This is a genomic window from Morganella sp. B601, assembly GCF_051172335.1.
GTDB classification, from domain to species: Bacteria; Pseudomonadota; Gammaproteobacteria; order Enterobacterales; family Enterobacteriaceae; genus Morganella; species Morganella morganii.
Genome location: NZ_JBPIZE010000001.1, coordinates 461,371 through 906,408, shown reverse-complemented (window position 1 = coordinate 906,408; position 445,038 = coordinate 461,371). Strand labels below are relative to the sequence as shown.

493 protein-coding genes, 13 tRNA genes, 1 other RNA gene, 2 pseudogenes and 1 riboswitch (1 of these 510 only partly in view) are annotated in these 445,038 nt (G+C 50.7%); of the genes and pseudogenes, 164 read left to right on the top strand and 345 right to left on the bottom strand.

All coding sequences use genetic code 11. The features are described from left to right. Positions 1–3,034, bottom strand: a 3,034-nt coding sequence (locus ACSBQN_RS04600) for a host specificity protein J (RefSeq protein WP_434991611.1), incomplete at its 3' end; no start/stop codon positions are given. 33 nt (positions 3,035–3,067) lie between these two features. Continuing rightward, positions 3,068–3,670 carry a tail assembly protein gene (locus tag ACSBQN_RS04595; protein WP_163653242.1) on the bottom strand — a complete coding sequence of 201 codons (603 nt, stop codon included), beginning with the start codon at positions 3,668–3,670 and terminating at the stop codon, positions 3,068–3,070. A gap of 78 nt (positions 3,671–3,748) precedes the next feature. Between ACSBQN_RS04595 and ACSBQN_RS04590 the strand changes: the two genes are divergently transcribed. Then, a complete protein-coding gene (locus ACSBQN_RS04590) occupies positions 3,749–4,153 on the top strand; it encodes a cell envelope integrity TolA C-terminal domain-containing protein (RefSeq protein WP_163653239.1) in 405 nt (134 codons plus the stop codon). Here ACSBQN_RS04590 and ACSBQN_RS04585 read toward each other — a convergent pair. From ACSBQN_RS04585 to ACSBQN_RS04500, 18 genes are all read right to left on the bottom strand, one after another. Next, on the bottom strand, positions 4,143–4,850 hold the full coding sequence (locus tag ACSBQN_RS04585) for a C40 family peptidase (protein WP_214190931.1): 708 nt from the start codon (positions 4,848–4,850) through the stop codon (positions 4,143–4,145). The two genes, ACSBQN_RS04590 and ACSBQN_RS04585, sit on opposite strands and share 11 nt — an antisense overlap. Positions 4,851–4,852: 2 nt before the next feature. After that, positions 4,853–5,611 (bottom strand): phage minor tail protein L, encoded by a 759-nt coding sequence (locus ACSBQN_RS04580; RefSeq protein ID WP_126324412.1) that lies wholly within the window; start codon positions 5,609–5,611, stop codon positions 4,853–4,855. Further along, a complete protein-coding gene (locus ACSBQN_RS04575) occupies positions 5,608–5,943 on the bottom strand; it encodes a phage tail protein (RefSeq protein WP_126324413.1) in 336 nt (111 codons plus the stop codon). Before ACSBQN_RS04575 ends, ACSBQN_RS04580 begins: the two co-directional genes overlap by 4 nt. Next, on the bottom strand, positions 5,940–9,197 hold the full coding sequence (locus ACSBQN_RS04570) for a phage tail tape measure protein (protein ID WP_434991610.1): 3,258 nt from the start codon (positions 9,195–9,197) through the stop codon (positions 5,940–5,942). Before ACSBQN_RS04570 ends, ACSBQN_RS04575 begins: the two co-directional genes overlap by 4 nt. A 25-nt stretch (positions 9,198–9,222) precedes the next feature. Further along, the gene (locus tag ACSBQN_RS04565) at positions 9,223–9,495 is read right to left on the bottom strand and encodes a phage tail assembly protein T (RefSeq protein ID WP_418300685.1); all 273 of its coding nucleotides are present in this window, start codon (positions 9,493–9,495) and stop codon (positions 9,223–9,225) included. A 23-nt stretch (positions 9,496–9,518) separates the two neighbouring features. Continuing rightward, on the bottom strand, positions 9,519–9,902 hold the full coding sequence (locus ACSBQN_RS04560) for a phage tail assembly chaperone (RefSeq protein WP_004239772.1): 384 nt from the start codon (positions 9,900–9,902) through the stop codon (positions 9,519–9,521). A 3-nt stretch (positions 9,903–9,905) separates the two neighbouring features. Beyond that, the gene (locus tag ACSBQN_RS04555; RefSeq protein WP_152695699.1) at positions 9,906–10,373 is read right to left on the bottom strand and encodes a phage tail tube protein; all 468 of its coding nucleotides are present in this window, start codon (positions 10,371–10,373) and stop codon (positions 9,906–9,908) included. Between the two features lie 59 nt (positions 10,374–10,432). Beyond that, entirely contained in the window at positions 10,433–10,768 is a 336-nt protein-coding gene (locus ACSBQN_RS04550) for a hypothetical protein (protein WP_004239768.1), read from the bottom strand. Continuing rightward, the gene (locus tag ACSBQN_RS04545; RefSeq protein WP_214190965.1) at positions 10,765–11,214 is read right to left on the bottom strand and encodes an HK97-gp10 family putative phage morphogenesis protein; all 450 of its coding nucleotides are present in this window, start codon (positions 11,212–11,214) and stop codon (positions 10,765–10,767) included. Before ACSBQN_RS04545 ends, ACSBQN_RS04550 begins: the two co-directional genes overlap by 4 nt. Next, the gene (locus tag ACSBQN_RS04540; RefSeq protein WP_186749077.1) at positions 11,207–11,530 is read right to left on the bottom strand and encodes a phage head closure protein; all 324 of its coding nucleotides are present in this window, start codon (positions 11,528–11,530) and stop codon (positions 11,207–11,209) included. Before ACSBQN_RS04540 ends, ACSBQN_RS04545 begins: the two co-directional genes overlap by 8 nt. A 10-nt stretch (positions 11,531–11,540) precedes the next feature. Further along, on the bottom strand, positions 11,541–11,843 hold the full coding sequence (locus ACSBQN_RS04535; protein ID WP_201894197.1) for a head-tail connector protein: 303 nt from the start codon (positions 11,841–11,843) through the stop codon (positions 11,541–11,543). Positions 11,844–11,929: 86 nt separating this feature from the next. Next, positions 11,930–13,147 (bottom strand): phage major capsid protein, encoded by a 1,218-nt coding sequence (locus tag ACSBQN_RS04530; RefSeq protein WP_434991609.1) that lies wholly within the window; start codon positions 13,145–13,147, stop codon positions 11,930–11,932. A 9-nt stretch (positions 13,148–13,156) separates the two neighbouring features. Further along, positions 13,157–13,765, bottom strand: a complete 609-nt coding sequence (locus ACSBQN_RS04525; RefSeq protein WP_004239758.1) for an HK97 family phage prohead protease — start codon at positions 13,763–13,765, stop codon at positions 13,157–13,159. Further along, positions 13,755–14,978, bottom strand: a complete 1,224-nt coding sequence (locus tag ACSBQN_RS04520) for a phage portal protein (RefSeq protein ID WP_434991608.1) — start codon at positions 14,976–14,978, stop codon at positions 13,755–13,757. The genes ACSBQN_RS04525 and ACSBQN_RS04520 overlap by 11 nt, the downstream gene beginning before the upstream one ends. Beyond that, positions 14,968–15,129, bottom strand: coding sequence for a hypothetical protein (locus tag ACSBQN_RS04515; RefSeq protein ID WP_004239754.1), 162 nt, complete (start codon positions 15,127–15,129; stop codon positions 14,968–14,970). The genes ACSBQN_RS04520 and ACSBQN_RS04515 overlap by 11 nt, the downstream gene beginning before the upstream one ends. Beyond that, positions 15,126–16,856 (bottom strand): terminase large subunit, encoded by a 1,731-nt coding sequence (locus ACSBQN_RS04510; RefSeq protein ID WP_434991607.1) that lies wholly within the window; start codon positions 16,854–16,856, stop codon positions 15,126–15,128. The genes ACSBQN_RS04515 and ACSBQN_RS04510 overlap by 4 nt, the downstream gene beginning before the upstream one ends. Positions 16,857–16,859: 3 nt before the next feature. Continuing rightward, on the bottom strand, positions 16,860–17,330 hold the full coding sequence (locus ACSBQN_RS04505; protein ID WP_046894976.1) for a phage terminase small subunit P27 family: 471 nt from the start codon (positions 17,328–17,330) through the stop codon (positions 16,860–16,862). Positions 17,331–17,476: 146 nt separating this feature from the next. Next, entirely contained in the window at positions 17,477–17,830 is a 354-nt protein-coding gene (locus ACSBQN_RS04500) for an HNH endonuclease (protein WP_214167563.1), read from the bottom strand. A gap of 509 nt (positions 17,831–18,339) precedes the next feature. On the opposite strand from ACSBQN_RS04500, the gene ACSBQN_RS04495 reads away from it, so the two are divergent. Next, complete coding sequence (locus ACSBQN_RS04495) at positions 18,340–19,434, top strand: YadA-like family protein (protein ID WP_214167568.1); 1,095 nt, start codon at positions 18,340–18,342, stop codon at positions 19,432–19,434. 124 nt (positions 19,435–19,558) lie between these two features. Here ACSBQN_RS04495 and lysC read toward each other — a convergent pair whose 3' ends face one another. From lysC to ACSBQN_RS04470, 5 genes are read right to left on the bottom strand one after another with little or no spacing between them, the layout of a single operon-like run. Then, a complete protein-coding gene (lysC, locus tag ACSBQN_RS04490) occupies positions 19,559–19,780 on the bottom strand; it encodes an Rz1-like lysis system protein LysC (RefSeq protein ID WP_425594788.1) in 222 nt (73 codons plus the stop codon). Next, the gene (locus ACSBQN_RS04485; RefSeq protein WP_152695685.1) at positions 19,692–20,075 is read right to left on the bottom strand and encodes a hypothetical protein; all 384 of its coding nucleotides are present in this window, start codon (positions 20,073–20,075) and stop codon (positions 19,692–19,694) included. The genes lysC and ACSBQN_RS04485 overlap by 89 nt, the downstream gene beginning before the upstream one ends. After that, the gene (locus tag ACSBQN_RS04480) at positions 20,072–20,212 is read right to left on the bottom strand and encodes a hypothetical protein (RefSeq protein WP_214167642.1); all 141 of its coding nucleotides are present in this window, start codon (positions 20,210–20,212) and stop codon (positions 20,072–20,074) included. The genes ACSBQN_RS04485 and ACSBQN_RS04480 overlap by 4 nt, the downstream gene beginning before the upstream one ends. Next, on the bottom strand, positions 20,212–20,688 hold the full coding sequence (locus tag ACSBQN_RS04475) for a lysozyme (protein ID WP_152695682.1): 477 nt from the start codon (positions 20,686–20,688) through the stop codon (positions 20,212–20,214). The genes ACSBQN_RS04480 and ACSBQN_RS04475 overlap by 1 nt, the downstream gene beginning before the upstream one ends. Further along, positions 20,681–20,872 (bottom strand): phage holin family protein, encoded by a 192-nt coding sequence (locus ACSBQN_RS04470; RefSeq protein ID WP_434991606.1) that lies wholly within the window; start codon positions 20,870–20,872, stop codon positions 20,681–20,683. The genes ACSBQN_RS04475 and ACSBQN_RS04470 overlap by 8 nt, the downstream gene beginning before the upstream one ends. Positions 20,873–21,173: 301 nt before the next feature. Between ACSBQN_RS04470 and ACSBQN_RS04465 the strand changes: the two genes are divergently transcribed. Next, the gene (locus ACSBQN_RS04465; protein ID WP_036414580.1) at positions 21,174–21,449 is read left to right on the top strand and encodes a DUF4282 domain-containing protein; all 276 of its coding nucleotides are present in this window, start codon (positions 21,174–21,176) and stop codon (positions 21,447–21,449) included. A 507-nt stretch (positions 21,450–21,956) separates the two neighbouring features. Here the strand turns inward: ACSBQN_RS04465 and ACSBQN_RS04460 are convergent. The 3 genes from ACSBQN_RS04460 to ACSBQN_RS04450 form a co-directional block, all read right to left on the bottom strand. Next, the gene (locus ACSBQN_RS04460; protein WP_214177574.1) at positions 21,957–22,196 is read right to left on the bottom strand and encodes a hypothetical protein; all 240 of its coding nucleotides are present in this window, start codon (positions 22,194–22,196) and stop codon (positions 21,957–21,959) included. 411 nt (positions 22,197–22,607) lie between these two features. After that, positions 22,608–22,817 carry a hypothetical protein gene (locus ACSBQN_RS04455; RefSeq protein WP_064483823.1) on the bottom strand — a complete coding sequence of 70 codons (210 nt, stop codon included), beginning with the start codon at positions 22,815–22,817 and terminating at the stop codon, positions 22,608–22,610. 58 nt (positions 22,818–22,875) lie between these two features. Further along, positions 22,876–23,007 (bottom strand): hypothetical protein, encoded by a 132-nt coding sequence (locus ACSBQN_RS04450; protein WP_259677801.1) that lies wholly within the window; start codon positions 23,005–23,007, stop codon positions 22,876–22,878. Between the two features lie 80 nt (positions 23,008–23,087). On the opposite strand from ACSBQN_RS04450, the gene ACSBQN_RS04445 reads away from it, so the two are divergent. After that, positions 23,088–23,537 (top strand): universal stress protein, encoded by a 450-nt coding sequence (locus ACSBQN_RS04445; RefSeq protein ID WP_036421164.1) that lies wholly within the window; start codon positions 23,088–23,090, stop codon positions 23,535–23,537. Positions 23,538–23,767: 230 nt separating this feature from the next. Here the strand turns inward: ACSBQN_RS04445 and ACSBQN_RS04440 are convergent, their stop codons facing one another. From ACSBQN_RS04440 to ACSBQN_RS04400, 9 genes are all read right to left on the bottom strand, one after another. Then, the gene (locus tag ACSBQN_RS04440) at positions 23,768–24,445 is read right to left on the bottom strand and encodes a bacteriophage antitermination protein Q (protein WP_214177575.1); all 678 of its coding nucleotides are present in this window, start codon (positions 24,443–24,445) and stop codon (positions 23,768–23,770) included. Between the two features lie 30 nt (positions 24,446–24,475). Then, a complete protein-coding gene (locus tag ACSBQN_RS04435; protein WP_434991605.1) occupies positions 24,476–25,492 on the bottom strand; it encodes a DUF968 domain-containing protein in 1,017 nt (338 codons plus the stop codon). Continuing rightward, positions 25,492–26,283 (bottom strand): KilA-N domain-containing protein, encoded by a 792-nt coding sequence (locus ACSBQN_RS04430; RefSeq protein ID WP_421659707.1) that lies wholly within the window; start codon positions 26,281–26,283, stop codon positions 25,492–25,494. Before ACSBQN_RS04430 ends, ACSBQN_RS04435 begins: the two co-directional genes overlap by 1 nt. Before the next feature lie 42 nt (positions 26,284–26,325). Further along, complete coding sequence (locus ACSBQN_RS04425) at positions 26,326–26,721, bottom strand: hypothetical protein (RefSeq protein ID WP_046025052.1); 396 nt, start codon at positions 26,719–26,721, stop codon at positions 26,326–26,328. After that, positions 26,721–27,605 carry a helix-turn-helix domain-containing protein gene (locus ACSBQN_RS04420; RefSeq protein WP_434991604.1) on the bottom strand — a complete coding sequence of 295 codons (885 nt, stop codon included), beginning with the start codon at positions 27,603–27,605 and terminating at the stop codon, positions 26,721–26,723. Before ACSBQN_RS04420 ends, ACSBQN_RS04425 begins: the two co-directional genes overlap by 1 nt. Then, positions 27,602–27,796: a DUF4222 domain-containing protein gene (locus ACSBQN_RS04415; protein WP_046025054.1), complete on the bottom strand. Its 195-nt coding sequence runs from the start codon at positions 27,794–27,796 to the stop codon at positions 27,602–27,604. The genes ACSBQN_RS04420 and ACSBQN_RS04415 overlap by 4 nt, the downstream gene beginning before the upstream one ends. Continuing rightward, positions 27,789–27,989 (bottom strand): hypothetical protein, encoded by a 201-nt coding sequence (locus ACSBQN_RS04410; RefSeq protein ID WP_144079368.1) that lies wholly within the window; start codon positions 27,987–27,989, stop codon positions 27,789–27,791. Before ACSBQN_RS04410 ends, ACSBQN_RS04415 begins: the two co-directional genes overlap by 8 nt. 63 nt (positions 27,990–28,052) lie before the next feature. After that, positions 28,053–28,517, bottom strand: a complete 465-nt coding sequence (locus tag ACSBQN_RS04405) for a YmfL family putative regulatory protein (protein WP_004238678.1) — start codon at positions 28,515–28,517, stop codon at positions 28,053–28,055. A 29-nt stretch (positions 28,518–28,546) separates the two neighbouring features. After that, entirely contained in the window at positions 28,547–28,747 is a 201-nt protein-coding gene (locus tag ACSBQN_RS04400) for a Cro/CI family transcriptional regulator (protein WP_046025056.1), read from the bottom strand. A gap of 97 nt (positions 28,748–28,844) precedes the next feature. Here ACSBQN_RS04400 and ACSBQN_RS04395 point away from each other — a divergent pair, with 97 nt between their 5' ends. From ACSBQN_RS04395 to ACSBQN_RS04375, 5 genes are all read left to right on the top strand, one after another. Continuing rightward, positions 28,845–29,504, top strand: a complete 660-nt coding sequence (locus ACSBQN_RS04395) for a LexA family protein (RefSeq protein ID WP_004240616.1) — start codon at positions 28,845–28,847, stop codon at positions 29,502–29,504. 448 nt (positions 29,505–29,952) lie between these two features. Further along, positions 29,953–30,186 carry a hypothetical protein gene (locus ACSBQN_RS04390; protein WP_201894181.1) on the top strand — a complete coding sequence of 78 codons (234 nt, stop codon included), beginning with the start codon at positions 29,953–29,955 and terminating at the stop codon, positions 30,184–30,186. Positions 30,187–30,335: 149 nt separating this feature from the next. Beyond that, complete coding sequence (locus ACSBQN_RS04385) at positions 30,336–30,563, top strand: hypothetical protein (protein ID WP_004240619.1); 228 nt, start codon at positions 30,336–30,338, stop codon at positions 30,561–30,563. A gap of 62 nt (positions 30,564–30,625) precedes the next feature. Then, complete coding sequence (locus tag ACSBQN_RS04380) at positions 30,626–30,868, top strand: excisionase (protein ID WP_071997735.1); 243 nt, start codon at positions 30,626–30,628, stop codon at positions 30,866–30,868. Then, on the top strand, positions 30,849–31,976 hold the full coding sequence (locus ACSBQN_RS04375; RefSeq protein ID WP_434991603.1) for a site-specific integrase: 1,128 nt from the start codon (positions 30,849–30,851) through the stop codon (positions 31,974–31,976). The genes ACSBQN_RS04380 and ACSBQN_RS04375 overlap by 20 nt, the downstream gene beginning before the upstream one ends. A 507-nt stretch (positions 31,977–32,483) precedes the next feature. Here the strand turns inward: ACSBQN_RS04375 and ACSBQN_RS04370 are convergent. Beyond that, positions 32,484–33,062 carry an NAD(P)H-dependent oxidoreductase gene (locus ACSBQN_RS04370; RefSeq protein ID WP_434991620.1) on the bottom strand — a complete coding sequence of 193 codons (579 nt, stop codon included), beginning with the start codon at positions 33,060–33,062 and terminating at the stop codon, positions 32,484–32,486. A gap of 240 nt (positions 33,063–33,302) precedes the next feature. Here ACSBQN_RS04370 and ACSBQN_RS04365 point away from each other — a divergent pair, with 240 nt between their 5' ends. Both ACSBQN_RS04365 and dkgB read left to right on the top strand, forming a co-directional pair. Continuing rightward, the gene (locus tag ACSBQN_RS04365) at positions 33,303–33,515 is read left to right on the top strand and encodes a DUF1471 domain-containing protein (protein WP_262875559.1); all 213 of its coding nucleotides are present in this window, start codon (positions 33,303–33,305) and stop codon (positions 33,513–33,515) included. A gap of 52 nt (positions 33,516–33,567) precedes the next feature. Further along, positions 33,568–34,371, top strand: coding sequence for a 2,5-didehydrogluconate reductase DkgB (gene dkgB / locus ACSBQN_RS04360; RefSeq protein ID WP_434991602.1), 804 nt, complete (start codon positions 33,568–33,570; stop codon positions 34,369–34,371). A 29-nt stretch (positions 34,372–34,400) separates the two neighbouring features. Here the strand turns inward: dkgB and yafC are convergent, their stop codons facing one another. Together yafC and icd are read right to left on the bottom strand one after the other, a co-directional pair. Beyond that, on the bottom strand, positions 34,401–35,300 hold the full coding sequence (gene yafC / locus ACSBQN_RS04355; RefSeq protein WP_434991601.1) for a DNA-binding transcriptional regulator YafC: 900 nt from the start codon (positions 35,298–35,300) through the stop codon (positions 34,401–34,403). Positions 35,301–35,751: 451 nt separating this feature from the next. Further along, positions 35,752–37,005, bottom strand: coding sequence for an NADP-dependent isocitrate dehydrogenase (icd, locus tag ACSBQN_RS04350; RefSeq protein ID WP_004240623.1), 1,254 nt, complete (start codon positions 37,003–37,005; stop codon positions 35,752–35,754). A gap of 140 nt (positions 37,006–37,145) precedes the next feature. On the opposite strand from icd, the gene rluE reads away from it, so the two are divergent. The 8 genes from rluE to ACSBQN_RS04310 all read left to right on the top strand — a co-directional run bounded on the left by rluE (position 37,146) and on the right by ACSBQN_RS04310 (position 45,147). Continuing rightward, a complete protein-coding gene (gene rluE / locus ACSBQN_RS04345) occupies positions 37,146–37,835 on the top strand; it encodes a 23S rRNA pseudouridine(2457) synthase RluE (protein WP_354633242.1) in 690 nt (229 codons plus the stop codon). Next, on the top strand, positions 37,789–38,253 hold the full coding sequence (locus tag ACSBQN_RS04340; RefSeq protein ID WP_152713684.1) for an NUDIX domain-containing protein: 465 nt from the start codon (positions 37,789–37,791) through the stop codon (positions 38,251–38,253). Before rluE ends, ACSBQN_RS04340 begins: the two co-directional genes overlap by 47 nt. Positions 38,254–38,437: 184 nt before the next feature. Then, the gene (gene mnmA, locus ACSBQN_RS04335; RefSeq protein WP_004238115.1) at positions 38,438–39,541 is read left to right on the top strand and encodes a tRNA 2-thiouridine(34) synthase MnmA; all 1,104 of its coding nucleotides are present in this window, start codon (positions 38,438–38,440) and stop codon (positions 39,539–39,541) included. A 2-nt stretch (positions 39,542–39,543) separates the two neighbouring features. Continuing rightward, a complete protein-coding gene (hflD, locus tag ACSBQN_RS04330; protein WP_004238114.1) occupies positions 39,544–40,173 on the top strand; it encodes a high frequency lysogenization protein HflD in 630 nt (209 codons plus the stop codon). 21 nt (positions 40,174–40,194) lie between these two features. Next, the gene (gene purB / locus ACSBQN_RS04325) at positions 40,195–41,562 is read left to right on the top strand and encodes an adenylosuccinate lyase (protein ID WP_036405985.1); all 1,368 of its coding nucleotides are present in this window, start codon (positions 40,195–40,197) and stop codon (positions 41,560–41,562) included. A gap of 174 nt (positions 41,563–41,736) precedes the next feature. Continuing rightward, on the top strand, positions 41,737–42,411 hold the full coding sequence (gene phoP / locus ACSBQN_RS04320; protein WP_004238112.1) for a two-component system response regulator PhoP: 675 nt from the start codon (positions 41,737–41,739) through the stop codon (positions 42,409–42,411). A 32-nt stretch (positions 42,412–42,443) separates the two neighbouring features. Then, positions 42,444–43,913, top strand: a complete 1,470-nt coding sequence (gene phoQ, locus ACSBQN_RS04315) for a two-component system sensor histidine kinase PhoQ (RefSeq protein WP_004238109.1) — start codon at positions 42,444–42,446, stop codon at positions 43,911–43,913. Between the two features lie 112 nt (positions 43,914–44,025). Then, positions 44,026–45,147, top strand: coding sequence for a cupin domain-containing protein (locus ACSBQN_RS04310; RefSeq protein ID WP_024473413.1), 1,122 nt, complete (start codon positions 44,026–44,028; stop codon positions 45,145–45,147). A gap of 60 nt (positions 45,148–45,207) precedes the next feature. Here the strand turns inward: ACSBQN_RS04310 and ACSBQN_RS04305 are convergent, their stop codons facing one another. The 9 genes from ACSBQN_RS04305 to lolC all read right to left on the bottom strand — a co-directional run bounded on the left by ACSBQN_RS04305 (position 45,208) and on the right by lolC (position 55,588). Further along, complete coding sequence (locus ACSBQN_RS04305; protein WP_024473414.1) at positions 45,208–46,260, bottom strand: fimbrial protein; 1,053 nt, start codon at positions 46,258–46,260, stop codon at positions 45,208–45,210. Between the two features lie 10 nt (positions 46,261–46,270). Next, positions 46,271–48,673 carry a fimbria/pilus outer membrane usher protein gene (locus tag ACSBQN_RS04300; protein ID WP_354633241.1) on the bottom strand — a complete coding sequence of 801 codons (2,403 nt, stop codon included), beginning with the start codon at positions 48,671–48,673 and terminating at the stop codon, positions 46,271–46,273. 7 nt (positions 48,674–48,680) lie between these two features. Next, positions 48,681–49,352: a fimbrial biogenesis chaperone gene (locus tag ACSBQN_RS04295; RefSeq protein ID WP_024473416.1), complete on the bottom strand. Its 672-nt coding sequence runs from the start codon at positions 49,350–49,352 to the stop codon at positions 48,681–48,683. A 49-nt stretch (positions 49,353–49,401) separates the two neighbouring features. Next, complete coding sequence (locus ACSBQN_RS04290; RefSeq protein WP_354633240.1) at positions 49,402–49,971, bottom strand: fimbrial protein; 570 nt, start codon at positions 49,969–49,971, stop codon at positions 49,402–49,404. Positions 49,972–50,235: 264 nt separating this feature from the next. After that, a complete protein-coding gene (gene pepT / locus ACSBQN_RS04285) occupies positions 50,236–51,468 on the bottom strand; it encodes a peptidase T (RefSeq protein WP_004238103.1) in 1,233 nt (410 codons plus the stop codon). A gap of 51 nt (positions 51,469–51,519) precedes the next feature. Further along, the gene (gene cobB / locus ACSBQN_RS04280) at positions 51,520–52,368 is read right to left on the bottom strand and encodes a Sir2 family NAD+-dependent deacetylase (protein WP_024473418.1); all 849 of its coding nucleotides are present in this window, start codon (positions 52,366–52,368) and stop codon (positions 51,520–51,522) included. 85 nt (positions 52,369–52,453) lie between these two features. Next, positions 52,454–53,701, bottom strand: coding sequence for a lipoprotein-releasing ABC transporter permease subunit LolE (gene lolE / locus ACSBQN_RS04275; protein WP_024473419.1), 1,248 nt, complete (start codon positions 53,699–53,701; stop codon positions 52,454–52,456). Further along, positions 53,698–54,393 carry a lipoprotein-releasing ABC transporter ATP-binding protein LolD gene (lolD, locus tag ACSBQN_RS04270; RefSeq protein WP_220730711.1) on the bottom strand — a complete coding sequence of 232 codons (696 nt, stop codon included), beginning with the start codon at positions 54,391–54,393 and terminating at the stop codon, positions 53,698–53,700. Before lolD ends, lolE begins: the two co-directional genes overlap by 4 nt. After that, the gene (gene lolC, locus ACSBQN_RS04265) at positions 54,386–55,588 is read right to left on the bottom strand and encodes a lipoprotein-releasing ABC transporter permease subunit LolC (protein WP_214176833.1); all 1,203 of its coding nucleotides are present in this window, start codon (positions 55,586–55,588) and stop codon (positions 54,386–54,388) included. Before lolC ends, lolD begins: the two co-directional genes overlap by 8 nt. A 239-nt stretch (positions 55,589–55,827) precedes the next feature. Between lolC and mfd the strand changes: the two genes are divergently transcribed. Then, positions 55,828–59,268, top strand: a complete 3,441-nt coding sequence (gene mfd / locus ACSBQN_RS04260) for a transcription-repair coupling factor (protein ID WP_141178939.1) — start codon at positions 55,828–55,830, stop codon at positions 59,266–59,268. 147 nt (positions 59,269–59,415) lie between these two features. After that, complete coding sequence (locus ACSBQN_RS04255; protein ID WP_434991600.1) at positions 59,416–60,585, top strand: pyridoxal phosphate-dependent aminotransferase; 1,170 nt, start codon at positions 59,416–59,418, stop codon at positions 60,583–60,585. Positions 60,586–60,669: 84 nt separating this feature from the next. Here ACSBQN_RS04255 and umoD read toward each other — a convergent pair whose 3' ends face one another. After that, complete coding sequence (gene umoD / locus ACSBQN_RS04250) at positions 60,670–61,107, bottom strand: UmoD family flagellar biogenesis regulator (RefSeq protein WP_004240640.1); 438 nt, start codon at positions 61,105–61,107, stop codon at positions 60,670–60,672. Here umoD and ACSBQN_RS04245 point away from each other — a divergent pair. Continuing rightward, positions 61,010–61,234 (top strand): hypothetical protein, encoded by a 225-nt coding sequence (locus ACSBQN_RS04245; protein ID WP_123805128.1) that lies wholly within the window; start codon positions 61,010–61,012, stop codon positions 61,232–61,234. The two genes, umoD and ACSBQN_RS04245, sit on opposite strands and share 98 nt — an antisense overlap. 323 nt (positions 61,235–61,557) lie before the next feature. Here the strand turns inward: ACSBQN_RS04245 and ACSBQN_RS04240 are convergent, their stop codons facing one another. From ACSBQN_RS04240 to yceD, 19 genes are all read right to left on the bottom strand, one after another. Next, positions 61,558–62,862, bottom strand: coding sequence for an NAD(P)/FAD-dependent oxidoreductase (locus ACSBQN_RS04240; RefSeq protein ID WP_024473423.1), 1,305 nt, complete (start codon positions 62,860–62,862; stop codon positions 61,558–61,560). A 445-nt stretch (positions 62,863–63,307) separates the two neighbouring features. Further along, entirely contained in the window at positions 63,308–63,856 is a 549-nt protein-coding gene (gene ycfP, locus ACSBQN_RS04235; protein ID WP_004240643.1) for an alpha/beta hydrolase YcfP, read from the bottom strand. Then, entirely contained in the window at positions 63,853–64,875 is a 1,023-nt protein-coding gene (gene nagZ, locus ACSBQN_RS04230; protein ID WP_004240644.1) for a beta-N-acetylhexosaminidase, read from the bottom strand. The genes ycfP and nagZ overlap by 4 nt, the downstream gene beginning before the upstream one ends. Before the next feature lie 18 nt (positions 64,876–64,893). Continuing rightward, positions 64,894–65,736 carry a hypothetical protein gene (locus tag ACSBQN_RS04225; RefSeq protein ID WP_024473424.1) on the bottom strand — a complete coding sequence of 281 codons (843 nt, stop codon included), beginning with the start codon at positions 65,734–65,736 and terminating at the stop codon, positions 64,894–64,896. Next, entirely contained in the window at positions 65,726–66,313 is a 588-nt protein-coding gene (lpoB, locus tag ACSBQN_RS04220) for a penicillin-binding protein activator LpoB (protein ID WP_004240645.1), read from the bottom strand. Before lpoB ends, ACSBQN_RS04225 begins: the two co-directional genes overlap by 11 nt. A gap of 21 nt (positions 66,314–66,334) precedes the next feature. Next, positions 66,335–66,685 carry a purine nucleoside phosphoramidase gene (gene hinT, locus ACSBQN_RS04215; protein WP_024473425.1) on the bottom strand — a complete coding sequence of 117 codons (351 nt, stop codon included), beginning with the start codon at positions 66,683–66,685 and terminating at the stop codon, positions 66,335–66,337. A gap of 43 nt (positions 66,686–66,728) precedes the next feature. Continuing rightward, a complete protein-coding gene (locus tag ACSBQN_RS04210; protein WP_004238082.1) occupies positions 66,729–67,508 on the bottom strand; it encodes a metal-dependent hydrolase in 780 nt (259 codons plus the stop codon). Positions 67,509–67,518: 10 nt separating this feature from the next. Next, positions 67,519–68,517, bottom strand: coding sequence for a DNA polymerase III subunit delta' (gene holB / locus ACSBQN_RS04205; RefSeq protein ID WP_214050881.1), 999 nt, complete (start codon positions 68,515–68,517; stop codon positions 67,519–67,521). Continuing rightward, entirely contained in the window at positions 68,517–69,155 is a 639-nt protein-coding gene (gene tmk, locus ACSBQN_RS04200) for a dTMP kinase (protein ID WP_214167535.1), read from the bottom strand. The genes holB and tmk overlap by 1 nt, the downstream gene beginning before the upstream one ends. Next, positions 69,152–70,174 carry an endolytic transglycosylase MltG gene (gene mltG / locus ACSBQN_RS04195; RefSeq protein ID WP_214167540.1) on the bottom strand — a complete coding sequence of 341 codons (1,023 nt, stop codon included), beginning with the start codon at positions 70,172–70,174 and terminating at the stop codon, positions 69,152–69,154. The genes tmk and mltG overlap by 4 nt, the downstream gene beginning before the upstream one ends. Before the next feature lie 20 nt (positions 70,175–70,194). Next, complete coding sequence (gene pabC / locus ACSBQN_RS04190; protein ID WP_214167542.1) at positions 70,195–71,034, bottom strand: aminodeoxychorismate lyase; 840 nt, start codon at positions 71,032–71,034, stop codon at positions 70,195–70,197. A gap of 159 nt (positions 71,035–71,193) precedes the next feature. Continuing rightward, the gene (fabF, locus tag ACSBQN_RS04185; RefSeq protein ID WP_214167544.1) at positions 71,194–72,438 is read right to left on the bottom strand and encodes a beta-ketoacyl-ACP synthase II; all 1,245 of its coding nucleotides are present in this window, start codon (positions 72,436–72,438) and stop codon (positions 71,194–71,196) included. A 68-nt stretch (positions 72,439–72,506) separates the two neighbouring features. Continuing rightward, positions 72,507–72,743: an acyl carrier protein gene (gene acpP / locus ACSBQN_RS04180; protein ID WP_004238075.1), complete on the bottom strand. Its 237-nt coding sequence runs from the start codon at positions 72,741–72,743 to the stop codon at positions 72,507–72,509. Positions 72,744–72,898: 155 nt separating this feature from the next. Next, positions 72,899–73,633 carry a 3-oxoacyl-ACP reductase FabG gene (gene fabG, locus ACSBQN_RS04175; protein ID WP_004240650.1) on the bottom strand — a complete coding sequence of 245 codons (735 nt, stop codon included), beginning with the start codon at positions 73,631–73,633 and terminating at the stop codon, positions 72,899–72,901. A gap of 7 nt (positions 73,634–73,640) precedes the next feature. Continuing rightward, positions 73,641–74,573 carry an ACP S-malonyltransferase gene (gene fabD, locus ACSBQN_RS04170; protein ID WP_004238071.1) on the bottom strand — a complete coding sequence of 311 codons (933 nt, stop codon included), beginning with the start codon at positions 74,571–74,573 and terminating at the stop codon, positions 73,641–73,643. Between the two features lie 19 nt (positions 74,574–74,592). Beyond that, positions 74,593–75,546, bottom strand: a complete 954-nt coding sequence (locus tag ACSBQN_RS04165; protein WP_004238069.1) for a beta-ketoacyl-ACP synthase III — start codon at positions 75,544–75,546, stop codon at positions 74,593–74,595. A gap of 5 nt (positions 75,547–75,551) precedes the next feature. Further along, positions 75,552–76,586, bottom strand: coding sequence for a phosphate acyltransferase PlsX (gene plsX / locus ACSBQN_RS04160; protein ID WP_071592728.1), 1,035 nt, complete (start codon positions 76,584–76,586; stop codon positions 75,552–75,554). Between the two features lie 28 nt (positions 76,587–76,614). After that, positions 76,615–76,785, bottom strand: a complete 171-nt coding sequence (rpmF, locus tag ACSBQN_RS04155) for a 50S ribosomal protein L32 (RefSeq protein ID WP_004240653.1) — start codon at positions 76,783–76,785, stop codon at positions 76,615–76,617. Positions 76,786–76,797: 12 nt separating this feature from the next. Next, positions 76,798–77,322, bottom strand: coding sequence for a 23S rRNA accumulation protein YceD (gene yceD / locus ACSBQN_RS04150; RefSeq protein ID WP_004238065.1), 525 nt, complete (start codon positions 77,320–77,322; stop codon positions 76,798–76,800). Positions 77,323–77,476: 154 nt separating this feature from the next. Here yceD and ACSBQN_RS04145 point away from each other — a divergent pair, with 154 nt between their 5' ends. Both ACSBQN_RS04145 and ACSBQN_RS04140 read left to right on the top strand, forming a co-directional pair. Continuing rightward, a complete protein-coding gene (locus ACSBQN_RS04145) occupies positions 77,477–78,067 on the top strand; it encodes a Maf family protein (protein ID WP_024473431.1) in 591 nt (196 codons plus the stop codon). Positions 78,068–78,104: 37 nt separating this feature from the next. Then, the gene (locus ACSBQN_RS04140) at positions 78,105–78,431 is read left to right on the top strand and encodes a hypothetical protein (protein WP_024473432.1); all 327 of its coding nucleotides are present in this window, start codon (positions 78,105–78,107) and stop codon (positions 78,429–78,431) included. A 67-nt stretch (positions 78,432–78,498) separates the two neighbouring features. Here the strand turns inward: ACSBQN_RS04140 and rluC are convergent, their stop codons facing one another. Then, positions 78,499–79,458, bottom strand: coding sequence for a 23S rRNA pseudouridine(955/2504/2580) synthase RluC (gene rluC / locus ACSBQN_RS04135; RefSeq protein ID WP_036406012.1), 960 nt, complete (start codon positions 79,456–79,458; stop codon positions 78,499–78,501). 534 nt (positions 79,459–79,992) lie between these two features. Between rluC and rne the strand changes: the two genes are divergently transcribed. Beyond that, entirely contained in the window at positions 79,993–83,157 is a 3,165-nt protein-coding gene (gene rne, locus ACSBQN_RS04130) for a ribonuclease E (protein ID WP_214176836.1), read from the top strand. Positions 83,158–83,268: 111 nt separating this feature from the next. Here rne and tmaR read toward each other — a convergent pair whose 3' ends face one another. Continuing rightward, the gene (gene tmaR, locus ACSBQN_RS04125) at positions 83,269–83,595 is read right to left on the bottom strand and encodes a PTS system regulator TmaR (RefSeq protein WP_024473437.1); all 327 of its coding nucleotides are present in this window, start codon (positions 83,593–83,595) and stop codon (positions 83,269–83,271) included. 277 nt (positions 83,596–83,872) lie between these two features. Here tmaR and sbcB point away from each other — a divergent pair, with 277 nt between their 5' ends. After that, positions 83,873–85,291, top strand: coding sequence for an exodeoxyribonuclease I (sbcB, locus tag ACSBQN_RS04120; RefSeq protein WP_354633239.1), 1,419 nt, complete (start codon positions 83,873–83,875; stop codon positions 85,289–85,291). A gap of 40 nt (positions 85,292–85,331) precedes the next feature. On the opposite strand, the gene ACSBQN_RS04115 is transcribed toward sbcB, so the two are convergent. From ACSBQN_RS04115 to yieE, 10 genes are all read right to left on the bottom strand, one after another. Next, positions 85,332–85,628, bottom strand: a complete 297-nt coding sequence (locus ACSBQN_RS04115) for a hypothetical protein (RefSeq protein WP_227989305.1) — start codon at positions 85,626–85,628, stop codon at positions 85,332–85,334. Between the two features lie 57 nt (positions 85,629–85,685). Further along, on the bottom strand, positions 85,686–87,431 hold the full coding sequence (dld, locus tag ACSBQN_RS04110) for a D-lactate dehydrogenase (RefSeq protein ID WP_354633238.1): 1,746 nt from the start codon (positions 87,429–87,431) through the stop codon (positions 85,686–85,688). Positions 87,432–87,545: 114 nt separating this feature from the next. Next, positions 87,546–88,331, bottom strand: a complete 786-nt coding sequence (locus ACSBQN_RS04105; RefSeq protein ID WP_024473441.1) for a sulfite exporter TauE/SafE family protein — start codon at positions 88,329–88,331, stop codon at positions 87,546–87,548. Between the two features lie 123 nt (positions 88,332–88,454). Then, the gene (locus ACSBQN_RS04100) at positions 88,455–89,834 is read right to left on the bottom strand and encodes an APC family permease (protein WP_036406025.1); all 1,380 of its coding nucleotides are present in this window, start codon (positions 89,832–89,834) and stop codon (positions 88,455–88,457) included. A 582-nt stretch (positions 89,835–90,416) separates the two neighbouring features. Continuing rightward, positions 90,417–92,381: a ligand-gated channel protein gene (locus tag ACSBQN_RS04095; RefSeq protein WP_354633237.1), complete on the bottom strand. Its 1,965-nt coding sequence runs from the start codon at positions 92,379–92,381 to the stop codon at positions 90,417–90,419. Between the two features lie 277 nt (positions 92,382–92,658). Continuing rightward, positions 92,659–93,477, bottom strand: a complete 819-nt coding sequence (locus ACSBQN_RS04090) for an ABC transporter ATP-binding protein (RefSeq protein ID WP_152695640.1) — start codon at positions 93,475–93,477, stop codon at positions 92,659–92,661. 1 nt (position 93,478) lies between these two features. Beyond that, positions 93,479–94,576, bottom strand: coding sequence for a FecCD family ABC transporter permease (locus ACSBQN_RS04085; protein WP_004238048.1), 1,098 nt, complete (start codon positions 94,574–94,576; stop codon positions 93,479–93,481). A gap of 28 nt (positions 94,577–94,604) precedes the next feature. Next, positions 94,605–95,696, bottom strand: coding sequence for an ABC transporter substrate-binding protein (locus tag ACSBQN_RS04080; RefSeq protein ID WP_152695893.1), 1,092 nt, complete (start codon positions 95,694–95,696; stop codon positions 94,605–94,607). Positions 95,697–96,040: 344 nt separating this feature from the next. After that, complete coding sequence (locus tag ACSBQN_RS04075; RefSeq protein WP_214167550.1) at positions 96,041–97,522, bottom strand: amino acid permease; 1,482 nt, start codon at positions 97,520–97,522, stop codon at positions 96,041–96,043. A gap of 186 nt (positions 97,523–97,708) precedes the next feature. Then, on the bottom strand, positions 97,709–98,575 hold the full coding sequence (gene yieE / locus ACSBQN_RS04070; protein ID WP_004238044.1) for a DNA-binding transcriptional regulator YeiE: 867 nt from the start codon (positions 98,573–98,575) through the stop codon (positions 97,709–97,711). Between the two features lie 181 nt (positions 98,576–98,756). Between yieE and ACSBQN_RS04065 the strand changes: the two genes are divergently transcribed. Together ACSBQN_RS04065 and nfo are read left to right on the top strand one after the other, a co-directional pair. Further along, positions 98,757–99,845 carry a YeiH family protein gene (locus tag ACSBQN_RS04065; protein ID WP_036406030.1) on the top strand — a complete coding sequence of 363 codons (1,089 nt, stop codon included), beginning with the start codon at positions 98,757–98,759 and terminating at the stop codon, positions 99,843–99,845. A gap of 106 nt (positions 99,846–99,951) precedes the next feature. After that, positions 99,952–100,794, top strand: coding sequence for a deoxyribonuclease IV (gene nfo / locus ACSBQN_RS04060; RefSeq protein WP_024473446.1), 843 nt, complete (start codon positions 99,952–99,954; stop codon positions 100,792–100,794). 6 nt (positions 100,795–100,800) lie between these two features. Here nfo and fruK read toward each other — a convergent pair whose 3' ends face one another. Further along, positions 100,801–101,739, bottom strand: coding sequence for a 1-phosphofructokinase (fruK, locus tag ACSBQN_RS04055; RefSeq protein WP_024473447.1), 939 nt, complete (start codon positions 101,737–101,739; stop codon positions 100,801–100,803). A gap of 238 nt (positions 101,740–101,977) precedes the next feature. On the opposite strand from fruK, the gene ACSBQN_RS04050 reads away from it, so the two are divergent. From ACSBQN_RS04050 to yeiP, 3 genes are all read left to right on the top strand, one after another. Continuing rightward, positions 101,978–102,400 carry a nucleotide triphosphate diphosphatase NUDT15 gene (locus tag ACSBQN_RS04050; protein WP_024473448.1) on the top strand — a complete coding sequence of 141 codons (423 nt, stop codon included), beginning with the start codon at positions 101,978–101,980 and terminating at the stop codon, positions 102,398–102,400. A gap of 161 nt (positions 102,401–102,561) precedes the next feature. Then, positions 102,562–103,809 carry a tryptophan permease gene (gene mtr / locus ACSBQN_RS04045; RefSeq protein ID WP_024473449.1) on the top strand — a complete coding sequence of 416 codons (1,248 nt, stop codon included), beginning with the start codon at positions 102,562–102,564 and terminating at the stop codon, positions 103,807–103,809. A gap of 151 nt (positions 103,810–103,960) precedes the next feature. Continuing rightward, positions 103,961–104,533: an elongation factor P-like protein YeiP gene (gene yeiP / locus ACSBQN_RS04040; RefSeq protein WP_024473450.1), complete on the top strand. Its 573-nt coding sequence runs from the start codon at positions 103,961–103,963 to the stop codon at positions 104,531–104,533. 91 nt (positions 104,534–104,624) lie between these two features. Here the strand turns inward: yeiP and ACSBQN_RS04035 are convergent, their stop codons facing one another. Continuing rightward, positions 104,625–104,963 (bottom strand): type 1 fimbrial protein, encoded by a 339-nt coding sequence (locus ACSBQN_RS04035; protein WP_024473451.1) that lies wholly within the window; start codon positions 104,961–104,963, stop codon positions 104,625–104,627. A gap of 176 nt (positions 104,964–105,139) precedes the next feature. Continuing rightward, entirely contained in the window at positions 105,140–105,469 is a 330-nt protein-coding gene (locus ACSBQN_RS04030; protein ID WP_024473452.1) for a type 1 fimbrial protein, read from the bottom strand. A gap of 360 nt (positions 105,470–105,829) precedes the next feature. On the opposite strand from ACSBQN_RS04030, the gene ACSBQN_RS04025 reads away from it, so the two are divergent. Next, complete coding sequence (locus tag ACSBQN_RS04025; RefSeq protein ID WP_024473453.1) at positions 105,830–106,549, top strand: phosphatase PAP2 family protein; 720 nt, start codon at positions 105,830–105,832, stop codon at positions 106,547–106,549. 328 nt (positions 106,550–106,877) lie between these two features. Beyond that, positions 106,878–107,432, top strand: coding sequence for a bifunctional murein DD-endopeptidase/murein LD-carboxypeptidase (gene mepS / locus ACSBQN_RS04020; protein WP_004240669.1), 555 nt, complete (start codon positions 106,878–106,880; stop codon positions 107,430–107,432). A gap of 114 nt (positions 107,433–107,546) precedes the next feature. On the opposite strand, the gene ACSBQN_RS04015 is transcribed toward mepS, so the two are convergent. The 3 genes from ACSBQN_RS04015 to rsuA form a co-directional block, all read right to left on the bottom strand. Further along, the gene (locus ACSBQN_RS04015) at positions 107,547–107,891 is read right to left on the bottom strand and encodes a hypothetical protein (RefSeq protein ID WP_024473454.1); all 345 of its coding nucleotides are present in this window, start codon (positions 107,889–107,891) and stop codon (positions 107,547–107,549) included. A 511-nt stretch (positions 107,892–108,402) separates the two neighbouring features. After that, entirely contained in the window at positions 108,403–109,587 is a 1,185-nt protein-coding gene (locus ACSBQN_RS04010; RefSeq protein ID WP_024473455.1) for a Bcr/CflA family multidrug efflux MFS transporter, read from the bottom strand. Positions 109,588–109,624: 37 nt separating this feature from the next. Beyond that, positions 109,625–110,320, bottom strand: a complete 696-nt coding sequence (gene rsuA, locus ACSBQN_RS04005) for a 16S rRNA pseudouridine(516) synthase RsuA (protein ID WP_024473456.1) — start codon at positions 110,318–110,320, stop codon at positions 109,625–109,627. A gap of 231 nt (positions 110,321–110,551) precedes the next feature. Here rsuA and ACSBQN_RS04000 point away from each other — a divergent pair, with 231 nt between their 5' ends. Together ACSBQN_RS04000 and rplY are read left to right on the top strand one after the other, a co-directional pair. Then, positions 110,552–112,312, top strand: a complete 1,761-nt coding sequence (locus ACSBQN_RS04000; protein WP_220730684.1) for a DEAD/DEAH box helicase — start codon at positions 110,552–110,554, stop codon at positions 112,310–112,312. A gap of 172 nt (positions 112,313–112,484) precedes the next feature. Beyond that, entirely contained in the window at positions 112,485–112,766 is a 282-nt protein-coding gene (gene rplY / locus ACSBQN_RS03995) for a 50S ribosomal protein L25 (protein WP_004238022.1), read from the top strand. Positions 112,767–112,844: 78 nt separating this feature from the next. Here rplY and yejK read toward each other — a convergent pair whose 3' ends face one another. Further along, positions 112,845–113,849 (bottom strand): nucleoid-associated protein YejK, encoded by a 1,005-nt coding sequence (gene yejK, locus ACSBQN_RS03990; protein WP_004238021.1) that lies wholly within the window; start codon positions 113,847–113,849, stop codon positions 112,845–112,847. A 232-nt stretch (positions 113,850–114,081) separates the two neighbouring features. Here yejK and ACSBQN_RS03985 point away from each other — a divergent pair, with 232 nt between their 5' ends. The 3 genes from ACSBQN_RS03985 to ACSBQN_RS03975 all read left to right on the top strand — a co-directional run bounded on the left by ACSBQN_RS03985 (position 114,082) and on the right by ACSBQN_RS03975 (position 116,253). After that, a complete protein-coding gene (locus ACSBQN_RS03985) occupies positions 114,082–114,309 on the top strand; it encodes a YejL family protein (protein WP_004238019.1) in 228 nt (75 codons plus the stop codon). Between the two features lie 27 nt (positions 114,310–114,336). Further along, on the top strand, positions 114,337–116,100 hold the full coding sequence (yejM, locus tag ACSBQN_RS03980) for an LPS biosynthesis-modulating metalloenzyme YejM (protein WP_024473458.1): 1,764 nt from the start codon (positions 114,337–114,339) through the stop codon (positions 116,098–116,100). A 76-nt stretch (positions 116,101–116,176) separates the two neighbouring features. After that, a tRNA-Pro gene (locus ACSBQN_RS03975) sits at positions 116,177–116,253 on the top strand. A 63-nt stretch (positions 116,254–116,316) separates the two neighbouring features. On the opposite strand, the gene ACSBQN_RS03970 is transcribed toward ACSBQN_RS03975, so the two are convergent. After that, entirely contained in the window at positions 116,317–116,796 is a 480-nt protein-coding gene (locus tag ACSBQN_RS03970) for a cold-shock protein (RefSeq protein WP_354633320.1), read from the bottom strand. 117 nt (positions 116,797–116,913) lie between these two features. After that, positions 116,914–117,405, bottom strand: coding sequence for a GNAT family N-acetyltransferase (locus ACSBQN_RS03965; protein ID WP_152695634.1), 492 nt, complete (start codon positions 117,403–117,405; stop codon positions 116,914–116,916). Positions 117,406–117,584: 179 nt separating this feature from the next. Here ACSBQN_RS03965 and ACSBQN_RS03960 point away from each other — a divergent pair, with 179 nt between their 5' ends. Continuing rightward, positions 117,585–118,496, top strand: coding sequence for a LysR family transcriptional regulator (locus ACSBQN_RS03960; RefSeq protein ID WP_158604658.1), 912 nt, complete (start codon positions 117,585–117,587; stop codon positions 118,494–118,496). A gap of 10 nt (positions 118,497–118,506) precedes the next feature. Here ACSBQN_RS03960 and ACSBQN_RS03955 read toward each other — a convergent pair whose 3' ends face one another. Beyond that, positions 118,507–118,632 (bottom strand): hypothetical protein, encoded by a 126-nt coding sequence (locus tag ACSBQN_RS03955; protein WP_276513036.1) that lies wholly within the window; start codon positions 118,630–118,632, stop codon positions 118,507–118,509. Positions 118,633–118,769: 137 nt separating this feature from the next. Beyond that, the gene (locus tag ACSBQN_RS03950; protein ID WP_015422839.1) at positions 118,770–119,522 is read right to left on the bottom strand and encodes a TSUP family transporter; all 753 of its coding nucleotides are present in this window, start codon (positions 119,520–119,522) and stop codon (positions 118,770–118,772) included. 125 nt (positions 119,523–119,647) lie between these two features. Here ACSBQN_RS03950 and ACSBQN_RS03945 point away from each other — a divergent pair, with 125 nt between their 5' ends. Both ACSBQN_RS03945 and ACSBQN_RS03940 read left to right on the top strand, forming a co-directional pair. Further along, positions 119,648–120,325: a DUF1345 domain-containing protein gene (locus ACSBQN_RS03945; protein ID WP_024473462.1), complete on the top strand. Its 678-nt coding sequence runs from the start codon at positions 119,648–119,650 to the stop codon at positions 120,323–120,325. 12 nt (positions 120,326–120,337) lie between these two features. Then, positions 120,338–120,889, top strand: coding sequence for a DedA family protein (locus tag ACSBQN_RS03940; protein ID WP_024473463.1), 552 nt, complete (start codon positions 120,338–120,340; stop codon positions 120,887–120,889). Positions 120,890–120,917: 28 nt separating this feature from the next. Here ACSBQN_RS03940 and ACSBQN_RS03935 read toward each other — a convergent pair whose 3' ends face one another. The 3 genes from ACSBQN_RS03935 to ACSBQN_RS03925 form a co-directional block, all read right to left on the bottom strand. Next, the gene (locus tag ACSBQN_RS03935) at positions 120,918–121,652 is read right to left on the bottom strand and encodes a class I SAM-dependent methyltransferase (RefSeq protein ID WP_201894134.1); all 735 of its coding nucleotides are present in this window, start codon (positions 121,650–121,652) and stop codon (positions 120,918–120,920) included. Between the two features lie 127 nt (positions 121,653–121,779). Continuing rightward, on the bottom strand, positions 121,780–121,992 hold the full coding sequence (gene cspE, locus ACSBQN_RS03930; protein WP_004240684.1) for a transcription antiterminator/RNA stability regulator CspE: 213 nt from the start codon (positions 121,990–121,992) through the stop codon (positions 121,780–121,782). A 253-nt stretch (positions 121,993–122,245) separates the two neighbouring features. After that, a complete protein-coding gene (locus tag ACSBQN_RS03925) occupies positions 122,246–123,118 on the bottom strand; it encodes a nickel/cobalt efflux transporter (protein ID WP_214176843.1) in 873 nt (290 codons plus the stop codon). 142 nt (positions 123,119–123,260) lie between these two features. Between ACSBQN_RS03925 and rcnR the strand changes: the two genes are divergently transcribed. From rcnR to ACSBQN_RS03895, 6 genes are all read left to right on the top strand, one after another. Then, entirely contained in the window at positions 123,261–123,533 is a 273-nt protein-coding gene (gene rcnR / locus ACSBQN_RS03920; RefSeq protein WP_004238006.1) for a Ni(II)/Co(II)-binding transcriptional repressor RcnR, read from the top strand. Positions 123,534–123,775: 242 nt separating this feature from the next. After that, on the top strand, positions 123,776–124,180 hold the full coding sequence (locus ACSBQN_RS03915) for a RidA family protein (protein WP_024473466.1): 405 nt from the start codon (positions 123,776–123,778) through the stop codon (positions 124,178–124,180). An 85-nt stretch (positions 124,181–124,265) separates the two neighbouring features. After that, complete coding sequence (ydeE, locus tag ACSBQN_RS03910) at positions 124,266–125,447, top strand: efflux MFS transporter YdeE (RefSeq protein ID WP_024473467.1); 1,182 nt, start codon at positions 124,266–124,268, stop codon at positions 125,445–125,447. A 173-nt stretch (positions 125,448–125,620) separates the two neighbouring features. Then, positions 125,621–126,658, top strand: coding sequence for a methyltransferase (locus ACSBQN_RS03905; RefSeq protein ID WP_024473468.1), 1,038 nt, complete (start codon positions 125,621–125,623; stop codon positions 126,656–126,658). 82 nt (positions 126,659–126,740) lie between these two features. Continuing rightward, positions 126,741–128,087: a B12-binding domain-containing radical SAM protein gene (locus ACSBQN_RS03900; RefSeq protein WP_236595623.1), complete on the top strand. Its 1,347-nt coding sequence runs from the start codon at positions 126,741–126,743 to the stop codon at positions 128,085–128,087. Next, on the top strand, positions 128,087–129,007 hold the full coding sequence (locus ACSBQN_RS03895) for a fatty acid desaturase family protein (protein ID WP_152695620.1): 921 nt from the start codon (positions 128,087–128,089) through the stop codon (positions 129,005–129,007). Before ACSBQN_RS03900 ends, ACSBQN_RS03895 begins: the two co-directional genes overlap by 1 nt. Before the next feature lie 178 nt (positions 129,008–129,185). On the opposite strand, the gene ACSBQN_RS03890 is transcribed toward ACSBQN_RS03895, so the two are convergent. From ACSBQN_RS03890 to ACSBQN_RS03850, 9 genes are read right to left on the bottom strand one after another with little or no spacing between them, the layout of a single operon-like run. Further along, positions 129,186–129,803 carry a YybH family protein gene (locus tag ACSBQN_RS03890; protein ID WP_024473471.1) on the bottom strand — a complete coding sequence of 206 codons (618 nt, stop codon included), beginning with the start codon at positions 129,801–129,803 and terminating at the stop codon, positions 129,186–129,188. Positions 129,804–129,805: 2 nt separating this feature from the next. Next, complete coding sequence (locus ACSBQN_RS03885) at positions 129,806–130,414, bottom strand: phosphatase PAP2 family protein (RefSeq protein WP_354633233.1); 609 nt, start codon at positions 130,412–130,414, stop codon at positions 129,806–129,808. Positions 130,415–130,423: 9 nt separating this feature from the next. Next, positions 130,424–131,767 carry a B12-binding domain-containing radical SAM protein gene (locus tag ACSBQN_RS03880; protein WP_214176845.1) on the bottom strand — a complete coding sequence of 448 codons (1,344 nt, stop codon included), beginning with the start codon at positions 131,765–131,767 and terminating at the stop codon, positions 130,424–130,426. Next, positions 131,764–133,074, bottom strand: a complete 1,311-nt coding sequence (locus ACSBQN_RS03875) for a B12-binding domain-containing radical SAM protein (RefSeq protein WP_214176846.1) — start codon at positions 133,072–133,074, stop codon at positions 131,764–131,766. The genes ACSBQN_RS03880 and ACSBQN_RS03875 overlap by 4 nt, the downstream gene beginning before the upstream one ends. Beyond that, positions 133,071–134,099: an N-acetyltransferase gene (locus tag ACSBQN_RS03870; RefSeq protein ID WP_115983186.1), complete on the bottom strand. Its 1,029-nt coding sequence runs from the start codon at positions 134,097–134,099 to the stop codon at positions 133,071–133,073. The genes ACSBQN_RS03875 and ACSBQN_RS03870 overlap by 4 nt, the downstream gene beginning before the upstream one ends. Beyond that, positions 134,096–135,442, bottom strand: coding sequence for a B12-binding domain-containing radical SAM protein (locus ACSBQN_RS03865; RefSeq protein WP_024473476.1), 1,347 nt, complete (start codon positions 135,440–135,442; stop codon positions 134,096–134,098). Before ACSBQN_RS03865 ends, ACSBQN_RS03870 begins: the two co-directional genes overlap by 4 nt. Beyond that, positions 135,442–136,836: a B12-binding domain-containing radical SAM protein gene (locus ACSBQN_RS03860; protein WP_354633232.1), complete on the bottom strand. Its 1,395-nt coding sequence runs from the start codon at positions 136,834–136,836 to the stop codon at positions 135,442–135,444. The genes ACSBQN_RS03865 and ACSBQN_RS03860 overlap by 1 nt, the downstream gene beginning before the upstream one ends. Continuing rightward, positions 136,836–138,389 carry a GH3 family domain-containing protein gene (locus ACSBQN_RS03855; RefSeq protein ID WP_354633231.1) on the bottom strand — a complete coding sequence of 518 codons (1,554 nt, stop codon included), beginning with the start codon at positions 138,387–138,389 and terminating at the stop codon, positions 136,836–136,838. The genes ACSBQN_RS03860 and ACSBQN_RS03855 overlap by 1 nt, the downstream gene beginning before the upstream one ends. Then, positions 138,367–139,086, bottom strand: a complete 720-nt coding sequence (locus ACSBQN_RS03850; protein ID WP_201894125.1) for a hypothetical protein — start codon at positions 139,084–139,086, stop codon at positions 138,367–138,369. The genes ACSBQN_RS03855 and ACSBQN_RS03850 overlap by 23 nt, the downstream gene beginning before the upstream one ends. Before the next feature lie 226 nt (positions 139,087–139,312). Between ACSBQN_RS03850 and ACSBQN_RS03845 the strand changes: the two genes are divergently transcribed. Further along, the gene (locus ACSBQN_RS03845) at positions 139,313–139,642 is read left to right on the top strand and encodes a hypothetical protein (RefSeq protein WP_354633230.1); all 330 of its coding nucleotides are present in this window, start codon (positions 139,313–139,315) and stop codon (positions 139,640–139,642) included. A 35-nt stretch (positions 139,643–139,677) separates the two neighbouring features. On the opposite strand, the gene cas6f is transcribed toward ACSBQN_RS03845, so the two are convergent. The 11 genes from cas6f to ACSBQN_RS03790 form a co-directional block, all read right to left on the bottom strand. Continuing rightward, positions 139,678–140,235: a type I-F CRISPR-associated endoribonuclease Cas6/Csy4 gene (cas6f, locus tag ACSBQN_RS03840; RefSeq protein ID WP_201894123.1), complete on the bottom strand. Its 558-nt coding sequence runs from the start codon at positions 140,233–140,235 to the stop codon at positions 139,678–139,680. Positions 140,236–140,239: 4 nt separating this feature from the next. Further along, positions 140,240–141,256 (bottom strand): type I-F CRISPR-associated protein Csy3, encoded by a 1,017-nt coding sequence (gene csy3 / locus ACSBQN_RS03835; protein WP_036406076.1) that lies wholly within the window; start codon positions 141,254–141,256, stop codon positions 140,240–140,242. A 13-nt stretch (positions 141,257–141,269) separates the two neighbouring features. Further along, the gene (locus ACSBQN_RS03830; RefSeq protein ID WP_205501193.1) at positions 141,270–142,091 is read right to left on the bottom strand and encodes a type I-F CRISPR-associated protein Csy2; all 822 of its coding nucleotides are present in this window, start codon (positions 142,089–142,091) and stop codon (positions 141,270–141,272) included. Next, on the bottom strand, positions 142,081–142,806 hold the full coding sequence (locus ACSBQN_RS03825) for a type I-F CRISPR-associated protein Csy1 (protein ID WP_201894116.1): 726 nt from the start codon (positions 142,804–142,806) through the stop codon (positions 142,081–142,083). The genes ACSBQN_RS03830 and ACSBQN_RS03825 overlap by 11 nt, the downstream gene beginning before the upstream one ends. Before the next feature lie 244 nt (positions 142,807–143,050). After that, positions 143,051–143,419, bottom strand: coding sequence for a CopM family metallochaperone (gene copM / locus ACSBQN_RS03820; protein ID WP_004904251.1), 369 nt, complete (start codon positions 143,417–143,419; stop codon positions 143,051–143,053). Between the two features lie 147 nt (positions 143,420–143,566). Then, complete coding sequence (locus ACSBQN_RS03815; protein WP_153642582.1) at positions 143,567–143,734, bottom strand: hypothetical protein; 168 nt, start codon at positions 143,732–143,734, stop codon at positions 143,567–143,569. 189 nt (positions 143,735–143,923) lie between these two features. Further along, positions 143,924–144,307 carry a hypothetical protein gene (locus tag ACSBQN_RS03810; protein ID WP_241770823.1) on the bottom strand — a complete coding sequence of 128 codons (384 nt, stop codon included), beginning with the start codon at positions 144,305–144,307 and terminating at the stop codon, positions 143,924–143,926. Positions 144,308–144,538: 231 nt separating this feature from the next. Continuing rightward, positions 144,539–144,895 carry a hypothetical protein gene (locus tag ACSBQN_RS03805; RefSeq protein WP_318668205.1) on the bottom strand — a complete coding sequence of 119 codons (357 nt, stop codon included), beginning with the start codon at positions 144,893–144,895 and terminating at the stop codon, positions 144,539–144,541. 152 nt (positions 144,896–145,047) lie between these two features. Continuing rightward, positions 145,048–145,377 (bottom strand): hypothetical protein, encoded by a 330-nt coding sequence (locus ACSBQN_RS03800; RefSeq protein ID WP_227989257.1) that lies wholly within the window; start codon positions 145,375–145,377, stop codon positions 145,048–145,050. Between the two features lie 565 nt (positions 145,378–145,942). Then, positions 145,943–146,827, bottom strand: a complete 885-nt coding sequence (locus tag ACSBQN_RS03795; protein WP_434991599.1) for a glycosyltransferase family 8 protein — start codon at positions 146,825–146,827, stop codon at positions 145,943–145,945. A 305-nt stretch (positions 146,828–147,132) separates the two neighbouring features. Further along, positions 147,133–147,831: a phage baseplate protein gene (locus tag ACSBQN_RS03790; RefSeq protein ID WP_434991598.1), complete on the bottom strand. Its 699-nt coding sequence runs from the start codon at positions 147,829–147,831 to the stop codon at positions 147,133–147,135. 245 nt (positions 147,832–148,076) lie between these two features. On the opposite strand from ACSBQN_RS03790, the gene ACSBQN_RS03785 reads away from it, so the two are divergent. From ACSBQN_RS03785 to ACSBQN_RS03775, 3 genes and pseudogenes are all read left to right on the top strand, one after another. Then, the gene (locus ACSBQN_RS03785) at positions 148,077–148,577 is read left to right on the top strand and encodes a phage tail protein (RefSeq protein WP_434991619.1); all 501 of its coding nucleotides are present in this window, start codon (positions 148,077–148,079) and stop codon (positions 148,575–148,577) included. After that, positions 148,574–149,664: pseudogene (locus ACSBQN_RS03780) on the top strand (phage late control D family protein). The gene ACSBQN_RS03785 and the pseudogene ACSBQN_RS03780 overlap by 4 nt, the downstream one beginning before the upstream one ends. Further along, positions 149,661–149,846 (top strand): ogr/Delta-like zinc finger family protein, encoded by a 186-nt coding sequence (locus tag ACSBQN_RS03775; RefSeq protein ID WP_108656618.1) that lies wholly within the window; start codon positions 149,661–149,663, stop codon positions 149,844–149,846. Before ACSBQN_RS03780 ends, ACSBQN_RS03775 begins: the two are co-directional and overlap by 4 nt. A gap of 512 nt (positions 149,847–150,358) precedes the next feature. Here ACSBQN_RS03775 and ACSBQN_RS03770 read toward each other — a convergent pair. The 25 genes from ACSBQN_RS03770 to ACSBQN_RS03650 form a co-directional block, all read right to left on the bottom strand. Continuing rightward, the gene (locus ACSBQN_RS03770) at positions 150,359–151,303 is read right to left on the bottom strand and encodes a glycosyltransferase family 8 protein (RefSeq protein ID WP_354633229.1); all 945 of its coding nucleotides are present in this window, start codon (positions 151,301–151,303) and stop codon (positions 150,359–150,361) included. Between the two features lie 81 nt (positions 151,304–151,384). Beyond that, positions 151,385–152,692, bottom strand: coding sequence for a phage baseplate protein (locus ACSBQN_RS03765; protein ID WP_354633228.1), 1,308 nt, complete (start codon positions 152,690–152,692; stop codon positions 151,385–151,387). A 6-nt stretch (positions 152,693–152,698) separates the two neighbouring features. Further along, positions 152,699–153,361: a DUF2612 domain-containing protein gene (locus ACSBQN_RS03760; RefSeq protein ID WP_354633227.1), complete on the bottom strand. Its 663-nt coding sequence runs from the start codon at positions 153,359–153,361 to the stop codon at positions 152,699–152,701. After that, a complete protein-coding gene (locus ACSBQN_RS03755) occupies positions 153,358–154,545 on the bottom strand; it encodes a baseplate J/gp47 family protein (RefSeq protein ID WP_354633226.1) in 1,188 nt (395 codons plus the stop codon). Before ACSBQN_RS03755 ends, ACSBQN_RS03760 begins: the two co-directional genes overlap by 4 nt. Further along, complete coding sequence (locus ACSBQN_RS03750; RefSeq protein ID WP_046024501.1) at positions 154,538–154,882, bottom strand: phage related-protein; 345 nt, start codon at positions 154,880–154,882, stop codon at positions 154,538–154,540. Before ACSBQN_RS03750 ends, ACSBQN_RS03755 begins: the two co-directional genes overlap by 8 nt. Continuing rightward, positions 154,879–155,571, bottom strand: a complete 693-nt coding sequence (locus ACSBQN_RS03745) for a Gp138 family membrane-puncturing spike protein (RefSeq protein ID WP_354633224.1) — start codon at positions 155,569–155,571, stop codon at positions 154,879–154,881. Before ACSBQN_RS03745 ends, ACSBQN_RS03750 begins: the two co-directional genes overlap by 4 nt. Before the next feature lie 13 nt (positions 155,572–155,584). Further along, the gene (locus tag ACSBQN_RS03740; protein WP_354633223.1) at positions 155,585–156,400 is read right to left on the bottom strand and encodes a baseplate hub protein; all 816 of its coding nucleotides are present in this window, start codon (positions 156,398–156,400) and stop codon (positions 155,585–155,587) included. Continuing rightward, entirely contained in the window at positions 156,393–156,686 is a 294-nt protein-coding gene (locus ACSBQN_RS03735) for a phage baseplate plug family protein (protein WP_163628293.1), read from the bottom strand. The genes ACSBQN_RS03740 and ACSBQN_RS03735 overlap by 8 nt, the downstream gene beginning before the upstream one ends. Further along, complete coding sequence (locus ACSBQN_RS03730; protein ID WP_354633222.1) at positions 156,683–157,222, bottom strand: phage baseplate protein; 540 nt, start codon at positions 157,220–157,222, stop codon at positions 156,683–156,685. Before ACSBQN_RS03730 ends, ACSBQN_RS03735 begins: the two co-directional genes overlap by 4 nt. Further along, positions 157,219–159,357, bottom strand: a complete 2,139-nt coding sequence (locus ACSBQN_RS03725; protein WP_354633221.1) for a hypothetical protein — start codon at positions 159,355–159,357, stop codon at positions 157,219–157,221. Before ACSBQN_RS03725 ends, ACSBQN_RS03730 begins: the two co-directional genes overlap by 4 nt. Before the next feature lie 82 nt (positions 159,358–159,439). Next, the gene (locus ACSBQN_RS03720) at positions 159,440–159,901 is read right to left on the bottom strand and encodes a hypothetical protein (RefSeq protein WP_004240342.1); all 462 of its coding nucleotides are present in this window, start codon (positions 159,899–159,901) and stop codon (positions 159,440–159,442) included. A gap of 41 nt (positions 159,902–159,942) precedes the next feature. Then, positions 159,943–160,395, bottom strand: coding sequence for a phage tail fiber protein (locus ACSBQN_RS03715; protein ID WP_004240341.1), 453 nt, complete (start codon positions 160,393–160,395; stop codon positions 159,943–159,945). A 9-nt stretch (positions 160,396–160,404) separates the two neighbouring features. Beyond that, the gene (locus tag ACSBQN_RS03710; RefSeq protein WP_354633220.1) at positions 160,405–161,892 is read right to left on the bottom strand and encodes a DUF3383 domain-containing protein; all 1,488 of its coding nucleotides are present in this window, start codon (positions 161,890–161,892) and stop codon (positions 160,405–160,407) included. 9 nt (positions 161,893–161,901) lie between these two features. Then, complete coding sequence (locus tag ACSBQN_RS03705; RefSeq protein ID WP_354633219.1) at positions 161,902–162,417, bottom strand: phage gateway protein; 516 nt, start codon at positions 162,415–162,417, stop codon at positions 161,902–161,904. Beyond that, on the bottom strand, positions 162,407–162,775 hold the full coding sequence (locus ACSBQN_RS03700) for a phage collar protein (RefSeq protein WP_354633218.1): 369 nt from the start codon (positions 162,773–162,775) through the stop codon (positions 162,407–162,409). Before ACSBQN_RS03700 ends, ACSBQN_RS03705 begins: the two co-directional genes overlap by 11 nt. After that, on the bottom strand, positions 162,775–163,233 hold the full coding sequence (locus tag ACSBQN_RS03695) for a hypothetical protein (RefSeq protein WP_354633217.1): 459 nt from the start codon (positions 163,231–163,233) through the stop codon (positions 162,775–162,777). Before ACSBQN_RS03695 ends, ACSBQN_RS03700 begins: the two co-directional genes overlap by 1 nt. Continuing rightward, positions 163,230–163,658: a DUF4054 domain-containing protein gene (locus ACSBQN_RS03690; RefSeq protein ID WP_337136989.1), complete on the bottom strand. Its 429-nt coding sequence runs from the start codon at positions 163,656–163,658 to the stop codon at positions 163,230–163,232. Before ACSBQN_RS03690 ends, ACSBQN_RS03695 begins: the two co-directional genes overlap by 4 nt. A gap of 9 nt (positions 163,659–163,667) precedes the next feature. Beyond that, complete coding sequence (locus ACSBQN_RS03685) at positions 163,668–164,021, bottom strand: hypothetical protein (RefSeq protein WP_049246818.1); 354 nt, start codon at positions 164,019–164,021, stop codon at positions 163,668–163,670. A gap of 57 nt (positions 164,022–164,078) precedes the next feature. After that, positions 164,079–165,146 carry a major capsid family protein gene (locus tag ACSBQN_RS03680; RefSeq protein ID WP_046894847.1) on the bottom strand — a complete coding sequence of 356 codons (1,068 nt, stop codon included), beginning with the start codon at positions 165,144–165,146 and terminating at the stop codon, positions 164,079–164,081. After that, on the bottom strand, positions 165,146–165,643 hold the full coding sequence (locus tag ACSBQN_RS03675; RefSeq protein WP_036406841.1) for a structural cement protein Gp24: 498 nt from the start codon (positions 165,641–165,643) through the stop codon (positions 165,146–165,148). Before ACSBQN_RS03675 ends, ACSBQN_RS03680 begins: the two co-directional genes overlap by 1 nt. Next, entirely contained in the window at positions 165,643–166,923 is a 1,281-nt protein-coding gene (locus ACSBQN_RS03670) for a DUF2213 domain-containing protein (RefSeq protein ID WP_354633216.1), read from the bottom strand. Before ACSBQN_RS03670 ends, ACSBQN_RS03675 begins: the two co-directional genes overlap by 1 nt. Beyond that, on the bottom strand, positions 166,920–167,633 hold the full coding sequence (locus tag ACSBQN_RS03665; RefSeq protein ID WP_036407538.1) for a phage head morphogenesis protein: 714 nt from the start codon (positions 167,631–167,633) through the stop codon (positions 166,920–166,922). The genes ACSBQN_RS03670 and ACSBQN_RS03665 overlap by 4 nt, the downstream gene beginning before the upstream one ends. A gap of 22 nt (positions 167,634–167,655) precedes the next feature. Next, positions 167,656–169,167 (bottom strand): phage portal protein, encoded by a 1,512-nt coding sequence (locus ACSBQN_RS03660; RefSeq protein WP_354633215.1) that lies wholly within the window; start codon positions 169,165–169,167, stop codon positions 167,656–167,658. Position 169,168: 1 nt separating this feature from the next. After that, positions 169,169–170,569 (bottom strand): phage terminase large subunit, encoded by a 1,401-nt coding sequence (gene terL / locus ACSBQN_RS03655; RefSeq protein ID WP_354633214.1) that lies wholly within the window; start codon positions 170,567–170,569, stop codon positions 169,169–169,171. Positions 170,570–170,769: 200 nt separating this feature from the next. Continuing rightward, positions 170,770–171,786, bottom strand: coding sequence for a terminase small subunit (locus ACSBQN_RS03650; protein WP_354633213.1), 1,017 nt, complete (start codon positions 171,784–171,786; stop codon positions 170,770–170,772). Positions 171,787–171,917: 131 nt separating this feature from the next. Here ACSBQN_RS03650 and ACSBQN_RS03645 point away from each other — a divergent pair, with 131 nt between their 5' ends. Then, complete coding sequence (locus ACSBQN_RS03645) at positions 171,918–172,154, top strand: hypothetical protein (RefSeq protein ID WP_354633212.1); 237 nt, start codon at positions 171,918–171,920, stop codon at positions 172,152–172,154. A 30-nt stretch (positions 172,155–172,184) separates the two neighbouring features. Here ACSBQN_RS03645 and ACSBQN_RS03640 read toward each other — a convergent pair whose 3' ends face one another. Genes ACSBQN_RS03640 through ACSBQN_RS03625 form a run of 4 tightly spaced genes read right to left on the bottom strand, consistent with a single transcriptional unit; the run spans position 172,185 to position 173,437 of the window. Next, positions 172,185–172,640: a lysis protein gene (locus ACSBQN_RS03640; protein ID WP_354633211.1), complete on the bottom strand. Its 456-nt coding sequence runs from the start codon at positions 172,638–172,640 to the stop codon at positions 172,185–172,187. Beyond that, positions 172,637–172,795 (bottom strand): hypothetical protein, encoded by a 159-nt coding sequence (locus ACSBQN_RS03635; RefSeq protein WP_354633210.1) that lies wholly within the window; start codon positions 172,793–172,795, stop codon positions 172,637–172,639. Before ACSBQN_RS03635 ends, ACSBQN_RS03640 begins: the two co-directional genes overlap by 4 nt. Then, on the bottom strand, positions 172,777–173,253 hold the full coding sequence (locus tag ACSBQN_RS03630; RefSeq protein WP_354633209.1) for a lysozyme: 477 nt from the start codon (positions 173,251–173,253) through the stop codon (positions 172,777–172,779). Before ACSBQN_RS03630 ends, ACSBQN_RS03635 begins: the two co-directional genes overlap by 19 nt. Then, the gene (locus ACSBQN_RS03625; protein ID WP_004240322.1) at positions 173,246–173,437 is read right to left on the bottom strand and encodes a phage holin family protein; all 192 of its coding nucleotides are present in this window, start codon (positions 173,435–173,437) and stop codon (positions 173,246–173,248) included. The genes ACSBQN_RS03630 and ACSBQN_RS03625 overlap by 8 nt, the downstream gene beginning before the upstream one ends. A gap of 328 nt (positions 173,438–173,765) precedes the next feature. Between ACSBQN_RS03625 and ACSBQN_RS03620 the strand changes: the two genes are divergently transcribed. Beyond that, positions 173,766–173,918, top strand: coding sequence for a hypothetical protein (locus tag ACSBQN_RS03620; RefSeq protein WP_354633208.1), 153 nt, complete (start codon positions 173,766–173,768; stop codon positions 173,916–173,918). Here ACSBQN_RS03620 and ACSBQN_RS03615 read toward each other — a convergent pair. From ACSBQN_RS03615 to ACSBQN_RS03550, 14 genes are all read right to left on the bottom strand, one after another. Further along, positions 173,899–174,468 (bottom strand): hypothetical protein, encoded by a 570-nt coding sequence (locus tag ACSBQN_RS03615; protein ID WP_214074099.1) that lies wholly within the window; start codon positions 174,466–174,468, stop codon positions 173,899–173,901. The genes ACSBQN_RS03620 and ACSBQN_RS03615 overlap by 20 nt on opposite strands. A 142-nt stretch (positions 174,469–174,610) precedes the next feature. Beyond that, entirely contained in the window at positions 174,611–175,144 is a 534-nt protein-coding gene (locus ACSBQN_RS03610; protein WP_434991597.1) for an antiterminator Q family protein, read from the bottom strand. Further along, positions 175,132–175,443 (bottom strand): Ref family recombination enhancement nuclease, encoded by a 312-nt coding sequence (locus ACSBQN_RS03605; RefSeq protein ID WP_087825562.1) that lies wholly within the window; start codon positions 175,441–175,443, stop codon positions 175,132–175,134. Before ACSBQN_RS03605 ends, ACSBQN_RS03610 begins: the two co-directional genes overlap by 13 nt. A gap of 12 nt (positions 175,444–175,455) precedes the next feature. Then, complete coding sequence (locus ACSBQN_RS03600; protein ID WP_049246697.1) at positions 175,456–176,049, bottom strand: DUF1367 family protein; 594 nt, start codon at positions 176,047–176,049, stop codon at positions 175,456–175,458. 177 nt (positions 176,050–176,226) lie between these two features. Then, positions 176,227–177,027 carry a serine protease gene (locus tag ACSBQN_RS03595; protein WP_354633206.1) on the bottom strand — a complete coding sequence of 267 codons (801 nt, stop codon included), beginning with the start codon at positions 177,025–177,027 and terminating at the stop codon, positions 176,227–176,229. A gap of 118 nt (positions 177,028–177,145) precedes the next feature. Continuing rightward, entirely contained in the window at positions 177,146–177,493 is a 348-nt protein-coding gene (locus tag ACSBQN_RS03590) for a hypothetical protein (RefSeq protein WP_354633205.1), read from the bottom strand. Between the two features lie 69 nt (positions 177,494–177,562). Continuing rightward, a complete protein-coding gene (locus ACSBQN_RS03585; RefSeq protein ID WP_337137003.1) occupies positions 177,563–179,713 on the bottom strand; it encodes a phage N-6-adenine-methyltransferase in 2,151 nt (716 codons plus the stop codon). Further along, entirely contained in the window at positions 179,713–179,946 is a 234-nt protein-coding gene (locus ACSBQN_RS03580) for a hypothetical protein (protein ID WP_087696379.1), read from the bottom strand. The genes ACSBQN_RS03585 and ACSBQN_RS03580 overlap by 1 nt, the downstream gene beginning before the upstream one ends. A 199-nt stretch (positions 179,947–180,145) precedes the next feature. Beyond that, positions 180,146–181,516, bottom strand: coding sequence for a replicative DNA helicase (locus tag ACSBQN_RS03575; protein ID WP_201894067.1), 1,371 nt, complete (start codon positions 181,514–181,516; stop codon positions 180,146–180,148). Positions 181,517–181,518: 2 nt separating this feature from the next. Further along, a complete protein-coding gene (locus tag ACSBQN_RS03570; RefSeq protein WP_201894066.1) occupies positions 181,519–182,091 on the bottom strand; it encodes an ATP-binding protein in 573 nt (190 codons plus the stop codon). Beyond that, on the bottom strand, positions 182,084–182,935 hold the full coding sequence (locus ACSBQN_RS03565) for a helix-turn-helix domain-containing protein (RefSeq protein WP_434991596.1): 852 nt from the start codon (positions 182,933–182,935) through the stop codon (positions 182,084–182,086). The genes ACSBQN_RS03570 and ACSBQN_RS03565 overlap by 8 nt, the downstream gene beginning before the upstream one ends. Position 182,936: 1 nt before the next feature. Next, the gene (locus ACSBQN_RS03560) at positions 182,937–183,161 is read right to left on the bottom strand and encodes a hypothetical protein (protein ID WP_367142921.1); all 225 of its coding nucleotides are present in this window, start codon (positions 183,159–183,161) and stop codon (positions 182,937–182,939) included. 15 nt (positions 183,162–183,176) lie between these two features. Continuing rightward, positions 183,177–183,629: a toxin YdaT family protein gene (locus ACSBQN_RS03555; protein WP_434991595.1), complete on the bottom strand. Its 453-nt coding sequence runs from the start codon at positions 183,627–183,629 to the stop codon at positions 183,177–183,179. A gap of 43 nt (positions 183,630–183,672) precedes the next feature. Continuing rightward, complete coding sequence (locus ACSBQN_RS03550; RefSeq protein ID WP_036423348.1) at positions 183,673–183,918, bottom strand: transcriptional regulator; 246 nt, start codon at positions 183,916–183,918, stop codon at positions 183,673–183,675. A 105-nt stretch (positions 183,919–184,023) separates the two neighbouring features. Here ACSBQN_RS03550 and ACSBQN_RS03545 point away from each other — a divergent pair, with 105 nt between their 5' ends. The 9 genes from ACSBQN_RS03545 to ACSBQN_RS03505 all read left to right on the top strand — a co-directional run bounded on the left by ACSBQN_RS03545 (position 184,024) and on the right by ACSBQN_RS03505 (position 189,860). Then, positions 184,024–184,719: a S24 family peptidase gene (locus ACSBQN_RS03545; RefSeq protein WP_369444805.1), complete on the top strand. Its 696-nt coding sequence runs from the start codon at positions 184,024–184,026 to the stop codon at positions 184,717–184,719. Between the two features lie 406 nt (positions 184,720–185,125). Then, positions 185,126–185,458: a hypothetical protein gene (locus ACSBQN_RS03540; protein WP_036423353.1), complete on the top strand. Its 333-nt coding sequence runs from the start codon at positions 185,126–185,128 to the stop codon at positions 185,456–185,458. Between the two features lie 15 nt (positions 185,459–185,473). Continuing rightward, a complete protein-coding gene (locus tag ACSBQN_RS03535) occupies positions 185,474–187,471 on the top strand; it encodes a hypothetical protein (RefSeq protein WP_434991594.1) in 1,998 nt (665 codons plus the stop codon). After that, positions 187,468–187,965, top strand: a complete 498-nt coding sequence (locus ACSBQN_RS03530; RefSeq protein ID WP_087825573.1) for a siphovirus Gp157 family protein — start codon at positions 187,468–187,470, stop codon at positions 187,963–187,965. The genes ACSBQN_RS03535 and ACSBQN_RS03530 overlap by 4 nt, the downstream gene beginning before the upstream one ends. Before the next feature lie 65 nt (positions 187,966–188,030). Then, positions 188,031–188,198, top strand: coding sequence for a hypothetical protein (locus ACSBQN_RS03525; RefSeq protein WP_004240298.1), 168 nt, complete (start codon positions 188,031–188,033; stop codon positions 188,196–188,198). Between the two features lie 14 nt (positions 188,199–188,212). After that, complete coding sequence (locus ACSBQN_RS03520) at positions 188,213–188,383, top strand: hypothetical protein (RefSeq protein ID WP_201894050.1); 171 nt, start codon at positions 188,213–188,215, stop codon at positions 188,381–188,383. Positions 188,384–188,453: 70 nt separating this feature from the next. Continuing rightward, complete coding sequence (locus tag ACSBQN_RS03515; RefSeq protein WP_036423362.1) at positions 188,454–188,633, top strand: hypothetical protein; 180 nt, start codon at positions 188,454–188,456, stop codon at positions 188,631–188,633. Beyond that, positions 188,617–188,835 (top strand): DUF4224 domain-containing protein, encoded by a 219-nt coding sequence (locus tag ACSBQN_RS03510; protein ID WP_214214161.1) that lies wholly within the window; start codon positions 188,617–188,619, stop codon positions 188,833–188,835. Before ACSBQN_RS03515 ends, ACSBQN_RS03510 begins: the two co-directional genes overlap by 17 nt. Before the next feature lie 2 nt (positions 188,836–188,837). Beyond that, positions 188,838–189,860: a tyrosine-type recombinase/integrase gene (locus tag ACSBQN_RS03505; RefSeq protein WP_434991593.1), complete on the top strand. Its 1,023-nt coding sequence runs from the start codon at positions 188,838–188,840 to the stop codon at positions 189,858–189,860. A gap of 126 nt (positions 189,861–189,986) precedes the next feature. On the opposite strand, the gene ACSBQN_RS03500 is transcribed toward ACSBQN_RS03505, so the two are convergent. The 9 genes from ACSBQN_RS03500 to tdcB all read right to left on the bottom strand — a co-directional run bounded on the left by ACSBQN_RS03500 (position 189,987) and on the right by tdcB (position 197,002). Beyond that, positions 189,987–190,073 (bottom strand) — tRNA-Leu (locus tag ACSBQN_RS03500). Between the two features lie 6 nt (positions 190,074–190,079). Beyond that, positions 190,080–190,153, bottom strand: a tRNA-Cys gene (locus ACSBQN_RS03495). A 1-nt stretch (position 190,154) separates the two neighbouring features. Continuing rightward, positions 190,155–190,230 (bottom strand) — tRNA-Gly (locus ACSBQN_RS03490). A gap of 142 nt (positions 190,231–190,372) precedes the next feature. Beyond that, positions 190,373–190,921 (bottom strand): CDP-diacylglycerol--glycerol-3-phosphate 3-phosphatidyltransferase, encoded by a 549-nt coding sequence (gene pgsA, locus ACSBQN_RS03485; protein ID WP_004240294.1) that lies wholly within the window; start codon positions 190,919–190,921, stop codon positions 190,373–190,375. Between the two features lie 208 nt (positions 190,922–191,129). Then, on the bottom strand, positions 191,130–192,977 hold the full coding sequence (gene uvrC, locus ACSBQN_RS03480) for an excinuclease ABC subunit UvrC (RefSeq protein WP_337137010.1): 1,848 nt from the start codon (positions 192,975–192,977) through the stop codon (positions 191,130–191,132). A 33-nt stretch (positions 192,978–193,010) separates the two neighbouring features. Continuing rightward, entirely contained in the window at positions 193,011–193,670 is a 660-nt protein-coding gene (locus ACSBQN_RS03475; protein WP_024473492.1) for a response regulator, read from the bottom strand. 217 nt (positions 193,671–193,887) lie between these two features. After that, positions 193,888–194,508 (bottom strand): nitroreductase family protein, encoded by a 621-nt coding sequence (locus tag ACSBQN_RS03470; protein WP_004240289.1) that lies wholly within the window; start codon positions 194,506–194,508, stop codon positions 193,888–193,890. A gap of 146 nt (positions 194,509–194,654) precedes the next feature. Further along, entirely contained in the window at positions 194,655–195,983 is a 1,329-nt protein-coding gene (tdcC, locus tag ACSBQN_RS03465) for a threonine/serine transporter TdcC (RefSeq protein WP_004240288.1), read from the bottom strand. A 32-nt stretch (positions 195,984–196,015) separates the two neighbouring features. Next, complete coding sequence (gene tdcB / locus ACSBQN_RS03460) at positions 196,016–197,002, bottom strand: bifunctional threonine ammonia-lyase/L-serine ammonia-lyase TdcB (protein ID WP_004240287.1); 987 nt, start codon at positions 197,000–197,002, stop codon at positions 196,016–196,018. A gap of 1,330 nt (positions 197,003–198,332) precedes the next feature. Between tdcB and fabG (ACSBQN_RS03455) the strand changes: the two genes are divergently transcribed. Beyond that, a complete protein-coding gene (fabG, locus tag ACSBQN_RS03455; protein ID WP_024473493.1) occupies positions 198,333–199,088 on the top strand; it encodes a 3-oxoacyl-ACP reductase FabG in 756 nt (251 codons plus the stop codon). A 37-nt stretch (positions 199,089–199,125) separates the two neighbouring features. Here fabG (ACSBQN_RS03455) and efeB read toward each other — a convergent pair whose 3' ends face one another. From efeB to ACSBQN_RS03430, 5 genes are all read right to left on the bottom strand, one after another. Then, positions 199,126–200,415, bottom strand: a complete 1,290-nt coding sequence (efeB, locus tag ACSBQN_RS03450) for an iron uptake transporter deferrochelatase/peroxidase subunit (protein ID WP_024473494.1) — start codon at positions 200,413–200,415, stop codon at positions 199,126–199,128. Then, positions 200,412–201,311 carry an EfeM/EfeO family lipoprotein gene (locus tag ACSBQN_RS03445; protein ID WP_024473495.1) on the bottom strand — a complete coding sequence of 300 codons (900 nt, stop codon included), beginning with the start codon at positions 201,309–201,311 and terminating at the stop codon, positions 200,412–200,414. The genes efeB and ACSBQN_RS03445 overlap by 4 nt, the downstream gene beginning before the upstream one ends. Further along, positions 201,301–202,140, bottom strand: coding sequence for an FTR1 family iron permease (locus ACSBQN_RS03440; RefSeq protein ID WP_024473496.1), 840 nt, complete (start codon positions 202,138–202,140; stop codon positions 201,301–201,303). Before ACSBQN_RS03440 ends, ACSBQN_RS03445 begins: the two co-directional genes overlap by 11 nt. Before the next feature lie 23 nt (positions 202,141–202,163). After that, entirely contained in the window at positions 202,164–202,484 is a 321-nt protein-coding gene (locus tag ACSBQN_RS03435) for a cupredoxin domain-containing protein (protein ID WP_004240277.1), read from the bottom strand. 99 nt (positions 202,485–202,583) lie between these two features. Further along, positions 202,584–203,138, bottom strand: coding sequence for an iron transporter (locus ACSBQN_RS03430; RefSeq protein WP_004240274.1), 555 nt, complete (start codon positions 203,136–203,138; stop codon positions 202,584–202,586). Between the two features lie 240 nt (positions 203,139–203,378). Between ACSBQN_RS03430 and ACSBQN_RS03425 the strand changes: the two genes are divergently transcribed. Both ACSBQN_RS03425 and ACSBQN_RS03420 read left to right on the top strand, forming a co-directional pair. After that, complete coding sequence (locus tag ACSBQN_RS03425; protein ID WP_036418574.1) at positions 203,379–203,960, top strand: DJ-1/PfpI family protein; 582 nt, start codon at positions 203,379–203,381, stop codon at positions 203,958–203,960. Between the two features lie 65 nt (positions 203,961–204,025). Then, positions 204,026–204,289, top strand: coding sequence for a hypothetical protein (locus ACSBQN_RS03420; RefSeq protein WP_236595616.1), 264 nt, complete (start codon positions 204,026–204,028; stop codon positions 204,287–204,289). Here the strand turns inward: ACSBQN_RS03420 and ACSBQN_RS03415 are convergent. Together ACSBQN_RS03415 and sra are read right to left on the bottom strand one after the other, a co-directional pair. Continuing rightward, positions 204,282–204,800, bottom strand: a complete 519-nt coding sequence (locus ACSBQN_RS03415; RefSeq protein ID WP_201894049.1) for a YgjV family protein — start codon at positions 204,798–204,800, stop codon at positions 204,282–204,284. The genes ACSBQN_RS03420 and ACSBQN_RS03415 overlap by 8 nt on opposite strands. Positions 204,801–204,962: 162 nt before the next feature. After that, positions 204,963–205,190: a stationary-phase-induced ribosome-associated protein gene (sra, locus tag ACSBQN_RS03410; RefSeq protein WP_015422863.1), complete on the bottom strand. Its 228-nt coding sequence runs from the start codon at positions 205,188–205,190 to the stop codon at positions 204,963–204,965. Between the two features lie 161 nt (positions 205,191–205,351). Here sra and ACSBQN_RS03405 point away from each other — a divergent pair, with 161 nt between their 5' ends. Further along, on the top strand, positions 205,352–205,816 hold the full coding sequence (locus ACSBQN_RS03405; protein WP_004240268.1) for an HIT family protein: 465 nt from the start codon (positions 205,352–205,354) through the stop codon (positions 205,814–205,816). A gap of 37 nt (positions 205,817–205,853) precedes the next feature. On the opposite strand, the gene ACSBQN_RS03400 is transcribed toward ACSBQN_RS03405, so the two are convergent. From ACSBQN_RS03400 to ACSBQN_RS03370, 7 genes are all read right to left on the bottom strand, one after another. Further along, positions 205,854–206,960, bottom strand: coding sequence for a hypothetical protein (locus tag ACSBQN_RS03400; RefSeq protein WP_024473500.1), 1,107 nt, complete (start codon positions 206,958–206,960; stop codon positions 205,854–205,856). Positions 206,961–207,212: 252 nt separating this feature from the next. Continuing rightward, a tRNA-Lys gene (locus ACSBQN_RS03395) sits at positions 207,213–207,288 on the bottom strand. A gap of 24 nt (positions 207,289–207,312) precedes the next feature. Beyond that, positions 207,313–207,388: transfer RNA gene (locus tag ACSBQN_RS03390), tRNA-Lys, on the bottom strand. A gap of 32 nt (positions 207,389–207,420) precedes the next feature. Then, positions 207,421–207,496: transfer RNA gene (locus ACSBQN_RS03385), tRNA-Val, on the bottom strand. A gap of 37 nt (positions 207,497–207,533) precedes the next feature. Continuing rightward, a tRNA-Val gene (locus ACSBQN_RS03380) sits at positions 207,534–207,609 on the bottom strand. A 55-nt stretch (positions 207,610–207,664) separates the two neighbouring features. Further along, positions 207,665–207,740 (bottom strand) — tRNA-Val (locus ACSBQN_RS03375). Between the two features lie 40 nt (positions 207,741–207,780). Further along, positions 207,781–207,930 (bottom strand): hypothetical protein, encoded by a 150-nt coding sequence (locus ACSBQN_RS03370; protein WP_158001755.1) that lies wholly within the window; start codon positions 207,928–207,930, stop codon positions 207,781–207,783. Between the two features lie 146 nt (positions 207,931–208,076). Here ACSBQN_RS03370 and gltX point away from each other — a divergent pair, with 146 nt between their 5' ends. The 3 genes from gltX to ACSBQN_RS03355 all read left to right on the top strand — a co-directional run bounded on the left by gltX (position 208,077) and on the right by ACSBQN_RS03355 (position 209,843). Next, positions 208,077–209,492 carry a glutamate--tRNA ligase gene (gene gltX, locus ACSBQN_RS03365; RefSeq protein WP_354633200.1) on the top strand — a complete coding sequence of 472 codons (1,416 nt, stop codon included), beginning with the start codon at positions 208,077–208,079 and terminating at the stop codon, positions 209,490–209,492. A gap of 158 nt (positions 209,493–209,650) precedes the next feature. Then, positions 209,651–209,726, top strand: a tRNA-Ala gene (locus ACSBQN_RS03360). 41 nt (positions 209,727–209,767) lie between these two features. Further along, positions 209,768–209,843: transfer RNA gene (locus tag ACSBQN_RS03355), tRNA-Ala, on the top strand. Positions 209,844–209,891: 48 nt separating this feature from the next. Here the strand turns inward: ACSBQN_RS03355 and ACSBQN_RS03350 are convergent. After that, entirely contained in the window at positions 209,892–210,644 is a 753-nt protein-coding gene (locus ACSBQN_RS03350) for an SDR family NAD(P)-dependent oxidoreductase (RefSeq protein WP_024473502.1), read from the bottom strand. 123 nt (positions 210,645–210,767) lie between these two features. Here ACSBQN_RS03350 and ACSBQN_RS03345 point away from each other — a divergent pair, with 123 nt between their 5' ends. Next, complete coding sequence (locus ACSBQN_RS03345; protein WP_015422864.1) at positions 210,768–211,190, top strand: MarR family winged helix-turn-helix transcriptional regulator; 423 nt, start codon at positions 210,768–210,770, stop codon at positions 211,188–211,190. On the opposite strand, the gene ACSBQN_RS03340 is transcribed toward ACSBQN_RS03345, so the two are convergent. The 3 genes from ACSBQN_RS03340 to zipA all read right to left on the bottom strand — a co-directional run bounded on the left by ACSBQN_RS03340 (position 211,184) and on the right by zipA (position 214,533). Then, entirely contained in the window at positions 211,184–211,405 is a 222-nt protein-coding gene (locus ACSBQN_RS03340; protein ID WP_004240260.1) for a DUF3820 family protein, read from the bottom strand. The genes ACSBQN_RS03345 and ACSBQN_RS03340 overlap by 7 nt on opposite strands. A gap of 59 nt (positions 211,406–211,464) precedes the next feature. Continuing rightward, complete coding sequence (gene ligA, locus ACSBQN_RS03335; protein ID WP_024473503.1) at positions 211,465–213,483, bottom strand: NAD-dependent DNA ligase LigA; 2,019 nt, start codon at positions 213,481–213,483, stop codon at positions 211,465–211,467. A gap of 75 nt (positions 213,484–213,558) precedes the next feature. After that, a complete protein-coding gene (zipA, locus tag ACSBQN_RS03330) occupies positions 213,559–214,533 on the bottom strand; it encodes a cell division protein ZipA (protein WP_186724504.1) in 975 nt (324 codons plus the stop codon). A gap of 234 nt (positions 214,534–214,767) precedes the next feature. Here zipA and cysZ point away from each other — a divergent pair, with 234 nt between their 5' ends. From cysZ to uspF, 7 genes are all read left to right on the top strand, one after another. Further along, positions 214,768–215,520, top strand: coding sequence for a sulfate transporter CysZ (gene cysZ, locus ACSBQN_RS03325; RefSeq protein WP_049245881.1), 753 nt, complete (start codon positions 214,768–214,770; stop codon positions 215,518–215,520). Positions 215,521–215,709: 189 nt separating this feature from the next. Next, positions 215,710–216,666, top strand: coding sequence for a cysteine synthase A (gene cysK / locus ACSBQN_RS03320; RefSeq protein ID WP_024473506.1), 957 nt, complete (start codon positions 215,710–215,712; stop codon positions 216,664–216,666). A gap of 276 nt (positions 216,667–216,942) precedes the next feature. Then, the gene (gene ptsH, locus ACSBQN_RS03315) at positions 216,943–217,200 is read left to right on the top strand and encodes a phosphocarrier protein Hpr (protein ID WP_004240254.1); all 258 of its coding nucleotides are present in this window, start codon (positions 216,943–216,945) and stop codon (positions 217,198–217,200) included. Positions 217,201–217,322: 122 nt separating this feature from the next. After that, positions 217,323–219,047: a phosphoenolpyruvate-protein phosphotransferase PtsI gene (gene ptsI / locus ACSBQN_RS03310; RefSeq protein WP_354633199.1), complete on the top strand. Its 1,725-nt coding sequence runs from the start codon at positions 217,323–217,325 to the stop codon at positions 219,045–219,047. Positions 219,048–219,096: 49 nt separating this feature from the next. Continuing rightward, positions 219,097–219,606, top strand: coding sequence for a PTS glucose transporter subunit IIA (gene crr / locus ACSBQN_RS03305; protein ID WP_004240252.1), 510 nt, complete (start codon positions 219,097–219,099; stop codon positions 219,604–219,606). Positions 219,607–219,892: 286 nt separating this feature from the next. After that, entirely contained in the window at positions 219,893–220,240 is a 348-nt protein-coding gene (locus tag ACSBQN_RS03300) for a DUF3024 domain-containing protein (RefSeq protein ID WP_024473508.1), read from the top strand. Between the two features lie 132 nt (positions 220,241–220,372). Continuing rightward, positions 220,373–220,807, top strand: a complete 435-nt coding sequence (gene uspF / locus ACSBQN_RS03295) for a universal stress protein UspF (RefSeq protein WP_004240247.1) — start codon at positions 220,373–220,375, stop codon at positions 220,805–220,807. Between the two features lie 77 nt (positions 220,808–220,884). Here uspF and ACSBQN_RS03290 read toward each other — a convergent pair whose 3' ends face one another. The 3 genes from ACSBQN_RS03290 to ACSBQN_RS03280 all read right to left on the bottom strand — a co-directional run bounded on the left by ACSBQN_RS03290 (position 220,885) and on the right by ACSBQN_RS03280 (position 223,874). Next, positions 220,885–221,817: an alpha/beta hydrolase gene (locus ACSBQN_RS03290; protein WP_354633198.1), complete on the bottom strand. Its 933-nt coding sequence runs from the start codon at positions 221,815–221,817 to the stop codon at positions 220,885–220,887. 3 nt (positions 221,818–221,820) lie between these two features. Continuing rightward, positions 221,821–222,591, bottom strand: a complete 771-nt coding sequence (locus ACSBQN_RS03285) for a GNAT family N-acetyltransferase (protein ID WP_024473510.1) — start codon at positions 222,589–222,591, stop codon at positions 221,821–221,823. Between the two features lie 107 nt (positions 222,592–222,698). Next, positions 222,699–223,874: a benzoate/H(+) symporter BenE family transporter gene (locus tag ACSBQN_RS03280; protein WP_024473511.1), complete on the bottom strand. Its 1,176-nt coding sequence runs from the start codon at positions 223,872–223,874 to the stop codon at positions 222,699–222,701. A gap of 93 nt (positions 223,875–223,967) precedes the next feature. On the opposite strand from ACSBQN_RS03280, the gene ACSBQN_RS03275 reads away from it, so the two are divergent. Beyond that, positions 223,968–224,540 carry a helix-turn-helix domain-containing protein gene (locus ACSBQN_RS03275; protein ID WP_024473512.1) on the top strand — a complete coding sequence of 191 codons (573 nt, stop codon included), beginning with the start codon at positions 223,968–223,970 and terminating at the stop codon, positions 224,538–224,540. Positions 224,541–225,080: 540 nt separating this feature from the next. Here the strand turns inward: ACSBQN_RS03275 and ACSBQN_RS03270 are convergent. The 5 genes and pseudogenes from ACSBQN_RS03270 to ACSBQN_RS03250 all read right to left on the bottom strand — a co-directional run. Further along, positions 225,081–225,212 (bottom strand): annotated as a pseudogene (locus ACSBQN_RS03270) (CatA-like O-acetyltransferase); the annotation flags it as partial. A gap of 11 nt (positions 225,213–225,223) precedes the next feature. Continuing rightward, positions 225,224–226,030, bottom strand: coding sequence for a hypothetical protein (locus tag ACSBQN_RS03265; RefSeq protein ID WP_236595615.1), 807 nt, complete (start codon positions 226,028–226,030; stop codon positions 225,224–225,226). A 284-nt stretch (positions 226,031–226,314) separates the two neighbouring features. Next, a complete protein-coding gene (locus ACSBQN_RS03260; protein WP_024473514.1) occupies positions 226,315–226,923 on the bottom strand; it encodes a hypothetical protein in 609 nt (202 codons plus the stop codon). A gap of 161 nt (positions 226,924–227,084) precedes the next feature. Further along, positions 227,085–227,258, bottom strand: coding sequence for an alpha/beta fold hydrolase (locus ACSBQN_RS03255; protein ID WP_250211499.1), 174 nt, complete (start codon positions 227,256–227,258; stop codon positions 227,085–227,087). A 25-nt stretch (positions 227,259–227,283) separates the two neighbouring features. Further along, complete coding sequence (locus tag ACSBQN_RS03250; RefSeq protein ID WP_024473515.1) at positions 227,284–227,517, bottom strand: alpha/beta fold hydrolase; 234 nt, start codon at positions 227,515–227,517, stop codon at positions 227,284–227,286. A 210-nt stretch (positions 227,518–227,727) separates the two neighbouring features. Here ACSBQN_RS03250 and ACSBQN_RS03245 point away from each other — a divergent pair, with 210 nt between their 5' ends. The 3 genes from ACSBQN_RS03245 to ACSBQN_RS03235 all read left to right on the top strand — a co-directional run bounded on the left by ACSBQN_RS03245 (position 227,728) and on the right by ACSBQN_RS03235 (position 230,034). Next, positions 227,728–228,336 carry a TetR/AcrR family transcriptional regulator gene (locus ACSBQN_RS03245; protein ID WP_024473516.1) on the top strand — a complete coding sequence of 203 codons (609 nt, stop codon included), beginning with the start codon at positions 227,728–227,730 and terminating at the stop codon, positions 228,334–228,336. A gap of 29 nt (positions 228,337–228,365) precedes the next feature. Then, positions 228,366–229,520, top strand: coding sequence for an SGNH/GDSL hydrolase family protein (locus ACSBQN_RS03240; protein WP_024473517.1), 1,155 nt, complete (start codon positions 228,366–228,368; stop codon positions 229,518–229,520). Positions 229,521–229,806: 286 nt separating this feature from the next. Next, positions 229,807–230,034, top strand: a complete 228-nt coding sequence (locus ACSBQN_RS03235) for a DNA polymerase III subunit theta (protein ID WP_434991592.1) — start codon at positions 229,807–229,809, stop codon at positions 230,032–230,034. Here ACSBQN_RS03235 and ACSBQN_RS03230 read toward each other — a convergent pair. The 9 genes from ACSBQN_RS03230 to ACSBQN_RS03190 are packed head-to-tail and all read right to left on the bottom strand — an operon-like array spanning position 230,031 to position 236,079. Then, complete coding sequence (locus ACSBQN_RS03230; protein WP_434991591.1) at positions 230,031–230,471, bottom strand: tail fiber assembly protein; 441 nt, start codon at positions 230,469–230,471, stop codon at positions 230,031–230,033. The genes ACSBQN_RS03235 and ACSBQN_RS03230 overlap by 4 nt on opposite strands. Next, positions 230,455–231,438 (bottom strand): gp53-like domain-containing protein, encoded by a 984-nt coding sequence (locus ACSBQN_RS03225; RefSeq protein WP_434991590.1) that lies wholly within the window; start codon positions 231,436–231,438, stop codon positions 230,455–230,457. Before ACSBQN_RS03225 ends, ACSBQN_RS03230 begins: the two co-directional genes overlap by 17 nt. After that, entirely contained in the window at positions 231,422–232,081 is a 660-nt protein-coding gene (locus tag ACSBQN_RS03220; protein WP_434991589.1) for a DUF2612 domain-containing protein, read from the bottom strand. The genes ACSBQN_RS03225 and ACSBQN_RS03220 overlap by 17 nt, the downstream gene beginning before the upstream one ends. Continuing rightward, positions 232,074–233,198: a baseplate J/gp47 family protein gene (locus ACSBQN_RS03215; RefSeq protein WP_434991588.1), complete on the bottom strand. Its 1,125-nt coding sequence runs from the start codon at positions 233,196–233,198 to the stop codon at positions 232,074–232,076. Before ACSBQN_RS03215 ends, ACSBQN_RS03220 begins: the two co-directional genes overlap by 8 nt. Further along, on the bottom strand, positions 233,182–233,544 hold the full coding sequence (locus ACSBQN_RS03210) for a hypothetical protein (RefSeq protein WP_434991587.1): 363 nt from the start codon (positions 233,542–233,544) through the stop codon (positions 233,182–233,184). Before ACSBQN_RS03210 ends, ACSBQN_RS03215 begins: the two co-directional genes overlap by 17 nt. Continuing rightward, positions 233,544–234,200 (bottom strand): Gp138 family membrane-puncturing spike protein, encoded by a 657-nt coding sequence (locus ACSBQN_RS03205; RefSeq protein WP_434991586.1) that lies wholly within the window; start codon positions 234,198–234,200, stop codon positions 233,544–233,546. Before ACSBQN_RS03205 ends, ACSBQN_RS03210 begins: the two co-directional genes overlap by 1 nt. Beyond that, positions 234,178–235,026 carry a phage protein gene (locus ACSBQN_RS03200; RefSeq protein WP_434991585.1) on the bottom strand — a complete coding sequence of 283 codons (849 nt, stop codon included), beginning with the start codon at positions 235,024–235,026 and terminating at the stop codon, positions 234,178–234,180. Before ACSBQN_RS03200 ends, ACSBQN_RS03205 begins: the two co-directional genes overlap by 23 nt. Further along, positions 235,001–235,336: a phage baseplate plug family protein gene (locus ACSBQN_RS03195; RefSeq protein ID WP_250326661.1), complete on the bottom strand. Its 336-nt coding sequence runs from the start codon at positions 235,334–235,336 to the stop codon at positions 235,001–235,003. Before ACSBQN_RS03195 ends, ACSBQN_RS03200 begins: the two co-directional genes overlap by 26 nt. A gap of 2 nt (positions 235,337–235,338) precedes the next feature. After that, positions 235,339–236,079 carry a phage baseplate protein gene (locus ACSBQN_RS03190; RefSeq protein ID WP_434991584.1) on the bottom strand — a complete coding sequence of 247 codons (741 nt, stop codon included), beginning with the start codon at positions 236,077–236,079 and terminating at the stop codon, positions 235,339–235,341. Between the two features lie 210 nt (positions 236,080–236,289). Between ACSBQN_RS03190 and ACSBQN_RS03185 the strand changes: the two genes are divergently transcribed. Next, positions 236,290–236,709, top strand: coding sequence for a hypothetical protein (locus tag ACSBQN_RS03185; protein WP_434991583.1), 420 nt, complete (start codon positions 236,290–236,292; stop codon positions 236,707–236,709). A gap of 2 nt (positions 236,710–236,711) precedes the next feature. On the opposite strand, the gene ACSBQN_RS03180 is transcribed toward ACSBQN_RS03185, so the two are convergent. Continuing rightward, on the bottom strand, positions 236,712–237,116 hold the full coding sequence (locus ACSBQN_RS03180) for a hypothetical protein (protein ID WP_434991582.1): 405 nt from the start codon (positions 237,114–237,116) through the stop codon (positions 236,712–236,714). A gap of 7 nt (positions 237,117–237,123) precedes the next feature. Beyond that, entirely contained in the window at positions 237,124–237,591 is a 468-nt protein-coding gene (locus tag ACSBQN_RS03175; RefSeq protein WP_434991581.1) for a Panacea domain-containing protein, read from the bottom strand. Positions 237,592–238,308: 717 nt separating this feature from the next. Here ACSBQN_RS03175 and ACSBQN_RS03170 point away from each other — a divergent pair. After that, entirely contained in the window at positions 238,309–238,644 is a 336-nt protein-coding gene (locus tag ACSBQN_RS03170) for an SHOCT domain-containing protein (RefSeq protein WP_214168169.1), read from the top strand. 20 nt (positions 238,645–238,664) lie between these two features. Here the strand turns inward: ACSBQN_RS03170 and ACSBQN_RS03165 are convergent, their stop codons facing one another. The 40 genes from ACSBQN_RS03165 to ACSBQN_RS02970 form a co-directional block, all read right to left on the bottom strand. After that, entirely contained in the window at positions 238,665–240,362 is a 1,698-nt protein-coding gene (locus tag ACSBQN_RS03165) for a phage tail protein (protein ID WP_434991580.1), read from the bottom strand. Positions 240,363–240,509: 147 nt separating this feature from the next. Then, complete coding sequence (locus tag ACSBQN_RS03160) at positions 240,510–240,905, bottom strand: phage tail assembly chaperone (RefSeq protein ID WP_434991579.1); 396 nt, start codon at positions 240,903–240,905, stop codon at positions 240,510–240,512. Further along, positions 240,905–241,339 (bottom strand): phage protein, encoded by a 435-nt coding sequence (locus tag ACSBQN_RS03155; RefSeq protein WP_434991578.1) that lies wholly within the window; start codon positions 241,337–241,339, stop codon positions 240,905–240,907. The genes ACSBQN_RS03160 and ACSBQN_RS03155 overlap by 1 nt, the downstream gene beginning before the upstream one ends. A gap of 10 nt (positions 241,340–241,349) precedes the next feature. Continuing rightward, positions 241,350–242,861: a DUF3383 domain-containing protein gene (locus ACSBQN_RS03150; RefSeq protein WP_434991577.1), complete on the bottom strand. Its 1,512-nt coding sequence runs from the start codon at positions 242,859–242,861 to the stop codon at positions 241,350–241,352. Between the two features lie 2 nt (positions 242,862–242,863). Further along, positions 242,864–243,358 (bottom strand): phage neck terminator protein, encoded by a 495-nt coding sequence (locus tag ACSBQN_RS03145; protein WP_242671757.1) that lies wholly within the window; start codon positions 243,356–243,358, stop codon positions 242,864–242,866. Continuing rightward, positions 243,282–243,620 (bottom strand): hypothetical protein, encoded by a 339-nt coding sequence (locus ACSBQN_RS03140; protein ID WP_434991575.1) that lies wholly within the window; start codon positions 243,618–243,620, stop codon positions 243,282–243,284. The genes ACSBQN_RS03145 and ACSBQN_RS03140 overlap by 77 nt, the downstream gene beginning before the upstream one ends. Continuing rightward, positions 243,617–244,081: a hypothetical protein gene (locus ACSBQN_RS03135; RefSeq protein WP_427111031.1), complete on the bottom strand. Its 465-nt coding sequence runs from the start codon at positions 244,079–244,081 to the stop codon at positions 243,617–243,619. The genes ACSBQN_RS03140 and ACSBQN_RS03135 overlap by 4 nt, the downstream gene beginning before the upstream one ends. Beyond that, on the bottom strand, positions 244,078–244,440 hold the full coding sequence (locus ACSBQN_RS03130; protein WP_427111030.1) for a DUF4054 domain-containing protein: 363 nt from the start codon (positions 244,438–244,440) through the stop codon (positions 244,078–244,080). The genes ACSBQN_RS03135 and ACSBQN_RS03130 overlap by 4 nt, the downstream gene beginning before the upstream one ends. A 15-nt stretch (positions 244,441–244,455) precedes the next feature. Beyond that, positions 244,456–245,394, bottom strand: a complete 939-nt coding sequence (locus ACSBQN_RS03125) for a major capsid family protein (RefSeq protein ID WP_434991573.1) — start codon at positions 245,392–245,394, stop codon at positions 244,456–244,458. 3 nt (positions 245,395–245,397) lie between these two features. Next, entirely contained in the window at positions 245,398–245,874 is a 477-nt protein-coding gene (locus tag ACSBQN_RS03120; RefSeq protein ID WP_434991572.1) for a phage cement protein, read from the bottom strand. Next, the gene (locus tag ACSBQN_RS03115; protein ID WP_434991570.1) at positions 245,874–247,034 is read right to left on the bottom strand and encodes a DUF2213 domain-containing protein; all 1,161 of its coding nucleotides are present in this window, start codon (positions 247,032–247,034) and stop codon (positions 245,874–245,876) included. Before ACSBQN_RS03115 ends, ACSBQN_RS03120 begins: the two co-directional genes overlap by 1 nt. 3 nt (positions 247,035–247,037) lie before the next feature. Beyond that, positions 247,038–247,829 (bottom strand): phage head morphogenesis protein, encoded by a 792-nt coding sequence (locus tag ACSBQN_RS03110; protein ID WP_434991568.1) that lies wholly within the window; start codon positions 247,827–247,829, stop codon positions 247,038–247,040. Beyond that, positions 247,783–249,177, bottom strand: coding sequence for a phage portal protein (locus tag ACSBQN_RS03105; protein ID WP_434991566.1), 1,395 nt, complete (start codon positions 249,175–249,177; stop codon positions 247,783–247,785). The genes ACSBQN_RS03110 and ACSBQN_RS03105 overlap by 47 nt, the downstream gene beginning before the upstream one ends. After that, on the bottom strand, positions 249,177–250,406 hold the full coding sequence (locus tag ACSBQN_RS03100; protein ID WP_434991564.1) for a PBSX family phage terminase large subunit: 1,230 nt from the start codon (positions 250,404–250,406) through the stop codon (positions 249,177–249,179). The genes ACSBQN_RS03105 and ACSBQN_RS03100 overlap by 1 nt, the downstream gene beginning before the upstream one ends. Next, positions 250,390–250,812, bottom strand: coding sequence for a DNA-packaging protein (locus ACSBQN_RS03095; protein WP_434991563.1), 423 nt, complete (start codon positions 250,810–250,812; stop codon positions 250,390–250,392). Before ACSBQN_RS03095 ends, ACSBQN_RS03100 begins: the two co-directional genes overlap by 17 nt. Before the next feature lie 405 nt (positions 250,813–251,217). After that, a complete protein-coding gene (locus ACSBQN_RS03090; protein WP_434991562.1) occupies positions 251,218–251,760 on the bottom strand; it encodes a KilA-N domain-containing protein in 543 nt (180 codons plus the stop codon). 281 nt (positions 251,761–252,041) lie between these two features. Then, entirely contained in the window at positions 252,042–252,266 is a 225-nt protein-coding gene (locus ACSBQN_RS03085; protein WP_096875355.1) for a hypothetical protein, read from the bottom strand. 40 nt (positions 252,267–252,306) lie between these two features. Next, complete coding sequence (locus tag ACSBQN_RS03080; protein WP_274371824.1) at positions 252,307–252,483, bottom strand: hypothetical protein; 177 nt, start codon at positions 252,481–252,483, stop codon at positions 252,307–252,309. A 9-nt stretch (positions 252,484–252,492) separates the two neighbouring features. Continuing rightward, the gene (locus tag ACSBQN_RS03075; RefSeq protein WP_434991618.1) at positions 252,493–252,897 is read right to left on the bottom strand and encodes a lysis protein; all 405 of its coding nucleotides are present in this window, start codon (positions 252,895–252,897) and stop codon (positions 252,493–252,495) included. Positions 252,898–252,926: 29 nt separating this feature from the next. Next, complete coding sequence (locus ACSBQN_RS03070) at positions 252,927–253,343, bottom strand: structural protein (RefSeq protein WP_434991561.1); 417 nt, start codon at positions 253,341–253,343, stop codon at positions 252,927–252,929. After that, on the bottom strand, positions 253,336–253,650 hold the full coding sequence (locus ACSBQN_RS03065) for a phage holin family protein (RefSeq protein WP_311133472.1): 315 nt from the start codon (positions 253,648–253,650) through the stop codon (positions 253,336–253,338). The genes ACSBQN_RS03070 and ACSBQN_RS03065 overlap by 8 nt, the downstream gene beginning before the upstream one ends. A 196-nt stretch (positions 253,651–253,846) precedes the next feature. Continuing rightward, positions 253,847–254,080: a hypothetical protein gene (locus tag ACSBQN_RS03060; RefSeq protein WP_350820639.1), complete on the bottom strand. Its 234-nt coding sequence runs from the start codon at positions 254,078–254,080 to the stop codon at positions 253,847–253,849. 377 nt (positions 254,081–254,457) lie between these two features. Then, entirely contained in the window at positions 254,458–255,066 is a 609-nt protein-coding gene (locus tag ACSBQN_RS03055; RefSeq protein ID WP_062772854.1) for a hypothetical protein, read from the bottom strand. After that, positions 255,063–255,263, bottom strand: coding sequence for a NinH (locus ACSBQN_RS03050; protein WP_337135388.1), 201 nt, complete (start codon positions 255,261–255,263; stop codon positions 255,063–255,065). Before ACSBQN_RS03050 ends, ACSBQN_RS03055 begins: the two co-directional genes overlap by 4 nt. Further along, positions 255,253–255,618, bottom strand: coding sequence for a crossover junction endodeoxyribonuclease RusA (gene rusA, locus ACSBQN_RS03045; protein WP_036421460.1), 366 nt, complete (start codon positions 255,616–255,618; stop codon positions 255,253–255,255). The genes ACSBQN_RS03050 and rusA overlap by 11 nt, the downstream gene beginning before the upstream one ends. Further along, the gene (locus ACSBQN_RS03040; protein WP_036421457.1) at positions 255,615–255,905 is read right to left on the bottom strand and encodes a DUF1364 domain-containing protein; all 291 of its coding nucleotides are present in this window, start codon (positions 255,903–255,905) and stop codon (positions 255,615–255,617) included. Before ACSBQN_RS03040 ends, rusA begins: the two co-directional genes overlap by 4 nt. A 190-nt stretch (positions 255,906–256,095) precedes the next feature. Further along, complete coding sequence (locus tag ACSBQN_RS03035; RefSeq protein ID WP_434991560.1) at positions 256,096–256,365, bottom strand: hypothetical protein; 270 nt, start codon at positions 256,363–256,365, stop codon at positions 256,096–256,098. 80 nt (positions 256,366–256,445) lie between these two features. Continuing rightward, complete coding sequence (locus ACSBQN_RS03030) at positions 256,446–256,616, bottom strand: hypothetical protein (RefSeq protein ID WP_159298460.1); 171 nt, start codon at positions 256,614–256,616, stop codon at positions 256,446–256,448. Beyond that, positions 256,613–257,056 carry a recombination protein NinB gene (locus ACSBQN_RS03025; RefSeq protein ID WP_434991559.1) on the bottom strand — a complete coding sequence of 148 codons (444 nt, stop codon included), beginning with the start codon at positions 257,054–257,056 and terminating at the stop codon, positions 256,613–256,615. The genes ACSBQN_RS03030 and ACSBQN_RS03025 overlap by 4 nt, the downstream gene beginning before the upstream one ends. A gap of 8 nt (positions 257,057–257,064) precedes the next feature. Continuing rightward, entirely contained in the window at positions 257,065–257,322 is a 258-nt protein-coding gene (locus ACSBQN_RS03020) for a DUF4752 family protein (protein ID WP_434991558.1), read from the bottom strand. A gap of 3 nt (positions 257,323–257,325) precedes the next feature. Beyond that, positions 257,326–257,529, bottom strand: coding sequence for a Lar family restriction alleviation protein (locus ACSBQN_RS03015; RefSeq protein WP_434991557.1), 204 nt, complete (start codon positions 257,527–257,529; stop codon positions 257,326–257,328). A gap of 407 nt (positions 257,530–257,936) precedes the next feature. Continuing rightward, positions 257,937–258,104 carry a DUF551 domain-containing protein gene (locus ACSBQN_RS03010; RefSeq protein WP_230486474.1) on the bottom strand — a complete coding sequence of 56 codons (168 nt, stop codon included), beginning with the start codon at positions 258,102–258,104 and terminating at the stop codon, positions 257,937–257,939. A 13-nt stretch (positions 258,105–258,117) separates the two neighbouring features. Next, positions 258,118–258,327: a hypothetical protein gene (locus ACSBQN_RS03005; RefSeq protein WP_434991556.1), complete on the bottom strand. Its 210-nt coding sequence runs from the start codon at positions 258,325–258,327 to the stop codon at positions 258,118–258,120. 20 nt (positions 258,328–258,347) lie between these two features. Continuing rightward, on the bottom strand, positions 258,348–258,512 hold the full coding sequence (locus tag ACSBQN_RS03000; protein ID WP_193756056.1) for a hypothetical protein: 165 nt from the start codon (positions 258,510–258,512) through the stop codon (positions 258,348–258,350). Positions 258,513–258,524: 12 nt separating this feature from the next. Beyond that, complete coding sequence (locus ACSBQN_RS02995; RefSeq protein ID WP_434991555.1) at positions 258,525–258,776, bottom strand: hypothetical protein; 252 nt, start codon at positions 258,774–258,776, stop codon at positions 258,525–258,527. A gap of 19 nt (positions 258,777–258,795) precedes the next feature. After that, complete coding sequence (locus tag ACSBQN_RS02990; RefSeq protein ID WP_434991554.1) at positions 258,796–259,161, bottom strand: hypothetical protein; 366 nt, start codon at positions 259,159–259,161, stop codon at positions 258,796–258,798. Between the two features lie 31 nt (positions 259,162–259,192). Beyond that, positions 259,193–259,921, bottom strand: a complete 729-nt coding sequence (locus ACSBQN_RS02985; RefSeq protein WP_434991553.1) for an ATP-binding protein — start codon at positions 259,919–259,921, stop codon at positions 259,193–259,195. Then, the gene (locus ACSBQN_RS02980; RefSeq protein ID WP_434991552.1) at positions 259,921–260,772 is read right to left on the bottom strand and encodes a replication protein; all 852 of its coding nucleotides are present in this window, start codon (positions 260,770–260,772) and stop codon (positions 259,921–259,923) included. Before ACSBQN_RS02980 ends, ACSBQN_RS02985 begins: the two co-directional genes overlap by 1 nt. Before the next feature lie 128 nt (positions 260,773–260,900). Continuing rightward, positions 260,901–261,227 carry a hypothetical protein gene (locus ACSBQN_RS02975; RefSeq protein WP_024473569.1) on the bottom strand — a complete coding sequence of 109 codons (327 nt, stop codon included), beginning with the start codon at positions 261,225–261,227 and terminating at the stop codon, positions 260,901–260,903. Between the two features lie 119 nt (positions 261,228–261,346). Further along, a complete protein-coding gene (locus ACSBQN_RS02970; RefSeq protein ID WP_024473570.1) occupies positions 261,347–261,535 on the bottom strand; it encodes a Cro/CI family transcriptional regulator in 189 nt (62 codons plus the stop codon). Positions 261,536–261,650: 115 nt separating this feature from the next. Between ACSBQN_RS02970 and ACSBQN_RS02965 the strand changes: the two genes are divergently transcribed. From ACSBQN_RS02965 to ACSBQN_RS02865, 21 genes are all read left to right on the top strand, one after another. Continuing rightward, complete coding sequence (locus tag ACSBQN_RS02965) at positions 261,651–262,328, top strand: XRE family transcriptional regulator (protein WP_420191616.1); 678 nt, start codon at positions 261,651–261,653, stop codon at positions 262,326–262,328. A gap of 136 nt (positions 262,329–262,464) precedes the next feature. Then, positions 262,465–263,589 (top strand): ImmA/IrrE family metallo-endopeptidase, encoded by a 1,125-nt coding sequence (locus ACSBQN_RS02960; protein ID WP_434991551.1) that lies wholly within the window; start codon positions 262,465–262,467, stop codon positions 263,587–263,589. Next, positions 263,586–264,095: a DUF4411 family protein gene (locus tag ACSBQN_RS02955; protein WP_434991550.1), complete on the top strand. Its 510-nt coding sequence runs from the start codon at positions 263,586–263,588 to the stop codon at positions 264,093–264,095. The genes ACSBQN_RS02960 and ACSBQN_RS02955 overlap by 4 nt, the downstream gene beginning before the upstream one ends. Positions 264,096–264,605: 510 nt before the next feature. Continuing rightward, entirely contained in the window at positions 264,606–264,887 is a 282-nt protein-coding gene (locus ACSBQN_RS02950; RefSeq protein WP_434991549.1) for a hypothetical protein, read from the top strand. A 66-nt stretch (positions 264,888–264,953) separates the two neighbouring features. Beyond that, entirely contained in the window at positions 264,954–265,208 is a 255-nt protein-coding gene (locus ACSBQN_RS02945) for a hypothetical protein (RefSeq protein ID WP_225902559.1), read from the top strand. Between the two features lie 37 nt (positions 265,209–265,245). After that, entirely contained in the window at positions 265,246–265,791 is a 546-nt protein-coding gene (locus ACSBQN_RS02940) for a hypothetical protein (RefSeq protein ID WP_096875405.1), read from the top strand. 43 nt (positions 265,792–265,834) lie between these two features. Further along, positions 265,835–266,056: a hypothetical protein gene (locus ACSBQN_RS02935; protein ID WP_024473578.1), complete on the top strand. Its 222-nt coding sequence runs from the start codon at positions 265,835–265,837 to the stop codon at positions 266,054–266,056. 75 nt (positions 266,057–266,131) lie between these two features. Continuing rightward, positions 266,132–267,073 (top strand): hypothetical protein, encoded by a 942-nt coding sequence (locus ACSBQN_RS02930; protein ID WP_024473579.1) that lies wholly within the window; start codon positions 266,132–266,134, stop codon positions 267,071–267,073. A 40-nt stretch (positions 267,074–267,113) separates the two neighbouring features. After that, positions 267,114–267,266, top strand: coding sequence for a hypothetical protein (locus ACSBQN_RS02925; protein ID WP_434991548.1), 153 nt, complete (start codon positions 267,114–267,116; stop codon positions 267,264–267,266). A 9-nt stretch (positions 267,267–267,275) separates the two neighbouring features. Further along, positions 267,276–267,539, top strand: coding sequence for a hypothetical protein (locus ACSBQN_RS02920; protein ID WP_024473580.1), 264 nt, complete (start codon positions 267,276–267,278; stop codon positions 267,537–267,539). Continuing rightward, entirely contained in the window at positions 267,536–267,778 is a 243-nt protein-coding gene (locus tag ACSBQN_RS02915) for a hypothetical protein (protein ID WP_024473581.1), read from the top strand. The genes ACSBQN_RS02920 and ACSBQN_RS02915 overlap by 4 nt, the downstream gene beginning before the upstream one ends. Before the next feature lie 107 nt (positions 267,779–267,885). Beyond that, a complete protein-coding gene (locus tag ACSBQN_RS02910) occupies positions 267,886–268,698 on the top strand; it encodes a recombinase RecT (protein ID WP_434991546.1) in 813 nt (270 codons plus the stop codon). Positions 268,699–268,700: 2 nt separating this feature from the next. Continuing rightward, positions 268,701–269,396, top strand: a complete 696-nt coding sequence (locus ACSBQN_RS02905) for a lambda exonuclease family protein (RefSeq protein ID WP_434991617.1) — start codon at positions 268,701–268,703, stop codon at positions 269,394–269,396. A gap of 59 nt (positions 269,397–269,455) precedes the next feature. Next, positions 269,456–269,749 (top strand): cyclic-phosphate processing receiver domain-containing protein, encoded by a 294-nt coding sequence (locus ACSBQN_RS02900; protein WP_434991545.1) that lies wholly within the window; start codon positions 269,456–269,458, stop codon positions 269,747–269,749. After that, a complete protein-coding gene (locus ACSBQN_RS02895) occupies positions 269,749–270,039 on the top strand; it encodes a hypothetical protein (RefSeq protein WP_434991544.1) in 291 nt (96 codons plus the stop codon). Before ACSBQN_RS02900 ends, ACSBQN_RS02895 begins: the two co-directional genes overlap by 1 nt. An 18-nt stretch (positions 270,040–270,057) precedes the next feature. Beyond that, positions 270,058–270,213 carry a hypothetical protein gene (locus ACSBQN_RS02890; RefSeq protein WP_434991543.1) on the top strand — a complete coding sequence of 52 codons (156 nt, stop codon included), beginning with the start codon at positions 270,058–270,060 and terminating at the stop codon, positions 270,211–270,213. After that, positions 270,206–270,385 carry a hypothetical protein gene (locus ACSBQN_RS02885; protein WP_427111079.1) on the top strand — a complete coding sequence of 60 codons (180 nt, stop codon included), beginning with the start codon at positions 270,206–270,208 and terminating at the stop codon, positions 270,383–270,385. The genes ACSBQN_RS02890 and ACSBQN_RS02885 overlap by 8 nt, the downstream gene beginning before the upstream one ends. Further along, positions 270,369–270,698 carry a phage protein NinX family protein gene (locus ACSBQN_RS02880; protein WP_434991616.1) on the top strand — a complete coding sequence of 110 codons (330 nt, stop codon included), beginning with the start codon at positions 270,369–270,371 and terminating at the stop codon, positions 270,696–270,698. Before ACSBQN_RS02885 ends, ACSBQN_RS02880 begins: the two co-directional genes overlap by 17 nt. Continuing rightward, positions 270,695–270,961 carry a DUF5405 family protein gene (locus tag ACSBQN_RS02875; RefSeq protein WP_036423556.1) on the top strand — a complete coding sequence of 89 codons (267 nt, stop codon included), beginning with the start codon at positions 270,695–270,697 and terminating at the stop codon, positions 270,959–270,961. Before ACSBQN_RS02880 ends, ACSBQN_RS02875 begins: the two co-directional genes overlap by 4 nt. A 210-nt stretch (positions 270,962–271,171) precedes the next feature. Beyond that, positions 271,172–271,519: a helix-turn-helix domain-containing protein gene (locus ACSBQN_RS02870; RefSeq protein WP_071992687.1), complete on the top strand. Its 348-nt coding sequence runs from the start codon at positions 271,172–271,174 to the stop codon at positions 271,517–271,519. After that, on the top strand, positions 271,402–272,559 hold the full coding sequence (locus ACSBQN_RS02865; RefSeq protein WP_434991615.1) for a site-specific integrase: 1,158 nt from the start codon (positions 271,402–271,404) through the stop codon (positions 272,557–272,559). Before ACSBQN_RS02870 ends, ACSBQN_RS02865 begins: the two co-directional genes overlap by 118 nt. A gap of 15 nt (positions 272,560–272,574) precedes the next feature. On the opposite strand, the gene ACSBQN_RS02860 is transcribed toward ACSBQN_RS02865, so the two are convergent. Then, positions 272,575–272,650: transfer RNA gene (locus ACSBQN_RS02860), tRNA-Thr, on the bottom strand. A gap of 1,295 nt (positions 272,651–273,945) precedes the next feature. Between ACSBQN_RS02860 and ACSBQN_RS02855 the strand changes: the two genes are divergently transcribed. From ACSBQN_RS02855 to ACSBQN_RS02845, 3 genes are all read left to right on the top strand, one after another. Beyond that, positions 273,946–275,316: a tyrosine phenol-lyase gene (locus tag ACSBQN_RS02855; RefSeq protein ID WP_004241032.1), complete on the top strand. Its 1,371-nt coding sequence runs from the start codon at positions 273,946–273,948 to the stop codon at positions 275,314–275,316. 134 nt (positions 275,317–275,450) lie between these two features. Then, the gene (locus tag ACSBQN_RS02850) at positions 275,451–276,719 is read left to right on the top strand and encodes an aromatic amino acid transporter (RefSeq protein WP_036406121.1); all 1,269 of its coding nucleotides are present in this window, start codon (positions 275,451–275,453) and stop codon (positions 276,717–276,719) included. 463 nt (positions 276,720–277,182) lie between these two features. Further along, positions 277,183–278,190, top strand: coding sequence for a hypothetical protein (locus tag ACSBQN_RS02845; RefSeq protein WP_354633196.1), 1,008 nt, complete (start codon positions 277,183–277,185; stop codon positions 278,188–278,190). A gap of 202 nt (positions 278,191–278,392) precedes the next feature. Here the strand turns inward: ACSBQN_RS02845 and ACSBQN_RS02840 are convergent, their stop codons facing one another. Continuing rightward, positions 278,393–279,661, bottom strand: a complete 1,269-nt coding sequence (locus ACSBQN_RS02840; RefSeq protein ID WP_024474924.1) for a NupC/NupG family nucleoside CNT transporter — start codon at positions 279,659–279,661, stop codon at positions 278,393–278,395. Positions 279,662–279,791: 130 nt separating this feature from the next. On the opposite strand from ACSBQN_RS02840, the gene deoD reads away from it, so the two are divergent. Further along, the gene (deoD, locus tag ACSBQN_RS02835; protein WP_004241027.1) at positions 279,792–280,499 is read left to right on the top strand and encodes a purine-nucleoside phosphorylase; all 708 of its coding nucleotides are present in this window, start codon (positions 279,792–279,794) and stop codon (positions 280,497–280,499) included. 72 nt (positions 280,500–280,571) lie between these two features. Here the strand turns inward: deoD and ACSBQN_RS02830 are convergent, their stop codons facing one another. Next, complete coding sequence (locus ACSBQN_RS02830; RefSeq protein ID WP_024474923.1) at positions 280,572–281,081, bottom strand: hypothetical protein; 510 nt, start codon at positions 281,079–281,081, stop codon at positions 280,572–280,574. Positions 281,082–281,417: 336 nt separating this feature from the next. Between ACSBQN_RS02830 and ACSBQN_RS02825 the strand changes: the two genes are divergently transcribed. Then, entirely contained in the window at positions 281,418–281,903 is a 486-nt protein-coding gene (locus ACSBQN_RS02825; protein ID WP_024474922.1) for a DUF4822 domain-containing protein, read from the top strand. A gap of 52 nt (positions 281,904–281,955) precedes the next feature. Here the strand turns inward: ACSBQN_RS02825 and ACSBQN_RS02820 are convergent, their stop codons facing one another. From ACSBQN_RS02820 to ACSBQN_RS02805, 4 genes are all read right to left on the bottom strand, one after another. Next, on the bottom strand, positions 281,956–283,116 hold the full coding sequence (locus ACSBQN_RS02820; RefSeq protein ID WP_015422903.1) for an MFS transporter: 1,161 nt from the start codon (positions 283,114–283,116) through the stop codon (positions 281,956–281,958). 283 nt (positions 283,117–283,399) lie between these two features. Beyond that, a complete protein-coding gene (locus ACSBQN_RS02815) occupies positions 283,400–284,266 on the bottom strand; it encodes an alpha/beta hydrolase (RefSeq protein WP_354633195.1) in 867 nt (288 codons plus the stop codon). A 555-nt stretch (positions 284,267–284,821) separates the two neighbouring features. Next, entirely contained in the window at positions 284,822–286,861 is a 2,040-nt protein-coding gene (locus ACSBQN_RS02810) for a TonB-dependent receptor domain-containing protein (RefSeq protein ID WP_024474920.1), read from the bottom strand. A gap of 292 nt (positions 286,862–287,153) precedes the next feature. Further along, positions 287,154–288,158, bottom strand: a complete 1,005-nt coding sequence (locus tag ACSBQN_RS02805) for a substrate-binding domain-containing protein (RefSeq protein WP_004904318.1) — start codon at positions 288,156–288,158, stop codon at positions 287,154–287,156. A 98-nt stretch (positions 288,159–288,256) separates the two neighbouring features. Between ACSBQN_RS02805 and ACSBQN_RS02800 the strand changes: the two genes are divergently transcribed. Further along, positions 288,257–288,589 (top strand): tRNA-binding protein, encoded by a 333-nt coding sequence (locus ACSBQN_RS02800; protein ID WP_004242310.1) that lies wholly within the window; start codon positions 288,257–288,259, stop codon positions 288,587–288,589. A 36-nt stretch (positions 288,590–288,625) separates the two neighbouring features. Here the strand turns inward: ACSBQN_RS02800 and ACSBQN_RS02795 are convergent, their stop codons facing one another. From ACSBQN_RS02795 to galE, 4 genes are all read right to left on the bottom strand, one after another. Beyond that, on the bottom strand, positions 288,626–289,696 hold the full coding sequence (locus ACSBQN_RS02795) for a galactose-1-epimerase (RefSeq protein ID WP_214167944.1): 1,071 nt from the start codon (positions 289,694–289,696) through the stop codon (positions 288,626–288,628). Between the two features lie 11 nt (positions 289,697–289,707). Continuing rightward, positions 289,708–290,862 carry a galactokinase gene (gene galK, locus ACSBQN_RS02790; protein WP_024474918.1) on the bottom strand — a complete coding sequence of 385 codons (1,155 nt, stop codon included), beginning with the start codon at positions 290,860–290,862 and terminating at the stop codon, positions 289,708–289,710. A gap of 13 nt (positions 290,863–290,875) precedes the next feature. Next, complete coding sequence (locus tag ACSBQN_RS02785) at positions 290,876–291,928, bottom strand: UDP-glucose--hexose-1-phosphate uridylyltransferase (protein ID WP_214176885.1); 1,053 nt, start codon at positions 291,926–291,928, stop codon at positions 290,876–290,878. Positions 291,929–292,001: 73 nt separating this feature from the next. After that, positions 292,002–293,018, bottom strand: coding sequence for a UDP-glucose 4-epimerase GalE (gene galE, locus ACSBQN_RS02780; RefSeq protein ID WP_004242315.1), 1,017 nt, complete (start codon positions 293,016–293,018; stop codon positions 292,002–292,004). A 241-nt stretch (positions 293,019–293,259) separates the two neighbouring features. Between galE and ebgR the strand changes: the two genes are divergently transcribed. The 4 genes from ebgR to ACSBQN_RS02760 all read left to right on the top strand — a co-directional run bounded on the left by ebgR (position 293,260) and on the right by ACSBQN_RS02760 (position 299,507). Continuing rightward, positions 293,260–294,249 carry a transcriptional regulator EbgR gene (gene ebgR / locus ACSBQN_RS02775; RefSeq protein ID WP_024474916.1) on the top strand — a complete coding sequence of 330 codons (990 nt, stop codon included), beginning with the start codon at positions 293,260–293,262 and terminating at the stop codon, positions 294,247–294,249. Positions 294,250–294,515: 266 nt separating this feature from the next. Further along, positions 294,516–297,578 (top strand): beta-galactosidase subunit alpha, encoded by a 3,063-nt coding sequence (gene ebgA / locus ACSBQN_RS02770; protein WP_354633194.1) that lies wholly within the window; start codon positions 294,516–294,518, stop codon positions 297,576–297,578. Then, complete coding sequence (locus tag ACSBQN_RS02765; RefSeq protein WP_024474914.1) at positions 297,575–298,024, top strand: beta-galactosidase subunit beta; 450 nt, start codon at positions 297,575–297,577, stop codon at positions 298,022–298,024. Before ebgA ends, ACSBQN_RS02765 begins: the two co-directional genes overlap by 4 nt. 16 nt (positions 298,025–298,040) lie before the next feature. Beyond that, positions 298,041–299,507, top strand: a complete 1,467-nt coding sequence (locus ACSBQN_RS02760; protein WP_004238594.1) for an amino acid permease — start codon at positions 298,041–298,043, stop codon at positions 299,505–299,507. Between the two features lie 229 nt (positions 299,508–299,736). Here the strand turns inward: ACSBQN_RS02760 and ACSBQN_RS02755 are convergent, their stop codons facing one another. Together ACSBQN_RS02755 and ACSBQN_RS02750 are read right to left on the bottom strand one after the other, a co-directional pair. Next, positions 299,737–300,237 carry a hypothetical protein gene (locus tag ACSBQN_RS02755; protein ID WP_004238593.1) on the bottom strand — a complete coding sequence of 167 codons (501 nt, stop codon included), beginning with the start codon at positions 300,235–300,237 and terminating at the stop codon, positions 299,737–299,739. Positions 300,238–300,330: 93 nt separating this feature from the next. Continuing rightward, positions 300,331–301,635 carry a uracil/xanthine transporter gene (locus tag ACSBQN_RS02750; RefSeq protein WP_024474913.1) on the bottom strand — a complete coding sequence of 435 codons (1,305 nt, stop codon included), beginning with the start codon at positions 301,633–301,635 and terminating at the stop codon, positions 300,331–300,333. Between the two features lie 108 nt (positions 301,636–301,743). Here ACSBQN_RS02750 and ghrB point away from each other — a divergent pair, with 108 nt between their 5' ends. Beyond that, positions 301,744–302,721 (top strand): glyoxylate/hydroxypyruvate reductase GhrB, encoded by a 978-nt coding sequence (gene ghrB, locus ACSBQN_RS02745; protein WP_024474912.1) that lies wholly within the window; start codon positions 301,744–301,746, stop codon positions 302,719–302,721. 217 nt (positions 302,722–302,938) lie between these two features. On the opposite strand, the gene ACSBQN_RS02740 is transcribed toward ghrB, so the two are convergent. Both ACSBQN_RS02740 and ACSBQN_RS02735 read right to left on the bottom strand, forming a co-directional pair. Continuing rightward, positions 302,939–303,811, bottom strand: coding sequence for a GNAT family N-acetyltransferase (locus ACSBQN_RS02740; RefSeq protein ID WP_024474911.1), 873 nt, complete (start codon positions 303,809–303,811; stop codon positions 302,939–302,941). A 130-nt stretch (positions 303,812–303,941) separates the two neighbouring features. Beyond that, complete coding sequence (locus tag ACSBQN_RS02735) at positions 303,942–304,889, bottom strand: cation diffusion facilitator family transporter (protein WP_024474910.1); 948 nt, start codon at positions 304,887–304,889, stop codon at positions 303,942–303,944. 447 nt (positions 304,890–305,336) lie between these two features. On the opposite strand from ACSBQN_RS02735, the gene ACSBQN_RS02730 reads away from it, so the two are divergent. After that, the gene (locus ACSBQN_RS02730) at positions 305,337–305,774 is read left to right on the top strand and encodes a universal stress protein (RefSeq protein ID WP_004238583.1); all 438 of its coding nucleotides are present in this window, start codon (positions 305,337–305,339) and stop codon (positions 305,772–305,774) included. 49 nt (positions 305,775–305,823) lie between these two features. Here the strand turns inward: ACSBQN_RS02730 and psiE are convergent, their stop codons facing one another. Both psiE and eco read right to left on the bottom strand, forming a co-directional pair. Next, positions 305,824–306,225 (bottom strand): phosphate-starvation-inducible protein PsiE, encoded by a 402-nt coding sequence (gene psiE, locus ACSBQN_RS02725; RefSeq protein WP_036406149.1) that lies wholly within the window; start codon positions 306,223–306,225, stop codon positions 305,824–305,826. A 132-nt stretch (positions 306,226–306,357) separates the two neighbouring features. Then, entirely contained in the window at positions 306,358–306,924 is a 567-nt protein-coding gene (gene eco, locus ACSBQN_RS02720; RefSeq protein WP_024474908.1) for a serine protease inhibitor ecotin, read from the bottom strand. A gap of 325 nt (positions 306,925–307,249) precedes the next feature. Between eco and ACSBQN_RS02715 the strand changes: the two genes are divergently transcribed. Together ACSBQN_RS02715 and ACSBQN_RS02710 are read left to right on the top strand one after the other, a co-directional pair. Continuing rightward, on the top strand, positions 307,250–307,462 hold the full coding sequence (locus ACSBQN_RS02715; protein WP_024474907.1) for a DUF465 domain-containing protein: 213 nt from the start codon (positions 307,250–307,252) through the stop codon (positions 307,460–307,462). A 143-nt stretch (positions 307,463–307,605) separates the two neighbouring features. Next, positions 307,606–307,854: a YecH family metal-binding protein gene (locus ACSBQN_RS02710; protein ID WP_024474906.1), complete on the top strand. Its 249-nt coding sequence runs from the start codon at positions 307,606–307,608 to the stop codon at positions 307,852–307,854. 75 nt (positions 307,855–307,929) lie between these two features. Here the strand turns inward: ACSBQN_RS02710 and ACSBQN_RS02705 are convergent, their stop codons facing one another. Beyond that, positions 307,930–308,181 (bottom strand): DinI family protein, encoded by a 252-nt coding sequence (locus tag ACSBQN_RS02705; RefSeq protein WP_024474905.1) that lies wholly within the window; start codon positions 308,179–308,181, stop codon positions 307,930–307,932. 119 nt (positions 308,182–308,300) lie between these two features. On the opposite strand from ACSBQN_RS02705, the gene ACSBQN_RS02700 reads away from it, so the two are divergent. Next, on the top strand, positions 308,301–308,657 hold the full coding sequence (locus tag ACSBQN_RS02700) for a nitrous oxide-stimulated promoter family protein (protein WP_024474904.1): 357 nt from the start codon (positions 308,301–308,303) through the stop codon (positions 308,655–308,657). On the opposite strand, the gene ACSBQN_RS02695 is transcribed toward ACSBQN_RS02700, so the two are convergent. The 5 genes from ACSBQN_RS02695 to modA all read right to left on the bottom strand — a co-directional run bounded on the left by ACSBQN_RS02695 (position 308,648) and on the right by modA (position 312,582). Beyond that, positions 308,648–309,202, bottom strand: a complete 555-nt coding sequence (locus ACSBQN_RS02695; protein ID WP_024474903.1) for a GNAT family N-acetyltransferase — start codon at positions 309,200–309,202, stop codon at positions 308,648–308,650. The two genes, ACSBQN_RS02700 and ACSBQN_RS02695, sit on opposite strands and share 10 nt — an antisense overlap. A gap of 71 nt (positions 309,203–309,273) precedes the next feature. Continuing rightward, entirely contained in the window at positions 309,274–309,987 is a 714-nt protein-coding gene (locus ACSBQN_RS02690) for a bactofilin family protein (RefSeq protein ID WP_052116572.1), read from the bottom strand. 420 nt (positions 309,988–310,407) lie between these two features. After that, on the bottom strand, positions 310,408–311,031 hold the full coding sequence (locus ACSBQN_RS02685) for an ABC transporter ATP-binding protein (protein WP_214176887.1): 624 nt from the start codon (positions 311,029–311,031) through the stop codon (positions 310,408–310,410). After that, the gene (locus ACSBQN_RS02680; protein WP_036406155.1) at positions 311,018–311,806 is read right to left on the bottom strand and encodes an ABC transporter permease; all 789 of its coding nucleotides are present in this window, start codon (positions 311,804–311,806) and stop codon (positions 311,018–311,020) included. The genes ACSBQN_RS02685 and ACSBQN_RS02680 overlap by 14 nt, the downstream gene beginning before the upstream one ends. A 14-nt stretch (positions 311,807–311,820) precedes the next feature. Continuing rightward, complete coding sequence (modA, locus tag ACSBQN_RS02675; protein WP_024474899.1) at positions 311,821–312,582, bottom strand: molybdate ABC transporter substrate-binding protein; 762 nt, start codon at positions 312,580–312,582, stop codon at positions 311,821–311,823. A 641-nt stretch (positions 312,583–313,223) separates the two neighbouring features. On the opposite strand from modA, the gene ACSBQN_RS02670 reads away from it, so the two are divergent. From ACSBQN_RS02670 to ACSBQN_RS02660, 3 genes are all read left to right on the top strand, one after another. After that, positions 313,224–314,033, top strand: coding sequence for a helix-turn-helix transcriptional regulator (locus tag ACSBQN_RS02670; protein WP_201894017.1), 810 nt, complete (start codon positions 313,224–313,226; stop codon positions 314,031–314,033). Positions 314,034–314,320: 287 nt separating this feature from the next. Continuing rightward, on the top strand, positions 314,321–314,857 hold the full coding sequence (locus ACSBQN_RS02665; protein WP_227989340.1) for a hypothetical protein: 537 nt from the start codon (positions 314,321–314,323) through the stop codon (positions 314,855–314,857). A gap of 149 nt (positions 314,858–315,006) precedes the next feature. Then, a complete protein-coding gene (locus ACSBQN_RS02660) occupies positions 315,007–315,381 on the top strand; it encodes a guanylate kinase (RefSeq protein WP_354633193.1) in 375 nt (124 codons plus the stop codon). 9 nt (positions 315,382–315,390) lie between these two features. Here ACSBQN_RS02660 and ACSBQN_RS02655 read toward each other — a convergent pair whose 3' ends face one another. After that, positions 315,391–316,131: a cyclase family protein gene (locus ACSBQN_RS02655; protein WP_201894015.1), complete on the bottom strand. Its 741-nt coding sequence runs from the start codon at positions 316,129–316,131 to the stop codon at positions 315,391–315,393. A 133-nt stretch (positions 316,132–316,264) separates the two neighbouring features. Between ACSBQN_RS02655 and ACSBQN_RS02650 the strand changes: the two genes are divergently transcribed. After that, the gene (locus ACSBQN_RS02650) at positions 316,265–316,555 is read left to right on the top strand and encodes a putative quinol monooxygenase (RefSeq protein WP_045137904.1); all 291 of its coding nucleotides are present in this window, start codon (positions 316,265–316,267) and stop codon (positions 316,553–316,555) included. A gap of 32 nt (positions 316,556–316,587) precedes the next feature. Here the strand turns inward: ACSBQN_RS02650 and ACSBQN_RS02645 are convergent, their stop codons facing one another. Next, positions 316,588–317,223 carry a glutathione S-transferase family protein gene (locus ACSBQN_RS02645; protein WP_354633192.1) on the bottom strand — a complete coding sequence of 212 codons (636 nt, stop codon included), beginning with the start codon at positions 317,221–317,223 and terminating at the stop codon, positions 316,588–316,590. A 74-nt stretch (positions 317,224–317,297) separates the two neighbouring features. Beyond that, a complete protein-coding gene (locus tag ACSBQN_RS02640) occupies positions 317,298–318,236 on the bottom strand; it encodes a LysR family transcriptional regulator (protein WP_201894011.1) in 939 nt (312 codons plus the stop codon). Positions 318,237–318,349: 113 nt separating this feature from the next. Between ACSBQN_RS02640 and ACSBQN_RS02635 the strand changes: the two genes are divergently transcribed. The 4 genes from ACSBQN_RS02635 to ACSBQN_RS02620 all read left to right on the top strand — a co-directional run bounded on the left by ACSBQN_RS02635 (position 318,350) and on the right by ACSBQN_RS02620 (position 320,328). Continuing rightward, positions 318,350–318,802: a DMT family transporter gene (locus tag ACSBQN_RS02635; protein WP_024474892.1), complete on the top strand. Its 453-nt coding sequence runs from the start codon at positions 318,350–318,352 to the stop codon at positions 318,800–318,802. After that, entirely contained in the window at positions 318,802–319,230 is a 429-nt protein-coding gene (locus tag ACSBQN_RS02630; RefSeq protein WP_152695482.1) for a DMT family transporter, read from the top strand. The genes ACSBQN_RS02635 and ACSBQN_RS02630 overlap by 1 nt, the downstream gene beginning before the upstream one ends. Positions 319,231–319,309: 79 nt before the next feature. Then, on the top strand, positions 319,310–319,618 hold the full coding sequence (locus ACSBQN_RS02625) for an antibiotic biosynthesis monooxygenase family protein (protein WP_024474890.1): 309 nt from the start codon (positions 319,310–319,312) through the stop codon (positions 319,616–319,618). 14 nt (positions 319,619–319,632) lie between these two features. Beyond that, the gene (locus tag ACSBQN_RS02620; RefSeq protein WP_036406176.1) at positions 319,633–320,328 is read left to right on the top strand and encodes an ArsR/SmtB family transcription factor; all 696 of its coding nucleotides are present in this window, start codon (positions 319,633–319,635) and stop codon (positions 320,326–320,328) included. Here ACSBQN_RS02620 and ACSBQN_RS02615 read toward each other — a convergent pair whose 3' ends face one another. The 12 genes from ACSBQN_RS02615 to xerD form a co-directional block, all read right to left on the bottom strand. Beyond that, positions 320,329–320,595, bottom strand: a complete 267-nt coding sequence (locus ACSBQN_RS02615) for a DUF2798 domain-containing protein (RefSeq protein ID WP_024474888.1) — start codon at positions 320,593–320,595, stop codon at positions 320,329–320,331. It abuts the gene before it with no gap. Between the two features lie 181 nt (positions 320,596–320,776). Continuing rightward, complete coding sequence (locus tag ACSBQN_RS02610) at positions 320,777–322,198, bottom strand: DKNYY domain-containing protein (protein WP_354633191.1); 1,422 nt, start codon at positions 322,196–322,198, stop codon at positions 320,777–320,779. Positions 322,199–322,283: 85 nt separating this feature from the next. Beyond that, on the bottom strand, positions 322,284–322,904 hold the full coding sequence (gene acuR, locus ACSBQN_RS02605) for an acrylate utilization transcriptional regulator AcuR (protein WP_226890162.1): 621 nt from the start codon (positions 322,902–322,904) through the stop codon (positions 322,284–322,286). A gap of 134 nt (positions 322,905–323,038) precedes the next feature. Next, entirely contained in the window at positions 323,039–324,367 is a 1,329-nt protein-coding gene (gene potE, locus ACSBQN_RS02600) for a putrescine-ornithine antiporter (RefSeq protein WP_024474885.1), read from the bottom strand. 63 nt (positions 324,368–324,430) lie between these two features. Further along, positions 324,431–326,593 carry an ornithine decarboxylase SpeF gene (gene speF, locus ACSBQN_RS02595; protein ID WP_024474884.1) on the bottom strand — a complete coding sequence of 721 codons (2,163 nt, stop codon included), beginning with the start codon at positions 326,591–326,593 and terminating at the stop codon, positions 324,431–324,433. A 378-nt stretch (positions 326,594–326,971) separates the two neighbouring features. Further along, the gene (gene speFL / locus ACSBQN_RS02590; protein WP_107678959.1) at positions 326,972–327,079 is read right to left on the bottom strand and encodes a leader peptide SpeFL; all 108 of its coding nucleotides are present in this window, start codon (positions 327,077–327,079) and stop codon (positions 326,972–326,974) included. 630 nt (positions 327,080–327,709) lie between these two features. Then, positions 327,710–327,783 (bottom strand) — tRNA-Gly (locus ACSBQN_RS02585). A gap of 104 nt (positions 327,784–327,887) precedes the next feature. Beyond that, a complete protein-coding gene (gene lysS / locus ACSBQN_RS02580; RefSeq protein ID WP_004238325.1) occupies positions 327,888–329,405 on the bottom strand; it encodes a lysine--tRNA ligase in 1,518 nt (505 codons plus the stop codon). Between the two features lie 9 nt (positions 329,406–329,414). Continuing rightward, positions 329,415–330,513 (bottom strand): peptide chain release factor 2 gene (prfB, locus tag ACSBQN_RS02575; RefSeq protein ID WP_096862115.1). Its coding sequence is split into 2 segments (ribosomal slippage): positions 329,415–330,437 and positions 330,439–330,513, totalling 1,098 coding nucleotides; the frame shifts between segments, so codons are not numbered across the junction. Between the two features lie 104 nt (positions 330,514–330,617). Continuing rightward, positions 330,618–332,351, bottom strand: coding sequence for a single-stranded-DNA-specific exonuclease RecJ (gene recJ, locus ACSBQN_RS02570; RefSeq protein WP_024474883.1), 1,734 nt, complete (start codon positions 332,349–332,351; stop codon positions 330,618–330,620). Between the two features lie 22 nt (positions 332,352–332,373). Beyond that, complete coding sequence (dsbC, locus tag ACSBQN_RS02565) at positions 332,374–333,066, bottom strand: bifunctional protein-disulfide isomerase/oxidoreductase DsbC (RefSeq protein WP_024474882.1); 693 nt, start codon at positions 333,064–333,066, stop codon at positions 332,374–332,376. Positions 333,067–333,078: 12 nt separating this feature from the next. Next, positions 333,079–333,993: a site-specific tyrosine recombinase XerD gene (gene xerD / locus ACSBQN_RS02560; RefSeq protein ID WP_152713725.1), complete on the bottom strand. Its 915-nt coding sequence runs from the start codon at positions 333,991–333,993 to the stop codon at positions 333,079–333,081. 133 nt (positions 333,994–334,126) lie between these two features. Here xerD and fldB point away from each other — a divergent pair, with 133 nt between their 5' ends. Beyond that, complete coding sequence (gene fldB / locus ACSBQN_RS02555; RefSeq protein WP_024474880.1) at positions 334,127–334,645, top strand: flavodoxin FldB; 519 nt, start codon at positions 334,127–334,129, stop codon at positions 334,643–334,645. A gap of 5 nt (positions 334,646–334,650) precedes the next feature. Here fldB and ACSBQN_RS02550 read toward each other — a convergent pair whose 3' ends face one another. Together ACSBQN_RS02550 and sdhE are read right to left on the bottom strand one after the other, a co-directional pair. Then, complete coding sequence (locus ACSBQN_RS02550) at positions 334,651–335,058, bottom strand: protein YgfX (RefSeq protein ID WP_024474879.1); 408 nt, start codon at positions 335,056–335,058, stop codon at positions 334,651–334,653. 151 nt (positions 335,059–335,209) lie between these two features. After that, a complete protein-coding gene (gene sdhE, locus ACSBQN_RS02545; RefSeq protein ID WP_004240904.1) occupies positions 335,210–335,497 on the bottom strand; it encodes an FAD assembly factor SdhE in 288 nt (95 codons plus the stop codon). Positions 335,498–335,773: 276 nt separating this feature from the next. Here sdhE and ygfZ point away from each other — a divergent pair, with 276 nt between their 5' ends. Together ygfZ and ACSBQN_RS02535 are read left to right on the top strand one after the other, a co-directional pair. Then, positions 335,774–336,757 carry a tRNA-modifying protein YgfZ gene (gene ygfZ / locus ACSBQN_RS02540; protein ID WP_024474878.1) on the top strand — a complete coding sequence of 328 codons (984 nt, stop codon included), beginning with the start codon at positions 335,774–335,776 and terminating at the stop codon, positions 336,755–336,757. 79 nt (positions 336,758–336,836) lie between these two features. Next, positions 336,837–337,442 carry an HD domain-containing protein gene (locus ACSBQN_RS02535; protein ID WP_024474877.1) on the top strand — a complete coding sequence of 202 codons (606 nt, stop codon included), beginning with the start codon at positions 336,837–336,839 and terminating at the stop codon, positions 337,440–337,442. A gap of 53 nt (positions 337,443–337,495) precedes the next feature. Here the strand turns inward: ACSBQN_RS02535 and gcvP are convergent, their stop codons facing one another. The 7 genes from gcvP to ACSBQN_RS02500 all read right to left on the bottom strand — a co-directional run bounded on the left by gcvP (position 337,496) and on the right by ACSBQN_RS02500 (position 346,741). Beyond that, positions 337,496–340,372, bottom strand: a complete 2,877-nt coding sequence (gene gcvP / locus ACSBQN_RS02530; RefSeq protein ID WP_024474876.1) for an aminomethyl-transferring glycine dehydrogenase — start codon at positions 340,370–340,372, stop codon at positions 337,496–337,498. An 84-nt stretch (positions 340,373–340,456) separates the two neighbouring features. Further along, on the bottom strand, positions 340,457–340,852 hold the full coding sequence (gene gcvH / locus ACSBQN_RS02525; protein WP_004238339.1) for a glycine cleavage system protein GcvH: 396 nt from the start codon (positions 340,850–340,852) through the stop codon (positions 340,457–340,459). Between the two features lie 55 nt (positions 340,853–340,907). Then, on the bottom strand, positions 340,908–342,002 hold the full coding sequence (gcvT, locus tag ACSBQN_RS02520; RefSeq protein ID WP_434991542.1) for a glycine cleavage system aminomethyltransferase GcvT: 1,095 nt from the start codon (positions 342,000–342,002) through the stop codon (positions 340,908–340,910). 305 nt (positions 342,003–342,307) lie between these two features. After that, positions 342,308–343,543, bottom strand: coding sequence for an FAD-dependent 2-octaprenylphenol hydroxylase (gene ubiI, locus ACSBQN_RS02515; protein ID WP_152695477.1), 1,236 nt, complete (start codon positions 343,541–343,543; stop codon positions 342,308–342,310). Between the two features lie 3 nt (positions 343,544–343,546). Beyond that, complete coding sequence (ubiH, locus tag ACSBQN_RS02510) at positions 343,547–344,749, bottom strand: 2-octaprenyl-6-methoxyphenyl hydroxylase (protein WP_024474873.1); 1,203 nt, start codon at positions 344,747–344,749, stop codon at positions 343,547–343,549. 3 nt (positions 344,750–344,752) lie between these two features. After that, entirely contained in the window at positions 344,753–346,072 is a 1,320-nt protein-coding gene (pepP, locus tag ACSBQN_RS02505) for a Xaa-Pro aminopeptidase (protein WP_024474872.1), read from the bottom strand. A gap of 87 nt (positions 346,073–346,159) precedes the next feature. After that, positions 346,160–346,741 carry a YecA family protein gene (locus ACSBQN_RS02500; RefSeq protein ID WP_004238345.1) on the bottom strand — a complete coding sequence of 194 codons (582 nt, stop codon included), beginning with the start codon at positions 346,739–346,741 and terminating at the stop codon, positions 346,160–346,162. Positions 346,742–346,890: 149 nt separating this feature from the next. Between ACSBQN_RS02500 and zapA the strand changes: the two genes are divergently transcribed. The 3 genes from zapA to ACSBQN_RS02485 all read left to right on the top strand — a co-directional run bounded on the left by zapA (position 346,891) and on the right by ACSBQN_RS02485 (position 348,154). Continuing rightward, positions 346,891–347,220, top strand: coding sequence for a cell division protein ZapA (gene zapA, locus ACSBQN_RS02495; RefSeq protein ID WP_004238346.1), 330 nt, complete (start codon positions 346,891–346,893; stop codon positions 347,218–347,220). A gap of 108 nt (positions 347,221–347,328) precedes the next feature. After that, positions 347,329–347,511, top strand: a non-coding RNA gene (ssrS, locus tag ACSBQN_RS02490) — 6S RNA. A gap of 37 nt (positions 347,512–347,548) precedes the next feature. After that, positions 347,549–348,154 carry a 5-formyltetrahydrofolate cyclo-ligase gene (locus tag ACSBQN_RS02485; protein ID WP_024474870.1) on the top strand — a complete coding sequence of 202 codons (606 nt, stop codon included), beginning with the start codon at positions 347,549–347,551 and terminating at the stop codon, positions 348,152–348,154. Between the two features lie 174 nt (positions 348,155–348,328). Here the strand turns inward: ACSBQN_RS02485 and serA are convergent, their stop codons facing one another. Then, a complete protein-coding gene (gene serA / locus ACSBQN_RS02480) occupies positions 348,329–349,579 on the bottom strand; it encodes a phosphoglycerate dehydrogenase (RefSeq protein ID WP_004238348.1) in 1,251 nt (416 codons plus the stop codon). Positions 349,580–349,865: 286 nt separating this feature from the next. Next, on the bottom strand, positions 349,866–350,522 hold the full coding sequence (gene rpiA, locus ACSBQN_RS02475; protein ID WP_004238350.1) for a ribose-5-phosphate isomerase RpiA: 657 nt from the start codon (positions 350,520–350,522) through the stop codon (positions 349,866–349,868). Positions 350,523–350,650: 128 nt separating this feature from the next. Here rpiA and ACSBQN_RS02470 point away from each other — a divergent pair, with 128 nt between their 5' ends. After that, positions 350,651–351,559, top strand: a complete 909-nt coding sequence (locus tag ACSBQN_RS02470; protein WP_337137068.1) for a LysR family transcriptional regulator ArgP — start codon at positions 350,651–350,653, stop codon at positions 351,557–351,559. Here ACSBQN_RS02470 and ACSBQN_RS02465 read toward each other — a convergent pair. The 11 genes from ACSBQN_RS02465 to ampD form a co-directional block, all read right to left on the bottom strand. Continuing rightward, on the bottom strand, positions 351,556–352,281 hold the full coding sequence (locus ACSBQN_RS02465) for an oxidative stress defense protein (protein WP_152713727.1): 726 nt from the start codon (positions 352,279–352,281) through the stop codon (positions 351,556–351,558). The genes ACSBQN_RS02470 and ACSBQN_RS02465 overlap by 4 nt on opposite strands. 91 nt (positions 352,282–352,372) lie before the next feature. Continuing rightward, positions 352,373–352,996 (bottom strand): arginine exporter ArgO, encoded by a 624-nt coding sequence (gene argO / locus ACSBQN_RS02460; protein ID WP_214178425.1) that lies wholly within the window; start codon positions 352,994–352,996, stop codon positions 352,373–352,375. A gap of 126 nt (positions 352,997–353,122) precedes the next feature. Further along, positions 353,123–353,608 carry a hypothetical protein gene (locus tag ACSBQN_RS02455; protein WP_024474867.1) on the bottom strand — a complete coding sequence of 162 codons (486 nt, stop codon included), beginning with the start codon at positions 353,606–353,608 and terminating at the stop codon, positions 353,123–353,125. Between the two features lie 64 nt (positions 353,609–353,672). Next, the gene (mscS, locus tag ACSBQN_RS02450; RefSeq protein ID WP_024474866.1) at positions 353,673–354,533 is read right to left on the bottom strand and encodes a small-conductance mechanosensitive channel MscS; all 861 of its coding nucleotides are present in this window, start codon (positions 354,531–354,533) and stop codon (positions 353,673–353,675) included. A gap of 130 nt (positions 354,534–354,663) precedes the next feature. Then, a complete protein-coding gene (locus tag ACSBQN_RS02445; protein WP_004238358.1) occupies positions 354,664–355,035 on the bottom strand; it encodes a YacL family protein in 372 nt (123 codons plus the stop codon). A 189-nt stretch (positions 355,036–355,224) separates the two neighbouring features. Then, on the bottom strand, positions 355,225–357,822 hold the full coding sequence (gene acnB / locus ACSBQN_RS02440) for a bifunctional aconitate hydratase 2/2-methylisocitrate dehydratase (protein ID WP_024474865.1): 2,598 nt from the start codon (positions 357,820–357,822) through the stop codon (positions 355,225–355,227). A gap of 412 nt (positions 357,823–358,234) precedes the next feature. Further along, positions 358,235–359,662, bottom strand: a complete 1,428-nt coding sequence (gene lpdA / locus ACSBQN_RS02435; RefSeq protein ID WP_004238360.1) for a dihydrolipoyl dehydrogenase — start codon at positions 359,660–359,662, stop codon at positions 358,235–358,237. A 194-nt stretch (positions 359,663–359,856) separates the two neighbouring features. Beyond that, the gene (gene aceF, locus ACSBQN_RS02430) at positions 359,857–361,740 is read right to left on the bottom strand and encodes a pyruvate dehydrogenase complex dihydrolipoyllysine-residue acetyltransferase (protein ID WP_024474864.1); all 1,884 of its coding nucleotides are present in this window, start codon (positions 361,738–361,740) and stop codon (positions 359,857–359,859) included. Between the two features lie 13 nt (positions 361,741–361,753). Beyond that, entirely contained in the window at positions 361,754–364,417 is a 2,664-nt protein-coding gene (gene aceE, locus ACSBQN_RS02425) for a pyruvate dehydrogenase (acetyl-transferring), homodimeric type (protein WP_004238362.1), read from the bottom strand. Between the two features lie 177 nt (positions 364,418–364,594). Next, a complete protein-coding gene (pdhR, locus tag ACSBQN_RS02420) occupies positions 364,595–365,359 on the bottom strand; it encodes a pyruvate dehydrogenase complex transcriptional repressor PdhR (RefSeq protein ID WP_024474863.1) in 765 nt (254 codons plus the stop codon). Between the two features lie 488 nt (positions 365,360–365,847). Further along, complete coding sequence (ampD, locus tag ACSBQN_RS02415) at positions 365,848–366,408, bottom strand: 1,6-anhydro-N-acetylmuramyl-L-alanine amidase AmpD (RefSeq protein WP_024474862.1); 561 nt, start codon at positions 366,406–366,408, stop codon at positions 365,848–365,850. Positions 366,409–366,689: 281 nt separating this feature from the next. On the opposite strand from ampD, the gene ppdD reads away from it, so the two are divergent. The 7 genes from ppdD (at position 366,690) to yacG (ending at position 371,614) form a co-directional block, all read left to right on the top strand. Then, complete coding sequence (ppdD, locus tag ACSBQN_RS02410) at positions 366,690–367,109, top strand: prepilin peptidase-dependent pilin (protein WP_024474861.1); 420 nt, start codon at positions 366,690–366,692, stop codon at positions 367,107–367,109. Positions 367,110–367,134: 25 nt separating this feature from the next. Further along, positions 367,135–368,658: an ATPase, T2SS/T4P/T4SS family gene (locus tag ACSBQN_RS02405; protein ID WP_434991541.1), complete on the top strand. Its 1,524-nt coding sequence runs from the start codon at positions 367,135–367,137 to the stop codon at positions 368,656–368,658. Positions 368,659–368,685: 27 nt separating this feature from the next. Next, complete coding sequence (locus ACSBQN_RS02400; RefSeq protein ID WP_434991540.1) at positions 368,686–369,396, top strand: type II secretion system F family protein; 711 nt, start codon at positions 368,686–368,688, stop codon at positions 369,394–369,396. 12 nt (positions 369,397–369,408) lie between these two features. Continuing rightward, on the top strand, positions 369,409–369,885 hold the full coding sequence (locus ACSBQN_RS02395; RefSeq protein WP_434991614.1) for a type II secretion system F family protein: 477 nt from the start codon (positions 369,409–369,411) through the stop codon (positions 369,883–369,885). A gap of 142 nt (positions 369,886–370,027) precedes the next feature. Next, positions 370,028–370,645, top strand: coding sequence for a dephospho-CoA kinase (gene coaE, locus ACSBQN_RS02390; protein WP_024474858.1), 618 nt, complete (start codon positions 370,028–370,030; stop codon positions 370,643–370,645). Continuing rightward, entirely contained in the window at positions 370,642–371,394 is a 753-nt protein-coding gene (gene zapD / locus ACSBQN_RS02385; protein WP_354633189.1) for a cell division protein ZapD, read from the top strand. Before coaE ends, zapD begins: the two co-directional genes overlap by 4 nt. A gap of 13 nt (positions 371,395–371,407) precedes the next feature. Beyond that, positions 371,408–371,614 carry a DNA gyrase inhibitor YacG gene (gene yacG, locus ACSBQN_RS02380; protein WP_004238472.1) on the top strand — a complete coding sequence of 69 codons (207 nt, stop codon included), beginning with the start codon at positions 371,408–371,410 and terminating at the stop codon, positions 371,612–371,614. A gap of 50 nt (positions 371,615–371,664) precedes the next feature. On the opposite strand, the gene mutT is transcribed toward yacG, so the two are convergent. From mutT to secM, 3 genes are all read right to left on the bottom strand, one after another. After that, entirely contained in the window at positions 371,665–372,057 is a 393-nt protein-coding gene (gene mutT, locus ACSBQN_RS02375) for an 8-oxo-dGTP diphosphatase MutT (protein WP_062773018.1), read from the bottom strand. 84 nt (positions 372,058–372,141) lie between these two features. Then, entirely contained in the window at positions 372,142–374,853 is a 2,712-nt protein-coding gene (secA, locus tag ACSBQN_RS02370) for a preprotein translocase subunit SecA (protein WP_004238470.1), read from the bottom strand. A gap of 70 nt (positions 374,854–374,923) precedes the next feature. After that, positions 374,924–375,436, bottom strand: a complete 513-nt coding sequence (gene secM, locus ACSBQN_RS02365) for a secA translation cis-regulator SecM (protein ID WP_024474853.1) — start codon at positions 375,434–375,436, stop codon at positions 374,924–374,926. Between the two features lie 33 nt (positions 375,437–375,469). Between secM and ACSBQN_RS02360 the strand changes: the two genes are divergently transcribed. Further along, entirely contained in the window at positions 375,470–375,994 is a 525-nt protein-coding gene (locus ACSBQN_RS02360; RefSeq protein ID WP_032098309.1) for a DUF721 domain-containing protein, read from the top strand. Positions 375,995–376,072: 78 nt separating this feature from the next. Here ACSBQN_RS02360 and lpxC read toward each other — a convergent pair whose 3' ends face one another. The 21 genes from lpxC to leuO all read right to left on the bottom strand — a co-directional run bounded on the left by lpxC (position 376,073) and on the right by leuO (position 401,059). Continuing rightward, entirely contained in the window at positions 376,073–376,990 is a 918-nt protein-coding gene (lpxC, locus tag ACSBQN_RS02355; protein WP_004238467.1) for a UDP-3-O-acyl-N-acetylglucosamine deacetylase, read from the bottom strand. Positions 376,991–377,088: 98 nt separating this feature from the next. Continuing rightward, positions 377,089–378,246, bottom strand: coding sequence for a cell division protein FtsZ (gene ftsZ, locus ACSBQN_RS02350; RefSeq protein ID WP_004238466.1), 1,158 nt, complete (start codon positions 378,244–378,246; stop codon positions 377,089–377,091). 61 nt (positions 378,247–378,307) lie between these two features. Next, positions 378,308–379,564, bottom strand: a complete 1,257-nt coding sequence (ftsA, locus tag ACSBQN_RS02345) for a cell division protein FtsA (protein WP_004238465.1) — start codon at positions 379,562–379,564, stop codon at positions 378,308–378,310. Positions 379,565–379,598: 34 nt separating this feature from the next. Then, entirely contained in the window at positions 379,599–380,402 is an 804-nt protein-coding gene (ftsQ, locus tag ACSBQN_RS02340; RefSeq protein WP_024474851.1) for a cell division protein FtsQ, read from the bottom strand. 1 nt (position 380,403) lies between these two features. Then, positions 380,404–381,321, bottom strand: a complete 918-nt coding sequence (locus ACSBQN_RS02335) for a D-alanine--D-alanine ligase (RefSeq protein WP_036406276.1) — start codon at positions 381,319–381,321, stop codon at positions 380,404–380,406. A 2-nt stretch (positions 381,322–381,323) separates the two neighbouring features. Next, positions 381,324–382,790: a UDP-N-acetylmuramate--L-alanine ligase gene (murC, locus tag ACSBQN_RS02330; RefSeq protein WP_036406279.1), complete on the bottom strand. Its 1,467-nt coding sequence runs from the start codon at positions 382,788–382,790 to the stop codon at positions 381,324–381,326. 25 nt (positions 382,791–382,815) lie between these two features. Next, positions 382,816–383,889: an undecaprenyldiphospho-muramoylpentapeptide beta-N-acetylglucosaminyltransferase gene (murG, locus tag ACSBQN_RS02325; RefSeq protein WP_036406281.1), complete on the bottom strand. Its 1,074-nt coding sequence runs from the start codon at positions 383,887–383,889 to the stop codon at positions 382,816–382,818. Then, the gene (ftsW, locus tag ACSBQN_RS02320; protein ID WP_354633188.1) at positions 383,886–385,079 is read right to left on the bottom strand and encodes a cell division protein FtsW; all 1,194 of its coding nucleotides are present in this window, start codon (positions 385,077–385,079) and stop codon (positions 383,886–383,888) included. The genes murG and ftsW overlap by 4 nt, the downstream gene beginning before the upstream one ends. Beyond that, on the bottom strand, positions 385,076–386,392 hold the full coding sequence (gene murD / locus ACSBQN_RS02315) for a UDP-N-acetylmuramoyl-L-alanine--D-glutamate ligase (RefSeq protein WP_024474846.1): 1,317 nt from the start codon (positions 386,390–386,392) through the stop codon (positions 385,076–385,078). Before murD ends, ftsW begins: the two co-directional genes overlap by 4 nt. 2 nt (positions 386,393–386,394) lie before the next feature. After that, positions 386,395–387,477 carry a phospho-N-acetylmuramoyl-pentapeptide-transferase gene (mraY, locus tag ACSBQN_RS02310; RefSeq protein WP_004238458.1) on the bottom strand — a complete coding sequence of 361 codons (1,083 nt, stop codon included), beginning with the start codon at positions 387,475–387,477 and terminating at the stop codon, positions 386,395–386,397. After that, complete coding sequence (gene murF, locus ACSBQN_RS02305; RefSeq protein ID WP_024474845.1) at positions 387,471–388,844, bottom strand: UDP-N-acetylmuramoyl-tripeptide--D-alanyl-D-alanine ligase; 1,374 nt, start codon at positions 388,842–388,844, stop codon at positions 387,471–387,473. Before murF ends, mraY begins: the two co-directional genes overlap by 7 nt. Next, positions 388,841–390,328: a UDP-N-acetylmuramoyl-L-alanyl-D-glutamate--2,6-diaminopimelate ligase gene (gene murE, locus ACSBQN_RS02300; protein WP_024474844.1), complete on the bottom strand. Its 1,488-nt coding sequence runs from the start codon at positions 390,326–390,328 to the stop codon at positions 388,841–388,843. The genes murF and murE overlap by 4 nt, the downstream gene beginning before the upstream one ends. Further along, the gene (ftsI, locus tag ACSBQN_RS02295) at positions 390,315–392,108 is read right to left on the bottom strand and encodes a peptidoglycan glycosyltransferase FtsI (RefSeq protein ID WP_434991538.1); all 1,794 of its coding nucleotides are present in this window, start codon (positions 392,106–392,108) and stop codon (positions 390,315–390,317) included. Before ftsI ends, murE begins: the two co-directional genes overlap by 14 nt. A 7-nt stretch (positions 392,109–392,115) precedes the next feature. Further along, positions 392,116–392,433, bottom strand: a complete 318-nt coding sequence (gene ftsL, locus ACSBQN_RS02290) for a cell division protein FtsL (RefSeq protein ID WP_004238454.1) — start codon at positions 392,431–392,433, stop codon at positions 392,116–392,118. Further along, the gene (gene rsmH, locus ACSBQN_RS02285; protein ID WP_152695457.1) at positions 392,430–393,371 is read right to left on the bottom strand and encodes a 16S rRNA (cytosine(1402)-N(4))-methyltransferase RsmH; all 942 of its coding nucleotides are present in this window, start codon (positions 393,369–393,371) and stop codon (positions 392,430–392,432) included. The genes ftsL and rsmH overlap by 4 nt, the downstream gene beginning before the upstream one ends. Next, complete coding sequence (gene mraZ / locus ACSBQN_RS02280) at positions 393,372–393,830, bottom strand: division/cell wall cluster transcriptional repressor MraZ (protein ID WP_004238452.1); 459 nt, start codon at positions 393,828–393,830, stop codon at positions 393,372–393,374. Between the two features lie 669 nt (positions 393,831–394,499). Further along, positions 394,500–395,504, bottom strand: coding sequence for a catabolite repressor/activator (gene cra, locus ACSBQN_RS02275; RefSeq protein ID WP_004242044.1), 1,005 nt, complete (start codon positions 395,502–395,504; stop codon positions 394,500–394,502). Between the two features lie 84 nt (positions 395,505–395,588). Next, complete coding sequence (ilvN, locus tag ACSBQN_RS02270) at positions 395,589–396,080, bottom strand: acetolactate synthase small subunit (protein ID WP_004238450.1); 492 nt, start codon at positions 396,078–396,080, stop codon at positions 395,589–395,591. 2 nt (positions 396,081–396,082) lie between these two features. Beyond that, on the bottom strand, positions 396,083–397,804 hold the full coding sequence (ilvI, locus tag ACSBQN_RS02265) for an acetolactate synthase 3 large subunit (protein WP_015422920.1): 1,722 nt from the start codon (positions 397,802–397,804) through the stop codon (positions 396,083–396,085). 286 nt (positions 397,805–398,090) lie between these two features. Continuing rightward, positions 398,091–399,899, bottom strand: coding sequence for an AMP-dependent synthetase/ligase (locus tag ACSBQN_RS02260; RefSeq protein WP_024474842.1), 1,809 nt, complete (start codon positions 399,897–399,899; stop codon positions 398,091–398,093). A gap of 212 nt (positions 399,900–400,111) precedes the next feature. Further along, complete coding sequence (gene leuO, locus ACSBQN_RS02255) at positions 400,112–401,059, bottom strand: transcriptional regulator LeuO (RefSeq protein WP_024474841.1); 948 nt, start codon at positions 401,057–401,059, stop codon at positions 400,112–400,114. Between the two features lie 862 nt (positions 401,060–401,921). Between leuO and leuA the strand changes: the two genes are divergently transcribed. The 8 genes from leuA to ACSBQN_RS02215 all read left to right on the top strand — a co-directional run bounded on the left by leuA (position 401,922) and on the right by ACSBQN_RS02215 (position 411,658). Continuing rightward, on the top strand, positions 401,922–403,535 hold the full coding sequence (gene leuA / locus ACSBQN_RS02250; protein WP_024474840.1) for a 2-isopropylmalate synthase: 1,614 nt from the start codon (positions 401,922–401,924) through the stop codon (positions 403,533–403,535). Between the two features lie 2 nt (positions 403,536–403,537). Next, on the top strand, positions 403,538–404,629 hold the full coding sequence (gene leuB / locus ACSBQN_RS02245) for a 3-isopropylmalate dehydrogenase (protein ID WP_214176902.1): 1,092 nt from the start codon (positions 403,538–403,540) through the stop codon (positions 404,627–404,629). Position 404,630: 1 nt separating this feature from the next. Next, complete coding sequence (gene leuC, locus ACSBQN_RS02240; protein ID WP_036416780.1) at positions 404,631–406,043, top strand: 3-isopropylmalate dehydratase large subunit; 1,413 nt, start codon at positions 404,631–404,633, stop codon at positions 406,041–406,043. An 11-nt stretch (positions 406,044–406,054) separates the two neighbouring features. Beyond that, the gene (leuD, locus tag ACSBQN_RS02235; protein ID WP_024474837.1) at positions 406,055–406,657 is read left to right on the top strand and encodes a 3-isopropylmalate dehydratase small subunit; all 603 of its coding nucleotides are present in this window, start codon (positions 406,055–406,057) and stop codon (positions 406,655–406,657) included. Between the two features lie 264 nt (positions 406,658–406,921). Further along, a complete protein-coding gene (sgrR, locus tag ACSBQN_RS02230; protein WP_036416778.1) occupies positions 406,922–408,586 on the top strand; it encodes an HTH-type transcriptional regulator SgrR in 1,665 nt (554 codons plus the stop codon). Between the two features lie 560 nt (positions 408,587–409,146). Further along, positions 409,147–409,833, top strand: coding sequence for a DNA mismatch repair endonuclease MutH (gene mutH / locus ACSBQN_RS02225; RefSeq protein ID WP_024474835.1), 687 nt, complete (start codon positions 409,147–409,149; stop codon positions 409,831–409,833). 89 nt (positions 409,834–409,922) lie between these two features. After that, positions 409,923–411,173: a bifunctional glucose-1-phosphatase/inositol phosphatase gene (gene agp, locus ACSBQN_RS02220; RefSeq protein WP_015422921.1), complete on the top strand. Its 1,251-nt coding sequence runs from the start codon at positions 409,923–409,925 to the stop codon at positions 411,171–411,173. A gap of 158 nt (positions 411,174–411,331) precedes the next feature. Further along, complete coding sequence (locus ACSBQN_RS02215; protein ID WP_024474834.1) at positions 411,332–411,658, top strand: hypothetical protein; 327 nt, start codon at positions 411,332–411,334, stop codon at positions 411,656–411,658. Here ACSBQN_RS02215 and ACSBQN_RS02210 read toward each other — a convergent pair. Further along, positions 411,606–412,064, bottom strand: a complete 459-nt coding sequence (locus ACSBQN_RS02210) for a DUF6122 family protein (protein ID WP_004242057.1) — start codon at positions 412,062–412,064, stop codon at positions 411,606–411,608. The two genes, ACSBQN_RS02215 and ACSBQN_RS02210, sit on opposite strands and share 53 nt — an antisense overlap. Positions 412,065–412,091: 27 nt before the next feature. Here ACSBQN_RS02210 and ACSBQN_RS02205 point away from each other — a divergent pair, with 27 nt between their 5' ends. Both ACSBQN_RS02205 and fabV read left to right on the top strand, forming a co-directional pair. Beyond that, positions 412,092–412,238 carry a hypothetical protein gene (locus tag ACSBQN_RS02205; RefSeq protein WP_225973331.1) on the top strand — a complete coding sequence of 49 codons (147 nt, stop codon included), beginning with the start codon at positions 412,092–412,094 and terminating at the stop codon, positions 412,236–412,238. Between the two features lie 60 nt (positions 412,239–412,298). Then, positions 412,299–413,498: an enoyl-ACP reductase FabV gene (gene fabV / locus ACSBQN_RS02200; protein ID WP_354633187.1), complete on the top strand. Its 1,200-nt coding sequence runs from the start codon at positions 412,299–412,301 to the stop codon at positions 413,496–413,498. 72 nt (positions 413,499–413,570) lie between these two features. Here the strand turns inward: fabV and ACSBQN_RS02195 are convergent, their stop codons facing one another. Next, a complete protein-coding gene (locus ACSBQN_RS02195; protein ID WP_024474833.1) occupies positions 413,571–414,119 on the bottom strand; it encodes a GNAT family N-acetyltransferase in 549 nt (182 codons plus the stop codon). A 21-nt stretch (positions 414,120–414,140) separates the two neighbouring features. Beyond that, positions 414,141–414,635 (bottom strand): YbaK/EbsC family protein, encoded by a 495-nt coding sequence (locus ACSBQN_RS02190; RefSeq protein ID WP_036406301.1) that lies wholly within the window; start codon positions 414,633–414,635, stop codon positions 414,141–414,143. A 99-nt stretch (positions 414,636–414,734) separates the two neighbouring features. On the opposite strand from ACSBQN_RS02190, the gene ACSBQN_RS02185 reads away from it, so the two are divergent. From ACSBQN_RS02185 to ACSBQN_RS02175, 3 genes are all read left to right on the top strand, one after another. Continuing rightward, positions 414,735–416,156, top strand: coding sequence for a PLP-dependent aminotransferase family protein (locus tag ACSBQN_RS02185; RefSeq protein WP_036406304.1), 1,422 nt, complete (start codon positions 414,735–414,737; stop codon positions 416,154–416,156). 111 nt (positions 416,157–416,267) lie between these two features. Beyond that, positions 416,268–417,140, top strand: coding sequence for a pirin family protein (locus ACSBQN_RS02180; protein WP_214176907.1), 873 nt, complete (start codon positions 416,268–416,270; stop codon positions 417,138–417,140). A 177-nt stretch (positions 417,141–417,317) separates the two neighbouring features. Continuing rightward, positions 417,318–418,055 (top strand): phosphoribosyltransferase, encoded by a 738-nt coding sequence (locus ACSBQN_RS02175; RefSeq protein ID WP_354633186.1) that lies wholly within the window; start codon positions 417,318–417,320, stop codon positions 418,053–418,055. A gap of 274 nt (positions 418,056–418,329) precedes the next feature. Here the strand turns inward: ACSBQN_RS02175 and ACSBQN_RS02170 are convergent, their stop codons facing one another. Both ACSBQN_RS02170 and ACSBQN_RS02165 read right to left on the bottom strand, forming a co-directional pair. Further along, on the bottom strand, positions 418,330–419,250 hold the full coding sequence (locus tag ACSBQN_RS02170) for a LysR substrate-binding domain-containing protein (protein ID WP_024474829.1): 921 nt from the start codon (positions 419,248–419,250) through the stop codon (positions 418,330–418,332). A gap of 97 nt (positions 419,251–419,347) precedes the next feature. Further along, positions 419,348–420,127 (bottom strand): acetoin reductase, encoded by a 780-nt coding sequence (locus tag ACSBQN_RS02165; RefSeq protein ID WP_004237779.1) that lies wholly within the window; start codon positions 420,125–420,127, stop codon positions 419,348–419,350. A 417-nt stretch (positions 420,128–420,544) separates the two neighbouring features. Here ACSBQN_RS02165 and galS point away from each other — a divergent pair, with 417 nt between their 5' ends. From galS to mglC, 4 genes are all read left to right on the top strand, one after another. Then, a complete protein-coding gene (gene galS, locus ACSBQN_RS02160; RefSeq protein WP_024474828.1) occupies positions 420,545–421,558 on the top strand; it encodes an HTH-type transcriptional regulator GalS in 1,014 nt (337 codons plus the stop codon). 258 nt (positions 421,559–421,816) lie between these two features. Then, a complete protein-coding gene (mglB, locus tag ACSBQN_RS02155; RefSeq protein WP_024474827.1) occupies positions 421,817–422,812 on the top strand; it encodes a galactose/glucose ABC transporter substrate-binding protein MglB in 996 nt (331 codons plus the stop codon). A gap of 73 nt (positions 422,813–422,885) precedes the next feature. Then, a complete protein-coding gene (gene mglA / locus ACSBQN_RS02150; protein WP_024474826.1) occupies positions 422,886–424,394 on the top strand; it encodes a galactose/methyl galactoside ABC transporter ATP-binding protein MglA in 1,509 nt (502 codons plus the stop codon). A gap of 11 nt (positions 424,395–424,405) precedes the next feature. Continuing rightward, the gene (gene mglC, locus ACSBQN_RS02145) at positions 424,406–425,419 is read left to right on the top strand and encodes a galactose/methyl galactoside ABC transporter permease MglC (protein ID WP_004237773.1); all 1,014 of its coding nucleotides are present in this window, start codon (positions 424,406–424,408) and stop codon (positions 425,417–425,419) included. A gap of 65 nt (positions 425,420–425,484) precedes the next feature. Here the strand turns inward: mglC and speB are convergent, their stop codons facing one another. After that, positions 425,485–426,408, bottom strand: a complete 924-nt coding sequence (gene speB / locus ACSBQN_RS02140; protein WP_004237772.1) for an agmatinase — start codon at positions 426,406–426,408, stop codon at positions 425,485–425,487. 63 nt (positions 426,409–426,471) lie between these two features. Beyond that, the gene (gene speA, locus ACSBQN_RS02135) at positions 426,472–428,376 is read right to left on the bottom strand and encodes a biosynthetic arginine decarboxylase (RefSeq protein ID WP_024474825.1); all 1,905 of its coding nucleotides are present in this window, start codon (positions 428,374–428,376) and stop codon (positions 426,472–426,474) included. Positions 428,377–429,043: 667 nt separating this feature from the next. Between speA and metK the strand changes: the two genes are divergently transcribed. Beyond that, positions 429,044–430,198 carry a methionine adenosyltransferase gene (gene metK, locus ACSBQN_RS02130; protein ID WP_004237769.1) on the top strand — a complete coding sequence of 385 codons (1,155 nt, stop codon included), beginning with the start codon at positions 429,044–429,046 and terminating at the stop codon, positions 430,196–430,198. 74 nt (positions 430,199–430,272) lie between these two features. Here the strand turns inward: metK and ACSBQN_RS02125 are convergent, their stop codons facing one another. The 3 genes from ACSBQN_RS02125 to ACSBQN_RS02115 are packed head-to-tail and all read right to left on the bottom strand — an operon-like array spanning position 430,273 to position 431,437. Beyond that, positions 430,273–430,698, bottom strand: coding sequence for a DUF6691 family protein (locus ACSBQN_RS02125; RefSeq protein ID WP_024474824.1), 426 nt, complete (start codon positions 430,696–430,698; stop codon positions 430,273–430,275). A 9-nt stretch (positions 430,699–430,707) separates the two neighbouring features. Further along, positions 430,708–431,118 carry a YeeE/YedE family protein gene (locus tag ACSBQN_RS02120; protein ID WP_024474823.1) on the bottom strand — a complete coding sequence of 137 codons (411 nt, stop codon included), beginning with the start codon at positions 431,116–431,118 and terminating at the stop codon, positions 430,708–430,710. 1 nt (position 431,119) lies between these two features. Beyond that, the gene (locus ACSBQN_RS02115) at positions 431,120–431,437 is read right to left on the bottom strand and encodes an ArsR/SmtB family transcription factor (protein ID WP_024474822.1); all 318 of its coding nucleotides are present in this window, start codon (positions 431,435–431,437) and stop codon (positions 431,120–431,122) included. Between the two features lie 109 nt (positions 431,438–431,546). On the opposite strand from ACSBQN_RS02115, the gene ACSBQN_RS02110 reads away from it, so the two are divergent. Continuing rightward, positions 431,547–432,098 carry a SprT family zinc-dependent metalloprotease gene (locus tag ACSBQN_RS02110; protein ID WP_072015076.1) on the top strand — a complete coding sequence of 184 codons (552 nt, stop codon included), beginning with the start codon at positions 431,547–431,549 and terminating at the stop codon, positions 432,096–432,098. Here ACSBQN_RS02110 and ACSBQN_RS02105 read toward each other — a convergent pair. From ACSBQN_RS02105 to hcp, 4 genes are all read right to left on the bottom strand, one after another. Beyond that, positions 432,079–433,140 (bottom strand): magnesium transporter, encoded by a 1,062-nt coding sequence (locus ACSBQN_RS02105; RefSeq protein ID WP_024474820.1) that lies wholly within the window; start codon positions 433,138–433,140, stop codon positions 432,079–432,081. The genes ACSBQN_RS02110 and ACSBQN_RS02105 overlap by 20 nt on opposite strands. Positions 433,141–433,214: 74 nt before the next feature. Then, positions 433,215–433,387, bottom strand: a riboswitch (M-box (ykoK) riboswitch). A gap of 87 nt (positions 433,388–433,474) precedes the next feature. Beyond that, a complete protein-coding gene (locus ACSBQN_RS02100) occupies positions 433,475–433,864 on the bottom strand; it encodes a nuclear transport factor 2 family protein (protein ID WP_004240932.1) in 390 nt (129 codons plus the stop codon). A gap of 127 nt (positions 433,865–433,991) precedes the next feature. Further along, on the bottom strand, positions 433,992–434,999 hold the full coding sequence (hcr, locus tag ACSBQN_RS02095; protein ID WP_354633184.1) for an NADH oxidoreductase: 1,008 nt from the start codon (positions 434,997–434,999) through the stop codon (positions 433,992–433,994). A 66-nt stretch (positions 435,000–435,065) separates the two neighbouring features. Next, positions 435,066–436,718 (bottom strand): hydroxylamine reductase, encoded by a 1,653-nt coding sequence (gene hcp / locus ACSBQN_RS02090; protein ID WP_024474818.1) that lies wholly within the window; start codon positions 436,716–436,718, stop codon positions 435,066–435,068. Positions 436,719–437,220: 502 nt separating this feature from the next. On the opposite strand from hcp, the gene ACSBQN_RS02085 reads away from it, so the two are divergent. Then, entirely contained in the window at positions 437,221–439,362 is a 2,142-nt protein-coding gene (locus tag ACSBQN_RS02085) for a TonB-dependent receptor family protein (protein WP_024474817.1), read from the top strand. A 14-nt stretch (positions 439,363–439,376) separates the two neighbouring features. Next, positions 439,377–440,534 carry an ABC transporter substrate-binding protein gene (locus ACSBQN_RS02080; RefSeq protein WP_434991536.1) on the top strand — a complete coding sequence of 386 codons (1,158 nt, stop codon included), beginning with the start codon at positions 439,377–439,379 and terminating at the stop codon, positions 440,532–440,534. A 69-nt stretch (positions 440,535–440,603) separates the two neighbouring features. Here ACSBQN_RS02080 and ACSBQN_RS02075 read toward each other — a convergent pair whose 3' ends face one another. After that, complete coding sequence (locus tag ACSBQN_RS02075; RefSeq protein WP_024474815.1) at positions 440,604–441,983, bottom strand: alanine/glycine:cation symporter family protein; 1,380 nt, start codon at positions 441,981–441,983, stop codon at positions 440,604–440,606. Positions 441,984–442,198: 215 nt separating this feature from the next. On the opposite strand from ACSBQN_RS02075, the gene clcA reads away from it, so the two are divergent. Next, positions 442,199–443,599 carry a H(+)/Cl(-) exchange transporter ClcA gene (gene clcA, locus ACSBQN_RS02070; protein WP_220730940.1) on the top strand — a complete coding sequence of 467 codons (1,401 nt, stop codon included), beginning with the start codon at positions 442,199–442,201 and terminating at the stop codon, positions 443,597–443,599. 3 nt (positions 443,600–443,602) lie between these two features. Here clcA and tehB read toward each other — a convergent pair whose 3' ends face one another. Both tehB and ACSBQN_RS02060 read right to left on the bottom strand, forming a co-directional pair. Beyond that, complete coding sequence (tehB, locus tag ACSBQN_RS02065) at positions 443,603–444,466, bottom strand: SAM-dependent methyltransferase TehB (protein WP_024474813.1); 864 nt, start codon at positions 444,464–444,466, stop codon at positions 443,603–443,605. A 69-nt stretch (positions 444,467–444,535) separates the two neighbouring features. Further along, positions 444,536–445,038: the end of a linear amide C-N hydrolase gene (locus ACSBQN_RS02060; RefSeq protein ID WP_004237752.1), read on the bottom strand. The gene runs 577 nt beyond the window's last position; only the last 503 of its 1,080 coding nucleotides appear in the window; its start codon lies beyond the right edge, outside the window — the gene reads right to left on this strand; it ends in the stop codon at positions 444,536–444,538.

The following is a 445,038-nucleotide window of genomic DNA, read 5'->3' as shown; positions in this document are numbered from 1 at the left end:
AAGTATCAGTGACAATCCGGTGACTGACACTTTTATGCCTGGTCAGCTGATATTTTGCGCCTCCGCGTAAATACACATATTCCACCGAGCTGTGAGTCAACTGCGCAGGGCCCATGACAGGAGACTGATTTGTCCATCGCCAGTCAACATTATCAATAATACGGTTTTCAGACTGAGTCCCCCATCCTGAACCGCTCACCTGCCACTCAACAATCATGGCAAAGCCCCCGGAGCCGTGAGTTGCATAACCGGGTTTGTTATCTCCGTATTGCCCCAGTGTACGAAATACCCTGAAGTAATAGCGGCGGGAGGTCGTCAGAGGAAGAATAACCGGGTAATAAGTATTTTCATTTAATGCTGACAGATCCAGATCAACAACAACTGACTCTGTTAAATCAGCCTTTACTTTGTCCAGTTTACCGGACAACGCCTGTACCTGAGAAGTTGCCTCAGTCACCTCCCCGCCAATATCCGACATACGCTCGTCCAGAGCACTGACCACACTGCTGTCCGCTTTACTGTTGATTTCGGTCAGCAGGTCCTGTGCTAATTGGTCATGGCCTATCTTCCCTGACAAATCAGCCAGTATTTCTCCTGCATCAAATTCAGAGATCCCCCTGACATAATCGGTCCATGCTGAATAATTACCACTTTTGTCCACCAGCCGGGCGCGGAAATAAAACGCGGTACCGGCGGCCAGACCGGCCAGTTCGTGAGAGCGGGACGGGTACGGCACATCAGCCAGCAGCAACAGGTTCTGCCCGTCATTGGTTTTGCTGTACTGAATTTCGGTTTTCAGGGTGTCTTCCGTGAATTTCCCGAACTCCCAGTTCAGTTTGATCCCGAATACCAGTGTGGACGCACGGAAGTTCAGTGGCATCGGCGGATCACCCACCTTGCCGGTCAGCCGGGTTTCCTCTGAATATCCCCAGACGCTGGAGATTTCCGCCGCGTTAATCGCCCTGACCCGCACCAGATAGCGGCCGGAATAGACCCCGGGCACGTCAAATGAAGTCGTGGCATTGCGCGGTACATTGATCCAGTTGCCGTCATCACGCCGCCACTGTGCCTCATAGGCAATGGCATTCTCTGCCGGTGACCAGGTAACCTGCATGGTTTCAATGCTGATCCCCTGGTTCACGACAGAATAAGAGCTGATAGTGATATCCTTCGGCGGGAACTGGTTACCGGGCGGAATAACGCTGATTGGCCGTTCATCAAGCACCGCGCCGGTGTCTATCCGGTCGTATTTGTCCGGATCATGCATGGCCGCAGATACCGTGAACGTACCGTCATCATTCTCAGTCACGCTCACCACGCGATACTGCTGGGCGTACAGCTCGTCTGATTCCGTTACCCAGACACATTCCGGCTCCGGCGTTTCACTGTATTCCGTGGTAACGGTTATAACGTTATCCGTGACCATCTGGATGGTGCGGGCCTGTGATTTACCGGACGGAAGATTCAGCATCAGCCTGTCACCAGGCGCGGCATCCGGTTTGCGGTCGAGGGTGATACTCCGGCCATTCACCGCACTGACACGGCCGCCGGTCACTCTCCCGGACAGGTTTTCATCCGCCACCGCAATGATGTACCCCGGCTGAGGAATATTACCGTCCAGCCCCACACCGAATGTCACCACCCGGTCTTTGTTGTTGGTCAGAATCCCCCAGCGGCCTTTGCGGTTGGCCTCTGACTGCCGGGTACAGCCGATTGCCGTCATTTCCAGCTGGTTGAAACCGAACCTGTAAACCAGCTCATTTTCAAACACCGGCTCCATCGCATCGGCATAGCCGTTCAGCGGATCTGAATACGACACCAGCGCGGAGGAATAACGGGCCTTACTGCTGCTGCCGGAATAGGTGAATCGCCCGTCGAGCACGTTGGCTTTGGTGTAGCTGTAATCAATATCACGCGGCATATCTGCCAGGGTGATAATCTGGTTACCGCCCCAGTAGGTCATGCCACGGAAGATAGCCGCAAAGTCACGCAGCACGGTATAGGCTTCATTGCGATCCTGCACATACACATCACAGACATAGCGCGGCTCAGTACCGCTGCCGCCCTTGCCGTCCGGTACCGGCTGATCACAATACTGCGCAACCCGGTACAGCTCCCATTTATCGATATTCTGCATTTTGATGCGATCGCCGAGGCCGAAGCGATCGGAAACCACAATATCGTAAAATATCCAGGCGGGGTTATTGGTCCACGCCCATTTAAACGAGCCGTCCCAGGTACCGGAATACGCCCGGTGTTCAGGATCATAGTTAGACGGTATGCGGATAACCCGCATCTTCGGCTCACAGGTGACCTGCGGGATGGAGCCGTTAAACTGCTCTGAATCAAACTCGATATACAGCAGTGCGGTGTGAGGATAGGCCAGTTTGGCATCAATCACCTCGGTGTAACTCTGCAGCACCATGGTGTCACCAATTTTGGCACTGTTGGCATCCTCCGTGATTTTCCGTACCCGCAGTGTCCAGGATGTCGCAGACTGCGGCAGATCAATACGGTGAGTACGCTCATAACCTGAGGTGGTTTTACCTTTCACCCGTCCATCCACAACGGTTTTCCAGCTGCCGCCGTCAGTCTGCAAATCAATGGCGTATTTCACCTCGTTGCCGACCATATCCCCATTATCCTCCTGGCGGAACAGGGACGGCCATTTCAGGCGGATACGGACCGCGGACAACTGCGGGTTAGTAAACGCATGCGCCCATGGTGTGCTGCTTTGTACCGTGGTACCAACTGTGATTTCATTCTCCGCCGCCGGCATCCCCTGAATATAGGTTTGAGCCTGGGTGCCGGAACGGTATTCCCACACAACGCCGGGAAAGTTTTCTGATCCGTCAGCATTCAGCAGCGGGGTACCGTCCAGAAAGATATTCTTCCCGGTCAGCTCACCGGCAAATTCACCTTCCCCGAGGGCGATCAGCAATTTGGCTTTGGCTACGGACTGTAAATCGTCCGGTTGTTCGACGGGCGTGCGCGGGCTGCCACCGCCGCCTTTGCGGCCTGTGATTTGTGTCATTGTGGATTTCCTGCTGAATAACTGAAGGGAAAGTTACTGCTGATCTTCGACGTAAATTCCGGCTGAGATAACCGCGCCGCCGATGCGGCGCTTACCGTAACCGATCGGTACCGGATAACCCTGAGAAACGGTATTCACCGGCGCACCGAATGCATATGATGGCTTATTTTCGCCCTGGTCTTTCATAGCAAGCCCGCCCGGCTGCGGGGACAACATCTGGATAATACCGCCCAGCATCATCGATACGCCGGTCATGGCCAGCCCGGTATGCATCGCTCCCCATGCCGCCACTGACGCACCGCCTGTCCAGAACGCAGCAGCCACCATTACCGCACCGAAAATAACCTGCAGCAATCCCCCGCGTTTGCTGCCGATCACAACAGGCACAATCCGGATAACATCATCCGTCACCGGAAAACTGAGGTCGTCCACCCCGATATTCTTTTTCCCACGAAATACCGCGTACGTTAACCCGCGCGATTTACTGTTATTCAGGAACTGTTCAAAACCCGGAATAGTGCAGCACAATGCACGGACAGCTTCTGACGTAGTGCAAACAAGCCGCTGGTGCGTTTTGCCGAACGTTTTGCCCAGCACGCCGCCCAGCTCTATTTTTGCCATTATTTCCTGTGTCATAATTCCTCACTACAAATACTATTTAATATTAACAGGCTCCCGGCAGCATACTTGCCGGGGAACAACAGAGGACCTCAAATGATCAGGTTAAATATAACAATCTTTATTGTGCTGCTACTGAGTGCCACTGCCGGAATGAGTCACCCCGGCATGAATAAAGAAAATAATAACCATAGATTGCGGCACACTGTTGATATCCGCTTCGGAGAAAAGTATTCCGGAAACAACATCACGGAATATATTAATCAGGTAAAATTTGCCATTAAAAAAAATTTTTATATTAATGATAAATGGCAGGGAAAACGCTGCACGATTGCCATCAGCTTTACACGAATGAATGCAACCGTGATTGAAAATGGAGACACTGAATTATGTAATGCAGGCTTATCTGCTGTTGAGCAGGCATTTTTACCAAAACCTTCCGGAGATATAAGAAAAGATAACTCATTAAAAAAAGATATAATGATACATTTCACCCCATAAAAAATTCACAATATCTCAGGACCATCACTGTGCGGTCGCGCCAGTAACCGCCATACGGTACCCGCTGGCTCAGGTGTCCGTATAAATGATGCAGCAGCATATTATCACCCAGCAGAATACCGGCATGATTGGCGACCGGTGCCTGTACCTGCATCACTATCACATCACCGGGTTGCGGATCATCAACCTGAATAAATCCCGCTTCCCGCCAGTTATCGGCGTAACGGTTCTCACCCTGCTCCCACCAGGGATAGTCGACCCGGTAATCCGGCAGTTCGATGCCGCGCTCCTGCCGAAACCAGCTCATCACCAGCCCCCAGCAGTCGGTAAACCCGAGCACAAACGGCCGACCGAGTAACGGCAATTCACCGCGCGGCTGAACAGTCCGCAGATCCCCCTCCGGCCAGCTGACGATGTACCACGGCACGCCAAGGGCATCACACTGTGCTTTATCCAGTTCTGACGGCTGAGTGGTGGCATCCGGGTGGCTGTGCACAATACCGGTCACCGTCCCCCAATCCTCAGCAGCGGCGTAATCCTCCGGTGATAATACGAAGTGCTCTTCCGGCATGACCGCGACATTGCGGCAGGGAAAGTATTTCACCACCCGGGATTTTTGCGCGATCACCCCGCAGCATTCTCGGGGATACTCACGTTCGGCATGTGAAAAAATGACTGCCCGGATATTTTTGCGCATCCCTATTTCCTCAGTAGTGATGTTCCCGGAAAGCCGCCGAACGGGATCGGATTATTTTTCCCGAAACGGGGGAAGCAACCGGTATTCAGCATACCGCTGCACTGATCCTGTGCCGGGTCATCCACGCGGTTGCCGTGTTTGTCAAAATACCCGTTCTGACCGGCATAATCACAGCCGTCACCGGATCTGTATTTGCCGCGTATGCACCAGGTACACATTGCATGCAGTTGTCGCGTCGGGATCAACACTCCCTGCAAATCCATCGGACTGGCTAAATCAAACTCGATAACCTCATTGGTTTCCGAGGATTTGCTGTCGATATAAAAGACCGAGACTTTTTCCTGGGCAGGATCTGCCGACGGGTTGCCATCCGGAAAATTCGCCGCATCCAGATAGTGCGCCAGAGTATCGTGTATCGTGACTTTAGCCTTCAGCATGTCATCGTATGCCAGGCAGAGCGCGGTGATTGACCCATCGAGGTTTGCCACCGATAACTTCGGCTGCGCACCGGATCCGGTTGTTGAAGCTTCCAGACCCTCGATCTGCACCGGCCACGCACGGTACTCTTCACCCTGCCACCAGATTGATTTCGCCGGTAACTTTTCCGGATCCCCACCAGCGGCAGTAATTTCTGCCTCTGTATGTGGGATGTTGTATGCATGGAACCGCAAAATATCCGGCGCACCGAACACGGTACCGTCAACCTCAAAAAGCCGGACGGCATTACCCGGTTCCAGCTTCTGGTAATCATTTGTGATCATGGTTTAAATGCCTGGGTAAAAGTGAGTGAGAGTGAATAGTTGTCGCCGCCGAGCGGGGTGAGTTTATGCTCGTCGCACCGGTACAAACCGACAGGTTCAAGCGGCGGACTCCACTGAAAGGACCTTATACCGCCGTGTCGGTCAATAAACTGACGGATAGCCGTGATATACTCCCCGCGACCGGTAAATTCCAGTGACCACTTCTGGCTGCGGGCGTTGATACCGTCACCGGATACCTGCTCATAACCATCACCGAACTTCGCCCTGCGGGTTTTATAGGTGATATCCTCCGTGGGATTAACACGGGGACACCAGGTGAATATTTCGATCATCTTTTCCCCTTAGTCAGATTCCAGACGGCTCCGCCGGGGCGGGTGTCTTTGTCCATTAGTACGCGGAAACGCTGATCGACGAATGCGGCAATTTCATTACCAAACTGCTCATAACCAGCCGACGACTGCGTCTGGCTGCTGCCGTTACTGTCGATGGTAATAAACACCTGTGGCGCCGCTGAACCGCTGTTCTGATTTCCGCCGAGCGCCCGGACACCGAGAGAGCCATCCGCCGCCCGTGTTAACGGCATAATCGCTTCCGGTCCGGCCTCACCCATCAGCCCGGCACCTTTGGCAAACGCAAAATAAGTCGGAGTGCTGACTATCTGATTACTGTACGCACTCAGGCCCGGGGAGTCATAAACCCCGCCTTTGGCATTTGCCGCGGCACCTCCCAGGAAGTTACCGACAGCACCAATCCAGCCACCGGCATCTGACATGGATTTCAGGCTGTTCACGATGGCAGCGTTGACCAGTATTTTCTGGATGGATTTAAGGACATCTATTGACCAGTCGCGCCAGCTGGCTTTGTTACCGTTCAGCATGTCAGTGATGTTATTCACCATACCGCCCATGGCGCTCTGTACCGCAGATGCGGTTTGCTCCGCATAGTCTCCGGCCTCAGCAACCCAGTCTTCCATCCCCCGGGTCACCCCGCTGGTCCAGTCAGACTGAACCTCCTTTATTTTCTGATATTTCAGGTTGAGCGCATCAATCTCGCGGTTATAGGCTTCGGTCGCACTTTTTCCCTGATCCGATTTGGCATAAACACGATCAATCTGCTGACGTTCATCGTAAAGACTGCGCCGGTTTCCGCCCATTCCCCGGGTTTTATCAATTTGCTCCGCTTCGTCACTGAATTTCCGGGCTCCGTCACGCATCGCTTTCAGCGCATCATCCATTTCACGCTGCTTTCTGACCGCCTCATCGGCCTTTTGTGTCCACTCCGCCAGGGCAACAGAGGATGCGCGGATCGCTTTTCGCTGCTCATCCGTCCATTTGGTACCGGCCTCATGCGCAGCTGCATACAGCTCTGCGGCCTTCTCTCCCTGCGTGGCCCTGACTTTCTGAACCTCCGTGGCCACACTCAGATCCGCCATTTTACGGGCATACTGCTCCGCCTGACGTTCCGCTTCTTTCTGCTCTTTATTGAAAGCACTCTGGGCGCTTTTACCCGCTTTCAGTTCCTTACTCAGCTTTTCCTGATTCCGGTAGGCTGCCACCTGATTATCAATGTATTTCTGCCGGTTATCGGCAAATTCGGGTTTATTCAGCAGACCGATATCATCTGCGGCAAACTCAGCCTGCCGGATAACACGGGCTTCCCCGGTCAGTGCAGATAACTCTTTGTCCCGCTCTGATTTTTGTATGAAATCCTGCTGTTTTTCACTCAGAGGGGCGGCGGGAATGCGCATCGGGCTGTTAACCAGTGCCTGACGGTTTGTCAGGAGCTGGTTGCCGACGGACATAATACGGTTAAACTCGGTGTGCTCAGCATTCACCATCAGTAATGACATGCGCATATCATTCTGGGCAGCTGACTGCTGACGAATCAGGAAATCGCGCTGACTTTCGACCGCTTTCAGCGCTGACTGAATCTCTTCCGATTTTTTGCTCAGCTCATTGAGCCTGCTCTGTTCAACCGAAAGCTCATCCTGCGCAGAAGCCAGTGATTTAACCGCATCTTCCTGACTGATCAGATGGTTAATCAGGTAGCCGTTGATACTGGGGCCGGGTGAGGCCAGTATCTGCTGATATCCGGCTATCTCTGATTTTAATCCTTCGACTTTTTGACGCTGCTCATCAACCAGTTTATTTTGCGCAGTCAGGGCTTCTTTGGTTTTACCGGAGTTATCAGCGGTTTCCGGCAGCGTCATTTTATTAAGATTGGCACGAACCTGGTCAATGGTGGCGGCGTATTCAAGTGCGGACTGTCTTGCCTGCTCCTGCTTCTGGTACATGGTGTACCAGGCACCGGCACCCAGCATCACCAGCCCCGGAATACCACCGACCAGCCCCAGCGCACCACCAAGAAGACGTGAACCGACAGATGTGACGTTATTCAGGTTGTTTTGTGCGATATTGCGGGCGTTAATATTGCGTGCAACGGATGCCTGTACAGCGGCAAGCCGCTTTTCTGCGCCTGCCTGCGCATCGGTTCCGCGTGCAGCTGCCAGTGATTTTTGTGCCCGGTACTCTGCCGCACGCGCTCTGGCAACCGCAATTTGTGTTCCGCGCAGCTGAGCCTGTGCAAGAGCGACCTCGCCTTTTGCGGCACCGGCCACCCCGATGGTTGCTTTGGTCACACTGGCGGTCAGCCCGCCGAAATACCGCGCAAGGCCAACCCCAACCAGCGCACCGGCAACGGTGGCAATAGTGTCTATATTTCCCGCAATACCATTCAGTGCGCCGGTCAGCGTGCTGGTTGCGCCCGATGCCTCATTAGCCCCGCCCACCCATGCCATGAAGGCGTTTTCAATTTTCTGGGATGCGCCGCTGACAGTCTGCGGTAATTGCTCAAATTCTTTTCTGATCTGTTCAGTGCTGGTCAGAATTGGCACTATCTTGTCAATGGTGAGCTTACCGCTCTGTGACATTTCACGCAGACCGCCAATGGTCGTTCCCATCCCGTCCGCCAGCAGTTTTGCCAGTCGTCCGCCGTTCTCCATCACCGCGTTAAATTCTTCACCGCGCAGGACACCGGATCCGAGAGCCTGACTCAGCTGTGTAATAACAGAGCTGGCTTCTTCAGTACTTGCACCGGACAGCTTCAGTGAAGTTGCGATGGTTTCCGTGACTTTTGCCACATCCCCCGAGGCATAACCCGCATCACGCATCGACTGCGCAATACGCGCGTACAGGTTGGTATTTGCCGCCAGTGATGTGCCGGTACGCTGACTTAACGACATCAGCTCCTGCTGAGCCCGGCTGAAATCCTCCGCAGACACAGAGGCCAGTTTCAGGCGTCCGCTTAACTGGCTCCAGGTATCGGCATAACTGATAAGCTGCTGCGTGGCAAAGGCACCGGCCATAGCCCCCATTACACCGGTTACTGTCGATTTTATTGATGACAGTTCATTGTTCAGCTCACTGATTGCCCGTTTCGTTTCGCGTGATGCCGATGCTGCTTTGCGGCCGCCCTGCTCCAGCGTCCGGTAATAATTCTCCCCCATCCGTGAGGCGCGGGCTATTTCAGACTGAAACGAGGATGAATTTGCCGATATTTTAATAATAAGCTCACGAAGCTTTGCCATTACGTCCTCTGCTATGTCAGTACAATCAGCTTTCAGATACCGATTTCAGAAAACCCTCCAGCCCGTCACCTGCCTCACCGCTATCCGTTTTTCCCCATTGCAGCATCGCATCATTCAGGCTGAGTTTGCCGCCCTGTGCGCCGTACAGCGATGAGACAATATGGGCCGTCTGTATGTCACTGCGGATGTCCCCGATCGGACTGAGGCGGTCAAAAGCCATCCACATGGTCAGCTCACCGGCACTCATCGTTCTGGTCAGTTCATCCACTGTGCGCCCCATCCGGAGCGCAAGTGTCATCAGAAAAAACATCCCGGGCTGCGCTACTTTTTTTCCGCTTCATCCGGTGTGGTCATCAGATCAAGCGCCTGTTTCAGCAGACGGGCATGAACCGGCCCGTAAACAGCCATCACTTCTTCAGTGTCGTCATCACTGAACACCCGCTCTTTATCTTCATCCAGCAGCACATCAGAAAACATCACCACATCTGCACGCAGATTGCGCTGCGCCTGTTCTGCCTCTGACAATTTTTCATCACCGTCTGCGCCGGTATTCATCAGCTCACGCCATCTGAGCCAGGCTGCCGAAGACGGTTCCCGAAGAATAACGGTGACTCCGTTCCATTCAGGTACCTTCACCATCTTTGAACGGAAGGCGTTTTTTGGACTGAGTGCCAGTTCTTTTAATGACAGTTTCGGATTCGCCACGGCTTATTCCCTCTTTCCCGGCTCAGTTACCGTCCCGTTTTTCAGCGGAACAGGCTTACCTTTCATGCGCAGCGTGAAAGACGCGGTGACCAGCCCGCTGGTTGCCGCACTCCAGCTGTTCTGACGGACTTCTGCCAGGAAGGCATAACCATTACCTGACGGAAACTCCACTTTGAACGCATGGATCGTGTCATTGTCATAGGCAGTACGCAGAACTTCCTGCCCTTCATCCGGTGACCAGTTACCGGAGATCGTGATTTCCCCCGGAGAGGCCAGCCCGTTGGTCATTTCCTGCTCCGTTGAGCACAGGGTGGTAACATCAATATCCGACTTCTGCCCACCGGTATAACTGATCTCTTTGGCCGCACAGGCCAGCGGCAGAAATTCTGCGGATGCGGGGTTCACTTCTGTTGCAGGCAGCTTTGAAATACTGATTTTCGTGCCCTGCGTTTTTTCATATTTGCTCGGCATGATTATTTTCCTGTAAGCATAAAAAAAGCTGCCGCAGCAGCTTGTTGTTCAAGATTAAGTTATTGCCAGACCTGACACTCCAGCGTGGCCCGGAAAAGCGAGGTATCCGCTTCATAGCCCTGCTTTTCTGTAAACTCTGCCGGTGAAAGCGGAGAAACAGCAGCAACAGACAGTTCACGGATCCGGCGGGCTTCATCGATGGTTTTTGCATACACATCAATCTGGATATTGGTCATTGTCTCAGCACGACCGCACAGCACATCTCCGCCGGTATCATAAAGTGAAAAAACACACCACGGCGGCTGAATTTTGGGTTCATCCTGCGGAGCCACATACGGAAAAACCCTGCCCGGCAGCACCGGGTCAAGCAAAGAAAACAAATCAGATTCTTTCATCCACTCAGCACCTTATCGATAGCCTGACTGAGTTTGCTCAGCGCCAGATCCGCTGCCTCATCCGCTTTACCGTCAAATGCCGGACGGATAAACGGTTGTGGTGCCATTTTGGATGTGCCGTTTTCCAGAAAACGCCAGTAAAACGCATTACGCGGATCATCCGCTTTCAGTGTGTTGTTGCTGTTGGTTCCGGCGGCATTGGTTCCCCGGATGTACACACCGGAGACAACCTCGCCTTTATAACGGCTCCGCTGACCGCCGGTAACGATATTACGCGCCAGTTTTCCGGTCCTGACAGGAGCGCTCCGCCGGACCTCATCCCGCAGCATATCCGCTGCGGCTTTCGTCGCTTCCCGCAGCACACGGGCATTTTCAGTCCGGCTGAGTGATTCCAGATCACGGGACAGTTCAGCAAAACCGGACAAATCCAGCCCCATATCAGCCATCTTTCACCCCCTGTTTACACAGCAGTTCCAGCCGGGTAAATTTCACATCCGGGATCACAGCCTGAATATCGTAGACCTGACCGCGATATACCATCCGGCATGCAGGATGAATATCCGGCCGGTACCGCATCCATACACGGACCGTTATTTCTGACATTTCCGCTCCGGCGGTCAGCAGTTCCCGGCCATTGACGGGTCTGACTTCCGCCCAGGTTACGGCAACGGGCAGCCATTGGTTTTCACGCTGGCCGGACGGTAAGATAACCCGTTCAGCACGCTGAAATGTGACGCGATGCCTTAATCTTCCGGCCTGCACAGTGCGCTCCCTATAAATTGATGAACCTGTACGGTTCAAGCAGCAGAAAGAAGCCCGCCGGTATTGCCGCATTTTCCCGTGATTCATACAGGTAACCAACGCAGACCAGCAGGGCCAGTTCTATATCATCCGTAACCTGTAATCCGTCCGGATCTGATGCCGGAACCTCTGTGTCATAAAGATGACGGTTAATATAATTTTCAGCCCGCTTCACGGCCGCCCCCAGGTAAGTCAGAAGCAACTCATCCTCAAGGTCATTATCCTCATCAATACGGCACTGCATTCTCAGTTTTTCGAGTGTCGGTAACGGCATATTTCCCCCATGCCTGCGGCCGCTTCAGACCGCAGGCACAAAAAAACCGCAGTTAAGCGGCGCACAGGATTGCAACGGTATGACTATCAGGCAGCTTTTGCCACCAGCGCCTTAATCGCTGAGGTATCTTCCAGACAACAGTCAAAGCGGTGAAACGCCAGAAACGCGGTCTGGTCAAATTCAGCATAACGCTCGACCAGACGTTTCAGCGTCATATAAGTGACACGGCGGACAATAAAACGGTCAAAATCACCACAGAAGATAAATTTTTTACCGGCTTCCATACTGTCAACCGCCTGATCAATCACATACGGCATACCCAGAATTGTCGCGGGAGCAACACCGGTGATTTCCGGCAGCCACAACGGACGCTTGTTACCATCCTCCATTTCCGTGAGCACTTTCAGGGTGCTGTCATTAAAGGCCAGCCTGAACTTAGGGCTGTTGCGGTACGCCGGATCAATGGCGTGTTTCAGCGCGTTGATGTCTTTCCAGCTGAATGCGGCTGTTTTCGCGTTTACCGTTCCTGTCACGGAAACATCCAGGCCTTTCGGCTGTACCGGCGTACCGGCACCGGTACCTTTCACCAGGTATTTAGCCTCACCACGGCCGATACGCTGCGCGATACGGGCGGCAAGGTAGGATTCAATATTGATCCCGCTGTCCTGCAGCAACTCATTTGATACACGGATAATTTTGGAAGACAATTTTTTGGCACCGAGAATGGCGGTGCCGAATTCCACATCCTGTTCACTGGCAGCGGTGTTTTCCCCCAGCAGTTCACCTTCCTCCGCTGTGCCGTCCGATGTTGACCAGGTAATATCCTGGCCGTCCGCCGTCGGCAGAACATGAGAAACCGAGACAATCCCGCCGTAGGCTTTCATCTGCTCAACAACTTTGTTCAGCATCTTAACCGGGACGGTATAGCCCCCTTTCTCATCCGGGGATGTTCCCTGAGCCCGTAATTCCCTCACGGCCTGACGTTCTTCTGCTGTCAGCTCACCGAAACCATGGCGGAGAAAGCGGTCAAATGCCGCTGCACGGCGCTCTGCGGCTTCACTTTCCGGATTACCGTTCTGCTTTCCGCGCTGTTCCGGCTCCTGATCATCCACAAAAGCCTGATCTACCGCACGCAGTTCCTCTTCACGGGTGATCTGCTCATTCAGACGATCAAACTCTGTTTTGGCCTTATTCCACTCCGCACGCTGTTCTTCGGTCATAACACCGTCACCGACTTTTTCATGGATTGCACGCATTTCGGTGGCGATGGTATTACGTTTCTGTTTTAATTCATGAAGTTTCATAGAATTGCCTTATACATTCATTAAAGTGAGAAGACGCTCACGCGCCAGTTTTTCATTGACAGCTTTGGCTATACCGCCGCTGTCGCGTGCTTCTTTCCACGCCTCCATTGACCGCACGGTTGAATTTGCGGCCAGATAGGCCGGATAAGTCACCGGACTGACATCATAGAGACGGGAGATCCGGTGAATTTCACGGACAACCATGCCGTCATCATCCTGATACCAGTCATCGCCGTTCACCGCCACGCTGAACGCGAACGAACTCTGACTGACATCCCCGCGTAACATCGGAGCAACCACAAGGTCCCGGATAGTTTGTGTATCCGGCACCGTAATATCGTAGGCCAGTCCCTGTTCGCTGATACTCAGCGATAACGTTCCGGAAGCAGACCGGCCGAGGATATAATTGCGGTCATGATTGAACAGCGCCCGTACATCATCATTCAGCACATCGTCAAATGCGCCGGGTTTGATAATTTCGCGGAATCCCCACATCGGCTCGGACAGGGAGTTAAACACCGAAGCCAGACCGATAATGTGGGCCGGTTTATCCTCTTCCCCCGGGGCGGCCCGGATCTCACCGCTGTAGCTGCGGGTTTCTCTTTCATTACTGCTCATCTTTTTCATCACCTTCTGATTTACTGCCGTCCGGTTGTGCGGCATTAACGCTGACCAGCATTTCATCCAGTCCGTCAACCGGGTTCATATCCTCAAATGCCCGTGCCTCATTCCGGCTCATCCAGCCGTCAGTAATGGCGTAATGATAGAATTCAGCACGCTCTTTCGGGGTTCCGCGCAGTAATCCGGCCAGATTAAACCGGACATAAAATCCGGCGCAGCGCTCCTGCCGGGTGAACAACCGCCTGTTAAGCTCCTGTTCCCAGTTCACCACCCAAGGCATGACCGTATACCGGACAAACTGAATGGATTGTTCGGAAATGTTGGAGAATGTCGCCTTTTCCAGATCATTGATCATGTGTGCCGGTACGTTAAAAATCCCGGCAATCATGGAGCGGTTCAGCTTCAGCATATCGATCAACTGAGCATCCACCGGGGAAACGGTCAGGGCTTTGTAATCCAGGTCAGCAGGCAACAGCATGGTTTTGTTTTCCTGACTGCGCAGCGCTGCAGACGCTTTCTGCCACATGTCTTTCAGTCTGAGCCACCCGTCTTTCTGTAACTCCCCTTTCACTGAGACGATACCGGCCGGACGGGCATTACCGCCGAAGAAAGAACTGGTGTATTTCTGACCGGACATCCCCATGCCGATGGTTTCCGCATGCTGCACTATCGGACTGAGCCCCATCCGCTGGTTATTACCCAGCGCCCGGATGTGGATCATGTCATCCGGACTGACAGCAAAATTCCCCTGTTCGTTATAAACACCGTAGGTATACCGGCCACCTGTGTTAAGCAGTGCGGTTTCCCACGGCATACAGGCTTCCAGACTGGTCACCTCACCGCGACTGTTACGGATCACCTGCGTGTAACCGTTTCCCCAGCCGAGAATGTGGCGCTCTTTGGTTTCCCGCCATTTATAACTGGTCTGCCATTCGTTCGGCTCATCGTGAACAAGGTGGAACACGGGATGATCGCGGGCAGTCTCAACCTTATCGCCGGTTTTGCGCATCACATGCAGCGGCATCTGTGCTATTGAGGAAGAAATAACATAAATACAGGCATATACAGCGGCCAGTTTCATCGAGGTTTCCGGGCTGACATAGACATCTGCTTTGAACAGCCCCTCTGTATCAACAGAATCTGCACTGATGGGTACCGCCGGATTCTCAATACTGGTCGGTGTATCGCGGAATAATGTATCAAGAAGCACGTTTCCCCCTCATGGCCACAGCCAGTGAATAGATAACCATTGCTGACCCGCCAATCACCAGGGAATCCGGCAGACCGTATTTCAGGTAACAGCCTGCCAGCACCGCGCCGAAACCTGTCAGGGCGGTGAGATCAAGAAGTATGTTTTTCATAGGAATAGAATTTCTTCGTCAGGATCCAGAGAGGAAAGGAAGTCGCTGCTGTCCCCGCCGTTCACCATCTGGCGTGATTTGGCAGTAAACAAGGCAAACGGCCCGTCAATTTTGTTTTCCGGTGTCGATTTGTTCGGGAAAATGTTGTCATTTCTGTCCGGTTTTACCGTCACGTTCGACATCATCCAGGACATTACCGGGTTGTGGTCATGGTGAAATTTGCCGGAATATACATCGGCCTGAACGGATTTCATCGATTCAGACAGGTTTTTCACCGTCTGCGCCACCTCCACCAGCGGAATACCTTCTTCCGCCAGGCGACGGGAGAACTGAACGGCACTCCACGGGTCAAAACCGAGTTCACGTAAATCCTCACCTTCGCACCATGCCAGAATGTCGGCTTTGATGATGTCGTGATCGACAACCTCACCGTCCGTCAGTTCAAGATAACCGGCAGCTCCCCATTTCCGATACAGGTCAGCGATATGCTTCGGTGCAGTCACTACTCTGTCCTCCGGCAGCCAGAATTTGCACTTCATATGCAGTTGTCCGCGCGGATCCTCATACACTTTAACGGCTGCGGTCACATCGATTTTGTTTGACAGATCCACACCAACCCAGACCGGGTAATTTTTCAGCTCATCATCCGGCGCATTTTCAGGGCAGTTGTCCCACTTACCGGTATCCATCCAGGCGGATTCGGCATTCACCCACATATTGAGGTGCTTGGTCAGGAAATTAGGCCGGGCCGCAATCTGCTCTTTTGCCTTTTTCGCCAGGCGGCGCATATCGTCAAAACGCTTACAGACACCCAGCCCCGGATTAGCCTTTATCCAGACAGACTCATCGAACGGTTCATCATCTTTATCCAGCGTGTAAATGGCCGCGAAAAAAGTGTCATCCTCCACTACGCCCCGCAGTACCTTGATGGCATAATCCCGCAGTTCGTAGCAGATGCCTTCGCGGTTAAATCCCGCTGTGGTGATCGCAAACAGCAGGGATTGCAGGCGGGCACCGGTCCCGGTTTCCAGCACATCCCACACATCACGGGTTTTGTGGGCGTGAAGTTCGTCCACAATGCCGCAGTGAATGTTCAGGCCATCGAGGTTATTTGCATCACTGGACAATGGCTCAAACTTGGATGCAGACCGCTCCTGGTAAATCGCCAGTTTATTAAATTCAAACAGGCGGCCGAGTGAGCCTTTGGCCTTTTTAATCATGTTTTTTGCATCTTCAAACACGATGCGGGCCTGGTCACGGGTTGTGGCCGCCGAGTAAACCTCGGCACCACCCTCACCGTCAGTACCGGTCATATACAGGCCGATGCCGGATGAAAGGGTGGATTTGGCGTTTTTACGCGCCACTTCGTTATAGGCTGTCCGGAAGCGACGAACCAGTACCGGATCGCCGTCATCGTCGTACTGAGCCTCACCGCTGAGTTCATCAACCAGCGGGATCACGAAACCAAAGATATTAATCAGAATAAAGGTATGCCACGGCATCAGCTCTATCGGCTTGCCTGCCAGCGCCCCTTTGACGTGCGGGACAAACTGGTAAAAATCCAGAATATGCTGGGCGCGTTCTTCAATGAAAAAGATATCGCGCTCAGGGCCGCGCTCCAAATCATCAAGAAACCGCTGACACGCCAGGCGTATCAGTTCGCCCGTAACTATTTCTCCGGCAACCACCTGTTCGGCGTACCGGATCCCATCTGCTACGGTTGCCATTCATCATTTGCGCTTTTTCATAAATGCCTCGAAAGGGTCTTCTTCGGCTGGTGTGTTAATCGTTACCTTCGAGCGGGACGCCGGGGTCATACCGAATTCACCCAGCATTGCCCGGATCCGTTTCCAGGCATCGGCTTTCATTGCCGCCACCGGGTGTGCTTTTATCAGTGTGCCGCCTTCGCTTTCTGTGGTGTAGGTATAGCCTTGTTCATCCAGCGTATCGCAGTGCTGCCGGTATTCGGTATATGCCTCGATCAGCAGCTCCAGCGCTTTGGCATCCATCGAACTCATCACGCCCATGGCATCGAGTTCTTCCCCGATCCGCTTAAACCAGTATTTCCCCTGCTTGGTAAAGTGCTTCGGAGTTGGGGGTACCCCTGACGGCGGTTTCGGTTCTTTTTTATTGATCGGGCGTTTTGATGGGTTACCCCTGACCAAACGCAGGTGTGACGGGGTTTTCGGTGGTCCCGACATAATCGTTTTCTCCTATTGATTCCCATCCGGGGATCCCGGAAAAAAGTTTTCTAACCTGCGGCGATCTGAAAAGAGGTAAGGCGGCGGTCCTCTGGCGGTAAGGCGGCAGAGATTTAGCCTCCCCCTCCCCTGTGCGTTGTGGCGTGTCAGACGTGGTTACGTTCCGTCGCCGTCTTGCGGTAATGACAGGGCCAGCACAGGCTTTGCAGATTACTTTCCGCATCGGTTCCCCCATGTGCTTTGGGTATGATGTGATCGACTGTCTTTGCCTCGGTTGCCCGACCTTCACGCAGGCATTGTTGGCACAGATGCTTATCCCGGCTCAGAACCACCAGCCGCAGCCTGTCCCATTTGGCGCCATAGCCACGTTCCTGTCTGCTCTTACCCTGCTGGTGGTTCTCCCAGCCTGTATTACGGTGTTCTTCGCAGTATCCGCTGCGGTCAGTGGTTGTCTTTGCGCAGCCGCGTTTGCGGCATACTCTGGGTATGCGTAATGGTATGATTAACTCTGATTATAAAATTGGCGTAAAAGGATCTGATTTTTATAGTGGGTTATTCTCATTTTCTGATTATGCATAGAGCCCATTGCTTCATCGTTTTAATTTATCGCTTTGATATATTAAATAACTCAATATGCATCGAGATTGCATATTCATATATAACTGCGATGATTTCCCCCCTCTATCTTTTAATTAACACTTACTAATAAAATGAATAAATAGAAATGCAATACATATAAATAATGCATGTTCTTAACATTTTGTTACCAGTAAACACATTTATAAATAAAAATATTATTCAAAAACTCAAAAATAAACAGCAAATCAACTCAAATAAAAAAAATAACGCCAGGATAAATAATATAAAAAATCAAAAAACAAAGAATAAAATAAAAAACAATACGACAACTCAGATTTATAAAAAAAAATAAAATAGAACCAATAATACGAGTATTTTATAATACCAACGGAGCATTACGTTGAATTTTATAAAAAACCAGGATTTAATAATGAACATAAAAACAATATCAGTATTAATTGGTATAACCACATCTCTCAGCACTTTTGGCGCGCTCGCTTTCCAGGAAGGCGGCGGAAATGACCATGGCAATGCTTCTTCTGTCGCCATAGGTACCAATGCAAATACTAATAGCGTGGAAGGTGTTGCTATCGGCAATACATCAAAAACAAATGATTTCGGTACTGCCATCGGAAGCGCGAGCGAAGCCACTGGTACTGGTTCTACTTCAATTGGATTTCAATCAAAAGCGACTGGCGGAACCAGTACAGCTGTAGGCCACGGCGCTAATGCAAAAGATGCTAACGCCATAGCTGTCGGTCAGGCATCTGAAGCAGGCTATTACTCCACTGCTGTAGGACCATATGCTAATGCCAAGGATGGGGGTTCCGGTGCATTCGGATATGGGGCAACAGCCAGTAACGGTGGATATGCTGTAGGTCATGATGCCAATGCAACAGGTTCAGATTCTGTCGCATTGGGAAACGCAACATCAGCCTCAAACCAAAATAGCGTTGCTCTCGGCTCCGGCTCTAAAACCGAAAGAAATAACTCGGTGTCAATCGGTAATGCCAATAACAAAAGGCAATTGACTAATCTGGCCGATGGTACTGAAGATACTGATGCAGTTAATGTCAGACAACTGAACAGTAAAGCTCAGGATTCAATTAACGTAGCCAATACATATACCGATAGTGTAAACAATATTACAAAGAACGAATTAAATAATAATATCGATAAATCTCAGAAAGAAAGTATAGCGATAAGCAACAGCTACACTGATAACCGATTCAATCAGGTTCAATTTCAAAATGAGGCCCGATTTGACTCTATGGATAAAAAAATTAACGACAATGCTAATAAAGCGAACGCAGGGATTGCATCCGTAGCATCGATGGCAAACATTCCATACACCACAAACACTACCTTCAGTGCAGGTATGGGGGTTGGTAACTACCGTAACGGCAATGCGATCGCGGCAGGCGCCCAATATAAAATCTCTGACAATGTGAATGTCAGAACCTCAGTATCGTGGAATAATGAAGATAGTGCAGTCGTTGGTGGCGGTATTGCTGTCGGCTGGTAATTGACATTATCTTAAATTCCAAACAACCATCATAGAACAAACGTTTATATACCCGAATATAATTCGGGTATATAAAACGCATTAAAACCTGTCTCCATAATAAACTGCAGTAATATAAAGATTTTCACCTAAACCTCCCCGCTTCAATCTCCCGTATTGCTCTCTTATCATGATTGCATTTGGCAATGTATTTCATGGCATCAGCCAACAGCTCAACTGCACCACCGAACGTCAGATCATCCGGTATATCTACCTGCTCACAATCGGCGGTCAGTTGCGGCGGAAGCGGCACCACCGGCGCGGGTATTAATTCCGGTCGCGTATCTGCGCAACTCACTGACAGCATCAGCGGGAACAGGAGCAGCAGCGCATTCGCTGTCCTTAAATACTGTTTTGATAACTGTCTTAACGTCGACATGCTCTGTGTCCTCAACCTGTTTGGCTTTGATATTGTCGAGTGCTGCGCGGTGTCTGATGGCAACGGCTGAAAGCGTGATGGTATTTATCGTCTGCTGTGCTGACAGCTGTCCGGACAACCTTGTGTTATTCACCTTCAGCTGCTGGTTATCCCGGTAGGTGTCATATACCCACCAGGCAGCAGTAATAAACAGTGCAGCAATTACCGCTTCTTTCCAGTTCATGGCGCTTCACACTCATCGTGGATCACACCGTCCAGCGGGTTACCCGGCAGAGGCTTACAGTGATTCGGGAGTGAATACAGATAACAGCCCGCCAGCAGGCAGGCCGTAAGAAGAATGATCGCGTTGATGATCAGCATTATGGGGTTCCGTGACATATCGCTTTCTCCGTCTCGCGCCGGTTAATCAGACCCTGCCACCGCTTACCACCGGAAAATGTCCAGCGCTTCATTTCGTCACACGCACCGGCGATATCACCGGCGTTGAGTTTCCGCAGCATAGTGGAGCGCGAGAACGCGCCGGGGCCGACGTTATAGACAAATGAATAGATGGCCGCCCGGGTATTGTCATCAATCGGCACTTTAATCATAGGATCAACCGAGTGCCGGACTTTCGTCAGGTCGTCGTGCAACAGGGCCTTGCATTCAGCGTCCGTGTACAGCTTGCCGGGCTGAATATCTCTGCCGGTATGGCCATAACATACTGTGAGCACTCCGGCCACATCACGATAAGGTATATACTCAACACCTTCATATGCGGGGATCAGCACCAGCGCACCGGCAATTGCCCCGGCAGCACAAGCGGCTATTACCTTTTTAACCAATCGCTTATTCATGATGTTCACCTGCTTTCAACTGGAATTCCTTCCGTTTGTAATACCAGTTAACCAGGAACGTACCGACGGTACAGATGATCCCGGCAACAATGGCCCACTGATCCAGAGATAAAATGCCAAAGGCAGAGGTTATAAGCCCCCAGGCATATGCTGTAGGGCTGGAATATTTGTCAGACATGCTCATATCCACCCCCTGCGGAGTGTTCCGTATGTTGAGTGATAGGGAATGCCGCAACCGGGTTATATGTTTTAAACAGGTTAAAGTAAGGTGGCTGCGGCATTATTCGGAATCCCACCAGCGGCGAGAAGGCAATAAGAAGAGCACTGTGACCGAATACGAATTAGGTAATGAGCCTGTCGTATTCCAATGCTCTTATTGTTGCGGGCAATAAAAAAGGCCGCACAGGCGACCTTAAGGTTAATTTTGTGAATGTATATATAATTCAACTGCTCGTATCGTTAATGACATTAATCAAGGATTATATATGCTTAAATCTCTTCTGACTTTCGACCAGATGATAACCCCTAAACTTATTACTGTACTTTACTGGCTTGGCCTGATTGGTGTTCTGTTTTCCGGTATTGCAACTATTTTTGTCAGTAATGCCTACGGTGGCGGTTTTTTCAGCGGACTTATCAGCGGACTGGCTACTATCATCTTCGGCGGACTAGGTGTCCGTATTTCCTGCGAACTGATTATTCTGTCTTTCAACATTTACGGAAAACTCAAAGAGATCGCGGAAAACACAAAACCACAATAATTTTATGGTTGACACGCAAACGATAATAATTATCATTTAACTTAATACCGGTTTGTCAGGTATTGCTCACATTGACATTGCTCCTAGTATTTACTACCGACACCACTGATCCGGTGTCGGTTTTTTTTAATACAAAAACCAATGCAAAAACTGACGCATATCATTAACTGTTACTGTGCACGCCATACATTACTGATGCTCGAAGGCCAGCATCAGTCAGCATGGGCATCAATCAGGAATATTCTTATCATTCATCAATGTGCTGCAGCAGAAATAATCCTTGCACGTAAGGGCTGGAAAATTTCTGTCATATATAATGATCGATTCGGCTTTCCTGTATATGCCATCAGAAGCAAAAACGGAAGGAGGTTAAAGTGTTGCTATGATGACTATCAAAAAGAAATGACAAAAATCAGATAACAATTAAATAACAATCAGCCTAATCATAATGATAAAATGCGTAAACTGTAGCCATTACTGCGCCACTGAACATACAATATCCATATACTAATAAGTATTTTTTCCTCTGGTTTTCTTACGATATAACAATACAACTGCAGGAATAGCAAATGCATTAAAAATCAAAAAATTAGTTAGTGGCAATACTCCACCATGAATAAGCACCGGAATCAAATTAAACATCGCAATACTGACTATCAACCACAGCCGCCTGACTGGCTTTAACATCTCTTGTGATTCATTTTTGTCAGCATCAGATATCCGGTCATTAACCTCTTTACTGGTCATATCATCCTCAAAATCCGATAATACCATACTGATAATAATAACTGTTATCCATTAAGACAGCCAGTATAAAAACGTATGCAGACAACCGGACACCTTTATATCATCCTGAGTGATAATCAAAACAAGACATCTCACCATAGTTAATCTTTTTTAATTATATTACGTGTAAACACATACTATTACGCTATAATATTAAAGTAACAAAAACCTGATGTTATATGAAAATAATGTCGTTTATTCTTTATGCCGGTTATTCCCAAACCGGCTTTTTTTATGCCTGAAATGAGTGGCTGATTTAGTTCAGGCAGACTGCCCCACGCTACCAGAACCTCATAACAATTATTCAATTGTTCCGAAAAACTGAACATGTGAACTATCCGGAAATTCCGGAGAGTTGAGCCTGTAAGGTTATCACTGATTCTCTTCATCATGCTGGTTTATGCATAACGGACATAAAACCACTGCCCCTCTTGCCACAACGATAGCCTGCTGAACCGCAGCGTGCTCTCCCCAGTAGTATCCAACATACACTGTACTTTTTGCCTGTTGTAATTTCGGGCATGCCTCTTTATGCAGAACAGAACTAGTATCGCTGCCCGGTAACGTCAAAAAATAATCCATATACCCCGCCTGTCATTCTTTTATTCACAGAAATATGAATAACACCCTGACAAGGATTTTAAAAATTAGAAAAATTGTTGATTTCGGCTTTAGTCTGCTCAAACAACCCCGCTTCCATCCCGACACCCAATACCCGGCTGTTATGCTTCAGTGAGGCTTTCAGTTTTGCTCCTGCCCCCGACGGGCACACCACCTTCCTCCTTACCACCGGATTTGCACTATATTTAATACAGACAGAGCAAATGTATCGTTTAGTCACCGGGAGGATTTATGTATAAAAATATTCTGGTAGCGATTGATATAGCTGAGGATGATATTTTTGGAGAAGGACTGACATCAAAGCTTCCGCCACACGTTGAATATATGGCTGATAAAACACATACGAACGTACACTTTTTTACAGTAATTCCATTTTTCCCGAATTTCGCATCTTATGCGCGGGAATATGACGTATTGTTGGATGAAAGAAATAAAATCACAGACAAGGCACTATCTAAACTTATTTCAATTACTAAGATTTTTAATATTAACCCGGCCAATACCCACCACCATGTCAAAACCGGCAGCCCGATAGACCAGATATTAAGGCTATCCACAGATATAAATGCAGACCTGATTATTATCGGGTCACGCCAGCCGACAATAACCACCAGACTACTCGGCTCTACCGCAGCAGCCGTAGTCCGCTATGCAAAAGCCTCAGTTTTAGTTGTCCGCTGACACCAGACAGGCGCCCGCTTCGGCGGGCTTTCCTTGTATAGCGGCCGCGGTTATAAAAATCTCGTTTTGTTTTAATATGAAATGCTAAATTTTATTTATAAGCACCCTTGTAACTCTGATTCGCTTTAACAGCCATTATTATCCGGTTACAGACATAAAAAAACCCCGCAAGTGCGAGGTTTACAAACAATTGTGACCACATATCAAATTACTATTAAATATGGCTCAAATTATTCACTTTTGCAAGTTTTAGCTGTATTTTTGCGCCATATCTCTGCTCTGTTGCTTCTCATTTTCCGCAGCGCTCCACAGTCCAAGGTTTTACAAATCAATCGCAGTTCCTGCCAGTGCTTTTCATAGTGCATATTCCAGTTATTCCGCTCAACACCCACCAGCTCGGCCAGTTCAGACTGATAGTAATACCCGTCTTTGTTCAGGGTGTAATCCTGTACTGCCAGCCATACCAGCGCCCTGAGTCGTTCTTTTACTTTCTTCGATACCCGGCGGCCTTTAATCCGCTCCTGCATTTCATTCCATACATAGGCGGTGATGGTGGTCTGGTGTGAGAACTTCAGTTCCTTACCATAGCAATACAGCAGCCAGGACTGCTCTGCCTCGTCCAGTTCCATAATTGCGCGCCTCCAGGAGCAGTTTTGATAGTCCACCCGGTCAATAAGTGGCATCGGTAGCACGGTATAGTGTGTTGACCAGCAGGATACCGCCTCGGTTTCCCGGCTTATCTTTCTGCCGTTCACGGTAATATCACGGGGCTTTCTTCGTGGGTAGCGCGTTGTGTTTCCCAATACAAATCCCTCAAATGCTTCAAGCTGGCCTTTGGTTCTGCTGCTGTGATCAGTCATTGCGATGGTCACCATATCCCGCAGGTACTGAAAATCGTGCTCAATCATCGTTTATCTCTCCGCGCTCCGTACAGCGCATTAACCAAAAACACCGATCCCGTATGACCGGTTCATAAACTTAAATAACAACTCCAGCTGGCTGCCGTGTTTCCGCTCCCAGGCGTTCACATCCCGGTGTAACTCGTCATGGTGAATACGGCACAGCGGGATGGTGAAAATGTCGTGTGCCTTTGTACCGGTACCGCCGGTGCCGTGCCCGATGATGTGATGCGGGTCATCTGCCTGCTGACCACATACGCAGCACGGCTGACTCTTCACCCATTGCAGGTACTTCGGACACTCCCAGCGCTTTAACTTCGGGATCCGCATAAAACTTGCTGGTGGCTCCGGCTCTATCTCAGGAACAACGACCGGTTTTATCTGCTCGACGATGTCCTGAACAATCCGGCTGTGTGAGCGCGTCCGGTGAACAATGGAATGCTCTGTCATGGTGCCGGTTATCTCTTCTTCCGATGGCTGCATCAGAATGTAAGAACAGATAAAAGCCGGAAGATGCTCACTGACACGATGCATCACAGACCAGGTGAACAAATCGGAAGGATTCAGAAGATGGCCGCCGGACAGCCGCAGGTCGGTAAAGATACTGCGTGCCACAAATGCCCGCTGGTTGCGTAACAGAATTTTGTCCGCCTGCTGCTGGCAGCATTCCCCCTTCCTGAGAATATTGTCATGATGCCAGCACGTCCGGATAAAACCGTCTTTGTGGCGGGTCATGGTCAGTTCATGGTGATGATACGGATCTGCTTCATCGTCAATCTGGCAATGATTTACTGATGAAACGTAATGACGAAATCCCTGTAAACCACCGGCAGCTTTTACCACGGCAGGATTGTCCAGGAAACGCAGTACCCGCTCATCTGTCAGCAGCGGCTGTGCATCTGCCGGAACGCGGCCGGACGGAATGCCATCCATTGAACGGGGAGCCGCACTCACAACATAACGGGCACCGTTCCGGAAGTTGCAAATCTCAGCACCGGGATTAAACATCAGGAGCCGGGTATCTTTCTGAACAAAGCCGGTTAACAGGTAATTCATCAGGCCACCGCCGGAGTCATCATCAGTGCCAGCAGTTCCGCTGATTTGCTCTCAAAGAAATGCGGCTGCGTTTCCCTCGGGTTCGCCGGAGATGTGATATTTTTACCGTACAGAAGCCCCTTTGATGTGACAGACCAGAACAGTTTTTGTGTTCCCTTCGAACCCGGACGGGCTTTCTGTTCGACAATCCCCAGCTCAGCAAGACGTTTATATGCTCTGGTCGCAGACAATGCGGCATTGTGATTTTTCAGCAGCGTAGTCAGAGAGGTTGTCGGTCTGCTGGAGCCATCTACCGCACCCGCCGGTGCATCAATAGCATAGGAGGGAGCCAGATCCGGAAGACCAGCCATTTTTTGCAGTTTCTGATACCCGCCCAGTTTTGAGGAATTCGACAAATTCAGCGTTTTCGCCATAGACTCCAGCAGGATAGCGCCTGCCTGTACCTTATCGGCCAGCTGTACCGCCTGCTGTGTTCCGGCCACCGCATCGAACGTACGGATTACTTTCAGGTTGAACAGCGGGCTTATCCACATGGCATAGGCATAAACAACCTCACGGGCAACATATGTCCCCTGCTCCGTACCGCCGCGAATGGTGTTTACAGAGGCGATGCTCATATCTGAGCATCGGTCGATTTCTGAACACAATGCCTGTGCTGATTCCATCCGCATAAAGTTAGATGGCTTATGGCGCTCTTCACCCCCGGCGGCACGGTGTAAATCATTCAGGCAATAGCGACCGGCCATGTCCCGGCGCACATTAATACCGTCAACAATAATCAGATTGCTCATCGTTTATCTCTCCGCTCATTAAGCGCAGCCGTATACTGCGCCTCACATCGCCAGACCGTTTTTTCTTCTCAGTTCCCGCTGCTTTGCCGTGAAAGCCGTAAATAACCGGTTATAGACGGATACAAATTCCCGTTCGGTGAGAGTGGCCCGGCTCTCTTCCGGTACCGGGTCCGTACAGCGGACCTTTTTTACTCCCCGCCGACAGGCTGCCACCAGTTCCTCATATTCGCGGACTTTCTCCTGTGCATCCGGCAATATCCGGAAAGCCATCCGGTCATTCCCCCGCCACCGGGTCGGCGTGACAGCTTCAATCTTCGCTAAAACCCTGACAGCTGACTGGCTGATACTGCGTGATACGCCGTATTTCTCCATGATGTACCCGGAGGTGATTTCAGTTCCGGCCGGTTCCTCTGCCGCAATTCGGGTGTAAAGCATCATCACGCAACCTCCCGTTCTTTTGCGGCCTGCTCTGTGGCCTGTTTCCAGTACCCGCGAAATGCTGCCCGTCCGGCAATTTCATTCATCCGCCCAATGTAGGATTTGTGTTTTGCGACCAGCTCCTGTACGCGGTTTTCCGGCTTCCAGTCGGAGGATGAGAACATTTTTCTGAAGACTTCATCGCACTCGGTGGTGTCGATGTTCTTTGAGTCCGCAGAGCGTTTAAATCCGGCGGCCGTATTCAGCCAGTATCTGAAACCGGAGTTCCAGCAGACATACTGCGTACCCTTGCTGGCGTGGTAATCGCTGAACTTCTGAAACTCGTCCTGAATGTCCAGACCGGCGGCTTTGGCCTGCTCAATGTGTTCTGGTGTCGGAGCAAAGTTTTCCGGCATCACGGTTTTGCTTTTGGCTTTTCCGCGAACAGGATTAATATTTTTATTATCTGGATCTATTACTGGATCATTACTGATTCCGGGTGCAGCTCCTGCACCACTACCGGAACCATTTGCACCACCCGGTGCATCTGCTGCACCAGTCCGGGAACCATTTGCACCACTCACCCCCGCAGGATTTGCACCACAGGGTGCAGGAGATTCACCACTCACAACGGTAGCATCCAGGCACAGATGATAAATATTTGACTGGTTCAGACCGTTGGCCGATTTTCGTGACTCAACACGAACCAGCCCCATTTTCACCAGGGCATTGATGTGGTTCTGCACTGAGCGTTCAGATATTTCACACTGCTCAGCAATGTACGGCACAGACGGCCATGATTCCCCCTGGTCGTTGGCATTGTCTGCCAGTTTGACCAGTACCAGTTTTCGCAGCGGGTTGCCTGTTTTTATCTGCAAAGCCCGTGCAGTTAAAATCATGCTCATGGTTTCACCTCATCCGGACAGCGGGTATACCGTTCCTGAAAGATTTTCAGCGGTTCAAAGCACGGGTGCTCATAACCGTCACGCATGAAAATCACCCGGCTGTTCTCCCGGTCGTACCGGATAACGTGAACTTTCCGTCCCCGCTTATCGGTGTAATACCGGTTCAGATTGTCAGCTGTTTCTTCAGGCATTCTGACCTCCGCTGCGGTAATAAAACTGCGACCAGCTGGCCTCCACCTTTTGCCGGTCTACCACTTCCGGTTTTTTCCGGTAGTTGTCGGCTGTACCGCCACCCGGTATGCTTTCCACATAACGAAGTGGTTCACTGCCGGTAACAATGCATTTGAATTGCCTTTCCGGTATTGAATGAGTTAATCTGCTCATGCGTTTATCTCTTCACACAATTGATATGGCGCGATCGAAGCCGGGAGCCGTATACTCCCGGCTTCACCCTTTCTGAGTCCGGGTAAATAAAATAATCGTGGATTCAACCTCATCTGTTCTGGCCTGCATGTCTCTGTAGTGTGCAGTACGTATTGCATCCGCTTCTCCTGTGGTGATTTCTCCGTCCTCAATAGCCTTACTGATACACAGGTCCACAGCCCCGCGCATAACGGATGCCCTGACGCTCTTTTCGTATAAGTCAGTACGGCCTATTTCACTTTTTTTCGGACTGTCCACCAGCAGCATTCCGGACTCCGCCGCGACGTATTCGGCATACAGCACAGTTCCGGAGACTTCCTGCATCACCATCAGGTCATGGTGATCAAAGAACCGGCAGCCGTTTTTCTCATAAAACCGGTTATTGAATGACGTCAGAGACAAACCAAGGGAACCGGCCATAGCATCACGTCCGCCGGGGACCAGACTGCACATCTCTCTTACAACTTCTTTCAGGGATTGGTTTTTCATTGCCTACTCACTTTCAGATTGAGTTGTAGTTAACCGTGCTTTTCCGTGCTGCTATGCTGATAAAGTGCAGGGTTGTACTTAAGTCCTCCATTTGTAATTCGCTCAATAATTAACGCTTGTTTTTCGGGAATAGTTTTCTTCCAGCGGCAAACTGCCGGATGACTGATATTAAGAGCTGCGGCTGTTTTTTTTACTCCGCCGAAAAAATGAAGAACATCTCTCTTCAACATTTGTACGACTCCTCAGACCTTTGAATACAAGAAAGGTAACAAAAGGTACAATCACATGCAAACACATTTCACATCATTGTGATGTAACATTGGTTACATGAAAACGGAAATGAACGAACGCATCAAAGCTCGTCGTACGCAACTCAATATGACGCAACAATCCCTGGCAAAAATGCTCGGGGTCTCACGCGTATCCGTTACAAAATGGGAGACAGGTGTCACAAAACCAGATGGTGAAAACCTTCACATGCTGGCTAAATCACTGGATGTCTCTCCTGAATGGTTACTATTTGGCGGAAATGAACCACTTTCGACTGAACTGGTATCTGCAAGAAAAACCATTGCTGTCAAACAAATCCCTGTTATATCTGCCGTACAAGCCGGTGACTGGACATCAACATACGCATCAGCAACTATTGATGATGTACTTCGCTGGGTTAACACAACCGCCCGGGTATCTGAAAGTGCGTTTGGCCTTGATGTTAAGGGTGATTCAATGACAAACCCAAATGGGGCACCAACAATCCCTGAAGGCTCAACAGTCATTGTTGAAACACAATTTGGAAGTATAGAAGATCTATATGGAAAAATTGTTGTTGCAATACTCGATGGCACATCAGATGCCACAATCAAAAAACTAGTCTGGGATGCTCCCTATACCTACCTGATTCCGCTGAACCCCAATTTCAAACCGATAGTAGTCAATGGTAACTGTCGAATCATTGGCAGGGTTATTCAGGTTATTCAAAACATCTGATTTATCCCTCCCTCATTTGCCTTATCTATGCAGCAATGTAACTTTTTTCACGCTAACTATTGACCGAGAATGTAACTTAAGGTACTTTTTATTTCATGTAAGAGATACCATTTTTTACATGAGGCCAATATGAACCAAGAACCAATCATCACCACCAACAACATGTCAGCAGACGAAGTTGCGGCGTGGATCACTGAAAAAGCCCGGGCGCTTCAAAAACTGCAATCACTCCGTGCTGAGCGCTAAAGAGAGATACGTGACCACGAGCGCACGATGGCTCGCCTCGATGAAGATATCGCCAGATGGGAAGACCTCTGTGCTTTAACAGTAAATCCGCAGTAACGGCTGCATATCTGAATAACTGTGTGAAGAGTAAGGCGACAAAAATAATAACGGTGTAATCCCTTGTTCGCGGCTGTGCAGCTCTAAACCTTAAAACGGAGGAGCGATGATAATGTCCGTCTGCCAGCCGCAATTTTTTAAACCGCCAATAACAAATTCTATTGAGGAGACAGACGCAATGGACTTTAGTCAGTTGCCAAGAAATATTCAGGAAATCGCTGTCGATTTTTTGGAGGAAATAAGTCCGGATGATAAAGAGCCATCCCTGAAAGTCATTACATTGATAAGAAATGGATTTACAGATATGTATCAGGCAATTACATCTGAAAATGCTCAGTAAACCATACTGGCAATAACCAGAAATTAAATACATTACAGCCGGTTAAAAAATTATTTTATTCCGTTTATCCGGCGGAATTATTGCTGCCCCGCACCGGGAAAAATAAATTAATACGATATAAAATTATTATCACTAATAAGGAACTGTCTATGTCAAAACAGGATAACCCAAGTGTTAAGATTAATATTACAGTGACTTTAAATGAAGCGCCCTGCATTAATGTTGAGGTAAGTAAGGAATTCAACATACCTGAAAATGCACCTTATATAGCCTCTTTTTTAGAAAAAATCGGTGAACATATTGCCAGCGAAGGGACGACTACAGAGGCTATAAAAAAAGCAATAAAAGACACCATTAAAAAAAGAAATATTCACTGAAGCTACGCTCTTCTTATATCTGAACAGTCTTAATCGTATACGGTGATGTGCAGAGTGTGACTATGAAAATGTTAACTTTGGATGAATGGGCAGAAGACCGGTACAGGAGCCGCCCGCCTAAACTGGGAACATTACAGCGGTACGCCCGATGTGGTCTGTTTTTCCCGCCGGCACAGAAAGAAGGTGGTATTTGGCGCGTGAGAGAAGATGCTGAACTTGTTGGTAATTTAATCTCACCGGTGATCAGCAAAAGTGATAATCCCAGGCTGCAAAGGATTTTAACTGATGGCTGCCAGACCCCGTAAAAATAATATCAATATCCCCAACCTGTACCCGTTTTTCAGCAGGAAAACCAGTAAGGTGTACTGGCGCTACAGACATCCTGTCACCGGGAAATTCCATTATCTCGGTGACAATGAGGAAGAGGCCAAAATAATTGCGGTTGAGGCTAATCTGCGGCTGGCTGAACAGCGGAGCCGTCAGGTAATGGCGATCAGTGATCGGATGGCGAAAATAAAAGGCAAAGAAATCACGGTTAATACCTGGCTGGATCGGTACCAGAAAATCCAGGCGGAGCGTCTGGCAGACGGTGAAATAAAACAAAATACCTTTAAACAAAAACAGAAACCTGTAGCACTGATGCGTCATGCATTATCACAAAAACCATTACCGGCAGTCGATGCCCGCGATATTGCCGATATTCTGGAGCAATATAAGGCCAGTGGTCAGCACCGGATGGCACAGGTTGTCCGTTCGGTATTGATTGATGTATTCAAAGAGGCACAGCATGCCGGTGAAGTTCCGCCGGGATATAACCCAGCCCTCGCAACAAAGCAACCACGGCGAAAGGTAACCCGGCAACGACTTAGCCTGGAAGAATGGCAGAAAATTTATGATATCGCCTGTAAGGACCATAAATATCTCGGAAACGCCATGTTGCTGGCTGTCGTTACCGGACAGCGCCTCGGAGATATTTCAGAAATGAAATTCCGTGATATATGGGATGACCATCTGCATGTTATCCAGCAAAAAACCGGAACACGGCTTGCTATCCCCCTCTCCCTCCGGTGTCAGGCACTCAATATCAGCCTGCGGGATGTGATTGCCGGATGCCGTGATCTGTATGTCAGCAAATATTTAGTCCACTACACACGAAACACATCACAGTCACAGCCCGGCGGACAGGTAACCGCAAATACCCTGACCACCAATTTTAAAAAAGCCAGGGATAAAGCAGATATCGACTGGGGAGAAGGCACTCCGGCAACATTTCATGAAATGCGGTCATTATCAGAGCGCTTATACCGGCAACAGGGAATTAATACCAAAAACCTGTTGGGTCATAAAAATCAGCAGCAAACTGATAAATATCATGATGATCGTGGTAAAGATTGGGTAAGGGTGTTGATATGAAATTCTATTGGCTTATAGTTGAATTCGTATATCTGCCTTTCAGCTGTATACCAGCTTTGTGCCAAAATCGGACATTCGCTGTACATCCAGTCAAATACACAGCGTGCTTTAACCATAAAACAGGCTCGCTTTGGGCAAATGATCAAGTACATTTATTTGTTCCTGATGAAGGAAAATAACGCCGATTTAGATTATTAGCCTGGACTACCCTAAAAATAACAAACCAGATAAATATGATAATATTCCGGCATGCTTTTGATCTCTGCTAATAATAGCAGTTAACTTTAAATAGCTATTTTCATCAACAAATTAACATCAGTGTATCAGCTGATAAAACCAGAAAAAGCTTGCCAATACAATATACAATTGCTCGGCAAGCAATTAACTTTCCCGAAAACTATGGATAACTACACAAGATAACGACACCTTCCTGATTCATACACCAGTATCCAACCTTCTGCTTCTCACTGACCTGATAATGTGATCAAAGGAATTTTGAAAATTGTGTTAATTGAATACTGTAGTTAAATGATGTTTATATTTGACAATATTCTGCTTGACCGCAGGTTCTTTGATAACATCGTTGACCATAAATGTCTTTAACTGAGACATCCCGAGAAACTGCTGCGACTTATGGAATGCAAAATACACTCCGTCAACACCTCTGCCGTCAAAAAAGTTTCCGAACTCATTAAATGCTTCTTCCGGCGCATTCCAGGTCACCGATAACATATATTTTTTACCCTGTAATAACCCGCCGGTTCCGTATTGTTTTTTAGGGTCACGGCGTGTACGTCCGTCATTTTCATACAATTTTCCGTGGCCTGTTGTATAAATATCATCCATATATTTTTTAACTTTCCATGGCATCATCATCCACCAGCCCGGCATCTGGTATACAATGGCATCTGCCCACATGAATTTATTTATTTCTTCATCAATGATATAACCTTCATCAACCTGTGTTTCCCGGATATTATGACCGGAAGCAGTTAAATGTTCTGCGGCAATATCATGTAAAGTCCGGTTAAGCTGACCGGCAGAATGCCCAAAAACCTGCCCGCCGTTAATAAGTAATATATTCATCATTCATTCCTTAATTTAACTGATAGATAACAGAATTAAACTGATAAGACAAAGATATATAATCCCAGATAATGGTATGGATAAAGCATATCACACGGATAACGGCGATTATTGTTCTTTTGAGAAAAGTCTATTGCCCTGTTAAGGCTTTTTGTCACCGGAACAACGCAGTATTCTTCTTCGCCATCAGGTCTTGTCAGACCGTAAAGATAAAAATTCAGGTTAAAAACAGGATTCAATATGAAAAATGTACAATTAGTATTAGCTGCAACAGTGTTATCTTTCGTTTCTTTCGGTTCATTTGCTGAATCTGTTACCGCAACCGGTGATACCCCGGATTCAGCAGAGGCTGTTATTGCACAAAAAGCAAAAGACGCAGGTGCTTCCGGTTACACAATCACCAGTGCAAGAATGGGAAATACCACAACAATGAGTGCTGTATTAAATAAGTAATTAACAGACTGTATTTAATCCCCCGCAACATTAATTATTGAAGAGGTATAATATGAGCGTTCCTGCATTAGGCACAGGTACTTTTCGTTTACAGGGCGATGTCGTTATTGCATCAGTTAAGAATGCATTAGATGTCGGCTACCGTGCAATTGATACTGCACAAATTTATGAAAATGAAGCAGATGTTGGCCGGGCACTTGTAGAAAGTGGTATTCCGCGTGAAGAGTTATATATTACCACTAAAATCTGGATTGAAAATCTTAGCAAAGATAAACTTATCCCGAGTCTGAAAAAAAGCCTGCGTGATTTGCAGACCGATTATGTCGATTTAACGCTGGTTCACTGGCCATCACCGAATGATGCGGTTTCGGTTGAAGAGTTTATGGCTGCACTGGCAGAAGCGAAAAATCAGGGGCTGACCCGTGAAATCGGGGTGTCGAATTTCACTATTCCGCTGATGGAGAAAGCCGTTGCCGCAGTGGGTGCTGAAAATATTGCGACCAACCAGATTGAACTGTCCCCTTATCTGCAGAACCGCAAAGTCGTTAAGCGGGCAAAAGAGCTGGGGATTCATATCACGTCTTATATGACACTAGCCTATGGTAAAGCATTAAAAGATGAGGTTATTCAGTCTATTGCTATAAAACATAACGCGACACCGGCTCAGGTTATTCTGTCATGGGCGATGGGGGAGGGCTATTCTGTCATTCCGTCTTCAACCAAACGTGAAAACCTGATCAGCAATCTGCGGTCAGCAGAATTGCAGCTTGACCGGGCCGACCGCGATGCGATTGCAAAACTCGACTGCAATGATCGCCTCGTCAGCCCAGAAGGACTGGCGCCTGAATGGGATTAATCCCCGCTGTAATTCGGAAGCCATAGTTCTTATGGCTTCTGAATTTGTGCCAGATAGTGTGTCAGGCTGTCGATGAAGACCCGGATCCGGCGGCTGACCACTCTGTCACTGTAATAAACCGCATGAAACGGCATCGGAACCGGTTGCAGTTCATCCCTGAGCAATTCAGTCAGTTCCCCGCTTTCAATCCCTTTATTTACCATAAAATCAGACAGACATGCGATACCTTCCCCGCTGACACATAACTGCCGTAATGTTTCCCCGCTGTTTGAGGATATTCCGTCCGTTACAGTAATCAGCCGACCTTCTTCGGTATTCAGCGGCCAGGTATTGAGTGATACCGGCTCCGTAAATGTCAGGCAGGTATGATGATGTAAATCAGCTGCTGAGACCGGTTTCCCGGCAGTTTCTATATAACGGGGAGAGGCTACAACTTTCCGGTAACTGTTAAATAGCAGACGTGCACGCAGACTGGAATCTGTCAGTTGGCCTGCCCGTATAGCGATATCAACTTTACGCTCAATCAGGTTAACGAAGGTTTCGGACGAGACCAGTGATAATACAATGTCCGGATATTGCTGGCGGAACACCGAAATAAACGGAATAAGTAGGTGCAAAACAACCGGCGTTGCCGCGTCAATCCGTAATACACCTTTTGGTGAACTTTGAGAGCCAAGCAGTTCATTTTCTGCGGCCTGCATTTCCTGCAGGATATTTTTCATCCGCTGAAAATAGAGTTCACCTTCTGCCGTCAGATCAATCTGCCGGGTTGTCCGGTTGAGCAGATTAACACCGAGTTTGTCTTCCAGTTTTTTAACAGTACGGCTGACAGCGGAGTTCGCCAGATTCAGTTTATCTGCAGCTTTGGTAAAACTTTTGTGTTCAACGACCTCAATAAATACACGGGCTTCTTCAGATGTTGCCTTCATACACCGTTCCTTTGTGTTCTCCGGTGCCAGACCGGCACGTCATCTACGGATGATTACGTTATTATTGCCGGTAAAGCACCAGTCATCAGACAATAATGATAATACAGAAACAATATATCTGAAAAAAGAACCCAGCCAGCATATCTAGAAAGGTATTCAGGATAGCCACTATACAAGCAGGCTGTTACTGTAGATTTAAAATAGCTACATACATCAGCATTCGGCCATTCATAGGTAGTGGTACAAATGATTAGGGTACTTATCAGCATGGACGAAAATCGCTGAAAGTGAATGGGACTTTTTATCGGGATACTTACAAAGCCCCTCAATCCGTACAAATTTCATACCGTTTTGCTAAATCATTTTGCAAACTTTTTGATAACCGTTTCAGACTGAACAATAAAAAACGGGAACTAATAAGTTCCCGTTAACTATTTCATTGTAAACTGAATTACATGTGTTTGATGATTGCGTCACCAAACTCTGAGCATTTCAGCAGCTTAGCGCCTTCCATCAGACGCTCGAAATCGTAAGTGACGGTCTTGGCAGCGATTGCCCCTTCCATTCCTTTAACGATTAAGTCAGCGGCCTCAAACCAGCCCATGTGGCGCAGCATCATTTCAGCGGAGAGGATTTCTGAGCCCGGGTTGACTTTGTCCTGACCGGCGTATTTTGGTGCGGTGCCGTGGGTGGCTTCGAACAGTGCGCATTCATCACCGATGTTCGCGCCCGGTGCGATACCGATACCGCCGACCTGTGCCGCGAGGGCGTCAGAAATATAATCGCCGTTGAGGTTCATACAGGCGATAACGTCATATTCTGCCGGACGCAGCAGGATTTGTTGCAGGAACGCATCCGCGATCACGTCTTTGATAATGATCTGTTTGCCGGTTTTCGGGTTTTTCAGGCTTAACCACGGGCCGCCGTCCAGTAACTCGCCGCCGAACTCTTCGCGTGCCAGTTCATATCCCCAGTCTTTGAAGGCACCTTCGGTGAACTTCATAATGTTGCCTTTATGAACCAGGGTGACGGAATCACGGTCGTTATCAATGGCGTAGTTAATCGCTGCGCGGACCAGGCGTTTTGTCCCTTCTTCAGAGCACGGCTTGATACCGATACCGCAATCCTGCGGGAAGCGGATTTTGGTCACACCCATTTCGTCCTGCAGGAACTTAATCACTTTATCAGCTTCCGCAGAACCGGCTTTCCACTCGATACCGGCGTAGATGTCTTCCGCGTTTTCACGGAAAATCACCATATCAGTCAGTTCAGGTTGTTTTACCGGGCTTGGTGTACCGGCGTAGTAACGCACCGGGCGCAGACAAACATACAGATCCAGAATCTGGCGCAGTGCCACGTTCAGGGAGCGGATACCGCCGCCGACCGGAGTGGTCAGAGGGCCTTTGATAGCCACGCGGTAGTCACGGATAAAATCGAGGGTTTCATCCGGCAGCCAGACATCACTGCCATACAGTTTTGTGGATTTCTCACCGGTGTAGATTTCCATCCAGGAGATTTCACGCTTACCGCCGTAGGCTTTTTTTACAGCGGCATCAACAACTTTAATCATTACTGGCGTTACATCAGCCCCGATTCCGTCCCCTTCAATAAACGGGATAACCGGATTGTCCGGAACGATTAATTTGCCTTTTGCGTCAATGGTAATTTTAGCGCCTTTCGCCGGAACAACTACTTTGCTTTCCATCAACCTCTCCTTTATGTAAGCGCAATGCTTTGTTAATTTTTTGTAATGGCCCTGTCAATACTACTTGAATAATCGCATCACGCAAATCCTAACTGTTTTAAGCTATAATGTAAGTCTCATTTTTATGTAAAAAAAAGATAATGACCGGTAAAACCACGAACTCCCGCATCTCCCGAAAGCCGCAATCCCGTCCGGCAGGCACTCATCCGCGTCAGAAAAGCGTCCGCAAGCCCCGGCCGCGCGGTCCGCAAAAAATTATTCTGTTCAATAAACCGTTTGATGTACTGCCGCAGTTTACCGACGAAGCCGGGCGCAGCACGCTGAAAGATTACATTCCGGTTACAGATGTGTATGCCGCCGGGCGGTTGGATCGCGACAGCGAAGGGTTACTTATCCTGACCAATGACGGCGCATTGCAGGCAGCGCTGACACAGCCGGAGAACAAAGCCCCGAAAGTGTATTATGCTCAGGTGGAAGGTGTGCCGGACGAAAACGCGCTGAATCAGTTGCGTAATGGTATCACCCTGAATGATGGCCCGACCCGCCCTGCCGGTGCCGAGCTGGTGGATGAGCCGGACTGGCTGTGGCCGCGTAATCCGCCTATCCGCGAGCGGAAATCGGTACCGGTCAGTTGGCTGAAACTGACACTGCGGGAAGGCCGTAACCGCCAGGTACGCCGGATGACCGCCCATACCGGCCACCCGACCCTGCGTCTGATCCGCGTGCGGATTGGTGATTTTGCCCTTGATACCCTTGCCCCCGGCGAATGGAGAGAAGTGAATGATATTCAGACCTCATGTGACAGTGGCCTGCCTGGTCAGCGCCGGTGAAAAATTTCTGGTGGTGGAAGAAACCGTTAACGGCAAAGCCACCTGGAATCAGCCCGCCGGGCATCTGGAAGCCGGGGAAACCCTGCTTGCCGCCGCAGAGCGCGAGCTGTATGAAGAAACCGGGATCCATGCTGCTCCCGATGCCCTGCTGAAAATTCATCAGTGGGTTGCACCGGACGGCACACCGTTTATCCGTTTTCTGTTCCGTGTGCTGCTGGAGAGTGAATGTGAGACACACCCGCAGGACAGCGATATCGACCGCTGCCACTGGGTCAGTGCGGACGAGATTATTCACAGCCCGATTCTGCGCTCCCCGCTGGTAAAAGAAAGTATGTTTGCCTGGTTTGCCGCCGAACCGCTGCCGCTCTCTCTGCTGGGAACGTTCGGGGATGCGTTCGGGGAACCGGTTTCCCCGTAATGCATTGCAGGGAACAAACTGCGGAAAATTCTTTGCTGAAAATTCTTTGCGAAAAAAGTGCCGATCCCGCACCTGAGTGATGCGCCGCTGTGCGTATCATGGTAAAGTACGGCGCTTGTTTTTTTCCCCGGTTCTTCTTCGCGTCACTGTTTGCGGAGCAGACCGAATCGCCGCGAGATCAGCCATGTCAGATAACAGCCAGAAAAAAGTCATCGTCGGAATGTCCGGCGGTGTGGATTCCTCCGTCTCAGCCTATTTACTGCAACAGCAGGGTTATCAGGTGACCGGGCTGTTTATGAAGAACTGGGAAGAGGACGATGATACCGAATACTGCTCCGCCGCCGCAGATCTTGCGGATGCACAGGCCGTCTGCGATAAACTCGGCATTGAACTGCTGACCATCAACTTCGCGGCGGAATACTGGGATAATGTGTTCGAGCATTTCCTGGAAGAATATAAAGCGGGACGCACGCCGAACCCGGATATTCTGTGCAACAAAGAAATCAAATTCAAAGCCTTCCTGGAATATGCCGCAGAAGATCTCGGGGCGGATTATATCGCCACCGGACATTATGTGCGCCGCCGTGATATCAACGGTACCACGCAGTTACTGCGCGGTCTGGACAGCAATAAAGATCAGAGCTATTTCCTGTATACACTGAGCCACGACCAGGTGGCACAGAGCCTGTTCCCGGTCGGTGAACTGGAAAAACCGGAAGTCCGCCGGATTGCGGAACAATTAGGGCTTATCACCGCGAAGAAAAAAGATTCCACCGGGATCTGCTTTATCGGTGAGCGCAAGTTCCGTGATTTCCTCGCCCGCTATCTGCCCGCCAAACCGGGTCCGATTATGACGGTTGATGGTCAGGAAATCGGTCAGCATGACGGGCTGATGTACCATACCCTCGGCCAGCGTAAAGGGCTGAAAATCGGCGGAACCCGTGAAGGTTCCGACGAGCCGTGGTATGTTGTCGATAAAGACGTTGAAAACAATATTCTGATTGTCGCACAGGGCCATGAACACCCGCGTCTGATGTCTGCCGGGCTTATCGCGCAGCAGCTGGACTGGGTATCCCGGGAGCCGCTGACGCAACCGATGCGCTGTGTGGTGAAAACCCGTTACCGTCAGGAAGATATTCCCTGTACTGTCACCCCGCTCGGTGATGACAAAATCAGTGTCCGGTTTGATAACCCGGTTGCTGCGGTCACACCGGGTCAGTCCGCTGTCTTTTATCAGGATGAAGTCTGCCTGGGCGGCGGAGTCATTGAAGCGCGTATTACGGAGTGATTATGGCTAAAAATTACGAAGACATAACCCTCGCCCTGGCAGGGATCTGCCAGGCCGCGCGCCTGGTGCAGCAACTGGCGCATGAAGGTCAGACAGATAATGATGCGGTTGATGTGATGATCAACAGCATCATCAATAATAATCCGTCTTCTGTCCTGAATGTCTACGGCGACAATGTGCAGAACCTGCATACCGGCCTGTCCGCGTTCGCCGGGATGTTCAATATGACCGGTTCTCAGGGGCTGAATGCCGAGCTGACCCGCTATATGCTGGGTGTGATGCTGCTGGAGCGCCGCCTGAACAAAGCGCCGGGCGCGATGGACGAGCTCGGCCGCCGTATTGATAATCTTGAACACCAGCGCGACCATTTTGGTCTGTCACAGGAAGCGATGCTCAATACTATCGCCGGTATCTATGTGGACAACATCAGCAGCCTCGGCCCGCGCATCCAGGTGACCGGCTCGCCGGAGATCCTGCGTAACACCCTGATTCAGGCTAAAGTCCGCTCGCTGTTACTGAGCGGGATCCGCAGCGCCGTGCTCTGGCGCCAGGTCGGCGGCAACCGTTTACAGCTGCTGTTTTCCCGTTCACGCCTGGTGGACACCGCCAAATATCTTCTCGCTCAACACTAAAATTACCGGGAGTTGCAACCAATGGAATTATCCTCACTTACCGCCGTTTCCCCTGTCGATGGCCGTTATGGTGACAAAACACGCGCACTGCGCGATATTTTCAGTGAATACGGTTTATTGAAATTCCGTGTACAGGTCGAAGTGCGTTGGTTACAAAAACTGGCGGCGTGTGCAGACATCCCTGAAGTTCCGGCTTTTGATGATGACGCAATCGCTTACCTGGATGCAATTGTCGCGAATTTCGGCGAAAAAGACGCAATGCGGATCAAAGAGATTGAGCGCACCACCAACCACGATGTGAAAGCGGTGGAGTACTTCCTCAAAGAAAAAGCTGAAGCCGTGCCTGCCCTGCACGCGGTGTCTGAATTTATCCATTTCGCCTGCACATCCGAAGATATCAATAACCTCTCTCACGCCCTGATGCTCAGCACCGCCCGTGAAACCGTGCTGCTGCCGGCATGGCGTCAGATGATCGATACTGTCCGAGCCATGGCGGCGGACTACCGCGACCTGCCGCTGCTCTCCCGTACCCACGGGCAGCCTGCAACCCCGAGCACCGTCGGTAAAGAGTTTGCCAACGTCGCTTACCGGATGGAGCGCCAGTACCGCCAGTTACAGCAGACCGAAATCCTCGGTAAAATCAACGGCGCGGTCGGTAACTATAACGCGCACTTGTCTGCCTATCCGGATATTGACTGGCATAAATTCAGCGGTGACTTTGTGACCTCGCTGGGTATTCAGTGGAACCCGTACACCACACAAATTGAGCCGCACGATTATATTGCTGAGTTTTTTGACTGCGTGGCGCGTTTTAACACCATTCTGATCGATTTCGACCGTGATATCTGGGGTTACATTGCCCTCAATCACTTTAAACAGAAGACGATTGCCGGTGAAATCGGTTCATCCACCATGCCGCACAAAGTCAACCCGATTGATTTTGAAAACTCAGAAGGTAACCTGGGTCTGGCTAACGCGGTGCTCGGCCACCTGGCAACCAAACTGCCGGTATCCCGCTGGCAGCGCGACCTGACGGACTCCACTGTGCTGCGTAACCTGGGTGTTGGGATCGGTTACTCGCTGATCGCTTATCAGTCCACGCAAAAAGGTCTGAGCAAGCTGGAAGTGAACGAAAAACACCTGCGTGATGAATTGGATCAGAATTGGGAAGTACTGGCAGAGCCGATTCAGACAGTTATGCGCCGCTACGGTATCGAAAAACCGTATGAAAAACTCAAAGAGCTGACACGCGGCAAGCGTGTTGATGCACAGGCGATGCAGGTCTTTATCGACGGACTGGATCTGCCTGACGCAGAAAAAGCCCGGCTGAAAACCCTGACCCCGCAAAACTATCTCGGGGACGCCATCCGTCTGGCAGATGAGTTGTAATTATTAACTCACTGATAATTAATCACACAGAGGCAGAGGATATCTGCCTCTTTTTTTTATGATTAAACGCATATCGCGCGTATTATTTGGCGTACAAGTTCCCTATCCTTCATATAAACTGTTACAATTCACATCGTTTCCTGTTGGGATATCTGTCTTTGTAAGGAATTATGTATGCGCGTGCTCATCGTGGAAGATAACAATTTACTCCGCCATCATCTGACGGTTCAGATCCGCGAGCTCGGCCATCAGGTTGATGCGGCGGAAGATTCAAAAGAAGCAGATTATTTTCTTCAGGAAAGTCAGCCGGATATCGCGGTGGTTGACCTCGGTCTGCCCGGCGAGGACGGTATGGTGATGATTGCCCGCTGGCGTCAGCAGCAGGTCAAAATCCCGATTATGGTACTGACCGCCCGTGAAAGCTGGCAGGAAAAAGTCGCCGCGCTGAATGCCGGGGCGGATGATTATGTTACCAAACCTTTCCAGCTGGAAGAGATTGTTGCCCGTATGCAGGCACTGATGCGCCGTAACAGCGGCCTCGCCTCCCAGACACTGGAACTGGGCATTTTTGTTATCGATCTTTCCCGCAAAGAATTCCTCGTTGACGGTAACGCCGTCAAACTAACCGCATTTGAATACACCATTATTGAAACCCTGATGCGGAATAATGGTAAAGTCGTCAGTAAAGATTCCCTGATGCGCCAGCTCTATCCGGATGCCGAACTGCGTGAAAGCCACACCATTGATGTGCTGATGGGCCGTCTGCGCAAGAAAATCCAGACATTTACCGATATTGATGCCATCGTCACTGTCCGCGGACAGGGCTACCGCTTCGACGCAGGGAAGTAACAGACGCCACTTAAGCCACTGAGGTATTGCGCATGACCAGGCGGACAACGCGCCCTTTCTCTCTGCGGACCCGGTTTTTACTGGCAACGTTTGCCGTGATCCTCGCCATGACGCTCTCTTACGGCGCCGTGGCGCTGGTCGGTTACCTGGTCAGCTTTGATAAAACCACCTACACCATGCTGCGCAGCCAGAGCAATCTGTTTTACAGCCTGTCGCAGTGGGATGACGGAAAACTCAATATCCGTTTTCCGCCGAATTTCTCCCTGAATGCCCCGTCTGTGGTGCTGATTTATGATGACAATCAGAATCTGCTCTGGCGGCAGTATCATATTGACGCGCTGGAGAGAGCCATTCCGGCCAAATGGCTGACCAAAGAAGGGTTGTATGATCTGAATACCTCGCTGGAAGCCACCAAATCCCTGCTGGTCAATACTCCGCTCTTTGCCACGGAAGATATCCGGATTAATGACCTCGATGATGATCACGACGGACGGATGATCCACTCCGTGTCTGTCAGCCGTTACGGCAAAACCGATACCCTGCCGCCGCTGACGATTGTGGTGGTGGATACCATCCCGCAGAATCTGCAGAAGACCTTCCGTGTCTGGGAATGGTTCGGTTACGTGGTACTCGCCAACCTGTTTCTGCTCACACCGCTGATCTGGCTGGCGGCACACTGGAGCCTGCGGCCGATTAATGCTCTCAGCGGGCAGATCAGCGCCCTTGAAAAAGGCGAGCGGGAAGATCTGGATGAAACGCCGCCCAGCGAACTGCGCGGTTTGGTGCGTAACCTGAACCTGCTGCTGCACAGTGAGCGGGAGCGCTATACCCGCTATCAGCGCACGCTTTCTGATCTGACCCACAGCCTGAAAACCCCGTTGGCGGTGCTGCAGAGTACCCTGCGCTCACTGCGCGGTGGTAAAGATATGACTATTGAAACCGCCGAGCCGGTCATGCTTGAGCAGATCGGACGAATTTCCCAGCAGGTCGGCTATTATCTGCACCGCGCCAGTATCGGCGGTGACAATACTGTGCTGATGCGGGACATTTCCTCCGTTCCGGCGCTGATTGACAGTCTCGCCAGTGCGCTGTCAAAAGTGTATCAGCGCAAGGGCGTGGATATTACCGTCGATATTCCGCCGGATATCACCTGGCTGGGACAGCAGAATGACTTTATGGAAGTCATGGGCAACATTATGGAAAATGCCTGCAAATACTGTCTGGAGTTTGTCGAGGTGACGGCGCAGTGGCAGCATGATGCGGTTATTCTGATTGTCGATGATGATGGTCCGGGTGTGCCGGAGGAGAAACGGGAACTGATTTTCAGCCGCGGTCAGCGGGTTGATACCCTGCGGCCGGGTCAGGGACTGGGGCTGGCAATTGTCACCGATATTCTGGAGCAGTATGACGGCGGCGCGGTTGTCACTGAAAGCCCGCTGGGCGGTGCCCGTATTACTGTGACATTCCGGCGTCAGACTGTTCACGACGAAGACACAGACTGAGAGTCAGTCTGTTGTTGCCGGCAAGTTATAAATATATGCATGAATATAATATGTCTTTTTCCGTTATACTCCCTTCATCTGCCTGATCACGGCGTTTATTGAGGACGAACACATGGATTATGAACTGAATATAGACTGGCAGACCTTTATGGAAAGCCACTGGCAAAAACGTCCGTTACTGATCAAAGGTGGTTTCCGCAATTTCCGCGACACCATTTCCCCCGATGAACTGGCGGGGCTGGCAATGGAAGATGAAGTCGACAGCCGCATAGTCACCCGTTTCAGCGGAAAATGGGATGTGCGCCACGGGCCGTTTCAGGAGTTTGACGGGCTGGGTGAAAAAGACTGGTCTATCCTGGTTCAGGCCGTTGATCACTGGCACTTTCCGTCCGCCGCACTGATGAAGCCGTTCCGCTGCCTGTCTGACTGGCGGATGGATGATCTGATGATCTCATATTCTGTGCCGGGTGGCGGTGTGGGTCCGCATCTGGATCAGTACGATGTGTTTATTATTCAGGGCCAGGGCCGCCGCCGCTGGCGTGTCGGGGAAAAAATCCCGGTGAAACAGCACGCGCCGCATCCGGATCTGTTACAGGTGGACCCGTTTGATGCCATTATTGATGATGAAATGGTGCCGGGCGATATCCTGTATATTCCGCCGGGATTCCCGCACGAAGGCTATGCCATTGAGGAATCACTGAACTATTCTGTCGGTTTCCGCGCCCCGAATGCCCGCGAACTGTTCAGCGGCTTTGCCGATTATGTGATTGCCAATGAACTCGGCAGTTACCGCTACAGCGACCCGGATCTGGCGTTCCGTGATAATCCGGCGCTGATTCAGCAGGGCGAACTGACCAAGCTGCATGGTATGATGCAGGATCTGCTTGACCAGCCGGATGTGTTCCGCAAGTGGTTCGGTGAATTTATTTCCCAGTCCCGCCATGAACTGGATCTGGCACCGCCTGAGCCGGCGTACAGCCCGGATGAAATACAGGAACTGCTGTCACAGGGGGAATCTCTGTTCCGCCTGAATGGACTTCGGGTACTGCGTGTCGGTGATACCTGTTTTGTTAACGGCGAAGCCCTGAAAACCCCGCATATTGAAGCAGCGGATGTGCTCTGCCAGTATGATGAAATCACTGCCGAAATGCTGGGGGATGCTTTCAGTGATCCGGAATTTGTGACCCTGCTGACAGTGCTGATTAATAACGGTTACTGGTATTTTGATGATTAATCCGCAATAAAACTGCATTCATCGTTCAGATAAAAGCGCCGCATCATTATGCGGCGTTTTTTACTGGTAACGAATGGTGTAATTCAGAATTGTTTCCGCCGCGCCCGGCTCAATAGTATCCCTCGTCTGTATAAAAGCCGCCTGTAACCGCAATACAGCCCGCCGGGCAGTGACTTCATCAAACAAAAGCGGTTCACCGAAAGTTACCGGTTTGCCGTTATGTGTCAGCCGGACTCCCACACCTGATGCACTGCCGTTTCTCCGCTGTAACTTCAGTGTTCCGGGGCTGTTTCTGGTGGTAAATGCATTACCGGTTAACAGGATATCCGCCATTGCCAGATTGCTGCACTGCAGTCCAATAGTCAGGTTACGAATGCTTCCCGGTGCAACAGACCCTTTGCCGCTGAAATCAGTCCGCGATACGACTCCTAAATCCACCTCTGTTTCTGTTTGCGGATCAAGATCACAGGAATGTTGCCGGACAGTAAATCCGTCCAGATGGATTTTGGTTTCCGGTATACCATATAATCCTGCGGCCCAGTGCCCGTCCACCCGCATAGCGATTTCACCCAGATAGCCTCCCTGATGATGAGCAGCTATTTCCGGTTTCAGTTTATAGAGTGTCACCACTGCCCGTACCCGATATGGCTGAGACGGATCCATGCCGCTGCTGATCGTACACAGTCGTTTATTGGCGGTGTTGTTGTCCGGTGAATCATGACCGTCCACATAGCGTAACGACCTCATGCATTCCGGATGTTCCGCCACCGCCCCGAGACTGTAGCCGATACCACCGGAGAGTTCATAGATAGTGTGTCCCGATGCATTTTGTGTTCTGTTACCCGGCATTCCGCCAACCAGCACAAATTCAATTTCTTTACCGCTGTCGAGCCGGCACTGAGAGACATCAATACTATCCGAAAATACTGTCTCCCCGATAATACCGCCAACCGGTACATTATACGCAGCCGTGATATAACCGGCCGGTATGCGGAGAGTCGTTTCCGGTGTGATAAGTGCACAGGTTTCCCCGGCGGCAGCGGCCGGAATATATCCGGCTGTCAGCCACAAGAGAAAACCTGCCCGGCATAGTGTTCTGGTCTGAGTAAACATTGCTGCTCCTTTACCGGCATATCAGAGGGAGGGTTATCAGTCCCTGCTGATCTTCCGGGACAGTGAAATCCGCCCCGCACTGCTCATGCATTCCTTTCCCCCAGACAGCCTGTAAATGCCCCTGAGCCGGTAACCCGCTGAGATACACTTCCCCGTCCTCACCGGTAATACCGCTGACGCTGCTGCCATCTGCTTTTTTCACCTTCACCCGGGCGGCGAACGGCACCGGGCCCTGTACAGTCCGCAGTGCATAAATCACGCGATAACCGGTATTCACTGCAAAACGAACCGGCACCAGCGCCCCTTTTGACGGGATCACCTGTACGACAGGATCATCCGCATCCGCATTATCCGGCAGGGTTTCCGGGTCGATACGGATAACATTCTGATGATAATGGCTCATCTGCGGAATAACACTGAACCCCGCACTGTCAGTCTGCGCCACTGCCCGTGAGGCCACACGGATCCCCCCGGCACCGCCGGTATCTGCCAGTCCGTTGGTTTCACCCAGCGGACGTGACAGTGTGATACCGTCACCGTGAATAATCAGCCCGCCCTGAATATCCCCGCTCAGGGTATTGTGTCCCTGACTGTGATTGATTCGTCCCCGGATATCGGCCAGGTCGTGACGCCAGCGCAGCTCCGCCCCGCGGTAATGTGCTGTACTCTGCTGCTGATAACTGTGAGTAACCGAGTACCCGAAACGCTGCTCTTCCCCGGGAAAACCATTAACGGATGTTTGCAGAGACGCTTTTCCTGCCCGCTGCTGGTAATGAAAATAGCTGCGGGCTTGTTGTCCGGCAAAATCCAGCGGCACCGACAACGCAACAGATACCCGTTTATCTGTCTTCCGAAAATACCCGCCTGTACGGTACTGTGCATTCACACCGTAATGTACCCGGCCAATATGGCCGGAATAGCCGGCATCCCTGCTAATCACCGCCCGGTATCCGCGCCCGTCATGGCCGGTGCGGTTATAGTGATATCCTGCCGACAGCGTACCGTTATCCCCCGGCAATGGTTGCAGCAACCGGACCTGCCACTGCCTTGATTGTTGCTCATGTGCAGCCCCTGTATTCACCAATGTCCCGGTCAGCGGAAAAAATTTCTGATAATTCAGCCGGTAACGCGGATAATGCTTTGCCGTTGTATGCCGCATCAGAATATCAGCGGACACTCCGCCTGCTGCTCCCATATTGATACCTGCCCCCACACCGCTGCTCAGGGCGTGTTGTGCTGCATAGCCGCCACCATACAGTGTGAGGACTGAATTAATGCCGTATGCTGCCGTACTCTTCACAAACAGGTCTTTGTTATTATTTCTGTTACCGCTGTATTTTCCTGCATCCAGTGTGTAACTGAGACGGCCTTCCCGCTGCATAACCGGGACTGAGGCTCCCGGCTGTATAAAACGCTGTACGGTGCCATCCGCTTCCTCAATGGTGACATCCAGTTCCGTTCCCTGAAAAGACGTATTCAGATCATCAATCACAAATTCACCGGCAGGTAATGTTTCACGGCGGATAATCATTCCCTGCTGCCTGATAGTCAGTTCCGCACTCTGACCGGTTATTCCCCGGATAACCGGCGCATATCCCTGCTGATTCAGCGGATACATATCACTTTGTGAAGCCAGCCGGATCCCCCTGAACGCACGGCTGTCAAACAGCACATCCCCGCTGAACAACTCCCCCAGCTGTAACTCACTGCGCAGAGGCGCTATAGCGCGGTACATCCACAGCCGTTCTGACTGCCATGTCATTTTCCGGTTCCGGTATTCTGCTCTGCTGTGATGGCGAAGCCGCCAGAATCCGGTATTAAAACCACTTTGCAGTAACAGGGTATGCCCGGTGTGATCACTGAATCTGCTGCTCTGCCGGGAAAAGCGATAATCATAATTGAGCATAAATGCAGTAATGCCCGGTTCCCATAACGAAGCATCTGCGGTCCGCTGCGCTTCTGTCAAAAAAAAACGTTGCGGGATCGTAATATCCAGCGACTGCCGCGCGGTATCAAAATTCAGCGAAACCCCGCTGACCAGCGCGGTAATATCTGTAATCTGTGCTGTGCTTTCCGTTTCAGCAAATGCAGACGATGCACCGGGGCGCAGTCCCCATACCAACCATTGCTTACGGGTTACCACCGGCAGCAATGTTTTTTGCTGCGGATGATAACGAAACTCCAGCCATTGACTGCTGGCTACCTGCTGATTGACAGTGACTGCCACAAAATAGCGGCCCTCTTCCTGAAATTGCCGCTCCCGCAAATACTGAAACTGTGCGGGATCCATCACCGGATCATCTCCGTTCAGGCCAAGCGCTGCCGGATTAAAATAAGGCGCGGCAAAAACAGTTACCGGGGAAAAAACGATCACCACAGACAGAAGAAAAAAATAAGGTGCTTTCAATTGCATAATAATATTATTTATCAAAAACAACAGGTTTCGAAATAATCCCGCCAAAATCAGAGATGTAGCTTATGGTTATTTTGTCATTACTATGAATAGTTGTTACCGGTACCGTTAATGATTCGAAGGGAACAATCATCTCCGAAACAGTATATTCCTTATTATTAACCAAAATATTTCTGACAGTGATATGAAAGGGCAAGTCATTAATGACCTTTATTCTGTTTCCTTTTCGTTCATACCTCAGTTTATTATAATCAGGCTCAGTTAATCCCTCAGGGCGATAGAATAATTTAAACTTTGAATTAATAACGATCTGAAGTTTATTCTCTCTGTTTTCATCTGTTTCCGGAATGCCTTTTATATTCAGCCAGAGCAGTGTTTCTCTGTCATCCGGGAATTCTGTTTTTTTCAGCATAACACGCAAAATCCCTTTTTTCCCGGCATCCAGCTGGAAAATAACCGGTGTGAGAATAAAATCCTTACTTTTTGTTATGCCATCTTCTTTTTCAACCCAGCTCTGAATTAAATAGGCTGATTTTTTATCAGTATTATCAACAGGGATTGTGATCATTTTTTTATCCTGCGGATAAATAAACCGGGTGCCGCCGACAACCACTCCGGCAGTTGCCCGGCTCATGGTCAGAAAAAAAATAATAATAAGGAAAGTGAAACCGATTTTCATGGTGCTGTTTATCCGGGGCGGCAACACTTGTTGCCGCCGGTATTAAATGTTACTCATAAGAAACAGTGTAATTCACCGTTGCATTGCCTTCACCCGGTGTTGCCAGGCCGGTAGCCTGATACGCTGCGGTATAATTAAGAGTATAATCACGGGAATCCGCCTGCAGAGGAATGTTACTATAATCACCTGCCGGCGTTACCTGCTGCCCCTCTGCAGTCGCAATGCTGATCCCCACTTTTCCGGCACTTTTTTGATTGGCATCCAATGCATACAGCGTTGCATTGTCTGCATGCGCCGTGCCTTCCATTTTGATTCTCAGCGATGTCATTGCTAATGAACAGTTAATCAGAGAAATATCAAAAGCCTTTTCTTCTGTTCTGTCATCATTTTTTTTCAGTTTAGCGGCTGAATGCTCACCCAGATAAACATCTTTATCTTTTTGTGTAATATCGCAGCTTGAGTCAGTTATTTTTCCTGTAAATCTGATATTCCCTGTTATTTCTTTGGCATCGGCATCGATTTCCGGAACGACCTCATGAATATCACCATCCGCAGAGAATGCATTAAAGGAAAATAAAAGTAACGATGAAATAATTAATTCTCTTTTTAATAAAGACATAAAAATCACCTTTTAAATATTCAACAAATATATATATTTAATGATATGTATTATCTGAACAGATGTAGTTACGCACTGAACATTGACAGGCGAAAGACTATACCAGCAGAAGATAAACGAATACAAAACAAAGATTAATTGGTGAGTAATAAAAGCATCACATCACCGTGTTAATCTTACTATTTATTTAAGTCAGTTTATTTAATAAAAAAGCCATCTTATAGAAAGATGGCCTTTATAATATTTAATTGATATCTGAATTATTTATTTCTTCATATCCAGTGCGGTTAATTCTGCAATCCGCATAATCACAGAAACAGCCTGTTCCATGCCTTCCAGTGAGATAAACTCGTGTTTACTGTGGAAGTTATAGCCGCCGGTAAACAGGTTCGGGCACGGCAGACCACGGTAAGAGAGTTGCGCACCGTCAGTACCGCCGCGGATAGGTTTGATATCCGGCTCAATATCGCAGTCAATCATTGCCTGTTTGGCCAGTTCAATCACATGCGGGTGTTTCACCACATGGTCGCGCATATTGTAATAGCTGTCATCAATCGTCAGCTCGATATAGCAGTCCGGATGCAGACCTTTACCGACTTTCTCGGCAATCGCGATCATGTTGCTTTTGCGTTTTTCAAAATTATTACGGTCAAAATCACGGATGATATAGTTCATTTCCGCGCGTTCCACCGTACCTTTGATACTTTGCAGATGATAGAACCCCTCATACCCTTCGGTATTTTCCGGCGTTTCTTCCGGCGGTAATTCACTGTGGATGCGGGTTGCCAGTGACAGCGCGTTCACCATCACGCCTTTGGCACTGCCCGGATGCACGTTATTGCCTTCAATGCGGATGGCAACCGCCGCTGCGTTAAAGTTCTCATATTCCAGCTCACCGACACCACCACCATCAACGGTATAAGCCCACTGCGCACCGAATTTTTTCAGATCCACATACTGCGCGCCACGGCCGATTTCTTCATCCGGCGTGAAGGCAATGCGGATATCACCGTGCGGAATATCACTGTTTTTCAGACGTACCATAGCAGTGATGATTTCTGCGATACCGGCTTTATCATCCGCTCCCAGCAGGGTTTTACCGTCGGTCATAATCAGGGTTTTACCCAGCATGGTGTGCAGCACCGGGAACATGACCGGCGACAGCACTTCGTCACCGATGCCGAGTGCGATATCACCACCACGGTAATTTTCCAGAACCTGAGGATTCACATTACGCCCGGAGAAATCCGGTGAGGTATCAAGGTGAGAAATAAAACCGATAACCGGCACCGGCCAGTCAACATTCGCCGGTAACGTTGCCATCACGCAGCCGTTATCATCCAGCGAGACATCTGATAACCCCAGCGTTTTCAGCTCTTTTTCCAGAGCACGCGCCAGCCTTAACTGACCGTCGCTGCTTGGTGTCAGCTTGGCTGACGGCTTCGACTGCGTGTCAAAAGAGACATAACCGAAAAAGCGCTCTAATAACTTATCCATGTGTTCCCCCAATAACATTGATTTCTTATTATCGGGGAAACATAAATTGAGTTATTGCGTCAAATCAGATTTAGTGTTGTTAATCTGCGCCAGCAGCTGACGGACATACTCCGGCACCACCTGCCCGGCAGGACCGTAGTGACACTCCTCAAACTCACTCTGCACCTTACTCGGTTCCAGATTGAGTTCCACCGTATGTGCCCCGCACAGCCGTGCCTCATGGACAAACCCGGCCGCCGGATAGACATGTCCGGAGGTACCGATGGCGATAAAGATATCCGCATCATTCAGTGCCTGATAGATTTCATCCATGCCGAACGGCATTTCACCGAACCAGACAATATGCGGCCGCAGCGGTGACGGGAACTGACAGCAGTGGCAGCGCTCATCGGCAGACAGGTCGCCGGTGCACGACTGAACCTGTCCGGACATCGCACAGCGGATTTTCAGCAACTCGCCGTGCATATGAATAATCCGCTGACTGCCTGCCCGTTCGTGCAGGTTATCAATATTCTGGGTGACCAGCAGGAAGTTATCCCCCAGCACCTGTTCCAGCTCCGCCAGGGCGAGATGTGCCGGGTTCGGCTGCACATCAGGGGACTGTAACTGACGGCGGCGGTCATTGTAAAACTGCTGCACCAGACGCGGATTGCGGGCATAGCCTTCCGGCGTCGCCACATCTTCGATGTTGTGCTCTTCCCACAGCCCGTCTTCCGAACGGAATGTCCGGATCCCGGACTCGGCGGAGATACCCGCACCGGTCAGCACAACAATTTTAGGTTTAAACTGATCCATTTTTCCGGCCATCCATTTATCGCGATAGAAAAAGCGTAAGTGAAAACGCTGGCGCAGGATCCGCCGCTGTTTGCGTAACTTTCTTAATCGGTGCGTTCTGCGCATAATCCGGCCTTTGTTCATCACTGTCTCCGTTCAGGGTAATGCATCCGCGCTTCGGATTCAAAAATCATTACAATTCCTGCGGGCTTTACTGCCCGCTCAGAATACGTGCCGGTTCAAGGCGGCAGGCGCGTCTCGCCGGATACCAGCTTGCCAGCAGGCTCAGCACAATGGTGGTCAGAACCACATACAGCAGATCCGTCAGCCGCAGCTCCGACGGCAGAAAATCAATAAAATAGACATCGCCGGACAACAGTTTGTGCCCGATAAGAAATTCAATGCCACGGATAAGCGGCGTCAGATTCAGGGCCGCCAGTGTGCCGAGAACCGCCCCGCTGATACAGCCGACCATACCGGTCAGCAACCCGTACCAGAGGAAAATGGCACGGATCAGGCTGTCTTTCGCACCAAGGGTACGCAGAATGGCGATATCCCCGCTTTTGTCTTTCACGGCAATAATCAGGGTGGAAACGATATTGAAGCACGCCACACCAATCACCAGAATCATGGCCAGGTACATAATACTGCGCACTAACTGAATGTCGCTGTACATATAGCCGTATTCGTTGATCCAGCTTTTATAGAAGACATGCTCACGGCTGGCTTCCGCCGCCCGCAGCACCACGTCATTGGCGTTGAAAACATTATCCGTGCGGATTTCGATACCGGTGACACCCTCACCGTAATCCAGATACTGCTGTGCATCTTCCAGCGGCAGCAGCGCCAGCCGGTGATCCAGCATGCCGCTTAAGCGAAAAATCCCCGCGACCTGCAAACGGATGCGTTTCGGCTGTAACAGGCGCTCCGTGCTGTCGTGATTCGGGATCATAATGGTGAGCCAGTCACCCTGCGCAACACCGAGAGATTTCGCCGCGCCGTCGCCAAGGATTATCTGGTTTTTCCCGGCCTGAAAATCCGCCCAGGCATTATCCGCCACAAATTCCGGCAGACCGCTTACCGACTTCTGAGTGACCGGATCCACGCCCATCAGTTGCATGGCCTGTAATTTACTGCCTTTTTCCGCCAGTCCGGTAAATTCAATATACGGGCTGGCGGCCACCACACCCGGAGTATTTTTGATCCGCAGCAGGCTCTGCGCCCAGGTATCAAACGGCTGCTCAACAGTGGAAATCTGCCCCTGCGGCACCACGGAAAGCACCCGGTTCTCCAGCTCACGCTCGAAGCCGTTCATGGCACTCAGCCCGATAATCAGTACCGCCACCCCGAGCGTGATCCCCAGAGTGGAAATGACGGAAATCAGCGAGACCATCCCCGCCCGTTTCCGCCCTTTGCTGAAACGCAGCGCAGTCAGTAATGACAGCGGTAGTGCATTCATAGCGCCGTCTCCGGCTGTGCATTCAGAATACCGTCGCGCATTTCCATCTGCCGCCCCATTTTCGCCGCCAGGGCGAGGTCATGGGTAACCACCAGGAAAGCGGTGCCGAGAGTTTTATTCAGTTCGGATAACAAATCAAAAATGCTCTGCGCATTGCGCTGATCCAGGTTACCGGTTGGTTCATCCGCCAGAACCAGTGACGGTTTATTCACCAGCGCACGGGCAATCGCCACCCGCTGACGTTCCCCGCCGGAAAGCTCAGACGGACGATGATGAGCGCGCGCGGCCACACCAACACGCTCCAGCATTTCCCCCGCCTGTGCCAGTGCTTTATCCCGCGCCATACCGCCGATCAGCAGCGGCATCGCCACGTTTTCCACCGCCGTAAAATCGGGCAACAGATGGTGGAACTGATAAATAAAGCCCATTTCCTGATTGCGCAGCGCCGACAGGGCGTTCTGGCTCATGGCGGAAAGTGCCGTGCCGTTGAAAATCACCTCACCGGAGGTCGGGGAATCCAGTCCGCCGAGCAGATGCAGCAGCGTACTTTTCCCCGAGCCGGAACTGCCGACAATCGCCAGCATATCCCCGCGACGGAGTTCAAAATTAACCTGTTTCAGGACATCAGTTTCCACTGTGCCCTCGTGATAGGATTTGCATAACTGACGACATGCCAGTAATAACTCACTCATAACGTAAAGCCTCCGCGGGTTGTACCGCTGCCGCCCGCCACGCAGGCCAGAGTGTGGATAATAAAGAGATAAGCATGGCAGCCGCGCCGATAGTGATGACGCGCAGCGGCTCAATGACCGTCGGCAGCGCTATTCCTTTCGGGATCAGCCCCAGCAGCGGCATCAGAATATTCAGTTGTGACGAAAGCAGCGTACCCAGCAGAACGCCGATCACCGAGCCGAGGATCCCCGCCCCCGCGCCCTGAATCATAAAGATCAGCATAATTTTGCCGCGTGTCATTCCCAGGGTTTTCAGGATGGCCACTTCGGTCTGTTTTTCCATCACCAGCAAGGCCAGCGAGGTAATGATATTAAACGCGGCCACAGCGATAATCAGGCTGAGCAGCAGCCCCATCATATTTTTCTCCATACGCACCGCCTGGAAAAACTCACCTTTCTGCACGCGCCAGTCTGTCCAGACCAGCCCTTCCGGTAATGTCTGCTGACTGAGACTGTCCACCTGCAACGGCTGTGACAGATAGAGACGCCAGCCGGTAATATTACCCGCCGGATAGCGCATCAGACGCGCCGCATCCTCCTGATTCATCAGCACCTGGGTGTTATCGGATTCACTGCCGGAGGAGAAAAAACCCGCCACGGTAAACAGGCGCTGGCTCGGGATACGTCCCATCGGCGTCAGCTGTGACACATTCGGCACCAGGATACGGACACTATCCCCGCGTTTGAGTCCCATCCGTTTCGCCACGCCCTCGCCGACCACCACATGATATTGTCCTGCTGCCAGTTCAGACGGCCGGGTATTCACCAGATAATCCATCAGCGGTTCATCCCCCTGCGGATCAATTCCGGTCACGGAGGCGATCCCCACATTGCCGGTGCTCTGCAGAACCACGTCACCGGTCACAATCGGGGCGGTTTTTACCACATCACGCAGCCCTGTTAATTGTGAGACCGGATGTGTCTGCGGATCCAGCACGCCGTTTCCGGTGGTGATTACCGCCTGCGGCATAAAATCGAGGATACTCTGCTGCAATGAGCGTTCAAAACCGTTCATTACGGATGTCACGGTGATAAGTGCTGTCACCCCCAGCGTGATGCCGATGGCGGAAAGCAGCGAGACAAAACGGGCAAAGCGATCCGTGCCGCGTCCCCGCATGTAACGCAGACCGATTAAAAATGAGACAGACTGAAACATGAAATCTGAACGCCCCTGTTGCCAAAGCGAAGTGTTCAGGGATAATAAAGGCTCCGGTTGATGAATGGAACCACTCCCGCCCGTTTGCGGCAGTTTTTTTTCATTGACGGTCAGCGTGTTGCCGGTATCAGACCACCTCCGGACCGGCAGCGCGGCGGCCTTTTATTGCCCGGACAAGCCACTCCGGTATGGCAGAACCTTGTTACCTGACAGAAACACGCAGCCCGATGGAAAACCGAATGTCGCTGAAAACACGCTATGAACTCCCGGCCCGTGCCGCAGACACCCGCCAGCTCGGTGAAATGACCGGTGCAGCCTGTGCGGTGGAAACCGCGTCGATAATTGAACAACACGACGGCCCCGTCATCCTGGTGACCCGCGATATGCAGAATGCCCTGCGGCTGCGGGATGAGATCCGCCAGTTTACCGCGCTCCCGGCAGAAACCCTTGCCGACTGGGAAACTCTGCCGTATGACAGCTTTTCGCCGCACCAGGAGATTATCTCCAACCGGTTATCCACGTTATACCGTCTGCCGACCCTGGAAAAAGGCGCACTGATTCTGCCGGTCAATACACTGATGCAGAAAGTGTGTCCGCCTGAATTTCTCACCAGTCATGCACTGGTGATGGCCAAAGGGGAAAAATTGTCACGGGACAAGCTGCGTGAAGAGCTGGTTCAGGGCGGTTACCGCAGTGTCGAACAAGTACTGGAGCACGGCGAGTTCGCCATTCGCGGCGCATTGCTGGATCTGTTTCCGATGGGCAGCGAACTGCCGTTCCGGATTGATTTCTTTGATGATGAAATCGACAGCCTGCGCACCTTTGATGTCGACACCCAGCGCACCCTCGATGAAGTGAATGCGATCAATCTGCTGCCTGCTCACGAATTCCCGACGGATAAAGATGCTATCGAGCTGTTCCGCAGTCAGTGGCGGGAAACCTTTGAGGTGCGCCGCGACCCGGAGCATGTTTATCAGCAGGTCAGCAAAGGTACCCTGCCCGCCGGTATCGAGTACTGGCAGCCGCTGTTTTTCACCGCACCGCTGGTACCGCTGTTTGACTATCTGCCGGATAACACCCTGCTGGTGACCCAGGATTTACAGGAATCCGCTGACCGCTTCCGCCGTGATGTGCAACAGCGTTTTGAGAGCCGGGGTGTGGATCCGATGCGCCCGTTACTGCCGCCGTCACAGCTGTGGCTGACACCGGAAGAACTCAATCAGCAGATGAAAACGCTGCCGCGTGTGCAGCTCAATAATGACAAACTGCCACGCAAAGCCGCCAATACCAACCTCGGCTATACCGCTCTGCCGGATCTGAAAGTCAATCCGCAGCTGAAATCCCCGCTTGACCCGCTGCGCCGCTTCCTGGAAAGCACAGAGGCTGCCGTGATTTTCTCGGTGGAAAGTGAGGGACGGCGCGAAAGCGTACAGGAACTGCTGGCGCGCATCAAAATCAAACCGGCGGAAATCCGCAGTCTGACGGATGCTACCGTGCCGGGTATTTATGTCATGATCGGTGCCGCCGAGCACGGTTTTGTTGATAACGACCGTCAGCGCGTCCTGATCTGTGAAAGCGATATGCTGGGTGAGCGCGTGGTGCGCCGCCGTCAGGACACCCGCCGCACGATTAACACCGATACCCTGATCCGCAACCTTGCGGAACTGCGCCCGGGTCAGCCGGTGGTGCATCTGGAGCACGGGGTCGGCCGCTATCAGGGATTAACCACCCTGGAGGCCGGGGGGATCAAGGCAGAATACCTGATCCTCACCTACGCCGGGGAAGATAAACTGTATGTCCCGGTGTCATCGCTGCATCTGATCAGCCGCTATGCCGGAGGGGCAGATGAAAGCGCCCCGCTGCATAAACTCGGCGGTGAAGCCTGGAGCAAAGCACGTCAGAAAGCAGCGGAAAAAGTCCGCGATGTGGCGGCTCAGTTACTGGATATTTATGCACAGCGGGCCGTCAAACCCGGCTTTGCCTTTAAACATGACCGTGAACAGTACCGCGAGTTTTGCCAGTCCTTCCCGTTTGAAACCACTCCGGATCAGGAGCAGGCTATTAATGCCGTGCTGAGTGATATGTGTCAGCCGGTGGCGATGGACAGACTGGTGTGCGGTGATGTCGGTTTCGGTAAAACCGAGGTCGCAATGCGGGCGGCCTTCCTCGCTGTCCATAACCACAAGCAGGTTGCCGTGCTGGTGCCGACCACTCTGCTCGCGCAGCAGCACTATGATAACTTCCGTGACCGTTTCGCCAACTGGCCGGTGCGGATTGAAGTTTTGTCCCGTTTCCGCAGCGCCAAAGAACAGCAGCAGGTGCTGGATGATACCAGAGAAGGAAAAGTGGATATCATTATCGGCACACACAAGCTGTTGCAGAGCGATGTGCACTGGCATGATCTCGGCCTGCTGGTGGTGGATGAAGAGCACCGCTTCGGTGTCCGCCATAAAGAGCGCATCAAGGCGATGCGTGCCAATGTGGATATCCTGACCCTCACCGCCACCCCGATCCCGCGTACCCTGAATATGGCCATGAGCGGCATGCGGGATCTTTCTATTATCGCCACCCCGCCGGCAAGACGGCTGGCGGTGAAAACCTTTGTCCGTCAGTATGATGAGCTGGTGGTGCGGGAGGCGATTCTGCGTGAGGTACTGCGCGGCGGTCAGGTTTATTACCTTTACAATGATGTGGAAAATATTGAAAAAGCCCGCAACCGTATTGCGGAGCTGGTGCCGGAAGCCCGTGTGGCAGTCGGCCACGGACAGATGCGTGAGCGCGAGCTGGAACGGGTCATGACCGATTTCCACCATCAGCGTTTTAATGTGCTGGTATGCACCACGATTATTGAAACCGGTATCGATATTCCCAGCGCCAATACCATTATCATCGAACGGGCCGATCATTTCGGGCTGGCACAGCTGCATCAGCTGCGCGGCCGTGTCGGGCGTTCACACCATCAGGCCTATGCTTATCTACTGACGCCACACCCGAAAGCCATGACCACCGATGCCCATAAACGCCTGGAAGCAATTGCTTCTCTGGAAGATTTAGGAGCCGGATTTGCTCTCGCCACTCATGACCTGGAAATCCGTGGTGCGGGTGAGCTGCTGGGCGAGGATCAGAGCGGCCAGATGGCCAGCGTTGGTTTCACACTCTATATGGAAATGCTGGAAAGTGCGGTCGACTCACTGAAAAGCGGCAAAGAGCCGTCACTGGAAGATCTCACGCAGAGCCAGACCGAAGTGGAGCTGCGTATGCCGGCCCTGCTGCCGGAAGATTACCTGCCGGATGTAAACATGCGCCTCTCCTTCTACAAACGAATTGCCAGCGCGCGCAGCGATACCGAACTGACCGAGCTGAAAATTGAGCTGATTGACCGCTTCGGTCTGCTGCCGGATGCCGGTCGTCACCTGCTGGCGGCAGCGGGTCTGCGCCTGCAGGCACAGGACCTGGGGATCCGCCGGATTGAGGCGCAGGAGAAAGGCGGTTTTGTTGAGTTCAGTGAGAAAAACCATGTCGACCCGGCGTATCTTATCGGGCTTTTGCAAAATAACCCGAAACAGTACCGGCTGGACGGCCCGTCAAAACTGAAGTTTATCTGTGACCTGACCGACCGCACCAAACGCATTGAGTTTGTCGCTGATTTACTGACCGCGTTTGCCGCCCACCCGGTATAACGTACAGCATCCTCTCTGTCAGGTGCCGGTTTCGGCTGGCACCCCAAAATGAATAAAAATCCATTTATTGTGAATATTAATTTGCAAGGTGATTATTAGTTCGGTTAGTATTTACCAAAATATAATGACAACAACAGGGTAAATACTATGGATCGTCGTTCGTTTCTGAAATCAACAGGGATCGCGCTCGGCGGATTAACCGCCGCCTCTCTGGTCACCACCGGTCAGGCCGCCACCGGTACTGTCTCACCCGCTGCCAAAGCAGCGCCGCTCAGCGCGGAAAATCCGCTGCTGCTGAACTTCAATGAAAACTCACTGAGGATGTCTCCGAAAGCCCGTCAGGCGATTATTGACGCCCTTCCCGGCGCATTCCGCTATCCGGATGCTGCCCGCGAAGCGCTGATTGAGCAGATTGCCGCGCATTTCTCACTGACACCGGAACACATCAGCCTCGGAAATGGTTCCTCAGAAACCATTCAGGCGGCTGTGCAGATGCTGGTGGCGAATGCACAGAAAAAACAGCAGCCGGTGCAGCTGATTGTACCGGATCCGACATTCAATTATGCCGAACTGTATGCTGAACCGCTGGGCGTGAATATTGTCAAAGTGCCTCTGAAAGCCGATCTCTCTTTTGACCTCGCGGCAATGCAGGCGATCGCCGATAACTTTGCCGGTCATTCCGTTATCTATATCTGTAACCCGAATAACCCAACCGCTATGATCACCCCGGCATCACAACTCGCACAGTGGGTAAACCAGGCACCGCCGCAGCAGAATTTTATTATTGATGAGGCATATGCGGAATTCGTGTCTGATCCGCAATTTAAAAGTGCGGTTGAATGGGTGGCTGCCGGAAAATCCAATATTATCGTGACACGCACTTTCTCGAAAATATTTGCCCTGGCCGGGCTTCGTGTCGGTTACGGTATTTCCGCACCGGCAGTAACGGAACAGGTAAATATTTTCAATTCTATCGATAATACTAATATAGCAGGTGCAGTTTCCGCACTGGCATCCCTGAATGATAAACCGTTTATTGATTACAGCCGCCATTCAACGGATGTTTCACGGGAAATTGTGGTTGCCGCACTGAAGGAATTAAATCTGCCTTATGCGCCCTCACAGGCTAATTTCATCTTCCATAAGGTGACCGGAGATGTAAAAACCTATCAGCAGCGGATGAAAGAAAACCATATAATGGTCGGCCGTGAATTTCCGCCGGTGACCGGCTGGAGCCGCCTGACATTAGGCACGCCGGAAGAGATGCAGCAATTTGTGGCGGTATTAAAGCAGTTTCGTCAGAAGGGCTGGGTTTAATTTCCGGTTACATTAAATAAAAAACGTGGTGAATACCGGTTTATGACATAAACCGGTATTCTTATTTTTTGTCTGTAACACACTTTATTTCACTGTATTCAGTCCGGGTAAAATGATCAGCCGCCCGGTATTATCCACCGGCATGACATCACCCGGATTATAATTGATTCTGACCTTACCGACGGTGTCATTGATTCTATACACCACATCATAGCCGACAATCCGGTGCTCATAGGTGTATGCCGTCGTACAGGAGCGGTATGTCGGACCGCCGTACACCTTCGGTGCGTGCAGCAGGGTTTCATACAGCAGATACGGGGTGCAGACCTGCTCAGTCGGGTGGACAATATCCAGGAGTTCACGCTTGTACGGACCCGGCATGGTTGTCAGGTCACAGTATTCATGGCGTACCGGCACCGTTGCCATGATAGGTTCGGATGAGAGAACCTCAGCAACAGCGGGATGTTTATTCTTTGTCACAGCAAAAGAAATGATTACTGCAAAAATAACAAACAGAAGCACAAGCCCTGTGAATGTTATTCGTGATAATGGTTTTCGTTCATTTTTATTCATTGTCAAATTATATAAATATCCAGCGGTAATAATTGGGATTATTCCTATCAAATCCGGTTTTATTTTTAACGATTAATCTTACCGGACTATATTCCCACAGCACCGCTAAATAAAAGTTAAATAATAATGATGAAACAATAATTCTGTCCCTGTAATTTATTAATTCAACCTGACTGTGTATGTACTGACAACGATCAACAATAATTAATAAAGAGCAGTATCTGCCTTATTTTGTTCATTACCACCGGAATTATCTGTTAGTGATGATACTGAACTCCTGTTAAATAATGCATTTTCCGGCTTTATATCAAATCTGTACAATGTATATTTCCCTGTTCTGAGCAGGGTTTATTATTATAAAAAATGACGCCCGGAAGCGTCATTTTTGGGGAAGATCAATTAATGTAATTTCAGCCGCGGACGGATAATCCGGTTTATACCGCCAACCAGCATCATCAGCCCGGTTTTAATATAACCGTGCAGCGCAATCTGATGCATACGATACAGTGAAATATACATTATACGGGCTATACGCCCTTCAATCATCATATTACCGCGCATCAGGTTACCCATCAGGCTCCCGACCGTACTGAACCGGGAGAGGGAAACCAGTGAGCCGTGATCTTTAAACACATAATCCTTCAGCGGCTTATCATTGAGTACCGCAAGGATGTTGTGATAGCAGCGGGTCGCCATCTGATGTGCTGACTGCGCGCGCGGCGGAACAAATCCGCCCTCTTTTTTCGGGCAGGATGAGCAGTCACCGATAGCGAAAATTGCGTCATCACGGGTGGTCTGGAGTGTTGGTTTGACCACCAGCTGATTAATACGGTTGGTTTCCAGCCCGCCAATCTCTTTCAGGAAATCAGGCGCTTTGATACCTGCCGCCCAGACCATCAGACTTGCGGTGATATGCTCGCCGTCTTTGGTGTTCAGACCGGATTCATCGGCGCTGGTGACCATGGTCTGCGTCATCACACGCACACCCAATTTGGTGAGCTCCTGGTGAGCGGCACCGGCAATTTTCGGCGGCAGAGCAGGCAGAATACGCTCACCCGCCTCCACCAGCGTCACATTCAGTGCATCGGTATTCAGGCCTTTAAAACCGTAGCTGTGAAGCTGCTCAACGGCATTATACAGTTCTGCTGACAGTTCCACCCCGGTCGCCCCGCCGCCGACAATCGCGATATTCACTTTGTCGCCTTCGCCGTGGCTGGCGGAGTATTTCAGGAACAGGTTCAGCATCTCATTATGGAAGCGGTTTGCCTGTGACGGGCTGTCGAGGAAGATGCAGTTTTCTTTGATCCCGGGGGTGCCGAAATCGTTGGAGGTGCTGCCCAGCGCCATCACCAGGATGTCATAATCCAGCTCACGCTCCGGTACCAGCAGGTCACCGTTGTTGTCACGGATTTCTGCCAGGGTGATATTTTTACTGTCGCGATCCAGTCCGGTCATTGAACCCAGCTGGAAATTGAAATAGTGATTGCGGGCATGCGCCAGGTAGCTCAGGGCATCCACGCCGTCATCCAGAGAACCGGTCGCCACTTCGTGTAACAGCGGTTTCCACAGGTGGCTGCTGTTGCGATCGACCAGAGTGATTTCCGCTTTTTTCTTCTTACCTAATTTGTGGCCGAGTTGCGTTGCCAGTTCCAGCCCGCCTGCGCCACCGCCGATAATCACAATCTTCGTATTCGGTGTAGTCATAACATCCTCTGAAAAATAATCTAACGTTATCTCAGGGCTCTTCAGGAAAAACAGTGAGATAACATCAGATAAAACTGAATCGTGTCACACCATGGTATACCACAACAGGTAATTTGGTCATACCATATTTGATCATAATCAAATTCTGGGTAATCCGGCGGAAAAATGCAAACATTATTTTAAATTTAACAAAACTATTTTACTTTTGGTTTACCTCTGATGCTTTCTTTAATCACCGGATTAACTTTTCGTGACAGCAGATGAAAAAAGCCTGTTATCTTGCTGATTCAGCACCAGAAAGTTATTGATGTAACGCAATGACCGGAAAGATACGTAAGAGAAAGATCACAGGAGAGGCAGATTTGAGACGGGAATCGCTTCAGTTGCAGAGGAAAAAATACCGCGCCTTCCGCAGGCGCGGCCGTTTTACAGAGAGGCGGTGTTATCAGGCTTTTTTAAACGCGGTTTTAAACCCTTTGATTTCCTGCAGATGACGGGACAGATCCTTAAATTTGTGGGTCTGTTCTTCATCCCAGATAACCTGATAATACGGTGACAGGGTGTCATGCGCACGCTGGTTATCCAGCGCCTCGTCATTGCGGGACAACAGCACCAGGCAGTTCTTCCGGTTCAGTTCGCGGAAATCCGAGATACACTTGGTCATGATATCCAGATACTCTTCCGGGCGGTCGATTTTGCCTTCCATATTTTCATACGGGAACAGGTTCGGGTTTACCATTACCTGGCGGATGCCGCACAGATATCCGACACGCTCAGCCCAGAAGCCCCCCAGACCCACGCCCAGCACAATGGCCGGTCCTTCGCTCTGTTTTACCGCTTTATCCACTTCAGTCAGCAGATATTTCATGTCATAACGCGGATGAAGCGTGCTGTAACTGATAAAACGGACATCCGGATCCGCAAATTTCAGCTGCATCACTTTTTCATGATTGCCCGGGCTGGTTGAATCAAATCCATGAAGATAAATAATCATGCTCGCTCCTGCCATTGTTCGTGTAATACGGATAGGGTTTTGTTCGCCTGCTGCCAGCGCTCACTGCGCTGCAGTTCAGCCAGATCATAACCTTTACTCCGATGATACAACTTATCAATACGTTGTGCCGTGATAACCGGCAAATTATCAAGGATAGTCACAGCACCTTTACGGTTATTACAAACCAGGATCATATCGCAGCCCGCGTCCAGTGATGCCTGACCACGCTCCGCATAGCCGCCCATCACCGCCGCCCCTTCCATTGACAGGTCATCAGAGAAAATAACCCCGTCAAACCCGAGTTGCTGACGCAGCACCGATTTCAGCCAGTAGGATGAACCGCTCGCCGGGCGATCATCAATCTGTGTGTAAATCACATGTGCGGGCATCACAGCATCAAGCAGGCCGCGCTGGATAAACTCACGGAAAATTGCCATGTCTTTGCCGCGGATCACCGCCGGGTCGCGCTCATCACGCGGCGTTTCCTTGTGGGAATCCGCACTGACCGCGCCGTGTCCCGGGAAATGTTTACCGGTACTCGACATCCCGGCGCTGCGCATACCGCGCACAAAGCGTTCCGCCATCTGCGCCGCAATGTCGCCGTCTTCATGGAACGCGCGTGAGCCGATAGCCGCACTGCCGTGCCCCAGATCCAGCACCGGCGCGAAACTGATATCAATATCCATGGCGATCATTTCCGCCGCCATCAGCCAGCCTGCCTCTTCCGCCAGCGCAGAGCCGGTGAGCAGGTCATTAAACTGTGCAAAAGACTGTGCCGCCGGCAGGCGGGTAAAGCCGTCTTTAAACCGCTGGACGCGGCCGCCTTCCTGATCAACCGCAATCACAACACGGTTATCGCGGGTAGCTTCACGGATCTGCCGCGTCAGTTCACGCAGCTGTGCCGTGTCATGGAAATTACGGGTAAAGAGAATCACTCCCCCGACTGAAGGGTGGCGCAGGATCTCGCGCTCTTCGCTGTCCAGCTCATACCCTTCGACATCTAACATTACAGGACCCATAGTGAAACCTCGTTATATTTACCTGAGCCCGGCGGCAGCTTTCAGCGCGGCCGGATATTGCAGAAACTGCGGGTCGCCGGTTTGTCCCCAGCGGCTCTCAAACCACATAACCATCATATAATCTGCCCGTGCCTGCCAGCGGCAAGTCTGCGCCAGTACGCGCTGCGGACAGTGATAAGCAGAATAATAACGCAGAAAAGTGTGAATTAACGTCAATGACCAGTGATTGGCACGAAAAAGTGTGGCGAGAGACAGACCGATATCGGTATCAGCGGCATATTCCCAGTCAATCAGATGCAGCTCCCCCGCCGCCGTCACAATATTGCCGGGGTGGATATCCATATGTGCAGGTGCCAGCTTCAGCGGCTGAGGCTCTGCTTCGCGCATAAAGTGGCGGTGGATACGCAACAGCTGCGGGGTGCGGCGACGTTTGTCGGTCAGGTGAAAGTGGCGGTCTGCCTGTGCTTTGAGCGGCAGACGATACCCGGTAAGCGGCTGATTATGCAGATTGCTGACCAGCGCCGCCAGCTGCGGGATAAAGTCCGGTTGCTGCATCCGTTCCGGCGGCAGTGTTTCACCTTCCACCCGGTACAGAAGCAGCCAGCCGTGGCTGAATCCGGCCACGCGCGGGGCAAGGCCGCTGTCACGCAACCGGTGCAGGACACGCGCCTCTTTCTGACGGCTGACACCGATATCCGCACTGTGCACGGTCTGTGCTCTGCCAATCAGAGACACACCTTTTTGTTCAATACTGACACTTTCCCGCGTCAGCCCGTTCAGCGGACGGATTGTCCAGCCGGAGACAGGCAATGCGGGAAAGTGTTCAGTGAGGCATAACAGTAACGCGCGGTTACTGCTCAAGCACCGCGCCCTTACCGGACCAGATGATTTCACCGCTGCTGACAGACATCAGCTGCATCTCCATCTGACGGGCATCACGGGTACCGGTTACCACGCTGTACAGCACATAATCGGCATTCAGATAACGCGCCAGACCGATAGCTTTGCTGCGCAGGGTCAGTGTATCGTTATCACCCATCCCCAGCACCGACATGGCACTGCTGACCGCACCGGCCGGGATCACATTCAGTACCCCGGTTTTTCCGATGGTATTCATCAGCGCACCGGTCGCAACGCTGGTCTGCAGGCTGCTGTTGGTTTTATTACCGACTTTATTCACCAGCAGCGTGCTGCCCTGATTCACGCCGTCGCTGTGAACCATCTGATTAACCAGAGGTGTAATACTCTGTTCCCACTCGATTTTTTTCATTTTCGGCGGAACCGGCACCGTATCCGGCGGCGGCAGCGGCAGTGGCGGCGGCGTGGTATCCGGCGGCGGTGTTACGGTACCCACCGGTACCGGGGGTGTTACCGGTGCCGTTGAAGGACACCCGGCCAGCAGCCAGACTGACGCTATCACACATAAAAGACGTTTCATCACTGTTCTCCTGTCAGCCGGTTATTTCACCAGCATCGGCCCCAGATGATGGCCGCCGACCAGATGCATATGAATATGGAACACTTCCTGTCCGCCGTGGCGGTTACAGTTCATAATCAGGCGGTAGCCGTCATCCGCGATACCTTCCTGTTGCGCGATTTTAGCCGCAACCGTGATCATATGACCCAGAACCTGTTCATCTTCCGGGGTAACATCATTCACAGTAGGAATAAGATGGTTGGGAATAATCAGAATATGTGTCGGTGCCTGCGGGGAAATATCACGGAACGCCGTCACGCTGTCATCCTGATAGACGATATCAGACGGAATTTCACGACGAATAATTTTACTGAAAATAGTTTCTTCGGCCATAACCTGCTCCTGTAATTAATCAGCCTGACAGATGTCTGCGGATTTACCGGACAGACACCTGAAACAGACGGCAGAAATTGTCAGTGGTGATCTCAGCAAGCGCCTCAACGCTCACCCCTTTTAATACAGCCATATACTCCGCCACATCACGCACATACGCGGGCTGGTTCTCTTTACCGCGAAACGGTACCGGGGCCAGATACGGCGAATCGGTTTCCACCAGGATGCGATCCAGCGGGACAATGCGGGCGGCTTCGCGGATCTGCTCCGCATTGCGGAACGTCACAATGCCGGAAAAGGAGATATAAAAACCTTCATCCAGCAGCGCTGAGGCCGTCTCTTTGTCTTCGGTAAAGCAGTGTAACACGCCGCCGCACTCCCCGGCCTGTTCTTCGCGGATAATCGCCAGGGTATCTTCACGGGCATCGCGGGTATGGACAATCACCGGTTTATTCAGCTCACGTCCGATACGGATATGCTCGCGGAAAACCTCACGCTGAAGCGCGGCATTCTCTTTCTGATAGTAGTAATCCAGCCCGGTTTCGCCGAGGGCCACCACCCGTTTATCCGCTGCCAGTTCACGCAGCTGTGTAAAATCATACGGCTCATCCAGATTCAGCGGATGAATACCACAGGAAAAGGCCACATCCGGGCGCTCACCGATCAGCTCGCGCATTTTTGTGTAACCCGGCAGGGTTGTCGCCACCGCCAGTGCGTATTTCACATCACGCTGCGCAGCCTTTTGCATAACATCGTCCACACTTTCATGCTTTTTTTCATAATCCAGGCAATCGAGGTGGCAGTGGGAATCTACTAAAAACATAATTAACTCATTATTTTAAATTAGGTGATGCAGAAAACAGTGTTTCCTGGTGTAACAATTGTTCTGTCAGCAGCAGTTCCTGATTCACGCCGGTGATGGTCATCAGCCGGTGGCGGCAGGTCAGCCAGCTTTCCGCCGCATTCAGTAAGTGTGCACTGCTGTAATGCGCTGCCAGTTGTGCAATCAGAGCAGACTGGTCCTGATTCAGACAGGCTGGTGCCATATTCTGCTGATACTTTACCGCATCCATAAACAGGGTGGTCAGCCAGCTGATGCGCTTTTCCGCATCCTGATGATTCAGTTCAGATAGCAGCGACAGAAAATCCCCGCTGCGCACGGACTCTGCCAGCCGGGTAAACAGATTCAGCCGGTTCTGCCAGTCAGCGGTGGTCAGCAGTGACAGTGCCGCCGCCGGGGCATTGTGGCAAAGATTCAGCGCCGTCTGCCGCGACACCGCATCAGACTGCGGATGCCCGCGTTGCAGCCACTGTAAACCGGTCTCCGCTGACGGCGGGGCCAGATGATAAGCAAAACAGCGGCTGCGCAGTGTCGGCAGCAACTGCTCCGTTCCCTGGCTTTGCAACACAAACCAGGTATTCTCTGTCGGCTCTTCCAGAGTTTTCAGTAAGGCGTTGGCGGCTGCTTCGGTCAGCAGTTCTGCCTGCGGAATATGCACCAGTTTGGCACCACTCTGCTGGGCGTGCTCATACAATTTTTCTGTCACGGCTCTCACGGCATCAATCCCGATAGCGGATTTGCCCTTTTCCGGCTGTAACAGATAAAAATCCGGATGGGTGCCTGCCAGCATCAGTTTACAGCTGTGGCACTCCCCGCAGCTTTTGATACCCTGCGGCTGCTGACACATCCGCAGCCGTGTCAGGGCATAGGCCAGCTCATCAGTGCCGGTGCCGGGAATACCGTACAGCAGCAGAGCATGATGACCCTGACCAGACATCCACGCGGTTGCCAGCTGGCGGTAAACAGGATTAAGCCACGGATACCAGTTCATTACACCTCTTTCTGCTGTGCCAGCCAGTTCAGTACCGCAGTGCGGATTGATTGATGAACGTTATCCATTGATTGCGAAGCATCAACGGTCACAATACGCGGATCCGACTCTGCCAGCTCCAGATAACGGGCCCGGGTGCGGCGGAAGAAATCCAGTGATTCCTGTTCGATTCTGTCCAGCTCGCCCCGGCTGCGGGCGCGGGCCAGGCCGGTTTCCGGCGGCAGGTCGAGATACAGAGTGAAGTCAGGATAAAAATCCCCCAGTACGGTATCACGCAGTGACGCCATCAGTTTGCGATCAATACCGCGTCCGCCGCCCTGATAAGCCTGAGAGGAAAGATCATGGCGATCGCCGATCACCCATTGTCCGCGCGCCAGTGCCGGTTTGATAACATTATCCACCAGTTGAATACGCGCGGCATATAACATCAGCACTTCCGCTTTATCAGTAACCGTTTCGCCGTCGATCCCGTCTTTAATCAGGGTACGCAGTTTTTCTGCCAGCGGTGTGCCGCCCGGTTCGCGGGTATAGACCAGGTCAGTGATGCCGTTTTCACGCAGCGTATCAACAATCACCTTACGTGCCGTGGTTTTCCCGGCACCTTCAAGCCCTTCAATTACAATAAATTTGCCTGTCATTGTTTTTTTAATCCGTTACGGTAATCCGCAACCGCCCGGTTGTGATCCCGCAGATTCGTGGTAAATACATGCCCGCCTTTGCCGTCCGCGACAAAGTAAAGGTAACCGGTGGTGTCCGGTTTGGCTGCCGCATCCAGCGAGGCACTGCCCGGCATGGCGATAGGCGTCGGCGGCATGCCGTCAATCTGATACGTATTATACGGCGTTGCCCGTGCCAGGTCGCTGCGGTAAATCGTGCCCTGATAACGTTCACCCATGCCGTAAATTACCGTCGGGTCGGTTTGCAGGCGCATTTTCAGTTTCAGCCGGTTCATAAAGACCGACGCCACCTTTTTACGTTCACCGTCCACGCCGGTTTCTTTTTCAATCAGCGAGGCCATGATCAGCATTTCATACGGATCCGCATACGGTAAGTCGGTGTTACGGGTCTTCCAGGCCGCCGCAAGTTTGGTTTCCATCTGCTGATGTGCCCGCTTCAGGATTTGAGTGTCTTCCGTTCCCGCTGTATAGAGATAGGTATCCGGGTAGAAACGCCCTTCCAGGTGACTGCCGGCCGGCAGTCCGAGTATTTCTGTCAGTTTATCTGCCGGTAAATCCGCGAGGGTCTGTTTCAGATACGGCGCTTCTGACAAAATTTTCTGCCAGTCCGCTAATTTACTGCCCTCAACAAAACGGATACTGAATTGCGCCTCTTTCCCGCTGACAAACAATTGCAGCATGCTTTTGACCGTCATATCCGGCGTCAGGCGGTAAGTACCGGCTTTGATTTTTGCCAGATCCGGCTCCAGTTGCAGCAGCCAGTCATAATTGTGTGATTCCGGGATGATCCCGCTTTCCGCCAGTTTTTTCTCCAGCGCCGCACGGCCGGTACCCGGCGGAATGGTGAAAATGGTCTCTTCAGTGACAGAAATTTTTTGTCCGGAAAATGCGTTCACCTGATGATAAAGCCAGTACGCCACGCCGCCCGCAACAGCAAGCAGCACCAAAAATGTCACAAGGAAAATCCGTGTTTTTTTCATCAGTCATTAACTCTGTTAATTCAGGGTATTGCTGCCGGGCAGTGCGGCAAAAGCCAGGTAAAGAGTGAGCGGGAGGTATAATGCCAGTGATGACGGGCATCCGCGTGGATATCATTGACCGGCATTACCGGCATCAGCGCGTTGCACATAATCACTTCATCCGCTTTTGCCAGCACCTGCGGAAAACGTTCGGTTTCATAACAGCGGTAACGGCTGCCTTTCAGCACATCCATGATATGCGCGCGCATCACACCGGTCACACCGCATTTGTGCAGTGACGGGGTAAACACATCATCGCCGCAGCGCCAGAACAGATTGGCGCTGCATCCTTCGGTCAGAATACCGTCAGTATCACAGACAATGGCTTCATCGGCCTGCTGTTCTGCCGTATAACGGCGGATCAGCACCTGCTCCAGCCGGTTCAGGTGTTTGATACCGGCCAGATACGGATTGACCGACAACGGCACCGGGCTTTTCACCACCGATAACCCGCGCTCCTGCAATGCCGGATAGCTTTCCGGATATGCGGAGCGGATCAGGATCACCAGCGGCGGTACATCAGCACGCAGATAACCGCGCCCCTGCTCACCGGCGGAAATAATCACTTTCAGCACACCATCCGCTGCACCCTCTGCGGCCTGCATTATCCATTGCGTCAGCAATGCATCATCCGGCGGTGTCAGTCCCAGCCCGGCACAACCGCTGTGCAGCCGGTGCAGGTGGCGTGACAGCAGCGACGGTTTGCTGTTCACAATGCGCATCGTGGTAAAACAGCCGTCACCAAACTGCACACTGCGATCAGAAATCGCGATGGTGTGCTGCGGTACACCATTAACCCAGTAATGCGTCTGTTGTGTCATAGCCAACTCATTGTTTTAACGGTTATTATTTAACCGTCATTCAGTATGCAGACAGACCTGTATAATAGTACAGCTGTGATTTTTGTGCAAAACTGCGATAGCGTCACCCGTCAGGTAAAAAAAAAGCGCCGTCAGGCGCTTTTCTCTCAGAAAACAGACTCAGATCTTACGGAAAATCAGGGAACCGTTGGTTCCGCCGAAGCCGAAAGAGTTACAGAGTGCGTATTCCATACCTTCCACTTTGCGGGCTTTGCCCGGTACAAAGTCGAGTTTGCAGACCGCTTCATCCTGATTATCCAGGTTGATGGTCGGCGGTACAATCTGATCACGCAGTGCCAGAATGGTGAAAATGGATTCCACTGCACCGGCCGCCCCCAGCAGGTGACCAGTCATGGATTTGGTGGAACTGACCAGAACGTTTGTTCCTTCACCAAATACCGTTTCAACGGCTTTCGCTTCCGCCACATCACCCGCAGAGGTGGATGTACCGTGCGCATTGATATAGCCGATGCTGTCAGCAGGAATACCTGCATCCTGAATCGCGTTTGCCATGGCCAGTGCGGCACCGTCACCGTTTTCCGGTGGTGATGTCATGTGATAAGCATCGCTGCTCATCCCGAAACCGACCAGTTCCGCATAGATTTTCGCACTGCGGTTTTTCGCGTGTTCGTACTCTTCCAGCACCAGCATACCGGCACCGTCACCGAGCACAAACCCGTCACGATCTTTATCCCACGGACGGCTTGCGCCCTGAGGATTGTCATTATTGGTGGATAAGGCACGCGCAGCACCGAACCCGGCAACACCTAATGGTGTGCTGGCTTTTTCAGTACCACCGGCAACCATCACATCCGCATCACCGTAAGCGATGATCCGGGCAGCATGACCAATGTTATGCACGCCGGATGTACAGGCAGTGGCAATGGAAATGCTTGGTCCGCGCAGGCCGTACATAATACTTAAATGTCCGGCAACCATATTGATGATAGTTGAGGGAACAAAGAACGGGCTCACTTTACGCGGGCCGCCGGCAGCCAGAGAGCTGCAGTTTTCTTCAATCAGTCCGAGACCACCAATACCAGAACCAATCGCAGCTCCGATACGGGTTGCATTGGCTTCTGTTACTTCGATTCCGGAATCCGCAATTGCCTGGATACCGGCTGCAATACCGTATTGAATGAAGAGATCCATCTTCCGGGCATCTTTGCGCGAAATATTAAAATCTTCGTGATTGAAATCTTTTACCATACCTGCGAATTTGGTCGCATGGTTAGAGGTGTCAAAATGATCAATCAGGCTGATACCACTCTGCCCGGCACACACAGCTTTCCAGGATGAATCGACTGTATTACCGACAGGAGATAACATGCCAAGTCCGGTCACGACTACACGACGCTCAGACACGCTTATCCTCCGGGGGGGAAAATAAAAGAAACAAGGCGGTCGGGTGACCGCCTGGACATGAGGGATGCTTACTTGCCTGCGTTCTCAACGTAGTCAATAGCAGCCTGTACAGTTGTGATTTTTTCTGCTTCTTCGTCTGGGATTTCGATGTCGAACTCTTCTTCCAGAGCCATCACCAGCTCAACTGTGTCAAGAGAATCAGCGCCTAAGTCATCAACGAATGAAGCTTCGTTTTTTACTTCTTCCTCTTTAACACCCAGTTGTTCAACGATGATTTTCTTAACACGTTCTTCGATAGCGCTCATACTATTAAATTTCCTATCAAAACTCGCTATATGCGATGGTTTTCGTAGTTTATAAAATACAGGAAAAGATGCAACCCAATCCCGGCTGGTCTAACCATATAAATACTCACTTTTGCGTGTGTTTACACAAAAACGGCAAATGGTTAGCTCAAACATTAAATCATGTACATGCCACCATTGACATGCAATGTCTCGCCTGTGATGTAAGCCGCTTCATCAGAAGCTAAGAAGGCTACAGCACTGGCAATCTCTTCAGCATCACCCAAACGGTTAGCAGGAACCTGAGATAAAATGCCTGCACGCTGGTCGTCTGTCAATGCACGAGTCATATCGGTTTCGATAAAACCCGGGGCAACGACGTTGACGGTGATGCCGCGCGACGCGACTTCACGGGCGAGTGATTTACTGAAACCAATCAGCCCGGCTTTCGCCGCCGCATAGTTAGCCTGTCCGGCGTTCCCCATCGTTCCGACAACAGAACCGATGGTGATGATGCGCCCGCAACGTTTTTTCATCATGGCGCGCATAACCGCTTTGGACAGACGGAATACGGATGAAAGGTTAGTGTCGAGGATATCCTGCCACTCATCGTCTTTCATACGCATCAGTAAGTTGTCACGTGTGATACCTGCATTATTAACCAAAATATCAATTTCGCCAAACTCAGCACGAATATTTTCTAATACATGGTCAATGGATGCGCTGTCGGTCACGTTCAGGGCAAGGCCTTTACCCTTTGCGCCTAAGTATTCACTGATAGCAGCCGCACCGCTTTCGCTGGTTGCAGTACCAATCACTGTTGCACCGCGTGCTGCTAATTTCTCAGCAATTGCACGGCCGATTCCGCGGCTCGCACCGGTGACAAGGGCAATTTTTCCTTCAAAGCTCATCTCAACCTCAGCGATTTTCAAGTGCTGTTTCCAATGATGACATATCATTGACAGCAGATGATGTTAATGTTTTCACAATACGCTTAGTCAGCCCGGTCAGTACTTTGCCCGGCCCTGCTTCCAGCAGATCTTCAATACCCTGCGCGGCCATAAATTCAACAGTTTCTGTCCAGCGCACCGGATTATAAAGCTGACGGACTAATGCATCACGAATTGCATCGGCGGAAGTCTCTATCTTAACATCAACATTGTTCACAACAGAAAAGATTGGTGTATTAAATGTGATATTTTTTAGCGCAACGGCTAATTTATCAGCAGCCGGCTTCATTAATGCACAATGTGACGGCACACTGACCGACAACGGCAGCGCACGTTTCGCCCCGGCTTCCTTACATAATGCCCCGGCACGCTCAACGGCGTCTTTCTCACCGGCGATAACCACCTGGCCCGGCGAGTTAAAGTTAACCGGTGATACGACCTGACCCTGTGCAGCTTCTTCACAGGCTCTGGCGATAGCATCATTGTCCAGACCGATGATGGCATACATTGCCCCGGTACCGGCCGGAACGGCTTCCTGCATCAGGCGGCCGCGTAATTCAACCAGTTTGATAGCTTCTTTAAAATCCATCACACCGGCACACACCAGCGCGGAGTATTCCCCCAGGCTGTGACCGGCCATCATGGCAGGCATGGCGCCGTTTTTTTCCTGCCAGACACGCCAGATGGCCACAGAGGCCGCCAGCAGTGCAGGCTGGGTCTGCCAGGTTTTATTCAGTTCTTCTTCCGGCCCGTTCTGAACGAGTGCCCATAAATCGTAGCCCAGTTCAGCGGATGCTTCGGCAAAGGTTGCCTCAACGACCGGAAAATTTGCCGCGAGGTCCGCCAGCATACCGACTGACTGAGAACCCTGTCCCGGAAATACCATTGCATATGCAGACATGATTTAGCTTCCTGAAAAATTAAAAACGAATTAATGCAGAACCCCAGGCAAAACCGCCACCGAAGGCTTCAATCAGAATCAGCTGACCGCGTTTGATGCGCCCGTCACGAACCGCTTCGTCGAATGCAGTCGGTACAGAGGCCGCAGAGGTGTTGCCGTGACGATCCAGGGTAACCACCACTTTATCCATGCCCATATTTAATTTTTTTGCTGTGGCACTGATAATGCGCAGGTTTGCCTGATGCGGCACCAGCCAGTCGAGTTCTGATTTATCAATATTGTTCGCCACCAGCGCTTCTTCAACGACGTTGGCTAATTCACGGACCGCCACACGGAACACCTCGTTACCTGCCATTGTCAGGTACGCCGGTTTTTCGCTGTCTTTGCGATCTTTATTCGGTAATGTCAGCAGGTCGCCGTAGCGGCCGTCCGCATGTAAATGAGTGGAGAGAATACCCGGCTCTTCTGAGGCTTCAACCACAAAGGCACCTGCGCCGTCACCAAACAGGATAACAGTACCGCGATCTGCCGGATCCAGCGTTTTCGCCAGCACATCCGAGCCAATCACCAGGGCTTTTTTCGCCATCCCGGTTTTAATGAACTGATCCACCACACTGATGGCATAGCTGAAACCGGCACACGCCGCCGCCACATCAAAAGAGATGCAGCTGTCAATGCCCAGCAGTTTCTGGATTTCACAGGCCGCGCTCGGGAAACCGTGCGTGGAAGAGGTGGTGCCCACAACGATCAGATCGATATCACCGGCAGGAATACCCGCCATATCCAGTGCGTTCAGAGCTGCCTGGTGCCCCATCGTAACAACGGTTTCATCATCACCGGCCAGACGGCGCTCACGGATACCCGTACGAGTAACAATCCACTCATCGGTTGTGTCGACCATTTTTTCCAGATCAGCATTTGTGCGGATTTGTGCAGGAAGATAGCTCCCGGTTCCTAAAATTTTTGTATACATATTAGTTAGTTACTCTTGGGTAATACCATAGCGAGACGGGATGCGATTCGTTCAGGCACCTGCTTTTCAACAGTCTGAACCGCCTGCGTTATGGCAGCGTTGAATGCACTTACATTCGCCGCACCGTGACTTTTAATCACAATGCCGCGTAATCCTAACAGAGAAGCACCATTATACTGGTCGGGGTTCAGGTGACTGAAGCGTTTATTCAGCCATTTTGTCACCACTTTCTTCACAAGTTTGTACAGCAGGGATGAGGATTTGCCTTCATTTTGTGATTTAAACATAGAAAGGATCACACGAATCACCCCTTCCATTGTTTTCAGGGTAACGTTACCCGCGAAGCCGTCACAGACCAGCACATCAGTTTTACCGGTCAGCAGTTCGTTGCCTTCGGCATAGCCGATATAATTGATGTCCGGTATCGATTTCAGCACAGTGGCTGCTTCGCGGATATTGTCGAGTCCCTTGGTTTCTTCTTCGCCGATGTTCAGTAATGCCACACGCGGATGCGGGATCCCGGCCACATCTTCTGCCATCACCGCGCCCATAACAGCAAACTGCACCAGCATCTCACTGCTGCACTCCGCATTTGCGCCCAGATCAAGCAGCACCGTTTTGCCTTTCTTCTGATTCGGCACCACGGTCATCAGTGCAGGACGCTCGATGCCTTCAATCGATTTCAGCATCAGTTTCGCCAGCCCCATCAGCGCCCCGGTGTTTCCGGCACTGACGCACGCCTGTGCCTCCCCCTCTTTCACCAGTTCCAGCGCGATACGCATGGATGTGCCTTTACTCTGGCGGATAGCCTGAGAAGGTTTGGCATCACCGGCAATCGTCTCATAGGCAGGGATCACCCGCAGACGACTGAGCAGCTCAGCATTCTGGTTTGCAAGCAGAGGAGAAATGGAATCAGGGTGCCCGACCAGCAACAGGGTGAGCTTTGGATTAGATGCCAGTGCCTGCAGCGAGGCAGGCACTGTGACATGGGGGCCGATATCCCCACCCATGGCATCTAACGCGATGGTTAGATTAGTCAAGATATCAACGTGCTTAAAAAGCAGCAGATTACTTGTTGATTACCTTACGACCACGGTAGTAACCATCAGCGGTCACATGGTGGCGCAGATGAGTTTCACCAGAGGTTTTGTCAACAGAAACCAGAGTTGCTGACAGTGCGTCATGAGAGCGACGCATACCACGTTTGGAACGAGTTGGTTTATTTTGTTGTACGGCCATTGACCTTACTCCTTAAGTACTTTTCTTTAAACTGGCTAATGCGGCAAACGGATTTGGCTTTTCTGCTTCCGGAGGAAGCTCACCAAAGACTTTCACCGCGTCGGACACTTCACAGTGTTCAGAATCATGTACCGGAACCACAGGCAGAGAAAGAATTAATTCATCTTCGATCATTGCCAGTAAATCTGTCTCACCAAAATCATTTACGTCAATTGGCTCATACTCTTCCGGTAATGCCTCAGCCTGTTCATCGCTGACAACCGGGCTGAAACAATACGTTGCGCGGACATGAAGCGGGAAGATATTACCACACCGCTGACACTCAAGTGAAACATCAGTTTCTGCTGTTCCCTTAATGACTGTCAGACGCTGCGGATCGATTTCAAACGTCAAATCAACATCAACATCGCTGTCCACACTGACTACCGATTCGGCTAACCGCGTAACCTGCTCGGGTGCGTAGCACCCCCGGTAATCCAGACGCTTCTGCGCGGCGCGCTTTGCATCAATAGTCAGAGGTAATTTTATCTTTTGCATAAGGCGCGCATCTTATATTCGTAAGACGATATAGTCAAAGAAAATATAGACAGCAAAGAGGGCGGTAACCTGCCTTCCCGCTAAAAATACACTCAATAAGCGGCGCATAGTTTAGAATGAGTTTATTCTTTTTACCACGACTTTCGGAATATTTATGATCTCACTGGTTCTCGCCTCCACCTCCCTGTACCGCAAAGCTTTGCTGGAAAAACTCGGCATCCCGTTTGTATCCGCCGCCCCGGAGACGGATGAAACCCCGCATCCGGCAGAAGACGCGCAGTCACTGGTCATGCGCCTGGCGCGCGAAAAAGCCCGTTCATTAACGCAGCAGTACCCTGACAGCCTGATTATCGGCTCTGATCAGGTCTGTGTGCTGGACGGCGAAATTACCGGCAAACCGCATCATTATGACGCGGCCTTTGCACAACTGCGCAAAGCCTCCGGTCAGTGCATCACCTTTTATACCGGGCTGACCCTGTACAACAGCGCCACCGGGGAAGATCACACGATATGTGAACCTTACTGTGTGCATTTCCGTACACTGGATGATGACGAAATCCGTGCCTATCTGCTGGCGGAAATGCCGTATCAGTGTGCCGGAAGCTTTAAATCCGAAGGTTTAGGAATCGCCTTATTTAAAAAACTGCAGGGAGATGACCCTAATACACTGATAGGTTTACCGCTGATCCGCCTGACAGAATTACTGATTCAGGCCGGATACAACCCACTGCGGATCCCCCGCTGACACACGCCGGGGCATCCGATGATTCTGAGGAACTGACATGAAGCTGAAAATGATCGCTGCCGCAACGCTGCTGTTCAGTGCTGCCGGTCTGGCTGCCCCGTCACTGGCGGATAAAACAACCTTTGTTGCCGACTGTACAAAAGGCGCTGTGACCAACCTGAAAAACCCGGAGAACCGCAGCAAAGTCCCGGCAGTCTGTGAGTGTGTGTATGACAACTCACTGGCGAAATTCGGCAAAGACGGGCTGGAAAAACTGGATGACCGGGTCCGCAAAGGTCAGGCGCTGACCGAACAGGACTCTCAGGCGATCGGAGAGATTGCACAGAGCTGTACCACAAAGATTATCGGTGTACAGCCGCAGTAACCGCAGAATACCTTCTGTATAAGAAAAAACCCGCGTTCTGCGCGGGTTCTTTATTTCTGTTCTCTGCTTATTTTGCCTGTTTCGACCGCAGTACCGTCAGGCAATGGCGCAGTTTTTCATCCAGCGGAGCCTGGAGACGCATTGCCTCACCGGTGGACGGATGGGTAAAGGCGAGTGCCGCCGCATGTAAAAACAGCCGGTTAAGCCCTGTCCCTTTCAGCTGAGCATCAAACTGCACATCACCGTAGCGGTTATCAAACGCGATCGGATGCCCTGCATGCAGTGTGTGCACACGGATCTGATGTGTACGCCCGGTGACCGGGCTGGCTTTAACCAGCGTGGCAGAGTCAAACCGCTCCTCCACTTTAAACCGGGTTTCTGATGGCTTGCCTTCCGGGCTGACTTTCACCACGCGCTCGCCGCTCTGGAGAATATTTTTCAGCAGCGGTGCCTGCACCACTTTTACTGAGGATTGCCACTGGCCGCGCACCAGTGCCAGATAATCTTTCTGCATCTGTTTCAGACGCAGCTGCTCGTGCAGTGCCCGCAGCGCGGAACGTTTTTTGGCGATCAGCAGAATACCGGAGGTATCGCGGTCAAGCCGGTGTACCAGTTCCAGGAAACGCGCCTCCGGACGCAGTGCGCGCATTGCCTCAATCACACCGAAACTCAGACCGCTGCCGCCGTGTACCGCCGTACCCGCCGGTTTATTAATCACCAGAATATGATCATCTTCATACAATACGCACTCTGCGAGTGCAGAAACCTTATCCAGTTTCGCCGACACCGGGGCATCGTTTTTCTCAGCCACACGCACCGGCGGGATACGGATGCTGTCCCCGTCCGCGATTTTGTATTCCGGCTTAATCCGGCCTTTATTGACACGCACTTCCCCTTTACGGATGATGCGGTAAATCATGCTCTTCGGCACCCCTTTGAGGCGCGCGAGCAGGAAATTATCAATACGCTGGCCGGCTTCATCGCCGGACACAACAACAAATTGAACTGTCTGATTATCAGTTTTCATGAAACGGGGGGCTATCCTCTGAATCGTTGCTCCGCAAACCGGTATATTTTTCCGGTGAAACAGGCGGCAAATGTGCATCAATGTTTTACGCGGCTATTTTCCCATTTTTTCCGGAAAAAGACCAAGGATTAACGTCATTAACAAATTTCTGCATAATTTTCACCGAAACATGCAATGTCACCTTGCTATAACCACACCGGCAATGGAATAATGCATGCGCCGATTTTGGCAAAACAGATATTTTATCTTTGTCTGACCGATGACAACGCAGCAATGGCGTAAGACGTTATTTCCGGTCAGATAATCAGCGGGCTGCGGGTTGCAGCTTACCGGGCCGGTATCGCGTATAAACGTGATTTTCAGCCGGCAACGGGGATTCAGACAAGACTGAACCTCACCGACACAATTTGCACCTCTATACGATCGACAGCCGGGAGGCTGACGGTGCGGTAAAAGCCACGAGGTCATCGGTTCCGGTAGCAACGAAATTGCCCGCAGCGCACTAATTAAATGAAAAAAATTGAGTAACTTATAATGAAAAGAATGTTAATCAACGCAACTCAGCAGGAAGAGTTGCGTGTTGCCCTTGTCGACGGGCAGCGCTTGTATGATCTGGATATCGAAAGCCCCGGTCACGAACAAAAAAAAGCAAACATCTATAAAGGGAAAATCACCCGTATTGAACCGAGTTTAGAAGCTGCTTTTGTTGACTATGGCGCAGAGCGTCACGGTTTCCTTCCCGTCAAAGAAATTGCCCGCGAGTATTTCCCTGCTAATTACCACGCTTCCGGCCGCCCGAATATCAAAGATGTCCTGAGAGAAGGTCAGGAAGTCATTGTTCAGGTGGACAAAGAAGAGCGCGGTAATAAAGGCGCGGCACTCACCACTTTTATCAGCCTGGCCGGCAGCTATCTGGTTCTGATGCCGAATAACCCGCGTGCCGGGGGGATCTCCCGCCGTATCGAAGGGGATGACCGCACCGAGCTGAAAGAAGCCCTGTCTGCCCTGGATATCCCGGATGGAATGGGTCTGATTGTCCGCACCGCCGGTGTGGGTAAATCGGCCGATGCCCTGCGCTGGGATCTCGAGTACCGTATCAAGCACTGGGAAGCCATCAAAAAAGTTGCTGAAGGCCGCCCTGCACCATTCCTGATCCATCAGGAAAGTAATGTTATCGTCCGCGCGTTCCGTGATTACCTGCGCCCGGACATCGGTGAAATCCTCATCGATAACCCGAAAATTCTGGAACTGGCACGCAAGCACATCACTGCTATCGGCCGTGCGGATTTTGCCAGCAAAATCAAACTGTATCAGGGCGAAGTGCCGCTGTTCAGTCACTATCAGATTGAGTCGCAGATTGAATCCGCTTTCCAGCGCGAAGTCCGTCTGCCGTCCGGCGGTGCGATTGTTATCGACACCACCGAAGCCCTGACCGCTATTGATATCAACTCCTCCCGCTCAACGCGCGGCGGTGATATCGAAGAAACCGCTTTTAACACCAACCTGGAAGCGGCGGATGAAATCGCCCGCCAGCTGCGTCTGCGTGACCTCGGCGGCCTGATTGTTATCGACTTTATCGATATGACCCCGGTCCGTCATCAGCGCGAAGTGGAAAACCGCATGCGCGAAGCTGTCCGTCAGGATCGCGCCCGTATCCAGATTGGCCGCATTTCCCGCTTTGGTCTGCTGGAGATGTCCCGTCAGCGTCTGAGCCCGTCACTGGGTGAATCAAGCCATCATGTGTGTCCGCGATGCAGTGGCACCGGGACTGTGCGTGATAACGAATCACTGGCGCTCTCCATTCTGCGTCTGATTGAAGAAGAAGCGCTGAAAGAAAATACTCATCAGGTACACGCGATTGTACCGGTACCGGTCGCCTCTTATCTGCTGAACGAAAAACGCCAGGCTGTCAGTGCGATTGAAGCACGCCAGGCCGGTGTCAGCGTGATTATCGTGCCGAACAACCAGATGGAAACCCCGCACTTTCGTGTGGTCCGTGTCCGCAAAGGTGATGAAATCGGTACCCTGAGCTACCGCCTGCCGGAGAAATACGAAGCGGAATCAGCTGCCGGTGAAGAAGAGGAAACTCAGGAACGCCGTGCACCGGAACAACCGGCTATCAATGCCTTTGCTATCACCTCCGATGCACCGGTACCGGCACAGACTGCCGCAACCCGCAAACCGGAAAGCAAACGCGATAACCGTCAGGACAAGCAGGCACCTGCGGCTTCTGAAGGTGGTTTCTTCAGCCGTCTCATCAAAAAACTGTTCGGCTCCGCACCTGCTGTGCCGGAAGAAACTGAACAGAAAGAGAAAAAACAGACTAACGACAACAACCGCCGCGGCGGGAATGATCGTAACAAACAGCGCCGTAACCGCCGTGACCGTAATGATCGCAACGGCGAACGTACCGAGCGGGCTGACCGTCCTGAGCGCAGTGAACGCAGTGATAACGAATCGCGCAACAAACGCGATCGCGATACTGTGAATGAGCCGCGTAAAGGCCGTAATCAGAATACACCGAACGAAGATCTGACACCGGAAGAACTGGCCGCCCGCGAAGCACAGCAGCAGTTACGCCGTGAACAGCGTGCAGAGCGTCAGCGCCGCCGTCAGGACGAAAAACGTGTCCAGCAGGATGCGAAAAAACTGCGCGCCCAGCAGGAAGATCAGGATGTACTGAACAGTGACGGCAATACGGAAGATGATGATGCACCGACACCGGTTCGTCAGCGCCGTACCCGCCGTCAGCTGAACGGTTCTGTCCGTATTACTGATGGTGAAACACAGACTAAACCGGCTGTTGCAGCACCGGTTCCGGTTGTTATCGATAATGCACCAGTGGCAGTTCCTGCGGATACCGACGTACCGGCAGCGGCTGAAAACAATGGTGATGAGGCACACAGTGATAACATCCTGCCGCGCCGCTCCCGCCGTTCACCGCGTCATCTGCGTGTGAGTGGTCAGCGCCGCCGCCGTTACCGTGAAGACCGTCAGCTGACGCAGTCTCCGGTTCCGCTGGAAATGGCTGTGTTCTCCCCTGAACTGGCTTCCGGTAAAGTGTGGATCCAGTATCCGGTTGTGGCACCTGCTGCACAGGCAGAACAGGAAATCGCAGCTGAGACACCGGAAATCACCGAAACAACCGCTGTGATTACCGAAACCGCTGTTGTTGCTCAGGTGATTGCTGAAACTACAGAAACCACCGTTGTGGCAGAACAGTTCTCTCTGACTGTCGCATCTGAGGTTCCTCAGGTCACTGCTCCGGAAGGGACACCGGCTGCGGATACTGTCACTGAATCTGTACCGGCTGAAGAGCCTGTACAGGAAACTGCGGACATTATCGCTGATGAGCCTGTTGTGGCTGACGTGATTGTTGCTGAGCCGGTTGCTGTCACTGAACCTGTTGCTCCGGTTGTTGTTGCAGAACCGGAAGTGATTGCAGAGCCTGAGGCAGTTGTTGTGACTGAACCTGTTACCGCACCGGTTGCGGCTCCGGTTACTGAAACAACTGTCGTTGCTGCCGGCCGTCATGCTTATTCACCGATGACCAAAGCCCCTGCTCCGGCAACCACCGGCGAAGCCTTTGTTATCACCGAATATCAGCGTGAAGCCCGTGAAGCCTATGCGCTGCACGGTGCAGGCGGTCATGCGGCCACCAACCATGCCGCATCAGAGCCGTCAAAAACCCTGCTCTGATAATCCGCACTGAACTGAAAATGGCTCCCCCCCGGGAGCCATTTTTTTATGGAAAAGATAAAAAAAACCGCGAATATTCAATTCACGGTTTCTGCTGTTCAGTGTATGCGATTACTTAATATCTTTGATATCGCCCATCGCTTTGAGTTCTCTGGAGATTTCACGGCGCTCTTTTGACAGATCCGCATTCTTGATGATGTACTCATCCACACGATCTTCATAGTCACTGCGCATATTGGCAATGATAGCCCGGATATCTTCAATGGACATACCCGGCTTGATGTATTCACTCAGGTTATCAAGCAGAAGTACACGTTTCTGGTTATCACGAATTTTCTTTTCGTTGTCAGTTATTTCACGCAGTATTTTGTTTTTACGGCGAAACATACGAACGAACTCCAGGACATTGTGAAAGGAAGGCTTGGTTGTGTTGTCCATTATTCTACCCTTAGTCATATCTGAAATGTGATTCATTAAACAATACAGGTTAACCATGACTGCCGACAAGCAATTCCGCCGGCTTTCTGCGGTTTTCTTCAGTGTAGCGTATTTCTGAGCGGAATTGTTTCAGCTAATATAAATTCCGCACAAATTACCGCCATTTTGTGAGATCTGCCATCAAATCATATTGCAGGGATAATCAGGACTGAAATTGGTATTTTTTCCCCGATTTGCTACCCTGTAGCCCATCATTTATCAGAAAACGGGCTATACGGTGTCTTCAGCACAATTTTTCTTTCACGATTACGAAACCTTCGGGCAGGATCCTGCCGGTGACCGCCCGGCGCAGTTTGCCGGTGTCCGTACGGACACCGAATTCAATATTATCGCCGACCCGGTGATCGCCTACTGCGCCCCGGCGGATGATTATCTGCCGCAGCCCGCTGCGGTGATGATAACCGGCATCACGCCACAGGAAGCCCTGCAGAAAGGGGTTAATGAAGCGCAGTTTGCTAAGCTGATTCATGACACCTTTACACAGCCGGACACCTGTATTCTCGGCTATAACAGCATTCGTTTTGATGATGAAGTCACCCGTAATATTTTCTACCGGAATTTTTACGACCCGTATGCCTACAGCTGGATGAACCGCAATTCCCGCTGGGATCTGATCGATATCACCCGCGCCTGCTATGCGCTGCGTCCGGACGGCACAAACTGGCCGGAGAATGACGAAGGACTGCCGAGCTTTAAGCTGGAACACCTGACTGCTGCCAACGGTATCGCTCATGAAAATGCCCACGATGCGATGGCGGATGTGTATGCTACCATTGCCATGGCAAAACAGCTGCGCGGTGCACAGCCGCGTCTGTTCGATTATTTCTTCACTCTGCGCGATAAACGCAAACTCGCGGCACTGATTGATATTCCGGCCATGAAACCGCTGGTGCATATCTCCGGAATGTTCGGGGCTGTCCGCGCCAATACCAGCCTGGTGGCCCCGCTGGCATGGCATCCGGATAACCGCAATGCCGTGATCATGTGTGACCTCGCCGGTGACCTGACCCCGCTGCTGACACTGGATGCGGATACACTGCGCGAACACCTGTACACCCGCCGTGATGAACTGCCGGAAGGCGCAATCCCGGTACCGCTCAAACTGGTGCATATCAATAAGTGTCCGATCCTGGCACCGGAAAATACCCTGCGCCCGCAGGATGCACAGCGTATCGGACTGGATAAAGACCTCTGTGCCCGTAATGCAGAGTTGCTGCATCAGCATCCGGAGATCCGCGAGAAAGTCGTGGCGGTGTTCGCACAACCGCGTGAGTTTCCACCGCAGAATGATGTGGATCGCATGATTTATCAGGGCTTTTTCAGTGATTCGGATAAAGCGGCCATGACGATTATCCGCGAAACAGATCCGAAAAATCTGCCGGCACTGGCACTGAGTTACCAGGATGCCCGTCTGCCGGAGTTACTGTTCCGCTACCGCGCCCGGAATTTTCCCGGCACACTGGATGAGCATGAGCAGCAGCGCTGGCTTGCCCATCGCCGTGAGGTCTTTAATCAGGATAATTTAACCCGTTATTTTGAGCAGATTGGTGAAATGATGCAGGAATATCAGCATGATGCCAACAAAACAGAATTACTGAAGAAGCTGGTGCAATACGCGCAGCACCTGGCGCAGTAATCAGAACAGACCGCCGGGAGAGAGACTCGCGGCGGTAAAATCATCCCGCTTTATTAGCGGTATAGAACACCCGGCACAGGGATTCCCTGTACTTCGGACAAACAGAGACCAGCCGCGTGCGGCTCTCTGTATCCCGCCCCAGCTCTTTCAGCACCCCTTTGGTGATCAGTGAATCCGCACTGCTGTGCTTAATGCCGATACTGACATTTTCATCACGGGCATTCAGGATATACACAATCAGCGCCCGCTCATCCGTGCTGAGGTTATGCAGCACCTCTGCTTTATGGCACTTGACCTGAACCGCTTTGCCGAAGGCATTCTTGAGTCTTTTAAACATAATCATCAGTAAACAGGGAGAAAAGCTGATTATAGTGAATTTAATCCCTTATTAACATTACTGATTATACTTTCCGCAGCTGCATCCTTCGTGCCCTTCCCCCCAGTATTTTAGTTTACTGGTTTTGCCCAGTCCCGGGTTCAGGGTGTTGGTCGGATCGGTGGCTTTATAGAAGGCTTTCAGCTGAGGTTTCGCTTTATACAGATGGCCGACATTATGCTCTGCCGGATATTCCGCCCCGCGCGTGTTCAGGATTTCCAGCATTTCCTCTTTCAGCGCATGCGGATCCACGCCTTTCCTCACAATATAGTCCTGATGGAAAACGTGGCATAAAAAATGTCCGTAGTAGAGTTTATGCACCAGTTTGCTCTCAATTTCCGGCGGCAGGACTTCCAGCCACGCCTGATCATTACGGCGCAGTGCAATATCCAGTGCGAGGATATCCTCCACTTTGCTGCTGTTGACCGCGTGATAGCGGATGGCGGCACCGGCGGCCACAAAGCGGTGAAGGAAAGCATCCGCCCCCTCTTTGGCATCACACTCAAAGAAAGCACCCTCTGCATTTTCAAAGAAAGTGCTCAGCCAGCGGCGGGCTTCATCAATCCCCTCTCCGGCCATTTTCAGCATCAGGTGATGCTCATATTTATCGCGGTACTCTTCCATCCGGCGCGGCAGATGGTTCGGCCACAGATGGCTGAATAACTGCATTGTGCGGTCAATCAGGTTTTTCGGCAGCAGCGGGATTTTATTGAAAACAGCATCCATCCGCCCTTTGATAGTGAACAGCTTCGGCATTTTTTCAGTGCCGAGTTTATCAATCATCAGGAAGCTGTCTTTGCCGTAGACTTTTGCGATGTCATAACATTCGCGGTGCATATATTCACCGGCCACCGGCAGATGCTCAAAATCCGCAAGAATATGACGGCGGATATCTTCCAGCACCGAAGGCGTATTGGTGCCGATATAGAAAACTTTGCTCTCTCCCTGAGACGGGAAAGTATCAAGGCGCACCGCAAATACCACCAGCTTACCGGCACACCCGGAGGCTTCAAACAGGCGGCGTTCGTCGGCGTTGAAACGGGACGGGGTATCCGCATCCACATCACGGATACGCTGATGATAATCATGGTCAGAGGCCGGTTTATCCGTGTCCTCAATATCCGCATCCTGATATTGCCGGTATTCCAGACAATTCAGAATCTCTTCCGGGGTTGAACCCAAATCAATCCCCAGATGGTTAACCAGCTCTGCGGTACCGTCCGCATTAACGCGGCCGTACAGCGCCAGTTCGGTATAAGCCGGACCGCGCTGCACCAGTGAGCCACCGGAATTATTACAAATCCCGCCGACTACGGAAGCCCCGATGCAGGAAGAACCAATGACGGAATGCGGCTCACGACCCAGCGGTTTCAGTACTTTTTCCAGGTGCCACAGGGTGCTGCCCGGCAGTGCCACCACCTGCTGCTGTTTTGTCAGTACCTGAATTTTATCCAGACGCAGCGTGCTGATAATGATAATTTCACGGTCATAATCATCCCCGCTCGGAGTGGAGCCTTCGGTCAGACCGGTATTAGCTGCCTGCATGATCACAATTCTGTCAGCTTCAACCGCGGCTTTAAACACCTGCCACAGTTCATACAGTGTGCCCGGGAACACCACCGCCAGCGCGCTGCCTTCTCCGGAACGAAAGCCTTTGCGGTATCGTTCCGTCTTACGCGGCTCTGTTAAAATGTGTTTATGACTGACAATATCGGTCAGTGTCTGAATAAGACGTGCGCCGTCAGGTTGCTGACTGTTGATCATACATTCCCCCGCTCAGGTTACTTATAGTTCGCTAGATAATTATTATGCCCCTTATTTTATTTATAATACAAATACTATTTTTAACAAATTTAACAGATTAACCACGAATCCGGCCTATCTGAACAGATTGATCAGCAGCGTCACCATCATAATCCCGACTGTCAGGATCAGGATTTTACGGACAATTTCTCCGTTGGTACGGATAGCATGCTGACTGCCGAGGTGATTCCCGAGCAGACTGGCGGCGATCATCGGGATACTGAGCAGAAACGCGATATGTCCGGCCATAATAAAGGCGACCAGCCCGCCGACATTCGACGCCAGGTTAAAGATTTTTGAGGTGGCGGAGGATTTCAGTAAATCGAGGTTATTGATCAGAAACAGACAGATAATAAAGATACTGCCGGTACCCGGCCCGAAAAAGCCGTCATAGAAACCGACAATAAAACAGGTGAAAAAGACCAGCCACACGGATTTGCGTACGGCACTGCCCTGTTGTGCACCACCTAGTTTTCCTTTAAAAAAGGCAGCCAGCAGGCCGATCGGCAGCATACAGATAATAATATAGGTAATCGTTTCAGACGGCAGATATATAATCGCTTTCGCGCCCACCCAGGCCCCGAAGAATGATGAAATAATCCCGGCCGGAATTATCTGCCAGTAAACCGATTTGTTTTTAATGAAATTAGAAATGGCCGCCAGCGTACCGACAGAGCTCACCAGTTTTTCCTGTCCCAGCGCCATATGCGGCGGCAGACCGGTCAGCATAAAGGCGGGGATCAGAATCAGCCCTGCACCGCCGGCAATCGAATCAATATACCCGGCCACAAAAGAGGCGATGACCAGCAGTGCCAGTCCCGCATAAAAATAGTCTGCCATCAGACTGTGCTCAATATACATCCGCATCCCTTAATTATTATCATTTTCTATACTTTCAGCGGGTTACTATACGCGATTACACATAAAAAAACGGCGCACAGCATCAAACTGTGCGCCGTTTTCACGACATAACTGCTTAAAGACTTACTGTTCCGGCATCTGCGGCATCGGACGGCGGAAACGGCGGGTCAGCCATAACATATAGATCAGACCCAGCGCGCCCCAGCTCAGACCCAGTTCCATCGATTTCGCATCGAGGTTGAACCAGAGCACGGTCACTGTCGCGGCACCGATAATCGGCAGCAGCAGATAGTTAATCTGGTCGCCCAGCGTCTTGTTGCGGCGCTCGCGGATGTAGAACTGTGAAATCACAGACAGGTTGACGAAGGTGAACGCCACCAGTGCCCCGAAGTTAATCAGTGCGGTTGCGGTAACCAGATCAAACCAGACTGCACTCATCGCCAGCACACCCACCAACAGCACGTTCAGTGCCGGGGTACGCCATTTCGGATGCACGTAGCCGAAGAATTTCTCCGGGAACACGCCGTCACGGCCCATCACATACATCAGACGGGATACCCCTGCCTGTGCCGCCATACCGGAAGCCAGCACGGTCACGCAGGAGAACACCAGGATGATAGACTGGAAGAAGGCACCGGCCACCATGTACATAATTTCAGGCTGTGACTCTTCCGGATTGTTGAAACGGGACACATCCGGGAAATAGAGCTGCAGGAAATAAGACACCGCGATAAAGATCAGACCACCAATCAGTGCGGTCAGGAAAATCGCTTTCGGGATCACTTTCCCGGCATTCGGTGTTTCTTCTGACAGTGAGCTGATCCCGTCAAATCCTAAGAAGGAGAAGCACAGTATGGTCGCCCCGCTTATCATCGGGATCAGTTCCGCATCAATGGAAGCAAACGGACGGAAGGAGAGCAGCGTACCAGCCCCTTCACCCGCAGACACACCACGGACCAGCAGACCGACAAACACAATCATCACAGCAACCTGTACCAGTACAATCCCGGTATTGAGGTTTGCCACGACATTGATACCGCGCAGGTTAAATAATGTCATCAGGAAAACCAGACCCGCGACGAAAATCCATGGCGGACAGTCAGGGAAGATTGCCTGAAGATAAATTTTTGCCAGCAGAATGTTGATCATCGGCATGAACAGGTAGTCCAGCAGCGATGACCAGCCAACCATAAAGCCGATATGCGGACTCATGGATTTCTGGGCATAAGTATACGCCGAGCCTGCGGACGGGAACCGTTTAACCAGTTTTCCGTAACTCAGCGCAGTAAAAAGAATGGCTGTCAGTGCGATAGCATAAGAGGTCGCAACATGACCGCTGGTAATTTCGGACACAATCCCGAATGTATCAAAGATAGTCATCGGCTGCAGGTACGCAAGCCCCATCATGACAACCTGAACGAGGGTAAGTGTTTTTGCGAGTTGTACGCGGTTATTGGCAGCTGTACGGTTCAGGCCAATATCGAGGGTAGTATTATGCGACATGAGCGAATCCCCCCGTAACACCGACAATCATACTGATACTACTATCAGATGGCGTGTTACCGGGAAGACTTCGCATCTGCCTGTAGGCAGTGAAGTAAGAAGGGGTTTGGAGTGCTGAGCAGGAGCGCCGTGCTCCGTAGTCGTCGTTGCAGCAGCCAGCGCCGATTGGCACAGGTGCAAAAGTGAAAAATTGCGCCATTTATCGCATCCTCATACCGGTGTTTATCGTCCGGTGTAATTCAGTAAACAGTTATCCGGCCTATCGGCCCCTTTTTTTGTCGGTGACAATATTTTAGTGCAAAAAAAAAAACCGATGCGTATAAATGCATCAGTTATTTTTTTGGATGGCGCATTCTGCACCCCTCAGTCATAAATTTCAAGCTTTGTTCGCCCTGATCCGGTAATTTTTTTACATACCGCTTTACCGGCAGAATTTCCGTGATGAAACTTTGAATATTTATAGCTGAAACGTTAAAAAATCCGGCTGATCGTGTATTTCGCAGTCACTCTGCCTGTCATAAAAAACACGGCGCCCGGAAAAGGACGCCGTGTTTCGGCACATAATAATGAATGATGGTTACATCAGAAGTTATAATTCAGGCCGATATTGTAACGGCGGCCGTCGAGTGTGGCGCCGTAGTTTTCATTATTAATACGGCGATCCAGTACGTTATACACACCCGCCACAAAGTTCAGGTCTTTATTCAGCTGATAGCTGCCGCCGATATCCACGGTAGCATAAGAGCCGGTTCCTGTTGCCATGCTGGTGCGGGACAGATAATCGGAGGTTTTGCCGCGGAAGTTAATCCGGCTCCAGGTTTTGATATCCTGCGTGGTATCCCAGTTCAGTGTCGCGTTAGCCATATGTTTCGGCATCTTATTCAGCGGTTTACCTTTGAAAGTACCACTCTTCTGCTCGGAATCGGTGAAGGTATAGTTCGCTGTCAGATCCACAGACTCGACAATCTGCCAGTTCATAATCGCTTCCACACCGCGCATATTGGCTTTATCGACGTTGATACGGTCACTGATGAAATCGTAGGTTTTGTTATCCGGATCTTTTTCCGTACAGATAGTATCGGTTCCTGTACCACAACGGCGGATTTCGGTGATCTTATCTTTAAAGTCAGTGTTAAAGACAGTCAGGCTCATATTGAGATTATCCTGATTATTCCACAGCACACTGATCTCTTCGGTGACACTTTTCTCCGGTTTCAGATCCGGGTTACCGAAAATAACACCGTTCAGACTGCCGCCGCCGGTCACCTGACCCCATGAAGCCGTTGCCTGGCGCAGATCCGGTGAGCGGTAACCGGTGGACACACCACCTTTCACTGTCCAGCTCTCATCCAGATGCCACACGCCGTAAACACGCGGTGTCCAGTGCGTACCGAAGTTTTCATCCTTATCCATACGCAGACCGCCGGTCAGAGTGAAATCATTGGTCAGCGCCCAGTCATCCTCTGCGAACAGTGCCCAGCTGTAGCGATCGAGTTTATTGCCGGCTAATTTATTACCCTGATCTTTCAGCTCTTCGAAACGGTACTGACCGCCGAGGCTCAGCATATGGTCGCCGAGCGGCATAACAGTCTGGTTACGGGCGATAGTGTCGTAATACTCCATATTACGGCCCGGGTTTTTGGTTTCATTACGCTGAACATAGCTGTTCATGCTGCCCCAGTCATAGTTACCGTCATGGGTAATCGCATATTGCGACATCTCATACTTGCTGAAGCTGCTTTCTTTACTGCGCGCAGAGGCACTTTTCCCGAGACGGGAATCACGATGCTGATTATCTTTTTTGAAATCAAAATCGATGCTGTTCTGCTCATCCGGCGTTAATGTCAGTGTACCGCCGCCGCTGGTCATAATCTGGCGGTTAAAGCCGTTCGCAAAATTATCTTCCCCGCGATGAGAATACTGGCCATTCACTTTCATGCTCAGCAGGTTATCCACCAGCGGACCGGCGGCAAAGAAGCTTCCCTGCCCGGTGTTACCGCTGTCTTTGCGTTCGGTAATGGTTGCATCTGTCCGGACGCTCGCATGCCACTCACCCTGCGCTTTCCGCGTGATAATATTGATAACCCCGCCCATGGCATCCGAACCATACAGTGAAGACATCGGTCCGCGCACCACTTCAATGCGATCAATCGCAGTCAGCGGCGGCAACCATCCCTGTTCAATACCGGAGTTATCACTATTAGGGCGCGTTTCGCGGCTGGCAACCCGTTTCCCGTCCACGAGGATCATGGTGTACTTCGGATCCATCCCGCGGATACTGATATCTGACGAGCTGCCGCCGCCGGTGACCACAACACCCGGTACATCCTTCAGGGCATCGGTCACATCGCGGTAGGCTTTATCTTCCAGTTGTTCGCGTGAAACAACGGAGATAGTCGCCGCAGCATCCTCAATTTTCTGCTGGAAGCCGGATGCGGTGGTAACCACGATCACGTCTTCTTTATTTGCAGCCTGAGCAACCATCACCTGAGCGGCGAGTGCTGCCATAACACATACCGCCACTTTTCGTTTTGAAAAAATAACCATTCTTTTGATTCTCCAAGAGATAATATATTTATGGACAATCGACATTCGCTCTCAGGGATTTATATCCCTTTTTTTAAATAATAATGACCCTGCCATTGCAGGCATCCGTCATTATTTTATTACCTTTTATAAGGCTATTTGTTTTTATAAATATAAACTATACAGAAAACAATGTATTATCAGCGCATAAAAACATATGCGACATGCAGATAATCACCCTCTGCGGAAATATATTCCGCAGAGAATAAAAAAGAATATGTAATATAAACCGGTTTTATTATGCCAGTGCCGCAACCGCGCGCGGCACCAGGCCATCAATCACAACATGCGGCACAGACTGTGAGCAGTGCTCAATACGGCCGCGTACACCATAGACGGTTGCCAGGCTATCCGGTGTAATAACCGCTTCCGGATCCCCTTCCGCAATTAAATTTCCGTCTTTCAGCATTAATATATGATCACCGTGACGCAGCGCGATATTAATATCATGCACAACCACCACCGTAATAATATTCCGGCGCTGAGTTTCACGGCGCACCAAATCCATTACGTGATACTGATAATTTAAATCCAGCGCACTCAACGGCTCATCCAGTAATAACAGTGTCGGCTGACGGATTAACGATTGTGCCAGCCCGACTAATTGTTTCTGACCGCCGGATAACTGATCCAGATAATTCAGAGCCAGATGTTCAATGCCTAATTGTGACAGCAGAGACATCACTTCCTGCTCGCTGTCGCGGTCAGAAACGCCGCCGGATGCCCGCTGTGCAACAATCACAGATTCCAGCACATGCAGGTGCACCCCGGCAGGCAGTGTCTGCGGCAGATAAACCACCTGCTTCGCGCGTTCGGCAAAATTCATCCGCGTCAGGTCATGACCGTCGAGCAGTAACTGTCCCTCTGCCTTGTTCAGACCGGCCAGAGAGCGCAGCAGGGTCGATTTCCCGCTGCCGTTCGGCCCGAGCAGCACAGTGATTTTACCGCGCGGCAGAGGCTCAACATTCAGGTCTTCAATGATTTTCCGTTTCGGATAACCGGCATTGAAGTGTTTAATCTGTAACCCGCTCTGAGCAGACATTGCATTCAGGTCCATCTTACATGCTCCCTTTATGACGCAGGATCATGCTCAGGAAGAACGGCACACCTACCAGTGATGTCACAATACCGACCGGAATAATCACGCCCGGAATCAGATTTTTCGAGGCAATGGATGCCATCGACAATACCAGCGCCCCGATTAATGCACTCGCCGGCAGATAGAAACGGTGATCCTCACCGAACATCATGCGGGCAATGTGCGGCGCGACCAGGCCGATAAACGCAATCGGGCCGACAAAAGCCACCGCCAGCGCGGTCAGAATACTGATGCGCAGCAACGTACCGAGACGCAGACGGCGCACGTTAATACCAAAACTGACAGCGCGATCTTCGCCGAGGCGCAGTGCGGTCAGCTTCCACGAGTTACTCATGGAAATCGGCAGCAGAATGGCAAAGGCCAGTGTCATCACACCCAGTTTCACCCAGGTGGCGCGCGCCAGGCTGCCCATCGTCCAGAAAACCAGCCCCTGTAAGGTGTCTTCCGTGGCGATAAACTGCATCATTGATACCAGTGCGTTAAAGGTAAAGACCATTGCGATACCGAATAACACCACACCGGAGGTTGCCACTCGTGTCCAGCGGGTGATGCCGTCAAGCATCAGCGCGGAAAACAGGGCAAAAATAAAGGCGTTCGCGGAAACAAACCACTGATCCGGTACGCCCGGAATACCAATCCCGAGGACTATCGCCAGCGCCGCACCAAACGATGCGGCGTTGGAGACACCGAGAGTAAACGGACTCGCCAGCGGGTTATTGAGGATAGTCTGCATTTCTGCCCCGGCAAGACCGAGAGACATGCCGACCACCACTGCCATCAGGGCATACGGCAGACGTATTTCCCAGACAATCACACGGGTGCCCGCTGATACACTTTCCGGCGACACCAGGGTCTGCCAGAGTGCATCAAGGGTCAGCCCGGACGGCCCCATGGTGAAATCGAGCACCACGGTACAGAGTATTACCGCAACCACCGCAAACATCCACATCAGCCGCCTGCGCAGTACACGCCGGTAATGTGATTTCACATCACAGCTTAATTCACTGCCTGCCTGTTCCGGCTTCGTCTGTAGCATTGCTTCTGTGGTAATACTCATTATTCAAATACCTGCTGACTACTTAAAATTATTTACCGCTGACCCAGTATGTGCCGGTTGGTTCGACAGCCAGGAACTGACTGTACATGTCATCCATGGTTTTCTTCGGATCCAGATCTTTAAACTGTTCCGGATAGAACCACTTGGCAAAGGCCTGCGCGGCAATCACGTTATAAGGTGAGTTATAATAGTTGTGCCAGATAGCATAGTCACGCCCTTCTTTCACTGCGGTCAGCGTATTGATGCCCTTACGTTCAGTAATGGCTTTCAGACTGGCTTTGGCATCCGCTTCTGTTGCCTGCGCACCCAGCTGAACACCCGCATCGGTGCTGCCCGGGGCTTTCGCGCCGCTGACCAGATAGATATCCGGATCCGCCGCAATCACTTTTTCCAGGTTCATGGTACCCAATGGTGTCGGCAGAACCTCTTTGGCGATATTTTTACCGCCCGCCAGATCGATAAAGTTACCGAGGTTACCGTTACCGGCAGTACCGCAGCAGTCAGGGAAAGACCCGGCGCGCAGATCGATAAAGACGGTCGGTTTTTTATCTTCCGGGATTTTGTCTGTCACGTCAGTGACTAACTTCATCTGCTTCTGATAGAAATCTTCAAAGGCTTTGGCTTTTTCTTCGCGGTGCAGCACTTTACCCAGCACACGCATACCCGGCAGAGTGTTTTTCAGTGGTTCGTTGCGGAAATCCACAAAGACAACCGGGATACCGGCTTTTTCCAGCTGACCGACCAGCTCGCTGTTTTTACCCGGTCCGTGACCGGCCAGGCCGAAAATTGCCACATCAGGATTGAGGGTTAATACTTTTTCTGCACTGACGCTGTCCTCTGTCGTGTTACCGATCAGCGGGATCTTGTCGATTTCCGGGAATTTAGCTTTGTAGACAGCATAAGACTGCGGGTCGAGTTTGCGGAAGTCACCCTGCCAGCCGGCAATACGTGCCAGCGGCTTGTCCCCTTCCAGCAATGCCACCGCGTGGATCATACGCCCTTCCCCTAACAGGATGCGCTCCACTTTTTCCGGTACTTCCACTGTACGTCCTGCGGCATCAACCACTGTTTCCGCCCATGCTGCACTGCTCATCAGAACAGCCCCTGCTGCCAGGCTCATGGTCAGCCCTTTTGCTACAGATACTAATTTCACGTTACCGACTCCTGTTATCTGTCAGAAATTGGCGTTAACAATAAAGCAAATAAGAACTCTTATCAATACGGAATAATTATCTTCCTCATTACAATATTCGTTATCATCAGGTGATAACGATATATCGAAAAATAATCTGTAAGTGATATTCATTATTAACAGATAAAACGACTGACTTAACGGATAAACACAGTTTCAACCCGTGGATACCCCCGCGAAGCCTGTAACGACAAACATAAAAAAAACCTGACCAGGATCGTCAGGTTTTTTATCAATTTACGTGATATGTCACAAAATCGGGTCACACAGCCTTATTTATGGCTGGCCGGAAAGTCCATTTCGCCGTAGCGGACAAACTTAGTACGCTTAACAATTTTATAACCAAACCAGATGGCGAAGAACAGCGGCAGACCGATATACGTCGCGACCACACCCACCCAGTCAATCTGATCCTGCAGGAAGGCTTCGTAGTTCTGACCGAGGGTGATGGTCAGACACAGAATAAAGGCGAAGATCGGGCCGACCGGGAAGAAACCGGAGCGGTACGGCAGATCGTTCAGGTCATAGCCCTGCTTAATATAGCCTCTGCGGAAACGGTAGTGGCTGATGGCAATCCCCAGCCAGGCGATAAAGCCGGTCATCCCCGAGGCATTCAGCAGCCACAGATACACAGACTGGTTGCCGAACATCGATGTCAGGAAGCAGAGCGCAGCAATCGCCGTCGTGGCAATCAGCGCGTTACGCGGCACACCGCCTTTGGACAGTTTGGCAAACAGTTTCGGTGCTTTGCCGGATTTTGCCAGGGTGTACAGCATACGGGTGGAGGCATACATCCCGGAGTTACCCGCAGACAGTACCGCTGTCAGGATAACTGCGTTCATCACCGCTGCCGCAGAGAGCAGACCGGCACGTTCAAAGACCAGGGTGAACGGACTGACGCTGATATCGGTTTCATCATTACGCAGCAGGTTCGGGTCGGTGTACGGGATAATCAGGCTGATCACCAGAATCGCCAGCACATAGAACAACAGGATACGCCAGAACACTTTACGCACCGCTTTCGGAATATTTTTGGCCGGATCTTTGGATTCGCCGGCAGCGATACCGATAAGTTCAGTGCCCTGGAAGGAGAAGCCGACAATCATTGCCACCCCGATCATCGCAGCAAAGCCGCCTTTAAACGGTGCCTCACCGACAGTCCAGTTGTGCCAGCCCGCACCTTCCCCGCCTTTCATAATGCCGGTGATCATCATCACGCCGACAACAATAAACAGGATAACGGTACTGACCTTAATTAAGGAGAACCAGTATTCCGCCTCACCGAATCCTTTTACAGAGATAAAGTTAAGCAGGAACATGATGGCCAGGAATGCCGCACTCCAGACCCAGCCCGGGATCTGATCCGCCGGGAACCAGTAGGTCATCACCAGCTGTGCTGCCACCAGGTCAACCGCGATAGTCACCGCCCAGTTGTACCAGTAGTTCCAGCCCAGTGCGAAACCGAAGCCTTCATCCACATATTTGGCGCCGTAGGTGGCAAATGAACCCGATACCGGCATATAGGCCGCGAGTTCGCCGAGGCTGGTCATCAGGAAATAGACCATCAGGCCGATAATGGCATAGGTTAACAGCGCCCCGCCGGGACCGGCCTGGGCAACAGTGGCACCGGAAGCGACAAACAGCCCCGTACCGATAGATCCGCCGATGGCGATCATCGCCAGATGGCGCGCCTTTAATTCACGGCGCAGTGTCTGCGGTTGTTCACCCGCGATTTGATTTGCTTGCTGAGACATTACAATCCTGTTTCATGTAGTTATTTTCATCCACTGAGCGTGATTGTAGCGAAATCCCGGGACTGTACCCAGCAAATATGCGGCATTATAAGATACCTGCATAATCGCTGCGGAATTATAAGCACCCGGCTTATAATTGCCTCAGCTGCCCGCCGGAAACCGGCGGCAGAAGAAACAGATGCCGCGTCAGCGGCAATAGGTCAGGAAGGTATTGAGGGCGTTGGAGATATGTTTCTGACGGTGATAAATCCGGAAAAGTGTGCGGTTGAGGGTAAGCCCGGCAATCTTCACCTCTGACAACAGCCCGTTACTCAGCTGTTCGGCAATCACCCGCCGCGACAGACAACTGACCCCGCGCCCGAAGCGTACCGCGTGTTTGACGGCCTCGGAATTCCCCAGCTCCATTTCCACGCGGAAACCCGGCAGACGGTTAAAGAGGATCTGATCCAGCACTTCCCGCGTACCCGAACCGCGTTCACGCAGAACCCAGGCCACATTTTTCAGATCATCAGGAGTCACATTGCTTTTCTGACTGAGCGGATTATCCGGGCTGCAGAAAATCACCAGCTCATCTTCCAGCCACGGCTCGGTAATCAGTTCCGGGGAATGGCAGACCCCTTCGATAAGCCCCATATCCGCGCGGAACTCCAGCACGGCTTTAATCACTTCCTCAGTATTAGCGATAAATAATTCAACCGGTGTATTTTCATGCACTGCACGGTATGCCCCCAGCATTTCCGGCAGCATATAGTTGCCGATAGTGGTACTGGCCGCAAAACGCAATGCCCCCGCATCGGTTTTAAACAGCTGTTCAATTTCACCGGCCTGCTCGAGCAGAGCAATGGCTTTCGGATACAGCAGTCGTCCGTGCTCATTGGTCACCAGCCGTTTACCGACCCGGTCAAACAACTGAACATTCAGCTGATTTTCCAGATCCGTCAGAGAGGCACTCACGGCGGACTGTGAAAGCGCTAACTGCTGGGAAGCTTGTGTCGTCGAACCGGACTTCTGAACTTCTGTAAAGACTTCGAGCTGTCTCAGTGTGATGCGCATGGCAAAGCGCTCCCTTATTTTATCCCGATTATTATCATCATATTAACATTATACTTATAATTTAACATTGCCATTACCGCTAACCTGATTTTTAGGTTGATTATAGAATTATTATGAATTTTAAAAATATTACGCTTTCCGCTATGCTTTGCACATCGTTATTTCTTTTTGTGAGTTACTTATGTCTGAAAGTCATATCAAAACCGAAAAAGCCCGCTGCACAGCAAAACCGATGTGGCTGAGACTACTTCCGGGCTTTGTCCTGGCGGGGGTTCTGACCACCGCCGCTATGCTGCTCGGGGAAATGCCCTGGTTTATCAACCTCGGGCTGGGCGCACTGACACTGGCTATTCTGCTGGGAATTATTGCCGGTAATACCGTTTACCCGCATATCAAACCACAGTGCGAAGCCGGGGTTGGGTTTGCCAAACACTATTTTTTACGGGCGGGGATCATCCTGTACGGCTTCCGTCTGACATTTCAGCAGATTGCCGATGTCGGGATCAGCGGCGTGATTATTGATGCCGTAATGCTGACCAGTACTTTCCTGATCGCCATGTATATCGGCCGTAAATGGTTCGGACTGGACAGAGAAACCGTCATTCTGATTGGTGCCGGCAGCAGTATCTGTGGTGCGGCAGCAGTGATGGCCACCGAGCCGGTGGTTAAAGCCCCGGCAAGTAAAGTGGCGGTTGCGGTCTCCACGGTGGTGATTTTCGGCACCATCGGCATCTTCCTGTACCCGTGGCTGTTCCATCTCAATGCCGCACTGGGCTGGCTGCCGTTCACCGACATGAGTTTCGGGGTGTATGCCGGGTCTTCCGTACATGAAGTGGCACAGGTAGTGGCGATTGGTCACACCATCAGCCCGGATGCGGAAAACAGCGCCGTGATCAGTAAAATGATCCGCGTGATGATGCTGGCGCCGTTCCTTCTGATCCTGTCTCAGTATCTGAGCCGTCAGAAAAGCAGTGCCGGGGGCGCGGCGAAGGAAAAATCCAAAATCACTATCCCGTGGTTTGCCGTCTTCTTTATTCTGGTGGCCGGATTTAACTCCTTCCATCTGATCCCGGAAATTATTGTCCGCCAGATTATTGTACTCGATACCATTCTGCTGGCGATGGCAATGGTGGCACTCGGCCTGACCACTCACGTCAGTGCTATCCGTCAGGCCGGTATCAAGCCGATGCTGATGGCGCTGGTGCTGTTCGGCTGGCTGATTGGCGGCGGTGCGGCGATTAACCTGCTTATCCCGCTGATCACCGGCTGATCCTCCCTTTCTTTGCTGTGATATCCCGGTTGTGCGGCCGGGATATCCTGTCACTGCATTCTCCGGTTCCTTATGCCATAATCGGCACAAAGAAGGAGAAAAACCAATGAAATATGTCGGAGCACACGTCAGCGCCGCCGGTGGTGTTGATCAGGCGGTTATCCGTGCGCATGAACTGGGCGCCACAGCCTTTGCCCTGTTCACCAAAAATCAGCGTCAGTGGAAAGCTGCCCCTCTGCCGGAAAACGTCATCGCGGCCTTTAAGGCCAACTGCAAAAAATACGGCTACGGCCACGGGCAGATCCTGCCCCACGACAGCTATCTGATTAACCTCGGCCATCCGGAAACAGAAGCACTGGAAAAATCCCGCGAGGCATTTCTTGATGAATTGCAGCGCTGCGAACAGCTCGGGATCGACCGTCTGAATTTCCATCCCGGCAGCCACCTCAATAAGATTGAGGAAAATGATTGTCTGGCGCGGATCGCGGAATCCATTAATATTGCGCTGGATAAAACCAGCGGTGTGATTGCCGTGATTGAAAATACCGCCGGACAGGGCAGCAACCTCGGGTTCCGCTTTGAGCAACTGGCCGCCATTATTGACGATGTGGAGGATAAATCCCGCGTTGGTGTCTGTATCGATACCTGTCATGCGTTTGCCGCCGGGTATGATCTGCGGACACCGGAAACCTGCAAAGCCACCTTTGCGGATTTTGAAAGCATTGTCGGGTTTGAGTATCTGAAGGGCATGCACCTGAATGATGCAAAAAGTGAATTCGCCAGCCGTGTTGACCGCCACGATAGTCTCGGTCAGGGTAAAATCGGCAATGCACCGTTTGAGTTTATTATGAAAGATAAACGGTTCGACGGCATCCCGATGGTGCTGGAAACCGTAAATCCCGATATCTGGGCGCAGGAAATTGCCTGGCTGAAATCGCTGGAGAAATAACCCGGGTTATACCACCGGGCTGAGTTTAATTTTTGCCATCATTGCAGCCAGTTCGGCGCGGTCACGGACACCGACGCCGGGCTGGCTCACTGCCAGTGCAGACACCGCTGTCGCCATCCGCAGCGTGTGTTCGCTGCTCTGGCTCATCAGCAGTCCGTATACCAGGCCGCCGACCATTGAATCCCCTGCCCCGACAGTACTCACCACCTCGCAATGCGGCGGCAGTGCACGCCAGGCACCGGAGGCATTCACCCACAGCGCCCCTTCCTGTCCCAGCGAAATCACCACATGGGCAATGCCTTTGTCCCGCAGGGCATGGGCGGCGTTAATCACATCCTTCAGTTCCGGCAGCGGTTTACCCGCCCAGACCTCAAGTTCATGACGGTTGGGCTTCACCAGCCACGGCGTAGCTTTCAGACCGGCCACCAGCGCCTCACGGCTGCTGTCAAAAATAATGCACGGACACAGCTGGCGCAGGCGGCTCATCCAGGTGGTGAACCACGCCGGATCCACACCTTCCGGCAGGCTGCCGCTGACCACCACCATATCGAACTGCCCGAGCCAGGTCAGCGAATCGGCCATAAACTTCTGCCACTCGCTTTCGGTGATACGGAAACCGGAAAAATTCAGATCCGTCACCGCGCCGCTGTTTTCGGTCAGTTTCACGTTGATCCGGGTGCGCCCCGGGATCACATGGAAGCGGTTTGCCAGCCCGTTCTCACTGAAAAAATGCTGAAATTCTTCCTGATTATCCTTCCCCAGAAAGCCGCTGACAGTCACATCCACCCCGAGGTCGCGCAGAACTTTGGCGACATTAATCCCTTTTCCCGCAGGATGTAACCCGACCGTTCTGACACGGTTCACCTCGCCCGGGACAAGGGACGGACACATCCCCACAAGGTCATAGGCCGGATTTAAGGTAATTGTGGCTACTCGACGGGTCATCAGCCGGGTGCTCCCTCTGTTATTTTTGGCTAACGGGTTATAATCATTAGTAATATTATGCAGCATGATACAACAGCTGCTTTTGAATCGTTTCAGTTATAACACAGACAGGCAGATATTCTATGCTCTGAATCATTCATTTTGCAGGAAAATATTGTCAAAAATAGACAGGCTGTCACTCCGGCGCACGGAAGTGTACCATAGCGCCCGCAATCTGATTAAAAAGAAGGAAAAAATAATGTCAGTCGTCGTCGGTACCGGGGTGGTTATTATCAACAGCAAAGGTGAGGTGCTGCTGGGTAAACGCAGCGGTAAACATGCGCCATACTGGTCCATTTTCGGGGGACATGTTGACCCCGGTGAAACCTTTGAAGCCTGCGCTATCCGTGAAATTCAGGAAGAGATCGGCATTACCCTTACTGACCCGAAGGTTATCGGGCTGTGCAATAACCTGGAAACATACCGGGCGGAAGGCAAGCATACTGTGTCTGTCTGCCTGCTGGCACACTATGACAGCGATACGCTGCCGGTGATCCGGGAGCCGGATAAATTTGACGGTATTATCTGGTGCTCACCGGACAACCTGCCGGAGCCGCATTTTGAAGCCAGCCGCAACGCCATTCATCTGTGGCAGACCGGTCAGTTTTATCTGACAAAATAATCCGTTACATGCCGCGCCTGACTACCGGTGCGGCAATTGCTCATTTATCACTCAATCACACACAATTACACGGATTTATCAGTTTATCTGCTTTACAACCTTTTTTTGCCGCCGTATCATCAAGCTAGTACACGGAGCTGAGTAACCGGAGGATTTATTTAATGAGCAGCGACGCAATAACCCAAACCAAACGCCCTTCCGTCCTGGGCGGTGCCATGATTATCGCCGGTACCGCTGTCGGTGCAGGCATGTTTTCCATCCCTGTGATGACTGCGGGTGTCTGGTTTACCGGCTCCGTTCTGCTGCTGATTTACACCTGGTTTTGTATGTATACCTCCGGGCTGATGATCCTCGAGGCAAACCTCAATTATCCGTCAGGCTCCAGCTTTCACACTATTACCAAAGATCTGCTGGGTAACGGCTGGTCAGTGATTAACGGGCTCTCCATCGCCTTTGTGCTCTATATTCTGACTTATGCATATATCTCGGCGGGTGGTTCGATGCTGCAGGAAAACCTAGCAGCACGCGGACTCAATATCACCCCGGCGATGAGCGGAATTTTCTTTGCCGCCGTGGTGGCCGTGATTGTCTGGATTTCCACCAAAGCCGTTGACCGCCTGTGCACCATTTTAATCGGCGGGATGGTGATTGCATTTGTGATGTCCGCCGGTGGCATGATCACGGAAGTGAAAACCGCGGTGTTATTTAACACACAGGACCCGGAAGCCCGTTATCTGCCGTATGCGCTGGTGGCGCTGCCGTTCCTGCTGACCTCATTCGGCTTCCACGGTAACGTGCCGGGTCTGGTGAAATATTACCGTAATGACGCGAAATCCGTGGTACGCAGCCTGCTTATCGGCTCCCTGATTTCGCTGGTGATCTATATCTTATGGCAGCTGGCCGCTCAGGGTAACGTCCCGCGCGAAAACTTTAAGCAGGTTATCGCGGAAGGCGGCAATATCACCGCGCTGTTAAACCAGATGAAAGCGGCTATCAACAGCGACACCACGGTGCAGTTACTTAATGCCTTCAGTTATATGGCGCTGGCCAGTTCATTCCTCGGGGTGTCGCTGGGACTGTTTGACTACATCGCAGACTTCTTTAAGTTTAAGGATAACGGCACCGGCCGTCTGAAATCCGCCGTGTTTACCTTTGTTCCGCCGGCGATTCTGGCAGTGCTGTACCCGGACGGATTCCTGTATGCCATCGGCTATGCCGGGCTGGCAGCGACCATCTGGGCGGTGATTGTCCCGGCGCTGATGGCAAAAGCCACCCGCCGCCGCTTCCCGCAGGCAGCCTACCGGGTGCCGGGCGGCAATGCGATGATCATCTTTATCATTCTGTTCGGGCTTCTCAACGCCGTCACACATATTTTATCCATGATGGATCTCCTGCCGGTTTACCGCTGATTTCACCCGGATATCACACCCGCCGCATTTCTGCAGGCGGGTGTGATAATTTGGGCTTGCACATTGGAAAAACTGCGAGTAATTTTGTCGCCAATCCGCAGGCTTTAAGGCCTGCTTTACTATTGATATTCATTATGTAACGGGACAAATTATGGCAAAAGCCAATGAAATTAAACGCGGAACCGCAGTGAGCTATAACGGCAAACTGCTGATGGTCAAAGATATCGATGTCCAGACGCCAAGTGCCCGCGGGGCCAGCACCCTGTACAAAATGCGTTTTACTGATGTCCGTACCGGTCAGAAAGTGGAAGAGCGTTTTAAAGGCGATGATATTATTGAGACCATTACCTTAACCCGCCGCGCTGTTCAGCTCTCTTATGTCGACGGTGATGAGTATGTCTTTATGGATGATGAAGACTTCACACCGTATCCGATGAAAAAAGATCAGATCGAAGAAGAACTGCTGTTTATTCCTGAGGAAGGTCTGCCGGGTATGCAGGTGCTGACAATGGATGGCCAGGTGCTGGCGCTGGAATTGCCGCAGACTGTCGATATGGAAATCATTGAAACCACCCCGGGCATCAAAGGAGCATCGGCCAGTGCACGGACCAAACCGGCAACCCTGCCGACCGGGCTGGTGATTCAGGTGCCTGAATACCTGAGTAACGGTGAAAAAATCCGCATTCATATCGCGGAACGCCGTTATATGGGCCGCGCGGATTAATTCCCGCAGCCGGTAAAAACTGCCTGTTACCGGGTTACCGGTTTTCTGCACATTGCGGAGACCGGCTGACCCGCCGTTCTTTTCCCGTCCTTCAGAAATAATCCACCCGCAGATACGCTTCCCGGCGCTCTTCATTCAGCACCGAGTAAGATGTGCGCCCCATTGACTGCGGCAGACGCCCCTGCACAAGTTCACCTTCAGCGATACTGTCCTGCACACTGGCGGGCTCTCCGTTGCGCAGACAACGATATTCAAATGACGGCTGACTGTTCTGCGGCTGTTCCGCCGCCGGGACACTGACCTCACAGGCGGCATTCACCACACTGCCGGACAGCAGAATCGTCCCTTCACTGATACCGGCTGCCGCACCCGGTGTGATAACTGACAAGCTTAACAACATACCACTGAAAATAGCCTTAAGATGATTCATCACAGGCACCTCACTGTTGTTTCGTCAGGCTGACGACCAGCGTGTTAACGTTACCGCTGTATCTGTTATAACGCGCCGGACACAAAAAAAGAAGAGGAAACAGATATCGTGGTGTGATACGTCACACGATTTTTCCGGTTTCCTCTGAATGCATTAATTGTGATTCTCAGTCTGCATTAAAGATAACTGACAATAACCATCGCTATCAGCTTACTGTCATCCATCCAGTGAAGTTTTGCATCACCCATATTCGCCGGTATCAAATCAGAAACTGACCGGGTATTACGGGTAATAGTCTGGGTATTCAGCCGCTCTTTTTTCATCCCGGAGCGGTAACAGCGGGAACTGATGTCATTGGTCTGAAAGTCCATTGCACAGGGGCCTTCAACAATCGCACCATGAAAGATGATCACACCCGATGCTGTCTGGGCTTTACTTTCAGTTGCCGGAGCAAAACTACTCATTAATAAGCCTGCAGCAGCAATAAAGAACTGTAGCTTTTTCATAACATACCTCGTCAGATAAGTATTCACGGAGGCAATCCGTTACCGCCGGGATGAAAAATATTCGCTTATTCTTTATCGACAATAGGTCACTAATCTTTACTGCGCTATAACAAACAGCCGTATTTTTAGTATATCGCCAGCGTTATAATCTAAAATTCCTTATTTTATGATATACATTCGGCCTTATTAACTACACTACCCTTTTCACTTATGATTATAGATGCCACCATGAAATTAACAACTTTTACATAAAAATAACATACGCTATTTCCCTTTTTCTGCATAAACCCTTATCCGTATTTCTGTCAGACTATCCGGAACTATTTCCGTAAAAATATTTTATTATCGTCAGGTTTTGTCATGGCAGTACAACGCATCACACTTCCGCTTTCTGTCAGCCTCGCCGGTATCATGCTGTTTCTTTCCTGGTACCTGCCGGTTGATCACGGCTGGTGGGCGGTACCTGACCATGCTGTTTTCCGTTTTTTCAATGCCCCGCTCGCCGGTAATCATTCCCTGGCTGTATTTATTGCGGTTATTAACAACCGGGCATTTGATGCGGCAGCACTCCTGCTGATGGGGCTTATCTATTATGCGGCTTTCCGCAGACAGGACAGCGACGGTAAACGCCGTCTGGTAATGGCAGGTGTGGTGATGGTAATAAGTGCGGTACTGATTAATCAGGCCGGACAGGCAATTCCTTTTAACCGCCTCAGCCCGACACTGGTGCTCGATTCGGCTCATCGTGTCAGTGATATCACCGGGATCTTTACAAAAGATGCCTCAAAAAGCAGTTTTCCGGGTGACCACGGACTGATGCTGATCATTTTTGCCGCTTTTGTCTGGCGTTATGCCGGATTCCGTTATTTTGCGGCGGCAGTTTTACTGACAATTATATTTTCCTTACCACGGATAATGGCCGGTGCACACTGGTTCAGCGATATTATGGCCGGTTCACTGTCGCTGACATTAATCACGGTTCCCTGGATTTTACTGACACCGCTGAGTGATCATTGTGTAAATTTTCTGGTACGCCATATGCCCCGTTTATCCGATATTACAAAGAAAATTTCACATTAGTTAAACATCTTTGACATCACATTCTGATTGTTTCGCTGACAAATTTAAGGTTTTGTAAATAACAGGTTTTTTCCCTCGCCATTTCCGGCACCTTTATGTAGTATCAATCCGTCCGATTATTAGGAATTGATTAATTTCACCGATAATTACACCTTTACGGATGACTGATTAATTTTTCCTCAGTAATTGTTCATGGATATTAAACGTGCCGTTCCGCACGTTTTTAGAATAAACATATTGTGCACATACGCAGATTTAATTAGTGTTGATATGTTTTGTTTTTTAAAGTGACGTTTGTCACATAAGGACTGCAAGGGAAAACTCACACATGGTCACATCTCAACCAATTCTGAGATATATCACCCGGATTGTTCCGGCATTGATTATCGCGGCGACATTGTCAGCATGCAGTACATCTCCAAATTCAGCCCGTCAAGTTCAATCTGAAACCCGTACAAACAGTTTTATCTTGCAAGCGTCTCAGGATGAATTCGAACAGTTAGTTAATAATGTTGATGTTAAATCCAAACTGATGTCTCAGTATGCCAGCTGGAAAGGCGTTGCTTACCGCCTCGGCGGCACCACCCGCTCCGGTATTGATTGCTCCGCGTTTGTCCGTCAGACTTTCCTCGACCAGTTCGGTATGGAACTGCCGCGTTCAACAGCAGAGCAGCAGTCTGTCGGCACCAGCGTAAAACGCGCTAAGTTACAGGCCGGTGACCTGGTGTTATTTAAAACCGGAAAACGTCAGCGCCATGTCGGTATTTATGTCGGCAATGACAAATTTGTCCATGCATCTACATCAAACGGTGTTATCGTCTCAAACATGACGGATAAATACTGGAACAACCGTTATTACGACGGGCGCCGTTTAATTAAATAATACATTCACTCCCTTGCAGTGTATTATTTAAAAAGAAAAAGCTTCCTTTTCAGGAAGCTTTTTTTATGTCTGCATTTTATCAAAATCCGTCACACAGAAGGGCGGTGTTCCCTGTCAGAAGGGGTAACGGGCAGAAATATTTTCCGCAATTGCCGCCCCTGCGGTTTTCAGGGCACACAGTGCGGTACTTTCATCATCACTGTGTAAAAACAGGCACGGCTCCCCTTCCCAGGTCAGGATCAGGCTGTCAATCCGTAATCCTTCCAGGTGCGACCGGATGGCGCACAGTGCATCATATGTTGAATGGTGGCCGTGACTCAGTAATTTTAAACCGGTCAGGCTGTCTTCCCTGCTCTGCAAAGATTCCGGTAACGCCTCTAACCGGCGGCCGTCATCATTACCGGCAAGCCGGTAATGCTGTGGCAGGCGGGAAACAACTGAAAGCGCATTACTATTCACACTATTATCCTGTCTTACTGTGCCGGTGAATCATCTGAATAAATTTTCCGACCCAATCCTTCGGAATTAACGAACATTCTGTGTTCACGGATGATGAAACGCCGGTGATTTACTCCCGATCCGGTAATAAAACACATTGTGCTTTTTCGCCGGATGTTAACATCATCAATCCAATTGCCTCTATTTGTATACTGTTTTGTTAATTTTCTCAACTGATTTATTTTATATCATATAGCTGAAATTGAATGATGAAGGATATAATTCCGCGTTGTAATGACCCGCATACCCGTAAATACGATGAAATATCAGTTAATTATATAATTAAGAGAAAGGCGTACGATATTATACGTTGCTTTCTGCCGCGAAACAGAATTCACATTAGTGTAACTTTTCATGACTCAGATCAACCAAATGACGCCTGAGTAGTTATCCGGGGTAATCATTCGACTATTACTGATATTGCGGAAATAACCGGCCCGGAAACTCCCGGACCGGCAACAGGGAAAGGAAATCAGGCAAAACGCCGTGCGTACAGCACCAGAGAGGCGGCAATCAGAATACAGAGCGCCATCGCACCGACCATCGGCCAGACCGTTGTCATGTTAAATGAAGCCACCACCGCACCGACACCCGCACCGATACCAAACCGCAGCACACCGGCCAGTGATGAGGCTGTACCGGCCATATGCGGATAATCATCCAGAATCACCGCCATGGCATTTGATGTGATCATGGCAATATTTCCCACATAACAGGCCACACCTATCATCAGCGCCACAAAGCCGAGATCGGCGGATGCGGCCAGCACCAGCCAGCATCCGGCCAGTAACTGCACCACCAGCCCGGTGCGCAGCATATTCAGTGCGCCGAAACGGCGGACATAACGGCTGTTAATGGTGGTCATAATAAACAGGAAAACAATATTCAGTGCGAAGCAGTAACCAAATTCCAGCTCCGTCAGCCCGTAAAGCTGAATGTAAACGAATGACCCGGCGGATAAAAACGAAAACATCCCGGCAAATGAAAAACCGGATGCCACCATATAACACAGTACGCGCTTCTGGCGGAACAGTGTGACAAACTGGCCGAGCATGATCCGCAGCCGGAACGGCTGGCGCCGCTCTTTCGGCAGGGTTTCGCGGATAAAGAACAGCACCAGCAGTGCAGCGATCAGCGCGGCAATCATGATGGTCCAGAAAATCGCGTGCCAGCTGAACCAGAGCATCATCATACCGCCCATGATCGGTGCCAGCAGCGGTGCCACTGTCATTACCAGCACCACAAACGACATACTGCGGGAAAATTCATCTTTGGTGAACATATCGCGCATCAGGGCGTTGATCACCACACTTGCCGCAGCCGCTGCAAAGCCGTGCAGCCCGCGCATCCCGATAAAGGTGCCGATATCCTGAGACATCGCACATCCGGCGGAGGCCAGGGCGAAAATCAGTGTTCCCCCGAGGATCACCGGCTTGCGGCCGAGCGCATCCGCCATCGGACCGTATACCAGTTGCCCGGCGGCGAAACCGATCAGGTAACTGTTGAGTGTCATCTGGACATCGCCCTCAGTGACACCAAAGTCACGGGCAATGGTCGGCATGCTTGGCAGATACATATCGATAGCCAGAGGCATCAGCATCGATAACAGCCCCAGGATAAAAATCAGGCCGAAATAGGCCGAACGTTGCACTTGCACGCCTGTTACTCCGTATTGGATTCAGTAAAAAAGGTGTTCAGAGAACCGACTGAATTTCCTCATCAGTCAGCGGGCGGTATTCCCCCGGCTCCAGGCTGTCATCCAGCACAATGCCGCCGATACGCTCGCGGTGCAGTTCGTCCACATGGTTACCGGCAGCAGCAAACATACGTTTGACCTGGTGATAGCGCCCTTCGGAAATTGTCAGCCGCACATCCTGCGGGGTGATAATCTCGAGTTTTGCCGGTTTGGTCGGGTGCTGTTCGCCGTTAAGCATCACACCCTGCTCAAACAGCGCTGCGGTAGTGTCCGCCACCGGCTCCGCCAGGGTGACACGGTAGGTTTTCTCGCAATGATGTTTCGGTGAGGTGATGCGGTGCGACCACTGTCCGTCGTCCGTCATCAGCACCAGCCCGGTGGTATCAATATCCAGCCGTCCGGCGGCATGCAGTTTATGGGCAACCGGCTCATCGATAAAATAGAGAATAGTCGGGTTAACCGGGTCATCCGTTGAGCAGACATAGCCCTGCGGTTTATTCAGCATAAAGTAGCGCGGCCCGGTGACGTGTGTCATCACATTGCCGTCATACGCCACCTCGTTCTCCGCGCTGACTTTCAGTGCGCCGTTTTTCACGACCTCACCATCCACAGTCACCATCCCCGCACGCAGCTCTCTGGCCACAAGGTTCCGGCTGATACCCATCTGATGGGCAAGAAATTTATCTAATCGCATGAATGTCTCTTAAACCTGACGTGCCCGCAGCATACTGCCGGCTGATAAGCAGATAAAATGAAAGAATTTTGTTTGATAATAACCACAGTAATCATTATAACAACAAACCGTCAACATCACAGCGCCTTTCTGACGGCGCTTCCGCTGTTTATCCTCCGTCATGCAGTCAATTGTCGCGCCCAAAGTGTGATATGCTGACGCCCTGATTTTGTCTGTTCCGCCGGAGTTTCTGTGACGTTTACCCTGCGCCCTTATCAGCAGGAGGCTGTTGATGCCACCCTGCTCTATTTCCGCAAACACACCACGCCTGCGGTGATTGTTCTGCCCACCGGAGCGGGAAAAAGCCTGGTGATCGCCGAACTGGCGCGGCTGGCACACGGCCGTGTGCTGGTGCTGGCGCATGTCAAAGAGCTGGTGGAGCAGAATCACAGTAAATATCAGGCTTACGGGTTGGATGCCGGGATCTATTCTGCCGGATTATCACAAAAAGAGTCTTCACAAAAAGTCATTTTCGGCAGCGTGCAGTCTGTCGCCCGTAATACAGCCGATTTTGACGGCAAATTTTCCCTGCTGATTATTGATGAGTGCCATCGTATCAGCCTCAGCGAAGACAGTCAGTATCAGCAGGTGATACAGCATCTGCAGAAAAATAACCCAGCCCTGCGCATCCTCGGCCTGACAGCCACGCCGTACCGGCTGGGCAGCGGCTGGATCTATCAGTATCACTATCATGGCATGATCCGCGGCGATCATGAATGCTTCTTCCGTGATTGTATTTATGAACTGCCTCTGCGTTATATGGTCAGCCATCAGTATCTGGTACCGCCTCAGCGGCTGGATATGCCGGTGCTGCAATATGATTTTTCACAGGTACCGGTCAGCGCCGCCGGGATGTTTGACACGCAGGTGCTGGCGCGGGAAGTAAAAAAACAAAAGCGGATCACACCGCGTATTGTCCGCCAGATTATTGAGTATGCCGCGCCCCGTCAGGGCTGCATGATATTTGCCGCCACTGTGGAACATGCGGCGGAAATTGTATCACTGCTGCCGCCGGGCGAAGCGGCGCTGGTCAGTGCGGATACCCCGCCTGCGGAGCGGGAAACGATAATCCGGAATTTCAAAGCGCGGGAGCTGCATTATCTGGTCAACGTTTCCGTGCTCACCACCGGGTTTGATGCCCCGCATGTGGATGTGATTGCCATTCTGCGCCCGACTGAATCAGTCAGCCTCTACCAGCAAATTGCCGGCCGCGGCCTGCGCCTGTCTCCCGGAAAAACGGAGTGTCTGATCCTCGATTACGCCGGAAACCCGCATGACCTTTATATGCCGGAAGTCGGCAATCACAAACCAAACAGCAAAAGCCAGCCGGTACAGGTATTCTGCCCGTTGTGCGGCTTTGCTAATTTGTTCTGGGGATTATGTACCGACGACGGGCATATCATCGAGCACTATGGCCGCCGCTGTCAGGGAATTATTGATGCGGATGATGAATCCGCCCGTCATCAATGCGATTTCCGTTTCCGCTTTAAACTCTGCCCGTCCTGTAACGGGGAAAATGATATTGCCGCACGGCGCTGCTGCCACTGTGATGAAGTCCTCAGTGATCCGGATGACATGCTGAAAGCCGCACTGCGCCTGAAAGATGCTCTGGTGCTGCGCTGCGGCGGTATGGCGCTTTCTGCCGGACAGGATAACCGCGGTGAATGGCTGACCATCAACTATTACGATGAAGACGGCACCACTGTCAGCGAACGTTTCCGCCTGACCACCCCGGCACAGCGTTTTGTCTTTGAAAAACAGTTTCTGGCACAGCATCTGCGCGCACCCGGTGTGCCGTTTCAGTGGCAGGATGCAGAATCCGTAATCCGTCAGCAGGTGTTGCTGCGTTACCCGGATTTTGTTGTCTCACGCAAAAAAGAGAACTACTGGCAAATCCGCGAAAAAATCTTTGATTATCAGGGGCGATTCCGCAAATCTGACAGTCTGGCATAATCCTGAATGCTGCTTTTTTGGTTTTATACCGGGTTTCGTTTGCCGTTTGTCCGCATTTTCGGTAAAATGCACGCCGCTTCACCACGGGTAACCCTGCTGAAGCCAAATACCGACTTTGCTGCTGGGTCGCCTGTAGCAAAGATTTTTTTTACTCTTGTTAAAGAGAAAAGTTATGTTAACTATCAATGCTGAATTACGTAAAGAGCAGGGTAAGGGTGCGAGCCGCCGCCTGCGTCGCGCAAACAAGTTCCCTGCTATCGTTTATGGTGGCAACCAGGAACCTGTTTCCATCGAACTGGACCACGACGTCCTGATCAACCAGGAAGCTAAACCAGAATTTTACGAAGTTCTGAACCTGGTTATCGATGGTAAAGAAACCAAAGTGAAAGTACAGGCTGTACAGCGTCATCCGTTCAAGCCAAAACTGACACACATCGATTTCCTGCGCGCTTAATTACGCCACCTATCGAGCTTTAATCGGGACGCCGAGTAAATAACGCCGCTTTTGCGGCGTTATTTATTTCTGCTCTCACTATCCTTTATTACCACGGCGCTGTAACTGATCCCGCAGATTCGGCGGTGTCCCTTTAATCGTCAGGGTATCCGTGGCCGCATCCCAGAAAATCCGCTCCCCCAGTAACATCGCATCAAAATTAATGGTCAGCCCGCCGCCGCTGCCGGCAAATTTTGTCAGCTGACGTAATGTGCTGCGATCGGCCGGGAACGAATCCTCCAGTCCGTACTCTTTTTCCTGAGTAAACTGCGCAAAACTCTGCTCACCCAGCGGCGGCAGTTCCGCAGACAGCTCTGTCAGCTGAATCTCTTCACCGCTCTGTAACTGCTCCGTGCAGTAATCAAACACCTGTTTGCGGTAAGACTGGCGCTCCTGTTTGTCCGCCTGAGCCTCCTCGCAGTAATCGTCCAGTGCCTGTAACAGCCCTTTGTTCTGGATTTTGGCATTAAAGCCTTCAGCGGCACCGAGGAAATCCATAAAGAAATCGGAGACTTTGCGACCGACACGGCCTTTGAGGAAGGTCAGGTAACGGCTGGATTCCGGATTTGTTTCCCATTCGGTCAGGTCAATACGGGCGATAATATCCGCATGCGGAATATCCAGATAATGGGTGCTGTTAAGCTCCAGGCTCTCATTGACCAGCATGCTCTGGCAGCTATCGAGTACCGCCACCAGCAGATACTCCACCGCCAGATAGCGGTAATGGGCAAATAACACCACACCGCCCTGGGCAAACGGGTATTTTGCCAGCTCATCCTTCAGGCGGACGGTTGCCGCACGGGTAAAGGCGTGAAATTCCTCTTCGCCCTGCCGCTGCAGACGCAGTGCCTCTGACAGTTCACTCTCTTCATTAAACACACCGTACGCTTTGCTTTTCGCGCTGTAGACCCGGTGCAGCTCAGCCATCATTTCCTCAACAATGGCGGTTTTTTCCAGTGGTGTGTCCCGCAGCACTACTTCCAGTGTCTGTTCATCGCGTTTAATCAATTGATGCAACGCAATCTGAATGATATCCAGACTCATCTTTTACTCCTTCGGCCTCGTTTGCGCGTATTCAAACACCGTTGTAATCTGTGCGCAAGTCACAATCACAGGAGAATGTGACAAGACAGGATAATCAGCGGCGTGCATACTGAAAATGGCGTATTCCCTGCGTAACCGGATCCATAATTGAAATAATTTTCCGCAAAAAGCAGAAATACGGCCGCTCATCAGTTATGATATAGAGCTTTGTACAATCAGGATATCTACGTTTATGCCGCAATCATCCCGCTACAGTGATGAACACGTTGAAAAGTTACTGGCTGAGCTGGTCAGTGTGCTGGAAAAAAACCGGACACCGACCGACCTTTCTCTTATGGTGTTAGGAAATATGGTGACCAATCTCATCAATACCAGTGTTGCGCCGTCACAACGCGCTCATATTGCTGAATCCTTCGCCCGCGCCCTGCAATCTTCCGTCAGTGAAGATAAAGCGCACTGACCGCATTCCGGCTGACGACGAAATTCTATGGTAACGTATCGTCCGAAATACGGTGACAAAGTTTCCCAGATGATTAGCTGGGGACACTGGTTCACCCTGTTTAATATCCTGCTGAGTCTTGCACTCAGCAGCCGTTACCTGTTTATTTCTGACTGGCCGGACACGCTGATTGGCCGCATTTACGCCATCACCAGCTGGCTGGGACATTTCAGTTTCCTGGCATTCGCCCTCTATCTGCTGATTGTGTTCCCGCTCACCTTTGTGGTGATGTCACAACGGCTGCTGCGCTTTTTATCCGCCGCCCTCGGTACAGCCGGGCTGACACTGCTGCTGTTTGATATCGGCATCTATGAACAGTTCCGCCTGCATTTAAACCCGGTGGTGTGGGATCTGGTCGTGAACCCTGAACAGGGGGAAATGGCGCGGCGCTGGCAGTTTATCTTTATTGCGATCCCGGTTATCTTCCTGATCGAAATGCTGTTCGGCACCTGGAGCTGGCAGAAACTGCGCAGCCTGAACCGGCAAAAATTCGGTAAACCTGTTGCGGTGGTATTTATCACCGCCTTTATTACCTCTCATATTATGTATATCTGGGCGGATGCCAATTTCTACCGCCCGGTGACGATGCAGCGCTATAACCTGCCGGTCTCTTACCCGATGACTGCCCGCAAATTCCTGGAGCGTCACGGCCTGCTCGACAGCACCAGTTATGAGCAGCAGTTACTTCTGCACGGCGACCCGACCGCCCAGGGTGTTGAGTACCCGATCAACAAACTGACCTATGCAGACAATGGCAGCGGCTACAATTTACTGCTTATCACCCTCACCTCGCTGAGCCGGGAAGATATTAATAAGGCAATGCCGAACCTGAACCGGTTTGCAGAGGAAAGCACACAATTCACACAGCACTACAGCAGTGAAATTAATCCGGAGCGGGCACAGTTCGGGCTCTATTACGGCATCTCAGGTACCTATTATGACGGTATTCTCAACGGACGCATTCCGTCCGCACTGATGACGGCGCTGAGTGCACAGAATTATCAGTCAGGGTTCTTCTCCACAGAAAACTTTGCCTCCCCGCTCTTCCGCTATGCCCTGCTGGCGGATTATAGCCTGCCGCCGCTGCGTGACGGACAGAATAACAGCGGAACTGCTTCTGCGGATGTGGCAGATCGCTGGTCAGTCTGGCTGAAACAGACCCGCAAAGATCAGCCGTGGTTTGCACTGATTAACCTCAGCACACCGTTACCGGACGGTCATTCCGCCCCGGATATGACAGATATTGATAACACACTGGGTACACTGATTCAGGATATCCGTGCGCGTGGTGAGTGGGATAAAACAGTGATTGTCATCACCGCCGGTGCCGGTGACAGCATGGCCAAATTACAGGACAGCTGGGTCACCGACGGCAAATTTAACCGCGACCAGTTACGCGTGCCGCTGATTATTCACTGGCCGGATACCCCGGCACAAACCATCAGCAAACTGACCGCACATCCGGATATTATGGCAACCCTGATGCAGAGACTGCTGCACGTCAGCAATCCGCCGGGAGAATACACCCAGGGTGATGATCTGTTCACTACTACACGGCGCAAGCCACGGATATTCACCGGCGATAACAGCAATCTGGTGATTATCAAGCCGGATTCCGCATCACTGCTGACCGCTCAGGGTAAATACCAGCGCTTTGATGAGAATAATGAGAAGATCCGCAATGCCAAACCGGATATGGCTGAATTACTCCAGGTTCTGACAGAGCAGAAACGCTTTATCGATACCCACTGATCCCGGGATAAAAAAAGTGCAACTGGTACAGTAGCGTCTTGCTTTAACCAAAGAAAACAGTAGTATAGATAACATTCGGCATGTAGCGCAGCCTGGTAGCGCACCGTCATGGGGTGTCGGGGGTCGCAGGTTCAAATCCTGTCATGCCGACCAGTATTTATATAAGAAAACCAACCTGTTAGGGTTGGTTTTTTTGTGTCTGTAATCCGCAGGCCATCACACCTTAAGTATTTTCACCGTCTCATCGATATCTATTTCATCTTCTGAAAAAATCAGGGTAGTGCCGTGCTGTGTGGTGATCGCCAGTTTTCTGAGTGTGCGCATTTCGGCCGGGCCGGCGGATTTTGGTTTGATGTTGTTCATCAGCACACCAACAGACAGTACCACGTTCTCTTTATCAATCCCGGTATCAGCCGCTTCTTCCTCACTGTAAACCACGAAGGACTTAATGGCCGTCAGCTTAATACGCTCACCGGCGATAAAAACGTATTTGCTTTCCGGCACCACTTTTACCGCATAGGCTGACAGCCCTTTATTATTAGTGCCGGGCTCAAATGTCACGGCGGCATTTTTCTTAATCAGGTCAGGATTGGCGACCTTAACCACATGAAAATAACGGTTATCCCCGTTCTCATCTTTGATAAACCCAAAGCCTTTATCTTCAAACCATGTTGTGATTGTTCCGTTCATCGCCATTACCACCTGCTTAATCATCTGTTACTGAGTCATTACAGCGCGCAGTATAAAGCACAATGCCTGTGCAGACTACGCCTTTGGCTGAGATCCGGCGGATAAGAGAGCAATAAGGTTTTATCAGAGTGTCATATACATTTCATGCCAGGTCATTCCGCCATGGTCAGACTCTGAAAGTTTAATGTACTCATAACCAAAATGTGAATAAAGCGCAATATGCTGCTCTTTACACATCAGATAAACCGTTTTTTTATTCATTGCTTTCATACGGGAGATAAATTCCCGCATCAGCAGGGAAGAATACCCTTTCCCCTGAAAATCCGGATGAACCACCACTGACATAATCACCACATTGGGTGCGTCAGGATCATGACCGACAAGCTCTTTAAACTCCTCATCAGACATCACCACGTTATCAGCACAACCTGCATTAATAAAACCAGCAATGCAGTTATCCACCAGCATACACAAGAAACCTTCCGGATAGCGTTTTGCACGTAATGCAATTTTTTCCCGTGTTGCCGCTTCATCACCTTCATAAGAAACAGTTTCAATTTCATAACAGCGATCAACATCTGCTGCTGTGACCTGACGAAATACGGGGGTTAACATCTCATATATCTCCTGACTAAATGTGTTGGTCAACATAGTAATGCTTTTTTAATCTGCGGCTACTGCATTTTATACAGACTAAAAATGCATAATATTCATTTTTGTTTTTCTGATAAAATCTTCTTACTTTTACATTACGAAAACAGGCAGCTATGTATTCATCCCTGCGAAAAACGGATATGAATTTACTGCTGGTCTTTGATGCTGTTTACAGGCACCGCAATATCAGCCTTGCAGCAGATCAGCTCGCACTGAGTCCGTCAGCACTCAGTCATGCCCTTAACCGTCTGCGGAATTCTCTCGGTGACCCGCTTTTTATCCGTCACGGCGGAAAAATGGTACCAACGGCCAAAGCTGAAAATATAGCGCCGCAGATTTCAGCCGCTTTACAAACACTCTCCGTCTGTTTTCGTCAAATGAATGCCTTCGATCCGGCTCTGAGTACGGATACATTCACATTTGCCGCGACCGATTACACCGCCGCCGTTATTATGCCGGGATTAATATCCCGTATTAACCGCCTGGCCCCGGGTATCACTATAAGATTATTGTATTCACAGAATTTTAATGCTGTTAATGATATCCGTTCCGGCAAAGTGGATTTTGCTCTCGGGTTCGAGGAAGGACAAAAATTTCCGCAGAGAGAAACGGAAGCAATAACCTGCTTTACCGACAATTATATTGTTGCAGTCCGCCGGGGACACCCAGAAATTAATAATATGCTTACACAAGCATTATATCTTGCCGCCGGTCATGTCGTGGTTCGTCCCTGGGCGGATTCACAGGGCGCTATTGATACCTATCTGGAAAAACAGCAACTGAAACGGCGGATAATGGTGGAGTTACCCAGTCTGATGGCTGCCCCGCTGATTGTTTCTCAGACAGACCTGATTATCACATTGCCGGAAAAAGGAATTACATCTCTTTTTAACATGCAGGATTTAGTGGTATTCCCGGTGCCTTTCCCCGCACCGCAGTATATTTTAAGAGCTTATTATAATCCGGCATTATGCAATTCCCCCGGGCACCACTGGATAAAAGAACAGATTATGGCAATATGTTCCGGTAGTAACGATTATATCACCCGCTGACGGAGATCATTTACACCCCGCAATCTGATGGTTTGATATTTATCTGCATCACCCGGGTGCCGTCCGAAAAATAGTTATTTTCTTCTCTGAACAATTCCGGCGGCAGACCGGTAACCTGATGATTCAGGATAATCACGTTATTCTCCCGGGTGACTTCTGTCAGAACGGTAAAAGGATCAACCCGGTGCGGCAGCAGCTGACTCTCATTTTTAATGAGAGTGGCCTGAAGTGTGTCGTATTCTTCCGGCGATTTTGTCCCTGCGGCTGTATCTGCTAAAAATACATATCAAATAACATTTTGGTGCTGATCCCGGCGGAGACCAGAATAATCATCGGTTTTATGACTTTCAGGCCGGAGCTCAGTACAACACCTGCTCCCAGCCGCGCCCCGATGGCTTGTCCGGCAAACATCAGTAATCCCAGCGACCACATCATTTTACCGCCCGCGATAAAAAAGATAACGGACGAGGTATTGGAGGCCAGGTTCAGAAAATTGGAGTGAATTTGTGCTTTATCGATCCGGTATCCTAACAGCAGCATATAACTGATGGTATAAAATGTCCCGGCGCCGGCACCTAAGAATCCGTCATAAAACCCGACACCGCCGCCGCAGATAAATGAAAACAGGAAAAAAGAAACACGCTGTTTTTCTTTGGATTTAGTGATATCAGGGGCAAAAATAAAGTACAGCGTGACACTGATAATTAATCCCGGCAGTAATTTTTTCAGAAAAGTCGGATCGATAAACTGTACAAAAATCGTGCCGGATGCAGCACCGAAGAATGTCGCAATAAATACCCATTTATTATTCTTTAAATCAATCCGCCCCTGACGCAAGAAATAAATACCGGATGTTAATGAACTGCCCAGTGCCTGCATCTTATTTGTTGCCAGTGCGTTAGCAGGTGGTAACCCGGAAATCAGCAATGCGGTAATCGACAGAAAACCACCGCCGCCTGATACCACATTGATAAATCCGGCGGCCACGGCGACAAAAAACATGACAATAAGAAATGTTATGCTCATGGAAAGACACTTTAAATGGCAGGGATAATCAGTATATAAAAAGTACGCATCCGAAAAAGTGATACCGCCCCTGCTGCCGGATATTTGGTATAATAAAATGTCATCTTTCTGAACAGGATACTGGTATGTTGCGCTATGGTATTCGCATTACTCATATTTTCCGGCACGCCTTTCACTCGCGTCCGCGTTTTATTATCTCTCTGATGGTCGCGTTTGTGACTTTTTTTGCTCTGCTGCCCGTACAGAGTGCACTGATGTGCCTGATCCTCAGCTGGAATGCCTTCTCCTGGGTGTATTTGCTGTTTCTTTTTGAGCGGATCATTAATAAGAAAGTAAAAGATATCCGTAAACTGACTAAAATTGAGGATGAAAGCGCCCGCATGGTGATGTTTTTCCTGCTGGCCGGGTGTTGTGTCAGTTTACTGGTGCTCTTTTTTGCCCTCGGCGGGCACGGTAACCTGACCGGTAATGATAAAGCTTTCCAGTATATTCTGACCGCATCCACATTAGTGTCCTCCTGGCTCTTATTACCGGCCGGATTTACCATGCACTATGCGCACCTTTATTACACCAACCCGCAACAGGAAAAACCGTGGTTATTATTTCCGGACAGACCGGCTGAACCCGCTTACTCTGATTTTATGTATTTCTCATTTACGATTGCCGTCGCCTCACAGACTGCCGATGTCGAAATCGCGTCATCCCCGATGCGCCGCGCGGTATTAATGCAATCCGTTGTCTCTTTTGTTTTTAATATGGCGATACTGGGATTATGTATTAATATCTCCGCCGGTTTATTTTAAACGGAGTGGCGGATGGAAACATTACTGACACACTGGATTACAGAATACGGCTATTGGGCAACCTTTTTCGGTACTATGATTGAAGGGGAAACCGCTGCATTTTTATCCGGTATTGCCGCACACCATCAGTTATTATCCTACCCGAAAGTGATGCTGGTGGCCGCACTGGGCGGAATTATCAGTGACAATGTTCTGTTTTTTACCGGTTATTTTGCCGGAAACCGGATCCTGCCCCGCATTCATAAACATGCGGATAAAATAGCCCGTCTGCAGCGGATAATTCACCGCCGCGAAAGCCTGATTATTATCGGAATACGTTTCGCTTACGGATTAAGAACTATCGGCCCCGTTATTATCGGAGCCGCCGGTATTAATCCGCTGAAATTTTTTGTGCTGAATATTCTCGGCGGGGCAATATGGGGAAGCGTTATTGTCTCTGCAGGGTATTTTGTCAGCGCGACAATCCTTGCCCTGCCGCTGCATACTTACCTTGCCTGGTTCCTTATCCTCGCAGCGGTTGCCGGTCTGTTTGTGCTGATAAGAAAGCATAAATTCACGCTGTAAACTGCGGAACAACCCCGCCCGTCAGCCACTATTCCGGCTTGCGGGCGCTGAGCAGAAAGATCATCGGCCGTTCTTTTTCTTCATCCAGTGCCGGATTGGCAGCAATCTGTGCCGCTGACGGCCCCCACTCATTCATAGCGGTGATTTCAAAACCGGCTGTAATCAGCGCATTTATCCAGGTGGATAATTTCCGGTGCTGCTTTTCCACGCCGTCGGCAAACCAGTTGCTGATCCTGACGCCTTCCTGCTGGTACTGATTGACCGGCCAGGCTTTATTACCCGCACTGTCCGTGCACCAGTTCTGAATGACAGGAGCTGTGTAGATCGGGTGTTCTGCGGAAAAAACCAGACGGCCGCCCGGAACCAGTGCCTGATACAGCGTGGCAAACAGTGCCGGGATATCACGCAGATAATGCAGTGCCAGCGAGCTGTAAATCACATCACTTTGTGCCGCCGGTAATTGCAGTGTCTCGAGATCGGCGCGCAGCCAGGTAATATCAGGATCCGTGGTCATCGATGCGGCTTTCGCCAGCATTTTCTCAGACAGATCAAAACCGGTCACCCGGGCAGCGCCCTGCTCTTTTGCCCAGCGGCTAAACCAGCCATATCCGCAACCCAGGTCGATCACTGACTTCCCGGCCAGTGACGGCAGCAATGTCTGCATGGCAGTCCACTCCGGCGCGCCGTCCAGTCCTTCTGCTGAGCGGGGCAGCGTGGCATAACCGGCAAAGAAATCCGGATTATCATAAATATTCTGAGACATAACTTACTCCTTAAATGATGAGCAAATTATATTCATAGTTTGCCGGTTTCCGCCACGATTCTGTTTTACAGACATAAAAAAACCTCACCGGAGTGAGGTTTTTAAAATCTGTTACTGACAGCGGTGATTACAGAGCAACCACGTTAGCTGCAGCCGGGCCTTTCATACCATTTTCGATGGTGAAAGAAACCTGCTGGCCTTCTGCCAGAGATTTGAAGCTGTCGCTCTGGATTGCAGAGAAGTGAACGAACACGTCTTTGCTGCCGTCAGCTGGAGTGATAAAGCCAAAACCTTTATCATCGTTAAACCATTTTACAGTACCGGTAATTGTTGCGGACATATGAATTTCCTTTAAATTGATTTTGTTGCCATAAGGCATATAAGCGGTTTGATTACGTTTTTACTTATGGGAACTATCAGAAGGAATTCGCTATGAAGTGGTATCTTGGATAACGCTTGACGGAGAACAACTTAAAATCGGACTGACATAAATAGGTCTGTACTTCCAAACCAATGCCGATATTAAGCCATATATTTTGTTATCCGGCAAGCTCTTTTTGATTTACCTCAAACGACCACACCCGCCAAAGGCATCAGTTTGCCAGCCCCATATAACCGTGGATCCCCATATAAAGCCCGACCAGCGCTATCAGCGTCGCCGAAAAGTACGGTGCTTTTTTGGCGATATCACCCAGCCCCTGCCAGCGGCGGCTGACCTGGCGCAGCCCCACCGCAGTCACCACGCCGACCGTGACCAGTGTCAGTGCCAGCCCGATACTGAAACTGAGCACCATGGTTGCGCCCAGGGTAAAAGCCTTCAGTTGCAGACAGATCAGCAAAACAGTAATCGCAGCCGGACACGGAATTAACCCGCCGGTCAGGCCGAACAGTAACACCTGGCTGTTGGTGGCTTTGCCGCCGGTAAACCGGGTTTTGATTTCATGAGCATGTGCTCTGGCATGCGCATCCTGATATTCGCCATCATGGTGGTCATGATGATCGTGGTGATGCTCTGCATGATGGTGATGATGATCCTGGTCATGTTCATGGCTGTGATGATGATCATGCTCATGATGATGGTCACTGTGTGTATGGCTTTCCTGCTGCATTTCTGTCAGCCAGTTTTTTTCACCACGGTATGTCCGCATAAACATCCAGAATGCAGTTGCCAGAATAATCACCGCCGATACCATCTGCAGCCACGGCTCTACGGCTTCCGGCGTGAACCGGGCACTGATATACATCCCGCCGAGGGCAATCAGCCAGACTATCAGGGTATGCGATAACGTCGCCGCCAGTCCCAGCATCACCGCCTGTCTGACCGTCCCTTTCACCGCAATAATAAAGGCCGCCATCATGGTTTTTGAGTGGCCCGGCTCCAGGCCGTGCAGCGCACCCAGTGCAATCGCGCCCGGGATAAAAAACCAGGCATTTCCCTGCTGCAGTAAAGAGGCAAAATCAGTCATGACGTGTGATCCCTGTTTTCAGAATGAAGAAAGAGTGAATTGAGTATACTCCCCCCCAGTATAATTACACTACCTCTTTGTATCACGAAGATGCTACTATTTTGCCCGTCACTTTCTTTTCACCTTATTTCACGGGGTTGCCATGTCACATACCATCAGGGACAGACAGAAACTTCAGAACCGCGCCAGTAAAATTCAGGGGCAGGTCAACTCACTGAAAAAAATGCTCGATGAACCGCATGAGTGCTCCGCCGTGCTGCAACAAATTGCGGCTATCCGTGGCGCGGTAAACGGGTTAATGCGGGAAGTGATTAAGGGTCACCTGATTGAACACGTAGTTCATGAGGAAGATGAGGAAAAACGTCAGGGTGATCTGGATATTGTTCTGAAAGTGCTGGATTCTTATATTAAGTAAAGAAAAATTAAGCCGGTGTTGTAAAAATCCCCGGCGCCGATCCTGTAAGTGTTGAATATCCTTTTCTGATATAAAAATATTTCCCCTGTATATCTCAGAGACTCACTGAGCTCCCCTTTTATTCATTTCCCGCAACAGGATTGAAAATAAAGAATGCTGTTAATAATCAGTTAATTTACAGCGCCTGAAATAATCTATGATAAAACGACATTTTCTTTTATTTCACTGCTGAAAAGGCTGTTATGACGATAAAACGGATTAATCCGCCCTCACTATTTAATTCCCTGCAATACGGTTTCAGTCAGGTCGTGGAAACAACCGGCACCCGGCAGTTATTTCTGTCAGGACAGGTCGGCGTTGATCACAATGAAGTGACAGTCGCAGGCGGTATGCGGGAACAAGCTGCACAATCTGTGGACAATATTGCCCGTGCCCTCGCGGCAGCCGGCGGTTCTCTGTCTGATGTGGTTATGCTGCGGATTTATATCCGTGCCGGTGCAGATTCACACGATGAACAAACGGCAATTGCGGATGTGCTGAAAGAAAAATTTGCCGCCGCAGCCCCTGCCTCATCATGGATTATTGTCAGCGGATTATCTCTGCCGGAATGGCTGATTGAAATCGAAGCACACGCCGTGCTGCCGTAACCGGAAGGCGCTGTACAGCGCCTGATTTGCGTGATATTGATTACGTGAATATAAAAAATAAAATAAAAATACTGAGAATGTCACCATGCAAGCCGCCACCCGTTCCACCATTGCTCTGCTCGCTTCCTCATTCTTAATTACTATCGGACGGGGTGCCACTATCCCGTTTATGGCGATTTATCTCAGCCGTCAGTATGACATGGCGGTGGATCAGGTCGGGGTGGCACTGACGGTCGCACTGACAACCGGCGTGTTATTCAGCCTCGGCTTCGGCATCATTGCGGATAAATTTGATAAAAAACGCTACATGCTGATGGCAATTCTGGTTTATATCGCCGGATTTATCGCTATTCCACTGACTCACAATATCGCACTCGTCGTTGTCTTCTTTTCACTGATTAACTGCGCCTACTCCGTTTTTGCTACGGTGCTGAAAGCCTATTTCGCCGATACGCTGCCACCTGCGCGTAAAACCAAAGTCTTTTCCCTGAACTATACCTTCGTCAATATGGGCTGGACTGTCGGGCCGCCGATTGGCACCGGGCTACTGATGTACAGCGCGGATCTGCCGTTCTGGCTGGCGGCCTGCACCGCCTCATTCCCGATATTCTTTATTCAGCGTTTTGTCCGCAGCGTGCCGCCTTCTGCTTCAGGCAGCAACAGCGCCGCCTGGCAGCCGTCTGTCATGCTGCATGATAAAGCCCTGCTCTGGTTTACGTTATCCGCCTTTCTGGGATCGCTGGTGTTCGGTTCGTTTTCCGCCTGTATTTCCCAGTATGTCCTGACGGTGGCAGATACCACACTGGCAGAAAAAGTGATTGGTGTGGTGCTGCCGGTCAATGCCGCCGTGGTGGTTTCACTGCAATATATGGTCGGCCGCCGGATCAGCACAGACAATCTGCAAAAGCTGATGACTCTCGGTACACTCTTTTTTATGGCCGGACTGGCCGGATTTATGATGTCAGGCAGCAACCTTGTGTTCTGGGGAATAGCCGCGTTTGTTTTTACTCTCGGTGAACTGATTTATGCGCCGGGTGAATATATGCTGATCGACAACATTGCGCCGGACGGCATGAAATCCAGCTACTTCTCCGCCCAATCCCTCGGCTGGCTCGGCGGTGCCTTTAACCCGCTGATGACCGGCGGTGTGCTGACCTATTTCCCGCCAAATACCCTGTGGCTGCTGCTGATTGGTGTTTCCGCCTGCGCCTGGCTGTGTATGATGCGCGGCCTGAAGATCAGCAGAAACAGGCTTATTCACCACTGAATACTTGATTCACTTATCATTAATTAATAATACCTCATATTTCGATACGGTAATTTTCTGCTGCTGAGCTACCCTCCCTCTATTGTTTAGTTTTATTTAACATAGGGAGTGCTGTATGCCGCATCAGGCACTCTGACCATCCCTGTTATTCATGTCTGAAAGGAGTTACCGCTATGTCTTATACTGAACCGGATTTAATGAGTCCCGCAGAAGAGCAATCCGTCATCCGTATCCTGAATGTTACTCTCGGGCTGGCGCTGCCCGGTTGTCTGCGGGTTGCGGCAGAGCTGAATATTGCTGACCATCTGGCTGACGGGCCGCTCTCTGTCACCGCACTGGCAGAACGCACCGGCTCAGATCCGGATAACCTGCGCCGCATTCTGCGGATGCTGGCACTGAACGGTATTTTCACCGGTACAAATGATGACAGTTACCGGCTCTCTCCTGATGCGGAGTTTCTCCGCCGCGATCACCCCTGCACACAGCGGGATGCCGTTCTGACACTGACCGATAATACTTACTGGTCAACCATTGGTCAGCTTAATGAATCCGTTCGCGGTGAACTCAACTTTAAAAAGCTGTTCGGTAAAACCTTCTATGAATATCAGGCCACCAAACCCAACCGCAACGACAGCTATAATTTCCCGTCCGGGATGTCTGCCCTGTCAGAAATGGAAAACTATTTTGTCACGAGAGCTTATGACTTCCCGTCATCGTGCCATATTGCCGATATCGGAGGCGGCGAAGGCTCACTGCTGCTGCGGATTTTGCGCAGAGACCCGACACTGACCGCCACCCTGTTCGACAGCCCGCATGTGGTATCAGACAAATATCTGTCTCAGTTGGGTGACGGTTCCCGCTGGTCGCTGGACGGCGGTGACTTCTTTAAATCCGTGCCGCAGGCGGACATGTATCTGCTGAAAAAAGTCATTTTTAATCAGGATGATGCCAACGCACTCGCCGTACTGAAAAACTGCCGCAAAGCCATGAAACCGGACAGCAAACTACTGATCATCGAATCCATTGTGCATCCGGAAACCAATCCGGCCGCGCATTACGGTATGGGCATTCTCTGTATGGCGATCCTGCCCGGCGGCGGCGAGCGGACTATTCCGGAGTTTGAGGCTCTGCTGGCTGAAGCCGGACTGAAAATAAACCGCCTTATCCCGACTGAATGCTATATCTCTGTGCTTGAAGTGGTTGCAGCCTGATCTTTGATCCGGCACAGTGCGTTCCCGGACGTACTGTGCCATTGTAAAAGTCCTTATGTCAGCTGCGGAGCAGGAAGCACCGGTGAGAATATTACTGATTTTGCCGTTTGACAGGACTTACCGCTACCGGAAAAGCGCGTTTTCCGTGGCGATAAGCTATGCTCCGCTGACCCTTATCACCCTCGCAGCCCTGGTTCCCCCGCATCTGAATGCTGAACTGACCCTCTGTGATGAAGGCGTTTCCCCGCCGGTCACTGCCGGGGATTTTGATCTGGTGGTGATCACCGCCACCGCCTCCTCTTCCCCCCGCGCCTATGCGCTGTGCCGCTACTGGCGCGAACGCGGGGCAAGAACAGCAATGGGCGGCGCACACGTCACACTGCAACCGGATGAGGCCGCGCAGCATGCCGATACCGTCCTTATCGGCGCCGGTGAACTCATCTGGCCCCGGTTTCTGCAGGATATGGCTGACGGACATCCGCAGCCGCGTTATCAGCACCGCTCTGAGCGCGGCTTTCTGCCGATGCCGGTGCCACGCCGTGATCTGCTGCCGTCCCGCGCCTATATGAATATCGCCACTATTATTGCCGACCGTGGCTGTCCGCTTGCCTGTGAATTCTGTTCAGTGCAGCATCAGTGGGGACGAAAAGGCACCGCACGTCCGGTGGCAGACGTGATTGACGAGATAAAACAGAGCGGCAGACAGCGCTGGATATTCCTCGACCCTAATCTGTATGCTGACCGGCAGTACAGTCTGGATCTGTTCCGGGCTCTGATCCCGCTGAAAATCCGCTGGTCGGGACTGGCGACACTCAATGTGACGGATGATGACGAGGTTTTCCGGGCGATGTGTGACAGCGGCTGCGAAGGGCTGCTTATCGGGCTGGAAAACCTCAGTCAGCAGACCATGACGGCCACCGGCAAGAATTGTAACCAGGTCAGTGAATACCGCCGTCAGATCCGGCGGCTGCGCGATAACCGGATTGCCGCACTCGGCTGTTTTGTGCTCGGGTTTGATGAAGACACCCCGGAGAGCATCCGCGATACGATACGGCAGATCCCGTCTCTCGGGCTGGATCTGGTGCGTTTTTCTGTCCTCACCCCGCTGCCGGGTACACGACTGTGGCAGCGGATGGCGGAAAACGGCCGCTTAATCACACAGGACCTGAGCCTGTATGACAACGAACATGTGGTTTTTCAGCCGCAAAATATGTCACCGGAAACCCTGCAATCCTTACTGCACGAAGCCTGGCAGGAAACATACCGTTTGCCGGCCATTCTGCGCCGGGTATTGCACCGTCCGGGCAGCCGTTTTATCCGCCTGGCGGCCAATCTCGGCTTCCGGCTGTACGCCCGCCGGTTACGCCATGAAAAAACCGGGCTGTTCAACCCGGCAATAGTGACGAATAACACAAGGAAAACAGACTGATGCGTCTTTTACTCAACAGTATTCTGCTGATTTTTTCGATGACTGCGGCAGCGGCCTGTTTATGGGGAGTGAGCCATCTCGCCTGGTATTATGTGCTGCCTGCCCTGATCGGTTTTATGCTGATTAATAACATGCCATTCGCTATTCTGCATGAAGCGGTACATGGCGTGGCCGCCCGCACTGCCGCCGGTAACCGCGCCATCGGGATTATTGCCGCATGGGCATTTCCGACTTCCTTTACCCTGCAGCGTCGCGCACACCTGAATCACCATAAAAATAACCGGACAGATAAAGAGCTGTATGATTATTACCTGCCAGACCAGCCACGCTGGCTGCGCAATATCTGGATGTACGGCGGCAATCTGCTCGGCCTGTACTATTTTTGCGTACTGCTCGGTAATCTGCTCTGGTTTATTGCGCCTGGTGTGTACCGTTCACGGGTATTTGTCACCAAAATTGCCCCGGCGATGGGATTCGGGTCACAGGTGCCGGAACTGGCAAAACTGCCGCCGCTGACCATCTGGAGTGAACTGCTCGGTGCATTTCTCTGGCAGGCACTGCTGTTTTGGGCGCTCGACTTAAGTGCGGCCGGTTATCTGCTCTGCCTGTGGGCTTTTGCGCTGCACTGGTCAGCTCTGCAATATGCGGATCACGCCTGGAGCCGCCGCGATGTGATGAACGGTGCGTGGAACCTGAAAGTACTGCCGGTCTCCCGCTGGCTGGCGCTGAATTATCACTGCCATCTCGCACACCACCAGCACCCGCAGGCACCGTGGTATGAACTGCCGTCGCTGGTGGATGACCAGCCGTGCCCGACCTTCTGGCGTGTCTATTTCACTATGTGGCGCTATGGTGTGCGCCCTGCCCCGCAGATGGGTGCGGCAGCGGATCTGGATTTTCTGTTTCCGCCGGAAAAATAAACTGTTTTCATTATTTTATTAATAAATCTGCCGGTTAAGTACAACGGTGATAACGGGCAGGATAACGAAAAGCATCCGCGCCATGGATGGCGCGGCTGAGCTTACAGGGATGTATTTACAGCGTCTTTTCGTTTTGCCCGTTATCAGCCGCCTCCGGTTCCGCAAAGAAACGCCGGTTTTATTTCTTATCTGTTGCCGCTTCCGGTTTTACCGCACTTTTACGGCGGAACAGCACAATACCGGCCAGCAAACCAATCACCAGACCACCCGCTCCGTACATCATGCCCTGTAAGGCATTGCGGGTTTCATTCAGCAGCGGGTTATCCGTGAAATCGGTACCGATATGGATAGTGCGGATTTTCCAGGCGCCGTCCTCAAGCGCAACCGTCGCAGTCCAGCGGGTCGGAAAATCGTAGGTACGGCCGTCACTCAGCTGATATTTTTCCATCCCTTTACCGTAGGCGACACCCCAGGTTTTATCCGGGGATAATTCCGTCACCACATCGGCATTAAAACTGATATTCAGTTTTTTCAGGAATTTGTCCGGCCCGAACCAGGATTCAAAATACGGTTTTATTGCTGCTTTGCCGGAGATAAACTCCTGAGTGATGGGCGTGGCACGCAGATTTTCACTCATCACCGGCAGCATTTTGTCATAATCCCCGCTGTTGATGGCGCTTTCCACAGTGCCGATCACCTGCCGCAGTTCATCATGGATAGCGCCGTCCTCTTCTCCGGGCTGCGCATACACCGAAAAACTGAATATCATTAACGCACTGATAATTATCCTTTTCATCATTATTTCCTCATCATATATGAAACCGTTACCGCCAACAGCAGGCCGGTGACCACATCCGCCACATGGTGCTGATGAACCAGCAGCACAGACGACACAATCAGCACCAGCCACAACAGAAACAACAGTGTCAGCCCGCGTCCGGTATGGCGGATAATGGCCAGCACCGCGGCACACGACCAGGCCACATGCAGGGACGGAACCAGATTATGCGGGTGATCCAGCGCAAACAGTGTCATGTACATCGTCCGGTACAGCGGAGACTCCGGCACCTCCCGTACAAAGCCGAGCTGTGCCGGAAACAGAAAAAAGATCACGCCGCCCAGTAATGTCATCACCATAAAGGTAAGTGCCAGCTGCCGGTGCTCCCGGCGCGGCAGAAACAAAACCGGCATCAGAATAATCAGGTAAAACGAGCAGTACACCCAGATAAAACCGGGCACAAACGGGATGTGCAGCTCAGCCGGAAACCACAGGGCATACAGGCTGCCGCGCCCGGCCGTATACGCATTCATCAGCGGGTAAACTGTGAAAAACACCACACTGACCGGGATACACCACAACAGATAACTGATGACACGGCGGGAAAAAGGATCCGGATCGGTATTCATTCATCCCCCTTATTTTAAACCAAAACGCATACGGTGTTTTTTATGCACCTCTTTGCGGAATAACAGGGTATAACGCCAGAAAGTGGCCATACGCGATAAGGATTGCAGGGTCAGGCGCAAATCAGAAAACCGGCGGATAATCGACGGCACACTGTTAAAACGGCTGCGCGCAGCATGGCACAGTTCTGTCAGCGTTTCGGGGCTCATATTTGCAGGCTGAAAGGCGGCCTGATTAAAACGGTATTCCGGATGCAGCCACCATTTCCCGTCAAACAGCAGGCGGTTTTCCTGCGCCAGCTGCTGATACAGCGGTGTGTTCGGGTACGGCATCAGAATGTTATAGGCGGCAAAAGCAAAGCGGTTTTTCAGGGCGAATGCCACGGTATCTTCCACGGTTTCTGCCGTATCGTGGTCATACCCCAGGGTAAACGCCGCCCAGGTCTGCAATCCGAAGTCCCGTAATACCGAAATTTCCTCACGATACTGTGAAAATGTCCGCATATTCGGCGATTTTCGCGCATCACGCAGACTGTCCGGGTTGATGGATTCAAATCCCATCACATTACCCCAGCAGCCGCTCTGCTGTAACAGCGACATCAGGCGGCGGTTACGGGTCATATCCAGGCTTGCCTGGCTTATCCAGTGCACATTCAGCGGGATCAGCGCACTGCACAGCTCACTCAGCCCGCGATGATCAGACGCGATATTGTCATCAACAAAAAAGATAAATTTCGGTTTCTGTGTTTCTATCTCCCGCACCACTTCATCGATCCGGCGGATATAGTGCTGCCGCCCGAAATAACGGCTGACCGCACAGAAACGACAGGCAAAACGACAGCCGCGGGTAAACTGCATCAGGCTGATCGGCAGATAGCCTTTTCCCCGGAAGATATCCCGGCGCGGCAGGCAGCCGCACAGATTATGATCGACCTGGCCGACTCCGGCAGGAGCATCATAGCGCGGCTTCAGGCGGCCTTTCTCCGCATCACGGATCATCTCTGTCCAGCGGGTTTCCGCGTCACCGGTAAAAATACTGTCACAATGCTGCGCCACTTCCTCCGGCAGCAGTGTGGCGTGGATCCCGCCCATCACCACCCGCACATCACGGGCCCTGTATTCTGCGGCAATCTCATAAGCGCGGCGGGCGGTAAACGTTTCGACCGTAATAGCGACCAGATCCGCCGGTTCATCATAAGGAATGGCTTCCATCCGGTCGTCATACAGCACCACTTCCACATCCGGCGGGGTCAGACCGGCGAGAACACCGAGCATCAGCGGTTCCATCCGCCCCTCATCCACATACAGGCTGTGCTCCTGACGGCCGATATTCGGTTTAATCAGTATCAGTTTCACCCTTTTTCTCCAAGGCGTTTTCCCTGCTTGCGGGCGATGTCCCGGTGCGAGGCAATATTGTAAAGCCAGGCGACCAGCAACGTGCGCCAGCGGCTCCGGCTGCCGGAACGACACAGACGCCGGATAACAGATGCATAACGGTAAAAGCGGGTGCGGGCATAAAAACATCCGGCAGCCAGTTCTGAGGTGCTCATTCCGCCCGGCCGGAAAACCGGTTCACCGTAGCAGAAATCCGGGTCAAGCCACCAGGCCGGATAAACCAGGCGCCCTTCCGCCTCCAGCCGGGCATACAGCGCCGTACCGGGTGTCGGGATCAGCAGGTTAAAATTGGCAATCGCCAGTTTGTTACTCTCCGCAAACGCCAGTGTGCTGCGGATGGTCTCCGGCGTGTCTTCGTCATAGCCGAAAATAAAGGTGCCGTAGACACAGATACCACGCCGGTACAGCGCCGCCAGCACAGCGGCATAATCCTCCGCCGTATGGCTGCGGGATTTTCCCATCCGCCTCAGCGTGGTTTCATTCAGGCTTTCAAAGCCGATCAGCACGAAGCAGCAACCGGCGGCGGCCAGTTTATCCAGCATCTCCTCATTACGGGCGATGTCGATACTGATCTGGCATCCCCAGCGGCGTTTCAGCGGTGTGAGCATCGCCAGCAACTCATTCAGCGCCCGCTTACCGGCAAAGAGATTGTCATCCACAAAAATCAGAAAACGCTTTGCAGGCAGAGATAAAATCTCATCCCGCATCTCATCAACCGGCCGGGTGCGCACACCTTCCGGATAAAATGCATGGATAGAGCAAAAATCACAGGCAAACCGGCAGCCGCGCGAGAACTGCACCAGCGACACCGGCGCGTAGCGTTTACCCTCAAAAATGGTGCGGTCAAGACGGTAACCGGCAAGCGGGCGGTCATGCGCGCCCCGGTAACGGGGCTTAAGCGCATTCTGTTCACAATCCGCCAGCATCTGTTCCCACGCCCCTTCCGCATCACCGAGCAACACGCTGTCCGCATGCTGCAATGCTTCATCCGGCATAAAGGTGACGTGGCAGCCGCCCATCACCACGGTTTTACCCTGACGGCGGAACCGGTCAGCCAGCTGATAACTGCGTTGTGCCGTGAACGTTTCCACCGAAATGGCGATCAGATCCGCATCAGGCAGTGATTCCGGGATGTTATCCAGCCTGTCATCATAAAATGTGACCCGGTGCCCCGGCGACAGGGCAGCCAGGATACCGATCGCCAATGGCGTCATAGCATCTTTCGTGCGGTAATCCCCCATGTTCGGGTAGATCAGCACGATATTCACAGCAGCGCTATCTCCGGCCAGACAATGCGGCCGTCCCACTGTGGTGCGGCAGTCAGATCAACGCCGTAAATCCGGGTGCGGTAAACGGATGCTCCGGTGCGTTTAATCACATCATTGGTGCAGATATGCCCGGACGGCAACCCGACGGTCATAACCGGGGTGGTGCAGTACAACAGCGCTTCCTCAATCAGATCCGGCAGTTTGGTATCATCGGTACAGGCCAGGAATGACAGGAAACTCTGCGGAATCACCTCACCCGCCGCCGGCATCTGCGGCCGCCGGGTCATTCCGGCAAAAGCGTTGTAAAGCGGGCGCAGCATTTTCATTCTGCCGGAGTAACCGGCCACAATAACCTGTTTGAAAGCACGCTGATCCCAAAGCATACCGCAGGCCACCAGTTGCCCGTTCTGATAACTGCCGAGCACCGTAATACCGGTCTGCTGCATCGCTTTCAGGTTCAGCGCCGGTGCCAGCTGACGGGAAGCGGATTCCTGTGCAAAGAAACGGATGACATCGGTGTAATCCTCCGGCGGCACCACTTTCCACAGTCCTCTGTCTTTGCCTCTGCTTTTGCTGATCGCCAGTGTGCTCATACTGCTCAGAAAACGGTAGAGCGGCAGTCCTTCCACGCCCCGCTCCAGCAGGCGCCGGGCCAGTAAATTATTCTCCGCAATACTGGTATAACAGTGATCCGGTGTCGGCAGCTGGCGCAGATAAGAAAATCCGGCCTGTAACACTTTCAGGTGATTACGGTATTTCGGCACAATACGCAGACTGCCGAGATAACCCATCCGCGCTTCTTCGCCGTTAACCCAGCCGCTCTGTATGCTCAGCTGGCACATGCCGACCAGGGTATCACCGTCTCTTGCCAGCGCCGGATAGATTTCACCGAAATCATCCCGCGGGGAAAAATAACCGGGCCGCCGGGTCATCACCAGCTCCCAGTCCCCCTGCATGGCATTCTCTTCAAGGAGCCTGAGTAAATCCGCGATATGCTCCGTTGTCGCGTCAATAACCTCTATCATTTAACCTCTGCTAATTTACCCTGCCAATTCTCATCACCGAGCGGATAGCCGTTACGGCAGCTGATCTCACGGTGATGCAGCCAGTTAATCGGGAAATAGTTGCGAAACATAAAAAAATCGCCCCGGTTACGCCAGCTGCGCTGAAGAATCGAGCGTGAACTGTAAAATGCCTTCCTTGCTGAGAGGCACCCCTGCGTTACTGCCTCCGGAGACAGCTGTGCCGGACTGAACGGCAGTTCGTTGTAACGGTAATGATCATCGAGCCACCAGTGCTCAAAGCGCAGACGGTTTTCCTGCGCCAGCCGCGCATAAAGCGGCGTTCCCGGAAACGGCGTCATATGATTGAATGCCGCGATATACATACTCTGTTCGCGGGCGTAAGCCACCGCCTCGCCGAATGAATCCGGGGTATCATGGTCATAGCCGAACACAAATGTGCCGTAAACGGCAATATGATGGCGGCGAAGGTTATCCAGCGCCTGACTGTAGCCGCCTTTCATGGTGTTAAAGCCTTTTTTCATCTGCCGCAGATTGGCTTCATTCAGGGATTCAAAGCCAATCAGCACGCCCCGGCAACCAGCCTGTGACAATGCGCGGACAAATTCCTCATCATGCGCGGCATCAATACTCATCTGGGTCACCCAGCGGATCCCGGCGTTCGCCAGAGCCGGCAGAAACTCGCGGCTTTCCCGCAGGCTGCCCGCAAAATTATCATCCACAAAGAAAAACAGATTTTTTGTGCCTTTGAGACCCGCCAGTTCCCGCAGCACATGATCCGGATCGCGCCGCCGGTAACGCTGCTGATAGAACGACTGAACCGCACAGAATTCACAGTGGAAACGGCAGCCGCGCCCGGTTTCCACCAGCCCTATCGGCAGATAACGTTTTCCCGCGAACAGGCTGCGATCAACACGGATACTGCGCAGATCGGTCTGTATTCCGTGATATTCCCGCTGCAGTGTGCCGTGGCGTAAATCATCAATCATGGTTTCCCAGACTGACTCCGCCTCTCCGGTGATAATGACATCCGCGAAGCGTTTCACTTCCTCCGGCATCAGCGTGGCGTGAAACCCGCCCATCAGCACCGGCACACCGCGCTTCCGGTACTCACTGGCTATCTGATAGGCCCGCTTTGCTGTGTAGGTTTCGACTGAAATTGAGATCAGATCAGCCGGTTCATCAAACGGGATCAGCTCCAGACGATCGTCGTAAAACCGCGTTTCAATATCCGCCGGTGTCAGCCCTTTCAGTGCCGCAACCGGCAGAGGCTCCATCTGCCAGGATCGCAGATAGGTTTCGCCGCGCCGGTGGCCGATCGCCGGGTGAATAAATGTCAGCCGCATCAGTGGTTGCCCGACTTCGCCGGACGGTGTTCAACCGGCCAGTCACAGGTGTAATACTGATGCAGGTGATGCGCATAGAAGCGGTAACCCAGGTTTGCCGTCAGCGCCAGCGGTTTAAAGTTACGTGCCTGCCACAGCCGCTTCGCGATGCTGCTGTAACGGTACACTTTTTTCCAGGCGCGTTCGTGCCCCAGTTCCAGCTCACGTGCACTCATCAGCGCCGGGCGGAATACCACATGCTGCGCATCATACAGAGACCAGTCCATGGTTAAAATCCGCTGCTCTTCCTCAAGGCGCTTAAACAGCGGCGTGCCCGGGAACGGTGTCAGCACTGAGAAACGCGGTAAATCAATCCCGGCATCGATAGCCAGATCCACCGTGCGGTCAAACACATCAGTGGTATCGTGATCCAGACCGAATACAAAACATCCCTGAATCGCAATTCCCAGCCGGTGCAGGTCACCAATCAATTCTTTATAATCCACCGAGCCGTTAAATTTCTTCCCGGCATCTTTCAGGCTGCCGTCACTGACCGTTTCCAGCCCCAGCAGCAGCCCTTTGCAGCCGCTGCGGGCCATCAGCTCCATCAGTTCGTGGTTATGAGCTATCAGCACGGTGGATAAACCGAACCACTGAATATTCAGCGGGATCAGTGCGGTAAACAGCCGTTTGGCATAACCGATATCCGACACCAGGTTCAGATCAACAAATATTACTTTCCGTTTACCGGTACGCGCCACATAACGGCGGATATCTTCAACCACCCACTCCACCGGATGCTGAAACTGCTTACGCCCCCAGGCACTTGGTGCAACACAAAACTCACAGTTGTGAGCACAAGAGCGTGTCGCTTCAAAAACCCCCTGGGTGAGAAAATGCTTTGCATCAAACCGTTCGCGTTCCGGAAACGGCAAGTCCGGGATATCAAGCGTGAAATCCGCGCCCTGACGGTATTCACGCTGCATATTACCCGCCATAAAATCACGGATAAGCTGCGGCCAGCTCTGCTCGGAATAGCCGGTGCAGACCGTATCGGCATGCTGCAGTGCCTCCTGCGGCAGCAGTGTGACATGCGGCCCGCCGAGTACGACGGGAATATTTTTCGCCCGCATCTGCGCCGCCAGTTCATAGGCTCGCGGCGCGTTGCCGGTGATCACCGTCATTGCGACCAGATCTGCCGTGAAATCCTCCGGCAGTTCCTCAATGCTTTCATCAATCAGGCGGATATTAACCGGCAGGGATTTCGGCACCAGTGCGGAAAGGGTGGTCAGCGTCAGCGGCTGATAACGCAGCGAGCGTTTGAAAATTCCGCCCCGTTTGCGGTACAGCGGCCCTTTCGGTGAAAGCAGCACCAAATCCAGCGGCCGCTGCGGCGTATAAACAGTCTGTGTCATCACGGAAACTCCCTGATCTCAAACATGGCACGCCAGTCAGACGAGGTCAGCAATGCCGGGATTTTAATCTCCCCCAGCCGCTTTCCCCGTTGAAGCTGCCGGTGAAAATAGTGCTCCGCCGGCTGATACAGGCGGAGGAATGTCAGCGGTTTAAGCTGTCCGATACGGCGGGCGTAGTGATACTGCGGATTGGTGCACAGATACTGCTCAGTTTCCTCACAATATGCCTGTGCCTGTGTCTCAGTGCAGGTATCGCTGAGCAGCAGCACATAGCCCTGCTCATCCGCTGCCAGTACAGCAAAATCCTGTGATGGCGGTAAACCGGCACAAACGAACGGCTCGGTCAGTTTTTCCCCGACCAAATCACTGCATATACCCTCACGCCCGCAAAAGCGCAGCTGCGGCAGCCCTTCCGGCGTGTGGCCGGTACACAACACGAGATCATCGGTCTGATAGCGGTACAGCCCGCTGTTGGTAGTGACAATCACACTGTATGTTTCACCTGGCAGCAATTCATCCGCTAAATATATCTGCCCGTTATCCCGGCGGAATTCATAAAAATTACTGTCTGCGCTCAGTTGCGGGTCACCGCAGTCAGACGGAACGGTGATCACCGCTTCGGTGGAGAGCAGCCCTTTGCCCTGAAGTGTCACGCCGGGAAAACACGTCATCAGTGCCTGTGCCGGGGAAGCGGACGCAGCCTGATCCCAGCAGCTGATCAATGCCAGCTGAGGCCACAGCAGTGCGGTATTCTGCTCCTGCAGATACTGCCGGTAACGCACCAGCGCCGCCGGGTCAGCACGCAGAGAGTGCCCGGCAATTTCCCCGCCGTCGCGCAGCAGGGCGGTGATCTCATTCCGGCGGATATCCAGAGCACTGAGCAGCGGAAATAAAAACACCGGGCTCCAGACGGATATCAGACGCAAATCCGGGCACTGCAGCAGATAAATCAGGGTCAGTAACTGCCAGTCTGCCGCATCCTCAACCTGCGCCAGTGTCAGCGGTACAGCCGATAAGTCACTGAATGCCGCCAGATTCTCCGCCCCCAGATAGAGCGCATCACCACCGCCGACCGGAATACCGCAGGGCGTTTTTGTCATCCGTGTTACTGCCGGGCTGAGTGCCCAGTAAACATGGCCGGAGGTCAGATCAAAACGTCGGGTCACATCCCGCAGCCAGCCGGTGACAGCAAGACGGAAATCGGTTAACCCGGCAGAAGTATAAGGCAGCAGTTTGCCACCGCTGTGGCTGCCGCCGGTCAGCTCAAATGCCGTGATCGGCGCACTGCACAACAGGTTTTCTTCCCCGGCCGTCATGCGGGTGATAAAAGGGCTGAGCTCAGAATAGGTTGTCAGAGGGACGTTCTGCTGATAATCCGCCACAGATGTGACAGCGGAAAAATGATACCGCTGCCCGTATTCACACGCCGCATTCGCGGCCAGACAAGCGGATAACCAGCGGAACTGTCTTTCGCGCAGAGTTCCCTGCGGCGGAACAGACGGCATCCCGGCACGGAAATGCTGCCAGGCATTATCCATAGCAGAACTCAACATCGGGTTCTTCAAACAGTGACTGATAACGTTTCGCCACATTATCAGGGGAGACTTCACACAGGCAGACCAGTTCATGGCCGCAGACATAGTGCGGGTTTTTGTGCAGGAAAAAGGCAACATCCGGTTTGCTGCGCTGCGCGTCAGTAACCGTTGCCATTGTGCGATTCAGATAGCCAAACGCCGACGGGCATTCCACCACGCCGCGTGCCGGATTATAGAGTGAACCGAATTTATCTTTTGCCAGTTCCGCCGCCAGCCGTGCCAGTTCCGGCTCTTTGACATTACCGTTCCAGTGCGGATAAAAGGTCTGTGCCAGCGTGCTCATATACCGGTAAGTGCGCACGCCCTTCACCAGCAGGAACCAGAACACCCGCTCGGCGGGATATTCACTGCGCAAAAGCGCAATACGCCGCAGCCAGGCACCGTGCAGCGTCTGCTGCTTCCAGTGGGCGGGATGCACAATTGTGTCGCCGGAATAGACAATCCGGTGTCCGCGGAACGGATAAAACTGCAGGGTACTGAACCCGGCCATTTCATCCCCTGACATCAGAAACAGAACTTCCTGTTTATGATCGAGATCTGATAAAAACTGCGTACCGTCGCTGCCGGTATAATACATAAAATAGAGTGAGGCCATTTCCTGACGCTGTACCTGTGTCAGGGTTTTTACAGGCTGAAAAAATGCGCGATACGACATTCCGCCGTCTCCTCCGGTAGATTTACCCGCACTGCCGCTTCTCCTTAAGTGGAATGCCTATCTTAGCGACCTTCATTGCAGAAACAATCAGCGATGCCTGAATCTTTGTTTAATATCATGAAAAAACATTGCATAAGCCGCTTCAACGCCGGTGAAGGGCCCGGAGTCCGTCGGAAAAACAACGGTTACACCAGATCCCTCACATGACAGTAAGGCTCCGGCAACAATGACTCAGCCTTCCGGACAACCGGCAATCCGTGTCAAAATCTGCCGCGCCAGGTTATCCGAATCGTTCAGTTCACCGGTAGACGCAACGCTGGACGATGGCCGGGCAGTAACCATTCCCGGTATTTATTTCCAGCGCAATATCGGCCTGAGTTTTAACGACAGAACCGGTATTCTGCACGGCACACCAACAGAATACGGTGAGTTTCCGGTGCGGGTGGTATGGGAGCCGGTACCGAAAAAACGGTTTTCCTCCGCAACAGTAAGCTGCCCGCCCCTGCCTGTTGAAGTGCGGGGGCATTTCCGGCAGTGCATTATTTTTTTATCATAATTATTTCTGAGCTGCCGTTATGGCAGTAAACCACCTCAAAAGTGAGGCACTGTTGCCACCTTCCCGCTTTCAGTCCTTTTTTGACTCAGTCCGTAACAGGTAAACCGCCCTTCTGCGGCAGATTTTGCATCCAGTTTCCGGATAAAAAAAGGAAATGGCCGGTGATGTCTGCCTCCTGACAGCGATTTCGTCCAGATAAACGGCAGCGTTTCCGGAATAAATAACCGCCCGGCCTCCGCAGCCTGAGAACGGCGCAACCCTTTTACATGTTCACGAATGTAACTGACCGGTAACGTTTTTTCCGGTACAGGTAAGATCCCGCTTAACCGGATATACGGGTAAAAAGCAGATAACCGCACAGAGAGCCCCAATTCCGCCAGAGAAAGATAATCCCCGGCCAGCAACCGCAGGCGGTTCCCCGGTGTCTGTGGCTTGCGGCAGTAATCCGGAAATGCGACAGCAACAGCACTGCTGTTTTCACCGGTTTTATTCTCTGCCAGTATCAGGTGAAGCTGCCGCCAGATTTGCTGGCGGAGAAATACAGCCGATATCCGCACATCCGGCAAAATCGTGATTGTCTGATAAAATCGCATCCGTTTACCCTCCGCCACCGAACACACCGCCGCGAATTAACACTGCCACGACATAATTTTCTTCATGTTCAGCGAGTTTTTTTCCGCTGACCCATTTTTCAAATAGTGTATAAAAATCCTGCCCTGACCCCGGCGGACGAAATACTGCCCCCAGATGCGTGACCGCCCCATAGGGATCGGCCGCGATAACGCCCGCCCCTGCGGTTAAATCAGAAAAGGCCGGATACCAGGTATCCACTGAACGCAAAGCATTGCCGATTTTTTGTGAATGCATCCCTGCAGTGCCGTCAATATGGCAGAGTATCCGGCTGCTCCCCCCCTTTCTTTTATTCATCACAAATTCACAACTGGGATAAATTTCCTGCCCTTTTCCGGTTATCACTCTGGCTGAAACAGCCAGTAATAATGCACCATCATCACAACTCAGTGCTGCGGCAATATGTCTCCCCAGGTCGCCGGCTATATTATCCGTCTGCTCAAAATGACGAAGGCTGTACTTTCGTGCATCAAATATCCACTGCTGTTTTTTTTCCGCACTGAGATTATCCACAACCACCTCAATATGCTCTGCGCCAACCAGGTTCCGCCATAAAAAACGGCCGCAGGCAATATTATGTGCATACCGCCGCGCAGGCTCCCGGCAATGTTCTCTTTCCAGATAATCCGTTATTACTGCCTGATAGCGCTGACGGAAGATTTCATTATTACAGGCAGCCGGATATTTCAGCCCGCCGGTAATCTTCAGTGTGAACCGGAATAAAATCACATTCTGTTCAGCTCCCAGCATGCAGTAATCCATAGACCGGATATTAGGATCATGAATTTTTTGTCCGGATATTTTTTCCTCTTTCCCCCGGTTTTTCCGGCGGAAAGCAAATGTCCCCCGGGCAGTTCTCGTCTGTATTGTCAGCGGAGTAACCCGTGAATCCGGATGCTGTGATGTTCCGGAAAAAATACCGTCAGAGGGGATCAGTTTTTTTGAAAATGATAAAACAGACGGTATATTCCTGAGTCCGGTCATTTTCTCTTTCCTGTTAATCGTGTTTACCTTGCTGACACAGATAAAGATTCCCGTCAGATAAATAGTGATAACCCCACAACATATCCGAAGGATGCCGCAGTTTATCTACCGGCCGGAATTCCCCTAAAGTAATAACACTTTCCGCAAAACGGTGTGGTATACCTTCTGCCCTGACATTTTTCGCTATTCCCGGCGGGGAAAGCCCCTGATATCCGGTGACGATCGGGATCAGCACTGTACCCGGAGCAGTGGTATATTTCAGTAATGCCGCCATTGCATCCATTCCGCTGTTCATTGCATTGACCATGACATCCCGCCGTTCCAGTAATGCATATCCCGGAGCAATACATTGCCGTAATTCACACCATCGCGGTTTACTGTCAGGAAAAGGGCCGGTCTCCTGTTTACCTGAATCTGTAATATCGCCACCGGCAATTTTCAGCATTTTTATTGCTTCAGATACCACAGTAATGAATTCCTTATTCTTATCTTGTATATTCCCGCCGTAAATAAGCAGTGAAACGTTGAGATGACAATACACTTCCTCAACCAGTGATGGGTTTCTGCCTTTTTTATCCGGCGGTTTACGCCTGTTTAATGCGGAATATATTACTCCGCCGGGTTCGGCATACAGTTGTAAATGGCAGTGGTGACAGATAATACCGGTGTGATTAAACCTGACGGACGGAAACCCTTTTTTCCTCACTTTTCGCTCAAGCGCATGAATAAATCCCAGCCAGGCAGTAACTGCCGGAAAACCGGCTATCAGTGCACCGGATAACGCATTGGCATTCCGGATAAGAATATTTTTCAGCAGCAGATAATTAATGGACATTGTAACGACCTCCGGTAGTGACAGCTCCCGGCGGGACGGATAATAATAAACAGGCTTTTCCTTTATTTTGCATATTAAGCGCAGAAATATTCTGTGGTTTAGAGCCGCCGATATGAATAACAACAAGATGACCCGAAAATATATCGGATATACTAATCCGACGGTATAACTCAAATAATAACCCCGACGGCGTCAATACTGACAGTAAATGATAACCCGCATTGCATTCTTTATCCGGCACAGGAAAAAAAACCTGCTTTATCTTAGAGTTTGTTACTGGTATTTTATCCTCGGAGAATATCTGTAAAAAACCGGCACGCAGCTCCCGGTAATTTTCACTGCTGAGAATTTTCTTTGCCGTTTCACTTTCCTCACACAAATGTGTCAGTATTGTTTTTCCATCCTGCATTTTCAGCATCAGAAACGTATATATGTCCAGTGCAGCGGCATTACCCTCAGCATCCGGCGGAACAACCACATTACCGGACCGCAGAAAACCATCATTTTTCTTTTTAACCTCCGCCAGTACCGCACCCGCTTTGCCATAGCGATTTCTGCGGGCACGGGGATGTGTAAAAGCAAACGGATGTGTCGTCAGTGACAGTTGTTTCGCACGTCCGGCGGCATCGGACAGCCATTGCAGACGGGAAAACTCAGGACATTTTTTTGACACCTGATATTTTGTAAAAAATACAGTAATCTCCGGATCCGGCATAGAATATCCTTTTCTTAAAATAATTTAACTTGATAATAATATTGAAAATTCAGTCAAATATTGAGTTAACCTTCATCAACTGACGGAATATTTAATATGTCTTTGAAAGGGGATTGTCTACCAGAGTTGTATTTTTTACGTGCTGAAGTGTTTTTTTTGCGATCTGAATGGAATTTAATAAATAAAATCAACGGGAATAATAAAAACGGCATATCTGAAAAGAGATGCCGTAATTATTAAATGTTTATTTCTTTGCTGGCTTATTATTTTTAAGCCAATCCTGCATCTGTTTTATTTCCGGCCCCTGGGCATCAATAATGTCCTGAGCTAACTTACGCATTTCCGGATCTGAACCATATTTCAGTTCAATTTGTGCCATTTCAACGGCCCCTTTATGATGTGCAATCATACCTTCAGCAAATGCAATATCCGCATTTTGCTCAGATAATGTTTTTGCCATATCATCATGCATACGCATCATAGAATCACCCAACTCTTTCTGCACCGGAGTGGTAACAGCATGCATATCTCCACTTAACAATACCGGATTTGCCACGGCCCCGAATGTCATAACGCCGGATAACAGAGCAGTGAGAATAAGTGTTTTTTTCATGATTAATTCCTTTTTCGTATTTGGTTGATGGAATTAATCATAAAGGTTGCCCTAAGGGAAAGGTCAATGTGATAAGAAATAACTTTACCATATTTACATTTAATAAAGCTCTCTCCACAATGTCTGAACAATTCAGATATTATTCTGTCAGTCCGGCATCAGTATTAACGCGGGTACTAAAAAAATAATGAAAATAATAAGATAACCCAATACCGCACCAACACGGCTCTTCATCCCCACAAGAGAAGGCTTTACCAGACCTGCAACTGCGGCAACAAGCGCCAGCCCCGCAATAACCATTAAACCATCTTCCATATATCCTCCGTTCACCTTTTCCTGCAGGTAATTCTGCGTATGACATTGAACCTTGCCGCTAAGGCAAAGTAAAGTTCTTAAAAATCATAATATTTTGATGACAGAGCAAGAAGGTGGTGATTAAAAACGCAGTCCGGGGAATACAGAAAAGAAAAAACCGGGCGTTATCACCCGGTATTATATGTGCAGTTATTTTCCGTCCGGCTCTGCAGTAACCGGTTCCGGCATATTTACCCATTCAGCATCCGTCAGATGTTGTTCCCGGAGTGATTCTTCATCCAGCCAGTTTATGACATATCTGGCGCTGTGCTGAGTCACAAAGCCACAGTTATCACAGATAAGACGATAATAATAATGGTTTATACTGTCTGCCGGAATCCCCGGAGTATGGTAATAAAATGTGACGAACGTATGCGGAGGTTTGTTATCCAGCCTGTCCTGCGCTGTTGTATAGTTTGTTTCATCTATAACCTGCCTGCCATTATGTCCGCACATCAGACACGTTGTTTTAACTTGCTTATCATTCAGATAATGAAAAAAACGCGATCCTGTCACCGTTTTTAAGCATTCCACAAACTCCCGGATCTGAACATTATCCGGTGAGGATTTACAAACAGCACTGCGTTATTATCACTCTGCGCTGCTCACAGATAATACTGTTAATTTATTATCCTGCGATGAGCGGAAAAATCTGATTGCAAAAATTACCTGTCTTGAAGAATTTAAGAAAACACCGGCACCTGCAGAATTCAGGTGCCGGATATTACTTCCGGGGTCATAACAGCACGGTAATTTTTGTGCCTGTTATAATTTTCTGACTTCATCAATAGCATTATAGAGCTCAGGAACAATCTCTTGTCTGTACCCTTCTTCTATCATCACAAATGCTTTTTTTCTCGCGGCGGCTTTGGTTGCGCTATCCGCTGAGATATCCTCAACCAGCATATCCACCGCTTCATTCATTTCTTTCTTACAATTCTTATACGCGTTATCGGTAATTGTTTTTTTGCTGTCAGTGGTTGTCAGTGCCTGCCCGGCAGAATAACGGATAAGGCTGTTTCCCCATTTTTCAGACATCCCGTCTGTTGCTCTGTTTTTTGCCGGTACCTGACAGCCAACAATCAGCATAATTCCCAAAATTAAAAATAAACTTTTTTTCATGTTCATCCCTTAACGGTGCCTTCCGTGTCTGTCCCCGGTCATCAGTGACTTTAGTATTATAGTTATATTAGCAAAGAGAATTGGCGATATGGAATAGGATTTGACCTGATGAGAGGACTGATACCTCTGTATTTTCTGTGCTTCATTCCGGTTCAATTCTGCAGCGACTTATGTCCTTTGAGCACTCCGTTGTCATCAAAGATAAATAACATTCCCTTTCCTGATGCATCCTGACAAACCATGCCGTCTGCGTTCGTGCTGTCCGTAATACCCTGACAGGCCATGTTACTGACATAAGGGTGCAACTGACATTTCAGTGTCCTGCCATCCATGATTTTAAGATGCCCTGACGCTGCAATTTCATCAGTGGATGGCTCCGGGCAAGTACCACTTCCCCAATTAATCCCGTGATTATTTTCAAACGCAGAGCAGCCTGACAGTAAGGTACTAATCAAAATCGTCATAATGTATTTATTTTGCATGATTTATCTCTTGATTACTGGTCTGAAATTTCCGGGTTATCATTTAATCATCAAACTATCGCCGTGGGTAGGGGGTTGTGTTTAAGCGCAATGACGATGATCAGAATGGTTTATAAAACGATGAGATATGGATACTGCCAGTACTTTAAAGGGATTTTGGTGAGTATGAGCGGGGAAAAGTGAAGTGCGATTTGAAGCACAATAAATATCCCCCGGCATAGCCGGGGATTTTCTGTGTACAAAAAAAAGCGACCATAAAGGTCGCTCTCTTTTAACTATAATCCACTGATAAATCAATGAATTTCTATATGAGCCCAGAGCGGGACTTGAACCCGCACAGCCTTGCGGCCGAGGGATTTTAAATTCACTGCTTATTATATAAATATCAATAGTTTCCTGCTGTTCTTCACAATATAGTCATGTTACAACATGCATAAATATCAATAGCCTACGAAAAAATGTAATATAATATTGTGAAGAAATGAGAATACCATTATGTTTCTAATGGCAGGGAGATAGTAGCACAAATCTTTAAGACTTATCTCCCCGTTAAATATAACGTAATTTATTTACTAAAATATTTTTTTATTAAATATTTAAAAAACCAAAAAGCACCATAAAAATAACGATATTCCTTCCATAAACTAGATGCGTATTTTTTACATTCTTTATGATTCCTTGGCATTAATAAACCTTCTTGCCCCCAAGGTGATAAATCATAATATTTCATATACAAATCATTTCTGTTTGCAATAATTGTCCACGGTTTAGCTTCACCCGCAAAGTGCACAAAAGCAGCTTTATTATAATTTTCAACATTAGATGAAAATGTATTAAATTTCTCATCCAGTAATAAAACTTTATGTTGTAAAACAATATTTAATACATCCTGGTCAGGAAATTTATATTCCCTCTTATGGATAAGATCATTAAAACGAGATAACACATTTTGTTTATTCCACTCATCAATGTTGATTAACATAACCCCGGAGTTAAAATAGCAATCATTTCTATCTATACCCAGGCTTGATACATGTTTATCATGATTAGTAATAACCGCAGGATCTAAACACGCACAAATAATGTAATTACTAATATCCTTATTAACTAGTTCCTCTATACTTCCGTTACATACAATATCGGCATCCAGGTATAAAACACGACTGGTTACACCATTCAAAATAGCCGGAATAATTAACCTATAATACATTGAAGATGGTAAGTTCTTTAATGTTTGGTAACTTACGAATATTTCCTCATCAAATAAATGAATAGTAAGAGAAGAATTACCAACATTTATCTGCCTTAATTTATCTAAATTACCCTCACAAAGAGACGCAGTAAATATATGAAAATGAAAACATTGGCCAGGGTTGTTATAGACAATCGAAGTTATCAATATACCAACTGGCTTAATGAAATTATCATCAACAGCGAATGCGATATGCAAGTTATTACCATCGCATTGCCCCAAAAAAAATATTTATATTTTCTTTTACCAATGAATTCATTTTTATTCCGTATTTTAAAATATGCGTTGCACTCAGTCTAAAATAAATTATATTATTTTCCAAGTGTTTTTAACATATCTATCAGGCAGTACGATACCACCCCATTAACATAATATAAACATTCGTTATATTTAATGCAGATCCGCTACCTGTATTAGATGTGTTTCCGCTTATTGTATGACTGTGAGACTCAATACCTACTGAAACACTATGAGTATGACTACCACTGTTCGATATTAATTGTTTATTTGACCCGGTTACTGACAAATAGCCCGGTGAATGTGAACCCATGAGTAGAGCCAGTTACCGCCAAATATCCATTGCTGCCGCCCAGCCCTACCGTCTGTCCTTGTGTTTCAGTGATAGTATCTGACCATAGTTGATGATAATGATCTCCTGAATAACCAACTGGCCCAGATTTAGTCCCATAATCAAAGCTTGATGCAGACCCTGAAAAACTATGGCTATGAACCGGTAAATGTGCGGTTGTCAGTGTAATACTGTCACTCCCGCCGCTGCTCAGAACATTATTACCGCTGCTGTTTGCCAGCCGGATGGTTTTATTTTCACCGATGTATGACCATTGTGTACCCGGAAACAAACTGTCCGGGTTCTTGTTCTGAGCAAACCAGATCACCACACCTACCGGATAAATAGTATCGATATTGACGGTATTCTGTAATGCATCAGTAATCGCTTTCTGGCTCATGGTGTTTGTTGTTGATGCCCCGGTTGTCTGAGTCACCGCGTTCTTGTCTGGTTTCTTTTCCAGATCTGCGGTGAAAGCATAGTCCCCTGCCGGCGCATAGTTACCTTTCGCCTGATAACGTCCGTCCCCCTCTGTTTTGGTATAAACATCAGATTTCAGAGCATAGTTACCAAGAGGCTGAAATTTCTGATCAGCCTCACCTTTGGTGTAGGCCCCTACATCCCCGGCGGTCATATCCGCTTTCAGTTCCGTCCATGCAACACCGGCAGCCGGTTCGGTATTATTATTTTCAATCTTTTGTAAGCAGAGCATGGGTGGGAATAAAAAATTATTTCCTGAACTACACCCTTGTCGGGCTGATTTATAAAAACCGGGACGGCATCAAAAAATACATGTCTGATCTGTGGGAAACCGTGAAAATCACCATCAAAACCAAGTGGGATCAAGTCATCACGGATATTAAGAACCTCCCGGCCACCATGAAACAGGCTGCATCTGAGATTGTACTCGGCCTGTTCGTGTTTGAGCTGCGAACCGTGCCGTTTCAGGGAATGCAGGAAGAAAAACAATACCGCTTTGCGTATAACAACCGGGTCGGCAAGCGGCCGTCCTGGCAATTTTTGGGGCTGTCCAATGATCCGATTACCCTGTCCGGCACACTCTGCCCGGAAATCAGCGGCGGTAAGTTTTCCATGATGGCGCTGGAAGCCATGGCCGACAGCGGTAAAGCCTGGTCGTTTATCGGCGGCGAGGGAACCATTTACGGGATGTATGTCATTGAGTCCATCAGCAAAAACAAAAGTGAGTTTTTTCACGACAGCGCGGCCAGAAAGATTGATTTCACCATCAAACTCACCCGCGTTGATGAATCGCTGTCGGAGATGTTCGGTGATATCAGTGCGCACCTGGATTCACTGAGTGATACGGCCGCCACTATCGGAAACAACATTGCTGACGGCATCACGGGGTTACTGTCATGACCGATTTCTTCCTCACCGGCAGTGAATGCGCCCCGGCGTATTCGCTTTCTGCCGGGTCCGTCAACATCAATGAGCGGATTCAGGGGCGGCTTATCTCGCTGTCACTGACGGGCAACCGCGGATTTGAAGCCGACCAACTGGACATCGAGATCGATGATGCCGACTGCAAAATGATGCTGCCGAAGCGCGGCGAGGTGTTATCACTGCACTTAGGCTGGAAGAACGAACCGCTGATTTTTAAGGGTAAATTTACCGTTGATGAAATAGAGCACAGCGGACCGCCTGACAAGCTGACCATACGCGGCCGCAGTGCCGATTTCCGTTCGTCACTGAACGCAAAGCGCGAGGTTTCCTATCACGAAAAAACGCTGGGCGACATCATCACCACCATTGCAAAGCGGAATAACGTGGAGCCGGTGATCGAAAAGAAACTCGCTGAGATTAAAATCGCCCATATCGACCAGACCAACGAATCAGACGGCTCCTTTCTGGCGCGGCTCGGCAAACAGGAGGGGGCTGTTGCGGCCATAAAAAACGGTCAACTGCTGTTTATGCCGCAGGGCAGCGGAAAAACCGCGTCCGGAAAACCAATCCCGCCGCTGTTCATCACCCGGTCCGTCGGTGACGGCTACCGCTTTTCACTGGCCGACCGTGGCGCGTACACCGGCGTTATTGCCTCATGGCTGAACACCCGCAAGCCGAAGAAAAAAACAGGGTTAAAAATACAGCCTGACGGGCTGCAAGGCAGCTATCTCGCCGGAGAGGACGGTAATATTCTGACGCTGTCACATACCTATGCCAGCAAAGCCAATGCAGAACGTGCTGCAAAAGCCGCCCTGAAAAAATACTGAATGGTGTTACAACCTTGTCTCTCCGGCTGGCAAAAGGCCGTGCAGAACTCTATCCGGAAATGCCGGTAAACGTTCAGGGATTCAAACCGGAAATTGACAGCGCAGAGTGGATAACAGCGAAAGTAACACACTCATTAAGTGCAGATGGTTTTACATCTGATCTGGAACTTGAGGTGAAACCGTCCGGTTTGTTATCATTACATAACCCCATGATGAAAAAGGATAATCTGTCATGATGAGATGCCCGCTTTGCAGTAACCCCGCTTATACCCGCAGTTCCCGCGAATTCACCAATGAAACCAAAGAACGTTATAACCAGTGCAGGAATATCAACTGCGGCGCAACCTTTGTCAGTCATGAAACACTGGTTAAATTTATTACAAAACCGCAGATCATTGATGCTGTGGAACCACATTGATAAGAAAAATGAAAATTATATCTATATATCAGTGTGTTAATGGATGGGTTCGCTGTTAAAACACCATTTATTGCAAGCGGAATCACAAAGCCACTGTCTCATGAATAGGTGAAAATCATTTTATAAAACAAACGGATACAATATAGTGTCGACACTTTGCTGCTAAAATTTGCGCCTTAAGGCAAATTTCAGACACAAAAAAGCCACCGCAAGGGTGGCTTTTCTTAACTCTAACTCACTGAAAACTCAATGAATTTCTATATAGTGCCCAGAGCGGGACTTGAACCCGCACAGCCTTGCGGCCGAGGGATTTTAAATTCATTGCTTATTGTATAGATATCAATAAGTTCCTGCGGTTTTTCACAATATAATCATGTTACAACATGCATAAATATCAATAACCTAAGAAAAAATGTAATATAATATTGTGAAGAGATGAGAATACCATTATGTTTCTAATGGCAGGGAGATAGTAACGCAAAGACTTATCTCCCCGTTAAATATAACGCAATTTATTTACTAAAATATTTTTTTATTAAATATTTAAAAAACCAAAAAGCACCATAAAAATAACGACGTTCCTTCCATAAACTAGATGCGTATTTTTTACATTCTTTATGATTCCTTGGCATTAATAACCCTTCTTGCCCCCAAGGTGATAAATCATAATATTTCATATACAAATCATTTCTGTTTGCAATAATTGTCCACGGTTTAGTTTCACCCGCAAAGTGCACAAAAGCAGCTTTGTTATAATTTTCAACATTAGATGAAAATGTATTAAATTTCTCATCCAGTAATAAAACTTTATGTTGTAAAACAATATTTAATACATCCTGGTCAGGAAATTTATATTCCCTCTTATGGATAAGATCATTAAACCGAGATAACACATTTTGTTTATTCCACTCATCAATGTTGATTAACATAACCCCGGAGTTAAAATAGCAATCATTTCTATCTATACCCAGGCTTGATACATGTTTATCATGATTAGTAATAACCGCAGGGTCTAAACACGCACAAATAATGTAATTACTAATATCCTTATTAACTAGTTCCTCTATACTTCCGTTACATACAATATCGGCATCCAGGTACAAAACACGACTGGTTACACCATTCAAAATAGCCGGAATAATTAACCTATAATACATTGAAGATGGTAAGTTCTTTAATGTTTGGTAACTTACGAATATTTCCTCATCAAATAAATGAATAGTAAGAGAAGAATTACCAACATTTATCTTCCTTAATTTATTTAAATTACCCTCACAAAGAGACGCAGTAAATATATGAAAATGAAAACATTGGCCAGGGTTGTTATAGACAATCGAAGTTATCAATATACCAACTGGCTTAATGAAATTATCATCAACTGCGAATGCGATATGCAAGTTATTACCATCGCATTGCCCCAAAAAAATATTTATATTTTCTTTTACCAATGAATTCATTTTTATTCCGTATTTTAAAATATGCGTTACACTCAGTCTAAAATAAATTATATTATTTTCCAAGTGTTTTTAACATATTTATCAGGCAGTGCGATACCACCCCATTAACATAATATAAGCATTCGTTATATTTAATGCAGATCCGCTACCTGCATTAGATGTGTTTCCGCTTATTGTATGACTGTGAGACCCAATACCTACTGAAACAGTATGTGTATGATTACCACTGTTCGATATTAATTGCTTATTTGACCCGGTTACTGACAAATAGCCAGGCGAACGTGACCCATGAATAGAGCCTGTTACCCCCAAGTATCCATTGCCCCCACCTAACCCTGCAGGAGACCCGCCGTGTTCAGTGGTAATATCTGACCATAATTGATGGTAATGATCTCCTGAATAACCAACTGACCCAGATTTAGTCCCATAATCAAAGCTTGATGTAGACCCTGAAAAACTATGACTATGAGCCGGTATATGTGCGGTTGTCAGTGTAATACTGTCACTCCCGCCGCTGCTCAGAACATTATTACCGCTGCTGTTTGCCAGCCGGATGGTTTTATTTTCACCGATGTATGACCACTTGGTGCCCGGAAACAAACTGTTCGGGTTCTTGTTCTGCGCAAACCAGATCACCACACCTATCGGATAAATAGTGTCGATATTGACGGCATTTTGTAATGCATCCGTAATCGCTTTCTGACTCATGGTGTTTGTTGTTGATGCCCCGGTTGTCTGAGTCACCGCGTTCTTGTCTAGTTTCTTTTCCAGATCTGCGGTGAAAGCATAGTCCCCTGCCGGCGCATAGTTACCTTTCGCCTGATAACGTCCGTCCCCCTCTGTTTTGGTATAAACATCAGATTTCAGAGCATAGTTACCCGCCGGAGCGTAGTTGCCTTTTGGTTGGAAATTGGTGTCAGATTCAGCTTTTGAATAGCTGTAACCTGCGACCTGATAATTACCCAACGGCTGGAATTTTTTATCTGCCTCACCTTTGGTGTAGGCTCCGACATCCCCGGCGGTCATATCCGCTTTCAGTTCCGTCCATGCGATACCGGCAGCCGGTTCGGTCTTATTGTTTTCAATCTTTGACTGCCAGGCTTTTTTATTGTGATACACGATACTGCGGATAGCATAGGGCTTACCTTCTTCCGCCCACACCGGCATACCGAACGCCTGTATTTCCCCGACCGCACCGGTAATATCATGGAAGATACTGTTCATCTTCTCGCGTTCAATATCTTTGGCCGCCGGATCGGTCGCCTGGTCACGTTCATAATCGTAACCGTAGCCCTGAGTGTAAGACAATGAGCCGTCTGCCTGTACTTCATCAGGCACGGCAGTGCGATCCCCCTGTGTTGCAAAGGGGATTTTAAATATTTTTGTCATGGGGGATTATTCTCCGAAGTTACTTTCCAGGAAGTTTTTACGGTGTTCGCCGTGGCCGAAAGCTTTTTTCGCCACAATACGGTATTTGACACCCACCCCCGACGGGCGCGGCATCAGATCAAAGTTTTCCAGCAGAACGCGCAGACGCTCATCCGGATTAAAGTTGAAGACGTAGTACATGTACGTCATATCGAGCGGATCCAGCACAAAGACTTTACTGTCCTCATTCCAGAAAAAACGCTTAAGAAATTCATTGATATTGGTGACAGTCGGGCTTTGGGTCAGGTTAAAGTACCGCATCCGGATAATCAGCCGTTTCTGCTCCGGTGTCAGCGACAGGGTGTAATCCGCATTACGCCGGAAGTTTGCCCGGAAATTGGCTTTCTTTTTACCGAATCCGATACCGATTTTTGCTTTGTCGCTCGGCGGGATATCAATCCCCAGCGGAACATCGAGAATGCGGGACCATACCGACAACCCGAAATCACCGGCCGTATCGATATTAAACACATCGCGGTACCAGTTCTGCCAGAAACTGACGGTTGCCCGTTCAAACCAGTCCGATTTAAAACGGGCCAGCGCTTTCAGATTATCCGCTCCTTCGTACTGCCACAGGATAGCTCTCAGAAGATCGGAGTGAAATGTTAACTGCTGAATAGTCTGTGTCATACAAATACCACCTGCACCGCACTGCGGCTGATTCTGGCAACCTCAGTCAGCTTTACCGGGTAAGTATCGGATGACCAGTCCGTGCCGTTAGTTGACAGTTCCACCCGTGTGACAAACAAACGCGGCTCAGAAACATTAATACCGGCCGATATTTCAAACGGGGAAACTTCGCGGCCGACAACCAGCCCGCCATCCCCTTCCGTTTCGCCCCCGGCCCATGACTCAACCGCCGCCGGAATAACCGTCTGCGCATCCAGTGATGTTTTTTTCACTGTCACGCGGCAGAACAGGACTACCTCTTTTGCCCGGTCAAATTTTACGGTATAGGTCTGTCCGCTGACCGGCTCCGGTACCTCAACCTCCTCACTGCCGTTGAAAGCCGCTCCGATCGTTTTGGTGCGCAGCAGAGCACGGGCAATTTCCCCGCTTTCCCCGCCCTCAACACACACGTATACGCTGTGCGGCACCAGCGTGATCCCGTCCAGGCTCATCGGGGTATCAGTATAATTTTCGCGGTATGCCAGCGAACGGACGCCTTCCAGCTCATATAACGCGGAGGTAATCGCCTCACCGACACTGACGGTATTTTTTGCCAGTGTCAGTTTCCGGCGGCGGCGGGACTGTAAATCAGATTCGGCAACACGCCCCAATACCGCACTGGTCGGGTTGGATACCGTTTCCCAGCCAAGAACCGAACTTGCTACCGTGTTTAATTTACCGGCCGGGCACTCAACAGGCCCGGTTTCAACCGCCCGTAGATCGCCGGTTATTTTCCCGTCTTTACCGATAATCAGCGTTTTTGTGGTAGCGAACTGCTTACCGGCCTGCGTTTCAGCCAGTGAACCTTTCGGGATGATAGTTCCGGGGACGCCGCCGAATTCAACCTGCGTCAGTATCGACTGAGTGGCATCCCAGCGCTGTCCGCCCATCAGCGCCCAGATGGCATCCAGAAAAACACCGCCGGCAATGTCCGGGTTAATCTGGTTTGCCAGTTCCGCATTATTACGGACTACCGCATCACGGTTTTCCGTTTCCATTGTGATCAGCGCCCCCTGCGGGGTTTCCGGGGAGACATCCAGATCCTGACCAAATACGGCTCTGAATTCATCCTCAACTGCCGCCCGCAGTTCTGCGGTATCCGGAATAATCACACCGGATGAGGTAATGTATTTATAGTCAGCCATTTAACGTAATGCTCCCGTATTCTGTCTGCAGGACAGCCACATAGTTCAGTTCGTTATCATTCAGCGTGGCTCTGAATGACACGACGGCGGTCACCTGCGGAATTTCCCGCATACGCTCGCGGAACGCGGATTCAAACAGCGGCAGATCAGCCTGTCGCCCGAAGGTGGTTTTCCAGTACGGGATCCCCTTATCCTGTTTGTGCAGCATTTCCCCGCGCAGCGCTTTCACATACTGCGCACAAACGTTTTTTACCGCCGGTTCACCACTGACAATGGCAATGTTGCCGTCATTTCCGGTAAACAGGTCGTTATTCCCGTTCACATCAAAGGTCTTCATACCGGCTCCCCTGAATCCTCATTACCCCGCTGGATACCGCTGTGTTTGTGCGTTGATCCGATATTTTTACCGTTATGCGTCATAGTGCCGCCGTTTGATTCACTGTTACCGTTTACGGCATGGTTGCCGTTGACGGTCACATTGCCGTTAAATTCGTTTTCCGGCGCATTAGAGATAAATTTCGGGCCGTCAAAGACTGCTTTATCATTATGCAGGGATAAGCACACAGAACCGTCTGTTGACTGCACCACCAGTGCGTCCGCGTTTTTGCCGTCGATCACCCAGCCTTTGAGCGTGTCCGGGAAAAACATGGCATCACTGAATGTATGCAGCCTGGCCGTATTCGGTTCATCCTCCAGGCCGCCACGCTGAAAAATCAGGCTGATATCCCGGTCGTTCGCTTTCAGCCAGCCGAAATCCCCCGGCTTTACCGGCATCCGGATAAAGAACCCGCCGCCGCCGAACCGGAATACCGGGATATTAGGCAGTGCGCCACGCCCGATCCGCTTCCCTTCCGTGGTGACCATCATCACCAGCGGTTTTATTACCGCCCGGTTTGTCGCATCGTCGTAACTCACTACGGTGGCGGGAAGCATGTCATCAATATTCATCAGCAGATTACGGAACGCAGCCATAAACTGCCCGGCGAGACTGCCGTCATTCGCCTGGTCACTGTTTGGTTTGTTCATTGTTTTGCCCGTGTCAGGCCCGTTTGCAGGTTGCCTGATAAAAGAAAGGATCGTCGTGAGAAGCAATATCGAATTTGAGCTGCTCGATAATGTAATCCCCATTCAGGGCGGGGTTATATTTGCTGTCCAGACGCAGCATGCCGCCGAGGGAGGATTCCCCGTCGATAAGGTAGGTGACATCAACCCCCTTCTCCGTGGCTTTCGGTATACCGACCATGCCGCTTTTCTGACTAAGGATCCGCAGTCTTCCGGAAAGTGCCTTATCACTGTCTTTGACATACAGGACATCATCATCAATGAACGCTTTCACATTTCCGGCTTCCTGCAGCCGTTCAACCTGTTTCAGCGCCGGACCGCAGAAATACCAGTTGCCGATATTTTTATCCGTTGCCTGAAAATTCAGGGTCACGTTACAGTCACGGGCAATATCAGCGGCAATCTCACTCATTTTTGCCAGTTGCTTACCTTCCGGTGACACAATGTCCCGGGCGCTGGCATTGCCGGTTTTCGCCTTCAGTGTCAGCATCACATCGGGCGGTGATGAGATTTCGGCACTGACAATATCACCGGTGTAGATCCGGAAAATACCGGTACCGGCACGACCGGCCTCAACAACAATCCGGGGTGAGGATTTATTGCCGGCGAACGGACTGGTTTCGGTCAGCAGCATGGTACGGGTTTCCGCGTTCAGTCCGTCAATATTCACCGTGCATTCGTTCTGCAGCGGATTGGCATATTTGGTGCCCCCGGCCCGGATGCGCAATCCCTCATACCACTGCATACGCCCGTTAAGTTCAATGCCGCAGCGGATCCGGCGCAAATCAATCATCGCTCCCCCAATAAATCAGTGTTTGTGTTTTTTCAAACAGTTCCCACCACGGAAGTTCATCCCCCTCTGTCAGCAGGGCAAAATTACCGCCGTGAGTGAGATGGCGGTACGGTATCAGCGGCTGCCCCGGAACAATACGTATTCCCTGAACAATCACCCGGTCATCACACCGGATATCACAGCACATCACACGCCGTGCGGCTTTAATCGTCAGCTCCCATTCCCGTCCGTCCAGGGTAACCCGCAGACGCTGATTGGGAGCCGCATTCAGTGGTATGATTTTCATTCTCCCCCCACTTTTTCAGCCACCCAATCAACACCTTTTGCCAGTGCTGAACCTTTTTTCTTCGTGGCGGCGTCTGCCTCTTTTGTCTGGACTTTCCCCCGGTTTACCGTGCTGCTCTGCTCTTTCTTCGCGACTTTACGCGGCGGCAGTTCACCGTATTCCGGCTCAACCGTCCGCCATTCGGTAAAGCGCAGGGAGAGTTTCACCGCGTCCGCCATATCCGGGATTTCATCGTGGTAAAAATTGACTATCAGCATCGGCTGATAGGTTTTTACCCTGGTCTGAATACCGACAAGCTGATGCTGATCGTAAGCCTGCTGCATGCCTTCAAAGGCATCTTTCAGTTCACCGGTGAGTATCAGATCCATGCCGATTTCCACCGGATTAATCACAACATGGTCACTGCGGGTTTCACCGGATTCCACCTGAAACTGCGTCGCCTTATGCTCATCCCGGACGTTCAGCTGAACGGGATTTACTGACTCAAACAGCGTAGTGAAGGATTCCGTATCAAATATCTTCACTTCCGTAATCATTTCCCCAGCCCCGTATTTGTCTGATGTCCAAAGTCCTGCAACTGAGAGCCGAGCGCATCTTTGGCTCCCGCCGCCATACCCTGTGCATCCGTTGCCTGTGTTTCGATCTTAAGCTCACCGATACTGACGTTTGTTTCATTACTGGTTGTTGACTGATTGCTGATCGCCTGACTGGTGACAGGATTCATAGGGTCATTTGACACACCGTAAAGATGTGCGGTCATGGCCTGCGCCATTTTTGCCGCGTCCTCCTCACTGATCGTTTTTTCAGGCGGCATGTCGTACCCAATCTGCCCCTGTTCATTCACCGTGCGGTTAACGGTCTGGTCAACCTCAATATCATCATCACCGGCACCAAACCAGCTTTTAAAGGCCGCCCAGCCCTCTTTAATCTTATTCAGCCCTTTGTTGATCCAGCCAAGGTAAGCTTCTATCTGTTTCCACAGCCATTTGAAAATACCAACCACAGCATTGGAGACGTTATCGAAAACCCCCTGAAAGCTTTTGCCCCAGTTCCCCAGACTTTTGATAAAACCGAGCAGCCAGTTCCACAACGATTTACCGGCGTCAATAATGAGACTGAAAGCATCAGCTGCCGCTTTGCCGACAATAACAGCAACATCAATAATGAAATTAAACAGTTTTTTGAAAACATCCCACAGCGCCAGAATGACGGCTTTCAGTCCGGGATATTTATCCAGGATCCGGCCAATCATCGAATCGTTACCGTCGATGAAATTCATGATGTCGTCATACACCAGCGCAAACGCTGCCGCCAGCAGGGCTATGACCGCAATAATGGCAATAATCGGCCATGTGGCCGCCAGTGTGGCCGCAGCAGCCGCGAGCATCGGCGGAACGTAATAGGTTGCCAGTGCGATACCGACTGCAATAAAAAATCCCGTGATCAGGGTTTTGTTTTCTTTGCAGAAGCCGACAAATTTACTGACCCATTCCAGGCCTGTTGCCAGGATCGGGATCACCATCTCCAGAAAGCTGTTTTTCAGCAGACCGGAGGACTGTTTAAAACTCTGCATGGATTTGTTGAATTTGACAGACTGCTCAATGCTCTCTCTGGTGATGCCGGAATATTCCTTTTGCACCCCCATCATCCGTTCGAGTTCTTTGCGGCCTTTCATCATCAGCTCAACGGTTTTATCATCCGACACACCGAGCGCACCGAGTGTGGCTTTGGCCTTATCGAATTTCATCCCCTGCACTTTGTCAGCCGTCCGCAGGATTTTTTCCATGGAGTTACCGGCGAACCCGAATGATTTCGCCATCGCTTCCATATCTGACTGCGCCGCCTCCCGGGTACCACCGAGTTCAGCCACTGACCCGGCAAAGGCATCAACATCTGCCGTGGCAACATTGATTTTTTTGCCGAATTTATCCAGGGATTCGATTTCAGCGGCACGGGCAACGGATTCACCGACAAGGGCAGAGGCGCTCATAAACAGGCCGACAGCTGCCAGGGCTTTTTTGGCAAATCCGGCCACAGATTCACCGGCCTTCCGGTACTGTACGTCTGTTTTGCTCAGTGCATCCTGTACTTTTTTCTGTGCCGCGACTTCGCTGCTGCCTGCTGCAACGCTGTTTTTACCGGCTTCCTCCGCAATCCGGCCAAGTTCACGGTAATCCCCCTGCAGTGCTTTAATGATGCCACGGGCCAGCTGCCGGACTGCATTACCGCGACTCTCCTCATCCGTCAGAACGGCGGTGTCACTGCTCAGTGCTGCCACTGCCTGAACCAGCGCCTGATAACCGGCCTCCGTACCCGTCAGTGAGGCCTGAATATCCTGCCATCCGGCATCTGATCCCGCCTGCTGAGATTCCAGTTCAGACAGGGAATCGGTTACCGCATCCACCTGCGCTTTTACCGCCCCGGTCTGCTCTGCCACATCAGCCGCGTTCGTGGAAAAATCAACAGCATACTCACCGGACAGCCCCTGTAATGACTGCCAGAGTTCAGTGAACACGCCGCCGAGAGAATCAGCTCCCTGCTGCGCGGCTGTCTGCGCCTGCTTCATCCCGTCGATAATGTCATCCGTTGAACGCTGCACACGGTCAAATGCACTGTCAGCCTGCCGGGTATCAAATTCAAAGACCTGAACAAAGGTATCCATCAATGACATTATCGGTCCTTTGAAGCGGCCAGCGCTTCGTTGTAGCGGTTAATGATCGCGATTTCCCACAAGTCCATCGCTTCTTCCAGATCTACTGTGGTTTTGAGTTCGGTGAGGGTGGCGAATCCTTCGCTGATGATGACTGCAAAGAAGCCATCAGCGTTTTTATAACTGACGGGAGTGAACTGCCGACCTTGCTGATGAGGAAAGGCAGGAAGCCGGAGTTCCCGCCGGTCCCGAAAAAACTGGTGTTGTACTTCAGCATTTCCAGCTCAAGACGGATCAGGGATTCACCATCAGGCACATGGTTATCAATCAGCGTCTGTGTCTTTAACGGAATCTCTTCACCATCGTCAGCCACTGCGCATACATACGCCATCATTTTCAGCATGGCCTCTTTGCTGACTTCGTAATCCCCGATTTTAGGGGCATTGGACAGCGGATATTTGGCAAGGATTTCCCGGCCGGTCACCGCAGGCAGACGGCTGATGACAAATGCCTTTTCAATACCGTCCACATCTTTAATCTGAACTTCTTTCGGTTTAATCAGCATGTTTTTTTCCGTAAAAAAAGGCGGGACATGCCCGCCGGTGATTAACGATTACGCGTGGAGTCAAAATCCTGGAATACAAAGGTGTACTGTTTGGATTTAAGACGCCCGGCACTGGCCGCAGAGTTCCCCCGACTGCCGTTGGTAATTTTGCCGTTACGGGCGGTAGTGGTGGAGCCGTCACCGTAAGAGGCCACCATAGTGATAATGTCACCGGCATGACGGCGGCCTTTTTTCGCCGTGTTGGCCTCAAGAAGAATCGCCAGGTTCTGATCTTCCTCACTGCCGGCCAGCACATTAATGGTGACAGTCTGCGGTGTGGGCGTTGACCAGCTCACGAGATTGCCGTTGATATCCATACCGGTCTGCGCGATATCCACCGCCGGTAAATCCAGCGGATCCGCATCGTCCGCAAACTGTGTGATAAAAATCCCGGAAGGGAATGTTTTGCTGGCCTGTACCACCAGTGCAAGGCCGGTTGCTGAGACATCATTCATATTTTTTCCTTACACTAAATTGTGTGAACCTTCGACCTTCCGCACCCAGTCGCCCTTACCGTAAATCAACACGTATTTCATCACGTACTCCGGTAACCCGCTCTCACCGGTACTTTCAACAATCTGTGCGTTGTACCAGTACCCTTTGTCCTGCACATCGTGCCAGGCCAGATCATCACCGGACGCATCCGTCACTGCGATTTTCTGTACTTCCGTTAAGGTTTTACCGGCAAGGATAGTGCCGTTATCCACGGCTTTGGTGACCGCACCGGCAATGACCATCAGTGCCCGGGCTTCGCCGTCTTTGTTGGCCGGAATACCGCGTGTTGCCAGTAACAGGCTGAACCACTGTTGCGCGATATACGCTTTCAGCCACTGCTCATTGGCATGCACACTCATATCCAGTGGATTAGAACTGCCGCCGCACAGGAAGCCGCGCTGATAAAAGCGGATCTGTGAACCTGCCACAGCGGTTTCGCCGTAGTAATTCACCCGCAGTTTATCGAAACGGTCCGCATCCTGATCTGTGGTGACCTGCGCCGGGAATGTCACGCCGAGCTGACGGAACATATAGTTAGTGGTGGCATTGGTGCGGTCGTAATCTGTGGCAGCCATCACCGCCATCGGCAGCGCCTGGATAAAATATCCGCTTTCTGTTTTCAGGTTCAGGCCGGTTGACGCGGTGCCGATCAGCGCTGCGCTGAAATCTTCGGCATTGTCTTTTGTCACACTCAGATGAAGCTGGTATTTCACGTTCTCCCCAGCAACGTACTGTGCCAGCGTGACGGCCTGATCCAGCGACAGGTCTGTCAGAAATGTGGCGCTGCCGAAGGAGTCCGAAACCTGCTCCGCAACTTTGAATGCCTCCAGCGGAGTCTGTGCCGGATTGCCCTCGGATGCGCGTCCGGCTGACAGCCCCATCGCATCCGCAAGAACGGAATACCCCACGCTGACAGATGCACGTTCCTGCACGCCGCCGCTGAGTTCAAATGCACTGTCGAGTGCATTAAAGGTCAGATACGCCCCGGAAAACTGCGGTTCACTTTCGGCATTCAGTTTCGCCTGAATCAGTGAAGCGATATCGGCATACGATTTGGCTTCGGATAAATCGATATCTTTGTAGCTTTTGGTGACCTTGCCGAATGTCACTGACAACGTGCCGTCAGCAATCATTTTCAGATCAGCCAGCGCTCCGGCTTTTGCTCCGAACAAAGTCGGTGCCCGGCCAACCGGCTCGTAAGAGGCGATCTGTAATTCTTTCGGTTTACTGACCGGGGCCGGACTGACATAGCTGAAATACTGCCGGGAAAACTGTGCCTCCGGAGAGTCAGCACCCAGCAGTTCATCAACCTGACCGGATGCAAACTCCAGCACATGCCCGGCGGGAATTTTAGGATTGGTGGAAAATAACCGCGCCGTCAGCTTACGCATCGGCACGGCAGACGCGCCGATCACCGCTGACGCGATATCGACGTAACGGGTTTGTTTAATTGGCATAGTAAAACCTTATATGCGGTGAATATCCGGATACAGTGCGGTAACAGCAGCCGTTTCCGGACGGAGTGTGCGGGTATAGGTCACATTAAAATCAAAAGACGGGTTTTGTTCGTAATCGCCGCGGTCGTTAACAAAATACGGGAGACGGATGGCGGTCGCCCGCTGCACCCCGATCCCCTGTTTCCGCAGTGCTTCAACAAACGGTAACGAATTAACGATCATCCGGACGACAGCCGTAATATCTTTCGCGGTGTAACCGCTGAATTCGGTGATAAATGCCTGTACCTGGAATGTTGTTTCATACTGCTGTGCTTCCAGGTGACCGGCATCACTGCCCTGCGGGTTATAACTGCGCTTCTGCCAGCCCTGCGGATTTTCCCCTGCAGGAAAGAACATAACGAAATTATCTTCCCGCCCCTGCTTTGCTGACTGAAAACCTGCCCTGACCGGGATATCGATACCCGCCTGCGCCAGCTGCGCCAGAAGCTGTTTCCGGACAGCAATCTCAACATCGCTATCCGTCATGATTGCCTGCCTCAATACAGATAACCGACTTCCAGCCGTCCTGTGCATACCAGTCAGCATCGCCGGTCACATCGTAGCGTTTGCCGCCGAAGACCAGATAATCCGGTGAAGCACCGCGCTGAATGGCGCTGATATCGTGGGACGTATATAAACGGCGGTATACCTGACTGGTGTCCAGCCCCATAGACTGAATGTCCTGAGTATCCACCGCCTGCCAGCTCCCGCGAACCTCAACCGGGTCATAATACGTGTTCTGATCATGGCCCCGTTTGTCAGGCTCGCGGCTTTTGAAGCGGTACCAGAGTACGGTTTGCTGCGGAATATACCGCGAGGCAATCCGGTGCAGATTTCCGAACATTATTTATCCTCCACGGCAAAAGTGACGGATTGCAGCATCAGACCGGAGTCAACCAGCGGCTTACCGGTGGCTTTCCCTTTACTGTGCCGTCGTGCACGGGCAGCTACTGTTGCATCCTTAAGCGGCGGTGTGGTGACCGATTTAATCATCATCTTCACGTCACCCGCTGCTTTTGCGCCGACTTGTGTCAGTCCGTCAGTGATTGTGATATTGCCTTTCACCGCAGCTTTCACAGCCCGGACAATCAGATTGCTGTATTCCGGTTTGTGTTCTGTCATTGCCGGGCGCATAAACGGACGCGGCGGGATCCCCCCTGCCGGATAGCCGAGTTCCTGAATTGCCGCAACATAGGCTATCGGGGTGCCGTCCGGGTATTTTGAATGCTCAAAGAAACCGACTTTAAGCTGTTTCTTTGCCAGCTCGTCATACGCGGCTTTCAGTTGCGCCAGTTTTGTCACCGGTGACCTCCCCGCGTGAATCGACCAAAGGCCCCTCGAAATGCAGCCCGTTCCCCGCCGCCGCCGTGGTAACGCGGTACACTACACCGTTTGATCAGCGCCAGAAACTGCTGGCCATAGGTACTCATCTTGAACCAGTGCGACCAGTCAGAACCGGCAGGCGGCGCGGTGTAGGACACACTGACTTTATCTATCGTGACACTGGTCACGACACCAGTCGGTGATTCCCCGTCAGCAATACGGCCGTTCAAGTCGAGCATATGCGCGACGACCAGCATCCACGCTGAATTTGTGCAGACTCCACGGCAGGGGGAAAAGTAATTCAGTGCTTCCAGTGCAATGATAAAAATTTCATCATCAGGTACTGCGGCAAAAGCCTTATAGATGGCACGGAAAGACACTAACGGAAAGTCGGTCGGGTTCACGGAACCCCCTTATTTTTTACTGTTCTTTTTGTCTTTGTTGCTGACCGGCGGCTCATTCCCCTCCGCAATCAGTTGTTCTTCGGTCAGCGGGGCGGATTTGTCACTGGCTTCCATATCGGTCGCCACTTTATCCGGATCCTCTTTGCGGTTTTCCACCGCGATAAACCCGTTTTCTTTATGCAGCTTAAAGACATGGTTATTTTTCAGCTGCGTGTACTGTTCATCACTGATTTCAGTCACACGTCCGCGCGGGGTGTACATGTGTTTGGTCATGACATTGGCCTGACCAGCGATAAACACCGGACCGTCCGGTGTGGCGTAGTTCTGGTCGTTGGACAGGGTGCAATAGATATACAGAGACATAATTTCTCCCGGAAATAAAAAAAGCCCTCCGCAGAGGGCAATTGAGGCGTTACAGGGTTAAATCCCGGTCAGGCGGGTGATGGCCCACGGACGGGTGACGATGATACCGGCGGTCGCGTTGGTGGCATCTTCCAGATAGCCTTTGGCTTTGTTTTCTGAACCCAGCAACTGGTATTTCACCGGCACCACCTGGAGAAGAACCGCACTGGTGGCCGTAGAATCATCATCCACGGTTTCGGCAAACATATACGCCACATCCGCGCCGCCGTTGGCACCGGCAAATTCCGGTGAGAACACAAAGCGCAGATTCGGGTAGTTCTCTTTCACCCACTGATACACCGTTTCACCACGGGCGACCGGGTTTGCCACATTCAGCGCAGAACGGTAGCCCAGCGGCAGAGTCACTGTGATAGCCGTATCATCTTTGATAATACCGCCGGACTGCATCTCCAGACGCGAGAACATAGCCGTAATATCGCCGGTGATGGCAGCAAATGTGCCCCCTTTCCATTTTGCGGCAGCCGTTTCATACGCCGGTAAATTCGGTTCATTCAGCATCCCGAAGACGCGGGTGTCCGGGCTGTTGAAACCGTAATAACCGATACGTTCCCGCCCCTGCTCCAGCGCTTCGGCAACGGCATTACGTTTCTCTGCGGCAGTCTCAAACCCTGCTGCTGACTGACGGGCTTCTTCCAGTTTTCCGACCAGGAATCCCGATTCAAAACGGACAATACCGCGACGTTCCTGATCCTGCCCGTAGGAGGACAACGGAATATTAGTGTGATCACCGTACAATTCGGCTTTACTCACAGGCGTTGCCACATTCAGGATAATTTCTTCATCGTGCCAGTTACCGGCATTCAGTACGCCGGTGATTTCATCCAGCACACGAACGCGGGTGGCGGTACGGATAAGCCCCGGCAGCACATGCTGCAACATCTCACGCTGAATGAATCCGCCGGACATAGCCGGACCGGTCAGTGCGGAGTCCATTGCAGCCAGACCACCGAAACCAATCTGATCCAGTTCGCTGTATGTCCACTTCTGATCGGGCTTAATATTCAGTTGCCCGTGTTTGCGGATATCGCGGCCGGACATATAAAATTTTTCTTTACTGACTGGCATTATTCACCTTCCTTCGCAGCCACTGTGTACGGGATTTCGGTCAGACGGATAACACACAGATGCGGCGATTCCGCTGACTCAATGTGACGGCTGACAAAACCGATAACCAGATCACCGGCTTCCGCTTTTGCCTTCGCAGACAGCGAACCGTCCGCCGGACTGAACACCACCGGTGCATTAATTTTTTTCACCCCGGCGGTGATTTCGGCGTTAATCTCACCCATGGTGAGAAACTCGCCCTGCGTCCCGTTACGGGCGTATTCTTCACCGATACGGTACGCTTTCGGGTTAATCATGATCCCGGCAAACGCACCGTCACCGCCAACCTGCACGGATTCAACGGAATCATCTTTGTATGTGTAGGCACGACCGAAGAGGTTTTTCGTTTCATCCGCAGAACTGATCACCGCTGCGGTCACGCGGGTCGGGCCGTAATGACTGATTTCACCGATAACACCGGAAATCATGCCGTTCGCCACGGTATTCGGGATTGCCATTATTTTTCACCCCACTTTTTCATAATTGAGTCCGTGCCTGCGGCGGTATCCATCGTCGCATGCACTTTTTGTGAATCCGGTGTGCGCCCCTGCATCCAGGCGTTCAGGGCAATACTTTCCGTGCCCTTATCGCAGCGGATACCGAGTTTTTCCACGCCGTATTCCGCCACCTGCTGTTTCGTCATTGGTGCGTGGTCAAATACCCCGATAAACGGCGTCAGCTTGTGCGCCAGTGCGTCACGTTCCCCGATCTGCTTTAACAGTTCGCCGGTGTCCATGGTCGGTCTGGCTTTTTCCAGACGGGCAATTTTGCGTTTCATTGAGGACATTTCATCCATGGACGCAATACTGCGTTTGAGACGCTTAAGGCGACGCGTCAGACTGTCGGTTGTTGCCTGGTCAAGTTCTTCTTTCGCTTCGGCAATGGCTTCCTCTGCGGTTTCAATAGCCACTTCCGCCGCTTCTACCGCTTCCGGGTCACCGGATTCCGCTTTTTCAGCTTCCGCCTCTGCGTCTTCAACGGCTTTTTCCGCTTCGGCTTCGGCATCCCCGGTTTTCTTTTCCGGATCAGGATCGCCGTCAGTCGTTTCCTTTTTCTCCGGGTCTTCATCCGTTGCCGGTGTACCGGCAGCCAGTGCGGCCACGACGATTTGTTTAATCTGCTCAACCTGCTCCGGTGTAAATCCGTTCTCGTCACCGGTCGGCTGTTTTTTGTCTTTGTCTTCTTCGTTCATACGAATAAGTTCCTTTGTATCAATGGTTACAACAAGATGATCCTGCACAGCCACGTCAGCGCCGGTGCGCCCTTCATCGACTAATGCAAGGTGATTGCCACGCAGGTGGCGCTGAACAACTTCGTATGCCTCCCCCTCGTACACACCGGGGTTACCGAAGTCATACCGGCTGCGGTAGCCCGGTGAAAGGTCAATTTTTCCGCTGCTGATATCGCTCAGAGCGGCGTCAGAAAAGATTTTGATATTCCCGCGCAAATACGGATGGTCGTAATACACGTTTTCGCCGATAACGCCCTGAATACCTTTTTTCTCTGCCGGTGTGGCGTTTTTACCCAGCATTTCGTGATCGACAATGAACGGGGTCAGGCGGAATGATTTAATGGTTTCTTCACTGGCCAGTTCCTCCGGCGGCCGGAACACTTTGTAAATTCTGTCCGGCTCCGGTGCGCCGATTTCAGCCCCCAGATAATCAAAAACCCCGGCCTTTGAGATGGGGTTGTCTTTTACTTCGAGCCAGCCGTTGTTGTCATAGGTTCGCTTTGTCATGTCTCCTCACCAAAGTCGATAACCGGTGTCCAGAAGCATTTGCAGTTCGGTAACTGCCCGGGTAATCCGCGCTCACCGGTCTTTTCATCAATCACCGGCGGGTTATCCAGATCGAATACTTCCCCGTCCAGACGCAGATGTAATTCACGCGGTTCGGCACTGCCTGCCGAGTGATGCCATATCGCTTTGCGGATCCCGGCAGACTTCATCCGCTCATAGTTCGCCGCCGTGGTAATTTTGCGGGTCTGGTCAACGGCAATAAAATTAGCCCGTTTCTCTGTCACCCCGCCGATATCCCGTATTTCATCCAGCAGGGTTTTACTGCCGCTGCCGGTCTGACTGACCGAACGCAATGCTGCGCCCTCGATACGGGAATGAAACTGCTGCGGGATGGATTTAATCAGGGATACGTTTTCTGCCGTTGCGGCAATCATTTTGTCTTTCAGGGCTTCGGGCATGGCCGGGGTTTTTATCGTAATACCGCCGGAGAGTTGTTTCAGTGAATCGTCCAGGCTGCGCTGTGCGTTCATGTCCACCTGTGAGGTGAATTTATCCGCCATCTCTGCGGCCTTACTGTTAAAAATCTTATCCCACTTGCGTTTCAGCCGGTTCAGCCAGATTTTGGTCTGGCTGGCAAAGCTGGCATCCATGGTCACGCCATCAAAATCCTCATGCAGACTGCTGAACGTTTTTTCGTAATCGGCAATCATGTCTTTAATCAGTCGTGACATGTCACGCTGGTAACGGCTTTGGGCTGCCGCCGAATATTGCAGCGGCTTGCCCTTCATAACCGCCTGACGGGATGCCGCCCACCGTGCCCGTTTGGTTCGTACCCGTATTTTCCGGGGCATAATCGTCCTCGTTCACGTCAATACCGTAAAATGCCGATTCTTTATCCGCCGCCAGCTTTTTACGGATATCCAGCCCGTCAACCGCACCGACCGCTGCATACGCTGAATCGGTCTGTGCCTGCTTGAGTTTGATGTCTGCATCCTCAAGTGCGGTAGGACTGTCCAGCGGTAACCAGGTGATTGAAAGCTCGTCCGTCCCCATACCCTCGCTGCGCTGTAACATGTCGTAGTGACGCTGCAACAGGTCTTCTAAGTCATTGGTCTGGATGCTTTCAAGTTCTTCCCGGTAACTGGCTTCCTCGTACTCACCGGTCGCGTTAAAGCCTTTCGGGGTTGTGCCAAGCAGCTTTGTTGCAGGAACGTTTGCGGCAGCGGCAACAAGCTGATACTGCGTCATGATGGTTGCGTCAAGATCCGCGAGTGACGTATCGAACTGCTGAATAGTGTCTGCGGCTCCGACCGTTTGCACACCGTAGTTATCACGCATCTCCGTAAATTCAATCATGTTCTGATGAATGGTGGCTGCGTCAACACCCTCAACATCCGCCATGCCAATAGTCGTCAGGCGCTTTGTCATCGCCAGTTGCGGGGCTTCATTCGCGGTCCGCTCAGAGGCATATACTCGCTCGTACACGCGCTCAGGGACTGATACGCCGAAAAAGTTATACATCGGTTTCAGCACATCGGGTACCGGGAACGGCACGAACTTCACGAAGTGCGATTTGTGATACCGGCGTCCGCCGATAATCCAGTAAGTCGGGTCGTAAAAATCAAGTCCGGCCGGGTCCTGTAAATTAGCTTCCGTCAGGTCAGGCGTGACCCACTGCGGATCTATCTGCTTAATCCCTTTGTACATGCCTTTCGTCACGCCATCCGGATTAAAAGGGTTTTCATACCACTCCTTCGGGTTGGATGTCTCAACAACAAACAGTGCCAGCCTGCCACCGTAAACCCGCCCGAGGTGTACCAGTTCTTTCATGTGGTGCCGGATGCGGTATTTTTTATCGAGTTTACGCAGCTTTTTCTGCGTTTCTTTGTCACTCCCGGAACAATCGAGGTCATACCCCTGACGGACAGCGTCACGGGCTGGCATACTGCACGCTTTATCAACCAGCCAGTGTTTGGCGATCACCGCACACATATTGTTGCCGATGAACATCTGCGAGGCATACCACGCAGCCTGTGACTCAGGAACGCCGTATACCTGACCGCCTTTGAATGCCGGTACAGTGCCGTCGATACTGTCCATCGCCACGCCCTGCATGGTGGGTTGCGGCAAGGCCAGCCCCTGAAATCCTGTTTCGGCTGCCAGTGCTGAATATAAATGCGTTGAGAACGCTGACCGCTTAGGTGCGGCAACCTCTGCTGTTTTCCGCTTTCTGAACGGCCACATGTTATGTCCTCTTGCGTGAAAAGAATCCGCCGCCTTTCTTCTGGTACAGATAGCGCAGTGCCTGTGTCATGGCATCCACTGTGTCATCGTGCCCGGCAAACGGGAATGTCGTGATTTCTTCCACCGTTTCGGTGATCCACGGTTCGATATCTTTATGGGGCAGCCAGACGTTCCCGGCTTCCCATTCAGCGGTGCAGGCGTGAGCACGGGCGATTTTGCTGCCGTCCGGCTCTATGGGCACCAATCCTGAGACGGTCGTTTTCAGCGTATCAATGACCGCCGGTCCGTTGGCTTTATCCTCCACCAGCTTGCGCCGCGCCTGCGGGAATTTCTCAACCAGTAATTTCACGGCTTTCAGGGTTTCGGTAAAACTCATGCGTTTGCGGATCTGATACAGCAGATAGGCATTTGCCCCCTTCTTGCCCCATACCTGACCAACAACGTAGTCCGTGCCGTCACTGTCCTTAAACGTCATATCCCAGCTGTGAATGACTTCATCAAAGGTGTCCGGCAGATCTTTCGGCAGGTAGTACCGAGCGAATTCTTCATGGAATATCTGCCCGTCTCCCGGTTTCGGTTTCTGCTGATACATGGCAGACCAGAAGTAATCACCGAGAATGGCTTTTGTTTCGAGCAGTTGGTCCAGTGGATGCAACTCAGGGACTAGTGCTTCACCCTGTTCGTTGATGGCCGGAAATGCCAGCACTCTGGCTTTTGGTGTTTTCTCTCTTACCCGGCCGGAAAGGTCATCTGTCGCCCAGCGGGTCGCCATGATGATCTCGCCGCTGTTCCGGGACAGGCGGGTTTTAAACGTTGATGCGTACCAGTTCCAAATTGACTTTTTAACCGTGGGACTGAGCGCTTCCTTTGAGTTTTTTATCGGGTCATCAATAATCCCGAGATCAACTTTTTTACCTGTCAGCGGGCCGCCAACACCGGCACAGACGTATGTTCCCCTGTGATTGGCAATCCCGAATTCTTCGGTATTACGCTTAACCGCCACACCGTCAGTCGGTTTATTACCTAACCAGCTTTGAGGAAACAGCGTCCGGTACTCATCTGACGACATGATGCGCTGAACATCAGTGTTCATGTCACTGGCCAGATCTGACGAATAGGACAATGCGCCTACACGTTTATCCGGATACTTACCGAAGAAATACGCCGGAAGATACCGCGACACAATATCGGATTTACCATGCTGCGGCGGTGCGCCGAGAATCAGAATCGGCCTCTTACCAGCCATCATCTCAATCAGAAAATTATCCAGTGATGCGCAGACAGTTTCCGAAAAGTGACTGGTGATGTATTCCGGGTTAATGTACTGGATAAATTCATGCAGGCTGCGACGCGCTATCTCTCTGCGAACTTCTTCATCAAACAGATCGACATTGATATCCATCACATCACCTAAAATGACAAAAACGAGCCTTTCAGCGCCGAATCACTCCGAAGCCGCTTCCGGTTTTTTGATAACAAATGAGTAACAAAATAAACGTGCATATTGCCCGGGGATGAGTATTGCTTTTGACAGGTTCAGTGTGCTTTTTGCGTGAACCTGATTTCGCTTATTCGGGTAACAACCATTATGTTAAAGAGAGGCTATTTCCCCGCTTTTTCACGTAACTGCAAAAGCTGCTCTGTCGTCAGTCCACTGAGGTCAAATCCCGTTGATTGTATCGGGCCGCCATCTGCGCCGGTGACCTCCGTCCGGTTTTTCAGCATCCCCAAATGCTGCGCAACCATCTTCAGCGCCTCATCCTGATTACGGGTGATAACCTCGGTACCGAACTTACCCTCTTTTATCCCGGCAAATAACCGGCGGCTTGCGCCCCTTAAATCCCGTGTATCGTGGAAATGAGGACGACCAATACCAACACCGTTACAGCGGGGGCAATCAGGATTCGGGTCAAGTGTGCTGTCGTAACCGTAGCCACCCCTGTCGTTTGGTGGCCTCTGACTCTTCCTCATAGCATCACTGACAGCGTCCTCAAACTCTATCGAGTCACGCCACTGATAGTTAAAACCAAAGCCCCAGCAGTAGCGGCAACATAACCGGCGGTATTCCGTCAGCTCTGTCGGGTCTGCAGTGGCAATGTCCCACCACATTTTTAATACTGCGTCCTGGGTGATTTCAGTCCGACGTTCCCGTGCTGTGAGGGCATCCCGTATTGCCCGGTTCACCGATACATTTCGATACAGGCGTCTGGCTGCAGCTGCTCCTGTTTCACCCTGGCTTTTATATCCCGCTCTTTGGTATGCCGCTGTCTTGTCCATATCGATAAGATACTCAGTGACAAAACGTGCCTGCATATCGTTAAGCCCGTATTTGCGCAGATCGAACTCTGTTTCATCATTCTGCGCATTGTCGGATTCATTACTCTGCGCATCCGGTGTATCGCTATTGCGCACAGGGTGATTTGCGCATTCTTTTTTCTGCGCAGTGCGCACTTTCTTTTGCGCAGTTTTTTGCGCACTCTGCACAGTTGGCTTTTTGATGTACCTACGCGCTGTTGCGTAATTCAGTCCCTGTATCTCACACCATTCTTTCGGGGATATTCCCGTTACTGAATGCTCGGCGAGGAACTGTTGCTGTAACACCCCCCAATCCGGTTTCATGGTGCTTTCTCCTTAACCAATTAAAAAGCCCACTCAGTGAGCAGGCTTTGTGATGGGTTACTTTGGTTCGACATGTACCTAACGGTAGAATATGATTACTTCTCAAGCAAATATGTATAAAAGGATTAGGGATGAAATATTATCTAGAAATCAGAGACCCCGATGATAGCGCTTTTGCTATTGAGTCGCTGGAAAGTACCGAGCCGTTCATGTCATTTAGTGTTGGTGACATTATTAATGGCCATTCTATCCGGCAGGAAGAGGGGCTATCGCCTCACCTTGTTATTACCGAAATTGAGCATTTCATTTTTATAGTAGGTAACACTACCCACCATAAAGTAATGCTATATACCAAAGTAAAAAAATAACTTTCCCGCTCATATATATCGGGCATAGGGCTATTTCGTATTTAAGCACTCCGTTCGAATATAGCCCTGCAGCCCTTTTATCATCTGCTCTGATTCTGCAATCCGCTCTCTGAGTAACCAATAATTTCGGACAGCGGTGTCATCAGGTCGGGCGGTGATTGCATCATCCATGCCGGTGGCGGTATCGCTGCCGGTCTTTGGACAACTGGCTTTGATGTACACCCGCTCAGGGTTACGGTCAGCAGCAATACGCAGCCGGTTAATTTCAGTTTTTGCATTTGCCAGTTCCTGTGTGTGCCTGGTGTCCAGTTCATGAAGTTTCTGTGCACGTTCCTGGTAGTCCTTGTTAATGGCGACCTGCTCTGCGAGCTGACTACTCAGAGTCGTGTTGTCTGCTTTCAGTTGCTGGTTATCCCGGTAGGTGCCGTATACCCACCAGGCGGCGGCGATGAACAGTGCGGCTATTACCGCTTCTCTCCAGTTCATGGCGTTTCACACTCATAGTGGATCACACCGTCCAGCGGATTACCCGGCAGCGGCTTACAGTGGTTTGGGAGTGAATGCAGATAGCAAACCGACAGCAGAGCAGTAGTCAGCAGGATGATAGTAATGATGATCAGCGTTAAAGGGTTCCGTGGCATACCGCGTTCTCCGTATCACGCCGATTAATCAGCCCCTGCCACTGTTTACCACCGGCAAACGTCCAGCGCTTCATTTCGTCACATGCACCCGCGATATCACCGGCATTGAGTTTCCGCAGCATCGTGGAACGTGAGAATGCGCCGGGGCCGACGTTGTAAACAAAGGAGTAGATGGCCGCCCGGGTATTGTCATCAATCGGCACTTTAATCATCGGATCAACCGCGCGCCGGACTTTCGTCAGGTCGTCATGTAGCAGTGCCTTGCACTCTGCGTCCGTGTACAACTTACCGGGCTGAATATCACTGCCGGTATGGCCATAACATACGGTGAGCACCCCGGCCACATCACGGTAAGGTTTGTACTCAACACCCTCATATGCGGGGATCAGCACCAGCGCACCAGTAATCGCCCCGGCGGCACAAGCAGCCATGACTTTTTTAAATAATCGGTTATTCATGATGTTCTCCGGCTTTCAGCTGGAATTCTTTCCGTTTGTAATACCAGTTCACCAGGAACGTCCCGACAGTACAGATAATCCCGGCAACAATAGCCCACTGATCCAAGGATAAAACGCCAAAAGCAGAGGTTATAAGCCCCCAGGCGTACGCTGTAGGGCTGGAATATTTGTCAGACATGCGCATATCCACCCCCTGCGGAGTGTTCCGTATGTTGAGTGATAGGGGTAATGCCGCAGCCGGGTTATATGTTTTAAACAGGTTAAAATGAGGTGGCCGCAGCATTATTCAGATAATCCCGCCAGCGGCGGGAAAGTAATAAGAAGAGCACTGTATCCGAACGTGGATTAGGGAATGAGCCTGTCGCGCTCCAGTGCTCTTATTGTTGCCAGAAAAGAAAAAGGCCACGCAATGCGCAGCCCTGTGATAAGCACCAGTTAAGCGACTGGCAGCACTAATCCCTATCTGATATTGTTAAATCGCCAAAAATAACAATCTAAATAAGGAAAATTTGATGAGTGAAACCCCCAAAAAAACTGAGGAAAGCAAGCCTCAACCGGCCCCGCAACCAAAGCCAATAAAACCAGCACCTCGTGAGCGGAATCTAAGAACAGACTACACCTTTGTCACCGACTCTGCTGATAATATCAACCAAAGAAATAAATAAGCACTGATATTACAAGTGCGCAAGCAGGGGTAAGGATTGTAACAATCCTTACCCTTTCAAGCTCACGCGCTATCCTAGTATTCTCCGCCTTACTTATTTCGGCGATCCTCGTTAAGTCAGCAAGTCGATAGCGTCTTAGGATGTTAAGTGTCGATCGCTTAGATGAAAACCCTCTTGATTCAAACCCCACGTAATCCTCCTCACCAAACCCTTTATAGTCGTCATGGTACAACGCGTACGGTGTCGAGGAAGCGAGTGCACGCGATCTGACAATAAGAACACGCAGAACAAGGTATATAGCGCACAACGTCCAGTAGACTGACAATGCAAGCATTCCTGCTGTCAAGTAATCAAGCGTGGGACGTTGTGTTAACAATAAAAAAGATGAACCGACCCCTGCAATCAATATGCTTAATAATTTTTGGCCATTTTCTTTATTTATAGTATTAGAGTGATGGATTTCTCTTATGCAATCCTCGCCATGCTTTTCCAAAAAATCGACAAGCTTATCGTCAGCGTCTAAAAAATAGTCGTCTGGTAGATTTTTCATTTCGGCTCCATCAACATTTTTTCAGCACACAGGATATTATTTTCACAATTAATAATCCAATCTCAGAAACGAAAAAACCCAGCGCATTGGCTGGGTTAGTTGGTACAGTTACAAAAACGGCAACTTACCCTGAAATAGTGGCTCATTGATTCAAAGAAGTCAACACGTTTTTGTTATTTCGCTTCATGATCTTTTCCTTTTCCCTGTTTTTAAATGCATCTACCAGCGGTTGGTATAATAAATACTCAGCCGCTTTTAGTATTTCATCCACCTCCCGACGGCATGTAGATAATGACGGTTTACGGGAACGTAACATACCGTTTCTGCGCACCATGACGCGTGGTGCACAGGCCTTATGATGCTGCCGGGCAATTTCACGATCCGAGGCACAGAAGACATACCGGGCCAGCAGCATTTTAAACGCCTCACGATCCAGATGATAAAGGTGATCAACTATCCCCTGTATCAGCAGTCCATCCTCATCACTGCAGGTAGGTCTGTCCGGGTAGCTGCGGCGTTCAACTGTAGCCATAAATTCGGCTATCATGCTGCTCTGCCGTTTCACCAACCGACCGCTGTACACCCACGCCCCGAACCTTGCCAACCAGTTCTGTAACCAAGCCTCGCGTTCTTCATCCAGTTGCAAACTATCTGAAATACTCATTACACTCGGCATAAACGCAGCTCCCTGACTTCCTGTATTACCTGCTCCAGTAATTCACGTTCGCTGCCGTGGATCTGCTGCCATGTTGCAGGGGCTGCATGGAATCCCGTTTCGTAACATGCCCGGTGGTGCTGCGGACATAAAGGGAGTACGGAATAATGATCCGCCCTTTGTCCCATACCCTGCCCGTTTCTCACATGATGCAGTTCTGCACGGGATGCCCCGTACCCCATGTTACGGCAGCAGATACAACCGAGTTCGGCCACATCCGACAGCCATTGCTGTTCTGCTTTGGTCTTTGATTTGGTCATTGGTCTTGCCTCTCAGGTAAAATCTAATAACTGTGCTGCCGCGTTCTCAGCGGCCTGTTGCGTGGAAAAATTGCGGTACAGAATGAAGTTCCACAGCACATCAAGCGTGGATTTATAGAGTTCGCCAAACTGTAGATCGTCCATTTTGGCAAAGCTGATTGATTTGGCGACACGGCGCAGGCTGCCGTCAGGCATTTCGTAGGTGTCATACTGCCCGGCCTGCTCGATAGCCCAGGAGCGGAAAGCGTCAAAGGATTTTGTCGCAGTAATATTCTGCGCGCGTTTTTGTGCTACATCATCAAGATAAACGTCAGCCGCTGACTGCAGAGCATCGTCATTGTCCGTGTAATAAGCGAGGAATTTCACATACCCGCGAACCAGTTCTTTTTCTTCCGGCGAAATGGTGCCGCCGACCGGTTCCCAATATTCATAACCGAGGTTCAGGAGTGCGAAATATTTACGATGAAATCGTGGGTTACGTGCTTTTTTGAAGTCTGCTGACAGCACATCACCGCACTTAACTTTTGAATGCAGGTAATCCCTTGCTGCCGGATTTGCTGGCGCAAGAGTATCGTTGGGGAGTTTGATAAAGCTATGCTGTGCCATGGTGTTCTCCGGTGACACAGCGGGTATTCAGGATGCTGGTTGTTCAGGCCAGCACTTGAATAGTACATTGGTGTGATAGAAATTGCCAATCTGTATTGGCCTAATGTTAACTCATCCTACATCACCCTTTATTTGACAATCCGTGTTATATCAGACGTGATATTTAGGACATAAAAATCATTTCATTAGATCATTAACTTCGTTAGAAAAATCAATAAAAGTTGCTCCGACCAGATATTGCCCTCTTTTAACACGATGTTCTTTAAATATTCCTACCGCTCGTAAAGAAAACTGATCGTTAGCGCCTCTCATAACGATCTGCGCAATTACCCCACCACTCATACCGGCTAGTGAAGGTACAGATGTCTTATTGCTTATCGGTTCAAAAGTTATATTTTTCTTTTTACCTTCAGGGACAAAATGGAAAAAAATATCTTCAGTTTCCACCTCATAGAAAAATTTGTGGAAATTTATATTAAATGGTGTCAGTCCTTTATTTGGTCGCATTTTGTGTAAAATATTATATTTTGCAGGATAACCCATGATAACAAATGACGAAGTTTGCGCTTCACAGCTATCACAAGTAGAGGTAAATACTTTACTGTTAGGGATCTCCATTGCAATTCTTTTAGGTATAGGAATTAACGCGTAGTCTTGCTCATTATTAAAAAAAACTTCCAAATTGCCAAATGAAAATTTAGCGCCATTAATTGATATAAAAGAGAAATCACTTTTACGCATATCATCTATCACATGAGCAGCAGTTACTATGGAGGGCATCCTACCAGCACATAGATAGAGAAAACCGCTGCCTACTAAAAAAGCCTCCTGTGGATTGAATTCTCCTGTGACGAAAAATGAAACCAATGCACTCTGCCAATCCTGTGAAAGCACTGATGTCTTATTCCTTTCTATCCAGTCAGGAACAAAAATACCGACAGGCAAGTAAGGATATATTGAAGTTGAATCAATCAGCATGACAACTCCTCAATATTGTTTAGCCGAAATGATTAATATCTTGAAGAATATACAGAAATACAAGTTAGTTCCAAACTACTTTCTTCAGTATATACTGTCAAATCAAAATATACGTACCTTATTTATTGATTACATGAAGCTTTAATTCGTGCCATCCGAGGGTATTCCAGCACTCAGCGTCACCAGCCATGCAACATTCTGTCACTGGTAGTTTCTCGCCACATTTCCGACAAGTTTTCTTACTCAGTTCCTCAATTTCAGATTTTAGCGACCGGTCATCGATTCTGATGAGCATCGTAAGGTACTCATTCAGCTCATAAGGTTCCCGACCTGGCCGCCGCAACGCACAATTGCGCTGCAGCATTTCCAGTTCCTGTTCATCCACCAGCAACTCAAGTTTGACAATCCCGGTTTTCTTTTGCCGCGCTCTCTGCTCGGCTTTGCGCTCTGCCGGGGACTTAGCCATTGAATGATCCCCCTATCGTGGTAACAATCGCACTACAGAACAATATGAACAGAATATATCGAGTAAACATCACGCAGCCTCCCCTGTTTTCTCCACCAGCCAGTGCGCCTGCTGCATAAACAGTTCACCGATGGCGATCAGTTCGTCGCGGCTGATATAACTAATTTTGTCTCCCTGCCAGTCCTTATCCAGGATGACAACCGCACCGGCAAAGAAAGCACCTGACGGTTTCTGTTTTTCATCAGCCGGCACAAACCAATCCGGTAAATCGAACCCGATACGACCACGGATGAATGCAACATGATCTGCCCACTCCGGCCACCACACTTCACTCGTTGCTGCTTTCAGCAGGAAAACGTATCGACCACCCTTCTCACGCATAGCCTGAGCGTGTTCCATGATGTTACGAACACCAGTTACGGCCTGTTTGTCGTGATAACTACTGCGGGAATATGGCGGGTTGCCATACGCTGCGCCACCCAACTCTTTCAGTTTTTCTGACCAGTCCTGTGTGAGCGCGTTATCTTCGGCGGTGTAATAATTCGGGCATTTGCTGTTCTGACCATCTGTAAACAGGTCGAGAGTGAACGGGCCGAACTTCGCGTTGATACCCCAGTACAGCGCATCAGGCGTCCGCCACTGGTCACCGACCTCTTTCAGCATGTGAGCAGGTTTATTACGCAGTTCTCCCAGCGCAATCACGTAATCAGAACGCAGATCCGGAGTTTCCTCCTCAGGCAGTGCGGCAAGGATACGCTCACCAATCCAGCGCATAACCGGTACCGCCATGCTGTTACCGATAGCGCGGTAACGTGGGCCGTCCGGGCAGTCAGCAGCATCTTTACCACGCCAGCTGATTAGGGTGTGGTTATCCTGGAATCCCTGTAACCGCTCACATTCGACGGGAGTCAGGCGGCGGACAGTCATAGTGTTAAAGTCCGCTATATTTCTTTCCTGTCCGCGCCCGCCGCCTGCGGGTGATGTCAGGGCATATGCTAATTCACCGCCGATTTCTAAATTTCGTCCGCCGTCCCTGCCTCTTTCCTGGAATGAAACCACTGCCGGTGGCTGCCCTGCATTCTGGTTGCTGTTGCTGCTGTTACCGGCCCGTAATGTCGGAGACAGGTTTTCGGTGGCATCAGCACCGTAGTCTTTACAGCTGAATGCGATACAGGCATTTTCCTGATCAAGCCTGTCGTCAGAAACGGATAACGGTTTAACCGGAAAACCGTGAAATTGCCGCACAAGCCGAATGTCTCTATCAGTGATACCCTCATCATCAGCCTGAACGAAAAGTGCATTTTCCTGCCCGTGGTTACGTCCCAGCGTGTGCGCCAGTTCGTGATTTACATCCGGATCTTGTGTGCCGTGTACCGCAAAGGTATCAGTATCAAAATCTAACCGGGCACCGTGTGCTGTGCAGGTAGTGGCAACTTTGATTTCACCGGAAGTATTACCCCCACCGAATGCAATCAGATGTCCGGCCTGTGCCTGGTTGTCGTCTGCGCCTGTTGCACCAACGCCGTTTTTAGTAAGAGCGGCAACTGTCTGCCCCGTTTCTCCGCACGGCGTAATATCCCCGTGCACGCTGTCGTACTCAAAAAGTATTTCTGCGGGACAGATGTCTGTTCGAGCACTTGCGACAACGAACACACGACGGCGTCGCTGCGCGACTCCGAAATATTGAGCATCGAGGATCCGCCACGCGATAGTTCTTTTGGGTCCAGACACATAACCAACGTTTGTCCATTTTTCCCCTGTCGGCTTGAGTTCTTCACTTTCCCCGGCAAGTCCTGCAAGGAAGCAACCAAAGGCGTTATCTTTGCTGCTGAGCACACCAGGGACGTTTTCCCAGACAATGATTGCCGGTTGCTCACCGTTTTGTTCTCTTTTTTCATCAATGCTGTCCGCTAATTCAACGTAAGAAAGGGTTAATTGTCCGCGTTCGTCACTCAGGCCACCGCGTAATCCGGCAACACTGAATGCCTGACACGGTGTGCCGCCCACCAGCAGATCTGGTGCAGGTACATCACCGGCGCGAACAGCTACAGCGATTTTTGTCATATCGCCCAGGTTATCCACCTGCGGCCAGTGTGCAGCCAGTACAGCAGACGGGAACGGTTCAATTTCGCTGAACCAGAGGGGTTTCATTCCGACAGGCTCCCAGGCGACCGAAGCGGCTTCGATGCCGGAGCATACAGATCCGTAAGTAAGAGTCATCACTTCATCACCCTCTGCCAGTAGTTCAGGCGCTCCCGGAAAAACGGTTGCTGATCCACCGGTGTTTTTTCGATAGCCACCAGTACAGCCGTTCTGTGTATTTTCTGCATTCTGAGCTGCTTAATCAGACGACTGGCAGCCAAATCAAGCTGCTCTTTTTCCTGATACTCAACGGGCCACAGGGCGCGATTGTGAGGCAGACCTGCAGGTAAATAATTTGATTGTCCGGACATGCTCACTCCCCTTTTTTCTTTGGTTCAGGGGCAGATTGATACGGGATTTTTTTCCGCGCCCGGCGCGCGGCATGCAGCCGGTCTAAGTGGCAGTCAGTATGATCACAGCCATCATCTGGCATGCGGGGATAGTTATCACGCACGAGAGATTCGCACGTAACAGGGTCTTTGATTATCATGGTCTTTGCCTCTGTTGGTCTTAAAATGCTTTGTCGGCGTAGCGGCGTCTTTTAGGTACCTCCGCCTGTTGCTGCATACGGCTTACTTCTGCTGCTGAAATCTGGTCGGTTGGCAGATAGTGGCCGTTTTTAAATTCCTGATACACAGTTCCGGTTTCTCCGTGCCGGTTCTTCTCGATGATGATCTCCGCATAGTTTTTTGCCGGGCTGTTCGGGTTATAAACGACGTCCCGGTAGGTGAGGAAAATAAAATCTGCATCCTGTTCCAGACTACCGGAGTCACGCAGATCTGCAGCGACCGGACGGCGCTGGTTCAGCGGTCGTTTATCCACGTCACGGGATAACTGACTCAGAGCCACAACCGGTGTGTGAATACTTTTAGCCAAGCCTTTCATACCGGCCGATATCGCAGCAATAGCCAGGTCGTTACGCTCCGCTTTAGGCTTTTTAATCAGCCCTAGGTAGTCGATGAAAATGCCTTTTGTGGCCGGATATTTGCGCTTATGGCGCTCACTGATGGCGCATATCTGATCAATGGTCAGATTACTGGCATCGATAATGTGAATGTCCCGGTCAATAAGATGTGCGATTGCCGAACTGATCCGCGCCCAGCCTTCGTCGTCCAGATCACAATTGCGCATTTTGGAAACCGGCAGTTGCGCAGCCCCGGCAATCATGCGCTCGGCGATCTGCATATTTGCCATTTCCATGGAGAACATCAGCACAGAATCACCGGCAGTTGTCATTTTTTCCATCATCGTGAGTGCCAGCTCAGTTTTACCCATGCCCGGCCGACCGCCGATAAAAATCAGATCTGTAGGGTTAAAACCACCGATTTTATCGTCCAGCGCTTCGATACCAGTCCGGATCATCATGCCGCTGCCCTCGCCCCGGTTCCGTTTCTCCAGCACATCAACATAACCGTCAATCAGTTCGTTGAGATGAACCGGTACCAGGCTTTCTTTCTCGCTGGTGATCAGGGTGAACTCGCTGCTGAACTTCTGAATGACGCTTTCCGCTTGCTCATGCGTGGCCGCATCAGTAATTTCCGTCTGGAATTTATTTATCAGCGCTGTAATTTTGCGAACTGCCGCATAATTTCTGACTTTCTCGGCATACCCTTTCAGGTTTGCGTATGAAATAGTTTTTCTGGTGAGCTCCATGATATGAGCAAAATCACCATTTCCCCCGAGAGCATCCGCGATAAATACCGGATCGATAATCGCACTCGTCAGTGCCTGTTTTTTAATTTCCCGGTACACTCTGGAAAAGTACCTGACACTGAAAGCATCATCAGGCAGTGTTGCCAGAACGTCATAGGCATCCTGAGTGGCACCACCGGCCAGCAAACCACCAATGACAGCGGCTTCTAATTCCTGCTCACTGAACATAATCAATTACTCCGGTAGCTTGGCCAGTTGAACGACAGTACTGCGCCACCTTCCAGCATGCGGTCAACAACGCGTTCACCCAGCAGCGGGGCCAGTTCGTTCAGCGGCAGGTTGCTGATCATGATCGTCGGCAGCATGTCCTCGTACCGGTCGTTAATCACTTCAAACAAAATATTGCGCTCTGAGTCAGTTCCGTACTGCACCCCAATTTCGTCGATAATCAGCAGACCCGGCTCGCAGTATTTTTCCAATACATCGAGCTCGCTGTATTCCGCATCACCAGCCCATGTACGGCGAAAAGCCCGGATGATACGCGCCGCTGTGGTGATAAATACCGATTCCTGCGCCTCAGTGGCAACCTGACGGGCGATTGACACTGCAAGGTGTGTTTTCCCGGTTCCGGGTGTTCCGCACAAAATAAGTGCCTCTCCGGCGGTTTTACGGGACAGCCATGTTTCGGCATACTCGCGGCAGATGTCCAGATTGTTTTTTGCATCAGGATTCGCCGGGTGATACGTCTCAAATGTCGCAGCAGCAAAGCGCGGCGGGATGTTCACGTTCAGTTCGTCAGACATGCTTGCCCCCGTTCACCCATGCCGCTGGGCGGCTCTCGTAGTTTTTCTCACTGAATCCGGAATGTGTGCTCGGTTTAGCCGGTTTCCGACCTGTGGTGCGTTCCGGGAATATTCCCTGCCAGCCGTTGGCAATCGAGTCACACAGCACAGAATCAGGATCCGGATGCCCGGCCAGCTTTTTGCCAATCTGCCGGCAGCTGGTTTCCGTCAGTGGTTTTTTAATCTCCTTCCGGAACTTCACCCAATCCTGCCAGGCAGGCTCGCTGACGTTTTCCGGACGGACTGACAACGGGTCAAATTTCACCGTGGATTTTTTCTGCGTCGCAGGCTTCGGATCCTCTTTTGAATTTACTGATGGATCATGTTTTGAATTTACTGATGGATCGCCTCCAGATTCTGGAGGGTGAAAACCCCCTTTAACGCCAGAATCTGGAGGGTCAAAACGCCCGGAATTACTGTTTTCTGACCGGTCGGATTCTGAACCGTCAGAAACTGGAGGGTGGGAAATTGCGTTATTTTCACGCTGTTTTTTCAGCTTTGCGATTTCCTGTAACGCGATAGTTTCCAGCTTATCGACATTGAGAAAATATAAATTCGATGCGTTACGGTTACCGTTCCGGCGCTGTTTTTTTGTCAGCCAGCCATCCTTTTCAAGCTCACTGCATGCATCGCGGATAGTGCTGACTCCTGCCCCAATCTGCCGGGACAGTGTTTCTACGCTCGGATAGCTGATCCCTTCATCACTGGAGAAATCAGCCAGGCGAACCATAATCATCAGTTTTGTGCCTTTCACACCGGAAACGGCACAGGCATCCCATACGTAGCCCTGAATTTTATTACTCACGTCACACCCCCAGTGCTCTGGCAATATCGCGGCATGCGTTCTGATACTGTTCAGGGGTCAGATTGCGCTGCAGTAATTTCGCTTTCTGTTGCTCATACTGTTCCCATACATTGAGGGCTGCCACACGACGACCTTCAAAAATGGGCCGTATCTGTTCAATGCCCACAGGTTTTCCGTTATGCATAAACCCGTTGCGATAGGTGATTTTTTCAGTTGTATTCAGCATTGGTCTTTGCCTCTCTCATGCGCTGGTCATGCGCATCGCATTTAATGCGGTTACTGCTTTTGATATGTACTGTGACATGTCACGACTGCCTAAAAGTGTTTCGCTGATTGCTGCAGCAAATTCTTTGATTGCCAGGGAAGCCAGATAATTAACCGACTCATCCCCGTTAACCCGCGCCAACCGGTCAGCAGGTAATGCAATTTTGATTGCCGGGATCAGCTCACTGAACTTTCTGTCTGCTGCCGGAGAATTACCGCGCAACCAACGGAAAATTTGCTGCCTGTTGTTATTAATCGCTTTCCAATCTGCGTTACCGGCCCCGTCTTCTATCGAGTACAGGCGTGACGGTTTATCACCACACAGTATTAAAAAATGCGCCCTGCTAATTTCGATTGCGACATGCTCCTGTCCCTTCTCTGCCGCCCATAATTCAATCTCATCCTTAATTATTTGATTGTTATTCATCATTTTGCGTCTCCTGTCGCGAAATTGATTATGAATAATCAGTTTTTTAACTGGCTAGCTGAGATAATTCACCACGGTCGGGTAAGCCATCAGCAATGTTCGGATAAATTTCTGGCGCTACCTCATGGGGGGTTATTTTCCAGCTGAGGCACTCACACAGACTTAAAACTTTTTGTGCCGGCACTCCGTTTTTAAACCACAGATTTACCGTTTGTGGTTTTATTCCCAACCTGCGGGCAATTTCTGACTGGTTGGCCAGTGTGACAATTTTGCTTTTAAGATTTGGTGTCATATCGGTCTCCTTAACCTGATTACAAGTTAATCTTACAATTACAAATTGGTGATTTCAAGTTTTTCTTGAAGTGATGAGTACAAGAAAACCTTGTAATATGACATTATGAAAAAGAATCCTAATGAAACATCAGCAGCCAGAATCAGCCAGGTTCTCACAGAGAATGGATGGTCACAGTCTGATCTTGCCCGCAGAATTGGTGTAAGACCTCAGTCAGTCCAATTCTGGGTAAGCGGGAAAACGGCACCAAGCGGAACAAATTTATCTGCATTGGCTTCTGTGTCCGGCTATCCGGAACACTGGTTTTTAATGGACGATATATCTGGAGGACCAGCCCGGCAGAGTGTTACAGCAAAAAAAAATGATTCATATCTTGTTGAATTACTTGATGTTGAAGCCAGTGCTGGCCCCGGCATCATAACAAAAGGTGAGTTCATGGAGACGATCAGATCGATTGAATACACCTCCGATGAAGCTTTACGCCTGTTTGGACACCGGCCAAGTGAAAACATAAAAATGATCACTGTTGCCGGTGATAGTATGCAAGGTACAATTAATCCTGGTGACCAAGTTTTTATTGATGTCCACATAAATTACTTTGATGGCGATGGTGTATATGTTTTTGTCTACGGACAAACATTACATATCAAACGGTTACAGATGATTAAAGATCAGCTTACAGTTATTTCCGATAATAATAATTATCGTGACTGGCAAATCACGAAAGAAGACGAAGATAAATTTTTCATTGCCGGAAAAGTGCTGATTAGTCAGTCCAGAGTTTACAAGCGCTACGCCTAAATCCCCATTCAACATTAAACTTTAAATTACAAGGAATTATACTCCTTGTAATTTTTAACGCCCGCAATTACAAGTTTTATTTGCAACTCAGACTTGCAATATTCAGTTTTTGCTTGTAGATTTGTCTCCATCAAAACCCCACAGTGGGTATTCAGGATAAACGTTCACAGTTTTACGCCAGCACCAGGAAACAAATAACGCCACGAAGATGGCAGAAGAGGCAAGACGACCTGACAGCCCGGAAAGACGGGCACTATATTTCAGACGTAAAAAAACCCACCGAGGTGGGCTCTTTTACCCGGAGTCGCCGACCAAAGCTAATCCGGAGTTCTGCTGACGGGACCAACCGTCAGAAGAGGCAAGACCAATGACGAATCATTGGAAACATCATTTTAAAGGAGTTGCTATGAAAGCACAACCTAACCCCCTCAAAGTCACGCTTTACGTCCATGCACAAAAGCGGTTTGACGGAAGTATCGCGTATTCAGTATACACCCACAAATTCAAAGCAACTGACGGCATGGGCTTCCCTGTTGCCGAACACCAGCTTGAATTACCTGTCCCCTCAGTCAGCAAATTCGATTTAGTTCAGGCCGAAATTGACAGTTTACGTGCAGAACAAAACAAGATCCTTGCTGATGCAACCGCCAAAACCAGATTACTGGAAGACCAGATACAGGCGCTGCTATGCCTGGAGGGCAAAGTAATTTCCAAAGACGACGAAGCATTACCTTACTGACCAGAGGCAAGACCAATGACCAATTATATCTGTGCATTTAATCCCATAGATGCGGCACTTAAAGACGGAGCTGTAACTGTAGCAATCACTATTTCCGCCAATTCCAAGAAGATGGCCAGAGCAATGGCCACCGTGATGCTGGAGGAAACTTATCCTGAAAATACAGGGAAGTTTGATGTGGCGGCACCAATAATCTGCGAAGCTCAGGCAGGCAAACCAGCACCGGCCGGCGATAGTTTTGATGAACATTTTGCCAAAGAGTACGAGTTCAACGGTACCGACTGGCAGAAACGTGAAGAAGAAATGGTAGTGTTTGCAAAAACGGCACCAGTCGTTCGTATTGCGGCGATCATGCTGTATGAAAAAACACAATTTACCCGCAATGAGTACCGCAAAGCGGTCGATTTTGTTCACGAAAGTGATGAATACCCGCAGATCCGGAATATTGCAAAAGGTATCGCGGCCACACGCACGGTTTCCCTGCTGAATGAACAGGATTTAGAAGCGCTGGTAAATACTGTTCTGGAAAAAGCTCAGGATGGTATTACCGAAGCAGAAGCACAAAAGCTGGCAGAAGAATACCTGTTCCCTACAGAACCGGCCACCGGGCAACTCCCTGTCCCGGAGCAAAAGCAACGTAATTTTGAACATAATTACGCGACACTGGATCAGGAAATAGCCCTCGCCCTTCTTCCCGGTAATTTTGACCCATGGGAAATTCAGCCAAGCAAACTTACCGCTGCGAAAAAGCTGATCAGTGATGAAGATGAAAGCTGGCGGCGCTGGTCTACTGAGTTCCGTATTATCCCGACTGCATTGCAGATCCCGCGTGAAACAGTCTTTGCTGTCGTACGTGAAGGAAAAGAATTACCTGACCTGATGAGCGATGCGGCAGCCCGTAAACAGTTTGTGGCTGACCATATCGGCATAACACAGGCGGAAAACTGTCATGACCAGGAAACAGGCCGGTCCGGTCCGGATATTACGGAAGATAAATCCCCCGTAGCTGCAGAACCGGAAAAACCAAAACGCACCCGTACTAAAAAAGCGGATAAGCCGGCAGAGAAACCAGCTCCGGAAGTAGCGGCCAACGATGAACCAAGCACCATAGCGCAGACACCGAAACCGGTTCACGCCGAGGAACCCGCTACTGATGACTTCCGCAGCCGCGCCGAGGTGATTGCCGCGGTTCTGGCAGACACGGATAACCTGAGTATCTGGAAGCAGGTACAGCGCACAGATCCACGCTTTACCAAGCCTTTAGAGGGAGCGGGATTTCAGGGTACCAGCATTAACAGTAACTACATGTTTATGCGTGCTACCGAAATTTTCGGACCGATCGGTGAAGGTTGGGGCTATGAGGTGGTTGAAGAAAAATTCCTGGACGGCAAACCGCTGACTGAACCTGTTCTGGAAAACAACAAACAGATTGCTCTGCGTTACCTGCGTGACGCAGACGGTTCTCTGTTCTGCGAGCAAAATCATTCAATAAAAATCCAGTTTTGGTACCGCAGCAAAGATGGCGAGCGCTGTTATTTTGAAAGCTACGGTGCGACACCATACCGCTATCAGACCCAATACGGCATAAAAGTTGATAGTGAAGTCATCAAAAAATCACTGACAGACGCGATTAAAAAAGCACTGTCAATGCTCGGGTTTTCTTCTGATGTGTTCATGGGTATGCACGATAACCCTGAATATCTCATCAAAAATAAAATGGAATTTGAAATCAAAGCGGCCAGCGAGAACGCAGAGGACAGCGTCCGGATCCGCGAGGAGCTGGACGAGAAATTTAAACGCAACACGGAAACTATGCGGACGGCAGTCACGACCAATGAGCTGCGTGGTATCGCATCCACCCTGTCACGGGAGATTTCCGTACATGTTAATAATGCAAAATCCCGTGGCGATAAAGAATATCAGAAATACCTCGAGGGCCGCCTGCGCCGCCTGAAAGCTATTGAAGATGAATGTTTAACCGCACTGACTGAAAAACAAGAGGCAGACCAATGAGTACAACCGCTATCGCATTAGCCGCAGACTATGAAAAACTGCAACGACTGGTAGAGACCGGTGAATTCACCCCGGAAGAAATAGCCGACACACTGGAAGGTATCGAGGGCGCACTCGGCGATAAACTGGACGCGATTATGATCCACGTCCGTAACCTTGAAGGGCAGGCAAATACGCTGGGTGAAGAAGCCAAACGCCTGGCGGATCGTGAAAAGTCATTTAAGCGTCAGGCCAAAGACCTAAAAAAATATGCACTAACCTGCTTACTGGCATCCGGCCAGGACAAACTGAAAACAGTGAAAAACACATTTACTGCGGCAAAAGGTCGGGCATCAGTAGTTATTGACGATGAATCACTTATCCCTGATTCACTCGTTGATGTACAAACCATCGTGTCACCGGATAAAAAAGCCATCAAAGAAGCGCTGGAAAATGGTGTTGAAGTCCCTGGCGCCCGAATTGAAATTGGTGAACGTTCACTGATGGTCCGGTAATTACCCACGGTGCCCGGCAATCGGGCACTTTGTTTCAGTGTGACATGTCACGATAAGGCAGACCAATGCTAAAACACCAACACTACAAAGACCGGCCGGTAAAGCTCACGTTCCCTGACGGCAGTCACGGCTACATCCATACAGACCGCCGGTGTGATGTGTATTACGACCTGCCTCCGCAGGTGAAAATTGAGGCCCGTAACGAACCGCAGCAGAAGGATGAAAGCAAATGATATACGGATTGTTCATGCTGATTTGCTCTGCCACCAGCTGCGAATATCAGCCCTACGGCTACGTTTATCCCGATGAGCAAAATTGTCTGATGGATAAAGAAGCACTGATCGTGAAGGGTATTTTTTCAGAGTGCTATCTGATTGATGAAATTATCTCGGCCGATTTTTCTCAGACAAAAAGTTGATTAAGCATAATCAGTTTTATTCCGCCACGGTGATTACCATGATGCCAATACCATTACAGGGGAAAACATCATGGAACCGTGGCAACCAGGACAACAATTACTGACCGACTTTGATATTAAATTAGGCCGCCTGGCTGCGAGTGTAAAAAACAGACCATGCACTCCGGCAGATATTAAACGCTCATGCGATACAGCCGACCTTCTTATTTTATTGATGATGAGGCAAGACCAAAATGAAAAACGAGAGTGACGTAATTACCCCGGACGAAATGATAGAACTGACCGGCTATCAATTCCCGTCAAAGCAGTGTGAGGTATTAGAGCGCGCCGGTATCTTTTTTATAAAGCGGCCGGATGGATATCCAAAAACAACCTGGGCGCATTTTAATAGCCCGCTGGCTAAACGGCAGGCATTACCGGTATCAGAAGAACCTGACTTCGGAGCTATGTGATTATGGGGAGGAAAAGGAAAAATCCTGCTGATAACTGGATGCCAAAGCGGGTTAAACGGGGCAGATCTGCTTTTGAATTTATTACTCCGGATAACAAAACAATCCGGCTTTGTGATTTTTCATGTACTCAGGCTGAGGTATGGGTAGCATACGAAAAACTGATAGACGATCAGAAAAATGAGGCAACATTGACAGCATTGTTTAACTCATTTTTCATTTCCGCCGACTTTACTAACCTGTCACCGGAAACACAGAAAGATTATCGTAAATATTCCGGCAAGCTATTACCTGTATTCGGGAAAATGCAGCCTGATAATATAAAGCCTGAGCATATCCGTAAATATATGGATAAGCGCGGCACTAAAAGCCCGACACAGGCAAACAGGGAAAAAACGCTGCTATCCCGTGTTTTTGGCTGGGGTTATGAGCGCGGACTGGTAAAAAGCAATCCATGTAAAGGTGTGCGGCAATTCAAGGAGCAAGCCAGGGAGCGCTATATTACAGATGATGAATATAATGCGCTCTATTCCGTATCCCCTGTAGTTGTCAGGATAGCAATGGAAATAGCGTATCTCTGCGCAGCCCGGCAAGCTGATGTTTTGGCATTAACTTATTCGCAATTAACAGAGGATGGTATTTACATTAAGCAGGGAAAAACAGGTGTAGCACAAATAAAGGCATGGACGGAGCGCCTGCATGCAGCTATAAACCTGAGTAATACTCTCCCCCTTGATTCTGGTATCAGCAGTATTTATGTACTTCATCAATCCAGAGGATCCGGGTATACACGGGATGGTTTCAACAGTCGCTGGCGAAAGGCCAAAGAGGCTGCAGCTAAAAAATTCCCGCACCTGAATTTTAACTTCACCTTTCATGATTTGAAGGCTAAAGGTATTTCAGATCTCGATGGACCACTGTCAGAAAAACAGAAAATATCGGGACATAAAAATATCACTCAAACAGCCCGGTATGACAGAAAAGTGGTGGTTGTTCCTGTTGTCGGTGGTCAGAAAAAGACAGTTTGAAGGAGAGAATATAGTGAAATTATATAGTGAAAATATAGTGAAGTGTGACTCAGGGCACAAAAAAAGCGACCATACAGGTCGCTCTCTTTTAACTCTAACCCACTGATAAATCAATGAATTCTTATATGGTGCCCAGAGCGGGACTTGAACCCGCACAGCGTTGCCGCCGAGGGATTTTAAATCCCTTGTGTCTACCGATTTCACCATCTGGGCTGAATATGGAGGCGCGTCCCGGAGTCGAACCGAGGTACACGGATTTGCAATCCGCTGCATGGCCACTCTGCCAACGCGCCCTGGAGCGGGAAACGAGACTCGAACTCGCGACCCCGACCTTGGCAAGGTCGTGCTCTACCAACTGAGCTATTCCCGCATCTCTGAACTTACTGATTTACTTATTTGTTTTCGTAAACCGCTGTGTCGTTCGGATGCGTTGCATTCTACTGATTTCACGCTGTGAGTCAACCGCTTAATTCATGAAAAATGATCGTTCGCTGTTTTTTACAGCATATCGATCAGGCTTCGCTCAAATCCGCCCATGCAGCGCGTAAATATTGGAACATAGACCAGAAAGTCAGGATCATTGCAATGTAGAAAAGGATGAAAGCAGCAATTTCCGTCAGGTCATTCGGCCGCCAGATAAGTCCCACCAGCGCCACCATTTGTGCCGTGGTTTTGACTTTCCCCATCCAGGAAACCGCAACACTGTTGCGTTTGCCCAGCTCCGCCATCCATTCACGCAGTGACGAAATAATAATTTCACGGGCAATCATTGTGATAGCAGGCAACGTTATCCACCAGACCGCATAGTATTCTGTTACCAGTACCAGTGCGGTCGCCACCATCACTTTATCAGCGACAGGATCCAGGAAGGCCCCGAAACGGGTGGTTTGTTTTAAACGGCGGGCAAGAAAGCCATCAAACCAGTCTGTCATCGCAGCAATGACAAAAATAGCGGCGCTGACAACAGGTGCCCAGCTGAACGGCAAATAGAAGGCGAGGACAAAGAACGGTATCAGGATAACGCGAAACAGAGTCAGCCATGTAGGGATATTTAATCGCATAACGGAGCCATTATTTTATAAGTCAGATGAAAAAGCCGCTTGCGCATCTGCCGGCACATATTACCGCCCCGCTGATTCCGGGGCCTGTTGCGTGATTTTCAGGTTCTGCGCAATCCTACCGGATAGCATCATACTACCACAGTTACAGATAACTCACCGCTGTTATTGAAAAAATTCTCTTATCCGCCGCACAGATAAGCCCTGTTTATTAATGCTTAAGTGCATGGAAAATTTTTTCCGCCAGTGCATACGAGATAGTCGGGACTTTGGCGATTTCATCGATGCTGGCGTTACGCAGCGGCTGTAATCCGCCCATGTATTTGAGCAGCATCTGCCGCCGTTTCGGCCCGATACCTTCTATCGATTCCAGCGCACTGGTGTTTTTGACTTTTGCCCTGCGTTGCCGGTGACCGGTGATCGCATGGTTGTGGGATTCGTCGCGGATATGCTGGATCACATGCAGCGCCGGTGAGTCCGGCGGCAGCGCCATCCCTTCCCCGGAGGCGGCAAAAAAGAGGGTTTCCAGACCCGCTTTGCGGTCACTGCCCTTTGCCACACCGATCAGTTTCGGTCTGTTTTTATCCCAGTCCACGTCCAGGCCGTCAAAGGCTTCAATCGCTTTACCGAGCTGGCCTTTACCGCCGTCGATAAAAATAACATCGGGGATTTTTTCATTGCCGATATGTTTGCCGTAGCGGCGGTGCAGCACCTGATCCATCGCCGCATAGTCATCCCCGGGCGTGATACCGGTGATATTGTAACGGCGGTATTCCGATTTCACCGGCCCGTTGCTGTCAAAAACCACACAGGAAGCCACCGTCTGATCACCCATGGTATGGCTGATATCAAAACATTCCATACGGTTGATGGTTTCAATGCCGGTCAGTTCTGACAGGGCTTTCATGCGTGTCGCGATAGTGGATTGCTGCGCCCGTTTTGTCATCAGCGCGGTCACGGCATTGGTGTGTGCCAGCTTCAGATAACGGGCCCGGTCACCGCGCGGTTTCGGCTGGATAAGGATCCGCCGGCCGGCAAACTGAGACAGGGTTTCTTCCATAATCTCTTTTTCCGGTAACGGGAAATCCAGCAGAATATCATCCGGTAATGAGCGGTTTTCACTGCCCTGGAGATAAAACTGGCCGATAAAGGTTTGTACGATTTCATCCGGCTCAGTACCTGCCGGGACTTTCGGGAAGTAGCTGCGGCTACCCTGCACGCGGCCGTTGCGGATAAACAGGACATGGATACAGGCCAGACCGGCATCAAAATAAACACCCACGACATCCAGGTCATCTCCGGAGCCGGTGACAAACTGTTTTTCAGTGACAGCACGGACAGCCTGAATCTGATCCCGCAGACGGGCAGCCTCTTCAAAACGCAGTGCCTGACTGGCCTGCTCCATTTTTTCCACCAGTTCTGTCAGCACCTGCTGATCTTTACCTTCCAGAAACAGGCGGACCAGGTTCACTTCTCTGTCATAGTCCTCATCACTCACCAGCCCTTTGACACACGGCCCCAGACAGCGGCCAATCTGGTATTGCAGACACGGGCGGGAGCGGTTGCGGTAGACGCTGTCCTCACACTGACGGACGGGGAACAGTTTCTGCATCAATGCCAGCGTTTCACGCACAGCATAGGCGTTCGGGAACGGCCCGAAGTATTCCCCTTTGGCGTGTTTGGCCCCGCGGTGAACAGCCAGCCGCGGATGTTTGTCATTGCTGCTCAGATAGATATACGGATAGGATTTATCATCGCGCAACAACACGTTGTAACGCGGCTGATATTTTTTGATATAGGTGTGTTCCAGCAGTAACGCCTCTGTTTCCGTGTGCGTCACTGTGACATCTATCTGAGCAATATTTTTAACCAGCTGCTCGGTTTTTTTTCCCGAAACCTGCGTACGGAAGTAGCTGGAAAGCCGTTTTTTCAAATCTTTGGCTTTCCCGACATAAATCACTGTGCCTTCAGCATCATACATCCGGTATACACCGGGCTGGCTGGTCACAGTTTTTAAAAATGCTTTCGCATCGAATTCAGTTACAACCGCTTTTTCCATACAGGGTACAAACTCTCTGCTCTCAGTGTTTATTCATTCATCTGGCACCACGCTGTCAATATGGATCAGTCCGTAGCGCAATGCCAGATGAGTGAGTTTAATGTCACCATTAATATTCAGCTTATTAAATATTCTATATCTATAACTGTTCACCGTCTTGCTGCTGAGACACATTTTGTCGGCAATTTGTGTGACTTTGATGCCCTGCGCTATCATAACCATCACCTGGCGCTCCTGGTGACTCAGTTTATCCAGCGGATTACTGTCATGTGCATGCAGACGGGTGTCAAGAATGGTCTGCTGGGCGATATCCGGCGCCACATAGCGCTGGCCCCGGCTGATAATCCGGATGGCGTGCAGTAAATCCTCACGATCACTGCTCTGATACAAATACCCCGCCGCACCGCTGTTCATCACTTTATATGGTGAGATCAGGCTGTGTTCATCTGTCAGGATAATCACTTTGGTTTCGGAGGTATAACGGGTGATTTTTTTGGCAGCTTCCAGGCCGCTCATCACCGGAAAACCGATATCAAGCAGCGCCACATCCGCATGGTTATCGCGGCACCAGCGCACCGCCCCGGTGCTGTCCCTGACCTCCCCCGCCATTTTCATACCCGGTGTTGCCGTGATAATGGCCCCAATCCCTGCACGGTAAAATTCATTCGCATTTGCCACCAATACTGAAATCACACAGAACTCCTTTCTGAATTTTCAATAAATTTACCGTAAATTATACAAGGCCTGGTTAAACCGTTATTTAATAAAGATGACATTCTTCAGGTAACAGACTGAATATTATAAATATATCTCACGATTAAAAATTGATTTCAGTGATGATTCAACAGAAACAGAGAACATGAAAGGAGACGGCTGCCGGGAGACAGCAGCCGGAGACAGGCAGATAATGTTACGGCATATCAGGATGAAAGCGGTCAATGCTGACCAGCTGATCAAAAGGCAGTTTACCGATACGCGGATAAGGCTCACCGGCGGATTTGCCAATCGCCACCATCAGGCAGATCTCATAGTTTTCCGGCAGGTCGATAACTTCAGCCACCGCATTAAAATCAAATCCGTCCATCGGGCAGCTGTCATATCCCTGCGCTTTTGCCAGCAGCATCAGCGTCTGGGCAAAAATACCGGCACTGCGCATAATTTCATCACGCTGGGTTTCCGGTTTACCGCGATAGTAGTTATCAACCGCATTGACCATAAAATCCCGCACCAGCGGGTCGGCATCACGCCAGATTTCACGGGGACGGGAACTCCAGGCTGCCACATCACCGCATAAAATCACCAGCATGGAGGCGTCCGTCATCTGCGGCTGATCCCAGCCCACTTTGCGGATATTGCGGCGTTGTGCCGGATCCTCCACCAGCAGCGGCCGCCAGTGCTGAAGGTTAAAGGCACTCGGGGCGTTTTCCATCGCCAGTGACAACAGTGCTTTTTTCTCGTTAAGCGGGATTACAAAATCAGGATCAAACTTCTTGGTTGCTCTGCGCTGGCGCACGGCATCAATAACATTCATACAGACTCCTGTTTATTCCATTTATTATCCGGATGATTTATTTACCATAACATGAATTTGATTCCGGATGCGGGGTCACGATTACAACGCAAAAAAAACCCGCACTCCGGTGAGTGCGGGTTTTCAGTCATTAACTGTCAGCAGAATTATACGAACAGTTTGAACACGATGTTACCGATGGTCAGCAGACCGATGATGGTAACGAAGTAGTTAGATGCCTGACCTTTGTATTTGCTCAGAGCCGGTACGCGGTTAACAGCATACATTGGCAGTAAGCACAGCAGTGATGCGATGATTGGTGCACCCATTGCTTCAATCAGGTCCAGGATGTTCGGGTTGATGTAAGCGATGAACCAGGTAGAACCCATGATGAAGACCATAGAGATCAGGTTCAGTTTACCAACGCTGACTTTGTTTTTGTCGCCACCGAAAGCAAATTTCAGTAACAGACCGTTCATACCTTCCAGAGTACCCAGGTAGTGACCGAAGAAGGATTTGAAGATTGCAACCAGTGCGATGATTGGTGCAGCCCAAACCAGGATAGTCGCCAGAGTACCGTTAGCGCCGCCCACGTTGTTGAAGTGGTAAGCCAGGTAAGTCAGAACAGGAATGTTCATCTCTTTCGCTTCAGCCATGTTAGCCGGAGACAGCGCGAACAGGCAGCTGAATGCGAAGAACATAACCACACCCACCATCAGTAAACCTGCGCGGGAGATGATTTTGTTAACTTTCTGCTCGGTGAAATCTTTACCGCACGCCGCTTCGTATTCTTCACGTTTTGATACCACGAAAGAAGATACGATTGGTGAGAAGTTGAAAGAGAACACCATGATGGAAATACCCAGCCATACTGTTACCAGGATACCGCTGTGACCGAACAGCTGGAAGCTGTCTGCGTTCACACTTTCAAATACGGCAGTGTTCCAGTAAGGGATCAGAGCCAGAGATAACAGTACCAGGCTGGCAATGAACGGGAATACCAGGTAGCTCATTACGCGGACCATCAGATCTTTACCGAAGTAAATAATGACAGCCATTGCTAACAGCAGAATCAGTGCAACCACACCACGGTTCAGCGGCATCATGCCCAGCTGCTGTTCCCAGAATGCCATAAAGGTATTGGTGATGGTTACGCCGTAGATCCACAGGAGCGGACAGATTGCGAAGAAGTACAGGAAAGTGATGACAACACCACCGCCTTTACCAAAGTGCTCTTCAACAGTTTCTGTGATATCGCCTGACGGATTTTTGCCTGACAGACATAAACGTGCTAATGCACGGTGACATAAGAACGCAATCGGATATGCCAGAACCAGCATGATCAGAATCGGGATCAGGCCACCGTAACCGGCACGGATCGGGAAGAATAGTACCCCTGCACCTATAGCAGTACCGAACAGACCGAGTGTCCAGGTCGTGTCCGATTTACGCCAGCTTTTATACTCAGCCGGAATCTGGGTTTTGTCAGTACTCATGTTGCTTTTCCTTTTAAAAGACTATGCAAATATTATTTTTCGTGGGTACCAATAATTTCAGAGATACGAGTCAGGTCAATGTTCCCGCCGGAAATGATGCTGACTGTCTTCTTGTGTTCGATATATTTTTTCAGTTTCCCGCTAAGAATCGCAGCAGACGCCAGTGCACCGGCACCTTCGGTCACTACTTTGTTGCGCTGGATTAACGCAATCATGCTTTCGCGGATTTCTTCTTCTGTTACCAGAATGATGTCTGTCACCAGCTCTTTCACGATGTCATACGTGATACTGCCCGGAGTCGAAACATCACAACCATCTGCCACAGTACCGGCATCACGATGGGTCGTGATTTTACCAGCACGATATGATGCTTCCATACCATGAACGTTTTCAGATTGGACACCGATCACATTAATAGTCGGGTTGATGGATTTCAGAGCAACTGCAACACCGGCAATCAGACCGCCGCCGCCGATTGGAACGATAACGTTATCGACGTCATACAGATCTTCAAGGATTTCCAGACCGATAGTCCCCTGACCTGCGATTACTTTTTCATCATCGTATGGCGGGATAAAGATACGGCCTTCCTGCTCAATGATCTCTCTTGCTTTAGCAATCGTGTCATTGAAGTTATTACCGTGCAGAACAACTTCTGCAGAGTAATCTGAGGTTGCTGCAATTTTGGATTTTGGTGCACCGGTAGGCATAACAACTTTGCCGTTGATACCTAACATAGCGCAGGATAAAGAAACGCCCTGAGCATGGTTACCGGCTGAGCAGGCAACGATGCCCTGTGCTCTTTCTTCTGGTGTCAGCGAACTTAACTTGTTAAATGCACCACGGAGTTTAAATGAACCTGTGCGCTGCATGTTCTCAAATTTTAAGTGGATTGTGCCGTTGCACTTTTCACTTAAATAGTTGGACTTCGGCATACCCGTTTTATAGACATGTCCTCTGATGGTTTTTTGTGCATCAATGATATCTTTAATGGTTACCGGCAGATCGTATGTAATCATGACAAACCTCGTCCTATCTTTTTATATATATTAAAATTGAGTCTAACTATACCGACAAATTTAAAAACAACTGTATTTCAAATCATATTTTTAAAATATTCCCGAAAAACTTTCTCAACGTGTGATCCAATCCAAACTTCTTTCGGTTTTCTGTCTTTTTTAATGTTTTATATTTCATTTCAAGTTAAATGAAAATGACTTAATGTTGAGTATTTGTTAAATATCGGCAATGGGATTAACATTTAGTTGCGCAATGCAATCCCTTTCCCGTTTTTTGTTATCCATGCTATGTTTTTGTTAAAAAATAACTGCGTAAAAAGACGTACAAATGATCCCGTCACGTAAAAAAGGGCATGTATTTTGACAAAAATTAATCTTACCAAGGCCTCATCTTACAGCAAAATATCCTGATTTTTTTAACAATCCTGAAAATGCAATGTGATTCAAATCACTATAAATATTATATCTGATTGTTTATTAAAGATTTGAATGTTTTTTACTCATTGCAACCCTGATTTGCGGCAGATCGTAACATGTTCAGTTGTTCTGCACGCATTATCACCGGGTGCTAACCCAAGCCAAATTCGGATAAAAAATCATCAAATCATTTATTTATATGTTAATGATTCCCATTTATAGCCGAAGTGTTACATTTCCATGACATAAATCGTAACGTTTTTTTGCCTGACAGCCCGAAAAAGTGTTCACTTTAGGAAACAGCTAAATGGCTGTTTTTTTGGCCTGAATCTGTGTTTTTTTTAACCTTGCAATTAATTAAATATATATTTAATTTGTGACAATTTTATTTATAAGACATCTTTAAACCAAAATTAAACAATGAAAAATATTAATTTACTGAATGCTATTTTTAATAATCAAAAATGATATCTGGCTATTTTTTTATAACCCGATTTTTTCCTTTTTATTTTCTCCCGGACGGAAATAGCCGGTTTTTGTCTGTGGGTATAGTCGCTAATGTCAACATAAGCCAACTACGACAGACGGATAAGAATTTAAGACTTCAATATTGCGATTTTTCAGATTTAATATTTACTGTGAAAATAATCAGCCCATGTGATAAATCCATTGCTGCACAGCATTAAAACGGAAGAAAATGTTATTTTGCTAAAATCGATTCAGTCATAAGAATGGTTTTATGCGCCGCTGCCACAATTATCTGTTACAACATCCTGCTCACCCTGCAGATACTTGCCGGTGTGACAATCCTCATACTTCCTCAATCATGGCGGCTTTGCCATTGCATTCCGGGACAGCCATGCTGTAATGATTTACGACTTAAGTGTTAACCCCGGTAAACAGGAGAATGTATATGTTCGACTTGACAGGTAAAATCGCAGTGGTTTCCGGCGGCGCCAAAGGGATCGGGCGCGGCATCGTCACCGCGCTGAAAAAGGGCGGTGCTACCATTGTTATCGCCGATATTGATGAAAGAACCGGCAGCGCAACCGCTGCAGAGCTGGAAACAGACTTTATGGCACTGGATGTGACCTCTCAGTCTCAGTGCCGCACTGTTATCAGTAAGGTCAGAGAAAAGTACGGTCGTCTGGATATCCTCTGCTCAAATACCGGTATTTTCCCGCAATGCACCATCAAATCCATGACGGAGCAGGACTGGGATACCATGCAGAAGGTGAACGTGAAGGGGATGTTTTTCCTGGTTCAGGCCGCGCTGGGTGTGATGGAAGAACAAAAATATGGCCGGGTCGTGATTACCTCTTCCATTACCGGTCCGGTCACCGGCTTTCCGGGCTGGAGCCATTACGGCGCAAGCAAAGCTGCACAGCTCGGCTTTATGCGCAGTGCCGCGCTGGAATATGCCCGTCTCGGGATCACCATTAACGCAGTCCAGCCGGGCAATATCCTGACTGAAGGACTGAAAGCACAGGGTGAAACCTATCTGAACCAGATGCGTGCCACTATTCCGACGCACACGCTCGGTGAGCCGGAAGATATCGGTTATGCTGCGGCGTTCCTTGCCTCTGATGAAGCTAAATACATCACCGGACAGACCATCATTATTGACGGCGGCCAGATTTTACCGGAATCCCCGGAAGCGTTGCTCTGATAAAACAGCACGGGTGAGGATACCGCCCGGTATCCTCTTATCTGCCCTGCTCCCTCGCGGCAGCAATCAGTGTCTCACCCAGATAGCTTTTCTCTGAGGTAATCCCCGGCAATACCAGATAGTATCCGCCGCCGAACGGTTTGATGTAACGCTCAAGCGGTTCGCCGTTCAGCCGCTTCTGGGTATCAATAAAGCCTTTTTTCAAATCCTTCTGGAAGGAGATAAATACCAGCCCCATATCCAGTTGCCCGGACGGGGTCAGCCCCAGCGAGTAGCTGTAGCTGCGGCGGCGCAGTTTGGCCACATGCCGCTCTGTGGAGCGGGGTTCAGCGCGGCGCATGTGGGAATCAAATAAGACCCGGTCACCGTGCGGATCCTGCTTAAAGTCCGGGTCGTCGTGCTCATGCTCTTTTCCCATCGGCGCACCACTGGCTTTGTGACGGCCAAAATCATTTTCCTGATCTTCCAGCGGTGTCCGGTCCCAGAATTCCAGCTCAAAACGGATAAGGCGTACCGCCTGATAACTGCCGTTCTCCGCCCAGGCGGGTTCCCGGCCGGTGATCCAGACCAGGTCGTTCATCAGGGCATCATCACCGGCATCGGCATTACCGGTACCGTCTTTAAAGCCAAACAGGTTAACCGGTGTTGTGCGGCATTCAATATCCCGTGCGGGCAGAAAACCGTCAATTTTCCACAACGGAGCTACCCGGCCTGAGAGGCGGCGCAACACTTCACGCAGTGCATAAATCACCGTTTCACGGCTGTTGGCACAAAACTGCAGCAGGATATCCCCGCCGCACCAGTCCGGATCAAGCCTGTCGTTCGGGAACGCCGTCATGGCTGTAAATTTTTGTGGTTTCAGTGGCGATAAACCGAAACGCTCATCAAACAGGGAGTGGCCGAGAGAGACCGTCACTGTCAGTGCATCCGCCGTCAGTGCCGTACCGAGAATTCCGGATTCCGCCGGCGGCATTCTGTCATCACCCGGTGCCGCCGCCTGACGGTTGCGGGTCAGTTCCGCAATACAACCGGTCAGCCGCCGGAAAACATCTTCAACCTCATCCAGCGTTTTAACGGTCAGGTTCAGTGACAGAAAAATGGCCTCTTTCTGCTCCGGTGTGATAACCCCGGCCTGATGTTTGCCAAGGTACGGAATTTCCCGCAGCCGCGCGCTGTTATCACACGCCGCCGGTGCTGCGGCAGCAGAAAAAGCCGGTAACCCGCCGGACAACAGAACACTCCCTGCCCCCAGCCATTTCAGGGTATTTCGTTTGCTGAGACTGACAGACTCTTCTGTCTCAGTCAGATTCACTTTGCCGTGTTTCATGGTTCATTCCGGTATTTGTAATACACGTCTATTTTCAGTTCAGCGCGCAGTTGTGCCAGAGATTCTGCCAGCAGCGTCAGGTCTGCATAGAGTTGCTGTTTATCTTCCGGTGTCAGTTTCTCATATTCCGCATACTGCCCCCGGGTATCCCGGTAACGGGCTATTACCGCATCCGGCCCCGCAAACTGCTTTCTGAGTGTCTCATTGGTTTTTGCGGATAATAACGGCGCCAGCCCGCTGACAATGCGCCGGGCCCCTTCAATATTGGCGGCGATATCTGACAGATCTGAACGACTGTAGCGGTTTTCATCACCACTCAGTTTAGTGCTGAGAATCAGCTCAATACTGTCATCCGCAGATTGCACCAATTTTGCCGCCGGGAGGGTTTCCACGTCGATCCGCTGTTTCAGATCGTTAATATTGCGCAGCAGATCGGCGGTGGCGGTCTGAGCGGCAGCGGGATCATTTTGGGCAAAGAGTGCATATTCGATGCGGTGAAACCCGGTGAATTTCGGATCCTGCTCGCGGCTGAGAAAATAGCCGGCATGAGGGTTAATGACCCTGTCAGCGTGGCCGAAAACCACCACTGCCGCGCGGATAACCTCATAATCATAATGTGCCTGAATATAAGCCTGCCGTGCAGCTGCCATATCCCCCGCGGCCAGCGCTTTTTGCAGCAATTGCAGCTGATGTTCAGCCGCAGCTGTCTGTTTCCCCATCATCGTCATGTAATCCGCCACAACCGGACGGAATTTTTCCGGTGACGGAATATCCCCTTTGGCGATCACCACATCACTGCCGGTATCCGGATTACCTGCACGGTATTTTTCCGCATAGCCGGGAGCGCTGAGTAGCAGTGATGCCAGAACCAGTACGGCAGTCCGGTTAATCCGCATGTTTTTTTCCTCTGCGGCAGAACAGCGCAATAATCACCAGCCAGTACACCACAAAAGTAATGACACTCAGGCCGATAGGCTGCGCACGGTAACCGAACAGGCTGGCCAGGAAGCTGCCGGTGGTACCGGTGTCATCCAGCCAGTTGGTGGTATCCCACAGCGGATAGATGAGGAAATCATTCAGTTCGATATCATGTTCGGTCAGCAGGTTGACGATTTCTTCCGTTCCCTTAAGCAGCAGCGAACAGGCAAGGAACAACAGCACAATACCGGTGATACGGAAAAACCATTTCCAGGCAATTTTCCGGTAAGTGAACAGGAACAGCCACAACGTCAGTGCCGCTACCGCGATACCGGCCACGACTTCCCCGGTAAATGACCACATGTTGTCTGCATTCAGCCCCATCACAATACCGGAGAGGAACACCACGATTTCACTGCCTTCACGGGCTATCGCGATCGCCACAATAAACAACGCGCCCCACCAGGAGTGCTGCCGGGCACTGTCATTCATCTCCTGCTCAATACCGGATTTGAGTGATGCGCTGTGCTGCTGCATCCAGTACACCATCTGCACGATCAATACCGCAGCAAACAGCGACATACCGATCATAAAGTATGTCTGGCCGCTGTCATCCAGCACATTAAACACACCATAGATAAGCAGTGCGAGAAAGAGTGACAGCGCAACACCGAGTGCCACTCCGCCCCAGAGATAGCGACGCCCTGCGGCGGCATCCGGGTGCTGTTTAATCCACGCATAGATGATGCCGACCACCAGCAGAGCTTCAAAGCTTTCACGCCAGACGACAAAAAGAACCTGTCCCATAATTAATTCCTGTGAACTGACACTTATTCCGCGATGATCTCACCGGCCGGATGCGACAGATGAAAATCATCAAAAAAGGTATATTTTCCGGGTTTGAGCGGTGCAATCACCACCACGGAAGATGCCCCCGGAGCCAGCACTTTCTCTTTGCGCAGTTGGGTACTTTCAAATTCGACCGGTTCGGTACCGGTATTGGAGATTTTAATGCGGATCGGCGTTTTCGCGGGTACCTTCAGTACCGGCGGTGTCAGTTCGCCGTTATTCATTTCCAGTTCGACAGTGAATTTCTCTGCCGCTGCGGCGGGCAGTGATATAAGGGAGAGCACCGATAAACACAGTGCCATAACAACGAGTTTCATGAGTGACCTCAGCGGGATAGTGACATCCGGTGTCCGGACAGCAGACCGCGGTTACCGGCCTGCTGTTTTCCTTAAATAATAAACTCAGTAACTGCCTTTGCGGCCGGTACCGGCATACTCGAAGTCCCAGGAGACATCAAACGGCTCAAACCACGGAGCAACACCGGTTTCTTTATCGATATGACGACCGAAAGCCACGTTGTCGTTCATGCTCGGCGGAGAGATGCGGTATTCGACGCGGTATTTACCGTAACCATCCAGTTTCAGGTTTTCACCGTAGTGCGGGCCGTCGCTGGCAACCATCGCCATAAAGGTGCCGGACTGTGCTTTTTTCGGATCATCCAGTTTAGTGACTTTGTAATCCACTTTCAGATACGGGATCCAATCCCCTTCCGCGAAGCCGTTCGGGTTTTCCTCAACGGCGTGGATATCTGCTTCCAGGTGGATGTCTGACTTATCCGCCGCGAGGTGATGCATTTCATGTTTGCCTTCCACTGCCATGGTAATCGGCTGCAGATATACACCCTGAATCTCCATACCATTTTTGATAACAGGTTGTCCGAGCGGATATTCCAGTGCCAGGGCAGAGGTTGATACCACGCCCAGTAATGCTGCTGCCACACTCATCCCGATACGCATGCTGATTCCTCATTGTCATTATACAAATAGTACTGACAATAATAATCATTACCATTTGCACTGTTCAAGTAAAAGTTATCGCTTACCGCCACATTTTTCAATGAAACGGTTACATTTCCACCGGGATTGAGCTACGAAATACATCCGCAAAGGCAATGTCCGGCAGGAAATATCCGCTGTTGTATAATTTGCACGGATGCGTTACATCTTAAGCAGCCTTCCGCAAATGAGATCACACTGATGCAAGCCGATATTGTGCTGTTCGACGATTTTGAAACCCTGGATGTGTTCGGCCCTGCTGAGATTTTCGGCCGTTCCCCGCATTACACACTGAATTACTGCTCTCTCAGCGGTGGTGTGATCACCAGTTCACAGGGGGCACAGATAATAACAACGGTATTTGAGCCGGAGAAAACCGCGTTAATGCTGGTGCCGGGTGGCCAGGGCACACGGCAGCTGGTCAGTGATGAGGGCATGCTCACGGCGTTGCGTACGGCAGCACAGCATGCACAATGGTGCCTTTCCGTCTGTACCGGTTCGGCTCTTCTGGCAGCGGCCGGTGTGCTTGACGGCAGACGGGCGACATCCAATAAACGTGCCTGGCAGTGGGTAACCTCCCTGTCCGCGCAGGTAAACTGGGTGAAAAAGGCACGCTGGTGTGCGGATGGCCGTTTTTATACCTCTTCCGGTGTATCGGCGGGCACGGATATGGCGCTGGCATTTATTGCTGATCGCCACGGTGAGGCCGCAGCGGAAGAGATCGCACAACACATTGAATACCGGTGGCATAATGATGCCGGCGATGACCCCTTTGCCGTATAAAAACTGGACGACAGGCAACCATTTACGACATAATAGCGCCTCTGAAATAAAACCGGCGGATGTTTATGTTAGAAACTATCGGATTTGTGCTACTGGTGAGTACCTGCGGCGACGATGCCTGCGAGGCACTGCCGGTCACGGAAGATATCTATACCAGACATGAGTGCGAACTCCGCCTGAAATATATCACCAAACGCCGTCCCAACCTCTACTTTATGTGTAACGAGGTAATGCGCGAAACCGGCTCCGGTGATGACGACACCCCCGGAATTCCGGATGATCCGGAAGACACGCTCCCTCCGGATGAGCAGCCGCAACCGCTTAACTGAACGGATTAATTCCCTGTTTTATCAGACGCCGGAAACGGAAAATCGCCCAGCCGTTGATCACCAGAAACGTCGATTCAATCAGTGTGCCGCCGACCGTTCCCAGCCAGGCGTTATACACCACCCAGCAGGCTGTTGAACACCAGATAACATACCGCATACGCAATCCCGTCAGCAGGAAAAACGCAAAGGTGCTCATCAGGGTGCCCGTTACCGGCAGCACTTCCTGCCATGTACGGATATTCGGCACCGCCAGAACCAGTGTCAGTGAAACAAATAACCAGAGCACCCAACGCTGACGATGGCTGATAGACACATAAGTCCGGATGCTGTTGAGCGAGGCACTGATCCCGGCGGGATATGCACCAAGCAGAAAAAAGTGGGATGCCATAATGGCGGTGTAAATTGATAACCGGATTTTGAGCTTCCGCTCATTGCGCTGGACAAAAACCGTCGTACCGATAATAAATGCAACAATACCGAGCCCCTGCCCTGCGTAATACAGATAGTCCATCTTCCCCTGCCGTAATCACATGCTGAATGGTTTTAATTATTGTGCTGTCAGCATAAACATAATTTGTTCAGGTTGCGAGCGATTGCACGTTTCAGACATTAAAAAAGAGGCCTCAGCCCCTTTTCTTATTTGCATCATGTCGTTATCACATGTGCAGTGGTATCAGCATGCCATATAGCCCGGATAATGTGTCTCGATTTTGTGATAAGTCCGGGTTTTCTTATTATCGTCCTGAATGACACAGATTCTGCTTTTTGACTTCAGCGCCTGCGGGATTTTTTCCGCGTTTTCATCTGCGGCAGCTGCAATAAAGATGTTAATTTTTGATTTCCCTTTACTGTATGTATAGGGCATTCCTAACAAACGTCTCGCAGCTCTGTTAGTTCGCATAATAAACTCCTCATTGTTGTGAACGTTCACCCATTATAGCAACTTACTGAAAATAATAAAGTTTTCCATAAGTGGCTGATTTACCGCCTGCATAATGGTATTTCCGTGCCCTATCCTGTATGTTGGATACGACCTGTTCACTGACCGGGAGAGTCTGATAAATGGCGTGTATTTTTTGTGATATCGCGGCGGGGAAAGCCCCCTGCCATAAGATCTGGGAAGATGAGCATTATCTGGCATTTTTGTCGATATTTCCCAACACCGACGGTTTTACGGTGGTGATCCCGAAAGCGCATTACCCGAGCTATGCGTTTGACCTGGAAGATGATGTTCTGACCGGGCTGGTGCTGGCGACCAAAAAAGTGGCAAAAGTTCTGGAAAAGGCATTTCCGGATGTCGCGCGCTGCGGTATGTTTTTCGAGGGCTACGGGGTGGATCATATCCACAGTAAACTCAGCCCGATGCATGGTACAGCCGATATGACAGAATGGCGGCCGATCGAACATAAACAACCCGCGTTTTACACACAGTATCCGGGATTTTTGTCATCCCACGACTGTGAGCGGGCAGATGATAAGAAGCTGGCTGAACTGGCGGCGGCTATCCGTGCAGGTCAGGAAAAGTGAGTGATTCCGGTGGTGCCTTCACCACCGGAATGTTGTGTCAGCGGACTTCGCACCCGACCACGGTGGCATACCCGAGACCATCACTGTCCATCATCAGCAGACACTGCGGGCTGAGGGTTTCCATCGCTTTTATCAGCATCATTGCCATCACAAAAACCGCTTCCCTGTCGGCGCTGACCTGATTATCCGCAATATAAATATTATTTTTCAGGAAAGTACGGCGCTGCGCTTTATTGCAGTACTGATAAATCACATCCTGCGCCAGTTCATTTTCCCGCATCAGCCAGAATGATTTTTCTTCCTCTTTATCCAGCAGATTCATTTTTTCCAGCATCGGCAGATCGGCGGTTAACTGCATTTCATTGATCGGCATAAAGCGCGACAAACTACCGTTAAACGGAAATGTATTGCGCTCAAAATAGTAGCAGGATGTCAGCAGAATGGCGCTTGCCATTTCGTGATAAGCCGGTATCTGACCCGCCTGCCAGATATTCAGCCCGACCAGAAGCCACATGGCGCTGTTATCTTCCTCATCAAACAGATGGCCGATATCATCCGGTGTCTGAATGAATTCAGTTGCACAGCCCCAGATTTTCGTTACATTGCGCTCAATTTCTGTATTTTGCAGTTGATTCGGAGTGATCACATACACGGTTTTCAGTTTTGACTGGTAACCTTCATGCTGCTGATTCAGATCTTTCGCCAGCGCGGTAAAAATAGCCTCAACCGAATGGTCATAACCGGCAAGCAGCTGTTTATCTTCCTCGTCTGTCCGCTGTTTCCGCTCTGAGGTATAAACCTGTTTAACACTTTTCGGCATCAGCAATGAAACCCCGGTCACCATCAGTCTGCGCTGGCACCAGTTGACCCACTCATTACGTTTGAAATTAATGGAGGCATTCCAGCTCTGACAGGCGATCCGCGCCTGCTCATGACGGTGCATGGCGTAAGTGAACAGACACATCCAGATCAGAATGTACGGCAGATAGATAAAAATCAGTACTTCCGTCAGCGGGAGTTTGAAAATATAAAAATCGAGAAAAAAGATAAGGGCCAGAACGACGAACAGCAACCCCAGCCACAGCGTAATTTTGGCGCCCGGTGCATCACGTTTAACCGGAAATTCAGGAACAGGCCACGACATCGGAATATAGCTCCATGCTGAAAGAAATACAGATATGCCGCTCCGGGTTGCCGGATCGACGTCAATATTTGTTATAAAAAGAGAGATCACAAAAAATCGTGACTGATACAGGAAAATAACGGCAGACCGGTTAAAAACTTTAATGGGACAACATGAGGCAGATCACAAAATCAGACTGAGAACAGAGAGAAATAAACAGAAATTAAGAAAGAGGATAACTGAGAGAAAAAAGAACTGCAGAGAGAAGAAAGATGGTGGGTCGTACAGGATTCGAACCTGTGACCAATTGATTAAAAGTCAACTGCTCTACCAACTGAGCTAACGACCCATCTTTGGGATTGATTTTCAGGAATGGTGGGTCGTACAGGATTCGAACCTGTGACCAATTGATTAAAAGTCAACTGCTCTACCAACTGAGCTAACGACCCATACCTGAGTGATGCGGGAGAATCATGTGAAGTGGTGGGCGATACCGGGCTCGAACCAGTGACCCCCTCCTTGTAAGGGAGATGCTCTACCAACTGAGCTAATCGCCCACTTCAGGATGACTGCAACTTACATCATTATTATGAATGGTGGGCGATACCGGGCTCGAACCAGTGACCCCCTCCTTGTAAGGGAGATGCTCTACCAACTGAGCTAATCGCCCATTCATAACATTTACTGCTTTACTTCACTATCACAACGTTCATTCTTAATAAGAATGGTGGGCGATACCGGGCTCGAACCAGTGACCCCCTCCTTGTAAGGGAGATGCTCTACCAACTGAGCTAATCGCCCGTCGTGATGGAGGTGCATTATAGGGATCTGCGCGTTTGAGTCAACGCTTTTTCGAAAGAAAATGATCGTTCGTTGTAATTTTAGTCACCCTGTTCTGATTATCACCACCCGAGCGCAGTATGTAAGCAGAAATCGGATAAATCGTGATCGCCGTCAGATTCAGTGCTGCAAAAACGTCCTGTTTTGTCATGTGTTTTTCCTTTTGACACGAGAAAAATGACTTTTTCGGCCTTCTTTCCCCCTTTTCATTGAGGAATTATGTCTCAGTGCTAAAATATCCCGCATCGTATTTCTTCATCCACTACGTCTGGCGCAGACGTTATGAAAGGCATTCCAATGAGTAAAGTAAAAACCCGTTTCGCACCCAGCCCTACCGGCTACCTGCATGTGGGCGGCGCACGTACCGCTCTGTACTCCTGGCTGTACAGCCGTCACAACCACGGTGAATTTGTCCTGCGTATAGAAGATACTGATCTTGAACGCTCAACTCAGGAAGCTATCGACGCCATTATGGACGGGATGAACTGGCTGAATCTCGGCTGGGATGAAGGTCCGTATTACCAGACCAAACGCTTTGACCGCTACAATCAGGTGATCGACACCATGATTGAAAACGGTACTGCTTACCGCTGCTACTGTTCCAAAGAGCGCCTGGAAGCCCTGCGTGAAAAACAGATGGCAAATAATGAGAAGCCGCGTTACGACGGTTGCTGCCGTGATCACGCTCATAACCATACCGCGGATGAGCCGCATGTGGTGCGTTTCCGTAACCCGCAGGAAGGATCTGTTATTTTTGATGACAAAATCCGCGGGCCGATCGAATTCAGCAACCAGGAACTGGATGACTTAATCATCCGCCGTACTGATGGTTCCCCGACCTATAACTTCTGTGTGGTTGTCGATGACTGGGATATGGAAATCACCCATGTTATCCGTGGTGAAGACCATATCAACAACACACCGCGCCAGATCAACATCCTGAAAGCCCTCGGTGCGCCGGTACCGGAATATGCCCACGTCTCCATGATCAACGGTGACGACGGCAAGAAATTATCCAAACGCCATGGTGCAGTAGGTGTGATGCAGTACCGCGATGACGGCTATCTGCCGCAGGCACTGCTGAACTACCTGGTGCGTCTGGGCTGGTCTCACGGCGATCAGGAAATCTTCAGCATTGAGGAAATGACGGAGCTGTTCACCCTGGAAGCCGTCAGCAAATCCGCCAGTGCATTCAATACTGAGAAATTACAGTGGCTCAACCACCACTACATTAACAGCATGCCTGCGGAAGAAGTGGCTGTTTACCTGCAATGGCATATTGAGAACGCCGGGATTGATACCCGCAACGGACCTGAACTGGCAGACCTGGTCCGCCTGCTGGGCGAACGCTGCAAGACACTGAAAGAAATGGCGGAAACCTGCCGTTACTTCTATGAAGACTTTGACAGCTTCGATGCCGATGCCGCGAAAAAACACCTGCGCCCTGTTGCCCGTCAGCCGCTGGAAGTGGTTAAAGCCAAACTGGCTGCACTGACCACCTGGACACCGGAAGCTGTACACGAAGCCATTCAGACAACCGCTGATGAACTGGAAATCGGGATGGGTAAAGTCGGTATGCCGTTACGTGTTGCCGTGACCGGTGCCGGCCAGTCTCCGGGCCTGGATGTGACCGTACATGCGATTGGTAAGTCCCGCTCTCTGGCGCGTATCGATATGGCGCTGGCCTTTATTGCTGAGCGCGAAGCACAGTAATCATTGTCAACAGCCTGATACCCGGCCCTGTGCCGGGTATTTTTTTGTCATTTTACTGAATTGACGGCTTTTTCATCGGTCGCACACGAATTTCATATTAAGCCGTTGACAGCTCAGGGAACCTTGCCTATTATGCTGCGCGTCCGGTCGATTTTATCGGGGCTATAGCTCAGCTGGGAGAGCGCTTGCATGGCATGCAAGAGGTCAGGGGTTCGATCCCCCTTAGCTCCACCAAATCTTTGGTGACTGATAAATACCGTGACATCCGGTTTTCCGGGGCTATAGCTCAGCTGGGAGAGCGCTTGCATGGCATGCAAGAGGTCAGGGGTTCGATCCCCCTTAGCTCCACCAAATTCAAACCCCGGTCTCTGACCGGGGTTTTTCGTTTCTGCCTTCCTGTCATTGTGCGGTATACCCGCCATCCACCGGATAAAAACCTCCGGTACAAAAACGACTGTCATCTGATAACAGAAATGCCACCATTTTTGCCACCTCTTCCCGTGTTGCCATCCGCTTCATCGGGTGACTCTCCGCCATCATTGCCTGCACATCCTGCGGTAACGCCAGAATATTGGGTGTCGCCACATAGCCGGGGCCGACCGCATTAATCCGCACGCCCTGTTCTGCATATTCCAGTGCCGCTGCGCGGGTCAGCCCGAGCACTGCGTGCTTGGCGGCGGTATAAGGCGCAATTCCCGCAATACCGGTGACTCCGTTACAGGCTGATAAATTCACCACCGCCCCGCCGCCGCTTTTGATAATGGCCGGAATACCGAATTTCATCCCGAGAAATGTGCCGGTCACATCCGTAGCCATCACATCCTGCCAGGCTTCAAAATCGTAATCCTCAATCTTCACGCCATGCGGTCCGGTGATCCCGGCATTGTTTACCAACCCGTGTAAAGCACCGAATTTATCTGACACTGTGCTCACCATCCGCTCACAATCGCTCAGTTTACGTACATCTGCTTCAATTGCCAGCACGCTATCTCCCGTAGGATCCCACTCATTTATGGCCTTTTGCAGATGTTCCGGATCCCGCCCGGTAATCGCAACTTTAGCCCCCCTTTTCAGTAATTCACGGGCAATTCCTTCACCCACCCCGGTTGATGCACCAGTAATCAGGATAATCTTCTGTTGAAAGTCTGTCATAGCATCACCTTTTAATTAACTTTGGTTAACTAAAAGCTTAATTGATTAACTTTTGTTAATCAACTTTCTTTTCCTGATTTTGCCTTTCGGCTAAACTAAGGGGGAGGATAAAAGGGAGGTGTTATGTCATTCAAGGAACTGGAAAATACACTGTCATTGTTACAGTGCACATTAGTAGCGCAACGGACCATCTGCTCACCTGAAAAGGTGACGTGGGCACAGTATGACGTAATGGAAATGTTGCGCCTTCAGGGGGATTTAACCCCGTCGGATTTAAGCCAGAAACTCGGGATTTCGCGCCAGAATGTCTCGAAATCATTACGGGCGCTGAAAAAACACCAGTTTGTTTCCCAGTATCAGTCGGAGACCGATAAACGGGAACTGGTGACCCAGCTGACACCGGAAGGTGAAGAGTTTCTGTCCCGCGCGGCGACAGGACGCACCCGCAATGCAGAAAAAGTATTTGCAAGTCTGGATGACGATGAACAGCGCCAGTTTCGTATACTGAGCCGGAAAGTCATCGATGCACTGACCCGGGATCAGTGAGCGGGACGTTTAAGCGGTTTTATCAGGCCACTTAAACCTTCGGTTTTAATTGCAAGGGTGAGTTGCATCAGCTGCCCCAGACGCCCTTCCGGGAAACTGTCTTTACGGGCAAACCAGAGCAGGTATTCCTCGGGAAGGTCAATTAAACGGCAACCTTTGTATTTACCAAATGGCATAGCAGTGTTAGCGACAGCCACTAAATCTTCTTTCTCCATCATCTCTCCTGATATGACTGAAACGGTCTTCTGCGGAAGACCGTTTTTCAGCCTGTCTGTCAGTTCAGCAGTGCAATAAACTCATCTTCATTGATCACTTTAATGCCCAGCTCTTCCGCTTTAGCCAGCTTGGAGCCTGCGGCTTCCCCGGCAACCACCAGATCGGTTTTCTTCGAAACACTGCCGGTGACTTTCGCCCCCAGTGCCGTCAGGCGATCTTTCGCCTCATCACGGGTCAGGATCTGCAGTGAGCCGGTCAGCACAACCACTTTACCGGCAAACGGGTTATCCAGTGCCGATGCATCCACTACCACCACATCCGGCCAGCTGATACCGACATCCCCGGTCAGGTCAGTGATAACCTCGCGGTTGTGCTGCTCGCGGAAGAAATTGACCACATGCTTCGCGACAACCTCCCCGACATCAGGAACGGCTTTCAGTGCTTCTGTATCCGCCTGCTGTAAGGCATCCAGGGTTCCGAAATGCTCTGCCAGGTTGGCCGCCGTGGCTTCGCCGACTTCGCGGATCCCCAGGGCATAAAGAAAACGGGCAAACGTGGTCTGTTTTGATGCAGCCAGCGCGTCAGTCAGTTTCTGTGCGGACTTCGGCCCCATGCGATCCAGCCCGGTCAGCTTGCCGGGGGTCAGACGCCACAGATCCGCCGGAGTCTTCACATACTCCGCATCCACCAGCTGGTCGATAATTTTATCCCCCAGCCCGTCCACATCCATGGCACGGCGGGACACAAAATGTTTGAGTGCTTCTTTGCGCTGTGCCCCGCAAATCAGACCGCCGGTACAGCGGGCAACCGCCTCGCCTTCCACCCGCTCAATATCTGACCCGCACACCGGGCAACTGAGCGGAAATTCAATATCCCGCGCATCCGCCGGACGCTCTGATTCCACCACGCCCACCACCTGCGGGATCACATCCCCGGCACGGCGGATAACCACGGTATCGCCGATTTTCAGGCCGAGACGGCTGATTTCATCCGCATTATGCAGTGTGGCATTACTGACCGTCACACCGGCCACCAGCACCGGCTCCAGACGGGCAACCGGGGTAATTGCACCGGTACGGCCGACCTGGAATTCCACATCACGGACAACGGTCATCTGTTCCTGGGCCGGGAATTTAAAGGCAGTCGCCCAGCGCGGGGCGCGGGACACAAAGCCCAGCGCCTCCTGGAGTGCAATGGAATCCACTTTAATCACCACGCCGTCAATATCAAAACCCAGCACCGGACGGCTCTCTTCCACCTTGTGATAGAAATCCAGCACCGCCTGACTGCCGGTGCAGCGCATCACACGATCACTGACCGGTAAGCCCCAGGCTTTAAATTGCTGCAGGCGATCATAGTGACTGCCCGGCAGTGTGCCGCCTTCCAGCACGCCCACGCCGTAACAGAAGAAAGTCAGCGGGCGTTTGGCTGTCACCGCCGGATCCAGCTGGCGCAATGAACCGGCTGCGGCGTTGCGCGGGTTGGCAAACACTTTGCCTCCGGTGCGGCGCGCTTCCTCATTCATCGCCTCAAAGCCTTTCTGCGGCATAAAGACTTCGCCGCGGATCTCAATACGCTGCGGGATATTTTCCCCGCGCAGTTTCAGCGGAATAGCGCGGATGGTCCGCACATTGGCGGTAATGTTTTCCCCGGTGGTACCGTCACCCCGGGTGGCTGCCTGCACCAGACTACCGTTTTCATACAACAGACTGACCGCCAGGCCGTCGAGTTTTAACTCACAGCAAAATGTCAGATCCTGCGTGTCTTTCAGACGGTCACGTACACGTTTGTCAAAGGCAAGATAGCTCTCCTCATCAAACACGTTATCGAGTGACAGCATCGGAATCTCATGGCGCACCTGTTCAAATGCACTCAGCGGTGATGCCCCGACCCGCTGTGTCGGGGAGTCCGGTGTGATAAGTTCCGGATGCTCCGCTTCCAGCGCTTTCAGACGCTGCATCAGGCGGTCATATTCCGCATCCGGCACTTCCGGGTTATCCAGCACGTGATAACAGTATTCATGATGGCGCAGTGTGGTGCGCAGCTGTTCAATGTCGTTTTCGTTATTTTTTGGCATCATAGTGATCTGCAATCTGTTTATACGTGAAAAAAACCCCCGTCATTGCGGGGGTTTTTGTGCGATTTGTGGGTCTCAGCTCTGTTTGGCGACGAGAACTTTGCGGATGCGCGCCTTGTACACCTCGATTTTCTGCGGTGTCAGCATTTTGCGCTCCTCATCCAGTACCACCCCGCCGACATCAGAGGCGATACGCTGAGCAGCCTGTAACATCAGCTTGAAGTTCTGGCTTGCATCACCATAGGACGGCACCATCATAAACATAGCCACGCCCGGGGTTTCGATCTCTTCCATCTGCTCCGGTACAAACGTGCCCGGATTCACCATATTGGCCAGACTGAATAACACCGGACCACTGCCTGCCGGATCGACATGGCGGTGATAAATGTTCATCGCCCCGAAACGGAACCCGGCCTGCTCGATAGCGGTGCGCAGAATATCACCTGCGACCATCTGTCCCGGATGGGCGGACACAAACAGTGCCAGCACAATCTCATTGTTCTCTGCACTGCTGCGCGGCGCTTCCTGAACCGGTTCCGGTTCAGTTACCGGCTCTTCTGTGTGAGGCATGTCAGTTTCAGCGGCAGTGATCACCGCGGCTGTTGTCATGACCTCCGGAGCCGGAGCTGCCGGTGCCTGTGCTTCCTGCTCAAGGGCATCAAATAATCCGATTTGCGGCTCTGTTTCCGGTGCTTTTACCGGCTGACGGCGCGGGCTCTGGGCTTTCGGCATCACAGGCGGTTCTTCCGGCTCTGATGACGGATACATTCTGCCGGCAGATAATAACGGATCCTGCTCATTCTGCGCTTCTGAATACGGAGAGACCTGCGGAGCCGGATCCTCCGGTAATACAGCAGAGTGACGGGAGCCGTGTGCCTCTGACATATCATCAGCGGCTTCATCCTGCGACTCGTATTTACGACGCTTCATGGGGCGCGCGCGAAACAGGGAAGAACGCTCTTTACGGCTCGTCCACAGTCCGTGAAGTAACAATGCGATGATTGCTACCGCACCCACAACGATTAATATCAGACGCAAATCTTGCATCAGTGCTATCTCTGTTGTTTAAATTAAAGGCCACCATGGCAAAATACTATCGTTTGATTACAAGAGTATTTGTCAATGATGTTAAGTTCAAGTCCCTGCACGAATTTCTTGCAATAAAGATCATTTAATTGCTCTTTTTGACTGATTTTTCATCCTGACATTTCATTTGTGGCCGGACAAATCAATAGTTCAGTCTGATAGTATAACGTTTTCCAATCATAGGAGTGAATAGGAAGTATGACAAATCCTGTCAGGCCGCTCAGCGGCTTTGCATATGTTGCACAGGGATGGCGGCTGATGATGCGTCCGGGTCTCCGGGCCTTCGTGATTCTGCCGTTGCTGGCCAATATCGTGGTTATGGGTGGTGCACTCTGGTGGTTGTTCAGTCAGTTCGGCGGGTGGATAGCCTGGCTGATGGATAAAGTGCCGGGCTGGCTGCAGTGGCTGGATTATCTTATCTGGCCGGTGGCGGTGATTTCTGTGCTGCTGATTTTCAGCTATTTTTTCAGCACGATCGCCAATATCATCGCCTCACCGTTTAACGGCTGGCTGTCGGAGAAACTGGAAGCGGAACTCACCGGGCGTCCCGCGCCGGATCAGGGCTGGGCGGATCTGATAAAAGATATCCCGCGTATCCTGAAACGGGAGATGGTCAAACTGCTCTATTACATCCCGCGCGCCGTTATTCTGCTGATCCTGTTTTTCATTCCGGGGATCGGACAGACCCTCGCGCCGGTGCTCTGGTTTATTTTCGGTGCCTGGATGATGTCCGTGCAGTACGGGGATTTCCCGTTTGATAACCACAAGGTCAGTTTTCCGGAAATGAAAAGCACACTGCGCCGCGATAATATGACCAATCTCCAGTTTGGTTCGCTGGTCAGTGTGCTGACCATGATCCCGTTTGTGAACCTGTTCATTATGCCTGCGGCGGTCTGCGGTGCCACCGCGCTGTGGGTGGATCGCTACCGCGCACAGTTTGTCCGCGACTGATCCGCAACTCCCCTCCGTGCAGGGCGGTTATCACACTGCCCTGCCGTTTTCCTGCTCCTTATACCTTTTCGCTATTGATCGTCTGTCCGGTTATAAGGATATGCCGATTATGTATTTCCTTTCCGCCGGTCAGCGGGTAATGTGGTTTTATATTTAGTCTGATTATGAATAACCCTATAAGGAAAACCGATGAGTAAGATATATGAAGATAATTCGCTAACCATTGGTCACACACCGCTGGTGCGCCTCAAACATTTCGGTCACGGCAATATCCTGGCGAAAGTGGAATCCCGCAACCCGAGTTTCAGCGTCAAGTGCCGTATCGGCGCCAATATGATCTGGGACGCGGAAAAACGCGGTATCCTGAAACCGGGTGTGGAACTGGTCGAGCCGACCAGCGGTAACACCGGGATTGCACTGGCGTATGTTGCCGCCGCCCGTGGTTACAAACTCACCCTGACCATGCCGGATACCATGAGTATCGAACGCCGCAAACTGCTGAAAGCCCTGGGTGCTAACCTGGTACTGACCGAAGGCGCGAAAGGCATGAAAGGCGCGATTGAAAAAGCCGATGAAATCAGCGCGTCTGATCCGTCCCGCTATATCGTGTTACAACAGTTCAGCAACCCAGCCAACCCGGCAATCCATGAGAAAACCACCGGCCCGGAAATCTGGGAAGACACTGACGGCAACGTGGATGTTGTGGTTGCCGGTGTCGGTACCGGCGGCACCATCAGCGGTATCGCCCGTTACCTGAAAAACATCAAAGGGAAAAAAGACGTCACTATCGTGGCTGTCGAACCGGAAGGCTCCCCGGTGATCACTCAGGCGCTGGCCGGGGAAGAGATCAAACCGGGCCCGCACAAAATTCAGGGTATCGGTGCCGGTTTTATCCCGGGTAACCTGGATCTGAGCCTGATTGACCGCGTCGAGCTGGTCAGCAACGAAGATGCTTTCGCCACCGCCCGTAAACTGATGGAGCGCGAAGGTATTCTCGCCGGCATTTCATCCGGTGCGGCTGTGATTGCGGCTGAACGTCTCGCGAAAGAAGATAAATTCAAGGGCAAAAATATCGTGGTGATCCTGCCGTCTTCCGGTGAACGTTATCTGAGTACTGCGCTGTTCGCTGATATCAGTGAAAACTGATCAACTGAACGGATTCAGTTCCCGCCCTGCCTGACCTCGAAAGCACCCGCAAAGGGTGCTTTTTTTGTGCAACGGATCAAAGTTTGACACTCTGCGGGGTGATTTTTGTGCGGTTGTTTAGTATTAAAAAAGTAATTATTTCACAGCTCAAAATAATGACACCAAATACGTATGTCGAATCTTCGGGTTGTGCTATTTTACTTGCTCCGGCTATGATTACTGTTATATGTCTTAATATTAACCGCCGATAAAAAATTCCAAACATGAGGTAACGCTATGTATCAGCAAGAAGTCACCATTACTGCACCTAACGGCCTGCATACCCGTCCTGCGGCTCAGTTTGTCAAAGAAGCCAAAACCTTCGCTTCTGACATCACCCTGACTTCCGGCGGCAAAAGCGCCAGCGCCAAAAGCCTGTTCAAGTTACAGACTCTGGGTCTGACACAGGGCACCGTGGTGACTATCGCCGCAGAAGGTGAAGATGAGCAGAAAGCGGTAGAGCACCTCGTCAAACTGATGGGTGAACTGGAGTAATCTCCTTCCGCCCTCACCTGTCAGGATCCCCGGCTGCCGTCTCATGCCGGGGATAGTCCGTTTCCGGGTACGCTCACGCAGCCCGCTGCTGTACGTCCCCCAGTAAACTCAAAGGTATTATTATGGTTTCAGGAATCTCTGTTTCACCGGGTATCGCTTTTGGTAAAGCGTTGTTACTCAAAGAAGAACCTATCATTATCAGCCAGAAGTCGATTTCTGCTGAGCAGATTGATGCTGAAATCCGGCGTTTCACTGAAGGCCGCGCCAAAGCGTCCGCACAACTGAATGCCATCAAAGAAACCGCTGAAAAAAATCTCGGTGCCGAGAAAGCCGAAATTTTTGAAGGTCATATCATGCTGCTCGAAGATGAGGAGCTTGAAAACGAAATCACTGACATCATCAAAAGCAAAAAAACCGCTGATTACGCGGTACACCAGGTGATTGAAGAACAGGCCACCGCCCTGGAAGGCCTGGATGATGAGTATCTGAAAGAACGCGCGGCCGATGTCCGCGATATCGGTAACCGTCTGCTGAAAAATATTCTCGGCATGCCGATTATCGACCTCAGCGCCATCGCTGATGAAGTGATTCTGGTTTCCAAAGACCTGACACCGTCCGAAACCGCACAGCTGAACCTGAAAAAAGTGCTGGGTTTTATCACCGATATCGGCGGCCGGACCTCCCACACCTCCATCATGGCCCGCTCTCTGGAAATCCCCGCCGTGGTCGGTACCGGGAATGCCACTGAAAATATCAAAAGTGATGATTACCTGATCCTGGATGCGGTCAACAACACCATTTATCTCAATCCGTCAGAAGAAGACATTGAGCGCATGAAAGAAGTGCGCGATGACTATCTGGCGGAAAAAGCCGAACTGGCAAAACTCAAAGATCTGCCTGCTGTCACCCTCGATGGTCACCAGGTGGAAGTCTGTGCCAACATCGGTACCGTGCGCGATATGCTGGGTGCCGAGCGTAACGGTGCGGAAGGTGTCGGTTTATACCGCACCGAATTCCTGTTTATGGATCGTGACTCGCTGCCGACGGAAGAAGAACAGTTCCGCGCTTACAAAGAAGTCGCTCAGGCGATGCCGGATGAAGCCATTATTGTCCGCACCATGGACATCGGCGGTGACAAAGACCTGCCGTATATGAATCTGCCGAAAGAGGAAAACCCGTTCCTCGGCTGGCGCGCCATCCGTATCTGTCTGGATCGTCGTGAAATTCTCGACACTCAGCTGCGCGCAATTTTACGTGCCTCTGTTTTCGGAAAGCTGCGCATTATGTTCCCGATGGTCATTTCCGTCGAAGAAGTCCGCGAACTCAATAAGATAGTGGACGAAATGAAACAGCAGCTGCGGGATGAACAGAAACCTTTTGATGAAACTATTGAAGTTGGTATCATGGTGGAAACCCCGGCGGCAGCAGTTAATGCACGTCACATTGCAAAAGAAGTCGATTTTTTCAGTATTGGAACCAACGACCTGACGCAGTATACTCTGGCTGTGGATCGCGGAAATGAGCTGATTTCCCATCTCTACAACCCGATGTCTCCTGCGGTGCTGAACCTTATCAAACAAGTCATTGACGCTTCCCACGCGGAAGGGAAATGGACCGGAATGTGTGGTGAGCTGGCGGGTGATGAACGTGCAACTTTATTGTTGCTGGGCATGGGTTTAGATGAATTTAGTATGAGTTCTATTGCTATCCCGCGTATCAAGAAACTGATCCGCAATACGCATTATGAAGATGCGAAAGCACTGGCTGAACAGGCACTCGCTCAGCCGACGGCAACAGAACTGATGGCACTGGTGGAAACCTTCACCAAAGAAAAAACCCTGTGCTGAGAAAGCCAAATTCACGCCCGGTCCCGTATCAACATTTAGGAGAGTATTCATGGGTCTGTTTGACAAACTGAAGTCGCTGGTTTCGGATGATAAAAAAGACAGCGGCACGATTGACATCGTGGCGCCGCTGTCCGGTGAGATTGTGAATATCGAAGATGTGCCTGACGTTGTTTTCGCTGAAAAAATTGTCGGCGATGGTATTGCCATCAAACCGGCAGGGAACAAAATCGTTGCCCCTGTTGATGGTACAATCGGTAAAATTTTTGAAACTAATCACGCGTTCTCCATTGAATCGGACAGCGGGATTGAACTGTTTGTTCACTTCGGGATCGACACTGTCGAACTGAAAGGTGAAGGCTTCAAACGTATTGCGGAAGAAGGCCAGCGCGTACAAAAAGGCGACCTGGTACTTGAATTCGATCTGGCGCTTCTCGAAGAGAAAGCCAAATCCACCCTGACCCCGGTGGTTATCTCTAACATGGACGAAATCAAAGAGATGACCAAAATGACCGGCCCTGTCACTGTCGGCGAAACCGTTGTCATCAAAATCAAAAAATAACGGCTTCTGCACCACAGTCTGTACACTGAAAAACGGTTTCTGCGGAAGCCGTTTTTTTTCGTCCGTTTTCCTTTGATTGATTAATTCTGTTGTATTATCCCCTGCCTGTTGTCCGGAAATTACCGGAAAAGTATTTCTCACCTCAGTGAAATGCGCTAACATGATCTCCCGTGACGGTCCGCAATTTACGCAGATTACGCACTGCCTGATACGGCCGGATCCGCCGGAACCACGGGCGGGATAAACGGGAAGTTTTCATTTTCGTTCGTCACAAAATGGTAATGCTATGGAATTTAATTCAGTTCAGACACAGCAAATAAAGCAGAACATGCGCCTGTTCACTGAGCGCCTGTATCCGAATGGTCATATCCCCGATGAGTTCGATGTTCAGTACCGTACGGACAATAACAACATACTGATTTATCAGAAACAAATCGTCTGCCCGTGCGGCACCCCGCAAACCATTGAAAAACAAATTGCCAGACTGACCTGGTCAGAAGCTGATGATAACTGGCAGCTTTTTTATGTGGATAACAACAAATGGCAGCCTTATCCGGACTGCCCTGCCGGTACACTGAGTGCACTGCTGAAACAGGTTCTGGATGATAAATCTGACCGTTTTATTTTCAGTTAGTCACCACATCACACAATTAAGCCCCGTTAAGGGGTTTATTTGTGAATTTTGATCGTTTTCACGTATAGTGCTCATTACGCAGGTTACTATTACTACTAACTTATTTGCCGGCTTTCAGATTGCGAGGTGTGTATGTATAAAACGATTATAGTTCCAATCGATATTTCCGAAACCGGGCTGACCCGCGAGGTGATCCCGACGATTCAGACATTAGCCAAATTTGAAAATGCCAAAATTCACTTTATTGCGGTGATCCCGTCATTCTCTCACTTTGCTTCTTTCGGTATTGCCTATGCCGCAACCCTGCCGGAAAAAGATGAGATACTGGACAGCGCCAAAGAGCAGTTGGCGAAAATGGTCAGTGATTTTAATCTGCCTGCAGAGCAGTTTGAACTGCATGTGGTTTCCGGCTCACCGAAAGATCAGATACTGAAACTGGCGGATACCCTGGAAAGCGACCTGATTGTCATCAGCTCACGCCGTCCGGATATGTCCACCTATCTGCTCGGCTCCAACGCCGCAGCAGTTGTGCGTTACGCCCATACCTCGGTTCTGGTTGTCCGCTGATACGCGGCAGCGCCTGACTGAACGCCCGTTTTAACGGGCGTTTGTTTCTTTATTTTCCTGCAATCAGCAAAGAATCACTACCGGGCGTACCAGTCACGGATAACCGCAAGGATCTGCGCGGTATGCCGGTTTCCGTCTGTATCTTTAAAATAGTGATCCAGATTATCAAAGGTTCTGAATGTCACCATCTGGTTCCCCACCGCTTTCTGCATCTGCTTAAACGATGTGACACTGACATTGGTATCATTCAGCGTCTGAATAACCAGCACCGGTTTTGTCTGCCCGTTCAGTACCTGCTGCGCATCCGCCGCCAGAAATTCGCGCCACCAGCGCATCCCGTGCTGGCTGACCAGCATATCGTTCTCCACCTCATTGCGTTTTACCGCATCAGTAAATGCCAGAAAACCGGCTAACTGAGACTCCTCAAGTTGCTGAGGACTATTGCGGAAGCTGTCCGTGACATCATCCAGGAAAAAGCGCCCTCCGCCATTAACAGCCACCACTGCGTCAACCGCCGGTGATGCCAGCGCAGTATGTTCAGCAACAGTCGCCCCTTCACTGCCGCCCAGCAGCAGCACGGTGTCATACTCCCCTTTCAGACGGTCGAGCACCGCAGCATAGTCGCTGACCCGCACCGACAGAGAATCATTGAGCATGGTTTCCGCCGGGCAGTCTGCCCGCTCGCCATCACGGTCATTAAAAGGCAGCGCATCTGTAATACCGTATTTCTCCACCAGCAGAATGTCATGATCCGGGAACGCGCCGCCGAAGGTATCCACCATAAAACGGTTGTTTCTGGCACTGTTACAGTCCGAGCCCTGAATCAGCACCAGCAATTTACGGGTGGGTTCCGCCTGCCGGTGCAGCAGGTAGTAATGAACAGCACTGCCATCCTGACGGGCAAGGTTTTCTGTCCGGACCGTCTCTTTCCCGGTATTTTGTGTTTCTGATGCCATTGCAGGAGCCATCAGTAAACAGCTCAGCAGTGCACAGACAGCAGCCTTACGCATTCTTCATCCCTTCACATAAAACAGATAATTAAACAGTGTGCGGAAACCGAGCTTCTGATACAGACTCAACCCTTCGGACGATGCTTCCAGATAACAATCCCGGACACCCCGCGTTCTGCACAATGTCAGCGCATAATCCAGCAACAGTGTGGCGCAGCCGTTGCCCTGATATGCAGGAACAGTTCCGAGATCATCAATCCGCGCACCGTATTCTGACAGTGACAGCGTGATGCAGCTGACCGGTTTCCCCTGACACAGCAGAACAGCATGGTGCAGCTCAGTACCGTTTGCCATTGCCCGCTGATGATAGCTGATATAGTCACTGACGATACTGAAATCCGGTGCTTCTTCGTCATCTTCTCCCGCCGGAAAAGCGGCTTCCAGTGGCTCAGCCCACAACGAAAGCTGGTCATTTACCTCACGGATTTCACATCCGGCCGGAAGAACAGAAGACGGCTGCCACTCCTCAACAGACAGATACATAGCACTGGTTTCACCGTCCGCCTCATAACCCGCGGCCATAATCTGCGGGTGCAGTGCTTCTGCCGCGGATTTCTCCGCCACCAGGCAATGAGGTTTGTGATGTGGCGTGAAAGGCTGCTGTGCCAGTGAGAACTCATTATTATCCGCACCGGCCTGCAGATAGATATAGTTAAAGACAGGCACCGGCAGCGGTGTCAGATAGCACTCAGCACGATCACTGACGGTGATGACATCCTGCGCGATACTGCGCCAGAAATGGCGCTCTGTCGCGCGGTAATTCTGTAAACTCATGGTGTCTCCGGAATGGTATAAGCATCGGCGGGATTTATTATCCCCACTCTATAATATAAGCCGTTATATACCTTATCAGAATGTTAAGGTATTCCGGAGACTGACACTCAGCGCCTGCGTATTGCCATAATCTGATGCACCACAATGCCCGCCAGTAATCCCCAGAAAGCCGAACTGATACCCAGCAGCGTGATACCGGATGCCGTCAGCAGAAAACAGATAATCGCCGCATCCCGCCCTTTTTCATCTGCCAGTGACTGATGCAGACTGTTCATCAGCGTGGTCAGCAGAGCAAGCCCGGCCAGGATCTGTATCAGAACCGCCGGAAAGGCATTGAACAGCATAAAGACCGCGCCGCCGAAAATCCCCGCCAGCAGATAAAATATCCCCGCCCAGACAGCTGCGGTATAACGCCGCGCCGGATCAGGGTGCACATCGGGCGCCATACAAATCGCGGCGGTGATTGCCGCAATACAGATACTGAACCCGCCCCACGGGGCAAGCAGGATCGCCGCCAGCGACGAGCAGGTCAGCAGCACAGAAGTGTGCGGCGGATAACCGTTAGCCTGTAAAATCGCAATGCCCGGCGCATTCTGCGAGGCCAGCGACACAATAAAAAACGGAATGCCGACACTGATCAGGGACGTCAGGGTAAATGACGGCATCACAAATTCCGGCAGCGCAAACACATTGCCGGCCCGGACAAAATGCAGATCGCCGCTCAGTCCGGTCACGGTGATGCCGGTGATCAGGGCAGCAATAATGGCGTACAGCGGAAAAATCCGCCGCATCACCACATACGCGGCAATCATCGCGGCACACAGCACAAAGCTGGTATTCAGCGCACCGAACGCCGTCAGCCCGAAACGCAGCAGAATACCGGCCAGCATCGCCGAGGCCAGTGCGCGCGGGATATAATTCATCAGCCGGGCAAAAATACCGGTCACGCCGCACAGAAACATCAACCCGGAGGCAAAAATAAACACGCCGACAGCTTCATTGATGGTCACGCCGGACAAACTGGTTACCAGCAGCGCGATCCCCGGTGTGGACCAGGCAGTCAGCACCGGCATTTTATACCAGAGCGACAACCCGATCGTTGTCACTCCCATCCCGATCCCCAGCATCATCAGCCAGCCGCCGGTTTGTGCGGCATCAAGCCCCGCCACATCCAGCGCCTGCAGAATAATCGCCACTGAACTGGCATAGCCGACCAGCACCGCAACCAGGCCTGTCATCATCATTGCTGGAGAAAAGGCACGAAAAAATGTTAACTTACTCATAGGAACACACCATCGGATGTTATAGCAGACGATCGGACTCTATCACCGGATGCTATAACGGACAATGACATTTACCCGGAATAATGACAATTTATGCACGATATCACACCCGCTGTTGCAGAGACCTTTAAACAACTGCGTGCCGAACGCGGGCTGAGCCTCAGCCAGGCAGCACAACTGACGGGCGTCAGCAAAGCCATGCTCGGCCAGATTGAACGCGGCCAATCCAGCCCGACGGTATCCACGCTGTGGAAAATCGCCACCGGCTTCAATGTCGCTTTCTCTGTTTTTCTGGAAGGCGCACAGCCGCAGCTGCAGGCAGGGCTTCATTCGTTTGCGACGCTGCCGGTCTTTGAACAGACCCGCTCAGGGATGCGTGTCACGCCGCTGATCCCGTTTGATGATGAACTGAAAACGGATTTACTGAAGATTGACCTGCTGCCGGGGGCGCTCAGTGAATCCGGCCCTCATGAACCCAGAGTTATCGAACATGTCATTGTACTGGAAGGTGCATTACAACTGCGGCTGGGGGATGAGTGGCACACCGTTTCTGCCGGGGAATCCCTGCGCTTCCATGCGGATATCCCGCACGCTTACGCCAACCCCGGTAAGACCATCGTGACACTGCATAATCTGATCCATTATCCGCGTCCGGCGGACAAATAAAAAAGCGGGGTATAATAAATATACCCCGCTTTGACTTAACGGATCGTCTTACTTTATTTGTAAAATAAAACCAAAATAAATACGTGTTCAGCTTAACTTATTATATATCATCCTTATACCAACCGGAATGATATGTTTATACTGAACAAAAAAGCATGCCATTCAGAATACTATCTTCTGTTATATATGGCGGTTTATTTATTGTTTAATTAAACACAATCAGGCATATCGCTATGCTATCATGATGTTTTCACTGGTGTTGTTCCAAATGACTGTCGCAGCAGTCTTTCTGGTGTCTTAAATACTATTATTATTATAACTGCATCTGGTGTTGTTAATATTATTGTTACTACTTATTTTATTATTATTGCTGTCAGTCTTTACTGTTTATTTCTTATTAAGGGTGTTACCAAACTGCGGGAGCATTATCGTACAGTGATCCTGAACCATTCTGAAACGAAATTACGGATTACGGTTAAAATATAAAAAAAAACCACCATTCCTGCCGGATACGGTGGCTTGAATACAGAATTAATTAATTTATTTCAGTATGTTATCACACATCAGCTGAAGTGTATTAATAAACCGCGCTGCATGAAAACCATCACAGACCGCATGATGAACCTGTACAGAAACAGGTAATAGTACGCGGTCACCTTCCTGCTGAAACTTTGTTTTTTTATTTATTCCGGCCAATCATCCGCAAACACATAGCGGATCAGTTCTGCGGATTCACGGGACGGTGCTCTCAGCACATCCGCCATTAAATCAATTTCCATCTGACAGGTTTGCAGCTTGTCTTCCGCCAGCACATACGGATCATCAGTCAGGAAACTCCCGCCGTATTTATTCACCGACCCCTGTATTTGTACCGAAAATAATGACTGAATCTCATCAGCGGAATAATGCGCAACCGGAGCCCCTTCACCGGCTGAATTCACCAGATCCAGCAACGCTCTGTTACCGATAATAAAGTCACGGTACCCGGCGGAAGCCTTTTTCATATCCGGCGGGCCAGACACTTCCGGATGCAGCACACGAAAGCAGAAGTCACCGGAGGTATCCTGCGCCAGTGCTTTCTGCAAAAATTCCAGCCGCATTTTCCCGTAATTAATCACCGCGTCATCCCCCGCGAGATAAAGCAGTTTTTTAATATTTTCGGTGGCCCACTGCTGCAGGCGTATATAGTACTCTTCCCGTTTTTTCGAACCCTTACCGGCATTTCTGAAATCGGCAAAAAAGGCCTCGAACATAACGGGATCAACCTTATTGATGGCTTTCAGTGTCGGTACCATCTCAAGAACCTGAGTTTTTATCTGTTCATTTTTTTCCACCACCGCACTTTTAATAAAAAATGCAAAAAACAGCGCAATCAGTGACAGATAAACCGTTTTCTTCCGGCTGATCACAATTTTGTTGGTGATGGTTAATACAATCAGCAGGATAATCAAAAAAATAATCAGAACAGAAATCACAAAATAAACGGACATTCATCTCTCCGGTACAGGGGGAACCATTCAGGCAGATAATTCTTTTTTAGTCAGATATTGACAATAAAATAGAGCCAGCGTGTGAAAACAGAAGATCTGTCCGGTTGAAACAATTCTCTGAAAATTCGTTTATTCATCCGGTATTCCCCCCCGGTAACTATTTTCCCTGATAACCAGTATATGTCACCGGAACATGCTATTCTGAGAAAACTGTCACTAATCTGTTTTATTCCGCAAACAGAAAACCACCGGATGAGCGGTGGTTTTCTGCACTTACTGATATCTTACTCCTCCCGCTGCTTAATGCAGGTCTCTTTTATTTTTTGTATATTATTTTTCAGGGAGACCTGATGTTCTTTGGGAAAATAACTGTAATCCAGAGAAATATAAAAACGGGCGTTACGCATCATAACAAATAAACTGATTTCGTTTTCTTCAGATTTATAAATGAAATGTTCTTCGTCTGCTTTTTTGCTTTCCAGTATTGAGGGTTTCCCATATTCCGCTTCAAGATTGTGCTGCAATGTTTTCAGCAGTGTCTGATATGCCGTTTCATCATCAGTGGAATAAAAATAACCAATACCCACCAGCCCGCTGAAATCCGGCTGTCCGTAGTGCGGTAAAAAGCGGAATTCGTATTCACCCGCTTCATTTAATCCACCGGAAAATGTTTTGGACGTCACTTTAGTCAGCGGGCAGACATATTCACTGTTATCCGTTTCAGACTGACTACCGAGCCGTGGTGACAACGCCTCTTCCGTCATTCCCCAGGTCAGACCGAAAGGAGCTGCATAACGCTCACTGTGTCCGGTATCCGCTGCTTCTGTTTTATCACAGGCACCCAGTAATAGTGACGCTGCAACCAATGCAGAAATTATCGTTATTTTTTTCATTGTTCAGTATATCCGCTGATTTAATGTGACGTTATCCCGCCATATTTGACTTATCATTTAATCCGGCTGTTTTCCGGCAACAAACAATATCAATCCTGAATAAAAGTACCAGTAAAAAATAAAGCCTCCGTAAAGGAGACTCATATCAGATACCGGTATTTTTATTGGCGTAAAAACGGCAGTAATACGTCCATCAGTTGTTCAGGACACTCTTCCGTCACAAAATGACCGCATTCACTGAGTATCGCGCCCTGCAAATTCACCGCTCTTCCCTGCATTGTCAGCTGCGGGGCATCACGGGTCGTGTGATCGGCACCGATGACCAGAACCGGCATAGTCAGCTTTTTCTCTGCCCGCCGCTTATTCTGCGCGATGGTCTGCGGAATAGCCCGGGATCAGCAACACCGGCTCGCCTTTTCCCGCCGTCACATAATGTATCCGCTGCCCCGCCACATCCGTATAGTGATGCTGAAAATCAGCCTCATTCACCTGTGCTGTTACCGGCGGTTTCGGTGTATTCTCCGCAAGCACACTCCCGTGGATGACGAAAGTCATCACCGCTGCCAGTAATACCTTACTGAATAATGTATTCATACCTGTTCCGTATAAGTCATAAGTTAAAACGTCTCCTCAGCAGTCCGCCAAAACGGGTGCTATCTGCAACGGAGCTTGATTGTTTGTCGATCAACAATGAATAGGTTAAAGGGATATTCAAATCTTTGTCAATCACTAAAAAATAATTATTTGTTAAACGATAAAGAACTGGTAGCATTTGTCTCAGATAAACTATGCGGAGAAAAAATGATGGCCGGCAGACCACGGGAATTTGATCGCGAAGTTGCATTACGCAAGGCTGAACAGGTGTTCTGGCAGCGCGGTTATGAAGGAACATCCATGTCTGATCTGGTTGCGGCGCTGGGTATTGCGTCCGCCCGGATCTATGCGGCCTTCGGGTCGAAAGAAAATCTGTTCCGTGAGGCGATAGCCCTTTATCTGGCGGAAGAAGGTGCATTTGCGGATGCGGCGCTGAAAGAGCCGGATACCCGCAGTGCTATCAAAAAACTGCTTACCGGTGCCGTTGATACCTACACCCGGGATGACCGGCCGCACGGCTGTATGGTGGTATTGTCACTGACCAATTATTCCGCTGATAATGAGGCCATTATGCACTGGCTGGCAGAGCACCGCCGGGAACGGACAAACGGAATCATACAGCGTCTGCGCCGGGGAACTGAGTCAGGTGATTTACCGGAACATACCGATACACAGGCTCTCGGGGACTATGTGGCAACACTGCTGCACGGAATTTCTGTCCAGGCTCGGGATGGTGTCAGCCGTGACCGCCTGCTGGCCATGACAGAGATTGCCATGCACACGTTTGATCTCATGACCGCCTCACCGGCCACACGCTGAATCTGTTTCTGTCTGCAGGAGAATCCCTGATGTCCTCTTCCGTCCGCCCTATCTGCACATGGCTTTCCGCCTCCCAGCCCGCATCCGGTGAGGCATTTCCGTTTCCGCCGGATGTTCCGGCCATCACCGGCAACCAGACCCTCCGGCAGTCATTGCGTATCAGCACAGGCGGACAGAAACTGCAGCTGGTGTTTTCCAACCGCTACGGCACACAGCCACTGGTGACAGGTGAAAGTTATCTCTCCGTCTCCGGCCAGTACCGTGCAATACCCGTCACTTTTAACGGACAGCAGGGTGCGGTGATCCCTGCCGGAGATATTCTGTGCAGTGATGAAATTGCACTGCATATTCCGTCATTATCGGAGCTCACGCTGAGAACCTTTCTGCCGGAGCCGGTACCGCTTAATACCTTCCACTGGGATGCCCGTCATTTCTCCTTACTGGAACCGGGTAACCGGACGTTACAGGAAGAGTCCGGAAACAGTGAGGCTGTCAGTTCCCGTCTTTTACTTGAAAGCATTCTTATTCAGCCGGAATCAGAAGCCCGCACACTCGTGGTGATCGGTGATTCAATGGTTGACGGCAACGGCGTGGGCATGAACACATACGGCCGCTGGACTGATTATCTGGCAGAGCGTTTTATTGACGAAAATATTGCCGTGGTGAATGCCGGACAATCGGGTTCGCGCCTGCTGAAAGACGGTATCGGTATCAGTACATTATCGCGGTTTGAGCGTGATGTGCTGATGCAACCCGGCGTTACCGCCTGTATCGTGCAGGTCGGATTAAATGATATCGGCCTGGCGGGAACCGATTTGGACCCGGCAGCGCCGGTACCTTCAGCAGCGGATGTGGTTACGGGATACCGGCAATTGCTCACCATAGCGCGGGAAAAAAATATCCGTATGACCGGCGTCACCCTGGTACCGCTGCGGGGAACCGGTGAGTATGGTATGACCGGTTTTTATTCGCCGGAAAAAGAGGCTGTACGGCAGGATATAAACCACTGGATGCGCACAAGCGGTGAATTTGATGCTGTTATTGACAGCGACCGGCTGGTACGCAACCCGGCCTGCCCTCAGCAGCTCAGTGCGGACTATGATTCAGGAGATCATCTTCATCTTAATAATCAAGGACACCGGCTGGTTGCACAGTCCGTCCCGCTGACGGTTATCCGGCCCTGATATCAGAAAGCCCCGCTGTTTCAGCGGGGCTTCGGGTATAATCACTAACTCTTTGATAAGTAATGGTGCCGGATACCGGATTCGAACTGGTGACCTTTTCATTACGAAACCGAAGATTTATTAAAATACAACACGTTACACCGCATCTTTTCTCGCTCTCACGTACCAAGATGCATAAAGTTACCTGCCGATACGCAAGCATGCAAAATGTTCCGCGTCCCAAACTCGTCCCAATATCCCATCCCCCTGCTATACTCCCATCATCACCCACCACTCCGAAACCAACATGCACAATATCGCCAACCTGCCAAAAGACGAAAAAGACAAAATTAATGCCGATTTAGCCGCATCCGGTATCGCGTACAAAGAAAGACTCGGACTGCCGTATGATCTGTACGAAACAGAAAACCAGCAGCCCGAGCACTTACGCCCGTACTTCAGAGAGAGACTGGAGCACTACAGGGAGATCGGGAAAAGGTTTCCGCGCGGGTTCGAGTATGAAAAGGAAAGCTAAGGCTTGACCGGCCAGGTTATATCCGGGGCGGTGGATACGTCCACAGCCTCCAGTTCATCCAGATAATCCAGCCAGGCGTTTAACAGCGCCTTTTCATCCGGCTTAATGCGACCGAGGGCGTGTTTTGTCCTGAGCATAGCCGTTTCTGATTCAACCTCCGATATCAGATATCGCTTTTTCGTTTCGGCCTGCTCCACTAATTCAGCGTAGCTCAGCGGCGGAATATCAACCCAGGCCGGATTTCCTTTTTTATCCGCTCCTAATCTCATCCCTGACGGCGGTGTTCCGGAAAATGTTTCCATAACATCATCACTAACCTGCTTTATGTCATCAGGCCAGATGCCACTCGCCTCGTAACCATCCTGTTTTTTCAGTATAAAAAATTGCAGTTTTTCCGCGCTGAATCCAAATAAATTCATATCAATACCCCAATACATAGATGTTAATTACTGAAGCCTGTGTACCAACACCAATTAACGGAGTGGCTTTTGCGTTAAACCCTGTCAGTGACTGGTTCTCAGCACTTACCGCTATCTGCGGATATGATGCTTTGCTGATAAATACCCCAAGAACCCTCGTCGGGAAAGCTGCCGGAAACGTAATGTCATTATCGGTTGACTGGCCAATCGACTGACTGTTATTAACAAGTCGCGAGAAACACTGGAGTATTAATCCATTAGGTAGTGATGTCACAACGCTGTCTGAACCTTTCCCGGATATAGGGAAATAACTCATATCCGGCACCTGACCATCACCAACACCAACGTTTCTTGTTGCTGCTGTACCCGCGCCAGATACCAGGCTGACCGGAACAGTGCCGTTTGTCAGTTTTCCTGTGCCGTCAAACGCCCACAGTATTCTTTGTAATTTATCATCCCATACGCCAGAGGTTTTATTGTCATTAGCCAACACCAAAATTTCTTTGTTTGGTGACAACATCCGTGATTCTTTGTCTGTCACTATAAAATGACTGTGCAACTCTCCTAAACCAAGGTTTTCGATAAACTTCTGTTTATCCTGGATATCTGCGCCGTTCTGGTCTTTGGCGAGTTTGCCATCAACCCCGAGAAATTCCGTTAATTTCTTCCACGATGCCTGTGAGTTATTCGGTTGCTCACCTTTAGTCACTTTCAGCGATACGTAATAAACGCCGGTATGCTGGATCATGGCATCTTTCGGGTAATCGACTGCGGCATCCCACTCCGGTAATCCACGCTGGGTAAGGTACATGAGCCATTCGTCAATGCGCTTTGCTGCGGAGTTAAATAGCTCCATTGGTGGAAAACCGTTGTACTGATCCAAGGTGATGCCCCAGCCGCGTAAAATATCCGGGAATGCAACGTACTCCCCTGACTTTGCATCCTGTGCAAAGATTTTGTAATCCGGTTTATTCATTACTGACATTAAGTAGCCTCGCAAATTTTCCTTTGTTAAATCCGTATGCACCTTTTACGCCGTGCCAGCCGAACGTCCGTTCACTCGTGATAACCAGATACCGGTAATTCACCCCGACGGGACGCACGAGGATATCCAGTTGTCTGATCGCGTATATCCGGAACGGGGTTAACTGCGTGTCAGGAACGACAATGTTCATCGTCATGTCATTGTTATCGATGATATATGACGCATCGCCGAGCAGGTTTCTGACTGAATAGGTGATGCTCGCCACATCAGGCGACTGGTAGTTTTTGATGATTTTGGCTTTGATGAAAAACCGGTAATCCTCGTCACCAAGACGTGACGATTCTGTCAGTGCGTCGCCGTACCGGTAAAATTTCCCGGCCCCGAAACCTTTCGCACCCTCGACACCAGGCCAGCCGAAATACTCCTTCGGGATGAACGATTTCATGATCCGGCTGATGCCAACATGTTTTCCGACTAAATCCAGCCCATAACCGGTTGACTGTTCAATATCCAGAATCACTGATAATTTGATTGCCGATTCAAACACCCGCTTTGTTTCAGAAAGCAAAAGCCCGACGGTCTGCCGGGCTTTGGGTTTTCCTCTGTACTGCCATATCAGGAAATCTTCCCGTTGTTTATTCAATCAGCACCTCCACATCTTCCGGCCTGATTTGTGCGCACTGCCGGAATCCGATTGGCACCGTGTCAGCCCCGTTAACTCTGATGGTTTTGATGTAGAAGCCCTGCACTGAGTTGACCTGACAGGTAAGACGCATTGCATAGACTGAATCACCGATCTCAAACCGTGTCGCCGCCAATGCGGATTTAATACCGTCTGTATCGATATCATGAAATCCGCCGGTACGCTCAAGCAACAACTCAACTTTCACATTTACCATTTCTGCGCGGTCGAACCTGACCGTACGCAGCACATCTTCATACATTTGCGTGTTTTCAATGGCACCGAAGACACCGCAGCCGCCGATTTTCTTTTTCAGAATAACAAGGCCAATGTCATCATCATTGCCACCGATTACAACCGCATTCAGTGAATGATCAGGGACGCCTTTTTCATCCGTCCGTCCGGTAAAGTTTTCATACACTTTAGCCTGCTTAACATCCGGCACATCAAGCAGCGCCGCTTTCAGCCCCTCACGGTCATCATGGTTATTAATGGAGTGTGACCGCATAAACCGCAGCAACATATTGTTGTCAGTTTCCTCAAATGCCCCCTCTTTGGCCGCTTTTGTAGTGATGATTTTATCAACACCGATGGTGACCGTTTCCATTTTCAGTTCTTTGCCTGGCGGCAGAGAGAATACACCAAGTTCTGCACTGCGCATGCCTGTTCGTGCTGACCCGTTCATATCGAGTTTAATTTCTGACAGCGTCACCCATTTGTTGCGGTTATCATCAACCAGTACGGAATCTTTTGGCACTGTGATATTCGGCGTTCCGGTGAAAATGGCCTCGTCGATATAACTGTAATCAGCGCCGCGGCGAACAACCCCGGCATACATTGACCGCTGTTCAAGCCAGGAGCCAATCGCCTTATACGGATCAAGCATCTGCACAATCATTGCGATTGCCTGGTTGATGTTATCTATCTCCTGCGAGAACAGCCCTATCATCTGTCCGTCAGGGCTATCAGCATCAAGGTTAATGTCGTCACCATAGATACGTTTAAACCCGTCAGAAAGCCGCTGATGCACATCTGCCAGCCGGTCGATAACAATACCGGTTTCAGTTATCTGGAGCATTGGTGTTCACTCCCATTTTGTTGCCGTAAATATCAATGTAATCAACGCTGACAGTGATTTTCCGCGTGTCCGGATCAAGTGAGATATTGAAACCGGTGATTTCGGTCACTCCGTCTGTATTCAGTACGGTTTTCTTTAACTCGGATTCCATATTCACCAAGTTCGGGTTCTTTTTCAGGTAATCGAACCATTTCACACCGTGATCACGATTCAGGAACCAGTCGCCGCGCAGTGACAGCAATCGTGTCTTAACTGACTGAGATATGGCCTCTGATTCCGTGGCGTAGTCGCTGCGGCCGCTACCGAATGTCCAGTCGTGATTTTCGTCTAATCGTCGCATTCTCATCAGTTTGGTTTCCCTGTATTCCCGCTGCCGGTTTCAACGCCGCTGTGCGTGTGTGTATCGCCGATATCTTTACCGTTGTGTTTGATGGTACCGCCGGAAGATTCGCTATTGCCTTTAACCGAGTGGTTGCCGTTCACCAGTGAGTTCCCCTGTTGCGTCCGGTTGCCGGTGTGCTCAATGTCACCCTGCATGATGATTTTGCCCGGCTTTATGCGGATGAACGTGGATCCGTCATCGGTCTGCATTGAGAGAGAGTCAGCGGAGTAATCAGGTATGCGGTTTGGTTTACTGCTGCCCTGCGGTAAAAAGAACGCATCTGAGTAATCGTGAAACCGTGTATCAAGCGGTGCTGATTGCTGGCCTGACACATACCAGCCGTCTATGCAGCGCTCCGCAAATATCACCAGCCCCTCATCACCGGCTTTTACCGGGACCGTTACGCAGAACCCGCCACCGCGATAAAACCCGACCGGCACATCAACCAGTGGCGGAAGCGCCAGCGTTTCACCTCCCCTCATAACCTGAGTAATCATCAGCTGCACAGTTGCACTGTGCCCGTCACATGACACCACTTTAGCCGGTAATGCCGTGTGAATGTCATTCCTCTCATTTGACGCATGCTGCGACAATACATCAAGCAGACTTGGATTTGCCATTTTCCACCTTCTGATATTTTCCGCCGACACAGGTTATTTTCGTATACCAGTCATCACCCATAAAATCGCCGGTGTGTTCCAGTTCTGTAATTTTGTAATCGCCGTTGTACTCCGGCATGATGGACTCAACACGAACCAGACCGCCGATCCGCAACGCGGCATTGCACAGCATGGTTATCTGTAAGCCGTTATCCGTTTTCTCCGGGCTGTTAATCATGCCGGTTGTCTGCGACACCACGAACCCTTCGTTATCCGACACCACTTTGTCTTTTGGCAGAACTGTTACCTGACCATCCTGTATTGACCAGTCCGCATTATTATTACGGCCGACTTTATGCATCACATCACGGGCGTTGCCGGTGATGACTTTTCCGCGGGGCAAAGCTCTGTCTTTTGGCAGTGATACCACGCCTTTTTCAGTGCCCATTGATTTTGCGGCTTCGTTCATGATGTCTTTATCTGTCGAACCGGCTTTCAGCGTTTTATTCACTTTCGCTTTTGTGTATGCCGAGTGCCCGTCACCGCAGGTCATTTCGGTGATGAAGTCCGTCCCGTCACGCAGTGTCACTACATCCGTGATGTCGCCCTTGTAAATCATCCGCAGCTCATCTCCCTTGTACGCCACAGACAGCGACAGGCGGTTATAGATCTTACTGGTGATAAGATTGCGGTTAGACCCGTTCAGGTTCCAGACACGAATGACTGCTGGGTTTGGTTCACTGGTTAATGTTTTTTCAACACTGAAGGCGATGCGGAGATTGGTTATTTCGATGGATTCTTTTTCGTTACCGATACGGAGATTAATTAATCGCCCGAATTGCTTCACGCCACTCCTCCTTATCCACTGCATACAGCGTTAATCGCTTACCGAGTTCGCCGCGACGCATGGAGTTAATACCGGTTCCGGATCCGTCAGACAGAATCAGCAGAAACGGGATGTTTTTCTCCAGCAGTGCCGGAGCGTTAACAGCCAGCCCCTGCATCTGCGTGATGAACCGGTTTTCGTTGGTGTCGTACAGGTCGAACTGCCAGCCCTGAGTAATGCGGTTGAAGTACAGCGTCAACCGTACATTCAGGCCGGACATTTCAAACGACTGTTCCTGAATCTCTTCGGTTGATACGGGGATCTCTTGCATAATTATTTGCCTCCAACCATTTCACGTAATACCGTTTTCCCGTTTTCAACCTTCTTCGGCTGCGTCTTACCCATGTTTTTCTTCGTGGGTGACGATGCTTTTACGTCCGGGTGTATACCCTGTGCTTTCTGTGACTCGACAATAAATATCTCCCGCAGTGTCAGTGAGAACTCCGCAGAGCCGTCATATTGCTGCGTGGTGCTGATACTCACAATCATCATGTTTTCGTACTGCTTAATGCCGGTCTGAACGGTTATCGGCTCACCCTTCTTCTGGATACTGAGTAAGTCCTCATAAGCCTTGCCTACCCTGTCCAGTGACGGTGACGAGTCGTTAGCCATGCCCGCAGCTTCCGGGTACCACGGAGCCAGCACTTTACCGACCTGCTCTTTGATATCCTGCGTCTGTCCGACTATCTGGTTATACATGGCCTCTGCCTGCCGTGTGCTGGCGCGTATTTCCATCGGCATCGGGTACTCGTCCATAAAAGCCAGGTCATTTCCGAGCATGTTTTTGAAGTACTGCGGCGGCTCGTAACCGACCATGACGCCGGTTACGGTGATTTCTTTCGGTTCCAGTATCGCGTGGTCGGCAATGTCTGCGCCGGACTCGACAGGGTTTTCAGTGAGCCGCATATTGGACTCATGCCCCTCGACCGTCACCGCGTCCAGCTCAAACTCACCGATAGACCGGGTGACAACCGTAGCGCGTCTGGATGTGTTAAATCCGCTGAGTAAATCCATATTGGCTCCAACGACGAAACCCGCAGTTAAGCGGGGATCAGTTTGTGAGGTTATTACGGGAAAAGTGCTGTTAAATCAAAGGTGGTTCGATGGTTCAGCAGTCAACAAAAAACCCGCCTAGGCGGGTCTTAGTGTGCAGATAGTGCAAAACACAGGCATCAAATATATAATCAACGATAATTAATATAAATTGATACGGATAGTTATTCAGTGAGTGAAATTATTGAGTTTCTTGAAAAGATGCGCCCTTACTGGCCACATGCTTTAAAGGCCGTTGGTTTGCTTATCCTTGCTTACCTAGCAATCAGGTTCTCGTCTAAGGTATACCGGTTTTTGGTAAACTCATCACCAAAAAAGGAGTTAGTTAGATACCTGATAAAAGAAAGAATGGACATTGAGTCAAGCGTCATTAGCCATGAATGCAATTACACAGAGTTTTCTTTATCAGATAACTATAAAGCATACAAATACAAGAAGTTACTTCCTGATGCCCTGTGCGAGCTAACGGTAAAAGAATCAACTATAATCTTAGAGCTATGGGATGATCTGAAGAATGCCAAAATTAAAAGATTAAGTAATGATGTGAAGATAAACGCGATAGATAAAATAATTAGCAGACTTACAAGGTGACGTTACTTTTCGCTTTCTGAGTAACTCCCTTTCCTATTGGACGGGAATAAGCCCCTTATGACACCAAGGAAAGCTGCAAATGTGTTCAGCGTCACTGCTGATGTGATTGCAATAAGCACATTTTCACTAAATATATCTTTATCAAAGAAGAATTTACAAAAAGCAGTTGCAGCCAAAACAACAGCCCAGCCATATAATGTTTTCCTGACAACGTTATATGCCTTATCACCAAACCGTTCTCGCAATTCACGGTCAGCCTTTCTATCCTCAACTTCCTGCATAAGGATTAGATTGTTTGGCTCCTGATCTATTGATGGCCCATCCGTATCAGAAGAGCTATCAGGGATGCTTTTAACATCCCCAGGTAGGTTGATATTGCTTAGTGGGCTACTCGGTGGTTGCTGCACTTTCCGATTACTCTATACATTCTTTTAATAGTTCATTTGTGATAACAGAACTATCTTTCTCTGTTCTGTACCAAGCGGTTCCTGGCTGATGGGTAAGGAAGGATAGTTGAGTTCCTCGCAACTCCCCATAAACCTCTACTATCTTGTCCACAAGAGCGTTAATTTTCACGTCTGAATCTGGCACAGTTGGCTGAATAGAAAACAGATTTCCGCTTTCTACTTTAAAATCAACTATCATGCTAGTGATATTGTTGGCACCATACATTTTCACCTTGTGATAGAGGGACGGGATTACTGGCCCATATCGCCACTTTGCAAAGAAATCATCAAAAATTGGCGCATCATAAATTTTGAGCGACCATGACTGAGCATAAAACATAAGTTTCTGCAATTTCATCGGGGTTAACTCGGGGATATCCCCATTCAGCGCCCTCTGAATGAAGGCGTTTGCAACAGCTACGGCTGAGTATGCCATTTTTGCCTCCTTATTTTAATGTATAAATATACAGTATTTACTGTACACCTATGATAGCAGATAGCTAAATCTTGTCTACGTAAATGATGCCTTAAAAATCAAAGTCAAGATCTTTCGTAATGAATATTAGTTTACGTGTCACGGATTATCAATATGTCACAACAACTATCATTCTTCGGCATACCCACTATTTTACCCTGCCGCCCACACCGCACAACTCAGCACCGGAAAGCCCCTTCCGGGGCTTCCCCCGATGAACGCGCAATCTACAGGCCACGGGAGGCCTTACTTATTCATTATGTAAATTTCTTTTTTTAGATTAAAATCCGCCCCCCGAATACTTTAACCAAAGAAAAAACATGAAATACACTTTATTGCTACTGACGCCATTACTTCTCACAGGATGCCAGGGGAAAAATTATTGGGAATTAACTCCAGCAGAAAAGGCAGAAGTCAGAGCCATGCATGATAAGAGCGCTAATGTATCCAGAAAATGCAACCGGATAAAAAACCAATTTGAGCGCACAGACTGTTTTCTCGACAGAAACGACGATGACTTTAACCGAATGTACTAGACGATAGTCCCTTCCGGGGCTTCATCAATCCTCTTTGTACTGCTTGATCAGCTCGCAGTCTTTGGTGCATGGTAAACGTTTTGCTTTCAATTGCGCTTGTCATTTTATAAAGTAAGTAAAATTTATGAGTGAGATCGTGTAAATGACAATGAAATATTGTTCTGTCTGTGAAAAAAACGTTGATGCCAAAAGAAAAATTGGTATAGGTAGCCTTATTGCTGTTATTTTTACCGGCTTCATTTGGCTTCTTGTGCTTCCGTTTTATAGCAAACGCTGCCCGATTTGCCAAAATTCAAACCTTTCCGCCCCGAAATCGTCGGCTGAGTTAAAATCAATACGGCAGGAAAATGCGCCTCCTGCTCAGGTGATCCATGCAGCAGACCCGATATCGCAACTTGAAAAACTGGCAAAACTGAGATCGTCCGGCGCTTTAACTGACGACGAGTACGAAACACAGAAGAAAAAGATTTTGGGATAAAGCCCCTCGCGGGGCTTTTCCTATATACCACTCGCAAATGTTGTTTCTGTGTTGCGAGCCGTCTTTTGTAGCTCCTTGGTTAATCCATCAACTGCCAATCCGGCGGCTTTCACTGCATCATTGGTATTAATAGTCTGCTTCACATCCACATTGTAAGTTGCTGAGTTCTGGTTTCCTCCGTTAACAACGGATTTAGGAGGTGGCATACCGAAATCCATTCTCCTGATCCCGCCGGTCATCGACAGCTCCGGATTTTCCCTGATTTTCTTCATCAGCTCTGAGTTTTCGATTTCATCCAGACCATTCCTGATCCAGTTCATTACCGCATCAAATGCCTTTTCAATGGCCTTAAATGCCTTTTCAAACGGTTCAGAGACAAATTTCACGACAGCTTCAAAGGTCTCTTTGATTTTGTCTGTGAACGATGAAGAATCATTACCCCAGATATCGAACAGCTTTTTAACCAAGTTCCAGCCGTTACGGAATGGTGCGGCGATAAAATCAACGACAGCGAGGAAGGTGGTTTTAACCGCATTAACAGCAGTTTTAACGCCGTTTTTAATCCAGTCAAACACACGCCTGATTACGCGCATGATAGATGACCACACCTTTGAGACTGTTTTTAACAGACCCGCCCACAAAGAACCAAGAAGATCAAAAAAGCCAGAGAAGAACTGAATTAGCCCATCAAAAACTTTCATTGCATCCTCGGCCATCCCTGACCATGCTTCTGACATCAGATCAGTGTCGCCGGTAAATATTCCAAGGATGAGTTTCAGCACATTTTTAAAGTAACTGAACAGGCCAGAAAATACTGAGATAATACTGTCAACCATTGTCACAAAAGCGCCGGTTATGCCATCAATTATCTCTTTATTGTTTGTGTAGAACTCATTCCACCAGGCAATGACATCCTTAATCCAGCCGATACACGCACCCCAGAATTCACCGAACTGCGATTCTTTGCCGTCCAGGTAACCCATCAAATCGTCGATGACAAGCATCAGCCCGACAATGGCAGCTATAACCCATGTTATTGGGCTCATGAGCATCGACCGATTCAGTATCGCAAATGCGGCCGCAAGCAGGATAAGGGCACCTCTCCAGCCTATCGTGCTGTCAATAACCTTCCATATTGCCCTTCCGGTATTAATTATTACTCTGAAAAATCTCCCCGCCCACTGGATGACTTTCGTCAGCCCTGCGGCTATCAGTTCTTTGTTGGCACCGAGCCAGTCGTTAAACTTCTGCGTGATAGCAGTCAGTTGCGGTACCAGATTCAGGGCTATCTTCGTTTTAATCGACTCAATCGACAGCCCTGTCTTCTTCATGGCCTCCTGATACTCGTCAGCCTGCTGTAGCTCCTGCTTCGAGATATCGAACAACAGCCCTTTCTCTTTTGACAGGTTCTGCGCCCCGGCAATCGCGCTGTCGAGAAAGCCCAGCACCTTACCGGAGACAAAGCCGATAACCGCGCCGACCCCGACGGCGATCATCTTCAGTTTGCTCATACTGCGCCCGGCTTCTTCGGCCTTTTTACCAGCCTCCTCCGCCCCCTGCGCCGCACTTTCGCCAATGGTGTCCAAGTCACCGTTTATTTTGTTGGCCTCGTTTGCCATCGTAACCGCAGCAGCACCGAGGGCAACGACGACCTCCTGTATCTTTGCCGCCTGTGAGGTATCAATACCGATGGCGACCAGAAGTTCCTCTATTTCCATCCTCTGCCCTCTGCTGGGATAATAAACGCTCGACATATGCCTCATGAAAATCAAGCACATCGTCGAGCGTTGCTGTGGTTCTCAGGTCATGACCGGTGTATTTGCCCTCCATGATGGGGAGCATTTTTAACCAGTCAGTATCGCCGTCTACACCAGATTCAGATTGTCCAAGTCCAGCGTATTTACTTTGGATGCGAGGCCAGCGGGCAAAAAACCGGCAAAGTGGAACTTCAGGCCGTCGATGACCAACTGGAAATAATGCGATTTGTGTGCTTTGAAGTGCGTGTTGAGTACGTCCGGGTTTTCGATATGTACAACCGCGCCGGATTCATCAGTCACTGTCACAAACTTCAGAACAAACTTTTCGACATCCGCAAACTCAGGAGTACCGATATTCGCCAGTGCGCCGCCGATATCGATGCGTACATCTTTGCCTTCCAGCGTCAGGTTACCGCGCAGAATCTGCGTCAGTTTGGTGCCCATGTTTTTAGTTGCGATAAAGTTCGCGTCACGGTGTTCGTAGGTGATGCCGTCAATTTCCATCAGTTAAATGCCCCTTTTGCCAATTTGGTTACTACCCGCTCAAACTGAAGCGTCCATGTCTGGGCGTTATGCCCTGTGCCGCGCGCCTGTGTTGGTGGTGTGGTGAAAAAACCGCGCTCCCCGATAATTTCGTCACCGTTCCAGGTGTCTTTGAAATACATCTCCACCGGCGTTGGCGCTGACTGACTATTCAGAATGTGGTTGCGGAGTCCGGATAAAAACTCGTTATCCGCAGAATGCTGCAGCAGTTTTATTGTCAGCGTGCCGGATTCGTTACCGGTGAACACAAACACAGCGCGTCCCGCAGCACCAACTGTCATTGCGCCGTCATCACCGACCGGAGCAATGGATAGTGAATCACTGGATTCATCGAACGCAGTAATCTCGTAGCCGTTAAGCATGAGAATACTGCGGTCATGTCTGTATACCGCCATTGATTACCCCTTAACGGTTAAATTGAACAATCAGGTCAACAGAGTGACCGGCACCGGCCAGTTTGATGGCGCACATGATCGGCATCATCTTACGGGCTTCGCGCTCTGCCTGTGACTGCGTGTCGAAGCTGTCTGAGTAGAAGTAAAAGCCCTCTTCCAGCCGGTCGCCGTAGGTGACTTCACCGATATCATTCCCGCGCCAGATGCCACCGGCCATAAAGCCATTACGCACAAATTCGCGCCCGATGATATTCAGGTCGCCGATGAGCATTGCCTGCCTTTTGTCGGTCTGCGGAACTTTGGTCGGGTTAGCCTGAAGCGTGGTGAATGCCTGTTTCTGGCATGCATCGATAAACGCATCCAGCCCCATCACCTCATCGATAAACGTCTTGCCGAGCATGGTGCCTTCGGCCAGCATATTGATGCCGTCATAGTCGGTGTAGAAATTGATACCGAGGCGGCGGCACTTCTGCGCTTCGGTTTGTGTAATCCGGTCATCAGAGCGGACAGAAGTCTGCTGTTTGAACTTCACCGTTTTCGCCGTGTTCTGACCACTCCACTGTGTTGATACCGCGATAGCCAGCAATTCAGCTGCTGCGTAGTCATCACCGGTTTTGTTGAACTGCACCATCAGGCGACCGCTGTTTTTGTCGTACAGCTTTTTCAGGATGTTGTCGTTGCTCCACTCGATCTGTTCATCACGGATGGCAGTGTAGGCCATCACTTTCATATCAGCCGCTGCGACCCAGGTGTGCGCATCATCGAGTTGTTCATCCGTCAGCAGGTCAGCGAAGTACACGCCGTACCAGTCCTGATAGATATTCTGTAATTTATGCAGTGCTTCAGACGGTGATTCCGCCGGTACTGTTTCCGCCGCTTTCCCGGTGACGATAGTTGCCTGACCGTCTTCCAGTTTCAGCATGCCGCCGACATAAGTACCGGTTGCCGGTTCAGTGGCGTAACCGATACGTGTTGCAGGATAAGCGCCTGCAGTTGCCGCCCGGATAATGAAACGATGACCTACCTCGTCCCAGATAGCCTGTAAATTGGCATCTTCCGGCAGTTTCGCCTCAATCACCGCAGCAATATCAGTGAAGTCGATGGCTTTGCTGAAATCCAGACCGGACAACGTTGTTTCAGTGCCGCCGATATTCAGCGTCATTGCGCCGTCAGTGATGGCCTTGAATGCGTTGATACCGGCAGAGAGTGTTGATCCTTTCAGTGCGTTCGCTGTGGCCGGAATCTCCTGCGCCTTTTCTGCGAATCGCGCAATCATGGCTCGCTTCAACTTCGGACGTGCCGAAAATAACGCCTGAGACGCTTTATGCGCCTTTGACCCGGTTCCGAACAGGTTTGCCACATCATCAGCATCAGACACGAATACATAGCGCGTGAGTGCGTCCTGAAACGGCTCTCCGATATCGGATGTGAAAATAGCGACCATGCTCAAATCTTTCCGCTGTGCCGCTGCCGACTGCGGGAGGATCTGAGCGTTGACCACCTCTTTAATTTGTAAACTCATTACTAATCGTCCTCGACAGTAATATCCACGGTTTCGCCACGGTTTAGCGGGGCTTCCATCCGGTGAATGTGAGAGAGAGTTAAATCGATTTGCGCCCGTTGTTCCTTGCCTCCGGCAATGGCTGTCGGAAGGTTGCGGATTTGAGATTTACGGACGATACCAGCGCCTGTGCCTTTAAACAGTTGCTGTGCAAAATGGGTTGATAGTGCGGTTGAAAAGTTCTCCAGCAGCAGGTAAGCGTTATTTCCGAAGGCATTGACTGAGATAATGGTTTCCCGCGTGGTTGTGATGATTTCTTTTTCATTCAGGCCGTCGAACTTAATTTCCGTCCCGATGGGGTCAGATGTAAGCTGATTCACTGAGATAAAATACTTCCACGTCGATACATCCGTCTCGCCATTGCCGTCAATCACCTTGTCTTCAGGTAATTGGGAAACCTTCGCTATCACCCGTCTGACTGCCTTCATATCGAGTCGCGAGAGTGTCGTAATAGCCATAGTCATTCCACGGTGATTTGTCGATGATGCGCCAGCGGTGGTTATTCCAGTGAAATAGCTCCTTCGGCGCAATCGGCTCCTGCGTCATCACGCGGACTGTCGGGTTATAGCGGTCACCCTCCGGCAGGATTTTCAGGTCGGTGGTGCTGGCTGGCTGAACAATACAGGTCAGCGTTCGCTTAACTCCGGATTCAGATTCAAACTCACGCTCCTGCGCGAAGAACGGATCGGAGAAGATATCTTCAGCAAAGTTATCCATCATTTATCGCGCACCTCGTAGGTTATAGACTGAAGCAGGTTTCCGGTATCGATAAGCGGTTTTGATGACCCTTTCCGCGCTACCGTTTTCGGATCAAGTTCAGGATTGATGCCGGACTGAATTTTGCGCTTTACCTCGCCTGACAGCTTTTCACCGACAATGGCAAAAGCCCTGCCTGAAAAATCCCCCTGTGAGATATCAGCTTTAAGTTCACGAATAAGCAATCCTGTCGCCCTGCCCTTATTCTCACCCAGCGTCGACCGCAGAAACGAACGCTCAGGAATATGGCCCGGCACACCAAATTCATGCGCTGCGGCTATAGTGGCATTACTCAACCCGTCATCACGAACATCATTCGTTGCTGCCGGCACACCGACCACCACTTTTTTCTTACCCATTTCACGGATACGGGCCTCTAATGCTTTGAGGCCCGCGCCTTTGAAGTTACCGGAGTTTCTGATCATGGCACCGCCAGAAAGTGAACGCCGACCAGTTTACGGAGCCGGAGATAGTCCTGCCCGTAGGTACTGGAGGCATAACCGTTGTGGTTCGCCGCAAATCCCGAATCAGGCGCAGAGTAACCAACAGATATCCCGCCGGCGGTTTTGCTCGTTGCTGCCTGAACAGGTGCGCCGTTGGTGCTGCCTTTTTTGGTTAATGCGCCGGAAACGTACAGAAGATGAGCGGCGAGTGCATGATGACCCTGTTCAAATAATTTACCCCAGACTTTGCGGGACATCTGATTCTCCGCATCCTCAAGGGCTGTTTTTACTCTGTCGGGGTCTACTCCGGTAAATTCGGGGTAACGTTTAGTGAATTCCATGCTACCCCCGGGAAGTTAAGCTTTGTAATCCACGTACAGGAAGCGATCCAGTTTACGAATGATCGCCCCGGTGAACTGCGCTTCAACCGGAACCTCAAAGCTCATGCTGGAACGCTGGAAAACATCACCCGTTGCCGGAGCCCGCGCCCAGTCAGTGTAAATCGTGGATTCGTTGTTGGTATAAACAACAGCACGGTTGACACCCTGTTTGGCAACACCCTGAGCAAACCCCATCGGAACGCCGACAATCTCAATATTCTGACCGGCAAATTCGTTCAGAGATTGTTTGATGGCCTGCAGGGCATTGATATTGGTCGCACCGTTGGTGATGGACGAATCGTACAGTCCTGACAAGGTCAGCAGATCCATGTTATCGATAGCGATGGTATCCGGCATGATGATTTCGTCACTGGCCTTGTACCCCAGCTTAATAAGGTTAATAAACCATGCGCGCGCTTCCGCACCGGTCATCTCCCCGATGGCCTTTTGTTTGGACATATCTTCGATGTTGACCGCGCCATTATTCAGCATACCGGTAACATCCCGGCGCCGGGCATGCCCGATAAGTGCCGTTTTCTGGATAGTTCTCAGACACACCCCGCGCAGATTCTCCAGCTTTGTGGTGTCCAGCTGGATGCCGAGTTTTTTTGCACGCTCAACACCGAGTTTGGTGTACACAACCGCTTTCGCCCAGTCGATGTAATTCATTTTTTTGGCTTCAATGTTCACATCTTCTGTTTCAAGCGATGTCGTGCTTTCGTCAATGACACCGTTATCCAGATCCTGAGTCCCTGTCTCCTGCCCGTACGCAACATCAGTCGTCTGAACATTACCTTTATTGGTGATGGTCATGAATTTACCAAGCTGAATATCAGGGTATTCCTGCTTTTCAAAGCTTTTATCGAAGTCGATGGCCGTTTGCTCAATGACTTCCTGAATATCTAAATTATCCATTAATTACTCCCCTGTGCCAGCGGATGCCGGTGCCACTTCGTTACGCATGATTTTTGCCAGACTGCCGTTGACATCAGTCACATAAAAATTGGTTTTAATTTCACCGTTGTGACTTACGGTACCGGCATCTTTGCCTGTGGCCACCACAGTGACTGCGCTGCCAATAGCGAGCTCACTTGTTTCAGCCATTTGAACCACGATTTCAGATCCGTGCGGTAACGTCATCAGTGACAAATTACGACCCGGTTTGAATTCATGGTTAATGCCGATAACCATTGCGACACCGAGGATTTTATCTGCAGCAGAACTGACATTTCTGCACCCCTGAGCAACGTCACCCATCGCAACGAAGTACCCGCCTTTGATCGGAGTGTCGCCGACGTTAATGTATGATGGCGCAACAATGCCTGACTCACCCGCACGGGCCACCTGACCCGCAAACCAGCGCTTGCCGAGATAGATATTTTTACCGGTTTCCATTATTTGCCCCCGAACTGTTTGGTGTAATTATGTGGCTCACCAGGAGCGGAATCACTCAGCAAATGCTGCCCGATCTCGCTTCTCGGTTTTGTTGCCACCTGCACGGCGATATAGGCGGAGCGTAACGCTTCATCACTCATGCCTTTGACTGCAGCATCAGTAAATACTTTCCGCTGAACGAGAACAGCCGCATGAATATCACGCTCAGACTTCGCATCTTTCAGGTTCACTTTCGGGAACCGGGCTTTGGCATCTGTCATCGTCGCCTCGGTGGATTTTTCCCCTTTCAGCTTTTCGATTTCTTCCTTCAGTGAGGAATTTTCAGTTTCGAGCTCAGACACCTTTGCCTGTAACTGCGCGTTTTGCTCCTTCAGCGCGGCCAGGTCATCGCCCGCAGCACCGTCCGGATTACCCGGGTCCGCATCTGTTTGCACAGCCTTCATGCTTTCCAGTTGCGTTTTCAGCTCTGCCAGCTGTGCGATTAATTCCTGCGATTTCGCCAGCGCTTCCTCTGATGCGTTGCCATCCAGATCAGCCAGTGCTTTTTCCAGCGCCGCAATCATCCCGACAATCTCATCAGCAGTGAGCGCAGCGCCCTCACTGTCTTTCAGTTTTTTGCCCCGCAGAAATGCAAGGGCGTCTGTTAATGTTTTAAACATTGTTTTACCTTTTCTGTCGTTTAAACGAACCTCAGCGCCGTAGCGCCCTTCTGTTACCACGGCGACATGATTGCCGCGAATATTGATGTGATATAACTTCCCGTCACGCTCTTCGATTTCAGCCGGTTCATAGCCGACAGACACTTCACGGACGTCGGTTTTTTCCAGCGTTGCAATAGCTGCCGCATCCGTGATGTAGACGTCACAGATGACTTTGTCGCCTTCAACCCTGACATTCTGGATGTGGCCTATCGCTTTCTCTTTGTGATCACCGGCGGTGACGGCACCGCTGTCCGGGTGCGTCAGGGTTAGCGGGAGCCCTTCAAAGGATTTAAGCGTTTCCGGTCTGGAGAGTTCTTCGAGTGTGCGGAGAATGGATATTTTTTTGTTGGCATCGCTGCCGGTTAACCCGATTTCGTGGCCGTAGTACTCAATCGACCCGGCACGGGTTATCGTCGCAGTAGTAACAGCGTACCCCTGCGGTGTTTTTTTCCATGCCATTAATTAATCCCATGAGACATAGGGCAGCGCGACACACCGGCACTGATAGTCAGTCCCCGGATGGCCTTCGTATGCCCCGATTGATTTGCGTTTCTTCCACGTTTTGCCGCCATCGTCCGAGTAAACGGAGTCGTCGGAATATTTGCAGAGTTTTCCGTTAAGCGGGAAATGACTATCGCGCTCCCGCTCATCGCCAGCACCTCCCCATTCGTACAGATCAAGACCGAGCGCACGACTGCGTGATTCTGTCAGCGCTGCGTTGAGTTTTGCGGTCTGGTCACGGGCGATAAATTTCGCACGGCTTTTCGATACCTTCCCGCGCTCACGAATGGATGCGACGATATTTTCATGCCTGCCGCCGTTCTTCAGATTACCGAATACCTCAGCGCCGATATCGTTGATGAAATCGTTCTTTATAGACTCGATTAAATCGACGTTATCTTTTACCGCTTTGTCCAGGTCGGAACGTATAGCCTCATCCCCGAGCATGCCGGTCAGATCAATGCCGAACGCTTCGTTGTATGTGCGCTGCGTCTGCTCTTTATTCTGCTGGTTCGCACGATTTACCAGACCAAACGAAAGGCGGCTCGCGATATCCGCGAAAGACATACTGGCAACCTTCTGTATGGCTCTGGATAATTTGGCGGTGATGCTGATGGGTGGTGTATTTGGTGCGTCATTCAGTACGGGGCTTTCTAACTCTGTAATTATCAGGTCTGCGATATTATCGATAACCGAATACAGCCGGTCACGATACCAGACCTCGGAACGCTTGCTCTGCCTGATTGGCCGCATTCGTCGTCGGCGCGGTTTGAGCCGCCCCTGTTTGCGCTCCAAAAGCTGTTGAAGTTCCATAGTCACCATATCCTGATGATTCGACGATCCGCTTGATGTCCGCGTCTGTAACAGTGACAAGCAGGCCACGCGCCACCATTTCTTTCAGTACCGTTTCCTCGTCAATCACGCTGTTCTGCAGCATCGATGCAAATCCGGTCGAGTACGCCGTAAATCGCGTTGCCAGCTCAGCCTCGTTGATACTGTCAATTGACGGATACGTGTATTTTAGTTCGTCACTGACTGGGAGCTTGTCGAGAATGAACTGGTCTACGAAGTCCTGCATCGGGCGCAGCCGGGATTCCTGCAAGCCGTTGATAGTTTCGTAATAGGCTTTGTTGTCCTCTTCGCCTGAGTTAAATCCGCTGGCTGACTGCCCGAACAGAACAGTGATCGGCCTGTCCAGCGCCCCGGCAAGGACGTTTGCCATTTTTGTTATCACGTCTGACAGCCCGGTAAATTGTGCCGTCTTTTGCTCATACCGTGTCGGCGCTTCTGCGGTTCCCGCGTCGATTAACATCAGTCCGGTTGATGACTTTGTTTTCTTCATCACGGCTGCATACTGAAGCACCTGATTTTCCATCCCGGCATCGATCTGTGCGTTCATTCCTGAGAGGAACATCACATCGACGTTTGCCTCCTGGATGGTGTCTCCGGTACTGACTATCGCTGTATCGAATGTCTTTATTGCAACATACGGGGCTTGCAGGTCTGATGTGCCGTACTTCTTCCGGTCTTTGATGCTGTGCTTGCCAAGCTTTATCCGGTGACACCGGGAGTGGTGAAACTTAAGCTGTTTCGTCCCGATATCGATCTGATACGTAAGCGGCTCGCCAAAGTGTGGGGAAGCAATATCAGCGATAACATGCGAATCCGGCGTGTACTCCCCTTTCTTCAGTACGATGAACTTAATGATGTCCTCGGACTTTAAATCCAGCGGAGAGACTATCTGCTCATCGGAACAGTCAGTAACCGCAACAACCATTGCATCACCCAGCAGAGAGGCCCATGTGAGCGCGTCGCGGAACACCTGACCGAGGTTAAGCTCTGTCTCCATATCACGGATCTGCTGCTTCAGCGCCTCGTCAATATTCCCGGAGAACTCGCGCGGCAATTTCAGCATGTCGTCGGCAGTTTTGTTGATGTACTTCGCCACCACCCACGACCCTTCATAAAGCGCCTCAAGCTCACTGTCAGGAACTCTGTCCCGTTTATTACTGTACTTCACAGCGCCGATTTTCTCGCCGAGAGATGTCATCAGGCTGCTCAGGCCATCATTGAGACGACCGATTAACGTTTTCTTAGTCATTACATGATGTCCCAGACTGTTGTCCGTCCTTTGATATACCCGTCCAGCCCGTACCGTGACGCATCCCAGCAATGGTTATGAGCATCAGCAATTACCGGCAGAACCTCACCGGTAATGCGGTCTGTTTTGTACGAGTAAAGACGGGCTTCTTTTGCTGTCTCTTTGCAGCGGGGGTGAATGATGATTTGCTTAAATCCGCGCAGGAATGTGATTCCATCCTCTACGCTACCCTGCCACTTTTTGGCAGCGGAGATGTTGAATCCCTGACGGCGGAGATAGCTGATTGTTTCCGGACGCGCTGAGTCGGCTTTGATAGGCCACTTCCTCACCTCCGGTATCTTGTCGTAAAACGCTGGCATGTGGTCAAGCTCTACACCGATGCCGTATGCCTCATATTCGATGTACAGGCAATTATCCAGAATGAACTGTCGCAACAGCGTGTTCGGGTCTTTCGCAAAGCCGAAGTCAGCGCCGAACAGCAGCCTGTCGGCCTTCTTCCAAAGGTCATCAGGAAACGATTGAACAACGTATTTGTTCGCCAGTACCTGTTTATCTGAGTTTTCGAGGTAAGCGCCTTCCCATATCCATGCGTAATCTGCATATTCCAGGCTATCTAGGTCATAAAGCCTTTCTTCTTCCAGAACATCAGGAAACCATGGATTATCGCTATAGTTCATTTCAACGATAATTGAATTTTTGGGAGGCTTTTTTCTGAATCGCTTGTCAGTGGCGCTTCCGTCTTTTTCCGGGTTCCATGTCACCCATATTTCAGAACCAGACTCGCGGACAGTTGGCCTTAATTTTTTCCATGCTAAATCTGATACAGACTCCGCCTCATCGACCCACGCCAACAGAATTCTTGCCTTTGACTTAATACTGTCGAGATTGTGCCGCAGCCCGCAAAAGACGTAGCTGACTTTCCTGCATTTGGTGCGGATATACTTCTCACCGATATCGAAGTAAGCATTCAGCCATGGCACAGACCGTATAGCCTGTTTTACTTCCTCCATTGATGATTCTTCGAGTGAGTTCATAAACTCACGGCCGCAAAGAATAACACCGCTGATACCCTGCTCTGCCGCCTGATACGCTTTGACCGCGCTCATCATTGCAAACGTCCTGGTCTTTGCACTACCGCGCCCGCCATGCGAGCCACGATACCGAACGCCTTCCTTTGCGAATACCGGAACTAACTTGGCGGGAATTGGTAAATCAACTGTCTGATCCATCAGGTGATACTCCCACCAATCTAATCACTGTTGGTTTTTGCGTCATAGACCCGTCAGGTGATCGGTGATCTATTTCCTGCTTCTCGGAATAGCCGTGCTTGGTAAGCATTATCTTTGTAATTGAGGGGTTGAAATCACCTTTCAATCCGCCATTTATCAGCTTATTTTCCTGTAAAGATAAAATCCCCTCTACGATGTCCGAAAACTCCCGCCCGAGGTCACTATCTTGTTTTGCATACTCATACGTTGTTGACCTGGCGATAGCTAAGTAACACGCTAAACCAGCGACACTAGGAACTACGTCGCCGAGTGATTCATAACCGCCGTACAGGTATTCTTTTGCCTTAGCGATTAGCTCATCAGTCAGCTTGCTAGGGCAACCAACCTGTTTAGATTGTTGTCCCATGTCGATTCCTTGTATTTGTGAGGTATCACCATTTCTTCCACCACGGCAGGTGTCGCCGCATATGAGGGTGTCTTTATCCCGGTGTTACCGATTATTCTGGATGTCCACACGCTCGCCGTGAGGAGTGGCACAGGTCGTGGCTAATGTGGCAGAGGAGATCGGCGGCTCGGTAGTAATAAAAAAGACCGCTGGGCGGTCTATTCCGTTGATAATCAAGCAAGGCTCAATTTTGAGCTCTGTTGTCGTAGCGATAGCGTAATTCCCTGATAGCCTCGCGTGGTGTAACGCCACATCCGACCCACAGGAATCGGTAGGAGGAAAACTTGTCGCTTTTCATCCGTATCATCCGCGCCACCCACACCCCGGATTCTCGCCTGAGGTGAGGCTTATACCAACAATGTAAATTCATTGGCGCGCCTCCATCAGCGAAACCATATCCGGGTCCATCTGCGCAATGATATTTGCTCGGGTATCTGTTAGCGACTTCTTCCGTCCGCCAACGCCCCAGCTATTCATTCTGCGGGCGCAGTGGCTAATCTCCTGCTTTTCAGTAGCAATCAGCAGGTCAAGGCGGTTAAGCATGGTCATGTTCGACAGCCCGTTAAGTGTCGCTTCGCGGAATGTCTCATACACACTGATTTCAAACTCAGGCTTAATCCATGCTGCATAGCGTATCGCCAATAATTCAGCAGCCCATACGCCTTGCTCATTACCACCGTTAACTACCTTAAGTGATTGATTTCCTTTCAGAGGACTTTTTTGTCCTCTGGCATCGAGAGCAGAAACAAAGCGCTTAACTCCGGCACTCCGGATAAACTTACCCGGCCTTTGTGACTCGCTGGCCTCGCCTTTGAGAACCGCCGCCGCATGTAAATCATTCAGGCTGTAACGCCCTTCGCTATCAACACGAACGGCCACGCCGTTAACAATAACTTTTGGATATTGCATGATGTCTACCTTACTTAGTAATGAATCCTGCCACATAGGAGATCAGCCCACCAAAGCGACATCAGCTATAACTGATCGCCTCAGGACTCATTCCTAAATATTGGCTTGGTGTTTAAAGATGTGTGCATGTGGTGCACAGGGTGAAATGTGAGAGATGCGCAACCTTCGCCACGTTACCTACGTTGCTGGGTCACTTGCGGCTTACCCGCCAGCCAGATATGGACCACCTCACTTATTTGCGATGAATCCATTAAAAAGCCCCGCTATTTAGCGAGGCGCTGTTATTTAATCTGACCAGTGAGCTTTATCGCCCAATAGTCATATGGGGTCAGGCTATGTATGGCATCCGCCAAATCAAGCAGCCAGTCAGGCCACCAGTTACGCACAGCGACACGACACTCGCCCTTATGGTCACCAACATAAATTGGCACAACCCCCATAAATAAACCGTAGTGGTCGTAATCCTGTTTTATCTGTTCTTTTGTCAGCCGGTTGAATATCGCCATTACTTCACTCTCTCCGCTTCAATCTCCCGTATTGCCCGTTTTATTTTTTTACGCATGCAGCGGTGCTGTTGATTGACCTTGCTGTGTTAAATTCACGCTCAACAACTTTCTTTGCTGCCTTGCATGTCGCCTCACTTTCAAATTCTTGTGTTCTTACTGACGCGAAGTCATTATCAGAAAATGGAGAGGCGTACATTGCAAAAATTAATATCCACATATGGATTCCTTATTTTAAGCACTGAGTCTTTATGTAGTCCTGCAAATACAGGGTCTGCTTTTCGTTCTCAGCCATCATTTCTCTGAGACGCCAATAATCCTGTTCAGTTGCTTCACTAAGTCGTGGGGCGGCTTCATTGCTTCCGCTTTCGGTGGTATAGGTTCCGGCCTTTGGACACTCGGCTTTGATGTACACGCGCTTAGTGCCAGACTTAACAGCATCACGCAGGTTATCAATTTCAGTTTTGGCATTGGTTAACTCCTGCGTGTACATGGTGTCCAGTTCGTGAAGTGACTGAATGCGGGATTTGTAGTCTTTGTTGATGGCGACTTGTTCAGATAGCTGACTGGTCAGTGAATTGCGTTCACCTCTCAGCTTATCAATCCGGATTGCCTGCCAGCTAATAATGACCACTGCAGCAACCACCGCCCACTCACTGAGTTTCACAGCAGCCCCCACGCGCGTTCAAACACGTCCGGTGAATATGGCTGATACCCCAACTCAACGCCGACAATCGCAGTAGCCAGCGCAATGCCGGTCTTTTTGTCTTTGGTGTTCAGGTGATCATTAATGCCGATACCGATATCCGCAGCAGCGCGGTTGATATAGCCATCCGTGTTGTTTTCATTCGGCGGTGCATATTTGTTGATAATGGCTTTAACTGAGTTCAGTCCGTATTTCGTCTGGTATGTCTGAAGCAATTTATAGATTGCCCGGATGCCATATTCAGGAGACTGGAAACGACAGAACCGTGATTCAATTTTCGGGTCATGTGGCAACTGTCCCTGCCATTTATTCGCTGGGTTGTAATCGATATTACCTGGGTTATTGTTGCGTTCGCCGCGTGCCGGTTTAGTCATCACTCACCTTCCGTAAAAGTCGCTTCTCAAGGGTTTTAATCAGTTCAGCGCCAGACCAGCCAGCAAGACCGGCAATGCCGCCTGCCAGCTCCGGCACCCACTGGTAATAACTGGAGGCCAGATACACCATCGCACCGGCAAAGATGGAGACAATCACCTGAAGAAAGAAAAATCCCCAGCTTATTTTTTCTCCGTTAAGCACCTTGTAGGCGCAGCTTGCGGCAGTGCCGAGAAGAGTCATGATGCTAATGAGCATTCCCACAAGCCAGTTGTAGTTTCCGGGGTCTTTATAGGGCATTTTACGCATACCTCCCCCTTAGCTTGGGGCTGGTTAGATAATAGGGTGCCGCGCACAGTATCTCTGCGCTGATTACGTTTGTTTGTTCAGGATTCTGTGGCGGCGTATATGAAAAAAGGCCGCACAGGGCGACCTTTGGAATGCTGGACTCGCATAACGAATCCGTACGCGCAATGTACTCGTGGTACATGCGTTATGTGAACTATTAATAGACTTCTGAAAAAACACCTACATCGACAAACATCTGCCGGTCGCGAACTTCTTTGATGCTCATGCCGAATACTTTCCTGTGATTAGCGCACATCCAGCAACCACACAGTGCGGGAGTACGGTAGCACATGCCTATGCTGCGTTTAGTGGCGTGTCCGGCATTGTAATATTTGCTGCGCTTGGATTTTAGGCGTTTCTCGTGATGGCGTCTTATTGCTTTACTTCGCATTAATGACTCCGTAATTCAGTTGTTCGGAATAACCGAACATGTGAACTATCCGGAAATTCCGGAGAGTTGAACCTGTAAGTAACCCTTACAAGTTGCAGATATGAAAAAGCCCTCCGGAGAGGGCTGTTATGCATGCTTCGACACAAGGCCAGTTTCCCGCCGGTGTGCGCCGTTTACTTACTTCCTCGCTCTGCATTCTTTCGACCTCTCAGCCGATGCGGTTCGAGTCCCAGCCCTGCGGCGAAGTGACGAACTAGGCGGTATCGATAACAGGAGCCGCCTCTTTTACCCTGTTACCTGCTCTTGCCTTTAACTGCCTGAGCATATCACAAACACTACACTGAAATTTCGCGATTTGCAACATTTTTAATATATATTTATGAAATCGGACACTCCTCTCGTTTTAACTCGCGCTCCATTGCGTAAAACATCTCCTCTTCCAGTAGTCTCTCTGCCCATTCGATGCGCCTGGTTCCCTGCTGGATGCTGATTCCCGTCATGAAAGTAAGCTCACGCGCCATCTTTTGCGGGTATTTGCGCTCACAATACCGTTTAATAGCCACATGACGGATTGGGTTATCTTTTTTAAACCTGTCGGTCATTACCTTTTCAACAAAAGCGGCATCATCTGATTCTTTGGCGAGAGCAATGATGTCGTTTATTGTTTTCTTCGGATTGAGTATTTCGTGAGACTTTTTGAACAACTCATCTCCGCGATAACCCATTTTATGCAGGTCTTTAACCACCTTGATGATTCTTTCACCCTCAGTGTCACTCCACTCAGTGCGGATCATCAGGCGACCAATAACACTGCATTCGCTTGAACCGTAGTCATTGCCACCGTACGCATTACCCCACGTCATGAGCATGTAACGAACCCACACCCGCTTGCCGTCAGAGATATTTTTACGGGCACCGCACCACACCCGCCGCAGGTCATTTTTATTGGCAACGTGCGCCAACAAGTAAAAAGGTTCATCTCTCATTGCTCTTTCCCCTGGTTGCCTTTCATCTTGGATTTTGTCATCAGCACGCCGTTGTAGATAACGTGCATTTCGCACCGGGTATCACGGTGAAACTTCCTGACGGTGTTCCGGTTTATTTCCAGCTCTCTCGCCAGTGCAGTCATGTTCCCGTAGTGCTTAACCAGCATTTCCGGTATCGATGTGATTTCAGGTTTCATCCCCTATCTCCCATATCGTGACATCCAGTGACCCGCCGCTTACCCTTTCACCGCGCCTGATCCGCATATCATCAATCTGGCTGTCGTCCTTCCAGAAACCGGCGTGAGTGAGCGAATCGAAAACAGCCTTTGGCAGGTTATCGAGGTCTCTCTGTCGTTTGTCCGGGGGATTCGCTGTGATACTGATTCTGATGCGGGATGTGGTGCTGATATCGAGGTTTTGCTGTCTGATTAATTCTGTGATGTGCTGTCGGTATCTGGTTCCTTTCTCTGCGATGTAGTGCCGACCTCTGGCGTGTCTCCAGTACGTGTTGTTGGACGGAGGCCACGGCAACTTAAGGTGATATTGGTTCATGCCGATATTTTCCCCTCTGCCAGCAACTGCGCCTGAGTCCGGATAACGCCCTCAAGGTGACACTGTTTTGCATACTCAGCGTCTGTGAGGCGCGTACGTCGGTCGATTTCGTCATGACATGCACTACACGCCCATGCGCCAAAAATGTCCGGTGATTTAATTCCGGTGCCGCACAATCCCGGCATCCGATAATGAGCCAGCACCACCGTTTCAGAATTGCCGTTGCACACTCCAGGAATTCGGATCTGGCATTCTCTGCCGCGTGCTTCTTTTCGTAAGTTAGCCATACTCACCCCCAGTATTTATAGATGCCGAGTGCAATAACAAATATCACCCAACTCAGAGTGAACGGATTACTCAGATATCCCAGGATGCGTTTGATCATCACCATCTCCTTTTATCTTCTCGACTACTTCCAGATGCGGGCATTCACTGGCGCACTGGTCGCACACGTAAACTTCATCGTCGGCCAGTTCTTTACTGCACAGTTGGCATTCCACGGCGGGCCTCCTGCTCAGATACCGGCGTTTTCACCTTCGTGCCGGTACGCTTCTTATCGGGAAAGCTGCTGAAGTGAGCCTTAATTTTTGATACGGCATAATCATCAAAAACGTAATAGACCTGCTTTCCGATTTTGTGGCTGACGCGGACACTGCCGATATCTTCCATCATTTTGACAAACGTGGTCGCCATCATGATTTTTAACTCAGCGGCCAGTGAAACCGCCTTCACCGTGAAACTGTCCAACTGGCGAAGATTCCGGACTATCCGTAGGCATACATCCTGTTTCTGTTCGGCGGTTTTGATATAAGTTTTCTTCCCCCTTGTCACTTTGCTTTCCTCCGCTTCTGCGCCTGCCGGTTCAGTTTCCGGTGACCGGTAATGCGGTTGCGTGACAGGGGATAGTGATAACCTCTTGCGCTATCACGCAGCGCCCAGGCAAGGCCATTCGCCGACAAGCCAACAGCCAGAGCCATAAGTAAATTTGATTTCTTCATGCGTCCTGCTCCCTTTTGAGTTTCATGTACTCCGAATCCTCAGGCGTAGTCAGTATTAAACCGAACTGTGCAGCCCATGATTCGATTTGCTGAAGAAAGTAATGCATATCACCTTTATCCAGTTTTGAAGTGCGCCTGAGCGTCTCACGCTGCGTTTTCTCGCCGGTAATAACATCGGTGTACTCAGTGGTTTCAAATCCGAGGTATGTCGCCTTCAGACTTCTTTTTACCCATGCCTCTGTACAGAACGGACGACCGGCACGAATCAGGTAATCGCTGATTTCTTTGTACCAGACATGGCTGAGTGAATTTTGTGAAAGGCTTCGTTTCGGGCGGTAGGGTTTTGCGGTGATACTTAACTTCGGGTGGGTATTCAGTAGTGATTTTAGTTGCTCGTAAAACAGTTTTTTGTTGGATTCGTGCAGACAGAAATTTTCCACATTACCCCCTATTCCTCCGGCCTGCGATACATGAAAATGACCAAGCCGCCTTTCGTTTCTACCTTCATGTGACCCTCTGGTTTTATGTCGCCAAGCTCATAGGCATCATATAACTCGTTTATCGCTGCCTGTTTGCGATCTTTTTCCTTACGCTTGAATGCCTTCCTGAATATCAGACCCAGAAACCACTCGACTGATTTTGCGATAATCCAAAAATAACCCACCGCCATCAGGCCGATGGTCGCGTATTTGATAATTTCATCCATCCCCTACTCCTTCTCACATTGTGGTGCTCTGCGGTTCCAGGCGGTGATTGCGTCACGTTTAAAACCAATCGCTATCACCTGGCCGGGGCAATCATCACAGTAAATTGCTGACTGCCTTACATGCTTTTCATTTTCCGTGTCGGCGAAAAACCAAAATGACTTAATATTTTCCCCGCCGCAAAACGGGCATGGCCTGAGTTTATTCATGCTGATTGCCCTTCCTGAATGGATATTTTTTTTCGATATAGTCCATTGATGAAAATAAAAATTCTCTCATTCGCTGCCTGACAAAGTGTATTGGTGTATCAAGCAAAAAAAAGATGAAATAGACTACGGCCATAGGAACAAAGAATATGATTCCGATTGCCCACCTGAACAGATATGTGACTACGTTACCTTTTAATTTTGCCCACCTAGGCTTCTGTGTTTTCTCTGTCATTTCGGTCGCTTCTCCGGATATGGTTTGCTACAGATGCGCCTGACGTCTTCTGCCACCCAGCCTGTCAGCTTGTAACACCTGATAATGTTATCGGCTAAATCTGCGCTGGGTTTGTTGTGTCGCCGCCACTTAGTCAGAACCCATCTATCATGAAATAAATATCGCAGGGCTTTCATCACTCCTCCGGTGGTTGTGGCAGTGGCATCCAGTGGGTTACCCTTCCGCTAAGCGCATCATCTCTAAAGCACTCTCCATTCCACGAACAATTCCATTGATAATGGCTTTTTCCAAGGCAATTTACCTCTTCCACGTAACACAGGTATCGGCCTGACTCTTCCGGCATTCTTTCCGAGCACTTAATCCATTCCATCTTCATCTCCTTTTGGCGGTGTCTGGTACGGCAGTCTGCTGCAAACTCCGGCATTCCATGCGCGGTATCTTTTCGCAATCTCACTGTGGTTGTATTCATGTCCGCCGAAAAAGTTTATTTTCCGCTGCATCATGATGTACTCAGGTGTATAACCAAGTTCCCCAGCACACCACTTTTCAAAATCCGTTGGTTCCATAATCAAAAGTCCTCCGTGCCCTATCCGCGAACCCGCGTTGCTGTTCTGATGTTTTCGTATGCTTCAAACGCCTCCACACGCTCAACGCCGTCACACTCTTTTGCATAGGCATACATGGCCTTTTCAGCTTCACGGTGTTTTTCCAGTGCAATACGTTTTAATTCTGCGATTTGTTCTGTAGTCATAATCAAAAGTCCTCAGTTAATCGTCTTGAACTGATTAAAATCATCAGCTGTGATACCGGGCACGATGCAGTTTGCAAACATAACCCCGCCGCCAGGAGCTCTCATAAATCTGAAATTCCTGAACTCAGGCTTATGCTGAATATTCATATCCATATCTGCCGGAAACTCGCTGTAGTTTTCCAGTAAATAACTCATGGCATCCATCCAGGCGTGTTTGTCTGCATCAGTGAAATAACATTCCTGAAGCAAAGCGTATCCGCTCATAATCAAAAGCCCTCCGGTATCACCAAACAACGCCAGCCTTAACAAGCTTACGGCAATGAGAAATAACCTCGCGCCTACCCACTTTCTTACTCAGTCTCCACGGTGAATAATATGGGGCTTCATCGCTATTACTTTCACCAGCTCTGAACACACCTTCCCAATCAGTGGTTTCAGTGATCAGGTTTTTGTGTAGTTCATAAAATGCATCGTAAGCGTCAAACTCCCCCCAATAGTCAGTCTGTCCGAAATGCCATTCGTTACATTCATCGTCCAAATAAAAATCTTCTTTCTGGTACTGACTTGGGCACAACTTAATCAGTAACTCCATTGCTGATTTTGTTATTTTTTTCTCTACCCGAGGTTTGCAATTTCCATTCCTGCTCATATCAAAAGTCCTTCTGTCCTGGGTTATGCCGCTACTTAACCTGTCTGCGGAAACTTTCCCAGGTGAAATTGATAACGGTCGGCGATCCCATTCTCAGGCGGTCAATAACCCGATCACCCAATGCTTTCGCCAGTTCGTCAAAATTGAGATTGGTCAGCACACCTACCGGCTTTTTATTCGATAACCTGCGGTCTACCACCTGGAAGATAATCAGCTCTTCGTTCAGGTTATTACGCTGTACGCCGACATCATCCAGCACCAGTAAATCTACTTCGCACAGGTCGTTGATCAGCTGCGACTCCGTAGTTTTTGCCACTTTCTGGTATGTCTCACGGACACGCATCATCAGGTCTGGCAGAGTGGCGATCAGAATGCTTTTCCCGTTCCGGATTATCTGGTTGCCGATAGCAGCTGCCAGATGGTTTTTACCGGTACCGGGATTGCCGCTGAAAATAAACCCGCCAAATGATTTGCCGAACTCAGCTGCGTACTGCTGCGATTTACTGAGAGCCCGCTGCTGCTCCTGCGTTGTCGCCTGGTAATTATCGAAAGTGCATTCCTGATGTAACGGGCTGATACCAGAGCGACCCATGATTTTATTGAGACGGGTAACCCGGTTTTCATCGGCGATCCGTTTCGCATCGATAGCGCCCTGCTCACGCTGCCACGCCATCAGCTCAGCAGCATTCGTGAATTTTGGCTTGATGTGCTCCGGCTTCATGCGGTTAAACCGCGCCAGAGTCTGCGCTGCTGTTGCCATCAGAAGTCCTCCGGTATGAATTGCTGAACACGCTTAGGCTGAACAATACGTTGCCGTGTAGGCGGTGATTTCGGCATAAACAGACCTGTCCAGCCATTTGATATTGACTCTTCGATAACGCTTTCCGGTGAGTGTCCGGCTTCGTAGAATTTAGTAAGCTTGGATATCAGCCCGTTGAGCGTCTGTTTTGTCTTGATCGGTTTTTTCAGGTCTTTCCGGTAGGTAACCCAACCCACCCAGGTATCACGACTCAGCCAATCAGGCAGAGGATGCCCCATTGCGTCAAACGGTTCAGGCTTAACCTGTTTTTCAGGTTTAGGGGATATAGGGGTATTTAGATCTTTATTGTCTTTGGTAAGACTGTCTTTGGTGTTGGGTGATTCCACCAAACTTGAAAGGTTAAAACACCCAACTTCTTGGGTGGTTTCACCCGAACTTTTGGGTGGTTTAACTTTCTCTGTTTTTTGCCTGTTAAGAACCCATTCATCCAGCTTTTTATTGACGCTGATAATTTTGAACAGCCCTGATTTTCTTAAATTTATGATTCGTCTGTTGGCTAGCTTATTCAGTGCTTTGTTCACATCTGAATCATCAAGGTCTGTCATTTCCGCGATGTAGGTATTCGTCACTTTATCTTCGGACTTGTTCCATCCGAATGTGCACATGATCACCGCGTCAAACACTTGGTGCTCCTGGCCTGACATTTTCAGTTTTGGCTTCAGTTTCCCTATGCTTGTTGCGGTGCGGAAATATCCGTCTTCAAGGCTTGCCACGTTAACCTCCGGCTTATCCGGCGATAGTTGTTTGTTGGCAAAATCCGCATGCCTAACAACCCCCATAGCGACCTCCATATCTTTGTTTCGTAATTACTTTCATGTATAATTACTCCGTTATTTGCTGCATCAAAAAAGGGGAAACCGTATATTCCCCTTTCCTAAATCACTGGTTATTGATACAGTGTGATTGTTAAGTGCTTCTCTCAATGCGCCTCTGCTGCTCCAACAGCCGGGGCGTTTTCTTTTGTTCTCATCAGAGAGAGCTCGCCGATCTGCTTCCACAGAAACCGGTACTCTTCCTCGCTGATTTTCTTCTCGCCCGGCAAAACAAAATCTGTGATACCGGCTGCGGCCAATGTCTCGCATATCTCCGGTAACTTTTCTGTTCTGCGTAAGACTGTTGAATCGTGTACACCGAGCAGTTTTGCAACCACTGTCTGTGTGGTGCTTCTCAGTGCCTGATGAGCTGTTGCCATCAGATGATTTGACACAAACTGGTTAAACGATTTGCGTGGATTTGCATTTTCCATAATTCATAATGTCCTTATTGAGATACAGTTATTCGCTCACTTCCTGTGAGGTGTTGCTGTGTTGAAAAATGTTCCAGCACATATCCGGAACGGGCTAAATTGTGTAAAGAGCGGTGGTGTTACTGTTTTTTGCTATGGACTAATTCTTCAAATGGAATGCCAAGCAACTGGTTAATTTCTTTGTACCTAGCTGGCGGGATATAACCCTTTTGTTCCCACTGCCTAACTGCCTGATCGCTAATTTTGAGCAACTTAGCCAGTGCAGGGACGCCGCCTGCTTTTTTGATGGCAGTATCTAATCCGTTCATAGTGTTTTCCCTTTTACTGATTAACACAAGAATAATACAAGCAATACTTTATTTAAGCAAGCGTAACTTGCTGGAACGCTAAAAGCTATGCTTGTATATTGAAGGCATGAAAACTATGCATGACAGAATCAAGCAAGCGAGACTTGCGAAAAAAATGACCCAGGCAGAGCTGGCGGAAAAGGTTGGCGTTACTCCCCAATCCGTTCAGCAGTGGGAGAGCGTTACTGAGCCAAAGAAAAACCGAGTGGTTAAAATTGCGGAAATACTGGGTGTTGATGCTAATTGGTTGCTTTTTGGATCCGATACCCGAGACGGAATACCTGTAAAAGACTTCAAGCCAAGAGAAGTGGCTGAATGGGATAGCAGTACGCCTCTTGATGACGACGAGGTTGAGGTGCCGTATTACAAAAGTATAGAGCTTGCCGCCGGTAATGGATGCAATGGCGGGAGCGATAATAACGGCTACAAACTCCGCTTCTCTCGCTCTACGCTTCGTCGTTATGGCATTTCACCGAAAGATGTAGCTTCGTTTCCTGTGCATGGTGAGAGTATGTCGCCGGTAATCCCGAGTGGAACCACTGTGTTCGTGAACTGCGGCGATAAGACCATTGTTGATGGTGGAATTTACTTCATTGAACAGGACGGACTGCTGCGGATTAAGCAGCTACTGCGCCAGCCTGGCAAGCTGATCATTCGCAGCTATAACTCAATCGACTTCCCGGATGAAGAAGCTGACCCGACGACTGTAAAAATTGTGGGCAGAGTCTTCAACTGGTCTGTGATGGCGTATTAGTAACAGTGGCCTGACGACACGTTTTAGGGTGTGGTGGTGTGACCGATTCGGAACAATAGGAACAACCGAATTGATATTAAACCAGTTAAAATCCATACTTCAGTTAGTGCAGTCACTTATAAATTTAGGGTAGATGATGGTTCAGGCATTTATTAACAGCGATATATTAACGTGGGCGAGATGTAGAGCATCTCTCTCTGCGGACTATATCGCTGAAAAATTCAAAAAGCCTGTGGATATAATCATAGCCTGGGAGGAAGGAAGAGAGCCGATATCTTTTGCTCAGGCACAGAGATACGCCAGCATCACAAAAATACCATTTGGCTACCTGTACCTCGATACTCCGCCAGAAGAAAAGCTCCCCATCCCTGATAGGCGGACCATTGGTGGTCGAGATAATCGTATCAGTATCGAATTAAAAGATACCATCAGTGACGTTCTTGTTAAGCAGGACTGGTACAGAGAATATGCTATTGGAAACGGACTGCCTGATGTATCTCTCGTAGGATCTTTGCCGCCCGACAGCGCACCCAAAAAAATAGTAGCCACGATAAAGCAATATATAGATATTGAAATCCCACCCAAAAAAGGGAAGTGGAGAGATTTTTTCTCTGAAATGGTAAAAAAAATCGAGGCTCAAGGTGTTCTTGTAATGCGTAGTGGTGTTGTTAAAAACAATACCAGCAGGCCAATTAGCGTCGATGACTTCCGTGGATTTTGCATCGCAGATAAAATCGCACCAGTGATATTCATTAATACAAATGATGCAAAAGCCGCACAATTATTTACCTTAGTTCATGAGCTATCTCACTTAATCCTAGGGCAGTCTGCTATCTCTGATCTATCTTTAAATGCCAGAGAAAAAGAAGAAGTTATTTGCAATGCCTCCGCTGCTGAGTACTTAACACCAGAAAATATCTTCTTGGCTGAGTGGATTGAAAAGCGCCCTTTTGAAGAAAATATTGACAACCTGAAAGATATTTTCCGCGTTAGCGCATGGGTAATTGCTCGTCGAGCTGTTGATTTAAAATTAATAAGCAAACATGAATACAGCCAATTTATAAATAAAATAAACGAAAAACCAACATCTAGCGGCGGTTCCTATGGTAGAAATCAAAAAGTAAGGATTAGCGAACGTTTAGCAGTAGCTGTTGTTACTCAGGCATTGGAAGGAAAAATCCTCTTAAGAGAAGCACAAAGCCTAACCGGAATACAGCCAAACAAACTATATGATTTTGCTCAGAAGGAGTTGGGGCTTTGAGCTATCTTATTGATGCAAATATTTTTATCCAAGCACAGAACGATTATTACTGCTTTGACTTGTGCCCTGGATTTTGGTCTTTCTTGGGTTCGAAATTTGCTGATGGACAACTGATCAGTATTCGTAATGTTTTCGACGAACTCCAAAAGCGTGATGATGAAATATGTTCGTGGTCAAAAGATATAAGGCATTGTTTTCAAAATATTGATGACAAAGAAACTCAGAAATACTTCGGCGAGATCGTAAATTATGTACAGCATGAATATGCTCCGCGACATAAAAATAGCCAGCCACATATACAAAATTTCCTGAGTGTTGCTGACCCATGGATCATAGCTAAAGCAAAAGCAACAAACTCTATTGTTGTGACTCATGAAATCCGAGACAAAAACAATGGCTGCAAACCGAAAATTCCAGATATATGTGACCACTTTAAAGTAAAAACAATTCGAACTAATGAGTTGCTTAGAAATTTTCAAGTTCAATTCATTCTGGCAAACCAATAACCCCCAAGCCCTTTCCGGAGGGCTTTTTTGTGCCTGTAACTCCTCCTCCTGTGTGATCTGTGTCCAATCGTGACGATTTTTTGAAAATAAATTGGTTGTTAAATCAAGTAAATAACAAGTTTTATTGGAATTACCATAAAATTAAACACAAGTAACTCTTGTTTTGATAAAGCAATGCTTGTATAGTTATCCCATCAACGGCACGGAGCCAAAGATAAAACGGACTTAGCTCTTTAACAAATTAGAACCTGATCTGAATAAGTGTCAGATCACCACTGAGTGGTTTTTGGGATTGGTGAATGCGGGTAGTGCCCGCTGACTCATGGTAACAGTCGATTGAGTTTGACCGAAACCGCATAGGCAACTATGTGCCAGGCAATTCCATCGTGATAGCGAAAGTTTCAGGTGGTTCGATTCCACCTTTAAGGCTGGCATGGACTCACCATGAATACGGACTGAAACCGGCGTAACGAACCGGCACTAATCACCAAAAATTACTCAGGAGGCAATATGGCAACAATTACTGTTATTCCAAAGAAAGACAACGCGAAGAACCGCCGGTTAGCAAAGCAAAATGCTTTCTGGGACAGAAAATGCGCGGAGTATGCAGCGAAGCCTAAAAGCCGCTCAGTGGAGGAGATTTTTGATTCAATCATTAAGCCTGAATGCCATTTCGAAACACTGGCTCAGGTGGTGATTGAAATGAAGAAGCTGCCGGAAGCGCCACGCAAGCAGCTTAGAATGAACCGCAAGCCGATTATGCCGAACGGTGGTATCACGGCCAGAGCATGACCATCGGCCAATCACCAATACTGACTAACAACACAATCACGAAAGGATAACGTTATGTGCAACTGCATGAATGAAATGGGCGGGAAGATTAAAAAGCACATTTCACAACAGGTTCCTGCCGGTGGCGAAATAATTGATTATGAAACAGATTGGGATAACAAAATGCTGTCTCTTGAAGATGGCAAATCCTACGTAATGCTCAATTACAAACTCGCATACCGGGCTAAAAAGAAAAGCGGTGAGATGGCAAAAAATATTACCCGTCTCAGTAACTGCGTAAAAATGTCTTACTGCCCTTTCTGCGGCGTTAAGTATGACTAACACCCCGCAGCGGGGATAACTATTAACAGGAGTACGCATGCAATTGAGAATAGACAAAGCAACGCTTCTGGCTGTCATGGAATGCATGGCGGTAAGAGATGTTCGCTATTACATCTGCGGAATCTGCTTCCTTCCCGATGGAAAGGTGGCAGGCACTGACGGACACATGCTTGCTTACGGTGAACATGATAACCAGATTGACCACGAAGTTATCCTGTCTGTCGGAAAGCTACCCACCAAAACATTTGATTATGCGGTTTTTGATACAGACGCAGGCATTGTGAAACTTCTGACCGATGAAGAAGTAACCGTTGGTGTCACGCTTTGCGGTGTCATTGATGGTAAATATCCGGATGTTTCCAGGGTAATGAGAAATGCAAGAAACGCAGATGAGCAGTTGCCGTCAAAAATAGGATTTAACGCTGGATATATGGCGAAGCTGGAAAAGATAGCCAAGTACGTTAATCCGAAACTTCCTGCACTTCAAATTCAGGTAAAGACAGCCTGTGATGCGGTTATTTGCGACATCGTAAACCCACATAAAACACCTGTGTCGGTATTAATTATGCCGATGCGGATTTAGTTATCGGACATCACGTAGCACAGGGAAGTGCATAGGAGGAAGTATGACAGATAAAAACTACGACCCATATTGCGCGAAAGATGGCTCTAATACTGCGGCATCATTACGCGACAAATTCGCAATGGCTGCAATGCAAGGTGATTTAGCTTCACAGGATGAGAACACGGGCTATTACGAAAATAGCACTCCTGATGAATACTTGACGGCCAGAGCTGAATTTTACTACCGCATGGCAGACGCAATGCTCAGAGTAAGGGAGAAATAACAATGTCAGGACACCCGCACGCCCTGCTCTCTTTCACACAGAAGTAACCCACCCTATAAATAAACGGAGTTAATTATGGCAAACGAACTGGTTGTTATCGAGCCAGCGACAGCGCTCGACCTTTTTACAGCGCCGGATAAGGTTCAGGTACTGCTGTCTGGTATCCGGGAGAAAGCATTAGCAGAGCAGGCATTACTCGATACTGATTTATCGAAAGCTAAGAATCGCGATGCTATCAAATCGCTGGCCTACAAAGTTACGCAGTCAAAAACATACATCGACAAAGCCGGAAAGGTTGTCGTTGATGAGCTGAAAGAGCTGCCGAAAAAAGTGGATGCCAGTCGAAAGCAGTGCCGGGATGAACTCGACGCACTGAGCGAAGAAATCCGCCAACCGGTAACAGTCTGGGAAGATGCAGAAAAAGCGCGTGTGGCAGCGGAAGAATTAGCTCGCCAAATTGAGCGTGACCACGAAGAAGCACTACAGATGAATGAACTGCATGACCTGCGTAAAGCCGAAGAAGAACGCAAACGCATTGAGCATGAAAATGAAATCAAGCGTCAGGCGGCAGAACAGGCACGAATCGAAGCTGAACAGAAAGCACAACGTGATCGTGAGGCGGCTGAACTGAAAGCCAAACAGGAACGTGAAGCTGCGGAATTAAAAGCACGACAGGAAGTCGAGGCGGCAGCTAAGCGCGAACGTGAGGCCAGAGAGGCGCAGGAACGCGCAGAACGTGAAAAGCAGGAAGCTATCGCGAATGCTGAGCGTGAAAAGATGGCCGCAGTTGAAGCGGAGCGGCGAAAGGCAGAGGAAGCCGAACGCGCACGACTGGCGGAGATTGAGCGCCAGAAGCAGGAAGAATTAAAGCGCCAGGCGAATAAAGAGCATCAGCGCAAATTCAACCGCGAAGCTTTACAGGCACTGACTGAAGCAGGATTTGACGATAAAACCGCAACAAAATTCCTTGAGCTGGTAATTAAAGGCGAAGTCCCTCACCTCTCAATGAACTACTAACCCACCCTATCCCACCTCGGGATATCAGCAGGTAAACAACATGAAAACTAAACCTTGTCGCGCAATGCTCGATGGCTGCGCGGTGCGTATTGTCACGCCTCAAGCCAAGCGGAATAAGCACGTTCCTCGCTGGGTTGAGTATTTAGCACTCGTAATTGTCGCCGCCGTAGCTGTTATCACGACGGCGATGTAAGGGGGATTTATGCAGAGACTGGAAATATCCGGAGGGCAGACATCATCACGGACGGTGCTTGGCCGTAAAGTAACAACGCATGAAGGGTTCGATCACATTACCGGAAGCCTGAGTCAGCTTCTCAGCTCGTCAGCATGGAGTATGAACGAGCTGGTCGAATTCATGATTAACAACGAATACATGGACGATTTCACGGATGAGTTAATCAAGGCCGGACACGGAAGTTCTTTCTTCGCACGGATAGCGGAGAAGATGCGCAAGGAGGCAGCATGAACGCATACGCAGCACAGGATGCTCAGGAAGAGCGGCAGCTGGAGCATGCAGCATGGCAGGATGCCGTAAACGATGCTCTGTGTATGGATGCTGACGAGTTCATGGATGGACTGCCTGAGCATATCTTATCGCCGGAAATGGAAAAGATAATGGATCCTATCTTCATCAAAAACGGCAAATCACTGGATGCATTACTCGAAGGGATTCGGAATGCGTACCTCATCGGGAGAGAGCAATGAGTACCGCAATACAAAAAGTGTACGAAACAATAAACCCGCTCAAAACGGACTTTGAGCAGGTTTGCTGTGAGCCGAGCATAGCATTCAAAAGGGAATCTGAGTTCGCTATGCAAATATTTGCCAATAACGATTACCTGGCGACCACAGCGATAAATAATCTGGTGTCGGTTCGCAGTGCAATAATGAATATTGCCGCTATCGGCATCAGCCTGAATCCGGCACAAAAACTGGCTTATCTTGTTCCGAGAGACAGAAAGGTTTGTCTCGATATCAGCTACATGGGACTGATGCACATTGCGCAGCAATCAGGCGCAATAAAGTGGTGCCAATCCAGCATTGTCCGCAAAAACGATAACTTCCAGCTAACATCTATCGATACCGCCCCACGGCATGAATACAACGCTTTCGCACCGGCAGAAGAGCGCGGCGATATTGTCGGGGCGTATGTCGTAGTGAAAACAGATGATGGCGATTACCTGACGCACACAATGCCGATTGCTGATATCTACGCAATCCGCGACCGCTCATCAGCCTGGAAGGCGTGGAAATCAAAACAAAAATCCTGCCCGTGGGTAACTGATGAAGAACAGATGATCCTGAAAACAGTCGTAAAGCAGGCCGCTAAATACTGGCCTCGCCGTGAGCGACTTGATCAGGCCATCGATTATGTGAACACAGAATCCGGCGAAGGTGTCGATTTTAAAGGCGAGCAATCACAGGAGCGTGACGTTACACCTGCAGGAGAAAACCAGCTGCAGGATATCGCTGATCTGATGATTAAAGTTGATGGTGAATGGAGCGATACATTCCTCGCGTTCATCAGCAAAAAATTCAACCGCCCTATCTCCCACCCGGAACAGCTCACCGTATTTGAGGCCAACACCATCATCGACATGCTAAGGAAGAAGGCAGGCGAATAATGATCAGTAACGACATCATTCTCAGCAAAACCGGCATCGATTTATCAAAAATATCGCAGGGAAGCGAAGAATGGATGTCACTGCGCCTCGGGGTGATTACCGCCTCAGAGGTCTGGAAAGTGCTCACAAAACCACGCTCAGGGACGACATGGAGCGACACCAAAAAGACGTATTTCAATACGCTTATCGGTGAAGTCTGCACCGGCGTAAGCAAGGATGTTAGCGCCAGATCGCTGGAATGGGGAAAGGATTACGAACTCGAAGCACGGATGACATTCGAGTTTTACAGCGGCCTGACGGTCACTGAAGACCCGATAATTTTCAGGGATGAATCACTGCGGACGGCCTGCTCTCCGGACGGCATTTGCAGTGACGGCGCTGGCCTTGAGCTTAAATGCCCCAGGACAACGGAAGTCTTTATCGACCTGGCTTTAAACGGAATTAAGGCCATGAAAAAGGAATACACCGCTCAGGTTCAGTATTCAATGTGGATCACCGGAAAGGATGTCTGGCATTTCGCAAACTACGACCCACGCATGCCGGGAGGAAAAGAAATTGTCCACATACCGGTAGAGCGCGACGAAAAAATGATGCAGGAATTCGACCAACAGATACCAGAGTTTATTGAGGCAATGGATGCCGCACTAAGCACGCTCGGCATTGAGTACGGTAATCAGTGGAAAGGATTTCAGCTTTAATAACCCCACCGTTTCAGGATGAAGCGTAATGCAGGGATGCTGATAACAGAGGAATGAATATGAAAGTCTATCTCGACGATGAGCGCGAGACACCACAGGGATTTGTGCGCGTGTACTGGCCTGATGAAGCCATTAAGTTGTTGCAAACCGGTGAAGTGACATTAATCAGCCTTGACCACGATTTAGGTGATGATGAGCGCGGTACAGGCTACAACGTTTTATTGTGGATAGAAGAACAGGTGTATTTGAACGGATTTAAAGCACCTGAGATTATTGTTCATTCTGCCAATACATCGGCGCGTCAGAAAATGGAATTAGCAATTAACCATATTAAGCGGATTCAGGAGGGGTGATGGATATATCACGGCAGCAGTTTGAGGAGTTTATTAAATTCCACGCAGAGCCAGCGGAGTTGGAACGGGAATTAAAAAAGGCCAATAACGGCATTAACTACCTCGACCCAGTAATCGATTTAATGTGGATTAGCTGGCAGGCATCACGCGAAAGCTTAATTGTTGAACTGCCTTTATCTCAGCGCGTAAGAGCCTACGACTATTACACGGACGGATATAACAGTGGCGTGGATTGCTGCGAAGTTATATTGGAATCTGCGGGGATAAAAGTAATAAGAACCGACCAATAACATCATCGGGAAATAACCATGACAATCGGATTTGTATTACTACTGGTGATGCACGGCTCTGCTGCGCCTTTTACCGATGATATTTATACGCTCGAAGAATGTGAGAGCCGCGCAGTGCAGGTAAATACTGTGCGGAATGTTGAATTAGTGTGTGCGGAGGTGTTTCGTGACTAATTGGTATTATGTGGCCTTAGAAAGGCATGATGACCCCATCGAAATTGAAGCGACAATTAAAAACAGGTTCAGGGTAAAGGTTCCGTCATGGGATATGGATGTGACAACACAAGACCTTATTGCTATTAAAAATAAGATAGAGGAGATATTACGTGATGAACAAATATCGTGACAAATCAGACTTTGAGATTAATAAGGCTGTGGATGATTTTTTAAAGAAAGAAGGAAATTTAATTGATTTCACTGACTCACAAGAAACTCATGTTTTTGTAACAGATAAGTACGCCAACAATTACCCATTCGACCCCTGCAACAACCCGGCGGACGCAATGCCGATTATTATTGAGAATGGCATATCAATGATTAAAAACTCAGGGGGATGGATGTGCTGTCATGGTGCAGCCGGTGTAATTGAGCATGAAAAATTATACCGCGCCGCTATGGAATTATTCCTGATGATGAATGGTGCGGAGAATGAAAAATGAATATTAAATTAGGCCAATACGTTATTACATCAGACCCACACCAGTTAATCCTCAGTGAAATTAAAATAGCAAAAGAAGGAAAGAATGCCGGACAGGAAGTTACGGCGACCATTGGCTATTACCCAAAACTGGAGCAGTTGATTAAAAAGATAATCACCATTGAAGTGCGCAAGGATGACATTCAGTCGCTTCAGGACATGGCTGATAAAATCGACGAGCTTAGCGTCACCCTATCCCGTCAAATCCGGGAAGCACAAATCTGAGGTGACCAATGACACCACAGGAAGCAGAGAACGGACGCAGACGAATAGCAAGGGAATGCCTGAAAGAATTAATGCAGTACACATCAGACTAACAACACACCGCAATACTCGACAAATACACACCGAAATTTAAACCACTTAATCACCTGCGCTTTCCGGCAAAGAGAGTGCTCGGGTATTACGTGCGTACGTTACAGAAGGAGATGAAGGATGGATAAAGTCACGATGACACGCGACGAGGCCGCTAAATTTATCGGCGTAAGCCCTGATACGCTTACGTCATGGTGCCGCGCCGGACGCATTTCGTATCAGCGGAAAGACCCGTTCAAAAAGAAGTCACCCTATCTGTTTACAGAGTCAGCCTGCCTTGCGGCACTGAGTAATCCGATCAACACTATCGCCGAGAGCGAGATTGATGTGAAAGGAGATCACAAATGTCAATCTTCAAACGTGGTAACTCTTGGTATTGCGACTTCGCGACACCTGGCGGCAAGAGAATTAAAAAGTCGCTTGGTACGTCCGACCGGAAGCAAGCCCAGGAGCTGCACGACAAATTAAAGGCCGAGCAATGGCGAATTGAGCAGGTAGGTGACTTCCCGGACTATACCTATGAGGAAGCCTGCCTGCGGTGGCTTGAGGAAAAAGCGGATAAAAAATCGATAGAGGATGATAAGAACTTTATCGCTTTCTGGCTTGAGTACTTCGAGGGTGTCCGGCTGAAGGATATAACCGAGAATGCCATCTACAAGATCATCAGCAAGATGACAAACAAGCATGCTGAAAACTGCTGGAGAAGGAAAGCCAACACAGCAAAAAGGAAGGGAAAGGAGGTTCCACTGTTTACAGCGAAGCCTGTCACTACGGCCACAAAGGCGCGATACCTTTCTTTCATTAAGGCGCTACTCAGAGCGGCGGAAAGAGAATGGAAGTGGATAGAAAAGTCACCTGTGATAAAAATCCCCTCTATTCGTGATCGTAGAGTCCGGTGGCTTGAGCCTGTTGAGGCGAAAAAGCTGATTGATGAATGTCCTGAGCCATTAAAGTCAGTCGTCAGGTTCGCTCTGTCAACCGGCCTGCGTCGTTCGAACATACTTAACCTTGAGTGGCAACAGATAGACATGCAGCGGAAAGTGGCATGGATTTACCCGGAAGACAGTAAGTCAGGTAAAGCGATCGGTGTAGCCCTGAACGATACCGCATGCAGGGTTTTGCGCAGCCAGATTGGTCGCCATCACAAATGGGTATTTGTCCACACTGAACCGTCATACAGGAATGACGGAACACCTGTTGCGGCAGTGAGAAAGATGAGGACGGATTCTAATACCGCATGGAGAGCAGCATTAAAAAGAGCCGGTATCGACGATTTCCGTTTCCATGACCTGAGACACACCTGGGCAAGTTGGCTGATCCAGTCTGGCGTTCCACTTTCAGTGTTACAGGAAATGGGCGGGTGGGAGTCGATAGAAATGGTGCGCAGATATGCCCATCTGGCACCAAATCATCTTACCGAACATGCGAAGCAAATAGATGCCATTTTTGACAGTTACGTCCCAAATACGTCCCAAGGTGAAAAACTAGCATCGGGAGATAATCGCTAACTCTTTGATAAGTAATGGTGCCGGATACCGGATTCGAACTGGTGACCTTTTCATTACGAATGAACTGCTCTGCCAACTGAGCTAATCCGGCACAGCATTATTACACTCCTGCCCGGCAGGGTTTTCAAGCTGAAATCCGGAAATCTCTGCCGCTTTGCCTGATTTTTCTTCTTTATTCATACCTTCTTTGCGTGATCTGAAGCACAAATCCGGTATTTACTGTTTTCAGCGGACGATTGCTGATTCTGCATGAAATCATGTCTGTCTCTGTAAATAACTCCGGATAGCATCGAAGATAAATAACCCGAAAAACAGCACTTAAGTTTATAAACTCGCTATAAATAGCAACAAAACTGGATTCTAAACCCTTATTAATTAAAATTAACGGCACATAACTTCAATAAAATAATCCCGGAGAATATGTACATCTCACACATCCTGTTACTATTCCCCTGCTGATAATGTAAACTTTTAAGTACAGTGTTTTGCTTTACTAACATGACTGTAAATGTGAAACCGTGAACATGATCACTAAACAACCACATGCCGGAATGCATAACAATTCACTGCTTTAATTAAATATCTTTGTTATTCCCTGCTGTCGCTTACTTTTCATTCATGTAACGTAACATTATCAATGTGATCTTTATCATCAAATTTATCCTGACTGTGTCACATTTTTATTTTTATCCCAGGTTTCAGTTGAAGGATTCAATAAATCATAACGTTTTTCCGTACGATCAATAAAAACAAAGATGATTATAACAATGGTTACTTATAAGATATTTTAACTTAAATTATCATACCAGTGCATCTGATGCATAGTTTTTGTTAAAAAAGAACAAGACTTCTCATCCGTTTTTTTATTCTTCCTGTAAAGATAGATTTAAATTTGTACGTTTCACCCTTATTTACTTTTTCTTAACCTATATAAAATCCCACAGAATGAAATGGCTTTTCATTGCGGCATAACTGCCGGACAGCATTGAATTATTCATATTAACAACGGAATTTAAGAAAGAGAGTTATGTATATTTCACATAAATACACAACAAAACATTAACAACCACAACCCATTGAATATAATTAATTATTTCAGTTTAAGTGATACAGATCACCCGGTTTACACTTGTGATTAATACGGTTCTTGTTTATTTCAATATCCCCCATTCCCTTTTCATTTTTTTTCACGCATGATGATTTCACGCCAAACGAGAAGGATGGCAGAGAAAGAAATAACAGAAATAAAAAAACTGAATTTGAATTAAGACAAGAACACTACCGGATTTACAAATGCTATATCATTCACAAGGCATGACATTTATAAACAGATAAATGCCTGTGTAAATTATCGAGTTATTATTATAAATAATTGGAGATTTTACCATGATGTATCCAGCAGAACCGTATCGTATTAAAAGTGTTGAAACCGTATCCATGATCCCTCGCGAAGAGCGTATCAAAAGAATGAAAGAGGCCGGGTACAACACTTTCTTGTTGAATTCCAAAGACGTTTATGTCGATTTACTGACCGATAGCGGCACCAACGCCATGTCCGATAAACAATGGGCCGGCATGATGATGGGTGACGAAGCGTACGCGGGCAGCGAAAACTTCTTCCATCTGGAAAGAACTGTTCAGGAATTATTCGGCTTTAAACACATCGTTCCTACTCACCAGGGCCGCGGTGCAGAGAACTTACTCTCTTCATTAGCTATCAAACCGGGTCAGTATGTTGCTGGTAACATGTACTTCACCACCACCCGTTATCACCAGGAAAAAAATGGTGCGACATTCATCGATATCGTCCGCGATGAAGCTCACGATGCGGGCCTGGATGTGAAATTCAAAGGCAACATCGACATTAAAAAACTGGAAAAACTGATTGCTGAGAAAGGCGCGGAAAATATCGCTTATATCTGTCTGGCGGTAACCGTAAACCTGGCAGGTGGTCAGCCGGTCTCTATGGCAAACATGCGTGAAGTCCGCCAGTTATGTGATAAACACGGCATCAAAGTGTTCTACGATGCGACCCGCTGTGTGGAAAACGCCTACTTCATCAAAGAGCAGGAAGAAGGCTTCGAAGATGTCTCCATTAAAGACATCGTTCACGAAATGTTCAGCTACGCTGACGGTTGTACCATGAGTGGTAAGAAAGACTGTCTGGTGAACATCGGTGGTTTCCTGTGTATGAACGACGACGACATGTTCTCTGCTGCACGTGAACTGGTTGTGGTTTATGAAGGGATGCCTTCTTACGGTGGTCTGGCCGGTCGTGATATGGAAGCGATGGCTATCGGTTTACGCGAAGCGATGCAGTTCGAATATATCGAGCACCGCGTCAAGCAGGTTCGTTACCTGGGCGAAAAACTGAAAGCAGCCGGTGTACCGATTGTTGAGCCGGTCGGCGGCCACGCAGTATTCCTCGATGCACGCCGTTTCTGCCCGCATCTGACCCAGGATGAGTTCCCGGCACAGAGCCTGGCAGCCAGCATCTACATGGAAACCGGTGTACGTTCTATGGAGCGCGGTATTATCTCCGCAGGCCGTAACAAAGAAACCGGCGACCATCACCGTCCGAAGCTGGAAACCGTTCGTCTGACTATTCCTCGTCGTGTATACACCTATGCACACATGGATCTGGTTGCTGACGGTATTATCAAACTGTTCAAACACAAAGAAGACATTAAAGGGCTGAAGTTCGTATACGAGCCGAAGCAGTTACGTTTCTTCACTGCACGCTTTGATTACGTGTAATTATCTGATGACAGAGGCCTCATTATTTTAATGGGGCCTTTTTGTCTCTGCATCCCTATAACAATAAAGAACAAATAAAATCGATAAATATGAATGCTGTTGGTGATATTTATCATTAATAGGAAACTTTTATTATGAGTATTCATAGTGCCGATACAAATAAATCACCCGGACTGACCAGCGGAACCATGCTTGTTATAGCAACAGTCGTTGGCGGCGGTATGTTTTCTTTGCCGATTGCGATGGCCGGTGTCTGGTTTTCCGGTGCCACCGTTATTTTGATTTTAGTTGCAATTATGATGTTACTGACCGGTCTGATGTTAGTTGAAGTTAACCTGCATTTTGAACCGGGCGCCAGCTTTAATACCTTCACCACCGAGTTACTGGGCAAAAAATGGAATATTGTCGTGGGTATTGCCTTCGGGTTTGTACTCTATATTCTGACGTATGCCTATATATCCGGGTCATCCGCTGTTCTGACTCAGACGATATTGAAATATACCGGTGTCGCCCTGCCGATAAAAGCCGCAGTCGTGATTGTCGCCTGTCTGGTGGCTGCGATTGTCTGGTACAGCTCATTATGGGTCGGACGTATTACCACTATTTTAATTTTCGGTAAGTTTATCGCGTTCTTTGCCACCTTCTCCGGACTGGTTGCACACGTGGAAATTGCTAATCTGCTGGATTCCGCATCAGTGGCAATACCCGGAACGAAATACCTGCCTTATGTTCTGATGACACTGCCGTTCTGTATTATTTCGTTCGGCTTCCACGGTAACGTGCCGAGCCTGGTGAAGTTGTACGGCAAAACCAAATTCCGCTTTATTACCCGTTCAATCATTATCGGGACAATATTTGCGGTACTGCTGTATATCTTCTGGCTGGGTGTCACTATGGGCAATATCAGCCGCGCCAACTTCTCCCCGATTATTGCCAAAGGCGGGAACATTGATGTGTTCGTTGAGGCTATCGGCGGGGTGATGGCAGGGAAAACGATGGATCTTATCCTGACATTCTTCGGTAACTTTGCGGTAGCCAGTTCCCTGCTGGCAGCAACACTCGGCCTGTTTGACTATATTGCCGACCTGCTGAACTTTAAAAATGACAGCGCCGGTCGTTTCAAAACAGCGGTAGTGACGTATCTGCCACCGGCTGTGGTGTGTTTCTTCTTCCCGAACGGATTCGTTTATGCCATCGGTTATGCCGGTCTGGCCTTTACTATCTGGAGTGTGATTTTACCGCCGTTCCTGGTAAAAGCCTCCCGCAAACGCTACAGCGACAGCGATACCATTTACCGTTCGCCGTGTAACAGCGCGGTACTGAATCTGGTGATTGTCTGCGGTGCGATTGTGTATCTGACGGTCATTCTGGATGTGTTCGGCTGGCTGCCGGCATTTAAATAAGCGGTTACAGACGGCCGGAGGCAAATCATGCTCCGGCCGCTTGTGCAGCGGTTCTCTCTGATCTGCCGGGAGGCAAATCATGTATTTCACCCTGTTACACTGGCAACATCCGCTGTTTACCCGCCGGGAAGCTCTGCGGCTGCTTATTCAGGTACAGCGCGCCGTTCATATGACGCGCAGGGAGAGACGGGAACGCCGGATCAGAAAAAACGCATCGGGATAAGAGCGGAAAACTGATCGATTTTTTTTATAAACTTACGGTAAAGCGCTTTCATAATCTCTCCAAAACCGTGATGACTATCACGTACCGCGTATCTTACTCATCCCGCTCCGTCCTGCAAGGGTTGACGAGCATTTTTTCATCTCTGTCCGGTGTAAAAAAATCACGACACTTTATCACTCAGATTGCAACTCTGTGATATGGTGATGCAATCGTTTGTTCGCTGCATTTACAGGATAAAACATGCAAAAATCGTTATTTATCGGTACGTTGTTATCTGCATTTTTTTTCAGTGGTTTACACCCTGCTCTGGCGCTGACCTCACAACAGGCCGCCGAAAAGCTCTCTCTGACCGAACTGGCAGAGACCTACAGCCCGGCACAAATTTCCGCGCTGACACAGCAGCCGGAAGCAAACCGGTTCGATGCGCTGATGATCACCATCGGTGCCCTGACGGCGGATGACCTGAAAAATCCGGCAGCAGAGAGTGATAAGCTTCAGGCTTTTGTTGATGCACAGCAGCAGGATCACACCCGCTATCTCGGCAATGTGTCGGATAAAAATATTGTGCCGCGCCTGCATACCGCCTGGAAAACCGCGGTGTTCCCGAACGATCCGAAGACGCTGAAAACTCTGAATAACTTTATTGATAAAGGCTATACCAGTGGCTATAACCTGGTGGATACCCGCGAAGAATCCGCCTTTGATAAAACACGGATGATCCGCTACGGCCATAATGATATCGATCACGCCGCACAGCTGATTTACCTGCTGCGCCGCGAAGGGTTTGATCCGAAAGTGCAGCTGACGCCGAAATCATCCACGTTTCTTTATCTGGACGAATGGGGTGAGGCGGATTATCCGGTTACCACGCTGAAAAGCGGCAAAAAAGTGGCGATCGCCAGTGAATATAATCTCGACCTGGAATTTCCGTCAGCTGAAGAACGTAACCGTTTCCAGAACCTGATTGACCAGTACGCCAAGAAAAATACTGCTGACCAGAAAGGGCTGATCCGCGCCGCCTGGTGGCAGCCGTTTTACCGCAGTTATGTGCCGGTGAACGGTTATGATGTGGTGGCCGAAACCCGTGTGACCGGCGGCCATTATCAGGCTGATTTGATGGCACTGCCGGAAAACGCGGAAAAACAGGCGGAAAATATCCGCAAAGCGAAAAGCGGGATGCAGGTAACGAGCGAAAAAGTGTGGGTAAACCCGTCTTTTTACCGTTATCTGCAGGGGGATTATAAGTAATCATCTCCCGGACAGGACGGCGTGGTGTTAAGCACGGCGCCGTCTTTCCGGTTCTGATGATAACGGGCAAAACGAAAAGTCGCTGTAAATACCTCCCTGTACGCTCAGGCTCGCCATCCATGGCTCGCATGCTTTTCGTTCGCCTTCCCGTTATCATGAACCTGACATTCAGATTGTTTCAGAAAATCAGATAACAAACTCTTTATCCGCCGATAAACAATCCCGCAATCGTGGCCGCCATCAGGTTGGATAACACCCCGGCGACCAGTGCTTTCATCCCGAGAGTGGCAATCTCTTTGCGCCGGTTCGGGATCAGACTACCGATACCGCCGATAGCAATTGCCACAGTACCGAAGTTAGCAAAACCGCACAGGGCAAACGAGAGGATGATTTGTGTCCGCTCAGTCATCGGCAGACCGGTGGCAGCCACGACTTCATTGCCCTTCAGATATTCCGCCAGATTGGCATAGGCAAAAAATTCGTTGATAACAATTTTCTGCCCGATAATGGCACCGGATGTCAGCGCTTCATTCCACGGAATACCCATCAGCCACGCCATCGGTGACAGCAGATAGCCCAGGATCAGCTCCATGCTCAGATCCGGCAGACCGAACCAGCCGCCGACACCGCCGAGCAATCCGTTTAACAGTGCCACCAGGCTGACAAACGCCAGCAGCATTGCGCCGACCGCCAGCGCCATATTCAGGCCGTTAATCGCCCCTTCTGCCGCCGCGTCAATAATATTCGCCGGGCGGTTTTCCTGCACTGGTTTGGCGCCGGATTCATCGGCCGTCTGCTGTGTTTCCGGGATCATCAGTTTAGCAAACAGTAACCCGCCCGGTGCCGCCATAAAGGAAGCGGCCAGCAGGTATTCCATTTTTACGCCCAGCGAAGCATAGCTCACCAGCATAGTACCGGCGATAGATGCCAGCCCGCCGCACAGTACAGCAAACAGTTCAGAGCGGGTCATGCTGCCGAGATACGGTTTAACCAGCAAAGGCGCTTCTGTCACACCAAGAAAAATATTGGCCGCTGAGTTCATCGATTCCGCACGGCTGGTTTTCAGCAGACGCTGTAACGCCCCGCCGACCCAGCGCACGAGGATCTGCATAATCCCCAGATAATAAAGTACCGCTGACAAGGCGGAGAAAAAGACAATAATCGGCAATACCCTCAGCGCGATAACAAACCCGCCGCTGCCGAAAATCTCAAACATTTTGTCAGAGACCAGACCGCCGAAAATAAAGGATGTTCCGGCATTATTGAAGTTGATTACTGTGGTGACTGCTTCTGCCATCACAAATAAAACGTGCTGTCCGGCCGGGGAATAGAGAATTAATCCGCCCAGCGCCAGTTCAATGGTAAAAGCCAGTACCACCGTGCGCAGATTAATAGCGCGGCGGTTTTCAGACAGTAAATAACCTATTCCCAGCAGTACCACGATCCCGAGAATGCCGATTGCTGTATTCATATGTGTAATCCGGTAAAAACCCTGAGTGAAAAATCCGCCGGCAGCGGCGGCATAAAAACCAAACCGTGTTAACATGCTGACCAACAAATACCGACCCTTCACACGGTTTGATTGAGAGGAGAGTGCTTTTATGGCAGTTGCAATTCAGGCAAGCGCAAACGATTTCGCGGAAACCATCATTATGCCCGGAGATCCCCTGCGCGCCAAGTTTATTGCTGAACATTATTTATCGCAGGCGCGGGAAGTAAACAGCGTCCGCAATATGCTGGGTTATACCGGAGAATACAAAGGCAAACGGATTTCGGTGATGGCCCACGGCATGGGTATCCCCTCAATTTCAATGTATGCGTATGAGTTGATTCAGGATTTTGGTGTGAAAAACCTCATCCGTATCGGCACCTGCGGCGCGGTGCGGGATGATGTGTCACTGATGGATGTGGTGATCGCCATGGGCGCAAGTACCGATTCCAAAGTGAACCGTGACCGTTTTTACGGTAACGACCTGGCAGCACTGGCGGACTGGCACCTGCTGGCATCTGCGGTGAAAACCGCTGAACGTCTGCAGTTACCGGTGAAAACCGGTAATGTGTTTACTGCGGATCTGTTTTACACCACCCGCCCGGAACTGTTTGCCGTGATGGAGCAGTACGGCATTCTCGGGGTGGATATGGAAGTCGCCGGGCTGTACACCGTCGCGGCAGAGCTGGGGGCGCGGGCACTGGCGATCCTCACCACCTCTGATCATATTAAAAACGGCGGTAAACTGACCATCGATCAGCGCCAGAACGCGATGCACAATATGATTGAACTGGCACTGGAAACCGCGCTGACTCTCTGACCGCCGTCGTTTTTTATCCGTGAAGCAAAAACGCCCTCATCAGAGGGCATTTTTGTTTGTTCATGACAGCGGTTACTGTGCGGCGTTGTTAACCGGCAGAATTTCCATAATACCTGCGCGGACATAATACTGCTGGCCGGATGCGGCAGCCGGTGCATCACCCGCCATTTTCGCCAGCGCTTCTTTCGGCGTTGCGGTGGATAATGATGACTGATACAGCGTGTTTCCGTTCATATCACGGACGCTGGCGCGGACAAAATACTGTTTGCCGTCTTTACTGACTGCCGGGGCATCTGCGCTCATTTTTTTCAGGGCTTCACCCGGGGTGGCGGTGGTCAGTGCTGACTGAAAGACCGGTGCACGGTTGTAACCACCGTTGTGGTATCCGCGGTTATTATGATAGCCGCGCCCGTCATGGTTGCCGCGCATCATATGACGACCGCCGTTTCCGTCGCAGTTACCGTAGCCATTCATATACTGACCATTCTGCTGCGGCTGATTAACCGGAGCCGGTGCTGCGAACGCGGTCATACCCGCACCTAATAAACTCAGACCGATAACACCTGCAATGATTTTTTTCATATTAACATTCCTTCTTAATTAATTTTCTGAAGCACTGTTTTGCTGTTGACGCCATCATTGCCGATACCGCTGTGTAAGACAATCCGTTTTACCCTTTCTGACTATGAAATCATAATCCCTGCACAATTCATCATAATTTCTGCACAGTTCTTCATTTTTTCTCCACATTTCAACTTTTTTGCACGACGAAAGATGTGTCAGAAATGACGATAAAATTTAATCAGCTTTATACTTCCTTACATAAAAAATGAGCTGACAAGATAAATATCCGTATTATTGATAACGGGTATTGTTATCACTAAAAAAACAGCAAACAGAACAACCTGAGGAACTGACATGAAAAAAACAACAATGATTGCCGGTATCATCGCAGCGGCGTATTCCTTTTCAGCGCTGGCGGCCACAGCGGATGCTCAGGTAAAACCCCTGACAGCCACGGCACAGAAAGCCGCAAATACCGCTGATTATCTGATTGGCAAAACCTGGGTAACGACAGAGGCACTGGATCAGGACGGTAAAGCCATTCCGGCCACCGATGAAAGTGTGGCGGGCTTCTTTGGTCTGGCCAACTATGAAAAAGACGGTTCCGTTAAGATGTACACCCCGGAAGGAAAGCTGAAATTACAGGGCGACTGGTCCTTCAGCGCGGACGGTAAAACCCGGACGCTGACCGGTAAGAATGATAAAGGGGAAGTGCTGTTTACCCGGGTGGTCGAAAATATCAAAGTGACGCCGGATGAATATATTTACCGCGTCTATCCGAAACCGGATGATAAAAGTCATTATGCGGATATTGTCCACAAACCAAAAACCGCAGAATAAATACCGATGTACAAAAATGCCCTCAATGAGGGCATTTTTCATTCCGGCAGTATCAGCTTGCCAGAATCCGGGATTTGCGGCGCACCGCAGAAAGCAGCATATAAATCGCGGTGGAGAGCAGCACAATAAAGAAGAAACTCATAATACCGTCCGGCTGTTTCATAAACTGTCCGGCCACCAGCGGGCCCGCCGCCGAACCCACGCTGTAGCAGAACAGCATCACCTGTGTTGCCGCCACAATCACATTCGCGGTGAGTGTGTCACACGCCAGTGTGATTGCCACCGGATACAGGGCAAAGGAAGACATCCCCAGCAGTGTCAGCGCCACCACCATCACCAGATAGTGACCGGAGAGATAAATCATTCCCATCGCAAATACCCCGGCGAGTGAGACCATCGCCAGCAATAATACTTTGCTCATGCGGGAAGATAATTTGCTGATCACCGGCTGGATAATCATCCCGCCGAGGATAATGGCCGCCATCAGGCCGCCGACCTGTTCGGTATTGTAATGCTTTTCCTGCAATGCCAGCGGCATCAGCCCGTAAATGGTGCCCATCACAATGCCGGAAGTCATACAGCCGACCATCGCCGGTTTGCTCAGACGCAGGATCTGTTTCAGGGATAGGCTTTTATGTCCGCCGTGACACACCGGTTGTGCTTTGGAGAACAGCGGCGGCAGCACAGCGGCAAACAGCAGCACCATCACCACCGCAAACGGCACGACACCTGCGGTTCCGAACACGCCGATCGCCAGCTGACCCAGTGTGGTGCCGCCGTACAGTGCAGTCATGTAGAAGCTCAGACGTTTGGCACGGACAGCCGGGTTATCGCCAATCAGTAACCAGGATTCAATCACCACAAAAATACCGGCAACCGCCACCCCGGCCAGCATACGGGATGCCAGCCATGCGCTGAGATCGGTATAAAACGGCAGAACCGCCACGGTTGCCGCCAGCGCCAGCACAAAGAGAATAAAGGAACGGCGGTGACCGATACGGGCAATTACCGGCTCAATCAGCATCGAACCGAGCAATAAACCAATATAGTAAGCACTGGCTAACCAGCCTGCGTAATCGGTACCGATGGCAAAATGACCCAGCGATAACGGGATCAGGCTCATCAGATAACCGGATGCAATCGCAAATAACGTCAGACCGGCGACAGGGATTAACACACTGTCAGGACGCGGCGTGCGGATGCTGTGACTCACTGCTTTTCTCCACCTAAAACAAAAAAATCAAAAAAACATGACGCTGCTTTTTTTCTCAGGCTGTTTCATCGCCAAAATGGTTGATGACGGGTCATTGATAGAAGCAGTGGATTGTGAATTTATGTCTGAAACGGAGCGGAATATAGCCCCTTGTGAGGGAAAAATGAAATCAAAAAAACTAATGGCTGCGAGTAGTTTTTGTTATGGAAGGAAATAACAGAGGAATATGGGGTTTCCCCTGTTATTTTCGGTATTTTCACATGCAGATTAACAAAAAAATAACTTATTTTTCCTTATCCGCCGGTAATAAGGAAATCACCGTCTCCAGTGCATCGGGGATAACACTGCCGTGGGACTTTCCGGGGAAGATCAGGAACTGACACTGTTTGCCGCGCAGTTGTAACTGCTCACACACTTCCCGTGCGGTAATGTCACTGTAACGGACGGACAGATTGTGTTTTTGTTCTTCGCTCATTTTGCTCAGATCGGGTTTTTCTTCCAGTCCGCCCTGAGTGATGGTCAGCCGGATATCCGCCGGGAGGCGATCAAAACGTTCTGCTGTCATATAAGTGCCATTGCCCCACCAGAGGGACGGGCTGGCACTGATGTAATCGGTAAATAAACCGGGCTCATCCGTGGCCGTCCGCAGCACAAACAATCCGCCGAGGCTGTGACCAAAGAAGTAGCGGCGGTCATTAACAGAATAGTGACTGCCCACCCACGGAATAACCTGTTCGCGGATAAACTGCCGGAAAGGCAGTTCGCCGCCGCCTGCGGCAAACTGTTCACCGGTTGCGGGTGGTGTGTAATCAAAAGTACGGGTTTTCGGGTAAGCCTGATCTGAGGGATAACCTATCCCCACCACCAGCGGCAGCGGCAGCGGCCGGGTTTTACCGGCGCTGAGCCGGTTAATCATCATCGGAAACTGACCGTTACCGTCGAGCATATAGAGTACAGTGTACGCCGTTTGCGGCTGTTTCGGCTGCGCGATAAAGAGGCGGTAGTGACGATCACCCTGCTGCATCTCATGATGCGTTATCGTGAACTGTTGTTGTGCCGCTTCAGTGAGCGGAGTGATCTCTTGTGAAGGCCGTGCCATCAGGGGCGATACCGCCATCATGCAACAAATCACCATTATTTTTTTCCACATCCTGACTCCGGGAAAGACTTACTTAAAAAAACAATTCTGCCACGGGACGGAGGATGACGCAGATTCGGTTCGCGCCATCCCCGGAAAAAATAAAACCATTTTCTTTCAAACCCGGGCAGCGGGATAACCGGCAAAGCGGAAAGACGCTGACACATCCTTGTTCGCGAAATCTGCTGAATCATCCGTTCTGTGGCAAGGCGGCAAGGGAAGGATTCCGGGGGCCTGATTCTGCCACGGTGATCCGGCTGATACCACGCAGAACGAAAAGACGCTGTCACATCCTTGTTCGCTCGGATCGCGCCATCCCTGGCGCTCTACGCTTTTCGTTTTTCTGCGCAGCATCTGCCGTCTACATAACGTATTGTGTAAACAGAATATTGACCCGGTTTCCTGAGAGCAGCCAACGCCGCCACAAAACAAAGAGACGCGTTACGCTAAATCATTCGCTCTGTGGCAAGGCGGCAAAGTGAGGATATCCCCGGGAGCATACATCAGTATGTGACCGGGGGAGCCGAACGAAGCCAACGCCGCCACAGGGCGAAGGATGACGCGTAATCAGAAATTCAGTTTCAGATTAGCCCAATACCGGCGCCCTTCATCGATCTGCCAGTTCCCGTTAGTCTCGATATCATCCCCTTTCTCGTTGGCGATATTCAGTACTGCGAAGTTCAGCAGAGCATTTGGCATGACCTGGTAGGTCATCCCCAGGTCGAGGGTGGTGATCCCGCTGCGTTCACGCGGCTGTTTTGCCCCGTTACGCTGTGCTGCCCAGACTTGTTTGCCGGTGTAGTTTGCCTGAGTGTAGAAGTTCATATCCGGGCGGTACTGCCAGTCAAGTCTGGCATTCGCCATATGACGCGGTGTCATTTCCAGCGGTTGTCCTTTCAGGGACTTGCCGTTGAGTTTTTCGTCGTCACTCTTACGTTCTGAATCAGTGAAGGTGTAGTTCAGGTTCAGATTCCATTTTTCTGCCACCGGAATACGGGAAGCCATTTCCACACCACGGATATTCGCTTTACCCACGTTGTCGTAGATAAACATATTCAGGCCGGTCAGCGGATCGGTTTGACCGGCGACCTGGTAGCTGGTCAGCTTGTTTTTGAATTCGGTGTTAAACAGGGTTGCACTGGCAGAGAAACCGGATTCGTGGTCATAAGCAATACCCAGTTCTTCGGTAACGCTGGTTTCCGGTTTCAGGTCACGGTTACCGTACATGATAGCCGCACCGCCTTGTGTGGACGTTCCGAAATTCGGGCTTAACTCTCGCAGTGTCGGGGCACGGAAGGCTTTCGCCACGCCACCTTTGATGGTGATTTCATCTGTCAGCTTATAGACGGCATAGGCACGCGGGTTCCAGTGTTTACCGTAGAATTCGTGGTCGTCCATACGCAGACCGCCGGTCAGCGTCAGGTCGTCGGTTACACTGAATTCATCTTCCACAAACAGCGCTTTCTGCTCAGCAGTCATTTTTTCAGTGACGGTCTGTTTGTTTTTAATCACGGAATCATCTTTCAGTTTGGCATACTGATATTGTCCGCCGACAGTCAGGACGTTAGACGGCAGGAATGCAGTGACCTTTCCGTCAACCACAGTATTGGTGACTTCCGGCTGGCGGGCTTCATACGCCATGACCCAGTCTTCACTGACTTTATTCCATTTGCCGGTATTGGTTTTACGGATGGTATTTTCCTGATACACACTCACTTCACTGTTAATTTCGTCCCAGTCACCTTTCCAGGTCAGCGCCCAGTGGTTACGATTGTTGTGTACTTCGGATTTGTTGTTCTTCTGAACGATACCGCCACGGGTAGTTGTCTCATCAATCGATTTCCCCGGGGTAGATGTGTGTTCCTGTGTGCTGCGGCCGACTTCCGCAAGGAATTTCTGCCCTTCGATCGGAGTAAAGGCCAGTTTGGCGGTGATATTTTTGTCGTCTTTGCGCGGTGTACCTTCCAGGAGTTTATCTTCACGACGATAGTTCATCCCGCCGTAAACCTGTAACCCCAGCTTGTCTTTAATCAGCGGCCCGGAGACATAAAAATCCGTGTTTGCGGAGTTACCGTAATCTTTACTTTCCTGAATGATACCGCCCATACCCATTGAGCCGTGCCATTCGTCTGCCACTGCTTTAGTGATGATGTTAATCACACCACCCATCGCATCGGAACCATACAGGGAGGACATCGGTCCGCGGATCACTTCAATGCGTTCAATGGCTTCCACCGGCGGGATAAACCCGGCTTCGTAACCGCCGCTGCCGTTCGGGCGGGATTCACGGCTGTTCTGACGACGACCATCCACCATAATCAGGGTGTAATCCCCGGACAGACCACGGATGCTGATATCCGGCTTCAGACTGCCGCCGATCACACTGACACCTTCCACATCTTTCACCATGTCAATCAGGTTGGCAGCCGGTTTATTTTGTAACTGCTCCTTGGTGATAACGGTAATACTCGCCGGTGCATCGCGCATTTCCTGCGCAAAACCGGAAGCGGTAACCACGATGGTGTCATCTTTATTTTCAGCATAAGCGGCGGTGGCCGCTGACATAACAGCAACAGCAAGCAGTGAGCGTTTGAATGAGGCGTTCATATTATTCCCTGACTGGATTGATATTTTTTATTTGAAATACTAAATGAGAATGATTAATCCTATCATTGATATATGCCATTGAGAACATGATCGCAAATGAAAATTATTATCATGATGATAATAAATTGCTGTGACATCGTTAAACCGGAAAGTACAACTGGAGAGTAAACAGCGGGAATGAAAATCGCAGGACAAAAAAAATGCTGCAAATTCAGGTGAATTTGCAGCCTTCTAACAAAGTACCAAAGTAAATAGTGAGGGATAACTAATAAATAAAATTAACACATTCTCGTCAGGAAAATCTGCTCATCACCGAGTGGCGGAGAACCAGAGTCGGTGTGTAACACGGCGGACAAAACGGCAGCGCCTGCGAGGACGCCAGCGCCAGTGCCAGCTGTGTTGCTGTCTGAGCCATCATGTCAACAGGATAACGTATTGTGGTCAGACGAGGTTGGATATATCGTGCGATCATGCTGTCATCAAAGCCGATAACAGAAATATCTTCCGGCGCGCGCAGCCCGTTCGCTTCAATCACCGACAGCGCCCCCGCCGCCATAAAATCGTTGTATGCCACGACCGCCGTCACCGGCAGTGAAAGGGACAAAACAGCGCTCATTGCCGCCTCTCCGCCTTCTGCCACCGGTTCACCAACGGCAATATAGGCTTCCGGCAGCTCACAGCCTGCTTCTGTCAGGGCATCTCTGTAGCCCGCCAGCCTCTGTGCGCTGTCTTCGATCGTGTGTGATGACGATAAGCAGGCAATATGGCGGTGCCCCTGTTTCAGCAGATATTGTGTGGCAAGCTGAGTACCGCGCCGGTTATCCAGGGCAACACAGCGGTTTTCCAGCCCCGGGATCATACGGTTGATAAATACCATCGACGGCATCTCCGCTGCATAACCGCGCAGCTCTTCATCACTCAGTGCCTTGGCATGGATCACACAGGCATCACAGCGGCTGTTCATCAGTAATTCGATACCGCGCCGCTCATCCTCCTGCCGGTGGTAGCCATTGCCGATTAAAAGATGTTTTCCGTGCTGATGCGCCACCTCATCTGCGGCTTTGACCAGTGAACCGAAAAACGGATCGGACACATCCCCCACCAGCACGCCGACAATATCACTGCTCTGGCTGACCAGCGCCCGCGCCGCCGCATTCGGGCGGTAAGCCAGCTCCTTCATGGCCGCCTGAACCGCACGGATGGATTCCGCCCCCGCTTTTGGTGACTGATTGATAACCCGCGAGACCGTTGCCACTGAGACTCCCGCCAGTTTCGCAACATCTTTAATCGTTGCCATTTACCGCTCCGTTATTGTTTTGTGATCCCGGTACTTGCCATCCGGCATAACTCTGCTAATTTTTATTATCTTTTACTAAAATTTTACCGGATTTTACTATGGAAACTGTCGCTTACCCTGATTTCGCTAAACTGGAGATCCGCACCGGCCGGATCACGGATGTCAAACGTCACGAAAATGCCGATAAACTCTATATTGTTCAGATAAATGTAGGTGACCGCTCACTTCAGACCGTCACCAGTCTCGTGCCGTATTATACAGAGGAAGAGTTGCTGCATAAGCAGGTCGTGGTGCTGTGCAATCTGCAGAAAGCCAAAATGCGCGGCGAAACCTCTGAATGTATGCTGCTGTGCGCCGAAACCGATGACGGCTCAGAAAGCGTCCTGCTGACCCCGGAACGTGTAATGCCTGCCGGTGTCCGTATTGTCTGATAAAGCAAAAGTGGCTCACCGTTGTGAGCCACTGATTTAAAACACAAACCGGTATACTGTCACACTCTCCCGCTGTTCCCCCGCTGCTGAAATGCCTCTGACCGCATCCGGCCAGTGCGGGTAATTCGGCCCGTCCGGGAAATACTGGGTTTCCAGCGCCAGCCCGGCATAATCCTGATAATCGCCGTGTTTTCCCGGCTGACCGCCGAGATAATTGCCGGTATAAAGCTGTATGCAGGGCATGGTGGTCGCCACTTCCAGACACACATCCCCCGCCGGTGACCAGTATGCCGCGACAGTCTGTTTACCATCACACAATGCCGGATCCGGCACAAAGGCGTGATCAAAGCCTTTTGTCTGCTGTTGTGCCGCCTCAGACATAAAATCCTGAGACAGCGCCCTGCGGGTACGCAAATCAAACACAGTGCCGGCCACAGGGCAGAGTGTGCCGTCCGGTAAGTTATCTGCATTCAGCCCCAGACGTTTGTCCGCCCGGATCTGCATTTCCCCTTCTGTCACCTTCACGCCGCTGCTTTCACCGGCAAGGTTAAAGTAAGCGTGATTGGTCAGGCTGACCGGACAGGCTTTGTCTGTTTGTGTCCGGTAAGTCAGGCGGACTTCGTTTTCCGGGGTCAGCTGATAAGTCACTTCTGCGCTGAGATTGCCCGGAAAGCCCTGGTCGCCATCCGGGGATTGCAGGGAGAATGTTACGGAATCCGCTGAGCGGCGGCGGATTTGCCAGCGCCGGTGGCTGAAGTTATCCGTTCCGCCGTGCAAGCAAGTAGAGCCTTCATTACAGGCGAGCGGATAAAACTGCCCTTTCAGGGTGAAACCGCCGCCCGCAATGCGGTTAGCAAAACGCCCGACCGTCGCGCCGAAATAAGCGGTCTGACGGGCAAATCCGGCGCTGTCCGCCACACCGCACACCACATCCCGCATCCCGTCTGCCAGCGGCAGCTCACAGCTGAGCCAGGTCGCGCCGGTATCGGCAATACTGATGCGCATGCCGTTGCGGTTGATCAGAACCACTACCTCCGCCGGTCTGCCGTCTGCGGCAGGCTCTGTTGCCAGCGCCCGTTCATAAGGGCGCTGCTGCATATGTGTCATATTGCCTCCGGTCAGCGGATCACACCGGCGCCGTCACTGGCACGGCAGACATAAATATCCGCAGTCAGCCCGGAGATCGCCGTATAGTGTGCGTTAATCGCATCTGTAACCGGTGCGACATGTTCCGGTTTCACCAACGCAACCACACAACCGCCGAAGCCGCCGCCGGTCATGCGGACACCGCCTTCCGCGCCGATAACATCACCGATAATCGTAACCAGCGCATCAATTTCAGGGGCCGTGATTTCGAAGTCATCACGCATAGAGTGATGGGATTCCGCCATCAGCTGGCTGAGGCGCGGTAAATCCCCGTCTTTCAGGGCTTCCGCTGCCGCAAGGGTACGGATATTTTCGCTGATCACATGACGGGCCCGTTTCGCGGTCACCGTATCCAGCTCATGAGCCAGGGCGGTGAACTGCTCCATTGTCACATCCCGCAGCGCCGGAACGCCGAAAAACTCCGCTGCCGCCTCACACTGACGCCGCCGGGTGTTGTATTCGCTGTCCACCAGCCCGCGTTTTTTGTTGGAGTTAATAATCATCACCACACTGTTTTCCGGCATGGCAACCGCGCGGGTTTCCAGGCTGCGGCAGTCGATCAGCAATGCGTGCCCGTCTTCACCACAGGCTGAAATCAGCTGATCCATAATGCCGCAGTTACAGCCGACAAACTGGTTCTCCGCCTGCTGCCCGTTCAGGGCAATGACTTCACGGCTGACGGGTAAATCATACAGGGCTTTGACAGTCTGGCCGATCACCACCTCCAGCGAGGCGGAACTGCTCAGACCCGCGCCCTGCGGCACATTGCCGCTGACAGCAATATTCATCCCGCCGAACACAAAACCGCGCTCCGCCAGGTATTTGATCACGCCGCGGATATAATTCGCCCACAATTTATTGTCACGGTATTCGATCGGCTGTGAGAGATCAAACTCATCGCGATCATTATCATAATCCGCAGCCACCACGCAGACCTTCTGATCATCACGCCGCGAGGCGGCTGCCACGGTGCCGAAATCAATGGCACACGGCAGAACAAAACCGTCGTTATAATCTGTGTGTTCGCCAATCAGATTCACGCGGCCCGGTGCCCGGATCAGCATGTCAGGGGATGCGCCGAAGCACTGTTCAAAGGCATGTTGTACCTTGCTGATAACTGTTTTCATCGGAATCCTCAGATTATAAAGGGGTTTTAAAGTGATGGTCGCTGACTGCACGCAGCCTCTCTGCGGCCTGCTCCGGTGTCAGGTCACGCTGGCTTTCCGCCAGCATTTCATAGCCGACCATAAATTTGCGCACTGTCGCGGAACGCAGCAGCGGCGGATAATAGAGTGCATGTAACTGCCAGTGATCCACCGGTTCGCACTGCCGGAAATACGGCGCAAAATGCCAGCCCATCGAGTACGGGAAGGCGCAGCGGAACAGGTTATCGTAGCGGCTGGTGAGTTTTTTCAGTGCCAGTGCGAGGTCATCCCGCTCCGCATCTGTCATGGCTTCCATCCGGGTGATCACGCGGTGTTTCGGCAGCAGCATGGTTTCAAACGGCCACGCCGCCCAGTACGGTACTACCGCCAGCCAGTGCTCCGTTTCCGTCACAGTACGGCTGCCGTCTTTCAGCTCCGCCTGTGCGTAATCCAGCAGCAGGTTACTGCCGTGCTGACGGGAATAGTCGCGCAGCAATCCGTCTTTGCGGCTCAGGGCATCAGGCAGAAAATCACCGGCCCAGATCTGACCGTGCGGATGCGGCTGTGAGCAGCCCATCAGTTCCCCTTTATTCTCAAACAGCTGCACCCAGAGGTATTTTTCCCCGAGTTCCTGTGCCTGCGCCTGCCAGGTATCAATGACGGCACGGATTTGTACCACCGGCAGTTCCGGCAGGGTTTTGCTGTGGTCGGGAGAAAAACAGAGCACGCGGCTCAGCCCGCTGACGGCCTGAGTCTGAAATAACGGACTGGTGTTTTCCGGCTGTGTGCAGGGCTGCGGTCTCAGCGCGGAGAAGTCATTCTGAAAAACATAAGTGCCGGTGTAAGCAGGATTAATATCGCCGCTTACCCGGGTATTTCCCGGACACAAAAAACAGTCCGGGTCATAAGCCGGTAAATCCGCCACATCAGCGACTTCATCTCTCCCCTGCCACGGGCGTTTTGCCCGGTGAGGCGAGACTAAAATCCACTGTCCCGTTAACGGGTTATAGCGGCGATGAGGGCAATCAGACGGATCAAAAGTCATCATAGACACAATTCTCTCTGACGATGAAACGGGTTAGCGATGATTGTCCTCAGGCGTTACCGGTTTTCGTCTTTCGTCAGTCTGCGTAACCTTCCGGGTTCTGCTGCTGCCAGCGCCAGGCATCCTGCGCCATATCATCAACAGTACGGACGGCACGCCACTGCATATCGCGGGCCGCTTTATCCGGGCTTGACCAGCACTCGGCGATATCCCCCGGACGGCGGTCACAGACCGCATACGGGATCGGTTTACCGGCAGCTTTACTGAACGCCGCAATCATTTCCAGCACACTGGTGCCTTTGCCGGTGCCCAGGTTATAGATATGCAGCCCGGAGGACTGTGCCACGGTTTTCAGTGCCGCAACATGGCCGTCCGCCAGATCCATCACATGGATGTAATCACGCACCCCGGTACCATCAGGTGTAGGGTAATCGTTTCCATAGATACTGACTTTTTCACGGCGGCCGATAGCAACCTGAGTGATATATGGCGTCAGGTTATTCGGGATACCTTTCGGATCCTCACCCATCGTGCCTGTCGGATGCGCCCCGACCGGGTTGAAATAACGCAGCAGTGACACAGACCAGTCATTATCCGCGATCAGCACATCATTCAGAATGCGCTCAACCATATATTTACTGGTGCCGTAAGGGTTTGTGGTGTTGCCGATAGCGGATTCTTCGGTGATCGGCACACTGGCCGGATCGCCGTACACTGTCGCGGAAGAGCTGAAAATAATCCGTTTTACCTGCGCCCGCTTCATGCTGCGCAGCAGAACCAGCGTGCCGTTGATATTGTTATCATAATATTCAACCGGTTTTTCCACGGATTCACCCACGGCTTTCAGGCCCGCAAAGTGAATCACCGCATCGATACGGTGTTTGGCAAATACGCTGTCAAGAAAGGCTTCATCACGGATATCCCCCTGATAAAACACAGGTTCTTTTCCGGTAATTGCAGTGATCCGCGCCAGAACTTTGGCATTGGCGTTACACAGATTATCCACAATAACCGGTGTCATGCCTGCATTCATCAGCTGTACGCAGGTATGGCTGCCGATATAGCCCATACCGCCGGTGACAAGAATTTCCACATATACCTCTCAGGCTTTGTAATGTATTCAGAGAAAACCAAAGTATAACGTGAGGACGGGGAAGATTCTAACCATGAATAGTTTTTGAGTCTGTGATACTGATCTGATTTGTGTAAACGTTTACACTAATGCGCTGAATGGTTTTTACTAAAAGTTTCTGTGCTACTATAAGCAGCTGTTACTGCCTGAATTACGCCTGTTGCCCTGCCGCAGTTCCCGGCCGGAGGAGAAAGAACAAAAAATGGCCACGCTAAAAGATATCGCCCGGCAAGCCGGTGTCTCACTCGCCACCGTGTCGCGGGTGCTGAATGACGACCCGACACTCAGTGTGAAAGAAGAAACCAAGCTGCGTATTCTGGAAATCGCCGAGAAACTGGAATACACCGTTTCCGCGCAGCGCCGTCACACCCCGGGCAAACGTCAGGCACAGCGGCTGCATTTTCTGGCGGTTTACAGCTATCCGAAAACAGCGGAAATTAATGATCCTTATTATCTCTCCATCCGCCACGGCATTGAATTACAGAGTGAGCGGCTGGGTATTGAGCTGACACACGCTTATGAAAACAACCTTCCGGAGACAGTTTCCCGCCCGGACGGCGTGCTGCTGATCGGACACGGTGCCCGCGCGGTACTGACAGAGGTGCAGGCGCTCTGCTCTGCCGTCTGCTTTGTCGATTTCAGCGATCGCCAGAGTGATTATGACGCGGTGGATATTGACCTCGCGTACATTGCGCAATCCGTAACCGATTTCTTTATTGCGCAGGGTTATGACCGGATAGGTTTTATCGGCGGGCAGGATTCCCCGGCGGCGGCGGATATCCGCGAAGTCGCGTTTACGGAATACGGCTCACTGCGCGGTGTGGTGCGCGGGGAAGATATCTATCGCGGGGATTTCTCCAGCGCGTCCGGTTATGCGCTGGCAAAACAGATGCTGGCCGGAGAGAGCTACCCGAAGGCCCTGTTTGTCGCTTCTGACTCCATTGCTATCGGCGTGCTGCGCGCCCTGCATGAACAGCATATCGCTATCCCGGAGGATATCGCCCTCATCAGCGTCAATGATATCCCGACCGCCAAATTTACCATTCCGTCACTGTCGACCGTCCGCATCCACTCTGAGGTGATGGGCAGCCAGGGCGTCAATCTGCTGTTTGAACGTCTGCGTGACGAACGGCAGGAGCCGCTTCAGGTCTTTGCCGCCTCCCGCCTTATTCTGCGCGGCACCACGAAGTAACACACCCTCCGTAAGATTCTGACGGCTGCCGGAAAAGGCAGCCGTTTTTCTTTCAGTAAAATTTACCTTCCGCAAAGATGACTGCTTTTTACACAATTTAGCGTTTCAGCTCACAAGATTGTGCCGCTGTTGTGCGGAATATGTGATCAGGTTAAACATCTTAGTTTTACTCTGTAGTTTTTAGTAAAACTTTTACTAATATCCCGTTAATGATTGATCTCATCCGATAGCCCGCAGTAATTGCTGACTATAAAGAAGGAGCTTCTGTGAATAACTGGGAAAACTACACCCTGCTGCATGAAAACCGCCTGCCGCCGCGTGCCTATTTCTTTGCCTATGATAACGATGCCGCCGCCCGCACTTATCAGCGTGAGCTGAGTCAGGGCTTTAAACTGCTCAGCGGGCAATGGCAGTTCCGCTATTTTGATCATCCGCTGCGCGTACCGGAGGCGTTTTATCACACACCAATGACAGAATGGTCATACATCACTGTCCCGAATATGTGGCAGATGGAAGGTCACGGGCAGCTTCAGTATACCGATGAGGGCTGGCCGTTTCCGATTGATGTGCCGTTTGTCCCGTCAGATAACCCGACCGGTGCCTATCAGCGCACGTTTACGCTGGACGAAAACTGGTCACAACAACAGGTCATTATTAAATTTGACGGCGTTGAAACCTATTTTGAAGTCTATGTGAACGGCCACTATGCCGGATTCAGCAAAGGCAGTCGCCTGACCGCTGAATTTGATATCACCGCCTTTGTCAGCGCCGGGGAAAATCTGTTATCTGTCCGCGTCATGCAGTGGGCAGACAGCACCTATATTGAAGACCAGGATATGTGGTGGATGGCGGGGATTTTCCGCGATGTGTATCTGATTGCACAGCCGCCGGTACATGTCCGTGATCTGACTGTCCGCACCGATTTTGCGCCGGATTACCGCAGCGCCCTGCTGACCGCCTCTGCGGAAATTGCCGGTTCTGCAGAAGGGATGCAGATTGAGGCCGTTTTATATGACGGCAGCACCGTCTGTTTTTCACAGAAAAAAGCACTGACTGCTGACGATCATACCATTACATTCACCGCAGATATCGCTTTCCCGCGCTGCTGGAGTGCGGAAGATCCGCATCTGTATCACCTGCTGATCCGCCTGTCGGACAGCAACGGCAACCTGCTCAGTGTAATCCCGCAGCGGGTGGGATTCCGCGATATTAAAGTCCGCAACGGCCTGTTTTATATCAACAATCATTATGTCAAATTACACGGCGTTAACCGTCACGATAATGATGAGCACAAAGGCCGTGCTGTCGGTATCCGCCGGATGGAGCAGGATCTGCGGCTGATGAAGCAGCACAATATCAATGCTGTCCGTACCGCGCACTACCCGAACGATCCGCGCTTTTACGAGCTGTGCGATATTTACGGCCTGTTTGTGATGGCGGAAACCGATGTGGAAACCCACGGTTTTGCCAACGTCGGCAATCTCAGTCAGATCACCGGTGATCCGTCCTGGGAGCCGGTGTATGTCGACCGCATCCGCCGCCAGGTACATGCACAGAAAAACCATCCGTCCGTGATTATGTGGTCGCTCGGTAATGAATCCGGTTACGGCTGTAATATCCGTGCCATGTATGATGCCGCAAAAGCCATTGATGACACCCGCCTGATCCACTATGAAGAAGACCGTGATGCCGATGTGGCGGATATCATCAGCACCATGTATTCCCGCGTGCAGATGATGAATGAGTTCGGTGAATATCCGCACCCGAAACCGCGCATTATCTGTGAATATGCCCACGCCATGGGCAACGGGCCGGGCGGACTGAGTGAATATCAGGCAGTGTTTGACCGTCATGATGCGATTCAGGGACATTTTGTCTGGGAATGGTGTGACCACGGTATTCTGGCACAGGATGAACAGGGTCGTCCGTTCTATAAATACGGCGGTGACTACGGCGATTACCCTAACAACTATAACTTCTGCATGGATGGCCTGATTTTCCCGGATCAAACCCCGTCCGCCGGACTGAAAGAGTACAAACAGGTGATTGCACCAGTGAAAGTGCGCGATTTTGATGCGAACAGCGGCGAAATCACCATTGAAAACCGCTTCTGGTTCAGTACGCTGGCAGAATGTCAGATCCGCGCTGAATATATTGCTGACGGCGACATTATTCACAGTGAAATGTTATCACTGCCTGAACTCGCCTCCCGCGAAAGCGCCCGCATTGCCCTGAACTTACCGGCTGCCGATGGCCGCGAAATGTTTGTCAATATCATCGTTACCCGCCTGAATGCCACCCGCTACAGTGCTGCCGGACATGAAATCGCGGTTTATCAGTTCCCGCTGGCGGCGGCATCCGCGCCGGTGCTGCCGTTTATCCGCCATGATGCCACGCCGCTGACGGTCTGTGACGAGCGCCTGGAAATGCATATTCGCGGTTGTGATTTCACCCTCACCTTCTCAAAAACTGACGGTAAATTAATCCGCTGGGAAAACAGAGGGCAATCCCTGCTCGCCGCCGCACCACGGATGCGTTTCTTTAAGCCGATGATTGATAACCATAAACAGGAATATGAAGGTTTATGGCATCCGGCACATCTGCAAATCATGCAGGAACATTTCCGGGGTATGGAAACAGCACAGGAAAACGGCCATGTGATTGTCACGGTGAACTCCGTGGTTGCCCCGCCGGTGTTTGATTTCGGCATGCGCTGCACTTACCGCTACACCATTGCACCGGACGGCCATGTTGCGGTGACCCTCAGCGGTGAGCCGTACGGCGATTATCCGCATGTGATCCCGTGCATCGGCATGGATATGGGCATCGATGCCCGCTTTGACCACGCGGAATACTACGGCCGCGGGCCGGGCGAGAACTACGCCGACAGCTGCAAAGCCAATCTCATCGGCCGTTATCAGTCGCCGGTCAGTGACCTGTTTGTCAATTATCCGTTCCCGCAGAACAACGGCAACCATCAGGACACCCGCTGGCTGGCGCTGACGGACAATCACGGCAGCGGCCTGTTTGTGCGTCCTGATCAGCCGATCAATTTCAGCTGCTGGCCGTGCCGGGGGGAAGAACTCCACCGCGCCCGGCATCAGCATGAATGGCAGCCGGACGGCCATATCACTCTGAACCTTGATCACGCCCTGACCGGGCTGGGCTCTAACTCCTGGGGCAGTGAAGTCCTCGACAGTTACCGTGTCTATTTCCGGCCGTTCCGTTTCGGATTCACACTGCTGCCGTTTACCGAAGGCGACTGCCGTGCGGAAACACTGGCAACACTCCATTTTTCAGGCGAAACACACTCAGGAGGCCGGGCATGATCCTGTTTACTGATTTAACGGATTTTCAGCGTTTTTTCCGTCAGGGAAAAAAATGGCAGCGTTGTATTGAGGCCATCAATAACCTCCCGTCTATTCATCCTGATGTGACCTATTCTGTCGGTGATTCGCTGATATACCGCCTTCAGACTAAAGCAGCGCCGCAGCCGGATTTCCTCGGTAAACGCCGTTATTTTCAGGTGCATTACTGGCTGGAGGGGGAGGAGCGCGTGGAGTATGCCGCCAAATCCGCCCTGACCCCAGTAAATGCTTACAGTGATGAAACTGACCGGGAAATCCTGCGCGGTAAAGGGGAAACCCTGCTCTGCAAACCCGGCAATGTGCTGGTGTGTGAAAATCACGAGGCATACCGGTTCACCTGCTCAGGCGATGTCCGCAAAGTGGTGCTTACCGTGACCATTGAAGACGGTTATTTCCTGAATAAATAGACCCACGGAGAACGCTATGTCCACATCCGCGCGTAATACCATCGGCAAGTTCGGACTGCTGTCCATGACCTTTGCCGCTGTATACAGTTTTAACAACGTCATTAATAATAATATCGAGCTCGGACTGGCTTCCGCACCGATGTTCTTTATCGCCACGATTTTCTATTTTATTCCGTTCTGTCTGATTATCGCGGAGTTCGTCTCCCTGAATAAAAACTCCGAAGCCGGTGTTTACGCCTGGGTGCGCAGTGCCCTCGGCGGCCGCTGGGCTTTCCTCGCTGCTTATACCTACTGGTTTGTGAACCTGTTTTTCTTCACCTCGCTGCTGCCGCGTGTTATCGCCTATGCTTCTTACGCTTTCCTCGGCTATGAATATATCTTCACGCCGGTCACCACTGCGCTGCTCAGTACCGTGCTGTTTGCCTTCTCCACCTATGTTTCCACCAACGGGGCAAAACTGCTGGGACCGATGACCTCTGTCACTTCCTCGATGATGCTGCTGCTGACCTTCTCGTATATCGCGCTGGCCGGCGTTGCGCTGGTGGGGGGAATTCAGCCTGCGGATCCGATCACTGTGGAAGCCATGACGCCGAACTTTAACTGGGCATTCCTCGGGATCACCGCGTGGATCTTTATGGCGGCCGGAGGTGCGGAATCAGTTGCCGTGTATGTGAATGACGTCAAAGGCGGCAGTAAAGCATTCGTGAAGGTGATTATTATTGCCGGATTATTCATCGGCCTGCTCTATTCCGTCTCCTCCGTGGTGATCAACGTGTTTGTACCGCGTGAAGCACTGAAGTTTACCGGCGGCTCTGTCCAGGTCTTTGAAGGGTTATCCACCTATTTCGGTCTGCCGGAGATCCTGATGAACCGCTTTGTCGGCGTGGTCTCTTTCACCGCCATGTTCGGCTCCCTGCTGATGTGGACCGCGGCACCGGTTAAAATCTTCTTCGCGGAGATCCCGAAAGGTGTCTTTGGTGCCAAAACAGTCGAGCTGAACAAACACGGCGTTCCGGCACGTGCCGCCTGGATCCAGTTCCTGATTGTGATCCCGCTGATGTTTATCCCGACCCTCGGTTCCGATACCGTTCAGGATCTGATGAACACCGTCATCAACATGACTGCCGCCGCTTCTATGCTGCCGCCGCTGTTTATTATGCTGGCGTACCTGAATCTGCGCCGCAAACTGGATCATATCCCGCGTGACTTCCGCATGGGTTCACGCACCACGGGGATTGCGGTGGTCTCCCTGCTGATTGTGATTTTCACTATCGGCTTCCTGGCCTCCACTTTCCCGACCGGTGCCAACATTGCGACCATTCTGTTCTATAACGTCAGCGGGATCCTGATTTTCCTGGGCTACGCCTGGTGGAAATACAGCCGTTATGAGAAAACCCTGACCGCAGAAGAGCGGAAAATCGCCGATGCCCCGACCGCGCAAACCGCACTGGCCCGCGGCGAAGAATCCGTCGATAATATCTGATTATCCTGCAGATACTGAAAAGCCACCGGACGGTGGCTTTTTTATTGTGCTCAGAGAATCCCCTGACAGACCGGGGTATATTATTTCTGATAGTCCGGTGACTCCGGTGGTAACCGGCAAAAATGAAAAGTCGCTGTAAATACGGTTCCTGTACGCTCAGGCTCGCCATCCATGGCTCGCATGCTTTTCATTTCTCTGCCGGTTACCCCCCTTTTACATTAAAACCAGCTCAGTAACGCGGCGGCTGCAACTCCATCGGTACTGTGTCGGAAGTTTTGATCAGATTAATAAAATCGATTCCCTGCGGGCTGAAAATAAACAACGCATAGCCGGTGGCCATTTTAATATCATCGTTGCGGGCAATCCCCGGGAAGCCCGGCATCGGGCCGCCTTTTTCAACCTGCTTAATCAGCCCCACCTGGTCAATCATCACACTGCATGCCAGCTGACCGTTCATCTCTTTTTTATCCATCCGCACCATATCGCCCTGATACGGACGTGAGGTGAAGTGGTCAACGCCGTTTTTGTCCTTCACGCCCACACCATACTGATTGGTGGATTTATCCAGCAGCGTCAGAGCAATACTCTGTGATTCCCCCTGCAGCGGCAGCTGATAAACACCGGTGAAATCCGGGCAGTTTTCCTGCGTCTGCGCCGGTGGCAGAGGCGCGGCACAACCGCTGAGCAAAATCGGGAGCAGTGCGGTTGCCAGCCAGAGTTTGTGCGTCATAAATATCCTTTTGTCAGTGCATTTTCCGGAGCCGGAACAGACACAAAGTCTATCACAGTTTCCCGCGCATCCGGAAAAATGCCGCAGAATGCCCTACTTTACCTTATCCCAGCGCACCAGACTTTCTGACAACACCGCCAGCAAAATTGCCACCAGCATGCCGTTCCCCAGCATCGGGCGCAGCAGCACCGGCAGGTCGCTGATAAAAACGGCAGGCGGATTGATCAGGAAAATACCGACAAACAGCGGGATCGCCAGCCGGTAAATATTACGGGCATTCAGGGAAATTTTATCCACGAAAGCCAGCGAGGAAAACATCAACGGCAGGTAAGTTGCCAGCATCACGGCACTGCCGATGGCGAGCGGCAATCCGCTGAAGAAAAGTGTCACCGGCGGGATCAGCCCCATCAGCAGAAACAGCACACTGCCGACCACCAGGGATGTCCGGCTGCTGTCATTGGTCTGGGTGATTAATCCCACCGAGGAGACAAACGGTGCAAACGGCACCACCGCCAGCGGCGCGGTAAGCAGCGTTACCGAGCCGGTGACAATAAAACTGCGCCGGAACAGGACGTTATTTTCCTGTAATTTATCCATGTAAAACACATCCGTCGAACGGATGGCACCGAAGGTATTACTGATATTCAGAAGCCCGGTCAGGATACAGGTAATAATCACGCCCCAGCGGAATTCAAACCCGTCAGTGCTGCCGAGCGGCAAAAATTCCCATGATGCGGATGCCACATCCCGTCCCGGCGGGGAAAACAGCAGTACGTAAGCTCCCCAGCCCAGCAACACACCTATCAGCAGCGCATATTTGGCCACGGATACCGGGGCATACACAATCACGCCCAGCACCAGGATCAGCGTTGCCAGCGCGAGAAAAAAGACCGGATAATTCACGGTGGCATCCGGCGGCATAATACCGAACGGCAGTCCCAGCATCCCTTTCAGGAAAATGGAAACCAGTTGCGCCCCTATCATAAACATAAACACCGCCATCACCGCCGGGTTAAAAATCCTGGCGATACGGGCTCCTGCGCCGGTAAAACCAATCACCAGCGTGATAAGTCCCGCACAGGCAATCCCGATAGCCAGGTTTGCGCCGGTCACGCCCGCAGAAGTGCCGAAAGAGGCTTCCGCCACCGCGATCCCCAGAATGGTGGCCCACCACAGGCCGGTCGGCCCTTCCATAATCGCACGCTGGTGGCCGGTAAACACTTGTACCAGACTGCCGAGCGCGGTGGCGATAAAACTGTATTGTGTGATAGTCAGTGTGGCGGCGTCAGAAAGATGAAACGCAGATTGCAGTGTCGGCGGGATCAGCACCGTATTGCAGAAAATAAAGAAATACCACTGAAAGCCGGACAGCCAGTGGCTTTTTTGCATTTTTATCATGGGGTAACGCCTTTTGGATGCAGTGTCAGATTTATTTTTAATATAGTGATAATGATCATACTATCAAAGAGAGATTATTTTGTGAGTTTTTCACTCAGAGAGGTCATGATGAAACCATCCGTTCTTGTTTACCGCGATATTCCTGACGATATCCTCACCCGTTTGTCCGCTGAATGTGATGTTCACCGCGTGGCTGAAATTGATCCGGACATTGACCCGTCAGTAAAACCGCTGCTGGCCGGGGCGGATGCTATCCTCGGCTCCGGCGGGAAAATTGATGCCCGTTTTCTGGCGATGGCCCCGAAACTGCGGGTGGCTTCCACCATTACCGTCGGTTATGACAATTTTGATGTCTCTGCCCTCAGTGCACGGAATGTGGTACTGATGCATACCCCGGATGTCCTGACCGAAACCGTTGCCGATGCCACGATGGCACTGGTGCTGGCGACCGCACGAAAAATGATCATCAGTTCAGAGCGGGTGAAACGCGGCGAGTGGACAGAAAGTATCACGCCCGACTGGTACGGCTGTGACGTCCACCATAAAACAATGGGAATAGCCGGAATGGGCCGCATCGGTGATGCACTGGCACGCCGGGCACACTGCGGATTCGGCATGAAAGTGCTCTACAATGCCCGCTCCCGCCATGAAAAAACCGAAAAAGCGTATCAGGCGGAATACCGTTCCCCGGATGCTCTGCTGGCAGAGTCAGATTTTGTCTGTATCACTCTGCCGCTGACGGCGGAAACCCGCCATTTATTCGGCCGCGAACAGTTTGAAAAAATGAAACGCAGTGCCATTCTGGTCAATATCGGGCGCGGTGCCGTGATCGACGAAGCCGCACTGGCACAGGCACTGAAAGATAAAACGATTCTCGCCGCCGGTCTGGATGTTTTTGAACAGGAGCCGCTGCCGCCGGATTCACCGCTGCTGTCGCTGGATAATGTGGTACTGATGCCGCATATCGGCTCCGCTACCCATGAAACCCGCTATGCGATGGCCGCCTGCGCCGCGGATAATGTTCTGCGTGCCCTGAAAGGGGATGTCAGTCAGAATTGTGTCAATCCGCAGGCTCAGCAACAGTAACTGTCCCGTCTGCACACAGCAGGTTATCTCTGACGGATAATCTGCTGCCCCTGCTATTTCCGCCCCTCCCGGATAAATATTAATTTCCATAATTATCAGATAAATACGATAGCATTCATCGCTGATATAGTTTGATCTGTAGCACACTATTCCGGCATACGGATATTCAGGAAAAATACAGGCGGTATGCGGTATACAGAGCCGCCTGTATTTTCCGTCAGAATGTAACGGAACGACCAATGCTGACCGGGTCACACCAGCGGGCTTTATACTCCCCGGACATCATGCCGTAAGAATAGGTCACCGGTGCAGGCAGTTCTGCTGTCAGGCAGAGATTGCGCCACATCAGCATCGTGCCGATGGAATATTTGCGTAAATTCATATCGTAGCCGATGTTCAGAAAATCAATAAATGTTCCCCGCTTTGACGGTGTGGAAAGCAATAACTGAATACCCACAGCTTTACCGTCAAAAAACGCAATTTCCCCGAAAAAGTTATTATAGAAATGATGAAAAAGTGCGCGGATAACCGGATTATTCTCCACCACATACCCCCGCCGGTCAGCATATAACCGGAAGTAGGTTTCAAATAAAAAATCCGGCCCGACGGTACTGACATTTTCAAATGTCCCGCCGTCGGCCATAAATTTACGGATCTCTTTTTTCCGGGTGGCTCTGGTTTTGGAAGAAAAAGCAGAAAGATCTTTTGAAACGGCCACATGACGCCGGGAAAACAGTGAAAATGAGCTGTTATAAAACTGACGGCATTCCGTACTCAGGGATTTGGTTTTAAACGGCAGAAAACATTTAACGTTTTTATTAAATGGCAGCAGGATGGAATAACGGGGGAAATACATCCATTTCAGACTGTTTTCCGGGTTTTTATCGTCATTTGCCAGCCAGCCGTTATCTGTGCAGACGGCACCTTCAATAACGCCTTTTTTTGTATAGGCATAAAAATCCGGTTCAACACCCTGCTCCATGGCGAACTTAATATAGTGCGGTGAGGTTTCCGCATTATAACCGAACTTTTCACAGCAGGCTTCATAGTCACTGAAGCTGCATTTTTCCCATCCCCGGAATTTCATCATACCCGCAGTGTTCTGACCATTAATGTAATTATGTCCGCTATTCTAATTAAACCGGGTGCAGGTGCAACTAATAACAGAACCACCGTGGCGGGTTCATCCCTGCCAAGGTGATTCTGTCAGAAGATAATAATCAGGTTGTCAGCCCGGCCCGGACGGACTGGGCGGGATCAATATGCGTCATCACACTCAGCACCTGCGGGTCACGGCGGATATTCATTTCCGCTGCAATAGCGATATCATGCCCTTCTTTGACCGTCAGATTTTCATCAATTTCAATATGGACATCCACCAGCAGATAATCGCCGGACTTACGGGTTTTCAGATCATGAACCCCTTCCACCCCCGGGGTATCCATCACAGACTGCGTGATTTTGGCGATGGTTTCTTCATCCGCACCGCGATCCATTAAATCCTGAAGTGATTGCAGGGTAAATTTCACCCCCATGCGCAGAATAAACAGCCCGACCACCAATGCCGCAATCGGGTCCAGGATTTTATATCCCATCAGACTGCCGGTAATACCGATGGCCACCACCAGTGATGATGCCGCATCCGAACGGGCATGCCAGGCATTGGCCTCCAGCATATTGGATTTCACTTTGCGCGCCACATGCAGCATATAGCGGAACAGGCCCTCTTTCGCCAGCAGTGCCAGCAGCGCGACATACAGCGCCAGCGAGTGCACTTCGGGAATCGTTTCCGGCGACATAATCCGTGAACCGGCGGTCCACAGCATACCGCAACTGACCACCAGCAGCAGCACGCCAAGAACCAGCGAGGCCACATTCTCATAGCGGAAATGGCCGTAGGGGTGTTCCTCATCCGGCGCTTTACGGCTGCCGCGATTGGCAATCAGCACCACAAAATCAGCGATAAGGTCAGACAATGTATGAATCCCGTCAGCAATCAGACCTTGTGAGTGCGAGAAAATACCCGCCACTATCTGCCATGCAGACAACAGGGTATTCACCCAGACACTGACCCAGGTACTTTTTTTCGCGGCCGCGAATTTTATCTCACGGCTGATATCCGCGCTGTTTTCTGCGGTTTCATCCGCCTGTGCAGGTATATTGGACATAATTTAATTCCACATTATTTTTGTGGTTAATACAAAGCAAATACTTGCTGTGGATCGTGATCATTATAGTTCAGCAAACGGATTAATGCCGTTCTTTCTGAACGGGAAATAAAGAATCACAATTAATAAGGTTAAATCAGAATATTAATTCAGCGTCTGCAGTATGCCACAATATTTTTTTCACGTCTCCAATTTTATGATTTTATTTGATTTTTATAACTGAGAATCATTATTCTTATCGCTTTTAAAACGGCTTCTTTCATTCCCCGTCACTGATGACGTTATCATTATTCTATTTAATTCATTCCCTCTTTTTTATTATTGTTAATAATAAAAATAAACGATAGTTATTTTCATTTCACAAATTAAATAAGCTGCCGTCATGATCACAGCACACGCTGTCATTTTTTGTCATAATGTAACTGATCTCAGTTAACAGGAGGCTGTATGTACAACACGATTCTGGTTCCGATTGATATTCTTGAAGATGACCTGACAGACAAAATGCTGCCCCATGTGGAAGCACTGGCGAAAATTGATAATCCGAAGATCCACTTCTTTACTGTTATCCCTAACGTGGAAATGTTCTTTGGAGTGGAATACGCCTCAATGCCGGTCAGTATGCGGGAATCCGGAGAGCGCATTGAACTGGCGCTTGCCGCACTGAAAGAAATTATTAAAGGAATTGCCGTGCCGGAAAGTCAGTACACCCTGCACGCGGCTATCGGATCAGCCAAAAACGAAATTCTCTCCTATGCCAAAGATATTAACGCCGACCTGATCCTGATGGGCTCTCACCGCCCGGGTGCGGCAACATTCCTGCTCGGCTCTACCGCAGCAACGATTGTCCGTCACGCCAAAACCTCGGTGATGGTTATCCGCTGATCCCGTCAGTCTGTTTATTCTGCCCCGCGTCACTGCGGGGCATGTTATTTCAGCTGCGTTTAAGCTTATCGGTATTTGCCAGATATAACGCCACAGTCAGCGCCAGTATTGACAGGGTATGCAGAAATGTCGCATTAGCATCTGAATGATCGACAATAATTAAGCGCACCATCGCCGTAATGCCGATGTAGATAAAATAGCGCAGCGGGAAATGATAGCCCGACGAAAAATATTTCACAATTAAGGCAATAAATTCAAAATAGAGGAAATAAGTCACGATACTGTCTAATAACAGATAGGTCGTTTTCTCCTGTCCGGAAAAGAGCAGATTAATCAGTGTCAGTGTTTCTTTTCCCATAAACACAATCAGCAGCACACCTAAAATCAGCAGCGCAATATTCAGAATCCATTGCAGAACGGTTGCTATCTGGCGGGATGGCTGAAATTCCATAATCAATAGCCTCAGTAATAAATGACAGTTACGCCTGTAAACAGTATGGGTTTAAGTGTACGACGAAATGATGACAGAACCGAATAAAAAAACACGGCAGGCGCCGTGTTTTATGTATCAGATATTAACGGATTATTTTGCCGGTGCATCCAGCAGTTGATTATCCGTACTCCAGATACGGTATTTTACTTCCACGTCTTTCGGGGCGTACACCACAACCGGCAGGCGGCTGTTGTAACGGACGAATGCTTCGTCACCCAGGTTAGCGCTGACAAACGCTTCGTGTTTTTCATTATTGAGGCAGCCCATCATCGTGGACATCGGCCCGGTTAAGTCACCGGCCTCATAATAGTCATAACCGAAACCATCAACAGTTTTCTGTGTCAGCTTACCGCCGAACCACTGGTGGTTACAGTCCACCACCTGTTTTTTACCGATCACCAGTTCAATTTTGTACTGCCCTTCATCGGCTTTCGGCTCTACAGCAATCACATGACGAACCTGATCTGACGCAGCCTGCGGGAAGTGTTTCAGCTCACTCATACCATTATCAGTTTTCATAATCTTCAGAGGTTCTGCTTTAACAGCCTCTGCTGTTTTTACCACCGTGAGTGGTGTCGCAGCAACGGTTTTTGCTTCTTCAGCATAAGCGCCTGCGGCGGCGAACATAGCCATAACAGGAAGGATCAATTTTTTCATTAAATAATTACCTTGTTTTTTATAAGTACATTTAATTATGAAATCGTCTCATAATCTTCATGCTGACAATTAAGAACATTATAATAATATTTAGTTCATCGCCAGACTAAAACACAGATTATTCTTATAAAATGGCGGATAATTTCAGCTAATTTGCTTCAACCAGTTTATTAAACCAATACTCCGGCCGGACACCATTGGCGCCATCAATAAATTATAATGCATTTATGCCATTCTGATCACGGATATAACGATACGGCCCATGCATTCCGGTGTACGTTTGTTATACTGAGAAAGCTGTATTCCCCGTCAAACAGGAGGTTCTATGCCACTTGATCAGCAAGCCCTTATAGCACAGCTTAAAGATTCAAATCCTCGTTTTGCCGCACTGTATCTGAAACATCATCAGTTAAATAATGAAATTGCCGAGCTTGAAGGCCCGAACGGCGCAGGCTATAACGACAATGTCGTCCGGCTGAAAAAAGAAAAACTGCACGTAAAAGATGAGATGCAGCGCATTTTAGCGGAGTGTCAGTAAGTTTCTCCCCTGTCAGATAACGCCCTTTTGCGGGCGTTATCTTATGTCTCCTTCCCTTTCGCACCATAATCTGACCTGACGCAATCTATTGCACATCAAAAGATGCATAATAATTACATCTTTATTATCCGGAGAGCGTTATTATGTCAGAGAAAGCCTCTGTCCATGGCCACGAGGTCATGAATATGATTATTGAAAGCGGGAAAAATTACACCACAGAATCACTTATCGCGGATATTCACGCCACGTTCGGCGAAGATACCCGTTTCCATACCTGCTCGGCAGAGAATATGGATGCAAAAGCGCTGGTCAGTTTTCTGGCGGCTCGCGGGAAGTTTACCGGTACTGAAGAGGGATTCAGCACATCGGCTGAAAAAATCTGCAATCACTGAACAGCGAAAAAAGACCGCTATCTCCCCTGAAGGCACAAAAACCGGGAGATAGCGTTTCCTGTAACAGGAAGAAAATCATGATTGCGCGTAGTCATCATCCATCCAGCTGTCATCTTCCCAGATGGTCTGAATGGTATCCATCAGCGACTGTTTATCGTCGGGGGATTTCACGCCGGAAATATTAATCGTGGTCTGGCTGCTTTGCGCAATACGGAACTGCATATCCGGATATAACGGCAGGATCCGGCGTTTTAACTGGACTTCAAGGGACTGAATAAGATGCGCAGGCACTGCATTTCGTTTATCTAACAGAATTTCAATACGCATGGTGTTGCTCTCCGTGAACTGTATGCATATACAGTATTTTATTTTTAAATAAAAAGAAAGCAAATTTTAAGCACAGTATTTAAATTTATGGGCTTTACTGCATGAAAGAGGAGTTTCCGATGGCCGGCAAACGTATTTTACGGGAAATCAAAACCGTTACCCGTATGGTGGAACTGTATGAACAGCGCCATCCGGCACCGGCAGATGCTCCGGAACATTACCGCGATCTGCTGGCGTATGCAGTGAAACGGCTGGAAAAATGCCGTTACGGTGAAGACAAACCGGCCTGCAAACAGTGCCCGGTGCACTGTTATCAGCCAAAACCACGGGAAGAGATGAAAGTGATTATGCGCTGGGCCGGGCCGCGTATGCTGTGGCATCATCCGATCCTGGCTGTCCGTCACCTTATTGATGACAAAAAGCCGGTGCCACCTCTGCCTCAGCGCCGCCGCACACCCCGCAATAATCAGGACTGACGCGCGCGGTAATCTGCCTGTGTGATCTTATACAGCACATGCGTCTGTAACGGATGCCCCTGTTCCAGTGACGGATGCAAAAACTCCCGCTGATACTGCATTCCCGTTTTCACCATCACTCGTTCAGAAGGCAGATTCACCTTCGCGGTAAACGCGACAATCTCCGGCATATTCAGCGTCATAAAGGCATGGTGCAGCACCGCATTTGCCGCTTCGGTTGCATAACCTTTACCGTGGAAGCGTTTCGCCAGACGCCAGCCGATTTCAGTACACGGACTGAAATCAAACGGTGCGGACGGGATATTAAGACCAACAAATCCGGTAAATTCCCCGCTGCTTTTTTCTTCTGCCACCCACAATCCGAATGCTTTCTGCCGTTCAAAACGACGGATAATTTCATCCGCCATCGCATCACTTTCTGCCGCGCTCAGGCAGGCCGGAAAAAAGCGCATAACATCCGGATCCGCATTCAGCGTGCGGAACGGTGCATAATCATCCGGTGTCCAGGGACGCAGGTGCAGACGCGGGGTATCAAGAGTAAGCATATAATCCTCCGGTTCATTCAGTCATGAAATATACCGGAGGAGTATAACGGATTTACGTGAGAGCGGCGCGGTTACACGCGCTTAAAGACAGACGGGACTTTCTGCGGCTCTTTGTTTTTTCCGTTACCATTCTGTGACGACGATTTCGGCGCGGATTCCTGTGACTTCTCCGCCGCTGCGTCTGCTTTTTCAGACTGTTTCAGCTCAGTCACCGCTGCCGGTTTATTATTTTCCGGGCGGGACTGCGGTGCCTGTGCTGCGGCAGCCGCTTTACCGGCAGGGGCATGCGGCTCTGACTGGCCGATAAAGGTACCGCCTTTGCGGATAGAGAAATTAGAGGCACGGCAGACGCCGTTAAGCTCGCCGTGCTCAAGAATTTCCAGCTGTTCGGTGGTACAGGTGCCGGTCAGTACGCCGTCAATCAGCAGGGTTTCGGCAAAAATATCCCCTTCCACCACACCGGACTGCATAATGCTGACCGAGCCGGAACGGGCTTTGATTTGTCCCTTTATTTTACCCCAGATTTGCAGATTACCGCTGATTTCAACATCACCGGTCAGGCGGGTCTCTTTGCTGATCACCGTCGGCTGGCGGGATTCAAGAGATGCCAGCGGGCGCTGTTTCTCTTCACCGCGTGCTGACAGCAACTGGGTAATTTCATTTGCCTGAGCACTGAGTTCAGCCGCTTTTCGTTCCTCTTCTTCTCTTTCTTCTCTGGTTTTTTGCAACGGTGCCGCAACCGGCTCCGTTTCAGGGATATCTGCTTGTTTTTTCTTACCGAACATGACGTTTTTCCTTTTCCTTTCCGGGAGAATCGTAATAGCACAGATAACGGCGGCGATACCTGTTAAATAAACAGGCCACGATGCGTGCCCGGCTATCACTGCATACAGTAACAATCCCCATAAAAACCAAAGGGATGTCAGCATAATATTAAGCATGGCAGACCTTTGTGATGGTATTTTTACGTTACGGAAGATACTTTTGCATATTGTACGCAGCCGCCGCACCGGTAAAGGGCGGATTAAGAGCAGTATCAGTATGTAATCAGGGAAATAGAGAAAGCGGTGACTATAGCCGGATACACTCCGTGTACCCTGTGACAGCATCCCTTCATTACAATCCGTCACCGCCCTCTCAGGTGTCTACCTTAACTGAAGAGGGCAGAATAAAAATATCACAATTACGTCAGGATTTTATCCCTCTCAAGCCCTTGTCGTCCCCCGGATTTTTCCGCCTTCTGCCGCTAAGCGGTATTGTGCCAGCGCTTCTGCCTCTTCAGGTTCATGCGTGACCAGAATCGTGGTGATCCCTTCTTCTTTCAGCAGATTAATCTGCGGCCATAACTGCCTGCGGGTCGCCCAATCCAGCCCGGAAAACGGTTCGTCGAGCAACAGCAGTGCCGGTGGTGAGATCAGTGCGCGGGCCAGTGCCACCCGCTGTTGTTCCCCGCCGGAAATCTGATGCGGAAAACGTGCCGCCAGATGTGCCACCTGCATTTTATCCAGCAGTGCCAGCGCCTGTGATTTATCGCGCTTTAACCCGGCGGCATACTGCGCCAGCCGTAAATTGCCCAGAACCGTCAGCCACGGAAACAGCCACAACCGCTGGTTAAGATAACGGCAGGGACGTTTCCAGACCGGCAGCGGATCCAGAGGGACATCTCCGAGCCGTATGGTGCCCTGATAAGGCAGATAACCGGCAATGCAGTTCAGTAATGTGGTTTTTCCGCTGCCGGAAGGGCCGCAGATCGCGGTACATTGTGCGCGCGGCAGTGTCAGCGAGAGATCCTGCAGGATCCCCGCACTCAGATGTTCAACGTGCAGCATGTGAAGGTTGCCTTTTCAGCCGGTGCAATGCGACCAGCAGAACAATCGCCAGAGCCATCAGGATCAGTGCGCAGCCGAGCGCGAGTGAAAAATCACCGCTGGCAATATTAAGATAAATCGCCATTGGCAGGGTTTCGGTTTTAAAGCGGGTGGCACCGGCCAGCATCAGTGTGGCACCGAACTCCCCCAGCGCCCGGGAGTAGGCGAGGATCCCGCCGCTCAGCAATCCCTGCAGACACAACGGAATTTCCGCCAGCAGCAGGGTTTTTCCGGGGGTCAGCCCGAGATTCATTGCTGTGCGGACATATGCCGGATCCACCGAGGCAAACGCCCCCTGCGCCGAACGGTACAGGACCGCTGACGCGACATAGGTCTGGGCGATAATCACACCCACCGGGGAAAACAGCCAGCGCCCCAACTGCGGGAAAATTCCGGCCAGCGGGCCCTGACTGCCAAGCAGCAGCAACAACCCGATACCAATCACCAGCGGCGGCGTGACCAGCGGGATATCAAACAGCGCATCCGTCACCCGCTTGCCGGGGAAATCCCCCCGCACCATCACCCAGGCTGCCGGTACCGCGATCAGAAATGCCAGCACCAGCGATGTCAGTGAGGTCGCCAGCGACATCAGCACCGCAAAATGAAATTCAGGGTCGGTAATCAGCTGAGTCAGCAATGCCGGCGTTACCTGAAACAGTAACGCCAGCAGAGACCCGGTAATCAGACACAACAACAGTAACAGGGGCACCAGCGCCCATTTCATCACCGGATACATCGGTAATACCGGAATCAGTGTGCATCAGCCGGTCTGACCGGCAGAAAACCATAATCGGTGAAGGCTTTGATCCCTTCCGGAGAGGAAAAATACTCCGCCAGTTGTTTTGCTTCTGCCGGGGATGCACTGGTGCTGAGTACCGCCAGCGTAGCCACCTCTTCCGGGCTGCCTTCCGGTGACGGCAGAATAATCAGTTTATCGCGGTTTTTCATGGCATCGGCGCGGCCGATAACCGCAGCATCCACCTCACCGTTAAGCAGATACATCGACAGGTGTTTAATCGTTGCCGCCCGGACAATAACTTTTTCCCGCAGTGCATCACCGTAACCGCTGGCATCCAGTAAAACTTCACCGCTGCGGCCCAGCGCAATGGCTTTCGGGTCCCCCATGCCGATACGCAGATTGCTTGCGGCAAGATCTGCAATGCTGTTAATTCCGTCTGCTTTATCTTTGCGTACCGCAATCACCGGAATATGCCGGACGATCGGATAACTGTCTGTCACCTGTTTTTCTTTCTGCAGCTTTTCCACATAATCCGCCGATCCCGGGAAAAACAGATCGCCCTGCTTTGTCAGTTCAAACCGGGTCAGGATCTGTCCGGAACCACCATATTCCACCGTTACCGTATTACCGGTCTCTTTTTCAAACTGACTGATCACCTTTTCGATCGGCGGGCGCAGACCGGCGCCGGCATACATATGTAACTCAGCGGCCACCGCAGCCGGTACGGAACAACAGAACAGTAATGCGGAGAGCATCAGACGACGGGACGACATAGTAACCTCACTCGTTATATATTTTTTTATATAATGATTAAAAACGGTGAGTGGTGCAAGGGACAGTCATCACGAAACGGCGTATCATCTGTCATGTCAGGTGGCGTTACCTGGCGCAAATAATCCATTACATAAATAATATAACAATTAACATTCACCCAAAAAATTCAAGTCAGCTATATGCAGCATAATAAAAACATAAAATTAAAAGTGATAACATCAATCATCATAACAGAAACAATCATTACATTTTTGCAGAGTAATATTCTGTCATTCGCCGGTAACAGCAGCATTAATTAATTTCCGCTCAATATATCCATCAATAAAACAGATTCAATGATAATGAACTGTATATACATCCCACCTATAAAAACACAACAACAACAAAACAGCATCATTTTAGAAACATAATTCATAATGACATTACTTGTTATTCAGTGAAGTTATTCACCATGTAAATAAAATAGCACCCAAACCAATAAATAAAGCCGTTAATGTCATAAAAACTAATGATCAAGTAGAAAAGTCCGACATTAGTTATATAATTATTTATATTGGATTGGTTAACACTGTCCCTGTTATTTAATTTACGAAAATTAAACCATATTGTTCACTCTGAGATGCCCATGAACTCATGTACTTTGACATCTGACAATAATAAAGAGATACAGTCTGTTATTGTTGAGCCCGATATTTTTAATATTACCGAACAACAGGAAAAAGGTCTTTACCTTCTGATGTCCGGAAAAATGAAATGGCAGGATTGCATAAACTCATACACACTTAATGATAATGAAGTTATTTTCTCTAATCAGGGAAGCTATGCATACCAGCATATTTCCGGTGAAATTAATTTATTATGGGTTCCGCTGAACAACCATTTTCTGCGTGATTTTCTTCACCGTTTCTCAGATACTCTCAGCCATCTTCACCGCGTTGCTGATCCGACATCCGGACTCATTTATTTCCCGCAGTCCGCCATGCTGAAAAACAGTATCAGCGGGTTTTATGATGCTTACTGTAATAATGCGCCATCACCGCTGATAAAGCTGAAGCTGGAGGAGTTATTACTAATTATCGTCCTGAGTGAAGAAGGCACACGTCTGATGTCGGTATTACGTCAGCTGAGTAACCGCCAGGCAGAACGTTTGCAGAGCTTCATGGAAAAGCACTATCTGAAGGACTGGAAGTTAAATGAATTTTCCAGAGAATTTGGTATGGGCCTGACAACATTCAAAGAGCTGTTCGGTTCGGTATACGGAACATCTCCGCGGGCATGGATAAGCGAACGGCGGTTATTATTCTCCCACCAGCTTCTGCTTAATACCCAGATGAGTATCGTTGATGTCTCAATGGAAGCAGGGTTCTCAAGTCAGTCGTATTTTACCCAGAGCTACCGTAAGCGTTTCGGATTTACGCCCAGTAAAGCCCGGGGTAATCATATAAACTGACGAATTGTGATAAAAACAGAAAACAAAAATAATACCGGAAAAAAACGGGTCTGTTAAGCTGCGTTCCTTTGCTTTACTTTTATTCATCAGAGGGATTCATGCTTAATAAAACAACTTATCATCTTTATCTGCCAGATGATCGAATATATAACTCAGAAGACACCTGTAAAGAGAATGATTTATTATCTGAATATCTTACACGTCAGCAGACAGATAATTTAAAAACAACTGATTGGTTCCTCCGCAGAAAGAAATGGAATATTCCTTTTCAGTACCGTGACCTGACCATGATCAGACAGACAATACAGGCTTACCCTGATAACTGGGATGCCCGTTTGTCTGACACCATTATATTATCCGCATCCCGTTACTGGATTGACGGGTTATTAAATGAAACGTATGAATACTGGATAAAAGATACACACCGTGAGCTGTGGGATCTGGAAGAAGAATATAATCAGAGCAGAATAATAAACCGTCAGCTGGCTGCCCTGTATACACTGTACAGTGCATATTATCCGCAGGCGGAGCTGTCAGATATCAAAAACAGTCTCGCGGGGTCCGCACAGGATCTTTCCCGGACAGAGCATAATATTCACACTCTCCGGAGGGAAATTCCGTTCACGCTGCGTCATTTTGTTAACCTGTTCCGTGATGTGATTTATCATCATAAGTCCTTGCAGGACAACCACATTCCGGACTATTTCCGCACTGCCGTACAGCTGATTTTGCAGCTGAAAAACAACAATGATGACGACCGGCTGTATCAGTGGCTGAACAGCCGCAATATCTGTCTGACGACAGATAAAATACACTGGTGCTGACAGCACCGGTAAATATAGCGGATAAAGGGATAGCAATATCCCTTTTATCTGACTGCACAAAACGATAATACATAAAAATAAAATAGTGATTACGACGGAAATAACACACCAACGGCATTTGCCTGATAACCTCAAGAGGATTGATATTTATGTACCGTCACACTGAAACTATTACTGCCACACCTGTATTTACCGGTAAACGCCGGTTGTTATGGCAGACACTGGAGACATTCCCTGCAGAAAGTCAGGAATACCGGGATATCTGCGGGAGCTTACTGGCGCCGGTAATTTGTGACCTGAAAAAAATAAAATATACCGGGCAGATAACCAGAGACTCACTATTACAGACCCTGTCGCACTATGATGAATACGGCGAACAGCAGGAATTTATTTTATCCCGGCTGTGGCAGTCACTGCCGGAGTCATTATCTGACAGTGACCTGAAATCACTGATTGCCACCGAACTCAATCAGTTGCTCTATGTGAATAACCAGCTGACTTTCTCTCAGTTTAATCTCCGCTGATATGCCGCATTAATCCGGCAAAATAGCAAATGACCGGACAGGGAATCCGCCCGCATTGTCCGGCTTTGCCACGATATTAAAAATTACCGCGCCTTTGGCCGGGACTTTATCGAGATTGGTCAGCAGCTCTATCTGGTATGCATCCTGATCCAGTACAAAATATTCCGCCAGCAATGCACTGTTTTTGCGGAAATCCTGCGCCGAGTCGGTATCAAAGGTTTCATGTCCCACGGCGCTGATCCCGCGCTCACGAAACAGAAATTCCAGAGCATCCATTCCCCAGCCCGGAATATGGTTGTTGCCTTCCGCATCTTTATTATCCATCAGTGCCTGTGACGGCCAGCGTTTGCTCCAGTCCGTGCGCAATGCCACGAAACTGCCGCTTTCAATACGTCCGTGAATCTGTTCAAAAGCCAGCACATCTTCTGCGGATAACGCAAAATCCGCATCCTGCTGTGCTCTGGCGGACTGATCAATCACCACCAGCGGCAACACCAGCTCTTTCAGTTCCAGCTCATGCACAAAGCGCCGCCCCTGTACAAAATGGCACGGCGCATCAATATGGGTGCCGTACTGGCCGGGAAACGTAAACTGCTGGGCAAAAAAGCCATCGCGGTAATCAAACAGTGTTTTAAACTCCGCCGGTTCAAACATAAAAAAGTGCGGTGAATCCGCATTAAATGCGTGTGTCAGGTCAATCCATTTTTTGGATTTCAACAGATTCACGGCTTCAGTTAATGATAATGACATTCTGCCCCCTCAATGTTATACCGGTAGTTGTTGTGATTTATGCTCTGGTTATCAGTCAGAATTTACACGGCTTGCCGGGGAAGTCATTTGCAGATATTTCATGTTGTTGTCCGCACCGGACAAGGGGAACACAATGTTAAAAGTGATTGCTGAAGATTTTATGCAGCCGGATGCCGTTGAGATCCTGATGCCGATGTATGAAGAACTGGTTGCCGCCACCCGCCGTGAGCCGCTGTGTATCAGTTATGATCTGTTTGTCGATCAGAAAGACCCGGGGCATTTTGTTTTTATCGAAACCTGGCCGGATCAGGCCGCGCTGGATACCCATTGTGCCAGTGAGCACTTCCGTCGCCTGGTACCCGCCATTAATAAATATCAGCGTGCCGAACCGCGTTTTATCCTGATGGACAGCGCCGTTAAGTAATAATCAGGGCGGGTATCCCCGCCCTTCCTGATTCAGTCGTGGTCGATTTTCGCTTCTTTCGCTGCCGCCTCACACCACTCAATAATGGCAGGATGCGCCAGGATCCGGTCAATCCATGCCTGTGCCGCCGCTGAAAACGGCAGCTGATAAGTCCGTGCCCGCAGAGCCACCGGCACATAAAAAGCATCCGCCGCACTGATATTTTTCCCTGCCAGCCACGGGCCGCCAAACCCGGTTAATCCCTCACACCAGATCTTATCCAGACGCTGACACTCTTTCTGTAATTCCGGTGTCATCTCTGCGGCCTGGCGGCTTTCCGTGCAGTTCAGCGGGCACTCACGGCGCAGCGTGGTAAATCCGGAATGCATTTCTGCCGCGGCAGAGCGCGCCCAGGCACGGGCGATTTTTTCCTGCGGCCAGACATGCGGATAATCCTCCGCAATATATTCACAGATTGCCAGAGAATCCCAGACCGTGGTATCCGCTGTCACCAGGCACGGCACCAGCCCGGACGGGGAAAAGCGGAGAAATTTCTCATAACTGCTGCCACCCGGCACAAAGGTGGCAAGCTGTTCATCGAACGGAATATTCAGGGCTTTCAGTAAAAACCAGGGTCTCAGCGACCAGGAAGAGTAATTTTTATTGGCGATCCATAATTGCAGAGACATATAACCCCTCTCAGTAAAATTAAAATAAATGATATAAACAGAAGGTTGATTGCCTTACTCAAGGTATCCGGTTTTTATTCCGCTGCCTTAAAAAAGGATAAATCCTGTTCATATTCTTTCTGATAGTGCCCTTCCGTGCCCAGCGCATCCTGCAAAAAATGTAAAAATGCGGAGACTTTTTTCGGCAGATATTCACGATCCGGATAAACCGCATAGATATGATGCAATGGCAGCATGTATTCCGGCAGCAGAGGGATCAGCCGCCCGGCGCGGATATCCGGTGCCGCGATAAACTGCGGCAGCTGACAGATCCCCGTTCCCTGTAAAACAGCCTGATGCAGCGCCAGACTGTTGTTGGCACGCAGAGTGCCCTGCGGGGTAAAACGCACCACGTCTCCCCGGTGCAGAAATGTCCATGACTGACCGGCCTGAAAATAGCTGTAAAACAGGCAATTATGAGATTTCAGGTCCGTCAGATTCTGAGGTGTACCATGTTGTGCCAGATAGGCGGGAGACGCACAGAGCACACTGCGGCAGGGAGATAACACGCGGGCAATCAGTGAGGAATCCTGCAATTCACCGATCCTGACAGCCAGATCAAACCCTTCACCGACCAGATCCGTCAGTTTGTCATCAAATACCATTTCCGCCTGTAATGACGGCCAGCGCTGTAAAAATTCAGGCATTAATTTGGCCAGATGCAGACTGCCGAACACCGCCGGGGCACTGATTTTCAGTGTGCCGTCAACCTCACGGCTGTAATATGACAACGCATCCTGCCCGTCCAGCACAGCCTGATGGGCTTTTTTCAGATAGGTGTAATAAAGCTGTCCGGCTTCAGTCAGCTGCAGATGGCGCGTGGAACGGGTGACCAGCCGGATGCCGGTTTGGGTTTCCAGCGCCGACAGTTTTTTGCTGACCGCCGATTTGGTCATGTGCAGATACTCTGCTGCTTTTGTCAGGCTCCCCTGCTCGGTGATAGCAATAAACACCGGTAAAAGCGAAAAATCCATCTCAGCCTCTTTATTGTCAACTAACAGGAAACTCTGTTTTTCTTTTTATAGCGTTTATTCCGGACACCGGCAATCTCTATACTCTCTCCGTCCGCAATAAAGTGAAAATAACGATGAAAAAAGAGATCCTGTTACCGCTGATAGCCTTACTTTCCGGGGTATTACTCACCCTGATGATTATGAGCAACAGCTATTTATCCACCTTTACTTCTCCGCTGCACGCCTCCTGGCTGACACACGGTATCGGTGCCATTGTTGCCCTGATTATCTGGCTGACAGTGAAAAAGCACCTGCCGCCACGCCGCGCCGGTACAAAAATGCCGCTGTGGTGCTATCTCGGCGGGATACCCGGTGCGTTTACCGTACTGCTGGCGGCGATCACCGTTAACAGTCCGCTGTCACTCTCCGGCTCGATTGTACTGATGCTTGCGGGGCAGATAGTGACCGGGCTGATTATCGACCATTTTGGTCTGATGGGACTGACACGGCGCAAAGTGACAAGCCGCGACGGGCTGACACTGCTGCTGTTATTCAGCGGCTGTATTTTGATCATTGCAGGAAAATAATGATGTTACTGTTTTATATTACTATCGCGCTGACAAATGGCATTTGTATTATTTTCAGCCGCAGTATTAACGGCAGATTATCTCAGAGCAGCAATGCGTTTTATGCCTCGCTGGTTAATCATATTGCCGGTTTTATCTTTCTGAGCGTGGTTGTACTGTTTTACCTGCCGCCGTTCCCCGTCACACTGAACAGTATTCCGCTGATTGCATTCACCGGCGGCATTATCGGTGCCTGTTTCGTGGTGATAAATAGTTATATTCTGCCGCTGCTCGGCGCCACACTGACCACCATTCTGGCTATCTGCGGCCAGGTATTATCCGGCTTTATTATCGATATCATACAGCACGGCATGCCGTCACATCTGCTGATGCAGATAACCGGTGTCATCTTAATCCTGCTGGCTATCGCTGTCCGCTACCGGAAGTAATTTTTCTTATTTCGTTACCCAGCGAAGTGTTTTCTCTGTGCTTCCGTTATGATTAGCCGGACTGCATAAGGAGAATCCCATGTTTGCTGTAATTTTTGAAGTGACTATGCCGGAAGACAAGCAATCACGTTACCTGGATATCGCTGCCGGGTTACGCCCGCTGCTCAGTGATGCTGAGGGCTTTATCTCTATTGAACGTTTTGCCAGCCTGAGCACACCGGGTAAATTATTGTCGCTCTCATTATGGGAAGACGAAGCCTCTCTGCTGAAATGGAAACAAAACCTGCAGCACCGGCAGGCTCAGGAAGAAGGTAAAGCGGATATTTTCTCTTTTTACCGCATCCGTATTGCTGAAATCACCCGTGAGTATGACTTCGGGCAGGAATAACCGGCGGAGCTGATATGTCAGAAGAACACGCACCTGAGTTAGAAACCGCGCTTGCCGGTGTGGCTGCCGCACTGGCTGACCCGTCCCGTATCCGCATACTCTGCGCCCTGATGGACGGCAGAGCCTGGACAGCAACTGAACTGAGCATTGCCGCGGATATTAGTGCCTCCACCGCCAGCGCCCATCTGGCAAAACTGGTCGCCGGAAAGCTGATTATCTGTATTCCGCAGGGGCGTCACCGCTATTATCAGCTGGCCGGATTAAACGTGGCCGAAATCATCGAAAAAATGATGAATCTCACCGGTATTCCGGTAACAGCCGCCATCCGCAAATCCTCCGCCCCGCCGCATTTACGGCAGGCCAGAACCTGTTATGACCATCTGGCCGGGGAAACGGCGGTGGCTGTGTATGATGCGATGCAGGAAAAAGGCTGGATAACCGCTGACGGCACCACGCTGACAACGGCGGGAGAATCTGCGCTGACCGCACTCGGGCTGCCTGCCGCTCACACGGTAAAACGGGTTTTCTGCTGCGGCTGTCTGGACTGGAGTGAACGCCGGTTTCATCTCGGCGGCTATCTGGGTGCCGCCCTCTTCACTCACTGTGAGCAACAGGGCTGGCTGACCCGCACACCCGGGTACCGTGAAGTGACAATTACCGGAAAAGGGAAAAAACAATTCCGGCAATGGTTAGGGATTCAGATCCCGTAATTATGAACTTCTGACCAGTAATAACGATAATTTACGGGCAAACGGCAGAACAAATAAGACGGTCGGGAATGCAATGGCCCAGGATATGCCCCATGATGACAGCCACGGGGAAACCAGCAGCCAGGAGAATCCCAGCGCTTTGACGGTACTGATAAACGAAACAATACCACTCATAACCAGCGATAAGAAAAAAGGCACCAGGAAGATTAACGCGCGCTGAGGCAGCTTCGGAAAACCTAAAATATAATTTTTGTCCTGAAAAGACATAGACGACTCCGTATAGTACGACACAACAACACATAACTGTTGTAATGCACAAAGTTACATGCGTTGATTAACGTAAACGCTTACGGGTCAGAGAATTGACCTTTGATGGCGCTATTCTATGAATCTGAATGCATTTGTCAAATGCAATTTATTCTCAACAAGAAAAATTAATATCTGTTATTCAGTCATCATCAGAAAAATTGAGGAAACTGAACATGCTCTCTTTATAACGGGTGGTGGCCTTCAGCATTTCTGTACCGGAAACCTCCTGTAAACTCCCGTCATGCGCCATTTTACGGAGGTCATCCACCCGTAGGTCATCACTCAGTAACGCGCGTACAGTCGTATTATCCGGAATTAAATAGATCGGTCCGCGCATAAGCTGTGATGCGCCCAGCCGGTCAAAATAATAATATTGTCCGCCTTTCTGCCAGACCTCCCCGTAATGGTGAGAAGTAATATCGCCGATTTTTTCCCAGTTATCCGTTGTATTATCACCGAGACGATAAAGTATCGTACTGCGGGAAATAAGACCCGGTGATTTCCGGCCGCCCCATGATTCTGAACCCTGCAAATACCGGGTTTCATTGCCGCAGGTGAAAATCAGCGGTGATATTTCCCGGCAACTATCCTGCAATGGCGGATTATCACCGGCGCGGCGGATTTTTTCTTTTTTCCGGTCATAAAAGTAAACGCCATTCCGGGATAAAAACAATCCCTGATTTACATGCTGACCATAGTAACTGATCACGCGGTAAGGCGCATATTCCGGCGGGAACATGACATTATTCATGGCCGCCTGACCGGTTTGCGGATCAAATAAATAGGCTTCCTGAAATAAATTACCGAGGTAAAAACCATACAGTGATTCTGTATCTTTCAGCGGTAATAAATGGTGCTGATAATAAACATGTTCCCCGTCGTGATAAAACACCCTGCTCTCACGCACTGATTTATCATTCTGCCGGACAGCCACAGGACGCAATGTCTCCGGGTTTGCCGCCGGCATTAATTTACCGTCAAAGAAAACCTGTTCTCCGTTACTGACAAGCCCGGAATCCGCTGATATCCGGTAAGGTGTGGCAGACGGTGGCAACTGTTGCTGCGGATAATAGTAAGTCAGAGGCTTATCACTCAGTCCCCAGCCGTAACGCCATTGCTGATACAGCTTTTGCAGGCCGGTCAGTTCATTATTTATCCGCGTATAAGGGGCACAGAAAACCGTATTTTTACCATCGGTAAAATAGCCATTCCCGATAGTAACCGCCGTCTGAGGATTAAAATCCGCAACGGGAAGATTACCGCACCAGGCGTGATATTTATCGGCTGCAAATTGCCGGCCATTGTGGTTGTTATTGCCAGGCAATAATCTGAAACTATCCGGGTCCGCGCCGGGGATTAAAAAATACCCGTCAGACGGAACAGCGGCATACACCCGGCCGTCATACAATGTAAAAACGGAGTGCCCGAATGATTTCCCGTTCCGGTCAATATCGTAATACGGTGTTTTATCCATGGCCAGAATGACCCCGGATATAAACAGGACGGAGACCAGCATAATGCCGGACATAATGATAAGAACAAGGCGTTTGCGGGCTTTCATAGGATGGGAATAGTATCCGAAAGCATTGCCGTCTGCTATCAGAGAAAACCATTTTTCAGCCCGGAATTATCATCTTTTCCGGCTGTTATACCAGTATCTGCTTCATAAAAATTGTAATAAACAGATCCAGCGGTTCACCGTTACGGGTCAGTTTGGCACGCATGACCGCCCCTTCCCAGCCCGCCCAGAAAAAAGCCGCCATCTGCCTGCAGTCAGTATTTCCGGAAATAAGATTTTGCGCCTGTGCTTCCAGAAGACAATTCTCCACTTTCTTTTGCCAGCCGGTAATAATGTCATTAAGTAATTCGCAATACCCTGCCGGCAGACTGACAACTTCCTGCCCGAGATTACCGACCAGACACCCGCGCTGCCAGTGGTATTTTTCCATTCCGGATTTGGTAATCCTGCAAAATGTCAGTAATCTTTCCGGTGGCGGCAATGTGGTATCAGACAGACACTTATCCAGCAGATGAGAAAAACAGCTGTCATAATGACGTATCACTTTCACACCAAAATTTTCTTTACTGCCAAAGTAATAATAAAAAGATCCCTTCGGAATACCCGCTTTTGTTAATATTCCGCTGATATCCGACGTCATATATCCTGTTTCGGTAAATACCTCCGTACCGCTGCGGATCAATATTTCTTTTACATCGGTACCTGCGTCATGGTTTTTCGGCGGTCGTCCCCGTTTCGGCTTTGTCATTATTACTGTCATTACGTTTTATCTCTGTTATGCGGAATATACAGATTGCTGTTCGTATACATTCCGGCTGTTTCGCTGCAGGAAAAAATCCTCCCGCCGTAACTGCACGGGAGGAACCCACCGGAGAGTGTTCGTTATTTCATCATTACGTCCTGGTTTTGTTTCATTTCAAACCGCGGGGAAACAAAACCATACAGTGTCCAGCCGAGGAAGGTGGCAAGCGCCCCCCACATCACAGCATCTTCACCGGATGAATACAGCGCATAGAAGCTATAAACAGAACCGATAAATGCAATCACATTGCCTGTCCGTGCTTTCTTAGGATCCACATTGGCGACTTTCTGCAGAATAATCATGGCAGCCATGGAAAGGATATAAGGGATAATATTGGTAACAACCGCCAGGTTAACCAGCACATTGAACTGTTTATTCAGTGACGGGCTGATGGTCATCAGCGACAGTGCAGACTGAATAATAACAATAACCAGCATACCTTTTACCGGGGCATCCGCTTTGGTAACGGCAGAAAAGATTTTCGGGAAATAACCGGAATCAGATGATGATTTAAATACCTGCGCAATGGTGAACTGCCAGCCTAACAATGAACCGCAGCAAGACATAATCATCAGCGCCATAACAACCTTACCCACACCCGGCGTAAACATTTGTGAGAATGCCAGGCCAAACGGTGCAGTAGAGTTTGCCAGATCCATATTCGGTACAATACCGGCAATGACGTTTGTTGATACGATATAAATAACCGCTGCGCCTAATGTTCCGCCCAATACTGCTATCGGCACATTTTTCTCAGGATTATCAACCGCCTCACTGTTAGCACAGGCTGACTCCATTCCTAAAAATGCCCATAATGTCATCGCAATAGAGGAACCGACCGCCTCAAAAAGCGGAAAATTATGCGGGTTCCAGGAATTAACATACAGTTCAGGGCTGAACCACCACCAACCGATAACCGAAATACCGACAACCGGAATAATGACCCCCCAGACAGTCACACTGCTGATCCGTCCGGTGATCCGTGCACCGCCGAAGTTTGCCACCGTACAAATCCACAACACAACAATTGTGGCAATACAGATACCCAGCGGCGTCATCGCCGCATCCATCAGTTCAGCACCATAACCGACGGCTGAAATCGCGATCGCAACGTTTGCAATCAGCAGAGAAACACCATAGGTATAATTCGCCATAAAGTTACCGGATTTACCGAATGCGTATTCCGCGTAACCTCCCATCCCGCCGCTGCGGCGGCTGTACATACCGCACTTGGCAAATGCATAAGCCAGTGCCATAGAGCCGACAGCGGTCACAACCCAGGACAGAATAGAAACCGTCCCCACTTCCGCCAGTTTTGTCGGCAGCATAATGATGCCGGATCCCATCATATTCACTGCGGTTAATATAGTGAGCTGTAATACGCTCATTTTATTTTTTGAAGCACTCATCATATTTCTCCCCGGCTGACGGAGCACGCTCATCCGCGCTCCGTCATGCACGAATTAACGAACTCAGTGTTTAATTACATAGCCGTATGCCCGCTGACGGCCATCTTCATCACAGCGGATATACACACCCTGTAATTCCGGTGAGAATCCCGGGAAGAGGTTAATCCCCTCCTCGAGCGCCAGAAAATATTGCTGCACGGAGCCGCCCCAGATTTCCCCCGGAACCACACACAGAACCCCCGGCGGATAAGGCAGAGCACCTTCAGCCGCAATACGACCTTCAATCTGATCCACCGCAACCAGTTCCGCATTACCGCGTACAAACGCAATATTCGCGGCCTGCGGTAACATGCTGACCTGCGGAAAATGTGATTTGCGGAACATCTCTTTCTGGAGTTGTTTCACATTAAATTTCACATACATATCATGCATTTCCTGACATAACTGACGGATGGTATACCCCTGATAACGGGCTTCATGCGCATGATATACAGACGGCAGTACCTCTTTCAGCGGAGCATCCTGTTCCAGTAATTGCTCAAAACGGGCAATCTGAGCCACCAGATGCTGCATTTTTGCCATGCTTTCAGCAGGTGTCAGCAGGAACAGAATGGAGTTGAGATCGCATTTTTCAGGAATGATATTATTTTCACGCAGATAGTTAGCCAGAATCGTTGCCGGCACACCGAACGCTTCATAATTACCGGTTTTGGCATCAATACCCGGTGTTGTCAGCAGTAATTTGCACGGGTCAACAAAATACTGATTTTCTTCATATCCCTCAAAGGCATGCCAGCGCTCACCCGGCACAAAATTGAAGAACCGGAGATCATTGGCAATCACATCAGTCTCAAAATCACCCCATGAACGGCCATCAATAGTTTCCGGAATGAACGGGCGGATATGCTGACAGGATTTCAGCAGCAACTTACGGGTTTCAATCCCGGTTTTCACGCAATCCATCCATAAACGCTTACCTGATTTCCCTTCATGCATTTTGGCGTTCACATCCAGAGCGGCAAACAGCGGATAGAACGGGCTGGTGGAGGCATGCATCATAAAGGCATTGTTCAGACGCTTATGATTCACATAACGGCTCTGGCCTTTAATATGGCTGTCTTTTTTATGGATCTGGGATGTCTGAGAGAAACCGGCCTGTTGTTTATGGACTGATTGTGTGACCAGAATTCCGGGATCATTTTCATTCAGCTCCAGCAAAAGCGGAGAACAATCTTTCATCATCGGAATAAACTGTTCATAACCAACCCAGGCAGAATCAAATAAAATGTAGTCACATAAATGACCGATTTTATCGACAACCTGGCGTGCGTTATAAATTGTTCCGTCATATGTGCCCAGCTGAATAACGGCCAGGCGGAACGGACGTTTTTCGCCTGTCCGTTCAGGTGCGACTTCTTTAATTAAACCGCGAAGATAATTTTCCTCAAAACAGTGAGCATCAATCCCGCCGATAAATCCGAACGGGTTGCGCGCCGCTTCCAGATAAACCGGTGTTGCCCCCGCCTGTATTAATGCGCCGTGATGGTTTGATTTGTGGTTGTTACGATCGAATAATACCAGGTCGCCCGGTGCCAGTAAGGCATTGAGCACCACTTTATTTGAAGACGACGTACCATTAAGGACAAAATAGGTTTTATCCGCATTAAAGACTTTCGCCGCATGCTGCTGTGCCGCGCACGGAGCCCCTTCATGAATCAGTAGATCCCCCATGGAGACATCCGCGTTACATAAATCAGAACGGAATAAATTTTCGCCGAAATATTCAGCAAACTGGTTACCCAGCGGGTGACGGCGGAAAAACTCCCCGCCCTGATGTCCGGGACAATCAAAAGCTGAATTGCCCTGCTCAACATATTTTTTCATACTGCCGAAAAATGGCGGTAACAGACTTTCTTCATATTTCAGCGCCGCTGTTTCCAGTTGCTTACTGTATAATTCACCGTTCTTTTTATTTAAATCAATCACGCCGGTTAACCGTGTAATGACATCTGCCGGAATGACTTCGTGATCACTGATTACAGCAAAAACCGGCTGTTCAAAACTGTGCTGCTCAATAAAATCCAGCTTTCCGTCGCGGATATCATCAAGTGAAATAACGATGACAGCAACATCAGTAAAATCTGTATTCAGGATATCCACACATTCCCGGTGTGTTGAAATATAGTCAGACATATCATAGCTGACAGCGATTTTATAACTTTTCATTTTCATACCTTTTATTTTTGGCAAAAAATTCCCGCTGAAATACTCAGAAAAAATATTTCAGTTATTTATTTTCATAAATGCGAGTTTGTTCCCTCAATATAATATTGAGTTAAAAAATCACATTTCTCTTTATGCCATTACGTATGCCAAAACAATGTTCAGGACTGACGGCTTTCACTATCTCAGCAAGGGCTTTTTTGCCGCAGCCGGGAATGACGAAAGCTGTTTACCTGTACATTGATATGCATGAAAGCCAGAGTATGAATTATCAATCAGAATTCAGCATATCCACACATAAATGCGGGATATAATGAGAAAGAGGTCGACGATCCATACGATGGCAATATGCAGACAACGTCATGGATGTCAGTAGAGGGACTACCTTTGTGCATTAAAACGATTAAAATCAAAACACGAACGATGTGAGAACATCATAAGGTGTGTAACACGTCTTATATGCGGCCAAAATCGGTTATTGTTTTCCATTTTTGCACCTGTTTAAAATTAAGACTATCTGACGAACAATTATTAATATAACCAAGTATAAATACTATACCGTGACATACATCAAAATAATAATCCTAAAAATATATTTAACCAATATTAGTTAGTATAAAAATACATTTTGTTAATACTGTGTTGTGTATATTATTGGCGCAAATTAAAAAAACAAATACATATTTAATATAGTTACTACGTCTATATTATAGATAATAACTAATCCTCTGATAATATAGTGACCTGGTCTATAATCATTATTTATAAGATAATGAAATACAATCACGACATATATATTTAATCAAATCGCACTAATAGCTTAATTTTAAATTAAGGTGTAATAACAGTAAATTATAAAAAATACTATTTTATGACCGGGAAACTCGTAAAATTAATAAAGTATTATTTCTGAATAATTATTCATTCTAATAAAAATATTTCTCCGGGCCGGTTAAATATATAAAACCGTACGAAGCCGGAGCCTGCAATGACGGGCACCATTATGCTGACACAGACACATATGTGACTGAATCAGAGTTTCAGACATGCGGAATGAGATACACCGGAGAAACTCAGTTGCTGAAAGATTAGATAAGACCGGGAGTTAACGAAGAAAACTGGAGCGGGCGAAGGGAATCGAACCCTCGTATAGAGCTTGGGAAGCTCTCGTTCTGCCATTGAACTACGCCCGCGTCAGGATGTGTGAGATTATACGCCTGTCATCTTGTTTATCAAGAGGATAGTGAAAAAAAAGCCCCACAAATTTGTGAGGCTCCGTGTTCATTTACCGCAGCAATTATTTGCCCGGACGCATCGCAGGGAACAGGATAACGTCACGGATGGTGTGGCTGTCAGTAAACAGCATAACCATGCGGTCGATCCCGATACCCAGACCCGCTGTCGGCGGCAGACCGTGCTCCAGCGCGACAACATAGTCTTCGTCATAGAACATCGCTTCGTCGTCACCGGCATCTTTCTGGCGGACCTGCTCGGCAAAACGCTCTGCCTGATCTTCCGCATCGTTCAGCTCGGAGAAACCGTTACCGATTTCGCGCCCGCCGATAAAGAATTCAAAGCGGTCAGTAATAAACGGATTGTCGTCATTACGACGCGCCAGCGGAGAGACTTCTGCCGGATATTCAATGATGAATGTCGGCTGGATCAGATGGCTTTCTGCCACTTCCTCGAAGATTTCACACTGTACGCGGCCCAGACCCCATGATTTTTCAATTTTGATATTCAGGGATTTCGCGATAGCAACTGCTTTATCCATATCATCCAGATCCGCCATATTGGTTTCCGGACGATATTTGCAGATAGCTTCTTTCATGGTGAGTTTGGCAAACGGTTTGCCGAAATCGAATTCCTGGTCACCGTATTTCACGACCGGGTTACCCAGCACATCCTGCGCGATGGTGCGGAACAGCTCTTCGGTCAGTACAATCAGGTCTTTATAATCGGCATATGCCATATAAAGTTCCATCATGGTGAATTCCGGGTTGTGACGCGGGGAAACCCCTTCGTTACGGAAGTTGCGGTTGATTTCAAACACGCGCTCAAAACCACCGACCACCAGACGCTTCAGATACAGCTCCGGCGCAATACGCAGATACATATCGATATCCAGCGCATTATGATGGGTAACAAACGGACGCGCGCTTGCCCCGCCCGGGATCACCTGCATCATCGGGGTTTCTACTTCCATAAACCCTTTGTTCACCATGAACTTACGGATTTCAGCCAGAATACGTGAACGCACCGCAAAGGTATGACGGGATTCATCGTTGGCGATCAGATCCAGATAACGCTGGCGGTAGCGGGTTTCCTGGTCACTCAGACCGTGGAATTTATCCGGTAACGGACGCAGTGCTTTGGTCAGCAGACGGACTTCAGTACAGTGGACAGTCAGTTCGCCGGTTTTGGTTTTAAATAACTTACCGCGCGCCGCGAGGATATCGCCCAGATCCCATTTTTTAAAGGATTCGTTGTACACGCCTTCAGCCAGGTCATCACGGGAAACGTAAATCTGAATACGGCCCGCAGTGTCCTGTAAGGTGGCAAAAGAGGCTTTACCCATGATACGGCGGGTCATCATACGGCCGGCAATCGCCACTTCGATATTCAGGGCTTCCAGCTCTTCCGCGCTTTTTTCGCCATATTTTTCATGCAGCTCACCGGATACCGCGTCACGGCGGAAATCATTCGGGAATGCAACGGCTTCTTTCTCACGCAACTGTGCCAGTTTTTCACGGCGTGTTTTTAATTCGTTATTTAAATCAGGTGCCTGCTCAGCACTGTGTTGATCTTGTGACATTTTTAATCCTTATAAACCCGCTTTTAAGCTGGCCTCAATAAATTTATCCAGATCACCGTCTAATACAGCCTGCGTATTACGGGTTTCCACACCGGTACGGAGATCTTTAATACGGGAATCATCAAGTACATAAGAACGGATCTGACTGCCCCAGCCGATGTCGGATTTGTTATCTTCCATTTCTTGTTTATCGGCGTTTTTCTTCTGCATTTCATATTCATAAAGTTTTGCTTTCATCTGACGGAAAGCCTGATCTTTATTCTTATGCTGCGAGCGGTCATTCTGACATTGTGTGACGATACCGGTCGGAATATGGGTAAGACGCACCGCAGATTCCGTTTTGTTCACGTGCTGACCACCGGCACCGGAAGCGCGGTAAACGTCAATACGGATATCCGCCGGATTGATTTCAATATCAATATCATCATCCACTTCCGGATAGATAAACGCGGAACTGAACGAGGTATGGCGGCGGCCGCCGGAGTCAAACGGGCTCTTGCGCACCAGGCGGTGAACGCCGGTTTCGGTGCGCAGCCAGCCGTAGGCATATTCGCCCATGATCTTAACCGTCGCCGATTTCAGACCGGCCACGTCGCCGTCAGATTCTTCAATAATTTCGGTTTTAAAGCCGCGGCTTTCTGCCCAGCGCAGATACATACGCAGCAGCATGCTTGCCCAGTCCTGAGCTTCTGTACCACCGGAACCGGCCTGGAGATCAAGGTAGCAGTCAGCGCTGTCATATTCACCGGAGAACATCCGGCGGAATTCCAGCTGACCGAGTTTATCTTCCAGTCCCTTCAGCTCTTCAACCGCTTCGTTAAAGGTCTCTTCGTCATCGGCTTCGACGGCGAGTTCCAGCAGACCGCTGACATCCTCAAGCCCCTGGTCAAGGTCATCAATGGTTTCCACGATGGCTTCCAGAGAGGCGCGTTCCTTACCGAGTGCCTGGGCACGTTCTGGTTCGTTCCAGACGTCAGGCTGTTCCAGCTCGGCGTTAACTTCTTCTAAGCGCTCTTTCTTGGCATCGTAGTCAAAGATACCCCCGAAGCACCGAAGTACGCTCAGTCAAATCCTGGATCTGATTTTTTACCGGGTTAATTTCAAACATGTCTTTTTATCTTTTGTTGATTGTCAGGTAATAATGTGAGAACTGCATATTGTAGCGAAAATCCGCTCATCATGACAGCACTGCAACCCCCTTTCGGACTAAAATTAATCCGGCCAGATATGTTCTATCAGTAACTGCACACTGCGCTGTCCGCGGAACTCATTCACATCCAGTTTATAGGCGAGACGAACCCGCTGCACACTGTTGTCCGGCCAGTAATTCACATCAACATTAAAGGCGATACCATCGAGCAGCGGACCGCCGTCTTCCGGTTCAATCATCACTTTCAGGTGCTTTTCACCGACGATACGCTGTTGCAGCAACCGGAATGTGCCGTCAAACAACGGCTCCGGGAACCCCTGCCCCCACGGCCCGCCTTCGCGCAGCAATCCGGCGGTTTCCAGTGTCATATCCTGCGGTGACAGCACGCCGTCACTCCAGATAACGCCGTGCAGCAGCCCGGGGTCGATCATATCGTCCACCAGCGCGGCAAATTTATGCTGAAAATCAGGAAAATACGATTCCGGCAGAGAAAGCCCGGCCGCCATGGCATGCCCGCCGAATGCGGCCATCATTCCCGGATTGAGCGTATCGAGCCGCTCAAGCACATCCCGCAGATGCAGGCCGCTCACCGAGCGTCCGGAGCCTTTCAGCAGACCATCGCCGCAGGGGGCAAAGGCAATCACCGGACGGTGATAACGCTCTTTGATGCGTGAGGCGAGAATACCGACCACGCCCTGATGCCACTCAGGGTGATACAGAGCTATCCCTGACGGCATTTCCGTGGTGCTGTGCTCAATTTTGCTGAACAGTGTCAGGGCTTCCTGTTGCATCCCCTGCTCGATTTCGCGCCGGGTCTGGTTCAGGCCGTCCAGTTCATGCGCCAGCATGCGTGCTTTCGCCATATCATCCGTCAGCAGCAGTTCAACACCGACTGACATATCATCCAGTCTGCCCGCCGCATTCAGACGAGGCCCGAGAGCAAAACCCAGGTCACTCGCCACCAGTGCGGGAGCCTGCCGTTTGGAGATTTCCAGCAGTGCGGTGATCCCGGCACAGCAGCGTCCGGCACGGATGCGGTTCAGCCCCTGATGCACCAGGATGCGGTTGTTCTGATCAAGCGGCACCACGTCCGCCACCGTACCCAGTGCGACCAGGTCGAGCATTTCAGCCAGGTTCGGCTCGGCAATATTCTGTTGCGCGAACCAGTCATCCGCCCGCAGTGATGCCCGCAGCGCGGACATCAGATAAAAGGTTACGCCGACACCGGCCAGGGATTTGGAGAGAAATCCGCAGTCTGCCAGGTTAGGGTTAATAATCGCTTCCGCCGGCGGCAGAATCTCCCCAGGCAGATGGTGGTCAGTCACAATCACACGGATCCCGGCAGCATGAGCGGCAGCCACGCCGTCATGGGAGGAAATGCCGTTATCCACTGTCATAATCAGCTCCGCCCCTTTGCGGCGGGCCTGCTCTGTCACCTGAGCGCTGAGCCCGTAGCCGTCCTCAAAACGGTTGGGGACAAGGAAATCCACCTGCCGGAATCCCATCCGGCGCAGTGCGCGGACAGACAATGCCGTACTGGTCGCGCCGTCAGCATCAAAATCGCCGACAATCACAATCCGCTGATTCTGGTGCAGTGCTTCTTTCAGCAGTACAACGGCCTGGTCAATGCCATTAAGCTGACCGTAATTAAGCAGCCCGCGTGCACCGCGCTCCAGTTGCTCCGCAGAGGTAATTCCTCTGGCAGCATACAGACGGCATAACAGTTCGGGGCGATCGGGAGAAAGCAGTGCTGTGTAATCCGCCGCATCACGGCGGCGGAGTTCTGTTTTTATCATAACAACCTGATTATACTATTAATTATTTATTTACTAATTCAGCAATTTTATCTGCAGATAAGTAACCGGCAATCAGCGTTCCGTCCTCAAGGACAATCGCCGGGGTGCCGGTGATGCCGAATTTCAGGCCGAGATTATAGTGTTTACTGATATCAATGTTACAGCTGTCTATCTGCGGGATCGGCTCATTACGGAATGCATTGTCCAGCGCTTTGGTTTTGAACGCGTTACACCAGACTGACTGCATTTCCCGGCCTACCGCAGACTCCGGCCCTTTGCGCGGAAACGCCAGATAACGGACCGTAATGCCTTTATCATTCAGCGCTTTATTTTCATTATGTAATTTCAGGCAGTACGGACAGGTGATATCCGTAAAGACCGTAATAACGTGGCTGCCGCGCTGAGATTTATAAATGATCATCTCATTTTCCAGGCTGTTCAGCTCATCCAGCAGCACATTATTGGTGATATTTTTCGGAGTTTTGCCGCTCATATCAAACATCGGCCCCTGTAACAGATAACGGCCGTCATCGCTGATATAAAAAACACCCTGCGGGGTGGCTACCGCCGAGACACCCGGCACCGGTGACGGGCGGATCATGGTGGCGGTCATATCCATTTTGCCCAGTGCCGCTTTAATTTCGCTTTCCCCGGCGACTGCACCGTGGCTGAACACCAGCAGAAGCGCCAGTGCGGATGATACAATTTTCAGCATACTGTTTCCTTATCAGCCGCGCGGATGGTGCTGCTGGTGCAGCGTGCGTAACCGCTCCGTCGCGACATGGGTATAAATTTGTGTGGTGGATAAATCACTGTGCCCCAGCAGCATCTGCACCACCCGCAGATCCGCCCCGTGATTAAGCAGATGCGTGGCAAAGGCATGGCGCAGCACATGGGGCGAGAGTTTTTCTGTCGCAATCCCGGCGGCGACCGCATAGTGTTTGATGCGGTGCCAGAATGTCTGCCGTGTCATCTGCCGCCCGAGTTTACTCGGAAACAGTACGTCCGCGGCCTGTCCGTTCAGCAGTGACGGCCTGGCCTGTGCCAGATAAACCTCCAGCCAGTACACCGCTTCTTCCCCCATCGGCACCAGGCGCTCTTTATTACCTTTGCCGATCACGCGGATCACGCCCTGGCGCAGACTGACATCCGGCAGCGACAGTGACACCAGCTCTGTCACGCGCAGTCCGCAGGCATAAAGCACTTCCAGCATGGCTTTATCGCGCAGTTCGAGCGGATCGGTAACATCCGGAGCCGCCAGCAGATCATCCACCTGGCTTTCGCTCAAATCTTTCGGCAGCCGGGCTGGCAGTTTGGGTGCCGCCAGCTGAATGGTCGGGTCATCCGTCCGCAGTTTTTCACGGTAGCAATACTGGAAAAACCGGCGCAGCGAGCTGAGCATCCGCGCCGAACTGGTGGCTTTGTAACCGCGATCCAATCTGCCGGCCAGAAAAGCCTGCAAATCAAGGGTGGTCAGTGATAACCAGTCCAGATCCTGCGGTGCCAGCCAGTCCGCCAGTGCCTGTAAATCCAGGCGGTAGGATGCCAGGGTGTTTTCCGATAAATTCTGTTCCAGCCAGATAGTATCAAGAAACTGCTCTGTCAGTGCATCACTTTCGCTGTGTTGTACGGCGTCCTTCACCGCTGACCTCCCGTTTGAATTCCCGTGTCAGAATTAACTTATCTTCTGTTACAATACCGTAATCCTGTGATGAAAGCAGCGCGCAGAGGCGGTGAGCTTTCATTTTTTACCCGATACACAGCAGAATAAACAGATGAAAATTGGTCTTTTTTATGGTTCCAGCACCTGCTATACCGAAATGGCAGCTGAAAAAATCCGTGATATTTTAGGTGATGATCTCGTTGAACTCCATGATGTGAAAGAGACAGATCTGCAACTGATGGAAAGCTACCCGGTGCTGATCCTCGGTATTCCGACCTGGGATTTCGGTGAAATCCAGGAAGACTGGCTGGCGGTGTGGGAGCAACTGCCGCAGCTTGATTTATCGGGAAAAATTGTCGCCATGTACGGCATGGGTGATCAGGTGGATTACAGTGACTGGTTCCTGGACGCCCTGGGCTATCTGCATCAGCAGTTGCAATCATCCGGGGTGAAATTTACCGGTTACTGGCCGGTGGACGGTTATACCTTCACCAGCCCGAAAGCTCTGACCCCGGATGGCAAACATTTTGTCGGTCTGGCACTTGATGACGTCAATCAGTATGACGAAAGCGAAGAGCGCATCGCCACATGGTGCATGCAGGTACTTGAGGAAGTTCAGGAACTGCTGTAGGCCGATCAGATATCCGGGTACTGCAAAAGCAGCTGATTAAGGCTGCTCCATGCCTCGGCCGGGACACTGTCAGAGGCTATCCACAGGTATTTCTGCCGCCCGGATGTCAGTGAGCGCAGATGCAGACGGATACCAAGCCGTGTAATATACGGCGGTTTGGTGATCTCCCATTCACTTTTGCGCCACAAAATCCGGTTATGGTTTTGCAAACTGGCAGGACCGGCGCGTTTGCTGATTTTATACTGTGTCCGTCCCCAGCCCGCTATCAGCAGCAGTGTCAGCGGCAGCCAGATAAATGAGGTTCTGCCGGGCCAGGGCGCAAATAACACACTCAGCGCCAGCACACCGTAAATCAGTGTTGAGAAGACCTGAGTCTTAAATGAGACACGTAATACTGATTTCCATAAAACCACCGGCCTGTCCCCTCTGTATCCTGACACAATGACAGCACCCGCTGTCCGGCTGAGAACCCGGTTATCCCGCGTCCGTCAGCCGGAAAATATACGGCATTCCTTCCCGGTTTCCTATGAAATAACTGTGACCGGTTATGACTTTCTCTGCCGCTCAGTCCGGATAATACGCTGCGTTCTGTGCTGCCATCCGTGCCTGATTACGTTCCTGAATCAGGCGGATTATCTGATACAGTGCCTCATCATCCGGACGGCCTTTATTCATCAGCCAGTTAAACAGATCCGGATCCGGGCAGTTCAGCAACTGTACAAAGTCCTGTTTCTGAGCATCGGTCAGCGTATCATATTCATGCTGAAAGAACGGCATAATCGCAATATCCAGCTCCCGCATGCCGCGACGGCAGGCCCAGTGGATGCGGGCTTTATTTTCAATATCTAACACCGGTATATCCTTTTTATAAGAAGCGGTTTATCAGACCGGTAAACATAACTGATGATACCAGCGTAGCCTACCAAGCCCTGACAATAAAGAAAATCGTCTGCCGCACATGCCGGAGAAAAATGCGTCTCAGGCGGAAAAATAAATGAAATCCGCAACTGCCGGTTTCATTGTCACTCCGCACGCACCGCATCACACAAAGGGTCAATAATATTCTCTTGCAATGTCTGTTATCTCTTTTACCATACATTGCACAGCTCTCCGGACAGGTAAAACATCATGAACACAGAAACAAATACATTACTCCCGCAACTGAGTGATTCTCTCCCTCTGACACGCATTTCCCTCAGCGATCTGGCGCTGGTGACCATCACCGGCCCGGACAGTCAGAAGTATCTTCAGGGACAGGTCACCGCTGATATAGACGCTATGGCTGATGATCAGCATGTGCTGTGTGCCCATTGTGATGCCAAAGGGAAGATGTGGAGTGATCTGCGTCTGTTTCATTATAAAGACGGTTACGCCTACCTTATCCGCCGCAGTGCGCTCGATACCCAGCTCGCGGAACTGAAAAAATACGCGGTATTTTCCAAAGTGACGATTGCCGCTGATGATAGTGCTGTCCTGACCGGGATCGCCGGTCACGGTGCGGCAGAAGCCTTACAGGCGCATTTCAGCACAGTTCCGGATGCGGACACTCAGGTTGTCAGCAGCAATGACACCACACTGCTGTACCTGCCGCTGCCGCAGGGGCGTTTTATTCTGATCCAGAGCGCTGAGCAGGCCGCTGCCTTATCTGATGCCCTGTCTCTGCCGGATGCGTCTGACACTCAGTGGACGGCACTGGATATTGAAGCCGGTTACGCCGTGATTGATGCGGCAACCGTCAGTGAATTTCTGCCGCAGGCAACAAATCTGCAATCCCTTCCCCGGGGTATCTGCTTTAAGAAAGGCTGTTATACCGGCCAGGAAATGGTGGCCCGTGCCAAATTCCGCGGTGCCAACAAACGCGCGATGTTCACGCTTATCGGCCACAGCCGCCATGTGCCGGTCGCCGGTGATGATGCCGAGCGTCAGCTGGGTGAAAACTGGCGCCGCACCGGTACCATCCTCGCGGCTGTCCGCCTGAGCGATGAGCGCGTTCTGGTGCAGATTGTGATGAATAATGATACGGAGGAAGATGCTGTCTTCCGTATCCGTGAAGACGAAGAAAGCCGCCTGAGCCTTTTCCCGCTGCCGTACTCCTTTACTGAAGAAGCCTGATTTCCCGTCATCCCCGGGCGCAGAGATACCCTGTCTCTGCGCCCGGAGGTATTCTGTATAAATCCGTATTGAGGTTGTTATGTCATCAGCTGTTCCCGCACAGGAAGTCATTCCTTTTTCTCAGTTAATCACCTTTGTTATGGAGCTGGATAAGCTCAAAAGTGTTTACCGCAAAACCCGCCTGCTGAACAATGAACGTCAGGAAAACTCCGCTGAACACAGCTGGCATTTTGCCATGACAGCAATGGCTTTTGCGCCGTATGTTGAGGATGCGGATATGCTGCGGATCCTGAAAATGGCACTGCTGCATGATGTGGTGGAAATTGACGCCGGGGACGTGCTGGTCTTTGATCTGGCCGCCCGTGAAGCCATTGCGGAAAAAGAAGTGGCTGCCGCAAAACGGATTTTCGGCCTGCTGCCGCAGCCGCAGGCGGATGAGTTTCTGGCACTGTGGAATGAGTATGACGCCGCAGAGACCCGCGAAGCCCGTATCGCCAATATGGTCGACCGCGTGATGCCGGTGCTGATGAATCTGCACAACAACGGTCAGAGCTGGGTGGAAAATAACATCTCACTGGAACAGGTGATTGACCGCACGAAATTTATCGCGGATGTGCATCCGGCATTCTGGGCGTGGTTACGCGCCGAACTGGATACCGCGAAGCAGAAAGGCTGGCTGCGCTGATAAAAAAGGCCGGTTGTGTTACCACAACCGGCCTTTTCTTTATCGTTTACCGTTTACTCGTAATCACTCATCGGTGCACAGGAGCACTGAAGGTGACGGTCACCGTAAACATCATCCAGCCGTTTAACTGTCGGCCAGTATTTATTGTCACGGGTGGACTGAGTCGGGAATACCGCCACTTCACGGCTGTACGGGTGTGACCACTCCGCTGCCAGTTCAGTCTGGATATGCGGGGCATTCACCAGCGGGTTATCTTCCGCTGTCCACTCGCCGCTGCCGACCCGCTCCATTTCCGCACGGATACCCAGCATCGCATCAATAAAGCGATCCAGCTCCGTCTGGCTTTCGGACTCTGTCGGCTCAACCATCAGTGTGCCGCCGACCGGGAAAGACATAGTCGGTGCATGGAAACCGTAGTCAATCAGACGCTTGGCAATATCCATCTCCGTAATACCAAACTTCGCTTTCAGCGGACGGATATCCAGAATACATTCATGCGCCACATAGCCGTTACGGCCGGTATAAAGCACATCGTAAGCGGATTTCAGCCGTGCTGCGATATAGTTGGCATTAAGGATCGCGACCTGACTGGCCTGACGCAGCCCCTGCGCACCCATCATGCGGATATACATCCAGCTGATCGGCAGAATGGAGGCACTGCCGAACGGTGCGGCGGATACCGCGCCCTGAGAGGTCAGCAGCTCAGAGGTAACGATGGTGTGTCCCGGCACAAACGGTGCGAGGTGTTTTTTCACACCAATCGGCCCCATGCCCGGTCCGCCGCCGCCGTGCGGAATACTGAAGGTCTTGTGCAGGTTAAGGTGAGAAACATCCGCGCCGATAAAGCCCGGCGTGGTCACACCGACCTGTGCATTCATGTTCGCGCCGTCCAGATACACCTGGCCGCCGAATTCATGAATGATATCACAGACTTCACGCACACCCTCTTCATACACCCCGTGGGTGGACGGATAGGTGATCATCACACAGGACAGATTTTCACTGTGCTGTTCTGCTTTCGCCCGTAAATCCGCCAGATCAATGTTACCGTCTTCATCACAGGCCACCACCACGACTTCCATCCCCGCCATATTGGCTGAGGCCGGGTTAGTGCCGTGAGCAGACTGCGGGATCAGACAGATAGTGCGGTGCCCTTCGCCTTTACTTTCCTGATAGCGGCGGATAGTCACCAGCCCGGCATATTCACCTTGTGCGCCGGAGTTCGGCTGCATACACATGGCGTCATAACCGGTCAGCAGCACCAGCCAGCGGGAGAGCTGTTCTATCATCACATGATAGCCCTGAGCCTGCTCCGGCGGGCAGAACGGATGCATATTACCGAATTCCGGCCAGGTGATCGGGATCATCTCCGCTGCCGCATTCAGTTTCATGGTGCAGGAGCCGAGCGGGATCATCGCCTGATCCAGCGCCAGGTCTTTGCGGGCCAGGCTGTGCAGATAGCGCATCATATCCGTTTCGCTGTGATAGCTGCGGAAGTTCGGATGCTTCAGAATCTCCCCTTCGCGGCGCAGCGCGGCAGGAATGGATTCAGAAGAAGCGGCAACCTGTGCATCGAGTGCATCGATATCCCACTGTGCTTCCTGTCCGGTCAGTACCGCGTACAGATTTTCCAGGCATTCACGCTGCGTGGTTTCGCTCAGGGTGACCGCAACGGCACCCGGCAGATCGGTACGCAGGTTGATACGCGCTGCTTTGGCCCGGGCCAGAACGGCCTGTTTGTCCTGCACTTCAATCGTCAGGGTATCAAACCAGGTGGTGTTACGCAGACGCAGACCCGCATCTGTCAGCGCTTTCGCCAGAATATCGGTCAGGCGGTGAATGCGGCCGGCAATCCGTTTCAGACCTTCCGGCCCGTGGTAGACCGCATACATCCCGGCGATATTTGCCAGCAGAACCTGAGAAGTACAGATGTTGGAGTTCGCTTTTTCACGGCGGATATGCTGTTCGCGGGTTTGCAGCGCCAGACGCAGAGCACGGTTACCGGCGGCATCAATGGATACCCCGATAAGGCGGCCCGGCATCGCACGTTTGTAAGCATCACGGCAGGCAAAGAAGGCAGCATGCGGGCCGCCGTAGCCCATCGGCACACCAAAACGCTGGGCAGAACCGAAGACGATATCCGCGCCCTGTTTACCCGGTGCTTCCAGCAAGACCAGCGCCATAATATCGGCTGCCACACTGGTGATCACCTGACGCTGATGTAACTGTGCCAGTAAGTCACGGTAATCATGGATCTGCCCGCCGGTGCCGGTCTGCTGCAACAGCACACCAAACACATCATCGTAATCAAGGGCTTTTTCCGCACTGTCGATTATCAGTTCAAAACCGAAATATTCAGCGCGGGTGCGGATCACATCCAGGGTTTGCGGATGCACGTCATCCGCAATGAAAAAGCGGTTAGCATTTTTCTTTTTGCTGACGCGTTTTGCCATCGCCATCGCTTCCGCCGCTGCGGTCGCTTCATCCAGCAGTGAGGCAGATGCCAGCTCCAGACCGGTCAGGTCGATAGTCACCTGCTGGAAATTCAGCAGTGCTTCCAGGCGGCCCTGGGAGATTTCCGGCTGATACGGCGTGTACGCGGTATACCAGCCCGGATTTTCCAGCAGATTGCGTAAAATTACCGGCGGCAGAATGGTCGGTGTATAGCCCTGGCCGATGTAAGAGGTAAATTGCTGATTCAGCCCGGCAATGGTTTTCAGTTCTGCCAGCGCATCCTGTTCGGTTGCCCCTTCGCCCACGGCAGGCGGGATATCCAGCTGAATATCATCCGGGACAATATGGCGGGTGAGCTCTTCAAGTGATGCCGCACCGACCGTTTTCAGCATATGCTGCTGTTGCTCAGGGGACGCGCCGATATGACGGCGGACAAATTCACCCCGGTTTTCAAGCTGCGTTAAAGTTTGAGTCATTGTTCTCCGGTTCCTGACATTGTCTGATTCAATAAAAACCCGAAAAAAAACCCTGTTTGCTTACAAACAGGGTTCCGCAATCCGTCAGTCTTCTTCTTCAGCCTGCAGTTCTGCATATTTGGCTGCATCCATCAGACCGGCAAACTCATCCGGATCCGTGATTTTAATGCGGATCATCCAGCCGCCTTCATACGGCTCGCTGTTTACCAGTTCCGGGCTGTCTTCCAGTGCTTCGTTCACGGCGATAACGGTGCCGGTCACCGGCGCATACAGGTCAGATGCCGCTTTTACCGACTCAACAGTACCGAATGCCTCACCAAACGTGATTTCATCACCCACTTCCGGTAATTCCACAAAAACCACATCGCCCAGCAGTTCCTGCGCGTAGTCAGTGATCCCTGCCACATACTCATCACCACTCTCATGGCGAACCCACTCGTGATCTTCTGTATATTTCAGATTCTCAGGTATATTACTCATCGCCAACGGCTCCTGTTATCGGGTTTCTCAAAATTTAACAATAAAATACGGATGTTCAGACCAGTGCTTTGCCGTTACGGACAACCCCCGGTTTCACGACCTCAACAGGCACTTCACGGTTACGCACCTGTACAATAGCAGTATTGCCGATCCCCTGCGGGACGCGGGCCAGCGCGATACTGAATCCCAGTGACGGGGAGAAGGTTCCGCTGGTGATAACGCCGGTCTGTAATTTGCCGAGCTCATCAGTAAAGCGGACTTCCATTCCGGCCCGCAGTACGCCTTTTTCGCGCATCACCAGACCGACCTGTTTTTCAGTGCCGTCGCGGCGGAATTTTTCCAGTGCCTCACGGCCGATAAATTTCCGGTCTTCCGGCTGCCAGGCAATAGTCCAGCCCATATTCGCCGCCAGCGGATTGACGGTTTCGTCCATCTCCTGGCTGTAAAGATTCATGCCAGCTTCGAGGCGTAAGGTATCCCGCGCCCCTAACCCGGCAGGTTTCACTCCGGCGGCCAGCAGTTTTTTCCACAGGTCAGCGGCCTGCTCTGCGGGCAGCGCGATTTCATAACCTTCCTCGCCGGTGTACCCGGTGGTGGCAATGAAATAATCACCGCTCTGCACGCCGTAAAACGGTTTCATCCCGGCAACGGCGGCTTTTTGTTCCGCACTCAGCAATGTCGCGACTTTTTCTTTGGCATGCGGCCCCTGAACAGCAATCATCGCCAAATCATCACGGACTGTCATCTCAGCCGCAAAGTTTTTGCGATGTTCGTCAATCCACGCCAGATCTTTTTCACGGGTGGCGGAGTTCACCACCAGCCGGTAAAAGTCATCCGCAAAATAATAAACGATAAGATCGTCGATCACACCGCCGGACGCATTGAGCATCCCGGTATACAGTGCTTTACCTTTTTCGGTGAGTTTTGCCACATCATTGGCGAGAAGATAACGGAGGAACTGCTGACATTCCGGACCATGAAAGTCCACGATTGTCATATGGGAAACATCGAACATACCGGCGTCATTGCGGACATTGTGGTGCTCTTCGATCTGGGAGCCGTAGTGCAGCGGCATCATCCAGCCGTGAAAATCCACCATTTTTGCCCCGCAGGCAACGTGCTCACCGGACAGTGGTGTGTGTTGTGCCATTCTATCCCCTTTCAGTCAGACATAGTGCGCAGCGTGTACCGCGCAAACGATACCCTTTTCCTGACGTTATCACCGAATCACAAACGTAACCATAAGAAAAAATTGTGACCGTGTACGCGGACGGAAAAATACGAGCCGTCAGTATGCAGATTTTTCATCTGCCATTCTGAGCCCTGAGGCGCAAAAAAGCATTAACAGGTGATAGTTTTGAATTAAGCGGCGGGAATGCACTAAAACACCGGCCGGATCGACCGGTTAATTTTTAGTGCATTATGAATAAAACTAATGTAAAAAAAGCCCTTAAATTAGATTTTTTCAGCTGATGCCGGCTTCGGTTCACGCAGCCAGTCCGGCATATCACTCAGTCCGCGGGCATGGCGCAGCAGCACCGGTTTTACGCCCGGCAGTGTGTCTGCCAGCACCAGACCGACACCACGGACCAGTTTTTTCACCGGATTGCTGCCGTCGAACAGTTCACGGAAACCCTGCATCCCGGCCAGCATCATTGCGGCACTCTGCTTGCGGCGGCGCTCAAAACGACGCAGCCAGAAATAGTTGCCGATATCTTTGCCTTCAGCAGTCAGACGGCGGATTTCGCCAATCAGCTCCGCCACATCCATAAAACCAAGGTTAACCCCCTGTCCGGCCAGCGGATGAATGGTGTGAGCCGCATCGCCCAGCAGCGCCAGACGCGGCGCAGCGAACTGACGGGCATAGCGGCCGGTCAGCGGGATCGCCCGCCGCTCACTGACCACTTCACACAGCCCGAGGCGCAGATCAAACGCCGCTGCCAGTTTATGGTTAAACGCAGCCTCATCCAGATCCAGACAGTGCTGTGCTGTCAGTCCGGGCAGAGACCAGACAATCGAGCAGTGATGTGCGTCCGGCAGCGGCAGAAATGCCAGAATGCCGTCGCCGTGGAAAACCTGACGCGCCACATTCTCATGCGGCAGTTCTGTGCGGATAGTGGCGACCAGCGCGTGGTGTTCATAATCCCAAAACGAAACCGGGATATCCGCATGCTGACGCAGCCAGGAATTTGCCCCGTCTGCCCCCGCCACCAGGCGGGTCGTGAGCATGTCGTCATTTTCCAGGGTGATAAAGGCATCGTTTTCGCCCCACACCACCTGACGGATTTGCGTACCGGTGAGCAGCGTCACATCAGACAGTATCTGCACCCGCTCCCAGAGCGCGTTGCGGATCACATCGTTCTCAATGATATGGCCGAGGTGTTCACAATGAGCTTCCGCCGCGCTGAACGCGATACGACCAAAGCTGTCGTTATCCCACACTTCCATGCCCTGATACGGTGCCGCGCGTTTTGCCAGAATATCCTGCCAGACACCCAACCGCCCCAGCAAACGCTCACTGGCACTGTTGATGGCGGAGACCCGGACAGCAAACGGCGCCTGCGGATCAAAACGGGTATCCGGAGCCTGCTTTTCAATCACGGCAATGCGCAGCCCGCAGCCATGCAGACCACAGGCCAGTGCCAGCCCGACCATGCCGCCACCGGCAATTACCACATCATATGACTGCATTGTTTATCCTCTTTCCGTGGCGGTGTTAAGCGGCTGTGCGACCCAGCCGAGAGTCTGTTTTGCCAGCCGGTTGCGCAGAAACGGCAGCATTTCCATTGCCATCAGACCGGCATTCCGTCCGGCGGCCAGCGGGAAGCAACTGTTGGAGAAAAGGCGCACCAGGCTGTCGGTCAGGGTCATTGTCGCCTGCCGGTCAGCCTCACGGGCGGCCTGATACTGCATCAGCACACGATACTGACCAATATCTTCCTGTGATAAAAACGCCTGACTGATAACCTCCGCTAATGCCATCACATCACGCATTCCCAGGTTAAAACCCTGACCGGCGATCGGATGGAGTGTCTGCGAGGCGTTACCCACCAGCGCCAGGCGGTGGGAAATCTGAGAGTGCGCGGCACTCAGGGTCAGCGGATAACAGTGACGGGCACCGGCAGTGACAATTTTGCCCAGCTGCCAGCCGAAGGCTTTCTGCAATTCGCGGCAGAAAGTCTCATCATCCCATTCACGCACGGCTTCCGCATGCTCTGCACTGTGACACCAGACCAGCGAGCTGCGCCCTTCTGTCATCGGCAGCATGGCCAGCGGCCCCTGCGGGGTGAAACGCTCAAACGCCCGCCCCTGCGGATCCAGTTCTGTCATCACATTGGCGATCACCGCCACCTGCTCATACGGGGTGTCACTCCACTGCATACCGCATTGTTGCGCGACCGCAGAGTGACTGCCGTCCGCCGCAATCAGAGCCTGGCCGTTCAGTGTTTTGCCGCTCTCCAGCTGAACACTGACTGAATCCATCGTGCGGGTAATGCTTTTTACACTGTCCGGACAATACAGAGTAACATTTTCGGCTTTTGCCAGTTCGGCAAACAGGGTTTGCCCGGCATCATACAGCTCAATCACCTGTCCGAGCGCATCAATATCATAATCACCGGCGGTAATATTCACACAGCCGGTATGCCCCTGATCAGACACATGCACCCGGGTAATCGGCGCCGCATGCGCTTTCAGGGCGGACCACAGCCCGATTTTCTCCAGCCGCTGACAGGTACCGTACGCCAGGGCAATCGCCCGCGCATCAAACCCCGGATGATGGTCATCCGGTAATCTGGCTTCCGCCAGTGCAACGGGAAGCCTGCCGTGACTGAGGCGGGAAAGTGCCAGCGCCAGTGTTGCGCCGGTCATTCCGCCCCCGGTGATTATCACACTCATTAATTATTCAGCCTGTTTTGCCTGCGCCATCAGCGCTTCAATTTCATCTGCGGTTTTGACCACTGACGCGGTCAGGTTTTCGTTGCCGTCCGCCGTGATGACAATATCGTCCTCAATACGGACACCAATGCCGCGATATGCCTCCGGCACATCCGCATCCGGCGCAATATACAGCCCCGGTTCGATGGTCAGTACCATACCCGGCTCCAGGATGCGGTCACGTTCTGTGCCGTAATGGCCGACATCATGCACATCCAGTCCTAACCAGTGGCTGAGACTATGCATGAAAAATGCACGGTATGCTTTGGTCTCGATCAAATGCGGCACATCCCCGGTCAGTAAGCCGAGTTTTACCAGCCCTTCCGTCATGATTTCCACCACGCGATCTGTCACTTCTGCAATAGAAGTCCCCGGGCGGTAGAGTTCAAGGGAGACATCCAGGGTTTCCAGCACCAGATCATAGATTTCACGCTGCTCTTTGCTGAATTTGCCGTTCACCGGGAAGGTACGGGTAATATCCCCGGCATAACCCTCAATTTCACATCCGGCATCGATCAGCACCAAATCGCCGTCTTTCATCCGGCATTCGTTTTCGGTGTAGTGCAGAATGCAGCCGTTCTCACCGCTGCCGACAATCGTGTTATAGGACGGGAAACGCGCGCCGTTACTGACAAACTCGTGTTCAATCTCGCCCTGTAACTGATATTCGTACATACCCGGACGGCATTTTTCCATCGCACGGGTGTGTGCCAGTGCACTGACTTTCCCGGCACGGCGCATGATGTCCAGCTCCGCCGGGGATTTAAACAGACGCATTTCATGGACAATCGGCCGCCAGTCAATAATCGTGCCCGGCGCGGAAAGGTTACGGCGGCTGCCGCGGCGCAGTGTATCGAGAGCATTAAAGACAATGGTATCGGCATACGCCATTTCGCCCTGAGCGAAATAGAGGGTGTCAAGACCGTTAAGCAACTGGCAGAGCTGCTCGTTGATTTCATCAAACGGCAGTGCGCGGTCAACACCCAGTTTTTCCGGCGCAGCATCCTGGCCGAGACGGCGGCCGAACCAGATTTCCGCCGTCAGATCACGAACCCGGTTAAACAACACACTGTGGTTATGAGTTTCATCACTTTTAATCAGTACCAGTACGGCTTCCGGCTCACTGAAACCGGTCAGGTAGAGAAAATCACTGTGCTGGCGGTAGGGATACTCACTGTCCGCATTGCGCTGCGCCGGAGGTGCCGCAAAGAAAACCGCCGCGCTGGCCGGTGCCATTTTTTCCAGCAATGCCTGACGGCGTGAGATAAATTCTTGTTTATTCATACCCTCTTTCCTTGTACTGTGTGATGATTCAGGAATCTGATGGTTCAGTGTGCCGCAGATTATCTGCTGCGGACAGATTCAGATATATCAGTGTAATGTCGGTTTCTGTTCCGGCGCATCAGCCTTTTGTGCGCTGCGCGGCTTCGCCAGCGAGATATAGCACAGCTGTACCGCAACTCGGACATACTCGATCACCTCTTCCAGCGCGTCATCCAGCTCTTCGGCATCTTCTGCCTCATCATAGCCCAGCATGCCGATTTCCCGCAGATCAGTAACAATTTCTTTTACTTCCTTGCGATCACTGAATTTCGGATCCGCCACACCCAGACCTAATAAGAAGTGATTGACCCAGCCGGCCAGCTCATCAGCCCGGGCAAACACCCCCGCTTCATCATCCGGCAGCAGTAAATTAAACTGACATTCGGTATCATCAAGCAGTTCAAATGTGGTATTAAAGAGAGCACGCAGCGGCTGTGCCAGAACCTGCGAAAACGCCATGCCTTCGTTGGTCAGGTCGTGGATCAGTGCCAGCCAGCTGTCATCTGTGTTACCGCCGCAGAGCAGACCCGTGATCAGGCCGTGCATCTCTGACGCGGTCATGGCGACGGCCTGCTGACGCAAAAGTTCATCAAGTGTTTTAAAATCGGGCAGTGTTTTATCCGGGGTCATTATTTTGCTCACCAGTCGGGTTTCAGTTCATGATATGCTACCATCAAGAGGCGCCGCTGTACCAGATAAGGGCTGCGGCCTGCTGCTATAACGTACACAATTCACGTCACACAGGATAATATCCTGTTGCAGAACCAAAGGAAGATTTCATGTCTGCACAACCCGTTGATATCCAGATATTCGGGCGTTCCATGCGCGTTAATTGTCCACCGGAACAAAGAGAAGCTCTGCTCGCTTCTGCTGCGGAGCTTGAACAACGGTTACAGGACCTGAAAGAACGCAGCCGGGTGTCCAACACAGAACAGCTCGTTTTTATCGTCGCGTTAAACATCTGTCACGAACTGGCACAAGAAAAATTGAAAACGCGCGATTATGCCTATAACATGGAACAGAAGATAAAACTGTTACAGCAGACTATCGAGCAGGCGCTGCATGACCAAACCCGAATCACTGAGCGCCAGGTAACACCTATTGAATAAAATTGTTTAGAAATCAGTCACTAGACAAAAAAAATTTAGAAATTAGGTTGCAATATCTGCCCGATTTCATACAATGAGTTTAAGAACAACGTTACACGAAGTTCACAAAATTCTCTGAGATGTTTGTCTGCGGGTCAGTCCCCTGAGCCGATATTGATACAGACAGAATGTGGTGATTTGTCACCGGTGAGCATACCTGATTCGTTCAGGCAGCCTAATGGAAGCAACACCGCGTTCACCTTGAACCAAGGGTTCAAGGGTTACAGCCTGCGACGGCATCTTGGAGACCTCTCTCTTCTTTATCTCCTGATATTTCGCTGATTTCACTATGACTCATGACCCGTTGTTACAAGCGCGGCATCATCTGCGTCAGTTAATCCGCAATAAGCGCCGTGCGCTGACACCTCAGCAGCAAAACACTGCCGCACAAGACCTTGTTCAGCAAATCATTTATCACCCTGATATACACCGCGCCAATAATATTGCCCTGTTTCTCTCTTTTGATGGTGAGATTGATACCCGTCCGCTGACAGAGTGGCTGTGGTCACAGGGAAAACAGGTATTTTTACCCGTTCTTCACCCGTTCAGCCGCCATCATCTGTTATTTCTCGCTTATCGCCCTGATACACCGCTGATTAAAAACAAGTTTTCAATTTCAGAACCGGCGTTGGATGTCACACAGGTATTACCGCCGCAGGAACTGGATATTATGTTTATTCCGCTGGTCGCGTTTGATGAAAAAGGAGAGCGTCTCGGGATGGGCGGCGGTTTTTATGACCGCACACTGGCGGGCTGGCAGAAGAAAGGGTTTTACCCGGTAGGGCTGGCACATGATTGTCAGCAGGTTGATGAACTTCCTGCCGCACAGTGGGATGTCCCGCTGCCGGAAGTGATCACGCCATCACGTCGCTGGTTGTGGCCGGAACATAAATAAATCAGTATAAACAATCAGATAAATAAATAATTCATCTACTGCTGACAGCGACAGCGGTTAACGGGCAAATGAAACGAAAAGCATGCGCGTCATGGATGACGCGCCTGAGCGCACATGGATGTGTTTACCGCGACTTTTCGTTTTTGCCCGTTATCCGCAGAGCAATCACCGCTCTCAGAACAACAGACGCGCCCTTACCGTTCCCGGCAGCGCTTTCAGCTGCAGCAGAACGTCGTCAGCTTCATCTTTGTTATTCGCCACAATGTCGATAACCACATAACCCAGATCACCCGCCGTCCGCAGATACTGCGCCGCGATATTAATACCGCGATCAGTAAAGACCTGGTTGATGCTGGTCAGCAGTCCCGGGCGGTTTTCGTGGATATGCAGCAGACGGTTGGCATTCTGGCCATGCACCGGCAGTGACACTTCCGGGAAGTTGACCGCAGAGAGCGTCGAGCCGTTATCAGAATATTTCGCCAGCTTACCGCCGACCTCAAACCCGATATTTTCCTGAGCTTCCTGAGTGGAGCCGCCGATATGCGGAGTGAGAATGACATTATCAAACCCAATCAGCTCAGAAATAAACGGATCCGCCGGGTCATTGTTGGCTGCCGGTTCAGACGGGAACACATCCACTGCCGCGCCGGACAGGTGTTTTGATGCCAGCGCCTGACTCAGAGCCGGGATATCCACTACTGTGCCGCGTGAGGCGTTAATAAAAATCGCCCCCGGTTTCATCAGCTCAAACTCATGTTTACCAATCATATTTTTGGTGGATTCCGTTTCCGGCACATGCAGGCTGACCACATCACTCATATTCAGCAGCTCAGACAGATGGCGCACCTGAGTGGCATTACCGAGCGGCAGTTTGTTTTCGATATCGTAAAAATAGACATCCATACCGATGGATTCTGCCAGGATCCCCAATTGCGTCCCGATATGACCGTAACCGATAATCCCCAGCTTTTTACCGCGTGCCTCGTAGCAGCCTTTCGCCTGTTTATCCCAGATACCGCGATGCGCTTTGGCATTCGCCTCCGGAATACGGCGCAGCAGCAGTAATAACTGGCCCAGCACCATCTCAGCCACGGAACGGGTGTTTGAGAATGGCGCGTTAAAGACCGGAATACCGCGTTTTGCCGCTGCATCAAGATCAACCTGGTTAGTCCCGATACAGAAACAACCGACGGCGACCAGTTTTTCCGCACAGGCAAAAATCTCTTCCGTCAGTTGGGTACGGGATCGGATACCGATAAAGCGTGCATCACGGATCGCTTCTTTTAATTCTTCCGTGGATAATGCGCCTTTATGATATTCAATATTTGAATAACCCGCTGCTTTCAGACTGTCTACCGCACTTTGGTGTACGCCTTCCAATAGCAGAAATTTAATTTTATCTTTTTCCAGTGATACTTTTACCATGACCCTGCCTTTTGTTAAGTTCCCGAAATGTCCTGTCCTCACATCAAAATAACAAAAAATAACGTCTCCGCAATACACGCTCCTGTACAAGTCACAGAACAAGTCACAGGGAAAAGGCAGGTTTACAGGAGAAAATGAAAAAATGCCGCTGAGAGCTGATATTTTGGCCATATCAAAGACAAAATTGTGATATATATCACCGAAATTTATGATTTTAAAAAAATAAAAAAAGGAACCGTTTCCGGTTCCTTATGCAGCATCTGAATATGACAGATATCGTACTGATTTATTTAATGGTTTTTACGCCATCCTGAGTACCCATCAGCACCACGTCGGCACCACGGTTGGCAAATAAACCGACAGTCACCACTCCGGCGATACCGTTGATTTTATTTTCCAGCTCAACCGGATTCAGGATTTCCAGGTTGTAGACATCCAGAATCACGTTGCCGTTATCTGTTACCACATTCTGACGGTATTCCGGCTGACCGCCGAGTTTGACCAGTTCACGCGCCACATAAGAACGCGCCATCGGGATCACCTCCACCGGAAGCGGGAATTTACCCAGAATATCAACACGCTTGCTTTCATCCACGATACAAATGAATTTCTTCGCGATAGCCGCCACGATTTTCTCGCGGGTCAATGCTGCGCCACCGCCTTTGATCATATTCATATGGTGGTCAATTTCATCCGCGCCGTCGACATACACGTCCAGGCTGTCCACATCATTGCAGTCCAGCACAGGAATGCCGTAGCTTTTCAGTTTTTCGGTTGAGACCACAGAGCTGGATACCGCGCCGTCAATCTGGCCTTTCATGGTTGCCAGTGCATCAATAAAGTGAGATGCGGTGGAACCGGTGCCCACACCGACAATGGTGCCCGGCTTCACGAATTCTAATGCCGCCCAGCCAACCGCTTTTTTTAATTCATCCTGAGTCATGTTATTGCCTTTTTGTCGTCATCCTATGCCACCGGCATAGTCCGCGATAATTATAGCAATTATTTCTCCCCCGGAATGCGAATTGTGGCATATTGTGAATGACTTATAAAAAAGAGGAGAAAACCGCCATGAGACGACCGGATTATCGTGCCCTGCAGGCGCTGGACGCTGTTATCCGTGAACGTGGTTTTGAGCGGGCTGCACAGAAACTCTGTATTACCCAGTCTGCCGTTTCGCAGCGTATCAAACAGCTGGAAAATCTGTTCGGACAGCCGCTGCTGGTACGTACCGTGCCGCCGCGTCCGACTGAAGAAGGCCAGAAGCTGCTCGGCCTGCTGCATCAGGTGGAATTACTCGAAGCTGAATGGCTGGGGGATGATGCCGGGAATATTGAGCCGCCGCTGATCTCACTGGCGGTCAACGCCGACAGCCTCGCGACCTGGCTGCTCCCGGCACTGCGTCTTGTTCTGGCGGATCTCTCTATCCGTCTGAATATTCAGGTGGAAGATGAATCGCGGACACATGAACGCCTGCGGCGCGGGGAAGTGGTCGGTGCGGTCAGTATTCAGCCGCGTCCGCTGCCCGGTTGTCTGGCGGATCAGCTTGGCGCGCTGGATTACCTCTTTGTCGCCTCACCGGAATTTGCCGCCCGTTATTTTCCTGACGGTGTCAGCCGCAGTGCCCTGCTGAAAGCCCCGGCTGTGGCGTTTGATTATCTCGATGATATGCACATGGCCTTTTTGCAGACCAATTTTGACCTCGCCCCCGGCAGTGTGCCGAGCCACGTACTCAATTCCTCGGAAGCCTTTGTGCAGCTGGCAAAACAGAGTTCAGCCTGTTGTATGATCCCGCATTTGCAGATTGCGGATGAACTGGAGCGGGGAGAGTTGCTGGATCTGACACCGGGGCTGTTTCAGCGCCGGATGCTGTACTGGCACCGGTTTGCACCGGAAAGTGCCACCATGCGCCGGGTGACTGACGCCCTGCTGAAACACGGGCGTCAGACCTTACGGCAGGAGCAGCCTGAAACGGCTTAACGTTTCAGTTCAAACACGACATCCACCTGGTCGCGGAAATCGATAGTCTGCTGTTCATAGGTTTCATCCGCAGAGACTGCTGCCGGTGCGCCGGCGGCCAGCATCATTTTATTACGCGCCATTACCGGAACCGGCTGTGGTGCATTGTAACCGATGCTGTAAACGGCCCCCAGCTCAGTACCAAAGCCTTTTGCCACCGATTTAGCTTGTGAAATCGCATCAGAAATCGCTTTCTGGCGTACTTCTTCGCGGTATTTCTCCGGATTATTCACCCCGAACTCAACGGCACTGATATCATTCAGGCCGCTTTTCAGCGCACCGTCGAGCAGTGTGTTCAGTTTGTTCAGGTCATGCACTTTCACCGTCACAGAACGGGATGCGTTATAACCACGGATAACGGACTCTTCTTTCTCTTTGTCATAGACATAGTCCGGGCTGGTGCTGATATTGGCCGCATTAATGTCTTTCTTTTCAATTCCCTGTGCTTTCAGGAAATCAAAATATTGCGCCACACGTTTATCTGCCTGTGCTTTGGCGGCTGACGCATCTTTTTCCTTTACTGTCACATTGATGGACAGTGTCGCCATATCAGGCTCAGCCCGGATCACGGCGCTGCCGGAGGTTGAAATATGCGGGCCTGCCGGCGTTTCCGCTGCCTGAGCAGCTGCCGCGTAACCACCCAGGGCAACCATAGCGGCAAGAGCAAGAGATTTCAGTTTCACATATCCTCCTTCTGTTTTAAACCGGTCACATAACAGAATGTTATGCCGTAATTAGTAACACTACCACACTCTGACGAAACAATATTTCGGATTAATAAGAAATATTCAATCCTTTTAAAGCTAATTGTACCGCGATATACCACATCACCGAACCGACAAACAGATTGATAATCCGCTGTGATACCGGTTTTTGCAGCACCGGGGAGAACCAGGCTGCCAGCAGCGCCAGGCCGAAGAACCACAATATTGATGCACAGACCGCACCGGCTGTGAACCAGATCCGCATATCGGAACCGAGCTGTCCGCCGATGCTGCCCAGCACCACAAAGGTATCCAGATAAACATGCGGATTCAGCCAGGTGACGGCCACCAGCGTCATAATCACCCGCCAGCGGCTGCGGACCACCTGCTCCTGCATGGTCAGCGCGGTATCAGCGGTAAAGACCGCCCGCAGTGCCCCCCAGCCGTACCACAGCAAAAACGCCACGCCGCCCCAGGTAACCAGTGCCATCAGCCACACTGACTGGCTCAGCAGCGCACTGCCGCCGAAGACCCCGGCCGTGATCAGTAAAACATCACTCAGTGTGCATAAAAATGCACTCATCAGATGATACTGTTTACGGCTTCCCTGCTGTAATACAAATACGTTTTGCGGCCCGAGCGGCAGTATCATTGCCGCGCCGAGTAATAACCCCTGAAAATAAGTCGATAACATGCAAAAAATCCCGATAATTATTCAATCCACGCCGGATGGAATGAATATTACCGGGATTTCAGTATTAGTGAAATTAATACAATTAATGGACCATTACTGCGGCTAATAACATACGGAGAAATATGGTCAGATCCACTCCCAGACCAGACGCACCGGCGTGCCGAGACATTCACTCACACGATGGATAATTTCGTCACGCCCGTTATCCATGCAGACAATAAAACTGTTGTTATAACGGACTGTCAGCCCGTAACACGCGAAACCACCGGTTTCATCGTAATCCATCTCCGGAATAACGACCGGCGCCCCGCAGCAGGGGGTATTGCGTGGTGTCAGCGCCGCAGAAATTCGCGCCTGTCCGGTGACCGCAAAAATCGCATTCATCTGAGCGCCCCACCAGACGCCGGAAACCGGCTTACGGCAGACAGGACACAGCGGATAACGAAAATTTTCACTGCCGGACCAGAACATAACATCCGGATCCGCCTTATGCATAATATCGTCAGCCGCCATCCACTCGCTCAGATACTGCTCCGCAGCCTGTTGCTGCTCCGCATCCGGGATATAACTCAGTGTCTCAGGAATAAAATGAAGTAAATGCTCGCTCATCATAATCTCTCACAGTACGGCAAAAAAAAGCGGCACCCGAAAGGGGACCGCTGATAATATACACCTGTTATGCCTGTGTTTGCTGACTATTCTGATGCATATGCACATCAAGCTGCGGGAACGGAATGCCGATATTATGCTTATCGAGTGCGCGCTTGAAGTTTTCCAGCAGATCCCAGTATACATCCATGAAATCGCCGTTTTTTGTCCAGTAGCGGACAACGAAATTCAGAGAAGATGGCGCCATTTCATTGAGACGCACCACGATACCTTTTTCTTTCTGCACTCGAGGGTCATCGGCGACAATCTCTGTCAGAATTTCTTTGACCTGATCAATATCCGCGTTGTACGCCACACCGACAATAATGTCACGGCGGCGATCCGGTTCACGGGTCACGTTAATAATATCGCCAGCAATTACTTTGCCGTTCGGGATCACAATGATTTTGTCATCCGCGCTGCGCAGTGTGGTGGAAAAAATCTGCACATTCTGAACCGTCCCTTCTGACGCACCGATAACCACATATTCTCCGGCACGGATAGGACGGAAAACCACCAGCAATACGCCAGCCGCGAGGTTAGAGAGTGAGCCCTGCAATGCCAGACCAACGGCCAGACCTGCCGCACCGAGCACCGCGATTACGGACGCAGTCTGCACGCCGAGACGTCCCAGCACTGCAATCAGTGTGAAGGCAATAACCGCATAGCGAACCATCGCGGACAGAAAATCAGAGACTGTCACATCCACACCGCGCATTGCCAGCAGGCGGGAGACCGCTTTAGCGGCCATTTTTGCCACAAACAGACCAATAATCAGGGTCAGTACGGCAGCCACAATATTCACCGCATAATCCAGCAGTAATGCCTGATTATTTGCCAGCCAGCCGGTTGCCTGATTCAGGCTGTCCGTCAGGATTTGTTCATTCATTCATCCACCTCATAAGTTACCGGAAATAAAGAAAAACAATATTGTTGCGATAACCGGCCGATTATCGCCTCAGGTAAAGAACCACTGGTTTATATTACCGTAACAAATGAAAATTTCAGAATAAAAATTCTCAGCCCTGTCCGCCGGTCACAATAAATTTACGATAATTTTCCAGTAAAATCATAAAGTCAGCTGTGCCGCAGAACGCAATACTTTCATTATCGTAATAACTCATACCTTCATCCGGCTCATCAGTTTCAAAGGTAATCTGATTCGCGTTAATCATGATTTCCTCATCATCCATCAGCAAAGTGTATTCATGCCCCACTCGCTGCCACTGCTGTTCCCGCCCTTTAATACTGTCAAATGCCACGGTTATCTCATCAATCACCGAGAGATCCCCTTTCACTTCTTCATTCAGCCAGTGACCGATCGCTTCGTGATCCATTGACAGCTTAACTATCACGTTCCCGTCGATCCCGAGGGAAAATTCATAATCCATCGCTGTACACCTCTTGTTAACACTTTACCGCTGTCACGTATGCAACACCTGCTCTTATTTTAGCGGGTTATCCCGTTTCCAGGTACATTGATACCGTAATTAACCGGATAACAGGTATAAAAAAACGGGAGACAGTGGTTGCTGTCTCCCGCCGGTGATAAAACTGCGGACTGACTCAGATGCTGACTATCACACCTGAGTCTGGAAAATCACGCCATCCGCGACTTTGGTATACTCATTCAACTGGTCAAAGTTGAGGTAACGGTAGGTATCTTCCGCTGTCTCATCCACTTTATCCATAAAGGTCTGATACTCCGCCGGTGTCGGTAAACGCCCCAGCAGGGAAGCCACCGCTGCCAGTTCCGCAGAAGCCAGGTACACATCGGCACCGGTACCCAGACGGTTCGGGAAGTTACGGGTGGAGGTGGACACGACGGTTGAGTTATCCGCCACACGCGCCTGGTTACCCATGCACAGTGAACAGCCCGGGATCTCAACACGGGCACCGCTCTTACCGAAGATGCTGTAATAGCCCTCTTCTGTCAGCTGTGCGGCATCCATCTTGGTCGGCGGTGCCACCCACAGGCGGGTCGGCAGCTGGCCTTTATGACTGTCGAGCAGTTTACCCGCAGCGCGGAAGTGTCCGATGTTGGTCATGCAGGAGCCGATAAAGACTTCATCAATTTTACTGCCCGCCACGTCAGACAGCAGACGTGCATCATCCGGGTCATTCGGCGCACAGAGAATCGGCTCTTTGATGTCATTGAGGTCGATTTCGATCACTGCTGCGTAATCCGCATCCGCATCACCTTCCAGCAATTGCGGATCCGCCAGCCATTTTTCCATGCTCTGAATACGGCGCTCAATGGTACGGCGATCACCGTAACCTTCCGCAATCATCCACTTCAGCAGAACGATGTTGGAATTGAGGTATTCGGTGATCGGCGCTTTATCCAGTTTGATGGTACAACCCGCGGCAGAACGCTCGGCAGAGGCATCAGCCAGCTCAAACGCCTGTTCCACTTTCAGTGTCGGCAGCCCTTCAATTTCCAGGATACGCCCGGAGAAAATATTTTTCTTCCCTTTTTTCTCCACCGTCAGCAGGCCCTGCTGAATAGCGTAATACGGGATGGCATGCACCAGGTCACGCAGTGTGATCCCCGGCTGCATTTTTCCTTTAAAGCGCACCAGCACAGATTCCGGCATATCCAGCGGCATCACGCCGGTCGCTGCTGCAAAAGCAACCAGACCGGAACCGGCCGGGAAGGAAATCCCGATAGGGAAACGGGTGTGTGAGTCACCACCGGTACCCACGGTATCCGGCAGCAGCATACGGTTCAGCCAGGAGTGGATAATACCGTCCCCCGGACGCAGCGACACACCACCACGGTTCATAATGAAATCAGGCAGCGTGTGGTGAGTGTTTACATCCACCGGTTTAGGATAAGCGGCTGTGTGGCAGAAAGACTGCATCACCAGATCCGCTGAGAAACCAAGACACGCCAGGTCTTTCAGTTCATCACGGGTCATCGGCCCGGTGGTATCCTGAGAGCCGACAGAGGTCATCTTAGGCTCACAGTACTCGCCCGGACGAACGCCTGCCACGCCGCAGGCACGGCCGACCATCTTCTGAGCCAGCGAGAAACCACGGCTGCTTTTCTCAACCGGTTTCGCCTGACGGAAAATATCCGTATGCGGCAGACCGAGAGACTCGCGTGCTTTGGCAGTCAGACCACGGCCGATAATCAGCGGGATACGGCCACCGGCGCGGACCTCATCCAGCAGCACATCGGTTTTCAGTTCAAATGTCGCCAGCAGTTCATTGGTGTCATGATTGCGGATCTCACCTTTATACGGGTAAACGTCGATCACATCCCCCATATTCAGGTTGCTGACATCCACTTCCACCGGCAGCGCGCCCGCATCTTCCATCGTGTTGAAGAAAATCGGGGCAATTTTACCGCCCAGCACGATACCGCCGCCGCGCTTGTTCGGCACATACGGGATATCATCCCCCATAAACCACAGCACGGAGTTAGTCGCGGATTTACGGGAAGAGCCGGTACCGACCACATCACCGACATAGGCCAGCGGGAACCCTTTTTTGCTGAGCAGATCAATCTGATTAACCGGACCGATATTGCCCGGCTCATCCGGATCAATTCCGTCACGCGGGTTTTTCAGCATTGCGAGTGCATGCAGCGGGATATCCGGACGCGACCAGGCATCCGGTGCCGGTGACAGATCATCGGTATTGGTTTCACCGGAGACTTTAAAGACGGTGACAGTCAGTTTTTCTGCCAGTTGCGGACGCTCCAGGAACCAGTCTGCATCAGCCCAGGACTGAATAATTTTCTGTGCATAGGAATTACCGGCTTTCGCCTTTTCTTCCACATCATAGAAATTATCAAACATCAGTAAGGTATGAGAGAGTGCTTTGGCGGCCACAGGGGCCAGTTTTTCGTTATCGAGGGATTCAATCAGGGCGTGAATATTGTAACCACCCTGCATGGTTCCCAGTAATTCAACGGCTTTTTCAGCGGTGATCAGCGGTGAATGCGCTTCACCCTTTGCCAGAGCGGCCAGAAAACCGGCTTTCACATACGCGGCTTCATCAACACCCGGCGGTACACGGTTGGTAATCAGATCAACAAGAAACGCTTCTTCGCCTGCCGGCGGAGATTTCAGTAATTCGACTAACTCAGCAACCTGAGCGGCTTCCAATGGCTTAGGGGCGATCCCTTGTGCTGCACGTTCGGCAACGTGCCTGCGGTAATTTTCCAGCACGACGTACTCCTTGCTTTGTGTTTTTTATGAGTGCCCGGCAACGGGGTTTCAGCATATCAAAATTTAAACACATTGTTAATTCATTCACATTAAAGCAACATAAACAATTTGTGAGCTGAATAACATTAGTGAATTAAACTTGCTGCTTATCCGTTTCACCAGTGTTATGCCGTTTTAAACAGGAATCTGCACGATTATTGATTACGCCGGAAATGCAAAAAACGGTCGTTTGCGTAGTTCTGCTGCACCGGGAACGGCGGTCAGCACGCTGAAATTATTAATATCTGAATAATACCGGTTTGTCTATGAATACACAGGCGGGGCTGATGGCGGGGAATAAAAAAATCCGGCGCCAGAGGCAGCCGGATTTTTATCTTCAGCCGGATAACAGTGCAGTTACCGGGTCAGCTGATTACTTTTTCTTTTTCGCTTTCGGATTCGGAAGGTCGGTGATGCTGCCTTCGTAAATCTCAGCCGCCATACCGATTGATTCGTACAGCGTCGGGTGAGCGTGGATGGTCAGTGCCAGATCTTCCGCATCACAACCCATTTCGATAGCCAGACCGATTTCACCTAACAGCTCGCCGCCGTTAGTACCGACAATCGCACCACCGATAACACGGTGAGATTCTTTGTCGAAAATCAGTTTGGTCATACCTTCAGCGCAGTCAGACGCGATTGCACGGCCGGAAGCTGCCCACGGGAAGGTTGCTGTTTCGTAGCTGATACCCTTCTCTTTCGCTTCTTTCTCGGTCAGACCAACCCATGCCACTTCCGGTTCGGTGTAGGCAATAGATGGGATCACTTTCGGATCGAAGTAGTGTTTCAGGCCGGAGATAACTTCGGCTGCCACGTGACCTTCGTGAACACCTTTGTGCGCCAGCATCGGCTGACCGACGATATCGCCGATAGCAAAGATGTGCGGCACGTTGGTGCGCATTTGTTTGTCAACGTGGATGAAACCACGGTCGTCAACTTCAACACCTGCTTTATCAGCCGCCAGCAGTTTACCATTAGGGGTACGGCCGATAGCCACCAGAACTGCGTCGTAACGCTGTGGTTCTGCAGGGCCTTTCTTGCCTTCCATTGTGACATAGATACCGTCTTCTTTGGCTTCAACGGCAGTCACTTTGGTTTCCAGCATCAGGTTAAACTTAGAGCTGATACGTTTGGTGAACAGTTTAACGATATCTTTGTCTGCCGCAGGAATGACCTGGTCAAACATTTCAACAACATCAATCTGTGAACCCAGCGCGTGGTATACGGTACCCATTTCCAGACCGATAATACCACCACCCATGACCAGCAGACGGCCCGGGACGGTTTTCAGCTGCAGTGCATCCGTTGAATCCCAGACACGCGGATCTTCGTGCGGGATAAACGGCAGCTGGATCGGGCGTGAGCCCGCAGCAATAATCGCGTTGTCAAACGTGATAGTGGTTTTACCCTTCTCACCGTTGACTTCGATAGTATTTGCGCCGGTGAACTGGCCGAGACCATTCACAACAGTCACTTTACGGCCTTTCGCCATACCGGCCAGACCGCCGGTTAACTGAGAAATAACTTTCTCTTTCCACAGACGGACTTTATCGATATCGGTCTGCGGTTCGCCGAACACGATGCCGTGAGAAGCCAGCGCTTTCGCTTCTTCGATCACTTTAGCAACATGCAGTAATGCTTTAGACGGGATACAACCCACGTTCAGGCAGACACCACCTAAGGTTGAATAGCGTTCAATCAGGACAGTTTCCAGACCTAAGTCAGCACAGCGGAAAGCCGCTGAATACCCTGCAGGGCCCGCACCAAGTACAACGACCTGGGCTTTAATTTCAGTACTCATCGTGACCTCTTAATTGTTTGTCCGGCGGGTCAGACGACATATATTCCACCGGGACGTACACACTGAGAGCAGTTTACAAAATTGTTAACAACCTGGAAAGGCGCAGTTCTGTGACCTGACTCCCGTTATCCGGGATGAGCACGTTTCAGCCTGCGCCACTGAGACCGGCTCTGCACCGGTCTCAGTGTAATTGCTTACATCGCCAGGCGGCGTAAATCGCTCATGTACTGATTAATCAGCGTGATGAAGCGGGCGCCGTCAGCACCATCGATCACACGGTGGTCGAAGGAGAGTGACATTGGCAGAATGAGACGCGGAACAAACTGTTTGCCGTCCCATACCGGTTTCATGGATGAACGTGACAGACCCATGATAGCCACTTCCGGTGCGTTAACAATCGGAGCGAAACCGGTTGTCCCGATACCGCCCAGGCTGGAGATGGTGAAACATCCGCCCTGCATATCAGAAGAAGTCAGCTTACCGTTACGGGCTTTTTTGGAGATTTCAGCCAGTTCGTAAGACAGTTCCAGAATACCTTTTTTGTTCACGTCTTTAATGACAGGAACAACCAGGCCGTTCGGGGTGTCTACCGCGATACCGATATTGACATATTTTTTCAGAATCAGACGCTGTGCATCTTCGGTGATAGAGCTGTTGAAACGCGGCATTTCGACCAGCGCTTTGGCAGCGGCTTTCATCACAAAGACCAGCGGAGTGATTTTCACGCCCAGCTGTTTCTTCTCAGCTTCTTTGTTCTGCTGTTTGCGGAATTCTTCAACATCAGTGATATCCGCTTCGTCCATCAGCGTAACATGCGGGATCATCACCCAGTTACGGCTCAGGTTAGCGCCGGACAGTTTCTGAATACGGCTCAGTTCAACTTCTTCCACTTCACCGAATTTGCTGAAGTCCACTTTCGGCCATGGCAGCATGCCAGGTAAACCGCCGCCTGCTGCAGCCGGAGCCGCTTCAGCGCGTTTCACCGCATCTTTCACATAAGCCTGAACGTCTTCGCGCAGGATACGGCCTTTGCGGCCTGTGCCTTTGACTTTCGCCAGGTTCACACCGAATTCACGGGCCAGACGGCGGATAACCGGACTTGCGTGAACGTAAGCATCGTTCTCAACGAAGTCATTACCCGCAGCCGGCGCTGCTGCCGGAGCGGCTTTCGCTGCCGGTGCAGATGCCGGTGCTGCTGCCGCAGGTGCGGCGGCTGGCTGTGCTGCCGGAGCAGGTGCTGCACCCGCCACTTCGAATACCATGATCAGAGAGCCGGTTTTGACTTTATCGCCGACGGCTACTTTGATTTCTTTAACTTTACCGGCCATCGGAGACGGGACTTCCATTGAGGCTTTGTCGCCTTCAACGGTGATCAGAGACTGTTCTTCAGTTACGGTATCGCCGACGCTGACCATGATTTCAGTCACGTCAACTTCATCACCGCCGATATCCGGTACATGGATTTCTTTGTCTGCTGCCACGGCAGGTGCCGCTGCTGCAGGAGCCGGAGCGGCTGCGGCAGGCTGTGCCGCCGGTGCTGCGCCCGCAACTTCAAAGACCATGATCAGGGAACCGGTGCTGACTTTATCGCCGACAGCAACTTTAATCTCTTTAACCACGCCCGCCATCGGAGACGGAACTTCCATTGAGGCTTTGTCGCCTTCAACGGTGATCAGAGACTGTTCTTCAGTCACGGTATCGCCGACGCTGACCATGATTTCAGTCACGTCAACTTCGTCACCGCCGATATCCGGCACATGAACTTCTTTCAGCGCGGATGCGGCAGCCGCCGCCGGAGCAGCCGGTGCGGCAGCCTGAGCTGCCGGAGCAGGAGCCGCTGCTGCGGCCTCTGCTTCAAATACCATGATGAAAGAGCCGGTGCTGACTTTGTCGCCCACAGCCACTTTAATTTCTTTAACAACCCCTGCCTGCGGAGACGGAACTTCCATCGACGCCTTGTCACCTTCAACGGTGATGAGTGATTGTTCTGCTTCTACTTTATCGCCGACACTGACCAGAATTTCTGTTACATCAACTTCATCTGAACCGATATCGGGCACATGGATTTCAATAGACATTAATTTTTACCTCTTATGCCACACGCGGGTTAACTTTTTCAGGGTTGATGCTGAATTTCTTAATGGCTTCTTCAACCACTTTCACGTCAACTTCACCACGTTTAGCCAGCTCACCCAGAGCAGCAACCACAACATAACCGGCATCGATTTCGAAGTGATGACGCAGGTTATCACGGCTGTCTGAACGGCCGTAACCGTCAGTACCCAGTACGCGGTACTGGTCAGCAGGAACATAACCGCGAACCTGTTCTGCAAACAGTTTCATCCAGTCAGTGGACGCCACAGCAGGTGCATCGTTCATCACCTGAGTGATGTAAGGCACACGCGGGGTTTCTGACGGATGCAGCATGTTCCAGCGGTCACAATCCTGACCTTCACGGGCCAGTTCGGTGAACGAGGTTACGCTGTAGATATCAGAGCTGATACCGTACTCAGAAGACAGAATCTGACCTGCTTCACGCACATGACGCAGAATCGCACCTGAACCCAGTAACTGTACCTTGCCTTTATCACCGGTCAGGGTTTCGAGCTTGTAGATACCTTTACGGATACCTTCCTCAACACCTTCCGGCATTGCAGGCATGTGGTAGTTTTCGTTCAGCGTGGTGATGTAGTAGTAAATGTTTTCCTGAGCTTCACCATACATACGCTCCAGACCATCCTGCATGATGACCGCAACTTCGTACGCGAATGACGGGTCATAAGACAGGCAGTTAGGGATAGTCAGAGACTGAATGTGGCTGTGGCCGTCTTCGTGCTGCAGACCTTCACCGTTCAGGGTGGTACGGCCTGAAGTACCGCCGATCAGGAAGCCGCGTGCCTGCTGGTCGCCTGCCATCCACATCAGGTCACCGATACGCTGGAAACCGAACATTGAGTAGTAGATGTAGAACGGAATCATCGGCAGGTTGTTGGTGCTGTAAGAGGTCGCAGCTGCCAGCCAGGATGCGCCTGCACCCAGTTCGTTGATACCTTCCTGCAGGATCTGACCTTTCACATCTTCACGGTAGTAAGCAACCTGCTCACGGTCCTGCGGGGTATACAGCTGACCTTTGGAGTTGTAGATACCGATCTGACGGAACAGACCTTCCATACCGAATGTACGCGCTTCGTCAGCAATGATTGGCACGATGCGTTCTTTGATGGATTTGTTTTTCAGCATCACGTTCAGTGCACGCACAAACGCGATAGTGGTGGAGATTTCTTTGCTCTGCTCTTCCAGTAACTGGCTGAAATCGCTCAGTGCAGGAATATCCAGTTTCTCATCGAAATGAGAACGGCGTGAAGGAACCGGACCATGCAGTGCCGCACGGCGTTCCATCATGTATTTCTGCTCTTCAGAGTTTTCGTCAAACTTGATGAACGGCAGTTTTTCCAGTTGATCATCAGCCACATCGATATTGAAACGATCACGGAGATGGCGCACGCCTTCCATGTTCATTTTCTTAACCTGGTGAGCGATGTTTTTACCTTCAGCGGTATCACCCATACCATAACCTTTAACGGTCTGGGCCAGGATCAGAGTTGGTTTGCCTTTGGTGTCATGCGCTTTTTTCAGTGCAGCGAACATTTTCTTCGGATCGTGACCACCGCGGTTCAGTGCGAAGATCTGCTCATCAGTCCAGTCTTTGACTAATGCAGCAGTTTCCGGATAGCGGTTGAAGAAGTGTTCACGGACGTAAGCACCGTCTTTGGATTTGAATGTCTGATAGTCGCCGTCAACGGTTTCGTTCATCAGCTGGATCAGTTTACCGCTGGTATCTTTCTTCAGCAGTTCATCCCAGCGGCCGCCCCACATGACTTTGATTACCTGCCAGCCGGCGCCTGCGAACATACCTTCCATTTCGTTAACGATTTTACCGTTACCGTTTACAGGGCCGTCAAGACGCTGCAGGTTACAGTTGATAACGAAGATCAGGTTGTCCAGGCTTTCGCGGACAGCGATATTGATTGCACCTTTAGATTCCGGCTCATCCATCTCGCCATCACCCAGGAAGGCATAAACGGTTTGCTCGGAAGTATCTTTCAGACCACGGTGTTCCAGATATTTCAGGAACTTAGCCTGATAGATAGCTGCCAGCGGCCCCAGACCCATAGAAACGGTCGGGAACTGCCAGAAGTTAGGCATCAGTTTAGGGTGCGGATAAGAAGGCAGACCTTTGCCGCCGATTTCCTGACGGAAATTGTTCAGCTGCTCTTCGGTCAGACGACCTTCCATGAATGCGCGTGCGTAGTAGCCCGGGCTTAAGTGGCCCTGGAAATAAATAACATCACCGCCGTCTTTTTCGTTCTGCGCACGGAAGAAGTGGTTGAAGCACACTTCATACATGGTAGCCGCAGACTGGTAAGATGCCATGTGACCGCCCAGATCCAGATCTTTCTTGGATGCGCGCAGAACCATCATGACAGCGTTCCAGCGGATAGCAGAACGGATACGACGTTCCAGCTCCAGGTTGCCCGGGTAGGCAGGTTCATCCTCAACAGGAATGGTGTTGATGTAATTACGGGCCGCAGCACCTGCTGCAACACTCACACCACCCTGACGGGCAGTATTCAGAACCTGATCAATCAGGAACTGTGCACGCTCAACACCTTCTTCACGGATGACCGATTCGATCGCCTGTAGCCAGTCGCGGGTTTCGATCGGATCCACGTCATTGTTCAAAATGTCTGACATGGTGTATTCCTTATAGTTTATCTGTTTCTAATGATATTCGGAGCCTATCTTCACGTATCCCGTCTTAACGGTGGCGGGCGACGTGAAGATAGGCCCGGCTATATATTGCCGCTGATGCATAGGTCAGCTTACAGACGCAGCATTCAGGGATCTGTAAGCCCCAAAACCATTACTGATTTATTCTGTATACTGCTGGAGACGGCGCAGTGAACGTTCCCGGCGGGTGTGTTCACGGCTCATATCCAGCAATACGTCTTCCAGGAATGCCAGATGGCGGTGGGATGCTTCCCGCGCAACCTCCGGCGACCGGCTCATGATGGCCCGGAATACCTGTTCCCGGTGCTCGCTGACCATCGCCAGCATCTCTTTCCGGGTATATAAGAATTCAAAGTTCTGCCGGATATTTTTTTCCAGCATCGGCACCATACAGCGCAGCAGATGCAACAGCACCACATTATGTGCGGCTTCTGTGACAATCAGCTGATATTGCAGGACAGCCTGAGATTCGGATTCCACATCCCCGGCGTCGCGGGCATCGGCAATCGCCTGATGGCTGTTGGTGATACGGACAAAATCCGCTTCGGTTCCCCGCAGAGCGGCATAATAGGCAGCAATACCCTCGAGGGCATGACGGGTTTCCAGCAGATCAAACTGAGATTCGGGATGCCCTTCCAGCAGCTGGGCCAGCGGGTCACTGAAGCTTTGCCAGAGATTGCTCTGTACAAATGTGCCGCCACCTTGTCTGCGCAGCAGAAAGCCTTTCGCTTCAAGTTTTTGAATTGCTTCGCGCAGTGAGGGACGTGAGACGTCGAACTGTTTGGCCAGCTCGCGTTCAGGCGGCAGCTTCTCCCCCGGGCTCAGAGTGCCGTCGAGGATTAAGTGTTCCAGCCGCTGCTCGATCACGTCGGCTAATTTTGGTTGGCGGATTTTGCTGTAAGCCATATTTGCATCAGAACCATCAACATGGATAAATATTGCTTCATGGGTTTTGTAGTCAATTGGTAATACCAATTTCTTTTACAGGGTCTTAAAGTAACAAAGTATTCACCAACTGTCTATAAAGACCTTGAGCTAAATCATAAAAACCAGCAAGTTTTAACAATTTTTTTTAAATTTTAGCATAAATTGATAACTGATACGTTTAAATGCTGCATCGTGAATGTTACAGGATTTAACGTTTAAAATTCAGATAAATACGCAAACTGAACCGTTACAGTGATCAGATCGACGGATAAATAATCATTTTTTGTGCATTTTCACCGCATCTTATTGATGATTTTCCGCGTTACAGAGCCCGGCCAGATTGTTTCCGCTGTAACGATACTCACCAGACGCATTTAATCAGTAACAGGTTACCGGAATGCTAATTCTAGCAGGGAACCGGTAAACAGGAAAATTTCACGTCAGTCATATCTGCGCAATTTTACTGATTATTCAGCCGGAATGTCTGCCGGATTCAGTGAATTCCTGTATCGGTTCCAGTCGAAACAGGGACCGGGATCCGTTTTGCGCCCCGGCGCAATATCACTGTGTCCGGTGATATGCCCGTTCATTTGCGGATAGTGCGCCAGAAGCACCTGTGTCACCGCAGTCAGTGCATGATACTGTTCATCCGTAAAAGGTCGGGTATCCGTGCCTTCCAGCTCAATACCGACGGAAAAATCATTACACTTTTCGGTGCCCTGATAACAGGAAACCCCTGCATGCCAGGCCCGTGCATCAAAAGGCACATACTGCACAATTTCCCCGGTCCGGCGGATCAGGCAATGTGCGGAAACCCGCAGCGCCTGTATTTCAGCAAAAAACGGATGCGCATCCGGGTCCAGCGTACCCTGAAAAAGCTGGTCAATATACGGGCCACCGAACTGTCCCGGCGGCAGACTGATATTGTGGATCACCAGTAAACGGGGAGTCACCTGTTCCGGCCGGGTATCGTGATGCGGTGAAATCACCCGGTGCGCTGTGGTCAGCCAGCCATCCTGAATATCCATTCGTTCTCCTGAGCAAAAAACCGTTATTCAATCACACAACAAATATCATTTTGTGCCGCACAGTATACGTGTCTTCCCCCCTTTCCGGGGAGTACTGATTTTTCACGGAAGATTTTTGCGTGTCAGACCGAAAAAAAATCTGCATTTTTCAAATGTTACACCGCAGTTTTCCATCTGTGCCGAGAAATCCGGAGACCTCTCTTTTTTGCCGATCCGTCATTGAATAAAGTGCATCACGCTAAATAAGTACCTCTTTCACAGACACAAAAAGGAGTATCTGTATGAACCAGCGCGGATTCACATTAATCGAGGTGATGGTGGTGGTTGCCATTGTGGCCGTTCTCAGTGCCATCGCGGTTCCCGGCTATCAGAACTATATCCGTAAGGCAGCACTGATTGACGTGCTGCGCACGGTTACCGCGTTTAAAACCGGCGTGGAACTGTGCAGTTTTGATAATCCCTCTTTTGCAGGATGCAACAGCGGGTCGGGCACCATTCCGGCTGATTCACCGGGACGCTATATCAAATCTGTCAAAGCGGAAAACGGTGTTGTGACTGTGCAGGGGAACAGTTCACTGGCTGCGCTGACGGTCAGCACGACCCCGGTAAGAAACCCGCTTAACGGTATTACTGTCTGGACAACCGACTGCAACAGCAAAGAAGACGCACTGAAAAAAATCTGTCTTGACGTCATCAAGTAACTACTGACCTGAAAAGGAATTCATTATGCAAACAACTGCACCCGCCCCTGTCGCCCGTACCGGCGGGGAGGAACAACTCTTACTGGCTGAAGTTCATGCACTTTGTGAGCGCAATGAACTAATGCTGATTGACTATAACCCCGATGCCGTCAGAGTTGCTGCCGCACAGCAGCCGCGCAGAGATGTTGTGTCTGCTATCCGTTTTCTGGCCGGTAAGCGGGTGGACATTGAATTGTGGCACAGTGAAAAACTGGCCTACTGCCGCCGCAATACCCCGCTGCCGGAGCCGGTTCTTTTCCCCGGTGTAACACCGGAGACAAACACGCCGGTCTCTGCGGATACCGGCAATAACTGTACAGGCACCGGTTCCCCACTGCCACCGCCTGCTCCGCCTCCGGCACAGGATCCCCGCCAGGCACCTGAGACCGATACCTGGCCGGCAGAACAGCAATCCGCCGCTGTCCGGTTTGTTAACCAGATGATTACGGGAGCCATTGCCAAGCGGGCCTCCGATATTCACATTGAGCCAGCACAACAGGGTTACCGGATCCGTGCCAGAATCGACGGGCAACTGCATACGCTGAATTCACCGCCACCAGAAATCAGTAGTGAGATAATTATCCGCATCAAAATCATTTCCGGCCTCGATATTGCCGAAAAACGGTTACCCCAGGACGGGCAATTTGAGTGGCTGGAAAATAACACCCGCTATGCTGTCCGTGTTGCCACTCTGCCGACAATTTATGGTGAGAAAGTCGTGCTGCGCCTGCTGAGCACCACTCAGAATCTGGCGCTGGAAAAATCCGGTCTGACGGCCCGGCAGCTGGAAACTCTGCATACAGGGCTCGGCAGTGCCACCGGCATTATTTTACTCACCGGTCCCACCGGCAGCGGAAAAACCGCCACACTCTACGGCTGCCTGCAGTATCTGAATCAGAATAACCGGAATATCTGCAGTGTTGAGGATCCGGTGGAAATCCCGCTGCGGGGGATCACCCAGACTCAGATAAACCCGAAGATTGAGCTGGGCTTCGCCGCCATCCTGCGGGCCCTGCTGCGTCAGGATCCGGATGTCATTATGGTGGGGGAAATCCGGGATAAACCCACCGCCGAGATGGCAATCAAAGCGGCTCATACCGGTCACCTGGTGCTGTCCACTCTGCATACAAACTCTGCGGAGGATACATATTCACGGCTGAGGCAACTGGGTATTGATGAATATTTCATGAAAACCTGCATCAAACTGATTATTGCGCAGCGTCTGGTCCGCCTGTTGTGTCCGCGCTGCAAAACGCAGAAACAGAAGACAGAAACCGTGATACTGAGCAGCGGGAAAACACATCAGTTCATCCCGTGGCAGGCAAACGGCTGTGATCACTGCTTTTCAGGCTATTACGGGCGTACCGCCTGCTTTGCATTCCTCACACCGCAGCACATTCAGCCTCCCGCTGCCGGTGAGTTACCCGGTTCACTGTTTGATGCCGGTATCGCGCTGGCGGAATCAGGGGTAACCACACTCAGTGAGATTTACCATATGCAGGATATTTAACATCCGCTGACCAGCAGGAGTGATGCCATGCAAATTTACCGGTTGTATGACTGGTCCGGTCTGACACCCGCTGACAAGGTGGTGACCGGAACGCTTATTTCACCTTCAGAGAATAATGCTGTCAGTCAGCTGATTTCGCAGAGCATCACACCTGTATCGCTGTTTTGCCGCAAACGGCTGGTCTGCTCACAGAAAGAAAAACAGTATCTGCTGCACTTTACCCGGCAGCTGACAACATTACTGACGTCGGGGTTGCCGTTACTGAAAGCGCTCACACTGCTGGCGGGTGAATGCAGTCACCCGCTCTGGGAAGAAGTAATCCGTGCTCTTATCAGGCAATTGCAGCAGGGAAAAACATTTACTCAGGGAATAATGCAGTATCCCGGTTTATTTGATTCCTTTTATTGTCAGATGGCCACAGTCGGAGAGGAAACCGGCAAATTACCGGAGTGTCTTCACACGATTGCACAGCATATTGAGAGTAACCGGGATCACCGGGCTGCATTAATTAAATCAATCCGCTATCCCGTTGCATTGTTAGTTATCTGCTTTCTGATGACCACATTAATGTTTCTGTTTGTTATCCCTGAATTTGCAAAAATATATACCTCATTCGGTGCAGAACTTCCCGCTCTGACACAATGGCTGATCCGGGTTTCCGGTGTTATTACCGGTTACACAATCCCGTCAATGGGTATAACGACTGCAATTATATTTATTTATCATGTATTTCGGTGAAGACATCCGGATATTAAAAAAACAGAATCGACCTGTATTCTGCGTATTCCTTTTATCGGAAACATTATTATCTTCAGCTGTGTCTCTCATATTTTCCGGATACTGGCAATAACACAACAATCAGGCATTACACTTATTTCGGGTATTAATACACTTATTATGACAACAACACATCCGTTATATAAAGAGGCATTAACTGTGATACGGGAGGACTTGCTTCACGGAAAAACATTCAGTGAATCAATTAAACAATCTGGATTATTCCCATCTCTGTGCCATGAGCTGATTACCACCGGTGAAGCCACCGGACAATTCGGACACTTTTTTCTCTATACCGCAGACTGGTTTAAATCTCTCGCCTTAAACCAAATTCAGACATTTTTTAAAATACTCCAGCCGGTACTGTTTATCCTGCTGGCAATTCTTGTTGCTGTTTTATTAATTGCAATGTATTTACCTTTATTCCGGCTCGGTGAAGTTTTAGTCTGATAAAACTATTCATAATTTAAAGAAACAGATTAAAAAAATTCAAACCTGTGAAATATCTCTGTATTCACCGCTTATTTGCCATAGGCGAAATTAATTTCATCAGGTACAATTTACCCGTTGTTTCGATCAGGACAGAAATACAATGGCTTATATTGTTGCGTTAACCGGAGGTATCGGCAGCGGAAAAAGTACCGTTGCGGATATGTTTGCCCGTCTCGGGGTCCCTGTGACAGATGCGGATATTATTGCCCGTCAGGTGGTTGAACCGGGAACGCCCGCATTGCAGGCTATTGCCGATCACTTCGGTACCCGGATTCTGACTGCAGACGGCACACTGGACAGAGCAGCACTGCGCCGGGAGATCTTTGCAGACCCGGCGGAAAAAACCTGGCTCAATCAGTTACTGCATCCGCTTATCCATCAGGAAACCCGGCGCCAGCTGAACAATATCACTGCCCCTTATGCCCTTTGGGTGGTTCCTCTTCTGGTCGAAAACAACCTTGCTTCCCTTGCGGATCGCGTGCTGGTTGTGGATGTTTATCCACACGAACAGGTCGCCCGGACAATGCGCCGTGACGGCGTATCCGCTGAGCATGCCGAAAATATTCTGCGGGCGCAGGCATCCCGTGAACAACGTCTGGCCGTTGCCGATGATATCCTGACAAATCATGATAACGATGAGCCACTGATGCCCCGCGTCCTTGCACTGCACGAACTTTATACAGCATTGGCCCGTCAGCCAAAACAGGAACACCCATGAGCGAAATCCGTCAGTCTGTAATTTTTGAACACCCTTTAAACGAACGAACCCGTTCATGGCTGCGCATTGAAACATCACTTCAGCAAATGAGTACGCTGTCCCCGCTGGACTCTCTGCCATCAAGCCTGGCATTCTTCAGGTCTGTCGCGGAATTTATTGAAGTGATTGATCGCGGTGAAGTCCGTTCGGAAATTTTAAAAGAGCTGGAAAAGCAGCAAAAGAAACTGGCCATGTGGGCAGAAGCCCCCAATGCTGACCAGGCACTGATCCGGGGGTTTTCTGACGAACTGAAACAAAAAGCCGCAGAACTGAGCAAAGCACCCCGCATCGCCCAGCACCTGAAAGAAGATAAAATAATCGCTATCGTCCGTCAGCGGCTGAGTATTCCGGGCGGATGCTGCGGGTTTGATCTGCCCTACCTTCATCTGTGGCTGAATCTGCCGCAGAGTGTCCGTGATACCACACAGGCCGCCTGGATTGAAGGTTTGCAGCCGCTGCAAAATGCACTCGGCAGCCTGCTGACTCTGCTGCGTCAGTCCGCGCCGTTTGTCGCAGCTGAAAGCCACAACGGTTTTTATCAGGATAACGCGGAAGGTGCGGATTTACTGCGCCTGCGTCTGCCGGTTGATTTTCAGATTTACCCGCAGGTCTCCGGCCATAAAACACGTTTTGCCATACGCTTCCTGCATACTGACAGCGAACACGGTATAATACCGGCTACTTTACCGTTTGAAATTGCCTGTTGCTAACAGGGAGGATGTTATGTCAGAAGCTATTATCGTTAACTGTCCGAATTGCAAAAAAGAGGTTGTCTGGGGGCCGGAAAGTCCGTACCGCCCGTTTTGCAGTAAACGTTGTCAGTTGATTGATCTCGGGGAATGGGCTGCGGAAGAAAAACGGATTGCCAGCCAGAGTGACCTTTCTGACAGTGAAGCCTGGAGTGAACCGGAAGACAGTTCACCGTACTGATTAATCCGGCGGTGGCTGAATCAAAACAGCCGCCGCCGTACCTCAGAATCTTATTCGGTCAGCAATGCCACAATTCCCCGGTTGACCGGCGGGAACTCCTCAGCAATCAGTGCCGTTTGTTTTACCCAGCGGGATGGCTGACCTTCGCGGCCATATGGCGCATTCTGCCACTCTTCGACCAGGAAGAAATAAATGGTGATCAGGCGATCCGGAAATTCATGTTCTGCCGTCTGCAACAGTTCGCCCGGAACCGCCACAATACCCAGCTCTTCTTCCAGCTCCCGCACCAGCGCCTGCTCCGGTGACTCTCCGGCTTCCAGCTTACCGCCGGGAAACTCCCAGTAACCGCCCATATGTGATTTCAGCGGACGCTGAGCAATAAATATCTCACCTTCTGCATTACGGATAACGCCGGCGGCAATACGTAAGTGTTTTTTTTCCATCATGTTCTGTCCGTTTTATTTACAGAAGAAAGGCGGGTTTCCCCGCCTTTTTACTTTTTTATGTTAATCGCCTGTCAGGACTGATTATTTCAGTGCACCGTGGCACTGCTTGTATTTCTTACCGGATCCGCAAGGGCACGGATCGTTACGGCCGACTTTGCGGACACCGGATGCCATTTCCGCTTCTGTTTTGGTCATCAGTGCGGCATTGTCATTTTCATGGCTGAGCTGCTGGCGCTGTGCCAGACGTTCAGCTTCCTCACGACGACGCTGCTCCAGTGCTTCCACTTCTTCCGGCATGCGGACCTGAACTTTGGAAATGGTGCTGACCACTTCATATTTCAGGCCTTCCAGCATGTTAGCAAACATGGAGAAAGATTCACGCTTGTATTCCTGCTTCGGATCTTTCTGTGCATAACCGCGCAGATGGATCCCCTGACGCAGATAATCCATTGCCGCCAGGTGCTCTTTCCACAGGGTATCCAGAGTTTGCAGCATCACGCCTTTCTCGAAGTGACGCATCATTTCAGCGCCGACAATCTCTTCTTTGGCTTTGTAAACTTCCACCGCTTTGTCAAGGATGCGCTCACGCAGGGTTTCTTCGTGCAGTTCAGGCTCTTTATCCAGCCACTCTTTGATTGGCAGATGTAAGTCGAAATCCTGTTCCAGACGTTTTTCCAGCCCCGGGATATCCCACATTTCTTCCAGAGACTGCGGCGGAATATGTGCATCGATAACTGTTGTGAATACATCACCACGGATGCTGTCGATAGTTTCGCTGATATCCCCGTTATCCAGCAGATCATTACGCTGGGTATAGATAGCACGGCGCTGGTCGTTTGCCACATCATCGTATTCCAGCAGCTGTTTACGGATATCAAAGTTACGGCTTTCGACTTTACGCTGTGCGTTGGCAATCGCTTTGGTTACCCACGGATGCTCAATCGCCTCACCTTCTTTCATACCCAGTTTGCGCATCATGCCGGTAACACGGTCAGAGGCGAAAATACGCATCAGTGCATCTTCCATAGACAGGTAGAAGCGGGAAGAACCAGCATCACCCTGACGACCTGAACGACCGCGTAACTGGTTATCGATACGGCGGGATTCATGACGCTCAGTACCGATGATATGCAGACCGCCTGCCGCCAGAACGGCATCGTGACGCTCCTGCCATGCAGCTTTTGCCGCAGCGATATTCTCTTCTGTCGGCTCGTCCAGCGCCGCCAGATCAGCCTGTAAGCTGCCGCCCAGCACGATATCCGTACCACGACCCGCCATGTTGGTGGCGATAGTTACGTGACCGGAACGACCCGCCTGTTCAACGATATCCGCTTCCATGGCGTGGAATTTGGCGTTCAGCACGCTGTGTTCAATTTTGGCTTTTTTCAGTGCGTTGGAGATAAGCTCTGATTTCTCGATAGAGATAGTCCCCACCAGCACCGGCTGTCCGGCTGCGGTACGCTCGCGGATATCTTCAATGATGGCATTGAATTTATCAGCTTCTGTCATATAAACCAGATCCGGTAAATCTTTACGGATCATCGGACGGTTAGTCGGGATAACAATGGTATCGAGTTTATAAATTGAACTGAATTCAAACGCTTCCGTGTCCGCTGTACCGGTCATCCCGGCCAGTTTGGTGTATAAACGGAAGTAGTTCTGGAAAGTGATGGAGGCCAGAGTCTGGTTTTCATTCTGGATTTCCACACCTTCTTTGGCTTCCACTGCCTGATGCAGACCATCAGACCAGCGGCGGCCCTGCATGGTACGGCCGGTGTGCTCATCGACGATGATAACCTCACCTTCGCTGACGATATAATCCACATCACGGACAAACAGGGAGTGCGCGCGCAGACCCGCCATAACGTGGTGCATCAGCATGATATTGGATGGTGAGTACAGTGATTCACCTTCATTCATCAGACCCGCTTCAGACAGCAGCTCTTCCACCAGCACCAGACCACGCTCGGTCAGTGTGACCTGGCGGGTTTTCTCATCCACAGAGAAGTGACCTTCACCTTTGAAAGTGTCGGAATCTTCTTTTTCCTGGCGGACCAGACGCGGGATCAGTTTATCCACTTTCATGTACAGCTCAGAGCTGTCTTCTGCCGGACCGGAGATAATCAGCGGGGTACGGGCTTCATCGATTAAGATGGAGTCAACCTCATCCACCAGCGCGTAGTGCAGTTTGCGCTGTACACGCTCTTCCGGGCTGAACGCCATGTTGTCACGCAGATAGTCAAAACCGTATTCGTTGTTGGTACCGTAAGTGATATCCGCAGCGTACGCTTCGCGTTTGGCCGGTGCAGGCATGCCCGGCAGGTTGATACCAACGGTCATACCGAGGAATTCAAACAGCGGGCGGTTGTTTTCGGCGTCACGCTGGGCGAGGTAGTCGTTCACTGTCACCACGTGAACCCCTTTGCCGGACAGGGCGTTGAGGTAAGCAGGCAGTGTCGCGGTCAGGGTTTTACCTTCACCTGTACGCATCTCAGCGATGCAGCGTTCGTTCAGCACCATGCCGCCGATCAGCTGGACATCAAAGTGGCGCATACCAAATACACGTTTACTGGCTTCACGTACCGTGGCGAACGCTTCCGGTAAGATATCCTGCTCGGATTCGCCTTTTGCCAGGCGATCACGGAATTCCTGTGTTTTGGCTTTTAATTCATCATCACTGAGTTTTTCGAACTCAGGTTCCATCCGGTTGATAGCTTCCACAGATTTACGCAGGCGGCGTAAAGTACGGTCATTCCGGCTGCCGAAGATTTTGGTCAGTAATTTTACCAGCATAATAAACGTCTCTGTTCAGGCACAATCAGGCCTTGTTAATAATCAATGTGTTAATAATTTTTTTGGGGAACTACGCTGATTTTACGGGACCGGCACGGATGCCGCCGGTGCGGGCAATCCACTGAACCGAAAAAGACGGAGACGGGTTAACTGCAGCAATACGCTGCGGCAGAACTGCCGGATGATAAACAGGCAGAGCCGGGGAGTCGGTCAGAATGGCATACAGCGCCGCCAGCATATTTTGCGCGGAGGCATCATGCCGGTCTTCTGCCGGGGTATTATCTTTTGAGGCATCTTCCGGACAGGAAAATGCAAAGGAAATCTGGCGGATAACATTACGGACCGCATGCTGCTGCCAGTAATTAACGTTCTGTGAGGTTCTCGCCGGCTGGCTGCTTTGCAGGAACAGGCTGTCAAAGGCGGATAATGCCTGACTCTGGCGGTTTTGTGTTGTCCCGGCACCGGCTGTGGTAACATCACCACTGTTCAGTACCGCAGGCAGGCCAAAACCGGTCGCCACAATCCCGATAAAGAGATGGCACCAGAAATAACGCCTGCCAAATTGCCGCCAAAGATTTAAAATAGTGTTTCCCTCACGAGATCCGGAGTATATGTGATGCGCGACAGTCAGCCAGTTTCCCTTGAAAGCCTGCTGGAAAGCGGGACTAAGGATAATAATACCCTTAAAAGTATTCAGCAGCGTGCTGTCGTGTTACTTAAACTCAACCGCGCCGTTCTGGCGCTGCTGCCCGCGATGCTCAAACCACACTGCCGCGTGGCTAATTATCGCAAACAACTGTTAATTCTGGAAGTCTCTAATGCGGCACAGATGACCCGGCTGCGTTACGAACTTCCCGCACTGCGTTCTGCACTGCGCCGGGAGATTTTACCATCATTATCGGCCATCGACATCAAAATCAATCCGTCATTGATGAAATCATCAGCAACCGGGTTACCGGGTGGTGATAAAAGCAGCAACTCAGATAGCAGAGGGCAAAAAACAGCAGAGCCGGGACGGAAATTAAGTGCTGAAAGTGCCAATTCACTGAAAGCGCTGGCGCAGAGAAGCCCGGAGAAACTGAGGAAGAAGCTGGAGAAATTGGCTGCACTGGCCGGAGAGAGTACCAGTGCAGCAGATTAAGCAGACGGTTATTTGGTAAATAACGTCAGTGACAGGAGTGTCAGGGTCAGAGCAACAAGCTGTGGTACCATGACCTGATTACGCCAGTACGGTTGACGGTGCACGGAATGCAACCGGCATCTGTGCTTCGTTCTCGAATGTCACGAGTTCCCAGGCGCTCTCTTTAGCCAGAACAGCCTGAAGTAACTTGTTATTCAGTGCGTGACCGGATTTGAATGCGGTAAAGGCACCAATGATATTGTGGCCGCACATAAACAGGTCACCGATAGCATCCAGCATTTTGTGACGGACAAATTCGTCTTCAAAACGCAGGCCATCTTCATTCAGCACGCGGTAATCATCCACCACGATGGCACAGTCAAAACTTCCGCCTAAACATAAGCCTTTGGACTGGAGATATTCAATATCCCGCATGAACCCGAAGGTACGTGCACGGCTGATATCCCGGACAAAGTTTTCCGCAGAGAAGTTCATCGCGTAGCGCTGAGTACTGGAATCGATCGCCGGATGATTGAAATCGATAGTGAAATCTAAGCTGAAACCGTTAAACGGAGAGAGTTCAGCCCACTTATCACCATCTTCAACACGGACGGTCTCTTTCAGACGCAGGAATTTCTTCGCGCTGCTCAGTTCTTCAATACCGGCATCCAGTAACAGGAATACGAACGGGCTTGCGCTGCCATCCATAATCGGGATTTCAGCGGCATCGACTTCGATAACCAGGTTATCAATGCCGAGTCCGGCCAGTGCTGCGTTCAAATGCTCAACCGTGGAAATACGTACGTTGTCTTCATTTACCAGACAAGTACATAACATCGTATCACGCACGGATTTCGCATCTGCCGGAAAATCGACAGGCGGATTAAGATCAGTACGGCGATAGATGATCCCGGTATTGGCCGGTGCCGGACGCATTGTCAGCGTAACTTTTTTGCCGGTGTGTAAACCTACACCCGTAGCCTGAACAATACGCTTTAATGTTCTTTGTTTGATCATCGTTTCTGTCTCGTTTGATTAACTGTCTCCCTGTCATTATAAACTAATGACAAGGGAGATAGTTTAGCACAAAAAGCGGAGATGCAAATCTTTTCGGTTTAATCAGCCTGTTTGCGCAAGAACGCCGGGATATCTAAATAATCCGGTTCTTTATTGCTCTGGGCTGAAGAATCGTTGACAACCTGTGCCACTGATTTGCTTTCATCCATGCTGGTCATGCTGTTTTGCATTTGTGCATAACGATGTTCCATGTTGTTGGTCTGCACCGCTTTATTGGTTACCAGCGTGATTTCAGGACGTTTGTCCATGCCGATACCGGTCGCGACCACAGTCACACGCAGCTCATCGTTCATTTCAGGGTCTAAGGAAGTACCGATAACCACGGTCGCATTATCCGATGCAAATGCACGGATAGTGTTACCCACGGTTTCGAACTCATCCAGACGCAGGTCAAAGCCCGCCGTGATGTTAACCAGCACACCACGCGCACCTGACAGGTCGATATCTTCCAGCAGCGGGCTGGAAATCGCCATTTCGGCAGCTTCTTCCGCACGGTCTTCACCGCGCGCCACGCCGGAACCCATCATCGCGTAACCCATTTCTGACATCACGGTACGGACGTCCGCGAAGTCAACGTTCATCAGGCCCGGACGGGTGATCAGTTCTGCGATACCCTGGACCGCGCCGCGTAACACGTCATTGGCAGCACCGAAGGCATCCAGCAGTGAGATTCCGCGGCCTAATACTTTCAGCAGTTTGTCATTCGGGATGGTGATCAGTGAGTCAACATGCTTGGATAACTCAGTAATCCCCTGCTCGGCGAATGCCATGCGCTTTTTGCCTTCAAAGTTGAACGGCTTGGTCACCACAGCAACAGTCAGGATGCCCAGCTCTTTGGCAACTTCAGCAACAACAGGTGCCGCACCGGTCCCTGTACCGCCGCCCATACCGGCTGCGATAAAGACCATGTCCGCACCGTCGAGTGCATTGCGCAGAGCTTCGCGATCTTCTTCCGCCGCGTTACGGCCCACTTCCGGGTTTGCACCCGCACCCAGGCCTTTGGTGATTCCGTTACCAATCTGAATAGTCTGGCCGACGGCGGTTTTACGAAGCGCCTGAGCGTCCGTATTCACAGCGAAGAACTCAACGCCTTCGATGCGTTCACGGACCATATGCTCAACAGCGTTACCGCCGCCCCCGCCGACGCCGATGACTTTAATCACCGCGTCGTTGGTCAATTCCATCGGTTCAAACATAATCTCTCTCCGTTTTGTGCCTTTCTTATATGGCGGCTATTATCGCCAGCCTTAATACAAATTAAAATTCTTTTCTGAGCCAGCCAGTTAATTTTTTAAACCAACTGCCCACCGAGGCACGTTTTTCTGTCTCGGTATCGCCGACCAGGTGAGATTCTTTTCCGTAATGCAGCAACCCTACCGCTGTAGAGTAATACGGTTCCTGCGCATAATCCGTTAAGCCGGTTATATTAAGCGGTTGTCCGATACGAACCTGTGTATGGAAAACACGCTGGGCGCACTCAACCAGTCCGTTGATCTGAGCCGCACCACCTGTCAGCACGATACCAGCGGCCAAATGGTGTTTGACACCCTGCTGACGTAATTGTTCCTGCACTTTCAAAATTTCGTCATTAACCAGATTGAGTAATTCGGTGTAACGCGGCTCAATCACTTCAGCTAATGTCTGGCGCTGTAAACTGCGCGGCGGACGCCCGCCGACACTCGGCACTTCCAGGGTTTCGTCTTTGCTGACCAGAGACCCCAGCGCGCAGCCGTGACGGACTTTAATCGCTTCCGCATCATTCGGCGGAGTGCCGAAAGCGTACGCGATATCGCCGGTCACCACATTCCCTGCATACGGGATAACACGGGTGTGACGCAGTGCGCCGCCGGTGTAAATCGCCATATCCATGGTGCCGCCGCCGATATCCACGACACAGACACCCAGCTCACGCTCATCTTCCGTCAGTACCGCGAAGCTTGATGCCAGACCGGCAAAAATCAGCTGGTCCACTTTCAGCCCGCAGCGCTCAACGGCTTTGACAATATTCTTTGCCATATCGTTATGACAGGTGATCAGATGCACTTTCGCCTGCATCCGTACACCGGATAATCCCACCGGATTTTTAATGCCTTCCTGGTAATCGATGGCATATTCCTGCGGGATCACATGCAGAACGCGGTGCTCGTCGCGGACACGGACAGATTTCGCCGTATGCACCACATTTTCCACATCTTCCTGGGTCACTTCTTCTTCTGAAATCGGCACCATACCGATTTCATTCTGGCAACTGATGTGTTTGCCGGATAACGCCAGATAGACTGATGAAATCTGGCAGTCCGCCATCAGTTCCGCCTGGTCGATGGCACGCTGAACGCATTTTACCACCGACTCCAGATCATTGACGCCGCCTTTGTCCATTCCGCGTGACGGGCAGTTACCCGCACCGATAATGTTCACCACACCGTCCGGCAGAATTTCACCAACAAGCGCAGATACTTTGGCGGTGCCTATTTCGAGGCCGACGACTAATTTTCTATCCGTTGCTTTGATCATTGTTATTCTGCCCGCCTTCTTTACCTGTTATGTCTTAATGTCCGTTTGCGAAAGGATCGATCTGCAATGGCGCCCAGCCGACCGCAGCACCGCTGTCATAGCGGAGATCGACATAATCAACCCGTTTGTCCTGTTCCTGCGTCAGGGTCGGATACAGTTCGATAAAACGCTGTAACCGGCCTTTGGTATCCAGCCGTCCGAGTTCAACCCGGACATCATTATCCAGCACCAGCTGCCAGGCATGACGCGGTGACATTGAGGCTGATTTGATTTTCAGTCCCGCCCCGCTGAGCTGCTGCGCCATTTCACGATACCCGCTCAGTACATCCTGTTCACTGCCCTGCGCCCCGTAGAGCATCGGGAAAGAATCTTTTTCTGTCAGTTCCGCCGGCAGACTGAAAACCCGCCCGGCGTCATCAACCATCTGTGAGTCATTCCAGCGTGCATACGGCACATACTCGACCAGATGAATTTTTAATTCGTCCGGCCACTGCTTGCGCACAGTGACCTGACGTAACCACGGGATCCGTTCCAGCTGCTGCTGCACTTCATTGACATCCAGTGTCATAAACGTACCGGGTGTCCCGAGGGATAACACCGCTTTGCGTACATTATCGTTTGTCGTGTAATGACGCTCACCGGTTAATACCAGTTTTGACATCGGCAGGCGGTCTGCATCTTTCATCCAGTTCAGCACCATCAGCCCCCCCCAGACCAGCGTTCCCAGCACCATCAGGAAAAACAGCAGTCCGGCAAGGTATGTGCCGTTACTGGGACGTGAACCTTCATAATCCGTATCCGGATCCGGTCCGCGCATATTCAGTGCAGCCTGTGACATATCAGTCCGCCAGTGCCAGAACGTCCGCCACAAAAGCGGAGAAGCTCATGCCTGCCTGACGCGCCGCCTGCGGCACCAGACTGTGGTTGGTCATACCCGGGGAGGTGTTCACTTCCAGCAGGTAGAACTGCCCGTCACTGTCGAGCATCACATCCACACGGCCCCAGCCTTCACAGCCCACGGCTTTGTAAGCGGCTTTTGCCAGCTCACGGATTTCTGTCTCACGTGCCCCTTCAAGGCCCGGGCAGAAATATTGTGTGTCGTCAGAAACATATTTGGCTTCGTAGTCGTAGAACACCGCCGCCGGCTGAATACGGATAGACGGCAGCATCTGCTCACCGAGGAAGCCCACGGTGAATTCCGGGCCGCTCAGCCATTTTTCCACCAGCACGTCTTTGTCGTGTTTAAACGCTTCTTCCAGTGCCGGACGCAGTGCCTGTGCGTTATCCACTTTGGACATACCGACACTTGAGCCTTCCAGGCTTGGTTTGACAATCACCGGATAACCCAGCGATGCCACACCCTGCTGTAATTCTTCATCACTGATGTGCGCGAAACGGGTCGCACTGATGGCGAAATACGGCGCAATCGGCAGACCTGCGCCCGCCCACAGCTGTTTGGTGCGCAGCTTGTCCATAGAGAGTGCGGAGGCCATGACACCACTTCCGGTGTACGGCAGTCCCATCTGCTCCAGGCAGCCCTGCAGTGTGCCGTCTTCCCCGCCGCGGCCGTGCAGCGCGATAAAGACTTTGGTAAAACCGTCTTCCTTCAGACGGGTAACCGGATACTCTTTGGTATCCACACCGAATGCATTAATACCGGCTTCTTTTAAACCGGCGAGCACCGCCGCACCTGAAGCCAGGGAGACTTCACGTTCTGCGGATGTACCGCCCATCAGTACCGCGACTTTTTCAGTCATTCTTAATTATCCTCACTCAAAACCGGCCGTAATTTTGTGTCAGCCAATGTACGCGCTATTTTACCGATATTTCCGGCGCCTTGAACCAGTATTAAATCATTATCTTCAAGAACCTGTGCCAGAACCGCTGCAATTTTGCCGGGTTCAGTGACCAGAATCGGATCCAGTTTGCCGCGCTGGCGGATTGTACGGCACAGCGAACGGCTGTCCGCCCCCGGAATGACCGGTTCACCGGCAGCATACACATCCAGCATCAGCAGGATATCGACCTGATCCAGCGTGTTGGCAAAATCATCATACAGGTCACGGGTACGGGTGTAACGGTGCGGCTGAAACACCATCACAATCCGCTTATCCGGCCAGCCTGCTCTTGCCGCTTTGATAGTCGCATCCACTTCGGTCGGGTGATGGCCGTAATCGTCCACCAGCATCACACTGCCCTCTTTCTGGTTGACGTGCTCCAGCGGGAAGTTGCCGAGGAAATCAAAACGGCGCCCGGTGCCCTGGAATTCATGCAGAGAGGCCAGGATATCCTCATCCGGAATACCTTCTTCTGTCGCGACCGCAATCGCCGCGGTGGCATTCAGGACGTTGTGACGGCCCGGTGCATTCAGTTCCACAGTCAGATCCGGCAGATTCTCCCGGTGAACGGTGAAGAAGCACTGTGAGCCGCGCTGTTCAAAATCGGTGATGCGGACATCTGCATCTTCATGAAAACCATAAGTAATTACATAACGGCCGATACGCGGCACGATTTCGCGGATCACCGCATCATCCATACATACCACAGCCAGGCCATAGAACGGCAGGTTGTGCAGGAAGTTCACAAAGGTATCTTTCAGGGTTTCAAAATCACCGTGATAAGTATCCATGTGGTCCGGCTCGATATTGGTGACCACGGCCACCATCGGCTGTAAGTGCAGGAAAGAGGCGTCACTTTCATCCGCTTCCGCAATCAGGTAACGGCTTGAGCCGAGACGCGCATGCACACCGGCAGCTTTGACCAGCCCGCCGTTGACGAAGGTCGGATCCAGACCGCCGCGGCCGTAGATACCGGAAATCATCGCCGTGGTGGTGGTTTTGCCGTGAGTACCGGCAATCGCCACACCGTGGCGGAAGCGCATCAGTTCCGCGAGCATTTCCGCGCGGCGGATCACCGGAATACGGGCTTCACGCGCCGCAACGATTTCCGGGTTATCCGCTGAAATGGCGGTGGATACCACCACCACACTGGCGTCTGCCACATTTTCCGGACGGTGATTGAAATAAATCGTCGCGCCCAGGTTAGTCAGCTGTTTTGTTACTGCATTCGGCGCCAGATCAGACCCGCTGATCTCATAACCTTCGTTCGCCAGCACTTCCGCTATCCCGCCCATACCGGCACCGCCGATACCGACAAAGTGAATGTGCCGGACACGTTTCATTTCCGGAATGAAGGATCGTAATTTCGCCAATTGCTGTGTATTCACGTTATTTCTTCGCTATATCAATTCGTTAGTGTTTCTTCGCTGCCGCAATAATTGCATCCGCCACCCGCTTGGTGGCATCGGTAATTGCGACACTCCGTGCTTTTTCCGCCATGGTCAGCAGGCGTGGTCTGTCCCACTCGCGCAGCTGCTCTGCCACTGCCTGTGCGTTAAAGGACGGCTGTTCCATGATAACAGCAGCGCCCGCCTGTTCCAGCGGCAGCGCATTCCAGTATTGCTGGCGGTCTTTATGCCGGAACGGCACAAAAATCGCGCCCAGCCCGACCACCGCGATCTCACTGACGGTCAGCGCCCCAGAGCGGCAGATAACCACATCCGCCCAGGTATAAGCTTCAACCATGTCATCAATAAATTCTGTGACAGTCACACTGTCTGACGCATTCTGCGCGTTATACAGCGCCTGTGTGCTTTCCGCACTGCCTTTGCCGGCCTGATGGCGGATACAGACAGCATCCCCCATAATCCCGGCCACTTCCGGCAGGGTCTGGTTCAGGATACGCGCGCCCTGACTGCCGCCGATCACCAGAATGCGGATTGGCCCTTCACGTCCGGCAAAGCGTTCTGCCGGGGACGGCAGATTGAGGATATCCTCCCGCACCGGGTTACCGACCACCGGAGCCTGCGGGAACGCGCCCGGGAATCCCTGTAATACCGTGGTGGCGATTTTCGACAACCAACCGTTGGTCAGCCCGGCAACACCGTTCTGCTCATGCAGGATCACCGGAATACCGCAGCGCCAGGCAGCCACGCCGCCGGGACCGGAAACAAACCCGCCCATGCCGAGCACGGCATCAGGCTGGTAGTCACGCATAATTTTTTTCGCCTGTTTTACCGCTTTCGCGATACGGAACGGCGCGGTGAGCAGCGCTTTCACGCCTTTGCCGCGCAGACCGGTAATCTCAATAAAGTCGATATCAATGCCGTGTTTCGGCACGAGCTGAGCTTCCATCCGGTCACGGGTACCCAGCCAGCGGATTTCCCAGCCCTGACTCTGTAAATAGTGCGCAACCGCAAGCCCCGGAAAGACATGTCCGCCACTACCACCGGCCATCACCATCAGACGGGGGGCTTTATTACTCATCGCGCTCTCCTTGAGAATGCCTGGGCTTTTGCCAGGCGTGTTTCAAAATCAATCCGCAGCAGCAAAGCAATGGCTACGGTCATAATCACTAAACTCGAACCGCCGTAACTGATCAGCGGCAGTGTCAGCCCTTTGGTCGGCAGCATACCGGAGGCTGCGCCGACGTTAACCAGAGCCTGGAAGCTGAACCAGATGCCGATGGCACAGGCCAGAAAACCGGCAAAACGCTGGTCGAGCATCAGTGCGCGGCGGCCGATAACCATGGCGCGGAAAGCGACAAAAAAGACCATCAGCAGCACCAGGATCACACCGAAATACCCCAGTTCCTCGCCGAGGATGGCAAAAATAAAGTCGGTGTGGGCTTCCGGCAGGTATTCCATTTTCTGAATGGAGTTGCCCAGCCCCTGACCGAGATAATCACCGCGCCCGAAAGCCATCAGTGACTGTGTTAACTGGTAACCGCTGCCGAACGGATCTTCCCACGGGTCAAGGAAGGAGGTGACACGCCGCATACGGTAAGGCTCGGCGATAATCAGCAGCACCACTGCCGCGACACCGCCGCCGATAATCGCGATAAACTGCCACATTTTGGCACCGGCGAGAAAAAGCAGCGCCAGTGTGGTGACAAACAGCACCACCACGGTACCGAGGTCCGGCTGTAACAGCAGTAACACCGCCAGCACAAACATCACGCCCATCGGCTTGCAGAATCCCCAGAAGTTATTTCTGACTTCATCCACCTTGCGCACCAGATAGCTCGCGAGATAAACAAACAGTGCCAGTTTCGACACTTCCGCAGGCTGAATACGCATCGGCCCGATAGCTATCCAGCGCGATGCCCCGTTAACCGAGCTGCCCACACCGAGTACCACAATCAGCCCGCCGATCGTACCAATCAGCAGTAATGTGCTGTAGCGCTGCCACATTTCCAGCGGGAAACGCATAATTACCGCAGCGATAATAAAAGCAAAAATTAAGAAGCCGCCGTCACGCTTGGCAAAATAGAAAGGATCATCCGCCAGACGCTGCCCGACAGGCATTGAGGCGGAAGTCACCATCACAAAACCAATCGCGGCCAGTCCCAGTGCAAACCACAGCAGTGTCCGGTCATACATCACGACCGTACTGAACTCGCCGTTACGCTCGCCGATCATCCAGTTTTTAAAACGCTGTGATCCGGGGAATCTCATGCTGCTAACTCCCGTGCCAGACGGGCAAACTCACGCCCGCGCTCTTCAAAATTACGGAACTGATCCAGGCTCGCACAGGCCGGTGATAACAGCACCATATCCCCGGCGGCCAGTGACGGTGCCAGCGCCCGCATTGCCTGCTCCATGGTGTCTGTCAGCAGAGAGACATCCGGACGCAGTTGCGCCAGTTGTTCGCCATCACGCCCGAAGCAGTAAAGACGGATTTTTTCGCCGCTCAGGTACGGCAGCAGCGGAGAGAAATCCGCTGATTTACCGTCACCGCCGAGCAGCAGATGCAGACAACCGTCCACCTGCAGGCCGTTCAGCGCCGCTTCAGTACTGCCGACGTTGGTGGCTTTGGAATCATCAATCCAGCGGATCCCGGCAGATTCATGCACCAGCTGAAAACGGTGCGGCAGACCGCTGTAAGTGCGCAGTGCTTTCAGTGCGCCTTCACGCGGGATATTGACCGCATCTGCCAGTGCCAGGGCTGCCAGGGCATTACAGTAGTTGTGCTGACCGTGCAGGATCATCTCACTACAGTTAATAATTTTTTCACCGCAGAAGCAGAGTGCCTGCTCATCGGTATCCAGCCAGTAATCCCCGGTTTCAACGCCGAAGCTGACATATTCAGAGCGGTCACAATCACAGCCGGGCTGTGTCAGTGCATCTTCCGCGTTATACACACAGACGGCCGCATCGTGATAAACACGCAGTTTTGCCGCACGGTACTGTTCCAGCCCCTGCGGATAGCGATCCATATGATCTTCAGTGACATTCAGAATAGTGGCCGCCGCCGGTTTCAGGCTGAATGTGGTTTCCAGCTGAAAACTGGATAACTCGAGTACGCAAAGGTCATAATCATCTTTCAGCAGTTCCAGCGCCGGCAGGCCGATATTACCGCCGACCCCGGTACGCAGACCGGCACAGCGCCCCATTTCCCCCACCAGAGAGGTCACGGTGCTTTTGCCGTTTGAGCCGGTGATCGCCACAACCGGGACAGTCACTTCGCGGGCAAATAATTCGATATCGCCGATAATTTCCGCACCAGCCTGCGCCGCTGCCTGCAATTGCGGAGTACTGACCGCCACTCCCGGGCTTGCGATAATCAGGTCTGCATCCAGCAGCCACTGCGCTTCAAAACCACCGCAATGACACTGAACGCTGTCCGGCAGCTTATCGATGCCGGGCGGGGAGGTGCGGGTATCCATCACCTTCGGCGTAACGCCGCGTGACAGAAAAAAATCCACACAGGAAAGCCCGGTTAAACCGAGCCCGACAATCACAATGTCTTTCCCCTGATAATTCGTCATGATTAACGTACCTTGAGTGTCGCCAGACCGATCAGCACTAACATCAGGGAGATAATCCAGAAGCGGACAATCACCCGCGGCTCAGGCCAGCCTTTTAATTCATAATGGTGATGAATAGGTGCCATCCGGAAAATACGCTGACCGCGTAATTTGAAGGATCCGACCTGTAAAATCACCGACAGAGTTTCCACCACGAACACACCGCCCATAATCAGCAGCAGGAATTCCTGGCGCAGCAGAACCGCAATGGTACCCAGCGCGCCGCCGAGTGCCAGCGAACCGACATCGCCCATAAAGACCTGTGCCGGATAGGTGTTAAACCACAGGAAGCCCAGCCCTGCCCCGACAATCGCGGTGCAGACAATCACCAGCTCCCCGGCATGCGGCAGATACGGGATATGCAGATAATGGGCGAAATTCACGTTACCGGTCGCCCACGCCACCAGCGCAAACCCGGCAGCCACAAAGACGGTCGGCATAATCGCGAGACCATCGAGGCCGTCAGTCAGGTTCACCGCGTTACTGGTGCCGACAATCACGAAATACGCCAGCAGGATATACAGCACCCCCAGCTGCGGCATCACATCTTTAAAGAACGGCACCACCAGCTGTGTCGCCGGGGTGTCTTTGCCGATAGCATACATACTGAATGCCACAGTCAGCGCCAGCACGGACTGCCAGAAATATTTCCAGCGGGCAATCAGCCCTTTGGTATCTTTGCGCACCACTTTGCGGTAGTCATCGATAAAGCCGACAATACCGTAGCCGATCAGCACCAGCAGCACACACCAGACATACGGGTTGTCCAGACGCGCCCACAGCAGAACAGAAATGGCGATGGAGAACAGGATCATCATGCCGCCCATGGTCGGGGTACCGCGCTTGCTGAAGTGCGATTCCGGCCCTTCGCTGCGGACAACCTGGCCAATCTGCATTCTCTGGAGATACGCAATCACATGCGGCCCCATCCATAATGCGATAATCAGCGAGGTCAGCAGGCCGACGATGGCGCGGAACGTCAGGTAAGAGAAGACGTTAAACGCGGTATGAAACTGCACCAGATACTCAGCCAGCCAAATCAGCATGGGACATTCTCCTGCAAGGCGTGCACAACTTCTTCCATTGCGGAGCTGCGTGAACCTTTAACTAAAATTGAAATTGATGAATGCTGTGCCACCAGAGGTGCCAGCGCAGCAATAAGGGTTGTTTTGTCAGCGAAATGGTGTCCCTGACACTCATCACTGATAAAATGACTGAACTGACCTGCGGTAAACACCGCATCCAGCCCGGCATCACGGGCAGCCTGCCCGACTCTGCGGTGACTCTCTTCGGCGTAACCGCCCTGCTCGCCGATATCCCCGGCTACCAGCACGCGGTAACCCGGCAGTTGTGCCAGCACACGGATTGCCGCAATCATCGAACCGTCATTGGCGTTGTAAGTGTCGTCAATCACCAGCTTACCCGGTGCCAGCTCAACCGGGTATAACCGTCCCGGTACAGCGCTGGTTTGTGCCAGGCCGCTGCGGATATCCGCCAGTGTCGCCCCGGCAGACAGTGCCAGTGCCGCCGCCGCGAGAGCATTGGCAATATTGTGACGGCCCGGCAGAGGCAGGGTGACAGCGGTGCTGCCTGCCGGTGTGTGCAGGGTAAAGTCAGTGGTCAGCGGGTTCATCACCACATCAGCCGCGTAAAAATCGGCCTGCGGGTGCGGATCAACGGAGAAACTCCAGCGGGTCTGACGCGGGGTCAGATGTGCCTGCCAGTGAGTGACATCATTGCTTTCCAGATTGATGATGGCGGTGCCTTCGTCAGTCAGGCCGGTGAAAATTTCCCCTTTTGCCTGCGCGATAGCTTCTGCGGAACCGAACTCGCCGATATGGGCAGCAAACAGATTATTGACCAGTGCGGTCTGCGGGTGTGTCATGGCGGCGGTATAGGCGATTTCGCCGGTGTGGTTGGCACCCAGCTCAATCACCGCAAACTGATGTTTTTCTGTCAGGCGCAGCAATGTCAGCGGTACGCCGATATCATTATTAAAGTTACCGGCGGTAAACAGGGTTTCGCCTGCCTGCTGTAAAATCGCCGCCGTCATCTCTTTGACAGACGTTTTGCCGGATGAACCGGTCAGCGCCACCACTTTCGCCTGACTGCGCTCACGGTTGCCTTTCGCCACTGCACCCAGCGCAAGGCGGGTATCTTTAACAATAATCTGCGGACAGTTCACGTCCATCCGGCGGTTCACCACGACGGCAGCGACACCTTTCGCTGCCACATCCGCAATAAAATCATGAGCATCAAAACGTTCACCGGCCAGGGCGATAAATAACGCACGTTCGCCGATAGTGCGGCTGTCCGTGGTGACACTCTCAATCCGTTCTGATGCCGCATGGCCGCTGAGGATAAGTTCCCCGGCGGTCAGTTGTGCGATATCAGCGAGGGAGAACGGGATCATGCCATTACTCCCAGCAGGCGGGCGACGGTCAGGCGGTCGGAATAGTCCAGACGGCGGTTGCCGACCAGCTGATAATCCTCATGCCCTTTTCCGGCCACCAGCACCACGTCATCCGGTTTTGCCTGCATCACCGCAAAGGTGACGGCTTCCGCACGGCCCGGGATCGGCAGTGCACGGGAGGTATCAACCAGCCCGGCCATAATATCATTGATAATCGCCTGCGGCTCTTCGCTGCGCGGGTTATCGTCGGTGATCACCACCACATCGGATTCCTGCTCGGCAATTGCGCCCATCAGCGGACGTTTGCCTTTGTCGCGATCACCACCGCAGCCGAAGACACACCACAGTTTACCTTTGGTATGCAGACGCGCCGCACTCAGTGCTTTTTCCAGCGCATCCGGGGTGTGAGCGTAATCGACAACAACCGTCGGGCGGTTATCCGCCGTGAAGACTTCCATCCGGCCGCAGACCGGTGTTAACGCGGTTGCAGCGCGCAGCAGTGTATTCAGGTCATAACCCAGTGCCAGCAGGGTTGCCGCAGCCACCAGCAGGTTACTGACGTTAAAGGCGCCCATCAGCGGGCTGTCCAGTTCACCGTTGCCCCAGCTTGAGGTAAAGGTGATGTGGGCGCCGCTGTCGTGGTAATCCACAGAAACGGCTTTCAGGAAACGCCCCTGCCAGCCGGCCGGCAGATTGTCATCCATCGTGACCGCGACCGCTTCCGGCAGTTTTGCCAGCCATTTCAGCCCTGTCTCATCATCCGCATTAATAATTTTTTGTTCGCTGTGATGGGTTGAGAACAGCAGCCATTTGGCGGCTTCATAATTAGCCATATCACCGTGGTAATCGAGGTGATCACGGCTTAAGTTAGTAAAGACCGCAGCCCGGAACGGCAGTGCCGCCACACGGCTCTGTACCAGTCCGTGAGAGGAGACTTCCATCGCCGCCACTGTGGCACCTTTCTTCGCCAGTTTGTCCAGCTCGAGCTGGATATCAACGGCTGAACCGGTGGTGTTTTCAGTCGGGATCACATGCCCGAGCAGCCCGTTACCCACTGTTCCCATCACGGCACTGGTTTCGCCCATCGCCTGAGTCCACTGCGCCAGCAGTTGGGTGGTGGTGGTTTTACCGTTAGTGCCGGTGACGCCGATCAGTTTCAGGCGTTCCGCCGGGTGGTGATAAAACTCACCGGCCAGACGGGATAATTTTTCATTCAGGTGGCTGAGATACACCACCGGTACACCATGCAGAACCTGCACACTGCCGTCTTCCGCCGCACCATCCGCTTCCGCGACCACGGCAGCCACACCCTGGGCAATGGCCTGAGGAATGTAGTGACGTCCGTCGGACTGGTGGCCTTTAACCGCCAGGAACAGATCACCGGCAGCCGCTTTGCGGCTGTCCAGGGTCATATCACGTAACGCCTTAGCCGGTGCATCAACACCGAGCGGCGCGAGTAAATCGCGCAAATTACGATCTGCCACTTGTACCCTCTTTTGGTTTATTAATAACCACTTCATTAGTTTGTTCTTCCGGTGTCAGCGCATCGGGTTCCACGTTCATTGTCCGCAGAACACCGCCCATGATGGCACCGAATACCGGTGCGGAGATCGCACCCCCGTAATACTTGCCGCCCTGCGGGTCGTTGATAATCACAACCAGTGCAAAACGCGGACGGCTTGCCGGTGCAACCCCGGCGGTGTAAGCGATATAACGGTTCACGTATTTCCCGTCATCGCCCACTTTTTTCGCGGTCCCGGTTTTAATCGCCACACGGTACCCTTTGATCGCAGCGCGCGTTCCGCCGCCGCCCGGTAACGCAACACTTTCCATCATCTGAACCACGGTTTTCATCACCGGCTCAGGGAAGACGCGGGTGCCCGGCACCGGCGGATCCACTTTTGTGATGGACAGCGGGCGGTAAATCCCGAAACTGCCGATTGTTGCATAGGCCCGCGCTAACTGTAACGGTGTTACCATCAGCCCGTAGCCAAAAGAAAAGGTGGCCCTTTCAAGCTCAGACCACCGTGTTTTTTTACTTGGGTATATGCCACTGCTTTCTCCGACCAGCCCCAGATTGGTCGGTTTTCCCAGCCCGAAACGCGAATAGACGTCCACGAGTTCCTGAGCGGGCATCGCTAACGCAAGTCTTGAGACACCTACGTTACTCGACTTCTGTAAAATACCGGTGATGGTCAGTTCGGCATAACGCGCCACGTCTTTGATTTCATGACCACTGATCCGGTACGGATACGTATTCACCACGCTGTTCGGTTTAATGATGTTGTTGTGCAGTGCTGTCATCACCACCAACGGTTTTACCGTCGAGCCCGGTTCAAAAATATCGGTGATAGCGCGGTTACGCATGGCATCTTTCGGCGTGCCCTGGAGGTTGTTCGGGTTATAGGACGGGCTGTTCGCCATCGCCAGAATTTCCCCGGTGTTTACATCCACCAGAATCGCCGTGCCGGATTCCGCTTTGTTCAGTGCCACCGCACTGCTGATTTCGCGGTATACCAGCGCCTGTAAACGCTCATCAATACTGAGAGTCAGGTTGTGTCCGGCCTGACTTTCGCGGGCGATAGTATCTTCAATAACGCGGCCGCCGCGATCTTTACGGACTGTCCGCTGCCCCGGAACCCCGGTCAGCCAGCGGTCAAAGCTTTTCTCGACCCCTTCAATCCCTTCATCATCAATATTGGTGACACCAATAATGTGAGCAGTCACAGAGCCGGACGGGTAATACCGTTTTGATTCCGCCTGTAAATAAATCCCCGGCAGATTCAGTTTTTTCACATAATCGCCGATGGTCGAGTTCACCTGACGCGCCAGATAGACAAAGCGGCCTTTCGGGTTCGCCGTGACTTTGCTTTTCACCTGTTCGAGCGGGATATTCAGCGCTTCGGACAGTGCACGCCAGCGGGTGTCATCCCCTACCCCGCCTTTGCCGGCTAACTCTTTCGGATCAGCCCAGACGGCGTTTACCGGCACACTGACCGCCAGCGGACGCCCCATACGGTCGCTGATCATACCGCGCGCGGTCGGGATCTCCTGGACGCGCAGCGAGCGCATGTCGCCCTCTTTGACCAGCATGTCCGGGTTGATAATCTGTAAATACGCGACCCGGATCAGCAGGGCGGCCAGGGCAAGCCCGATACCGCCGCATAACAACGCAAAACGCCAGCTGATAAAACTGGCTTTTTCTTCCGGACGTTTGATACGGGCACCGCCCTGCGTTTTGGCTGTTGCTTTTCTGCTTTTCATGCCTTCGTCATTTTGTTACGACAATTTTTTCGTTTGCCGGATCCACATGCTGCATACTGAGACGCTCAACGGACAGGCGCTCGACACGGCTGTGATCCCCCAGGGCGTTCTCTTCCAGAATCAGGTTACGCCATTCGATATCCAGCGAGTTACGCTCCAGCACAAGATGTTCCCGCTCTGCGGTCAGCAGACGTGTTTTATGTGCCGTGATGACCACAAAAATCGCGCTGACGATCACTGCAATAAATAAAATCGCAGGGATAAATCCGTGGCGCAGCAGGTCACGACAAATAACGCGGGCTAAATTGTGCCGTTCTGTGGTCATGCTTTCTCCGCAAAGCGCAGTACTGAACTGCGGGCACGCGGGTTAACACTGATTTCCTGCTCTGACGGTTTCATTTTTCCGGCCAGTTTCAGTGCCGGTGTGCCGTGCGCTTTCAGTTGTTCTTCCGTCAGCGGTAATCCGTGCGGTACCTGTGGTCCGCGGCTTTCGTCACGCATAAACTGCTTCACAATCCGGTCTTCCAGCGAGTGGAAGCTGATAACCGATAAACGGCCGCCCTGAGCCAGAATGCCCAGTGCGCCGGTCAGCGCCTGGCGGATTTCATCCAGCTCGCTGTTGACATAGATGCGGATCGCCTGGAAGCTGCGGGTCGCCGGATGCTTGTGTTTTTCTTTCACCGGAGACACAGCGGCAATTAAATCCGCCAGCTGTTTTGTCCGCGTCAGCGGCTCTTCGGTTTTATTGCGTTCAACAATCGCGCGGGCAATCCGTTTCGAAAAACGCTCTTCGCCGAAATTTTTCAGCACCCACGCAATATCTTCTTCTTTGGCTTCGGTCAGCCATTGTGCAGCGGAGATCCCGCGTGTCGGATCCATCCGCATATCCAGCGGCCCGTCACGCATAAAGGAGAATCCGCGCTCCGCGTCGTCCAGCTGCGGGGAGGACACACCCAGATCCAGCAGAACACCGTTAATCTGTCCGCCCAGCTCCAGATTATTCACATAACCGGCGATACCGGAAAACGGGCCGTGAATAATGGAAAAACGCGGGTCGTCAATCTGTGCCGCAGCGGCAATCGCCTGCGGATCGCGGTCAATGGCAATCAGACGCCCCTGCGGACCGAGTTTTGATAAAATCAGGCGGGAGTGCCCGCCGCGGCCGAATGTGCCGTCGATATAAATGCCGTCTTCGCGGATCTGTAATCCGTTGACGGCTTCATCCAGTAAAACACTGGTATGCTGAAACTGACTCTCTGCCATTTAAAGTGATAAATCCTGTAACCGGGCGGATAAAGGTCCGGATGCCGTCTGCCCGGCAGCAATATCATCCTGTACCTGCTGATACCACGTCTGCTCATCCCACAGCTCAAACTTGTTGAACTGCCCGACCAGCATGACTTCTTTGGTTAACCGCGCATGTGTGCGCAGTGTACCGGCTAACAAAAGACGTCCCGCACTGTCCATCTGACATTCCGTGGCATGGCCCAGCAACAGGCGCTGAACACGGCGCTCCGTGGGATCCATGGTGGACAATTGTGCCAGTTTCAGTTCGATCAGTTCCCACTCCGGTAAGGTGTAAAGCAGCAGGCACGGCTGGTGGAGATCGATAGTGCAGACCATCTGACCTTCCGACTTTTCAGCAAGCAGCGACCGGTACCGTGCCGGTACGGTTATGCGCCCTTTGCTGTCAAGATTAACCAGTGTTGCCCCGCGAAACATTCGTTTCTCCGCTCAGTTTTGCCCTGAATTACCACTTTCACCCACAATTCCCCACCAACAGAGTTTACGAATGGTAGGAAAAGCTTGTCAAGCCAGAGCTGACAAGGTTTCGTTTCCGCTGTCGGGGAATAAAGGGGTGAGAAAATATGGGATTTTTTGCTTCAGGGAACAGAAGTGAGGTAACACACTGATTCAAATCAGAAAAAAATTCACATAATACGCACTCGGCTAACCGGGGCAAATTATACCGAATCTGGCGAAAGAAAGATGCATTTTTGCGAGGTGTCCCTCACTTTCAGGATAAAAATTCACCATCACAGCAAAGACCCCGGGATTTTTGTTCCGGTCATCTGTGCTGTTACTTTCTGTTACACAGCGTGATTATTTGATATTTGAAAATTTAATATTCAGTTTATCAATAGCATAACTGTCATAAAACCGGGCTAATGATATTCTGCGGCATATACCCTTAATTGGAGTAAGTGAATTTCCGGGGAGTGAAAGGTGTGGTGTGAAAATTGTCAATTTCTGTCAATCAGCAGAATTGAAAAAAATTCTTAGGATTCCTCTCAAAAAGGGTTTTTCATCTGTTTCCGGACAAACTAAACAAAAATACCTATACGTTTCCGTACAGGTATCGGTAAAAATAATTATTTTACTGCCTGAATATTACCGGCGGCTCAGACTTCCGCGACGGCACAGATCACGACGGATCCGGGTGATACCCGCAGCCGGTTTCTGTTTTTCATCCAGACTGGCCAGTACCAGCTCCAGCACACGCTCCGCAATATCACGGTGACGCTGCGCCACGGACAGTACCGGGCACTCAAGAAAATCAAGCAGTTCATGATCACCGAAGGTCGCGATCACCAGTTGCCCCGGCAGACGGCCGCTGCGGGCCAGCGTGGCATCCATCACCCCCTGTAACAGGGCAAATGAGGTGGTAAACAGCGCATCCGGCATCGGATTGCTTTCCAGCCAGGTATCAAACGCTTTGGCGGCGGCATCACGCTCATAGCTGTCGGCATAGAGGAAATTCACGTTACGTGCATCCCCTTCCCAGGCTTCACGGAATCCCTGTTCACGCAGGAAACTGACGGAAAGTTCCGGTAACGCGCCGAGATATACCACCGATTCTGCCGGGAACTGACGCAATTCGGATGCCAGCATTTTGGCGTCCTCAAAGTCATCCCCGACCACACTGATAAAGTGCTCATTTTCCAGTGCGCGGTCAAGCGCGACAATCGGCAGGGAGCGGTTTGCCCAGCGCTGATAGAACGGATGCTCCGGCGGCAGTGCGGTGGAAACGATAATCGCATCCACCTGACGCTGTAACAGGTGTTCCACACAACGGATTTCGTTGTCAGGCTGGTCTTCGGAGCAGGCAATCAGCAACTGATAACCACGGCTGCGCGCCTGGCGCTCCAGATAATTTGCGATGCGGGTGTAGCTGGTGTTCTCCAAATCCGGGATCACCAGTCCGATTGAGCGGGTACGGCCTGCACGCAGACCGGCAGCCACCGCATTCGGATGGTAATTATGTTCACGAACCACCGCCATCACTTTTTCGACAGTTTTGTCACTCACACGATATTGTTTTGCTTTTCCGTTGATGACATAACTGGCCGTCGTGCGCGACACACCGGCAAGGCGGGCGATTTCATCCAGTTTCACGTTAACCCCTTACAAATCAGGAAACGGCCCGAACAACGGGCCAAATAAGAAGAGTGATCAGTTTACCCTTTCACCGCGAATATTTCACCGCATTATTTTATCGCCGCGCGACATCCCGACGATGCCGGAACGGGCAATCTCCACAATTTCCGCAAAGCCGCGCACCGCATCCAGGAAGGCGTCCAGCTTTTCGCTGGTGCCGGTCAGTTGCACGGTATAGAGCGTCGCGGTCACATCGACAATCTGTCCGCGGAAGATATCGGTACTGCGTTTGACCTCATCCCGCCCGTAACCGCTGGCCTGTAATTTCACCAGCATCACCTCGCGCTCAATATGAGTGGCAGAGGTCAGTTCTGTGACACGGAACACATCCACCAGCTTATTGAGCTGCTTCTCAATCTGCTCCAGCACCCGCGCATCGCCTTTGGTCTGGATGGTCAGGCGGAACAGTGACGGGTCATCGGTCGGGGCGGCGGTGATACTTTCGATATTATACCCGCGCTGGGAAAAAAGCCCTGCCACACGGGACAGCGCCCCTGTTTCGTTTTCTAATAAAATTGACAGAATCCGGCGCATGATCAGGTCCTCTCCGTTTTGCTCAGCCACATTTCATCCATTCCGCCGTTGCGGATCTGCATCGGATAAACATGCTCTTTCTCATCCACCATTACATCGGCGAATACCAGTCGTTTCTCTTCGCGGACAATGCGCAGTGCCTCCGCGAGCTGTTCACGCAGCGTGGCTTTATCACTGATACTGATGCCGACATGCCCGTAAGCCTCTGCCAGGCGGACAAAATCAGGCAACGATTCCATATAGGAATGTGAGTGACGGCCGTGATAAACCATATCCTGCCACTGCTTCACCATACCGAGGAACCGGTTATTCAGATTGAGCACCAGCACCGGCAGCCCGAACTGTAATGCCGTGGAAAGCTCCTGAATATTCATCTGGATACTGCCGTCCCCGGTGACACACACCACCATATCATCCGGTTTAGCCAGCCGGACACCCAGTGCCGCCGGTAACCCGAAGCCCATCGTGCCGAGCCCGCCGGAGTTGATCCAGCGGCGCGGTTCATCAAACGGGTAATAGAGTGCGGCAAACATCTGATGCTGACCGACATCCGAGGTGACATACGCCTTCCCTTCCGTCAGTTCCCACAGGGTGCGGATCACGGTCTGCGGTTTGATTTTCTCCCCGCTCTCATCAATAGCCAGACACTGTTTCGCTTTCCACTGATCAATGCGCCGCCACCAGTCGCATAATGCATCCGGATCCTGTTCATCGGTCAGGGATTCAAGCTGTAACAGCATCTGCGCGAGACACAGTTTCGCATCACCGACAATCGGAATATCCGCCGCCACGGTTTTGGAGATAGACGCCGGGTCGACATCGATATGAATGATGGTTGCCTGCGGGCAGTATTTCGCCAGGTTATTGGTGGTCCGGTCATCGAAACGGACGCCGACGGCAAAAATCACATCACTGTGATGCATGGTATTGTTTGCTTCATACGTCCCGTGCATACCCAGCATACCGACACACTGCGGATGAGTGCCCGGAAACGCGCCCAGCCCCATCAGGGAAAGCGCCACCGGCAGACGCAGTTTATCCGCGAGGGTGAAAATCTCCGGACTGCATCCGGCACTGACAGCACCGCCCCCGATATACATTACCGGGCGTTTTGCCTGCATCAGCGTGATCAGCGCGCGTTTGATCTGCCCTTTATGACCGGCTCCGGTCGGGTTATAGGAGCGCAGGCTGACCCGTGACGGGTAGCTGTATTCGTGCTGCTGCTGGACAATGTCTTTCGGAAAATCGATGACCACAGGTCCCGGACGGCCGCTCTGTGCCAGATAGAATGCTTTTTTGATGGTGGCCGGAATATCCGCGACATCATGCACCAGGTAACTGTGTTTCACGACCGGGCGGGAAATGCCCACCATATCCACTTCCTGGAAAGCATCGTTGCCGATCAGCGCACTCGCCACCTGGCCGGACAGCACCACCAGCGGCACTGAATCCATATACGCGGTGGCGATACCGGTAATGGCGTTAGTCGCCCCCGGTCCGGAAGTGACCAGCACCACGCCGGTTTTACCGGTCGCGCGGGCATAGCCGTCCGCCATATGCACGGCGGCCTGCTCGTGGCGCACCAGAATGTGCCCCACACCGCCCACGGTATGCAGTGCATCATAAATATCCAGAACAGCGCCGCCCGGATAGCCGAATACGTGTGACACGCCCTCATCAATTAAGGAGCGCACGATCATTTCTGCCCCTGTCAACCTCTCCATAAATGCTCTCCTGCCCGTGATTGCGGGTTGTAACTGCAAGTGATGTGTTTGTCTGTTTTTAGTTATCTGAGGATTAACATAACGATAAAATGACAGTGCTGGCAAATGCGTTTTTCGGGACGCAAAAAGCGGAAAACCACAGGAATAAAGGAAATGTCAGGATCCGCAGACGATCATACCTGCGGCGGCAAATCACAAAGCAGAGTTCACTGAGAGCGGGGGAAAAACCGGCGGGATATAAAAACGGCACTGCACAGGAAACAGGCAGTGCCGTCAGAGACAGCAATCAGTCCGTATACATCGACTCAATTTCGCGCTGATAGCGCTGGGCGATCACTTTACGGCGCAGTTTCAGGGTCGGTGTCAGTTCGCCGAGCTCCATGGAGAAATTCTGCGGCAGCAGTGTGAAACGCTTAACCTGATGAAAGGCCGCGATATTTTTCTGCAACTCTTTCAGACGGCTTTCAAACAACGCCACAATCTGGCTGTTTTTCAGCAGTTCCATCCGGTCATGGTATTTCAGATTCAGTGCCCGCGCGTGCTCTTCCAGAGTGTCAAAACACGGCACAATCAGTGCGGAGACAAACTTACGCGCATCCGCCACCACGGCGATATGTTCGATAAAGCGATCCTGACCCAGTGTGCCTTCCAGCATCTGCGGCGCAATATATTTGCCGTTCGAGGTTTTCATCAGATCTTTCAGGCGTTCGGTGATAAACAGATTGCCCTGCTCATCCAGCGCACCGGCGTCGCCGGTCCGCAGCCAGCCATCAGCCGTAAAGGCCTGACGGGTCTCTTCCGGCTTATTGTAATAGCCGCGCATCACCACCGGCCCGCGTACCTGAATCTCATTTTCCTCACCGATACGCACTTCCACATCCGGCAGCGGCACACCGATAGAGCCGAGCTGATAACCGCTGTTTTCCCAGCAGGATACCGTGGCACAGGTTTCTGTCATGCCGTAGCCGTATTTGATGTTAATGCCGATGGCGAGGAAAAAGCGGATAATTTCATCATCCAGCCGCGCCCCCGCCGCCGGTAAGAAACGGACATTGCCGCCGAGCACATCACGCAGTTTACCGAGCACTTTTTTCTGTGCGAACTGATCACACCGCGCGGCCAGCCATGACTGTTTTTCACCGCGCTGTTGTGCATCGAGAGTCTTTTTACCGGTCCGTACCGCCCAGTGGAATAACGCCCGTTTATACCACGGCGCCTGTGCCACTTTTTCGTAAATACCGCTGAATACTTTTTCATAGAAACGCGGCACCGCACACATCACGGTCGGTTTCACCGATACCATCGCTTTGCGCACCAGGTTGGTATCACTGAGATAGACATTCAGTGCGCCGGTGTGCATCACATAGAAACTCCAGGCGCGCTCAAAAACGTGCGTCAGCGGCAGGAAGCAGAGTGAGACATCATCTTCAGTCAGTGTCAGCCGCTCATCATGCAGATAAAGCTGGGCGGCCATGTTGCGGTAATCCAGCATCACGCCTTTCGGCTCGCCGGTGGTCCCGGAGGTGTAAATCAGGGTGAAAAGATCATCAAGGGAACAATCAGCGATGCGCTGACGCAGCTCTGCGGCGTAACTGCCATCGTGGCCGTTCATAAACTGACGCAGTGTGCAGACCGCAGGATGCGACGGGATTGCCGTGTTTTCCGGGTTCATTATGATGATTTTTTGCAGCGACGGGCAGAGAGAGAGCAGTGACAGGGCAATTTCCGCCTGCTTCTGACCGTCCACAAACAGAATGCGCACCTGCGCATCATTAAGAATATAGGCCGCCTGGTCATCACTGCTGGTGGCATAGAGCGGCACCACAATGGCACGGCACTGAAGAATCGCCAGGTCGGTTAATGTCCACAGAGCGCTGTTATGCGAGAAAATGGCGACATTTTCCTGCACTTCAACCCCTTCTGCCAGCAGGGCTTCCGCCAGGTTTTCACTGAACGCCCCGGCCTGCTGCCAGGTAAAATCGATATGCTGACCTTGTTCACACCACTGTCGCAGTGCGATTTTGTCACCCCGGCGCTGTTTTTGCTGTTGCAGCCGCGTCACTAAATGATAGTGATGCAAATTTGTTGTTGTCACACGCGTTTCCTTTACTGAGCCGTCAGACTGTACGGTTTCACGTTATGTAATAATTTTTCAGCTTACAGTTGTACGCTTAAATTTTTCCGCAAGTGTAGCCTGTTGTCTCCGGGAACAAAAGCAAATTTAGTTATCTTTGCAATGACGGGATCACAAAAAAGCCCCGGCAGGTACATTTGCCTGACGGGGCGGGAAATAAATTAAATGACCGATTACATATGATGTGTGAACTGCGACAGCAGTGCCTTCATCCACTGATGCCCTTTATCGCGGGTACACGCCTCGTGCCAGATCAGAAACGCCGGACGGCTGACTTTATCCCACGGCAGCTGCACTTCCTGAATCGGCAGCACATGAGAATAGAGCTGAATCAGCCATTTCGGTGCAATCGCCACCAGCTCTGTTTTAGAGACAATATTCAGTACACTGACTAAATTGGTTCCCTGATAAACAATAGCCCGGAGTAATTCATTATTTTCATAATACGGTGAACTGAATGAATCAATTAAATCCAGTGACACGACAGCATGCTGTTCGGTAAATATTTGTTTCTCTGTTACTGTATATTGTATACGCGGATGGTTACGGGCGGCGACCAGTGATAACTGATCATTAAATAATAAGTGATGACTGTAATCCGGTTTATCGAAACGATTATAACTGACAGCAAAATCAGTTTCCTGATATTTCAGGTTATTCTCGATATGTGAATTCATATAAGACTGAATATTGACATCGATATTTTCACTGTGAAGTTTAACCTGTTCGATTATTTTGTCTGTCAGGCGGATATCCAGCGGACTGGAGATAGCCAGATTAAATGTCCGCTCGCTGCTGCCCGGTTCAAAACCGGCACCCGGCAGCTCATTATGCACCAGCTGCAATGCCTGCCTGACCGGTCCGAACAGCTGTTTGGCGCGTGCTGTCGGCTGAATCCCCCGTCCGAAACGGACAAATAATTCATCATTAAACATAACCTTAAGTCTTGACACCGCATTGCTGACAGCCGGTTGCGACATACCTAAAAGTTCAGCAGCGCGGGTCACATTCTGCATCTGCATAACCGCATCAAAAACGGTCAGCAGATTAAGATCCACATTGCGCAGCTGTGTTTCACCGGATTCTTTTTTTACATCTGCCACTGAGGTGTATTCAGTCATCTTAAACTCCAATAAATGATTATAATGACTTCAATAAGCCACCTGCCGCCATGATGAAACGGCAGATCAATACAAAATTGAAATCTATTATCTCAATTGATTATCTAATTAATAATTGAGTCTCTTCCTTGTATGGTTCTGAATACGCGGGTGCGCATCATCATCACAATGCATACTATTTAAATATTTAAAGTCAGTAAATTATTCATGCCAGTAATAAATCAATACCGCTTTATTCATTTAGTTTCCATGCAGTGAGATAATAAAACAAAGATTGTGTTTATTCATAATAAAATTGTCTTCTGTCAGCATAAAAAATCCGATTTTTTTTGCTGACATAACAGAAAGAATAAACCGTTCAATGAATATCTCACCGGTTACCGGTGGCTGTCTGACCGCCGGACACCCTGTTACCCGCCTACTCAGCTGATTTGCATTCTCCGTAAAAAAAATCTGTAAAAATATTAGCCCAATTATTGAGCTGGCTTATAGATGAAAACGCTGATTAATTTTTATAAATTAGTCAGTTTATCTGCCTTTTGTGCTTTTTTTATCCTTTGGCCGGGATCTCCGGCGAACCACGTGAGTTGACAGGGCATTTTATATTCAGTATCAATAATACATCGTCACGGATAAGCCCTGTGCTCCGTGCCACTGAATTTACTGAGAAGGTTATTACTATGTCTTTCACTTTCCGCCTAAACAGCCTGCTAATTATCGCCTTAACTGCGCGTGGCGGGTTCGTGGCCGGAAGTTCCTCATAACTTTCTCCCTGAGACCTGAAAAACCCGCGCAATGTCGCGGGTTTTTTTATACCTGCAAACCGGAAAACAGAACAAGAAATAACCGAGAGGATCACAACATGAGCGATAACGTCATCATTTTTGATACCACACTGCGTGACGGGGAGCAGGCATTACAGGCCAGTCTCAGTGTCAAAGAGAAGTTACAGATTGCTTTCCAGCTCGAACGCATGGGGGTTGATATTATTGAGGCCGGTTTCCCTGTCTCCTCTCCCGGTGATTTTCAGTCGGTGCAGACTATCGCCCGCGAAATCAAAAACAGCCGTATCGCAGCATTATCCCGCTGCGTGATCGGCGATATTGATGCCGCAGCGGAATCCCTGAAAGTCGCGGAGGCCTTCCGGTTACATATGGTGCTCGCCACCTCCGGTATTCACGTTAAAACCAAGTTGCGCAAGACCTTTGCTGACATCATCGATATGGCGGTCGGCTCGATTAAACATGCCCGCCGCTTTACCGATGACGTTGAGTTTTCCTGCGAAGATGCAGGGCGCACCGATATCGATGATTTATGCCGCATAGTGGAAGCCGCGATCAACGCCGGTGCCACCACGGTCAATATTCCGGACACCGTCGGTTACACCACACCGTACCAGTTCGGCGGCATTATCAGCGAATTATTCAACCGTGTGCCGAATATCGACAAAACCATCATTTCTGTCCACTGCCATGACGATCTGGGCATGTCCGTTGCCAACTCCATCACCGCCGTACAGGCCGGTGCCCGCCAGATTGAAGGTACGATCAACGGGTTAGGCGAACGCGCCGGGAACTGTGCGCTGGAAGAAGTGATTATGGCGATTAAAGTGCGGGAAAAAATGCTGGGTGTGCGCACCGGGATCAATCACAAAGAGATTTACCGCACCAGCCAGCTGGTCAGTCAGTTATGCAACACTCCCGTGCCGCCGAACAAGGCCGTGGTCGGCAGCAATGCCTTCTCCCACTCCTCCGGTATTCACCAGGACGGCGTGATTAAAAACCGCGAAACCTACGAAATCATGACGCCGGACAGCATCGGCCTGAAAGATAACTTAATCAACCTGACCTCCCGTTCCGGCCGCGCGGCGGTAAAACACCGGATGGCGGAAATGGGTTATCAGGAAGGTGACTATAACCTGGATGAATTATACGCCGACTTCCTGCAACTGGCGGACAAAAAAGGTCAGGTCTTCGATTACGACCTGGAAGCACTGGTGTTTATGAAGCAGCAGCACCAGGAGCCGGAGCACTTCTCGCTGGCATTCCTCAATACGCAGTCCGGTACCGGCGTCAAAGCCTCCGCGATGGTCAGAATGCAGGCCGGGGATGACATTATCTCGGAATCCGCCCAGGGGAACGGCCCGGTGGATGCGGCTTATGAGGCCATCCGCCGTATCGCGGGTTACCCGCTGACCCTCGCCGCCTATCAGCTGACCGCCAAAGGTCAGGGAACGGATGCACTGGGTCAGGTGAATATCGTGGTGGAGTATGAAGGCCGCAAATTCCACGGCATGGGGCTGGCGACCGATATTGTTGAATCCTCCGCCCAGGCCATGATCCACGCTATCAACAGCATCTGGCGCGCCGGACAGGTAAAAGAAGAAAAACGGCGTATGCAGTCAGATAACAACATGCACAACGACACTCATAACGATACTCATAACAACAATACAGATACAAAGGAAGCGGTGTAATTATGTCGGAACAATTTCATATTGCAGTTTTACCGGGCGACGGAATCGGCCCTGAAATTATGGCGCAGGCGATTAAAGTGCTGGATGCAGTGCGCACCCGCTTTAACCTGACCATCATCACCAGTGAATATGATGTCGGCGGCATTGCCATCGACAACCACGGCCACCCGCTGCCGCCTGCCACACTGAAAGGCTGCGGGCAGGCCGATGCGGTGCTGTTCGGCTCTGTCGGCGGCCCGAAATGGGAAAAACTGCCGCCGGACTCCCAACCGGAGCGCGGCGCCCTGCTCCCGCTGCGGGCACATTTCAAATTATTCAGTAACCTGCGCCCGGCACGGCTCTATCCGGCACTGGAAGCGCTCTGTCCGCTGCGTAGTGATATCGCCGCACGCGGATTCGATATCCTGTGTGTCCGCGAGCTGACCGGCGGGATCTATTTCGGGCAGCCAAAAGGCCGTGAAGGCGAAGGTAAATATGAGCGTGCTTATGATACCGAGGTGTATCACCGCTTTGAAATCGAGCGTATTGCCCGTATCGCCTTTACCTCCGCCCAAAAACGCCGTGGTCAGGTAACATCGATTGATAAGGCCAACGTGCTGCAAAGTTCCGTATTATGGCGCGAAGTGGTAACAGAAATCGCCAAAGAGTATCCGGATGTCGCGCTGTCGCACATGTATATAGACAACGCCGCCATGCAGATGGTCAAAGATCCGTCGCAGTTTGATGTGATCCTCTGCTCCAACCTGTTCGGCGACATTATTTCTGACGAATGCGCCATGATCACCGGTTCCATGGGCATGCTGCCGTCCGCCAGCCTGAATGAGAAAAAATTTGGTCTGTATGAACCGGCTGGCGGTTCCGCACCGGATATCGCCGGACAAAATATTGCCAATCCGGTGGCTCAGATTTTATCCGCTGCCATGATGCTGCGCTTCAGCTGCGGGCAGGATGCAGCGGCGGACAGCATCGAAAATGCGGTCAATCAGGCACTGAATGCCGGATACCGCACCCGGGATGTGGCCGGAAACAGCAAGAGTGTGACCACAGATGAGATGGGCGACATTATCGCGCGTTTGATTACAGAAGGGGCTTAAGATGAGCACAGGAAAAACTTTATATCAGAAATTATATGATGCCCATGTGGTTCGTGAAGAAGCAAACGAAACGCCGATCCTGTATATCGACCGCCACCTGGTGCATGAGGTGACCTCGCCGCAGGCGTTTGACGGATTACGGGCAAAAAACCGCCCGGTACGCCGACCGGAGAAAACCTTCGCCACCATGGATCACAACGTTTCCACGCAGACCAAAGATATCAATGCCTGTGGTGAAATGGCCCGTAACCAGATGCAGGAGCTGATCAAAAATTGTGAGGCTTTTGGTGTCCGTCTCTATGATCTGAACCATCCGTTTCAGGGCATTGTGCATGTGATGGGGCCGGAACAGGGCATCACCCTGCCGGGTATGACCATTGTCTGCGGTGACTCCCACACCGCCACCCACGGTGCATTCGGCTCGCTGGCTTTTGGTATCGGCACCTCCGAGGTGGAACATGTGTTAGCCACCCAGACACTGAAACAGGCGCGTGCCAAAACCCTGAAAATTGAAGTGCGCGGCAAAGTGGCTCCCGGTATCACCGCCAAAGATATTGTGCTGGCGATTATCGGCCATACCGGCAGCGCGGGCGGCACCGGTTACATCGCGGAATTCTGCGGGGACGCCATTGAGGCACTCTCCATGGAAGGCCGGATGACCGTCTGTAATATGGCGATCGAAATGGGTGCCAAAGGCGGAATGATTGCGCCGGATCAGACCACCTTTGATTATCTGAAAGGCCGTCAGTTCTCCCCGCAGGGCGCGGACTGGGATGCAGCTGTGGCTTACTGGCAGACCCTGAAAAGTGATCCGGATGCAAAATATGACGCGGAAATTATTATCAATGCCGCCGATATCGCCCCGCAGGTCACCTGGGGCACCAATCCCGGTCAGGTGATTGATATCAGCCGTGCCATTCCCGCACCGGAGAGCTTTACCGACCCGGTGGAAAGAGCCTCGGCAGAAAAAGCACTGGCGTATATGGATTTAACGCCGGGCAAAAAATTAACCGATGTGAAAATCGACAAGGTGTTTATCGGCTCCTGCACCAACTCACGGATTGAGGATTTACGTGCAGCTGCTGCGGTCGCCAAAGGGCGCAAAGTCGCGCCGGGTGTGCAGGCAATAGTGGTTCCGGGCTCCGGGCCGGTGAAATCTCAGGCGGAAGCGGAAGGTCTGGATAAAATCTTCACCGATGCCGGGTTTGAATGGCGTTTACCGGGCTGCTCGATGTGTCTGGCGATGAACAATGACCGTCTGGCACCGGGGGAGCGCTGTGCCTCCACCAGCAACCGCAACTTTGAAGGACGCCAGGGGCGCGGCGGACGCACACATCTGGTCAGCCCGGCCATGGCCGCTGCGGCCGCTGTCACCGGCAGTTTCGCCGATATCCGTACCATTGAGATGCGCTGAGGGAAAGAGTCATGGAAAAATTTATTGTACATCAGGGCATTGCCGCACCGCTGGATGCCGCCAACGTGGATACCGATGCCATTATCCCGAAACAGTTTTTGCAGAAAGTGACCCGCACCGGTTTCGGGCAGCATTTATTCAATGACTGGCGTTTTCTCGATGATGACGGACAAGTGCCGAACCCGGATTTTGTCCTCAACGCCCCGCGTTATCAGGGTGCGTCTATTCTGCTGGCCCGTGAAAACTTCGGCTGCGGCTCCTCCCGTGAGCACGCGCCGTGGGCCTTAACAGATTACGGCTTCAGAGTGGTGATTGCGCCAAGCTTTGCGGATATTTTTTACGGCAACTCATTCAACAACCAATTATTGCCAGTGAAATTACCCGAAGACGCGATTGATGCGCTCTTTGACTGGGTACAGAAAACAGAAGGTGCACAGATTATTGTTGATCTGGAGAACCAGAAAGTGATCGCCGGTGAGCTGGAATATCCGTTCAGTGTTGATACCTTCCGCCGTCACTGCATGATGAACGGCCTCGACAGTATTGGCCTCACCTTACAGCACAATGACATGATTTCCCGTTATGAGGAAAAACTGCCTGCATTTATGAACTGATAACCGGATCCATTTCCACCATTGAACCCCTGCCATCCCCCCTTTTGTGATGGCAGCTTTTTCCCCGTTTTTCCCCGCCTCTTTTTCCGGATCACCGGACAGAAAAAAACCAGCCTTTCGGCTGGCGGTAAAAGTCACCATTACTCAAGAATCGGGAGTGAGTCAGGTATCACACTGACGTCATGAGCTGCTTTAATGACATTGAGTATGGACGTAATATACGGAAATAAAAATGGACAGAAAACCGACCGGAGTTCCTCTTTTATGAGCACACCACGCCTCCAGCACCAGTTTATCCGCCTGTGGCAGCATCATCAGGGACAGGAGACCGATACCACGCTTCAGGAGATCGCTGATATCCTGCACTGCTCGCGCCGTCATGTCCGCTCTCTGCTCAGCAGTATGCAGACGGCAGGCTGGCTCAGCTGGCAGGCGGAAACCGGACGGGGTAAGCGCTCACGTCTCTGTTTCCTGCAGAGCGGACGAGATTTACAGCACGCCCGTGCCGAACAGCTGATCGAGCAGGACAATATCGAAAAACTGGTGGCGATGGTCAATGATAAGGACGCGATGCGCCAAATGGTATTATCCCAGCTGGAGCGCAGCTTCCGGCAGGGGAAAAGCCTGCTGCGTATTGTCTATTACCGCCCTTTTTATAATCTGCTGCCCGGTTCGCCGCTGCGCCGCTCGGAAGTCCATCTGCTGAGCCAGATTTTTAACGGACTGACGGCAATAAATGAGGAAAACGGGGAAGCGGTCCCGGCGCTGGCGCATCACTGGCAGCAGACCGGCGACAAACAGTGGCGTTTCTGGCTGCGTCCGGCGATATTTTTCCATCACGGCCGTGAATTGCAGATGGTGGATATCATTTCCTCTTTTGAGCGCCTGCGTGACACACACCCGCTGTTCAGCCATATCCGCACTGTCCGTTCCGATATGCCTTACATTATTGATATCACACTGAATGAAGCCGACAGCTGGTTCCCGGTACTGACCGGCAGCCCGCACGCCGCCATTCTGCCCCATGAGTGGCAGGAACTGCCGGATTTCGCCCGCCGCCCTGTCGGCACCGGCCCCTATCAGGTGATCTGTAATAATGACCGTAAACTGACAATCCGTGCCTTTGACCATTATTACGGCTTCCGCGCTCTGCTGGACGAAGTTTCTGTGCTGGTGGTGCCGGAGCTGGAAGAAAAAATGGTCTGCACCACCCTGCATATCGGCGCGGACGGGCCGGAGCGGGATTCTCTCGACAGCCGGATGGAGGAAGGCTGCTATTTCCTGCTGCATGACACCCGTTCGGCAAAAGGAGAGCGGGAAGATATCCGCCGCTGGCTCAACAGCCTGATGACCCCGGTCAATCTGCTCTATCACTGCGAACCCCTGTATCAGCGCCACTGGTGGCCCGCTTACGGGCTGTTGCTGCGCTGGCATCACAGCAAACTTATCCCGCCCTGTGAAAAACCGGCTGACCTGACAGAACTGACACTGACCTATTATCAGGATCATCACGAATACCATGCTATCGGCAAATTATTGCAGCAGTTACTGGCAGAACAGGGCGTAAAACTGACGATTAACATCACTGATTATGACACCTGGTTTAACGGCGATTGTGACAGTGATTTCTGGCTGGCGACCGCCAACTTTTATAAGCCGCTGGATTTTTCGGTTTTCGCCACCCTGTACGAGCTGCCGCTGCTGCGCCGCTGTCTGGGCGATGATCTGCGTGCACCGCTGAAGCAATGGCGGCAGCGTTCTCTGTCTCTGGCGGCATGGTGTGAGCAGATCATTGACAGGCAGATGCTGTTCCCGCTGTTCCATCACTGGCTTGAATTACAGGGGCAGCGCAGTATGCGGGGAGTCAAAATGAATACCTTCGGCTGGTTTGATTTTAAATCCGCCTGGTTTATCCCCCCGGAAAGTTAATTCACAGAAAAAGGTAAAGTTATAAACACCCTCTGATAAAAAACCGGCTTTTATTCACGTTTTCTGTGGATATAGTTGTGAAAAACGCAAGGGTAATGGGGGTATAGTTTTTAACTGCCCTCTGTTGATAAAATCACGACCGTCAAATAAACGCTGTTAAATCATATCAGTACGGAAATAAAAAAAGAGAATCATCTGAAAAAATCACCGGCATTTTTTTTCACAGACTTACGCAGCACAAAAAATAACCACACCCGGTGTTATCCACAGATTGTGACTTATCCGTGAGCAAAACCCCTGCTGAAACGCGAAAACAGGCGGAAGTCAAGCCTGTAAATCAAACCAGTAGTGAGGCTGTTTTCCACTTATCCCATAAAGCTGTGGATAACTCAGTGTAAGATCCTGTTTATTGCCTGAGGATGCTGGTGCACAACCTTCTGTACTTGTTGCGGCGGCGAAAATTAATAGCTATATATCAATAAATTAGATAATATTTATTTTTCATTCATGCCTATGTATTATTTTACCGGATAACACTGTTCAACTTTTAAGCATATAACATGACACAACTTTTTCAGCCGCCGTTACCCCCGGCCAGCGAGTCTGAGCTGCTCAGCCGCGCCCAATCCCTTGCCGGTGCCACCTTCGGTGAGCTGGCGGGCTGTGCCGGTATACCGGTGCCGCCGGATCTGCGCCGTGATAAAGGCTGGGTCGGCATGCTGCTGGAATACTGGCTGGGCGCGGACGCGGGCAGCAAGGCTGAACAGGATTTTGCTCACCTCGGGGTGGAGCTGAAAACCATTCCGGTGGATGAATCCGGCGTGCCGCTGGAAACCACCTTTGTCTGTGTCGCTCCGCTGGCCGGCAACAGCGGCGTTACCTGGGCGGAGTGTCATGTGCGTCATAAGCTCTCCCGCGTGCTGTGGGTGCCGGTGGAAGGTGCACGTCATATCCCGCTGGCAGAGCGCCGTGTCGGTTCACCGCTGCTGTGGTCGCCGTCGGAGGAGGAGGAACGCCTGCTGCGCGCGGACTGGGAAGAGCTGATGGATATGATTGTGCTGGGGAAAGTGGAGCAGATCACCGCCCGTCATGGTCAGGTGATGCAGATCCGCCCGAAAGCGGCCAACAGCCGGGCACTCACAGAAGCTATCGGTCCGCACGGGCAACCGATACAAACACTGCCCAGAGGCTTTTATCTGAAGAAAAATTTCACCGCACCTCTGCTTAAGCGCTATTTCCGGTGCTGATCACTGTTTTGGGAGTTTGCTCCCGGTAAATATGAATCGCTTCAGTCATTAATATCGGTTCGAAAATAATGACAACAGGAGTGTTCCGGATGAAAAAAACCTTACTGACGCTTTCACTTGCAGCCGCATTACTGACTCCCGCCCTGCCCGCTTTTGCTGATACATCCTCCGCTGATATGACACTGGAACAGGTTTTGGTGATGAGCCGCCACAACCTGCGCACGCCGATTGTGAATACCGGTATTCTGACCGAAATCACCGATAAAACCTGGCCTGCGTGGGATGCGCAGAGCGGTTATCTGACCACCAAAGGCGGCGCACTGGAAGTTTATATGGGGCACTATTTCCGCGAGTGGCTGGATGAGAACAAACTGCTGCCGGACACCCTGTGCCCGACCGGTGAAAAAGAGCTGAATGTCTACGCAAACAGCCTTCAGCGCACGATTGCCACCGCGCAGTTCTTTACCGCCGGTGCTTTCCCCGGCTGTACCGTCACCGTGAACCACCAGCCGGAAATCGGTACTATGGATCCGGTGTTTAACCCGATCATTACCAATGACAGCGCAGAGTTTAAACAGACTGCCCTCGCTGCAATGGAGAGTCATTATAAAGGGCTGGATCTGACACCGGGTTACCAGGCACTGAATAAGGTGCTGAATATCAAAGACTCAGAACAGTGCAAAACCAATAAACTCTGTTCACTGGCCGACGGTAAAAACAGCTTTATTATTGAAGCCGGCAAAGAGCCGGGCGTGAAAGGTCCGCTGAAAATGGCAAACTCCGCAGTGGATGCCATCGACCTGCAATATTATGAAGGTTTCCCGGCAGACCAGGTCGCCTGGGGCGAAGTCACCACACCGGAGCAGTGGACAGCGCTGAATACCCTGAAAAACGGCTATCAGGAATCTCTGTTTACCCCGCGTATTATCGCGAAAAACGTGGCACATCCGCTGCTGAACTACATTAATCAGCACTTTGCCGCTGCCGCGCCGGGTAGTGAAGCGAAATTTACCTTCCTGGCCGGACATGATTCCAATATCGCCTCCCTGCTCTCCGCCCTGGAATTTAAACCGTATCAGTTGCCGGAACAGTATGAACATACGCCAATCGGCGGCAAATTAGTGTTCCAGCGCTGGACAAATAAAGCAGATAATAAATCCTATGTGAAGATTGATTATATTTACCAGTCATCTGATCAGCTGCGGAATAACAGTTATCTGTCCTTAAAAACACCGCCGCAAAAAGTCACACTGGAACTGAAAAATTGTCCGGTTGATAAAAACGGCTATTGCGGATGGGAAACTTTCCAAAAAGTAATGAAAGACAGTTTATCCGAATAAACATTTTATGTTCATATTCCTGCCCGGCGCACCTTTGCCGGGCTTTTTATTTCTATCCCTGTCACGCTTCGGATAACACTAATAGATTAAGGCACTGTAAGCCGTACCTGCTGAGCCTCGAAAGTGTCGCGCAACGGCAGCCGCACAGTGACCCGGGGATGGTTTCCGGTGCACCGTCTGACGGCACAATGGTGAATAAAGAGACCGGTGCGGAACAGTTCAGGCCGGATAACGGTCAGATGCGCAGACCGGATGCACAACCGGTCGCCGGGGGACAGAGCGGACAAACCGCCCCGCAGGGACAACAAAGCACACCGGTTTCCTCTGATCGTAACGGGAAAGTGCCTCCGGCACGCCCGCAGGCTGAAAACAGCCGGATGTCATCCGTGAAAAAAGAGATAACGTCAGCGGCAGATATCAAAGCCCCGGCAGTCAGTTTACCGGGAGCGGAAGTCCCGGTCCCTGCACTGAAAAATCCGTTCTGATGATCTCAGCCGCACAAAAACCCGCCCCCGGCGGATTTTTTAATGCCTGAACCGCCGCATATTCTGTGCCCTGTTTCAGGCTGCCCATGTAACAATCCATCCCGTCGGTAAACAGATGAAACAGGCAACCAACTGCCACCGCCCGCACTTTCCATGACGGGATCAGCAGCAGAATAAGATACACAATCGCCGCCCATACGGTATGCAGCGGATGAAAACCGACACTGCACCTGTCCGGATCAAAGACAGGATCTGCCAGCAGGTGATCCGCATCCATCACCATAGTGGCAATCATAATCATCGCCGCCGCTTTCCAGTGCTGCCGCCAGAACAGCCGGGCAAACAGAACCGGTACCAGAAAATGGCAGCCGTAATGCAGGATATTCCGGAAAATGTCAAATGCCACAGTAACTCCGCTGACGGGTTGTCCGTTATGATGACGGCTATCATAGCGGAAATACCGGAGGCTATCCGGCAGAAAATGGATCAGTCCGTCACAATAATAAAATACACCCTGTTGCGGATAACAAAGCGGGAATTAACTGGTCTGCTCTGCGGGTTTATCGCTGCATTGTCTTAAGTAAACTGAGAAGATCAGGTATATTACCCCCTGATTGTTGGCTACCAAGAAAAAATAACTATGATTATCAAACCTAAAATTCGTGGTTTTATCTGCACTACCGCTCACCCGGCGGGCTGTGAAGCCCATGTTCGTGAGCAAATCGCCCGTGTGAAATCCTGCGGCGAACTGAAAAACGGGCCTAAAAAGGTTCTGGTGATTGGTGCATCCACCGGTTACGGTCTGGCTTCCCGTATCAATGCCGCTTTCGGCAGCGGTGCAGCGACTATCGGTGTATTTTTTGAAAAGCCGGGCAGTGAAAACAAAACCGGTTCTGCCGGCTGGTACAACGCAGCCGCTTTTGATAAAGCCGCCAAAGAAGAAGGCCTGTATGCAAAAAGCATTAACGGTGACGCCTTCTCTGATGAATGCCGTCAGAACGTTATTGATTTAATTAAACAGGATCTGGGTCAGATCGATCTGGTTGTTTATTCTCTGGCATCTCCGGTCCGCAAAATGCCGGAAACCGGTGAAATTGTCCGTTCTGCCCTGAAACCTATCGGCGAACCGTACAAATCTGTCGCGCTCGATACCAACAAAGACGTACTGATCGAAGCCGTTGTTGAACCGGCCAATGAGCAGGAAATCGCAGACACCGTTAAAGTCATGGGCGGCCAGGACTGGGAACTGTGGATGAATGCATTAGAGGAAGCCGGTGTTCTGGCGGATAATGCACAGTCTGTTGCCTACTCCTATATCGGTACCGATTTAACCTGGCCGATTTACTGGCACGGTACGTTAGGTAAAGCAAAAGAAGATTTGGATCGCGCAGCAGCAGCGATTAATCAGAAACTGCAGGCCAAAGGCGGCGCGGCGTATGTTGCCGTTCTGAAATCTGTCGTTACTCAGGCGTCTTCCGCCATTCCGGTAATGCCGTTATATATCTCTATCGTGTTTAAGATCATGAAAGAGAAAGGTATTCACGAAGGTTGTATTGAACAGACTCAGCGCTTATTTGCTACTAAACTGTTTAACGGTTCCGCGCCGGAAACCGATGAAAAACAGCGTCTGCGCCTGGATGACTGGGAATTACGCAATGATGTGCAGAACACCTGCCGTGAAATCTGGCAGCAACTGACAGATGATAACATCAACGATTTAACCGACTATCAGGGCTATAAAGCGGAATTCCTCCGTTTATTCGGCTTTGGTCTGGACGGCGTTGATTATGATGCTGATTTAAGCGGTGAAGTTAACTTCGACGTGAAAGAATTAGTGTAATCATCGCTGAAAAGCCCGCCGCAGCCCTGATTATTCAGCGGCTGCGGCGGGTTTCTTATTTTTCCGGACTGTTCAGCGGGTTTCGCAGACCAGCCAGTAATAATGGTTATTATTGAATCCGAACTCATCCAGCACCGTCAGCCCGAGCTTACGGGTGTGCGCGGCATAAGAGCGCGGGTTAACCTTGTTGATAAAGGTCACCAGGATATCAAACCGCTGCGACATTTTTTCCAGCGCAAAAGCAAACAGCCCTTCCAGCACGCCCTGCCCGCGCAGTGATGCATCAATACAGACCGGGCCGTACTGATACGAGTTTTCTGTGGTCAGCGTCTGACCGGCAAACTCATAATCACCCAGTTTATCAATCATATGGGCAAACAACGGCCACGGTGACCAGTACTGCCAGGATGCCGCCATCACAAACGCCACCACCTTTCCGTCCTGTTTGGCGACAAATAATCCCTGCTCGTTTTCAATCAGATCAACCATCTGTTCATCACTCATCTGCGTGGTGACAAAACCGTCCGGCTTGTCTTCATCACTGATGGTGGTCAGATGATAACGCTTTAATAAGGCTTTTACCTGATCCATATCCGTCAGTTCAGCAACACAATATTCCATCGTTATTCTCCGTTATCATTGTTATTCTGCGGCGGGAGGTACCGCAATATCCGCAATGCGATCATGACCGATCACACTGAAATAGTCATCCGCTGCCAGAGACACCGATCTCACCAGTTCACCGGCGTTAAAAAATACCCGCCCGGCATCGGTCAGACGTTTATCAACATAGAGCGTCAGTTCGTCATTAAAGCTGAACGGCGGAACCGCGCCCATCGGGCAGCCGGTCAGCGCCTGTGCTGTTTCCGGCGCGGCAAATGAGGCTTTTTTTCCGCCCGCCAGTTTCGCGGCATTTTTAAAATTGACTTTGCAGTCGCCAGGGACAATCGCCAGCACATAGCGGATGTCCGGTGTGCTGCCGGTGACCTGCAACACCATGGCTTTCGCCGCCTGGCTCAGTTTATTTCCCCGGATTTTGCTTATCGCATCAGAACGGCCTTCCGCCGGATGTTCGATCACCTCAAAGGAAACCGCCCGTGAATCCAGTAAACGGGTGATTTTGTCAAATGTTGTCATATAAACCTCACAGTCAGCCGGAGAAACCCTTGCGTCATAATTTACTCTCAACGTACTCTTACAGAAACACACAGAACCCGTAAGAATGAGGCAGAACAGATGGTACAGCTTCCGCGCTACCGGCAGATGGCCGATCAGATAAAACAGGCCGTCCGCGAAGGCGTTTTACCGCCGGACAGCCGTCTGCCGTCAGTCCGTGTTCTGGCCGCACAGTACAATGTCAGCCTGACCACCGCCCTGAAAGTGCTGCGCACGCTGGAAGATGAGCATGTTGCCGTGGCGCGGCCGAAATCCGGCTTTTTTGTCGCCCCGGTTCAGCCCGCCGCTGCTGAAAGCCGCAGTACAGAGACACACACCGCCGATTTTGCCCCGCTGGATGAACAGACGGAACTGCATATGTCGATGGTCGGCGAAGAGTGCCGTGTCCGGCTCGATCTGGCTAACGGGCGGCGGGAACTTTATCCGGTCAGAAAGCTGAGTCTTATCATGCGTCAGCTCAGTTACAGCAAGCCGTTCCTGCTGGGGGATTCGGTCAAAGGCACCGGATATGCCCCGCTGAAAGAAGAAATAGCCCGCCGCGCAGTCAGTTACGGTTGCCATATCACACCGGAAACCCTGCTTATCACCAACGGCTGTATTGAAGCCTTATCACTGGCACTGCGCGCCACGCTCAGCCCCGGGGATGCGGTGGCAGTGGAATCCCCCTGTTACTTTGTACTGTTACAGATGCTGCGTAATCTCAATCTGCGGCTGACCGAAGTGGATGCCTGTGAAGACGGTTATGTGGATTGCGATAAACTCACCGCCCTGTTCCGCCGCAAAGCAGTGAAAGCCTTTGTGACACTCGCCAACGTCAATAATCCGCTGGGCAAAACGATTCCGGATGAAGTCAAAGCGGAGATAACCCGTCAGGCGGATGAAAACGGCGTGATCATTATTGAAGATGATACTTTCGGTGACGCAGCGTTCGGCGGGCAACGCCCGTTCCCGATGCGGGCATTCAGTCACAATGTCATTCTGTGCAGCGGATTTTCCAAAACCATCGCGCCCGGCGTGCGTATCGGCTGGGTTCACAGTCAGCATTACATGCGCAAAATCACCTCCCTCAAATACACCTCCTCGATGGGCTCTCAGGTACTGCCGCAGGCAGCTATCAGCGAACTGCTGAGCAACGGCGGCTATGACGCCCATCTGCGCCGCCTGCGCAGGGAACTGGCGGCACAGGTGCAAAACATCCGCCGTGTTGTGCTGCGGGAGTTCCCGCCGGGCACCACAGTGACCGAACCGGAAGGCGGCTATGTTCTGTGGGTCACCATGCCGGAAGGCAGCCTGAATGTGCGGGAACTGTTTCTCAATGCCCGCGCGGAGGGGATCGGCATTGCGCCGGGACATATCTTTGCCACCGACAGCCGCTATGACCGCTGCTTCCGGCTCAACGCCGGGTTCGGCTGTGATAAGGACGTGGAGGATGCGATCGCCCGGCTGGCTCAGTGGTGCCGGGAATCATTACACACCGGATAACCCCGGGGCTGACTGTTCTGTTTCTGCAACAGTGAAACCCGTTTTCATGACTACTCCCTGATAGTTCACGCCCTTATTATCTGTTTATACATAATTATCAGGAGAGACATCATGAGAAACATTATCGGCACCTACCGCGCACCGAAAGGCCATTGGGTCGGCGACGGATTTCCGGTCAGCCAGATGTTTTCCTACAGCAATCACGGCAAACATCTGAACCCGTTTATCCTGCTCGATCGTGCCGGTCCGGCGGATTTCCCGCCATCAGAGGGCGCCAACCGGGGAGTTGGTGAGCACCCGCACCGCGGCTTTGAAACCGTAACTATCGTCTATGACGGCGAGGTGGCTCACCATGACTCCACCGGTCAGGGCGGTGTGATCGGTAAAGGGGATGTGCAGTGGATGACCGCAGCATCCGGTATTCTGCATCAGGAATACCATTCTGACCGTTTTATGCGGGAAGGCGGCACACTGGATATGGTGCAGTTGTGGGTGAATCTGCCTGCTTCCGCAAAATCCGCCGCACCGGGTTATCAGTTACTGGGAAATAACGCCATTCCGGCAGTGGCACTGCCGAATGACGCCGGGACATTACGGGTGATCGCCGGGGAATATGCCGGGGCACGCGGTCCGGCCCGGACCTTCACGGAAATGGATGTGTGGGATCTGCGCCTGAAAACCGGAAAAGTCACCGGACTGGCGGCAAAAGCCAGCCGCAACGCCGGACTGATCGTTCTGCACGGCAGTATTTATGTTGACAGCCGCGCACCGCTGCACACCGGCGAGCTGATGATTCTGGACGGCACTGACGGCACTATTCTGCTGGAAGCCACCGAAGATGCGGTTGTTCTGTTCCTCAGCGGCGAGCCGATTGATGAGCCGGTTGTCGGTTACGGCCCGTTTGTGATGAACAGCGAACGGGAAATCCGCGAAGCCATTGAGGATTTCAACAGCGGCCGTTTCGGACATATCCCCGCTGAGTAAGACAGATGAGGCGAATACGACCATTATTTGCCTCACAAAATGAGGCGAATAACGGGATTATTTGCCTCATTGTTTTCGTTTCCGTGAATTGTCTTCAATATCACTGTCGTTTAAATATTGGCTACCCATGCTGTGTTACCGTTCAAATATCACTGATATTAAAGGGAAGCCATACCATTGGGCATTGATATTTCAGCAGATAAAAGGGTTAGCTTTAATCCTGATCATGAACACAGAGTCATCACCGCCACAGGAAAAAAACCGAAAATAACAGCTATAGGTAATGCTGAAAAGATAACCGTTTACAGTATTTACCGGCGAACTAAATTTGGTGACACTGACCGTGACGGAAACCCGTTAATATATTCATTAAAAGGTATTTATAACTACAGGATCACAAACGAAGAACTCTGTAAGTTCAAACCTTCTTTTACCACTATCCTGAATAAAATAAGGCAAAGAATACCGGAAAAACCGTGTGCCTTATTTGCAATGCCATCATCATCAAATGTTTCCTGCATCCTCGCCAGAAGAATTTCCCGCCTGTTTGGTATAACAATGCATACTCATTTCGTTATCAAACGGACTGCCCGTGATGTACTTGCATACTATGATACGACTTCCCCGGATATTGCAGACTCCCACAAAAAAATGGTTTTCAGAATATTAGCTGAACTGAGAAAATCAGCCCCTAATACTGTTTTTTCGATGAAGCATGTTCCCAATAAAATAAGACACTATTTTCCGCCATGGAAATTAAATCCGGACTTTAATTATACAATTGACAACAATCGCGTTGTCATTTTAGTTGATGACCTGTTATCAACCGGCACAACACTGATATCAGCCTCCGCAGAACTCCGGAATGCCGGTCTTTCCTGTACTACAGCTATCTGTTTACTGAGTAATTTATAGCAACTTGATGCATGAAAAAAAGTGCGCTACAGTAAGCGGGTCAGAGAGTGATTTCTGCGGGAGCCGGCATACGCCCCCGGCTCGGTAAATATGAAGCATTTCGTCAGGAATGCGGGTTCGCGCAGGCACCTTCGGTGATGGTCCGGTCTGTAAGAGCAAAATAATCACCCGGAGAATGGCAGCGACATTCCCCAACAGAAAAAGTTGTAAAAACCTGATTCAGAAAGCCACATTTTTATGTGGCTTTTTTATTGCTGTTAATCAGCCGAATAATTTACTCCTGCCCCGAAAACGCCGCCGTCTGCGGCACATGTTCCGCCAGATAATTCAGCAGTGCCTGCACGGCGGGTAACAGCCCTTTGCGGGACGGGAAAACTGCGTGGATCACATCCTGCGGGAACTGCCAGCCCGGCAGAACACGGACAAGCCGTCCGGCAGTCAAATCATTGAGAACCACACCTTCCGGCAGACGGGCAATGCCCAGCCCTTTGCATGCCGCGCGGTGCAGTGTCATGACATCAGTGGTGGCGAGGCGTGCCGTGAGGTGTTTGGTGATACTGCTGCCGTCTTCGCCGGTCAGTGTCAGCGTGTAGTTCTGTTTTTGTTCGCTGTTGGCGAGGATCGGGAATTCTGTCAGTTCATCCGGATGCTGCGGTGCCGCTTTTCCGGTAAATAACAGCGGCGAAGCAACCAGGATACGCCGCGAATACCCCAGCACTTTCATGGTCAGGCCGGAATCATCCAGCGGGAGGGAGCGCACCCGCAGTGCGAGATCAAACCCTTCGCTGATCACATCCACCGGACGGTTAACTGCCAGGATCTGCACATCAATATCGGGGTATTTCACCATAAAATCTGTCAGCAGATCCTGAAGATAAGCCTGTAACAGCGCGACCGGACAGGAAAACTTCACGCTGCCGCGCGGATGCCCCTGTACCGAGCAGATAATCTCTTCGGCGATCTCCGCCTCATCAATCACATTTTTACACTGCTGGTAGAAGGTCTGGCCGATCTCAGTGACATGAAACTGCCGGGTGGAGCGGTAGATCAGTGAAATATTCAGCTTCTGCTCCAGGTCAGCAATGCGGCGGCTGAGCCGGGATTTCGGAATACCCAGCGCCTCACCCGCCGGGGAAAATCCGCCGTATTCTACCACTTTCACAAAATAATAAAGGTCATTCAGATCGTATTTCATGCCTGTCACCCGCAGCGTTATCCTGCGGATCAGTATACATAAAAAAATCCGCCGCATTCAGCATGCGGCGGATGTCTGTGAATATAAACGCAATAAGTTAGCGGTAAACAATACCGCCGTCGGTCAGAATCGCCTGGCCGGTGATGTAATCCGAGTCATCGCTTGCCAGGAAGGCAACCAGTGCCGCCACGTCATCCGGAGTCTGGGCGCGGCCCAGCGCAATACCATCGACATATTTTTTGTAGGTTTCCCCTTTCGGTGCGCCGGTGATTTCAGAGAAACGCTCATCAATTTCCACCCACATATCCGTACCGACAATCCCCGGACAGTAAGCATTCACGGTGATCCCGCTGCTGGCAAATTCTTTGGCCGCCGCCTGTGTCAGTGCGCGGACCGCAAATTTAGTGGCGGAATAGACGCCGAGTAAGGCAAAACCATCATGTCCGGCAATGGATGAGGCGTTAATGATTTTCCCTTTCTGTCCGCGTGCTTTGAATTTGGCCGCTGCGGCCTGAATTCCCCACATCGTGCCATCGACGTTAATGCGGAAAATACGATCCATATCCTCCGGCAGCACATCTTCAATGGCTTTAACCTGTGCAATACCGGCGTTATTGACGATAACATCAAAACCGCCCAATGCTTGTTCTGCTTTATCAACAACCGCAAAAACCTGATCGCGCTGACTGATATCTGCGGTGAATACCGCCGCTTTGCGGCCCAGGGCTTCCACTTCTTTTTTGACTTTCGCCAGCCCTTCTTCTTTCAGATCCACCAGCGCGATATCCGCCCCTTCTTTGGCTAAGCGCAGTGCAATACCACGACCAATCCCCTGTGCAGCGCCGGTAACCAGAACCACTTTACCCGTTAGTGCCATGATGTGCTCCTTATGAGTGAGGTATTTCGTTATGATATTAATACTCATTTAAAAACATACGCGTTTTTACCCGGGTTGCAAGCCGGTAAGCACATAATGAGCAACTGTCCTGCCATGTGACAACACATCGCTGTAACAAAATTCATCGGAGTCTCATTCCGTAACATTCCCTGTCCTGCATAACCCACCCGCCGGAAACAAAACAATCAGTATCATTTATATATTAATAATTTCAGTGAATGTAACCCAAAACGCTGTTACAGACTCTGGTGAAGGGATTCAGCTTCCCGTTACAGGCGGATAATCCGAAAAAATCAATGTAAACGCTTTCTTTTGCTGTGAGATGAATCACACGGTCATCACGCACTCCGGGTTAAGATGGCAACATGTTTCATTACCTCTGACCTGTAATTTCTGATGACATCTATACACCCCGTAACTATCCGTGATGTTGCAAAACGCGCCGGTGTCTCCGTTGCCACGGTATCCCGTGTGCTGAACAATACGGCGGCCACCCGCTCAGAGACCCGGGAACTGGTGATGAACGCCGTGACTGAGCTGGATTACCGGCCAAACGCCAATGCACAGGCACTGGCCAGCCAGAGCAGTGATATTCTCGGCGTGGTGGTGATGGATGTGGCCGACCCGTTTTTCGGCGCGCTGGTCAAAGCGGTGGATACTGTCGCCCAGCAGCACAGCAAGCATGTGCTGATCGGCAACGGCTACCATCAGGCCGGGCAGGAGCGCCATGCAATAGAGGTTCTGATCCGCCAGCGCTGCAACGCCCTGGTGGTGCATTCCAAAGCGCTCAGTGACGCGGAGCTGAGTGATTTTCTCCGTCAGGTGCCCGGCATGACCGTTATTAACCGCGTTATTCCCGGTTTTGAGCACCGCTGTGTCGGGCTGGATAACCTTTCCGGCGGGGAAATGGCGACCCGTCTGCTGATCTCTCAGGGGCATCAGCGCATCGGTTATCTCGGTTCCACCCATGAAATAGAAGATAATACCCTGCGTTATCAGGGTTATACCCGCGCCATGAAAGCCGCCGGACTGACCGCCGGTGCAGCCTGGTATGCCGCCGGCTCGCCGGATTCTGACGGCGGCGAAGCTGCCATGATAGAGCTGCTGGGCCGTAATCAGGCACTCTCCGCCGTATTTGCCTACAACGATGCCATGGCAGCCGGAGCTATGTCAGTGCTGAATGAAAACGGTATCCGTGTGCCGCAGCAGTTTTCCCTGATCGGGTTTGATGATATTCCCGCCGCCCGTTTCACCACACCGAAGCTGACCACAGTACGCTATCCGGTGGTCTCCATGGCCATGCTGGCGACAGAACTCGCCTTAGCGGGTGCCGCCGGAACGTTACCCCCGCCGGAGCCGCATGTGTTTATGCCAACCCTGGTTATCCGTCACTCTTCTGCCTACCGGTGATCTTTCTCTATGTAAACGTTTTCAATCTGTGAGTCTATTCACAGACGGATAACAACTCTCATTTTATGATCCGGCCGTTTCCTGACGTTATCGTCATGTCCCAGGTTCTGCCATCTTCTTACCGGCATGCCGTTTTATTTATAAATTATTATTATCATTTGCCGGAAGAATGATAAACACCGCCCCTGCCTTTCCTCTGAATAACAGGTGGCGTCATAAATAAAAACTGTACCCCATCCCCCGACCCGGAGGCAGAGAATGAAGAAGCATTTTGTCCTGGCAGGCGTTGCCGCCGCCATGCTGTTTGGTGCTGCGGCACAAGCACAGGCTGATACCCGTATTGGTGTGACCATCTACAAATACGATGACAACTTTATGTCTATCGTCCGTAAAGCCCTTGAAAAAGATGCAAAGAATTCACCGGAAATCACCCTTCTGATGAATGATTCACAAAACGACCAGTCCAAACAGAATGATCAGATTGATGTGCTGCTGGCCAAAGGCGTTAAAGCACTGGCGATCAACCTGGTTGACCCTGCCGCCGCCCCGGTGATCATCGACAAAGCAAAATCCAATGATATTCCGGTCGTATTCTTCAACAAAGAGCCTTCCCGCAAAGCCCTCGACAGCTACGATAAGGCCTGGTTTGTCGGTACTGACTCTAAAGAATCCGGGGTTATCCAGGGTGAACTGATTGCCAAACACTGGGCGGCTAACCCGGCGTGGGATCTGAACAAAGACGGCAAAATTCAGTATGTGCTGATCAAAGGCGAGCCGGGTCACCCGGATGCGGAAGCCCGCACCACCTATTCGGTCAAAACCCTGAATGAGAAAGGCATCCCGACAGAGCAGCTTCAGCTCGATACCGCGATGTGGGATACCGCACAGGCCAAAGATAAAATGGATGCATGGCTCTCCGGCCCGAATGCAGACAAAATCGAAGTGGTCATTGCCAACAATGACGCGATGGCAATGGGTGCGGTTGAAGCCCTGAAAGCACACAACAAGACCAATATCCCGGTCTTTGGTGTGGATGCGCTGCCGGAAGCTCTCTCAATGGTGAAATCCGGGGCAATGGCCGGTACGGTGCTGAATGACGCGGAAAACCAGGCGAAAGCCACCATGGCTATCACCAAAAACCTGGCGGAAGGCAAACCGGCAGCCGAAGGAACCAGCTACAAAATTGAGAACAATGTTATCCGTGTGCCGTATGTCGGCGTGGATAAAGAGAACCTGTCACAGTTTATAAAATAAGCGGTGATTCTTTCCGCCCGCAGCATTCGTGCTGCGGGCGTGTCCGGAACGATAACATTAGCCAGGTGTATGTATGGCCGACAGCTCAGGCGAATATCTGCTGGAAATGACGCATATCAATAAGTCATTTCCCGGCGTTAAGGCACTCGATAATGTCAATTTACGGGTACGACCACACTCCGTTCATGCCCTGATGGGCGAAAACGGTGCCGGTAAATCCACATTATTAAAATGCCTTTTCGGAATTTATAAAAAAGACAGCGGCAGCATCCTGTTTCAGGGACAGGAAATCGATTTTAAAGGCTCAAAAGAGGCGCTGGAACACGGCGTATCCATGGTGCATCAGGAGCTGAACCTGGTGCTTCAGCGCTCAGTGATGGACAACATGTGGCTGGGACGCTATCCCGCCAAAGGTTTTTTTGTCGATCAGAACAAGATGCTGAAAGACACACAGGCCATCTTTGATGAACTGGATATCGATATCGATCCGCGGGAAAAAGTCCGCAATTTATCTGTTTCACAAATGCAGATGATCGAAATCGCCAAGGCGTTTTCCTATAACGCCAAAATTGTGATCATGGATGAGCCGACCTCCTCCCTGACCGAAAAAGAAGTCAATCATCTGTTTACCATTATCCGCAAGCTGAAAGATCGCGGCTGCGGCATCGTCTATATCTCCCACAAAATGGAAGAAATTTTCCGTCTCTGTGATGAGATAACCATTCTGCGTGACGGCCAGTGGATCTCCACACAGCCCCTCGAAGGGCTGACGATGGATAACATTATTGCCGCCATGGTCGGGCGCACACTCAGCCAGCGTTTCCCGGAAAAACAGAGCACACCGGGGGATGTCATGCTGGAAGTCAGAAACCTGACGTCTCTGCGCCAGCCGTCTATCCGCGATATCAGTTTCGATCTGCATCAGGGGGAAATCCTCGGTATCGCCGGTCTGGTCGGTGCAAAACGGACGGATATTCTCGAAACCCTGTTCGGGATCCGCGAGAAATCCTCCGGCACCATCACACTGAGAGGGAAAACCATTAAGAACAACAGTGCGAATGAAGCCATTAATCACGGTTTCGCACTGGTCACCGAAGAGCGCCGCGCCACGGGAATCTATGCCTGGCTGAATATCAGCTTTAACTCGCTGATTTCAAACATGGGCAAATATAAAAATAAACTGGGTCTGCTGGATAACAGCAAAATGAAAAGTGATACCCAGTGGGTAATTGATGCCATGCGGGTGAAAACCCCCGGCCATCACACCCAGATAGGCTCGCTGTCCGGCGGGAATCAGCAGAAGGTGATTATCGGCCGCTGGCTGCTGACACAACCGGAAGTGTTAATGCTGGATGAACCGACACGGGGTATTGATGTCGGGGCAAAATTTGAAATTTATCAGCTAATTACTGAACTGGCCAAAAAAGGAAAAGGGATCATTATCGTTTCCTCCGAAATGCCGGAACTGCTGGGGATCACAGACCGGATTCTGGTGATGAGCAACGGTGAGGTCGCCGGTATCGTCAACACCCGTGACACTTCGCAGAGTGAGATTTTACGTCTCGCCTCCCTTCACCTTTAAGGATATTAACAATGAGCGCAGCATTAAATAAAAAAAGCTTCCTGTCCTATCTGAAAGACGGGGGGATTTATGTGGTTCTGCTGGTCTTACTGGCGATCATTATTATTCAGGATCCGACATTCCTCAGCCTGATGAACCTGAGTAATATCCTCACCCAATCCTCGGTGCGGATTATTATCGCGCTGGGTGTCGCAGGGCTGATTGTCACCCAGGGTACGGATTTATCCGCCGGCCGTCAGGTCGGGCTGGCGGCGGTAATTGCAGCAACATTGCTGCAATCTATGGAAAACGTGAACAAAGTTTTCCCGCAGATGGAAACCTGGTCTATCCCGATGGTGATCCTGCTGGTGTGCGCGGTCGGAGCAGTTATCGGTCTGGTTAACGGCCTGATTATTGCCTATCTCAACGTCACGCCGTTTATTACCACACTCGGTACCATGATCATCGTCTACGGAATCAACTCCCTGTATTACGACTCTGTCGGTGCCTCACCGGTGGCGGGGTTTGATCCGAAATTCTCTGAATTTGCCCAGGGATTTATCCGTTTCGGTGATTTTAAGCTGTCATATATTACGTTCTATGCCGCAATAGCCGTTTTCTTTGTCTGGATCCTGTGGAATAAAACCCGCTTCGGCAAAAACATTTTTGCCATCGGCGGTAACCCGGAAGCGGCTAAAGTGTCCGGTGTGAATGTCGGCCTGAACCTGATTATGATTTACGCCTTATCCGGCGTGTTCTATGCCTTCGGCGGCCTGCTGGAAGCCGGACGTATCGGCAGTGCGACCAACAACCTCGGCTTTATGTATGAGCTGGATGCCATCGCGGCCTGTGTGGTGGGCGGCGTGTCCTTCTCCGGCGGGGTCGGCACCGTGCTGGGCGTGGTGACCGGGGTGCTGATTTTTACCCTGATAAACTACGGCCTGACCTATATCGGCATCAACCCGTACTGGCAGTACATTATCAAGGGCAGCATCATTATTTTTGCCGTCGCGCTGGATTCACTGAAATACGCGAAGAAAAAATAATCCCGCAGAAATGCAAAAAGACCCGCCAATGCGGGTCTTTTGTTTTAACGGTAGTGAAACCGGTTTCAGCCTTTCTTCGCGGCCTGGAGATAGAGCATTTCCAGTGCGATGGTTGCGCCGGCCAGTGCCGTAATATCGGACTGATCATACGCCGGTGCCACTTCCACCAGATCCATGCCGACGATATTGAGCGGCTGAAGGCCGCGCAGCAGTTTCAGCGCACGATCTGTTGTCAGCCCGCCGATAACCGGTGTGCCGGTCCCCGGGGCAAATGCCGGGTCCAGACAGTCGATATCGAAGGTCAGATAAACCGGCATATCACCGACAATCGCTTTCACCTGAGCAATCACATCATCCACGGTGCGGTCATTGACCTGCGCGGCATCAATCACGGTGAAACCGTTATCTGTTTCATGCTCGGTACGGATACCAATCTGCACGGAATGCGCCGGGTCAATCAGTCCCTCATTCGGGGCGTGATAGAACATGGTGCCGTGGTCAAATTTGCTGCCGTTGCCGTAAGTGTCGGTATGAGCATCGAAATGCACCAGCGCCATCTTACCGAAATGTTTGGCATGCGCGCGCAGCAGCGGCAGAGTCACAAAGTGATCGCCCCCGAAAGAGAGACATTTTTTACCGGACGCCAGCACTTTTTCTGTGTGCGCCTGTAACTTATCACTCATATCCTGTGCATCACCGAACGCGAATACCAGATCACCGCAATCCACCACATTCAGGCGCTCGCGCATATCGAATGTCCACGGCCAGCGGTTACCTTCCCAGGCCAGATTGGTTGAAATCTGGCGGATGGCTGCCGGTCCGTGGCGGGAACCGGCACGGCCGGAGGTCGCCATATCAAACGGAACACCGGTGATCACCCAGTCAGCGTCACTGGTGTACGGCTGGAAATTCAGCGGCAGGCGGAGAAAACCAAACGCATTAGAGACCAGTGAGTTATCGGTCTGATTGCCTAATGTGCTGTTAATCATAATGATTCCTTTATCAATGTCTTACTGACACAAAGCCGGACATAATAAATATCCCGCCGGGTATTATTCATCTTCTAAATAGGTGTAACCGTACAGGCCGCTCTCGAACTCTTCGGTAAAGGCCTTTTGCTCCTCTTCATCCAGATCAGAGATTTTCACCTGATCACGGAAGCGTTCGAGCAGAATTTTCGGATCCAGCTTCACATACTGAAGCATATCCGCCACGGAATCGCCCTCTTCACTTTCCAGATAGCGCACCTGACCGTTTTCGCCGACATACACATCCAGTGCTGCGGTATCACCGAACAGGTTATGCATATTGCCGAGAATCTCCTGATAGGCACCAATCATGAAAAAGCCCATCATCGGCGGATTTTCCGGATCATAAGACGGCATCGGCATGGTGGTCGCCACCCCGTCGCCGTCCACATAGTGGTCGATAATACCGTCAGAGTCACAGGTGATATCCAGCAGTACCGCGCGGCGATCCAGCGGCTTATCCAGCCCTTCAATCGGCAGTACCGGGAACAGCTGATCGATCCCCCACGCATCCGGCAGTGACTGGAACAACGAGAAATTCACATAGAATTTATCCGCCATACGTTCCTGCAGTTCATCGATAATCGGGCGGTGTGCGCGGTTACCCGGATCCAGATCCTGCTGGATACGGCGGCAGATATTCAGATACAGCCCTTCCGCCCAGGCGCGTTCGGTCAGGGACAGCATGCCCTGCGCGTACTGGGTGTGGATATCATGCAGGTCGAGCTGGCTGTCGTGCAGCCATTCGCGCAGAGAGCGGGCATTGCCTTTGGTCTGCATCTCTTCCCAGGTTTCCCACAGGCTGGCAACCGGACGCGGTGCGTCTTCAGCAGGCGCTTCCACCGGGGAGAACTCGTTACGCTCCACACCGATCACATTGGAAACCAGCACGGTATGATGCGCCGTCAGGGCGCGGCCGGATTCGGTAATGACTGTCGGGTGCGGCAGACCGTGCTCTTCACAGGCGTCGCCGATAGCCCAGATCACATTATTGGCATACTCATTCAGTCCGTAGTTCACGGAGCAGTCAGATTGCGAACGGGTGCCTTCATAATCCACCCCGAGGCCGCCGCCGACATCAAAACACTGAATATTGACACCCAACTGATGCAGTTCGACATAGAAACGGGCGGATTCACGGACACCGGTCGCGATATCGCGGATATTCGCCATCTGCGAACCGAGGTGGAAGTGCAGCAGCTGCAGGCTCTCCAGGCTGTCTGCCTGACGCAGCATATCAATCAGCTGCAGTACCTGGGTGGCTGCCAGACCAAACTTGGATTTCTCGCCGCCGCTGGCCTGCCATTTACCGGAACCCTGAGACGCCAGACGCGCCCGCACGCCCAGGCGCGGTACCACATCCAGATTTTTTGCTTCTTCGAGCACCACCGCGATTTCAGACATTTTTTCAATCACAAGATACACTTTGTGACCGAGTTTCTCGCCCATCAGGGCAAGACGGATATACTCGCGGTCTTTATAGCCGTTGCAGACGATTACACTGCGGGTCATACCGGCGTGCGCCAGTACCGCCATCAACTCTGCTTTGGAACCGGCTTCCAGTCCCAGCGGCTCCCCGGCATTGACCAGGGTTTCAATCACGCGCCGCTGCTGGTTGACCTTAATCGGGTAAACCAGAAAATAATCACCTTTGTAACCATAGGATTCGCGGGCACGGCGGAACGCGGCATTAATCGAACGCAGACGATGCTGCAAAATCTGCGGAAAGCAGAATAATGCAGGCAGACGGATGTGTTCCCGCTCTTTCTGCACACGGTTGACCAGCTCAGCCAGATCAACGGCGGCCTGCGGCATCTCCGGATTCGGGCAGACGGTGACATGACCGAGGTCATTCACACCGTAATAGCTGCCGCCCCAGTATGCGATGTTATAGGTCTGCTGCATCTTCAGCGCGATATTATCATTCATTAGTCATCTCCTGATTCTGGAGTGAAACTTACCTGTATGGCTGACATACGCCTATCCCCCTTCACCGTGGGATAAATCTGTCCTGTTGACAAGTAAAAATTCAAAATGGATTACATCATCCGGCAAAAACCGGACACAGATTTACGGGCTTACCGCAGAGTGACCCGCCTGCTTGCGTTATCCGGTCTGTTTGAGTGTAACGGATACGGAAAACACCGTGCAGAGCACGTGTCAGTCAGAGAGGAAGAGAGAACAGAAAAAGACGCGGACACATGCCGTAAAGCACGTGGCTGTTGAACGTCAACAAGCAGCAGATAATGGTTCATTAACCCATTTACCCCCACACAGGATTACACAACGTAACCCCCGCCTGAATCATACAGAAAACCTGAGTTTCTGCCGTTTATAACTGAAGAAAAATTCACAGCTACTGGCCGCAGTTTATACCGGTTATGACACAAAAATGCAAAATCAAAATGACGGATAAGTGTAAAAAATAAAAACAGTCACGTAACACATTCTGAAAAGTGAAAAAAACCAGCGGAAAAACCGGGGGCACTATAAAATTTCTGGAACCACTGCCGATTATACATTAGAATAGCCGTCTAGAAGTTAATACATCCATCAATGTACCGAAAGTTCACTTCACTTAAGGTAGAGAAAAATAATGACTACACATCTTTTCACTTCTGAGTCCGTATCTGAAGGACACCCGGATAAAATTGCCGACCAAATTTCGGATGCAGTCCTTGATGCGATTTTAGAACAAGATCCCAAAGCGCGTGTTGCCTGCGAAACCTATGTCAAAACCGGTATGGTTCTGGTCGGCGGTGAAATCACCACCAGGGCATGGGTTGATATTGAGGAAATCACGCGCCGTACTGTCCGTGAGATTGGCTATACCAGCTCATCCATGGGCTTTGATGCTGATTCCTGTGCGGTAATCAGTGCTATCGGCAAACAATCTGCCGACATCAACCAGGGCGTTGACCGCGCTGACCCGCTTGAGCAGGGTGCCGGTGACCAGGGTCTGATGTTTGGTTATGCCTCAAACGAAACTGACGTGCTGATGCCGGCACCAATCACCTATGCTCACCGTCTGGTCGAACGTCAGGCTCAGGTGCGTAAAAGCGGTACGCTGCCGTGGCTGCGTCCGGATGCGAAAAGCCAGATCACCTTCCGTTACGATGACAACAAAATCGCCGGGATTGATGCGGTTGTGCTGTCAACCCAGCACTCTGAAGACATCTCACAGAAAGATCTGCATGAAGCGGTGATGGAAGAGATCATCAAACCGGTTCTGCCGGTTGAGTGGCTGGATCCGACCACCAAATATTTCATCAACCCGACCGGCCGTTTTGTTATCGGCGGACCAATGGGTGACTGCGGTCTGACCGGCCGTAAAATCATCGTCGATACCTACGGCGGCATGGCACGTCACGGCGGCGGCGCATTCTCCGGTAAGGATCCGTCAAAAGTTGACCGTTCCGCAGCCTATGCGGCCCGTTATGTGGCAAAAAATATTGTCGCTGCCGGTCTTGCTGACCGCTGTGAAATCCAGGTCTCCTACGCGATTGGCGTGGCAGAGCCGACGTCCATTATGGTGGAAACCTTCGGTACCGGTAAAGTCTCCAACCAGCAACTGACGCTGCTGGTGCGCGAGTTCTTCGACCTGCGTCCGTACGGTCTGATTCAGATGCTGGATCTGCTGCACCCGATTTATCAGGAAACCGCAGCATACGGTCACTTCGGGCGCCCTCAGTTCCCGTGGGAAAAAACCGACAAAGCAGAGCAGCTGCGCGAAGCCGCTGGTCTGAAATAATTCCCTGTTATATTAACAGGCACAAAAAACCGGCTTTTCAGCCGGTTTTTTTATGTTCTGAATCCGTAAATACATTATGATTTACTGCACTGCCGTGATGAATACAGTGCAAAAATCACCATCCCGGCAATCATTGACGCAGTAAATACCAGCCCTTTGATACTGAGCATCCCGGATAATACAATAGCCGGTCCGGGACAGATCCCCGCCAGCCCCCAGCCGATACCAAACAGCAGTGCGCCGGTCAGCAGCCGTTTATCAATTTTACTGTTCGCCGGTAACTCAAGCGACGTGCCGCATACGGTCTTTTTACGTTTTTTAGCCACCGTAAAGGCAACCATACTGACCGCCATCGCTACCGCCATGGTGATCAGCAGTGAAGGATCCCAGTTGCCGGTAATATCCAGAAACGCCAGAATTTTCTGCGGATTACCCATCCCGGCCACCAGCAAACCAAGGCCGAACAAAATCCCGCTGATTAATGCAGTGATAACAGGCATAGCGCGTCCTTATTTCATCAGCCAGACAGTCAGAAAAGCACTGACCATAAACACCGCCACGGCAGCAAATGATCGTTTTGATAACCGCGCCATACCGCAGATACCGTGTCCGCTGGTACAGCCGTTACCCAGCCGCGTGCCGAAACCGGCCAGCAGACCGGCCGCGATCAGCAGCGGATAATCCGCAGCGATCACCACATCCGGCTGACCGGCAAACAACCTGTAAATCCACGGTGCCCCTGCCAGCCCGGCAATAAACGCTATCCGCCAGCCGCTCTGCTTTGTGAACATATTGGCGAAAATCCCGCTGATCCCGGCAATCCGCCCGTTAAACAGCAGCAGCACAGCAACCGCGATGCCGATCATCAGTCCGCCCAGTGCCGCACTGACCGGCGTAAAGGCCGCGCTATCAATAACCATATTATTTTCCTTGTTTTTCAGGACAATAAAGCTGATATAACGTGGTGAGCAATATCAGGACTTTTTCATCTGCCACGGAATAATAGATGCGTTTTCCCTCACGCCGGGTATTCACCAGTCCTTCATTGCGCAAAACCGTCAGTTGCTGTGACAGCGTCGGCTGATTGATGCCGGTCCGCTCCTCCAGTTCACTGACATTGCACTCCCCCTGACTCAGCTGACAGAGCAGCAGCAGACGATCCGGATTCCCCAGTGTTTTCAGCAGGGCAGCAACGCCGGTGGCGGCTTCCTGCATATCGGTAAGCTGTGTTGGTGTCATGAATTTATTCCTTACGACATTATATAATTAAATATAATATTATTTTGCAATATATACAACATGCTGATAACGGTTGCAGCTTTACGTCAGTATCGCTAAGCTTCCGGCTATGAAACCGACCCGAGTCCCCACCGCATTACAGCAGGCCTGCATGCAGACCCTGCGTGATTATCTGGCCCGCGCCTGCCGGGTGCTGAAGACGGATTATCCGGAGCCTGAACTGAACTATCGTCAGCGCGGCACCACTGCCGGCAGCGCCTGCCTGCAAACATGGGAAATCCGCCTCAATCCGGTGTTACTGACAGAAAACGGCCCCGGATTTATACAGGATGTGGTTCCTCACGAGCTGGCGCATCTGCTGGTTTACCGCCGTTTCGGACGCGTGGCGCCGCACGGGCGGGAATGGCAGTGGATGATGACAGAGGTGCTGGGTGTTCCGGCCGTCCGCACACACCGCTTTGATGTGACGTCTGTCCGCTCCCGGACATTCACCTACCGCTGCCAATGCAAAACGGCACATGAACTGACTGTCCGCCGCCATAACAAAGTATTGCGCGGGGAAAGTCAGTACCTGTGCCGTCACTGTAAAAGTACGCTGGTGTGGGATAACAGTGCGGCTGCAATATCATCCCCCTGCGACCTTACACCAGATCAGTCATAATCAGTTTGGCCATCTCGAAGTAGATAATCAGCCCGGTACCGTCAATCAGTGTGGCAATAAACGGCGCGGAAACCACTGCCGGATCCACTTTCAGACGCTTGAGCACCATCGGGATAATGGAAGACACCACCGCACTCCAGACTGTGATACACACCAGTGTCAGACTGACCACCATCATCACTTCCGGCCCGACCCCCAGGAACCATGCGCGGATCATCCCCGCACATCCCATGGTAAAGGCGACCAGCAGTGACGTGGACAGCTCTTTGCGCAGCACCGCACCGATATTGCGCAGACTCACTTCCCCGAGTGCCATGGCACGGACGAGGGTTGAGGTGATCTGAGTACCGCTGTTACCGCCGGTGCCGATCAGCAACGGGATAAAGAAAGCCAGCGAGATAGCCGCTTCCAGTTGCTCCTCAAATGCCTTGAGTACCGTACCGGTATAGGCTTCCGCCACAAACAGCATCAGCAGCCAGACTGCGCGCTTGCGCCACAGCGTGAACGGGCTGGTGCTCAGATAAGGCTCATCCAGCGGCTGGGAGCCGCCCTGTAATGCCGCATCCTGGGTGTTTTCATCCTCAATCAGCTCCGCGATATCCTGCGGACGCAGGATACCTGCCAGCTTGCCGAACTGCACCACCGGCACAGTATCAATCCCGCTGTTGTTGATAAGCTCGTACACCTCGTGCCGGGACTGCTCCGGTGACACCGAGAAATACGTCTGGCGCATCACATCGGCGACAAACATATCTTCCGCTGCGGTCAGCAGGGCTTTGACCGGCAGGATACCATTCAGGTAATTATCCTCATCCAGTACATATAAATAAGTGGGGATCTGCTCACCTTCCAGTTCCTCACGCAGGGTGAGTTTGACGGCAGCAATCGTGTCTGACACGGTCACGCGGATATACGCCTGACTCATGTAAGCACTGACTGCGTCTTCATCATTACGCTGCGGACGATCGGTATGGTGTGGCGGATTAACGGATGGCGCGGAAATGACCAGCGCGTCCGCTTTTTCGTAGTTGGTTAACTTCATGATGTGTGACCCTATGTCTGTTATGGACTTCAAACAGCACTCCAATAGGGGCGAAACCAGATGAGAGAATGCGTAGGCTATCTCACGTCTCGGTTTTAGCACTATACAACGTATCCCGCAGACTGCGGGAAGTTACTTCGGGTTATACCTTCTGTTCGATATAACCTGTCCTAATCTTGGGCGTCTCTCGACGTCGTCAGATCAGCAACCTTTGTTTGTATAGGAGCCTCGCCTAACGAGATACTGCACCTTAAATGCGGCGCGAATTATAACTCTCAGAAATTATATGGCGAGGACTATTACTATTTCGTTTAGAAACCATTGAGGTTACAAATCAGGTCCGGGAACCCAGATCATTATCGCTCTCATCACCGGTCAGCTGCCGTGTCACTTCCTCACAGCGGACAATTTTACCGTCTGCCAGACGGAAACAGGCGAAAACCTCAAAGGCGGCATGCTCACCACTGACTTTTTCTGCCTTAGCGATATGCTGAGTGTGCACACAGGATCCGCCTTCTGCGATGGATTTAATCTCTATGGTAATACTGCGGGTTGCCATTTTCAGGGCATTAAGATGAGCAAGAAATGCGGGAAACTCAATTGTCTGACCATTCACCACCTGAACATAATCACGGGAAAAATACTGTTCAACCAGGGATTCATCACCGATATGTTCACCGAGAACGTCAGTCAGGGCGCGGGTTACAAACTCTGTCTTATTCATTGCTGAAAATCCTTTTTTATTATGATCACATTTACAGCATAGCGGAAACCGGTCAATTTTCTGCCGGAAACAGAAAAAGCGCCGCTGAAAACGGCGCTTTTTTGCAATTATACAGAATGATTCTCAATCAGGCTAATTCAACATTGCCCTGAATCTGACAGCTGCACGCCAGAACATAACCCTGTTCAATCTCTTCCGGGGTCAGCGTCATGGTGCTGGTGGTGGTGTATTCACCGCTGCGGACGCGGGTTTTACAGCTGCCGCAGACACCGGCGCGGCATGCCGCCATCACCGGCACACTGTTAGCTTCCATCGCCGCCAGCAGGGTCATACCGACAGGCACTTTCACCTGACGCAGCGGGGACTGAATGGTCATGGTGACCATCTGCTCTCCGGCTTCTGCTTCCGGCTCCGGCCCGAAACGCTCCATAAAGAAGTTACCCGGATCCACATTCAGTGCCTGACAGAATGTCTGCACATTCTTCATATATGGCGCCGGACCACAGGTCATCACGGTATGCTGCGCGATATCCGGGATCAGCACCTTCAGTTTTTCCTCTGACAGGCGGCCGGATAACAATTCATCCGTCTCATCACTGTTTTCCGCCATCAGGGTCAGGCGCAGACGGGCCGGGAATGCAGTCAGCAACTGCTGCCATTCCTGAGCAAAAATCACCTGTTGTTTATCACGCACGTTGAAAATCACCGTCACCTGACTTTCCGGCTGACGGTGCAGGATCCAGCGGGTCATCGACATCACCGGTGTCACACCGCAACCGGCGGCCAGCATCAGATAGCGCTCCGCCGGACGGGCATCACAGGTAAACTCGCCCTGAGCATCAGACAGCCACAGGTAATCACCCGGTCTCACCTCGCCGGTCAGCCAGCCGGAACCCTGTCCGTCATCCAGACGGCGCACCGTCAGGCTCAGGAACGGGCTCAGTCCCGGCGTGGAGGATAAGGTATAAGCACGCAGTGTCTCATCACTGTTGCGGATACTCACCAGCGCGTACTGCCCTGCGTGATACTGATAAAAATCGTGGTTAATCAGATTGATAGTCCACACATCCGGGGTTTCCTGCCTGACAGAATGGACCTGCATGCGGTTCGGACATAAAGACGTCGGCATTGTCATCGGGCTCTCCTGACTCCGTGCCGGAGAAGGCGTGACCGCCCTCTCCGGTGCTAACAGTTACAGCAATTACGCGCCTAACACAGCGTGTAAATCATTTTCAACAGTGGTAATCGGACGCATACCGAATTTTTCATTCAGTACATTCAGCAGATTGTCAGTCAGGAATGCCGGAGCAGTCGGGCCGGTGAAGATATCCTTCACACCCAGCGCCAGCAGGGTCAGCAGAATCACAATCGCTTTCTGTTCAAACCAGGAGAGCACCAGTGTCAGCGGCAGATCATTGACGCCGCAGCCCAGTTTCTCAGCCAGTTTCACCGCCAGCATAATCGCGGAGTACGCATCGTTGCACTGACCGACATCAAGCAGGCGCGGTAATCCTTCCAGGGTACCGAAATCCAGTTTGTTGAAACGGTATTTACCGCAGGCCAGGGTCATAATCAGGCAGTCCTGAGGCACCTGACGGGCAAAATCGGTGTAGTAGCTGCGCTCACCGCGGCTGCCGTCGCATCCGCCGACGAGGAATACATGACGCAGTTTGCCGGTCGCCACCAGATCAATCACGGTATCCGCTGCATTGAGCAGAGTTTCACGGCCGAAACCGACGGTGATCAGGTGCTCGATTTCGCTGTACGGGAAGCCGTCCATCGCCTGAGCCTGCGCGATAATATCGCTGAAATCATCACCGTTCAGGTGTTTCGCACCCGGCCAGCCAACGATACTGCGGGTCCAGATACGGTCGGTATAACTGCCCGGATTCGGATCCAGAATACAGTTGGAGGTCATCAGAATCGGGCCCGGGAATTTGGCAAACTCAGTCTGCTGGTTCTGCCAGCCACTGCCGTAGTTACCGACCAGATGTTTGTATTTTTTCAGTTCCGGATAGCCGTGTGCAGGCAGCATTTCACCGTGGGTGTAAACATTCACACCGGTGCCTTCTGTCTGTTGCAGCAGCATATGCAGATCTTTGAGGTCATGACCGGAGATCAGAATCGCTTTACCTGCCACCGGACGGACGTTCACGGAAGATGGCGTCGGGTGACCGTAAGCTTCGGTTTCACCGGCATCCAGCATTTCCATGATTTTAAAATTCATCATACCAATCGCCATGGACTGATTGAGCAGCTCACCCATATCAGACGGATCAGTACCGAGCCACGCCATGATTTCATGGTACTGACCGTAAATCTCATCACTGTATTTGCCCAGCACATGGGCGTGCTCCATATATGCCGCCGCCCCTTTCAGGCCGTACAGGCAGAGCATACGCAGACCATGAATATCATCACCGATAGCCTGCTTATCTTTATTCAGGGCAAATTCTTCCGCCTGTTTCACCAGTGACGCAATATCCGTGCCCTTCAGTTGCAGGTTTGCTAACGGGTGATTCAGAACCAGTGCCGGATTCTTCGCCAGGCAGCGTTTCATCAGGCTGTCACGCATCACAATCGCTTCCTGCGCATAACCGATGATGCGCTCAGAATCGAAGTTAACGTTGGTTAATGTGGAGAAAAATGCACGCGGCGCAAAGCTGTCTGTGTCGTGATCGATGATACCTGATTCACGCGCAGCAACCGCCCACGCTGAAAGACTTTCCAGTACTGCCACCAGCAGATCCTGTAAGTCAGATGTTTCTGCAGTTTTACCGCACATGCCCTGGGCATAGGCACAGCCATTACCCACCGGTGTACGCATCGTTTGTTCACATTGCACACAGTACATGCTCTTGCTTCCTTATAAGTTGTATTTTATATGCAACATAAGAATACGCCATTTCAGACCTGTGAAAAGGGGTTTTCCTGACTATCATTCCTTTGCTTGATCTAAAGCAAAAATTAACCGGCACGATACATCACTATCGCGAATGATTAACATTTACATTATTTACAGATGCAATATGGAGTAAGGAATTATCCGGTATTTTGGGGTAAGGTGGCGTGATATAAACCGGTAAGGCAACTGACCAGAGGATGGATAAATGCACTTGCATCCAGATGTGGAACGAAAGAATAAAACAGGCGGATTAATCCATAAAACCGCCCTTTCCCCGCTAAAACAGCAAGATCACATTCACACCAAAAATAATTCTCACGACTATCATTTAACCCCCGAATTCCGAACCAAAAAATCAGCATATTAGTAACTTTCCGTTAAAAAATTATTGCGCACGGGTAATAGTTATTATTATCATTTGCCTTCTTAAATTCTCACGGAAAACTGAGTGATGACTGATTCCTGTAACGCATCCTGCCGACCTGCCCGCCTCACGCCGCTGGCACTGGCGCTCGCTGTTATCAGCGGCGGCAGTATCGCCGCCACCGCAGATACCGAAGACCCGGTTGTGGTTGTCGGCAACTGGCTGGATAACACTGATAACAGCGATACGCTGCTGAACCACGGCGGCGCACGGACCATCAAAACCAAAAAACAAATCGATGAGTCAGGGGCAGAAACCATAGCGGACGCCCTGCGTGGTATTCCGGGTGTTCAGGTGCGGGACAGTAACGGTACCGGCGGCAGTGACGTTTCACTCAATGTCGGTATCCGCGGGCTTCCGGCACGGTTATCCCCGCGCTCTACCATTCTGCTCGACGGTATTCCGCTGGCCGCTGCCCCCTACGGGCAGCCGCAGTTATCGATGTCACCACTCTCATTAGGCTCAATCAGCAGCATTGATGTGATGCGTGGTGCCACCTCTGTCCGCTACGGGCCGCAAAACGTCGGCGGCGTGATTAACTTTGTCACTAAACCTATTCCGGAAACCTTCGGCGGTTCCGCGTCCGTCAAAACACAGGGTGCACGCACCGGCGGACTGAAAACCCTGACCGATGCCTCTGTCGGCGGCTCAAAAGAAGACGGGTCAGCGGGTGCGCTGCTGCTCTATTCCGGCCTGCACGGCCAGGGCTACCGCAAAAACAATGACAATACCGATATTGATGACATTATCCTGAAAACCCGCTACGCTTTCAGTGACACTGATGAGCTGCTGGCAAACTTCCACTATTATCATGCGCAATCCGGGATGCCGGGCGGCCTGTCGGAAGCACAGTACAAAGCCGATCCTTACCAGTCAGTCCGTCCGTTTGACCGCTTTGAAGGCAACCGTCAGGATATGTCCTTTAAATACCGCCATCAGGAAGATGATAAACAATTTGAATTACTGACCTGGTTCAGCAAAAGCTACCGGGGCAGTTATATTGAAAGCGAGGGAACAAATGCGAGTGCCGGTAAGAGCCGCCTCGTTTCCTATCCGCGTCACTACACCGCTTACGCCATTGAGCCAAGCTATTCACAGCTGTTCCGTTTTGATAACCAGTCCCACGAAATCACCCTGGGTTACCGCTATCTGAATGAAACGGCCGATGAAAAAGCCTACCGTTCCGGCTGGTATCCGACAGGTTCACAAAGCTCACGCCCTCAGACCGACAGCTATTATCAGCACACCTCCGGCGGCACAGAAGCTCATGCCATCTATATCGATGACACCATCAATTTCGGTAACTGGACGGTTATTCCCGGCCTGCGTTATGAAAATATAAAAATCCATCTCGATGACGGTTTCCGCAACCAGTACCGCAGCAAGAGTTACAGCGAACCGTTACCGGCACTGTCGGTGATTTATCATATTGATGATCAGTGGAAACTATTTGCCAACGCGGGTAGTTCATTCGGCAGCCTGCAATATTTCCAGCTCAATACCGGCGGTGCGGGTAATGATCCGGCAAACGGTCTGAGTGCGGAAAAAGCCCATAACTATGAAGCCGGTACACGGTTTGATGATGGTCTGCTTTCTGCGGAAATGACCCTGTTCTATATCGATTTCAATGATCAGCTGCAATATATTGAAAACTCGACCGGCTGGACCAACCTTGGTGCAACCACTCATCAGGGTGTGGAACTGGCACTGAACTATGATCTGAGTGAAACCGCGAAATGGCTCGACGGCGCCAGTATCTACAGCACTTATACCTACACAAAAGCAGTCAGCAAACGCGGTAACTTTGCGGATAAAGATCTGCCATTCTACTCCCGTCAGCTCTTTACTGCCGGTGCCCGCTATGAAACCGGAAACTGGGTGTGGAATCTCAACACCTATGCGCAGTCAAAACAGCAGTCACCGGGAACCGGGAAAAATTACATTACCGAAGGCAGTGCAGACGGACGTTACGGCATTATTCCGGGCTATATGATGTGGGATGCGCGTGCGGAGTATCATTTCGGCCCGCAATGGTCAGATCTGACACTTGCCGCCGGGGTGAAAAACCTGTTTGATCAGGCCAGCTTTACCCGTTCAACAGATAATAACTACGGCATTTACGCCGGGCAGCCGCGCACCTTCTTTGCGCAGGCTTCCGTGAAGTTTTAAAGGTCATTCATATAATGAAACGTATATTCCACGCCGCCGGACGTTTTCCGGCCCTTATCATCACTCTCTGTGCCGCACTCGCAGCACTGTTGCCGCTCAGTTCAGCGGCAACACCAGTTACGGTGACGGATATCGCCGGACGGACAGTCACCGTCAATGCTCCTGTATCCCGTATCATGCTGGCAGACAGCCGGGTACTGGTTGCACTGAATATTCTGCATCCGTCTGAACCGCTGAAAGGTATTGCGGCATGGGATGATGCACTGACCAAAAAAGCACCGGATCTGCGCATTGCTTATGAAAAACAATTTCCGCAGCTGAAAGATATTCCGGTATTTCCGAACCCTTACACATCGGATTTCAGTGTCGAAAAAGCGCTGACTTATCAGCCGGATTTGGTGATTTTTGATACCGGACTGCAAAGTAAACTGACCGAAAGCGGCACCCTGGATTTGCTGGAGAAAAGCGGTATTCCGGTGATATTTATCGATTTCCGTCAGTATCCGCTGCAAAACACCATGCCAAGCATGACGCTTTTGGGGCAGGTCTTCGGGCAGGAAAAACAGGCGGCAGCATTTAATGATTTTTACCGCCAGCGTCTGGATCTTATCCGCTCCCGGGTTGAAAATATTCCGGAAGACAAAAAGCCCACAGTCTTTATTGAACGAGCGGCGGGTCTTGCCGGGGAAAACAGCTGTTGTAAAACCTTTGGTAACGGTAACTTCGGGGAGTTTGTTGCCGCTGCGGGAGGTCATAACCTCGGTGCAGACTGGTTTAAAAACGGTATGGGCGGTGAGGTGAGTGAAGAACAGATTATTGCCGCTGACCCGCAGTTTTATCTGATGACCGTCGCCGACTGGGAAAATACCCGCAAAGGCAGTGCTTCAGTACCGCTCGGCTATACCGGCTCTGAGGAGCGAGCTGTACCGGCACTGGAAAAACTGATGGCACGGCCGAAACTGCAGTATCTCACGGCGTATCAGCAGAAACAGGTACTGGCACTGTATCAGCAATACTATGACACCCCGTTCAATATTATTGCGGTGGAAGCTATCGCCAAAATGCTGCATCCGGCACTGTTTCCCGGGCTCGATCCGCAGGCGGACAGCCTGATGCTGCATAAAACCTTTACCGCTCTGGACGGCAGCGGCCTGTTCTGGCTGCAACCCTGATCATCACATCAGTTGCTGCAACCGGAAACTAACGGGCAGTTTTCTGCCCGTTAGTTACATTTCCGGCCACTATTTCTTCTGATATAACTCATTCGCCATATCAATACTGTCCGCATTAACATCCCGGATGTGGTCACGCGTCAGACGATATACCACCGGGCTTAATAAGATCAGTGCGATCAGGTTCGGGATCGCCATCATGGCATTCAGGGTATCCGCCAGCAGCCAGACAAACTCCAGCGACTGTGTGGCACCAATCGGTAGCGCAATCAGCCACAGCACACGGAAAACCTTAATCGCCTTCACGCCGAACAGATACTGAACACACTTTTCACCGTAAAAACTCCAGCCGAGGATTGTGGTGAAGGCAAAAATTGTCAGTGCAATCGCCACAATATAGTTTCCGCCCGGAATCGCCGCTTTGAAAGAGGAAGCGGTCAGTGTGGCACCGGTTTCCGCTGTCAGCCAGCCGCCCATAATGACAATGGTCAGCCCGGTCACCGAGCAGACAATAATGGTGTCAATAAAGGTACCAAGCATAGCAATAAGCCCCTGACGGATCGGGTTCTGGGTTTTCGCGGCAGCATGCGCTATCGGCGCACTGCCCAGCCCCGCTTCGTTGGAGAACACGCCGCGCGCCACCCCGAAACGGATAGCCGCCCAGACTGTTGCCCCGGCAAACCCGCCCTGTGCCGCCACCGGTGTAAAGGCAGAGGTGATAATGAGGGAGAACGCCGCCGGAATTTCACTGATATTCAGCGCCAGCACCACAAGACCGGCACCAAAGTAGCCGACGGTCATAAACGGCACCAGCTTACCGGCCACGTCTGAAATACGGCGGATCCCGCCTATCAGTACCGCGCCTACCAGCAGCACCAGCGCCACGCTGGTCACCCATTTGTTGATGCCGAAGTTACTCTCCAGCACATCCGCCACGGAGTTGGCCTGAACAGTGTTCCCGATACCGAACCCGGCACAGGCACCAAATACCGCAAACAGTGTCCCCAGCCAGACCCATTTCGGGCCGAGGCCGTTTTTGATGTAATACATCGGGCCGCCGACATACTGTCCGTATTTATCCACTTCACGATAACGGACCGCCAGCACAGCTTCTGAGTATTTTGTCGCCATACCCACCAGTGCCGTCATCCACATCCAGAACAGCGCCCCCGGCCCGCCCATCACCACTGCTGTTGCCACACCGGCAATATTGCCGGTGCCGATAGTGGCGGATAATGCCGTCATCAGCGCGTTAAACGGGGAGATCTGCCCTTCCCCGCGTGATTCATTGCGCTGAAATAATAATCTGAACCCGGTTCCCAGTTTACGAATCGGCAAAAAACCCAGCCGAATCTGCATATATAAGCCGACACCCAGTATTCCCACCAGCATCGGCACACCCCATACCACGCCGTTCAGCGCGCCCAGCCACTCTGTTATCAAATCCATTCACCCCTCCTGACCGGTCCGTTACTTTTTCATTTCATATATTACATATAAATAACATTTATTTATCATTTATTAATAAAGCGGAAAAACGCCGGGAATGCGAACAAAAAATGTCCGGATTTGCGTTGGATTTTTGAATCTGTGAAGGGTGTCACTTGCCACAAATTGAATTAAAATAGTGATTAATTTTTATTTAGAATGGATCATATTCAGCCATGTCAGATGCTTTACCGCATACGACAGCCACGCTTAAACGCCGTTATCGTGTGCTCAAACGCCTTAAAGAACGCAACCTCGCCCCTGTTACCGTCCTGCTGCTGGCGGCTGCCGTCGGCGCACTAGCCGGTTTTACCGGTGTGCTGTTTGAACGCGGGGTCAATTGGGTTGGTGAATACCGGGTCAGCTCTCTGTCTTCACTGACAGATAATAAAGAAATACTTATCCCTCTGATGTTTATTGTTTCCGCCCTGCTGGCCATGTCAGGCTACTGGCTGGTGCGGCGTTTTTCGCCGGAATCCGGTGGATCGGGGATCCCGGAAATTGAAGGGGCATTACAGGATGTCCGCCCGGTACGCTGGTGGCGGGTGCTGCCGGTGAAATTTATCGGCGGGCTGGGTACTCTCGGCTCCGGTATGGTGCTGGGACGTGAAGGCCCGACCGTGCAGTTAGGGGCAAATATCAGCGGGCTGGTCAGTGCGCTGACCGGGGTGAAAAACCAGGAATCGCGCCACACATTGCTGGCCACCGGTGCCGCCGCCGGTCTGACCGCCGCTTTTAACGCGCCGCTCGCGGGGATCCTGTTTATCATCGAGGAAATGCGTCCGCAGTTCCGTTACAGCCTGATTTCCATCAAAGCCGTTTTTATCGGCGTGATCATGTCGAGCATTGTTTTTCAGACCTTTAATAGCGGCGCGCCGATTCTGGATATCGGCAAATACCATGCCGCCCCGCTGAATACTCTCTGGCTCTATCTGGTGCTGGGAATGGTTTTCGGTGTGATTGGTGTGATGTTTAACCGCTTTCTGCTCACCATGCAGACACAATTCCACCGTTTTTATCAGGATAAAACATCCCGTTTTGTTGCTACCGGCGGTCTGATTGGCGGACTATGCGGTATTGCCGGGCTGTACTGGCCGCAGGTAACCGGCGGCGGATTCGCGGTGATCCCGGATGTCGCCGCACTGCACTACTCCCTGACCGGTATTCTGATGATCTTCCTGTTCCGTGTGCTCACCACGGTTATCTGCTTCAGTTCCGGTGCGCCGGGCGGGATCTTCGCACCGACACTCGCACTCGGCACACTATTCGGCAGTTTCTTCGGCTATGCCGCCATGCTGCTGTTTCCGCAGTATCAGATTGAACCGGCGACCTTCGCCATTGCGGGGATGGGAGCTCTCTTTGCCGCCACCGTCCGTGCGCCGCTGACCGGTATTGTGCTGGTACTGGAGATGACAGATAACTATCAGCTGATCCTGCCGATGATTATCACATGTCTGGGGGCAACACTGCTGGCGCAGTATCTGGGCGGGCGTCCGCTGTATTCGGTACTGCTGGAGCGGATCCTGATGCAGAACGGCACACCGCCGGAAAAAACCGGTGACGCGCCGCGAGGGTAATAATCAGGCTTTTTTGCGGGCAATCAGGGTGGCGAAATTCAATCGGATCCGGTTACCTGCCGCATCAGTGCGGTGCAGATGTCCCGGGTTTTCGTTGTATTTCAGAATGTCCCAGTCCGCATAATAGCCGGATAACTCGCCCGGTTTCAGGAAGCAGTCAAACGGCAGTTCATCATACGGCATATTCTCAGTTTCCACCGGGCAGACAATCAGGTTATACCCGTCCGGGCGGGTATGCGCCTGCATATCGGCGATGATCGCGGCAATATTCTCTCTTTTCAGGAACATCAGCACTACAGTGGAGATAATGATGTCGTAATCATCCTGCAACGCATGCTGGTTGATGTCATACACCTGCGTACGGATATTGCTGATCCCCGCAGCGGCTTTCACATCCTCAATCGCCTGAATATGCTGCGGATTGATATCCACGGCCGTCACATCATAACCGCGCTGCGCCAGGAAAAAGCTGTTACGCCCGCGCCCGGATCCTAAATCGAGTGTTTTACCCGGTTTTGTCATTGTTACCAGTTCACGGACTTCGGAGTGCGGACGGGTCAGTCCGTGGATTTTATAGAATTCATCTTCAGGCTGACACCAGAAGGCAAGCTGACAGGAAATATCATCACTGACGGATTCAATTTTGTGCCATACCTGCGGGTCAAGACGCGGTGGCTGATGCGCGGTATCAAAGTGGTAGCGGGTCTCTTCGCCGTTTTCACCGAAAACAACAAAATCCATCTCCCCCGCCAGAACCGTCAGCTGCGCCCACGTACCTTCCGCCGTATTATGGCGATCCATAAACGCCATCGGGATAGTGGTTTTTTGCCAGACCGGCAGGGTTTTATAACAGACTAAGTTTTCCATTTTACGCCTCACCTTAAAGATGTATTTTAAATACATCTTATATCCTTTCCGGTGAGGCGTAAATGGTTTTTATTTCTGACGGGCGATAACTTCGTTTATCCCCTGAAAGACAAACGGTTTAGCATCGGTGAAATCCTTTGCCACATCACCGGAATAAATGTTTTGCTGTTCAGGACCCAAATCCAGTTTCTTCACTTTGCCGTTTTCTTTGCTGAAATCCACTTTCTTCAGGTCAACCCAGAAGATATTAGGTGTCAGCGCCGATTCAAAGAAATAAATCTGACGTTTGTGATCCACCACCGTACGCCAGCGGGTGGAGGAGATATTCGGCTCTTCTTCGGTATTCAGCCCGAACGGCACAGACACATTGCGGATCACGCTGAACACAGACGCCACCGCTTTATTCGGCGTGGTCGCTTTCGGAATCGCATTAATATAGAAAGACCCGCGGGCAAAACGATCAGCGGAGCGGTTGGTGCCCGGCAGCATCACGGTGCCGTTGATTTGCTGCCAGTAGCTGTCCAGTGCCAGCTGCTCGCTGAACACCGGAGAGTTGGTCATTACCTGATATT

Coding starts and splice junctions, on each gene's coding strand:
- ftsZ (WP_004238466.1), bottom strand. CDS start 378,246: ATGTTTGAACCGATGGAATTGACCAACGACGCGGTGATTAAAGTCATC.
- ACSBQN_RS04385 (WP_004240619.1), top strand. CDS start 30,336: ATGTCAAAACAGGATAACCCAAGTGTTAAGATTAATATTACAGTGACT.
- ACSBQN_RS03950 (WP_015422839.1), bottom strand. CDS start 119,522: ATGAGCATAACATTTCTTATTGTCATGTTTTTTGTCGCCGTGGCCGCC.
- ACSBQN_RS04245 (WP_123805128.1), top strand. CDS start 61,010: ATGATAGGTTCGGATGAGAGAACCTCAGCAACAGCGGGATGTTTATTC.
- mutH (WP_024474835.1), top strand. CDS start 409,147: ATGACACAACTTTTTCAGCCGCCGTTACCCCCGGCCAGCGAGTCTGAG.
- ACSBQN_RS03685 (WP_049246818.1), bottom strand. CDS start 164,021: ATGTCTCTGTATATCTATTGCACCCTGTCCAACGACCAGAACTACGCC.
- ACSBQN_RS03915 (WP_024473466.1), top strand. CDS start 123,776: ATGACGATAAAACGGATTAATCCGCCCTCACTATTTAATTCCCTGCAA.
- ilvI (WP_015422920.1), bottom strand. CDS start 397,804: ATGGAGAGGTTGACAGGGGCAGAAATGATCGTGCGCTCCTTAATTGAT.
- zapA (WP_004238346.1), top strand. CDS start 346,891: ATGTCTGCACAACCCGTTGATATCCAGATATTCGGGCGTTCCATGCGC.
- ACSBQN_RS02935 (WP_024473578.1), top strand. CDS start 265,835: ATGACAGATAAAAACTACGACCCATATTGCGCGAAAGATGGCTCTAAT.
- ACSBQN_RS02215 (WP_024474834.1), top strand. CDS start 411,332: ATGGTTTCCGGTGCACCGTCTGACGGCACAATGGTGAATAAAGAGACC.
- ACSBQN_RS03215 (WP_434991588.1), bottom strand. CDS start 233,198: ATGCTCCAGATAACTGAAACCGGTATTGTTATCGACCGGCTGGCAGAT.
- ACSBQN_RS04425 (WP_046025052.1), bottom strand. CDS start 26,721: ATGATGCTTTACACCCGAATTGCGGCAGAGGAACCGGCCGGAACTGAA.
- ACSBQN_RS03245 (WP_024473516.1), top strand. CDS start 227,728: ATGGCCGGCAGACCACGGGAATTTGATCGCGAAGTTGCATTACGCAAG.
- ACSBQN_RS03170 (WP_214168169.1), top strand. CDS start 238,309: ATGACAATGAAATATTGTTCTGTCTGTGAAAAAAACGTTGATGCCAAA.
- sgrR (WP_036416778.1), top strand. CDS start 406,922: ATGAGCACACCACGCCTCCAGCACCAGTTTATCCGCCTGTGGCAGCAT.
- tehB (WP_024474813.1), bottom strand. CDS start 444,466: ATGGAAAACTTAGTCTGTTATAAAACCCTGCCGGTCTGGCAAAAAACC.
- ACSBQN_RS02190 (WP_036406301.1), bottom strand. CDS start 414,635: ATGACAACATTTGACAAAATCACCCGTTTACTGGATTCACGGGCGGTT.
- rsuA (WP_024473456.1), bottom strand. CDS start 110,320: ATGCGATTAGATAAATTTCTTGCCCATCAGATGGGTATCAGCCGGAAC.
- ACSBQN_RS02730 (WP_004238583.1), top strand. CDS start 305,337: ATGTACAACACGATTCTGGTTCCGATTGATATTCTTGAAGATGACCTG.
- modA (WP_024474899.1), bottom strand. CDS start 312,582: ATGTCGTCCCGTCGTCTGATGCTCTCCGCATTACTGTTCTGTTGTTCC.
- ACSBQN_RS04575 (WP_126324413.1), bottom strand. CDS start 5,943: ATGATCGAAATATTCACCTGGTGTCCCCGTGTTAATCCCACGGAGGAT.
- fldB (WP_024474880.1), top strand. CDS start 334,127: ATGAAAATTGGTCTTTTTTATGGTTCCAGCACCTGCTATACCGAAATG.
- ACSBQN_RS04485 (WP_152695685.1), bottom strand. CDS start 20,075: ATGAACTGGAAAGAAGCGGTAATTGCTGCACTGTTTATTACTGCTGCC.
- ACSBQN_RS02630 (WP_152695482.1), top strand. CDS start 318,802: ATGATGTTACTGTTTTATATTACTATCGCGCTGACAAATGGCATTTGT.
- ACSBQN_RS03590 (WP_354633205.1), bottom strand. CDS start 177,493: ATGGCTAAGTCCCCGGCAGAGCGCAAAGCCGAGCAGAGAGCGCGGCAA.
- ydeE (WP_024473467.1), top strand. CDS start 124,266: ATGCAAGCCGCCACCCGTTCCACCATTGCTCTGCTCGCTTCCTCATTC.
- ACSBQN_RS04240 (WP_024473423.1), bottom strand. CDS start 62,862: ATGACTACACCGAATACGAAGATTGTGATTATCGGCGGTGGCGCAGGC.
- acpP (WP_004238075.1), bottom strand. CDS start 72,743: ATGAGCGCTATCGAAGAACGTGTTAAGAAAATCATCGTTGAACAACTG.
- ACSBQN_RS02105 (WP_024474820.1), bottom strand. CDS start 433,140: ATGAAGTTAACCAACTACGAAAAAGCGGACGCGCTGGTCATTTCCGCG.
- ACSBQN_RS02455 (WP_024474867.1), bottom strand. CDS start 353,608: ATGATGAGCGAGCATTTACTTCATTTTATTCCTGAGACACTGAGTTAT.
- ACSBQN_RS03280 (WP_024473511.1), bottom strand. CDS start 223,874: ATGAGTAAGTTAACATTTTTTCGTGCCTTTTCTCCAGCAATGATGATG.
- ACSBQN_RS03065 (WP_311133472.1), bottom strand. CDS start 253,650: ATGCGTAAAATGCCCTATAAAGACCCCGGAAACTACAACTGGCTTGTG.
- ACSBQN_RS03850 (WP_201894125.1), bottom strand. CDS start 139,086: ATGTCGTATCGCGCATTTTTTCAGCCTGTAAAAACCCTGACACAGGTA.
- ACSBQN_RS03255 (WP_250211499.1), bottom strand. CDS start 227,258: ATGCCGGTTCTGGTCATCGGTGCCGATCACACGACCCGTGATGCCCCG.
- ACSBQN_RS02875 (WP_036423556.1), top strand. CDS start 270,695: ATGAATATTAAATTAGGCCAATACGTTATTACATCAGACCCACACCAG.
- ACSBQN_RS04295 (WP_024473416.1), bottom strand. CDS start 49,352: ATGAAAATCGGTTTCACTTTCCTTATTATTATTTTTTTTCTGACCATG.
- ACSBQN_RS03430 (WP_004240274.1), bottom strand. CDS start 203,138: ATGCGTATCGGGATGAGTGTGGCAGCAGCATTACTGGGCGTGGTATCA.
- speB (WP_004237772.1), bottom strand. CDS start 426,408: ATGATTAACAGCACATTAGGCAATCAGACCGATAACTCACTGGTCTCT.
- ACSBQN_RS02165 (WP_004237779.1), bottom strand. CDS start 420,127: ATGGCACTAACGGGTAAAGTGGTTCTGGTTACCGGCGCTGCACAGGGG.
- ACSBQN_RS02740 (WP_024474911.1), bottom strand. CDS start 303,811: ATGATGAAATTCCGGGGATGGGAAAAATGCAGCTTCAGTGACTATGAA.
- ACSBQN_RS02960 (WP_434991551.1), top strand. CDS start 262,465: ATGGTTCAGGCATTTATTAACAGCGATATATTAACGTGGGCGAGATGT.
- ACSBQN_RS02615 (WP_024474888.1), bottom strand. CDS start 320,595: ATGTCTTTTCAGGACAAAAATTATATTTTAGGTTTTCCGAAGCTGCCT.
- gcvH (WP_004238339.1), bottom strand. CDS start 340,852: ATGAGTAATATACCTGAGAATCTGAAATATACAGAAGATCACGAGTGG.
- speA (WP_024474825.1), bottom strand. CDS start 428,376: ATGAATGATAATATCGCGCTGAAGATGCAGCAGACCTATAACATCGCA.
- ACSBQN_RS03735 (WP_163628293.1), bottom strand. CDS start 156,686: ATGAAAATCATACCACTGAATGCGGCTCCCAATCAGCGTCTGCGGGTT.
- leuB (WP_214176902.1), top strand. CDS start 403,538: ATGTCGGAACAATTTCATATTGCAGTTTTACCGGGCGACGGAATCGGC.
- ACSBQN_RS03645 (WP_354633212.1), top strand. CDS start 171,918: ATGAAATATTATCTAGAAATCAGAGACCCCGATGATAGCGCTTTTGCT.
- ACSBQN_RS02890 (WP_434991543.1), top strand. CDS start 270,058: ATGACAATCGGATTTGTATTACTACTGGTGATGCACGGCTCTGCTGCG.
- ACSBQN_RS03595 (WP_354633206.1), bottom strand. CDS start 177,027: ATGCTGATTGATTCAACTTCAATATATCCTTACTTGCCTGTCGGTATT.
- cas6f (WP_201894123.1), bottom strand. CDS start 140,235: ATGCGATTTTATCAGACAATCACGATTTTGCCGGATGTGCGGATATCG.
- ACSBQN_RS02085 (WP_024474817.1), top strand. CDS start 437,221: ATGACTGATTCCTGTAACGCATCCTGCCGACCTGCCCGCCTCACGCCG.
- sra (WP_015422863.1), bottom strand. CDS start 205,190: ATGCGAACTAACAGAGCTGCGAGACGTTTGTTAGGAATGCCCTATACA.
- ACSBQN_RS04290 (WP_354633240.1), bottom strand. CDS start 49,971: ATGTCTTTATTAAAAAGAGAATTAATTATTTCATCGTTACTTTTATTT.
- rpmF (WP_004240653.1), bottom strand. CDS start 76,785: ATGGCCGTACAACAAAATAAACCAACTCGTTCCAAACGTGGTATGCGT.
- ACSBQN_RS02965 (WP_420191616.1), top strand. CDS start 261,651: ATGCATGACAGAATCAAGCAAGCGAGACTTGCGAAAAAAATGACCCAG.
- ACSBQN_RS04375 (WP_434991603.1), top strand. CDS start 30,849: ATGGCTGCCAGACCCCGTAAAAATAATATCAATATCCCCAACCTGTAC.
- rpiA (WP_004238350.1), bottom strand. CDS start 350,522: ATGACTCAGGATGAATTAAAAAAAGCGGTTGGCTGGGCGGCATTAGAA.
- ACSBQN_RS03110 (WP_434991568.1), bottom strand. CDS start 247,829: ATGCGGCCAATCAGGCAGAGCAAGCGTTCCGAGGTCTGGTATCGTGAC.
- fabV (WP_354633187.1), top strand. CDS start 412,299: ATGATTATCAAACCTAAAATTCGTGGTTTTATCTGCACTACCGCTCAC.
- ACSBQN_RS03855 (WP_354633231.1), bottom strand. CDS start 138,389: ATGTTGAGTTCTGCTATGGATAATGCCTGGCAGCATTTCCGTGCCGGG.
- uspF (WP_004240247.1), top strand. CDS start 220,373: ATGTATAAAACGATTATAGTTCCAATCGATATTTCCGAAACCGGGCTG.
- argO (WP_214178425.1), bottom strand. CDS start 352,996: ATGTTATCGACTTATTTTCAGGGGTTATTACTCGGCGCGGCAATGATA.
- ACSBQN_RS03085 (WP_096875355.1), bottom strand. CDS start 252,266: ATGGCGATATTCAACCGGCTGACAAAAGAACAGATAAAACAGGATTAC.
- csy3 (WP_036406076.1), bottom strand. CDS start 141,256: ATGACCGGACTCAGGAATATACCGTCTGTTTTATCATTTTCAAAAAAA.
- ACSBQN_RS03745 (WP_354633224.1), bottom strand. CDS start 155,571: ATGAACAAACCAAACAGTGACCAGGCGAATGACGGCAGTCTCGCCGGG.
- ACSBQN_RS02180 (WP_214176907.1), top strand. CDS start 416,268: ATGAGAAACATTATCGGCACCTACCGCGCACCGAAAGGCCATTGGGTC.
- yafC (WP_434991601.1), bottom strand. CDS start 35,300: ATGAAGGCAACATCTGAAGAAGCCCGTGTATTTATTGAGGTCGTTGAA.
- lpdA (WP_004238360.1), bottom strand. CDS start 359,662: ATGAGTACTGAAATTAAAGCCCAGGTCGTTGTACTTGGTGCGGGCCCT.
- hinT (WP_024473425.1), bottom strand. CDS start 66,685: ATGGCCGAAGAAACTATTTTCAGTAAAATTATTCGTCGTGAAATTCCG.
- crr (WP_004240252.1), top strand. CDS start 219,097: ATGGGTCTGTTTGACAAACTGAAGTCGCTGGTTTCGGATGATAAAAAA.
- ACSBQN_RS04210 (WP_004238082.1), bottom strand. CDS start 67,508: ATGTTTTTAGTAGATTCCCACTGCCACCTCGATTGCCTGGATTATGAA.
- cysK (WP_024473506.1), top strand. CDS start 215,710: ATGAGTAAGATATATGAAGATAATTCGCTAACCATTGGTCACACACCG.
- nagZ (WP_004240644.1), bottom strand. CDS start 64,875: ATGGGTCCTGTAATGTTAGATGTCGAAGGGTATGAGCTGGACAGCGAA.
- ACSBQN_RS03765 (WP_354633228.1), bottom strand. CDS start 152,692: ATGACAAAAATATTTAAAATCCCCTTTGCAACACAGGGGGATCGCACT.
- ACSBQN_RS03935 (WP_201894134.1), bottom strand. CDS start 121,652: ATGTCTCAGAATATTTATGATAATCCGGATTTCTTTGCCGGTTATGCC.
- ftsA (WP_004238465.1), bottom strand. CDS start 379,564: ATGATCAAAGCAACGGATAGAAAATTAGTCGTCGGCCTCGAAATAGGC.
- ACSBQN_RS02970 (WP_024473570.1), bottom strand. CDS start 261,535: ATGAACGGATTAGATACTGCCATCAAAAAAGCAGGCGGCGTCCCTGCA.
- galK (WP_024474918.1), bottom strand. CDS start 290,862: ATGAAAACAGTTATCAGCAAGGTACAACATGCCTTTGAACAGTGCTTC.
- ACSBQN_RS03060 (WP_350820639.1), bottom strand. CDS start 254,080: ATGCGAAGTAAAGCAATAAGACGCCATCACGAGAAACGCCTAAAATCC.
- yacG (WP_004238472.1), top strand. CDS start 371,408: ATGTCAGAAGCTATTATCGTTAACTGTCCGAATTGCAAAAAAGAGGTT.
- ACSBQN_RS04555 (WP_152695699.1), bottom strand. CDS start 10,373: ATGCCGAGCAAATATGAAAAAACGCAGGGCACGAAAATCAGTATTTCA.
- rne (WP_214176836.1), top strand. CDS start 79,993: ATGAAAAGAATGTTAATCAACGCAACTCAGCAGGAAGAGTTGCGTGTT.
- fruK (WP_024473447.1), bottom strand. CDS start 101,739: ATGACCCGTCGAGTAGCCACAATTACCTTAAATCCGGCCTATGACCTT.
- ACSBQN_RS03615 (WP_214074099.1), bottom strand. CDS start 174,468: ATGAAAAATCTACCAGACGACTATTTTTTAGACGCTGACGATAAGCTT.
- cspE (WP_004240684.1), bottom strand. CDS start 121,992: ATGTCCGCAACAATTACCGGTACTGTAAAATGGTTTAACGATGATAAA.
- ACSBQN_RS02900 (WP_434991545.1), top strand. CDS start 269,456: ATGAAAGTCTATCTCGACGATGAGCGCGAGACACCACAGGGATTTGTG.
- ACSBQN_RS02995 (WP_434991555.1), bottom strand. CDS start 258,776: ATGAGCGGATACGCTTTGCTTCAGGAATGTTATTTCACTGATGCAGAC.
- ACSBQN_RS03300 (WP_024473508.1), top strand. CDS start 219,893: ATGGAATTTAATTCAGTTCAGACACAGCAAATAAAGCAGAACATGCGC.
- ftsW (WP_354633188.1), bottom strand. CDS start 385,079: ATGAGATTCCCCGGATCACAGCGTTTTAAAAACTGGATGATCGGCGAG.
- ACSBQN_RS03790 (WP_434991598.1), bottom strand. CDS start 147,831: ATGACCGCCGGGGATGTAGGGGCCTACACCAAAGGTGAGGCTGATCAG.
- psiE (WP_036406149.1), bottom strand. CDS start 306,225: ATGGAATTTCAGCCATCCCGCCAGATAGCAACCGTTCTGCAATGGATT.
- ACSBQN_RS03290 (WP_354633198.1), bottom strand. CDS start 221,817: ATGCGTAAGGCTGCTGTCTGTGCACTGCTGAGCTGTTTACTGATGGCT.
- ilvN (WP_004238450.1), bottom strand. CDS start 396,080: ATGCGCCGGATTCTGTCAATTTTATTAGAAAACGAAACAGGGGCGCTG.
- ACSBQN_RS03190 (WP_434991584.1), bottom strand. CDS start 236,079: ATGGATTTACTCAGCGGATTTAACACATCCAGACGCGCTACGGTTGTC.
- ACSBQN_RS02185 (WP_036406304.1), top strand. CDS start 414,735: ATGGTACAGCTTCCGCGCTACCGGCAGATGGCCGATCAGATAAAACAG.
- ACSBQN_RS04400 (WP_046025056.1), bottom strand. CDS start 28,747: ATGTTGAAGAGAGATGTTCTTCATTTTTTCGGCGGAGTAAAAAAAACA.
- ACSBQN_RS04475 (WP_152695682.1), bottom strand. CDS start 20,688: ATGAATAAGCGATTGGTTAAAAAGGTAATAGCCGCTTGTGCTGCCGGG.
- hcp (WP_024474818.1), bottom strand. CDS start 436,718: ATGTACTGTGTGCAATGTGAACAAACGATGCGTACACCGGTGGGTAAT.
- ACSBQN_RS02680 (WP_036406155.1), bottom strand. CDS start 311,806: ATGTATCCGGTGATGAAATGGGCGCTGGTGCCCCTGTTACTGTTGTTG.
- ACSBQN_RS04370 (WP_434991620.1), bottom strand. CDS start 33,062: ATGAATATATTACTTATTAACGGCGGGCAGGTTTTTGGGCATTCTGCC.
- ACSBQN_RS04390 (WP_201894181.1), top strand. CDS start 29,953: ATGATAATGTCCGTCTGCCAGCCGCAATTTTTTAAACCGCCAATAACA.
- ftsQ (WP_024474851.1), bottom strand. CDS start 380,402: ATGTCACAGGCTGCACTGAATATGCGCGGACCGGATCCGGATACGGAT.
- ACSBQN_RS02805 (WP_004904318.1), bottom strand. CDS start 288,158: ATGGCAACGATTAAAGATGTTGCGAAACTGGCGGGAGTCTCAGTGGCA.
- ACSBQN_RS03440 (WP_024473496.1), bottom strand. CDS start 202,140: ATGGGACAGGTTCTTTTTGTCGTCTGGCGTGAAAGCTTTGAAGCTCTG.
- ACSBQN_RS02125 (WP_024474824.1), bottom strand. CDS start 430,698: ATGCCTGTTATCACTGCATTAATCAGCGGGATTTTGTTCGGCCTTGGT.
- ACSBQN_RS02645 (WP_354633192.1), bottom strand. CDS start 317,223: ATGTCTCTGCAATTATGGATCGCCAATAAAAATTACTCTTCCTGGTCG.
- ACSBQN_RS04080 (WP_152695893.1), bottom strand. CDS start 95,696: ATGAGCCTGGCAGCAGGGGCTGTTCTGATGAGCAGTGCAGCATGGGCG.
- ACSBQN_RS03105 (WP_434991566.1), bottom strand. CDS start 249,177: ATGACTAAGAAAACGTTAATCGGTCGTCTCAATGATGGCCTGAGCAGC.
- ACSBQN_RS04025 (WP_024473453.1), top strand. CDS start 105,830: ATGGCAGTACAACGCATCACACTTCCGCTTTCTGTCAGCCTCGCCGGT.
- pepT (WP_004238103.1), bottom strand. CDS start 51,468: ATGGATAAGTTATTAGAGCGCTTTTTCGGTTATGTCTCTTTTGACACG.
- ACSBQN_RS03130 (WP_427111030.1), bottom strand. CDS start 244,440: ATGGAATTCACTAAACGTTACCCCGAATTTACCGGAGTAGACCCCGAC.
- ACSBQN_RS03155 (WP_434991578.1), bottom strand. CDS start 241,339: ATGGCGGTATACAGACATGACCGCAGTATTCTCATGCTTAACGGCTAC.
- ACSBQN_RS03015 (WP_434991557.1), bottom strand. CDS start 257,529: ATGAATAAACTCAGGCCATGCCCGTTTTGCGGCGGGGAAAATATTAAG.
- ACSBQN_RS02850 (WP_036406121.1), top strand. CDS start 275,451: ATGAGTATTCATAGTGCCGATACAAATAAATCACCCGGACTGACCAGC.
- ACSBQN_RS03400 (WP_024473500.1), bottom strand. CDS start 206,960: ATGTCGTGGCCTGTTCCTGAATTTCCGGTTAAACGTGATGCACCGGGC.
- ACSBQN_RS04100 (WP_036406025.1), bottom strand. CDS start 89,834: ATGTCGCATAATACTACCCTCGATATTGGCCTGAACCGTACAGCTGCC.
- ACSBQN_RS04380 (WP_071997735.1), top strand. CDS start 30,626: ATGAAAATGTTAACTTTGGATGAATGGGCAGAAGACCGGTACAGGAGC.
- ACSBQN_RS03940 (WP_024473463.1), top strand. CDS start 120,338: ATGGAAACATTACTGACACACTGGATTACAGAATACGGCTATTGGGCA.
- ACSBQN_RS02400 (WP_434991540.1), top strand. CDS start 368,686: ATGCAAATTTACCGGTTGTATGACTGGTCCGGTCTGACACCCGCTGAC.
- ACSBQN_RS04030 (WP_024473452.1), bottom strand. CDS start 105,469: ATGAAAAAGCTACAGTTCTTTATTGCTGCTGCAGGCTTATTAATGAGT.
- tdcB (WP_004240287.1), bottom strand. CDS start 197,002: ATGATTACATACGATCTGCCGGTAACCATTAAAGATATCATTGATGCA.
- ACSBQN_RS04445 (WP_036421164.1), top strand. CDS start 23,088: ATGTATAAAAATATTCTGGTAGCGATTGATATAGCTGAGGATGATATT.
- ACSBQN_RS03750 (WP_046024501.1), bottom strand. CDS start 154,882: ATGAAGACCTTTGATGTGAACGGGAATAACGACCTGTTTACCGGAAAT.
- hflD (WP_004238114.1), top strand. CDS start 39,544: ATGGCTAAAAATTACGAAGACATAACCCTCGCCCTGGCAGGGATCTGC.
- ACSBQN_RS02535 (WP_024474877.1), top strand. CDS start 336,837: ATGTCATCAGCTGTTCCCGCACAGGAAGTCATTCCTTTTTCTCAGTTA.
- ACSBQN_RS04515 (WP_004239754.1), bottom strand. CDS start 15,129: ATGAAAAACATACTTCTTGATCTCACCGCCCTGACAGGTTTCGGCGCG.
- ACSBQN_RS03725 (WP_354633221.1), bottom strand. CDS start 159,357: ATGTCATTGATGGATACCTTTGTTCAGGTCTTTGAATTTGATACCCGG.
- leuD (WP_024474837.1), top strand. CDS start 406,055: ATGGAAAAATTTATTGTACATCAGGGCATTGCCGCACCGCTGGATGCC.
- ACSBQN_RS04105 (WP_024473441.1), bottom strand. CDS start 88,331: ATGTATATTGAGCACAGTCTGATGGCAGACTATTTTTATGCGGGACTG.
- ACSBQN_RS02870 (WP_071992687.1), top strand. CDS start 271,172: ATGGATAAAGTCACGATGACACGCGACGAGGCCGCTAAATTTATCGGC.
- ACSBQN_RS02815 (WP_354633195.1), bottom strand. CDS start 284,266: ATGTGGAAAAAAATAATGGTGATTTGTTGCATGATGGCGGTATCGCCC.
- mglC (WP_004237773.1), top strand. CDS start 424,406: ATGAGCGCAGCATTAAATAAAAAAAGCTTCCTGTCCTATCTGAAAGAC.
- uvrC (WP_337137010.1), bottom strand. CDS start 192,977: ATGGAAAAAGCGGTTGTAACTGAATTCGATGCGAAAGCATTTTTAAAA.
- ACSBQN_RS03680 (WP_046894847.1), bottom strand. CDS start 165,146: ATGCCAGTCAGTAAAGAAAAATTTTATATGTCCGGCCGCGATATCCGC.
- ACSBQN_RS04465 (WP_036414580.1), top strand. CDS start 21,174: ATGCTTAAATCTCTTCTGACTTTCGACCAGATGATAACCCCTAAACTT.
- mraZ (WP_004238452.1), bottom strand. CDS start 393,830: ATGTTTCGCGGGGCAACACTGGTTAATCTTGACAGCAAAGGGCGCATA.
- ACSBQN_RS03965 (WP_152695634.1), bottom strand. CDS start 117,405: ATGTTAACCCCCGTATTTCGTCAGGTCACAGCAGCAGATGTTGATCGC.
- ACSBQN_RS02685 (WP_214176887.1), bottom strand. CDS start 311,031: ATGCTGCACGTTGAACATCTGAGTGCGGGGATCCTGCAGGATCTCTCG.
- ACSBQN_RS03675 (WP_036406841.1), bottom strand. CDS start 165,643: ATGGCAATCCCGAATACCGTGGCGAACGGCATGATTTCCGGTGTTATC.
- ACSBQN_RS02895 (WP_434991544.1), top strand. CDS start 269,749: ATGGATATATCACGGCAGCAGTTTGAGGAGTTTATTAAATTCCACGCA.
- yejM (WP_024473458.1), top strand. CDS start 114,337: ATGGTAACGTATCGTCCGAAATACGGTGACAAAGTTTCCCAGATGATT.
- murD (WP_024474846.1), bottom strand. CDS start 386,392: ATGACGAATTATCAGGGGAAAGACATTGTGATTGTCGGGCTCGGTTTA.
- ACSBQN_RS03640 (WP_354633211.1), bottom strand. CDS start 172,640: ATGAACTGGAGAGAAGCGGTAATAGCCGCACTGTTCATCGCCGCCGCC.
- secA (WP_004238470.1), bottom strand. CDS start 374,853: ATGCTGGTAAAATTACTGACCAAAATCTTCGGCAGCCGGAATGACCGT.
- ACSBQN_RS02695 (WP_024474903.1), bottom strand. CDS start 309,202: ATGCTTACTCTTGATACCCCGCGTCTGCACCTGCGTCCCTGGACACCG.
- ptsI (WP_354633199.1), top strand. CDS start 217,323: ATGGTTTCAGGAATCTCTGTTTCACCGGGTATCGCTTTTGGTAAAGCG.
- acuR (WP_226890162.1), bottom strand. CDS start 322,904: ATGACAAAGCCGAAACGGGGACGACCGCCGAAAAACCATGACGCAGGT.
- cobB (WP_024473418.1), bottom strand. CDS start 52,368: ATGCGCAGAACGCACCGATTAAGAAAGTTACGCAAACAGCGGCGGATC.
- gltX (WP_354633200.1), top strand. CDS start 208,077: ATGAGTAAAGTAAAAACCCGTTTCGCACCCAGCCCTACCGGCTACCTG.
- ACSBQN_RS02360 (WP_032098309.1), top strand. CDS start 375,470: ATGCGCGACAGTCAGCCAGTTTCCCTTGAAAGCCTGCTGGAAAGCGGG.
- ACSBQN_RS04510 (WP_434991607.1), bottom strand. CDS start 16,856: ATGGCAACCGTAGCAGATGGGATCCGGTACGCCGAACAGGTGGTTGCC.
- ACSBQN_RS03545 (WP_369444805.1), top strand. CDS start 184,024: ATGAAAAAGAATCCTAATGAAACATCAGCAGCCAGAATCAGCCAGGTT.
- fabD (WP_004238071.1), bottom strand. CDS start 74,573: ATGTCTGCATATGCAATGGTATTTCCGGGACAGGGTTCTCAGTCAGTC.
- ACSBQN_RS02705 (WP_024474905.1), bottom strand. CDS start 308,181: ATGCGTATTGAAATTCTGTTAGATAAACGAAATGCAGTGCCTGCGCAT.
- ACSBQN_RS04505 (WP_046894976.1), bottom strand. CDS start 17,330: ATGTCGGGACCACCGAAAACCCCGTCACACCTGCGTTTGGTCAGGGGT.
- lolD (WP_220730711.1), bottom strand. CDS start 54,393: ATGAGTGAGTTATTACTGGCATGTCGTCAGTTATGCAAATCCTATCAC.
- holB (WP_214050881.1), bottom strand. CDS start 68,517: ATGAACTGGTATCCGTGGCTTAATCCTGTTTACCGCCAGCTGGCAACC.
- ACSBQN_RS03230 (WP_434991591.1), bottom strand. CDS start 230,471: ATGTATTGGGGTATTGATATGAATTTATTTGGATTCAGCGCGGAAAAA.
- ACSBQN_RS03055 (WP_062772854.1), bottom strand. CDS start 255,066: ATGAGAGATGAACCTTTTTACTTGTTGGCGCACGTTGCCAATAAAAAT.
- ptsH (WP_004240254.1), top strand. CDS start 216,943: ATGTATCAGCAAGAAGTCACCATTACTGCACCTAACGGCCTGCATACC.
- ACSBQN_RS02690 (WP_052116572.1), bottom strand. CDS start 309,987: ATGTTCGGTAAGAAAAAACAAGCAGATATCCCTGAAACGGAGCCGGTT.
- mtr (WP_024473449.1), top strand. CDS start 102,562: ATGAGCAGCGACGCAATAACCCAAACCAAACGCCCTTCCGTCCTGGGC.
- ACSBQN_RS02735 (WP_024474910.1), bottom strand. CDS start 304,889: ATGTCCAATATACCTGCACAGGCGGATGAAACCGCAGAAAACAGCGCG.
- ACSBQN_RS03010 (WP_230486474.1), bottom strand. CDS start 258,104: ATGCCGGAAGAGTCAGGCCGATACCTGTGTTACGTGGAAGAGGTAAAT.
- ACSBQN_RS03730 (WP_354633222.1), bottom strand. CDS start 157,222: ATGATTACGGAAGTGAAGATATTTGATACGGAATCCTTCACTACGCTG.
- aceE (WP_004238362.1), bottom strand. CDS start 364,417: ATGTCAGACATTTTGAACAATGACGTGGATCCGATCGAAACCCGCGAC.
- ACSBQN_RS02975 (WP_024473569.1), bottom strand. CDS start 261,227: ATGGAAAATGCAAATCCACGCAAATCGTTTAACCAGTTTGTGTCAAAT.
- ACSBQN_RS04550 (WP_004239768.1), bottom strand. CDS start 10,768: ATGAAAGAATCTGATTTGTTTTCTTTGCTTGACCCGGTGCTGCCGGGC.
- ACSBQN_RS03960 (WP_158604658.1), top strand. CDS start 117,585: ATGAATTTACTGCTGGTCTTTGATGCTGTTTACAGGCACCGCAATATC.
- ACSBQN_RS03715 (WP_004240341.1), bottom strand. CDS start 160,395: ATGAATGATGTCTCAGCAACCGGCCTTGCACTGGTGGTACAGGCCAGC.
- mglB (WP_024474827.1), top strand. CDS start 421,817: ATGAAGAAGCATTTTGTCCTGGCAGGCGTTGCCGCCGCCATGCTGTTT.
- ACSBQN_RS04525 (WP_004239758.1), bottom strand. CDS start 13,765: ATGAGCAGTAATGAAAGAGAAACCCGCAGCTACAGCGGTGAGATCCGG.
- ACSBQN_RS03505 (WP_434991593.1), top strand. CDS start 188,838: ATGGGGAGGAAAAGGAAAAATCCTGCTGATAACTGGATGCCAAAGCGG.
- ACSBQN_RS03885 (WP_354633233.1), bottom strand. CDS start 130,414: ATGAATACCGATCCGGATCCTTTTTCCCGCCGTGTCATCAGTTATCTG.
- ACSBQN_RS03425 (WP_036418574.1), top strand. CDS start 203,379: ATGCAAGCCGATATTGTGCTGTTCGACGATTTTGAAACCCTGGATGTG.
- ACSBQN_RS04095 (WP_354633237.1), bottom strand. CDS start 92,381: ATGGTTATTTTTTCAAAACGAAAAGTGGCGGTATGTGTTATGGCAGCA.
- ACSBQN_RS03540 (WP_036423353.1), top strand. CDS start 185,126: ATGAAAGCACAACCTAACCCCCTCAAAGTCACGCTTTACGTCCATGCA.
- ACSBQN_RS02760 (WP_004238594.1), top strand. CDS start 298,041: ATGTCCACATCCGCGCGTAATACCATCGGCAAGTTCGGACTGCTGTCC.
- eco (WP_024474908.1), bottom strand. CDS start 306,924: ATGAAAAAATTGATCCTTCCTGTTATGGCTATGTTCGCCGCCGCAGGC.
- ACSBQN_RS02110 (WP_072015076.1), top strand. CDS start 431,547: ATGAAACCGACCCGAGTCCCCACCGCATTACAGCAGGCCTGCATGCAG.
- ACSBQN_RS02700 (WP_024474904.1), top strand. CDS start 308,301: ATGGCCGGCAAACGTATTTTACGGGAAATCAAAACCGTTACCCGTATG.
- ACSBQN_RS04545 (WP_214190965.1), bottom strand. CDS start 11,214: ATGGCTGATATGGGGCTGGATTTGTCCGGTTTTGCTGAACTGTCCCGT.
- recJ (WP_024474883.1), bottom strand. CDS start 332,351: ATGATAAAAACAGAACTCCGCCGCCGTGATGCGGCGGATTACACAGCA.
- ACSBQN_RS03985 (WP_004238019.1), top strand. CDS start 114,082: ATGCCGCAATCATCCCGCTACAGTGATGAACACGTTGAAAAGTTACTG.
- ACSBQN_RS02445 (WP_004238358.1), bottom strand. CDS start 355,035: ATGGATTATGAATTTTCCCTCGGGATCGACGGGAACGTGATAGTTAAG.
- ACSBQN_RS03905 (WP_024473468.1), top strand. CDS start 125,621: ATGTCTTATACTGAACCGGATTTAATGAGTCCCGCAGAAGAGCAATCC.
- ACSBQN_RS04145 (WP_024473431.1), top strand. CDS start 77,477: ATGATCTCACTGGTTCTCGCCTCCACCTCCCTGTACCGCAAAGCTTTG.
- ACSBQN_RS02650 (WP_045137904.1), top strand. CDS start 316,265: ATGTTAAAAGTGATTGCTGAAGATTTTATGCAGCCGGATGCCGTTGAG.
- ACSBQN_RS03755 (WP_354633226.1), bottom strand. CDS start 154,545: ATGGCTGACTATAAATACATTACCTCATCCGGTGTGATTATTCCGGAT.
- ACSBQN_RS03285 (WP_024473510.1), bottom strand. CDS start 222,591: ATGAGTTTACAGAATTACCGCGCGACAGAGCGCCATTTCTGGCGCAGT.
- ACSBQN_RS03710 (WP_354633220.1), bottom strand. CDS start 161,892: ATGCCAATTAAACAAACCCGTTACGTCGATATCGCGTCAGCGGTGATC.
- ACSBQN_RS03340 (WP_004240260.1), bottom strand. CDS start 211,405: ATGGAGAAAGAAGATTTAGTGGCTGTCGCTAACACTGCTATGCCATTT.
- ACSBQN_RS03240 (WP_024473517.1), top strand. CDS start 228,366: ATGTCCTCTTCCGTCCGCCCTATCTGCACATGGCTTTCCGCCTCCCAG.
- ACSBQN_RS03785 (WP_434991619.1), top strand. CDS start 148,077: ATGAAACAGGCTGCATCTGAGATTGTACTCGGCCTGTTCGTGTTTGAG.
- ACSBQN_RS03625 (WP_004240322.1), bottom strand. CDS start 173,437: ATGCGCATGTCTGACAAATATTCCAGCCCTACAGCGTACGCCTGGGGG.
- ycfP (WP_004240643.1), bottom strand. CDS start 63,856: ATGATTATTTATCTTCATGGATTTGATTCAACCAGCCCGGGCAATCAT.
- ACSBQN_RS03865 (WP_024473476.1), bottom strand. CDS start 135,442: ATGCGGCTGACATTTATTCACCCGGCGATCGGCCACCGGCGCGGCGAA.
- ACSBQN_RS04455 (WP_064483823.1), bottom strand. CDS start 22,817: ATGGATTATTTTTTGACGTTACCGGGCAGCGATACTAGTTCTGTTCTG.
- rplY (WP_004238022.1), top strand. CDS start 112,485: ATGTTAACTATCAATGCTGAATTACGTAAAGAGCAGGGTAAGGGTGCG.
- mltG (WP_214167540.1), bottom strand. CDS start 70,174: ATGAAAAAAACACGGATTTTCCTTGTGACATTTTTGGTGCTGCTTGCT.
- ACSBQN_RS03000 (WP_193756056.1), bottom strand. CDS start 258,512: ATGACTACAGAACAAATCGCAGAATTAAAACGTATTGCACTGGAAAAA.
- rluE (WP_354633242.1), top strand. CDS start 37,146: ATGACCGGTAAAACCACGAACTCCCGCATCTCCCGAAAGCCGCAATCC.
- ACSBQN_RS03845 (WP_354633230.1), top strand. CDS start 139,313: ATGACTCAGCCTTCCGGACAACCGGCAATCCGTGTCAAAATCTGCCGC.
- ACSBQN_RS04090 (WP_152695640.1), bottom strand. CDS start 93,477: ATGGACCTGAATGCAATGTCTGCTCAGAGCGGGTTACAGATTAAACAC.
- ACSBQN_RS04140 (WP_024473432.1), top strand. CDS start 78,105: ATGAAGCTGAAAATGATCGCTGCCGCAACGCTGCTGTTCAGTGCTGCC.
- ACSBQN_RS02665 (WP_227989340.1), top strand. CDS start 314,321: ATGATCAGACAGACAATACAGGCTTACCCTGATAACTGGGATGCCCGT.
- ACSBQN_RS03560 (WP_367142921.1), bottom strand. CDS start 183,161: ATGCTGAATACAACTGAAAAAATCACCTATCGCAACGGGTTTATGCAT.
- ACSBQN_RS02950 (WP_434991549.1), top strand. CDS start 264,606: ATGGCAACAATTACTGTTATTCCAAAGAAAGACAACGCGAAGAACCGC.
- ACSBQN_RS04410 (WP_144079368.1), bottom strand. CDS start 27,989: ATGAGCAGATTAACTCATTCAATACCGGAAAGGCAATTCAAATGCATT.
- ftsI (WP_434991538.1), bottom strand. CDS start 392,108: ATGAAAAGCAGAAAAGCAACAGCCAAAACGCAGGGCGGTGCCCGTATC.
- ACSBQN_RS03805 (WP_318668205.1), bottom strand. CDS start 144,895: ATGAAAAAAAGTTTATTTTTAATTTTGGGAATTATGCTGATTGTTGGC.
- ACSBQN_RS03420 (WP_236595616.1), top strand. CDS start 204,026: ATGTTAGAAACTATCGGATTTGTGCTACTGGTGAGTACCTGCGGCGAC.
- yceD (WP_004238065.1), bottom strand. CDS start 77,322: ATGCAAAAGATAAAATTACCTCTGACTATTGATGCAAAGCGCGCCGCG.
- rcnR (WP_004238006.1), top strand. CDS start 123,261: ATGTCACATACCATCAGGGACAGACAGAAACTTCAGAACCGCGCCAGT.
- mnmA (WP_004238115.1), top strand. CDS start 38,438: ATGTCAGATAACAGCCAGAAAAAAGTCATCGTCGGAATGTCCGGCGGT.
- ACSBQN_RS02750 (WP_024474913.1), bottom strand. CDS start 301,635: ATGATAAAAATGCAAAAAAGCCACTGGCTGTCCGGCTTTCAGTGGTAT.
- ACSBQN_RS02635 (WP_024474892.1), top strand. CDS start 318,350: ATGAAAAAAGAGATCCTGTTACCGCTGATAGCCTTACTTTCCGGGGTA.
- ACSBQN_RS03575 (WP_201894067.1), bottom strand. CDS start 181,516: ATGTTCAGTGAGCAGGAATTAGAAGCCGCTGTCATTGGTGGTTTGCTG.
- ACSBQN_RS04035 (WP_024473451.1), bottom strand. CDS start 104,963: ATGAATCATCTTAAGGCTATTTTCAGTGGTATGTTGTTAAGCTTGTCA.
- mepS (WP_004240669.1), top strand. CDS start 106,878: ATGGTCACATCTCAACCAATTCTGAGATATATCACCCGGATTGTTCCG.
- mraY (WP_004238458.1), bottom strand. CDS start 387,477: ATGCTGATTTGGCTGGCTGAGTATCTGGTGCAGTTTCATACCGCGTTT.
- leuC (WP_036416780.1), top strand. CDS start 404,631: ATGAGCACAGGAAAAACTTTATATCAGAAATTATATGATGCCCATGTG.
- potE (WP_024474885.1), bottom strand. CDS start 324,367: ATGAGTGCTTCAAAAAATAAAATGAGCGTATTACAGCTCACTATATTA.
- ACSBQN_RS03650 (WP_354633213.1), bottom strand. CDS start 171,786: ATGAAACCGGATTGGGGGGTGTTACAGCAACAGTTCCTCGCCGAGCAT.
- ACSBQN_RS04535 (WP_201894197.1), bottom strand. CDS start 11,843: ATGCCGTTACCGACACTCGAAAAACTGAGAATGCAGTGCCGTATTGAT.
- ACSBQN_RS03445 (WP_024473495.1), bottom strand. CDS start 201,311: ATGCGGATTAACCGGACTGCCGTACTGGTTCTGGCATCACTGCTACTC.
- ACSBQN_RS02610 (WP_354633191.1), bottom strand. CDS start 322,198: ATGAAAGCCCGCAAACGCCTTGTTCTTATCATTATGTCCGGCATTATG.
- ACSBQN_RS04570 (WP_434991610.1), bottom strand. CDS start 9,197: ATGGCAAAGCTTCGTGAGCTTATTATTAAAATATCGGCAAATTCATCC.
- ACSBQN_RS03890 (WP_024473471.1), bottom strand. CDS start 129,803: ATGAAAAGGATAATTATCAGTGCGTTAATGATATTCAGTTTTTCGGTG.
- gcvP (WP_024474876.1), bottom strand. CDS start 340,372: ATGACTCAAACTTTAACGCAGCTTGAAAACCGGGGTGAATTTGTCCGC.
- ACSBQN_RS04430 (WP_421659707.1), bottom strand. CDS start 26,283: ATGAGCAATCTGATTATTGTTGACGGTATTAATGTGCGCCGGGACATG.
- cysZ (WP_049245881.1), top strand. CDS start 214,768: ATGACAAATCCTGTCAGGCCGCTCAGCGGCTTTGCATATGTTGCACAG.
- ACSBQN_RS02915 (WP_024473581.1), top strand. CDS start 267,536: ATGAACGCATACGCAGCACAGGATGCTCAGGAAGAGCGGCAGCTGGAG.
- ACSBQN_RS03125 (WP_434991573.1), bottom strand. CDS start 245,394: ATGGATAATTTAGATATTCAGGAAGTCATTGAGCAAACGGCCATCGAC.
- ACSBQN_RS03860 (WP_354633232.1), bottom strand. CDS start 136,836: ATGACACAGACTGTTTATACGCCGCAGCGGCCGCTGGATTTGGTGCTG.
- ACSBQN_RS02925 (WP_434991548.1), top strand. CDS start 267,114: ATGAAAACTAAACCTTGTCGCGCAATGCTCGATGGCTGCGCGGTGCGT.
- ebgR (WP_024474916.1), top strand. CDS start 293,260: ATGGCCACGCTAAAAGATATCGCCCGGCAAGCCGGTGTCTCACTCGCC.
- ACSBQN_RS03665 (WP_036407538.1), bottom strand. CDS start 167,633: ATGATTGCCGATTACGAAAAAACGTTCAGCAGTCTGCATGAGGATTTT.
- ACSBQN_RS02170 (WP_024474829.1), bottom strand. CDS start 419,250: ATGAAATACGATCTGAATGACCTTTATTATTTTGTGAAAGTGGTAGAA.
- ACSBQN_RS04365 (WP_262875559.1), top strand. CDS start 33,303: ATGAAAAATGTACAATTAGTATTAGCTGCAACAGTGTTATCTTTCGTT.
- ACSBQN_RS03660 (WP_354633215.1), bottom strand. CDS start 169,167: ATGTGGCCGTTCAGAAAGCGGAAAACAGCAGAGGTTGCCGCACCTAAG.
- ACSBQN_RS04405 (WP_004238678.1), bottom strand. CDS start 28,517: ATGAAAAACCAATCCCTGAAAGAAGTTGTAAGAGAGATGTGCAGTCTG.
- ACSBQN_RS03370 (WP_158001755.1), bottom strand. CDS start 207,930: ATGACAAAACAGGACGTTTTTGCAGCACTGAATCTGACGGCGATCACG.
- ACSBQN_RS04585 (WP_214190931.1), bottom strand. CDS start 4,850: ATGCGCAAAAATATCCGGGCAGTCATTTTTTCACATGCCGAACGTGAG.
- ACSBQN_RS03265 (WP_236595615.1), bottom strand. CDS start 226,030: ATGTCCGTTTATTTTGTGATTTCTGTTCTGATTATTTTTTTGATTATC.
- ACSBQN_RS03830 (WP_205501193.1), bottom strand. CDS start 142,091: ATGTCCATTAATTATCTGCTGCTGAAAAATATTCTTATCCGGAATGCC.
- ACSBQN_RS03165 (WP_434991580.1), bottom strand. CDS start 240,362: ATGGAAATAGAGGAACTTCTGGTCGCCATCGGTATTGATACCTCACAG.
- ACSBQN_RS02845 (WP_354633196.1), top strand. CDS start 277,183: ATGCAAAAATCGTTATTTATCGGTACGTTGTTATCTGCATTTTTTTTC.
- ACSBQN_RS04085 (WP_004238048.1), bottom strand. CDS start 94,576: ATGAGTATTACCACAGAAGCAATGCTACAGACGAAGCCGGAACAGGCA.
- ACSBQN_RS04435 (WP_434991605.1), bottom strand. CDS start 25,492: ATGAATTACCTGTTAACCGGCTTTGTTCAGAAAGATACCCGGCTCCTG.
- ACSBQN_RS03570 (WP_201894066.1), bottom strand. CDS start 182,091: ATGTCTGACGAACTGAACGTGAACATCCCGCCGCGCTTTGCTGCTGCG.
- ACSBQN_RS03235 (WP_434991592.1), top strand. CDS start 229,807: ATGCACAATATCGCCAACCTGCCAAAAGACGAAAAAGACAAAATTAAT.
- ACSBQN_RS02640 (WP_201894011.1), bottom strand. CDS start 318,236: ATGGATTTTTCGCTTTTACCGGTGTTTATTGCTATCACCGAGCAGGGG.
- pgsA (WP_004240294.1), bottom strand. CDS start 190,921: ATGCGATTAAATATCCCTACATGGCTGACTCTGTTTCGCGTTATCCTG.
- ACSBQN_RS03175 (WP_434991581.1), bottom strand. CDS start 237,591: ATGGCATACTCAGCCGTAGCTGTTGCAAACGCCTTCATTCAGAGGGCG.
- tdcC (WP_004240288.1), bottom strand. CDS start 195,983: ATGAGTACTGACAAAACCCAGATTCCGGCTGAGTATAAAAGCTGGCGT.
- ACSBQN_RS02765 (WP_024474914.1), top strand. CDS start 297,575: ATGATCCTGTTTACTGATTTAACGGATTTTCAGCGTTTTTTCCGTCAG.
- ACSBQN_RS03970 (WP_354633320.1), bottom strand. CDS start 116,796: ATGGCGATGAACGGAACAATCACAACATGGTTTGAAGATAAAGGCTTT.
- ACSBQN_RS03510 (WP_214214161.1), top strand. CDS start 188,617: ATGAAAAACGAGAGTGACGTAATTACCCCGGACGAAATGATAGAACTG.
- ACSBQN_RS02100 (WP_004240932.1), bottom strand. CDS start 433,864: ATGAATAAGACAGAGTTTGTAACCCGCGCCCTGACTGACGTTCTCGGT.
- ACSBQN_RS03535 (WP_434991594.1), top strand. CDS start 185,474: ATGACCAATTATATCTGTGCATTTAATCCCATAGATGCGGCACTTAAA.
- pepP (WP_024474872.1), bottom strand. CDS start 346,072: ATGAATAAACAAGAATTTATCTCACGCCGTCAGGCATTGCTGGAAAAA.
- ACSBQN_RS04065 (WP_036406030.1), top strand. CDS start 98,757: ATGTCTGAAAGTCATATCAAAACCGAAAAAGCCCGCTGCACAGCAAAA.
- ACSBQN_RS03210 (WP_434991587.1), bottom strand. CDS start 233,544: ATGAGAATGCGACGATTAGACGAAAATCACGACTGGACATTCGGTAGC.
- ACSBQN_RS04495 (WP_214167568.1), top strand. CDS start 18,340: ATGAACATAAAAACAATATCAGTATTAATTGGTATAACCACATCTCTC.
- ACSBQN_RS04165 (WP_004238069.1), bottom strand. CDS start 75,546: ATGTATACAAAAATTTTAGGAACCGGGAGCTATCTTCCTGCACAAATC.
- phoP (WP_004238112.1), top strand. CDS start 41,737: ATGCGCGTGCTCATCGTGGAAGATAACAATTTACTCCGCCATCATCTG.
- murF (WP_024474845.1), bottom strand. CDS start 388,844: ATGATCCCGTTCTCCCTCGCTGATATCGCACAACTGACCGCCGGGGAA.
- ACSBQN_RS02115 (WP_024474822.1), bottom strand. CDS start 431,437: ATGACACCAACACAGCTTACCGATATGCAGGAAGCCGCCACCGGCGTT.
- ACSBQN_RS02920 (WP_024473580.1), top strand. CDS start 267,276: ATGCAGAGACTGGAAATATCCGGAGGGCAGACATCATCACGGACGGTG.
- ACSBQN_RS04460 (WP_214177574.1), bottom strand. CDS start 22,196: ATGACCAGTAAAGAGGTTAATGACCGGATATCTGATGCTGACAAAAAT.
- yieE (WP_004238044.1), bottom strand. CDS start 98,575: ATGCGCATCACACTGAGACAGCTCGAAGTCTTTACAGAAGTTCAGAAG.
- ACSBQN_RS04305 (WP_024473414.1), bottom strand. CDS start 46,260: ATGTTTACTCAGACCAGAACACTATGCCGGGCAGGTTTTCTCTTGTGG.
- ACSBQN_RS02075 (WP_024474815.1), bottom strand. CDS start 441,983: ATGGATTTGATAACAGAGTGGCTGGGCGCGCTGAACGGCGTGGTATGG.
- pdhR (WP_024474863.1), bottom strand. CDS start 365,359: ATGGCTTACAGCAAAATCCGCCAACCAAAATTAGCCGACGTGATCGAG.
- nfo (WP_024473446.1), top strand. CDS start 99,952: ATGAAATATGTCGGAGCACACGTCAGCGCCGCCGGTGGTGTTGATCAG.
- ACSBQN_RS02620 (WP_036406176.1), top strand. CDS start 319,633: ATGTCAGAAGAACACGCACCTGAGTTAGAAACCGCGCTTGCCGGTGTG.
- ACSBQN_RS03115 (WP_434991570.1), bottom strand. CDS start 247,034: ATGGCATGGAAAAAAACACCGCAGGGGTACGCTGTTACTACTGCGACG.
- icd (WP_004240623.1), bottom strand. CDS start 37,005: ATGGAAAGCAAAGTAGTTGTTCCGGCGAAAGGCGCTAAAATTACCATT.
- ACSBQN_RS03515 (WP_036423362.1), top strand. CDS start 188,454: ATGGAACCGTGGCAACCAGGACAACAATTACTGACCGACTTTGATATT.
- dld (WP_354633238.1), bottom strand. CDS start 87,431: ATGATCAACAGTCAGCAACCTGACGGCGCACGTCTTATTCAGACACTG.
- ACSBQN_RS03020 (WP_434991558.1), bottom strand. CDS start 257,322: ATGGATGAAATTATCAAATACGCGACCATCGGCCTGATGGCGGTGGGT.
- ACSBQN_RS04300 (WP_354633241.1), bottom strand. CDS start 48,673: ATGCAATTGAAAGCACCTTATTTTTTTCTTCTGTCTGTGGTGATCGTT.
- ACSBQN_RS03760 (WP_354633227.1), bottom strand. CDS start 153,361: ATGACACAGACTATTCAGCAGTTAACATTTCACTCCGATCTTCTGAGA.
- lolC (WP_214176833.1), bottom strand. CDS start 55,588: ATGTTTCAGTCTGTCTCATTTTTAATCGGTCTGCGTTACATGCGGGGA.
- coaE (WP_024474858.1), top strand. CDS start 370,028: ATGGCTTATATTGTTGCGTTAACCGGAGGTATCGGCAGCGGAAAAAGT.
- galS (WP_024474828.1), top strand. CDS start 420,545: ATGACATCTATACACCCCGTAACTATCCGTGATGTTGCAAAACGCGCC.
- ACSBQN_RS04115 (WP_227989305.1), bottom strand. CDS start 85,628: ATGTTTAAAAGACTCAAGAATGCCTTCGGCAAAGCGGTTCAGGTCAAG.
- ACSBQN_RS03555 (WP_434991595.1), bottom strand. CDS start 183,629: ATGATGAATAACAATCAAATAATTAAGGATGAGATTGAATTATGGGCG.
- terL (WP_354633214.1), bottom strand. CDS start 170,569: ATGGATATCAATGTCGATCTGTTTGATGAAGAAGTTCGCAGAGAGATA.
- ACSBQN_RS02825 (WP_024474922.1), top strand. CDS start 281,418: ATGAAAAAAACAACAATGATTGCCGGTATCATCGCAGCGGCGTATTCC.
- phoQ (WP_004238109.1), top strand. CDS start 42,444: ATGACCAGGCGGACAACGCGCCCTTTCTCTCTGCGGACCCGGTTTTTA.
- rusA (WP_036421460.1), bottom strand. CDS start 255,618: ATGAACCAATATCACCTTAAGTTGCCGTGGCCTCCGTCCAACAACACG.
- lpoB (WP_004240645.1), bottom strand. CDS start 66,313: ATGAAACGTCTTTTATGTGTGATAGCGTCAGTCTGGCTGCTGGCCGGG.
- ACSBQN_RS03225 (WP_434991590.1), bottom strand. CDS start 231,438: ATGTCAGTAATGAATAAACCGGATTACAAAATCTTTGCACAGGATGCA.
- ACSBQN_RS03550 (WP_036423348.1), bottom strand. CDS start 183,918: ATGACACCAAATCTTAAAAGCAAAATTGTCACACTGGCCAACCAGTCA.
- ACSBQN_RS02930 (WP_024473579.1), top strand. CDS start 266,132: ATGGCAAACGAACTGGTTGTTATCGAGCCAGCGACAGCGCTCGACCTT.
- ACSBQN_RS03145 (WP_242671757.1), bottom strand. CDS start 243,358: ATGGCTATTACGACACTCTCGCGACTCGATATGAAGGCAGTCAGACGG.
- fabG (WP_004240650.1), bottom strand. CDS start 73,633: ATGAGCTTTGAAGGAAAAATTGCCCTTGTCACCGGTGCGAGCCGCGGA.
- serA (WP_004238348.1), bottom strand. CDS start 349,579: ATGGTAAAAGTATCACTGGAAAAAGATAAAATTAAATTTCTGCTATTG.
- ACSBQN_RS03150 (WP_434991577.1), bottom strand. CDS start 242,861: ATGAGTTTACAAATTAAAGAGGTGGTCAACGCTCAGATCCTCCCGCAG.
- ACSBQN_RS03870 (WP_115983186.1), bottom strand. CDS start 134,099: ATGATAGAGGTTATTGACGCGACAACGGAGCATATCGCGGATTTACTC.
- ACSBQN_RS03600 (WP_049246697.1), bottom strand. CDS start 176,049: ATGGCACAGCATAGCTTTATCAAACTCCCCAACGATACTCTTGCGCCA.
- ACSBQN_RS03775 (WP_108656618.1), top strand. CDS start 149,661: ATGATGAGATGCCCGCTTTGCAGTAACCCCGCTTATACCCGCAGTTCC.
- mutT (WP_062773018.1), bottom strand. CDS start 372,057: ATGGAAAAAAAACACTTACGTATTGCCGCCGGCGTTATCCGTAATGCA.
- mscS (WP_024474866.1), bottom strand. CDS start 354,533: ATGAATGAACAAATCCTGACGGACAGCCTGAATCAGGCAACCGGCTGG.
- ACSBQN_RS04075 (WP_214167550.1), bottom strand. CDS start 97,522: ATGTCTCAGCAAGCAAATCAAATCGCGGGTGAACAACCGCAGACACTG.
- ACSBQN_RS03925 (WP_214176843.1), bottom strand. CDS start 123,118: ATGACTGATTTTGCCTCTTTACTGCAGCAGGGAAATGCCTGGTTTTTT.
- ACSBQN_RS03275 (WP_024473512.1), top strand. CDS start 223,968: ATGCACGATATCACACCCGCTGTTGCAGAGACCTTTAAACAACTGCGT.
- ACSBQN_RS02405 (WP_434991541.1), top strand. CDS start 367,135: ATGCAAACAACTGCACCCGCCCCTGTCGCCCGTACCGGCGGGGAGGAA.
- ACSBQN_RS03700 (WP_354633218.1), bottom strand. CDS start 162,775: ATGTTCGGAAATCTGCACCGGATTGCCTCGCGGTATATTCCGCAGCAA.
- tmk (WP_214167535.1), bottom strand. CDS start 69,155: ATGACAGGCAAATTTATTGTAATTGAAGGGCTTGAAGGTGCCGGGAAA.
- ACSBQN_RS02485 (WP_024474870.1), top strand. CDS start 347,549: ATGACTCATGACCCGTTGTTACAAGCGCGGCATCATCTGCGTCAGTTA.
- ACSBQN_RS02205 (WP_225973331.1), top strand. CDS start 412,092: ATGATGACGGCTATCATAGCGGAAATACCGGAGGCTATCCGGCAGAAA.
- ACSBQN_RS02660 (WP_354633193.1), top strand. CDS start 315,007: ATGTACCGTCACACTGAAACTATTACTGCCACACCTGTATTTACCGGT.
- ACSBQN_RS02840 (WP_024474924.1), bottom strand. CDS start 279,661: ATGAATACAGCAATCGGCATTCTCGGGATCGTGGTACTGCTGGGAATA.
- ACSBQN_RS02855 (WP_004241032.1), top strand. CDS start 273,946: ATGATGTATCCAGCAGAACCGTATCGTATTAAAAGTGTTGAAACCGTA.
- ACSBQN_RS03815 (WP_153642582.1), bottom strand. CDS start 143,734: ATGGAAGATGGTTTAATGGTTATTGCGGGGCTGGCGCTTGTTGCCGCA.
- dkgB (WP_434991602.1), top strand. CDS start 33,568: ATGAGCGTTCCTGCATTAGGCACAGGTACTTTTCGTTTACAGGGCGAT.
- ACSBQN_RS04050 (WP_024473448.1), top strand. CDS start 101,978: ATGTCAGTCGTCGTCGGTACCGGGGTGGTTATTATCAACAGCAAAGGT.
- ACSBQN_RS02945 (WP_225902559.1), top strand. CDS start 264,954: ATGAATGAAATGGGCGGGAAGATTAAAAAGCACATTTCACAACAGGTT.
- ACSBQN_RS03720 (WP_004240342.1), bottom strand. CDS start 159,901: ATGCTGATTAAACCGAAAGAAGTTCAGATTAAAGATGTGGACGGTATT.
- ACSBQN_RS02500 (WP_004238345.1), bottom strand. CDS start 346,741: ATGACCCCGGATAAAACACTGCCCGATTTTAAAACACTTGATGAACTT.
- lysS (WP_004238325.1), bottom strand. CDS start 329,405: ATGTCACAAGATCAACACAGTGCTGAGCAGGCACCTGATTTAAATAAC.
- ACSBQN_RS04530 (WP_434991609.1), bottom strand. CDS start 13,147: ATGAAACTTCATGAATTAAAACAGAAACGTAATACCATCGCCACCGAA.
- ACSBQN_RS03585 (WP_337137003.1), bottom strand. CDS start 179,713: ATGACTCTTACTTACGGATCTGTATGCTCCGGCATCGAAGCCGCTTCG.
- mfd (WP_141178939.1), top strand. CDS start 55,828: ATGTCGCTGAAAACACGCTATGAACTCCCGGCCCGTGCCGCAGACACC.
- ACSBQN_RS03945 (WP_024473462.1), top strand. CDS start 119,648: ATGTTGCGCTATGGTATTCGCATTACTCATATTTTCCGGCACGCCTTT.
- ACSBQN_RS02985 (WP_434991553.1), bottom strand. CDS start 259,921: ATGGCAACAGCAGCGCAGACTCTGGCGCGGTTTAACCGCATGAAGCCG.
- purB (WP_036405985.1), top strand. CDS start 40,195: ATGGAATTATCCTCACTTACCGCCGTTTCCCCTGTCGATGGCCGTTAT.
- dsbC (WP_024474882.1), bottom strand. CDS start 333,066: ATGCTGAAAATTGTATCATCCGCACTGGCGCTTCTGCTGGTGTTCAGC.
- ACSBQN_RS02810 (WP_024474920.1), bottom strand. CDS start 286,861: ATGAACGCCTCATTCAAACGCTCACTGCTTGCTGTTGCTGTTATGTCA.
- leuO (WP_024474841.1), bottom strand. CDS start 401,059: ATGACTGAATACACCTCAGTGGCAGATGTAAAAAAAGAATCCGGTGAA.
- deoD (WP_004241027.1), top strand. CDS start 279,792: ATGGCAGTTGCAATTCAGGCAAGCGCAAACGATTTCGCGGAAACCATC.
- ACSBQN_RS03620 (WP_354633208.1), top strand. CDS start 173,766: ATGAGTGAAACCCCCAAAAAAACTGAGGAAAGCAAGCCTCAACCGGCC.
- ACSBQN_RS03525 (WP_004240298.1), top strand. CDS start 188,031: ATGCTAAAACACCAACACTACAAAGACCGGCCGGTAAAGCTCACGTTC.
- ACSBQN_RS02910 (WP_434991546.1), top strand. CDS start 267,886: ATGCAAATATTTGCCAATAACGATTACCTGGCGACCACAGCGATAAAT.
- ACSBQN_RS03825 (WP_201894116.1), bottom strand. CDS start 142,806: ATGCCGGATCCGGAGATTACTGTATTTTTTACAAAATATCAGGTGTCA.
- ACSBQN_RS03580 (WP_087696379.1), bottom strand. CDS start 179,946: ATGTCCGGACAATCAAATTATTTACCTGCAGGTCTGCCTCACAATCGC.
- ACSBQN_RS03090 (WP_434991562.1), bottom strand. CDS start 251,760: ATGCAATATCCAAAAGTTATTGTTAACGGCGTGGCCGTTCGTGTTGAT.
- ACSBQN_RS03435 (WP_004240277.1), bottom strand. CDS start 202,484: ATGGCACTGTGTTTATCGGTGCTCTCCCTTATATCACTGCCCGCCGCA.
- gcvT (WP_434991542.1), bottom strand. CDS start 342,002: ATGGCACAACACACACCACTGTCCGGTGAGCACGTTGCCTGCGGGGCA.
- ACSBQN_RS03205 (WP_434991586.1), bottom strand. CDS start 234,200: ATGGCAAATCCAAGTCTGCTTGATGTATTGTCGCAGCATGCGTCAAAT.
- yejK (WP_004238021.1), bottom strand. CDS start 113,849: ATGAGTCTGGATATCATTCAGATTGCGTTGCATCAATTGATTAAACGC.
- ACSBQN_RS02755 (WP_004238593.1), bottom strand. CDS start 300,237: ATGACGCACAAACTCTGGCTGGCAACCGCACTGCTCCCGATTTTGCTC.
- ACSBQN_RS03005 (WP_434991556.1), bottom strand. CDS start 258,327: ATGGAACCAACGGATTTTGAAAAGTGGTGTGCTGGGGAACTTGGTTAT.
- leuA (WP_024474840.1), top strand. CDS start 401,922: ATGAGCGATAACGTCATCATTTTTGATACCACACTGCGTGACGGGGAG.
- zapD (WP_354633189.1), top strand. CDS start 370,642: ATGAGCGAAATCCGTCAGTCTGTAATTTTTGAACACCCTTTAAACGAA.
- ACSBQN_RS03160 (WP_434991579.1), bottom strand. CDS start 240,905: ATGGAAATTGACGGCATCACCTACGAACACCGTGACGCGAACTTTATC.
- ACSBQN_RS03705 (WP_354633219.1), bottom strand. CDS start 162,417: ATGACGGATAGCGATGTTGAGATTGCTGTCCGGAAACAGCTTCTGGCG.
- ACSBQN_RS04420 (WP_434991604.1), bottom strand. CDS start 27,605: ATGAGCATGATTTTAACTGCACGGGCTTTGCAGATAAAAACAGGCAAC.
- ACSBQN_RS02335 (WP_036406276.1), bottom strand. CDS start 381,321: ATGACTGAAAAAGTCGCGGTACTGATGGGCGGTACATCCGCAGAACGT.
- ACSBQN_RS03040 (WP_036421457.1), bottom strand. CDS start 255,905: ATGGCTAACTTACGAAAAGAAGCACGCGGCAGAGAATGCCAGATCCGA.
- ACSBQN_RS04255 (WP_434991600.1), top strand. CDS start 59,416: ATGGATCGTCGTTCGTTTCTGAAATCAACAGGGATCGCGCTCGGCGGA.
- fabG (WP_024473493.1), top strand. CDS start 198,333: ATGTTCGACTTGACAGGTAAAATCGCAGTGGTTTCCGGCGGCGCCAAA.
- ACSBQN_RS02795 (WP_214167944.1), bottom strand. CDS start 289,696: ATGACACATATGCAGCAGCGCCCTTATGAACGGGCGCTGGCAACAGAG.
- ACSBQN_RS02980 (WP_434991552.1), bottom strand. CDS start 260,772: ATGGAGGTCGCTATGGGGGTTGTTAGGCATGCGGATTTTGCCAACAAA.
- ACSBQN_RS04580 (WP_126324412.1), bottom strand. CDS start 5,611: ATGATCACAAATGATTACCAGAAGCTGGAACCGGGTAATGCCGTCCGG.
- lpxC (WP_004238467.1), bottom strand. CDS start 376,990: ATGATCAAACAAAGAACATTAAAGCGTATTGTTCAGGCTACGGGTGTA.
- ACSBQN_RS03415 (WP_201894049.1), bottom strand. CDS start 204,800: ATGGACTATCTGTATTACGCAGGGCAGGGGCTCGGTATTGTTGCATTT.
- ACSBQN_RS02785 (WP_214176885.1), bottom strand. CDS start 291,928: ATGATGACTTTTGATCCGTCTGATTGCCCTCATCGCCGCTATAACCCG.
- ACSBQN_RS02710 (WP_024474906.1), top strand. CDS start 307,606: ATGTCAGAGAAAGCCTCTGTCCATGGCCACGAGGTCATGAATATGATT.
- ACSBQN_RS03070 (WP_434991561.1), bottom strand. CDS start 253,343: ATGACTAAACCGGCACGCGGCGAACGCAACAATAACCCAGGTAATATC.
- ACSBQN_RS03635 (WP_354633210.1), bottom strand. CDS start 172,795: ATGCCACGGAACCCTTTAACGCTGATCATCATTACTATCATCCTGCTG.
- ACSBQN_RS03630 (WP_354633209.1), bottom strand. CDS start 173,253: ATGAATAACCGATTATTTAAAAAAGTCATGGCTGCTTGTGCCGCCGGG.
- ACSBQN_RS02195 (WP_024474833.1), bottom strand. CDS start 414,119: ATGGAATATTGTGTTGCTGAACTGACGGATATGGATCAGGTAAAAGCC.
- metK (WP_004237769.1), top strand. CDS start 429,044: ATGACTACACATCTTTTCACTTCTGAGTCCGTATCTGAAGGACACCCG.
- ACSBQN_RS02940 (WP_096875405.1), top strand. CDS start 265,246: ATGCAATTGAGAATAGACAAAGCAACGCTTCTGGCTGTCATGGAATGC.
- ampD (WP_024474862.1), bottom strand. CDS start 366,408: ATGGATATTCAGGATGGCTGGCTGACCACAGCGCACCGGGTGATTTCA.
- ACSBQN_RS02655 (WP_201894015.1), bottom strand. CDS start 316,131: ATGTCATTATCATTAACTGAAGCCGTGAATCTGTTGAAATCCAAAAAA.
- yeiP (WP_024473450.1), top strand. CDS start 103,961: ATGGCAAAAGCCAATGAAATTAAACGCGGAACCGCAGTGAGCTATAAC.
- ACSBQN_RS04310 (WP_024473413.1), top strand. CDS start 44,026: ATGGATTATGAACTGAATATAGACTGGCAGACCTTTATGGAAAGCCAC.
- ACSBQN_RS02625 (WP_024474890.1), top strand. CDS start 319,310: ATGTTTGCTGTAATTTTTGAAGTGACTATGCCGGAAGACAAGCAATCA.
- ACSBQN_RS03050 (WP_337135388.1), bottom strand. CDS start 255,263: ATGAAACCTGAAATCACATCGATACCGGAAATGCTGGTTAAGCACTAC.
- ACSBQN_RS02880 (WP_434991616.1), top strand. CDS start 270,369: ATGAACAAATATCGTGACAAATCAGACTTTGAGATTAATAAGGCTGTG.
- ACSBQN_RS03100 (WP_434991564.1), bottom strand. CDS start 250,406: ATGGATCAGACAGTTGATTTACCAATTCCCGCCAAGTTAGTTCCGGTA.
- ACSBQN_RS03610 (WP_434991597.1), bottom strand. CDS start 175,144: ATGCCGAGTGTAATGAGTATTTCAGATAGTTTGCAACTGGATGAAGAA.
- ACSBQN_RS04415 (WP_046025054.1), bottom strand. CDS start 27,796: ATGCCTGAAGAAACAGCTGACAATCTGAACCGGTATTACACCGATAAG.
- lysC (WP_425594788.1), bottom strand. CDS start 19,780: ATGCTGTCAGTGAGTTGCGCAGATACGCGACCGGAATTAATACCCGCG.
- speF (WP_024474884.1), bottom strand. CDS start 326,593: ATGAAAAGTTATAAAATCGCTGTCAGCTATGATATGTCTGACTATATT.
- ACSBQN_RS02120 (WP_024474823.1), bottom strand. CDS start 431,118: ATGGTTATTGATAGCGCGGCCTTTACGCCGGTCAGTGCGGCACTGGGC.
- ACSBQN_RS03140 (WP_434991575.1), bottom strand. CDS start 243,620: ATGATGGATAACTTTGCTGAAGATATCTTCTCCGATCCGTTCTTCGCG.
- ACSBQN_RS03195 (WP_250326661.1), bottom strand. CDS start 235,336: ATGCAAGAGATCCCCGTATCAACCGAAGAGATTCAGGAACAGTCGTTT.
- ppdD (WP_024474861.1), top strand. CDS start 366,690: ATGAACCAGCGCGGATTCACATTAATCGAGGTGATGGTGGTGGTTGCC.
- copM (WP_004904251.1), bottom strand. CDS start 143,419: ATGAAAAAAACACTTATTCTCACTGCTCTGTTATCCGGCGTTATGACA.
- ACSBQN_RS03740 (WP_354633223.1), bottom strand. CDS start 156,400: ATGATTGATTTGCGCCGGATCCGCTGCGGCATTGAACTTAACGGGCGT.
- ACSBQN_RS03250 (WP_024473515.1), bottom strand. CDS start 227,517: ATGAATACATTATTCAGTAAGGTATTACTGGCAGCGGTGATGACTTTC.
- ygfZ (WP_024474878.1), top strand. CDS start 335,774: ATGAACACAGAAACAAATACATTACTCCCGCAACTGAGTGATTCTCTC.
- ACSBQN_RS03800 (WP_227989257.1), bottom strand. CDS start 145,377: ATGCAAAATAAATACATTATGACGATTTTGATTAGTACCTTACTGTCA.
- speFL (WP_107678959.1), bottom strand. CDS start 327,079: ATGGAAAACAATAACCGATTTTGGCCGCATATAAGACGTGTTACACAC.
- ACSBQN_RS02830 (WP_024474923.1), bottom strand. CDS start 281,081: ATGAAAAAAATCATTGCAGGTGTTATCGGTCTGAGTTTATTAGGTGCG.
- aceF (WP_024474864.1), bottom strand. CDS start 361,740: ATGTCTATTGAAATCCATGTGCCCGATATCGGTTCAGATGAAGTTGAT.
- ACSBQN_RS04395 (WP_004240616.1), top strand. CDS start 28,845: ATGAAAACGGAAATGAACGAACGCATCAAAGCTCGTCGTACGCAACTC.
- ACSBQN_RS02800 (WP_004242310.1), top strand. CDS start 288,257: ATGGAAACTGTCGCTTACCCTGATTTCGCTAAACTGGAGATCCGCACC.
- murG (WP_036406281.1), bottom strand. CDS start 383,889: ATGAGTAATAAAGCCCCCCGTCTGATGGTGATGGCCGGTGGTAGTGGC.
- ACSBQN_RS02990 (WP_434991554.1), bottom strand. CDS start 259,161: ATGAGCAGGAATGGAAATTGCAAACCTCGGGTAGAGAAAAAAATAACA.
- ubiH (WP_024474873.1), bottom strand. CDS start 344,749: ATGAGTGTGATAATCACCGGGGGCGGAATGACCGGCGCAACACTGGCG.
- ftsL (WP_004238454.1), bottom strand. CDS start 392,433: ATGACCACAGAACGGCACAATTTAGCCCGCGTTATTTGTCGTGACCTG.
- ACSBQN_RS04590 (WP_163653239.1), top strand. CDS start 3,749: ATGATCAGGTTAAATATAACAATCTTTATTGTGCTGCTACTGAGTGCC.
- ACSBQN_RS03530 (WP_087825573.1), top strand. CDS start 187,468: ATGAGTACAACCGCTATCGCATTAGCCGCAGACTATGAAAAACTGCAA.
- ACSBQN_RS03405 (WP_004240268.1), top strand. CDS start 205,352: ATGGCGTGTATTTTTTGTGATATCGCGGCGGGGAAAGCCCCCTGCCAT.
- ACSBQN_RS04565 (WP_418300685.1), bottom strand. CDS start 9,495: ATGACACTTGCGCTCCGGATGGGGCGCACAGTGGATGAACTGACCAGA.
- mglA (WP_024474826.1), top strand. CDS start 422,886: ATGGCCGACAGCTCAGGCGAATATCTGCTGGAAATGACGCATATCAAT.
- lolE (WP_024473419.1), bottom strand. CDS start 53,701: ATGAATGCACTACCGCTGTCATTACTGACTGCGCTGCGTTTCAGCAAA.
- rluC (WP_036406012.1), bottom strand. CDS start 79,458: ATGAAAACTGATAATCAGACAGTTCAATTTGTTGTTGTGTCCGGCGAT.
- ACSBQN_RS03030 (WP_159298460.1), bottom strand. CDS start 256,616: ATGAAGAAATCAAATTTACTTATGGCTCTGGCTGTTGGCTTGTCGGCG.
- pabC (WP_214167542.1), bottom strand. CDS start 71,034: ATGACACAACAGACGCATTACTGGGTTAATGGTGTACCGCAGCACACC.
- hcr (WP_354633184.1), bottom strand. CDS start 434,999: ATGACAATGCCGACGTCTTTATGTCCGAACCGCATGCAGGTCCATTCT.
- ACSBQN_RS02715 (WP_024474907.1), top strand. CDS start 307,250: ATGCCACTTGATCAGCAAGCCCTTATAGCACAGCTTAAAGATTCAAAT.
- ACSBQN_RS03605 (WP_087825562.1), bottom strand. CDS start 175,443: ATGACCAAATCAAAGACCAAAGCAGAACAGCAATGGCTGTCGGATGTG.
- ACSBQN_RS04595 (WP_163653242.1), bottom strand. CDS start 3,670: ATGACACAGGAAATAATGGCAAAAATAGAGCTGGGCGGCGTGCTGGGC.
- ACSBQN_RS03345 (WP_015422864.1), top strand. CDS start 210,768: ATGTCATTCAAGGAACTGGAAAATACACTGTCATTGTTACAGTGCACA.
- ACSBQN_RS04480 (WP_214167642.1), bottom strand. CDS start 20,212: ATGCTGATCATCAACGCGATCATTCTTCTTACGGCCTGCCTGCTGGCG.
- ACSBQN_RS02470 (WP_337137068.1), top strand. CDS start 350,651: ATGAGACGACCGGATTATCGTGCCCTGCAGGCGCTGGACGCTGTTATC.
- ACSBQN_RS03350 (WP_024473502.1), bottom strand. CDS start 210,644: ATGACAGACTTTCAACAGAAGATTATCCTGATTACTGGTGCATCAACC.
- rsmH (WP_152695457.1), bottom strand. CDS start 393,371: ATGGCAGAGAGTCAGTTTCAGCATACCAGTGTTTTACTGGATGAAGCC.
- ACSBQN_RS03120 (WP_434991572.1), bottom strand. CDS start 245,874: ATGGAAACCGGTAAAAATATCTATCTCGGCAAGCGCTGGTTTGCGGGT.
- tmaR (WP_024473437.1), bottom strand. CDS start 83,595: ATGGACAACACAACCAAGCCTTCCTTTCACAATGTCCTGGAGTTCGTT.
- ACSBQN_RS03260 (WP_024473514.1), bottom strand. CDS start 226,923: ATGAAAAAAATAACGATAATTTCTGCATTGGTTGCAGCGTCACTATTA.
- ACSBQN_RS04440 (WP_214177575.1), bottom strand. CDS start 24,445: ATGATTGAGCACGATTTTCAGTACCTGCGGGATATGGTGACCATCGCA.
- efeB (WP_024473494.1), bottom strand. CDS start 200,415: ATGAAACACGGCAAAGTGAATCTGACTGAGACAGAAGAGTCTGTCAGT.
- ACSBQN_RS04470 (WP_434991606.1), bottom strand. CDS start 20,872: ATGAGCATGTCTGACAAATATTCCAGCCCTACAGCATATGCCTGGGGG.
- clcA (WP_220730940.1), top strand. CDS start 442,199: ATGTCAGATGCTTTACCGCATACGACAGCCACGCTTAAACGCCGTTAT.
- ACSBQN_RS03135 (WP_427111031.1), bottom strand. CDS start 244,081: ATGATCAGAAACTCCGGTAACTTCAAAGGCGCGGGCCTCAAAGCATTA.
- ACSBQN_RS03520 (WP_201894050.1), top strand. CDS start 188,213: ATGCTGATTTGCTCTGCCACCAGCTGCGAATATCAGCCCTACGGCTAC.
- ACSBQN_RS03670 (WP_354633216.1), bottom strand. CDS start 166,923: ATGACAAAGCGAACCTATGACAACAACGGCTGGCTCGAAGTAAAAGAC.
- ghrB (WP_024474912.1), top strand. CDS start 301,744: ATGAAACCATCCGTTCTTGTTTACCGCGATATTCCTGACGATATCCTC.
- ACSBQN_RS03095 (WP_434991563.1), bottom strand. CDS start 250,812: ATGGGACAACAATCTAAACAGGTTGGTTGCCCTAGCAAGCTGACTGAT.
- ACSBQN_RS03470 (WP_004240289.1), bottom strand. CDS start 194,508: ATGAATGTTATTGATGCCGTGCGCCAGCGCAGAGCAACCAAGAAGTTT.
- ligA (WP_024473503.1), bottom strand. CDS start 213,483: ATGCCAAAAAATAACGAAAACGACATTGAACAGCTGCGCACCACACTG.
- ubiI (WP_152695477.1), bottom strand. CDS start 343,543: ATGCAGTCATATGATGTGGTAATTGCCGGTGGCGGCATGGTCGGGCTG.
- ACSBQN_RS02080 (WP_434991536.1), top strand. CDS start 439,377: ATGAAACGTATATTCCACGCCGCCGGACGTTTTCCGGCCCTTATCATC.
- ACSBQN_RS03895 (WP_152695620.1), top strand. CDS start 128,087: ATGCGTCTTTTACTCAACAGTATTCTGCTGATTTTTTCGATGACTGCG.
- ACSBQN_RS03770 (WP_354633229.1), bottom strand. CDS start 151,303: ATGAATTCATTGGTAAAAGAAAATATAAATATTTTTTTGGGGCAATGC.
- ACSBQN_RS03080 (WP_274371824.1), bottom strand. CDS start 252,483: ATGTGGATATTAATTTTTGCAATGTACGCCTCTCCATTTTCTGATAAT.
- agp (WP_015422921.1), top strand. CDS start 409,923: ATGAAAAAAACCTTACTGACGCTTTCACTTGCAGCCGCATTACTGACT.